Raw genomic sequence first — 461,373 nt, 5'->3', positions numbered from 1 at the left:
ATACGAAGATGAAGATTACTACCAAATTAGCCGCACAAATGGAACATCAACAACCGTAGTCGGATGGGTAGAAGCAAGTGATGTAACTACTTACACCAATTCACTTGTAGACACAACTAAATTTACAACTTACATTGCAGGGACAAGCAGTGCTTATAACATCCCATACGGTACAACAAATAACATCGTCTACGACTTAAGCAAATACCGAGCGAAAACGTTCAAAGTTACTCGCACAGAAAAAGTCGGCTCAAGTATTTGGTATCAAGGTACATTATCAAGCAAAACAGTATGGATCAATTCAGCTTACGTAGAAACAAATCCATATATTGCACTTAACTTAAGAAAATCGACAGACCTAACAGCGACACAAATGCGCTCATTCCTTATTAGTAAAGGAAAAACAACAGACAATGTACTATATAAGTTAGTACCATCATTCTTAGAAGTTCAAAATGAAGCAGGTATTAACGCACAGTTCATGCTAGCTCATGCAATTTTAGAAACAGGTTGGGGCAGTTCAGCCATTTCACAGTATAAAAACAACTATTTTGGCTTCCAAGCATATGACACATGTGCTTTCACATGTGCGAAATACTTCCCAACAGGAAAAGATGGCTTGAATGCCTATGCATTTAAAATCTATCGTGATTACCTAACTACTACAGGTGCTTATTACAACGGTCCGACATTATTAGGTATGAATGTAAAATATGCGACAGACAAAGAGTGGAGTCGTAAAATTGCCAACCTAATGGCACAGATGAAAGCCTATAGCTCATCAGACTACAGCGGTAAAACAGCGAGCACAAAAGTTATGACAGCACCAAAAGAATACGATCATATTCTGCCAGAGTCTAAAGCACAACCAGCTCAATTCGTAAAATTACCAACTGATGTAACAGCAACAGTTTCAGCGAGTAACTTGAATATCTATTATATGCCATATGCGTATTCGAAAAAGATTGGCACTTACGGCAAAGAAAAAGTAATTACATTAAAGGCGTACCATACAGATGTACGTGACTTTAAAAACACGAGTGGCAAAAACACACGCTGGTTACGTATTGCTTACAATGGCACACAAGGCTGGGTACGCACGGACGAAATTACACTAGATAACCTATCATTCACAAAAGACGAATCGAACCTACGCTCAAGTGCAGGAGCGACTACAAGCGATACGATCAAAGAAGTAGTACCTAACAACGCACCACTAAAACACGTCTACACTATTTTCGGTAACAAGAAAAAAGAAAAAGTAGGAAAAGACACATGGTACCAAGTATACGCCACTAAATCAGGCAAAAAACTATGGATCAGTGGCAGCCTATTAACAACATTCTAATAAGAGTGCCCCCTGCAAACGCAGGGGGTCTTTTTTTGTCTAAAGAGAAAAATATTATCAACTAGACCTCTCCCGCCAAAACTCCACACAATACACCAAATAGCGCAAAGGACGCGAATTTACTCTAAATAACAATTATTTGAGTGAGTACTACAATTCAAGTAAATCACGCAAAAACACTGGAAGCTAGCGTAACAATCTCAATATCCTATCGAGCGAATTCAAACTTCCTAATACTAAAAAAGCGGCTAAAATAGATTCCAACTATACATGTTGCTCAAAAAAGCTAAAAATTATCATCTAATAGGATGTGAATGTTCTGCTAAATAACAAACAATCAAGTTAGCGCAACAAACAATGGACTTAACGCAACAAACATCCAAGCTAGTGCAACAATCCTCAGACTTCGCGCAACAAACCTCACAGATAGCGCAACAATCCACCCCCATCACAAAACTAAATATATGGATAATATTGGTTTAAACCCAATTTCCTAGTATACTAATAAGGAACAAAATAGATTGGAGATGAAAGAAATGAAAATGATGAAGTACATAGTAATGATGGCGGTGATGGTCATGATATCCGTATGTCTAAACAGCACCATAAGTCATGCTGAGGAAGTTTATGAAACCATTCCACTAAACAAAACGCTATCAAAAACATTGCTCATGGATGAAAACAAAGAAGCAGGGAATATGTATCAAGTGAAAATACCAAAGGATGGGGTTGCAAAGCTTCAAATCGAGTCCCCCAAAAACAAGGAATTCACGTTATTCCTTATGAACAGCTTAGAAAACGTTGGCATACTTGATCCGAAAGTGAATTCACCAATTATTAGTTATGCTATCAGTTCAAAAGAAGCCTATTACAACAAATCAATCATGACCGATTCAGTCGGTGTAAAAAAGGGAACTTACTATGTATTCGCCTTCACAGAAGGGAATGTTGAGAAGGTCAAATTCAAAGTATCCTTCAAAGCAGCATCCAACTACGAAAAGGAAAATAACAACACGATAAAAACTGCGACACCGATTAAGCTTGGTAGCACATATAAAGCAGATATTAAGATGTATGATATGAAAGATTATTACAAAATCACAGTGCCTAAAAAAACGAAGCTCCAAATTACAGTAAAGAAACAATTAAAAGCGCCATTTAAAATTGCACTACAAAACAGCAAGAAGCAAACAATCAAACAGCTTAAGATGAAAACATTAAATAATACATTAACACACACAGGTACGGTAACCGTAGATAAAGGCACCTACTATGTCAATGTATCAAGTGGAGTATATTTCGGAACCTCATCTGATTATGATAAAGCACCTTATACGATTAAAGTGAATACTACTAAGTAGAAAAGACGTCACTAGTGGAGTAGAAGAAATATTACAGCCTGTAACATTTAACATGCAGGCTGTAATATTTGTAATGGAAGAATAGGTATGCTATTAAAAGTAGAATCATATAAATCACTAACAATAAAATGATAGCGCTTTCAATTATGCAATTAAATAGTGAAAATATTGCTATATAATAGGAAGAAACTCGATGTAAATAGTAGCAAGCAGATCGTTAAAGAAGAAGAGTAGGGCAGACATCTTCTATTTGAGTATGTGTCTTATGTTACAAAAAAGTAACTAGCAGTATAGGTTGTGGTATAATTTTATGTATTTTGTTAAAAATATACCTCAATTGGTATTATATTACTAACTTTACAGTAGTTATCGTAATAATCCCATAGGTTTTGTAATAAATTGCTAAAATCTCTCAATTTTACTAATAATTTTGATAAACATAGCATTATAGTATTAAAGTAACGAATAACTACAAAACTATGGAAGAAAAAAGGGTGGAAATTCTCCTATTTATAAACGATAATTAGGCTTAAGCATGATTAGCTGATGAAAAACAAAAACAGCGAAATGCTAATCATATCCAATAAGGGAGGATTTTTTAAAAATGGGTAAATTCAATCTAAAATTTGTAAAACCTGTCGCATCACTAGCAATCGGTGCAGCAGTATTAACAGGATCATTCGCAGTATCTGGTGCTGCTGATACAGCTTTCGCAAAAGCAGCAACTGTAAAAGTATCTAAAGGTAAATTGGTATCTGCAAAATCAGGTAAAGCGGTGAAAGGTTACAAATCTTACAAAGGTGTTCTTTACAAGAACGGTAAGAAATTCACTGGTCTTTACAAAAATACTTATTACAAATCAGGTAAAAAAGGCACTGGCCTTTACAAAAACGTATACTACAAAGCTGGTAAAAAAGGTAGTGGCTGGGTAGGAAGCGGTTCTTCTAAAAAATGGTACCAAGATGGTAAATTACTAACAGGTCTTGGTAAAAACTCTGGTAAACTATTTATCAAAGGTAAATACGCTAACGGAATCCAAACTTACAAAGGCGTAGAAAAACTATACAAAAACGGTGTTGTAGTTAAAACTGTAGTTGATGCAGCTAAAGCTATTAACAACACAACTGTTGAAGTAACATTCGCAGAAGCTCAAAAAGCTAACGATATCTCAGCTGGACGTTTCGTTATCGATGGCTTAGAAGTTACTAACGCTGCAATTAAACAATCTGACGATAAAGTTATCGTATTAACAACAGCTGCTCAAACTGGCGGTAAAACATATACTGTAGCTCTTGATGGTGTGAAATCACGTACATTCAAAGGTGTATCTAACGTATTACCAACAGCTATTACTAACCTAACTCCTTCAGTACAAGGCGTAATTGGTAAACAAGTAACTGTTAAATCACAAGTTGAAGTTCCAGCTGGACAATCTAAAGAAGGTATCGCTGTAACATTCAGCATTACTAATTCTGCAGATACTTCAGTAGGTAACTTCGGTAAGAAAATCGTTGCTGAAGCATTCACTGATGCAAACGGTGTAGCTTCATACTCTTACACACAATATGTAGCAGGTACTGAAGATGTTGTTGAAGCATACCCAACTGGTAATGCATCAGTAAAATCTACTGCAGCAATCGTTTACTGGGGTAATACTGAACGTTTAACTGTTTCAGAAGTAACTACAGGTGCTACATTAGCTAACGGTGCTAAAAAAGTTTACAAAGTTAATGCTCAAAACTACTCAGTAGCTAACAAAGGAACTTCATCTGAATATAAATATGTAAACGTTGCTTTTGCTGAAAACGTAAATGTAACTCCAGAAAAATTAGTTCGTGGCATAAATGTAACTGATACAGGTATTGCTGGTACAGACTACCCTTACCAAGTTACAACTGGCGGATTTAAAGAAGTACGAGTGAAATTAGATGCTAATAATGCAGGTACATTCACTCTTACAGGTGCTAATGCTTCTGCTACTCCAATTGTTTTCGTAGATGCAGCAAATGCTGGTAAATTAGATCCAACTGAATTACAAGCTAAAGCGCCAACTGTTAAATTTGATCTTAGCCACACTCTTGGTTTAGCTGTTAAAGCTGAAGGAGTTCAAAATGCAGCAGCTATCAATTCGAATGGTACTGGTAACGGTGGACGTGAGTACACTGTAACAGTAACTGATAAAGAAGGTAAATTAGCTCCTGCTGGTACAAAAGCATATGTTACTTTTGCTAGCGGTAGCCTAAGCTCTGATCGTACAGTAAATATTGATGGTAAATTAGCTACAATTGGCGGGTCTTATGAAATTACAGTTGAAAAAGATGGTAAAGCTTCATTTACTTTAACAGGTAATAAAGATGCTTATGCTACACCGACTATTTACTTAGATAATGGTGCTACAAATGGTAAATTAGACGCTTCTGATTTACAAACTGTTGGTGAAACAACTTACTTTGTAAATGCAGTAATCAATAATTCGGATCTTAAAATCACAAATTCTGTAACTAAAAAAGAAGTAACAAGTGTTGCTGCTGGTACTCCAGCTACATTCACTTATCAATCATTAGATCAAAATGGATTCCCTTACTATGCTGGTAATGGTTACTATGAAGTAACATTCGAAGTTGTTGCTCAATTTGGTGATGTTACTGTAACAAATGCAGCAGGTAATACTATTGAAACTGTTAAACAAGGTACTACAAAATCAATTAAAGTTAACGCTGCTAAAGGTGTAGCTGTAATTAATGTATCTTCTTCTACTGCTTCAACAATCGGCGTACAAGCTTCTGCTTCACAAGTTAGCTTACCTAACGCTAGTGCAACAGTAACTGTTACTGGAAAAGCAGCAGTAACATTATTCACTGGAACTTCAGTAGCAGCATTTGCACCAAATGATAAAGTAATTTACTTGAAAAATGCAACTGAAACAGAAAAATTCAGCTATGATGGTGCTGACTTCTTCGATCAAACTAACAAACCAATCGATGAAACTACTTTCTTAAATACGGTTAAAGTCGATGGAAATGTTACTTATAAAAAATTAGGAGATACTAAACAATTCTACATCGTAACTCCTGGTTCAGGCGCAGCATTAAGTACTTTACCTACTACTCCAGCAGAAGCAGGTGTTAATACTTATGATGCTACTGTAAAAACAGCATATGTAGCTGCAACAGCTGAAAAATATGCTAAAGTAGAATCAAAAGAAGTTTCAAAAACAAACTATAGTACTGGTAGCCTTAAATTAAATGATGTAACTGGTACAACAGGTGAAGTAGTAATTGCGATTAATGGTACTGATAATGCAGGAGCAATAGCAGATAAAATTAATAATGCAGCTACAGCACTAAAAATTAATGCAACAGTAGTTAATGATCGTATTGTATTAACATCTACTGACTTAACTAAAATGATTAATATTCTTTCTGATACTACTTCATTATTCGCTGTACAAGAAGAATCAAGTGCAGTAGCTAAAGCTGCAACACCAGCGGTTTACAAAGTAGACTTGTCTGCATTACCTACTATTACAGCTGGTAAAGAGTTTACTGTTAACGGTGTTACTTATAAAGCAGTAACTAGTGGTGGTACTGCTGTAAATAATACTTTCAATGTAACTGGTACATTAGCTACAGATATAGCTTCTTTAGCATCATTAATTAATAACAAAGATACTACATTCTCTGTTGATGTTGATGGTACAACTAATACTACAATCAACTTAACTCAACGTACAGCTGGTACAGGTTCACAAGCAGCTGCTAAAGTTGTAGTGAAATAATATATCGGCACAATAGTCACCCAAACAATCATTAATTTTATGTTAGTTTGAGCGACTGATACAAATTAATCCCTAATCTCTTCGGAGGTTAGGGGTTTTTGTTTGCTGTAATAAGTGAGATTTGCATATGCACAACGGAGGCAAGTGCTAAAACGAGTTACATACATAACGCGAAATATTCGTATGGCTATTATCTAGATCTAGACATGAATACGTCTGTAAAGGAATCTAATTATAGGTATGAGTATGCTGAAAACACAAAAGAAGGAACAATGTGGATGATATCTTCTGCAATGGGAGGTAGCTTTTCTTATGAAAAGCAGACGGCAACCGGATATTATGAATGGCAAACGACTAAAAGTAAATTGTTAGCCCTACCTGTAAAGAAAAACAAACAATGGACAACTATAAATAGCTATGATGAAAAAGAAACACGTAAAATTGTATCTACTAAAGCAAATGCGAAAACACCTTATAAAACATTTCCGAATGCAATCAAAGTACAAATTGGCAAAGCAAGTGCCAAACATTACGACTATTTCGTTGAAGGTTACGGAAAAGTGCTTGAAACGGAAAATGGAAAAATCAAATATCAATTAATTCAACGTTACAAAGATTGATTGAAGTGTGCGCTTATTGAATGAACCTAATCTCATTGGAGGTTAGGTTTTTTCATTTTATCATTTGTCTATCTAAAAATAATGAATAAGTAAAACTCACGCAGTTAGGACGTTAATAGTTGAGTATACGAATAACAAAATTTTTTGAATTACAGATTATTGTATAGATTAAATGGGTTAATTGTTAGATAATTGAGAATGGTAAAACTATTTGGAATTTTAATGAGTAGTTAATCCTATAAAATGTTTGAAAGGGTGGGATAATGCAGAAAAACAATTTAAAGCAGGTTAAAGCGTTAACGTCAGTAGCGTTAGGGGCAGTTTTATTAACAAGTACCATTGCAGTACCTATTAATAGTGTGGAGGCAGCAAGTTCTTCAAACTACAAAGTTTCAAAAGGAAGGTTAATCTCAAAACTAACCGGTAAAGTAGTAAAGGGTACAAAAACATTAAAAGGTAAAGTTTATAAAGATGGTAAAACTCTAACGGGCCTAAAAGCCGGTGTTTTCTACAAAAGCGGTAAAAAAGCGACAGGTACATACAAAGGAAAATACTATTCAAATGGTAAAGTGTATACTGGCGTGAAGAATAACATCTACTTCAAAGCAGGAGCAAAAGCAACGGGTATTTACAAAGGAATGTACTATTCAAAAGGTAAAGTATTTACAGGTCTAAAAGCCGGTGTTTACTATAAGCGTGGTAAAAAGGGGACTGGCACATATGGAGGAAAATATTATGAAGCGGGTAAAGTGTTTACAGGCATTCAGTCAACTTCAAATAATCTTTACATCGATGGATTATTAAACACAGACCTAATTGTATTTAAAGGCCAACTTTATAATGGAAGCAAGTTAAATGAAGGCGTTGTCCAAGTAGATGGTAAATGGTACAAAGATGCTAGCATTGCAAACGGTACTATTACATTACCAAATGGAAAAACAATCACAGTTACTAATGGTATTGATACTACACCAGGTTCTGGTTCTACAGGTGGTGGATCATCTTCAGGTGGTACTGGAGAAATAACATTTACATCTACGATAAATAGTGACATTGCTAATAATGTAGATAAATTAGGATTGGTAGGAACTTCAGTTTCTTCAAGTAATGAAAAAGTAGCAACAGTAAAAATTACAGATGGTAAAATTGCCATGACATCTATTTCAGTTGGGACTTCAATCATCACAATTGCAACTGATGATAAGAAAGCAACAATTGAAGTGGCAGTAAATGCAAATGGTTCGATTACTATTGGTACAATTACAAAATATACGACTCCTCAAAAAAATTAAACGAAACGTTACTTTATAAGCTAATAAACTAGTGAAAAAAGTGGGAATGATTGATTATTTCTAACTGTTACTTTCTAATTGATAGGTGAAATCCCTATCCTTGCGAAACAGTCTTTTATGCAAGTGCCTAATCCTCCTGGATCCAGTGATGCGCTGATACGCAAAAGGGGTTAAGTCAGGTGAAGTCGTACTCGAAGAATTGAGGCGGGGCTCTTTAAAAGACAGCTATGGTTAGGCGGACGAATCCATGTAGGCAGGGTGAGGTAGTGAATAGCGCGAAATGCTAGGAGTTCGATATTCATCCTTATATAAGAAATGATGTATTGGTGGTTAGCATAATTGACTGTTAAACTAACCATTCTCACACCTGAATAGTGGAAACCTAAGGCTGTCAAAATCAGGGATGGAAATAACGGAACGTTTGAAGTTCTCTTTGAAGAGGTGAATCAGCATCGACGAAGCAAAGAGAATGGCTGCGGGTTCATAGTAGTGTCGATCACATGCCACTAGTACTTGTATGGCAACATATGAGGAGGATAAAACATGTAGGAGCGAAGGAACCCAGTCTATGGTAGTTTTCAATCACATCTATATTTTTCATGAATGAAAATGACCATTGATAGATCGCCATGTGCGGTGAAAGCCGCCTGCATGGTGAAGGCTCGATTCGAAAGCTACGATAAATGTGGTATAAGACGAGAATAGTACAAATACAACTGCTCTGAATGAAAAAATAAGTAGGGCAACTGCAGTTTTAAAAGGAACGACTGTAGGAATAGAAGTAGGTCAGGTAGCCCAAGTAGATAAAGATACTTTAGTTACAGCTATAACGATAGCTCAAAGTGTCTATGATGACAGAGCTAATAAAACTCAAGTGCAATTAGATGTAGCGACCACAGAATTAGATAGTGCCTTAACAAATTTTGAGGGCAAAATCATTAAAGCAGGAGATACAACTGCACTAACTACAGCCATTACAGAAGCAACAAATCTTTACAAGAATACGGAAGAAGGAGTAGAAATCGGTCAAAATGTAAAAGGCTCAAAAGCGACATTAAAAGAAGCCATTGATGTGGCAGAATTAGTTGTAACAAATTCTGCAAACAAAACAAACCAACAATTAGCTGATGCAAAAGCTGCATTAGATTTAGCGGTAGTTGCCTTTGAAAATAGTAAAGTGACAGCATTAACAGGATTGCTAAATGTAACAGTAACTAGCGCTGGGGTTGATAGAAGTAATCATATCAACCTTGAAAATGATGAAACGCTCGTCCTCACATCTAGTGATTCAACGAAAGTTGCAGCTACTGTATCTAATGACTCTAGTGGAACCGCTATAGTAACAGGTGTTGCGTTGGGGGGGCCAATTACAATTACTGTTCAAGTGAAAAAAGATGGACAAGTAATTAAAGCAGGTACATTCACCGTAACTGTAGTTCCAATGGCTATCACAAGTAAAATGATCACGAATTTTGACTATTCAACTGTAAAAGGAACTCAAGCAAAACTCGTTAGTAAACCTGTTACATTAAGTGATTTTACTGGTAATAGAAAAGACTTTACTATTGTCATTGGATCAGATCGTATACCAATTTATGTTTCATGGGCACTTTCGACAGATTTTTCTAAAGGAGTATCAATGGGCAGTGTTGTAGAGAGTCACATTCAAGATTTCTATTATAAAAAAGACGGAGAAAATGGTATATTGAATCGTCCAATTGCTGCCTTTGGATTTGAAGATACGTTCCAAATTAGCGCATTCCAACCGGGTTCCGCTTCATCATTTACATTAGAAGGTGCAGATTGGTCGTACTTCTTTGAGCAATCCTCTGGGCTAGGAACAGATACGGATACCTCAAAAAATCGAACATTTACAATTAGTGACGGCACAACTACGGCAAATATTCAACTAACATCCAATTTTGTGACAATCGATGATCTGGTGAATCATATAAATAATCGTTTAATGAACACTGGAGTAAAAGCTCAAGCTGAAAAAGTAAGTGCAGCACAATTTAAAATCACCTCAACATCAAGTACAGGGAACATTATTATTGATGGTGTAAATAAAGCCGATTTCTTTGAATAGATAGTACAGTTATTCTCGAATAATTATAATTATCAATCAGTGCCAACCAACCAATCATGAATTTCATGTTAGTTGAAACAATTGAAACAAATTATCCCCTGGTCTCTTCGGAGGGTAAGGGGTTTTTTGTTTGCCGTAATAAGTGAGATTTCAAATATATATCATAATCATCCCTCTGGACATGTCAATCCGTCACCAGAGGATATAGAATTACTAAAAAGATCAACTTTAATAACCTAACCTTCAAATAGTTCATCTTATACCAATAAATTAAGAGCCTTTATTCCTTCTAACAGGAGTAAAGGCTTTTTATATTTGAGAAAGGAACTATGAAAGAAAAGCGTGATGTATCTCACAAACCATGTAGATAATGGCCACTAATTACAACTATAGATGACATGCGGTAATAGTAGCTATCTATGTAACAGAAATCAAAAAGAGGAAGTGTCTAAGTCAATCAAATAGTTATTAAGAAACAATAGTCATGTCGAATAATACAGAACTAATTATAATGTTGAAAAACAGCGATGATGGGAGAAAACCCTCTAATAGTTGTATATTTTCTGTGATAACTTTCTGATATTTTCCTTTTAAAGTATTCAATCTAAAACATTACTTAACTATATGAATTTAAACAGAAAATAAATAAAAAAGAGATATTTTAATGCATTAAAATATATTTTAGAATATTCAAAATACTACAAGCTTCGCTATTTACTAGCTAAATTTCGAATGATACATTTTGGATACCTAGTAAAATAGTTTAATTTACTAGGTTTTATTCTAAGTAGAGAGGAGCGGGGGTTTATTATTTCACTAATTGAAAAAGGGGAGAAACGAGTGAAGAAAATTCAAAAACTGAGAAAGAGTGCGATTATTGGTTTAGTTTCTTTATTAACTGTTTCAAATGCTGCGTTTAGCACATCTTTTGCAAAAGCTGAAACAAGTGATCTCGACAAACTTGTGAAGATTGAAAAATCGAACAAAAAAATTAAAGAAGCCACGAATGAGTATAAGGATAGTGACACTGTTAGGGTAATAGTTGAGTTGGAAGGAGCCCCAGCCATCTCTTACTCTACTAAAAGAGGTATAAGATATAAAGATTTAGCAAAAGAAAAGAAAACAGAATTACAAAACACTGTGAAAGATGAACAATCAGAATTCATGACAGATGTGGAAACAAAAAAGATTGATTTTGATGTGGAAAATACCTTCACTACTGTTGTCAATGGAGTCAGTGGAGAAATAGAATTTGGTCAAATAGAGGATCTTGAAAAATTGCCGAATGTTGAATCGGTGAGCATTGTTAATGAGTACGAAAGACCAACTGTAAAACCTACAATGCTATCTAGTAAAGACATGGTGGAAGCCATTCAAACATGGAATGCTGGTTATGATGGAAAAGGCATGGTTGTAGGAATCATTGATACAGGAATTGATAATACCCATGATGATATGGTTTTAAAAGAAGATGCCAAACATAAATTGACATCAGGAAAAGTAGCTGATTTTGTAAAAAATAATAATCTTCCTGGTGAATATTACTCTTTGAAGGTTCCTTATGGTTACAACTACGCTGATAAAAACAAAGAAATTCGTGATCTTGGCCCTGACGCTACAATGCATGGAATGCACGTAGCAGGCACAGTAGGAGCAAATGGTGACGAAACAGGTAACGGACTAAAAGGTGTAGCTCCACAAGCTCAATTACTAGCACTCAAAGTGTTTGGTAATGACCAAGCAATGCCATCGACTTTTGGGGATATTTATATTAAAGCAATTGATGATGGAATTATACTTGGTGCAGATGTACTGAATATGAGTTTAGGCTCAACGGCAGGCTTTGTTGATTCAAATAGTTTAGAGCAAAAAGCCGTAGAAAGAGCTGTTGAAAATGGAGTATTAATGTCTATTTCGGCTGGTAACTCTAGTCAGTTTAGCTATAATTACGGGGAAAATCCGTTAGCTTCAAATCCTGATATTGGTTTAGTCGGTGCTCCTGGGCTTACCGCCAATTCAATATCAGTAGCTTCCATTGAGAATGATAAAATCACATTAGATCAAATGACATTGAAAATAGGGGAAGAAACGTTGCCAATCGCTTATAAAACGCAGGCGTCCCCAATACCTCTAGAAGTATTTGGAAAATCGCCTGAAAAAGATGTTGTCTATGTTGGCGATGGAAGTGCAGCACAATATAAAGGTAAAGAAGTAAAAGGGAAAGTAGTATTCGCAGTCAGAACAGCAGCGAATCCAAACTATGGAGAAATTCAAGCTCAAGCTGAAAAAGCAGGTGCAGTAGGTGTCATTATTAGAGGAACTGCAGCACATGGCGATTACGTAAACATGGCACTAAATAGCCCAACAATTCCACTTGTTTCTTTAAGTGTAGCAGATGGTACCACTTTAGAAACAAAAATCAAAGCAGCAGGCGGCACAGGAAAAGTAAACTTTAATGGAAAAATGACTACGGTTGTTAATGGTTCTAAGGGGCAAATGGCAGCTACTAGTTCTTGGGGTGTCACTCCGAGTCTTGAAATGAAACCAGAGATTACTGCTCCAGGCGGACAAATCTATTCTACTTTTAATGATGATAAGTATGGTGTCATGAGTGGGACATCAATGGCAGCCCCGCATGTATCAGGTGGTGCAGCACTTGTCTTGGAAAAAGTTCAAGAATTATTCCCAGGTTTAAAAGGTGTAGAAAAAGTGAAACGCGCAAAAACATTGCTTATGAATACAGCGAAAATTGTTACGGAATCATCAAATGACAATATTCCTTACTCACCAAGACTTCAAGGTGCAGGATTAATGCAATTGAATGCTGCAGTCACAACGCCAGTGTTTGTAGAAGCAAAGGGTACAAGTGAAGGTAAAGTTGAGTTGAAGGAAATCGGTACTGACAAGTTCAAAATGACTGTTACAGCTACCAACTTCAGCAAAGAAGATGCAACTTATAATGTAGGCGCATCTGTTTTAACTGATGCAACGCAAGGTTCAGGAACTTCAGCAACAAATGCTTTGAAGGAACAAGTTATTAAAGGCGCAGTAGTAAAAATAGGTACGCCAAAGATTACCTTATTTGCAGGGGAATCTAAAGATATTACTGTTGAAATAGACCTTTCAAATGCAAAAACAGAATTAGAAAGCATCCAAAAGAATGGCTACTTTGTTGAAGGGTTTATAACGCTTACAAATGAATCACAAGATGTCGTCTTTCCAGATTTATCAATTCCATACCTAGGCTTTAAAGGAGATTGGAATAAGCCGCCAGTTTTAGATCAAATGATTTATGACACAGGCTCTTATTATGACGTTTCAGGAACAGTAGATGATCAAGGGAGTTATCTTGGATACAATCCATTCACTAAAAAATACAGCAAAGATTTAATTGCTATTTCTCCAAATGGAGATGGTGAAAATGAATCAGTAGCGCCTGTGCTTTCATTCTTGCGAAACAGTAAAACAGTGGAATATACGATTACCGATACAAGCGGCAAAGTTTTGCGCAAGCTTCGAACTGATAAAGAGCAACGCAAAAATTATCATAATGGGAAGAGCAACAATTCTATTTATTCATATAAACCATCTTATACAAAATGGGATGGGAAACTGAATAATAAAATAGCAGCAGACGGAACATATTATTATCAAGTAAAAACACTAGTTGATTTTGCAGGTAAAGAACAACAAGTAACTAAAATCCCTGTTATTGTTGATAACACAGCACCGGTTGTATCAAACATTGCCTTCAGTAACAAAACGGGCATCCTTTCATTCAATGCTACTGATAATAAAGGAAGTGGATTACAATATCTTGAAATCTATTTAGATAATGAACTCTTAGGTTCGGTAAATCCTGGTACAAGCAATGCGTTTAAATTAGACTTACAGAAATTTGATGTTAAAGATAACGTTAAGGTTGTTGCATATGATTATGCGTTTAATAATAGTGGACAAGAGACGTCAAGCCCAGGAGACAATACAATTCCTTATATCGTATCTGACACACCGGAAGCCCTGGGCGTTTATGATACACGCGAAGTACCTTTTACTGGCTATGTAACAGATGCATCACAAGTAGAGTATTTGAAAATCAAGGGCGATAAATTAAACCCTACAGAACAAGATGTAGTTTTAAAATACAATGAAGTCACAAAAAAACATGAATTTGCAACACATATTACATTCACAGAAGATGGTGTGCATGACATTTTCATTGCAGGTGCCGATAAAGTTGGTAATAAAATTGAATTTAGAAGACAAGTAATTATTGATACGCAGGCACCTAGTCTTTCTGTAAGTAACCTACCAGCTAATAATTTCGTATCTACTGGTGGTAAAGATTCTACTGAAGAGCCAGAAAGTAAAGACCCTAATGATGGCAAAGAACCGAATGAAGGAACTGAAAGTAAAGATCCTATTACCGCTTCAGAAGGTGAAATTACTAATGAAGGAACTGAAAGTAAGGATCTTAATGATACTACTGAAAGTGAAAAACCTGCTGAAACAACAAAAGATGGAGATCCTATTGTTACAGTAACTGTTACAGATAACTTTGATGAATTACGCTTATTAGTAAATGGCAGTGAAGAATATACAAATGAATTCAATGAGCCATATGAAATGAGAGCACTAACTCACGAGCAACAAGTTCAGTTAGTATTAGACGAAGGTAGAAATGATATTGTCTTCGAAGTTTCAGATCTTGCGGGTCATGTGACTAAGAAAACGATAGCTATTTATAAAGGGGCAGCTCTAAATGCACCATTTGTAAAATCAGTAGAGATTTCAAATGGCGGTGGCGATGTAACAGTTGAAAATCCAGCTAATATTGTTGCAGAAGCTACGGAATCAATTACGTGGGAGGCAAAAGTAATTGATCCAAAAGGAAATGTAATAGATTTAGATACTGCTGAAGGCGAAAAATATGAAGCTACATTTACACCGGATATTTTGGCTGAGAGTGGTAGTTACAAATTATTAATAGGTGCAGCTGGTAGTGCTGAAAGTGAAAAGCTAGAAACTAATTTCACCGTTTCAAATTATTTTGTAAATGTTGAATCCCTTTCAACACGTGATTCAAACGGTGAAAAGGCTACATCCTTCACAACAGAAAGCAGTGTAAGCATCAAAACAAACATTAAAAACCAGGGGAAAAACAAGTTGAATCCTACAGTAGCCTTCCAAGTCAAAGATGAAGATGGTGCAGTTGTTTACTTTAAAGAAGTGAAATCGAAAGAGATTAATAGCAAATCAAGAAATAGTTTTGGAGTAGATATCCCGTTAGAATCATTTGATAAAGGTAAATATACAGTAGAAGTGTTTGTATGGGATAACGATGAAAATCCAATTCCACTAGCAGATTCAAGCAACCTCGAATCATTTACAGTTAACTAAAAAAAAGAATAATAGGGAGGCAGAAACTGCCTCCCTACTTCTTATCTACGAATATGGGAGTGAATGTTTTGAAAAAAAGCCTAATCACAAGCTTAATTGCTACTTTCTTATTTTTAAATGCAGTTTTTCCCGCCTTAGCAGCTAGTAGTGTAACGATTACAGTAAATACTGATGCTTCACAATATACTTCGGGAGATAAGATAAATATATCGGGAGTGGTATTAAAGGACGGAAAAGCAGGAACGGGTACGGCTCCCCTTATGCAAGTAAAGAAAGGGAGTACAGTCGTTGAAACCTACCAATGGAAAGATTCTGAAATGGATGGAAACGGCAACATATTTAAAACTATATCTCCTAAGAAATACGAGAGTGGATCTTATACGATTCAAATTACTGCAAAGAATGCAACGCCTGCTTATTCAAATTTTGAATTAACAAATACAAATCCAGTTTCAAAAAAGAGCATAAGTGTGCAAAGTAATAAATCTAAATATGAAATTGGCGATAAGGTCCAACTAACTGGAAAAGTGACGCTTGATAATAAACCTGTCAGCAATGAGACTGTTGATATTATTATTGAAAGAGAAGGCGTAAAAGTAAATACAGAGAGTACGGTCAAAACAACTAAAGATGGGACATATAGCTTTAGTTTTGACTCTTCAAAATCTAAAGTAGGCATGTACACAGCTTCAGTTAGCCTGGCAGATAAAAGTATTACTGCAAAAACAAATGCTTTTGAACTGGTTTCATCAAAAACTACACCAGATCCAACACCAAAACCAGATCCAAATCCAACACCACCTGTAGTACCAACACCAAAACCAGATCCAGTTCCGACGATTCCGTTGGATCCAACACCTGTTCCTGACCCAACAGTGACTCCACATGCCCCAGAAGTCAATGTAGTAACATCTGAAAGTATGGAAATTAGAGGTACAGCGGATGCAGGTACAAAGGTAACAGTAACGGATAAAAATAATTTCTTTGCGCAAGCTGTTACTAAAGCCGATGGCACTTTTGCTATTTCATTGAATGTGAAGATTAAAGCAGGAACAGTTCTTTATGTAACGGCAAGCGCTTCTGATAAAGTTAGCTCGGAAACAACGATTATAGTCGAGGATAAAACACCCCCAAAGAAACCAATTGTCAAGACAGTCACTGACAAAGACCGTAAAGTAAAAGGAACGACAGAAGCTGAAGTGAAAGTAACTATCAAAGCTGGAGGGAAATATATCGGTACAGGTTATTCGGATAAAAACGGTGTATTTTCTATCAATATCAATTCTCAAAAAGCAGGTACTATCCTAACACTTAATGCAACAGATGATGTAGGAAATACAAGTGCCTCTCAGAAAATGACAGTAATAGACAAGACTGCACCAAAAACACCTTCAGTAAATTCATTGAGAACAACATCTACTAAGGTAACTGGGAAAGCTGAAGCTGGTTCAAAAGTCTATGTGAAAGCTGGCAATAAGATTATTGGATCAGCGACAGTATCAAAGAAAGGTACTTTCTCAGTCGCTATTAAAAAACAGAAAGTGAATACGAAGTTATCAATTTATTCAAAAGACAAGTCAGGTAATGTAGGCAAAGCAAAAGTGATTACTGTAAAAAAATAAGAAGAATGAAATATAGTGATTTGAAATGAAGAGGAATATCATGTGAAGTGAATTCTTAAGTGAAGATTTGCTAAGATAAATCCTTTAATCTCAATAATCAAAAATAATTGAGTTTTTGTTTAGTATTCAGTACCTTTTAAATACGTAGCTATAAAGGCAAAGGGTGAAGTTACCTAGTCTTTTATAGCTACGTTTTTTATTGAACGATTAAATACCTTCTTTCTTAAGTTTTAGTCCTTCTGCTAGTAAATCTAAAGAGCCAGCGATCTATGTGCAAATCGCTGGCTCTTTAAGTATTCTTTCACTTTTTTTAAAACTCACTTTATATTCAACTATTTTTATTTGATACTAGTATCCATTAAAATATGCAGCTAAATCCATCATATCGCGTGTACCAATCGCGATATCTGTTATATAACCTTTACCCGATTTATAGCTACGGAAGCCAATATAATAGACACCTGATTTATAAAGCTTGTTTTTGGTACCATATGTACGATTACCAACAGGATGACCAAAATACTTTATCATTTGTTTGTGCGTTAATTTACCAGAATAACTGTTAGAAATGTACTCGACATCATCAGTATTTTTAACTTTAAACGAGATTGAACCAGTATGTGGATTATATTGTTCAAATCCATACATAGTACCGCCTCTTTTAGCATTATAGACATTTACAGATTCGGCAATAATAGCTTTACCAGGTACCGTTTTCTTCAATTCTTTATAAGTCATACCGACATAGCCTTTATTACCAAGAAGTTTGCCTTTTTTTGCAGCACTTTTAAATGACTTGTTTACTTTAATGCTCTGCGCATGGGAATTAGTTGGTACTACAACTGCAATTATTGAAAAGAGCAGTACAAAAGCACATAGAAAACGCGTAAGAAATTTCATAGTTATCACTCCCTTTATTGTGAAATATATGTATTTTTTTATTTTATAATATTGGACTTCGAACGTCAAAAAAGGTATTTATTGGTCTTTGTATTTAAATAAAGCTATCGATTTCCGTATCATCATAACAGTTTGTTTTCTGTTAGTGTTTAGTTCCATTACTCAAGCAAATCCACATTAACATAGTGTATTGTGAAATGTCGTAGAATATTAATATTACATAACTATCATCAGTTTCAATATAATGGTAAAATAAATAATAAACTTACTAGTATAAGAGGGATACCATGAAGAAACTACGGATTTATGTATTGAGCCTTATTGCCTTATGCGTTTTCTTTACGACATCGGTTGCTTATGCAGCAGAACCACTGGATGAAGTGAAGCAGTTAGTGAAGAAATACTATTATCCAAATGTATCGGAATCAGTGTTAAATAGTACTTCAATCGGAGATTTAACAAAACAGCTTGATCCGTATTCCGTTTATATGACCAAAGAGGAATATAAGGATTTTACAAATTCGATTGATATGAAGTTAGTCGGAATCGGTGTAACGATTGAAGAACATACTAATGGATTGAAAATTATCTCGGCTATTAAAGGGGGGCCCGCAGCTAACGGGGGCATACTTGCAGGAGATATTATCAAGGCAGTCGATGGTAAGAATTTGGCGGGAGAAGCAGTTCAAACAACTATTGGGCTTATTACGGGAAAAGAAAATACCAAAGTAACTTTAACCATATATCGCTCAAAAACAAACAGTACATTTACGAAAACGTTAATCCGTAAAGTCATCAACATACCTAATGTTGAGACCGAAAAACTAGCGGGTAACATTGGGTACATACGTCTTAATAGTTATGCGGAGAATAGTAGCAAAGAAATTCAAAAGGCTATTAAATCAATGCCTGGTATGAAAGGCTGGATTTTTGACTTAAGAAGTAATGGCGGTGGTTACATTACTGCAGCTGAAGAAGTAATTGGTTTATTTCCAAAAGCACAAGTAGCTTATTTGTTTAAATATAAGGATAGTGAAACTTACTACACAGAGCCGATAAAGCAAAAGATTAGATGGAATGCACCCGTATCAATTACTATGGATGCCAACTCTGCGAGCGCTTCTGAAATGACAGTAGCATCACTAAAAGATCAAAAAGCAGCCAAATTATACGGACAAACAACATATGGTAAAGGTGTTATGCAGCAAGTATTTTCTTTAAAGGATGGTAGCCAGTTAAAACTAACCATCGGAGAATTCATGGGCCCAAACTACACCAAAATACAGAAAAAAGGTATCACCCCAAATGTTAAAACACCAGTTGGTAAAGAAATAGAATACAGCCATCGCGATTTCTTAAAACAACAAATGAAAGATTATAACAAGCTCTCAAGCATTAGCCAAAAAGCAACTCAGAAAACAATCACCATCAAAAGTAGTACGAAGATGAAATGGAGCACAATGGAAAATGCTAAAGTATCTTTACTGCAAATTGGTGGGAAACAACAATCTATTAAAGTTAAAAAAACATCAAACAAACAATTGAAGCTAATACCTAATGATAAGCTAAAACCTGGCACGAGATATTATGTTGTCTTAAAAAGCAAAACAAAAAAATCTCCAGGTGCCTTTGCCGAGATGAAGGTTGCAAACTAAGCCAACCTTAACCATTTTAAAATATGTAGTCGAAAAGACATGTGCTAAATATGGCCAGTCTTCTCTGACTACGTTTTTTTGTTGTAACAAACTATACATAATACTATTGAAAGTTCATATGGACTATTGTTACTAACTAATAAACAACATTAAAGCCTAACAGGGTAACTTTGAAAATCTGGATAAACAAATATTATTCTATTCTGATTAAATTCCAATCTAATTTAAACCTTGAACATGATTATATACACATTAGGCATTTTTGCATTCGCCAATTCATAAAATACCGTATTTGGTCAATGTTGATTGGTTGTATGCTTTCAAATAATGTGTAGTTGAAAAGTGGGGGATATTAGAATGGGAAAGTATAATTTGAGATTTATTAAACCGTTACTATCATTATCGTTAGGAGCGGCAATTATTACAGGTGCAGTAGTAGGTGGAGCTGAAGATGCCTCAGCGGCAACAAATTACAAAATTTATAATGGAATATTAGTTTTTAAAGCTACTAAAAAAGTAGTAAAAGGCACGGTTACTTATAAAGGAAAAGTATATAAAAACGGAGAGTTATTCACTGGTACAAAAGGCAATACTTATTACAAAAAAGGAAAAAAGGCAACTGGTATATATAAAGAAAGATATTATTTAAAAGGTAAAATTTATTCAGGTATAGCAAGCGGGATTTACTATAAAAATGGAAAAAAGGCAACGGGCACATATAAAGGGACTTACTACTTAAAGGGTAAAGCCTATACAGGTTTAGTAGTAGACATATATTATTCAAATGGCAAAAAAGCAAATGGTACGTATGAAGGCGTATTTTACTTAAATGGGACGGCATTTACAGGACTTCACCCGAACACTGGATATTTATACATTAATGGTGCATTGAATACAGTACTTAGAATATTCGAGGGCGATTTGTACAATGGTGCAAGATTAAATGAAGGTGTGATCCAATACAATGGTTTATGGTACGCCGGAAAAAGAGTGGCAAACGGTACGATTACAATACCAGGTGGACAAATAATTATAGTAGATAACGGAAGACAAACGGGTACTATAAATTCAGGTCCAGGTAGTTATTATGCTGTCATAAACGAAGCGATAGCTAAATTAGAAGCTTTAAAATTTTATGAAGTGTACACAATTAATCATGTAACAAATTTAGTAGATGCTAGAAGGCAATATAACGAAGCAAAAGTTGCAGTTGATGTCGCAGTAGCGAGAGGAGCAGTAACGTCAGAATTTGGTGTAAATTATTGGAAATTAGCAGCGCAGTGGAGAGAAATTGACCGTTATGAAGGAAGAGATACGAAAGAAGTAGCGATTAATAAAGCAACATATGAATTAGCAAGACTTGAATATACGGCTGTTAATTCAATTCGTTCTGCAAGCAATTTAACAACGGCTAAATTACAATATGATGCAGCAAAAACAGCAGTAGATGCCGCAAGAGCGAAAGGTGCAGCAACTTCAGATTTTGGAACGAATTATTGGAAATTAGCAGATCAAAAAGTGGAGATTGACCGCTATGAAGCAAAAGAAGCGGCAATTACAAAAGCAACATATGAATTAGCAAGACTTGAATATACGGCTGTTAATTCAATTCGTTCTGCAAGCAATTTAACAACGGCTAAATTACAATATGATGCAGCAAAAACAGCAGTAGATGCCGCAAGAGCGAAAGGTGCAGCAACTTCAGATTTTGGAACGAATTATTGGAAATTAGCAGATCAAAAAGTGGAGATTGACCGCTATGAAGCAAAAGAAGCGGCAATTACAAAAGCAACAAATGAATTAGCAAGACTTGAATATACTGCTGATAATTCAATTCATTCTGCAAGCAATTTAACAACGGCTAAATTACAATATGATGCAGCAAAAACAGCAGTAGATGCCGCAAGAGCGAAAGGTGCAACAGTATCAGATTTCGGTTCGAACTATTCAAATTTAGAAGCGCAAGGAAAAGAAATTAATCGCTACGAAGAAGTGAAAAAAGCAGCGATTAAAGATGCAACAACAAAATTAGGAGCTCTCACATTCTTGACAAACAACTCAATTGATGATGCAACAAAGTTAGAAAAAGCAGAAACACAATATAATGCAGCAGACACAGCAGTAAAAGCAGCAATAGCAAAAGGTGCGACAGAAGCTGATTTTGCAAATCTTGCAAATTTAGCAGCGCAAAAAAACGAAATAAATCGCTATAAAGCAGAATCTGAAGTGACAGCAGCTGTAAAAGTTTTTCATGAAGCACATGCAAAAGCACTAGCATTAACTGTAGAAAATGTTGGGATTGAAAATGAAGCTGAAGTGAAAGCTGCGTTAGAAGCATATGGAAAGTTATCACAAGAAGCGCAAGCGAAACTATCTAATGAAAAAAAACGACTTGATGAATTAGACAAAAAAATAGAGGAATTAAGAGCAACTGAGAATAAAGCACAAGTAAACGCAGGAAAAATAATTACAACATTAGAAAATATTAATTGGGAAAATGCCGATAAAGATGTATTAGATCAATGTTCAACAGAAGTTAAGGATGCAGAGTTCTTCATAGATAAGATAAAAGATGTAGTAGTAAAAAAAGAATTACAAAAACGTTTAGATATAATAAAGAAAAAAATAGATGAAGGATATGCAAAAATAGATTGAACCATTCGAAAAGAAAATTAGTATTTGCTAACCTTAACTTTTTAACTGTTTTTCCAATCAAAAAGACTGATAGATGTTGTTAAAATAGAAAAATAGCCAATAAAACAACAGAAAATGGAGTTAAGTGTTTCATTCTGGATAACCTAGAGAAGAAGTAAAAAATAAAAATTTAATAATAAGGAAAAACACTTGAGGAGAAGAACAATTATGAAAGAATTCAAAATAACGTACTTCTTTGATGAAGAGCATTACATTAGAAGGTTTATCCATGTGGAATCTCAAGAAAAAGCGGAAGCACTAATTCAAAGTGAGAGAGAACAGTATGTAACGTTTACGGATAGTAGAGGTATCTATCATGAGTTACATACAAGTAATGTTCGGGTAATTCAAATTTCCGAATATCACAGAATCGACAAGAGTAAAAAAACGGTAAACTGACTTCAGCGATCCATACATTTCACTCATAATAATCTGTCCTTGAGGGAACATAAAGGCATACCAAAATGGAGGTGTCTTTATGGATAATAACAACGGGGGCAATTTTACGTCTGCTGGAACAGATATTGATGAAGTAAAAAGAAAAAATGCAGAGTTCGGTTTGTCTTACAATGAAATAAAAGCAGTGCTTGCAAAAACTGGCGGATTAGGTACGGCAAAGTATAGTGATACGAATAGTGAGGAAGTAAAAAGCAAAAATCAAAACCAGTTTCCAAATTAATTGTGAAACCATGATAGATTAAACAATAGGTACACTGAAATCCCTAATCTGTTTAGAGGTTAGGGATTTCAGGTTGTCGACAAAAGGCATTCAAAATGCTCACATCCTAAATGTCTTTTTTTATTTTATATATTTTGGTTATTTAAAATTCTCTATTATAGATAAAATACTGTTAGAGTATTAACTTTTATACCGTTTTTAGACTTTGCCAAGTCCGATTGGCGAATTTCTTTAAATTCATAGCAACAAAAGTAAGCATTTCCTGCATGGACACTTTTTTAGACCTTTAAGGTTATCCAGAGTATCCTCAATTTTCCCCGTAAGATGTTCTTAAAGTACTAGCGGATACAAAGCAATCATTTCAATTTAATCTCTTTTAATATTTGTTATTATTTTCTATAACATTAAAGATTTATTTATATTACATGTGTAGTTGATTGGAGCGAAGGTGGCGACTCCTGCGGGAAAAGCGGGACAGTCCAAGACCCTGCAGGAGCGTAGCGACGAAGCGACTTGGCGCCCGACCGCGGAAAGCGTCCACCGTAGCGGAAATCAACGGTCTTATCTATTTCTATACAACAAATAATGTACTTTATAAATTTATTATTCCAAGAGTATTTAAACTCTAATAGTAAGATGATTCATTTTTAAATATTTTCCCTTTAGCAAGAAAGCACAATAAAAAACGTAGCCATACATTTATATGGCCACGTATTTTTATAAAGTGTTAGTTACTTGAAAGTACCCAATGACCAGGATTAACCTCCTGCAAAGTACTTTGGCTGAAATCATAATTTTGTACTTCTACTGCTTCTTTTTTTAATTTCTTTGATTCAATAGAAGGGTCAGGAACGGGTACAGCAGCTAATAATGATTTCGTATACGGATGAATCGGGTTGCTATAAAGCTCTTCACTGTCTGCGAGTTCAATAATTTTCCCTGCATTCATCACGGCAACGCGGTCACTAATATGCTTTACCATCGACAAATCATGTGCGATAAACAAATACGTTAAGCCAAGCTTTGCTTGCAAATCCTTAAGTAAATCGACAACCTGAGCCTGAATAGAAACATCGAGTGCAGATAGTGGCTCATCACAAACGATAAATTTTGGATTAACAGCTAAAGCTCGCGCAATACCAATTCTTTGACGTTGCCCGCCAGAGAATTCATGTGGATAGCGCATCGCATGTTCTTTTTGTAAGCCAACTAGTTCTAACAATTCCTCTACACGTGCAAGTCGTTCAGCTTTTGTTTTACATAATTGATGAATATCCAAAGACTGACCTATAATATCCAACACCTTCATGCGCGGGTTCAAAGAGGCATAAGGGTCTTGGAAAATAATCTGAATCTCTTTGCGCAGCTGTTTCATTTCCTTCTTATTTAATCGATTAATAGCCATACCTTTGTATAAAATTTCCCCATGTGTAGCTTTTTGTAGCTGTAATAACAATCGCCCAGTAGTCGATTTTCCGGAACCAGATTCACCAACAAGACCTAATGTTTCTCCAGGTTGGATTGAAAAGCTAATGGAATCTACAGCTTTTAAAGTACGACCACTTCCAAGTGGAAATACCTGATTCAAATCTTGTACTTCAATCAGTGGTTTATCAGGGTTAATATCTGCTGGTAAATGTAGCTTCTCTTTAGGTTTTTTCTTTTCATCCATACGGGGAAGTGCATTCAATAACTTCTTGGTATATGGATGTTGAGGAGAAGCGAAAAGCTCCTCAGTCGTATTTGATTCAACAATTTGGCCTTCTTTCATAACGACGACACGGTCACACATACCGGCAACAACACCTAAATCATGTGTGATTAAAATAATTGAAGTACCAAATTGCTGTTGCATTTTTTTCATTAAGCGCAGTATTTGAGCTTGTATAGTTACATCTAGCGCAGTAGTTGGCTCATCAGCAATGAGTAGTTTTGGTTGGCAAGCGAGAGCCATAGCGATCATGGCACGTTGACGCATTCCCCCAGAAAATTCATGTGGATATTGATTGTAACGTTCTTCAGCATTTTTTATTCCTACAAGTTGCAGCATTTCAATTGATCTGTTTTTCGCTTCTTTAGAAGTAAGTTGCTGATGCTTTGTGAGGATTTCATCTATTTGCTTGCCAACTTTAATCGTTGGATTCAGAGATGTCATTGGATCTTGGAAGATCATGCTAATCTCTTTTCCGCGAACTGCTTCCATTTCGTGATCAGTAAAATTAGAAATCGTTTCTCCTGAGAATTCAATAGAGCCGTCAGTCATTAAAGCGGGTGGAGATGGAAGTAAACGCATAATGGATCGTGCAGTAACACTTTTTCCAGAACCAGATTCACCGACAATTCCTAAAGTCTCTCCTTTATGTAATTCAAAAGAAACTCCTTTAACCGCTTCAAAAACTTCGTGATTTGAGACAAATGAAATATGTAAGTTATCAACCTTTAAAATACTATCCATATAATAATTCCTCATTTACTGAAAATTTAAAATAATTATGTTGACTTCTAATACGATAAAATTTATACTTTGTTTCTAATAGTATACTAAATTACTAGGAATAATCAAGATTAAAGGAGTGATTTTTCTGAAAATAAAAAATGAACGGATAAAAGGCAGTTTAGAGAATGTTTATAGCAATCTAAGCTCTCTCCTTTTTTATAAGTACATAATATTTTTGTTAGGTTTACCAGTTCATATCGTCATGTGGTGCATTTATAAAACAAAATATAAGAGCACGCAATATCAGCAAATGCTATTTGAGCATATGGAAAAGATAAAAAAATCTTCTACATATAGTGAACTGATTCATCGATATGAGGAACAATATCGAAGTAAAAAGCTATATTTCGATGAACCCATCCATCAACAAGAAATGCAGGAGGAAGCGACAAAGCTTGCAAATGAAAGTGTGTTGAAAATGGCGCAAGCTGAATTAGAAACAACTGATCAAAGCAATACAAATTATCAGCATTTCTTTGCAAAATGCTTACAAAATAGAAACTTTGTTATTGTGAGTTTTATACCAGGTATTCTTATGTATTTGTTCTTAATGATTTATGCTAGGCCGCTCGTTCGCTATATTTTCGAACGATTAGTGATGACTATTTTTGTAATTATATCGGTTACCATCTTTGTATTCTCTATTTTGCATTTTTCTCCTGCTGATCCAGCAGCAAATATTTTAGGAGAATCAGCAACAGCTGAGCAGCGAGCAGAGTTTGATCATAGATATGGGTTAGATCAATCGTACTGGGTGCAGTTATGGGATGCGACAAAAGGGATTCTGACGTTAGATTTAGGCTATTCCTATACAGGCAATGAAGATGTAATGGCAAGCATTGCAAACAAATTCCCTGTCACACTAACGATCGCGTTTTGGTCATTATTAATGGCTATAGTAATAGCGATTCCAGTTGGGATGATATCGGCAGCGAAGCCCAATTCATTTTGGGATTATAGCTTTATGTTTATCGCCTTAATCGGGTTATCTATTCCTAACTTTTGGCAAGGACTTGTGTTCATTTTGAACTTTTCAATAAAGTGGCACATACTACCAGCTACGTATTCTCCAGGTGATTGGTTATCAATCATAATGCCTGTAATTGTATTAGGGACAGGGTTAACAGCGTCTATTGCGCGAATGACTAGATCCTCCATTTTAGAAGTAGTGAACGAAGAGTATATTGTGACTGCGAAGGCGAAGGGTTTAAAGCCAAGTCGAGTATTTATCAACCATGCTTTACGTAATGCAATCATTCCTATTATTACAATTATCGGACTGCAATTTGGTGGCATGCTAGGCGGAGCAGCAGTAACAGAGAAAGTATTTAATATTAGTGGTTTAGGCAGTTATATCGTAGATAAACAATTCGTTCCAGATATTCCTTCTATATTAGGGGGAGTTGTCTACATTGCTATCACGATTTCGATTGTAAATTTAGCAGTTGATATTCTATATGCTTTCTTAAATCCAAGAATTCGATCGCAAATGAAAAATACTTAACGAGGTGTATGAAATGACAATACAACAGGATTTTGCTTTAAAACGATCGCAAGAGTATAAACATGCACTCTTTGTTTTAGTTATTTCAATTGCACTAGTACTTGTTTTTCTAGTGAATGCCTTTGATGTTACAGAGGGAACATGGAACAAAGTTTGGGGCTCTTTGACAATTGCTTATTTAGTAATAGCATGTTGGCAAACTATTATTCTAGTTTGTATGAAAAGAGATTTACTAAATACGGGGGATATTCAAAAAAGAACAAGGTTAATGAGTGCAGTAAACTTACTAACTATTTTAGTGGGAAACGTTTTTACGACAACCTTCGCCTTCCGAATGTTACGTCGCAAAGCTTCTATTGAATATACGCTTTCTTACTATATGTTGCTGACTCAATTGTTAATTGTTTCTGTGTCATTATTAAATCTATTTAAACCATATGTCTCAGATATGTTTTTACTTTCAATGGCTGTATTTATTTTATTAATCATCTTTGATGTCGTAGCTGTAGTGATCTTCGGCAAGCTGGATACGGACCGTCATATTAAACCTGCATTTAAATGGTTAGGTATTGCTTTAATCATTACAGGGTTTTCTGGAAATATATTTGGGTTTATTTTAGGGTATAGCGTGTTATTAAAAAGTACAAATCGAGATATGTCCACGATTGATAAGTGGAATAAGATCTGGTCTAAAATCACAAAGAATTTTACAGCAATGCTAGGCTTACTATTTGTAATTTTCACATTTGCTATTTCAATTGCTAGCTACGGTACATTTGTTTATGAATTTGCTGTAGAAAACAATTATGAATCTATGTTATTAGAGCCAAGTTTAGCTAATCCATTTGGCACGGATAATTTCGGGCGAGATGTATTTTCCCGAATTATTTATGGCGCACGTATTTCATTAATTGTTGGTGTAGTATCAACACTTATTCCATTAGTTATTGGTGGATTCCTAGGTGCTGTTGCTGGCTATTACAACAAGTCAATTGATAACGTCATCATGCGTATTTTAGACGTTCTGTATGCGGTTCCTGGTATCTTACTAGCGATTGCTATTATTGCCGCATTTGGTGCAAATACAGTCAATTTAATCATCGCCTTAAGTGTAGGATCCATTCCTACCTATGCAAGAACAATGCGTGCAAATGTCATGATGGTATCCAATTTAGAGTTTGTAGAGGCTGCAAAGGCATTAGGGGAAGAAGATTGGAAAATCATCTTTAAACAAGTAGTACCCAATTCATTTGCACCGATGATTGTCAAAGCAACCCTAACTATAGGGGGAGCAGTGATTGCTACAAGCAGTCTAAGCTTTTTAGGTTTAGGCGTGGAACCACATATTCCAGAGTGGGGCAATATTTTAAAAGTAGGAAGCATGTATCTTGAAACCAACCCTTATTTAGCGATTTTCCCAGGGATAGCCATTATTTTATTAGTACTTTCCTTTAACTTCTTAGGGGACGGGTTAAGAGATGCTTTAGATCCAAAATTGGATTGATAAATATTATGTATGGAGGAATTCAAATGAAAAAGAAATTAGTACTTTTTTTAGCGGCAGTAGTACTCGTTTTAGCAGGATGTGTTAATACAAAATCCGATGTTAAAAAAGATGAATCAAAACCATCTTCAGAGACAAAAAATACGTCTATTGAAATTTTAGGCATGAGCACAGGTGAAGATGATTTAAATATTTTGCGTGACCAACTTACAAAGAATGGATTTAATGTGAAGTTAAACATTCAACCTGATTACGGTAGTTTCACTGCGCAAAAAGATGCCGGCAACTACGATTTAGCGTTAACTGGCTGGACAACTGTAACAGGTAACCCTGATTACGCTGTTCGTTCATTATTTACCTCTGACGGTGACAATACTTTATTTGCCGATGAAGAAGCAGATAAATTAGTAGAGAAAGCAAGTACGCAATTAAAAGAAGAATACACACAAACATATAAAGAATTAGAACAGTTAGTAGTGTTCGATAAAGCTTATATTGCCCCACTTTATACTTCATATAAAGCACAAGGCGTTAACAACCAAGTAATTGATGAAAAAACTTTACGCTTACCAAAATCTAGAGCAGCAGTTTGGGAAGCAATATCATTCAAAGATAAGGCTAAAAACGCATCACAACCTTTACTTGCTCAACAAGGAATCAGTGCATTAACTTCGTTAGATCCGATTAAAGGAAATGACGGTTCTATCAATACATTAAATACAAATATGTATGTACGCTTGGTGAATTTAACGGATGATGATGAAGTTGTATCAGATGGCTCATTGTCATTAAATCACGCGATTGCAGATGGCAGTAAAGATTATTACTTCTTATTACGTGATGACATTCAATTCGCATCAGTTAAAGACAAAAAAGCAGTTGACTCAGGTGAGCGCGTTGGAGCAGAGGATGTAAAATTCTCACTTGATCGAGCTAAAGATAAAAACTCAGTACCTGACCACCGTACGTATAGTCTTCATGAAAGCATGAAAGACATTTCTATCGTAAGCGACTTAAAAGAATTAGATGTAAAAACAACAGATGGTCAATCGACTGTTCGTGAACAATTAGAAAAAGGTTTAGATAAAAAGATTTCAACATTAGTAACAGATAAAACAAAAGCAAATAACGGCTCTGGCGCATATCAAATTGTTAAAGTAACGACTGAAAAGCCATTCCCACAAGTACTAAATTACTTAGCACATCAATCTGCTGGTATCGTTTCTAAGAAACAAGTTGAAAGTATTAACACGTATGATGTAGCAAAATATGATGTTAACAAAGATATCGCGTATGGTGATCAAAAAACAATCACTGAAGGAAAAGACTACAATAATGCTCTTTATGCAAGCGGACCTTACATCTTAGTTTCTAAAAATGATTACGAAGCGAAATTTGTGAAAAACCCTGCTTACATGAAAGGCACAGAATATGAACCTAAAATTTCAACAATAACAGTGAAATTTATTCAAGATCCAGAAAGCGCATTGTCTGCATTACGTAACGGTGAAATTCATATTTTAAATGGCGTTCCAGAAAGTAAATACGATATCGTGAAGAAAGACGACAAACTTACATTGCAACAAAACAAGAGTAATGGTGTCGCATATCTTGCTTTTAATATGAAAGACCGTGATGTGTCTAAGAGTGTAGCATTACGCCAATCAATCTTGTATTCGATTAATCAAGAAGAAATTAAAAACTTCTACCAAGGCAACAAAATGAACGCTGTTTCAACGTTGAGCCCTCTTGTAGAAACTGGTTTAAAACTAGAGGCAGATAACAACAAAGCAAAAGAATTATTAAAAGAATACCAAAGTGAGAAGTAACAATTTCACTTAACAAATCATCCCCTAATCTTTTTGGTTAGGGGATTTTAAATTTGTCTTCAATAGTATATTGATATAAATATTAGTAAAATGCTTGAAAGATAAAATTGGCATCACATTTATATGATTTTTATACAATCTAACATCAATCCTAAATTTAAAACCCATGAATTTTTAAAAATACCTTTATTATACTATTATTGGGTATTTTGATATACTATTCCTAATGGAAAGTAGTGTGTGATATCTATTAAGGAGGATTTTAGAAATGGGGAAATTTAGATTAAAGTTCGTTAAGCCTGTAGCTTCTTTCGCTATCGGAGCCGCGATATTAACAGGATCATTTGCAGTAACGGAAGATACCAATACAGCGTTCGCTAAATCTGCGACTGTCACAATTACAAAAGGTAAATTAGTTTCAGTGAACACAGGTAAAGCTGTTAAAGGTTATAAATCTTTCAAAGGTGTATTATACAAAGACGGTAAAAAATTTACGGGACTTTATAAAAAAACGTATTACAAAGCAGGGATAAAAGGAACAGGTCTCTATAAAAACGTATATTACAATGCAGGGAAAAAAGGGAATGGATTATTCGGAAAGAAATTATATCAAAATGGTAAAGAATTCACAGGCATTGAAAGCGCTTCTGGAAAACTGTATGTAAAAGGTACTGTGGCAAATGGTGTAGTTCTTTATCAAGGTACTAAAAAACTATATAAAAACGGATTTGTCGTTTCAACTACAGTTAATGCAGTGAAAGTGATTAATAACACAACGATTGAAGTCACATTTGAAAATGCACAAAAGGTTAGCGAAATTACTGCTGGACGTTTTGTCATTGAAGGTTTAATCGTGACAAACGCTGCGATTAAAGCAACTGATGACAAAGTGGTTGTATTAACAACATCCGCACAACAAGCTGGCAGAAAGTATACAGTAGCACTTGATGGCGTTAAACAACCAGAATTTGTAGGAGTCTCTGCAGTAATGCCAACAAAGGTTTCACTAAAAAATGCTTCCCTTCAAGGAATTTTAGGTGCTCAAGTAACAGTTGAGGCACAAGTAGACGTAGAGAATGGTCAGTCAAAATCTTATATTCCAGTAACTTTTACTATTGGAAATGCAGCGGATACAAGTAAAAAAACAACTGTCGAAGTTCTGACAGACGAAAATGGTGTAGCCAAATATAGTTACATACAGCATGTCTTTACTCAAGATTCTGTATATGCATATTCATCGGTAAACTCTGGCGTGAAATCATCCGAAACAAAAGTCTATTGGGGTGACTCTGAACGTTTAAGAATTACGGATGTGACAAAGGAATCTACAGTAGCCAATAATTCTAAAAAAGTATATAAAGTGAACGTCAATCCAGTAGATGTATCAAGTGATACAAAAGGTAAATACGTCAATGTTACATTTGCCGAAAACTTGAATGTAACATCAGATAAGATTAATCGCAAAGCACAGATTGTAGAGAGTAATAAGACAACACCTTATCAAACTGCAACGACTCAAGCGGGAGCAAAAGTGTATGTTAATGCTAAAGGTGAAGGAACTTTTACAATTACAGGTGCTAGTACATCTGTAACACCGATAGTATTTGCGAATGGTAATGATTCGTTAGAAAGATTAGATGCGGCAGAACTACAAGCAAAAGGATCAACAGTTAAGTTTGACATTAAGCATTCGATGATCTTAAATGTTGAAGCGCTTGGAACAGAGAATGCTTCAAACGTTTCGACAGTCAAAAATGTTGTAGTTGGTAATACATATGCGGCAAACTTTGGTGGCCGCCAATATGTAGCAACGATAACGGACTTAGCAGGCAATAAAGCACCCGCTAAAATTCCTGTTAAAGTAGCATTAAAAGGCGACGCAGAAACAGCTTATATTTTCCAAGACAATAAACTAATAACGCCAGATAGATACGGTAATTACACATTAGTAACGGATAAAAAAGGTACTGTAGCATTTACAGTAATTAATAGAAAAGTAGATTCTTATATTATTCCAACAGTATTTATCGATAATGCTTCAAATGCGGGAACTGGCCAACTAGATGATGGTGATTTACAACAAACAGCACCACTTACTTACTTTAACGAAGCAATTGTAAGCATAGCTAGTATGAAATTCGTCAATGCAAATGGTGAGGATGTAACTTCAATTTCAGCGGAAATGCCAGTGACACTAAATTATCAAACTGTAGATCAAAACGGCCTACCATATGCACCTAAAGTCGGCAGTACAGTTACGTTTGAATTTAAGTCAACATTTGCTACGGTGATCCTATCAAACGGTATAAATAAAGTTATTACGCCTGGAAGTGCAGATAACAGTCAATTATTAACAATGGGGAACAACGGAAGCATCACATTTACGCTTAAATCAAATCTTGCAGATGTGGTGAATATCGAAGCGATTTCTTCGGATAGTCTCATTGTACCTGCTACGGCTACTTTAAATGTTTTAGATCTAGCAACTGCTTTTGAAAGAGCCAATAGTGTAACAGATATAGATGGTATGCTTGCTGCTTTATACGAAATGGATTCTTTAAATGTGAAATTATCAAGACTGAGTGTTACGAATAGAACTGCAGTTGCAAAATTCGTACTAGAAAAGCGCCCAGCCGGAGCAGGCTACGCTAATCAATCAGATTTAGAAAAAGAATTCAATGTAAAATACAATGAATTAAAATAATCAATCAACTACAAGCAAGCCCTTCAAACTAAGGTTTGGAGGGTTTTATTTTCAGGCAATTAAAATCATAACGGAACAATAACATTATGCCTACTTTATATAGCGAAACTAAAAAAATATATATATTGAATAGTTATTTTTTACTATTTATGATAAATTAAGAGAGGGGATAAAATTTCTAAAAAGGAGATGGGAGAAGTGAAGTACTATTATCAAGGGGAAGAAATAATCGATTTTAGTGAAATAACAGTCCATATAATTGAGGCAGATCGAAATGAGCAGAGAATGATATATTTAGTTCGAAAATTATTTCAATTCCCGGTAATATTTATTGTTGATGACACTATGAAGACCAATTCTACTTTTGATATGGAAACAACTGAAACGAGACTTCAACGAAAAGACTTACATATGCATATGAAAGAATGGAAAGGGTTTAAAACCCACCATCATTTTATTACAAGACGAAGAAAAAGCGAAAAGTAGGACAAACATTCAATCTACTTGTGTGGAAATGATAAGTTTCCATTATTAAAATTATACGATTACTAATACATAAACTGACTGCAAGAATAATAAGGCTATGTAATTAGTGAAAAAGAATGTAAAAAAAATAGAATCATTAAAAAGTAAACCTCCACATACTCTATTAGGGGGTTTTTTGCTTTTTAAATGAATGTTTATCGAATATGGTAAGTGGTATATAAAAGTTGTTTATACAGTATTCGGGATATATATAGGTATTTATAAATCTGATAGTTTTTTGTTCGTGATAATTTATAATGATAAAAAAACAAGAGTTAAAACAAACTTGAGGAAGAAGTAGCGGTATATACAGATGATAAAATGATATACCTAGGTGATTATGAAGTAAAAGGTTTAGATGGATATAAAGTAGAACGTGTTGGACAACAATATAACTAATTTGGACACAACATCCAAATGGTCCCCATAACTTCGGTTTAGGGGACTTTTTTGTTGAGGATAATTTTACTTTGAATAGTTTTTTCCTTATTAAGTTATTGAAATTAGGAGTTCCTTAACCGGACAGTAACAATAGTTAGGTCATATTCATAAAATATGACTAAAGAAATAGTTGAATGTATATAACCATACAGCTATTTCACCATTAGCGAGTATAATTTAGGAGTGTGCGTATGACAGCAATAACCGGCAAACAATATATTGACCGAATTAACAAGCTGAAAACAAATGTTTGGGTTGATGGTAAGCAAGTGACAGGTAATATTTCCGAGCACCCTGCTTTCAAGGGAATCATGAAAAGTCAGGCGTCATTATATGAGATGCAACATGATAATTTATTAAAAAGTATCCTCACATATCCATCACCATCTACTGGAAACCCAGTAGGTCTGTCTTATCTACAACCTAAAACGAAAGCGGATTTAGCTAAAAGACGAGAAATGATTCAACAATGGGCAAAATCAAATAATGGAATGATGGGCAGAAGTCCAGATTATATGAATACAACGTTAATGGCGTTTGCATCATCTGCTCAATTTTTAGAAGGGAAAGAAAACTGCTTTCCTGAAAATTTAAGAGGGTTCTATGAGTATGCACGAGAAAATGATATATCGATAACACATACATTTGTGGACCCTCAGGTAAATAGAGGGCAATATTATTTGGAGGCTACAACAGAGCCTATTGCTGCAAGAGTAATAGATAGTAACGATGAAGGTATTATTGTAAAAGGTGCACGGTTGCTAGCAACACAGGGTGGCATTACTGAAGAATTATTAGTGATGTCGGCTGCTGGAATATTGGAGGAGGAAAAGGGATTTGCCTTTTCGATACCAAGTAACACTAAAGGATTGAAATTTCTATGCAGAGAGTCTTTTGTTGGGGGAGATTCAACATTTAATTACCCATTAAGTTCTCGTTATGATGAAATGGATACGATTGTGGTATTTGATAATGTATTAGTTCCTTGGGAGCGCGTTTTTTACTATAACAATTTGGATGTTTCTAATAACTTTATGATGGCTAGTGCTTTCCAACCTTTCGCATTGCATCAAGTAGCATGTAGACAGATTATAAAAACTGAATTTGTTTTGGGAGTAGTTCAATCAATTATCGATACCATTAATATCGGTGAATACCTACATGTTCAAGAAAAGGCTTCTGAAATTATTGTTGCATTGGAAACAATGAAAGCACTGGTCATGAAATCAGAAGCAGAAGCCAAGTTGGATGAATCGGGTGTTATGAGACCAGATCGTACAACGTTACAAATATCTATAAATGTATTTCCTAAGGTCTATCCGAGATTTGCTGAAATCATTCAAATCTTGGGAGCAAGCGGGTTAATGTCAATCCCAACTGAAAATTCATTCCAATCAAGTATAAGAAAAGATTTAGATCAATATTTGCAATCGAAGGCTGACACTGCAGAAAATCGCGTTAAAATATTCCGTCTAGCTTGGGATATGACTATGAGCTCTTTCGGCACACGACAAACACTATATGAAAGACTGTTCTTTGGTGATCCCGTTAGGCTCTCTAGTCAGTTATATTTTACGTATGATAAGAATCCATATGTACAAAGAGTACAGGAAGTATTGAATTCTAATACCAATCAGCTAAATAATCTTTAATGTACGAATAGTCCCAATAGTAATAACGAAAATCTCCTCATCATTAGATAAGGGGATTTTTTCACGTCATAATTCAACTCATTTAGAGGATACTACACGTACATTAATTCGAAGAAAAAAGGGGAGTGGTGATATGAATCAGTATTTGTCCAAAAGCAAAAGATTGATGTTTCAGTACATAGCAGTGCTGATCATTCTGACTTTAATAGGTTGCCCCTCTTTCCACACGAAAACAGCTGCAAGTAGTGAGACAACATTATTAGATATGACGATTTTTCAAATTGGGAAAGCGGACAGCATGCTTTTAATGTCCGGTGGCAAAACGATATTGATTGATACTGGAGAAGACAAGCATGGTAAAAAAATTGTCGCGTATTTAGAAAAGCATAATATAGAAAAAATTGACTACCTCATTTTGACTCATTTTGATAAAGATCATGTTGGTGGGGCAGATACAATCATCAATAGTGTAGACGTCCAAGAAATTATTACGCCTAATTATAAGCGTAGCAGTATACAGTATCTAGAGTACAAACATGCCATTACAGCAAATCACATCACTCCTAAAGCTTTAACCTCTACGTATTCCTTTACAGCCGGTACCGCTGAATTCACAGTATACCCACCTCAAAAAAGTAAATACAAAATAGAAAATGATTATTCACTTATAGTAAGCGTACAGCATGGAAGCAACAGCTTTTTATTAACAGCAGATGCAGAAGAAGAACGCATGGATGAAATAATGAAACATAGCGTAGTTGAGCATACATTTTTAAAAGTCCCACATCATGGGAAATTTGAAGATAATACATTGGAATTTTACAGCATGGTGAATCCAAAATTCGCTGTCATCACCAGTGGAAGGAAAAGAGCTAAAACAGTTAGCGCCTTGGAGAAATTAGGAACGAAAGTTTTTGTCACAAGAAACGGAACCGTATATGTTAAAAGTGATGGTACTTCGATTAGTATGCAACAATAACAAGGACTTAAAACTTAAACTATGTGCTTCACATAAAAAAACCTCAGCTCTCCAGAGTTTAGGTTTTTTTTACTCGTTTGAATGTATTCATCAAAGGGAATAATAAGCATTGTGAAGTTATTGAAAGGAGTTATGAAATGAACAAAAGATCATGGATCATAACCCAAGAATGGCATGATATATTATTTCTACATTGGCCAGTTCCAGCTGAAGATTTACGTCAATACATCCCATCAGAACTAGAACTCGAGCTCTTTAACAATAAAGCATGGATCAGTTTAGTGTTTTTTCAAGTAAAAGAGAATCGCCCAAGGTTTATACCATCAATACCTGGTATCAGTTCTTTTTTAGAATTAAATGTCCGCACATATGTCACTTATAAAGAAAAGGCTGGCGTATATTTCTTAAGCATAGATGCCAATAATCAACTAATCGCAAAGCTAGTGAATTATAAAAACTTTATGCCTTTTAGACAAGCAAATATTACTTTGAAAAAGAACGAAAATGCAATTACTTTATATAGTAGAAGTAAACATATAGAAACGAATTACGAAACACTAATAGCTTCATATGAACCAATTTCTGGGCCCATCGAACGAAGTCAACTCGAATGTTGGCTTAGCGAACGTTATCACAGCTGGACAAAAATAGACGACCAGTTACTCAGAATAGATAATGACCACACTCCATGGACTTTGCAAAAAGCCGCATATACCATCCATGAAAATTCAATCGCTTCCTATATAAAATATGATGACAAAGAGAATTATCCAATCGCTCACTACTCCAAAATGAAAAAGGCCTACCTTTACCCTCCAGTTAAAGAAACGTAAAATCATTATGTCTTTAGGGGGAAATTAAAGCCTCTAAAGCCGTGAATATTCTGCTAAATAACAAACAGCGGAGTTAGCGCAACAAACAACTGAGATAGTGCAACAAACGGCCGAAATAGTGCAACAAACAATGAAGATAGTGCAATAAATAGATGAGTTAGTGCAACAAAGGGGCGAATTAGCACAACAATCCCAGAAATTCGAGCAGCGATCAAAATCGGCTGCGATCCAATCCTCAAATAACAGCTATTATCGGCAACTATCCAAAACATGATGAAACTAGAGAATTTCTCATTAATAAGCTACCTCAAAACGGAGAAAAGAGGCAAAGTAGGACGTGAATATTCTGCTAAATAACAAAGAGGTGAGATAGCGCAACAAACAGATGAGTTAGCACAACAAACAACGCACTTAACACAACAAACAGCAGAATTAGCGCAACAATCCCCAACTCTCCATTGAAATATTTTCCATATTATGATAGATTCTATCTAACTATAGTTGAGAGGGAGTGAATCTTCATCATTATTACAAGACCTGTTCCGCTACAAATTCAAGCACTCAATCGGCTCCTTTATCGAGTCCCGAACACGCATCATCAAGTCATCAACAGTATACGGCAAGACACCGAGCGTATTTTAGCAGGCTATAAAGGTGAATTGCGCGTTGACCATTTCGTTCAAGAAACTCACTTTAAACTGCCATATGTCTACTTTCCTAATGTTGAATTACAAGTTTCAAAATTTCGCTTTGTACAAATAGACTCGCTCATTATCACTCCAAGCTACATTTGCATATTAGAAGTGAAAAACATGCGAGGTGTATTACGATTCCACGAAAATCCTTTTCAGTTAGTCCAAATAGTAAATGGTGAAAAACGAATATACGAATGTCCACAAAGTCAAATTATTCGTGCAGTATGTAGCCTGAAATATTGGCTTCAAAATAACAAATATGAAATCCCGATTTACTATAAAATTGTCATGCCAAATACCAACACATTTATAAAAAAACGCCCCAAAAAAGTGCAATTACTGTTCAACAAAGAAATCTCCATCTTTCTAGAACAGCTTAACTCTCTCCCACACAAACTCAACGTTGAAGAATTCCGATTGCTTTGCAATCAACTAAAGACACATATCAAGCCCTACAATCCCTTTCCCCTATGTCACAAATACAACCTACAACCTGAAAGTTTAAACACAGGCATGATCTGCCCATGTGGTGCACTGTTAGAGTATTCATCTAGAAGAGGCCAGTGTTGCTCTAATTGTAAAGCACCGAAGCAAGTCATCCTCGAGCAAACTATGCTCGATTGGTTTCAACTGTTTAAACCTACCATCACAAACAAAGAGTGCAGAGAATTTCTACAAATAGAAGATAAATTTACAATATCAAGACTCTTCAAAAAGATGAATTTAACTTCAATAGGGAGTACAAAATCGCGTGTCAATCACTATGATTACAATCAACCGTTATTCAAAAAATAAAACCAGCAAAAGCTGGTTTTTCATGCACAAAATCAAGAAAAACACTGAACATAAAGCCGTGAATATTCTGCTAAATAACAAACAGCCTAGTTAGCGCAACAAAAAACTGTGATAGTGCAACAAACAGCGCACTTAGCGCAACAAACAACAAAGATAGCGCAACAATCAATACTCAACCTACTTTCTGCATCCCAAATCCATTAATTCTACAAATAAAAAGACTACCCAACGAACTGCGGGTAGTCGCTACTATAAAGAATCACTTTCCAACAGGCCTTGAAACATTCACCGGAGATTTGCCCTTAAACAGGAATAGACAAAATCCAATAGCAGTCCCGACAATAGCAGGAATAATCCATCCCAATCCAAGATCTGCAAATGGAAGATAGCTCATATATTTATCTACTACACCAAACGTGAAGCCAAATGCTTTTAGTCCGTCATATAGTGCAACGATTCCAGTAAGTGCCATTGCTGAAATATAAACATACGAAGAACCTTTGAATAACGGATGGAAAAGAGAAATCACGATCAAGACAATTGTTAATGAGTAAGCAGCAACTAAAAAAGGAACGCTTACCAATAAAATTGTACTAAGTCCGAAATTAGCTAACCCGAAACCAATCAATGAAAAGAATAAAGAGATTTTCTTATAACTAAATTTAGGAACTAATGAATTGAAATAGTTTGAACAAGCAGACACCAATCCAACACATGTAGTAAAGCAAGCTAGAACGAAAATAATACCTAATAATAAGTTGCCCCATTGTCCGAACAATAAATAGGAAGCAGAAGATAGAATGTCGCTACCGTTTTCAAATGTACTTGTTCCTGCCATTTTCACACCAATATAGCCTAGTGAGCAATATACAACAGCAAGTAAAGATCCGGCTAAAAGACCCGCTTTCAGCATTTCTCTTCGAAGCATTTTACCTTCAGTAGCTCCTTGTTGCTTTAATGTAGTCAAAATAACAATACCAAACGCAAGTGCAGCTAGTGCATCCATTGTGTTATATCCTTCTAAAAAACCTTTTAGGAAAGGAGATTGAGCATACTCTGTTGTTGCAGGGGCTAATGCGCCATTTTGTAAACGAACAAAACCTACTACAACTAAAATTACCATGCTAAGTAAAAGAAGTGGTGTAATGATCTTGCCCATAAAATCCATCATTTTACTTTGATTTAAGCTAACTAAAAATACTAAAAGGAAAAATAAAGCCGTAAAGCCGATTAGCGCAAAAGGAGAATCAGATATAAAAGGTTTTAACCCCATTTCGTATGCAAGTGTTGCATTACGTGGGATAGCAAGAAATGGTCCGATTGATAAATATACGATGATAGTAAATACGATTCCGAAAATAGGATGAACGCGACTTGCTAGTGAACGTACTCCTCCTTCAACAAAAGATAGAGCTGTTAATACAAGTAGAGGAAGACCGACAGCAGTTACGATAAAACCAGTAATTGCGAGTGGAAAGTTTGTTCCTGCATTAGCGCCTAAAAACGGTGGGAAAATTAGATTACCGGCTCCGAAGAACATTGAGAATAACATTAATCCAATAAATAAAGTTGTTGATTTTTTCATTTCATTCACTCCTTCAAAATAGTAATCCATATTCAGTGAAAATAGGCACAAAAAAACTCGCCCCTATAAAAAGGGACGAGATTACTCGCGATACCACCCTAATTCCGGAATTTTGTGTTCACAAAAAATCCAGCACTCAGCCACCGTACTATCATACGTGATCCCAAGGTAACGGAGGATTTGCCGGCAAAATTTACATCAGGTTCAATTTTGCTTCTCGGAGATGATTTCAGAAAAGGACTTAAACATCGACTTTCAGCAAGCGTCGACTCTCTATAGATTAAGTGTCCATTCGTACTTATTCTCTTCATCGAATTTGGATATGTTTTATAGCTTATCAGCTTAAAATTTAATTGTCAATATAAAACGAAGAATTAGATAGTTCAGAGAATTGCTAAGGTACTATTACACACGGATGTATCTAATTTATAGGTTTGTAGAATAATTAGTGGTTAAATAGTAACTATTAAATATAATAAAATTACATTTTAAGGTATAATAGGTATATTAGAGTGGGTTGTTAATAGATTTAATGGGAGGGGTTTTAATGCGGAATCGTACGAAAAAGGAACAAAAAATGATTGATGAATTAATGGGACTCTTAGTACTTATAGCGGCGATAATCGGCTGGTTTACTACTAACACTTTGACGGGTGTTTTTGTTGCAGTTGGATTATGTATTATTGTTATTATAATATTCTCGATTTGGAGGTCTATTAGGTTTAACAAGAAGATGAAGGAATCTGGGATACAAGAAATCGATAAGATGACTGGAAGGCAATTTGAGGAATATGTTGGTACAATATTTAAGAGCCAAGGCTACAAAGTGTCCTATACATCTGCAACTGGAGACTATGGAGCAGATCTAATATTAAAAAAAGAACAGCAAGTTATTGTTGTACAAGCAAAGCGATATAAGCAAACAGTCGGTGTTAAAGCAGTACAGGAGATAATCCCAGCTATTAAGATGTACAATGCAACAGTAGCTTGGGTAATTACGAATAGTACATATACAAAACAAGCCTTAATACTCGCAAAAAAGAATCATGTCCGGATGATTGAAAGAGATGAACTAATCAAGATGAGTTTAGATATGAAAAATAGGAATGTGAAACTGGAGCTCAAGACTGATTAATCCAATCTACGCAATAAAATATGTTTGTAATAAATTGGATTTTTTTATGAAAATAATAATATGTTGAAATCTCATTGATTACATTAGTATCCTGAACACTAAATAATGGATAATTCTAAAATAACTTGAACGATGGTACAAATGTTACTATTACTCAAGTTATTTTTATTTTTAAATACAAATTACAACGGAAATATCATAATAATTTTTCCGCTTCACAAAAATTTCGGGCAATCCTAATCATTAATAATTTTATGTAAAACAAAAACTCGACGCATGAATTATCACACGTCGAGCGTAAAAAACTAGAGTTTCTTCTATTATATTTTAGAAAAAATTATAGTGTTTCTGAAGTTGTTTTTGCTTGCATATGAAGTTGTAAATAATCAGGACCGCCAGCTTTTGAATCTGTACCTGACATATTGAAACCGCCGAATGGTTGGTATCCTACGATAGCACCAGTACAGCCACGGTTGAAGTACAAGTTACCAACATGGAAGCGTTGACGTGCGTATTCGATGTTAGCACGATTTTTTGAAATGACAGCTCCAGTTAAACCATATTCAGTGTCATTAGCAATTGCGATTGCTTCTTCGAAATTAGAAGCTTTAGAAATAGCTACAACTGGTCCGAAGATTTCTTCTTTCATAATACGTGCTTCAGGAGATACATCAGCAAATACTGTTGGTTGAACGAAATAGCCTTCTGATTGGTCTGCAGTACCTCCAGCGATTAAGCGACCTTCTTCTTTACCAATTTCGATGTAGCTAGTAATTTTATTGAATGCAGCTTCATCAATAACTGGTCCAGTATAGTTAGTAGGATCTACAGGATTACCGACTTGTAATGCTTTTGTTAATTCCTCAACACGTGCTACTACTTCATCATAAACTTCATCCACAATTACTACACGTGAACATGCTGAACATTTTTGACCACTAAAGCCGAATGCAGATTTAACGATAGATTGAGCAGCTAATTCTAAATCAGCCTCTTTATCTACTACAATCGTATCTTTACCGCCCATTTCAGCTATAACACGTTTAATCCAAATTTGCCCTTCATTTACTACAGAAGCACGTTGATTGATACGAAGACCAACATCACGAGAACCAGTGAAACTGATGAAACGAGTAAGCTTGTGATCTACTAAATAATCGCCAACTTCAGCACCTGAACCTGGGATGTAGTTAACAACACCTGCTGGAAGTCCAGCTTCTTCTAATACTTCAATGAATTTGTAAGCAACAACCGGTGTTGTTGAAGCAGGTTTTAAAAGTACAGTGTTACCAGTAACAACTGCTGCTACCGTAGTACCAGCCATGATTGCAAATGGGAAGTTCCAAGGAGAGATGATGACACCAACACCTAAAGGAATGTAGTCATAGCGGTTAAATTCTCCAACGCGACTTTCAACTGGTTGACCATCTTTAATCGCTAACATTTGGCGACCATAATACTCAAGGAAATCGATTGCTTCAGCAGTATCAGCATCAGCCTCATTCCATGGTTTACCAGCCTCGAATGTTAACCAAGCAGAGAATTCGTGTTTACGACGGCGGATGATTGCAGCTGCTTTAAATAAAATATCAGCTCTTACTTCAGCTGGAGTATATTGCCATTCCCCAAAGGCAGTATGTGCAGCTTGCATTGCTTTTTCAGCTAATTCTTGGTCAGCTTTTGATACAACACCAACTAATTCTGATTTCTTAGCAGGATTGTAAGATGAGATTTTTTGCTCAGTTGTTACTTTTTCACCGTTTATGATTAAAGGATATTCTTGTCCTAGTTGTTCATTTACTTGTTGTAATGCAATTTGATATGCATCTGCATGCTCTTTCGAAGTGAAATCTGTAAATGGTTCATGTTTGTATGGAATCATTATTTTTTCTCCCCCTAAGTTGTAAGGTGCAAAATGAGTTTGCACTTTTCTGAAAAGTATATATATAATAATGCAATATCATTTGGCATATTACAATAAAAATATTCGAAAAATTATAAAAAACTTAAAGGGGTCTATAAAATTGGAATTAAATGGTCTGCTTCAAGTGTATGAATTTATTACAGAAATGAGTGATATCGGTATTAGTGCAATCGATGCCAATGGAATGCCGGTAATTTATAATAAAAAAATGAAAGAGCTTGAGGGTATAACAGATGTGGAGGTTAAAAAACGCTCTGCAAGGGAAATTATTAATTTTGAAGCTGAAGAGAGTCTATTGCTACAAGTGTTACATAAAGGTCAACCGATTAGGAATCATAAAAAAACTTTCTGGAATCGAAAAGGGCAGGAAATTACGACGATCAATAATATATTGCCAATTGAAAAAGAGGGGAGAATTCTTGGAGCAGTAGAATTTGCTAGAGATATTTCTACACAAGAATTCATGATGTATCAGCCACTTCGACGTTATGGTCAACCTTTAACATTTGAAACAATTACAGCTGTTTCAGCATCAATGAAAAACGTAATTTCAACAGCAAAAGTAGCTGCGACTAGCCGTATTTCGGTAATGCTCATAGGGGAATCAGGAACGGGTAAGGATATGATTGCTGAAGGAATACACCATTCACTTTCAATGCCAAATGAGCAGTTTATTACACTCATTTGCAGAAGAGACGAAGAAGCAGTAATTGCACAACTAGAAAAATATATAACTGAAAATAATAACATTACTTTTTTCGGTGAACGGATTGAGTATTTATCAATGTCAGCACAGGAAAGAATCGTAGAATTATTGAAAATCCATGAAACAAAGAATCACGTCTTTATAGCTAGTATTGGTGGAGACCCTATTGAACTTATTAGTGATGGTAAGCTATCGAAAAGTTTATACTTTTTCTTCTCATCACTTACAATCCGTGTTCCCTCAATCAGAGAACGGAAAGAAGATATTATGCCATTTGTGAATGATTACTTTTCGAGACATCGACAAGACTTTGGCTCTTTTGTGCAGGGACTAACGGATGAAGTGGAAGAAATCTTTTTGTCATATGACTGGCCAGGAAACTTGAAGGAACTAGAAGTGTTATTAGACGAAATAGCATCTCTTATTACTACTGAGGAAAGTATTACTTATGAGATGTTACCAGCATATTTCCGATGGAAGGTTCAAGATATTCATCGTCAGGAAAATAATGTGCAAAGTGAATTGTTTATCGTTCAAACAGTTAAGGATCTCCGCCCACTCGACCAATATATCCGTGAAGTAGAGGACTATTATGTGGTGAAGGCACTTGAATTTTTTGGTGGTAATGTCTCAAAAACTGCAAAAGAGCTGGGTTTGAAAAGACAAAGTTTACAATATCGCATGAAGCGAATGAAAGATGCTGATGAGAAAAAATAAAAAAATCCCGCCTTTTGAGCGGGATTTTTTTATTTGCGTTTTGATAGACGACCAACGATGAATGCTGATGCAGCTAAGCCAATGGCAGTATTTGTTTTTTTATTGAAAACTTGTTTTGTAACAAGTGTTAAGTTTTGAGGACGCTCTGCTAAACGGCGCATAAAGTATCCATACCAATCACGACCAAATGGAACATAAGTACAGAAGTTATAGCCTTCTTTTGCTAATTGAAGTTGCATATCTTTACGGAAACCATAAAGCATTTGGAACTCAAATTTATCATTTGGAATATTATTTGTTTTAACAAATTGTTTTACATGGTTAATGACACGGTGATCATGTGTTGCGATTGAAGTGAATTTACCATTCAGTAAGTGATACTCAATCAATTTAATATACTTTGCATCGATTTCAGCTTTATCTTGATAAGCAATATTTGCAGGTTCTTTATAAGCACCTTTTACGATACGTAAACGATAGTTTTTATATTTTTCGATATTTTCATCAGATTCATGGAAGTATGCTTGAATAACGGTACCGATATTTTGATGTTCATTATTTAGCTGCTCCATCAACTCAAAAGAAGGATGTAAGCGATCATAATTCTCCATATCAAAGTTTACGAAAATACCGTATTGATCAGCTAGAGCAACAATTTCTTTTAAATTTTCATAACAGAAGTCAATATCAATGTCTAAACCTAACTGTGAAGGTTTTAAAGAGATATGAGCATCTACCCCATGATCATGAATTGCTTGAATTAATTCTAAAATTTGATTTTTAGCAGCGATAGCTTCTGATTTTTCAAAAACAAATTCACCCAAGTTATCAACTGTACATGCAATACCATGATTATTTAATTCTTTAATACTATCAATCGTTTCTTTAATATTAGTACCGGCTACTACACTTTGTGCCCCCATCTTTAAACCGTATCTTTGAGCAGCTGCATTTAGTGTGCGATTTTCGGATAAATACATAAAAAAGTCTCTTAATATCATAAAAAATCTCTCCCCATCATTTGTGAACTAAATTCCAAGCGATTATATCATAAAATTTCAAATTGCAAGAGTTTTCTTTTAAAATAAATTTTGACAAAAGAGATAATTCAGATAAAAAATTTCATCAAAAATAGTTATAAAATAAGAGTATTAGATATATAAAGTAAGTCCCTATTATAAATTTGTAAAAAACAAGATTTTTCAAAACAGACTAATACATTTTTTTATATTAGTTAGTTTTTGAATCTGAAACCTACCTTAGCAATCAATAAAATTAATAAACATTTGCTACAATTTGAAAATTTTTCAGTAAATCAAAGAAAGTAGTTCATTCATTACAGAAAACATAAGTTTATAATGTGATACTAATATAATAATGTGAGCCGTTAAATTGTATTGAATTATGTATGGTCGTGAAACCAATTGCAATAGATATGACTTGTAGGGGATTAGTAGAAAAATAAGCGTGACTATAACGATTTATTTGATATGACTGTTGAATTAAGGATGTTTTTAAATAAATAGGTCAAAATTTATTAATAGAAAAATTAGAAGAGTTACAGAAGAAATAGTACTTTTGTATAAACTATTTAAGGATAATTTATGGAAGGGGAATTATAAGAAGATCTTGCTAGTTTATATCTGAAATTATTAGAGAAGAGTAGATTGAATCTAACTGCACATACATACGTTTTTCGTCATTCAGTTTCATGTTGAGGTATTAAAATGAGTAGACAATGCTCTTGAAGAATTGACAGGGTAATAGGACAAGGTTACTCTGTCAATTTTGTATACATAGTAGCTGAATCTAATATTGTCCAGATATCTTTATCAAGTCCATACATTCTACGTATTTTCGCTTTTGTATGAAGTTTATTACTTGGAAACACTATTTTCAACTAATAACACTATTTTTTTGAATCTTCAAAGGAAATAGTGCCATCTTTAATGAGTTTCCGAATAATTAGCAGATAAACTATCAATAATGGGACACAGGGTAATAGGTCACTTTATAAGTATATCTAAAAGTTGAAATATATGACGATCTTTAAAAGGATCTCTAATTTAACTTGGTGTTCAAACGAAGAAATAAATAGCTACTTATATTGAAATGACTATTAAGAATAAGTAAAGCTAACGCAACATTTTTATAATGCTGTATTAGTTTAACACGGGACTTTTTTAATTAGAGAGCGACGCATAATTTCAATTTTTAATAAGTAAATAAATTCTGGGTTTAACATGCTAGTAGTTGCCGTAACATAAGCTTTAATCAGTAAATCGTCTGATAATTTACTCACGAATTAGTTCACCTCCATATTTTTGTGAGTCTAGTTCTAAATCAAAATAAGATGGAATATATTGATAGTTAACTTTGCTATAAATAATGTAGCAAATTGCTTTGCTCAAAACAACCACCCCTTTATCCACAGGTTTTGGTGGATAATTTGTGATTAACTTATGGATATATTGGGGGAATATAGAAGTGCCGGTGTGTATAGTGTGCATAAAGTTATCCACAGTTGTCTAGACAATTAAAATTTGTCGAAACATTTTTCTGAATTGTCAGCTTTTCGTTGGTATTTCGAGTTGAATTGACAACTTAAATGGAATTTTTAATCATGAAAATAGAGTTATTAAACGTTCTCAAATTAGCTGAGCGCTAGAATTCACTAATAGTAAGACGTGAATATTCTGCTAATAATTAATTTAGATGTTCATTATAATTAATAGTCATAATATTACAAAATTTAAGGTTTTAGCATAAAGGTTTTTATGTTTTCCTCAACAGTCATTGTTTTTAGGCATTAAACCTACATATCCATTCCTATTAAGGTTCAAATAACATAAATAACATTAATTTTCGTAAAATTCTGTCGATTTTAATTTATTTTTTAAAACGTTGAAAGAGGTTATTTTTTACCAGTATTAAACCAATTGAAAAATGTTTACTTGAATAAAATTACAGAGTAATAGACATGCTTAATTAAGGTTTCAACAAATTAAAGTTATTGTAAAGAAATCAGTATTAAAACAATCTCCTAATCTAAAAATTAGGGGGTTTTTTATTGCATTATCCCCATTCTTTTTTAAAAATATCATGAAAATCATTAATAAATGATCCATTTAATAAATAAAGAGTCTTTTCAAATGTAGAGTTTATCCATTAAATAAATATCGACTCTTACCTCATCTATAAATTATCTGTACATAAATTTTGAATGAGTTCTTATATCTTTTTTTAGCATTCCTAGATAAAAAAATAGGATTGCTTGTTTTTAAGGCTATCCTTTCATTTTATTGTGGTTAGGATATTAGTCCTTTGAAAATGCAATGCATAAATTGATGTTTCAAATTTTAATGAATATGAAAATAAGCAAATAAAGACCTTATGGATTTGGATGAAAATGTAGTGATAACTCTTTATTATCAAGAGTTTATGTGGAATTAATATACAGTGAAAAGACAACGAAATTAAAAATAGAGATAATTATTTAGTACTATTCATTGATTTTGAAATTTAACAGACATATTGCCCTCTTTTTTATTTTATAGGTGTATTTAGGCATTTTACAATTAATCTGAAAATCTAATAAATTTAACATAAATATATTAAATGCGTAGAAATATTGTTACATCAACATTTCTACGCACTTTTTATAAATAGCTACAAAGCATTGAAATGATTTTTCGAGGACTTAAGACCTGTAATCTAATAGTAAATTACTATTATTTATAAAAATGGAGAAAAAAATCGATAAAAAATGACAAAAATTTGAATTGTAATCTTATATAGTTGTAGTTACAACTAGAGATTGATATTTAGCACCATTGATTCTGTTTACCTAAATGTCTGTTTGGGAAAGGAGGCAAAGGTGTTTTTCTTTGGTCTTTTTTTGGTGACTTAAAAAGGCTATCAGCTTCAAACAAAAAACAAATATCTTTATAAAATTAGGGGAGGAATGAAAATGAGGAAAAAAAGTAGTTCTGTCAAAGCATTTAGCATCGCTGCATCTGTACTCATGGCATTTTCTTTAGTCGCTCCAAATGTTGCTAGTGCAAAAACGACTGATAAGCTTCATCAATCTTTCAGAGATTCAAGTTCTAACACAACTCTCGTGAAAGACAAGTTAAGCGATCGATTACTCAATAATTTTAAAGATGATGACAAGGTAACATTCCTTATCAAATTCAAGGAAAAATCTACTGCAAATAAAGTAGCTAATGAAGCGAAGAAAAACGCAAAGGCAGATAAAATGACGGCCCATCAAGCTAAGCTCGCTCAACGATCTGCAGTTGTATCTGATTTAAAGGCAACTTCACTTGAATCACAAGAAACAGTCAAAGAATTCCTTGAACAAGAAGAGAAAAAAGGGAATGCAAAAGATATCACATCTTACTATATCGTTAATGGGATGGCTGTTACGGCAACAAAAGAGATTGCTGAAAAAGTGGCGACATTTGCAGAAGTAGAAAAAGTATTACCAAATGAAAAACGTCAATTATTTACAACAAAGACAAAAGAGACTCCTGCACCTAAATCAAAAACTGCAAATGTTGAGTGGAACGTTGAACGTGTTAAAGCACCTCAAGTTTGGGCAAAAGGAATTGATGGAACAGGAACAGTGGTAGCAAGTATTGATACTGGTGTGCAATGGGATCACCCGGCATTAAAGCAAAAATATCGTGGTTTTAATGCATCTAATGGACAAGTTTCACATGACTTCAACTGGTTTGATGCAACTGTTGGACGCACCACTCCGTATGATGATATTGGACATGGTACACACGTAACAGGAACAATGGTTGGTAGTGAACCAAATGGATCTAACCAAGTTGGGGTTGCACCTGGTGCGAAATACATTGCGGTCAAAGCATTTACATCAGAAGGTGGTACAGATGCGGATCTATTGGCAGCGGCACAATGGATTCTAGCGCCAACTGATGCTAATGGAAATGCACGTGTTGATATGGCTCCTGATATTGTGAATAACTCTTGGGGTGGTGGTCCAGGTCTTGATGAATGGTACCGAGATGTAGTGCTCAATTGGCGTGCTGCAGAAATTTTCCCTGAATTCTCGGCAGGTAACACAACGAGAACGAATCCAGGTGGACCGGGTTCTGTTGCTGCACCAGCTAATTACCCAGAGGCATTTGCAACTGGGGCAACTGATATTAATAACAAAGTAGGAAGTTTCTCACTTCGTGGACCATCGCCATATGATCAAATCAAGCCAGACATTTCAGCACCTGGTGTGAACATTCGATCAACTGTTCCAGGTAGTGGCTATGAAGGTGGCTGGAATGGAACATCGATGGCTGGCCCAGCGGTATCAGGGGTATTAGCTCTTCTTCGTCAAGTAAATGCGAACTTAACAGTTGATGAAATGGAACAAATTCTACTTGATACAGCAATTCCATTAACTGACTCTGAATATCCACAAACACCAAATCATGGCTATGGTTATGGATTAGTAGATGCTCAGGCAGCAGTTTCTTCAATAATTACTGGTCTAGGTACGTTAAAAGGTCAAGTGACAAAACAAGGTGATGACAATGAAGCGCCAGTACTAAAACATAAAAGTCCTGTAGAAGCATTTGCAGGGATGGATTTAGATTTGACAGCTTCAGTAACAGATAACATTAGTGTTTCATCTGTTATCTTAAATTACAAAGACGTTAATGGTGCTTGGAAAGCAATTACTGCAACTCATAAATCAGGCGATTATAAATCAGGGGAGTTCGGTGTAACGATTCCTGGTGAAGCGATTAAAGTAGATTCATTCAAGTACAAGTGGACAGTCAATGACTTCGGTAATAACGAAGTGAATAGTGAAGAATATGTAGTACAAGTAAAACCTGGTATCACAGTAGGGTACTTTGAAAACCTAGAAAAACAACCTACTGGCTGGACTTCGTTTGGCAATAAAAACAGCTGGGAGTGGGGAACACCAACGTCTGGTCCAGGAAAAGCTGCATCTGGTGAAAAAGTGTATGCTACAAATTTAGCTGGTAACTATGACAGCCAAATGAACGCAACACTCGTGATGCCTCCAGTTGATTTACCACAAGGCCATTCTTATTTACAGTTCAAACAATGGCATAACTTCGAGGAATCTACATCGGGAAGAGCTTGGGATTATGGACATGTCTTTGTCTCAACAGATAGAGAAGAGTGGACACAAGTAATGATGGTTCAAGGTGCTTCAAACGGTTGGAAAAATGCAGAAGTTGACTTATCAGCTTATGCAGGTCAACGCATCTACATTGGTTTTAATGCTTTCTCTGATGGAAGTGTTAATAAAGAAGGTTGGTATATTGATGATATCGGGTTAGTGGATGTCTCACAAACAGGTAAAGTGTCTAAAGATAAGGACAAAAACAAAAATGTAAATGGCAATAAATCTAATAACGCTAGCGATAAAAATAGCAGTAACAAAGGAAATGTAGGAAAAGATAAAGATAAAGAAGCTATGAAAGAGTGGGTTGATCCTAAGACTATTCGTCCGGTATTGCCTACAAAAGAAAAACCATCGGTAGAAGAAGCTATTGTGAATCCAACGCTTTTACCTTTAGGTGCTCAAGTAAGTATTCTTGAATCTGGCCGTTCAGTGTATTCAAATCCTGCTGATGGTTCATATTCATTAACACATGGTGCCGGAACATTCACTGCGAAAGCAGAAGCTTATGGGTTCACATCTAAACAGCAATCTGTTTCGATCGAAGCAGATGGCATGGCAACTGCAAACTTCACATTGAATGAAGTTGCACAAAATACAGTGAGTGGTAAAATCACTGACAAATCAACAGGTGAAGGCGTAGCAGGAGCAACTATCTTACTAGTTGAAGATGCCAATATTACGCCAGTTACTACAGACGCAAAAGGTAACTATTCATTGACTGCATATGAAGGAGACTACACATTAAAAGTTGTTGCTCGTGGCTTCTATAGCCAAGAAACAACTATTAAAATTGGCCAACAAGCTACGACTCAAGATATTGAGTTAAAACCTTTCTACACTTATCCGGGTGGCGAAATTGGCTATGATGATGGTACTCCTGAAAATGCACGTGCATTTAATGCAGCTGGAAACGCTTGGGCGGTGAAAATGTCTCTTCCTGAAGGAAAGGAAAACGGCATTGTAACTGATGGCGTATTCCGATTCTGGGACACTGAATGGCCAGTTCCAGGTGGTACTGCATTCGCAGTTGAAGTGTGGGACGCGACTGGAGCTGATGGATCACCTGGTAAGAAAATTGCGGGGCCGATTGATGCAACAGCTCTACGTAATGGTGATTGGACAGTTGTTGATTTAAGTGATCACAATATTATTGTAAAAGGCGATTTCTACATGGTATATCGTCAAACGTTTGCTAGTCCGAATACACCTGGACTTGCAACAGATGAAAGCGGAGAAAATGCGGGACGTAGCTACCAAGGTGTTTCCGATGCTTGGTCACCATCACCTGCTGAAGAAGGTAACTACATGATTCGTGCTCGTGTAAGTTATGAAGTACAGGGGCCAGTTATAACTTCACCAGCAACAAAATCAGTGACAAATGAAGCATCAACAAAAATCGAAGGAACAGCTTCACCGACAACAACGATTAAATTAAAACAAAATGATCAAGAGGTTGGAACGGCAGTCGTTGGAGCAGATGGTAAATTCTCAATCGATGCTAAATTATCAGAGGGTTCAAATGAATTCGTAGCAGTAGCAACTCTTGATGAGCGAGTAATAGGGGAATCGGAAGCTGTCACTGTTGTATTAGACACGATGAAACCTGAACTGAAAATCGAAAGTCCGCTTGACGGGGATAAAACAAATCGTGAGTCAGTAACAGTTGAAGGTACTGTCGATGATGCGAATCTAGATTGGGTCCGTGTAAATGGAAAAGACGCACCTGTGGTCAACGGAAAATATTCAAAACGTATTCTTCTCGACAATGGTGTAAATGAAATTAAAGTAGTAGCTAGCGATAAAGCGAACAATAAAGTAACAAAGAAAATTAGCATCACAGCAAATTACGATGCACCAGTCATTGAAAATTTAACACCAGTAGAAGACCTTAATTTGGAAACAGGGAAAAGTGTTAAAATTGAATTTGATAGTGCAGCAGGATTAAAAGCTACTTTCGTCATCCATATGCCGCTAACAAATGTTAATGGACAAATTCAAAATGCGACTGAGCTTCCTATGTCAGAACAAGCAGACGGTCATTACGTAGGCTATTGGACAGTACCATCAGGAACAGTAGCTAAAGGAGCAGTAATCGAAGTAAAAGCTGTTGACAATTTCAAAAATGAAACACGTCAAGAAGCGAAGGGTAAACTGTATATCAATGTTGAGAAATAAACGCTATTGAGTATTGAACCCCCTATCTCTTTTGAGAAGGGGGTTTTTAGCATCTTTCTGAAAATTGATCTTGCTGGAGTGATAACATCTTTTTGAAAATTTTAAAAAAGTCAAAAATAAAGAGGAAACTCTTTTTTTTAATCACTATTTCGGACCATTTTGTGTCCTTATACATATCTTACAAAGAATGAAAAGAAAAAGGAGTGAAATTGAATGGTTCAACCTTTTCAAGGAGGACAGTGGCAAAACGAAAGTTCAAATTTTTGGCGTGGGCAGCAATGGAACCAAGGTAACATGTGGCACCAAGGAAACGACTGGCACCACGGTCAAAACTGGCATCCGGGACATCATTGGCAACAATGGAATCCATGGCAACCTTGGTTTCCGTGGCAACAATGGAATCCATGGAACCCGTGGCATCCATGGCATCCAATTCAACGCGGAAACCGCTGGTAATAAAAATAGAACGAGGATAGTCATGCACACATAGATTTCACATATATTAATACGACTATAAAGCATCCCCTGATTCAATTGAGTCAGGGGATATTATTATGCCTCAGAGGTGAAAACGCTTTAGAAGTGCAATAAAGATGCAAATTATCTAAAAGAAGCATGCATATAATTGATTGAAAGGTGGGGAGATATTGAAAGAATATGCAGATATACTGATGAGGTTTTTACCTTCAACGGCAACCATTTTAGAATTGCATCAACCTGAAAAAAAGCCGGCGATACTGCTAGCAGATATAGATGGAGATCATATTGAAGAATTAATCGGAGCCTACAATTATCAAGGTCGAAATTATATTAAGATATTAAAGAAACAACATAATGAATGGGTTCCGATAGCAGACATTAAAGGAAGCGGATATGGAATAACGAATTTAATAGCAGTGCCATTAGTAAATAATAGTATTAATACTTTAATTGTGGGTTGGCAAATAGGTAGTATTTGGTCGAAGTTAGACCTACTGCAATGGACAAATAAAGGTATTGTCCATATACCAACTAATAATATGGTCTATAGTAAATTGCAAGTAGAGGATATGCCAAGTACGGAAGGTTCGGATGGTAAATATGAGCTAGCTCTCTGGGTTCATGATACGGGTGAGGCCTATAAAATAGCTGTCTATCGTTTTAATGGTAAGGGATTTGTAAAGGCAAAAGATGTTTACCCATATTATTTCAAAAAAGTAGAAGCATACTATAAGAATCTATTAAAGAATAATGATTATCCCTTTTATTGGTACTATTTATCAGATGCTCAGATGAAGTCGGGAGATTTAGATCAGGCACTTACATCAATTGATAAAACGTTGTCATTTAATTCACCATATCCATCTAAAGAAACCCTACTAGAAAAAAGAAGACAAATTTTAAATCAGTTGAAGCAACATCAAGTGGTCGCTCAAACCGTCATCGTTAAAAAAAGAGGTGATGTCACAGGAGATGGCTTAATTGATACAATTCTTCTAACTGGTGAGAAAACCGAAGGAAGTCCGTATTTAAAGAACATTACTTTAGTTGTTTTTAATGAAAGAACGAATTTTTATGAACAAATCCCGTTAAAAGAAAATGCAGGTTATAACCCCACTATATCGCTTGGGGATTACACAGGAAATCATGTAGATGACATTTTAGTTGTCATTGATTCAGGGGGTAGTGGCGGCATTATATTCGCATATATATTTACATATGTGAATGGGGAAATGCGCCAAGTATTTGACTCAGAAGCATACAATGAACTTTCAAAATATGAAGTTAATTATCTCGATAATTACAAAGCAAGTGTAACTAGCTCCTATCCAGCGAAAAAATATATCTTAGATTTAACATATAAAGGAAAAGTATACTTATCTGAAATTTATAATACAGACGGTACACTTAAAGAACCGATACAAGGGTGGGTCGATCCAATTAGCGGATTCTATCCTATAGATTACGCAAGGGACGGCAACTATGAATTTTTGGCGTACCAAAAAATCGCAGGTAGATACCATGCAGATGGTTTGGGTTATGTAGAAACAATATTAAAATGGAATGGACATGGATTCGTTCCAGATCGCCAAACTGTTTCGATTTTCGGTGCAGATTTGCCAACGAAATAATCTATTAATAAAATTGTAGTTAGCAATTAGAGAGTACTTAGGACGTGAATATTCTGCTAAATAACAAACACTGGAGTTAGCGCAACAAACACCAGAGTTAGTGCAACAAACATCAGAGTTAGCGCAATAAACGCCCAAGACAGAGCAACAAACCACCAACTACACACAACAATCCCAAGAGAAACCACCAAATTCCAAAACCCAAAAACAATCGTTTCCAAATAAATATTGGAATCTTTTGTTTTTTTGATATAATAGATGAGAAAAGTTCATATGTGCAAGAATGTGGGGGGGCTGGTGTTGCCAGCTGAGAATGTATCCGATAGATGCTGACCCTTAGAACCTGATCTGGTTAACACCAGCGGAGGGAACATCAGCTAAAATCTCGAGTATCATTGAATTTTAGAGTGTATGTTAACGTCCGGAATAGTTCCGGGCGTTTTTCTTTTTGCATGGAACTTGTCAAAATAATATAGATGGAGGCAAGGGAAATGAAAAAATGTATGCTGCTCCTTGTAGCATTATTCGCTTTAGTAGGTTGCCAATCAAATGAGTCAAAAGGAAGTGACAACGACTCAAAAAACGAATTAACAAAAGTAACTGTCGTTTTAGATTGGACACCAAATACAAATCATTCTGGTTTGTATGTAGCAAAAGAAAAAGGTTTTTTTAAAGATCAAGGCTTGGATGTAGAAATCATTCAACCAGGTGAAACAGGAGCAGATCAACTAGTCGCTTCAGGAAAAGCCGAATTCGGTATTACAGCGCAAGAATCGATTACGCAAGCAAGAGTCCAAGGAGTTCCACTAGTCTCAATTGCAGCTATTATTCAACACAATACATCGGGCTTTGCTTCCCCAATAGATAAAAATATTAGATCACCAAAAGATTTCGAAGGTAAGACTTATGGTGGTTGGGGTTCTCCAATCGAAAAAGCTGTACTTGATTCTCTTATGAAAATCGAGAATGCAGATAGTAAGAAGCTAGACATTATCAACGCTGGAGATGCAGACTTCTTTACAATGGTCAAAAAAGATGTAGATTTTGCATGGATTTACTATGCATGGACAGGTGTCGAAGCGGAACTGCGTGGAGAAAAAATAAATATGCTCTATTTAACAGACTATAGTGACAAACTAGATTACTATACTCCAGTTCTTACAACTAACGAAAAAATGATCCAAAGTAATCCAGATACAGTGAAGGCATTTACTAAAGCAACTTCACAAGGATATGAATTCGCTATAAAAGATCCAGAAACTGCTGCAGATATTTTACTAAAAGCTGCCCCAGAATTAGATGCAGAGTTAGTTAAGAAAAGCCAACAATGGCTAGCTGACAAATATCAAGATGATGCAAAACAATGGGGAGAGCAGAAACTTGAAGTTTGGGAAAACTATGCAAATTGGATGAGTGAAAATAACGTATTAGAAGGTAAATTCGAACCTGAAAATGCGTTCACAAACGAATTTTTACCACAATAAGGAGGAGAAATAAATGGCTAACTCATTAATCAGTGTACAAATCATTCCAAAAACAAAAACATACGAGGATGTTATTCCTTTTGTAGATGCAGCTATCAAAATTATCGACGATGCTGGTGTGAACTATGAAGTGCATCCGCTTGAAACAACAATGGAAGGTGAACTTTCTGAACTGCTAGACATCATTCGTGTGATGAATGAAAAGATGATTGAACTAGGTAGCGTTAACGTCATCACTCAAGTGAAAATGCTTTACCAACCATCTGGTATCGAACTAGGTACATTAACGGAGAAATACAGATAATGAAATGGATACGTGAAAAAGGAGGAGCGATTTTTTTGCTCCTTTTCATTTTATGTAGTTGGGAATTGATTGTTCAATTAAAAGAAGTACCGGGTTGGTTATTACCTGCACCTACAGCTATTTTTTCAGAAGCGATTAAAGCAATTCCTACTTTTTCAACCGATATTTTATCAACAACTCAGTTAGCAATATTAGGACTTACAATTGGAAGCTTAGTTGGGTTTATCATAGCGGTCTCCCTACATATGATGCCGAAAGTTCAGAAACTTGTTTATCCGTTACTAATTCTATCTCAAAATATTCCAATCATTGTTTTAGCACCGCTGTTAATTATTTGGTTTGGCTTTGGATTATTACCAAAACTAATCATTATAGGTTTAGTCTGCTTTTTCCCAATCGTTGTAGCTGCATTAGATGGCTTTAAAAATACCGCTCCTGAGCTCAAGTACTATATGGAAATGGCGGGAGCATCGAAAAGCCAATTATTTTGGAAACTAGAATTGCCACATTCACTTCCATCCTTATTTTCGGGATTGAAAATCTCTGCGACTTATAGTGTCATGGGGGCAGTCATTTCGGAATGGCTAGGTGCAAAAAAAGGGATTGGCGTATACATGACATTATCTCAATCCTCGTTCCGTACAGATCGTGTGTTTGTAGCTATTTTCACCATCATGCTATTAAGTGTCATCGTATTTGGTTTGCTACGTGTGGTTGAAAGATTAGTAATTAAAGGCAAACTGGAGAGGTGAATACAATGTTACTTAAAATGGATCATATCGAAAAGTCTTTTGGTACAACACAGGTTTTGCATGATATTTCTATACATGTAGAAGAAGGAGAATTTGTTGCATTACTGGGGCCTTCAGGGAGTGGGAAGAGCACCATTTTCAATTTAATAGGTGGAATGGCTACGCCAGATGAAGGAACTATTTCTTTGAATGACAAAATCATTCATGGACAAAAAGGCTTAATCGGCTATATGCCTCAGCAACCATCTCTTTTCCCATGGAGAACCGTCATTGAAAATGTCGTACTGATGCAAGAATTATCAGGTAAACCAAATTATGAAGAAGCTAGTGAATGGCTAGAAAAAGTAGGGTTACGAGAATTTAAGAAATCCTTCCCAATTGAATTATCAGGTGGTATGAAGCAACGCGTAGCTTTTATAAGAGCGTTACTCAGTAAACAAAATTTATTATGCCTAGATGAGCCATTTTCAGCGTTAGATGAATTTACTAGAATTGAAATGCAAAAATGGCTTCTATCAGTATGGGAAGAAAATCGAAAGTCAGTGCTATTCGTCACGCATAGCATTGAAGAGGCAATCTTTTTAGCAGATAGAATTTATATACTAACGAAGCGCCCAGCCACTATAAAAGAAGAGATAAAAGTTCCCTTTGCAAGACCGAGAGAGGAAAGTCTCTTAAATACAAATGAATTCTTCCAACTCAAACAGAAACTTTTTAATATGTTGAAGGATGAAATTGAGGTAGGTGAGTGAAGCTGATAATCGATGCTCATATCCATTTTGATCAATACAATGAAGAACAACGAAAGATAATTTTAAAAGAAATGGCTCAATTTAATGTGACACACCTAATAGCAGTATCTACTGACTTATCATCAAGTAAGGTCAATTTAAAATTAGCTCAAAATGATAAGCGCATTCTACCTGCATTTGGCTTTCACCCTGAACAAGTAATGTTGGGAGAAAGTGAGCAAGCTCAATTATTTGAATGGATAAGAGCGCATCACGATGAAATGGTTGCAATTGGTGAAGTAGGGCTTCCTTATTATTTAAAGCAAGAAAAAGAACTCCTATATCAACCATATATCGACTTACTAGAAAAGTTCATAGCACTTGCAGCAGAAATGGATAAGCCGATTATTTTGCATGCTGTATATGAAGATGCGCACATAGTTTATGGTTTATTAGAAAAATATAATGTAACTGCTGCACATTTTCATTGGTTTAAAGGGGATACACAAGTAGTCAAACGGATGATTAAAAATGGATATTTTATCTCCATAACACCTGATGTATTGTATGAAAAGGAAATTCAGCAGCTCGTAAAGCATTATCCATTAGAGCAAATGATGGTAGAAACAGATGGACCCTGGCCGTTTGAAGGGACTTTCTCTGGTAAGATGACACACCCAATCATGATAAGAGCATCTATTGAGAAGCTTGCTTCGATTAAACAGCTGCCATTTGAAGAAGTTTCTACTAAGCTATATGAAAATACACAGAAATTTTACCGGTTGAAGTATTCAAGTCCATTTCTAAAAGTTTGACTTAATCAAAATAAACTCCTCTTTGTCTTTGGGCAAAGGGGAGTTTTTTGATATTGAGATTAATAAGAAATTCAGCAATAATTTCCACAAAAAAAGCCAGAGATATTTAAATCTCTGGCTGAATCTCAAGCTAAAGCAGTTTTCCGATCTAATAATGTAACACCAGCAAAGCACAGTAATAGGATTCCTGTAAAAATAAAGCCGCCTGTGATTCCAAGTGACAACCAACCTAAAAGGGAAGATCCCGCAACTACTCCTAATGAGAAGAACGCATAGAAGTAACCATAAGCCTTGCCTCGAACTTCAACTGTTGTCGAATCAATCAGTAACGAATTTAATGAAGGGAATAAGAAGGCAAACCCAAAGCCATAACAAGCCATTGCAATATAAAGTAATGTATTTGAATCTGCCTGGCTAATTAATAGTTGGCTTAATCCCATCAAGCTAATACCAAGTGCTAATGTTTTGATCGGCTTGACTCTATCGAAAATTCTATTAGTCGGTAGTAAGAATACAAGAACAGCAACAATGCCAAATGTACTCATTAAAGTTCCGCTCAAACGTGAATCAAAACCTAATTCTTGTACCTTTAAAGGTAATAAATAAGCGATAGCTCCTTGAGAAAACATAAGGAAAAATGCGCCTATAAAGGCTTTAAGTGTGCCTGCATTTTTGAAGAACGCCCGAATAGGAACGTGGGTACTAGTCGATGAATCTTTTTTTACTTGAGTTGATTTTAAGATAAAGATGGATAGAAAAGCGAGCACTAGCATGCATGCAGCAGTAATGTTAAAAACAAATGGCACGCTTGTCCGACTAGCTAAAATACCACTAAATGCAGGGCCAGTAATGGCAGCAATACCTACAAATGCTCCTGATATAGCACTACTCTTACCACGTTTTTCTTGTTCAGTTTCATTTGCTAAAAAAGTAAATGCTGCTGGGACGATTAAACCCGCAACTAAGCCGTGGATAAAGCGAACAACTAAGAGCATGATCGGTGCATCAGCGAACGTATAAAGCAACAAAGCTAGACCAGTAGTGAATAATCCCGCTATCAAGATTTTATATGGACCTCTGCGATCCGTTAAAAACCCTGAAATGATGTTACCAAATGTATTAGACAATGAATACATACCAACCGCCAAACCTGTTATAAAGGCCGATGCTCCAAGCGATTCAGCAAATGTACTCATGACAGGTAGTTGTGTAAACAAATCGAAGAACGAAAAGAACACAATGACATATATAAATTTTTTCATGTAAAACCTCTCCAACAATTAAATTATTTATATATTATAGCCTATCAAAGCTAATCACCCAAATTTTCTTGAATTTAGAGAAAAAATAAAAGGGAAAATAAGTAATTAAATTATCCTTGTACATGCTATAATAGATTGTAAAAAAGAACCATTTTTTAAATAATTGAAAGTAATTCAAACTAACTATCAAGATAAACTAGAGGTGTTACTATGGAATTAATACGCTCCAATTCTACGAAGCAAAAAAATACCGTAGAGGCAGTTAAAGAAGTTACAAGTAAACTACATACCGAACCTTCATTACTATTATTTTTCACAAGTACTACACATTCATTTCAAGAAGTAACAGCACTATTTAATGCACAATATCCAAATTGTGAAGTCGTCGGCTTAACGACGACAGGTGAAATTGGGCCATCTGGCTTCTTAGAAAATGGCCTCGTAGCAATGAGCTTTGCAAAAAGTATTGGACAAATAAGTACGGTTTTGATGAACGATATTTCGAAATACCCTATATTTTCTCGTAATGATCTAATTTCCTCAGCAAAACATATAGGTATTAATCTTAACAGCCAAACACTTGAAAAAGAAGGGGTAGCATTAGTATTTCCGAATGGATTAATTGCTGCAGAAGAAAAGATGCTATCAATCGTCAATTCAATCTTCCCACATGAGGGGTTCCCTGTATTTGGCGCAACTGCTGGAGATGATGCAAAATTCATTGAAACCTTCATTAGTTTAAACGGAGAGGTATCAAGTAAAGGTGGCGTAGTCATCTTTATGAAACCGACTGTAGATTTTGTCATGCTAAAGGAGAATATTTTCACTAGTACAGGAAAATCGATGAAAATTACTAAAGCTGATACTGAGCAACGCATTGTCTATGAATTCGATGGAAAAAAGGCAACAACAATCTATGCAAATCGATTAGGCGTAAAAGAAAATGAACTAGATCAATATTTTATGACAAACCCACTCGGCAGAAGATTTAACAATGAAATTTTCATCGCATCACCATTCCAAATACTACCGAATGGAGCAATCCAATTTTATTGCCAAGTTTTCCAAGATTCGATTGTTGAGATTTTAGAACCAAAAAACCCAGTTGAAACTTTACAACAAACATTACATACTTTCAAGTCCGAGTTTACTGAATTAGAGGGCGTATTAGCCTTTAACTGCATTCTAAGAAAACTACAATTTCAAAGTCATGGTCTATTCCAAGAATTAAATCGAGAACTTGAGAAATTGCCAAACTTAGGTGGATTCTGCAGTTATGGAGAACAATTTAACAAATCGCTTGTTAATCAAACACTAGTACTTTTAGGTTTAGGGAAGAAAAGATAGGAGCGTTGAGCATGCTTAAAACCTTTTTCAAACAAAAAGAAAATCATTCTGACAGTTTAATAGAAGAAATCAACTTATTAACTCCCGATGAAAAAGAATCAATGATTGATGGTTTACTTGATTTAGTCGCACTATTAAAATCATCCAATGAAAAAAACGCAAAAGGCGACAGCGTATTTATAGAGCGTATTACAGAGGTGAAAAATACTGTGGAAGAGGGCAGAACATCTTTAATCACCTCGAGTGATAATATCCAAAGAATCCTTGATGAAGCGCAAAACATACATAGTATTACAGCTGCAGTGGAAGCACAAGGTGAGCAAAATATTGGATTAGTAAATGAAGGCAATGAAAATATGGACAAGCTCGACTCTCAAATGGATTATGTCAAAAACGTATTTACTAATTTCGAAAAATCAATCGCGGAAGTACAGCAAGAAACAAATGACATTATAGCTATTACCAATATAATAGCGGGGATAGCAGATCAAACGAATTTACTGGCATTAAACGCCTCAATTGAAGCGGCAAGAGCAGGGGAACATGGGAAAGGTTTTGCAGTGGTAGCTGCAGAAGTGCGTAAATTAGCAGAACAAAGTAAAAATGCATTAGTGAATGTGAATAAAAAAGTGAATGAAATTGTCAGACAAGTCTCGGTACTATCAGCAGATATCGTTGAAAAATCAAAAGAATTCGATCATACGCAAGAAATGACTCGTTTGACAAGTGAATTCTTCGGGAAAATAGCAATTTCAGAAAAAAAGCTATTTACAAGTATGTCAGGTATTAAGCTCGCAACAGATCAAACAATGGCTGAAATAATCACATTCCGTCAAGAACTTGAAGCGATTGTCCATTTATCCGAACAATCAACTAAAAGAATAGATGAACTGTACATATTCTCACAAGATAAATTTTTCATTTCAACAGATATGACATCCTATATTTCTCAAGTAAAATACTTAGTTGAAGCACTGAAAAACGACCAACTTTAATATAACTAATATAAATTCAAAAAACCCCCAATCACTACTAGCGTGATTGGGGGTTCAGTTCATATTCATTAGTTAGCTATAATAATCAATTTACCTTGATCTAGTTCCTCTTCCGCGTTAGCAGCTTCTTCTTTTGTTAAGCCAGCAGCTTCCATCTTATTGCGTAGTTCATCACCACGTGAAGTGAACATATTCTTCATACTATTTAAGATACCTTGTTCTTTGATTCCAACTTCAGCAGTATCTAGAGCCTTATTGATATCATCAGATCTTTCTTTAAAGTGTGCGAATACATAGATATCATCTCGTGAGTGACCTTGCAGTTCTAACTTTTTGATTTCTTCCAATGCTTGTACGGCGTTTTCTACTGTTAATTTTAATGTCATTTAAATCCCTCCGATTTTGTTTTACATATAATCTTTACCCTGTAGGATTAGTATCTAAACAATAAGTTAAAAAAGACCAAGCGTTCAAATAATACAATTAGTAAAATCTTATACTTTAAATGACTTCCTATATATAGGAAGTAACGTACTTTGTGAGAAAGAAATTAATTACTTTATTTTTATTGAAACTTTTTGCCCTTATGAACGTATATAAAGTAAATCATGATAATTATCCGTGATGAGATAGGCTAACGCTCGTATATCAGTGTAAATATTCAGTAGTGAGTGATACACTGTTCAGTGGGGTTAGCACCAAAGAAAACTACCAAAATTGACGGAGGGTCATACATTGAAAAAATTAGTAGCAGCTTTATTTGCAGCCACTCTTGTATTCTCAAGTGTCGGAAGCTTTGTGTTCAACGACCAAGCAACAACAGTTGAAGCAAAAGGGTATAAATCAGGTAAAAAAGGCTTCAATACGAACAAGAATTACAACACAAATAACAACAACCAACCGACTAACTCAAATATTCAAAAAGATAAACAAGATACAAAAACAACTAACGGAACATCGGCTACAAAATCTGGCGGGGGCTTCATGAAGGGCGGCCTTATGAAAGGTCTTATGCTTGGTGGACTAGCAGGACTATTATTCGGCGGTCTATTTGCTAACATGGGAGCACTTGGTTCTATTTTAGGATTCGCAGTAAATATCCTTGCAATTATCGTGTTAATTGCATTAGTTCGTAAAGTATTTACAATGCTAAAAGCAAAGAAACGTAAAGAGGAAGCAAACCCATGGAACAGATAATTATTCCAGAACAAGATATTATCAATGCAATATGTCTTTTCCAAGCTCGCAACAAAAACGTTATGCCAGAAGATGTTGAAGTTGAATTGGCTTACGATGATGATGAAGGCTTTTCAGCAGAATCATTCATTAGAGGTCAAGTTGAAGCAATTAGCGAAGCAGGTCTAATAGCGGCAGTTCGTCTATGGATTTCCGAATTCCTAAACCGCGATCCATTCGCTTCAGGAATTGAACTTGTACTAGATGATGAAGAAGGCATTATTGCGGTAGTAAACTAATAAAACATAAAACAAAGCATCACTGATCTATTAAATCAGTGATGCTTTTTTGTGTTATTTTAATAATAAAACATAAATACCAGCATTTCACAAAAAAATAGGTTTAAATGTGGTAAAATAAGTATGTTACATGGAGTGTAAGAACTAAATACACTAAATACATATAAGTGAAGGAGCTTTAAAATCGATGCAGAAGACTAACAAAACTCGTACCAAACTTCTCAGACGGCTTATACTTTGTTCCGTACTATTAATCCCTTCGATAATAACATTAACGAAAACAGACATCGCACAAGCTGCTAATTCTACTAAATTACAAAAAGCAAAGGTCGGTTTTCAAACAACAACAAAAAAGCCGACAAAAACTAAGAAAAAGGTTTCTCAAAGCTATAAGGTGAAAAACGGCAAGCTGTATAAAGGAAGCAAGCTCTATAAAAAGCAAAAGCTTTATCAGGGAGTCCTCTATGTAGATGCAAAAAAAGCAACTGGTCAATACACGGTTGATGGCAATGAACGATATTATAAATCCGGTAAACTTTTTACGGGTCTTTTAGAAGGTTATTATTACGAATCTGGTAAAGAGCCTGGAAGATATGTTGTATATAAAAACAAACTTTATACCCCAGATGGCTGGCCGAATGAAGGTTTTAGAATTTATAATGGCTTACTTTACGATGGGGAAGATTTAAATACAGGTGCGCTTATTTATCAAAGTAAATTATATTATGGTGCAAAAATAAATAGTGGCTATAGAATCTTTGATGGCGAACTTTACTACGGAGCATATTTAAGAAAAAGTAAAACGGTATATAAAGATAGATTATATACGAACGCAAAGCCGAATGTCGGTTATGCAACCTATAATAAAAAACTGTACGATGGATCGTATTTAAACGAAGGATACTTCCTATATAACGATATCTTATATAACGATGCAGAATATAATATGGGATATACATTATTTGAAGATCGACTTTACAATGGAAAAGAAGAAAACTATGGAATTGCAAAATTTGATGGTCAATATTATTATCATACAGATATCGCAAATGGCAAATATGGTGGAAATCTATACGAAGATGGAGAATTAGTTAGAAACGCGACAACTATTAAATCTATTCGTATTGTTGATACTAAAACGCTAGAAGTAACATATAGCCAAGCAGTTAATAATAAGAAGCCTTTAATTAACGTAGAAAAAAATGGTGTTCTATATACTATCTCTGCATTTAAATGGAACAAAGCCAAAACGGTATCAACCTTTGATCTCTCAGGACCCATCACTGCAGGAAAATATAACATTACTATTTTAGGCATTGATAATATTAAACTGTTCGGTTCAATTGGAGTAGAGGGTGAATCAGCTCTCCATATTGCAGATGCCAATTATGGTTATGAAATGGTAGAAGATTAAAGTATATGAAACGTAGTCAGTAAACTGCTGGCTGCGTTTTTACTTTTTTATGGGTAAATATATTGAAATAATAAAATATCAATCTATATGTTAGTATGCTAAAAAAACCAATTAAAGTTTTATTTGGAATAATTATGATAAAAATAAACGTAAGGAAATATTTATATCTAATCCTTTTTATTAACATAATACGCAAAAATGTTATAAAAAATAACCTAAAAATACAAATAAAGGTAATAATTAAAGTCTAACAAAACTGAATATTCAAATTATTTAAACATTCCAACAAAATTAATTTATAGTAATATTTTATTATAAAAAATCCACTTATAGTAATTTTTGAATAACATTTTATGAAAATTAGTATGTTTTAATAAAATTTTAATAAGTAATTATCTTGAAATAACATAAATCTATTATATTATTAAGTGGGAATTTATATAAATTTAATAGGAATATACTATCAAAAACGAACAAAATGGTAAAAAACCCAAAAAAATATTAAGTATACCTTTCGATGTGTGTTAATATAGTCAATAAGGATTACGTAAAGTAAATTTAAAGGATATTTAACGGTATTAACTACACGACTTTAAAACTTTTAGATAGTCCGCAAGTAAAGGAGAATGAATAAAATGGTAAACAACAAACTTAAACTAGTAAAATCGGCTACTGCCTTTGTCATTGGTGCTGCAGTATTAACAGGATCATTCGCAGCTGCTGGATCAGATACAGCATTCGCAAAAAGTTCAACTTCAGTAAAGGTGAGCAATGGTAAACTTGTTTATAAGAGCACTGGTAAAGTTGTAAAAGGTTACAAGACTTACAACAAAGCTCTATATAAAGACGGTAAAAAATTAACTGGTCTTTACAAAAAAACTTATTACAAAGCTGGTAAAAAAGCGACAGGTACTTACAAATCTGTATACTACAAAGCAGGTAAAGCATTCACTGGCGTAACTAACAAAACTTATTACAAAGCTGGTAAAAAAGCGACAGGTACTTACAAAAACGTATACTACAAATCAGGTAAAGCTTACACTGGCGTAGTTAACAAAACTTACTACAAAGCTGGTAAAAAAGCGACAGGTCTTTACAAAGGCGTTTACTACAAAACTGGTAAAGCAGCAACAGGAATCTACAAAGATCAACTTTATGTATCTGGTAACCTAAACAAAGGTTTGACAGTTTACAAAGATCAACTTTACAAAGATGCAGTATTAAACAAAGGTTTAGCTTTATTCAAAGACCAACTTTATAAAGATGCAGTATTAAACAAAGGTTTAGAAAAATTCGAAGATAAATTCTACTTCGATGCAGCAATTGCTGACGGTACTTACCTTGATGCTAACAACGTAGAACGCGCATTTGAAAAAGGTGTTGAAGTTGGCGCTAAAGTTAAAGCTGTAGAGGCGATTAACGCTAAAGAAATTAAAGTTACTTTTAACAGATCTATTGATGCTTCAACTGTAATTGGTGCTTCTGAAGCTCTTGCAAACATTTCAATTGCTAAAGTTGGAACAGCAGATGAAACTGGATTAAAAGCTAAGCTATCAGAAGATAAAAAAACAGTAACTATTACTTCAGAGACAACTTTCAATGGTGAATACACTGTTAAAGTTACTGATGCAGTAAAAACAACGACTGGAGATAAAGTAGAAACTTCTACAAAAATTATCAAAGCTGAAGATAAAGTAGCACCAACATATGTAAACTATACAAAAGAAAATGCATCAACATTTGTATTTAACTTCTCTGAGCCAATCAATGATAAAGGTTCAATTGTATTTAAAAATGCAGATGGTACTATTCTTTCAGTTCCTGCATCTGACGTAACTGTAAAAGGATCTTCTATCAAAGTTGTGTTACCTTCAAATGTAGAGGCTAACAAAAACATTACTGTATCATTCACTGGTTTAACAGATTTCGCAACTAATATTCTTGAAACACCATTCTCAGTTACAATTCAAAAGGGTGCTAAAGATGGTGTAGCACCAGAAATAACAAGCGTAACTCCAGTTAATGCTAAAAAATTCACAATTAAATTCTCTGAAGAAGTTCAAGGATTTACTGAAGCAGATTTAACTGTAGCTGGTTCATCAGTGAAATCAGTAACTCAAGATAAAGCTGATAAAACAAAATACATCGTTGAATTAAATTCAGCTGTATCTGGTTTAACAAGTGTATCAGTATCAGACAAATCATACACTGATTTATCTGGTGAAGATGGTAAAGCATTCAGCCAAATTGTAAACTTTGTTGCTGACACAGTGAAACCAACTGCAACAGCTGCTATTTCTGTAAACAAAGATGGTAACCAAGTATTAACATTTACTACAAGTGAAGATACTACTTTAGCTGCTTCAGGTACAATTACATTACCAGCAAAAGCGGTTAAAAACTATGTAACAACATCTGGTGACATTACTTTTGCTGCTACAGATGTAAAACCAGTAACTGATTCTTCAACTCAATATACAGTTGAATTATCTAAAATTAAATTTGCTAGTTCAGCATTAGTTAAAGATACTGTTTACACAGTAGACTTAGCAGCTAACGTATTTGCAGATGTAGCTGGAAACAAAAACGAAGCTAAAACTTCTTCATTCTCATTCACTCGTGGTGCAGATAAAGATTCTGCTAAACCTGTATTGATTGATGCTAAAGTTGAGGTTAAAGACAATGATACATTTACAGTAGACTTTGGAACAGCTGTTGAATTAGATAATGCAACTGTTGTAAACAAAGCTAATTATTATGTAGCTGGAGCTACTATTGACTCAGTTACTTTGGGAGCAAATGGAGTTGCTACAGTTAAACTTGCATCTGGTTCAAACAATTACACTGGTAAACGTACAGTTAAAATAACTGGTGTTAAAGCTGCAAATGGTAACGTTATGGACGACTTTACTACTCAAAAAGTCTTCAATGAAAACGTAAAACCAGCTGTACAATCTGCAAAAGTTGATACTATTGAAAAAGGTTCTAAAGAAACAACTACAACAATACCAGCAACAGCAGTTGCTTCAGATTCTGCTGCGAAAGTAGAAGGTACTTATACTGGTACAACTGACGAAGTAGCAACTTATACTTACAGTACTACTACTTCTAAATGGACTGCTGATAAAACTTTAGAAGGTTTAACTGTAACTGAACCAACAGGAACAACTGATGGTCAAACTTTCAATGTAACTGCAAAAGCAGCAAAAACTACAACTACACCTGCAACTTCAGGTAAAACAACTATTAAAGTAACTTTAAGCGAAGAAGTAAAAGCTGAAGCTACTGATTATGTTGTAAATGTTGCTGGTAAAAAACTAGATGGCGTTAAAGCTACTGTAACAGCAACTCCTAAATCTAAAGAAGTAACAATTGTTATTGATAAAGAGTTAACTGCTGATGATTTTGCTAAAGAGGTTACTCTAACTTCAGATGATTACAAATTAACTGATGAAGCTGGCAACAAAGCTGATATCTCAGCTGCAGGCATCAAAGTTTCACTTTAATAAATCCCTCCTCTTACCTTATTGGGCGAACGGATTCAAAGACTCCTATCTTCTTCGGAAGATAGGAGCTTTTTTTTGTTTCATAGCGTTTGGATTCTCTTTTTAAATATATATTATTATTTTGAATTCTAGCTCTCATGTATTTGTGCATGAGAGCTTTTTAGTTAGGAGGGAGATTCATGAGTGTTCTAAAAACAACATAGACTACCTAGAAAGCGATTACATTTGAACAAGCCTGAGAAAAGTCGAGGTTCTGGAAGTAATCGTTTTACAGTTCTATTTCAAGGTTTTAAGAGAAAAGGAGAATCCAAATTGAAGAGATTTTTGTCATGGAATGGTTTACGAAACAACTAAGAAAGGTATTTCATGTGTACCTACAAGCATCAAATGTAAAAATTGAGGTCATTGACTTAAAGCATCCAGTCCTAGAACAGTACATGCAAGTGATTCAAAATGAATGGAGTTTAATATTAGCTAATGCTTATTCCTGTACACATGATGATTTAAGAGGTAGTCATTGGGGAGCATTTTTCATCTGTAAAGAAGATGGAGTTCTGTTTGAACAGTGGAAGAAGAACGAAGAAGTAATTGCCTACGAGGTCTACAAGTAAAGGAGTGTTAGCACATGACTTACAGCTACGAACGATTTTTAAATGGGGGGGCATTAAGAACATCTGAAAAAGTAACATTAAACAACATTGGCTACGAAACAATTGAACTCCGCAAAGAGGAAATGGATGAACGTTTCTTTACAGAACAGGAGTTCAAAGCATTACCAAAGGTTTGTATGGTAACAGCCATTAGTTACCTTATGAAGAGCAATGAAGATTACTTAATGATGGATGTTTACGATGAAAACAATCAACACCATGTGAAAACTGTTTGGTTAAAGAATGGAGAAATTCAGTCAGCGAAAGATTAAACTCACGACAAAACTAATCGGAATTTCACGACAAAACTAAATCAAAAGAATAGTAAAAAGGACAGGTTCATGCGACACAAGGCATGAACTATTTTTGTATGCAAAAAAACTCAAACATTATTATATAACTGTCGTGAGTTTCGTTTTTAGGAGGGAAATCTCATGAAGTACAAATTGATCGTAACAGTAGTAGTTGCAGTTTTAGCAGAAGCATTACGACAATTACAAGCTGAAGAGTCCTAAACCAACACAAAGGTTTAGGATTTTCTTTTTTTGAAAGGAAGGATAACAGTGAAAGCACCAATGGAAGCATTTCAACAATGGTTAGTAGAAGAAGGCAAAACAGTTAAAACGATTGAATCCTACATGAAGGTTTAAAGAAGTTTGAAGTGTACAGACAGGAACATCGTCAATTTGAGGAGTTTCTTAAGCAATTTTTGTTTTACTTAGAGGATAAAGCGAATGTAAGTGAACGGAATCGTTTAATAGGATAACTATTATTGTACATAGGTGTTCGAGTGAGTGAATTGGTGAGTGTCCGTTTAGAAGATATTAGTCTAATGCCATCTGCTTTAACGGTTAAGGGGAAAGGCGGAAAAATAAGAGAAATTAGCTTACGACAAGGTTGATCCATGTGTCAAAGGAGTTACAAATTCATCTACATCCACATTTGTTTCGACATACGTTTGCGACAAGATTACTTCGTATGGTGGGCTGGATTAAAGAGAATAACTGTACGCATGTTGCCCTGGAAATCACTAGTGTTTACAGGAAACATATTGTGAATTTATTAGAAGTTTAAGAAATTGAGTTTCTAGTTGTGGATGAACAACATACGAAGGTAGTACCTGGAAGTAAAACAGATGTGAAAGACGCCAGAATAGATTGCTAAACTCTTTTGTCATGGGCTTTTAAAAGCTAGTTATAACCTGAGCGAAGAGGATCCTGAAATTCTATCGAACTTCGCTCGGCTTATTATGAAAAAGAAAAAAGAAGAACTGGAAATAGCTCTAGGAGGATATATTAAATCTCATCAACGCTTAATGTTTAAGACTTATCAGCAACACGAAAAGGAAAGAAATGAGCAGGAATTGTAGTAGCACATAGCATCGTAATCCAGTTCAACTAACTACATAGTTCATTGAATTAAACACACTCTTCTTTTTTAGACGAATGAGCTGTATCTCTTTAAGTATTGCATTTATTAAAATTACAGAATTTACTTTTTGTGGTAGTTTTATACTTAGGTAGTGTTCGGCAACAAACAAAGCACTTTGAGAAAAAATCTTCCAAATATTCTAATCGATCGGTATGTTCTCCTAAATTAATTATTAGTCTTCACTTAAAATTTCTTGAGATTTACTTAAGTAATTCTCTGCTATCGTATTTATGATTGTATTTTCATTAAAATCATAATCAAGATTTGCTTGTTGTAAATCTTCAGTTGGTTCAAATAAAGGATTTTTATAGTCATTTTGATTTTCTACTATATCACTTTTTATATCATCTTTTTCTTTATTCAGTAAGTTTCCAATCTTTTCATCAACGAAGTCGATTGAATCGGATATGAAGATTTTTATATCATCAAATACGACCTCTAGGTTTTGAGGCAGAATTGAAATTAATTCAACGCCATCTTGGAAAATCGATTCTTTATTCCAATCAAGGAACTTAGAGGGTGAATTGTTCATTGTATAATACGACCCTGCGAAAAAAGAAATTGAACATATTATTAAAATGGCGAAAAACTTCTTAATCATAATTTATCATCCTTCTTTCAGTGATAAATACATGCTTTCCAAAAAAGGATGAAATTATAACTATAAGTTAATAATTAGAAAATGTTTATTGGAAATAAAATCTTCTATTTAATGAACGCATTCGACTCTTTTAGGAGAACTACCTTGATTAATAACTATTAAACAACCTCGACGAAGAATTTGTTATGTAAGTTAATTCTATAGTTAAAAACGTTAAAAATAAAAGCATGAGCAATAATCTAAATCGATCATTTAACTGAATAATCGTGGATAGATACATTATTGCTCTTAATTTCAGAACAAGTGATTTTCGTCTGAATGTTATTGGTTTTTAAGCATATATATGAATACAGTATCAGTCATCGAAATTATTTTTTTCTCAAAATCCCTTCTTGGAAATTTCACCAACTCAAAAGTATATTTCACCATCAGTTATCCCAGAATAGTACAAGCATACTATTGAATAAAAAAGGGGTTACATTGTTTGAAAATGAAACTTGCATTTTTTCCTCGTAGCAAACTATTTTTTGCGGGGTTATTTCTATTATTCTTATCCGTTTTAGATTCCATTTTCACCGATTTTGGCATTAGACATAACCACATTACTGAAGCAAACCCACTCATGCGACTAGTATATGAAAGTAGTGTTTTTGGGTTTTATTCGTTGAAAATTATGTTTCCATTATTGTTATTGTATATACTCAGTAAGGTTCAGATTAAAAGATCATTACTACTCTTAATGGGAGCGGCTATTCTTCTTTACAGCGTTGTGTTCATTCAGCATATTTGGTGGATTTCATTAGTCATCTAATCAGTGGGTTCCAGATTCTTAGAGTATTTTACTACAATTAGTCCTTCAACTCTTTGGAGGTTAGGGGCTTTCTTTTGCTTAAAAGGGGAATAACGATATTTCAATAAAATTAGAAAACTACCCTTTATTCAAACAAAAATCTAGATTTTAAGGACATGAATATTCTGCTAAATAACAAACACCGGAGATAGCGCAACAAACAGACGAGTTAGTGCAATAACAGACGAGTTAGCGCAACAAACATCGGAGTTAACACAACAAACAACCCAGTTACCACAACAATCCCAAAACCACACCCAAAACCACACAAAAAAGCCGCCTATCCAGGCGGCTTTCCAATTTTGTCCCACTACTCAACAAACAATCATTTCCGTCCATCTCTCTTCACAGCAAGCAAAAACTGCGGAATCTTCAGCATTCTCTTCCAACGAGTAGGTTGAGTTATCAAGCGGTGGAACCATTCTAAATTCAACTTAAGGAAGATATCTGGTGCGCGATCAATGTTCCCAGATAGTATATCCAAGCTCCCGCCAACACCCATTAAAATGGCGTTAGGAAACTTTTCGAGATGAGCAGCAATCCATTCCTCTTGCTTTGGAGCGCCTAAGGCTACGAATACATAGTCAGGTGATAGAGAAGCCGCTTTTGATGCAACTTCATCACCAGTACCGTCTCCGCCATAGCCATCAGCGACGCCAACAATTTCAATAGTAGGGTACTGGGCTTTTGCCATCTCAGCAGCCTTAGCTGCGATACCAGGCTTACCGCCATACATGAAAATCTTATTGCGCTTATCCGTAGCATTCGCAGATGCCATAAACTCATGTACTAATTCAAATCCCGGAATGCGTTCTTTTAATGGTTGTCCTAGCATTTTAGAGCCAATGACAACACCTATACCATCTGCCACTACATAATCAGCGGCGTGTAATAGCTTCTCATAACTGGGTAGCTCTTTGGCAAGCATAATGATTTCAGGATTCGCGGTAACGATCCAAACTTGTTCTGCTTGTTTTGTAACTGTATTTACAAATTCTTTTTTTGTTGTATCCGTAATCGGAATCGATAAAATATCTATTTTCTTCATTTAAAAACCTTCTTTATAAAAGCATTTCTTTCTATTATATAGTAAAGCATCTGAAAGGGGCGTGGTTAGGGTGTAAACGTCCAATATGTTTACTTCTTACTATCAACGCCTACAGTCTCTTTTACCCAATCAACGGATCTTACAGCCTGTTTTTCGACATCCTTCAAAAACTCTACTGAATAGAAACCGTCTTTATTCATAATAGCAGTTGGGGTGAAGCCGGGTGAAATAATTCGAATATCTCCTTCGGCATTTTTGACAACATTTAACGAAGCGATGCCACCCACATAAGTAGATGGATCTTGCATTGCCGCGAAAAAGTTACCTAAAGAGTAAAATACATGGGTCTCATGTCCATCTTTTGCAGTTAATTTCTCATAGGGCTGTAAGACATGTGGATGATGACCAAAAATTATATCTGCACCAGCTTCAGAAATGACTTTTGCCATTTGTTTTTGCTTCTTATTTGGTGTAGATTGGTATTCAACACCCCAGTGCATATTAACGATGATGACGTCACTATTAGGCCGCATTTTTTTGATATCCTTTTGAATAGTGTCAAGATCGATGCGATTGACTAGATATTCTTTGCCGGCAGGTGTTTCATTATCATTTGTACCATAGGTGTAAGATAATGTTCCAACTTTGATGCCTTTGACATCGATAATACGCATCTTGTCGCGGTCTTTAGCCGATTTATAAGCACCAACATAAGGAAGGCCATAAGATTTGATATTTTTAAGAGCAGCTAGTACGCCTTCTTCACCACGGTCTAATGTGTGATTATTGGCTACTGATAAGAGATCAATACCAGTTTCTTTTAAATCACGAACAATATAATCGGGGCTCGCAAATTTAGGGTAGCCAGATAAGCCAAATTCTTTACCTACGGGTAAGGATTCCTGATTCGCTAGCAGAAAGTCGTAGCTCTTTAAGGTATCTTCTACCGCAGCAAAAGAAGGGGAGTAATCTTGGTAATATAATAATTGTTCATGCAATAGGATATCGCCAATCATAGCGATGGAAATTTTCTTATCCTTTATAACGGGCGCTTCTTGCTCAACTTTTTCTGGTTGTTTATCAGTAATAGTTTCATTGGATACTATTTTTTGGTATTTTTCAGAAATGGTGCATGCGCTAAGTAAAAAAAGGGTACAACATATTAATAGAATTTTTTTCAAAGAAAATCATCCTTTCTAAGTCCATTTTCTATAGATTGTGCTATGATAAACTTTGTGAAAAATGATTACTACATTTTTTGAAACTTTAGATGTAGTTCATCCGTCTATTATAGTAATGAATTTTATGCAGACAGGAAGTGGATGTAAAAGTGAATAATAATAGAAGATATCGACCCCAAAAAACATCCTTCAAACGTGTAGCGGCTTCCATTATTTTAATCATAGCAGTTATTGCTGGATTATACACACTCCTTACAAAAAATGATGAAGCGACAACTGAACCAAATGTTAAAGTGGCTGATGTCCAAAAACCAACTCAGGAAGAACCAAAAGAAGATTTAGATGAGGACACTCCTGAGAAACAAGAAGGATCTGTCACGACGGATGTAAAAGCTGGTATCACGAATGAAGATGTCACAGATGTGATAATGCCTAAAAATGATACATCTGCTATTATTGCGAATGCAAAAACGCAAGTGTACACTGTCTACACAGATTTACAACAAGGATCGGGCTTTCTTTTCAATAAAAAAGGGGACATTATTACAAATGCACATGTTGTAAAAGATGCATCTTATGTATTTGTGACAAATGAGCATGGTCAAGAATTTCAAGGACAAGTAATAGGTATTTCCAAAAAAACAGATATTGCACTAATTCGTGTTCCTAGTTTAGAAGGTAAAGACCCACTTGTACTGGATACTACAAAAGCAAAAATAAATACGCCAGTCATTGCCGTTGGAAGTCCTAATAACAAGGGTGGTACTTCAACAGAAGGCGATATTAAAAGTTTAGACGCCAATTTTACAGATGAATATAATTATTCAAATCTATATGAAATCACAGCAAGATTAGAGCCAGGTTCTAGTGGTGGACCTTTAGTTAATGCGACAACTGGTAATGTTATCGGTATTAACTCCATCATTTTAACGGATAAACCTGAAATTGGTTACGCAATCCCGATCTATTCAATAATGTCACTTATCACCAAATGGGCAGACCAAGACGTCGACATTAAACTAGATGACGAAGAAGATTACGATCATAAGCAGGATGCTTATTTAGACAAAAAATTAATTAAAGACTATATTGATGGCTACTATGAATTATTCCCATACGCTATCAAAGATAAAAATAAAAACTACTACGAAACTTATTTGTTACCAAACAGTAGTGCAGCAACAACAGCTAAAGAGATGATTGCAAACTATTCATCAAAAGATAAAGAGTATCAAGATTTGAAATTTACTTTTGGCGCAGTGCATATTTATGATGATTCTCCGAACATCTCTGATCACTACGCGACAGCAATTATTAACTCGACATACACTTACAAAGACGTTAAAACAGGTACAAAAGGAACGATAAAACAATCCATTGAGTACACAATAATTATTGATGAATATGGAGACTATCAGTTTACAAAAATTAATATCTTATCGACAAATACAGATCTGCCGACATCAGGTTCTGGTGACAAAAAAGAAGAAGATAAAGAAAATGTAACTACGCCACCAGTTGATGACAATGGAAAATCAGATGAAGAGGAAAAAGAATCTGTAGAAACACAAGGTACAGAAACTCCAACTGAAAAACCTGCGGATGAAAAATCAGAAGAATAAGTACCTAAACCTCGAGCCGGCAAAGCTCGAGGTTTTTTTATGTGACATAAGCTTTAAGTTTTAAAAGAGAAGTAAGGATTACTAATTTCAAACATAAAAACCTCTAAGTAAAGGGCTTTTTTTCTAAAAGACCAATACTTAGAGGTTCTAAAATGATTGATTATTTTAAATTAGTTAAAAGTACCATAGCTGTGTAAATAGCGATTCCAGTATCCATTATTGATAGATTGTACTTGAACTTGGCTTCCAGCAGCATGTACGATTTTACCATCACCCATATAAATCGCTACGTGATCGATTGAGCCTCCGCCTTGTGTGAAGAATACTAAATCACCTGCTTGTGGGTTGCTTGTATATCTAGTTTCACTACGTTGTGAACGACTTGTACGTGTAATAGATTTACCTTGTTGTTTGAAAACATATTGTGTAAAGCCGCTGCAATCGAATCCAGAAGTAGTCGTACCACCATAACGGTATGGAATACCAATATATTTAAGGGCTTGATCGACGATGTCGCTACCAGAATCATTACTTGCAGATGCTTTTGTTACGCTCTTTGATGTTTTTGATAGGTAAGCACCAGACATCCAGCCTACCTTGCCGTTTGCTGTAACTTTATACCATGTTTTGTTATCAATTGTTTTTTTAGCAGATGCCTTTACAACAGTGCCTGAAGCAACAGTTGTTTTTACTGTTGAGCTAGTTGAAGCATTAGAACGTAGGTTCAAGCTTGCAGTTGTTTTAAAACGACTATTAACTTTAGTAGCAGTCGGGTTTGAAACTTGAGTTACTTCAACTGTTTCAACTTTTGTATTTTCTTTAGTGTTGTTGTCGTTTTCAGCAGCTTTAGCACTTCCAAAGGCAAATGTTAAAGCAAGTGTGCTTGATGCGATTGCTGTTAATAATGCTTTCATATTCATCAATTCGTCCTCCAACTTTTTCAACAATTTTTTTGTATATAATGTTCAACGATTATTTTGAATTTTAGTTTGTTTGACTAAGTAATACTTTAAAGAATTCAGAAAAGAAACACAATGCTATTTCGTTTACAGTTATATTACAGTTGTGTAACAAAAATGAGGATAAAGTTCTAATGATGAATGGTATTTAAGTCTTTGTTGTTTGAATATTAGTGGGAAATAACTAATTTCTTTTACTTAAAAGTTAAACAAATTATGTAAAGGTTAAATTGGTGGAATATGTTGGATAATTTAAGTTTTTAGCGAAGTGTTTTGTAACATAATGTTACAAAATCTAGTTGTTATTGAAATATTTCAGTGTAAATAGCTTTGAAGTTGTTCAAGAAGAATATTTCAGTATTATGTTCTATACTTTTCCTGGCTTACTTAACTATACAAAAAAGCATTCCCAAGGCAATTTGGATTGCCATGGCAATGCTTTTTTTGACTGTTGGTTTATAACAACAGTGTAGAATACATTTTTTTGCGTATAAGTATCAATCAAGTGAATAGAAACGTTTATAACTATCAAAGTGCTTGGCCCAATAAGGTTCGTTTACTGAAGAGACTTGAACATGTGTACCTCCAGCATGTACGAATTGACCATTACCAATATAAATGCCTAAATGCGAAATACCAGTTTGATATGTATCACGGAAAAATACTAGGTCACCTACTTGAGGAGTATTGATATAGTAAGATCTAGCTTCATAACCGGCAGCGTTTGTACGAGTCATGGAAAGGCCAGCATTATTAAATACATAGTGAATGAAACCGCTACAATCAAAACCTGCTGGTGTTTGTCCACCCCAAACATAAGGTGTATTTTGTAAAGATAGACCTAAGCTAACAGCTTTTTGTTTAATTTCATTTGTTGAAACTGTTGGTGCTGTTGGTTTAGAAACATTTGTTGTATTTTCCTTATCTTGTTGGATAGTAGAGTTCGAGCTGTTTTTGACTTTTAATGTTTGTCCAACACGAATTAGATCAGAAGTTAAACCGTTCCAAGATTTCAATTGTGTTATCGTTATTCCGAATTTATAAGCAATGCCAGATAACGTATCACCAGCTGCAACTTTATAGGAAGTAGCATTAACATTTGTTGGATTTGATGGTTTAGTTGTTGTATCCGGCTTGGGTTTTGTAGTATTACCAGTTGGTTTACCTGCGTTTGTCGTTGTAGTAGGGATTTTAATCTTTTGTCCTACAAATATAAGATGATCCTTTATATTATTTGTTTTTTGAAGGGCACTGACAGAGACTTTATATTTTGTTGAAATCTTTGAAAGTGTGTCGCCTTGTTTCACTTTATAAGTAGCTGTATTACTAGATGGAGAAACTGCATTTGTATTCGCTGTATTAGATGGTGCTTTAGATGTTTGGGTAGATACTTTGCCGGAAAGTAGCAGTTTTTGTTTTGGATAAATTATATCTGATTTCAAATTATTCGACTTTTTTAATTTAGTGACTGTTGTGCCATGTTTAAGTGCGATTGTGTATAAAGAATCACCACTCTTCACCGTATAAGTGTTTGAGCTTGCTTCTGTCGATTGACTATTTATACAAAGTGCGAGTGCACCTGTAGCCAAAATGGAATAGGTAGCTTTTTTCACAAAAATCACTCCTCTTTATATTTCAAATTGTCATCCCTGTTCTTTGTACCCTCATTCTATTGAAAAAAAACAGAGAAAACAATGAAATTAGTAAAAAGGGGTAATAAGATAGTGATTAATTTATTAAAATGCGCAAGATTCTAAAGTAATGGTCATTTAAAACTATAAAAACCCTTGTTGTGAAAATAACAAGGGTTTTTATGACTAATTAAAAATAATAAAATTATATCAATAGTAATAAAAATAAACTATTTAACTATTTCAAGCCTAAATGAGTTTTTAATTCTGCTGATACATCCTTAAGTTCCTTCTTATTCATCATATAATACCAAATACCATGCATCGTCTGACCTTGCCCCTTATTAAAATAGAGTTGTTCAATCGAATTAATCGCTTCTTTATGATTTTTTTGTAGCTCCATCATTTGTCCAAATGTTAAATTAGTTGAAATATTGTCACCAAGTGCATTAAAAATATCTTTATACTTCCATAGACTACTAACAGAAGCTCCTTCTTTTAAAATTCCTTGTATGAGTTGTTTTTGTCGTTCTTGGCGACCAAAGTCCCCATCAGGATCTTCCTTCCTCATACGTACATATGCGAGTGCATGTTCACCGTCTAATTTTATTTCCCCTTTTGGAAAACTATAACTTTCTTCCTTGAATGCGAGCATATTATGCACCGTAATACCTCCAACAGCATCTACAATATCTTGGAAGCCTTCCATGTTCACTTCCGTTACATAATCAATTGGAATATCAAGTAAATTTTCAACTGAGGCCATTGCCATTTTGGTACCTCCAAAAGCATATGCATGATTCAACTTATCGCTCGTCCCGTACCCAATAATTTTAGTATAAGTATCTCGCGGAATACTTAGCATTTTCGTACTTCCTTCATTAGCATTAATCGTTAGTACAATAATGGTATCAGATCGTCCTTTATCATTTTCTCGTTGATCTACTCCTAATAGTAAAATGGAAAACGGCTCTTTTTTCTCTAAATTGACTTTTTCCACCCTCAAATCGGATTTATCTCGATTAATTTCTACGTGCACACTCTTTAAATTCGAAGACAAATTAGCATATACGTTCCATCCATACAGCCCAATTCCTAAAATAATTAGGCCAATAATCCACGGCCATTTTCTTTTTTTCTTCTTCTTTCCTACCGGTACATCCATTGGTATATCACCTCCAAAAAGTGGGATTCGATTATTCTATGTATACTCGCGAGTTATTTCGACAATTCCGTCGATTATCAAACTTACTTGAAACGATGAAATTATACAAAATATCACAAAACATAAAAGTTATCGACAAAAGCAATTTTAATTATCGACTTGCCGAAGATTATGTCGTAAATAGTAGTGTGGTTACATGGCGACTATAAGAAATATCAATTAAGTTTTCAATTTTTATTTGTTAAATGCCGTCATTAGATTAGTTTCAAAACAACATGGAAAGAGCTTTTAACAATATATCTAAATAATAAAAAGCTCGCATTTCTTATGAAAAGGAGCTTTTTTTGATATCACTTTCGACGAATTAGTGTTTGCTGTTTATTAAAACGTAAAGATAAAATAATCGAGGCTAATCGTTGCTGTTGCTCTTTAACTGTATGTAGGGAAACATCCAGTATGACTATTTCGCCGTGATCGAAATAAAGAATTGTCTGTCCTTTACCATATTCCTCATAACGATAATTATGATAAAACACCCATACACACTCAGGGTGATAAAGTGATCGTGTCGGGTACGCGTAAATACCTTCGCCGATATAAAGTGGTAGTTTTTTTGAATAGCCGAGAAGTTCCTTCACTGCATCTATCCGACCTTGAAAAGTGGAACCATAGCGAATACAAATTTTTTCGAGTAGCTGAATAGGCGTTAAAGTCGAGTGTAAATATCCATCTCTAGTCATTACCTTCGACTTCACTTCTCCTTCAAATAAGGGGGATAAAACGAATGAATTGGTAGTGATTAAATCTAAATCCTTATCAAACATCATCAAACACCTCGCATTTTCATCCATCATACGAAAATAACCAATGTAAATCAACATAATATTGTATAATTTCCAAATATTATAAATTATTAATGGATTTAAGATAGGGTAAACATTAAGTTTGTTGTATCAAACGTTAACTTTAGACATTCGTCCTGAACGATAATTCAATATACGATAAGCAATACCCGGGAAAACAAAGTGTTGTGCACAACTAGAAAGGCCATCTAATGGACCAATTTGAAATTGTTTTAGCACAATTTGAACCAATGATTACAAGTGTTATGAACCGCTGTCGTATTTATCGAGATCAAGAGCTATATAGACAAGCAGCACGTATCGGACTTTGGAAGGCGTGGACAAAATATGAAGACAGTCGCGGTGATTTTGCTCCATATGCCTACCGATGTATTCAAGGTGCTGTTTTAGATGAATTGAAGAAAGAATCGCGCAATGAAGAGCGTAATATACCTGCCGAATCAGAGACGTTAGAAGTGCTAATAAAAAACTACCGTGTAGAAGACTCAGATATCCATATACTTGATACTATATTAGAATCGTTACCGACGAAGGATTTACAGTTACTCATCCTGTTGTATATAAAAGGATATAGTTATGGCGAATTAGCTGTTATGGAAGGACTTACAATAGGCGGTATTAAAAAAAGGAGAGATCGTATTATGAAGCAGATACGAGAAGAAAAAATGAAAAGTCGTAAAAAAGTTAAGTAAGGGGAAGCGAAATTTTATAGAAGTCTATCAGTTTACCGTGGTAAATGTCGAAATTAGCAAATTTCTTGGCGGAATTTAAAGAGACTCTGCAGAAAATGTCATGGATAATTGAACTCAAGAGTACAGTTGTAGAAGAAATCTTAATTTGAAGTGGGAGTCTGGTGTCGAACTGAATAGATTTTAGTGATATGCATTGATTTGTTAAGAAAAGCATACAAATTTTTTTAAGGATATTTGTTTCTTCACGAAAACGCATGAATTTGAATTCATGCGTTTTCAGTATTGAGAAGGAAAAAAAGAAAGTAACTGTAATGTAATTTAATGATGTAATACATTTGTAAAAGAATTGAAAGTAGTAAAAAGTAGTAAAAATAACCTCAATTTGCGAATAAGTTAGTTTTTTTATGTTTTTTTATAGGTAAACGTATTTACGTGAAGCATATAGAGTAGTATTATAAACTCCATAGACATAAAGCGTTTTCATAATTGGGAGGAAAGAAATTGAACGTTCAAAGCATTATTCGTAATCTAATAGTAGAAACACCATCTATACCTGGTAATTTGGCAAAGGTTGCTACAGCAATTGGCACAATTGGCGGAGATATTGGTGATATTAAAACAATGAAAATCGGTACATTATCTACAGTTCGTGATATTTCATGTACTTGTGCAGATATAGCTCAGCTCAATCAGATTGTCGATGCGATTAATAATATTGATGACAATATTCACGTTCGTTCAGTATCGGATGACGTCATGAAAGCTCACGAGGGCGGAAAAATACATATGACGAGTCGTATTGACGTGCGCTCATTAAGTGATTTACGTCGTATTTATACACCAGGTGTGGCGAATGTTTGCCAAGAAATTCAACGAGCACCTGAAAAAGCACATTATTACACAAGTATTGGTAATACTGTTGCCATCATTACAGATGGTACAGCCATTTTAGGTTTGGGGAATATAGGACCAGTTGCAGGTATGCCAGTGATGGAAGGGAAAGCTGTATTGTTTGATCAATTTGCTGGTATTAGTGGTATTCCAATCTTACTCGATACAAGCAATCCTGATGAAGTAGTTGAAACCGTAAAACATATAGCAAAAGGCTTTGGTGGTATTTTGTTGGAGGATATTGGTTCTCCGCATTGCTTCGAAATTGAGGAACGTCTAAAAGCTGAGCTACCAATCCCTGTTATGCATGATGATCAGCATGGAACAGCTGTTGTTACTTTAGCTGCAGTAATATCAGCTTGTCGTTATGCAGGAGTTGAATTGAAAGATGCTGTTGTTGGTCAAATTGGTCTCGGAGCAGCAGGACTGGCAATTTGTCGTATGCTAATGGCTTATGGCGTTAAAGAAGTATGTGGCACAGATCCGCAAGAAAGTGCCTTAGTCCGTTTGCGTAGTTTTGGTGGAACGGTAGTAGGGTCAGTTGAAGAAACGATGGCAAAATGTGATATTGTCATTGCAACGACAGGAGTATCAGGTCTGATTCAACCATCAATGGTGCGTGAAGGACAAATCATTTTGGCTCTTTCAAATCCATACCCAGAAATTACTCCTGAAGATGCAATTGCTGCTGGAGCTTCATATGCTGCAGATGGTCGCCTTGTAAATAATGTTCTAGGTTTCCCGGGGATTTTCAGAGGGGCATTAAATGCCAATGTTAAAAGTATTACGTACTCAATGTTATTAGCTGCCGCTAATGCCATTGTAGATGCAACGCGAAACGGTGACCTTGTACCACACCCACTAGATCCAAACGTCCATAAATCGGTGGCAGAAGCTGTTGAAAGAGTAGCTTTAATAGAGATGGCACATATAGATTAATAACAATAGACCGCTTATAAAGCGGTTTTTTTGTATAAAAAAAAAGCATTTCGCAACTGCGAAATGCTTCTTTTAAGGGAATTTTATTTTTTCTCTAAATCCTCAACAGAGAATACACGGCCATATGCATCTTTATAAACAATATGTTCACTACTTAATTTTGTAGGGGAATCAAGTCCTGCGGCAGCTGCTACACGGAAAAGTCCTTCACGCATTGAAACAATATAGTTCGTCACACGGTATTTTTTTTCATCGACAATCAGACCATTTTGCAACTTTGGATTCGTTGTTGCTACACCTGCTGGACAATCATTTGAATGACAGCGTTGTGCCATAATACAGCCAACTGATATCATAAAGCCTCGCGCGATATTGATTAAATCTGCACCTAAAGCTAGCATAACAGCTGCACGGTCAGGTGTTATGATTTTTCCTGATGCGATAATCTTCACACGATCACGTACACCATGACGAACCAATGCATCTTGTAATAACACTAGGCCAGAGTGGATAGGTAGGCCAACACCATCAGCTAAATCTTGGAATGTAGCACCAGTACCACCTTCAGCACCATCAATTGAAATGAAATCCGGACCTTTACTAGATTCCTTCATATAAGCAGCTAATTCATCCGCATCTTGCGGGCTACCTACAACAATTTTAATACCAACTGGCAGACCACCGTGCTCTCTAATCTTTTCAATGAAGTCAAATAGAGTAGGGAAGTCATCAAATTGACGGAAGCGGTTTGGGCTATTAATCGTGACAAATGGTTCAATATTACGGATACTAGCAATCTCTTCTGTTACTTTTTCCGCCTCAACGTGACCACCACGTGTTTTAGCACCTTGAGCCAATTTCAGTTCAAATGCTTTTACATGAGGCATGGCTGCTTTTTCAGCGAGCTTATCCCAACTGAATTCACCATCTTTTGTACGATAACCAAAGAGACCTGAGCCAATTTGAGCAATTAAATCCGTTTTACCTGCTAAATGGTGCTCTGAAATACCACCTTCACCGGTGTTCATCCAAGAACCTTTGGCCATACCAATTCCTTTTGATAACGCAGTGATAGCATTTTTACCAAGTGCACCGTAACTCATAGCAGATTGACCAACTAAGCTGCGAACGTGGAAAGGCTCACGGCAATTAGCGCCGATTACAACAGCATCATCTTCTGACAATAACCATGGATTGATATCAACTTCTTCAGTGTGCTCTTTACGTGAAAATAGATTATCAGCATCCATTACATATTTTTTTGTAGGAATACGTTCTTCTGCATCTACATGTAATTCATCCACTTGTTTCGTAAACATTGCATTACGAATATAAAATCCTGCCTCATTAAAATCACGTTTTGAGCCGAAGCCAATAACGTTTCCTAAGTATTTCCCAGGTAATACAATATGTAAAAAATCTTCACGATTAAACGGTTTCGCTGCATGATCATCGTCAAATAAGTATTGACGGAATTCAGGTCCTACCTTTTCAAGAATATATCTCATTCTTCCTAGAATAGGAAAGTTTCTTAGAATAGCATGTTGCTTTTGATGACGGTCAAGGAAATATAAAAAGACTACTGAAATTAATGGAATAACAACTAAAACGACTAGCAATATGAGTAATATAGAAGAAATACCTTCAAACCACCCCATATGCGTCACACCCCTTTTTTATAAAAAAATCTTAATCTATATCAATAACTTATATAACATATCACAATTTGAGATAGATTCAAGGGGTGGAAAATAGATAAATAATGCAGAAAATAATGATTAATCAAAATAATTAATTAATTTAAGTTTTATTAACACGAAAATACCCAGAGCTTTGTGCTCTGGGTATTTTTGTGAAAAGTATCTTATTTTCTTGTAAATAATGAAATAATCCAACCAATGATTGTGCCAACTATTGCAGGTACTAACCAACCAATACCTTCTGCGTAAAGAGGTAAGTGGCTTAATAGATCTGCGTAAGCTGGGATATCCATTTTTGCTGCATGTAAACCGTCATATACACTAACTAGTGCAGTAGCGATTAATGCAACAGTGTAAACAACTGGTGCACCGTTAAAGAATTTATCGATTAAAGCTAAGCTCATTAACACGATGGCAATTGGATAGATAGCTAAAAGTACTGGTAAAGAGATCGAAATTAGTTGCTCTAAACCAAAGTTCGAAATAGCAGTACTGAAAACCGCGAAAATAAAAACAAAAGCTGGATACGGAACTTTAGGGAAAAGTTTTGTAAAGAATTGAGATGATGCTGTTAATAAACCGATTGAAGTAGTTAAACAAGCAAGTAGGATAACTGCTGACAATAGAATATTACCAAAATCACCGTAAAGAATGTTTGCAGATTTTGCAATAATTTCAGCACCACTACCTTGTGCACCAATTGTTTGGAAGCTTGATGCTCCAATATAACCTAAAGAAATATAAACTAAAGCTAAACCAGCTGCGGCAATAAATGCAGCGAAAATAGTTGTTTTAACAATCTTTTTATTATCTGTTACACCTTTAGCATGTAATGCTTGAATAATGACAATTCCGAATATTAAAGCAGCTAAGAAGTCCATAGTTAAGTATCCTTGTAGGAAACCTTCAGTAAATGGCTGCGTAGTATATTTACCAACTGCTTCACCAGGACCGTCCATTGGTGTAATAATACTTTTTGCTGCTAAAAGAGCAATTACTAATAGAAGAATTGGTGTAAGGATTTTACCAACACGGTCAACTAATTTCGTTGGGTTCAGTGCAAAGAATGTTGTTATTCCGAAGAAAACGATTGTAGAAATCAATAACGGAATAGAAGATTCACGCATCGCGTCTGATAAAAATGGTAAGACACCAATTTCATAAGATACTGTACCAGTACGTGGTATTGCGAAGAATGGTCCAATTGCCAAGTAGACGATGGAAGTAAAAACGACCCCAAATATTGGGTGAACTTTACCGGCCATATCTTGTAATTGACCACCAGCTTTAGCAACAGTGATGACCCCGATTAACGGTAAACCAACTCCAGTTATTAAAAAACCAAACATTGCTAGGTTGAATGATTCACCGGCTTGTTGACCTAATTGTGGAGGGAAGATAATATTACCTGCACCTAAGAATAATGCGAAAAGCATTAACCCTACTGCAACTTGTTCCCCGAGAGATAAAGATTTGTTCTTCATAAAAAAGACTCCTTTAAAAATTTACTTGCGTAATGGTTTCATCTATGAAAGCAAAACACTAATTTTTTCTTTAGGTAAATAAATATTCTTTGTAATCTGAAAATTCTAATTACAAATGTTATAAAAGTTCCTAAACAACTTTAACATGAATAAGTTAAGAATGGAACCTTAAAAAAAGACAAGCTAGTAGGATTTTTCTTAATCCAGCGCTTTATAGTATTAAAGCGCTTTCATTTCACGGAAAATATTTATGAATATAGTGTAAAGGGACTGTTAATTATTTGTAAAATGAAACTTTTAGTCTATTTTTTGTGCTAGATTGTCATTAAGGAGGGGTATATATATGTTTAAATGGAATAAAATGGACTTGAGAAGGAAGTATTTTCTTTCACTTAGTATTACTTTACTATTGTTTGCCATTATGACAGTCACACTCACTTTTCAAGTAAATGAGAATAGAAAATGGTCTCAAGAATTAGATAGTTTATCAAAGAGCATCAATGACATAGATATGTTATCAAAGGAATTTAGTACATTATATATTGCAATCATCCATTATGCAGGAGATCCGATAGCTAAGCATGATGCCTCGTATGGCACATCGATGTCTACTCTTGAAAGTTTACTAAAAAAATCAGGAGATGTTGTGCAACCTGGAAACTTGGAAGCAATCGGAGTGGAACTAAAAAGGATTAATGAATTATACATAAAGCGTTTGAAAGTATCAGTTGAGAAAAAAGACAATATTGCAAAAAGACGTCAACTAAATTCAGTTTATCAATCGTATGACAATATAGAGAAAAATTTAGACACAATCCGTGCTGGAGCATCAACTGAACGGGAGCAAATACTACAAAATATGAATGAAAGTCAACGAAGAACTTTAATCGTATTATGTGTGTCATTCCTACTGGCGGTAGCCATTTCGACCGTATTAATGATGATCACAAATCGCCAAATTCGCCAACAACTTGAATTAGTTGCACAAACAGCGGATAGTATTTCTAAAGGTAATTTGAACGTTGCAGAATTACCTATTCATACGAATGACGAGATAGGACAAGTATCGACAGCGATGAATCATATGAAGCATCAACTTGTAGAAATGTTGCAAATAATTAAATCGTCAGCACATGAAATATCGAATGACAGTCATGTACTACAAAATTATTCAGTACAATCTTTAGAAGGATCAAAAATAGTATCAGTCTCACTTAAGGAGTCTTTGCAAAATGCAAAAGCACAGCAATATTCATCAGATGGTATTGTCGCTTTTATGGAACGCTTTTCAAATAATTTGCAGCAAATGGTTGGGCAAGTAGAGCAACTGTCAACACAGGGGCTTCAAGCTGAACAATATGTAGAAGATAGTAGTGTTTCGATGACTGAAGCTGTCAGCAAAATGATGGGGTTACAGCAACTTTTAATAGAAGCAGAACAAGAAAGAATACTTTTGCAAAAGCGTACTGATGAAATTGTCCGTGTCTCTCTATCGGTAAAACAAATTGCGAAACAAACGCATTTGTTAGCACTGAATGCGGAAATTGAAGCGGCACGCTCTGGTGAAGCAGGGAAGGGGTTCGCAGTTGTTGCAGAGGAGGTCCGTAAGTTAGCGGAAGAAGTTTCGAATGCTGCTCACAATATTCATAATTTGTCCGATGATATAACTGTACAAGGTACAACAATGGCGAATACTTTTAACGCGGGACTCATAACATCAGAAGAAAGTGCAACAGCAATTCAAAAGGCAGCACAGCAAATGACGATTATCATACAATATATAGGCGATACACGTGAACAATTTAAAGCGATATCCAGACAAATACAAACTGTAGAAAAAGAAAAGGAAAGTACGAAAACCTTGATTCACCAGTTAAATGACGCTATTTTTCAAAATACTGAGCATATTGAAGAGACGACATTGTTTTTAAGCGATAATCTATCAACTATAGAACTATTGTCGGCACGTATTCATGATGTTTCTGATCAAGTGATGACAATGCGTCAATCAACAACGAAGTTTGAGATGTCTAGTTAAGTGTAATTTATGGAAAAATGTTTAGCCTTCCTAGGAGGGGGGTACAATAATAAGAAAATGCCGTAATGCTTCTCCTAACTGCATTGTTGGGAGATTTTTTCTGTAGAAGTGGGAACTATTTAAAGGGAAACGTCGTCCTATAAACGAATTGACTAGAGTGTAAGAAAGTAATAATTTCGGTTAAACGAAGTGTGTTTTCTAGTAATTCATGCTATAATACATTGTAAATAAATTGTAAATATATTGGATGCATATTGTTGGCGTCTATAAAATATAAATGAAAAGAGTTATTAAGGAGGAAGGGTATGACATACCTTGCATGGATTGTAGCATTTATAGCTTCAATTTTACTGACTCCGCTTGTGAAACGACTCGCATTTCGTGTCGGTGCGGTCGATCGTCCAAATTATCGAAAAGTGCATGCTAAAATTATGCCAAGACTTGGTGGCTTAGCCATCTATCTTGCATTCCTCATAGGGATTTTGATTTTACGACCTATGCATGAAGCAATGCTTCCTCTATTAATTGGGAGCTTTGTCATTATTGTGACAGGCGCCCTTGATGATATGTTTGAGATTTCAGCGAAGGCTAAACTGCTTGGTCAGTTAATTGCTGCAGTAATCGTAATATTTTTTGGCGGAATTCAAATTGAACAAATAAACCTACCATTCGGTGGAGAACTTGATTTCGGTTTCCTAAGTATTCCGTTAACAATCATTTGGATTGTAGGTATTACGAATGCGATTAATCTAATTGATGGACTAGATGGCCTTGCTGCTGGTGTTTCAACCATTGCGTTGATTACACTTGCTGGAATGGCTTTTATAATGGGAAATACATTTGTTATCATCATGGCTACGATGCTAGCTGTAAGTTCTATTGGTTTTTTATTTTACAATTTCCATCCTGCTAAAATATTCATGGGTGATACAGGTTCGTTATTCCTCGGCTTCATGATTTCAGTATTAGCTTTAATGGGATTCAAAAACGTTACATTTGTTTCACTAGTTATTCCGATTATCATGCTTGGCGTACCAATCTCAGATACATTCTTTGCAATTGTTCGCCGCTTGTTAAATAAACAACCACCATTTTCACCAGATAAGTCACATTTACATCACTGCTTATTAAATATTGGTTTCACACATCGTCAAACTGTATTAATCATTTACGGGATGGCTGCGATGTTCGGCCTAGCAGCGATTGTTTTCTCTATGGCTAAGCTATGGGGAGCTATACTACTCATTACGGTATTGCTTGTTGCGATTGAGTTAATTGTAGAAATAATCGGACTAGCAGGATCGAATTATAGACCGCTATTAAACTTAGTACGTAGTAAAAAATAAATAGTAAAAGACGATATTGCAGAAACGACTGCGATATCGTCTTTTTATTTGAAAAGAGATAAATTCTTCTAGAGTAATTAAAGATATGAACGGGAGCTAGTAGCTTTAATGTCATTGTTATCAACTGTATTAATGCTCACATTAAAGTACATATAGGTCAGAGATGTTAGGGGGAGGTAACACTAAATTATTGACTTAATAAACTATATTCTAAACTCCTTGATGAACATAATAAAATCCCTTAGCCGAAGACGACTAAGGGATTTTTGTGATTATTGATTATTGTTGTTGTCTGATTGGTAGTTCGATTTGTAATCTGAATTATATCCAGAGCCTTCAGTATTATTTGTGTCTGCTGCATTATCTGCTTCACCTGAATTATCAGCTAGGTTGTTATCTATTAGCCCAAGTTGAGCACGTAAGATATTTTGCGTTTCTACTAATGCAGGCTCGTCTAATTGGTAGTAGTAAATACCAGTAGAAGTATCATCACTACCTTTAAGGGACAATGATTCTACGTTTGGCATACCACCTTTAATGTATTCAAAGAATGATTTCATTTCATTAAAAGTCATATTTGTTTTCATGTTGTTACCAACAGCTTCAAGAATGTTATCGTATTTAGTAAATGATGTAACGGAAGATGCTTTTTTCAGTATGGCAGCTAAAATCATTTGTTGGCGTTCACCACGTTGAATATCGCTATCTTGTTTACGTGTTCTTGCAAGCGCTAAGGCTTCACGACCATTTACCGTTTGTAAACCAGGTTTTAGGTTTACTGTACGCTTATCATTTTCATCAAGTTCATGAAGTTCATATGGAACATCTACTTCAACACCACCAAGAGCATCAACGATTTCGATAAATGCATCGAAATTTAAGCGGTAATAATAGTCAACCGGTACGTTTAATAAATTCTCTACAGTGTCAATTGTTGCGTTTGTGCCTCCAAGATGTGCGTGCGTAATTTTATCTTTCTTGTCTACATTAGGAATATAAACATATGAGTCACGAGGAATGCTTAATAACTTTACCGATTTCGATTTATTATTTAACGTTGCTAGTAGTAATGCATCGGAACGGGAATGTTCTGAACCTTGACCGCGTTTTTCACTATCGTCGATGCCGACAAATAGAATAGAGACATTATCTGTCATTGGCTTTACGGCCGATTCACGTAAATCCGACTTTACACGTGTATTGTCTTTGTCATATGCATTATTTGCCGCTTCTTCTGCTTTTTTGGTTAACCAATATGCGTAGGTGCCAGTTGAGACAACCATAAGGGCAATCAGAATTAAAGAAGTGCGTAATATCAGTTTTTTCTTTGAGGGCTTCTTTTTTCTTTGGCCCATTCTTAAATTAGTCATACATGATCTCCTCTAAATTAGGAATAAATGCTATATATAAATATTGGACGTATGGCTTATCCAAAAAGTTTCAAATGTAAATGTATAGCGAATTATATTATACTATGCAGATTTGTAACAGTAAAATTAAATTTATATTACCGCATGTCGAATTCTAAAAATTCTTGCTTTTCGCAATTTGTTTTACATTGTCCATTAGTCATTTCAATCATCCAATTCGTAAAGTCATCTACTTCTTCCTTTGGTACAAAGGTATAAAAATCCACATCATCAGTATACTCAATATTATCTAATATATAAGAAGAATTGCGAATAGCATTTTCTACTTTTCCTAACCATGTATAGCTAACGGAAACTTTCATCAAACTATGAAGGCGACGTTCAACCACAGTTGCAGCTTCAATTCCAACGGTAGTAGATTTACCGTAAGCACGGACCAAACCACCAGCTCCCAATTTAATGCCTCCAAAGTAACGAGTTACTACAACGACAGTATCTTTCAACTGTTGTTTTTTCAAAACTTCAAGCATAGGTACTCCGGCCGTACCACTAGGTTCACCATCATCATTTGCTTTTTGAATTTGATCATGTTCGCCAATTAGATAAGCCGAACAATTATGTGTTGCGGAATGATGCTCTTTTTTTATCTTATTTATAAAAGTAATGGCCTCTTCTTCAGTCTCTGCTCTCCCGCAATGCGCTATAAATCTCGATTTTGAGATGATTATTTCATCTGTTCCAAAGCTTTTTAGTGTATAATAGTTATCTCTCATGGTAAACTCCTTAAATAAATCAATTTATTTTTGACATCTAGTTGACACGAAATTTTAATAAAAAAAAATCATAAAAATGCTATAATTAACTTTGTGATACAGGAAAATAGGTGTATATATAGAATTATAATATATGCTCATTATTTCTTCTAAATGTAGCACAAATTGTAAGGGGTTTGGTATGTTGGGAGATAAAATTGATATAAAATCATTAGATTTAATTTTTAATCGAATGGTAAAAACAATAGACGAATCTAAAAGTGATATTTTTACGATCAGTGAACAGAGTAGACGGACATTTGAAGAAATGAAAATCGAACTGGAAGAAGTTCGTGAAAAAATCGCCGATGTAATTACTGAAAATGACATTTTAGAGACCAAAACGAAATTTGCTAGAGGAAGATTAGCGGAAGTATCAAAAAATTTCCAAACTTATTCTGAAGCAGAAATCCACAAAGCATACAATCAAGCAAATCAACTTCAAATACGTCATTCTGTTGTCCAAGCTGAAGAAAAACAGCTACGTGAGAAAAGAGATGACCTTGAAAGAAGGATGCGCAATTTACTTGATACGATTGAAAAAGCAAATCACCTCGTAAACCAAGTAAATGTCGTATTGAATTATTTGACCTTTGATTTGAAGCATGTCGGTCCAGCACTCGAAAATGCAAAGATGAAAGAAGACTTTACGATTAAGATCATCGAAGCAACAGAAGATGAACGAAAACGTATTTCTCGAGAGATTCACGATGGACCTGCACAGATGTTAGCCAATGTATTACTTCGCACAGATTTAATCAATCGCACATACCAAGAACGAGGGGTAGAAAAAGCATTACAAGAAATACTACAATTAAAAGATATGGTGCGCGATGCATTACATGAAGTAAGACGCATTATTTACGATTTACGTCCAATGGCTTTAGATGATCTAGGTATAATTCCAACACTAAAGAAATATCTTTCTTCAGTTGAAGAGTATAATAAAGGTACTGCAATCCATTTTCAGTCAATGGGTGAGCAAAGAAGAATGGGTACAAATTATGAGGTAGCCATTTTTAGACTTGTACAAGAATGCGTAAATAACGCTATAAAACATGGCAAAGCACTTGAAGTATGGGTTAAATTCGAATGGTTGGAAGAATATGCCAATGTAACTATAAAGGATAATGGTGTAGGATTCGATACTAATATTGTGAAAAAGAATTCATTCGGTTTAATTGGTATGCGCGAGCGCGTAGAATTACTTAGTGGAGAAATGGAAATGATTTCTGAAATTAATAATGGAACTCGAATAATATTCAAAATTCCACTAAATCATGAACAAAAGAATTAAAGTAGTATTAAATAGGAGGATTTTATATGACAAAAATAATAATAGTAGATGATCACCAATTATTCCGTGAAGGTGTAAAACGCATTTTAGATTTTGAAGATACATTCGACGTAGTAGCAGAAGGCGATGACGGTAAAGATGTTATCCAACTTTATGAAGAGTATAATCCAGATGTTGTATTAATGGATATTAATATGCCTCAAAAAAATGGTGTTGAAGCAACAGCTGAACTTTTAGAGAAATACGCAGATGCAAAAGTTATCATGCTTTCTATCCATGATGATGAATCTTATGTATCACATGCATTAAAATCAGGCGCTCTTGGTTATATGTTAAAAGAAATGGATGCTGACGAAATTGTTGAAGCTATCAAGATCGTAGCTTCTGGTGGTTCTTACTTACATCCGAAAGTAACTAAAAACCTAGTAGCTGAGTACCGTCGCTTAAGCGAACGCGAAAACAAAGGTTCATTCCATCAAACTGAAATTCGTCGTCCATTCCATTTACTAACTAAACGTGAATGTGAAGTATTACAATTGTTAACTGATGGTCAAAGTAACCGTGCAATTGGTGAAACTTTATACATCTCAGAAAAAACAGTTAAAAACCACGTATCAAGTATTTTACAAAAAATGAACGTAAATGACCGTACACAAGCTGTAGTTACAGCAATTAAAAACGGCTGGGTTGAAGTACGCTAATTGTTTAACAAAATCAAGATAATGACAAGCTAATTGACGTAAGTAAAGATTCCGCCGCATTACTTGTGCTCAATTATGAATTAGCCTATTATTAAAAGTGCAGTTCAACTTTGAACATGGCACAATGTCAGAGCCTGCATTTAAAACTTGAATAGTATTGGTCACTTTCTGCATTCTTATAGTCTGCGATTAGCACTGCAAATTTATTTGCACGCATTCTATCATTTTGTATTTGATGGTACCAAGCACAACCCTGCTTCTCTTTGTCGAGAAGCGGGGTTGTGTGTTTTTCTGCAACTTTCAACGTGCTACAAACGTCATCTATTTGTAAATAATTAATAAAAAGAAATGGTGTATTAATCGATAAAAAAGATTAAGCTATAAGTTGGAACTTTGCATAAAGCTATTAATTTTTAGGTAATCTACAAATATGCTACAATATCCGCGGGAGGTTTTGGAATTGAATATAAAAAAATGGTTGCTTGTCCCAGTATGTGCCTTATTGTTAGTGGCATGTGGCAATGATGACAGCACAACAAAAGAGAATACTGGTTCAGTCAATGATGGTGAGAACGCAACAACATCTAATGCGGTTGACCATAGTATTAAAGATAAAACTGAAGATGAAAAAAATGACGTAACTAAATCAGAAAAATCTGCAGTATCAGAAGAAACAAGCGAAGACGATCAAGCAATAGGATTTGAAATGGTAGATGGCAAAACAAAAGCAGCGACAAATGTTCCTGCTGAAGAGGAAAAAGCACTCCGTCAAGCATTTGATGAATACATTGCTGCTTTAAATGCAGAAGACATAGAGCGCTATAGCAAAACGCTTTCTAAAAATCCTACAGGCTTCGATATGGAAGAAGATGTGGAATATCAAAAACTAAACTTCGAAAATTTCGATATAAAACATACTGCAAAAGACGTAAATGTAGTTCAATATAATGAAAAAGAAGCGCAACTTTTAGCTCAAATTACTGTTGAAGTAGAATTAGATAATGGCGAACCGTTTAAACAGGCAGCTAGAACAAACACTGTCTTTGTTAAAGAAGATGGCAAATGGCTAGTAACACGCGTAGCTGCTATTGGTGAAAAAATGGAATAAGAAAAGGAGCAGCTACTTAATAGACAGGTAGCTGCTTTACTATTTTTTTCGTAAATAAAAACGAAATATAGCGAAGAGTAACATTTTTTGTAAATGCATTATTTATTATTTCACATTCTTACGATATTAATATACTATTGATGTAGGAGTGTGAACGATTAATGACAACTGCCATCGTAACAGACAGTACAGCTTACTTAACGCAAGCCGAGCGTGAACAATATAATATTCGCATGGTTCCATTAAGTGTTGTAATCAAACATGAAACATTTGAAGAAGAAGTAAACATAACAACTTCTAATTTTTATGATAAAGTACGAAATGATAACGAACTTCCAAAAACGTCACAACCACCAATTGGTACTTTTGTGACATTATTTGACGAGCTTTCAAAAGAATATGATGAAATTGTGGCTATACACTTATCAAGTGGTATTAGCGGTACATATCTAGGCGCTTTACAAGCCGGAGAAATGGTCCAAGGCATTGATGTCTATGGATTCGACAGTGAAATCTCTTGTGCTGTCCAAGGCTTCTATGTATTGAAAGCAGGCGAAATGGCCAAAGACGGCGCATCTGCAAAAGAAATTTTAGAAGCTCTTGAAGAAATGCGTAAAACAATGCGCGCTTATTTCATGGTAGACGATCTCGCGCATTTACAAAGAGGCGGTCGATTATCAGCAGCACAAGCTTTAATCGGTGGACTTTTACAAGTTAAGCCAATACTACATTTTGAAAACAAAGTCATCGTACCTTTCGAAAAAATTCGTACACGTAAGCGTGCCCTTAAACGAGTAGAGGACATGCTCGGTGAAGACGCAGCGAAATACGATCAACTTGATGCAGTAGTAATACACGGCAACTGTGAAGATGAAGCGAAAGAATGGATGGCAACTTTGCAAGATAGATTCCCAAATGTTAACGTCAAACTAAGCTATTTTGGACCCGTTATTGGAACTCACCTTGGTGAAGGCTCAATGGGGCTAGGTTGGGTAAAAAAATAAAGTAAACGACGAACCTCCTTACAAAATGTAGGGTGGTTTTTTTGTGGATTTGGAACTCTAAAATTGTTATTTGCAAACACATATAAAAGATTGTAAAATAAATCCAACTCTAACCCCTAGTAAGGAGGCAATATTTGCGTAAACGACTATACAAGCAACCAAGCAAAACTAACCGCTATATAGGCACCTTAGAAAACCCGTCACTGCGTGATTTCCTAACAGGACGCATTTGGCTACGTGAACATTCTCCCTTCTCAGATGAACTAATCACCCAACACATCCAATTTGGCTACATCGCCACTCTCCCTGGTGTGCAGAAAAACTCCAAAATGAATTCTCGATTTAAGCGTATGAACTATACATGTAATCGATGTGCTAACAATAATCCAAATCTATTTGTAACCTATTATTGTGCGGCTTGTGAGCAAACTTGTATCTATTGTAGACATTGCATCAGCATGGGGCGTGTCAGTAGTTGCTCGGATCTCATAAAATGGATTGGACCAACAACTAGAAAATCACCTAATCACTTATTCTCATGGACAGGCACCTTCACTCCCTATCAGCAAAAGGCTTCGAAAGAACTTATTGAAAGTATAAATGCAAACCGAGTTCATCTAATCCATGCAGTTTGTGGTGCTGGAAAGACTGAGATTTTATTCCCGGCTATTTACGAATGCTTAAAGAATGGAAAACGAATTGCAGTCGCAACTCCTCGAACGGATGTCGTATTAGAGCTCGCACCTCGTATTCAACATGTTTTTCCAAAGACAAAAACACAAGCACTCTACGGTGGCGCAGATGTCGACAAGAATTACGCCCCGATTATTATTGCGACGACACACCAGCTTTACCGTTTTGAGGATGCTTTTGATACGATCTTTGTCGATGAAGCCGATGCATTCCCATACACGCATGATGAAACTTTACAACATGCGGTTATTAAAGCTAAAAAAAGTGACGCACCCATTTTGTACGTTACAGCAACGCCATCTGAAAAACTAATCAATCAAATACAAAAACTGCAAGGCGGCTATTCATTTATTCCTCGAAGATATCACGGGCATCCACTTCCAGTACCACGTTATGAATCATTGTGGCGATACACAAAACAGATTGAATCAACTAGGTTACCAAAAAAACTTACTCAATGGACAAAGAAACAGCTCCAAGAGAATAAACCTTTTCTCATTTTCTTTCCAACTATCGCTCTAATGGAAAAGGCAATCCCGTTATTTCAGCAATTGGAACCAAGCATTCAAGCTGTTCATGCAGAAGATCCAAATCGAAAAGAAAAAGTGTTAGAACTCCGTGCAAAAAAAGTGAGGGGACTATTAACAACAACCATTTTAGAGCGAGGTATCACAATACCTAACGTACAAGTGGCGGTAGTAGGAGCAGAAAGTGGTATCTTCACTTCAAGTGCACTCATTCAAATAGGAGGAAGAGTTGGACGCTCTTACGACTGTCCTACAGGCGACCTTGTCTTCTTTCACCACGGTATCTCTGTTGAAATGGACCGAGCAACAAAAGAAATAAAACGTCTCAATAAAACGGAGCTAACAACAATATGAATATGAATTGTTATCTATGTTCAAGGCCTTTAAAAAGACAATTAACTTGGAAGCAACTGATTATGTATGAACAGCAAGCAGTCATTTGTCCTACTTGCCATAGCAAATTTGAGTTTGTTAAGCCAGGGGAACAAAAGTCTCCAGATATCCAAGCATTATTTCATTATAATGAAGCAATGAAAGACTTCCTACATCAATACAAATTTTTAAAAGATATTGTGTTAAAAGATGTATTTAGATCTGAAATTACCAAAGCACTAAAAAACACTGACGCTGTTATTGTGCCAATTCCGATGCATCCAGAAAAAATAATATTACGCACATTTGCCCATATTGATGAATTGCTGAAAGCGGCAGGCATACCCTATACACATTTACTCGAGAAAATTTCAATTGAATCCCAATCATCTAAATCAAAAGTGGAACGTGAACAAAGCGCTCAGCTATTTCAATTAAAGCCGAATATTATAATTGAAAAACGATCACATATTTTAATAGATGATATAGTAACAACTGGAACCACTTTAAAACATGCCAAAGCTATACTCACTGAGGCTGGAGCATCTTCCGTAAAAGCGTTCACCCTAATTCAGGGTTAGTTAAAAAGATACAAAAAATCGTACGATTCTGTACAATCTCCCTGTGTTTTATAAATTTTAGGTTGATTTTACCGACAATATAACTAGTATATTAAGTAGAAGAATTTAAATTCCAGGGGGTAAGAACATGGGTGAATTGCGAAGTTGTCCAAAATGTGGGGACTTTTATAACTATACTGGCATTAGAGAAGTTTGCGGAAAATGTGCGCAAGATGAAGAGAAAATATACGAGGCTGTATACCGTTTCTTACGCAAACGCGATAATCGATCAGCGACAATCGAGCAAATTGTCGAAGCTACAGGTGTAGAAGAGGAATTACTACATAAATGGGTAAGGAAAGGTCGCTTGCAACCAGCTATGTTCCCAAACCTAGGTTATCCTTGTGACAGCTGCGGAGCTCTAACGACGAAAGGCAAGCTCTGCATTAAATGCCAAACCGAACTAAAATCCGAACTCAATAAATTCGAAGCAGCACGCGAATTTAGAACAAGCGTAGAAGACTCAGACCGAGCAACATACTATGCCGACGTGAATAAGAAAAAGCAATAAAATATAAATCTTCGCATACTTAGTATGTGGGGATTTTTTGTTTTTGAGTTAAGGAGCTTATGAGTAGTGGGAAAAGTGCTAAAATCCGAGCGAGAAGCGCCAAACCAGGAGCGAGTAGCGCCAAAGCGAGAGTGAGTAGCGCCAAAGTGGGAGCGAGTAGCGCAAAAGCAGAAGCGAGTAGCGCCAAACCCAGAGCGACCAACCCCAAACTCCAAACAAACACCACCGAAAACTCCCGTCAACTACCCTCTCACAAATAAGGCATATAGCACTAGCAATTAAAAAACGGATTAGGATGTCTTGCGCTTTTATTACAAAATACTTAACATCGATATAAACCAACCGAAATAATGAATATATAAAAGGAACGATTGAGAGGAGGCCATTCTATATGAAAATTAACAACTATGGCGTGAACGCTGTAAACCCATATAAAAACCAGCCTGTAAAATCTGAATTTGCTAATAAATCGGTAGCTAATAAGGCAGATCAGTTAGAGATTTCATCAGCTGCAAAAGATCTTCAAGGAATTGTCAGCTATGCAGATGAAAGAGCTGAACGCGTACAAGCTTTAAAAGCACAAATTCAAGAGGGCAATTATAAAGTAGACGCAAAACAAGTCGCTTCAGATTTATTGAAATACTATCGCCCATAAGTAAAAGGAGTATGAGAAATGTCCATTGAAATGATTTTATCCATTTTGGATAAATTAGAAAAAATGCATAGAAGTCTGTTAGAACTTGCGTATAAAAAAACAGAGTTCATTACAACAGGAGACATGGACGGACTCGATCAATTGCTCAAGGACGAGCAATCGCATGTAGCTGCCATCACACAGCTCGAGCAACAGCGTCAGCAAGCGGTAACGGATTACCTTAAGGCAAAAGGAATTGCCTCTGCTGAACATGCAACTGTCGCTCAAGTAATGGAAGTAGCTGAAAAGCCAATGGAACAACTTAAATTAGACGAAGCCCGCAAAAAAATGTTACTCGTCATCGAAACTCTCAAGCACCAAAACGACCTAAACCAAAAAATGATTTTCCAATCACTACAATTTGTCAATATGACACTTGATATGCTGCGCCCGCAACCAGACCAAATCAACTACTCACAAACCCAAGTTCGTGGCAGCAGCTTAAAAACAAATTTTGACTCACAAGCATAAAAAATTAGAGGAGGAAATTTAAATGCGCTCCACATTTATGGGATTAGAAACAAGTAAACGAGGCCTATACACACAACAAAGTGGCCTATACACAACAGGTCACAATATCTCGAATGCTAATACAATTGGCTACTCGCGCCAACGCGTTAATATGCAAGCAACACTTGGTTATCCTGGTGCGGGTCTTAACGCCCCAATGACTCAAGGTCATATTGGTACTGGGGTAGAAGCTGGATCGATTCAACGTATTCGCGATCAATTTGTTGATAGACAGTTTAGACAAGAGACGACTAAATTAGGTTATTGGGCTGCAAAAACAGAAGCCATGGGTCAAATGGAAGATGTTTTAAATGAGCCTTCTGAATATGGTTTAAAACAAGCATTTAATGACTTTTACAAGTCTATGCAAGACATTAGTACAGGATCCGAAAATGCATCCGCTCGAAAGGTTGCCCTAGAGCGTGCAGCACATTTAGCAGATTCATTTAATTACATAAATTCGCAACTAAAAGAAGTTCAAGGAAATTTAAAAAATGAATTACGCGTTGAAACGGATGCAATTAATTCAATATTACGTCAAATAGCTGAAATAAATGAGCAAATCCAAAAAGTTGAACCGAACGGATACTTACCTAATGACTTGTATGATGCACGTGATAATTTAATTGATCAGCTATCAGAATATGTTCCTATTGAAATTAGTTATACAAAATCAGGCGGCAACGCTTTAGGAATTGCTGAAGGATCAGTAGTTATAAAATTGAAAGGTACGGATGCAACACTTGTTGAAGGAAATAAAGTTGCACAATTACAAGCTCAAGGAAAAAAAGTAGATGCCGATGGTAACATAATCGGTGGTGCTAGTGCATTAACAGACGATTTAACGGAATTCCAAGCATTTACTGGTTTTGGTGTTTCAGATTTAGTTAATGTTAAAGATGCAAAAAATTTACAGCCAAATCAATTTGGTGCAAAAGCAATTGATGTAGCTCAGTTGAAAAGTGCTGGCGGGAAGATGATTTCTCTTGCCCATTCATATGGCTATCAAGATGGTACAAATACTGTACCAAAAGGTGAATATCCAAGCACTTTACAAGACATAAGTAAACTCGCTAAAGCGTTTGTAAGTGCATTTAATCAGATTCATAAAGAAGGATATCAATTGAATAGCAATACAAAAGGTGAAGACTTCTTTGCAATTGATGCTGAAGGTAAAGTAACAGTTAAAATCACAGATCCATCACAAATTGCTGCATCTACTGCACCTGGTGAAGAGGGGAACGGTAAATTAGCTATTATTTTATCAAATTTGCAAACAACTTCTTTATCAAATGGTAAAGAAATTGACTTAGGTAATGGAACAAAAGTTACGTTGACCTTCACAAAAGATTTAGATGACTTAGAGGGTGCTACAACTCAATCATTCTACCAGGGCCTTATAGGTAAAATAGGAGTAAGTGCTAGAGAAGCAGAGAATTCGACAGTTAGTTCAGCAACAAATCAACTAAGCATTAGCAATCGTCGTGCTTCAGTAAGTTCAGTATCTTTGGATGAAGAAATGACAAATATGATCATGTTCCAACAAGCGTACAATGCTTCGGCACGTATGGTAACAGTAGTAGACGAAACATTAGATAAAATAATTAACGGTATGGGCCGTGTAGGGATATAGGAGGCTAATTAAATGCGTATAACACAATCAATGATGTCAAGCAATATGTTACGTAATTTGAGTAACAGTTATAATAAGATGGGCAAATTACAACAACAAATTTCTTCTGGTTCTAAGCTTACACGACCATCTGATGATCCAGTAGCAGCCATTAAAGGAATGGGTTATAGAACAGACTTATCAAAAGTATCTCAATTTACTCGTAATATGAATGAAGTTAACAGCTGGTTGGATTCGACAGATGAATCACTTAGTCAAGTGGGTGAAGCTTTAAAACGTGTACAAGAGCTAGTAACTCAAGCTGCCACTGATACACATACGGATGAGGATCGTCAAAAGATTAAAACTGAAATTGATCAAATACGTCAACAAATCCGTGATGTAGCGAACACACAAAGTGGAGAAAAATATATCTTTAGTGGTACAAAAACTTTAGAGCCGTTATTTTCAGATGCATCTGCGAATGCTGGTGCAACCGATCCACTTCCAACTCTTAATGGGAATAATGAGTCCGTTGATATTGAAGTGTATAACGGTGTGAAATTGGGAGTGAATATAAACGGTAAAGAACTTTTTGCAAATATTGATAAATTAATGCAAGACGTTCAAGTTGCATTAAACGACACAGATGCACTTAATGCTGGTACTACATCTGGTACAGCTATAGGGAACTTATTAGGTGATATTAGTAAGGGCCAAAATTCAATATTGGAATCCCTTGCTCAAGTTGGTGCAAAACAGAACCGTGTAGACATGATGACAGACCGCCTTTCTGCACAAGAATTAAATGTTACAAAACAAATATCTAAAAATGAAGATGTGGATTATGAAAAAGCTATTACACAATTAATAACAGAAGAGTCTATTCACCGCGCATCATTATCAGTAGGTGGTCGTATCATTCAGCCAACTTTAGTAGATTTCTTATAATTAATACTTAGCCAAAAGGCTCTCGCTATTTAGAGCGGGAGCCTTTTTCAAAGGAGTGATATTACTATGAAACTTGATCAAATTCAAATTCGTACAACAGATGCTAAAGTAGGGCTTAACATTATTGATTCTAATCAAATTATTAGGCAACCACGAGCGCAACAACATATTGAACAGCCTGCAGCTATTTTAGAAATAAATTCAGAACCAGCTAAATTGCTCGTTGATTCATCTCGCGCATATCGAGACTTAGGATTATATACAAATCGTGAATCTATTGAAAAATTTGCAAGTGATGGCAGACAAAAAGGTTTAGAAGGTATTGGTAGAAGAGCGAGCCAAGGGCGTCAAATGATGAATATTGGTAAAGGAAAGGGTAGTGTTATACCTGCTATTGCTAAAAATATGGCAAATCCCCCAGCTAAGGACATCGGAATCACATGGAAACCATCTGTAGGATCTGTGAAGATTAAATACGTTCCTGATCACCTTAATATCAACATTACTCGTCAGGACCCAAAAATAGATGTCCAGATAGGCAAAGTAGTTCATGATTACACACCAGGTGATGTAACTGGCACTATGCAACAATACCCATCAGTAGAAACTACAGTTATTAAAGGAGAATAAAGATGAAAATCGAAACAAAATTTTTAGGTTCTGTTGAAATTGAAGAAGAAAGTGTACTTACATTTGAAGAGGGAATTCCTGGATTTGAGAACTCTACAAAATTTGTCTTATTACCATTAGAAAAAGAATCGCCGTTCGTTATATTACAATCAATCCAACAAGTTGAAGTTGGATTCGTGGTTGCTTTCCCCTTCTTATTTAAAAAAGATTATGCATTTGATATATCAAAATCAGATAAAAAAGCAATACAAGTTAAGTCAGAAACTGATATTATTACATACTCGATTGTGACATTAAAAGATCCATTTGAGGATTCAACATTAAATCTATTAGCACCAGTCCTTATTAACATCAAGGAGAAACTAGGAAAACAAATTGTCCTCAATGACAACGAGAAATACGCGCTACGCTATCCAATTGGCGAACTGGAAGGAAGTGCGAAATAATGCTAGTCCTTACACGTAAAACAGGTGAATCTATTATGATTGGCGACCAAGTTGAGTTGAAGGTACTATCAGTAGATGGTGATCAGGTCAAACTAGGTGTAATTGCACCAAAATCTGTAAAAGTACACCGATCAGAAGTTTATCAAGCTATTCAAGAGCAAAATAAAGAAGCAATGAATGTATCACAATCATTAATAGATAAACTTTCAAAAAAAAATTTTTAAAAACTCAAAAAAACTATTAAACATTTCTGTTAAGGAACGATATAAGTAGTGTAAGGCAGAAGGTAAGTGGAAACGAACTACCTGTCAAACAAAATCCACATGGATGTGGAACTAAAAAACAATTTCAAGGAGGAATCTCACAATGAGAATTCAACACAATATTTCAGCTTTAAACACACACCGTAACTTAGGTTTCAACAATGCACAATCGTCTAAAAACCTAGAGAAATTATCTTCAGGTTACAAAATCAACCGCGCAGGAGACGACGCTGCTGGTCTTGCTATCTCTGAAAAAATGCGTGGACAAATCCGCGGACTTGACATGGCAACTAAAAATGCTCAAGATTCTATCTCTTTAATCCAAACTGCTGAGGGTGCTCTTAACGAAACTCATGCTATCCTACAACGTATGCGTGAATTATCAGTACAATCTGCAAACGATACAAACGTATCTGGTGACCGTGCTGCATTACAACAAGAAGTAGCTGCATTACAAGAAGAAATTACACGTATCTCAACTGATACTGAATTTAATACTCAAAAATTATTAAATGGTACATTTGGTACACCAGGAACACCTGCAACATCTGCAGCATCTGCAATTCCTGGCCAAGGGAAAGTATTCCATATTGGCGCCAATTCTGGTCAAAATATTGAATTAAGTATTGGAAACATGGGAGCTTCAGCACTTAAAGTTGAAACGGTAGATATTTCTACACAATCAGGTGCTGATAAAGCCATTACTACTATTGAATCTGCTTTAACAAACGTTTCTAAACAACGTTCTGCACTAGGTGCTGTTCAAAACCGTTTAGAACATACTATTAACAACTTAGGTGCAACTTCTGAAAACTTATCTGCAGCTGAATCTCGTATCCGTGATACAGACATGGCGAAAGAAATGATGGAATTCACAAAGAATAATATCTTAACTCAAGCTGCACAATCAATGTTAGCTCAAGCTAACCAACAACCACAAGGCGTTCTTCAATTATTACAATAATTGTTTAACCTTTGAAGTTAAAATCCCGTTCTCTTTATACAGAGAACGGGATTTTTTACTTATTCGAAAAAGTATAAAAATTGCATGTGGTAAAATTATAACTTAAAATTAGTAAAAAATTGACGATATGATTGATGAGGTGGGAAATATGGGGCGAATATATAAACTAGAAGAATTAAAAGCAAAAACAGGGCATAGTGTTTTAAAAATAGATGGTTATCTTTTACATAGTAAATACAATCCTATAATTGAGGCCCAGAAATTTGCAGAAAAACAGTATGAACCACATCATATACATATTTTATTTGGTTATGGTTTAGGTTATATAGTAGATAGCTTAAAAGAGCAATTTAAATTTGATGAGCCGTTAGTAGTCATTGATCCATTATTCGATGATTCACTTTTAGAGGTACAAGCTAGACATAAAGCAAATGGAGTAGATAAACTTCTATATAATAGTAATTCTATAAAAAAATTAGAATACATAGTAAATAATATTAAAGAGCTAGGTGTTCAAAAAAATATTAAAATTATCTGTTCACAAAATTATGAAAAAATATTTCCGGAAATATATTTACGGGTTTTAAAAAAAGTTCAAAATATACAGAGATCAAACATAATCAATGAAAATACCCTTTTATTGTATTCTGAAATATGGCAGAAAAACTTCAGTGCAAATTTAATTTCCCTTTTTGAAGATAGGAACCTATTAAGATTAGAACAATTATATTCCTGTCCAGTTATTATTGCCTCTGGTGGTCCATCGCTTTCGAAACAGTTGCCATTATTAAAGGAAATTCAAAGTAAAGTAATTATTATTGTAGCAGGATCTACGATTAATTCTATACTCCCCTCTGGAATAGTACCTGACTATGTAGTTTCTATTGATGCTACAGAGAAAAATTTTAACCATTTTAAAGGTTTAGAATTAGATGGATCGCAGCTATTATATTCGGTATTTAATCATCCGGAAATTAGAGGGGAATTTAACAATAGAGGATATGCCTTTACTTCTAGCTCAGATTGGGCTATTCAACGTTATTTGACCGAAAAAATAGGCCTTAATTTGCCTGTAATTTTCGGTGGAGGTAGTGTTGCACAGTATGCTTATAGCCTTGCACAATATATGTCTAGTGGTCCTATTGCATTAATAGGCCAAGATTTAGCATATACGAATAATCAAACACATGCTGCCAATAACAAACAGGTTGAGAGTATTGAAGAAGGATGGAAAGCTAGCGATAGTATGTTCACAGTAGAAGGCTTTGATGGTGAGGATGTTTGGACCAACTCGGTCTTCAATTCTATGAAAATAACATTTGAACAAATGATTGAAAATTCTCCTCCTACAAATGCTGTTTTCAATTGTACAGAGGGGGGAGTTCGTTTGAATGGCTTTGAACAAAAAACATTTAATGAATTTTGTGAAGAATATATTCAAGGAGAATTTCCAAATAAAGAGAAATGTATTGAAAATATATCCTACATAGTCTCTCAAGATGAATGGGAAAATTTAAAGGGAATACTAGAATATGAATTAGAAGATTACGACCAAATAAAGAGGCAATTATTAAAAGGCTTAACGGCATTGGAAAACAATAATTCTAATACAACTTTTAGTAATCAAACACTAAAAAGCCTTGATAAAGTTGATAAAGAAATTGCTGTGCTATATCCAAAGGTACAAATGGATTTCATCGTAGCCCCAATCACATTAGAGGTTTTAAAAAGTTACTTAGAGAAAGAGAAAGAAACTCCTGCTGAAAAGTATACTAGAGTATATAATCAAACAAAGACCCTCTACTCCAAACTTTTAGAAGCAACAAAAAAATCAAGAATATATACGGAAAATATAATTAAAAGAATTGACAATGAAAAAATAATAAAAAGTGGGGAATAATAATGACAGAAATTTTAATGGATACAATCCAAAGCTTTAATAAATATTTACCAAGGGTAGCTAAAGGTAGTCAAGATATTGCTGAAAATTTAAGAAGTGATCAAATAGCTATCGCTTTGAAAATGATTTTAGATTTTTCTGAAGGAATGTCATGGCTATTAGAGGCAAGTGAACTTTTCAAAGTAAATAATGTAAAAGTAGATGTACAGATTGAAAAGGTTCAAGAGTTTTTACAGGAAATCAATGCAGGTCTTGAAATGCAGGATTATGTATTAGTAGCAGATATGTTTGAGTACGAAATTTCACCTTTCTTTGAGGCAGCAGCATCAATAGAAGTATTGAAAAATTAATGCAATGGGTTGTAGAACATGCCAAAGATGGCTCATATACCCTACAATTGAATGGTTTCTACCTTTACAGTAAATACCGACCGAAGCAAGAAGTAGAAAAATTCATTATGAAGGAAATAACAACACAATTTAAGCAATACACTTTATTCGGGCTAGGTCTTGGCTATCATGTAGAGGCTGTTCTAAATAGTAATCCAACTGCTACTATTTATGTTGTTCTTGTGGATAAGAAAGAAATAGAGCTATGTAAAGAGTATGGTGCTGCTCATATTTTAGAAGATAAACGTATTCACATTATTAGTGATAAAGTCTATTTATTGGATTTCACATTGAAAGAAACGCAGCTTGTTATTCCATTGCAGTGGCTAAAGGCAATAGGTCCAGAACACCCATTGTTTGCATCTTTAGAGGAAATTAAGATAAGACAAATGTCCTTTCAAAATGTTAGTGGAATTATGAATGAAAATTTCTTAGCTAATTTATTGAATTCTCATCTATTAATGCAAGAATTTGAAGGGTTTGCTCAAAGTGGAGAGGCTATATTAGTATCAGCAGGTCCATCTCTCAATCAAACTGCCAAGTCATTGACGAAAATAAGGAGCTTTTGCTATGTTTTAGCTGTCGGATCGGCGTTAAAGCCATTATTGAATGAAGGTATTGTGCCAGATGCAGTTATCATTACAGATCCAACAAACTTAGTGCAAGAGCAATTAGAACATGTGGGGTATGATGGTTTACTATTTTATTTAGCTACGGCAAATCACAGAGTGGTGAAAATTTATAAAGGTAAAAAAGTCATCTTGTTTCAAGAAGGTTATCCTTTGTCTGAAGCATTTGCAGCATCCAATGCTATTCCATTATTAGAAACAGGTGGTTCAGTTGCGACTACAGGCCTATCATTATTAGAATTTATGGGTTTTAAAAGAGTTTATTTATTAGGTCAAGATTTAGGCTTTAAGAATAATAAAACCCATGCAAATTTATCTCCATCTTCTAAAACATTCGAAACCAGTGTGAAGTTTCAAACAGTCCCTTCAAATAACGGAGAATATATTAATACATACAGTAATTTTAATGTTTTCCGCCGTTGGTTCGAACGAAAAGCGACGAATACATCTATGCAGATATTTAATACGGCATGGGATGGTGCTAAAATAGCAGGTATCCCTTATATAAATACGAATGATATGGAAAAGCAATTGGTAGCTACTCCAATTGTTAATTATAAAAAGATTACAGAGGGTATAGTATCAGATAAATAATTTGAAAAGGTGTAATAGTTATGACTAAAAAAATCCTAGTAACCGGAGCAGATGGTTTCATCGGCTCACATTTAACAGAAGAACTTGTAAGACAAGGGCACGATGTAAGAGCATTTGTTTATTATAATTCATTTAATTCATGGGGATGGTTGGATCAATCTACTAAAGAAATAAAAGAGTCATTGGATATTTTCTCTGGAGATATTAGAGATCCATTTGGGGTAAAAGAAGCGGTGAAGGGTTGTACGCATGTACTACATTTAGCCTCACTTATTGCCATTCCTTACTCTTACCATTCACCAGCTACATATATTGATACAAATATAAATGGGACGCTTAATATTGTACAAGCTGCTCGTGAGTTAGGTGTGGAAAAGGTTGTACATACGTCTACTAGTGAAGTATATGGCACTGCTCAATATGTCCCAATTGACGAGAACCATCCATTACAAGGGCAGTCTCCCTATTCTGCTTCTAAAATTGGTGCAGACCAAATGGCATTATCATTCTATCGTTCATTTGATACACCAATTTCGGTGATTCGTCCGTTTAATACATACGGTCCTCGACAATCAGCACGTGCAGTAATCCCGACAATTATTAGCCAATTAGCTAATGGTAAAACGACGATTAAATTAGGCGCTATTAGTCCAACACGTGACTTTAACTACGTAAAGGATACAGTTAGCGGCTTTATTTCTGTTTTGAATTCTGAAAAATCATTAGGTGAAGTCATTAATGTGGGCTCTAATTACGAAGTATCGATTGGGGAAACAGCTGAAATGATTGCGGATATTATGGGTGTCAAACTAACGATTGAAACAGACGAACAGCGTTTACGCCCAGAAAAAAGTGAAGTTAATCGCTTGTGGGCTGAGAATAAAAAAGCTAAAGAATTAATTGGTTGGAAGCCAAATTATGGTGACAAAGAGGGTTTCCGACGTGGTTTAGAAGAAACGATAGAATGGTTTACTAATCCTAAGAATTTAACTCAATATAAGGCAGATGTATATAATATATGAATACACAATGGTTTGAATTTACAAAACAAATTAAATCCTATTATAAGAAGGATTTTGTACCATTACATGAGCCAACCTTCCATGGCAAAGAGTTGGAGTATGTGACAGATTGTATTGAAACAGGATGGGTATCTTCCGTAGGTGCTTATGTGACTCGTTTTGAGAAAGACTTAGCTCATTTTACAGGGGTAAAACGAGCTGTTGCTGTTATGAATGGTACAGCAGCATTGCATATTGCGTTAAAGGTTGCAGGTGTTCAAGCAAATGAAGAGGTTTTCATGCCTGCATTGACGTTTATCGCAACAGCGAATGCAACTTCTTATATTGGAGCAGTTCCACATTTTGTAGATGTGTCTGAAAAAACGTTAGGTATCGACCCAAAAAAACTAGAAGCACATATTTTAGCAATTGGTGATGTGAAAAATGATAAATTATTCAATAAGGAAACAGGTCGTGTCATTCGAGCAGTCGTGCCAATGCATACATTTGGTCATCCGGTAGAACTAGAAGAGTTGCAATTAGTTTGCGAAAAATACCATTTAGTATTAGTTGAGGATGCAGCAGAATCATTAGGGTCTTACTATAAAGGTAAGCACACTGGTGGTTTTGGGAAAGTGAGTGCGGTTAGCTTTAATGGTAATAAAATCATTACAACAGGTGGGGGTGGTGCCATTTTGACAGACGATGATGAACTTGCAAACTATGCTAAACATATTACTACAACAGCAAAAGTACCACATCGTTGGGAGTACGAACATGATGAAATCGGTTATAATTACCGTTTACCAAATATTAATGCTGCATTAGGTTGCGCACAGCTTGAAAAAATGCCTCAGTTTATTGAACAAAAGCGTACATTAACAGGTTTTTATGAAGAGCTAGTAGCGCCTTTAGAAGGTGTAACACTTTTTAAAGAACCAGAAAACACAACAAGTAACTATTGGCTACAAACGTTGATATTGGATGATACTTTAGAGCGAGATGAAGTGTTGGAGTTCTTAAATGATAATGGTGTAATGAGTAGACCTATTTGGACACCAATGCACTATTTAAAACCATTTATAGAATGTCCAAGAGCTGATTTATCTACAATAGAAGATCTAGAAAAAAAGGTAATTAATATACCAAGTACACCATTGAAGATTTGATTAATAAAGCTTTAATATCTTAGCTTTTATAGAAATTTAGGGAGAGCTGCTAGCTAAACACGAGTTTACAATTCAGTATATAAAACAGGAGGAAAATATTGAAAAAAAAAATTCATATTATTACTACTTCTAGAGCCGATTTTACTATATGGGTTCCAATAATTAAAAGTTTCATTAATGAAAAATCTTTTGAACTAAAGGTAATTGTAACTGGTACTCATTATTTTAGTAATTTAGGTGAGACATATAAAGAAGTAATAAATAAAATAGATAATAAATATTTAATTGAAATACCAGTTCAATCTAATAATTCTGAATATGATTTTTTAGCAGAAATGTTTGTGGAATATTCAGAAATAATAAGTGATGCCAAAAAAAGGCCAGACTTTGTATTATTACTGGGAGATAGATATGAATTATTACCAATACTCAATGCATTAGTTTTAAATAGAATTGCTATAGGCCATTTATATCCAGCTGAATGTGACGTTAGTTATTGTATAGATACGCAAATAAGAGATGCTATAACAAAATGCTCACATTTATTATTCGTTACACATAATGATTATTTAAAAAGGCTACTTGCCATGGGTGAAGAAGAATGGAGAATAGCGGTAGTAGGTAATTCTAATATGGAAAATAATTACGTTGAAGGTAGTAAAAGTATTTACGAATTTTTAGAAGAAAAATCAATTGTAATACCTAGTAATTTCAATCTAGTAAACTGTTGTTATCATCCTCCTACAATACATAAAGGGCATTGGAAACAGGAACTTCCAATCCTATTTAATGCTTTAGATAAAATTCATGAGAAAAATATGTATATATGGTCCGGAATTAATTCAGATCCAGATAGCTATGAAATGAAAGTATTTCTTTTAGAAGAAATTAAGAAACGTGAAAATCATTTTTATTTTGATTCTCTTGGTGGTGATAATTATAAATCTCTATTATCAAATTCTATATTTACTATAGGAAATTCATCTAGTGGTTTATATGAGGCACCGTTACATAGATGTCCTACTATAAACGTGGGAGTGAGACAGTCAGGAAGATTACATGGTGATAGTGTAATAGATGTAAAAGCAGATGTAAATCTAATTATTAATGCAATTAATCAAGTTAAAACATTTTCTCAAAGTCAATTTTCTAATGTGTTTTATCAAAAAGAATATCCTATTAATATTGTACATCACATTAAGCAACATATATATAATGAGGGTCTTATGATAAAAAGACTCCATATGGAAGAAAAAAGTGAACTAAGAAGGGTGCCAGATTATCTATGACAATAGTTAGTATACACCAACCACAATATTTTCCTTGGTTAGGTTTGTTGGAAAAAATATCGGAATCGGATATATATGTTGTGTTGGATAATGTCCAGTTTAATAAACGCTCTTTCCAAAATAGAGCCTTGTACTCAACAAAAAATGGAAGTAAGTATCTTACCATTCCAGTTTTCTCTAAAAATCACCAAAGAGATTTATTGAAGATTTGTGATTTAGATTTCTCTGAGGATAAAAACAAATTATTACAAGCTCATTATGCAACATTTAGACATAGATATGCAAAATCCCCAGGTTGGGAGATTTATGGAGAAGAAATAGAGAATTTCTTTTTAAAGGGTGATTACCGAAATGCTTGTGATTTAATAACCGCTTCAATGTTGTTAACACTTAAATTATTTGGAGTTAATGTTGAAATTATTTTTGCCTCAGAATTGGAGGTTAATGGAACTAAAAATGATTTACTAATTGATATTTTAAAGAAAGTTAATGGCAACATTTATTTATCAGGAAATGGAGCAAAGACATATTTATCGGAGCATCAATTTAAAGAACAAAACATAGATATCATTTATCAAAATTTTTCTCATCCTAACTATTCGCAAAAACATGGGGGCGAATTTATTGAGGGGTGCATGGCGCTAGATTTTTTACTAGAGCAGCCTGAGCAAGCAAATAATTATATGAAAGAAAAGCAATGGTTAAAATAATCGCTTGTGTAAGGTGGAGATTAGGATTGAAGGTACTGAAATCTCTAAAATTATCCCATGAAATAATATGTGTTGTTTCCGATACTAATGAAATTAAAGATTATTGTGTTAAAAATGATATCCCATTTGTTTACAGTAATAAACAAAAATGGGAATATTCATTTGATGTGAATCATGATTTGATTGTATCTTGTATGTTTAATAAAATTTTAAGTGAAGAACTATTAAAAAAGCCTAAATTTGGTGGTATTAATATACATCAATCTCTTTTACCTTTGTATAGAGGTAAATCTCCAGTAATTGCGGCTGTGAATAATTTAGAAGAATATATAGGATTTACAATTCATTACATGGATAGCGGTGTAGATACAGGTAATATTATTTTTCAAAATAAATGGCCCATAGATTACGAATTGACACTTGAAGATTTAATGAATCAGTTTATTGGGTTAATACCAGTTGGCTTACAATTTGCTATAAAGCAAGTTGAAAATAATGTGAAAGGTATCATACAAATTGATAATCAATCTACATATTGTCAAGAGTTAAACAGAAATATAGATTGGTATACTCCATTAAAAGATTTAGTTAATACTAAGGAGGAATATATTTGAAGAGAGTAATAATAGTCACGCCCCATCCAGATGATGAAACATTAGGCTGTGGTGGCACTTTATTAAAATATAAAAAAGAAAACCATGATCTTTATTGGTTAATTGTTACCGGTATGGGGGATTCTTTTACAAAAGAACGAAAGCAGAAACGTCAAAAAGAAATTGATACTGTGGCAAATATGTATGATTTCAAAGAAGTATTCCAATTGGATTTTCCAGCTGCGGAATTAGATTGTATTCCAATGGGAGATATCGTTGGTCGTATAAGTCAAGTTTTTTCAAAAGTTAAGCCACAAATAGTTTTTACACCTTATCCTGGAGATATTCATAGTGACCATAAGGTTGTATTCGATGCTACTATGTCTTGTACGAAGTGGTTCCGTTATCCTTCGGTTGAGAGGGTGCTTGCGTATGAAACTTTATCTGAAACAGATTTTTCTATTGATCCAGATGTTAATGGATTCAGACCAAATGTCTACATTAACATTGGTGGGTTTTTAGAAGAGAAAATTAAGATTATGAATATTTATGCTTCCGAGATTAGCGCATTTCCCTTCCCAAGAAGCGAGAAAGCTATCAAATCGTTGGCATATTTAAGAGGTGCAGCGAGCGGTTATGAAGAGGCAGAAGCATTTATGTTACTGAAGGAGCGAATAGAATGACAAATACGTATATCATCGCAGAAGCAGGAGTCAATCATAATGGTTCCTATTCGATGGCGAAAAAGCTTGTCGATGTTGCAAAAGAAGCTGGAGCAAATGCAGTTAAATTTCAAACATTTCGTGCGGAGAATTTAGTGACAAAAGAAGCGATGCAAGCAGATTATCAAGTGGAAAATTTAGGTAAGGCTACTTCTCAATATGAAATGTTAAAATCATTGGAATTATCATATGAAGAATTCACAGCACTGAAAAGCTATTGTGATGAAATAGGAATCGAATTTTTATCTACGCCATTTGACCATGATAGCGTGGATTTTTTAATTGAAGATTTACAAATGCAGACTATTAAAATACCATCTGGAGAGCTGACTAATTCACCTTTTATCCATTATATTGCGACTAAGAAAAAGAAAATGATTATTTCAACGGGTATGGCTACAATTGCAGAAATACATGAAGCCTTATCCTTTGTCGCATATGGCTTAGCTAAGCCATATGAGGAAGTTTCTATTGAAAACGTTCAATCTTATTATAAAACAAATGAGGCTAAAGAGATTTTACAAAAATTTGTAACGGTATTACATTGTACAACCGAATATCCAGCACCTTTTGAAACAATCAATCTAAAAGCTATGAATCAGTTAGCAGAAGAGCTAAATTTGCCAATTGGATTTTCTGATCACTCTCAAGGGATCTCAGTTCCAATTGCTGCAACTAGCATGGGGGCAACTATCATAGAGAAGCACTTTACATTGGACCGAAATTTACCGGGACCAGATCATGTAGCTTCATTAGAGCCCTTGGAATTAAGCGCCATGATTGAAGGTATCCGTCAGATTGAGAGTGCTTTAGGAACAGGATTAAAAGAACCAACACCAATTGAGATGAAAAACAGAGTAGCTGCTAGAAAAAGTCTTGTGGCAAGTACTGATATCAGACAAGGAGAAATATTAAAAATATCTAATATCGCTGTTAAAAGACCTGGTAATGGCATATCTCCATCAAAGTATTGGTCGATTATAGGGGAAAAGTCTACTAAATTTTATAAAGAGGATGAACAAATCGATGAATAAGTCGATAATAATAATAGGAAATGGTGGACATGCATCAGTTTTAACAGAAATCTTATTATTACAGCAACGAAATATAATTGGTTTTACAGCACCAAAGGCAGAAGTAAATTCATATGGATTAAAGTATCTTGGAACGGATGAGATAATTAAGAATTATAATCCTGAGAAAGTAGAACTTGTATTAGGATTAGGAACAGTTCAAATTTCTACTTTGCGTCAAAGTCTTTTTGAGAAAATGAAAAAACTACGATACACATTTGTGACATGTGTTCATCCGAATGTAATCATATCTACTACAGCTATTTTAGCTGAAGGATCTCAAGTAATGGCGGGAGCGATTATACAGCCACATGCCAGAATTGGGGAAAATACGATTATTAATACAGGTGTAATTATTGAACATGATTGTGTAATTGGAGCTCATGTTCATATTGCACCAGGTACAACTCTTTCAGGAAGCGTTCATATAGGCGAGGGCTCTCATATTGGTACGGGGAGTTCTATTATACAAGCAATTGAAGTTGGAAAAAACGCTCTTATTGGTGCAGGAGCTGTTGTTATTTCAAATATAGGTACAAACAAAAAGGTTTTTGGAGTACCTGCAAAGGAAGTGTAATAGATGAAAAATTGGAGAAGTACCTTAGTCAATAAAAACACCACACTTTTAGAAACAATGAAAATCATCGATGACTCCTCCATGCAATTTGCAGCAGTTGTAGATGAAGTAAATAATTTACTGGGTACAGTAACTGATGGAGATATTCGTAGAGGTATTTTAAGAGGAGAAGGATTAGATGTACCGATTATAAAGGTCATGAATTCTTCCCCTATAAGTGCAGGCATTAATAATACATATAGTGATTGTTTAAACCTATTAAAAAAACATAAATTAAAGCAGTTACCAATTATAGATATGGATAATAGAATTATTGATATCATTTTTGCCGATGAGGACCCAGCTACCAAAAATAATGGAAATACGGTTGTTTTAATGGCAGGTGGCCTTGGTACACGTTTACGTCCATTAACAGAGAATATTCCGAAGCCAATGCTAAATGTAGGAAATAAGCCGATTTTAGAAACGATTATCGACGGCTTTAAGCAATATGGCTTCACTAACTTTATAGTATCTGTGAATTATAAAAAAGAGGTTATTCAAGATTACTTTCAGGATGGATCAGCTTTTGGTGTGTCCATTTCTTATATAGAAGAAGATAAGAGAATGGGAACTGCAGGTGCTTTGTCTTTGTTGAAGGAAAAACCTACTAGCCCTATTTTTGTTATGAATGGTGATTTACTAACGCAGGTAAATTTTGAACAACTATTGCAATTTCATGAAGAAACAGAAGCGGCTGCAACGATGTGTGTTCGTGAATATGAATATCAAATACCATATGGCGTCATTGAAACGGAAGGTCAGCATTTAGTTTCGATTAAAGAAAAACCAATGCATCGTAGCTTTGTGAATGCAGGGATATATGTACTTAATCCAGAAGTATTTGATTATATCCCACTAGATGAATTTTATGATATGCCAGATTTATTTAAACAATTAATGGATGAACAGACTAATGTATCGGCATTTCCGGTGAGGGAGTATTGGCTAGATATTGGTCGTATGTCGGATTTTGAACGTGCTGATGACGAGTATAGTAGCTATTTTAATAAGGTGGATTGTAAATAAATGATGAGTCTAAAAAAAGCTGTTGTGATAGGCTACGGATCTATCGGGAAAAGACATACTAGACTGTTAAATGGATTAGGTATTACTACAGTAGTAGTTTCAAAACGCCATATTGATGTTGAAAATAGATATTTAACAATTGAAGAGGCTATTGAAAAAGAGAAACCAGAGTATATTGTTGTAGCAAATGAAACTTATTTACATGAAGAAACACTTACTAGAATACATAATACTGGATATGATCAGAAGATTTTAGTGGAAAAGCCTTTATTCTCGAAAAAATCGTATTTCAACTATCAATTTTCTTCATTGTATGTAGGCTATAATCTAAGATTTCATCCAATTATTCAAAAATTATATGAGCTATTGAAGAGTGAGCAAGTTATATCGGTAAATGCTTATGTGGGTCAATATTTACCTACATGGAGACCTACTACAGATTATACAAAAGGATATTCTGCAGATGTCTCAAAAGGTGGTGGCGTTATTAGAGACTTAAGCCATGAATTAGATTATTTAAATTTCTTATTTGGTAAATGGGCTGAAATGACAGCGAATGGTGGGCAAATAAGTAATTTGTCCATTCAATCAGATGATTATTTCTCAGTTTTGTATCAAACTCAGACTGGGATTAATGTTTCAGTAGAAATGAATTACTTAGACCGGATTATTCAAAGACAGTTAAGCATACAAACAAATAAACATACATATAAAGCTGATTTAATCAGCCAAACGATACAAATTGATAGTGAGATTATACAATTTAATGTGGAACGAGACGAAACATATTTAAATCAACATATCGCATTATTAAATAATCATGTTGATATGCTATGTGATTTACAGGGTGGACTAGATATAGTTCATATGATTGAGGTAGCTGAACAATGCTCGAAAGAAAAGGTGTGGATAAAAAATGCGTAGAATTTGTACAATTTGTGCTCGGGGTGGCTCTAAAGGAGTCAAAAATAAAAACTTAAAATTACTGCTAGGAAAACCATTAATCGCTCATAGTATTTTACAAGCGAAAGCAAGTGAACTATTCGATGTAATAGCAGTAAGTAGTGACAGTCAAGAGATTTTACAAGCTGCGAAGGACTATGGTGCAGATATTGTAATTGAACGACCAGTTGAGTTAGCAACAGACACAGCAGCAAAACTACCAGTTATTCAGCATTGTGTAACAGAAGCTGAAATAAAATCGGGCTTAGTTTTTGATATCATGACAGATATTGATGCAACATCTCCGTTACGTTCTGTGGAAGATTTGAAGGATAGTATTGAATTACTTGAAAATCACGAGCATGCTACTAATTTAATAACTGGTGCGCCTTCTAGAAGGAGTCCTTATTTTAACTTAGTAGAAGAAAATACAAAAGGCTTTGTTCAACTATCAAAAGAATTGTCTTCAGCAGTAGTAAGAAGACAAGATGCTCCGAAAAGCTTTGATATGAACGCTTCTATTTATATTTGGAAAAGAGACCCATTTTTCGATAATACATCATTATTTACACCAAATACAGTTTTATATGAGATGCCTGAAGAACGTTCAATTGATATAGATTCAGAACTAGATTTTGAGTTTGTCTCATTTTTAGCTGAGAAAAGAGGAAGTTTATTATGAAGATAAACTATTTTGAACGCTTTAGCCTAAAAGGGAAGAATGCTATTGTTACTGGTGGTGCAGGCATTTTAGGAAGTCATTTCTGTAAAAGTTTAGCCGATGCAGGTGCTCATGTAGCTGTTGTTGATATTAATATTGAAGTAGCAACTAAAGTTGCGGAGAAAATTACAGCCGATTATACCACGACTGCAAAAGCATTTTATTGCGATTTAACATCTGAGATATCTGTGAAACAAATGGTACAAGCAGTTGTAGAAGAGTTTGGTGAAATTAATATTTTACATAATAACGCTGCTGGTAAATCAAGTGATTTAATTTCATTTTTCGCACCATTCGAGGATTATGACTTAAATCAATGGAAAGAAATTATGAGTACAAACTTAGATAGTATGTTCCTTGTGGCAAAATATGTAGGTAAAGTAATGAAGGAACAAGGTAAAGGTGGTTCTATTATCCAAACATCATCAATTTACGGAGTAATGGGTCCGGATAATCGCATTTATGAAGGTTCGTATTATTTAGATTGTAAAATTAATACACCTGCTATTTACTCAGCTTCTAAAGCAGGTGTTGTAGGTTTGACAAAATATTTGGCTACTTACTGGGCACAAGATGGTATTCGAGTGAATTCTATTACCCCAGGTGGCGTTGAAAGTGGTCAAAATGATACATTCAAACAAAACTACAGTAACCGTATTCCATTAGGAAGAATGGCACAACCACAGGAAATGACTGGAGCATTGGTTTATTTAGCTTCTGATGCATCTAGCTATGTAACAGGACAGAATATTATTGTTGACGGTGGATTAAGTGCTTGGTAAATAATTTATGAAATTAGGAGAATGAAAATGAATTCTGTAGCGATTATTGGAGCTGGACAATTAGGAAGTCGACATTTACAAGGCCTAGCAAGAATAGAAGAACCGCTAGAAATATATATCGTTGATCCTCATGAACAGTCATTAAAGGTTAGCAATAAAAGGTTTCAAGAGATTCCTAATCATAATAATAAAACATTGCACTTACTAACTAATGTACAAGAACTTCCCTTAAATATAGATTTTGTTGTTCTTGCTACGAACTCTAAACAGCGTCTGCATGTACTAAAAGAGTTGCTGAAACAATCAACTGTAAAATATTTGGTTTTGGAAAAATTTTTATTCCCTTATGTTGAAGAATATAAAGCTGCTAAAAAGCTGATTGAAAATAATAATGTGTCGGTATTTGTCAACTGTGCAAGGAGATCATGGTCTAGTTATAAAGAAGTAAAAGCACTACTAAAAGGTCGAAGAATTATTGAAATGAAAGTAACGGGAACTAACTGGAATTTAGCTAGTAATTCTATTCATTTCTTAGATTTATTCTTATATTTAACAGATCTGCTAACTGTAAATGTTGATATTTCACAATTAGACCAAGATATCTTAGAAAACAAAAGAAAAGGATATATTGAATTAACGGGTATATTAAAGTTCACTACCCCTTTTGATCAAGAGTTATTACTTTATTCAACGATTGAAGAAAATGTAAAACTAATGATTACTATTATTACGGATAAAGAGAAAATTATTATTGATGAAACAAATCAGGAAATTCAAATTGGTGAAGATATCAAACATTTTTGTACCTTTTATCAAAGTGAATTAACAAATATTATTTATGAACAATTAATAGACAGTGGAAGTTGTTCATTAGTTTCATTTGAAGAGTCTATGAATGCACACCTCCAAATATTAAATGCAATTAATTTATTTTTAGGTAAAAGAGAAGGGATTATTACATAATGAGTATTTTATTAGTTGGAGCAGGTTATATGGCAAAAGAATACGCAAAAGTATTGAATGGTATGAAACTAGATTATACGGTTGTTGGTAGAAGTCAAGAAAGTGTGAATTCATTTCGAGAAGATATAGGTAAAAATGCTTTAGAAGGTGGTTTGGAAAGCGTGTTCTCTTCCCTTTCAAATCATTATGATTATGCAATTGTAGCTACAACAGTTGAGAGTCTGGAGAATAATACATTATTTTTAATAAATAATGGAATTAAAAATATACTTGTAGAAAAACCTGCTGCACTTTCTTATGAAAAAATGAACGAAATAGCTCAAAAAGCTAATGAAAAAAATGTAAATGTTTATATTGCATATAATCGGAGATTTTATGCATCTGTTCTAAATGCAAAAAAAATAATTGAACAAGAAGGTGGACTTCAATCTTTTCTATTTGAATTTACAGAATGGAGTCATGTGGTTGGAAAACTAAATAAAACAAAAGAGCAATTAAATAATTGGTTTATTGGGAATTCGAGTCATGTGTTAGATACTGCATTTTTTTTTGGTGGTAAGCCAAAAGAGATTAGTACCTTCATCCAATCTAAGTTAGACTGGCATCCGAAGGGAAGTATTTATTCAGGAGCAGGTTTGACAGAAGAAAATATTTTGTTTTCATATCATGCGAATTGGACAGCTCCAGGAAGTTGGAAATTGGAGTTACTAACACAAAAAAATAGATATATATTCCGACCTTTTGAAAAGTTACATGTACAGACTCTAGGAAGCATTGATGTGATAGAAGTACCTATCGATGATTTATTAGATACTCAATACAAACCTGGTTTATTTAAACAAACTGAATCGTTTTTAAAAATAACCCCTTTAACTAAGTATTTGTTGAATATAAAGGAAGGTTTAGAATTAATGAAAATTTACGAGAGAATTAATGGAGGGCAATGATGAGAATCGTAACTCTAGGCGATTCATTAGGATTACCCCGTCCGAATAGAATTAATAATTATTCACCGGATGAAAAGACATTAGCAGTAAGTTATGATGAAACTTACTCTTCTATTTTACAGAAATCCTTAATAGAAAAATTTCAAATGAATCCTTATGTTGAAGTTATTAATCGCTCAAAAAGATTTTACACAATGAAAAATATACATCAAGAATTTGTTGACCATCTTTATTTTTTTGAACCGGATGTAATTATTCTTCAAGTTGGGATAGTAGATTGTTGGATTAGAGAAGAATTAAACGGTAATCAAATGGTTAATATTACGGATTTTAAACTTTATTTTGTTAATATACTTAAAATGTTATTGAACCGGCCCAAATGTAAACTAATTATTGTTGGTATATGCCCGACATCGACTAAAATGGAGAATCGATATATTGGAATCAATCAACAGATTGCTATATATAATAATGTTTATAAATCAGTAGTCGATAATCAATCCGTATTTTATATTGATATGGAAAATTATATTAAAACCCAAAATACAAATGAATATTTACTTCCTGATGATCACCACTTAAATAAAAATGGAAACTTACTAGTTTCTAAGTTGATTCTACAGTTAATTAATGCTTTTATTTTAAATAATGAAGGTGTTGAAATGTATAATAACAGTGAGCAAGAGGAAGCTTTAAACACATTCTATGAATCTTTTAGGTCATATCCAAAATACAGCGATAATGTATATAATTTAATTTCTCTTGCTCATATGCTAAAATCTGAAGAAATAAAAAAAGAGGTTATAGAATATGCAAAAATGAATTTTATTGAGGATAAAGATATTTATGAATTGTTATTGCAGGTTACTTAATTTTGTGGAAATATAAATATTTTGTGTGAAAAAGATAGGGTTTATGTATAAACAAATTCCGTAATTAGTTAGATAAGTCAAGAAAATAAATTAGAAGAATTAGGGTAACTTGAGAACTGATATGTACAATGGTACATACGTTTATACTTATAAACAGTTAATACAAGTACAATCATTGGAGTAAGATTAAACTCCAGAGATCTTAGATACTTGTGAATAGAAAATTCATATAGCGTTTGAAAAATCCTTTAGCAAAAATTAAACTTTGTCTAAAGGATTTTTCTTTGTTTACTTAAATAGTCCTAATACTGCTTGCACACTACGATTAGTATTTTGAATTAACAATTCGTCGCCTTTTTGAACGATGTTTTGTTTCACTAAATCCATCATTTCAAGCGCCATGTCTGGATCGCGAATTAGTGATTCGGATTTTTGTAAGCTTTCCTCAGCACGGCCAACATTTTCATGATGTGATGATAAGGAATTATAATCCGAGCCAACATTAGCTAAGTCTTTTGAGATTCGTACGAGTGCTTTGTCTATTTTTCCTATTAAAGCATCTGCATTTTCACGGGTTTCCAAGTTTACATTTTCAAGTCCTAAAGCTTTTGTACTCACATCAACTGTATCAATTGCTAATTTTTGTCCGGAATTTGAACCGACCTGGATAAATAATGGGCGAATTTCTCCTAGAATACGTTGTGTGTTGAATTCTAAGTCATCAGCTGTATCATTGATTGATTCCATTAGCTGATTAAGCTCTTTTTGAGCTGCATTTCTATCATCTTCTGTAAGTGTATCATTTGCGGCTTGAATTGCTAATTCACGGCTACGATGTAAAGCGGTATCAACACCTTGTAAACCTGAATCAGTTACTTCCAAAACAGATAGTCCATCCTGCATATTATGTTGTGCACGAGATAAGCCTTTAATCTGTGAACGCATCGTTTCTGAGATACTGAGTCCAGAAGCATTTAATGCTGCCCTAACAATTTTATCCCCACCTGACAACTTTTCAAGTGTTTTTGTGACTGAAGATTGATTCTTTTGAACACGATTATTTGCAAAGGTCGTCCATGCCTTATCTTGTATCCTCAATCTATTCACCTCCATGTGAAATATTTGATTCCAAATGTAATATCGGTAGAAACTTGTAAAATTTTTAGATTTGCTGAAAGATTTCTAGATGTCTCCGATAATAAGAGTAAGAAACCTTGTGCACATAGGAGGATTGAGTTAAATGCGAATATCGTCACAAACAGCCATGGAGAATTCTACTACTACTGTTGTACCACAGGCTAAGGCATCCGCTGTAGTAGGAAAAGACATGGACAAAATGATAAAAGTACAACAGCATTCACAACAAGAAGAACAACCAACTAAAGAAACGATAGAAAGAGCAGTAAATGCCCTTAACGAATTTATGGAGTTTCACAACAAAAGTTCTAAATTTGTGTTACATGATGGGCTAAATCGCTATTTTGTCCAAGTAGTAGACGCTAAAACAGATGAGGTGGTACGTGAAATCCCACCGAAAAAATTGTTAGATGCCTATTACACAATGCAAAAATATTTAGGAATGGTAGTAGATGAAACAATTTAAAAAAGATTACTAGGAGGAAATATAAATGGTAAATCGTGTAGGTGGATTAGCGTCAGGAATGGATATTGATGCATTAGTAGAAAAGTTAATGACAGCAGAACGTGTACCACTAGACAAATTAAATCAAAAGAAAACAACATATGAATGGCAACGTGATGCTTATCGCGGTATAAATACAAAAATGAAAACATTTAGTGATTATTTATTTGATAATTTTTTATTATCAAGCAATTTTGTGAAAAACAAAGTTAATGTGTCAAATAGTAAAGCTATTTCTGTATCCGCAGGTTCAAGTGCTAGTGGTACTTTAAATATTCAAGGGATAGGGAAATTGGCAACTGCAGCAACTTCGAAAGTTACAACTGCTCCTAATCTATCTAAAAATGCGCTTAGTAGTGATGATAAATTGTCGGATTTTGGTGTGGCAACTTCTGGAGAATTGAAAATTAAGGTTAATGGTGAAGAAAAAACATTAGTATTAAATGAAGACACAACACTTTCAGATTTGCAAACTACATTAGGATCTGGGGTTTTAAAGGTATCAGGCGGTAAATTAACGTTTGGAAATTCAAACGTAGTAGTGGATGATGCAAATACAAAAAATCAATTAAAGAATTTAGGCGTATCATTTAGCGATACTTTTGATGTGGGTGGTTCAAAAAAAGTAGATATAGCTAATACTACAGACCTTGCTTCTTTAGGGATTAATGGAACTTTAACTTTTAAAGTAGGAGATACTACAAAGACATTAACTGTAGGTCCTGATAATTCAGACCCCAATACAATTACTACAGTTCAAGATTTAATGAATAAATTGGGCAGTGATTTTAAACTATCTCTGAAGGATGGAAAGTTTTCTTTTGGCAAAAGTGAGATTAGTGTTACAGATGATAATACTAAGGAAGCATTAGAAAAACTTGGTTTTGATGTAGGGAACAAAGTTGCTTCAACAGAGTTAAAGTATGCTACTGGAGGTAGTAAAGGAACTTTAACGAATAAATCTCTTCTAGGAGAGTTAGGGTTAACTAATGGTAAATTGGAATTAGAAGTAGTTGGTAATAATGGTAAGATGATTACTTCAACTGTTTCGTATAACGAATCAGATACAATTGAATCATTTATGAAAAAGTTAAATGGTGCTGGATTAACAGCTCTTGTAACAGAGGACGGTAAAATGTCCATCACAGCTAACTCTACTGGGAAGGGAATAGATGGAGCAGCAATCCGTATAAAATCTGAAAAAACTGATGAAGAAATTCCGACTGAAAAAGATGTTGAAGATGGGGTACTAAAAAAGTTAGGCTTTAGTACAGGTAACGATGGTAAAACAATTGCAGACGGAACTGATTCTGAATATATGGTAAATGGTTTAGTGATGACAAGTAAATCAAATACAGTTACAATTTCTGGTTATTCAGTGACCTTAAACGAAACTTATAATGCTACAGTTGATGGGGCTGGAAACGTACTTTATGGTAGTGAATCTGCAATTTCTGTTTCAGCAGATAAAGACATAGATTCAATGGTAGACAAAATAAAGGAATTCGTCTCTAAATACAACGAGTTAATCTCAGGAATAAATGATCAATTAAAAGAAACAAAATACCGTGCTTATGCACCATTAACTACTGAACAAAGGAAAGACATGACCGAAAGTGAACAAAAACTTTGGGATGAAAAGGCTATGAGTGGTCTTTTACGAGGCGATTCAATTTTACGTAGTGGTTTAGGTGACATGCGTAATGCTATTTATAGCCAAGTTAATGGTCTTGGCGATAAAGTTATCGACACAATGTTTGAAATGGGGATTACGACTTCAAGTACAACAAGTGACGGAGGAAAGCTAGTAATTAACGAAACAAAATTACGTAAGGCATTAGAGGAAGACCCAGATCGCGTTGTTAAAACATTAACACAAACTGGTAGTAAAACAGATGCTGACGGAGATACACGGGGTATTGTAAAACGATTACGTGACTCAATGGATGATTTCACGAAAAACATTGAGAAAAAAGCGGGACGTGCTACAATGACTGACAGCCAATACACAATTGGTAAAAGCTTAATCAGTTTTGAAGACCGTATCACTGCTCTAACAGCACGCCTAAAAGACGTAGAAACACGCTATTGGAAGCAATTCTCTGCAATGGAGACAGCAATCAACAAAGCCAACTCACAATCGTCAATTTTTGCGCAATTTGGCGGACAATAACTGGTATAATAGTAGTAAATATTTTAAAGGAGTTGTATGATCTTGGTAGCACAATCAGCGCATCAAGCCTATAAACAAAATAGTGTGACGACGGCATCCCCTGGTGAGCTTACATTAATGCTTTATAATGGATGTATTAAGTTTTTACATAAAGGTAAACTTGCTATTGAGGTTAAAGATGTAGAAGCGAAGAATACGAATCTATTAAAAGCGCAAGCAATTATCTCTGAATTAATGTCAACGTTGAACATGGATATTGAAATTTCTAAACAAATGCTGAATTTATATGAATATATGAATCGTCGTTTAGTTGAGGCGAATATACAAAATGATGTAGCAATCATTGATGAAGTAGAGGGCTATGTTGTAGAATTCCGTGATACATGGAAAGAAGTTATACGCTTAAATCGTCAACAACAATTCACAGGGAATCAGATTTGATGGGGAAAGTCCAACAATTGCTAATTGCCTCTGAACAGCTTTATTCACACTTAACTAATTTACCAGCTGATAAAGACCGGGATGCTTTTATCGAGAATATAGATACCCTATTGGATGCTCGTGGAGCCATCATTGATGATATACAGGCAAGTGATCCTAATGCATTGAATAATCATCCTCTATTAAAGAACCTTATTGAATTAGATAAAGGCATTAAAGAACGTCTATTAAAAGTGAAAAATTTAATTAAAGCTGATATGCAACAACTCCAAACAACTAAAGCATCGGAGCAAAAGTACACAAATCCATATGCATCTGTCCGTACGATGGATGGCATGTATTATGACCGGAAAAATTAACTTCAACCCTCCTCACCCATTGAGGAGGGTTTTCTAATCACTTATACCTATCTATTTACCAATATAAACAGTTTGATTATAATGAAATTACATAAAAAGAGAAGGTGAGTTCTGATGAAATATAATCGCTTGGAGTCGTTTCGCCATATTCTTCAAGAACCTGTGAAAGCGGAATTTCGTTTGTGTATGGATGGCAAAGAACAGGGTAAATTATCGAGTAAAGTTGACTGTTTGATTTTAGATATGAGCCCGAGTGGCTTGAGGTTGTCGACACCTTTAAATTTGCCTGCGGAGAATTATTTAATTCGAATGGAGTTAATGTTTGTTCTTTTTTCGAAGCCTATACGTACAATAGGTGAAGTGAAATGGAAAAAATCAGGTAATGGCTCGTATGTATATGGCATTGATTTAGAAGAAGATGAAGCGGTTGAAGAGATGATTATTTCAGAACTCAAAGCGAGACGACGCACTGAAGTAATTAATAATAAAACGTCTTCTGATAATTGAGTGTTCAATATTTCGACAAAATTCTTCAGAATTCCTAAATTTTTTAAAATTTTTTTACGGTTTAAGAAGGAGTTTTTAGGGAAATGTAGAATTAGTAAGACATGGTTGAAATAAAGGAGGAGTTTACATGCTAACATTTAACATTCGTGGTGAAAACATTGAGGTGACTCCAGCAATTCGAGAATACGTTGAAAACAAGATTCAGAAAATGGAGCGTTATTTCAACGAAGATTTCGAAGCAACAGCTAACGTTAACTTGAAGCTTTACAATGATAAGCAAACTAAAGTTGAAGTAACTATTCCTATGAAAAACCTAACATTACGTGCTGAAGAGCGCAATGCAGATTTGTATGCAGGGATTGATTTAATTATAAACAAACTTGAGCGACAAATTCGTAAGCACAAAACAAAAGTGAACCGAAAATTCCGTGAGCGTGAAGGTGTAGGCTATTACTTTGCTACTGTTCAACAATCACCGACTGCAGCGGCTGTAGCTGAAGAAGAGGACGAATTAACAATTGTACGTACTAAACAATTCTCATTAAAACCAATGGATCATGAGGAAGCTGTTCTTCAAATGAACCTACTTGGTCATGATTTCTTCATCTTTACAGATGCAGAAACAGATGGTACGAACATAGTCTATAAACGTAGCGATGGCAAATACGGCTTAATTGAAACTAACTAACCAGTAAATATTTACATCCCTCATTTTAAATGAGGGGTGTTTTTTTATGCAAAAAAAGCGAATTTCGTAAAACTGTATTCATTAAAAATTACTTAATATTCCAATTTAATATTTGTATTGCAATATTTTTTCCATGTAATAAAATAGGTATAGATTAGTTCTAATGTATTATTAGGTGAGGTGTGTTAGTGGTTAAAAAGTTTTGGTTAAATGAAATAAGTTTTACTTGGAAAGTTTTGGTTCCTATGTTAATCGTTGTACTTTCTTTTTTTATACTTACTGCAACTTACACATATTCGAATACAAAGAAAATACAATTACAACAATTGGAAAAAGAACTTTCACTTGAAATTCAAAGTATCGAGAAGCAATTTTCAAATGAGTTATTTCAGAAAAGATTGATTGCCGAGCGTATTGGTGAAAAAAAAGAAGTAGAAACGTACATACAAAAAGCACATACACATGACAATGTGCAATTTCATAACTTAAATAATTCTGTACAGAAATTATTAGATGATGCTAAAAGTAAGAGTAGTTATATTGATCATATATGGATTACTGATGCTTATGGAGAATTTATGATAGGGAATTCAGGATTGTTGGCAGAGGATATGATTGGTATAAAAAAACGTCCTTGGTTTACACTAGATACAAAAAAAGAAGGAGTTTTTTATACAAAACCCTATCAAGATGAACATACGAAAACGAGTACAATCAGCGTCATTTATCCATTTTCCACAAATGATAAGAGGTTAGGCTATATAGGCATTGATATGGCTTTAAATAATCTTTTACCTACCGCTAAATCAGGTGGGATTACGGGTCAAAATATTGTTCTCTTCTCTTCAGATGGACATGTATTATTCGATGAAAATCAAATGTGGCCATTATTTAAAAAAGAGCATATTCCATTGAACATAAGCTCACCAGTTTCTATTGATAAAGGTGATTATTATGTCGAATTACGTAAAGTGAGTAATAGTGATTGGAAGATGGGGGTTTATGTTCCCGAAGAGAAAGTTTTAGCACCTTTAAAAGATTTCCAAAAGAGAATTATTTTTTTTTGGTTGGTCGCTATTCTTATTTTACTTTTTGTCATTAAGGCCGTGATGACTTATTCAATGAAAGATTTTAATTCCGTAGTTGACCAATTAAAGCAAATTGAAAAGGGAGATTATACAAAAAAACTCAAAATTCAACGTCGTGATGAAGTAGGAAGAATAGCAGATGCAGCTGAACATATGGGGAAACAAATACATAAGCAGATGGAAATTTTGAATTTTCAAGCAAGCTTTGATATGCTAACTAAACTACCAAATCGCTCTTCCATCGAGCGTCGAATAGATGTCGGAATTCGTCATTGTCGCTTGCAAAATGAAGAAATGACTGTCGCTTTTATAGATGTTGATAATTTCAAAGATGTAAATGATACACATGGCCATGCTTATGGTGATGAGTTATTAATTCAAGTTGGGCAACGAGTGCAAACGAGGCTAAGTAACAGTAGTTATCTAGGTCGCTTCGGTGGAGATGAATTTATTTTATTACTTAAAGCGAATTGCGAAGTTAGTCGACAAAATCTAAACGAAATACTATTGCTATTCAATGAACCATTCAATTTGAACGGTCATGATGTATATGCAACTGCTTCTATAGGAGTTGCAATATATCCGACAGATAGTATAACAAGGGCAGGATTATTAGTGAAGGCTGATACTGCTCTTTATGAAGCGAAGAAACAAGGGCGGAACCAGGTTGAATTTTTCAAAGGTGAGATGCAAGAAAGTTTTGAAAAGAAAATGCGTCTAGAGGCTGGATTACGGACAGCGCTTGAAAATAATGAATTTGAGTTATTTTATCAACCGCAATTAAATGTTTCCTTAGGGTATATGGCGAGTGCAGAGGCCTTAATTCGCTGGAATCATCCAGAATGGGGAATGGTGTCACCTGATGAATTTATCCCTTTAGCAGAGAGTTCTGGCCATATACGTTCGATTGGTGCTTGGGTCATTGATGAAGGTATTAAGATGGCAAAAACGTTAAAACAACATTATCCTAGATTACATCGAATCGGTTTAAATGTTAGTTCGGTACAACTAAGGGAACGGAATTTTGTAGAGCAAGTAAAAATGGCGATTGAAAAATACAATATTGATCCTTCTTTAATTGAACTAGAAATTACAGAATCTGTTGTCATCGATCGTTTAGAGGAAACAATTGAAAAACTTTCAGCGTTAAAAAAATTAGGAATTGCTCTTGCTTTAGATGATTTTGGGACAGGCTACTCTTCACTAAATTATTTGCGTCGTTTGCCAATTGATCGAGTAAAGCTAGATCGATCGTTTATTCAAGAAATGGATGAGGATCCTAAAAAGGCAACAATGGTGCATTATATTATTGAAATGGCACATAGTTTAGGACTGAAAGTTGTAGCGGAAGGTGTCGAAACAGAGAAGCAAATGCAGATGTTAAATATGCTGCAAGTAGACAAGGTACAAGGGTATTTTTATAGTAGACCTATAACGCAAGAAGGACTTTTCACATTTGTAGATGAAAAATATGGAGAAATTCAATTGTAAAATAACTAGGGTTCATTTGCACTAAGTATCAAATCAGTGTTAAAATGAACTTTGAGACTATATGGGATGTGAAGATAAATGCTTGGCATATTAAATAAAGTTTTCGATTTTAATAAACGTGAAATTAAACACTTATCAAAAGTTGCAGATGCTGTTGAAGCGTTTGCTGGACAAATAGAGAAATTATCTGATGAAGAATTGAAGGCGAAAACAGAAGAATTTAAAGAACGCTATGCAAATGGTGAAGATTTAGATTCGCTTCGTCCTGAGGCATTTGCCGTTGTTCGTGAAGGAGCTCGCCGTGTTTTAGGTATGTTCCCATTCCGCGTACAGCTTATGGGGGGCGCAACCCTTCATGAAGGTAATATCGCCGAGATGAAAACGGGTGAAGGTAAAACGTTAACTTCTACTTTACCTGTGTATTTAAATGCGATCACTGGTAAAGGTGTTCATGTAATTACGGTCAACGAATACCTTGCAAGTCGTGATGCTGCTGAAATGGGTAGACTATATGAATTCCTTGGCTTAACTGTAGGTCTGAACTTAAATAGTTTATCTAAAGATGAAAAGCGCGAAGCATATAATTGTGATATTACTTACAGTACAAACAATGAGTTAGGATTCGATTACTTACGTGACAACATGGTTCTTTATAAAGAAGAGCGCGTGCAACGTCCACTTTACTATGCTGTAATTGATGAAATTGACTCTATCTTAATTGATGAAGCGCGTACGCCTTTGATCATTTCTGGACAAGCTGGAAAATCAGCTCAACTGTATAAACAATCAAATGCATTTGTACGTACTTTAAAAATAGAAGAAGATTATACGTATGAAGAACAAACAAAAGGTGTTACATTAACCGAGAAAGGTATTGAAAAAGCTGAAAGTGCATTCAATATCGACAACCTTTTTGATTTAACACATGTCGGTTTAAACCATGCTATTAACCAATCGCTAAAAGCACACGCTTCAATGCATCTTGATGTTGACTATGTCGTTCAAGATGGGGAAATTGTTATCGTTGACTCTTTCACTGGTCGTTTAATGGATGGTCGTCGTTATAGCGATGGTCTTCACCAAGCGATCGAGGCGAAGGAAGGTCTTGAGATTCAAAATGAATCCATGACAATGGCAACGATTACGTTCCAAAACTACTTCCGTATGTATGAAAAATTATCTGGTATGACAGGTACAGCGAAAACAGAGGAAGAGGAATTCCGCAACATTTACAATATGCAAGTTGTGACAATTCCAACAAATAAACCGATTGCTCGTGATGACCGTCCTGATTTAATATACGCTTCTATGAAAGGCAAGTTTGAAGCTGTTGCAGATGATATTGCTGAACGCCATAAAAATCAGCAACCAGTTCTAGTAGGTACTGTTGCTATTGAAACATCTGAATTGATATCGAACTTGTTAACAAAACGTGGCATTCCACATGAAGTATTAAATGCGAAAAACCATGAACGTGAAGCTGAAATTATTGCAGAAGCAGGTTCAAAAGGTTCAGTTACAATTGCAACAAACATGGCTGGTCGTGGTACAGATATTAAATTAGCTGATGGCGTATTAGATATTGGTGGTTTAGCTGTAATTGGTACTGAACGTCATGAATCTCGTCGTATCGATAATCAGTTACGTGGTCGTGCTGGTCGTCAAGGTGACCCTGGTGTGACTCAGTTCTATCTTTCTCTTGAAGATGAATTAATGCGTCGTTTCGGTTCTGAAAATATGAAGAATATGATGACTAAACTAGGCATGGATGATTCTCAACCAATTCAATCTAGTATGGTATCTCGTGCAGTAGAATCAGCGCAAAAACGTGTTGAAGGTAACAACTTCGACTCTCGTAAGCGTCTATTACAATATGATGATGTTATGCGTCAACAACGTGAAATTATCTACAAAGAACGTTACGAAGTACTTGAAACGGACAATATGCGTGATTTAGTTGAAACGATGATTGATGAAGTGTTAGTGAACACAGTAAGTGCATATACTTCTTCAGACTCGGAATCTGATTGGAACTTAAAAGCAATCGAAGACTTCGTTTCTGCGAATTTATTACCTGAAGGGGTTATTACTGTTGAAGATTTACAAGGTAAATCAGTTGATGATATCCTAGATGAAATTCGTAAAGAAATTAAAGCACACTATGATGAAAAAGAGGCAGAGCTTTCACCAGAGCGTATGCGTGAGTTTGAGAAAGTAATTTTACTTCGAGCAATTGACTCTAAATGGATCGATCACATCGATGCTATGGATCAATTACGACAAGGTATCCACTTACGTGCATACGGTCAAACTGATCCACTTCGCGAATACCAACAAGAAGGTTTCGAAATGTTCGATGCTATGGTTGAAGCAATCCGCGTAGATGTTGCAAAATATGCGATGAAAGCTGAAATTCGCAGTAATTTAGAACGTGAAGAAGTGGCGAAAGGCCAAGCTGTTAACCCAAAAGAAGACGGCGAAAAAGTGAAGAAAAAACCAGTCCGCAGCAAAGATGCCAACATTGGTCGTAATGATTTATGTCCATGTGGAAGCGGTAAAAAATATAAAAACTGCCACGGTGCAGTATAATAAAGCCTTATTATATGATTAAATGAATAGGTGGCAACTAACAAAACATGGGGGGATTTTATCCTCTCATGTTTTATGCCGTCCTAAGGGGTAATCATTTAGGCAAAGATTATTGTGAAATAATCAAACCAAATTTGGAGGAATACAAAAAATGTTTGAATTAGCAGACGTGCGTAACGAGTTAGACAATTCAGCTAAGAAATTAGCGGACTTCAGGGGGTCTCTTTGACTTAGAAAACAAAGAGGCACGAATACAAGAATTTGACGAATTAATGCTTGAACCAGAATTCTGGAACAATCAACAACAGGCACAAAATATTATTAATGAGTCAAAAGGCTTAAAAGAAGTTGTGAATGAATATAAAGAATTAGAAGATACACAAGAAAACTTAGAAATGACACTAGAATTATTACGTGAAGAACCTGATGAAGAATTACAAGATGATTTAACGGTTGAGTTAAAAGAATTCGTAGCACGTTTAAAAGAATTCGAACTACAGTTATTGTTAAGTGAACCTTATGATAAAAACAACGCAATCTTGGAACTTCACCCGGGCGCTGGTGGTACCGAGTCGCAAGATTGGGGTTCAATGTTATTGCGTATGTATACGCGCTGGGCTGAAAAACGTGGCTTTAAAGTAGAAACAATGGATTATTTACCTGGCGATGAGGCCGGCATTAAGTCAGTTACATTAGCTATCAAAGGACATAATGCATATGGCTATTTAAAAGCTGAAAAAGGTGTTCACCGTCTTGTACGTATTTCACCTTTCGATTCATCAGGTCGCCGTCATACTTCATTCGTATCATGTGACGTGATGCCAGAATTTAACGATGAAATTGAAATTGATATCCGTACAGAAGATTTGAAAATTGATACGTACCGTGCGACTGGTGCAGGTGGTCAGCATATTAATACAACTGACTCTGCTGTTCGTATTACCCACACACCAACAGGTACAGTTGTTCAATGTCAGGCTGAACGTTCGCAAATTAAAAACCGTGAAAAAGCAATGGGTATGTTAAAAGCGAAGTTGTATCAATTGAAAATTGAGGAACAACAAGCGGAATTAGATGAAATTCGTGGAGAGCAAAAAGAAATTGGCTGGGGTAGTCAAATTCGTTCATACGTATTCCACCCATATTCAATGGTAAAAGACCACCGTACAAGTGCTGAAACAGGAAACGTGCAAAATGTTATGGATGGTGACATTGATCAATTTATCAATGCTTACTTACGATCTAAACTTTAATTTAACTATGAAAAGCCATTCGACGGAGTAATTCGTTGAATGGCTTTTTTGCATGTAAAAAGGGTATGTTTCCTACTTGCAATTTCTTATAAACGTAGTAAAATACAAAGTAAGAACAAATGTTCCTATTTTGGAGGTGGAAGCATGTCGCGTATCCCAAATGAAGCTCTTGCGGTGCTTGAAACAGTTATTTACTTACCAATGGTACTATCCATTTTCGAAAGAGACTGTAAAGCATTTGAACAAGGAACATTCAAATTGAAGCGGCCATATATCGATTTAGTGCATGAAGCGATGAAACAGGTGCAAAGTGAATTACATGCAGCTCATCAATATTTGCAAAAAAACCGGCTTAAAATTATGCGAGGAAATCGTGATGAGTTATTTTCTGAATACATCTTTATATACAATAATACTGAAGAATATCGTCGGTATTCTAATATTCGATTACGTAACCGAGTAGAAGAACTGTTAACATTTTATTTAACACAAGTCCAATTTAAAAAAGAGAAGGACGTTTAATCTCGAAACGTTGTTGTAAAAAGTATGCCATTGCTAGTTGAGTTCTCATTGTGATGACTGATACGTCTACTTCAACATCTTGTCCGTTTTTAAAAGACACAAGACTTTTTGATGGACCAGCATCTTCAAAAAACTCAATTGCATGCATAGCAAACCAAACATTATAATGCGAATTAGGCGATAAAGTTGGCATGAAAATACAAGGTGTACCATAATCATAAGCAACGACAATAGGGAGTTTATGGCGTGCGCCAAGATATTCTTTTGACTTGTTCGTAGCAAGCTTAAAAGAAGTACCATAGTCAGAGCAAGATTTATGTATTACTCTAGATGGCCTTGCATCTACAAGAAATTCCCTCTCCTTTTCAACTACTCTTGTGTAAATGTGATTACCCTCGAAAACTGGCATAAGGGCAAATGTACTAAAAGACAATGTGAAATTCGATAATTTCGTCAGTTTTTCATCCAATATTTGTTCCTCCCTCCGAATGATAGTGAAATTAGTATAATTTCACTATCATTTTAACTATAATTGGTATAAAGTGCAATGGTAAAATGGAATATATAATTATAATATCCTATATATTACCTTCAATATAAATTAAGATTGCTTATTTATCTGAAATTTCTTATAATAGAAAAAAGGCATTCGAGGTGAGATCGTTGGATAAATATTATTCCTATACCGATTTTCTAAAAGCTCTTGGACGAACTGACAACACGAATAATGCTGAAAAATTGTTAGATACGATCTATTTAGATTTGTTTTTAAACCATGTACATCGTGCACAAACGGAAGAGTATCTATTAGCTTGCATTGACTCAGCCCTAGATGAAAGAAATGAAGTCGCCTTTTATCAATACGCAAAAGAATTAGAGAAATTGCAGACAAGCGCCGGATAAGCATTGTTAGATAATTAATGATAATAGAAATACTAGTATAAGTTTCGAGCTTATACATAGAGAATTTCAACATAGAAGAAGATCGTTCCTATATTGGAACGATTTTTTTGTTGATTTAATATCATTGGAAATAAGTAAGTGTAAACAGCATTGAGTGGACACATATAAACTTGTTTTTAAATTGAATTATCGATAGTAAAAGAAATGAGTAAATCTATAATGATAAATGCCTCGGTAGTACAATAATTGGCAAAACAATGAAACTAGTTTCGAAAAACATATGTTCGCTTATTGCTCGATATTTCCAATTTGCTATGGTAAAATATATGTAATTAGTAACAAGGAGGACGTGGCTATGGTTCAGGCATTTGATTTACATTCACCATACAAGCCAAATGGCGATCAGCCAGCAGCAATAGCAGAGCTTGTAGAAGGTATCCGTCAAGGTAAACAACACCAAACCTTACTAGGAGCAACTGGTACAGGTAAAACATTTACAATTTCCAATGTTATAAAGGAAGTCAAAAAGCCGACCCTTGTGATTGCTCATAATAAGACACTCGCGGGTCAATTATATAGTGAATTCAAAGAATTTTTTCCAAATAATGCAGTAGAATATTTCGTCAGCTATTATGACTACTATCAGCCAGAAGCTTATGTACCACAAACCGATACATATATCGAGAAGGACTCTAGTATTAATGATGAAATTGATAAGTTGCGACATTCAGCAACATCTTCATTATTTGAAAGAGAAGATGTTATCGTCATCGCATCTGTTTCTTGTATTTACGGTCTCGGTTCACCAGAAGAATACCGAGAAATGGTGTTGTCTATCCGAACAGGGATGGAAATCGAAAGGAATCAATTGTTACGTAAACTTGTAGATATTCAGTATGAACGTAATGATATTAATTTCACACGCGGAACATTTCGAGTACGCGGTGATGTTGTTGAAATTTTTCCAATATCTAGGGACGAGAGATGCTTGCGTGTAGAATTTTTCGGTGATGAAGTAGAGCGTATTCGTGAAGTTGATGCGTTAACAGGAGAAATTCTTGGCGAACGAGAGCATGTCGCTATCTTCCCTGCATCCCACTTTGTTACGCGAGAAGAAAAAATGGTCAAAGCCATTGAGAATATTAAAGATGAATTGAAGGAACAACTTGAGAAACTTCGAGAGGAAGATAAGTTACTCGAAGCTCAACGCTTAGAACAAAGAACAAATTATGATTTAGAAATGATGAGCGAAATGGGCTTCTGTTCAGGAGTAGAAAACTATTCTCGCCATTTAACACTAAGACCAGCAGGTGCAACACCATACACATTATTAGATTACTTCCCAGAGGATTTTTTGCTAGTAGTGGATGAAAGTCATGTTACATTACCACAAATCCGAGGAATGTATAACGGTGACCAAGCGCGCAAAGGTGTTTTAGTTGATCATGGATTCCGCTTACCATCAGCACTTGATAATAGACCGTTAAAATTTGAAGAATTTGAGAAACATGTTCATAACGCAATTTTTGTTTCTGCTACACCAGGACCTTATGAATTGGAACATACACCTGATATGGTAGAGCAAATTATTCGTCCAACTGGTCTTCTTGATCCTGAGATCGAAGTACGACCAATTGAAGGTCAGATCGATGATTTAATCCATGAAATTAATTTACGGACTGAAAAAAATGAGCGTGTATTAATTACAACATTAACGAAAAAAATGTCAGAAGATTTAACGGATTATTTAAAAGAAATAGGGATTAAAGTACAGTACTTACACTCAGAAGTTAAAACGTTAGAGCGAATTGAAATCATTCGTGAATTGCGTATGGGAATATACGACGTATTAATCGGAATTAACTTACTTCGTGAAGGTATTGATATCCCAGAAGTATCTTTAGTTGCCATACTGGATGCAGATAAGGAAGGCTTCCTACGTTCAGAGCGTTCGCTCATCCAAACAATTGGACGTGCAGCACGTAATTCGAACGGTCACGTTATTATGTATGCCGATCGTATGACGGATTCGATGACAAAAGCAATCGACGAAACAAATCGCCGTCGTACAATTCAAGCTGACTACAATGAGGAGCATGGCATTACGCCAAGAACCATTCAGAAAGAAATTCGCGATGTAATTCGGGCAACACAGGCAGCCGAAGAACAAGAAACATACGTAACAAAAGTAATGAAGGGTAAAAAGCTAACAAAGCAAGAAAGAGAAACACTTTTACTTTCATTAGAAAAAGAAATGAAGGATGCCGCAAAAGCGCTCGACTTCGAACGTGCTGCAGAGCTTCGTGATACAATCCTGGAACTGAAAGCGGAAGGATGAAAAAATTGAAAAATCAAGAAATTATCGTTCAAGGTGCACGTGCAAATAATTTGAAAAACGTAGATGTTAAAATCCCGCGAGATAAGCTCGTTGTTATAACTGGCTTATCGGGTTCTGGAAAATCCTCTCTCGCATTCGATACAATCTATGCAGAAGGTCAAAGACGTTATGTGGAGTCCTTATCTGCATATGCTCGCCAATTTCTAGGGCAAATGGACAAACCAGATGTTGATGCAATCGAAGGTCTCTCACCAGCTATTTCTATTGACCAAAAAACAACAAGTCGCAATCCACGTTCAACGGTTGGAACAGTCACAGAAATATATGACTATTTGCGCTTATTGTATGCACGTGTCGGCAAACCGATTTGCCCAAATCATGGCATAGAAATTACGTCACAAACTGTAGAGCAAATGGTGGATCGTCTTGTGCAATTTCCTGAACGTACGAAAATGCAATTGTTGGCTCCAATGGTTTCAGGGCGTAAAGGGACACATGTGAAACTTCTTGAAGACTTGAAAAAACAAGGGTATGTTCGAGTTCGTGTCGACGGAGAATTACGTGATTTAGATGATAATATTGAATTAGACAAAAATAAAAAGCATAGTATTGAAGTAGTCATTGACCGTGTTGTTTTAAAAGAAGGCGTGGAAGCTCGTTTAAGTGATTCTCTTGAAACAGCACTTAGATTGGCAGAAGGTCGTGTAATGGTTGATGTTATGGAGCATGAGGAGCTTCTATTCAGTGAGCATCACGCTTGTCCAATCTGTGGCTTTTCAATTGGCGAATTGGAACCAAGAATGTTCTCGTTCAACAGTCCTTTTGGTGCATGTACAAAATGTGATGGGTTAGGAACAAAATTAGAAGTAGATCCTACGCTTGTAATACCTGATTGGAGTCGTTCATTAAATGATAATGCGCTAGCACCTTGGGAACCAACAAGTTCACAATATTATCCTCAACTGTTAAAAGCAGTTTGTGACCATTTTGACATCGATATGGATATACCAGTTGAAGAAATACCGAAAGATAAGATGGATAAAATTTTAAACGGTTCTGGCACGGAAAAAATCCACTTCCATTATGAGAATGACTTTGGTAATGTTCGGGATCAAGATATTATTTTTGAAGGTGTCCTACGTAATATTGAAAGACGCTTTCGTGAAACAACTTCTGATTATATCCGTGAGCAAATGGAAAAGTACATGGCACAGCAACATTGCCCATCATGTAAAGGATACCGCTTAAAACCTGAGACATTGGCGGTTAAAGTTGATAGCAAACATATTGGAGAAGTGACGGAGTATTCTATTAAGGATGCATACGTTTTCTTCTCGACACTTTCACTTTCTGAGAAGGATATGCAAATTGCCCGCCTGATTTTACGTGAAATACTAGAACGTTTAGGTTTCCTCGTTAACGTTGGGCTCGATTATTTAACATTAAGCCGAGCTGCAGGAACATTATCTGGTGGGGAAGCGCAGCGTATTCGCTTAGCAACTCAAATTGGATCGCGCTTAACAGGTGTTTTGTATATTCTTGATGAGCCATCTATTGGATTGCATCAAAGAGACAATGACCGTTTGATTGATACACTAAAAAACATGCGTGATATTGGTAACACATTGATTGTCGTAGAGCATGATGAAGACACGATGCTTGCGGCTGATTATTTAATTGATGTTGGTCCAGGAGCTGGTGTACATGGTGGAGAAATCGTAGCTGCTGGAACACCTGCTCAAGTTATGAAAGATAAACATTCATTAACTGGGCAATATTTAAGTGGCAAAAAGTTCATTCCACTTCCAACTGAACGTCGTAAGCCAGACGGACGTTTCATTACGATAAAAGGCGCTAAAGAAAATAATTTAAAAAATGTTAAGGCGGATATTCCACTTGGTTTATTTATTGCTGTAACTGGAGTTTCAGGATCAGGGAAAAGTACGCTAATTAATGAAATTCTCTATAAATCGCTAGCACAAAAACTGAACCGCTCTAAGGTGAAGCCAGGTGAAGTGAAAGAAATTACAGGTATCGAACAGCTTGAGAAGGTAATTGATATCGACCAATCACCAATAGGTCGTACACCGCGTTCAAATCCTGCGACATATACAGGTGTCTTTGATGACATTCGTGATGTATTTGCAACAACGAATGAGGCGAAAGTGCGTGGCTATAAAAAGGGTCGCTTTAGCTTTAATGTCAAAGGCGGACGCTGTGAAGCTTGTCGTGGTGACGGAATTATTAAAATTGAAATGCATTTCTTACCTGATGTTTATGTACCGTGCGAAGTATGCCATGGTAAGCGTTATAATCGTGAAACATTAGAAGTAAAATATAAAGACAAGAGTATCGCCGATGTTTTGAAAATGACCGTTGAAGACGCAGTGGCATTTTTCACAAACATACCTAAAATTTCACGTAAGTTACAAACAATTGTAGATGTCGGTTTAGGCTATATGGAACTTGGCCAGCCTGCTACAACATTATCAGGTGGGGAAGCACAGCGTGTAAAATTAGCGTCTGAGTTGCATAAACGCTCAAATGGTAAGTCCATTTATATATTAGACGAACCGACTACAGGTTTGCATGCAGAAGATATTGCACGATTATTGATAGTATTACAACGTCTAGTTGAAAGTGGTGATACTGTGTTGGTAATTGAACATAATCTGGATGTTATTAAAACAGCTGATCATATAATTGATTTAGGTCCAGAAGGTGGCGATAAAGGCGGTATGATTATTGCAACTGGAACACCTGAAGAGGTAATTAAAGTGAAAGAATCTTACACAGGACATTATTTGAAGCCAATTATAGAACGCGATCGAGCACGTATGGATAAAGTATTGACAACAGCTACAAATAAGTAGAGACAAATATTCTAGGTATATGAAACTTTTTCCATGAAATTTCGTAAATAATAGTAATAAGTAGAAGGAGGCCGAAAAATGCAAAGTGAGCGTAAACGCATTTTAACATTGCTTGAAAATGGCACCATTACAGCACAAGAGGCAATATTACTACTAGAAGCATTGGAAAATAAAACAGCTACTAATACATCAACTGGAGCGAATTTTACAAAGTCCAGCCAAACTGAAATGAATCAACAAGTAGAGCAATCACAACCTGAAAGAGAACAGAAACAAACAAATTATGATGACTTCTTTGAGAAAAAAGAAGAACCAAAACAACAGTCATCTAAACAAAAATCTACTTCAGAGCAAGAATTCTTTGAAGAAATTAAACAAGATTTCTCGCAATTTAGTGCAAAGTTTATGGACTTCATGAATACGGCTGTCTCAAAAGTCAAAGACATTGATTTTGACTTTTCATTTGGTGAAAAAAACGCATTCGAACAGCGTTTTGATCTAGATAATGCGGACTTTTCACATATTAGTGTAGATATTCCGAATGGTCAATTGCAAATTAAACCTTCTGTTGATGCAACTGTATATGCAGAATGTCGAGTGCGTCCTTCAATTGTTCGGTCGGGTGAAGATATACAGAAGGAATTTCTCAATAAATTTATCTTCACGAACGATCAAGGGAAACTACGCATTATTAGTGATTTGAAATCGATGCGTGTTGATATCGTCCTATATGTACCGATTAGACAATACGAAGCAATTTCAGCGAACTTATTTAATGGTAGTTTTGTATTAACTGATTTGGATGTCAGTAAACTGAAGGTTAAAACAAAAAATGGTCTGATCGATTGTGAAAGATTCGCATTTAAGAGTGCAGAGCTAGAAACTGCTAACGGTGCTATTAAAGTGAAGGATGTTGCAGGAGAAGACCTTGAAGCCGAGACGTTAAATGGCCAAGTGTATATTGACGGTGCAATTCGAGATATTGAAGCGAAATCTATCAGTGGCCATGTTGTTGTGACTACTCGTGCAATTGATGCGACAAGAATGAAAGCACAAACCGTTGCAGGTGCTGTGGAACTTTATATTCCAAGTACATTGTCACTAGAGGGAGAAGTTTCTTCGAATCTAGGTAAAATGGATGTTCAATTGTCAGATGTTCAATATCGCAATGAGCATGAGCAATTTTTACAAAAATCGGTGCGCTTCTCTAAAAAGTTACCGGATGTTTCAACATTAACGATTGATGGTGAAACTAAAACAGGATCTGTCGTTGTTCGATATAATCTGTAATATAAAATAATTTTTAGCGAAGGAGATTTTATCTCCTTCGCTTTTTTAATACATATTTATGATTAATTCGCTATTACAGCAAATTTTTTTTGTAACAAGCTAGAATTGGAAATTCAATTTAAATGAAATGAAATTGTAATAGTAGACAGGCTATTCAATGATATAATAGCTATTATAATAGAGTAGGGTTTATAGAAAATAGGTGGTAAAAAAATGATCGAAATGAAGAATGTTTACAAGAAATATCCGAATGGAATAGTAGCAGCGAATGGATTAAGTATTAAGTTTAATCAAGGCGAATTTGCTTATATTGTAGGACCTAGTGGTGCTGGAAAATCGACATTTATCAAAATGATGTATCGAGAAGAACGAGCTACATCTGGGGATGTTATCGTAAACGGTATGAATTTGACGACATTAAAAAACAAAGAAATACCTTATCTCCGTCGACAAATTGGCGTGGTGTTCCAAGATTTTAAATTGTTACCGATGCTAAATGTCTATGAAAATGTTGCATTTGCTTTGGAAGTAATTGAAGAACAACCGGCTACGATACGTAAACGTGTCATGGAAGTTTTAGATTTAGTTGGATTAAAACATAAAGCTCGAATGTTTCCGAATGAATTATCTGGTGGAGAGCAACAACGTGTGTCAATTGCGCGATCGATTGTGAACGTGCCGAAAGTTGTCATTGCTGATGAGCCTACTGGAAACTTGGATCCTGAGACATCTTGGGATATTATGAATCTTTTTGAGGAAATAAATGCACGTGGAACAACAATTATTATGGCAACACATAACAAAGAAATTGTTAATACAATAAGACGTCGTGTTATCGCTATTGAGGGCGGATTGATTGTTCGTGATGAAAATGGAGGTAGTTACGGCTATGAAATCTAGAACTATAAGTCGCCATTTCCGTGAAAGTATAAAATCGATAGGTCGTAATAGCTGGATGACAGTAGCTTCTGTCTCAGCAGTAACGGTCACACTATTAATAGTTGGCGTATTTATCATGATAATGATGAACTTGAATAAAATTGCTACAGATCTAGAAAATGATGTCGAAATTAAAGTACTTATTGATTTAGAAGCGGATCAAAAAGCTGAGGATGCTTTACAGAAACAAATTAAAGAGTTTTCAGGTGTAGATTCTCTTAAGTATTCAACAAAAGAAGAAGAACTTAATCATCTTGTGAAAGACTTTGGAGAAGATTTAAGCTTATTTAAACAAAGTAATCCGTTACGCAACGTCATCTATGTAAAGGCTAGTGACCCGCAGAAAACGGCTACAGTAGCCAATGAGATAGACAAGCTCGATAATACATATGAGGTATTATACGGTAAAGGTAAGATTGAAAAGTTATTTAACTTTTTAAATATTAGTCGAAACGTAGGTATTGGTTTAATCGTGGCGTTGCTATTTACAGCAATGTTCCTAATCTCAAATACAATTAAAATTACAATTGTAGCAAGAAGAAAAGAAATAGAGATTATGAAATTAGTAGGGGCAACAAACTGGTTTGTACGTATTCCGTTTATTCTTGAAGGTATGTGGTTAGGCCTACTAGGTTCTATCATTCCAATGACGGTTGTAACAATTTCATATGTGAAATTACATAGTGTATTGCAACCAAAATTACAAGGTGAAATGTTCCAGCTATTAGATGTAACGCCATTTATTATCCAAGTAGATTTATTAATTTTGATAATGGGTGTATTTATCGGTGTTTGGGGAAGTTTCATGTCCGTACGTAAATTCTTAAAAGTATAAGTCATCCAGATATATTAATAGAAACAGAGGGGGTTATTAGTTGAAAAAGCAGTTTAAAAATATTTTATATGTCGTTACAGCAACAGTATCTTTATCATTGGTTATTCAACCAATAGCGAATGCTGAATCACTAAATGATTTAAAGTCTAAACAGCAAGAATTAGATCAAAAGAAATCGAAACTTAATTCCAACATAAATGAAAAATCAAGTAAGATTAAGTACAACAAATCAAAGCAAGAGAAAATCAATAAACAAATCCAAAAGCTTGATAACAAGATTATCAAAACGGATGAGAAGATTAGTATTGTAAAATCAACAATTGCTCAAACAACTAGTGAAATTGAAGATTTACAAACTTCTATCAAAGAATTAGAAACGAAAATTGCTGAACGTGATGCATTATTGCAAGAACGCGCGCGTGCCATTCAAGAAGGTGGCGGTTCAATTAATTATGTTGACGTTCTATTTGGTGCTAGTAGTTTTGTAGATTTAATTGACCGTTTTTCTGCAGTTAACACTTTATTAGATGCAGATCGTAAAATTTTGCAAGAACAAGCAGATGATAAAAAAAGCTTAGAAGAGCAACAGAAGAAACTTGAAGAAAAACGTCAAAAACAAATTGACAATCGTGATCGATTAGAAGACCTTAAGAAATCTTTGGATTCACAAAAATCAAGTAAAAATAAGTTAATAGATGCTTTAGAGCGTGAGCAATCAAAACTGAAATCTCAAAAAAAATCACTTCAGAAAGAGTATTCTGAAGCGATTAAAGTAAGTAAAAAAGTTCAGAAAGAAATTCAAAATGAGCAAGCGCGTCTAGCTGAACGAGCACGTAAAGAAGCTGCGGCGAAAGCGAGTGCTAAATCAGCACATGTATCAAATGTTGGCAATGTTGGCGAATCAGATAATATTCCAACAGTTTCAAGTGGTACATGGACAAGACCGACAACTGGTACTGTTACATCTAATTTCGGCTGGCGTGATATAGGTTCAGGTCCAGAAATTGATTATGGTATCGATATTGCAAATAGTGTGGGTACGCCAATCGTAGCAGCAGCTGATGGAGTAGTCTTCCGCGCAAGTCCTTTATCTACATACGGTAATGTAATCATGATCACTCACTCAATTGAGGGGAAAACTTTTACAACTGTGTATGCTCACTTAAGTGGTTATAAAGCAAAAGCTGGACAATCTGTTTCTAAAGGTGAAGTAATCGGTTATATGGGACAAACGGGTCGTGCATTCGGAAGTCACTTACACTTCGAACTTCATACAACAGCTTGGCAAGGACAAAAAGTAGGGGCAGTTGACCCACGTCGTTATATTTCATTCTAATCAGGTTAAATAAAAGTCGTCTGGAAATCGGTAAATTCACCGACTACAGGCGACTTTTCTTTTAGGGATAAAACGATTTTAAATAGAGCTTAATACTGTAAAAACCAGTCCAGTCATCAATTAGCAAAACAAAAATCTTGTATTCTAGTATGACAGCCATTAACATACGGTGTAGGGTATATAATGGGAGTAGGTGTGAACTTTGTCAGTAACAGAATGGTATACTATACGCGGAGTGACATTACCGACATCGTGGGTTTCAGTTCTTATCGCGTTTACTTTGGTAGGAATTATTCTATGGTGGCGTTATGGCAAAAAAGAAGCAAGTGTATATGCGGATCATGCTATATTTTTTATTTTAATTTGGAAATTTAGTGTCATTGTCACAGATTTGTCGTTGGTGATAAAACAGCCTTTAATTATACTATTCTTTAACGGTGGCACGATGGGCTTTTACATAGCGATAGTTGCAACTTGTATTTCTATATTCCGTCAATTGAAAAAGAATGTATTTGCAGCTTCTCAATTACGTACATTAACAATGGCATTTATTTTAACGCAAAGCGTGTATCAAATTGCAATGGCCATGCAAAATGATGGTCTCGCATGGCAAAGGTGGCTGACGGTTGTAGCCTTTATCATTTGGTTACTCATAGCGATAAAAAATGGTCTCAATCAGGATATTTGGCGTAAGCAACTCATCATTTTATTTAGCTTATCACATATAATGATCGCATTATTACAGCCAGATGGTTTTTGGCAGAAATCATTAATGGCAACTTTCATATTTAGTTTGTTTGTGTTACTTGTCCATTTCTTAAAAGATAAAAGTCGTAAACAGATGGAGGCTTCCTCATGAAGAAAAAAATATTTGCGTTGCTAATAATTGCAGCGATGATTGGAATTGCGGTCACTAATTTTGTGAAAACGAAAGTTGCTGAAGAGCAAAAAGTAGATACGAGAGCAACCATTGTAGAGGACAAATTAGGTGTTAAAAGTGGCTTAGCAATTGGTGAGTTGGCACCAGATTTTGAATTAGAAACATTGGAAGGAAAAAAAGTAAAGCTATCGGATTTTCAAGGGAAAAAGGTTATATTAAATTTCTGGGCATCTTGGTGTCCACCTTGTAAGGCAGAAATTCCCCATATGCAAAAGTATTACGAGAAATTTGCAAAAGAAGATAATTTTGAAATCGTGGCAGTCAACTTAACAAGTCAAAAAGAAACAATTAAGTATGTGGAAAAATTTGTTAAAACGTATGAAATGACTTTTCCAGTATTATTAGATACTGAAGGCGAACAAATGAGAGCATATGAAATTTACACGATTCCAACGACTTATTTCCTTGATACGAAAGGAATTATCCAGAAGAAGGTAATTGGCCCTGTCGATCAGGATAGTATGCGGGAAAGTGTTAAAGCGTTAAATTAATAAAGAAAAATCCACTTTTTGATAGTGTTAATCCTATGAAATCATTCATAAACTGAATGGATAGAAAGGGGTAGACATGATGCGGAAGAGTTGGATTTTTCTTTTTTTTATAGTATTGCTAGGTGCTACAGGAATGTATGCAGTATCAAAAATGCAGGGGGCCGAACCTTCAAGTGCAAAAGTGAGTAAGTTAGAAAAAATTGATGAGGCTTTTAATTTAATTAGAAAAGAGTCAGTGCATGAGACTTCAGAGGAACAGCTAGTTGAAGGGGCAATTAAAGGAATGGCGAGTTCACTGGGAGACCCATATAGCACTTATTACACAAAGGAAGAAGCTAGAATGCATAAAGAGTCGTTATCTGATTCCCGTGTTGGTATCGGGGCAGAAATAACAGCAAGTGATGGCCGGTTTATTATTGTTTCACCTGTTAAGGCATCTCCAGCTGAAAAAGCAGGGCTGAAACCTTATGATGAAATTGTACAAGTAAATAAAGAACGACTAGAAGGTAAATCTATGGCTCAGCTCTTGGCTCTTATTCAAGGAGAAGAGGGCACAACAGTAAAAATGACTATTTTCAGACCTTCAGAAGACAGACACATTGAAGTTTCAATGAAAAGAGCAGCTATTTCCATGGAAACGGTGCATAGTGAAATTTTACAAGCCGATGATAATCTAATCGGATATGTGTCCATTTCATTATTTGGTGAAAAAACTGCAGAAGAATGGCAAAAGCATACGTCTTCTTTAATGAAACAAAAAATCTCAGGTCTTATTATTGATGTGCGTAGTAATCCAGGTGGTTATTTACGCAGCGTTGAGCAAGTGATAGCAAGTGTTGTAAAACCAAGCTCTACATATGCTTTTATGCAAAATGCAAAGGGTGAGCTTGAGCCGCTTTTAACTGATGAAAAGAGAGCGAAATTAAATTTTGATGCACAATTAAAAAAGGTGCCGATTGTATTACTTCAAGATGAAGGAAGTGCTTCTGCAAGTGAAGTTTTAAGTGGGGCATTAAAAGAATTAGAGCGAGCTACTATCGCAGGTGTAAAGAGCTTTGGAAAAGGTACAGTACAAGAAACGTGGCCATTATTAAATGGTGGTGAATTAAAGTTATCAACGCATAAATGGCTAACACCAGATAAAGAATGGATTCATGGTAAAGGAATAGAAGCAACATTGCATGTAGAGCAAGATGATTTATATCATATGGAATTGCCACCACTAACAGGTAGCTTCCAAGAAGGAGATTTTAATGAGCAAGTAAGATATGTACAAGAAGTATTATCGAAAATGGACTATAAATTAGAACGAACAGATGGTTATTTTGATCGCCAAACAGCCGAAGCAGTTCTGTTATATAGAAAGACAAAGAAATTAGCACAAGAACCTATTATTAATGAATCATTCTTTTCAGCATTACATAAAGAAATGGTAGAATATAAAGGTAGCAATGAAAATGACCATCAATTACAAATGGCTATCGGGTATATGCTGAAAAATTTAAAATGATGAATTTAAAAGCAATTTATTTGTAAAAAGAAGTTAATAAAAAAGCTTGAGCCTTATAATTTTTAGAAATGGCCCACCTTTACAAGCTTTTTTCTTATATTTCACCCAGAATAGGCTCTAATTATGAAATATAATCCAAATACCACTACGTTTTCAAACATTCGTTTGATACAATTAAAAAATAGACAAACTACTAGATACACTACGGAAGGTGATACGGAAAATGTACTTAGATATAATAGTAGAGCTTGTAAAAGGCATTGGCCGTTTCTTTTTAAATCCAATTCTATACATTGCCATTATTTTTGCCATATTACTAGGCTATCGACGAGTAATTACAGAGCGTAAATCATTTAACACAAGGATACGCTGGGGCTGGACAGAAACGCTTTTCTTGTTAAAAGATGGATGGCTATTAGCACTTGGCATATCGATAGTAAGCATTGCAATTGGATTAGTTGTACCATTTGAATATTTAGTGTTATTCAGTTGCGCTAGTATCATTTGTATTTTAACTTTTTATTATTATACAGCTTCAGCGGTTTATCCCTTCGCTATAGCTTTCGGTGTTATTTGGTATTTATCTGCGAATGACAAGTCTTTTGATTTTTTAGGATGGACGTTTTCTGGAGAATCGATGGACTTAGGTTTATATGTAGTTATACCAGCGTTTATCGGTTTACTCTTATTAGCTGAAGGTATACTCATCTACAAGCATGCAAAGAATTTTGCTTCACCAAGATTAGAAAAGTCTGAGCGTGGAATGCCGGCCACTACATATTTAGTGAAAAGGTTATGGTTGTTACCAATCTTCTTCGTTATTCCTGGTGGTTTAATACAAGAATATATACCATATTGGCCACAATTTACGATGTTTGATTCTACGTTTTCAATTATATTAGTACCAGTTGTGATTGGATTTCAGCAGCGCACACGTAAAACATTGCCTGTTCACTTTTATCCTCGAATGGGGAGAACCATTATCTCATTAGCTATAATAGTGCTAATAGGAGCAGGCATTGCTTACGTGGTAACTGTTCTTGGCTTTATCGCTGTTTGTATCGCTGTAGGTGGGCGTGTATTAATTTCGGTTATATATGCTTGGACCGAGCGAAATGCAGGCTATGCGGTAACTCCGCGGGATTCTGGTGTAGTTATTGCCGCTGTCTTACCAGGATCTCCTGCACAAGCGATGGGATTACAGGTGGGCGAATGTATACGTAAGGTGAATGGTCTTGAAGTGCAGAAAGAAGAAGAGTTATACGAAGCGTTGCAAATAAATGCCGCGCACTGTCGTATTGAAGTATTAAATCATGAAGGCGAAGTTCGCTTGCGACAACATGTTATTCATCGACATGATCATTACAAAATCGGTCTACTCGTCGTAAGATAAAGGAGAAAAAATAGATTCTATGGTTACTAAAGTAATTTTAGCGCTGTTCATTCCAGGATTACTCGTCGTATTATTTACACGTATCACATTCAGTCATTATGTAGCTTTAGCGTTATCTGTAGCGCTTATTGCAGCTTCAGTTTATGCTGGTTTTACACATACAACTTTTTTATATGTCATTGATGCATTTTCATTAACAGTTGGCTTCTGGTATGCCACGCGCATGATGAATCGCAAAAAAGAACAATAAGAATAAAAAAGAAAGCCCGATTTGTCGAATGAGACAATCGGGCTTTTGCTTTGCCAGGAAATGACCTGAATGGAATGTGAGCTACGAATGAGTAGTATTAATAAATATATTGCTCGAATGAGAGCGGAAAGAATAGTTAATACAAATGGGTAACAACTAAATTAAATGACTATACTCGAATGGGAGTGAATGAATAGATTTTCTCGCAAATGGGCGATACTCAAATGAGAGTTTCTTAGCAAACAATTGAGATCATCAACCTTCTTTATTGAACGAAAAGAGCCTATTGCTCCTTTACCAGAAAGAAAACAATAGGCTCTCAAATATATACGAACCATCTCGTTCTCATCTTTCAAGCAAATGATGCTTGTAGGAATTGGCACAGTGTTCATACGCGAATCTGTTGCCGAGACTTCATAGGGCCTGTCCCTCAGTCTCTCTGGATAAGAAAGTGATATTACTATGTAATTGTTGTAAGAATTATATATTACTATATACTGCATTGAACGAAAAGTCAAATAATTTAGAAAAAACTAAAAGAAAAAACTGTAAATTGATAAAATGGCAATAGCACCAATTACAACGATGATCACATTAGCACCTGCAAATGCGATGACAAAAGCAGTTACAGTTCCAACTAAGCCGAATAAAATATCGCCCTCTTTAATCAGTAGTATTGCTGGGAAAATCATTGCACCTAAAATTGCATAAGGGATATTTTGTAAAACACCTGAAATAATAGGGGGTAATTCTTTTCCCTCTAAAAATGTTAACGGAATTGCGCGTGGAATATACGTCACAAGTGCCATACCAATAAGCATCCACCAGTACCAAGAACCCATTACACAAAACCTCCTTTACGTTTTGCACGATTTGCATAAACGATTTCAACTGTTATTGAAGAAACAAGAGCAGCAACTAATAATGCCCAGCCAGTTGATAAAATTTGTGTCCAGTAGAAAAAGCAGTTAATAACTGCAGCTAGTAAAGCGAGCATAACTACTTTACGATTACCCTTCATAGAAGGAACTAAAAGGCCGACAAACATAGCATATAGAGCAATCCCCATGGCGACTTGCAAAAAGGCTGGTAAATTTGCACCTATTAAGTGACCAACTGCTGTGAAAACAACCCAGCTCCCATATGCAACGAGCATTACACCGACACCAAATGAAGTAGGTAGCTTTTCTTCTTTTCGTGTTGCAAGTACAGAAAATGATTCATCAGTTACCCAAAAAGCATAGATGGATTTTTTCCATTTTGTTTCGGATTGCATCTTTTCATTTAGTGATGCCGTCATTAAAAAGTGACGGATATTTACGACAAAAGTATTAAGAACAATCAGTAAAGGATCTGTCCCTGTTGTCAATAAATTTAATGCTATATACTGTGAAGCCCCAGCGTAAACGAGTATACTCATAGCCGTTGCTTCAATCATTGACAGACCAGTTGTTTTTGCGAGCAAACCAAATGTCAGTGCAATTGGAAAGTAGCCGATCGCAATACTAGAACCTGCCTTCATACCAGCTGAGAAGCTAAGTTTTTTCATGTTTGGTCCTCCATTGAAATGTTTAATAAAGTATACAACTGTATGATAAAATATACAAGAGGTGAAATTTATGGAAGAAATAAGCCGTAATTTAGGAAAACAATTGAAGAAAATCCGTCATCAACGTTTGCTGAGCTTAGATGATATGGCTAAATTAACTGATGTAAGTAAAGGTCAGTTAGCACAAATGGAAAAAGGAGAATCCAATCCTACTGTGTCGACGATTTGGAAAATTGCCGCCGGTTTACGCATTTCATTTTCAACATTATTACAACAGCCGAAGGAGCAATTTTTAAAAATAAATAGTGCAGAAATGCCATTTGTCACGGAGAACGAAGGAAAATATCGCGTGTATTCTATTATTCCTTATGACCCTGAACGGGGATGGGAACTCTTTAAAGTAGAAATGGATCCGGGATGTAGTCATAAGAGTGATGCACATACTGATGGGGTAGAAGAAACCATAACGGCTATAAAAGGACAAGTAGTTGTCGAAGCTGGTGATATGAGTGAAACCTTAAATGTCGGTGATACGCTCGTATTTAAAGGACATCAAATCCATCAATATACGAATACAGCAGATGAAATGACTGTCCTGCACTTTATATTACAATATAAACAGTAACTTTTAAGTAGTGCTCATCCCTCAATTGGGATACCTACAAGACGCTATTTGTTAGAGAGGGAGAAACATATGCCTGACTGGTTAACGTTAGAAAATTTTCATGAATTAGCAAAAGAATATAGATTATTTGGCACACTTCTAGGTATATTACTGCCACTTATTGAATCTTTCTTACCATTCCTTCCACTAGCAGCATTTGTCGTTGCAAATGCCAGTGCATATGGGTTATGGATTGGTTTTCTACTTTCTTGGAGCGGAGCGGTGTTAGGATCATATTGTGTATTTTTGATCGTAAGAAAATATGGGCAAAGTCGATTATTGAACTACGTAACAAATCGTGCTACGGTGAAAAAATTAATTCATTGGGTTGAACTGAAAGGGTTTACTCCGTTATTTATTTTGCTATGTTTTCCTTTTACACCTTCAGCGCTCGTTAATATTGTCGCGGGCTTATCCAATTTAAAGCGCCATCATTATTTATTTACAATAATGGCTTCAAAACTTGTTATGATTTTCGTTATTAGCTGGATTGGCTCAGATTTAAAAGCGCTAATAACAGATCCTATCCGTACTGGTATAATCGTTATATTGATAGGGGTTATGTGGTGGGGTGGAAAAATGGCTGAAGGACATTTAAATGCAAAAGTAGAAGAAGATATGAGAAGAGCTTCCCGAACGAATAAAAAGTGAAGTAATTTGCCACTGTTCTATTTATAATATAAAATAGGAACAAACGTTCTTTTGTTCAGGTCTACATATTTTTGAGCATAAATAGTAAAGCGATTGGAATTTTATCTTGATTAAAAGAGGGGGAGTTAGAATGTCACTGCGTATCGTTTCCGGAAGGTCAGGCTCTGGAAAATCGACGCTTATTCATCATGAAATAGTTGATATTGTAAAGGAACAGTCGATAGGGGCACCAATTTTCTTACTTGTCCCTGACCAAATGTCATTTTCTTCTGAATATGATTTAACACATCGATACGGTGTATCAGGACTTATTCGAGCGCAAGTTACAACGTTTAAGCGTTTAGCGTGGCGCGTCCTGCAAGAAACTGGTGGTATTAGCCGACAAGAGATTAACGGGTTCGGTTATCGAATGCTTATCAAACGTTTATTAGAGGATAATAAAGAACAGTTTTCATTGTTCCGTCAAGCTGCTGGAAAACGTGGTTTTACGGATGAGATGGAAACTTTATTAAAGGAATTTAATCGCTATAGTTTAGATAGCAAAACATTAGAACTGCTTCTATCAGATTTTGAAGGTATGAATGCACCACAAACATTGCGCGATAAGGCACATGATCTTCAGTTATTATTGTCAGCTTTAGAAGAGCGATTAGGTACTACATATATTGATAGTGAAGGTTATTTCCCCTTGCTAACAGCACAGCTAAAGGATTCGGAAATTATTCAATCTGCAGATATTTATATTGATGGATTTACAGCGTTCACAACACGAGAATTTGAACTAGTGCAAGAATTATTAAAAGTAGCACGTCGAGTAACGGTTGTTTTACCTATGGAGTCAGATGCTGATGCAGACGATGAACAAGCACTATTTTATCAATCTGCTCGGACAAGTGTACGCTTAAAAGAATTAGCATTTGAAGAAGGTATTGAAGTAGAACGAACTGTACATTGTCAAACAACATTTCGTTTTCAAAACAATGATTTGAAATGTATCGAAGAAAAATTTGATTTACAAGATGAAGCAATGTGTAACTCTTCCGAGGATTTTGAGATTATTGAAGCAGTTAATCGCCGTGCAGAAGTACATGCTATTGCGAGAAAAATTAGAGAATTTATGCAAAATGACGCAATTCGTTATCGTGAGATGGCTATTTTATATCGTCAGGCTGATGTATATGATCCACTGTTTGCGACAATTTTCCCTCAATACGATATTCCAGTTTTCGTGAGTCAGAAAAAGCCCATGCTTCACCATCCATTAATTGAACTAAGTCGTTCGGCTCTGGAGGTTATTCAATCTGATTGGAAGTACGAGCCTATTTTCCGTGCAGTAAAAACGGATTTGTTTTTCCCAGTAGATGCGGATTTACAAGTTTGGCGGGAGCGAGCAGACCGTTTGGAAAACTTTGTTATCGCGCAAGGAATCTATAGTGAACGCTGGTTTGATGAGAATCGTTGGCTATATAAAAAATATCGTGGACTGGAATTTTTAACAAAAAATCAAACAGATGAAGAGCGCGCCTTCCAACAAGAAATTGAAGCAGCGCGTAGTAAAGTAAGAGAACCTTTAAAAGAATTAGAAAATCAATTAACTAGCTGTAAAACGGGACGTGATTTCGCAACAGCTCTGTTTAATTTTATTGAAAATCTCGAAGTTTATGAAAAACTACAAGATTTAAAAGATAAAGAAATAGACAAAGGCCAACTGTTAGCCGCAAGTGAACATGAACAAGCTTGGAATCAATGGGTAGATGTACTTGATCAGTTCGTCATGATGTTTGGTGAACAAGAAATGACACTAGAAGAAGCACTTCACACTTTAGAGGAAGGGTTTGATACATTAGAATTTTCACGTATCCCACCGTCATTAGACCAAGTGACCATTGCAACAGCAGATTTGTCTCGTTTAACGAATATGAAAGCTGTTTTTGTAATCGGTATGAATGAAGGGGTATATCCACAAAGGATGGACCATGAAGGATTACTTTCTGATGCAGAACGTGAATGGTTTATGCAACTTGGAATGGAACTGGCACCAACATCTAAAACGCGATTGTTAGAAGAATCATTCATCACCTATCGTGCCTTAACCATGGCTTCTGAAAAACTCGTTGTTAGTTATGCCATTGCAGATGAAGAAAGTAAAGCATTATTACCATCCCTATATGTGAAGAAGTTACAGCAACTTATTCCTAATGCACCATTTACAAAAGCGTTAATAGATCCAACTGAAGCTTTATCAGAGCTCTCGGATCTCCCTTATATTAATCACCCTAATACATCTTTAGCCTATTTAATGATGCAACTGAGACAAGCTGAGCATGGAAAGGGGCTAACACCTGAATGGCGTGCGTTACAGGCGTATTATGAAGAGGATCCTTATTGGTCGGATATTCTAGAGCGTTTAATGCGTCCATTAACAGTGCTGAATAAAGCAGAGCAACTTACACCTGATATCACCGATGCCTTGTATGGCTCAACTCTTACCTCAAGTGTTTCACGTATTGAGAAGTTTTATGGTTGTCCGTTTTCCCATTTTTCTACTTATGGTTTACGTCTTGAGGAGCGTGCTGAATATCGACTTGAAACACCGACGATCGGAGACTTATTCCATGCAGCGTTAAAATGGATTTCTGAGGAAACACATGAGAAGAATATTAAATGGGGTCAGTTGACGCCAGAGCAATGTGCTGATTTAGCAAAACGAGCAGTGGATAAGATTTCTCCACTGTTGTATCACCAAATTTTAATGAGTACATCCCGTTATCGTTATATTCAACGAAAACTGACATTGATCGTACAAAGAACGATGCTTTCTTTAAGTCAACATGCACGTGTATCAAATTTCAAACCGATTGCTCTAGAAGCTGCATTTGGACCGGGGGAACCCTTACCACCATTAATGATCAAATTAGATGGCGGTAAGAAAATGCAAATGCGTGGTCGAATTGACCGAGTAGATGCAACTACAATCAATGATAAGCCGTATATTCGCGTTGTAGATTATAAATCTTCTTCGAAAAAACTAGATTTAAATGATGTGTATTATGGTCTATCTTTACAAATGTTAACCTATTTAGATGTGGCTGTTGAGAATTCAGAGGCATGGTTGCCGTTACATTCAGAAGCTGGTGGTGTGTTATATATACATGTCCACAATCCGATGTTAAAGCCACATGATAATTTGGATGGCCAACAGGCGGAGCTGGAACGATTAAAAGAATTCAAGATGAAGGGCCTTTTATTAGATGATCGAGAGACTTTGATTGATATGGATGAGGCGCTAGAAGAAGGCGGCCATTCACAAGTAGTACCAGTTTATGTGGGTAAGAAGGATGGTACTGTTTCTCCGAAAATGTCTTCTGTTATCTCGACTCAAGATATGGGGCATCTGCGGAATTTTGTGCGTCACAAGCATCAACAGGCTGGTGAGGGCATTTTAGCAGGTCATACTGATATAAGTCCATACCGTATGAAAACACGTACAGCTTGCGAGTATTGCTCATTTAAAAGCGTATGTCAGTTTGATACAACAGATGCAAATCAACATTATCGATATTTACAACCAATCGGTAAGAAAGAAGATGTTATTGAGCAAATTCGAAAGGAGACTAAAGCAGATGAAGGAAATTCCTGTGAAGCCGGCGACAGCGACTTGGACTGATGAGCAGTGGAAAGCAATTTGGACTACTGGACAAGATACTTTAGTTTCAGCAGCAGCGGGCTCAGGGAAAACGGCCGTATTGATCAATCGTATGATTGAAAAGGTTATCTCATCGGATAATCCAATCGATGTTGATGAGCTGTTAGTCGTAACGTTTACGAATGCGTCTGCAGCTGAAATGCGTCATCGTATGGCAGAAGCGCTAGAAAAAGCTATTACCAATCAGCCAGAATCAAAGCACCTCAGAAGACAATTAAGTTTGTTAAATAAAGCACAAATTTCTACATTACATTCATTTTGTTTAAATATTGTTCGACAATATGCGTATCTATTAGACATTGATCCAGGCTTCCGAATTGCAAACGATACAGAAGCTGCACTTTTAAAAGATGATACGTTAGCTGAAGTGCTAGAAGAGGCTTATAACAGCGATCAAGTTGATGATGTTTATCGATTAGTTGACAGTTTTACATCTGACCGTGATGACCAAGCAATTGAGACATTAATTGAAAAATTATACGATATGTCACGTGTTAATCCAGAGCCGATGAAATGGCTAGAATCACTACCGGATCAATATGACCTTGAAGCTATCACATCAATTGATGAGTTGCCAATTAGTAAAATAATTAAGCGTTCGGTTAGTCATGCTATTGAAGCTGCCTATGCGCTTATTAAAGATATGCGAGAGCTAAGCCTAGAACCAAACGGACCATCAGCTTATGGTGAAACAGCTGAGAAGGATTTTATTTTATTAACTGAAGCTCGTGCATTTTTACATGAACGTTCTTGGGAAGAGGCATATGAATATTTTCATGCTGTTAGCTGGGCGAGAATTTCTACGAAGAAGATGGATTGTGATTTAGAATTAAAAGCTTTAGCTCAAAACAAACGTAAGCAAGCAAAGGAACTATTTGATGCCGCTAAAAAACAATATTTCACAAGAAGACCAGAACGATTGCTAGAAGAGATTCGTTTAATGAAACCAATACTCTTAACACTAGTGAAAATTGCTGCAAGTTTCAGTGAAAAATATGCCGCTGCAAAAAATGAAAAAGGTCTTGTAGATTTCTCCGACTTAGAACACTTTGCTTTGCAAATTCTAACGGATGAAATAGACGGTGAGCTTGTTCCATCAGCTGTAGCACTTAGCTATCGAGAAAAGTTCAATGAAGTACTTGTTGATGAATATCAAGATACTAATAGGCTTCAAGAAACCATTTTGCAGCTAGTGAAAAATGGTGGGGAAGCGGATGGCAATATGTTTATGGTTGGTGATGTGAAACAATCTATTTACCGTTTCAGATTGGCAGAGCCGACACTTTTTTTAAACAAATATTTGGCGTTTGAGGAAGAACCAACAAATACAGGTATGAAAATTGACTTAAATGCAAACTTCAGAAGTCGTCAGGAAGTATTACACGGTACTAACTATATTTTCTCACAGATCATGGGCGAAGAAGTCGGTGAAATCAATTACGACGAAGCTGCAGAATTAAAGCCACAAGCTCCTTATAATGAAAAAGATGCCCCTATTGAATTGACAGTTTTATATACAGATCAAACTGAAGAGGAAGAGTCTAAGGAATCTGATGATGGTGAAGCGGGTGTTAGCTCTGAGCTACAAGCTGAGGAGGAATTAAAAAAATCTCAGCAAGAGGCACGCTATATAATTGAGAAAATAAAGCAATTAATGGATTCTGGACAAATGGTTTATGATACAAAAAAAGGCACTGAACGACCTTTGGAATATCGTGATATTGTTATATTAATGCGCTCGATGACTTGGTCAGGTGATTTAGCAGAAGAGTTTAAGCTAGCAGGTATTCCGTTATATGCAGAGTTGTCTAAAGGATATTTTGAAGCTCTTGAAGTAATGATAATGATAAATACATTGAGAATTATTGATAACCCGTATCAAGATATTCCTTTAGCATCTGTCCTAAGAGCGCCATTTGTTGGATTAACGGAAAATGAGCTAGCCAAAATCCGTTTAGCTGACCCGAAAGCACCTTTTTATGATGCGTTGAAACAATTTGTACGCATCGAAGGTACTGGTCTAAAATCGAGTACTGCTGAAAAGCTACAACGTTTCTTACTGCATTATGAAGATTGGCGTGATTTAGCTCGTAGGGGTTCGCTAGCAGACTTAATTTGGAGAGTATATATTGATACAAATTATTATGAAATGGTTGGTGCAATGCCTAACGGCAAACAGCGCCAAGCGAATTTACGTGCACTTCATGATCGTGCGTTATCGTATGAAAAAACGTCGTTCCGAGGGCTTTTCCGATTTTTGAGATTCGTAGATCGTATGCGATTACGTGGAGATGATTTAGGAACTGCACGCGCTATTAGTGAAACGGAAAATGTTGTACGTTTAATGACAATACACTCATCTAAAGGCTTAGAGTTCCCTTATGTTTTTGTAGCAGGATTAGGTCGAGAGTTCAATAAAATGGATTTCAATTTACCGTATTTATTTGACCAACAATTTGGTTTGGCGGTGAAAATGATTGATCCTGAGAAACGTATTCAATATACCTCTCTACCATTCCTTGCGATGCAGGAGAAAAAGAAACTTGAGTTGAAGGCAGAAGAGATGCGCGTTCTTTATGTTGCGATGACACGTGCAAAAGAGCACCTTTATCTAGTAGGTACTGTGAAAAACTGGGATAAGACAAAGGCTGTTTGGGAAGATGCTAAACTATTACCTGTAGGTGAAATGCTACCTGATCATATTCGTGCTTTAGCAAAAAGTTATTTAGATTGGATTGGTCCAGCTTTAGCTAGACACCCAGACTATGACCGATGTCTAAATGATGAAACTCAGTTAGTCACCAATGAGTTATCAAGATGGAAAGTTCAAGTAATAGGAGCGGAGCATTTTAAAGCACCTTTAGAAGTGACGGAAATAAAAGAAGAGGTTGTCGAGGATACCCAAAAAACTACTATTGTTGATGAGGGGTTATTAACGACTATCAAAAAGCGTTTTGATACAGCATATGCGTACGATAGAGCGATAGCAAAACGATCTAAAACATCTGTTAGTGAACTAAAACGTCTGCAAAATTTAGAACAATCCGAGCAACCTGAACTTTTTTGGAATGCACCTAAAAAACAACAGCAAGTGGCAAAAAGACCTAGCTTTTTACAACAACGTTCGTTAACAGCAGCAGAAATTGGAACAGCTATGCATACGGTAATGCAACATATACCGCAGCAAGGCTTGCATTCAATTGAAGAGGTTGAGGTTTTTGTGCAAAGGCTTGTTGACCGTCAACTTTTGACGAAGGAAGAGGGGGCAGCTGTACATGCACCTAAAATTGTAGGTTTCTTTGCAACACCTGCGGGTCAGCGCTTTATGAATGCAGTGGAACTTTATCGAGAAACGCCATTTACCTTTAGTATTACTGATGAGGACGGAGATTCACAAATCGTACAAGGGATTGTCGATTGCCTATTTAAAGAATTAGATGGCGACTGGATTCTACTTGACTATAAAACAGACCGAATTAAAGAAACGATGAAAACAACTGAAGGCTTACAAAAGGAAATGAAAGAACGATACGACGTACAGTTGACACTTTATAAAAAGGCGTTAGAAGAGACATTGAAAATCAAAGTTGCAGAAAAATTAATATATGCATTTGACGCACAGCGCTCAATTGAATTATAGGAGGAAAAGCATTTGAATTTAACACCAACACCTATGCAAAAAAGGATTGATACGCTCGATATAATACGAGGTTTTAGTTTGCTAGGTATTTTTTTAGTAAATATGTTTGCGTTTAGTACACCTTCGCCACATATTGATTTAAAAACTTGGTTCGAATCGCCAATAGATAAACAATATCATCAGTGGCTAGATATTTTTGTGCAAGGAAGCTTTTATCCACTATTTTCAATGTTATTTGGATATGGTTTAGCAATGCAATTTACGAAAGCAACACAGTTAGGTGACAACTTCTATAAGATTGGATCGAAACGTTTAGGTGTGTTATTTGGCATTGGTGTGTTACATGCCTTCCTTATTTGGTGGGGAGACATTCTAATGACGTATGCATTTTGTGGTTTCTTTTTATTAATCCTGTTACGTCTGAAACCAGTTTGGTTATTAACAATTGGTGGCGTATTATATGGAATTGTACATGGCTTTTTAGTGGTATTAATGGGATTAGCATCATTGGTGGAAGAGTCTACTGATTTTTCAGATTTTGTTGACATAACAGCTATCGAAAGTGCAATAGCGGCTTACGGCTCCGGTTCTTGGACAGAGGCTTTCATGCAACGCCTAGCAGATTTACAAGTACAGGCATCCCCAAGTATGTGGATTGTGGCGTTGTTTACAATTTTACCTTATATGTTATTAGGGGCTGCTGCATCCAAATGGAAACTAGTTGAACGTGCAAAGGAAAAACGAGTGTTTTGGATTGCTTTAACTGTTATTACTCTACCGGTTGGAGTGGCACTTAAAATGTTGCCATATAATTTAGAGCGCAATCTTTTCCTTGATTATGTGCAAGTTTCTTTCGGTGGTCCAATTCTTGCGATAGGGTATGCGGGGCTAATCGTCCTATTATGCCAAATTCCTAAATTCACAAAAATATTGTCGCCTGTTGCAAAGGCAGGACGCATGTCAATGACAATATATTTAATGCAGTCTATTATTGGAACATTCATTTTCTATCACTATGGATTAGGATTATATGGTAAAATCGGTGTCGATACCGTTACGTGGTTAGCTGTTGGGATTTTTGTTCTGCAGATAGTATTTGCGGAGCTTTGGTTCCTGAAATTTAAACAAGGACCGGTTGAAGCAGTGTGGAAAAGATTAACTTACGGAAAAATGTTACAGAAAAAAGAGGAAATTAGTCGATAATTAATGTATCATTGAAAAAAAAGAAGGAGTGCCAATATTCATGAAAATTTTATCATTTCGTTATAACGATGTAGTAAGTTTTGGTCCGAAAGTAAAAAAAGAAGAAGCTGTATGGGACGTTTTAGCAATCCAAGAAGCTCTTCAAGTACTACCTTCTTTCGCTACAACAATTGTAGAGGGGATGACAGCTGGTTTCGAGTTTGTAGAACAATCTCGTAAACTTGTAGAAGCTGCACAGAATTCAGAGAACCCAGAGCAATTTAAATATGCATTTACGGAAATTGAGTGGTTAGCACCAATTCCACGTACAACGAAAAATATTATTTGTGTTGGTAAAAACTATCAAGATCACGCCAAAGAAATGGGCGCTGAATCTGCTCCAGAAAATTTAATGATCTTCACAAAAGCACCAACTTCAATTGCTGCAGATGAGCAAACAATCTCTGCACATGCAGACGTCACTTCAGCACTTGACTATGAAGGTGAATTAGCAGTTGTTATTGGTAAAAAGGGTAAAAACATCCCTACTAAACTAGCATATGATTATATATTTGGTTATACAATTGCAAATGACATCACTGCACGTGATTTACAAGCAAAGCACAAGCAATTCTTCTTAGGGAAAAGCCTAGATGGCGCTTGTCCAATGGGTCCTTATTTAGTAACAAAAGATGAAATTCCTAATCCGCATTCTTTATCAATCGTTACAAAGGTGAATGATGAAATTCGCCAAAATGGTTCAACAAAAGACATGATCTTCACAATCGAAGAAATCATTTCTGAGATTTCTAGATTAGTAACTTTAGAGCCGGGTGACGTAATTTTAACAGGTACTCCAGCTGGCGTTGGTAAAGGTATGAACCCACCAACATACTTATCATCTGGTGATGTAGTAAAAGTATCAATCGAGGGTATTGGAACTCTAGTAAACCGTTTTAAATAAGCTTTTTAGCATATTATAGATATTACTATAGACCGGTGGATGAATTTCCATCGGTCTGTTATATTTGTATAGTTTTTCACCTCGTGATAGGATATTAATGATTATTAAAACTATTTAAGGTGGGGTAATTAATGGATTTTTTAGCTAGCACCCATTTACACATTACAACTTGGGTAATCGCAATTATCTTGTTCCTAGTTTCTGCTGCTATGCAAAGTGGTACAAAAGGACAAAAAGTAACGCATATGATTTTACGTGTATTCTATATTCTAATCATCATTACTGGTGGCGCATTATTTGCTAAAGGTATGGATTTTAATATGGGTATGCTTTATGGTTTCAAATTCATTGGTGGTATTTTAGTTATCGGTATGATGGAAATGGTATTAGTAAGAAAAGCAAAAGGCAAACCAACAACTATGTTCTGGATCCTATTTGCAGTATTCTTATTAATCACTATGTTCCTAGGATTTAAATTACCAATGGGTGAGCACTTCTTAGCTTAATAACTGGCATGATAAACAGCCACATGACGAATCTCGTTGTGTGGTTGTTTTTTTATTGGAAAAGATGATTTTTATACAGTAATATACGCATTTTTAGGACGTGAATATTCTGCTAAATAACAAAGGGTGCAGTTAGCGCAACAAACATTGGCTTTAGCGCAACAAATGATGAAGTTAGTGCAACAAAGGAGCCACTTAGCGCAACAAACAATGCAGTTAGCGCAACAAACAAGTTTATAGGGAGTTTCCATTTGATAGGTTTAGTAGCTAAACGAGCGCTTTCAGCATTTAAGTAAATTCACATTTTTGTCGAATTTGTTTTTGTTTCGGTTGTTTTTGGTGTTAAAGCGTAGCGGGGATGGTGGGGGTTTGGTAAAATTACGTTGGACAGTTCTGCAGAGGAGGACTATAAGTGAACGTTGCAAAGTGGATTAGTACGGTAGTTGCGTCAGCGCTTTTGGCTACGACAATGGGGTTTGCACCTATTGCGAAGGCCGAGACTGAAGTGACGCATAATATTAAAGATGAAAGTATCTATGATCTCTTAGTGGATCGTTATTTTAATTCATCGGTCGAAAATGACTATAATGTAGATGCTCGAGATCAAAATGCTTTTGCTGGTGGTGACCTTACAGGGATTGCTACTAAGTTAACACATATTCAAGATATGGGTTTCACCGTTCTATCGATTGGGTCGATTTTTTCAACTGAATCATATGATGGAAGTGCGGTAGTGGATTACGAAAATATTGAGCGTCATTTTGGTACAGCAAAAGAATTTAAATCTTTGCTTGCTGATGTTCATAAAGGCAAAATGAAGCTAATGATTGATTTTCCGCTAAATAATGTTAGCAAAAATCACGTCTGGGCTAAAGATAAAGCTAATTCAGAATGGTACGAAACCGCTGATAACGGTCGTATTAATTGGAATACAGAGAATCCTGAAGTACAAGAGGCATTAATTAATGCAGCAACTGATTTTGCTCAGAAATACGATATTGATGGTATTCGCTTAACTAATTTAGGTAATAGTGATACAGCATTTTTAAATGAGATGATTGAGTCATTAAAAAATACAAATAAAAATATCTATGTTATATCTTCCGAAGACAGCGATGCAAATTTTGATATGTCTGTTAATAAAGAGACAATCGATATTTATCAATCGATTTTCAAAAATGTCGATATGGATTCGTCAAAAGTGGAACAACCACTTGGCACAATTAAAAAAGACGATGCAGAAAAACCTTCAGCTAATATGTTAGATAGTTTAAATAGCTCTCGTTTTACATTTGCTTCTGCAAATGAAAATATGTATCCACCGACACGTATTAAAGTTGCGATGGCTGCAATGTTTACGTTACCTGGTGTACCGGTAATGACATATGGTACTGAAATTGCACAAAATGGTGAACAAGCCCCTGAATCACATGCAGTATTTGATTTCAAAACGAAGGATGACATCGTTTCATACATAGGCGACGTGCAATCTGTTCGTAATAAATCAGAGACGCTTCGTACTGGGGACTTTAAACTATTAAAGAATAAAGATGGTTTCATTGTATTTGAACGCTCTTCTAATGACGAACAGTGGATTGTCGTTGTGAACAACACAAAAAATACACAGCATATTGATTTAGGTAAAGATATTATTGGAGAAAACAAAGAGCTACATGGCTTATTAGAAAGTGATATCGTGCGTCCGAAAGATAAGGGCATATACCGACTAGTGGTTGATCGAGAAATCGTCGAACTATATCAAGTAAAAGAACATACTGGCTTGAATATTTCATATATGATTTCATTAGGTTTTGTCTATGTACTTTTCATAACATTTATCGTATTAGTGTTACGTAGAAGTAAAAAAAATCGAAAAGCAAAAAATAACTAAATTAAAATCCCTTAGAGAATGTAAGTTATCTCTAAGGGATTTTGTATTTTAAGCGGAAGGGTACTGATTTAAGAAGAAAATAGCTAAAGTACCAGGGCCCGCATGTGATGCAACTGCAGAACCAATCAAATGGATTTCGACAGCTTTAGGCTGGAATTTGTCCATAATCATAGCTTTCATCTCTTCAGCAGCGGCTAAATCATCTCCGTGACTAATGGCAATAACTTGATCACTTAAACCATCACCTGTTTCCTCCATCTTGTCTAAGATACGTTTCATCACTTTCTTACGTCCGCGATGTTTTTCTATAGGTATGAGTTTACCATCCTCCACATGAAGTAACGGTTTAATACTAAGTAAGCCACCGATAAATGCGCTTGCTTTTGAAACGCGTCCACCGCGTGCTAAATAATCTAAATCTTCTACTGTAAAGAAATGTTCCATATGTTGCGCATTTAAACGAACTTTTTCTGAGATTTCGTCTAGGCTTAAACCTGCTTCACGGAGGCGAACAGCTTCCTTAACAACTAGACCATAGCCAAGTGAAGCACATTTAGAATCTACGATTGTTAATTTTAAATCAGGGTATTGTTCTTTTACTTGTTTGTAGATCATTACAGCAGTGCTGTATGTACCAGATAATTCAGATGAAAAGGCTATATAAAGACCCTCCTCACCTGATTTTGCTAGCTCTTCGAAAAGTTCTAAAAACAATTCAGGCGATGCTTGAGAAGTTTTTGGCTGTCCGCCTTGACGGATAAATTCGTATACTTTCAAGACATCGACACCAACGACATCTGCATATTCTTCGTTGTTCATATGAACTCGTAAAGGGATTAGTGTTACATTATTTTCTTCATAAAAAGATTTAGGTAAATCAGAAGCGCTATCTGCATAGATTCTCATTTATTTACCTCCTAGTGTAATTTATTTTAGGTTTAGTCGATCAATTAGGAGGTTAGCTATACCATCCTCATTGTTAGTTTGTGTTATTTCATCTGCAATGTTTTTGAGCTGTCCAATACCGTTACCCATAGCAACTCCAAGACCTGCGTATTCTATCATTTCTAAGTCATTATCTTCATCGCCAAATGCAATAATACGTTCGCGAGGGATTTGTAAATCCTTTGCAACATGCGATAACCCGACTGCTTTATGCATGCCACGACGAACGATTTCAATTACTTCCCAAGGGTCGCCCCATCGGCGATGATCGATAAGCTCTGCTTTTGTGTCTGCTAAATGTTGACGAATTAAGGGTACATTCGAAGAGCTAGCTTGAATTAAAAGGCTTGTAGGATTATCTTTTAAATAATCACGTAATATACCAGTAGTTACTTTTGGTTCGCCCATTGTTAAAATATCTAAGATTTTTTGGTCATGGTATTGAACGTACACATCATCCATAACCTCAGCTATTAAATTTTCAATTTCATAATGGTGAATTGATTCGACAACATCTTTTACTACAGATAACTCTATTGGGCTATGAAGTGTTTGCCATGAAGTGTTAGTTGGATGATGTACGAAGGCTCCATTAAAGTTGACGATTGGTGTATGTAAACCTAGTTCTTGATAGTATATTTTGCTCGCACGATACGGTCTACCCGTAGCAATCATAACTTGATGACCTGCTTCTTTCGCCTGTAGTAAAGTGCGTTTTGTTTTTTCAGAAATAACTTTCTCGTCGGTTAAAAGTGTACCGTCTAAATCTAAAACAATCAAATGTGGTTGTACCATATGAAAAAACTCCTTTCCTACTATAATAGAGTGTATCGTTAATCTTACTTGTTCGTCAAAACTTTGTCACCGTCAAATATTTTTGTTACGATATTAGAATAAACTATCAAGGAGTGAATGCAGTGAAGGTTCAACAAGAACAGTGGGGTAAAATTCCGTTACTTCACATATATGATGAAGAGACAGTAACATCAGCATCACCAGTTGTCATTTTTCTCCATGGCTTTATGAGTGCGAGTGAACATAATTTGCACTATGCATATAAACTAGTTGAAAGAGGCGTTCGAGTACTTTTACCAGATGCTTACCTTCATGGTGAACGTGATGAAGGGCTGGATGAAGTGCAACTTAGTTTGCGTTTTTGGGAAGTAATCTTAACTTCAATTGAAGAAGTCGACTTTTTACATAAGCAGTTAATAGAAAAAGGTTTGCTGCCAGAAGGTAAAATAGGTTTGGCAGGAACTTCTATGGGTGGAATTGTTACATTAGGTTGCTTACGTGTATACCCTTGGATTCAAACGGCATCAGTTATGATGGGTTCACCTTGTTATGTGGAGCTATCAAAAGCACAGATGGCCCAGTTTGAAGAAAGAGGTTTTAAAATTCCAATATCTGATGAAGAGCTTCAGAAAATGGAACAAACACTTAGTTACTTTGATATGTCAAAACAACCTGAATCAATGGCTAACCGTCCAGTGTTATTCTGGCACGGTAAGAAAGACCATATGGTTCCATTTGCGCCTACATATCAATTTTATGAGAGTATACAAGCAGATTATGCAGAACATCCTGAAGATCTTGTCTTTCTCGTCGATAAACAAGCAGGGCATAAAGTATCTCGTCCAGGAATGATTGCGGCAACAAAATGGCTTGCAGACCATTTGGCATAAGTCATTTCATTTGTTATGATGGGATAAACACTATGCAGAAAGGGGAAACACTATGGATGCAGATATGAAAGAAAGTATTTACGGCGCTTTAGAAAACGTAATTGATCCTGAGTTAGGTATTGATATTGTCAACTTAGGTTTAGTATATGAAGTGGATTTATCTGAAGAAGGATTATGTGTAGTAACAATGACATTAACATCAATGGGTTGCCCGCTTGGTCCAGTTATTGTTGACCAAATCCGTACAGCACTATTTGAATTACCAGAAATTAGCGAGGTAACTGTTGATATTGTATGGAATCCACCATGGAATAAAGACAATATGTCACGTTATGCGAAAATAGCTTTAGGTATTCGCTAATATTGTAAAGAAAACCCGTTCTGACTTGAAAAGTCGAGCGGGTTTTTTAAATTTGTAAATGGGTATAATATCTGAGGTTAGTCAATTCTACAAATAGTAAGAGGGCAGTTTTCGCATTCACATTCATCTTTTAGAAATTGTAAATTAAGAACTGTGATTGTACTCTTGTCAAATGTAATAATATTATTCTTCTTCAGGTCATTTAACATACGGTTAATGACTTCTCGGCTAGTGGCACAAAGATTAGCCAGCTCATTATTGGTTAATTTATAGTTAATATGGATTGAGCCATCATCTAAATTTTCACCATAAGTGTTTGCTAATCGTATTAGAGTAGAAAAGAGTGCACCCTTTTTTCCATGTAGTAATAAATCACGGAGTCTAGATTGACTTTTCATATTTTGCAACTGTATCCAACGCAAACATGCAATCATCAATGACGGTTCTTGACTTAGATAGAGTTCAAGCATGTTGTTATCGATAGTTAAAATAGTAGTCGTTTCCATAGCTGTAGCTGTTGTTGAATTATAATCTAGAGAACTAAAAATAGTACTTTCACCAATTAAATTATTACTACCACAGATACGAATCGTTAATTCCTTCCCACTTGCAGTTTCTTTTGAAATTCTCACTTGTCCAGATACAACAAAAAAAACATCTTGGGTACGGTCACCTTCTAAGAATATAGGGGTGTCTTTGGCGAATTTGACAACTGTACCATGCTCTTTGAAAAGTGAATGGATCTTAGGTGGGATAGTTTCAATTTCCTCCAAAATTTTCACAACCTCTGCTGTTTTTCACAATTATAACATACTGTTTTCTTGCAATTGGGCAATATTTGAAATTCTCTTTTTTCACCTATTTGATGACATGGATGTTTGATTAAAAACATATTAGAAATGGGAAATTATTTTAGTCAAAAAAGGTCAAACAAATCACTTTACTTTCATGGGAAGACGATAATATAATGTAGTTAATCAAAAGGTCAAAAAAGGTCAAATAAGGAGTGAACTATAATGCAAATGAATATGAATATGAATAATGAAGAGCAAAAAAGTCCACTTGAACAATTTGGACGTAATTTAGTAGAAGAAGTGAAAAATGGCAAAATGGACCCTGTTATTGGTCGAGACCAAGAAATCCGTAATGTCATTCGAATATTATCACGTAAAACAAAAAACAATCCTGTATTAATCGGTGAACCCGGTGTTGGTAAAACTGCGATTGTTGAAGGATTAGCGCAACGTATCGTCAAAAAAGATGTACCAGAAGGATTAAAAGACCGTAAAATTTATGAGTTGGATATGAGTGCATTAATCGCTGGTGCCAAATATCGTGGGGAATTTGAAGAGCGTTTAAAAGGTGTCTTGAAAGAAGTCAAAGAAAGTGAAGGGCAAATCATCCTATTTATTGATGAGATTCATACAATTGTTGGTGCAGGTAAAACGGATGGTGCGATGGATGCAGGGAATATGCTCAAACCAATGTTAGCTAGAGGTGAGCTACATTGTATCGGTGCAACTACATTAGATGAGTACCGTATGTATATCGAAAAGGACCCAGCACTTGAACGTCGTTTCCAACAAGTTTTAGTTCGTGAACCATCTGTAGAGGATACGATTTCTATTTTACGCGGTTTAAAAGAACGTTTCGAACTACATCATGCCGTCAAAATTCATGACCGAGCAATTGTCGCTGCTGCAGAATTATCAAACCGTTATTTAACTGAGCGTTTTATGCCAGATAAAGCGATTGATTTAATCGATGAAGCTTGCGCGATGATTCGTACAGAAATAGATTCGATGCCACAAGAATTAGATGAAGTAACACGTCGTACAATGCAACTTGAAATCGAAGAGCAAGCTTTGATGAAAGAAAAAGATGACGCAAGTAAGAAACGACTTGTAGCACTTCGTGAGGAATTATCGGAGCTAAAAGATTCTACTTCTAATATGCGTGAGCAATGGGAAGCAGAAAAATCTTCTCTTCATGTTATCCAAGAAAAACGTGAAACACTTGATCGTTATCGTAGGGATTTAGAAGAAGCTGAAAATAATTATGATCTAAATAAAGCAGCGGTGCTACGTCACGGTAAAATTCCTGAATTAGAAAAAGAATTAGTAGAACTAGAGCAGACTTTGCAACAAGGCAATGATCGTCTGCTACGAGAAGATGTGACAGCTGAAGAAATAGCTTCAATCGTTTCAAGATGGACAGGTATTCCTGTAACAAAATTAGTTGAAGGCGAACGAGAGAAATTACTCAACTTAAAAGCTACATTACAAGAGCGAGTTGTCGGTCAAGACGAAGCTGTTCAGTTAGTGACAGAAGCGGTTTGGAGAGCGCGTGCAGGAATTCAAGATCCACAAAAACCAATTGGGTCTTTCTTATTCTTAGGTCCAACTGGTGTCGGGAAAACAGAATTAGCAAAAGCATTAGCTGCTCAATTATTCGACTCTGAGGATCATTTCATTAGAATTGATATGTCTGAATATATGGAAAAACATAGTGTATCTCGCTTAGTAGGGGCACCTCCAGGCTATGTAGGTTATGAAGAAGGCGGTCAATTAACAGAAGCTGTCCGAAGAAACCCATATGCAGTAGTATTATTAGATGAAATTGAAAAGGCACATCCCGATGTGGCGAATATTTTGCTACAAATTCTAGATGATGGTCGTATTACCGATAGCCAAGGGCGTATGGTTAATTTCACAAACACAGTGATCATATTGACATCTAATATTGGTTCAAGTTATTTACTCGATATGCCTGAAAATAGTGAACATGCTGTTGAGGACTTAGTAATGGCGTCTTTAAGAGAGCATTTCAAACCAGAGTTATTAAATAGACTCGATGATATCATAATGTTCCATTCATTAACAAACGAACATTTTTATCAAATTACTTGGAAGTATATTCAGTTATTACAAAAACGAGTGGCTGAACAAGAAATTGAACTAGAAGTAAATGAAGATGTCATCCAGTGGGTAGTAGCAGAAGGAATAGATCCGACTTTTGGTGCAAGACCTTTAAGAAGATTTGTACAGCGACACATTGAAACGCTCGTTGCAAAAGAATTATTAAAAGGGGAGACAGTACCAGGGGATAGACTAGATATTTCAATGGAAGATGGTAAAGTAACAATTCAAAAAGAACCAGCGTAAAGATAAAAAGTCTGAGCAACCATGAAAAAAGGTTGCTCAGACTTTTTTAAAAGAAAAAAACCCCGTCCAATCTTTGGACAGGATTTTCATTATTGTTGGTGACCTACTTGTTTAGGTGATTCGTTTGGAATAACATTGCTAATAATAATTAAGAATACAGAGAAAACTACTGAAAGCCCTAATCCAAGATTTAAGTTAAATCCAACATTCTGAATTGAACTTACTACGTAGTTCAGTACAGAAACTAATAATGCTGACCAGAAAAATAGCATAATATATCTCATTAATTTCACCTCTAACTAACTTTTTTACCTGTTCTATCATATCATATAGCCACATTTAAATAAAAGAATCTTTTCATTATTATGCCCCGTTATTTGGACAAAAATTGACGAAGTGTTGAAAAAATATAAATCTTTCGTTATAATTATTACCAGGTACTAATAATTGATAACAAAAGAAAAGAGGCGCTACTTCATGAACGCTGGAATAATAGGCTTAGGAAGATGTATCCCTAATCGCGTAGTCACAAATGCTGACTTAGAAAAAATAATGGATACATCAGATGAATGGATTCGCACTAGAACAGGAATTGAAGAACGAAGAATCGCATCAGATGAACATAACTCTTCTCATTTAGCTTTTGAAGCTGCAAAAAATGCAATAGCTAATGCTGGAATTTCGGCTGATCAAATCGGACTTATTTTAGTTGCAACCGTAACACCTGACCGACCATTTCCGAGTGTAGCGTGTATGATACAAGACCAACTCGGTGCACACAAAGCAGCTGCAATGGACTTGTCCGCTGCATGTGCAGGATTTATGTATGGATTGGTAACGGCTAAGCAATTCATTGAATCTAATACGTATGATTATGTATTAATAGTTGGTGTTGAAAAACTCTCGAAAATTACAAACTGGGAAGATCGAAATACTGCTGTCCTATTCGGCGATGGTGCATGTGCAGCTGTGATGGGTAAAGTATCTGAAAATCGAGGAATTTTATCATTTGAGCTAGGTTCAGACGGCTCAGGCGGAAAGCATTTGTTCCAAAATGACGCAGGCCATATTGAGATGAATGGCCGTGAAGTTTTCAAATTTGCAGTACGTCAAATGGGTGAATCAGCATTAAATGTCATAGAGAAAGCTGGATACACTAAGGAAGACGTTGATTTCCTTATTCCGCATCAAGCGAATATTCGAATTATGGAATCTGCAAGACAAAGACTAGATTTGCCAGAGGAGAAGATGTCTACTGCTATTAAAAAATATGGCAATACATCGTCTGCTTCAATTGGCAATGCATTAATAGAAGAACTAGAAGCCGGCAAAATTCATGATGGCGATTTACTCGTACTCGTTGGATTTGGTGGCGGCCTTACATGGGGCGCCGTTGCAATGCGCTGGGGAAAATAACAATACAAAGAAAAGAGGGAGTTAAAATAACATGACAAAACGTCGAGTAGTTGTTACAGGAATGGGTGCTGTAACACCTTTAGGAAATGATGTAGAAACAACATGGAAAGCGGTTAAAGAAGGAAAAAGTGGTGTCGGTCCATTAACACGTATAGATGCTGAGCAATTTCCTGCAAAAGTTGCTGCAGAAGTAAAGGATTTTGATATTGAAGCATACATTCCTCGTAAAGAAGCACGTAAGATGGATCGTTTTACACATTACGCATTAGCGGCGTCTATTATGGCTGTAAAAGATGCAGGGTTAGAAATAACTCCTGAAGTTGGTCTTCGTACAGGTGTTTGGATCGGTTCTGGTATTGGTGGAATGGAGACGTATGAGCAACAATTCCGCAATTTCCTTGAAAAGGGACAACGACGTGTTAGTCCATTTTTCGTACCAATGATGATTCCAGATATGGCTGCAGGGCAAGTATCTATCCACTTTGGTGCAAAAGCTATTAACTCATGTTCAGTAACAGCTTGTGCATCTGGTACAAACTCAATTGGTGATGCGTTCAAAGTTATTGAACGTGGCGATGCTGATGTTATGATTACTGGAGGAGCAGAAGCACCAATTACGAATATGGCGGTTGCAGGATTTTGCTCAAATACAGCACTTACATTAAACCAAGATCCGCAAACTGCATCTCGTCCATTCGATGCTAATCGCGATGGTTTTGTTATCGGCGAAGGATCGGGTATTGTTATTTTAGAAGAATACGAACATGCAGTAAAACGTGGCGCAAAAATCTATGGTGAAGTTGTAGGGTACGGTTCAACTGGAGATGCGCACCATATTACAGCTCCTGCTCCAGAGGGTGAAGGTGCAGCACGTGCAATGAAGCAAGCGATTGATGATGCTGGAATTGATGCAACAGAAATTGGTTATATTAATGCTCATGGTACAAGTACACCGTATAATGATTTATTTGAAACAAAAGCTGTGAAAACTGTATTCGGTGAGCATGCGTATAAATTAGCGATGAGTTCAACGAAATCGATGACAGGTCATCTACTTGGAGCAGCAGGTGGGATTGAAGCAATTTTTTCAGTACTTGCATTAAAAGAAGGTATTCTCCCTCCAACGATGAATCTGGAAACAGCAGATCCTGAATGTGACTTAGACTATGTTGCTAACGGTGCTAGAGAAAAAGAAATTACTTATGCTTTAAGTAATTCACTAGGTTTTGGTGGTCATAATGCCTCACTACTATTTAAAAAGTTTTAATAAGTTATAAATGACCACAGGGTGAATACCCTGTGGTTTTTTATCTATACAATTTTGTTGTTTAAATTAAATGATTACTGGAATAGTGATGTATTTCATTATAGTAAGTGAAAGATTATTAATTAGTAAGAACATCATATTTTTATATAAAAAATGACCTCGTTAGTTATAACGAAGTCATTTTTTCATATAGTAATAAAAACTAGAAAAGGAAATATGCAAATGCGCTTACTATTTTTCTTAACTTTTTACGGTCTGATTGTAATAAGTTCAACACACATGATTCTGTATTTGAACTACCGAGCACTAGGATATACTTGGACAGCCGTTTTTATGTTCATTTTGCATACAGTCGATTTCAAAATTTTCATCGGCTCAAGTATTGGACTAGTTATCGTCTATTTCTCCCAAGGCCCATCGCGTCTTCCATTTTCTTGATTGTTGCGCTTGCAATAGCGTTCGCTTTTTCAGCACCGGTATCTAAAATATCATCTAATTTTGGTGAATCGATTAACTCGTTAAAACGTTCTTGGATAGGTGCTAGATGATTAATAACACTTTCAGCAACTCCTGCTTTGAAAGCACCATAACCCAGCCCAGCGTATTTTGCTACAAGATTATCAATTGATTCATTTGTTAAAGATGCTTCAATTGTTAGTAAATTAGAGACACCAGGTTTAGATTCAGTATTGAAAGTAACAACGCCTTCAGAATCTGTCACGGCAGATTTGATTTTCTTCTCGATCTCTTTTGGAGTATCTAGAAGGCGGATTGTTGCTTTTTTGTTTTCATCGGACTTACTCATTTTCTTCGTTGGTTCTTGAAGTGATTTAATGCGAGCTCCGCTTTTTGGTAATTGAATAGTAGGAATCGTGAATACTTTACCGTACCGTTTATTGAAACGTTCAGCTAAGTCACGTGTAAGTTCTAAATGTTGTTTTTGGTCGTCACCAACTGGCACGATATCTGTGTTATATAGAAGAATATCTCCAGCCATAAGTGGTGGGTAAGTAAGTAAGCCTGCAGAAACCGCCTCTTTACCAGTAGATTTATCTTTGAATTGTGTCATACGCTCAAGTTCACCGATGTAAGAAATACATTGTAACATCCATCCAGCTTGTGCATGTGCAGGTACTTCTGATTGAATAAATAGTGTTGATTTTTCTGGATCAATACCTGTTGCTAGATATGTTGCAGCAAGCGTGCGGATGCTGTTACGAAGTTCTTTACTGTCTTGTGGCATTGTAATTGCGTGTTGATCAACAATACAAAAAATACAATCGTACTCGTCTTGCATAGTTGTAAACTGTCTGAATGCACCAATGTAGTTACCTAATGTAATGACACCTGTTGGTTGTACACCTGAAAAAATACGTTTCATAATTAAATTCCTCCTTGGATATAAAAAAACATCATGCGTCTCCTAAATAGGGACGAATGATGTTGAATCCGCGGTACCACCCAAGCTTGTCGATAAATCGACCACTCATCCTCGTAACGTGAGGTAAACGAACAGAGCTACTACATAAAGGTTCGCAAAGTTAACTCGGAAGTCCATTCCACTTAGCGTATCATCTGTTTGCACCAACCACAGACTCTCTTTACATACGACATAAATGTACTACTCTTCGTCTTCGTTTTTCTATATTACTTTGTGTGATTATAATATAGTACCAAGCCAAAAATCAAGCAATCGTTTACAGATTACAAATAATAAAAAATAAGGGCAATGAACATCATCATAATGGTAGCTCCACCGATTTGTAAAATACCCAAATAGGGCATTGAAACAATTTCAGATGGGGCTCTCATACTTTTAACATCCTCTAATCTAGATGACTTCACAAAAACCTTACGCATACTAACCGTGAAAATGTCAAAAAATCCAGATGATAGAATATATGAGGTGAGTCCTACAAAAAGTACAATAGCTCCTATGATAAATGAAATATTAATGTAATCGATTAATCTTAGCATTTTATATTGGAAGAACATGATGATCACGATTAAAAATTGCAGTGCTAAGAAGAGAATACCTTTCTTTTTCAAGCTAATAACCTCCAATTCTGTATTCATTTTAGTTGAAATAAGTTGAAAAATCAAAGAAATTTCACATCATTATATATTCAGAATATTAGAACTTTGTGCTGATAAATACTGATGTTATCACATTTGAATATCAAGTATACGTCAAAAAAAGACATTTTTATCAAAAGGTTACTGTACAACTTTTTTTGAATATGTATAATTAGCAATGTAATGATTTTTCAGAAAATTCAAGGGGGATTAGTTATACATGAAGAAAAGTAAACTAGTATGGCTATCAAGTCTTATCCTTGTTCTTAGTGTTTTCTTAGCTGCTTGTGGCACAGGAAATGACAAAGATACAAGCAAAGAATCTGGTAGTGGTAGCAAAGAAAATTCAGGTAGTGTTGATGCAACTCAAGAACTAAATGTTATGGAAACTGCTGAAATTCCAACAATGGACTCAGTATTAGTAACAGATGTAGTAGGATCTAACGTTTTAAACAACGTTAATGAAGGATTATATCGTTTAAATCAAGAAAACTTACCAATTCCAGCGATGGCTGCTGAAGAACCAAAAGTAAACAAAGAAGGTACAGTTTACACATTTAAGATTCGTGATGCTAAATGGTCAGATGGCTCTGCAGTAACTGCTAATGACTTCGAATATGCATGGAAACGTGCAATTGATCCTAAAACTGGATCTGAGTATGGTCCATATATGATGGATGGAGTAGTTAAAAACGCAAATGCAATTGGTAAAGGTAAAGCAAAAGCTGCTGAACTTGGTGTAAAAGCTCTAGATGAAAAAACACTAGAAGTTACACTTGAAAAACCAGTTCCTTATTTCTTGTCTTTAATTTCACTAAGTACATTCTTACCACAAAAAGAAGAATTCGTAGTAGCGCAAGGTAAAAAATACGCTTCAAACTCAGATACAACTTTATACAATGGTCCATTCGTTCTTGAAGGCTGGGATGGAACAGGATTAACTTGGAAATATACTAAAAATGATAACTACTGGGACAAAGATAATGTAAAACTAGACACAATCAATGTTGACGTAGTGAAGGAAGTTCAGACTCAATTAAATCTTTACACTTCTGGTAAAAAAGACCGTGCAGGACTATCAGGTGAATTTGCAATGCAATATGCTGACAATCCAGATGTAGTGAAAGACGTTGAATCTTCACCTTTCTACTTGAAATTAAACCAAAAACGTGATGGTAAAACAGATACAGCTCTTGCAAATGTAAACATTCGTAAAGCAATTTCTATGGCTTTCAACAAAGAAGATTTAACTAAAGCAGTATTAGCTAATGGTTCATTCGAAGCTAACTACCTAATTCCAGCTGAATTCACATTTGATGAAGAGGGTAAAGACTTCCGTGAAGTAAACGGAGATATGAACAAATACAACCTTGAAGAAGCTAAATCATATTGGGAAAAAGGTCTTAAAGAACTTGGAACCGACAAACTTGAATTAGACTTCTTAGGCGATGATAGTGACTTAGCTAAAAAAATGGACGAGTACTTGAAAAACCAATTAGAAAAAAATCTACCTGGTTTAAGTATTAAACTAAAAGAAGTTCCTTTCTTAGTACGTGTTGATTTGAATTCTAAACAAGATTACGATATCCAAGTTGCAGGTTGGGCTCCAGACTTCCAAGATCCATACACATTCTTAAATTTATGGTTATCAGATAGTCAACAAAACAATATGAGCTATGCATCTGAAAAGTACGATAAATTAGTAACAGATGCTCAAACAATTTATGCAACTGAGCCAGCAAAACGTTGGAAAGCAATGGCAGATGCAGAAAAAACATTGATTGAAGAAGATGCAGCGCTTGCACCTATTTATCAACGTGGTACTATGGCACTTCAAAAACCTTATGTTAAAGGTTTAGTGAAACATAACTTTGGTGCTCAATATAGTTATAAATGGACATATATCTCAGGTAAATAATAGTATTCAATTTTATGAGATTATGCTAAAACCCTGAATAGGGAGAGTATGTGGTTGATTTTAAGCCATATACTCTCTTTTTAATCAGATATTAACTAATTGGAAAATCATGCTACTAAGGGTTTTGTTAATAACAACATTTACAAAGGAAAGAATTTTCTAATTGAGATATTTCTATGAGTTCCATAGTTACGACCACTATTTTAGGAGGTGCAAGAATGGCAAAGTACATTTTAAAACGAGTATTGTATATGATACTAACATTATTCCTGATTGCAACATTTACGTTCTTCTTGATGAAGATGTTGCCGGGTTCCCCTATAGCTAGCTCACCTAAACTAACCCACGAACAGTTAGCTGCGGTGGAAGCAAAATATGGATTAGATAAACCGCTTCCAGTTCAGTATGGAATATATATGAAAAAGATGGTACAACTTGATTTTGGCGTTTCTTATCAATTTAAAGGTGCAAACGTTACAGAATTAATTATTAACCGTGCTGGTCCTTCATTCCTTTTAGGTATTCAAGCGCTTATACTCGGTACTATAGGCGGTATTATTTTAGGGATGATTGCAGCTTTAAGGCAAAATACTGTATGGGATTACGGCAGTACCTTAATCGCAATATTCGGTATCTCCATTCCTTCATTCGTATTTGCTTCATTACTTCAATATTGGATTGGTGTTAAGGGAGGATTCCTTCCTGTTGGATTATGGGAGAATGGCTGGCAATCTAGTATTTTGCCAACAATTGCATTAGCAATGGGTCCTCTAGCGACATCAGCTCGTTTCATTCGAACAGAAATGATAGAGGTATTGGGAACTGACTATATTACTCTAGCAAAAGCTAAAGGTGCTAGCGGCCTTGAAATTGCATTTAAGCATGCATTTCGTAATGCATTAATTCCATTAATAACAGTAATGGGTCCTTTAGCAGCAGGTTTAGTAACAGGTTCTCTTGTAGTTGAACAAATCTTTGCTATTCCTGGTATTGGTGAACAATTCGTTAAAGCGATTAATTCTAGTGATTATTCCTTAATAATGGGAACAACAATGTTCTTTTCTGTACTATTGATTTTAGTTATTTTCATTGTTGATATTTTATATGGCATTGTAGATCCACGTATCCGTTTAACAGGAGGTAATAAATAATGACAAATGAATATCGTAAATTACCACCTGAAGCTTTTAAACACGTGCACATGGATGGCAGTCACTCTGAGAAAATTTCTAAACCATCCTTAAGTTTCTGGCAGGATGCTTGGTTACGTATACGAAAAAATAAAGCAGCTGTAGTGAGTATATTTGTACTATTATTCATCATTCTGATGTCATTTATCGGACCGATGATTAGCCCGCATGACTTTGAAACGCAAGAAATAACTCATGCAAATTTACCTCCAAAAGTTCCTGGTTTAGAAAAGTTGGGAATCTTTGATGGTACGGGTAATATGGGTGGTCAAGAAGTCAATTTGTATGAAATGAAAAACGTTGATACTTACTATTGGTTTGGTACAGACGGACTTGGTCGTGATATGTTCTCACGTGTCTGGAAAGGTACTCAAATTTCATTACTAATTGCACTTGTTGCAGCTGTAATTGATATGGTTATTGGTGTAGCTTACGGTGGTATTTCGGCATTTTATGGTGGTCGTGTTGACGATGCGATGCAACGTATTGTTGAAATTTTATATGGAATACCGACACTGATTGTTGTTATTTTAATGATTCTTGTAATGGATCCGGGTATTGTGGCCATTATTATTGCCATTTCAATTACTGGATGGATTGGTATGTCTCGTATTGTTCGAGGACAAGTATTGAAATTTAAAAACCAAGAGTTCGTACTTGCGGCTAGAACTTTAGGAGCAAGTAATGGGCGTATAATAAAAAAACATTTATTGCCAAATGTTATGGCGGTTATCATTATTAACACAATGTTTACAATTCCTAGTGCGATATTCTTTGAAGCATTTTTAAGTTTTATCGGATTAGGGTTACAATCACCAGACGCATCTTTGGGTACTTTAATTAATGATGGTTACAAGCTAATACAGTTCCAACCTCATATTTTAGCTATTCCAGCAGCAATTATAAGTCTATTAATGATTGCTTTTAACTTAATTGGTGATGGTCTACGTGATGCACTTGATCCAAAAATGAAAGATTAATAGGGGGAAAGCAGTTATGGAGAAAATACTTGAAGTAAAAAATCTTGAGCTTTCTTTCCACACATTTGCTGGTGAAGTGAAAGCGATTCGTGGTGTGAACTTCGATTTGAAAAAAGGAGAAACACTAGCAATCGTTGGGGAATCAGGTTCAGGTAAATCGGTTACGACTAAAGCTATTATGCGTCTACTCCCTGAATCTAGTTCGGAATTCAAAAATGGTCAGATTTTATTTAATGGAAAAGATTTAACGAAGTTAACTGATAAAGAAATGCAGAAAATTCGCGGGAAAGATATCTCGATGATTTTCCAAGATCCGATGACATCTTTGAATCCAACGATGACAATTGGTAAACAAATAATGGAGCCGATTTTAAAACATCAAAATGTAGCAAAATCAGAAGCTCGAAAAATTGCCATTGATCTATTAAAACTAGTAGGTATGCCGCAACCAGAGCAACGTATGAAACAATATCCACATCAATTTTCAGGTGGTCAACGTCAACGAATCGTAATTGCAATTGCATTAGCATGTAACCCAAAAGTTTTAATTGCTGATGAACCGACAACTGCACTAGACGTTACAATTCAAGCTCAAATTCTTGAACTGATGAAAGATCTACAAAAGAAAATCGATACATCTATTATTTTCATCACGCATGACCTTGGTGTTGTAGCAAATGTGGCTGATCGTGTAGCTGTTATGTACAGTGGTAAAATTGTTGAAATTGGTACAGTAGATGAAATATTCTACAATCCACAGCATCCATATACTTGGGGTCTTCTAAGTTCTATGCCTTCATTAGATGTGCAGGAAGAGAAACTGTATGCAATTCCAGGCACGCCACCAGATTTATTGAATCCACCAAAAGGGGATGCCTTTGCGCTTCGTAGTGAATATGCTATGCAAATCGATTTGGAAGAAACGCCACCATTCTTTAAAGTAAGTGATACTCATTATGCGGCTACTTGGTTATTACACCCAGATGCTCCAGAAGTGACACCACCTGCTACAATTATTGAAAGAATGAAACGATTCCCTAATAGCCGCTATTACGAAAGTGCTAATGGAGGTATTTTAAAATGAAAATACAAAAGAAACTTTTAGAAATCAAAAATTTAAAACAATACTTCAACCCTGGAAAATCAAATGAAGTTAAAGCCATCGATGATATTACATTTGATATTTATAAAGGAGAAACTTTAGGATTAGTAGGGGAGTCAGGTTGTGGGAAATCTACGACAGGTCGTACGATTATCCGCCTATATGATGCCACTGACGGAGAAGTTCTTTATGATGGTGTAAATGTCCATGGTCGTAAATCTAAAACGGAACTAAAGTCATTTAACCGCAAAATGCAAATGATTTTCCAAGATCCGTATGCATCATTAAATCCACGTATGAAAGTAATGGACATCATCGCAGAAGGTTTAGATATTCACGGTCTTGTAAAAAACGCAAAAGAACGTCAAGAACGAGTTTATCAATTATTAGAAACAGTAGGCTTAAACAAAGAACATGCTAACCGCTATCCACATGAATTCTCGGGTGGTCAACGTCAGCGATTAGGAATTGCTCGTGCTCTAGCAGTAGAACCAGAATTCATCATTGCAGATGAACCAATTTCTGCATTAGATGTGTCAATTCAAGCGCAAGTGGTTAACCTATTAAAGGAGTTACAAGAAGAAAAAGGCTTAACCTACTTATTTATCGCTCATGATCTATCAATGGTTAAATATATTTCTGATCGAATCGGTGTAATGTATTTTGGTAAATTAGTAGAACTTGCACCCGCAGAGGATCTTTACAAATATCCTATGCATCCCTATACACAATCACTACTATCAGCTATTCCACTTCCAGACCCTGATTACGAGCGTAATCGTGTGCGTATAACATACGATCCAAAATCGCATAATTATAAAGAGGGCGAGGATGTAACAATGCGAGAAGTACGTCCCGGACATTTCGTCTATTGCTCTAAAGCAGAATTTGAAGTATTACAATCACAACATGCAAATAACTAATCATTATGTTTAATTAAAGGCTGCCTCTTTAGTCAATGAAATTAGTTGATTAAAGGGGCAGTTTTGTATTTTGTCAAATTTACATAATGAAATTTATCTAAAATTGAAACTTTTTTTACAGATTGAACGTATAATTAGTATAAATATAATATATATTTTTTCAATATAGAGATTCTAAATGAGAATATTTATTTGAATTAATAAGTTTATCGCACGGCATTTTTGGGGATACTACATATATACGCGTAATAAAGTGGTCTAACCTTTATGGAAAAACATGAATTGATAGAAAAAATGGTCATAACTTACAATGGAAATTTTTCTTAATAGCATATATTCAAATTGGACAAAATGTTGTATAATATGCTTACAGTTCTTTTTTTAAAGTCATTCTAATTTAGGAATGTTATTATATTCGCTACACATTTTGAAAGGATGTGTTTTATATGATGGTGACATTATTTACTTCACCCAGTTGTACATCTTGTAGAAAAGCAAAAGCATGGTTAGAAGAACATGATATTCCATATACAGAAAGAAATATTTTCGCGGAGCCTTTAAGCATAAGTGAAATAAAAGAAATTTTACGCATGACTGAGGATGGTACAGACGAAATCATCTCAACTCGTTCTAAAATTTTCCAAAAATTAAAAGTAGATGTAGAAACTTTACCGTTACAACGTCTTTATGAGTTAATCCAAGAACATCCAGGGCTTTTACGACGTCCGATTATTTTAGACGAAAAACGTTTACAAGTTGGGTATAACGAAGATGAAATTCGTCGTTTCTTACCTCGTAAAGTTCGTGCTTATCAATTACAAGAAGCACAGAAGATGGTTAACTAATAATAAGAGCAATTTTCATGTAGCATGCTCGCTCAAATTGGTCAGCAGTATACATGTGTATAATAAGTATATTGATTAGTTAGGATTCATGCGTAACGATCTATCTATTATGTCTTCAGAGCCAGTTGTTGTTAAGTGTTACACAACTGGCTTTTTTTTATGCATAAAAATTTTTTTCATTATTTACTATATAAAAGAGGATAGTACATCTATACATAGAAGCGTTATGACTTGATTTACTATACCTTGTCTACTACAATTCATATACTGTTGTAATTTTCCGAGTTATTTCCTTTCCATTTTCAACAAACTCATCATACAATAGTATTAGACACTGTATTATCAAGAAATTTTAAAGACTTGTTCATAAGTGGACTCGATGCATCTGTTAGTATTGACCGAAGGGAGTTGTGTAATATGGACATCGAACGCATAAATGAGAATACACTTAAACTCTTCATTTCTTATCATGACATTGAAGAACGTGGATTCACGAAAGATGAAGTATGGTATAACCGGGAAAAAAGCGAAGAACTCTTCTGGTCTATGATGGATGAAATAAATGACGAAGAATATTTTGAAGTTGAAGGACCATTATGGATCCAAGTGATAGTTCAAGAGAATGGCCTTGAACTGACTATCACACATGCTAAAATTTATAAGGACGGTCAGCATATCGAACCGCCCTTCGATATAGAAGATAAACAAAGAATGATGTCATCCGCATTTGGTGGCGATGAGCCAAAAGCGCATGAATTTGACGATTTTGAAGATCTTGTAAACAGTACAATCGATGAAGACTCCGATTTTATCTTTAAATTACAGGAATTTGATGATATTATTCCTCTTGCGCAAAAAATACAAGAGACGTCACTATTCCATAATGCGTTGTATCAATGGGAAGGTAACTACTATTTACACATCCGTTTTAATGAAGAGGTTTTACATGATGAAGCTGAGGACATTTTCAGTGTTATTACTGAATTTTCCACGGATGCTGAGGTAACAATCCACATTCTTCAAGAATACGGTAAAGCATTAATGGAAAAAGACTGCTTTGATACAGTTATAAAGTATTTTGTTAAATGACAGTGAAAATCCTCCGAATCCCGGGGGATTTTTTTTCTTGCAATTTATACCATATATTAATAGAATGGATAAAAATAGGAGGTGTTTGTATTTTATCTGCAATGACAGCAAATAATGAACTATTTATATTGTCTGCATCACATACTAGAGAAAAGCTAAAACAGTTAAGGAGAACCCATCAGTTTTTTTGTCCGCAATGTAAAGAAGAGTTACAGCTTCGAATAGGTGAAATTGTTGTTCCTCATTTTGCACACAAAAAGGATTCAAATTGTCCACAGTTATTTTCGGATGGTGAGTCAAAAGAACATTTAATAGGTAAACAACAACTTTATTGTTTTTTTGAAAACAAAGGATTAACTGTTCAACTGGAGCCTTTTATAAAGAACTTGTCGCAGCGGCCGGATTTACTAGTAACAACTAAAAATGAGCAATATGCGATTGAATTTCAGTGTAGCAATATACCTATTGAAGTTGTACAAGCACGTACTAAAGGATATTTAAATGCAAGTATAGTTCCTATATGGCTTCTTAAAACCCCTAATTTTAAGCAGCAAAAACCTACACGTATTCAACTTGTTCAAATCTCTCCGTTTCGTCAGCAATTTATCACACGTCATCCCCAACACGGATCAACCCTTCTTACTTACAATCCTACTACAGCGAAGTTTATTTATTTTTCTCATCTATTGTTCATACATGGGTATCGCTTTATCGCCAAGGTCCAACAGTTACCGATTGCACATCAATATTTTCCATTTTTGCATTTAAAAGAGCCTACAAAGGAGGAATTCACTCATTATTGGAGATTCCATTTGCATATCCGCCAGCGTTTTTTACGTCAACGTTTCTACTTAAGTAGGAAAGGGGTTCAGGATCTGCTCTTAAAAGGCTGTTACGGTGCGCGTATGAGACTTGACCAATTACCTTTATTCATTGGCTTGCCTGTTCGAAACGCTCAATATATTGATGTCTACATTGCAGAATGGCAAGCAACATTATTATTCTTTCTACAAGATTGTCAAATTAGTATATTACAAGTGGATGATGAGGTTATTGCGATATTTATCTTAAATAATCCGGATTATTTTCAAGATGAGCGAGGGAAAGATGCGATTCTTCACTATATTTTGTTATTGAAAAAATTGGGTGTCCGTTCCATTCATTCTTCAACAAAAGAAGCTATTATCTTACAATTATTGCATAGTGAATTCCTTGCAAAGTGTTATGAAAATTGAGAAAATAATAAAGGTATTTGTTTCTCAACGTATTTACAATAGGAGGTCATAAAATATGACAACGAAATCAGAACAAAAAGTATTAACAAGACAAGAGGTACCTGTTGAACTAACTTGGCGTCTTGAAGATATTTTTGAGACAGACGAAGCTTGGGAAGCAGAGTTTAAGGATATTATTGCTTTGAGTGAAAATGCTGCATCTTATCAAGGTACAATTGAAAACGGTGCACAGGCACTTTTAGCGGTTTTACAATACCGAGATAAATTGTATTCAAAATTAATGCGTCTTTACACATATTCACATATGCGATTGGATCAAGACACAGCGAACAGTTTCTATCAAGCAATGGACAGTCGTTGCAAATCACTTTATGCGAAAGTTTCAACTGGTCTGTCATTTTTAACACCTGAAATTCTAGCGTTAGATGAAAAAATAATTGAACAATTTTTAGCTGAAAATGAGGAACTTCAATTATACAGACAAGAATTGGTTGAAATTAACATTGGACGTCCACATATTTTGCCAGCGGAGCAAGAGGCAATCCTTGCACAGTTGTCAGAAGTAACAGGTGCATCATCTGAAACATTTAGTACATTAAATAACGCTGATTTACAGTTCCCTACGATTGAAGATGAAAATGGTCATCAAGTTCAACTAACACATGGGAATTATACACATTTCTTAGAAAGTGGCGATCGCAAAGTACGTGAAGCGGCATTCCGAGCAATGTATAAAACGTACGGAGAATTCCGTAACACATTTGCAACGACCCTTGCTGGTAATGTTAAAGGTGATAATGTCAATGCGCGTATTCGCAAATATGAATCAGCTCGTCAGTCAGCAATGGCTGCAAATCATATCCCGGAAAAAGTGTATGATCAACTTATCTCGACAATTCATAAGTATTTACCTTTAATGCATCGTTATATTGCGCTGCGCAAAAAGGTATTGGGTGTCGATGAACTTCATATGTGGGATATATATACACCACTTGTACAAGAATCAAAAGTGGATATGCCATATGAAGAAGCAAAAAATCATATGTTAAAAAGCTTTGAAGTACTTGGTGAAGAGTATGTAAGTATTGTGAAACAAGGTTTAGAGGATCGCTGGGTAGATGTACTTGAAAACAAAGGGAAGAGAAGTGGCGCATATTCTTCAGGTGCATATGGTACGAATCCTTATATTCTGATGAACTGGCAAAATAATTTAGATAATCTATTTACTCTTGTTCATGAATTTGGACATAGTGTCCATAGTTATTTCACTCGTAACAACCAACCGTTCGTATACGGTAACTATTCTATTTTCGTAGCAGAAGTTGCATCAACTTGTAACGAAGAGTTATTAAACCATCATTTATTAAATACGATTGAAGATCCACAACAACGTATTTATATATTAAATCACTGGTTAGAAGGATTCCGTGGTACAATTTTCCGCCAAACAATGTTTGCTGAATTTGAACATATTATTCATCAACTTGATCAAAATGGGGAAGCGCTAACAGCAGAAAAAATGACGGAAGTCTACTATAATCTAAATAAACAATATTATGGTGACGACATTGTTGTGGACGAAGAGATTGGTCTAGAATGGGCACGTATCCCTCACTTCTACTACAACTATTATGTCTACCAATATGCAACAGGTAAGAGTGCTGCTACTGCTTTAAGTGCTCAAATCCTTGAAGAAGGACAACCTGCAGTAGATCGTTATATTAACAATTTCTTAAAAGCGGGATGTTCAGACTTCCCAATTGAAGTATTAAAAGCGGCGGGTGTTAATATGGAATCTGCTGAGCCTATCGAAGAAGCTTGCAAAGTATTCGAGAAAAACTTAGAGGAACTAGAAAAACTTCTAGACGTTTAATAATTAATGTTTAAAAGGCCGAGGTGGAAATAATTCCCCTCGGTTTTTTAATTTTTAATCATTCTATATAGTGATATGAAAAGATAGGTAATTTTCGGGTGGAAAACTATAAAAAATATTAACAAGACTCGACAAAACCATGTCAATTTGAAGTTTAAAAGACTTATTACCACTTGCAAACGCTTTCCTTATGACAACTTTGTGAATTCAATTCTGAAGCATTGCTATATCATTTTTTCCATGCTAAAGTGTTAGATGTGAAATAAATCACAAACAAACATACACCCCTTTGTTTGAACGTGAACATTTCTCCCATCCCCTTTGTGAAAAGAAGGCGTCTCTCGTAGAGGCGCCTCTTTTATTTTGTTATTTTCTATTAACCGGTAACTATCATCGACATGTTAACTAGTTCTTACATACAACTAGCAAGATTTCTAATAGAAATTAAAAAAGACTAGCAACGATATAATAGATCGTTACTAGCCTATATATAATTTATTTTAAACGCCACAGCGATGATTCTTCATAATTGATGCGGTCGACTTTTTGTTGTAGCATTTTCTTTTTTAACTCTCGGTCAGCAGTTTGTTCAGTAATATTATAAATTGATGCTACTTCTTTAGTTGTTAATGTATGATACCGTTTAAATAATTCTTCTACTGATGGAGGTTGTTGACAAATAAGTTCACCGTCTAATAATTCTTCTAATATTTGTTCATAAACTTCATATGAATAATTTCCACTAACTTTTAAACCTTCATCTTCAATATTTTCATTAAAGAAAACGAAGCTTGGTACTTCTTCTACATCCATTTCGCGCGTAATGCATAAGTCACTTTGAAATGCACGAGACGCTTCCAACGACTGGAAGTCTGTTTGGAACTCTTGAATATCTAGTTTGGCTTCTTTGGCAATTTCGACTAAAGTCGAGCGTGAACGGACGTTTTTTGTATTCAACAAGACATATTCTTGCAATTTCATCAGGTAGCGATAGCCAGCTTTTTTCCCTTGTAATTCAGCAGCCTTTACTGCGATTGAAGGAAGAACAGGATGAGAGACATCAATTTCTTCATATTCACTATTACAGCTATTTACACGTTGGCAAGCGACGTTAAGTGAAGCTAATTCTGTACTAAGAACAAATCGTAAAGTAAAGTACTGATTATAATTTACTTGAAGCTTACGGATAATTGCTTGTAAATCCCAACTGTCTGGAGCAAGCGGATCAATGAATACATAAAGCTCAATCGGTCTACTCAGAGTAGTATGCGAAGGCGGTGCCGGCATTATCTGAATATTATTCACTCTAATACCTCCTCGTCGTTATCAGGTGAATTAATCATGTGGTGCGCTGTAAGGACGAGTCGTTTATAGTATATTTCTCGAATCTTTCCATCCAATCCAACTTCATCCATAGCTTCAGCCATACATTCTAACCATGCTTGTGCACGTTCAGGTGTAATTTTGAAGGGCATATGGCGGGCTCTCATCATTGGATGCCCATGCTCTTCAGTAAAAAGATTTGGACCACCTAAATATTGAGTTTGAAATTGAATTTGCTTGCGGGCAGTTTCAGTTAAATCATCAGGAAATATCGGCTTTAGCTTCGGATTTTTAGCGACTTTGGAGTAGAAAATCTTAATCATTTTTGATAGTGTTTCTTCGCCAATTTCCTCATAAGGAATAATAGGTTTTTGCGTCATTGATGATGCTCCTTTGCTTTAGCTGTAATTCTATTCTATCAACCTAAACGTTTTTTCTCAAACAAATCGATTAAATTACATTACTTTTTTCATATAGTTTAATAAAAAAGTCAGAAAAAGTGTATGGCTACTATGAAAAATCGTGCCTTCAAGGAAATTTAATCAAAAAAAAATCGACATAATTCTAAGTTATATGTCGATTCTAAGAGTGACTTGATATGAAATTATAAGACAACAACGGCTGCTGTTTTATTAAGCTTTATAGCTATTCATGATTTTAGTAACATAATTCGTCGTCTCTTTAAATGGTGGAATACCATTATATTTAGAAACATTACCAGGCCCAGCATTATATGCAGCTAACATTAGATTCATATCACCACCGAATTTATCATACATTTGTTTCAAATATTTCGTACCACCCATAATGTTTTGTTCTGGGTCAAAGACATTTGAGACACCAAGGAATTTGGCTGTACCAGGCATTAATTGCATAAGGCCAGCAGCCCCTGCATGGCTAACGACAGAGTTATTAAAATTAGATTCTTGTTTAATCACAGATTTAATCATTTTTTCAGGAATACCATAAGTTTCAGATGCTTTTTTTATAATGGCATCATATTGCGTATTTGAAGTGACATTAGTAGGTCCCGCGGTGTAACCTGTTAATACTGGATTTAAAGGTGTTGTACTATATGTATTATTAGACACCGAAGTTGGTCTATATATAGGAGAAGTACCGTTATAGTACAAGCTCGAAAGTGCATTATCCGAGCTCGTTGTTGAAGAACCCATTAATCCACTACCTAATAATGCAGCATAAGAATTGCTTGGGCCCGATACTGAATTTGTTAAGCCTAGTAATTGTGAAGGGGCGTTTTGAGATGTTGATGAAGTCATCATTTCATTCATTAATTGAGTGAACATATTAGATGAAGAAGATGATGATGAATCAGTGGCTGATAAGCTAGTCGATCCCATGGATTGAAGACCTTGAATTTCTAAGAGCATTTTTAAAGCTGAGATATCCATCTATTAACCTCTTTTCTTATTGACGGCGGCCATGAAGCGAGCAATTTTTTTATCAGCTATTCTAACAGGAATAGTATGTTTTGCTAAAAATTCCTCGAATAATGTTCTACCTAACTTCTCATTTGTCACTTCAAATTCTAGTTCATAATCATCAGTGTCTAAATAGCGAGAATGGTCGAAAACGAGAAGTCCGCCATTATATTTTATTTCGGCACGCTTTGTAAAAAGTGTACCTAATAGTTGTAAATCTGTGGGGTTAATCTGAAGTTTTTTTAATCGGGTATCTACTTCATCTGCTTTTAGAGTAGCCCCATTTAGCACTTCATTCACGTGCTCCTCAGTTAATAAATCCGTTGTTTCCAATAACCCAATACCAGATGCTGGTTCTTTTAGTGTGCATTCAAAGCGGTTTTGAACTTCGCGTATTCGTAAACCTGAACGTGCTTTCTTTAATCGAAAATCTGGTGTATCAAAATAATGATTTGCTTGTTCGTGAAAATCTTCATTTGGAATAGCAAAAGTATTACAAAGGGCTTCATATTCCTCTTTCGAAAGTAGGTTTTTAAACTCAATTTCTAGTTGTTGTGCCATACCAATCACCCTCTCTTTTTATAAATTCTTATAAATTAATTATAGGTGAAGTATAGACTGCATTGCAATGATTGTCGAAATGGGGAAAAGCACAACAATTCTCCGAAAAAGTGGGTAGTAATGAGGCTTACTATGATAAAATGATAGGAGATTCACGGAAAGGAAGATAGGCTTTGCGTAAAACATATACAGTAGAAAATGGATCACAATTAGAAAAACAAATTCATTTACAAATATGCGGAGAAACACCTGATTTGGAATGGCGAGCTGCAGGTCAGGTTATTACTGATTCAGACGCCATGGCTTTTATCTATTTAATGGATGCAGGGGAAGACTACCATTACATAAAATTCCCACAAGCTATTTGGCCACTTTTAGTCAAAACATTACAGTCTGATTTTGAGCCAATATTAACTTGGGGGAATGGACAAACTGAATTAGTGAACTTCCAGGATGAATTAAACGCACTTATATTTAATATTGAAGGAAATCATAATTATGGAGAAGACTTTTCAACAGCTGTTGAAGAAGCCTTTGCAGAAATATTGAACGAATCCCGAGAAGATTAGGGGGACTTATCATGGGACAATGGGACCGCTTTTTACAGCCCTATAAGCAAGCAGTGGATGAATTGAAAATTAAGCTAAAAGGAATGCGCGCACAGTTCGAAAAATCAAATGAAACGTCACCAATAGAATTTGTAACAGGTAGGGTGAAACCACTTGCAAGTATTTATGACAAGACGTTAGAAAAAGGTCTAGTCTTTGAACCGTCAGATATGCTAGCGCATGAGTTACAAGATATTGCAGGGGTACGTATCATGTGTCAATTCGTGGATGAAATTCCTACTGTTATTGAATTATTAAGACAGCGCAATGATTTAACAGTTGTAGAAGAAAGAGATTATATCACCAATGTAAAAGTTAGCGGATATCGTTCTTATCATATGATAATTGAATATCCTGTCGGAACAATTCAAGGTGAGAAAAAAATTTTAGCTGAAATTCAAATTAGAACACTTGCAATGAACTTCTGGGCATCTATTGAGCATTCATTGAACTATAAGTATAAAGGGATTTTTCCTGAGGAAATAAAAAATCGCCTACAAAGCGCAGCAGAGGCAGCGTTCCGATTAGATGAGGAAATGTCTTTAATTCGCGAGGAGATACAGGAAGCTCAAAAGTATTTTACCGAATACAAAGAGGCTTCAAATCCAAAAGTTAGAGAGGATAATTCGAAGGGAGCTCATGAAAACCTATGAAATTTGCCGTTCAATCACGTAATGATCCACAATCAAATGAATTAATGGAAAGAGCTATCTCGTACTTAACTGATTTTGGATTAGAAATAGATGAAGAAAAGCCAGATATCGTGTTGTCGATTGGTGGAGATGGTACACTGTTACATGCATTTCATCGATATAGCCATATATTATCAGATGTTGCATTTGTAGGTATCCATACGGGGCATCTAGGTTTTTATGCTGACTGGAAGCCAATTGAAATCGAGAAATTGGTTATCTCTATAGCAAAGAATGACTATAATGTAATCGATTATCCCCTATTAGAAGTTGTGATTAATTATCAAAATTCAGATGAAAATTACACTTATTTAGCTTTGAATGAATCTACAGTTAAATCCCCAGAAGTAACATTAGTAATGGACGTTGAATTAAATGGGAAACCATTTGAACGCTTCCGTGGAGATGGACTTTGTGTTTCTACACCTTCAGGAAGTACAGCTTACAATAAGGCACTTGGTGGTGCCATTTTACATCCATCAATAGAAGCTATTCAAGTGACTGAAATGGCATCTATTAATAATCGCGTTTTTCGTACAGTCGGATCTTCATTAGTGTTACCGGCACATCATAGTTGCGTGCTAAAACCAGTGAAGGCTAAAGACTTTATGGTTACAGTCGATCATGTACAGTTATTGCATAAAAATGTAAAATCAATTCAGTACAAAGTTGCGAAGGAAAAGGTGAGATTTGCTCGCTTTAGAGCATTCCCATTTTGGCAACGTGTACATGATTCTTTTATCGATAGTGATTTGAAATAATATGAAAGATTTACGATATCGCTTAACCTTTAAAGTAGAGCACGACCAACTTTTTAGAGATGCACTTGCCATGTGGGGGATTTCTAAGAGAGCTTTAACAGCAATAAAATTTCAAGGTGGACAACTTTTAGTAAATGATATTGAGCAAAATGTCCGTCATAGCCTAAAGAAGAATGATTTAGTCACAATCATCTTCCCTCCAGAAGAAATTAGTAAGGGATTAGTTCCTGAAGATGGGAAGCTCGAGGTCATGTTCGAGGATCATGAACTGCTAGTTATTGCTAAACAACCTTATCAAAATACGATTCCTTCCCACGATCATCCCAAAGGTAGTGTTGCTAATTTTGTAGCTGCCCATTTACAACAGCAAGATTTAGCTTCAACGGTACATATTGTAACGCGTCTAGATAGAGATACATCTGGAATTATGTGTATTGCTAAGCATCGCCACGTTCACCATCTTATGAGTGAAGCTCAAAAGAAACATGCTATACATCGGACTTATGAAGCAATCGTACATGGCCATTTGGAATTAGAACAGCAAGAAATTATTGCTCCAATTGGGCGTAAAGATGGTAGTATTATTGAACGTGAAGTACGAAGTGATGGACAGTTTGCTCACACAGATGTTGTCGTATTAAAACGAACAAGGTTAGATGGAGAAGCAATTACTCATATTCGTTTAAAGTTACACACAGGACGTACGCATCAAATTCGTGTACATATGGCATTTATTGGACATCCACTTGTTGGAGATACGTTGTATGGAGGCCATAGAAATTTAATCGATCGCCAAGCATTACATTGTGTTGAGCTTCAGTTACATCATCCAGTGACGAAACAATTTTACAGCTGGCAAATAGGTTTACCAAAAGATATGCAATCACTACTAATAGAATAATTAATGTAAGGTGCTTTTATTAAAAGAAGCACCTTATTTTTGATTTCCTGGGAAATTTAAATATGCTATTTGTAAAAATGCACTACCGAATGTTAGTATTAGGGGTGTTCAAAAGGCTGAAATTAAAAAGTTTTTTTAAAAAATAATTGCTCTTTTGAAGGTCTACACTCTATTATAGTAAGGTGTTATTTTAACTGACTTAATGAGTCGAGAGGAGGGGACATGCATGATAGAAGAAACAAAGGAAAAAGATGAAGTACAATTCGATGAGCAGCATCTACGTCAATTACTGGAGAATTCAGAGACAGATAATTTTCGCGAGGAGTTTCTAGCACTTCATCCGTATGATCAGGCACAGTTTTATGAGAAGGTGGGACCAGACATACGACAGATTATCTATCAGTATCTCTCCCCTAAAGAGATGGCTGACATTTTTGAAGCTATTGAACTCGATGATGACGAATATAAAGGCATTTTAGAGGAAATGGATACGACGTATGCAGCGCAAATGATAGCAGCCATGTATACCGATGATGCGGTTGACGTTTTAAATGAATTAGATAAAGATCAAATCACTCATTTCCTTAAAATTATGGATAAAGATTCGGCACAGGATATTAAAGAACTTCTGTACTATGCAGAATATACAGCTGGTTCTATAATGACGACAGAATATGTCGCTATTCCTGAAAACTCAACCGTTCGTTCAGCGATGACAATTTTACGCAACGCAGCGCCAGATGCAGAAACGATTTATTATATATTTGTTGTCGATGATACAAATCATTTAACGGGTGTCATTTCTTTGCGTGACTTAATCATTGCAGAAGAAGACACATTAATACGACAAATAATGAATGATCGTGTTGTAAGTATTAATGTAACTGACGATCAAGAGGCAGTCGCGCAAATTATGAAGGACTATAACTTTTTAGCTGTACCTGTTATTAATTCAAAAAACGAAATGCTGGGTATCATTACAGTTGATGATATTATTGATGTCATTGATGAAGAGGCGTCAGATGACTACTCTAAATTAGCCGGGGTTTCAGATATGGTGACATTCGACAAAAGCCCGTTTGCTGCAGCGAAGAAACGCTTGCCATGGCTTGTTGTATTATTATTTTTAGGCATGTTAACCGCTAATTTGGTAGATTTATTTACTGGAACATTAGAAAAAGTGGCAATTCTTGCTGCTTTTATTCCTTTAATAGGTGGTACGTCAGGAAATAGTGGAACGCAAGCATTAGCCGTTGCTGTTCGAGGGATTGCTACTGGTGATGTTGAAGAAGAGAGTAAGATGAAGTTATTATTACGAGAAGCAATCACAGGCATAATTACAGGTGTTGTTTGTGGTGCTATTGCATTTGGTATTGTGTTCTTTTGGAAACACATGTGGCTTTTAGGAGTATTGGTAGGAACCGCTATTTGTTGTTCAATTGTTGTTGCAACAATTGCAGGATCTTTTATACCGTTATTAATGCACCGACTGAAAATTGACCCTGCAGTTGCATCTGGTCCTTTTATTACAACATTAAATGATATAACAAGTATTTTAATTTATCTTGGGATTGCAACGATGTTCATTAGTAAATTAATGTGAACTTATTTTCCGGAGGAGCATACAATATGAAAAAAAGGATGTGTTACCTTGGGGAATCGCCCACTCCTTTTTATCAAAGCTCCCCCGGCTTTTTTTATTGATATTAATAGTGATAGTACTTCTGTTGTGGAAGATGCTATTGAAGAGGTAGTTGTAGATGTAGATGTAGATGATGTTGTAGAAGAGTCAACGGAACAAGTAGAATCCATAGAACCAGTTATAGAAGATGCTGAAATTCGTCGTAAAACAGAGCGTTTAATATTTTTATCTGCACCGTTTCAACAGAAAGCTTATCAACCATTGCAATTTAGTTTATCAGATGGCCGTATTATAGAAGGTGTCGTCGATCGTGTGATGCAAGATGAAGTAATTTTGAAAAGTTACACAGGTGTCGTATATCCAACGAAAATTAATGAACTCGTGGAAATTAAGTGGCGAGGAAAAGTATTTTAACAGCTGTCCCTTTAAAGGGATGGCTTTTTTTATGCAAAAATAAATCATAACTGCATAAGATAAAAATACAATATCACAAAAAGCCCCGAAAGTTAGATTACCTAACTTTGGAGCTCATTGCCTGACACTGCTATCATCCATTTTAAAACAAAGACACTACTGCAAAGTCCTTTGACTTGATATTAGTCGCATACATCTTCTAAAAAGACGTCTTTTATACATTGAACTGCACAGAAGCAATTTAAGTCAACAGTAACACAGCTAGTAGATGCTTCCCAATTTACAACTTTACAAATCATTGATAAATCTACTTCATTGCCGCAATCTGTTAACAAATCAGCTACATGATTACCGTGTTTTAAAGGAATTAATACACGTAAAGTAGCACAGCAACCGTCGAAAATATCCTCTACTCGGAAAAAGACCGAGAAACAGTGATGATCGCCAGAAGCATTAGTTCTGAAAAACGCTTTAAAAGGAGTACCGTCTTTGTTTAATAGCATAAATACACGTGTATTAGCTTGTGTTCGTGCAGGGCTTACTAATCCGCCAAGAGGTTCTAGGAAACAGTTAGTTGGGCAAGGGCCACAACCGTCATCAACGTTTTGGTCTTGAATGTCTTTAATTGCGCGTACTACGTCGCAAACACATCCTTTTGAAACTTTGTGACCTACTGCATTATCATTTCTTCCGCATCCCATTTTTAATTTCACCCCCTTTTCAATCTCCTTATACAATATGTCTTTTTAGAAAATGAACTAGGGCAACTGCCTCAGTTATGCATAATTTTTCGAAATAAACGCATACTGTTTTTAAAAAAAGGTGAAGTATATGAAGAGAAACGTTTTAAGGTTTTTGTTATTAATATGTTGTATTCAGTTATTGGTCGCTTGTAGTGGAGAACAGAAGGAGAAATTTGCCACGTACCATGCAGCAGGGGATAATGGATCGCAATCGACTATTGAAAAGCTTCTGAATGATGAAAAATCGATTGAAAAAGGTACTGCGGTCTTCGTGGATGATGTTATTTTAGTGGGTGTGCAGATAAAACCTTTTTCAAAATTAAAACGAACCAAAATCGAAGAAGGTTTACAGAAGAAATTTGAAAAAGAATTTCCTGATAAAGAAGTACTCGTTAGTACTGACTTTAAAATATCTTGGGAAACACAAAAGCTTATGAAAAAAGAGTTAACTGAAAAAGAACTAAAAAAGAAAATTAAGAAATTACAAGATCTTGCAAAGGAAGAAACCTGATGAATCAAAAAGATTACGAGCAATTACAAACAAAACTGTCACCTAAAACGCCAATTGGATTAAATTTACTAAAAGCTTTTTTAGTTGGAGGTATTATTTGTGTAATCGGACAAGCCATTTCTTTTTTCTATATTATGAATTTTGATTTTACAGAGCGTACAGCAGGTAATCCAACGGTAGCAACAATGATATTCATTTCATTATTACTGACTGGATTTGGACTTTATAAAAAGCTAGGTCAATTTGGAGGAGCAGGGTCAGCAGTACCAGTTACCGGCTTTGGTAATGCAGTTATTTCAGCAGCTATTGAACATAAGACAGAAGGTTTAGTGCTCGGAGTAGGTGGGAATATTTTCAAATTAGCAGGTTCGGTTATTGTGTTCGGAGTTGTATCTGCCTTTTTTGTAGCACTTGTTAAATTAATTTTAGTAACGATTGGGGTGACTCAATGGTGATGGATAAAGGTGTAATTTATTTTCCATCTAAGCCGTCCATTTTAGCAGCCGGAGTAGTAGTTGGGCCATTGGAGAAGAGAAGTGTTTTTGCTCGGAATTTCGATTTAGTACTAGATGATGAAAGGGCAGATCAAAAAACAAATGAGCAAGGACATCAACATTTGATTGAAGAAGCTGCACAAATCGCATTACAAAAAAAGAAGTTGACTAAGGATGCAGTAGATTTCTTTATAGGTGGAGATTTAGTCAATCAAATGACGCCAACGAATTTTGCTGCTGCTACTATTGGAAGCCCTTTTATCGGTATGTACTCAGCGTGTGCTACATCAACCTCAGCCGTTATTATCGCTAGCTTACTAACGGAGCTAGGTGGTAGCCATTATGCAATCGCTGGGGCTGCAAGTCAGCATAATGCGATTGAAAGGCAATTCAGATATCCTGTCGATTATGGAGGTCAAAAACCAGCAACTGCACAATGGACTGTAACTGCTGCAGGTTATGTTCTTATTGGTAAACATCAAGAAGGAGAACCATGCATTGAGGCTGCGACTTTCGGAAAAGTAGCGGATTTTCAACAATCAGATCCATTTCATATGGGGGCAGCAATGGCACCAGCAGCTTTTTCAACGATTAAACAACATTTAAAAGGTAGAGGTCAAACTGTACAAGATTACGATGTTATTATGACAGGTGATCTTGGAAAAGTGGGCTTGCCTATTTTAAAAGAAATGTTAAGGCAAGCTGGATTTACGACAAAACAGTTAGAAACAGTTCGCGATGGCGGAGCTGAGTATTACGGAGATAATCCATTGTTTTTAGCTGGTGCAAGTGGAGCAGGGTGCTCCGCGTCTGTTTTTTTTAGCGAAATACTAGCAGAACTAAAAAGCGGACGGATGAAGCGAGTACTGTTAGTAGCAACAGGCGCTCTCTTGTCTCCGTTATCTGTGCAACAAAATCAATCGATTCCAACCGTTGCACATGCAATCGAAGTAACGATGAAATGAGGGAATAAAATGTTTACTTCTTTTATAATCGCATTTATTGTTGGCGGATTGATTTGTGTAATTGGTCAACTGCTGATGGATGTCGGTAAATTAACACCTGCACATACATTGTCCATACTTGTTGTCACAGGTGCAATCTTAGATGGCTTTGGCTTATATGAGCCACTTATTGATTTTGCTGGTGCAGGCGCAACAATCCCTATTACGTCTTTTGGTAACTCTCTAACACACGGTGCTTTAGCAGAAGTTGAAAGGCATGGTTGGATAGGAGTTTTAACGGGTATGTTTGAAGTGACAAGTTCGGGTATTAGTGCGGCCATCATATTTGGATTTATAGGAGCTTTAATTTTTCGATCAAAAGGAAATATCGACTAGTTCAAACGCCCTCTTCTTTCTGTAAACCGTTGCATACAATACGGTGAGAGAGAGGAGGGATTTCTTATGTCTGGATTCTCAGGTTATGGTTACGGCTACGGCGGTGGCTACGGCGGCGGAAACGAATGCTACTATGGCGGCAATAGCGGCAATGGTTCAACATTTATTCTAATCGTTGTTCTATTCATCTTGTTGATTATTGTTGGCGCAAGCTTTATGGGTTAAAAAGGGGGGACTTAAATGCAAAGCTCATTCTTTCGAAAAATAGAAGGAAAAACGGGCGTACCAATGGAAGATGTACTTGCATTAGCAAATGCTATTCAATATGCAGATTTTCAAGACGAACGCCAGATTCGACAAATTATTCGTAAAGTATCTCAACTAGCAAATAAACCAGTAACAAAAGAGCTAGAAGAAAAAATCGTCGCATCTATCTTAAAAGATGGTAAATCTTTAGATTTAAATAAAATCCAAAAAATGTTATAGCATAAAATAATATTCTCAGTAATATACTAACTTTAATCGAAAATATGTCTTTGCAGGAAAAGTTATAGTATAGGAGGAAATTGTGATGGGCTACATTCTACCAGTTCAGCCATTTCAAGCAATGCAATATGCAGAACGTATTAACATGAAAGCATATAATTATGCTCATGTTAATGCAGTTGCAAAAGTAAAAAAGCAATCTCATTTTGAACGAGAGCTTGATATGCGTGCTGAACTTACTGAAATGCAATTGAACCATGAAAAAAACAAAAATCGTGGGAACTCCCTTCAAGTTCATCAACAATTCATCCATCCTAACCCAGCAGAGTTATCAAAATTTGAACTAAAGGTTACTGATAGAGGTAAATATTATAGTAAATATGTTTGAAAAATACTATAGACGATTATCATACGGTACTTCGAATAATAAAAAGGAGCCAATCCATGGTTGAGTTTACAATCAACCGTGGTTGGCTTTTTTTGCTGTAGAATAAATGAAAAAAAGCTAAAAATATTTATTGATAAAATAAAAAAGCTGCTAAAACGCCGATTGGTCAGCATTTTAGCAACTTATTATTAGAATTCCTTTTCCATTGCGCGATATGGAATACCAGAATCCAAAAATTCAGGTGATGTAATAATATAATTTTGTTTTTCGTAGAAAGGAATAGCGTGAGTTTGGGCATTTAATTTCACTTTTGCTAATTGATGACTCTTAGCGTATTTCTCTAAGTGTGTCATCATTAAAACACCGATTTGCTTTCTTCGAAAATCAGGTAATACACAAACACGGTCAACTTTAGCGATATTACCGTCAACAATTCTTACTCTGCCTGCTGCAATCGGTTCTTCGCCATTGTATGCTACGAAATGTGTTGCTTCTTTGTCGTATTCATCTTTTTCTAAAGGAAGAGGAACACCTTGCTCTTTAACAAAGACTTCCTCCCGAACAAAGAAAGCATCTCGTAACTCTTTCTCTGTCTCAGCAATTTTAGCAAAAACCAATAATTACTCAGCTCCAGACAGTCGGAACGTTTCGTGTACCGTCCAAGAACCGTCTTCTAATTGATAAAGTAAATGAATACGATCAATAACTTCTTCGGAATGAACATCTGTCATGCGTAGCTGACCATAAATATCATCATGCTCACCTGAGGACATATCTTGTGCAATAGTAATATGCGGAACAAATTTATATTCTGGTTCTTGTCCGAATGATGTAGCATGCAATGTATCATGTAATTTTTGAAGCTGTTCTGTTGCTTCTACTTTTAGATAGATAGCATTGTTCACTGGCGCAAATGAACTTACTTTTGATACGTGAATTGAAAGCGGTTTAAATTGTTTACTAATTTCTTGGAGCAAATTAGTAACTTCGTTCACTTTTGAGTCATCTACTTCAAAAGCACTTTTTAAAGTAATATGAGGTGTGATTTTAGAGAAATGCGTGTCATATCTTTTTCTATATGAATTCGCAAAATCTTGTAATTTCTTAGATGGAAATGCAACAATACCGTATTTCATAATTCCGTACCCCCTAAGTAGTTTTATATAGCTTTTCTTAATTTTCAGTATAACAGAAAAAAGTTAATATTCATTGTGAAATACATGTTAAATACTAAAGTTTTGTTTTATGACACGTTTTAAGTCAGGTTGCCAAAACTTCCACGAGTGATTTCCTTCGAATTCATCGTAGAAAGTAGAAAAGCCTTTGTTGACTATCAACTCATGTAATGCACGATTAGGAGTAAGGAAATCTTTTATACTCTTATCCATAGTTACTACTTCATGTTCTTTTGTACCAATAACGTGATAGATTGAAAAAGCATGAACATCTTGTACCTGTTGCACTTTTTCTAAAACATCATCATTTACTAGAGGTGACTGCATTAATACTTTACCAAATATATTCGGATATTGGATGGCTGCTAGTAAAGATACTGTCGCAGCCTGCGAATCTCCAATCAACGCTCGACCCATCCCCATTTGATATGTAGAGTAATGCTCGTCTATATAAGGAACAAGTTCATGTGCTAAAAAGCGTAAGTAAGCTTGATGCTTCTCTCCATTTGGCAAATATTTTTGTCGTCGATCCTCAACATTTTTATAAGGTACACCTACAATTATTAAATTTTCGATATCGCCTTGCTCCAAATAGTCATCTACTACTCGTGAGATTCGACCGAGTTGAAAATAATCTTTGCCATCAGATGCGATTAACACTGAGTATTTATAAAGTGGTGAATAGCTTGCAGGTAAGTAAATTAATAGATGAATGTCCTCTTGTAAGGATTCACTGAAAAAATCTATATCTGTGATTGTGCCACGATTCAAAGCCGTCACTCCTTCAGTTTTCTGTACGGAAATTGTAACATATAAGAAAGTAAAGGTATAATAGTAATAATAAAGGACTATTAATTTGGAAATGAGGATGAGTCATGTATAACAAAAAACTTCAAGTTTCATCTGAAGTAGTCGCTAAAGCGGCACGCGATGCTTTAGAACGTCGCGGTGTAACATTAAAGGATATCGCGGAAATTGTGTATGAAATGCAATTTGCATATAATGAAGGACTATCTCTAGATCATTGTATTGAATCGGTTGATAAAGTACTTTATAAACGTGAAATTCAACATGCAATTTTAGTAGGGATTGAGCTAGATGAATTAGCAGAGAAAAAGTTACTGTCAGCGCCACTACAACAATTAGTTGAATCCGATGAAGGATTATTTGGAGTTGATGAGACAATTGCTTTAGGAGCAGTATTTACTTACGGTAGTATTGCTGTAACAACTTTTGGACATTTAGATAAACAGAAAATCGGAATAATACAGCAACTTGATACAAAAGCGGGTGAAGGTGTTCATACATTCCTAGATGATTTAGTAGGAAGCATTGCTGCATCTGCTGCATCACGTCTTGCACACCGTATTCGTGATTTAGAAGAGCAAGGAAAATCGATCAAAGACATTGAACCATACGGTACTACAACAGATTAATACAAATCTAGTCATTGCCCAGCCTTCTGACGAAGACTGGGTATTTTTTTGCTTTAAATCCTGAAAGTAAGCCGATAACTAATAGTTTATGTTAAGATTACGATGGTGATGACAATGAAAAAATGGGGACTCCTTCTTATCGGCTGTCTAGTATTTATACTACAAGCATGTACAGAAACTACAGTGACAAAAAAAGAAGAATCAGAAAAGCGAATAGATGTCGAAGTAGTAAGTATCATGGACGGTGATACGATTAAAGTAAAATACGATGGCGAAACAAAGAAAGTACGCTATTTATTAGTAGATGCACCTGAAATGTACCATAAACAATTAGGTGAACAACCTTTTGGACGAGAAGCGCAGGCTCGTAATCGTGAAATATTGAACAACGCAAAGCAAGTTTCAATTCAATTTGATGTTGGTGAACATGAAGATAAATATGGTCGCCTTCTTGCCTATACATATGCGGATGGGAAAAGTGTTCAAGAGCAACTAATCCGTGAAGGTCTTGTACGTGTTGGTTATATATATGAACCGAATACGACAAATGTGAAAGCTTTTGAGAAAATTCAAAATGAAGCAAAAGCATCGAGAAAAGGAATTTGGCAATATGACGGTTATGTAACAAATAGAGGTTTTGATAAATCGGTTGTGAGAAGTGGGGTGCCTACTGAAGGGCAATCAAAAAACTCAAATAAATCCGATAGCTCAAATAAAACGAACAATAGAAGTTGTTCTATTAAAGGTAATATAAATAGTAAAGGGAATAAGCTGTATCATATGCCAGGCTCTAACAATTATGATGCAGTTAAAGAAGAAGAAATGTTCTGTACTGAAAAAGAAGCGGAGCAAGCTGGTTTTAAAAAAGCCAGTTAAATATTAGGAAAAGGACTTCACGGAATTGTGAGAAGTCCTTTTTTTAATAGTTATTTTTCCACTTATTATTTTTTAGTCATAAATAATACATTATCCGTCGGTTCATACTTTGCTCCATAAAGAAATTCATCTTTGTACGCATGAATATTTTCATATACCCATTTCATTTGTCCAAGTATTTCTTCTTCAGCAACACCCGTTGGTGCCCAGTAATGGATATCCATTTTCAGAGGTTCGCCTGTCTTTACATGATGCCTGCAATAACAAATCTGTGTAGCTAGATTGAAATGGTGACGTTTATAGAAGCGTAATCGTTTTTCTGTGTCATCTTCAGCTTGAGCAAGTGACTCTACCTCCAATAAAATTGGTTTGCCATTACCTTTTAAATGTTCTAAAATTTTACCACCCAATCCTTCACCACGTGCAGTTAAGGAAACATATAAATAATCGACAAATATAAAATCAGTGTGATCTACATATGTTAATACGTATTTTTCGTCCTCTACCTTTTTATAAATATCTATTTTATCTTTCAGTAAAAGTTCTATATGTTGACGTGATTTCATTTCCTCAACTGGAAAATATTCATTCAGTTTTCCAAACCAATCCATATGTATATCCCCTTTCAATCTAATTTTATTATGCAGTGTATTGCTGAAAAAATAAAATAGTAATACATCAAAAGGGTGAGATGTTGCTCAATCTTATGAAGGAATTAATAAGTTTAATTAAATGGTAATATCCTTTCAAAGGGGTGGTAAATATGAATAATGATTGGTCAGAAAATATGTTAGTTACACAAGTTAGGGTTGCTAGACCTACAGATCAGTTACGACAAGTTGAGCATTTTTATTGTAAAGGTTTAGGATTGACGAAAATTGGATCATTTACAGGGCAAGATTATGAAGGTTTATTGATTGGGCTCCCAACGGCAACATATCATTTGGAATTTACCCAGCACAAAAATGGCAGTCCTTGTCCAGCACCAACTAAAGATAATTTAATTGTATTTTATATACCACATCAACAACAAATTGATACGATTATCGAGAGATTAAGAGAATTAGGCTATAATGCAGTTCCTCCAGAAAACCCTTATTGGGAAAAGGAAGGTAAGACAATCGAAGACCCTGATGGCTGGAGAGTAGTGTTAATGCATACAGCTGGAATTTAATATGATACTCTAATGTAAAGATGGTTTAGGAGGTACTCACATGACAGAAATTTGTGTAGTAAGACATGGAGAAACGGATTGGAATGCACTAGGGAGGTTGCAAGGTGTAACAGATGTACCTCTTAATGACAGAGGAATCCAACAAGCAAAAGAATGTGGTGTATTTTTCAAAAATACTAACTGGGCTGCAATTTATACAAGTCCATTAACAAGAGCAAAACATACAGCAGAAATAATAAACGAACAATTACACATACCCTTATTTGAAATTGAGGAGTTTAAAGAACGTTCTTTCGGTGAAGCAGAAGGTATGGATATGGAAGAACGTATAAAAGCGTTTCCAGATAAACAATATCCAAATCAAGAATCATTGGACTCAGTGCTTACAAGGTTACGAAATGGACTTGTTGAAATTTTCGAGCAGTATCCAAATGACCGAGTCATTCTAGTAGCTCACGGAGCGGTAATTCATGCGCTCTTTACACTACTCGAGAATGGCGATTCTTTTCCACAGGAAGTACGATTAGCTAATGCAGGCGTCAGTTATATTACGATACAAGAAGATAGATGGTTACTTGGCGAATTTAATCAATCATCACATTTGTCGCAAGTAAGTGAAACAGGAAAGATTTAAGATGTGTATGAAATTATGCACATCTTTTTTATTTCTTTGAAAATGCGTTTGAAAAAGGAGCTTTTAAAAATGTAGGATATTTAACAGCTGTGTCAAGAAAGGATCAAAAATTGATATGATTAATAAGGAGCAGTATGATATGAGGTTACAGCTAGTACTCGATATCGGAAAGTAATAAGAGTAGTGAAGGTGTAATTGTTAATTAATACAAAAATAGGGAATGGTCTAAAAAATCAATATTTGAGATTTACATGATTGCTTTTTTTGATGTTGGACATACTACTGTGAAATGAATTTGTTATAATTCATTTTCAATTTTCCCTACTTTCATTAGTTTTATTACCATTTTCTTTTTTGTATTTCTGTGGATTTTGATGGATGAGAGAAGTTGTCTGTGGTGTATGAATAATTGCATCTGTTATTGTTGGATTTATCTTTGATGGTATACAAGGATTCCCACAAATGTTTAACGAGTCTGTAGTTTTTGAAGTTGGACTCATATTTGTTGTCTCATTAACGGAAAAAAGACTTTTCTTTAGCCAATATCGTTAGCTTTGTAAATTGTAAAACCTACATTTTGTATTAAAATGGTAGGTATTTTGTCGAAAAATAAATCGTTTACAAAGAAAGTTGATATTGACAAAGAAATGTTATATTTATCAATGGATTGACCCTGATATTCAAGGGTTTTTTTGCACCGAAATATATATTTTTCGACAAAATTCGATAAAAAAAATCATGTAATATTCCACATTGGAACAATTTTTTTTCGAATTTGTGAACGCTAATGTTACAGAATTGTAAAAGTTGTCATAGAATATGTAAAAATAGCAGATATTCTATTAAATTATTGTTAAGCTAATTTAGCGTTCAGGACAAATATATGTTTTGACACTAACTTTTTCAGGAGGAATTTATGTTTAATCGAAAAAAGCCAGATCCATTCTTTGAAGTTTTAGCAAAAATTGCCATTAATGTGCAAGAGGCAATGCATTATGCCAACGATTTCCGTATTCAGAGTTTGGAAGACTTAGAAGAAATTAGCAAACGAATGAAAAAATATGAAACGGATGGGGATTCTCTCATTCATGAATTAATCGTGATGCTGAATAAATCATTTATGACCCCAATTGAAAGAGAGGATATTTTAGCGCTTGCAAACAGTATGGATGACGTTCTTGATGGTATGGAAGAATGTATTGCACACTTTGACATGTTCGCGTTAATCGATATCGATGAGTCAATGAATACATTTATCAGTTATATTGTGAAAAGTGCTGATGAAATTGTAAAAGCTATGGACTTATTAAAAACGAAAAACCTAATTGGTATGCGTGATCATGCCATTTTAATAAAAGATTATGAAAGCAAATGTGATGAAGTGCTTCGTACATCCATTAAGCAACTATTCTTGCATGAAAAAGATCCGATCCAACTTATTAAGTTCAAGGATATCTATGAACAATTAGAGGATATTGCAGATGATTGCCAAAATGTAGCGAATACTATGGAAACTATTATTATGCGTAATGCATAGGAGCAGGAGTCACGAATGGATACAATACTCTTATTAACAGTTTTAGTTGTTATTTTTGCACTGACATTTGACTTTATCAATGGTTTCCATGATACAGCAAATGCCATTGCTACATCAGTATCGACACGAGCTTTGCCACCTAAAGTAGCAGTAATTATGGCTGCGATTATGAACTTTATAGGGGCAATCACATTTACAGGTGTTGCAAAGGCAATTACGAAAGACATCGTAGATCCTTTCGCATTATCAAATGGTTCTGTGATTATATTAGCTGCATTACTTGCAGCAATTATTTGGAACTTAATTACTTGGTATTATGGAATTCCGTCTAGTTCATCTCATGCGATTATTGGTGCTATCGCTGGTGCTGCTATTGCAGCAGCCGGTTTTGGTATCTTGAACTACACAGGTTTCGTGAAAATATTACAAGCTTTATTATTATCACCTTTTATTGCTATAGCAGCTGGTTTCTTGATGATGTCTTTATTCAAAGTCATTTTCAAAAATGCAAATTTGTATCGTACAAATAAAGGAATTCGATATTTACAAATTTGTACTGCTGCACTTCAATCGTTTACACATGGTACGAATGATGCGCAAAAAGCAATGGGTATTATGACAATGGCTTTAATCGCTGGAGGATTACAAACTGGCGATGACATTCAAGGTTGGGTTCGAGTTTCTGCAGCATTAGCAATGGGACTTGGTACTTCAATCGGTGGTTATAAAATCATCAAAACAGTTGGTGGTAAAATTATGAAATTGCGCCCAGTTAACGGTGCAGCAGCCGACTTAGCTTCTGCTTCAGTTATCTTTAGTGCAACGTTAATTCACTTACCAGTTAGTACTACACATGTTATTTCTTCCGCTATTATGGGGGTAGGAGCTGCACAACGTGTGAAAGGTGTTAAATGGGGAGTAGCTCGTAAAATTATTATGACTTGGATTATTACAATGCCATCATCAGCAGCAATGGCTGCATTGATATTCTACATTTTAGATTTCTTTTTCTAAAACTTAGCTAACAACTGCCTGACAACTGATCACAAATCGGTTGCAGGCATTTTTTATTTACATTATTATTTGAAAATTATGAAAATATACTTATAATTGATAGAAGGAAGAAAATAGGATGTGGGGGGATTATTTTGAAGAATAAGAGATTAGGAATCATTGTTGTCGTAATGGCTATGCTTTTCATATTGGTAGCATGTTCAACTGACGACTCAAAAGGTGAAAAGTCATCAGACGGAAAAGAAAATAACAATGACAAGCAGACTGTTGTTTATGGTCGCGGAGCGGATTCAGTGTCATTGGACCCTAGTACAGTAACCGACGGTGAATCGTTCAAAGTAGCACGCAATATTTTTGAGACATTATTAGTATTTGGAGAACAAGATACTTCTACACAAGCTGGACTAGCTAAGGATACGAAGATTTCTGATGATGGTAAGACGTATACTTTTATGCTAGAGGAAAATGTTAAATTTCATGATGGTACAGACTTTAATGCGGAGGCTGTTGTTAAAAACTTCGAACGTTGGATGAATGGTAGTGCAGATCAATTTCCTTATTATGCAGACATGTTCGGTGGCTTTAAAGGCGACGAAAATCATATTATTGAAAGTGTGAAAGCTGATGGAGATTATACATTCATCATTCAATTAAAGAAACCAATGATTCCACTTTTAAATAATTTAGCAATGGTGGCTTTTTCAATTGCAAGTCCAACTGCATTTGAAAAAGACGGGGGGAAATTTGGAGAAAATCCTGTAGGGACAGGTCCATTTAAATTTTCAGAATGGAAAAGAAATGATTCAGTCGTTTTGACAAAAAACAATGATTACTGGCAAGATGGTTTACCAAAGCTGGATAGTGTCATTTTCAAAGCAATGCCAGATAATGCAGCAAGGTTAAATGCATTAATGAGTGGAGAAATTGATATTGCAGATGGTGTAGCACCTGCATCAATTTCCACAGTTGAACAAAATGACCAAATTACTTTAATTGAACGCCCTTCATTTAATGTCGGATATTTAGGGATGACAACAAATAAAGCACCATTTACTGATATAAAGTTACGTCAGGCTATTAGCCATTCAGTCAATCGTCAAGTGATTGCGGACACATTCTTTGAAGGGAAAGCATTGGTAGCAAAAAATCCAGTGCAACCCACAGCTTTAGGCTATAACGAAGATACGCCTTTATATGATTATGATCCTGAAAAAGCGAAAGCATTATTGAAAGAGTCTAGTTATGATGGTAAAGAATTAGAGTTATGGGCAATGCCTGTACCACGTCCATATATGCCAGATGGCCAAAAGGTTGCTGAAGCGATTCAGAAGAATTTAGAGGATGTGGGGATTAAAACGAAAATTGTGTCGTTTGAATGGGCGACATATTTAGAGAAAACAAAAGCAGGTGAAGCAGATTTATTTTTACTTGGTGGAACAAGTGATAATGGAGATCCTGACAATTTATTATCTTTGTTCTTTGATCGTGACGGGTCGTTAAATAACTCTCAATTTTCAATTGACAAAGTTCAAAAACTCCTGCAAGCTGGTCGTTCTGAACAGGATGTAGAAAAACGGAAAGAGTTATATAAAGAAATTCAACTTATTTTGCATAAAGAAGCACCGGTATTGCCATTAGTACATTCCACACCACTATTAGCAGCATCTAAATCAGTGAAAAACTTTAAAGCACATCCTACAGAAGCTGATGATTTAAAGAATGTCTCTGTAGAATAAAATAAAAACAACACGCTCGTTTTTTAGAGCGTGTTGTTTTTTGTAAACGATATTATATAGCTCGGTATTTTTTTAGCGCTATGATATTCAAGAAAATAAATAGTACTGAAAATAATAGTAATACACCGAGGTCGATAACGATATCTGCAAATGCAAACCCTTTATACATAACACCCGTAAGAGCATCCGCAGCGTAGTAAAGAGGCATAATTTTACCGATTGAAAGTAACCAATCCGCCATGCCATCCAGTGGGAATAATCCTGTAAAGAAAATTTGCGGAACAATGACTAGTGGTATAAATTGAACCATTTGGAATTCTGAAGATGCAAAGCTAGATAATAGAATGCCTAATGATAAGGCAACTAATACGAGCAATAAATTAATCAGTAGCACATACCAAATAGATCCAACTAGAACAATATCAAGTATTTTTACAGCATAAAGTACGACAATTGATGTCTGAATGACAGCAAAAATTCCGTAACCGATTAAATAACCAAGTACAACTTCATGACGGCGAATAGGTGTAGCTAATAACCTTTCTAATGTGCCTGTTGTACGTTCCTTTAATAATGCAATTCCTGCAATGAGGAAGACGAAAAAGAATACAAAGAAGCCGACTAAGATAGGACTAATGATGTCAAATAACTGTGTATCTTCATCTCCATATACATAATTTGTAGTTACTCCAAGCGTCGGTATTTTACTAGACATACTATTCATTTGGAGGGTTGTAAGTGCTTGTTTCACCTGCATTTGTAATGTCTTTGCTTTACTAGGTGAATCGTTTTGTAACGTCAAAGAAAGCTGCTTATTTTCAAGTGTTAACCAACCGTCTAAGTCTTTAGCAAGTGCCTCTTCTTGAGAAAGCTGGTTATACTTTTCTACTTCAATATTAGCATTTTCTAATGCTTTAATTATTTTAGTATTTCCACCAACTATGCCAAGCTTCGGAGAATGATCTTCTGTATGAAATATAAAGTACATCAGACTTAAGATGAGGAGAGGTGCAAGAAATAGTAGTGCAAGTGTCCGTTTATCTCTTAGCATTTGCTGAATAATTCTATTTACTAAAGCTACAATCCTCATGTTTTAGCACCTCCAGCTCGTAAAAACACCTCATCAAATGTGTCTGCGTCATAAATTTTTCTTAATTTAGTAGGCGTCCCATTAGCGATTATTTTACCTTCTTTCATTAAGGCGAGTTCATCGCACTTTTCAGCTTCATCCATTACATGTGTAGTGATAAGAATGGTTTTCTTTTCTACTTTTTTCAGACGTTCGAGCTCTTGCCAAATTGTGAGTTTTAGAGCAGGGTCAATTCCTACAGTTGGTTCATCTAAAATAAGAATATCTGGATTTTGAAGTAGTGCAATGGCTAAAGAGAGTCTTCGTTTCATACCACCAGAATAGTTTTCAACCTTTTGAGAAAGAGCATTTGTAAGTTGGACAATATCCGCAGCATAAGCAATACGTTTGTCTCTTTCTTTTTTATTTAATGAATATAACTTCGCAAAAAATTGCATATTTTCCATTCCCGTTAAATCGCTATATAATGCATCGGATTGTGCCATATAGCCGATTCTTTTGAGTAAATTGTAATTTGGTACAGTTTGCTGAAAAACTTCTATTTGACCTGCATCCGCTTTTAACATACCTACTATTAGTTTGATTAATGTTGTTTTACCACAACCAGATGGACCGATTAGACCGAAAATTTTTCCTGAGTCAATAGACAGACTGACATTTTGAATAATGGATCTTTTTTGAAAGTGCTTTTGTACATCTGTTAATTGGATTGAGGACATAAAATTCACTCCTTTTATACACATTAATAAATTGAGTTGCTTGTTCACATAGTCTAATTTAGTATGGAAGATATTACAATATCAATTTGCGTAATGGAGGAACTAGATGGAAGAAAGAATAATAGAAGAAATTATAGACTGTATGGCCATATATGGTGACGATAGTACAATTCAAAAAATTCAAACGGCGCATCGTTTGAAGTTAGCGCAGTTTTGGTCAATCAAAAAAGGGATGAGTGTACTGGAAATAGGTTGTGGACAAGGGGATACTACTGCAGTATTAGCACATCTAGTAGGTGAAGGAGGCTTTGTCCATGGTATTGATGTCGCGGATGCAGATTATGGTAGTCCAATCACTTTAGGAGAAGCAGCCTGTCATTTAAAAGCCTCAAAGTTAGGTGCGCAAATACAAATAGATTTAGCTACAGATGTGATTGCAGATGAAATCGATTTTCCAGAAAAATCATTTGATGTGGTTGTGTTATCGCACTGTTCTTGGTATTTCCAGTCAGCCGAGCAGCTAGCAGTCGTATTAAAGAAAGCTAGGAAATGGGGGAAAACATTATGCTTTGCAGAATGGGATGCAAGGGTAACAAGTATTGAACAGTATCCTCATTTTCTGGCTGTATTGATTCAAGCTCAATTTGAAACATTTAAAGAAACAAGTATTTCGAACATCCGGTCATTATTTACGGCGGAGGATATTAAGAAAATCATTCAACAAGCCGGGTGGGAGATCCAAAAAGAGAATATAATTTACTCTCCGGAATTACAGGATGGAGAATGGGAAGTGGATTTTACTATCCAAGATTATGCCAAAGAGCTTCTGGCTGTAGAGTATATTCCAAAAAAGTTGGTCCTATTACTGCAAACTGAAATATTAATACTTAAAGATGCAATACAAAGAAATGCTATAAAACCGATGTCTACATATGTACTAATAAGTAATTAGATATAGATTCTACTGATTGATTAATGCTGAGTCGGCTTTAATTTTAGAGAAGTGGTTTTCATTAGTAAAAGTTTGTTCATCATCGGTTATTCTATTTAGTAATTCAATTTGAGTTAGGTTTAAACCTTTTCTTCTATTTTTACAACATTTCTTCTCGTAACTTTTAGAAATCGATGTTTCTATAATAATGAATTTAACTCTTTTTTAATAAATAAAAAAATACCCCCATGCAAAGTAAAAGCATAGGGATATATAATTATTTTTAAATTGCTTTTGTAACGATATTTACATCAACATTACCACGAGTTGCTTTTGAATAAGGGCAAGTTTGATGTGCTTTAGCTGTTAACTGTTCGGCTACATCTTGTGATACACCTTTCACTTCAACTTCTAAAGTGACAGCGATTTTAAAGCCATTATCGGCTTCATCTTTCACTAAGCTAACTTTAGCCGTAACAGTTGAATCAATAGTTTCATTTTCATTTTTAGCTACTAAATTGAGGGCACCATCATAACATGCGGAATATGCTGCAGCGAATAATTGTTCTGGATTGGAGCCTGTTGGAGTTTCATTTCGCTTTGGCATTTTTAAATCTAAATCAATTATGCCATCATTCGATTTTACATGACCATCTCTACCATTTTTTGCAGTTGCTTCTGATGTAAAGTATACGACCATTTCGTCACCTCATTTATTATTTTGATACCCTTCAACTGTACATGACATAATTTGCATAGTCAAAAATAATGATTGAGTATTCAGTTGTTAAAATTCGGTAGAATAACAAAAAACCTTACGGACCCTTCAATTGATAGAAGGCAGCATAAGGTTTCTTGTTTGAGATTATTGAGTCTTTTGTAAGAATCACTATTCATCATAGTTGTCGAGAGGATAAAAGTCAATATGACGGAAGCTTTTTAGTGAATCTTGGTAATTTAACTAATGTAATAAAGGCTAACTTGTCATGAAGACAGAGCCAGCCTTTTATTTTTAATCTCTTATAATAATTCTTTACGAAGTTCTGCTGCTGATTTTGGTGACAACAAGCCAAAAGGTACATCGAAAACTGTTTTAGCTCCTTTATCGCCAGCTTTGTTAAGTTTGTAAGCAGCACGTGCAAAGGCAACTAGGACACTTGATGTGAAGTATGGGTTGCTTTCTAAGTTTAAAGAGAACTCCATAATTTGCTTATGCTCCGCGTTAGATTCACCACTTCGAATAACGAACCCACCATGTGGCATACCGCTATGATTTGTAGCAAGTTCATCTTCAGAGATGAAATTTACAGTTGTATTATAATCAGAGAAATAGTTTGGCATTGTTTTAATTTGTTCTTCGATATTCACAGCATCTGCGCCATCTTCTAAAACAACGAAACATTCGCGAGCATGTTTTTCACGAGTAGTTAATTCTGGATTTTCACCATTACGTACGCGATTTACTGCCACTTCAATTGGTAAAGTATATTGCACTGCATTTTTAACGCCTTCAATACGACGAACTGCATCAGAGTGGCCTTGACTTAAGCCATCACCCCAAAAAGTATAAGTATTGCCAATAGGTAACACTGCTTCTCCTAAAAGACGGTTTAATGAAAATAGACCTGGATCCCAACCAACTGAAATGATGCTTACTTTATTTGCAGGTTCTGCAACTGCATTTACTGCATCAAAGAAAGCTGGAATTTTGGCGTGTGTATCAAAGCTGTCGATAGTGTTAAACCATTGAGCGAAATGAGGTACTTGCTCCGGTAAGTCCGTAGCAGATCCCCCACATAAGATCATGACATCAATGGCATCTTTAAATTCTTCTGCATCATTTACCGCATATACTGGGACATTAGCGCTCTCGATTTTTAATGAAGAAGGGTCACGACGAGTAAATACTGCCACTAATTCCATATCAGGGTTTTGGGCAATTGCCCCTACAACGCCACGTCCTAAATTACCATAACCTACAATACCAATTCGAATTTTACTCAAAGACTTTCCTCCTAAAAATATGTATAGTATCAATAAATATAATTCCAATTGTACTTTTAATTTTGAAAATTCACAATGCTATACATGAGATTAATAGTGAGAGGGAAGGGGTTGTTTGAGCTTGTAAGTCATGTAGATAGTACTTCGCGGAGGAGATGGCTTCTCCTCATTATTGCATTAATGTTACTGAGAGAAAAAGCTATTCTTATGTGAGTAATTTTATCGCTGGTAAGGAATAAATTTACTATTTTAATAAAGGTGTTTATCTATATCAAAATATCTATATGTGATTTACGTTATAAATTAGCTAGTTAAAGTTAATATTTTCTCGAAATATATTAATTATATACATATTCAGAAAATTTAATGTTATTGTAATATTACAAATTTTATTAATTGGAGGTTATATTATGGCTCAAATGCTTGCCCTTGTTATATTATTAGGGATTTTATATATTGGCGATGTTGTGGCAACTAAAACGAAAGCATGGATTCCGTCTGTATTTGTTTGCGCTGTACTGTTTTTATTGGGGTATTGGACGTTTTTTCCGAAGAATATTGTAGAGATTGCAGGTATTCCAGCAATCGTAGCAACAATGATGATGTACTTATTAATTACTAACATGGGTACTTTACTTTCATTGAAAGAATTAAGAAATCAATGGAAAACGATAGTTATTGCACTATCAGGAATTTTAGGTATTATCGTTATCTTATTTACGATAGGCGCTTTGATTTTCGATCTGCAAACGATGATTGTTGCGATTCCTCCACTAGTTGGTGGATTAGTTTCAGCTCTTATTATGTCTGAGGGAGCAGCGAATGCAGGGTATGATGATCTAGCTGTTTTCGCAATTGTCATATATGTTATTCAAGGTTTTGCTGGTTATCCACTAACGTCAATTTTCTTAAAAAAAGAAGGGAATCGGTTATTAAAGCTATATCGTTCTGGTGAGATAAAAGCTCAGGAAATAACAGTTGAAGAAGAGGAAAAACTAGAAAAACCAAGAATATTTAAGAAACTACCTGATCGCTACAATACGGATTATTTCAAATTTTTCCGATTAGCCATTGTTGGCTGTTTAGCGTATTTTACATCAACTGCATTAGCTCCAATTATTACAGTAAATGCATTAGTACTATGTTTACTATTTGGTGTAATTGCTACTTCACTAGGTTTCTTAGAAAAGCAGCCTTTACAAAAGGCAAATGGTTTCGGTTTTGCCATCATGGCATTAATGTTATTTATTTTTGATGGTTTAAAAAATGCTACACCAGAAATGATGCTACGAATAATTACACCTTTAATAGTTAGTATCGTTCTTGCAGTAATTGGCATGTATATCTTTTCATTTATCGCAGGAAAAATTTTAAAAGTAAGTCCAAATATGGCGTTTGCTGTATCATTAACAGCCTTATATGGCTTCCCAGCAGATTATATTATTACAAATGAAGTTGTGAACGCTGTAACATCAGATAAAAAAGAACGTGAATTTTTAACAAGTCATATGCTTCCACCGATGCTTGTTGGTGGTTTCATCACAGTTACGATAGTTTCTGTTGTATTAGCAGGCTTATTTGTAACCTGGATTAAATAATAAAGGGGTCCTTCAAATGGGGAAAAATATAAAAGAAATTATTGCAAGTTATAATGATGAGTTAGTCGCCATTCGTCGTAAACTACATAAAGAGCCAGAGTTATCATGGCAGGAGTTTAAAACAACTCAGTTTGTATGCGATTATTTAGAACAACTGAACATTCCGTATAGAAAAACTGAACCAACTGGTGTAATTGCTGATATTACAGGTGGGAAGCAAGGTAAAACGGTTGCTCTTCGTGCAGATATGGATGCTTTATCTGTTTATGAATTAAATCGTGAGCTTGAATATCACTCACAAGAAGATGGCAAAATGCATGCATGTGGACATGATGCTCATACAGCAATGTTATTAATTGCTGCAAAAGCTCTAAATGAAATAAAAGATGAGCTAGAAGGAGAAGTGCGCTTAATCTTCCAACCAGCAGAAGAAGTGGCAACAGGTGCTAAGGAGATGGTTCGTCAAGGAGCAGTTGAGAGTGTTGATAATGTGTTTGGAATTCACATTTGGTCGCAAATTCCTTCACATAAAATCCAATGTGCACCTGGCCCATCATTTGCATCAGCAGATCTCTTTAAAGTGATATTTAAAGGTCGCGGTGGTCATGCTGCAATGCCGCATGATACGGTTGATGCAGTAATGATTGCATCATCATTTGCATTAAATGTACAAACAGTTGTATCGAGAACAGTTAACCCGTTACGTCCAGCCGTACTAACAATAGGTAAAATGGAGGTAGGCACTCGTTTTAATGTTATTGCAGAAAATGCAGTTCTTGAAGGGACGGTTCGTTGCTTTGATGTAGAGACTCGTCAACATATAGAAGCACAAATTCATCAATATGCAGAGCAAATTGCCGCAATTTATGGTGGTACTGCCGAAGTTGAGTATAACTATGGTACACAAGCTGTCATCAATGATAAAGATAGTGCAGAGTTAGCACGTCAAGTCATTGAACAATCATTCGGAGAAGAATCATATTATCTTGATGATCCTACAATGGGCGGAGAAGATTTCAGTTTCTATCTTGATAAAGTACCTGGTTGTTTTGCTTTAGTTGGCTGTGGTAATGCTGAAAAAGATTCACAATGGGCACACCATCATGGACGCTTCAATGTAGATGAAGATACATTGAAAGTTGGTTCAGAGTTATTTGTACAATACGCAGTGAATTTTTTAAAGAGAAATAACTAATGTTTTTCATCAAAGCATGTACTTGACTACTTTTAATAATTAAGAAGTCCCTCGCTAAGTTTCAGTAAATACGATTGTTTGCCATTATTTTTAATTGTAAAGGATAAGGGTGTAGAAGTATTCGTATAGCTTTATATGTCAAGAACAGACTTCGATGTTGAGAAAAAAGAGAGAAAGGTGGCCTTTCGTTCAAAGTAGAACAAAAAGTCACCTTTTTTATTTTCCCTAAGATTACTGAAATTAATATACTTGATTAGTTTGTTGAGTTGAATTAGTTGATTGAGCTTGTTCAGAACGTCTAAAAAAGATAAACGACAAACTCAAAACCTGATACAAGGTCAACTATATTTATGGGTGGTACATTTACCAATAGCATCTAGTTTTCTTTACTCACTTCTTTCTGCAAAAATTGAGTAAAATACAGAATTAACCTGTTATAACAATTAGTGATGTTTTTATATGACTCAAGTTAAGAAAAAGAAAAAGAACAGCTGTTCAAAGGTATCAACCGATGTACATCAGCCAAATTAAATTCGCAATGTTAGATTAAACTTTATGTATATCAATACCTATACAATTGATTCTAGACCAATGTATTTTCTTGTTTCAGAAATATTAGAACAGGTATTTGAACGGTTACCTAAAGAAAGTGGTTAGCATTATCAGATGAAACATTATCAACACACAAGCGGACTAAGGCAAAATTAAAAGGCATGAGCCCAATACAGTACCGAACTCATGCCCAACAAGTTATCAAAAGATATAAATGTGTCTAACTTTTAGGAGTTACTTCGATTTAACAACTCTATTAGTGAATCGGAAAACGTTGAGTAATACAAAGTTCTCCAGGACTGTGCTCTTGTTGAGTACCTGATTCAGTTTGTGCACGGATTACATCAAAGTGTGAAACTACAAATGTAGCACAACCTTCTACTGGAATAACTAAAGTCCTAATAACCGTACCTCCTGAACCACCTGAGTTAACACCTCGTACAAATTGAACAATAATAGATGTATTCCCGCAGTTTTTGATAAATCCAGAAGCTATAAGATTACATGCGGTAGTCAAATCACTTGTATAAAGAGTCGTGAACGTTTCAGCTCCACTATATCCCGTAACATTAAAATCACAGCACAGTTTATCTACAATAAATTCCTTTTCATCGCAACAGCTAAAGCAACAATCATCTTTATGCTTATCCTTTCCCATACACATAAAAAAACCTCCATATATTTTTTGAAAGTATGAAATTGATTGTGCACGCTTCAATTTCATACTAACTAATCATAGTTAATGCAAAAGAAAGTTTCGTGTATAGTTATTAGTCTACATGTTTGGTTTTTTTACAACTGACGATAAAGCTGAATATTACTATCAGTTGTTTCTTATCAAATAATCGAAAATCATACGAATATGTAGGTTACCTTGATTTCATTATCAGCAGCATAATTTGTTTCCCAAAAATAATTTTCCCATCTGTGTGCGGAAAAAGATAAACTCTAGTTTTCTTAGCTGCACTACTTGTGAAGAAAACTTTGTTTTCTAGGAAAGAGTCAACTGTCGTAAAACAATGAAAAATATAGAAGCAACTGCAAATTAATAAACTCTTTGTTGATTTACTGGTGATGAATTAATCTGTTCTTCGGACAGGTACTCTCCTTTGGTGTATTGATTGGTTCAGAGCTTTCAATTTAACTAAAATGGAATATTATGTATTTTTTATCTTGTTTGAAGAAGATTATTTACAGTGTATTTATTCGTTATGAGTTGATAGCTAAAAAAGAGAAAATAATTTTTATAATGACAACAGGTAAATAACCTATTAATTTAGAATGCAGTTCCATATGATATTGCAAGGATGTACTGAACATAAAAGGAGTCGATTTTTGTGGAGAAGTGTCACAATGATAGTAAATGTGTAAAAAAGACATTGGAAAAAATACTACATGAACAAAGAAATGTTAGGAAGAAAAAGAATGATAACTGCGAATTTTCATGCCAGTCACCACTTGGAGAGTTATTTAAACCAAATAAGAACAATACAATACCTTTTATTTTATATTGTAATTGTGAAGCGTTTAAGGTTGAAGGCGTGACTACTTGCTTTGACGATTGTTCAAAAAAAGAAAAATTTGTTTGTTTTTTAACATTCATTTTCAAAATAGTAGAATTAAAGAATGACTGTGTAGTTTTGGAATTATTAAAATTTAAAAACCATAATAAATGTGTTGCTAATACTAAAGATCATATATGCTCCCCTTGTTGTCAGCTTGATTGTGAAGATGTAGAAGATTTGATTTCAACATGTGTATGTATAACAGTTGATATTGCAAGCTTCACAGGCATTCAATGTCTGCCTGCTGTTTGTTTATAGAATGAAAACATGCCAGAACTCACTGCAAGTTTCAACAATTTGGGCATCTACCCAGTTGCTGATTAAAGCTCCCCCAGTTCGTCTTTCTTACATTGAAATGAATTCTTTATCATTACATTTTTGAAAATATTATTAGTGTATGATTGTAGGACTGGACATTTTGTTATAAGAAAAGCTCTGCAATGAAAAAAAGTGTAGGAGTCGATCAAACAAAACGTCTAATTTTGATATGTAAAATGTCAACACTCCCAATTTAGAAATGGATGTTATAAAGATAGAACCTAGAGAAAAAGTTAATAAAAACGAGACAAACAACAGATTTCATAAAATAAAACGAAGAACTTCTTAGTTGTTAAATGTATATGATTTAGTATTGGGGCCAAATTCGCTTCCTGTATTTTCGAGTCTTCTTTTTTAAGTTATTTTCAATTCATTAATTTCAATATTCTTTTTTAATTAACTGAAATTAAAGTTAGTGCACCTTCTATCTCTACGTATCTTGTTTTCCAGCCTACAAAGACTGTATTCGTGAATCGTAATTGATGGTAATTACAGATTTCTTCCTGTCAGTTTTTTATGATTCAAACAATCCTATACTGCCAGATGTTCGATTTTTCCTCCTTGTGCGATCCAACGTTGCAAAACATGGTCCACAGAGGTTTCGGAGTTTGCGTCTGTTTCTCAGCATATGTCATCGACGTTCCATCCACGTGACTTTGCAAAAAGTTTTGAATTCTTTCGTATATAGATTTCCTGGAGACAGTCAAATATTCCCCCAAAAAACACTTGATTTACCTTTTAAGTTTTTATTAATGGGTATGTTTTCTTCCCTTTACTGAGGATAGCCCTTATCTGACATTATGGACAAGCTTGTAGATAGTCAATTGGTTGGACATGAATAATTAACTCATGTTCTTTTCTCATTCATGTATTTTTTTTGCTTCCTGTAATTCGCTTGTCTTGTGATTGAGAAGAAGAGTAGTAAAATCGGAATGTATCTGTATACTCCTTTCGTTGTTGTCTAATACTTTCGATTATAGGGGAGAGATGTTTTTTATATCAAAATAGATTGTTGTATCAAACACCTAAAATATTCCTGAAAGAAAATTTATATTTTTCTGATAATTATGTTGACTAAAAAGAATTCTGGGGTTAGAATCAAAACTAATCAAATAATGAGTGAGCAATGATTGGAAATAGTAAGAGGAAAAATAAGCTATTCAGAGAGCCGGTGGTTGGTGAGAATCGGTAGTTATTTGCCTTTGAACTCGTCCAAGAGCTACTCCGTGAAATAATAGTAGCGGATGTCGGGATTCTGCCGTTAAAAGAATAGGTGGTGATAGCCATCAAAGTGAGTGGGTTCATGTTAGGCATGGATCAATTAGAGTGGTACCGCGAGCACAGCCTCGTCTCTATAGTTTCTATAGAGGCGGGGCTTTTTATTATTTAAAAAAGAAAAGGAGTGTATGTGAAATGTCGAGAAAAATATGGGTGTTTGATACGACTTTACGTGATGGGGAACAAGTACCGGGGGCGAAACTGAATTTATACGAAAAACTAGAAGTAGCTCATCAGTTAAAGAAATTACAAGTTGATATTATTGAAGCTGGTTTCCCAGCATCATCAGCCGGAGATTTTAATGCGGTAAAAGAAATTGCGATGAAGGTTGGGGATACTGATAATATCATGATTACTGCCCTAGCACGTGCTGTTAAAGCAGATATCGATGCAGTTTATAATAGTGTAAAGTATGCTGAAAAGCCGTTAATTCATATGGTTCTTGGAACTTCAGACATTCACGTTGAAAAGAAATTTGGTAAATCAAAAAATCAAATTCTAGATATCGGAGTTGAAGCTGTTAAATATGCTAAGACACTTTTACCAGAAGTGCAGTATTCTACAGAAGATGCATCACGTTCTGAGTTTGAATACTTATGGTCGACAATTGAAGCCGTCGTCAAGGCTGGTGCTACGATGATTAATGTCCCAGACACAGTTGGTTATGCAGTGCCAGAGGAATTCGGTGAACTTATATTCAAATTAAATGACCGCCTAAAAAATCTGAATGAAAAAGTGCTTTTAAGTGTACATTGTCATAATGATTTAGGGATGGCTACAGCAAATACATTAGCTGCTATAAAAAATGGTGCAGATAAAGTGGAGTGTACGGTTAACGGTATTGGAGAGCGAGCTGGTAATGCTGCATTAGAAGAGGTTGTTATGGCATTAAATACACGTTCGTCTTTCTACAAAGCAAACACAAATATTAATTCAAAGGAAATTATGAACACATCTAAGCTTGTGAGTAGCTTAATGGGACTTGATGTACAGGTGAATAAAGCTATTACTGGAGATAACGCCTTTGCACATTCATCTGGTATTCACCAAGATGGTTTACTAAAATCACGTGATGCCTATGAAATTATTAGCCCTACAGAAGTTGGATTAGATGATATGGAGCTTGTTCTTACAGCCCGTTCTGGACGTCATGCCGTGAAAAATGCACTCGGAAAATTAGCTTTTAATCAGCTAACAGATGATCAATTTGAAGAAATTTTTGCAGATTTCTTAGTATTGGCTGATGCGAAAAAAGAAGTATATAACCATGATTTATATATTATTGTAGAAAAGTATTTTGAACGTCATGACATGAATGAGGAGATTCACCATCATAGTGAAAATTTTTATGAGTTGTTGGATTTGCAAGTAATTAGTAATACAATTTTCCCATCAGCAAGCGTCAAAATAAAAAAGGGAGATCAAATTTTCAAAAGCAGCACTACAGTAGCATCGGGTCCAATTGATGCACTTTACTCATCGATTAAAGAAATCATTGATATCGATATCAAATTATTAGAGTACAAAATTAGCAGTGTGTCTAGAGGAAAAGAAGCATTAGGGAAAGTAAAATTACAGGTAGAATATAAAGGCGAAAAATATATTGCAAAAGCAACTGATACAGATGTCATTAAGGCAAGTGCTTTAGCTTATATTAATGCAGTAAATAGTATTATTGTAGATAATTTAATGCCTGAAATAAACAAAGAACCTATTGCACAATCACTTTAAATACCAAAGACAACTTCTGCTTCATACGAGGAGTTGTTTTTGTTGTTCGAGGGACTTGTAATTTTAAAAGGAGGGTAATGAAGTGAAAGTTAATCAAGCAGATCTATCTGATACAGTTGGCGTAGCGGGGTTATTCGACATGTATCGTCAATTTTATGAGCAACAAACAAATATAGAAGGGGCTTATAAATTCATCCACAGTAGACTAACTAATAAGGATTCAGTCATATTTGTAGCGAAAAAGGGAGAGGAGTATGTAGGATTTACACAACTTTATCCAACGTACTCCTCCATATCAATGAAAAAAGCGTGGATATTAAATGACTTGTTCGTGACAAATAATAATCGGAAATCTGGCGTTGCACAGCAATTATTACAGTCAGCAATGGAACTAGGTAGACAAACAAATGCGAGTTATTTAACATTAGAAACTGCTCTCACGAATATAAATGCGAAAAAATTATATGAAAAGAATGGATTTGTTCACGACACGGAATTTGGACATTATACATTGAATTTAATTACTGTAGATAATAACGGTTAATAATTTAATTTTCGTCTCTATGAAAATTATGATTTAACAAATAGATTATTTACATATAAAAAAGATGTATTTTTATAAAATAATAAATTCAACTATCTCTGAATAGAATATAGCCGCACCAAAATTACACCTTTAGAAGCAGTTGTTGCATAGTTAATAGTGTAATATTAGAGAAAGTTAAATAGAGAAAATACGAATTAAGGCAACTTTTTGTTTTATTTTATACGAAAAGTTGCCATTGTTAGTCTAGTAATATTATATGGTATTAATTAAGCAAACTTTAAATAATTTCAATTAATACCGAAATTAATTTATCAAATAATGATGTATTCTATGGATATTTTTTGCATCAACTATTAGGTAAGAATTGTAGTTTTTAAGATAGATAGTTAACCTTAAGGAATTAACTAATTGAAAGACCTGCGCTAGCATACCCACCTACCATATTATCGAGTGAATGACCAGTGGCTGCTGCAGAAAACACCATCAATAGTCGTGTTTGTGCTGTTACCATTATATTTAATCCTGTAGTGATTCCGTGACTGACATAACCTAGAGGAAGATTGCCAGAGAGTTTAGGAAATAATGTTACAGTAGCGCCTGGGACAGGAGTGAATAGATTATTTGGTGTTGTTGATTGATATAATTGAGCTGTAATTGTGATGGTGGAATTAACAAGAGATAGAGCCTCTGAAGTACTGAAGAAAGCATCCATCGAAGTGATTTTTCCATCACGAGGAATAGAAAATGCAAAATTCAGAAGTGCGCCAGCAGAACCTGTAAGATTTATTTTTGTCCCATCTAACTTAACGTTTGATGCAGAGTTCCCAAAGCCGATTAAACTAGTTGTTCCAATGTGTCCACCAACAGTTGTAAGTTTAACAGGAACACCTGATGCGAAAGGAATTATTGAGCCAGGCCCAGCCACTCCAGGGAGACCTCTTAAACCCATAGGTCCTTGTTCGCCCTCGGCGCCTCTATGCCCACGTTCACCATCAGCTCCAGGAAGACCCATGAATCCCCTAGGACCTCGGTCACCTTTAAGTCCTTGAGGGCCAGGAGGTCCAACAGGGCCAATAGTACCTTTATTCCCTCTTGGACCTCGAGCAGGGTCATTGTTACAAGTACAGATATATTTACTGCACTTATTACATCTTTTTATCTCATAATTCATTATTTCACCTCCTATTATTATCATGCTATTCACTTCAAAATAATTGGTAAGGGCAAGCATCACTTTATAAAATAAATATTTTTAGAACTAATTTAAACCTAATAGGTATTAATTTTATGAAAATCGTTGTTTTTCAATATTAAAAAGAAAGCACGTTTTCATATTAGGAAAAAACAAGATGTAGGTAATCCTTATTGGATTGAGTACTTAGTAAAAGGGAGGGATAAAAATAATTTTGCTATGACACGGTGGATTAACATTGTTCAAATCTAAATTTAATAATACAATTCTTAAAATACAAAGAAGGGTAGTTAAAGAAATCAATACTTGATATTAGTCAGAATAATCTTTATCATTACAACTATTATTTATAAGATTGATTTTTACTTTAAGTTACGAACGTTTCAGAATATTGTACTTTTAAATTTAATGAAAAGGAGTTGGCTTTAGAATGATTGCGCCAAAGTTAAAAAAAGGTGATGAAATACGTATTATTGCACCTAGTCGCAGTATGCAAATTTTATCTAAGGATGGTATTCAAGAAGCAATTGAGCAGTTAGAGAAAATGGGATTAAAAGTGACTTTTGGTGAGCATGTATATGATTGCGATCTACATTACTCTTCTTCAATTCATGCGAGAGTGGAGGATTTACATGCAGCTTTCATAGACCCAAATGTAAAAGGAGTCTTGACAGTTATTGGTGGATTTAATGCAAATGAGATCTTGCCCTATATCAACTATGAACTTATAAAGACCAATCCGAAAATCTTATGTGGCTATAGCGATATTACAGCGCTAGCATGGGCAATAACAGCTAAAACAGGTTTAGTCACATATTCTGGACCTCACTTTTCAAGTTTTGGAATGCGGAAGGCACAGGATTATCAAACGACTTATTTCAAAAAATGCTTCATGCAAGACGAAGCCTATGAGATTGAGCAGTCGGTTATTTGGAGTGACGATGCGTGGTTTAGAGACCAAGATAATCGCAACTTAATTCCAAATGAGGGTTTGAAAATTTATAATGGTGGATTAACTAATGGTACGTTATATGGTGGTAATCTATGTACTCTCAATTTACTACAAGGAACGGAATTTATGCCAGATTTAAAGGATGTCATTTTGTTTATTGAAGATGATGAATTGACAGATCCACTAACATTTGCACGTGATTTTACGTCCTTGCTACAGCAGGGGAAATTAGTCAACTTAAAGGGACTAGTGATTGGTAAATTCCAGAATAAATCTCAAGTGACTGAAGAGCATTTGCATTTTATTTTTGATAAACATCCTATTTTGAAGAACATTCCTGTGATGTATAATGCAAGCTTTGGTCATATTCAGCCTATGTTTACTTTTCCTATTGGAGGACTTATAGAGATAGATACAGACAAAAAGTCGATAAAAATTATTGAACACTAATAAAAAATTACATATATTATGTCTATGTATTGAGGTGTAAAAAGGCTACTGATTTTAGTAGCCTTTTTAAATTCATATTAATCAATCCATGCATTTAATAAACGATTAATGCCATCAGTGATTTGTTCTTCGTTTAATCCACCATAACCTATTAAAAGGAGGTTATCCTTTGGTGAAGTATGATAATAATTCGATACAGAATAAATCTTCACGCCACATTCCATACCTCTTTGAATAGCAGAGGCTTCAGAAATGTTTAGCTTTAAGTGAATAATTAAATGAAGGCCTGCATTCTCACCTATAATTTGAACATTTTCACCGAGTTTCAGCTTTAATTGTGTAACGAGGATGTCACGCCTTTTTCGATATAGAGTACGCATTTTCCCCAGATGCTTATCCCAATGACCTTGCTTCATAAATTCAGCAATAGCTAGTTGGTCTATGCGCGATACAGTGGATTTTTGTTCAGTATAAAAGTCGTTAAATTCCTTTACCAGTTTGTTAGGTAAAATCATATAACTTATTCGTAATGAAGGAAGTAATGACTTTGAGAAAGTGCCAAAATAGATGACACGATCTTGGTAATCTAAACTGTGAAGTGAAGGGATTGGCTTTCCACTGTAACGAAATTCACTGTCATAGTCATCTTCAATAATATACGCATCTGTTTGTAATGCCCATTGAAGAAGTGCGTATCTTCTTTGAATTGGCATAATAATACCGAGCGGAAATTGATGTGCAGGCGTCGTGTATAACAGTCTAAGAGGTTCTTTTGGAATGGACATTCCTTCTGTATCTACAGGAATTGAAACAATTTTCATTCTATACTGATTGAAAATGGTGTAAGCACGAGAAAATCCAGGTTCTTCAAATCCAACCGATGCTGTTGGGCCAAAATAATGACAAAGTAAGGAGAGCTGGGCTTGTATACCATTACATATGTATATTTGATCTACTGTACAGGATACACCTCGGGATAAATAAACGTATTGACATATTTGCTCGCGAAGAGACATTTCTCCTTGCCAAGGACTATGATAAGTCAGATCAGCGCGCATAAGATTTGTTGTTATTTTCTTCCAAGTTTTAAAGGGAAAGTGATCATGTGCAATTTGGCCAGAATTAAAGTCGATGTCTATAGGTTCAATAACATCATTATTAAAAGTTTCTTTTGGTGTGGGGATTATTTTCATTCGCCACTCTTCAAGAAAGGGCGCTATGAAATAACCAGAACGTTCACGACTTGAAATAAAACCTTCAGAAGTTAACTGTTCATAAGCAATTTGTACGGTATGAATGCTTACTTGTAATTGATTTGCAAGTTGGCGTTTTGAAGGGAGTTTTGAACCTTCGATTAACTGCTGCGACTGGATTAATTCCTTTATTTGTTCATAAATCTGTATATATAAAGGTGTTGTAGATTGGTCAAAATAAATAGTCAATGTCATAGCTTCACCTCATCTGGTATGGTTAAAACCTTTCTTTTTGGTGCTATTCATTAAATCAAAATCTGTTTTAATAATAGCAAAGGAGTGAAGTATAATGGAAGATATTCAGTTAATAGGTAAACATGTATTGTTAGTACCCTTAAAGGATAGTCATCTAGAGGGGCTTTATTTGGCGGGGCAGTTTCAAGAGGTTTGGGCATATACATCGGCGAAAATAAGATCGATTGAGGATATGAAACAATATATACAACAAGCTTTACATGAAAAAATCAATTGCACCCAAAATCCATTCGTTATTATAGAAAAAAAGACAAATCAAATAATTGGATCTACGAGATTTTTGGACATTGATTATCAACAAAAGCGATTAGAAATTGGCTTTACATGGATCACCCCAACAAAATGGCGAACGCCTATTAATACAGAATGTAAGTATTTATTGTTGAAGTATGCGTTTGAGCAATTAAGTGTCAATCGAGTACAAATAAAAACGGATCACGAGAATAAACGCTCACAGGCAGCAATTGAAAGATTGGGAGCAAAAAAGGAAGGAATTTTACGCAATCATATGATCCGGTCAAATGGTACAATCCGTAATACGGTAGTATATAGCATTATAGATTCAGAATGGTCAGATGTGAAACTTCGTTTAGAAGGATTGCTAATACAATGAGGAATTAGATTAAGTCGATTACAAATATATGTTGATACACGTGATTTAATAATACAAATAATGTATAAACAGTAATAACCTAAGTCAACGTGTCGGTGATTATGTGAATCGTATTCCAGACATCCAACAGTATTTGAGTAATCAAAAAGAAATACTTGATTATTATAATGCACTAACACCAGGGTATCAGCGAGATTGGGCTCGATTTATCTTTAGTGCGAAACGTGAAGAAACACAGGAAAAACGCTTGTCAGAAATGGTAGAGATTCTTGGAAAAGGATTCAAAACCATGAATTTATATCGAGCTAATAAGAAATAATAAATCGGTCGTTATTTTTATTTATTTTAATTTCAATACCTTGAAACCATAGAAAAAACCCCTGCTAAGTGTGGAAGGGGTTTTATTGTTCATAATGCTTTTTTAAATATTGTGCAGTAAATTGAATGAAGTGTTCTAGCATAGGGGACTGAATTCTTTTTTTGTTCCATACTAGTCCAACTGTTCTTGTACAAGATGGTTCTACGATTTTTAGTTTCGCTATGTTTAAATGTCGAATGCGTTTTGCGGATAGGGAATTTGGATAAAAAGCAATGCCCAAGCCATGCTCAACCAATTGATAAGTAACGCCTGTTTCTTCACCCTCAAAGGCAATCTTTGGGTAGAAACCAGCTTTCATACAATATAGTTCTGTCATTTCACGGAATTGATATCCTTTCGGCATGACGATAAAGGGTTCGTTTACTAACTCTTTTAATTGAATCTCATTATATTTAGCAAGAGGATGAGATAGAGGAACTGCAAGCTGAATTTCTTCTTCAATAAGTGGCATCCATTCTATATCATTACCAAAAACAGGTTGTGTTGATATGCAAAGATCGATTTCACCAGTTTCAATTTGTCTTTTGATTTGTGATGGCATTACTTGTCGTTGGCGGAAACGAGCTTCTGGTTGTAATTCAATAAATTCACCTAAAAGTTCAGGAAGAATAGTTGGTATTGTGACAGAAATAGAAAGTATATTGCTTTGTTTCCCAGCAAGCTGATCTAATTCTAATTCGCCTTCTTGTAGCATAAGGAATATATTTTCAACAGTTCTTAAATAACTGTCCCCAAATTTATTTAATTTTATATTTCTACCAATTCGATCAAATAACTCATAACCGATGTTTTCTTCTAATTTTGCAATCATTTTGCTTAAGGCTGGCTGTGAAATATTCAATTCGGCAGCTGCTCGAGTCAAATGCTCATGCTTAGCAGTTACTTGAAAATAGCGCAATTGCAATATGTCTATGAAAAGCACCACCTTATTTTGTAATACAGTTAGTATAATCAATTATGTGCAAATTTGTTTGTTTAGCATACTTTAAAGCTATATATAATTTTGAGTTTTAATTTTTTTGTTTTTGTAAATCAATTACACAGGAATAAAATAGTATTGGCCTAAATAATAAATGTATTTTTCCATGTGTGATTTATCTAACTTGCTAAAGTAATAATTTTTTCCTGTTATTCATTGTGTAATTGTTTCTTTGTAGTTCATGATTAGAACAATTTTCGCGAATAATTGTTCTATACCGAAGTTTTTAAGGTGATTTTAGTATAATTCTCTTATTCCAAAATTAAAAATAGAAATATTGACATATATTCATAACCATTTAGTTATTAAGAACTTAAAATGAATAAAAAAAGCAGGAATTGATATCTTAATCAACTCCTGCTTTTATATTTATTATTTTACTTTAACTAAAGATCCGCCATCCTTTAGATATTTTTCGATACCTTCCGCAGCACGGTATGACAATGCTCCTAGAGTTCCAGTTGGGTTGAAGCAACTGTTGTGAGGGAAAGCTGAAGCTCCAACAACGAATACATTGTCAACATCCCACATTTGTAGATAGCTATTAAGCACTGAAGTTTCACGATCAGCACCCATAATAACCCCACCAGTGTTATGTGTATTTGTATCTTTGTTTACGTTAAACGGTCCTTGCTCTCCAGCAGTGATGATGTGGTCAGCACCCATTTCTTTCGCAATTTTATTAGTCACTTTTGCCATATATTTTACTAGGGCTTTATCTTGATCAGTATAGTCATAAGTCATACGAAGTATAGGCATGCCATATTCATCTTTGTATGTTGGATCAAGATCTAAATAGTTATTAATATGAGGCATTGAAGCGCCTTGAGAAGCAACTTTCAACCAACTATTCGCATATTTGATTGACGCTTTTTTGAATTCTGGACCCCAGTTTGGTGTACCTTCAGGAACAACATTGTTTGCAATCGGTCGATTACCATATTGGAACATGCGAATACCAGCACCGTGAATAAAGTCAAGGTTTTTATGGTCAAAGTGATCGCCAGTATACTCAGGAATTTCCATACCAAGCGCACCAGCACCAGCATAAGTATTGAATTCTTGATTATCAAACAAAGCTGTAGACCAACCTGAACTTACTTGGTAGCAATAGTTTTTACCAACTGTACCTTTACCAGTTTTAGGATTGTAGGCTTCACCCAAACCAGATGTTAATAAAAGTTTTGCATTATTAAATACATAACTTGCTACTACGACAACATCTGCTGGTTGTTCATATTCGATGCCTGTCATAGTATCAACGTAAATTACACCAGTTGCTTTAGTGCCGTTTTTTGTAACTTTTAATACATTTGCATGTGTACGTAAATCAAGTTTACCTGTTTTCTGTGCTACTGGGAGAACAGTTACGACAGGATCAGCCTTAGCGCCGTATTCACAACCAAAGTTTTCGCAATAAGCGCAATATTGACAAGCACCGCGAGCTATACCATCTGGATTTGTATAGGATTCAGATAAGTTTCCTGAAGATACCATGTATGGCTTGTAGCCTAAGTTCTTAGTAGCGGCTTCAAATACTTCAAGTGTCGGTGTTTTTTTCATAGGGCCAGTAGGGTAATCATTTTTACGTTTACCGTAAAGTTCTACTGTTTCTCCAGAGGTACCAGCCATTTTCTCGAATGTATCGTAGTAAGGCTCTAGTTCATCATATGTGATACCCCAGTCTTGAATTGGCATATCAGATTTGATTTTGCCTTTGCCATATTTTTTCTCTGTCATTGTTTTTATTTCAAAGTCATAAGGCAAGAAGCGGTAAGTTTGTCCGTTCCAGTGACTGCCGGCGCCACCAACACCATCACCGATGATGAATGTACCGTAGCGACGCATTGGAAGTGCACGTTGATCAGGGGAATTACGGTGTGTAATTGTCTCTTTTGCTAAATCTTGCATCAGTTCAGTGCGGTGTTGATAACGAAGTTCATCGTGACCCATAAAGTAATCTGCAGTAGAACGCTCTTTACCACGTTCAAGTCCAACAACATTGATACCTGCTTTTGTTAGTTCAGCAGAGATAATGCCGCCTGCCCAGCCCATACCTACTACGACTACTGGTACTTTTGATAATTTTTTTGCCATGTAATTCAATCCTTTCTGTTATCAGTGATTCATATGGCTATTTAAGCCTTGTGGTTCAAGTGTGACGAATTTTTCACTCATAATTTCTTGGTTATAATTCATGCGAGAGCCTGGATATTTTCTCATTTTCCAACCTAACATGTCTTTGTTACCGCCATACATTGGGTCTGCATAGACACCTTCGATTGTTAACGAACGAAGTAATCCGAAGAATTCAGTAGATGGGACATTGCCATAAAGTTTCACTTTTCCTTCGCTGAATGCTGTTAAAACTTTATCTTGTTTTTCCGTATCTAATGCAGTGAATTTATCTTTGAAGTGTTTTTGACTATAAGTATCTAATGCTTTCAATCCTGTTAAGAAGATATCTTTACGAAGCATTTTTGTTTGTGTACCAGCAGTTTCACGTCCTTCATAGTAAGGTCCGAAACGATAATCCTTGGCGTTAATGCCGTATGATCCTGCTAATTGATGGTCGATGTATATAGCTGCGTTTAAATCTTTAGCCCCTGGACCATTGTCGTCAGCAGGGTAAATACGATCTGCAGCTGCTTGTGTTAAGTTGTATTCTTCTTGTGTAAAAAACATTAATGCAACGTTTGGGTTTGCAGTAAGTTGTGGTTTGTTTGATTTATTGTCGGCTGAATCCGCTTTTGATTTGCTGTTGACGTTCAATAAACCGCCGAAAGCTCCACCAAGTACTAAGCCACCAAGTGTTAACCCGGAATTTTTTATGAAATCCCGTCTTGAATTCGACTCAACATGTGATTGTTTGTTATCTTTTGCTGCCATAATAAGACCTCCAAATCTATTTTTCTAAAAGATTGATGAAAAATTGTGGTAGATGACTAACACGATTGACATCAAAATTAGTGATCCAACAAAAAATGCGTTCTTCTTTCCTGCCCAACTCATAATAATAATGCCTAGACCTACTGCTACTCCAATAATTGTTAGCCATGGCACGATAGTAAAATATTTATATGCTCCCATGACAAAAGCTGACATGAATACGATTGCAGCTACATTTTGTACAAGCGCAGAAAGTTCCTCTTGTCCATATTCCGACATACCTTCTCCTCCCTTCTGTGCATAAAAACCGTATATTATTTTGTGTCTAAATAATGTCCGTTCGGTCACAAGCTGTAATTCTACATTAATTCTTTGAACATAGTAAAGCTTTTAAAATTTCTTTGTTACAGAAAGTTTGTATTTTCCTATAATCAATGTATATAGAAACGTATGTTTTTGTAGAAATAAATGATTTAAAGTAGCTGATTTTGTAATTAAAATATTTATCTTATATTAGTGAATTTTTGTGTAACTAATTTTTTTATAGGACAAATTATAGAAAGATAAAGTTTATATTCATTTTTCCGTTCTTTGCTTAACTTTTGGAATAATTAATAGATATCAAATTTTATGGTTTTAAATTAGTTATATTGAATAAAAATACAAAAATATAAAAAGGGGATTTTTGTCTAATGTAGGTAAAAGTTCAATTCGACAATAAATGTGTAAAAAAGATGAAAAAAGTCATTCTTCTCACTTGAAGGGAGAAAAAGACTAGAGAGATATGAAATTATGAAATTATTATTTAAGGAAGTGAGTAGGAGTAATTTCAAGAATTGAAACAAAAAATATGGAAATGATAGCTTGATAATGAATGGTGATATTTTACTGTTAAATTTTAAGAACAAATAAATATACATTAAATAAACAGTTGAAATAATAAAAAAATATCGCAAATTCTATAATATACACTTAAATTCTGATTCAAGTATTACCTGTATTTGTGAATTTTGTTAGGTTAGATTATATTGGAATTCACTAAAAATGTAAGTAGAGAAATTATTTTGAAAGCTTCTGATTCTCGAAAAAATAGGAGCTATTTTTAACGGAATTCACATAAGTTGTAAGTGTAGAGTTATTTTGTAATAGGGGCAGAAAAGTGGAGGGATACTATGCAGAAGGTTATCCAATTTGTAGCCATTTCGGCAGTCATAATAGGCATCGGATATATATTTTCTATGTGGAATATGAAAATTACTTATGTAGTAGGCATACTTATTGAGATATTTGGACTTGCAATAGTTTTTAAATTAATTTTCTTTGATATACGTAATACTTCATCGAAAGTCGTATGGATTATAATTATTTTGGGTCTCCCAGTCATTGGAACAGGGTATTATTTATGCTTAGGAAGAGATCCAATAACACGAAAATTTACTGTTTCACAAATAAAAGAAACAACTAAGTTAATTAAAGTAACACATGCAATACAAAAAAAATATCATTCTACCGAACGTCCCCGTTTATCAAAACGTATTGCAAATTTATCAAATATTAAACCATTAAAAGGGAATACGATTGATATCTTAACTAATGGTGCTGCAACTTTTTCAGCTATTATGGAGGCTATAAAAAATGCTAAATGTCATATCCATATGCAATTCTATATTTATAAAAAAGATGATATTGGAACTGAAATACGAGATTTATTAGTCCAAAAGGCAAAGGCAGGTGTAGAAGTACGCTTTATGTATGATGCAATAGGTGCAAAGTGTTTGAATTCGAATTTCCTTAAACCATTGTCCGATGCCGGAGCCGAGGTCATAGCATTTGAACCGATATTATCCCTGTGGTTCTTGCATAAGGCTAATTTTCGAAATCACAGGAAGGTAATAGTTGTGGATAGTCATATCGGATTCACAGGAGGTTTGAATGTAGGTGATGAATATTTATCTAATACGAATACCTTTAAAATTTGGCGCGATACGCATCTTCGTATTGAAGGATTATCAGTTAGTGAATTACAAGAATCATTTCTAAATGATTGGATATTTATGAAAAACGAAAAAGGTGCTGCTACTCCTTTTACAAATGAAAATGGGATACAAAAATACTTTTCCCCTATAAAAAAAGGAGATGATTGGGCTCAGGTGATATATGGTGGGCCATATGATAAAGAAAATATCATTCGTGATTCCATGCTTAATTTAATCGAATCAGCCCATGAAAATGTATGGATTGCAACCCCTTATTTTATACCAGACGCTGAAGCTTTGGCAGTGGTAAGGAGAGCAGCAATGAGTGGCATAGATGTACGAATTATTCTTCCTGGAAAGGGTGATATGGGAATTTCTTATCATGGTAGTAATGCCAATATTAAAACTTTACTTGAAGCTGGAGTACGTGTATTTGTCTATGATGAAGAATCGTTTTTACATTGCAAAATTATTACTGTAGATGGTATGAATGCAGCTATTGGAACTGCCAACTTTGACATTCGTAGCTTCCGACTTAATCATGAGCTTATGGTCTTTCTATATGAAGCTAGTGCTGCAATTCATCACTTATTGCATGATTTCAAAATAGATTTCCAAGCTAGCAGAGAGTTGACAATGGCAGATATGAAAAATAAGAGTTTTAAGAAAAAATTAAAAGAATCTATAAGTAGTTTATTTTCGCCAATTTTGTAGTTGGAATTTATTACTATATGTTAGAATTCGCTTAAGGGGGGAAATGAAATGGATATAGGTGTGAATTATTTAAACATAGTAAAGAAAAGGTTTATGGAAATAAAAAAGCTGGGGGATCAAACTTTCCATCAACTGGATGATGAACAACTGTATTGGTCCAATCATGAGGAATCTAATAGTATTACAGTTATTATAAAACATGTAGGAGGAAATATGGTTTCCCGTTGGAGTGATTTTCTAAGTACAGATGGAGAAAAGTCAAATAGAAATAGGGATTTAGAATTTGATGATTCGTACTTACCTAGGAAAGAGTTAATCCGGATTTGGGAACATGGCTGGCAAATTGTATTTAACACACTTGATGATTTAACAGAGCAAGATTTACTAAAAAAGGTTAAGATACGTGGGGAAAATCACCTTGTGATGGCAGCGATTGAGCGCCAAGTTTCGCATTATTCCTATCATGTTGGGCAAATTGTGTATATTGGAAAGCTTTTAAAAACTTCCGAATGGCAATCATTAAGTATACCAAGAGGGAAGTCCAATCAGTTTAATAAAACAATGTTTGAGCAGCATAAAAACTGATGGGGTGAAATGCTAAATTAGCATCATGAAAAATGTAGAATATATAATATTAATGGAGCTGATATACATGTGGCTCCTTTTTTGTATTCTAAATTGAGGTTATTTATTGACATAGTATAGCGAATAAGTGTGGACTTTATTTAGCTTTGTATTTAGTAATATTTTAAGGGGAAAATCAGCGTGCAAACTATGTCTCTGTTACTTATTTCTCTGATAAACCTGTTAAAGATGAACATAGAGAAATAATCGGGGAATTTGCAAATATATCAACCTGAAATAACTTCAAATATAGAAGTATCATTAAATGAATGTTTTAAAGTTGTGGTTAGATGTGCATATAAAAAAAAGCATATATAGAATTTAAAGTCACCATTTTGAGGTGTTTTCTTCCTGTATAAAATATGTTTTATAGGGAATTCATTATACTTATTAAAACAACAACAAGATATGGACAAAGCCAAAGAATAAACATAATGGACTATAGAACCAAGTGTCGTATCTAGCAAACTGAGAATGTTTAATTTTTTTAAAAAATCCAACAAACTTAAAATCACCAATTGCCCTAATAATAAAAACTAAAGCACAGACAATACTTCCGATTTTAGATAAACTATTTGCTTGGAACCCCTGCAAATAACCTCCTTGAACAACAATAATGACACTAGCCAGTAGAATAAGAATGGCTACGAATAATGTTCCCCATATTCTCGGAGTAAAAGCAGGGTTATGTTCTCCCTCTTTTACTGGGAGAACAGCGGCAGAACCCCATCGACCTCCAAAAGCCCAATAAATATGCAAAAAACTGATAAACCACAGAAGCCCTACAGCTACTAATATTAATAGTGATTTCATTAATTCGCCCCCAATGTCTTAACTTCAAATAAAACATGCACTACCGTATGTTGTGGTGAAAATTTTGTCCCTTCAGGTTTTATAACCATATTAGGGACATTTATTATCGAATAATCAATTATGCCTCGGCATAATTGCGTCCGGAATCGGCTTTATGCTTGCACAAATAACTCCTTTCCGATTCCGTGACATCCGCCGGAGGCTTTAACTTCTTTTAGCGAATGTTTGGACACGCGCTGAAAGAAGTTAAAAGCTCAACCATTTTATCAATATCAAAATTAGGATTTGCTTCAAACCTTGTCATCCATCCTACATACGTTAAATAGGCAAGTCTCGCCCGATCAATTGATTCAGTTTCGTTTATGCCCTTTTTTTGATACAATTTTGCAACACAAGAAATTCTCTGTTCTTCCATATCTACTAAACGTGCTGCCACAACAGGGTCATATTTAGCCCAAGTATAAATACCATTCTCAATTTTTTTATCTCGACTAAAACTAATCTGTAATAGCTGTTCTAAAGAGGCATCCTGTTGCTCCATACTTTGAACAATCAGCTTTGTTGCATGTACTTCCCAAAAGTCGAGCATAGAATCTAAAAGCTCTTGATGGTCACGAAAATAGTGATAGAAGCTTCCTTTGCTTATTTTTAGCAATCGAGCAAGTGCTTCAATGCGAACTTTATGTATCCCTTCATCAGATAATTGTTGTAATCCTGCTTTTATCCAATCTTCCCTCGTTAATTGCATATCATCTCTCCAGTAAAATACGGTAGCGTATGTTTTGAGTTAGATTACTACTATTATCATTTTTTGTCAATTATTCATTCTGTTTATTTTTATGAACTTTAATGTTGTTGTTAATCGTAATATTAATCCTCATCACCGTTGGTAAAATACAAGCACATACTAAAATTAATAATTTGAAAGTTTTTTATTTCTATAATTTAATATGCCATAAAATAATTAGATGATTATTCAGGAGATTGGGGTATCAAACTTCAAAAAGAAGAGGATTATATTTCGAAGCTCCAATTTTTTTATAATTCTTTTTTATTCTAATTTTAATTATTGTTTAAGTAACTCTCTTAACAGTTGTATCATTTCAGCTTGTTGTTATATCTTCTTGCGACCATTTCGATTAATTGCTGCAAGCTCGCATCCAATTGCTGCAGTAAAGAAGAACAATAAACTTCCAAACATATATAAACCTCCAATCATATTGAAATCAAACAGCCTTACTCATCTGTTCCTTTAGTAAATTCTTCTGATGCTCGTTTTCTTCCTTACGTTGACATACGTTATTTCGTATGAGAGCTATAATAACTAGCAGTGTTCCTGCAACATCAAAGATTGTTATTTTATATCCTTGGATCATCATAATGACTAATGTAGTGATTGGGACGAAGTTAATAAATAAAATTCCATTTACGGATGATGAAATTTTCACGCCATAGTTCCAACTAAGCAATGCCACGAAACCTGGTAATACCATTTGGTAGAGGTACTTCTGTTGATGAACGAGAACAAAACACAGCCTTCGAAATAATGGCAAACGCTGGGGTGATAGCTCTTTTCATCTGTTTTGGAGCTATGTTATATGATTTGATTTTAAACAAAGAAATTACATCACTTGGCATTCTAGCCTTAATTATTTTATTAACAACATCATTTTATATCGTTATGATGATGCGGATCAAAAAAATATATATACGTTATACATCAAATAATAAAATGTTAGGTCGTAATTCGATATTTTCAGGATTTATTTTCTTTGTTTTATTTACTTTATTAACATATTTACCTTCTGGAGAAGCAATTACCATGAGAGATCTTACTGTAAATAGTATGGGCGGAGTATTTTTCGGCTTATGTATATATGGATATAGTAAGTATAACAGTAAAAAAGTTGAAGAAGATGAACTATAATGATTTATCCGATTGCATTTTTTCTTTAATAATCAGTACCTGCTATATAGTCATTAGGTTAAACTTCTATAATGCTTTCAGAATGAGAACGTGATGTTTTTTATGGTAACCAAGTGTATTTTAATCGTTGTGTGGGACAACAAAACCTTAGGTTGATGGGCATGGGGTGCCACACACATTTTAACGAAAATATACGCTAAGTAAATTTCGACATAAAAAGAGCCTAATTTTCTACTCTAAGAAAATTAGGCTCTTTTTTTTTATGAAGTTTTAATTGAATTTTTTTTGTATAGTCTGAAAGCATTTATTGCACCTCAAGGAATACAATCGCTTGGAATAATATTAAGAACTTGCGGAAATATTGGACATCATTATCAATCACTATAAAGATTGTGAAGAAATGTACTTAAACTAACGGGGCAGTTTTGTTGAATAAGATATATACTGAAAAAAGTCCCTTCAGATAGTTTGAGGGGACTTTCCTATAAAATTAGTTTTTATATCTAAATCCAAAATGATTATTTGTATTTTTTGGCTAGAGATTCGCTGCCAATCGCTCCAATGATAGTCATAAAAAACGGTCCAATTTGAAATAACAGAGAATCCTGTAAGAACACAATATTTAAATCAAATAACTTATTCCCTATTACAATAATAATCTTAGCTAGTATGATTAAAAATCCAATCATTAGAAGAATATCAAAAAACAATTTCCACCTTGGATAGACTAATTTTTGGCTATCTTTTATGAGTTTCTCTTTCAAAGAATTATCCTCCTTTACTAATTCATCAAGAGTAATATCAAATATGTCACTTATCTTAATTAACAATTCAATACTAGGGTAACCTTCTCCACGTTCCCATTTGGAAATAGCTTGTCTACTAATATTAAGTTTTTCTCCAAGCTGTTGTTGTGACATATTATGCTTTTGACGTTCTTCTTTTATTTTTGAAGAAAAATACATATGATCAACTCCTATTCTCAGTATATTTATTTGCACTAAAAAACTAAAGAACCGCATCGTTGCAAGTGTGTAAACTATTAGTTTCCCCTTGGAAACAGCGTTTATTTTTGTTTATAGTCCTTCATTCACTTGTTAATTATTACAAAAAGGGGGTTTAGTGGGCTACCTAAATAAAGAAAAGCCTTTTTATGTTGCTAAAAAAGTGGCAGTTTAGTCAATGTCTTTTTGGGGTTTTCTTAATTATAAGAGTTCTTTTTGTTATTTCGCTAAGAGCAGTATTCCTCTAGTAACTGAAAGTAAATCTAGAGTTTGTGAAATAATGTACTTAAGCTAACGGGTGCTTTACTTGAAGAACATTGAGTTGCATATGCAGCTCTTTTTTTCTTATTGAACTAACGGGGCAGGTTAGTTCAATAAGGTGTTTGTTATATCATTTAACAATAGAAATAGATGGACGAAGAAAAAGAAGTAATACAGTTTAATATTAGTTTCGGTGAACCGTATCATAAGTAAGTGCGATTTCTCTGTAAAAAAACAATAAGCCTATTTAAGATAAAGCTGTCTAGAATAGGCTGTATTTCCATGTTACAAGCAAGAGAGTTTTTTATATGGTGAATAGACTAGCAATGTATTCAAATTTCTTTTGTTAGAAGGTTTTTTGACATAATGTGGTGAAATTATTGCGCGCGGTCGCAATTGATTGTGTGAAGGCTGACCATACAGCTGCTTCCTCAGCGGCGGCGACTTAACGTAGGAACGTACAATATAAAATGCTGAGAGGTTTTCTTTAGAAATTCAAATTTTGAAATAACATAAAAAAGTGGTGAAATCTCGAAAGGATTCCCTGCTTTTTATTATGGAATTTTTATGTGAAGACCTTAAAGAATAAACGATAAACTATAACAGGCTAAATCAATTAAGATTTGGTCTGTTTTTGTTTATACCTACCACTTTTGTAATAATATTGAATTAATGAAAAGAAACTTATTAATAAATAGAATCTAGTATGTTTGATATGGCGTACTATTTTTTTTTAGAAAATATTTCATAAGGTTATTAATAATTATGAGAATTAATTTAATTTTGAGCGATGTTTTAAGTGTAGGGGCTCTTATGGTTTAAGAAAGGGTGTTTGTATGATGATAACTAATGAAAACTTTATAAAGTATCTTAAGAAAAAGCGAGAAGAAGCACTTCAATATGTAATCGACGAGTATGTCGGTATCGTAAAGGCAGTTATATATAATGCTTTAAAATCTTACAATGATCCTCAAATGATAGAAGAATGTATAAGTGATACATTTTTAGGAGCTTTCGAAAATGCTAAGCAATTTGAGGGAGATAAAGAGGATTTTAGAAAATGGATTTGCACAATAGCAAAATTTAAAGCAATTAGTAAGCAAAGGAAGTTATCTAAAGCGCCATTTTTTTATGAAATAGATGAAAAAAGTGAGGCGGTAAAATCAGCTGAAGAAGAATTTTTGATAAAGACCTCTACAGAAGAATTATTAAAAATGATGAGCCAATTAGACCAATTAGACCGTAATATTTTTACGATGAAATACTTTTTAAATATGAAAAATGAGGAAATTGCTGAGCATCACGGTTTGACAAAGGCTGCTATTGATAACCGATTGTATCGTGGAAAAAAACGGTTACAACAGATTCGTTTGGGGGGAAGTGTGACATGAAAAAGTTATATAAACAATTTAATCACTTAAAAATTGACATGAATATGGATCCGATGGAAGTGAGTACTCTTGAAAAAGAGAGAATTAAAAGAAATGTTATGAAAGTAAAAAAGAAAAAGCATTTAACAAGAAATTTTGTGGCTGCAGCTGCATTTTTAGTTACGTCAAGTATTTCAATCGGCTACGCATTCCCTACTTTTGCTGCAAACATACCGGTTGTCGGGAATATATTCGGGTTATTCGTTGATGACGAGAAGTATGTTTTCGAAAAGCATGATGAATATTCTACTAGTATTGGAACGACTCAAGAAAGTAATGATGTTGAAGTAACTGTAACAGATGCTGTTTACGACGGAGAAAATATTACGATAGCTTACACAATAAAGAGTGAAAAAAGATTAGGGGAAAGGCCTATCTTAGAGGGTGAAATAACTGCTGATGAATTTGAAAATAGATATGAACATAGTGGATTCGATAATCATTATATTGTCAAAAAAATAAATGACAAAGAGTATGCTGTATTATATATTTACGAACTCATTAAAGGACCAAAGCCAGAGAAAGTACAAATTACTTTCCAAGGCAATAAAATTGTTGATTTAAATAATGTAAATAATGAAATAACAGGAGACTGGTCATTTGAATTCACTTTAGAAAAGCTTGCAAGTGAAACTAAAGTATTTGAAAAAGGTAGTATAAAAACGGAAGCTGAAGGTACAGAAGTAATCGTTAGAGAATTAACAGAAACACCTATATCTACAACACTTAAAATTTCAGAATTAGTAGATATGGCATTTATAGCTAAAGAGGAAGAAGCGTGGCGTGGCGTATTAATTGAGTACAAGGTATCCGATAATTTAGGAAATGAGTATAATATTGTTCAGTATAGAGGTACAGGACATAGTACAGATTTCAATGACCTAAGTGTAAGTCATGCACGCATTACTACAAATCGTTTTGATGAAAAAGCAACTTCGATAATGATTACTCCTGTAGTAGGTATTTACAAAATGAAGGACAGTGAAGGTTCACTAGAACTCATTAAAGAACCATATAAAATTGAACCCATCATAGTACCTATAAAGTAATACCATAAAAATTAAGGCAGAAATCGAGTGGGATTTCTGCCTTTTAATATATTTATCAAGATGGTTTTTTAATTTTCATTATATAATTAAAAGTCAACGTTTTTACGACGTTGATCCATATTAGTTAATATTTTTTGACTGTCTGTATTGGCCATATTTGTATATAGAGAAGTCGTTTTAATATCATTATGACCAAGTTGGTCACGAAGCAGAATATTAACTTGATATTTTCAATTGAAGATAATGCGCCTAAACCCATGTATATCAAGGGTTTAGACGCTTTTTGTTTTTTTGTAATGACACTGAACGTGTTATTAACAAAACTACAATCACAATTTCAGGTGTTGACCTTGGCAAAATTAGATATGTAAGTAAATCACGATAAAGATTGTGAAAAAATGTACTTAAACTAACGGGGCAGTTTAGTTGAAGAGCGTTATTTAACTTGTGTTCAACAATCGGGCTATTTAATTGAATAACACCTTTGATAAAATTAATGAATTTATGTTAAAATTTAGGTTAAATTATAAACTGATGTACATAAACTAATGACGCAATTTAGTGGAGGAGGGATTATATGTATGAGTGAAATATCTTTTAATGAGTTAGAGAAGAAAGTGAAGAAGATTAAAATTGAAGGTTTTGTCATTTATAAAGGAAATACACGGATCTTTGAATATTTAAAGAATAAAAAAGTCGTAGAAAATCCGACAAAGGTTTATTCCATTACAAAGAGTATTGTGTCTATATTAATTGGAATTATGGTCGATAAAGGGCTAATAAAAAACATTCATGAACCTATTTATAACTACTTTCCGGAAATATTAGAGTTCAATGACCCAATGAAGGAGGAAATCACATTATTTCATTTGCTGACTATGACTTCGGGGTTACAAGTAGGAAAATTCCAAAGTTCAAAAAACTGGGTTAAATTCATACTAGAACAACCAGTTATAGATAGACCAGGTTCAACCTTTGAATATAATAGTGGAAACTCTCATTTACTAAGCGCGATCATCCAAAAAGTTTCTGGAGGTTCTACCGCCTCATTTGCTGAAGAATTTCTATTCCATCCATTAGGGATAAAAAAATACATATGGGTAAAGGACCCGCAAGGAATTCACGAGGGTGGCTTTAGTATTTCATTAAATTTAGAGGACATGGTGAAGTTTGGATTTTTATTACTAAACGAAGGGCAATGTAAATCAAATCAAGTGGTTTCATCTAACTGGATCCACGAGGCAAAAAAACCATATAAACAATTTGAAGCAGAAGAAGACAGAACAGCTGGATATGGTTATCAGCTATGGACTTGTGAAATTACTAATAGTAACACCAAAATTGAATATTACTATGCGAATGGCTTATACGGACAATATATATTTATTGTTCCGAAGTTAAATATTATGGCTGTGGCAAAAAGTTATCTACAAGATGACCAGTCCTCTGCGCCGAAACTCTTTTTCGAAGAACTTTTACGTAGTTGGAAGGATGAATGAGACATTTAAACAAATGAAAAGGGGTTTTTCTCCTCTTCCGAGATCATAAAAGTATCTTGTAAAAAGGAGAAATCACTATCTTGATATTCAACAATCGGGCGCGATTGTTGAATATGCGTCTCTTTTTTCTTCTTCAACTAATGGGTGCTATAGTAGAAGATCGTTGAGCTGTTCAGACATTTCTTTTTTTACTGAGCTAACGGGGCAGGTTAGTTGAAGAGTATTGTTGAATTGTTATAGGTAAACAGATAATTGTGTGCGTTATACAAGGGGGTTTTGAGGTGAATGTAATTGCGTGGCTGATCGTTGCTTGTGAAATAGGGTTTTGGGTTATTATCGCTTTAGGTCTATTCACACGATATATTCTAAAAAGAAATAAATTAGGATTATTTTTCCTAGCTTTAACACCTGTTATTGATTTAATTTTATTAGTTGCCACGGGTATTGACTTGTATCGTGGTGCGACTGCTACCCAAGTGCATGCAATTTCTGCTGTATATATTGGAATCTCAATCGCATTCGGTAGGAGTATGATTGAATGGGCTGATATACGTTTTCAATATTATGTGATGAAACAAGGAGCGAAACCATTTAAGAGATTTGGCATCGATTATGCGAAACACTATTTTAAAAGCTGGGGACAACATGTGCTTGCTTTTCTAATAGGTGCCGGGGTTTTATTCACCTTAATCTATTTAATTAACGATTCAGCTCGAACAGAAGTGTTGGCTGGATTTTTAAAAATATGGACACTTGTGTTAGGTATCGATTTTTTGATTGCCATAAGCAATTTTATTTGGCCGAAAAGGGCAAAGGGATAACAATATTATAATACCGCAATCGGGCGCGATTGTTTAAAAAGCGTCGCTGTTCTAATTCAACTAACGGGTGCTTTAGTAAAGATCTTTGAGTTGTTCAGACAGCTCTTTTTTATCCAACTAACGCGGCAGGTTAGTTGAATAAAAAGTTATAGTTAACATCAAGTAAATCACTAGTGTGGAGTGTTGTTATTGAAAAATTTTTCTAAACTTTTTAGAAGTACAAATATTAGTAGTATGGCTATGTTTCTTGGGTTTTTGACTTTATATACTATAATTTCAGGGATAGATCCTAACATATTTATTATTGCAATCATTACAATACTTTTTTGGATAGCTAATTCATTGCAAGTTACCAAAGAAAATAGGAAGTAGCACATCACTACATCCTGTTTTCTAGTTTTTATTAAACTAACGGGGCAGTTTAGTAGAAGAAGGATATGTTAGGGGGATTTAATATGAAACGTTTAATTATAGGTATAGCAGTAATTTGGTTGATTTTATTAGCTATGTGGTTTTTTACTACAGGGTCACCAAGTTAGAGTGTTATCGGATTATTAAACTAACGTGGGCTTTACTTCAATAAGACGTAGAGCCTTTTTCTTATTGAACTAACGGGGCAGGTTAGTTGAAGAAGGAAAATGTAATTAGGTTTGACTGGGAAAATTGTCGATGATATTAAAAAAGACACCGAAGTGTCTTATGTTTTTCAAATTAGCATACCGATAAATTGAAATTTAATTACTTAACATTATGTTTATCTTGGGAGCGAGGTATTTTATCGGTGAGTGTATACAAACCATGTAATGCTTGCTGTTAATAATGCTGACGAAATCAAAGCTGTAAGAACACTATATGTTTGCCAAATAAGTATCGTTGACCAATCGAAAGCACAGCACAGTATACCCAGGGCAATCGTAGCGATCAGGAAAATAACTGTTACGATTATTCTCTTTTTTGTCATTGGCTGCCGCTCATTCGTTTTCCTTCTGCGTAATCCTAAGAGAAATAGCAGAACGGCCAATAGGCAAAGAATAATAGTGATAGACGACAAAATGATATCCAAAAGCTGTGTGCCGCTTATTTCATATGACTGAGTTAGATTGCCGTCTAATATATCTTTAACTTTTAGTACCAGGTTTATATTGGTATTTGCGCCGTTGCTCAGCAAGCAGACGGCTGTTCGTTCATTTAGCAGTATGGCTACTTCGGTTCTGAAATTTGGATTGCCCCCAGTGTGTTCTATAATCGTTTGTTCGGCGTTTACCGACCAGCCTGCCGCATAATACATATCGTTGACAGCCGAAACAGACATATCACCACTATGTGATTTTTCGATAACCGTGTGAAATATTTTGGGTATGTCCTGCACGATACCCATCTGTATGCCCATCCAACGCGCCATATCTTTTGTATTAGAAATGATGTAGCCTGCGGGTTTATTTCCAGCATAATCCGGAGCTTTAAATGGAGTTGTCATAAAAAAGGAAGAACGGTAGCCCTGTGCCAACTGTCCAGTGGCTTGAGCATCTTCTTTATAAACATACGTCTGGTGAAGACCTAACGGCTGAAATACCTGTTCCCTCATAAAGTCTTCATAGCTTTGTCGCGACACAATCTCAATAACCAAACCCAATACGTCATAATTAACGGTTCCATAGTTATACTGTTTACCGGGAGGGAACGCTAATTCAGCATCTACGAGCATTTCCACAGTCTTTTGCAACATATCCGGTGTATGGCCTTGTGGAATATTTTGAGTATGCCTAATATTTGTTAGACCACTGGTATGGTGAAGAAAGTTATTTAGTGTAAGGCTTTGCATATCAACAGGTTTCCCTTGATACTTTAACGTAAACCAAGGTAAATATTTTTGGACAGGGTCAGTCATTGAGAGCAGCCCTTGCTCTTCCAACAGCATAATACCTATTCCGGTAAAAGCTTTACTGACCGAGGCTAACTCATAGAGTGTATTTTCACTTGCAGACAAACCCTTTTCACGGTCTGCATACCCTGAAGAAAAGTAGAATACTTCATCATCAGCAAGTATTGAGATTGACATTCCCGGCACACCTGATATACGACAGGCATCATCTAGCAACGCTTGTATTGCCGCAGATTTCGAATCTGACAACGCATAACTTTTTGTTGCGAATCCTGAGAATAATATAAATATCGTTAATACAAAAACAATAATCTTTTTCATAAATTCTCCTTTTTGAAAAATTATAAGAGAATAATATAAATAACCTACTTTTACAACTACTAAACTAAATTTTAATTTATCTTTCTATTCACCTATATAATATCAAGTATTTGTGAAGAGTTACACTTAAACGAACATGCGTTAGTTCAATAAGAAGTAAACAACTTTATTATTCATTTTTTAAGTATTATATAAACAGATGGATGTAATTTGAAACAACTTTAAAGAGCCTTGCTACGTAGAATGTAGTAAGGCTCTTAGCTTTTAATAATCAAAATTCAATAACTTTATTATCATTATACAGCTGGATATATAGTACATACAAATTTGGTGATAATTTGGGATTATTGCTGTTAGTTCGAAAAGAAGACAATGTTCTTATTGGGCACGCTGGTCTTGTTCCACAAGTAATTGAAAATGAAGAGGAAATAGAAATAGGGTATTGGATCGCTCGAGATTATTGGGGACAAGGGTATGCAACAGAAGCACCGATTGCACTTTGGAAATAAGGAAAAGAACATCTAAATAAACATAGATTTATCGCTTTAATTCAGCCTGAGAATATCGTTTCGCAAAAAGTAGCTAAAAATATAGGAATGGTAATGGAGAAGAAAATAATATTAGGAGGGAAAAGCGTAAACGTATTTTCAATATCATAACAATGTCTTATTGAAATAACTGTCCCATCATTACTGTAGTTCTCCTAATATTTATTACAGATAATACCCTTCTAAAGTGGGGGCTTCTAATAGTTGGAATAGTTCTAGTTAAAAACTTCAGGTGAGCGTTAATTTATTTATTAGAAGTGATTTATTGTTGGAAATAATATAACAATTAAAATTTGTGAAGGATTTCACTTAAACTAACGGGTGCTTTATTTCAATAAGGAGTAGAGCCTTTTTCTTATTGAACTAACGGGGCAGTTTAGTGGAAGAAGAAAATAGCAGAATGAGGTGGATCCATTGATTAAAATAATTGACATTAGTAATAGTAAAAACGCTGAAGATGTTTTAAACATTCAAATACCATCATATAAGGTAGAGGCAGAAATAATCGGTTCATATGAAATACCACCATTAAAGGATACAGTTTATACTTTGCAACATTGCGGAGAAACTTTCTTTGGTTATTATGAAAATGAAGAATTATGCGGAGTAATATCTATAAAAGTAGACGATGATGTTGATATACATAGGTTAATCGTACATCCAAACCATTTTAGAAAAGGAATTGCACAGTTGCTTTTAAATTTCATTGAAACTAAGTTCCAGATTGAAACAATAAAAGTAGCAACAGGCTCTAAAAATATTCCAGCAGTTAGTTTTTATAAAAAGAATGGATTTCGAAATATTAAAGAGGTCATTGTAAATGAACAACTATCCTTAACCTTTTTTGAAAAGAGATTTTAATTTTCTTATTGAAGTAATGGGGTGCTTTAGTAGAAGATCTTGGAGCTGTTCAGACAGCGCTTTATTAGGTAGAAGTTTATCAACAGTAAATGTGCTGTAAATGAGGAAAGAAACGATTAAATGATTAAAAGGGTCACTCGTTGGCAAGTGACCCTCGATGAGAGAAAAGGGATGAATAAGGCTAAATTACCTTAACCTTATACAATTATTATTATGGGGTAGCTACAAAAAAGGCTGTAGATTAATACAGGAAGCTAGCGCCGACAATAATTAAAAGAATGAATAGGACAACGATCAAAGCGAATGATGAATTGTTACGGTTACCGTAGTTGTTATTATCATAATTTTGATATCCCATAATAAAATTCCTCCTTTCTAAACATATAATATGTGTTGTTATAGAAAGGACAGGTGATATTCATCTAATCAATCATTATTTTTGAATTAAGGTGAAAATTTATCTACGGTACGATTCGAGACTTTCAGGTAGTGGTCATTAAATGTCTTTATCGACTTATGCCTTGTTAGCTTTGCTATTGTCTTTAAATCAGCTCCATGCTCGTGCGTATCTGAAACTAATGTCTTTTGGAAATTGTATGCTGTTAAACCCGTTCATTTTTTAATCGTTAAGGTAGGCTCTTATTGATATATCTTTACTTACATATTTCTCGTGATTACCATTGAGTGACGCAGTGATATCCAAAAAAGCTGTCATTTTGAACAATCTTTATTCAAAATAACAGCTTTTTATATACATTAATTCTAAAAGGGCACGAAATTGAAGAGGGAAAACTGCTTAATCCTTCTCAATAAATTGATCAAGCCAGGTCTCTACTGCTTTTTTCACGTTTCTTGATTTCTCCATAAACTCATCCATAATATAGCCGATTAACCTAGAAAGTGAAGCTTCGTCAGCTTCATATGGATTATCTCTCTGTATATAAGCCAATACCAATTCAAGCTGCTTCTTTCTTTCTGGGTCCAAGATGGTTTGTACATATTTACTTATGTACTCATTGACGATGTTTGTGTTCTGTATGGAACTTTTCAGAAGCAGTGCTGCAGCGTTTGAAATTGTAGTATCTAGTGAGTAAGCAAGTTCAGCTAAATCATCGTACAGTCTTTGATCGAATCGCATAGATACCCTTGGCTTTATCCCAGGTGTCTTTTTTCTTCTCTCGGATAGTAAATCTTTGTTGCCAATGAATACTGTATTTCTAAATCGATAATCTCATCGGAAATGAATGGCCAAGTTATCGATTACTATTTTCGTATACAATCCTTTCTTACAAATTGTTTCACCAACAGTCTTCATCGGACTACCTGTGATATGTGATAGCCTTGAAATACACTCGTATAGTTCGTATTCTACACAAGGTTTTATATCAATCTTACGATCTGACCTCACTCTTTTTCCTGTCTTTTTTTCTGGCTCTTTTATCACTCTCTCGGCTTCTCTCTCCACTTTTCCTAACCTCTCTTCCGAACTTTAGTCTGGGACACATTCATTTTGTTCTAGATTTAAAAGTGTATGAAATTTGGTAGGGGAGTATGCAGAAAGCGATTATAACTTTCATAATTGGGCATACTAAATTAAAAACGGAGGTATGGTCGATGGGATATAAAGTGAAAATGACATCAGAAGAGTCAAAAAAAATTATGCAAGGTTGCAAAGATCAAGGGAAAAAATATGGCTTACCAGGGAATAAAAAAAAATCAAAAGCTATAAAGAAATAACGAATTAAAGGGGGGAAATAATAATAGGCGTTTTATATGTGTTTAGAATGCTTGTCCTAAAAAAGCGGGATTCCTACTAATAATTTATTAGAAGTAGTAATAATTTCTTTGAATTATTAAGCCGATTTAAATGTAGTGAAGGGCTAACTCATATGCTGGTTGGGGTACTACATGGAAGAAAAATATCTGTAAGTTGGACGAGGGCAGGGAAGGTATTCAACCTTACATAGTTGCTGACAATTATCGCTTATTATAAGCCTACTAATTAAATAAAAAGGAGAGGGATGTAAATTTACCCCTCTCCTTTTTGTTTTACTAAATAACCTATTTCTTTAGTTGAATCTGTTTATACTTATTGAAGTTCTGAACGAATCGGTTCTTCAGGATAGTATAAATCTTTACGTAAGCAGACATCTCGATGGGTGAGTGTTTCACCTTTAAAACGAATCCAAATTTCATCATCTGCCATGACTCCATGTGTTTTTCGTACAATGCCCCAGCGATTATAAGATTGCATATCCAGTGAAGCCAGTAATTCTTTTGCGTTGACCCGAGTAGGAGGGAAGGTACGCCATTTTAGCCAACGATCTATTTCATCTAAGCTAATATGACCTTTCATATTCGGTGAAAATTGTTTGTTAAAATCATCAATATAGTTAATTACATATGGGGTGCCACCATTTGCTGGTTTTAAATCAACATGGGCAATAATATCATCCATCCACATTACGTCAAAAGTCATGTAATCAATCAATGGATTCACTTCCTTCAATGAATAAGTGTTTCAATGCTGGATCCCGCAATTGTGAAAGTAATACGTCCTTAGCACGTCCAAAATCGTACTGAGATTGTTCGATTGCAGTTACTAATTTCTCTTTATCAATGAATGCTGGTCCTTCGTAAAGGCTAAGTTGCTTTGTGAAGGATGAATTCAGTGGCTTTGCCTTTACTCTTCGCTTTAAAATCGTTAATGGTTTGCTAGTTGGATAGTCTTTTTCATCAGATAATAGGCTAAGTCCGTTATCAAAAATCGGTGCCAGCTCCCATGTTTTTTCTTTTGGGTCATATAAGAATAAAATGTTATTCGTGTGCCGATCTTCATTTAGAATAAGTGCATCGAAAGCGAATAACTGTGCGATTTGATGATTTACAACGAGCCCTGTATACTGCTCCACCTGTTTCATCAATAGGTCGAACTTTTCTAGGGTAGAAAGTGTTTTGTTACTTGTAATCGAATCAGTAGAGCTGAAATTTGCTTCAAATAAGCGCTCTAATGTCACTTCTTGTTTTGTACCACGAAAATCGAGTGAATAGCAGCCGTCAAATTGTTCACCGTCAGCTAATTGAATGATACATGGCTGATAGACGACATATTTAGAGCGGTCAAGAGTTGAGCATTCAAGAACGAGTGAAGCCAATACCTCTGCTTGTCCCTCATAACCTCGCGCATTTTGTTTGACCCACTTGTTGCCGATACGCCATTTCGATTGATCGCCCTTACTAGAAGTACTAATAATACGTTCAGCGTCGATAGGAATATGAATTGTTTCCATTTCATCACATCCATTTTATATGAGTTTACTCAATTATATAGTGAATTATTGCTTACCGCACTAAAAGTTGTTCATAGAGAATGACTTGTAATGTAGAAATTATTTGTGAAATTCAAACTACACCATAAATTCCTACAGGATTTTCGTGAACAACTTAAAACTTTTAGACTATCTGAATTATCAAATCTTAAATAAATAGTATATAAAAGGAATTATTGATAAAATAATAGGTTTTTTATAATAATATATGTTAATTTAATGTTATATAACGATAGTTAACTTCTATTTGTTGCTCAATATTTAATAGTGTTCTTAATAATTATCTTCACCCTTTTATTCTTGCTTCAATAGTGCCAATACCCTGATATATTCTCTTTTTTATCTGTCATCTTATTTTAATATTTTTTGTTAAATGCTATTTGGATTGGGTTTAGACATAAAGAAGGAAACTATTTTTAATGGAAATTTATGGAGATAGAACATTTCAGACTTTAGTGAGTGCTCATTTAAAAACCAACTTAAGAATTCAATGAAAAAACTGCTCGTAAAATTGGTGGGGCGAGAATGGCATTGATGGTTGTTAAAGCTAATCTTGCTTGGGGTGATATAGCTGTTTTCGGATTTGGAGTTTCTTATGGATACACTTGGAAATATAGAAATAAAAAATAAAGAGGGATTTTAATGCATAAACAATTACAACTTTTATATTCAATACTAATTTATTTGGGTGTGTCTACTTTAATTATATTTGTTGGGATTTTGGCGATAGCTGATGAACCAATAATAATCTCTGTTAATTTATCAACAAAGGTTCTCTTAGCTTTTTTATTTGTTTGTCTATTACTGATTGTTGGTAATTTGAATGACTATTTTAACCACATTAAGAATAAAAAGATAATTTTTGTAATTTGTCTTGTAATTGCTGTATTTATTGTTCTATTTACTTTGGGATGAAAAATAAATGCTAATGAGCAGCTAAACGGTTAACTATTTATAATGGTTAACCATTTTTAATAAACTTATTAAGCAATTCTACTTTTTTTGAACAAAGAAAGATTATGAATATATAACATTTTATTAAGGGTGAAAAAAATGAGTGAATTTTTATTTTATACGAGCGTTACCTTATTGATAACCATTGCTATTGCTTTTTCATTTGAAAAAATCTTTAAAAATAGACTTTTTCAGAAGTTAAGTTTAAGTTTAGTTTTAATTATTGGAATTCTGTTGTTGGTTAGTATTTTTATAGATAAACAAGATGGATTATCGAATATACTTCGTGGTTTCTTCGTATTGATACTATGTATATTATTCCTGAATTTTATATCTTCACTAGTTAGTTTGAAGCGTGCAATCATTTGGGGAACCTTATGGATCTTAATTAGTGTTGTTTTATTAATAACTTCATAGAATAAATAAAGCATGTACGGACAAATTATATTAATAGTACAAATAATGATTGCTTTAGATATATAGAAGGAAATAATCTTTTTAATTTTCATTATATAACCACAACGTTTTTACGACGTTGATCAATATTTGTTAATTTTTTTGACTCTAATCGAGTGAATAAAAGCCCTCAAATTGTTCACCACGCCTTTACTGTAAGTACTAATAAGACGTTCAGCGGCGATTGGAATATGAATTGTTTCCATTTCATCACATCCAAATCCAGATGGCACGACTGAAGAAAAAACTTACGATAAGGATGGGAATTTATTAACAATTAAATCAACTGATGGAACAACAACGAATTCGTATAATGCTAGAAATCAATTGACAGAAACGGTTGCTACAAATGGCGAAATAACTACGAATTCGTATAAAGGTCCTTCTCTTATTTCTTCGACTGTAAAAGGTGAGACAACTAAATTCGAATATGATGCTTTTGGTCGAATGACTAAAATATTATATGCTAACGGCACGTATGAAGCTGTATCTTATGATGATGACAATTATAAAGTGACAGATACAGATAAAAAAGACAATACAACATCTGTGACTTATACTATTTATGGACAGAAACAAGAAGAAATAGATGGAGAGAGCCATACAAAAACATACGAGTACGATCCTCTCTATTTAGATTCTATAACATCAATAACAGATGGTAATGGTCATAAAACAGCTTATGAATATGATGTTAACAATAATTTATCGAAGTTAACAGATGCATTACTTCGTGAAAAATCATTTAAGTATAATAAGAATGACCAAGTAACAATAATAGATATGCCTAAGATGACATTCCAATATGGTTATGACATCAATGGCGAATTAAATGAATCTATTTTACCTTCAGGTATTAAAAGATTATATAATTATAATGAAAGCGGTCAAATTGATACGGTTCAGGTGATAAATCCAATAGGAGATATCATCTCAACAACAAGTTATCGATATGATGAAAACGGGAAGACAAGTAAGGTTACACAAGATGGAACAGGCTTAAAAACATACGCCTATACAACTGAAACTAATTTGGTTGAGAAATATACACTAGGCTTATTCACTCAATCGTTTGCATATGACGAGCAAGAACGTGTAACAAAACGTCAAACTTCGTATGATAAAGGGTTATCTGTGTTAAAAGAAACATTGTTCAAAAATAATAGTGATGATATCGATCATGTGAAATATGGTGTTGGTGATAATACGCTACACGATTATCAATATGATAAAAATACAGAAGATAATCAAAGTATACTCAACTTAAATGATGGTACACTAAAACAAGTTTCGCAATATAATGATGCGAATAATTTAAGCTCTCTAATGTACACAAGCAAAACACAACAGCCATTTGATATTCAATATGAATACACGAAAAATGGAAATATCTCAAAAGAAACAGTCAATGGAAACGATTTAATCTTTGAATACGACAAAAATGAGCAATTAACGAAGGAAACATTACCAAATGGTGATGTGAATACGTATAAGTATGATGAAGTTGGTAATCGTAAAAAGGCCCATTTGAAAGATAAAGAATATACATTCGAGTACAATGATGCTAACCAAATTACAACGAAAAATGACACAGCATACAAATATGATGCCGATGGCAATTTATTGGAAGATGAAAACTATAAATATGCGTACAATGAGCGTCAACAATTAACAACCGTCAAAACGTCTGCTGGAAAAGCTATCGCAGCCTATACTTATGATGAAGATGGTTTACGTTTAACAAAAACAATAGGAACTACAACACATGAATACTTCTATAATGATGAAGTATTAGATTTGGAAATTGTCAAAGAAAATAAAGAAATCACACAGTACCTTTCATACGAGTGGAATGGCCATACACCACTTGGTATGATTATTAAAGCGAAAAATGATGTAGGTGATTTTGAAACGAATGCTTATCAATTCATTACAAATCACCGTGGTGATATCTTAAGTATTCGTGACAGTGAAGATAAAGAAGTAGGCTCATATCAATATGATGCGTACGGGAATGTTTTAGCAGTCGAAGGTACTATAGCAAATGAAAATCAGATACGTTATGCAGGGTACTATTATGATGATGAAACGAAGAATTACTATTTACAAGCTCGTTATTATAATCCAGAGAATGGCGCATTTTTAGAGCTAGATCCACATCCTGGTGATGTGGATGAACCACTATCACAGAATGGATACAATTATGCGAATAATAGTCCAGTGATGAACGTAGATCCTAATGGTCAAAGTAGTTGGAAAGTGGTTCGAACAGATATGTTAGCAAATGGTATTAATGCCATTATTGGACTAATAGCTGGTGGATATGGAATATATGCAGCTGTGAAAGCATTAAGATCATACTATTTAAAAAAACGTGTGGAAATGAAGATAGTTTCTTATATAACTAAATTCGGTGTATACAAATCTGTTGCGGTTGGTATTGCTGCAACAATTACAACATTCATCTTAAATATGATGGGGGGAGTTGGTTTTATAGCAGTATATGTACTAACACGTTATTTCAGTGTTGTAACAAAAAAAGCTAAACAGTTTGTATATTGGGGACCAATAATCAAAGTAGATTATATTAATTTCGGAAAAAGAAGGTAGGGTTTAAAATTTTATATCTTAATCTTTTAGAATGTATTTTATATTTGATTATTTTTATAGTTTTGCTCTTATCATTTACTAATAAGATTCATTATAATAACGTTTCTTTATTAAAGAAAGTATTGATATTGTTGAATTATATATCAGTGATTATACTAACTATTAGTTGGAAATCTTCAAGTTTTCAAGGTTCAATCTTATTTATTGCCTTGTCATCAATAGCTATAATCATGATTAGCATAAAAGAAAATAGCAAACCAAATAAATTCATTAAAATACACGTACTTGGAGTTTTAATTTGTTATACACTTATAGGTATTATAATTGCAATTAGTGGGAACTAATGTATATTATTGTGAAGGTGGATTAACAAAGGAAACATCATTAATGTTAAATTGTTGTATATTTTCTCATATGCATTTATTATTGGATACCCTAAACCAATTGAGGGTTCTATAGTATTTGTTTTTGAAGTCTAATGTGGGTTTAATAACATTTTTAATATATTTTAATCAATCTTTTTTATGAAAATTCCAACAATACAAAATAAAACGCTCGTATTTTGATCAATCTTTATTTCAAATACGAGCGTTTTTTATGTTGTAAAATCAATGTTAGTAGCATGGTTTTAATTAAAATTTGTTTCTAGCCCACAACATTTGAATTAAATTTTTTTCCGCTTTAGTTCCATTTTATCCAAAACCTTTTGACTATCAGTGTTTGCCATGTTGGTATAAAGTGAAGTCGTTTTAATATCATTATGACCGAGTTGATCCCGAAGAAGAATATTAACTTGATATTTTTAATTGAAGATAATGCGCCTAAATTCATGTGTATCAAGGGTTTAGACGCTTTTTATTTTTTTGTAATGACACTGAACGTGTTATTAACAAAACTACAATCACACTTACAGGTGTTGCTCTTGGCAAAATTAGATATGTAAGTAAATCACGATAAAGATTGTGAAAAAATGTACTTAAACTAACGGGGCAGTTTAGTTGAAGAAGAGAAACTTATACATAATATTAATATAGGATTTTCAATTCGAAAGATTAAGTTATATATTAGAAAATATGCTAAAATTTAATTATGTTAGCATATTTTTTTCTTATTGATGAATCTAAATTATAAGTAATAAGTTGAATGGAGTTGCAATTTATGATTTTCAGGCTGTTAGATGACATTGGTTTATACATAGCACCAATTTTGAGTATTGTTTTCTGTTTAAACTTAGTTAGTATATTGAAAAAGATAAAAACGGATGAAAAAACTTCAATAAATACCTTTTTAATGACAACATCATTTCTTTTAATCGTGTGGATTATTATAATCAGCGCTACATTTCAGTTTTAGCAAAGTATTTCTTCAATTAACGGTGCAGGTTAGTTGAAGAGTATTGTTTAACTTGTGTTCAACAATCGGGCAATATTGTTATATAAACATCTGAATAAACAAGCCGATTAATCTGAAGATAAAGGGGATTTATATGAATACAAAACGGAAAAGGAAGGTCTGGGGGATAGGCTCAGGAGTATTTATTGTACTTGCTATAGCTTTCATATCTTGGTATTATCCATTATCGCTTTTTAGCATCCATCAAAGCTTTACATATCATCCTGGTTCGGGTACCCATAATGGCAAAACCTACGAAGAAGAGATTGCCGAGTTTAAAGCTGCCTATGAGAAGGATCTAAAAAAGGATTTAGAAAGTGTTAATTACAATCCTACGGTAAATCGAACTCAATTTATTCTTCCGATTTTTGAACAAGAATGGCTGATCGGCACGGACTCCAAAACAATTGATAAAGATAAACTGGATAGAATGCTTTTCGATGTACAACAGGCAAGAAATACCCTGTTAGACCTTGTTTCTGAAGGAGATTATTCCAGAGAAGAAAGAGTATACATGGTTGACAGCATAAATAATTTCCTTAACTTGGAGGAAAGTATTAGATTTATAAGAAACGGAAAATATTTTTCGAGAAGTGATTTGCAAAGGATGTTAGGTAATTTACAAGGAGATTTCTGGGCAGGTTTTGATTACTATACCACCGTTTTTTATGAAATATCTCATAAATAAAAGTTTGAAGCAATCGGGCTCGATTGTTTAATAAGTGTCGCTGTTCTAATTCAACTAACGGGTGCTTTAGTTTAATAAGGATTTACTAAAGATCAAAAAATAAAGACCAAGTTAATCTACAAAATGTGTAGGATCAACTTTAACTTTATTTTTTTAGAGCAACAATCTATATGAAAACAGCCTTGTTTAATCATTTACCTATAGAGATAGACGTACGAGGGAAAATAATCAATACAAATTAACATTAATTTCAGTGAACCGAATCATAAGTAAATGAGGTTTTTTTTCCATTAAGTTGTTCATGTTGTTCCAGTGTGCTGAAATGTGAAGCTTCACCGCGTCTTCCATGTAGTCTTTGTTTGTGAAATAGGCGTAGTCAGTTAAGTAAGTAGTCATCTGTATATTCCTCATTTACCCTCTATCTAGAGAGGAATCTGGAAAGTGAACAAGTTTAAATAAAAAGTAGCCTCATGAAACATGAGGCTATACCGATTCAAAAGATGTATAAAGTTAACGTTTCTTCAGAAGGCGAAAACTAACAGTGCTGGCCAAGCTAAAGGATCAATCACATCTATATTTAAATTTAGGTTCTGTCTGAATGTAAAAGGCATTTCTTACTTGCGCACACCAATTTGCAAAGGCGGATCTCCATTCGGGCGTTTTAAAGAATTGTTCAACAGTTTGTGTTTCAGAATGCCACACGATAAATAGGTTGAGCGGGGCAATTCCTCCTGCCCAAATTCCGTTATTTGCGTCTGTATCCTCTTCCCTGACTAATAATAAGGGAAGTCCAAATTGAAATGCCATTGAGGGTTCTACTTGCGAATAAACGGAACCTTCCCAGACCGGAGTGGGTGGTGGGAGGGGTCCGGTATTGACCTCGACTGTTTCAACTTTAAACCGACGAAGGTTGACTGCCAACATTCCATAACTTGATGAAACTAACCGACGAATATCCGTTAAAATCGATTCGGGATAACTTTCGCTTAGAGGCAATGTACGCGGAAAAAGCAAAGCGTTCTCAATCTCCAAAATTAGACGGTTTAGAAACCGTTGTTGGTTGTCATTTAAATGCGTTGTCGTACTTAAAAATATGGGAATACGATAAGCGCGGTCAATGCACGCTTGATGTGCTGAATCTATTTTTTCTTTATCTCTTTCTCTGCGTGAAGTGTTATGTCCATCATGACTCATTTTCTCACCTACTTTTTTCTTAATATATGAAAAAGGAATAAGGAGGATTGGACATAATTGTTCAACTAACGGGGAACTTTAGTTGAAGATCATTGAGTTGCAAATGCAGCTCTTTTTTTCTTTATAAAACTAGCGGGGCAGATTAGTTGAAAAATGAATTGTATATTAAACCCAATTTAAACGGTAAAACTGGTAAGATTGTTGTAATGATTCTTACATAGGAGGCGATGAATATATGAGATTACAGAAATGTGATAAATGTAATACTCAATTTAAATGGAGTATAATCTTTAAATCTCTTTTTTTAGCACACAGACCTATTCAATGCAATCAATGTGGCACGGAGCATAGGATAATATTCTTTTCAAGGGTTATATTGTCTTTCTTGTCAGTTATACCATTGTGGATATTTGGCTTTATAATATCAACTCAATTATCGTTATCCATTTCTTATACTTTTTCGATAATGATTATATATGGTGTTTTTTTGTTTTTGTTACTTCCTTATTTTGCGAAGTACAATCCGGAATACTGAATATATTTATGGTGAAATAAGATTTTTCTCTTATTAAGCCAAGGGGTGCTGTGGTTAAAGATTATTAAGTTGCATAGGCAGCTCTTTTTTCCTTTCTTGAACTAGCGGGGGCATTAGCAAAAGATTATTGAGCTGTTCATATAGCTCTTTTTTTCTTGTTCAACTAAAGGGGCAGGTTAGTTCAATAAGATAATGATAAAAGAAAGGGAAGGGAAATTTAGTTAAGATTACAATTGGCTACTACATGACCTTGTTGCCATTGATTCTAGAACAAAAAAGCTCGATCCAATCAATCGGACCAAGCCTTAAGGGAAATAATTGTTTTATCAAATGACAGAATATCGTCAGTTCCCGACTTATTTTGTCATTCAACAATTTGTAGCTTAATTATAAAAATTGATAAAAAATATATCTTACAAGGCTATATTTTAAAGTTAAATCAAATGAACCTACTTAGAACGCCTTTCGTTGATATATAACAGTGGTAGTCCCCCAAGAAATAAAATAGACTAATATAATAACAAGTGTCGCTCCTGTATATAAAACCGGGACGGATAAATTAACAATAAAATCAGTTATTGCTGTTAAATGTTCAGCTAAAAACAATACAATAGCCGGTCCTATAGCTGCTAAAAGGAGAAAGCTAATCATTACAACCGTTGAAATATAGCCTGGTTTTAATATATAAAATAATGGAAAGGTAATCGCGGCAAATAATAAAAATAAGCTACTACCAATCGCAATATCAATCATCGTAAACGGTTTATTGAAAGTAAATAATGCTAGACTTGTCACCCCAATTGCTAAAACCATATAAACAATAGCACCAAGATAACGTGATGCGATTATTTCCGTACGTGTATAAGGTAAGGAATTTAATAATATGTTTGTCTCTACTTTTTCATCGTAAGCATAAGTATTAAAGGGAATAAAAATACTGGCAATGAGAAAAGTCAAAGCTGGATGTGCGTCCATAATGATAAAGAATAAGATAAAAGGAATAAATAATAATAGTTGCCTTTTCTGTAGTATGACATCACGTCTGATTAAATTAAACATGGTGTATACCGCCTTTCAAGTAATACATGATATCTTCCAGAGAGGGGCGTTCAATGACAACTGTGTCTCCGAAAGTATTTTTCACTTCTTTAATATTATTCGTTAATGCTTCAAATCCTGTTGATGAACGATGAATATGAACAAAGTCCTTTTCCGTGTCTCTATCCAGAAGATCCGTTCCCCCTTTAACGAGTGCATAGTTTTCAGCTACGTCGTGAATGGACTGATTAAATACTAATTCCCCATTATGCATAAAAGCTATATAATCTGCGATACGATCTAAATCTGTTGTAATATGCGTAGAGAAGAAAATGGTACGATTACCTTCAATCATTAATTCCTGTAAAAGATCCAATAGCTCTCGTCTAAAAATGGGGTCTAAGCCTGCTGTTGGTTCGTCCATGATAATCAGCTCTGCATGATGTGATAGTGCTATTGCCAATGAAGCTTTCATTTGCATCCCTTTTGAGAAAGTTTTGATCGCTTTATTAAGCGGTAATTTGAATTGTTCAACATATTGATAAAATAAAGTATCATCCCATTGTTTGTAAGCTGGTGCAACTATACGTTTTATATCTTTTATGTTCAGCCCTTCAAAAAAAATATTGCCATCGTAGACAAATCCAATTCTTTCTTTGATAGCCTTCTCATGCGTCTTGTAGTCCAACCCGAAAAGCTTAATTTCTCCGGTATCCGGCTTTAATAGATTCATCATCATCTTTATCGTTGTCGACTTACCAGCTCCATTTGCTCCAATGAATCCAGTTACAAAGCCTTGCTTCACTTGTAAATTAATATTATTAACGGAAAATTCTTTAAATTGCTTCGTTACATTTTTTAATTCAACCACATTTTCCATTCACTTCACTCCTCGTATAAAATCTTCAATAATTGCTTTAACTCATCAAGTGACAGGCCAATTTCTCTACTATTTGTTATGACCGCACTCAGCTGCTCCTCAATGACCTTTAGCTTCTTCTCTCTTATAACCTCTAAATTTTGCTCTGCGACAAAAGAACCTTTCCCGACAATGGAATAGATAAAGCCCGCCTTCTCCAATTCCTCATAGGCACGTTTCGTCGTTATAACACTAATTTGTAAATCCTTTGCGAGGTTACGCATGGAAGGTATTGCTGAACCCTCCTGTAGTTCACCTGCTAAAATAGACGACTTAATTTGATTCGTAATTTGTTCATAAATCGGCTCCTTTGAACTGTTGGAAATAATAATTTGCATGTTAATCCCTCTTCTTTATTTTTTTGAAAACATACTTGAAATAATGTCATATACTGCTTGAATCAGTATAGCAATAACGTGAATTGTCATGAACATATTAAAAAATGGAAAGGAATAAGGGGCAATCCATTTAGTAAAGAGCTTCAAGTCCAAAATCCATCTTGCTAACCTGGCAAATAAGGTACCACTATCGTTTATGTTTGGCTCCAGGAAAGTACCATCAACGGCGATAAAGATCAATTGAACAATTAAAAATATACCAATGGTGATCATCCAGCGTTTTGCCAGATTAATATTATGAGTTTTTTCTATGCCTATCATTTGAACACGTCTCCTCTCTTAGAGTGTTAGTGTGTCGGTTGTTACTCCTTCTTTAAAGGTCATTTAAGAACGATTTGCACATAATTACCCTCATCCCTGTATAATGTATATATACTATATTCACATTATATACATACGTGAAACGTCACGCAACTATTATCATTTGAAAAGAAAGAAAATTAAAACGATTTTAAAAACAAAGTCCACTTGAATTCAACAAAAGAAACCTCTATTTTGAAAAAGAGTAATCAAAAATGATGTGCTTCTTTTGTTTAAGTGTGTGATTTTTGGTATTTTTATAAATTGAAAAAGAAAATCAGAGTTCCTATCAGGGTCCTTGTTTATTTTTTGTTCGATCTGCCTTACGTTTTAGCTGAAAAGGCAAAACAATATAAAGGGGATTGTAAAATCGTCATATTCGATATTACAAGAGGAGGACATACGGAAGCTAACTTTGGAAAAAATAGCATTATGTTTCTTAAGGATTATCAAGGAGTAGCAGAAGGTAACTACTACTGTGAAGTGGAGTATTATCCAGGAACTGAACAAGGAAAGTCATGAAAATTTATCAGTCAAAAGGGGGATTAATAAATGAAAAATAGTTTCATCTTCAACTTACGGGGTGCGTTAATTAAAGATTATTGAGTTGCATATGCAGCTCTTTTTTCTTTATTGATCTAACACAGCAGTATAGTTCAATACGAGGTGCAATCCAGGAGGTTTTTAGTAATATTAGAACTAAAATTTGTTGGGAACATGATGATTAATAAATGAGTAAAACAGTTACTTCTGTCAGTTACTATAAAATATGATAAAGAGGAGGTCACTTTACAAGAATTAGGTATTGATAAGAATATGAACGATAAAGCAATGAAAAAAGCAGTAGAGGAATTTTTCCGAGATTGGCTTTGGAATAACGCCTACATCATAGACGAGGACTAACTTAAAAGTACGAACCTACTCTGTAACCAAAAGAGGAATTTACTTATTCAACTAACTAGCTAATAATGTGTATGATAGATAGTTAAATAATGGGATTTCATTGTGCTATACTCTAAATGAGGTATGATAAATAAACTTTAGATTATATTTAGAGGAGACGTTATGGAAAGTAGGTACATGAAAAATTATTTCACCGTCATTTATGAGCAACGAGAAGAATTTACTAATGAGCTAAAAAATTTTAAAAATAAAGAATGGGAACGTCCTCAAGAAGACAAGTGGTCTTTTGGAGAAACATATTATCATTTATACTTAATGGTTAGACTATTTAGACAGTTAAACAAACCGTATTTACCGATTTCAAAGCCCATTGCTACAATAAGTAGAGGAAAGTCATACAAATTTCATAGTGAAGATATATTCACTGAATATAAAGAAAAACACAATAAACCTATGAAAGCACCTTTTGTTTTAGTGCCACCAAAAGGTATTAAAGAGAAAATTCCATTTGATTGGATAGTAAACGAGTTAGATAGCGAAACTAGGCATTTAGAAAAAATACTTTCTAATATTAGTGATAACATTGCTGGACATATACGTTACCCCGATCCAATAGCTCATTATCCAAATTTAATACAATGTATTGATATACTAGGAATACATGAAAAACATCATTTTTTATTATGCAAAAAATATTATAACTTACATTGATATTGACCTATAAAACAGATATTTCATTTGAAAATTCCTTAAAATGCGAACGGGGTGCTTTAGTTTAATAAGAATAGGGCTTGTGTTTATGATTGATTTTCATATCTGCAATTCCTTTTGTTCTACTGTATCCTACAGTTACCTATAGCATTAGACTTCAACAGGAGCGAGTTAGCATATTTTTTCTTCCATAGGGTATTAGTTCCGAAACTATAATAAGAGTCTTATTGAACTAACGGGTGCTTTGGTAGAAGATAGTTGAGCTGTTCAGACAGCTCTTTTTTCTTCTTCAACTAAAGGGGCAGGTTAGTTGAAGAAGAAATTAAATCTTTAATTGTTATGGTATTTTTTAACCATTAGCTTTTTAATTTTGTCACCACTACTTTTGGTGATTAACCCAATTATTTCTTATACTCCATAAAGAATTTATAATCCTGCTCTACTTGGTTCGCGTATGAAATGGCCCAGTGTGAAAGGTAATGAACAAATCCGTCAACATCATCACCAATTGCTTTTAATATCTCGTCTTCACTATGATAAGGTAGGATACCTTCATTAATATCCGCATCTGCCCGAGCATGGACTTTTGCTGTTATTCGTCCCATTTGTTCAACGGTCTCTATCATGTCCTCATGACTTTTCATCATTTCTAGTTTTAATTTCTTTTTGTACGGAGAACGTTCGCGTATGTAAAAATCACGGTTATCTATCGTCACATTTCCTAAATGAGGATCCGCTTGATGATGCATTGCTCGTTGTGTCATAATCACGCGTTGCCCTTGATATGAAAAAGTTTCCCAAAACTCTTTATTATACGGCATAAAATAAGCAGGAATTGGTACCCTAACCTCTTTCATCTCTAAGATTACATCATCTAAATCTTCTTTTTGTTGTCCACCTTCTATTAAAATATAAAAACGATCTAATCCGATGGAGGCTGTTCCTGATCCATGCTTAATCGCAATATCTTTAATACGGTACTTCGTTTCATCATTCATCTTTTCTACGGTTTCTAAATATTGAGGCCAAACTTTTTCAATCTCTGCTCTCGCCGCATCGCTTAATCGTTGAATCTCATCTGATTCCACAAACTGTCGCTCTGATTGAAAATTGGAAGTAACCTTACCTAATAAATGTGCCTCACTTCTTTTTTCTAGCTTTTTTAATAACTTGTGAATCGCTCCGTTTGCTTTTTTCTTTGTCACAAAAAAAGTATTTGGTAAATCTTTGCGGGTCTGAAATCGCGACATTTGTTTATGATACGTTTGCAGGTATGCTTCTACCACGTCAATCTGCTTGTTTACTTCATAACCTAATTGACGACAAACAAGCACGACACTAACAGACATGCGCAATAAATCATATAAATAAGAACCTAAGTAACCTTCATCAAAATCATTAATATCAAATACTAGCTTCCCTTCTTCATTGTGAAATGCACCAAAATTCTCAAAATGCAAATCCCCTTGAATCCATGTAGGCCTGCTCTCTAACGTATGATATGGAAACCAATGATTTGTTACATCATAATAAAATAAATATGCACTGCCACGGAAAAAAACAAACGGACTTTGTTTCATTTTCTCATACTTTGACTGGCGATTTTCTTCTGTATGCCCCATAATTTTTTGATCAAATTCTACTAATATCTTCTTTAGAGTCTCCATTCGTAAATCACGTTTCGTTTGCTCGACACGTTCTCCAAGGTTCACCATCAGTTTCTCTCTCCCTAATTGTATAAATTTTACTTTATAAATAGTTTACTTTATTTATAACTTCCACGCTATTGATCTATCCATTGAGTAGATGTGTTTTTTTATATGGAAGCACGTTTAAAGTATTTGGAGAACTTTCCTTTAAACAAATTAGTGAACTTTTCGAGAGAATAGAAAGTTGGGCGAGAGTCACATTTCACCGAGCAAAACGTAAAATTCAAGACTTGCTGAAGGAGGACTAGAATGGAGTAAAGTATCATGTGAAATAGTTAAAGATTTGCTTCCATTGTATTATGACAACGTATGCAGTGATGATAGCAAAAGAATGGTAGAAGAACACCTTGTCGAGTGTGAAATTTGTAAAATAGAATTAGACAGCATTCAAGCTGATATTAAATTATCAGTGGAAGATTGTTGAGCTGTTCAGACCGCTCTTTTTTTCTTCTTCAACTAACGGGGCTAGTTAGGCGAAGAAAGTATAGAATAATTAATATTGAAAAAATACGTTCATTTTTTTCGATGAAAAAGATATAAAGATATAGTAGCGGCAAAAAAGTTGACTTTTAATTAAGAAAACCCGGCTGAAGGACGGTAGTCCAACAGTCGGGCATTTTTCTTTACTTATACGTCGAAAGTATAAGTGATTTGGTATTTGAAAATGCCAGTTATCGGTGATCCATCACTATGAATTGTGATTTCTCTAACATTAGCAAAAACGCCTGCTAACGAAGAACCAACTTCAACTGTATTAGTGAAAGCAGGGTCGCCATCACTGAATGTTACTGTTAAATGGATGTCATTATCCCCAGTATTTTCAAGGGAAAAAGCAACTACAGCTGTAATCTCATCATCTACGTGTAAAATTGTGTTCAGACTAGTAGGGGGATTTGAACCTGAAACTGGAGTACAATTTGAGAAAGTTAATGTTTCCTCTTGTGGTCTATCAGGGCAGCTGTGATTGAAGTTTTTACATGTCATATCTATCAACCTCCTTTCATTTTACCTATTACTTATGATATGTCGCTTTAAAAAAGTTGTATGGACAGTGAGGTAATGAAATGAAAGTTAATGATTTAACGAAGTTAGTATTTTATTTAGTTGGTGACTTAGAAGCTATTCAAAGAAGAAAATTATAAGTGATTTTCTTGGTGAACACCTTCCGTGTACAACAATGGTTTATGTATTTCCTTTAGCTGAACCTGCTTTTAAAGTTGAAATTGATGCTTGGGCGTGTAAAGAGGTTGAATAATACTATATACCCCTTAATGAACTAACAGGTGCTTTAGTAGAAGATTGTTGAGCTGTTCAGACCGCTCTTTTTTCTTATTCAACTAAAGGGGTAGGTTAGTTGAACAAGATGGTATTTTTAGCATTTATGTTGTAGTGATTTGAGGCGAGGAGAAATTTTAGGTTTAACATGGAGCGACATTGATTTCAATAAAAAAACTATCCACGTTAATCGGTCGTTAGTTTCTATTCCTGAAGAAGGTTATATGTATACAGCTCCTAAAACGAAGAATGCCATACGGCAAATTCCTTTTCCAGACTTTGTTCTAAATGAATTAAGTATTCAAGAGAAAATTTAAGATGACTGGAAAGAACTAGTGGGGGAAATGTACAAAGATTATGACTTGATGATTTGTACAAATACTGAAACCTTTAAGATTCGCGAAATGTTATTCGTGTAATGAAGCAAATTATAAAAAGAGCAGGCGTATCAGATATTCGATTCCATGATATTAGGCACACACAAGCATCTATTCTTATTTCTGAAGGTGTAGATATTGTAATAATCTCTAGTCGATTGGGTCATGGAAATCCTAAAATTACATTAGATTTTTATGCACATTTATTACCAAATTCCGATGACGGTATTGCAGATATTTTACACAATGCCATTGATAGTAACGATAAATGGTGAGGAATAATCCTGTGGACAAACTGCGGACAAATTAGAAATGTTGAGGTGTGTTGTGGAATTATTGTGAAAAGAATAAGCCCTCAAACATTGATATATCAACGTTTGAGGGCTTATTCAGAAGATGATTCCTACTGGGCTCGAACCAGCGACCTCCACCCTGTCAAGGTGGCGCTCTCCCAGCTGAGCTAAGGAATCGGGAGAAATTCTAATTCGTAAATTTATGTAATAATTACTTAATATCATAAGATGCCAAACAGTAAAAGTCAATCATTGTTTTCATCAATAAAATAGAAGAGGCTAGTTTGGTCAACATAACCTAACTAGCCTCTTTTTAGTGAAATAACCCAGATTTTCTGGATTTAAGTAGCATACGCGATGTAATGACATTTAAACGTTTTTTGAGAATGGCGCCGAATAACAGAACTATTATGAGAACTATGCCAAGTACTATGACATCCACTAATATTTTATTCCAAATGATTCCGCCTATAGCTTCTCGAGCCATTCCTATAGCGTATGTGAAAGGTAAGTATGGGTTAATCACCTGGAAGAACTTCGGTAGTAAAACAACGGGATAAGTACCGCCTGAGCCTGCTAGCTGAAGTACAAGAAGAACGATTGCGAGTGCTTTTCCAACATCTCCGAAAACCGATACTAAAGTGTAGACAATGCTCATAAATACGAGACTGATGAATAGGCAAAATAGGACGAACCATACAGGGTTATGTGCAGACACTTTAAGAATGAAAAGGTCACCCATAGTAATGATAAGTGTTTGGAGTATGCCAATGGTCCAAAATGTGAGTAGTTTTCCGAAGTATATTTGGCGGGTGGTAAAATCTTCTTCATTTTTCGCTCCTACTGAAAGTAGTGAAATTAAAAGTAGGCAACCAACCCAAATGGATAAAACAGTGTAGAAAGGTGTCATACCTGTTCCGTAATTTTTGATTGGGAAGAGGGCATTTTCGTTTAGCTTAATAGGCTGCTCAAAAAATGATTTCTCCGCATTTGGATCGTTGATAAGTAATTGAATGACGCTATTTAAATCCGTTTCTTTTTCGAAGTCCCGGATTTTATTAGCAAGTTCTTTAACCTTGGTATTCACATAAGGATATTGTCCGAGAGCTGTATTGAGGCCAGATTTCGCCTCTGAGATATAGCCATCGGTATTATTAATGATACGCACAACTTCGGGTAATTGAGTTTGGATTATAGTCAGCTTATTCTTTGCAGTAGATAACGTGTTTTGGGCATCATTAATAGCTTTAAAAACAGTTGGTTCAATAGATTGAGTATATTCTTTGATGAAGCTGTCGAGCTCGACAGAAGTGTTTTGTGCAATAGTTTGTATTGAGTTGACTGCATCAGCAACATCTTGTTCTTTACCAGCAAGTACGTCGTTAATATTGCGGGCATTTGTTTGTGCTTCTACTAATAAAGCCTTTAAATTTTTTGTACGTTCAATTGCCGACGTGAGTAGTTGTGATTGGTCTTGAATGTTATTTTCATCGTTGAATTGCTTTAGATCTGCCAATGCTTGTTCAACTTTAGATACTTTATCAATGGCAGACGTAACCTGATTGTCTAACGTTTCTTTTGCATTATTTACCTCAGTAAAATCAATCTTAGTATTTTGTAGTTGTTTTAACAATGTATTTGCATCAGTAGAAATTTTTTGGACAGTTTGTAAATCTTCTTTAATTTTTGGACTCATATCATTAAGGCGACCTTCAGCTTGTGTCAAGAAGGTTAATGTGTTCTCAATTGTATTTAGTCCATCTTCTGTTAGTTTTTTTACTTGTGGAAATTCATTTTGAGCATCGCCAATCATAGTACTTGCAGAATTAGCATCTTTTTGTGCTTTCTTCAATTCTGTATGAATGCCCGGCAAATCTTTTTCTAATGTAAAAACATAATTTTTAAATTTTTCGATATCTGGCAAATTGTTTTGCATTTCTATTCCAATTCGATTGAACATCTCAAAGATTGTACCGTTTACTGTGCCAATAAATTTACTACTCATTTCTTCAGCAAGTACACTTGCACCTTTACTTGTAATCTTTGGAGCAATTGAGTTGATTTTTTCATTTACATAATATTCTATTTCCGCTTTTCGTGGCTTATCTGATACAACTGTAGCGAGCTCTTTAGAGAAATTCTCTGGAATGATGATTACCGCAAAAAAATCACCGTTTCGAACTTTTTCCATTGCTGTTTTACGATTTGTAAATTGCCAGTCCATATCATTATTTTTATGTAACGTAGCAACGAGCTCTTCTCCAGCATCAATATGTTGACTTTGTATCTTTGCACCACCATCTTCATTTACAATGCCGACGGGAATTTGAGAAGTTTTCGCATAAGGATCCCATGAAGCTGCAATGTTCAACCATGCATATAATGAAGGCAAAATAATAAGCCCGCCTAATATTACTGCGGCTACCCAGTTAGAGAAAATACTTTTAATATCCCGCTTATAAATTTCCCATATATTTTTCATGTCCGTCCTCCTATGTTAAAAAGAAAAAGAGTGAGAATAATATCTCTTTATAATTGCATACCCCTTTTGAAAAGGTTCTAGCGATAAATTTGAAAATGTCTATAGGTTTTTGGTTTAAAATAGGGAAATAAGGAGCTGGGAGTTTAGTGTAATAAGATTAAAATGACATGTGATTTTATAAGTAGAGTAGGAGAAGTGTAAAAGAACGATATTTTAAGGCGAGATTCATGGTAATTGTAGGTGGTGGATAGTTGAATATGAGATGAAATTAGTGAAGTAGTGGCAAATAATTTTCTACTATGTGAAGGACATGGCGAGGTAGTAAACGGATATTAATTGAATCTAATGAAAAGAATTAAAATTTGACAAATAGATGTCTATACCAATTACAGTTTGGGTAGGCTATTATTATACATACGTTGTTGTAGTAGCTAGATTGTTATTAAGACCTTTATTTAAATAGTTGTTTAAGAAATATATCTATAAAGTAGGAGCTGTCCTTTTAATTCAGACAGCTCACTTTGCTACACTTCATTCAAGATGGCTGATCATTTTCTTCCGAGGCTGTATCATTATACTGGAAAAATAAAAAAGATTCGTCCTCTAATTCCTCTTGTTTTTGCGGATGTATGCCATGTGCTAATGGCCCTGTGAAAATTGATTCCCACCATGTTTCTGTTTTCAACATGTAACATTCCCCCTTTTAGAAGTCTTCAACATTTGACAGCAACCTTCTTGAAAATGGTACAATTTGAGTTAGATAAGGCTCTTTTTCTTATGAAATTATGTAACACTTTTATTATGGATAAATCACAATGTATTTATGCAAGCTTATGAACAAAATTAGATAAATATTTCGATAAATTGGAGGTTTATTAATGGCTAATTTTAATACCCAAGATGTAGAAACGATGATTTCAGCACAACGGAAATTTTTCTTTTCAGGTGCTACAAAAAGCTTGGCATTCCGTAAAGAACAATTAAAAAAGTTAAAAGTTGCAATTGTCAGTCATGAAAAAGAAATTTTACAAGCACTGCACAAAGATTTAAGAAAAAGTGAATTCGAAGCTTACTCCACTGAAGTAGGGATTGTACTAGATAGTATAAGCTATATGCAAAAGTATTTAGAAGAATGGTTACAGCCAGTATCTGTGCCAACGCCACTGCATTTCCAACCAGGGAAAAGTTTTATCGTTCGAGAACCATATGGGACTGTACTTATTATTGGACCATTTAATTATCCATTCCAGTTAGTAATGGAACCTTTAATCGGGGCAATTATTGGTGGTAATACAGCAATTGTAAAACCTTCTGAAGCATCTGTACATACTGCTGAAATTATAAAAAAAATAATACAAGAAACGTTCCAAGAAAATTATCTGCGTATTGTGGAAGGAGAAAAGGAAGAAACAACTGCTTTGATACATGCTTCGTTTGATTATATTTTCTTTACTGGAAGTGTAGCTGTTGGGAAAATCATTGCGAAAGCAGCAGCAGAACGCTTAACGCCACATACGCTTGAACTAGGTGGGAAAAGTCCTGCAATTGTTGATCAAACAGCGAATTTAGAAGTGGCTGTGAAGCGTATTGCATGGGGGAAATTTACAAATGCTGGTCAAACATGTGTCGCACCGGACTATGTATTAGTGCATGAGTCAGTAAAAGTACCTTTTATTCGTATACTGAAAAAGACTCTTCAAAAATTTTACGGCAAAGATGCGCAAGACAGTCCAGATTATGGCCGTATTATTAATGAGCGTCAATTTGATCGCTTGCAGAGTATAATAGAGCGTGAGCAGAGCCAAGTATTATTTGGTGGTAACTATGATCGTGATGATTTATATATTGAGCCGACTGTTCTACAAAATATTACGTGGAATAGCTCTTCTATGGAAGATGAATTATTTGGGCCGATTTTACCGATTATCGTTTACGATGATTTGCGAGTAGCTATTCAACAAATTAGACAATATCCAAAACCATTAGCGGCATACTTTTTCTCGGAAACAGAGAAAGCGATTCAATATTTCCTCGATGAATTACCGTTTGGTGGTGGTTGTGTGAATGATACAGTAACTCATGTAGCAAGTGTTTATTTACCATTTGGTGGAGTAGGCAATTCAGGCGTTAATGCTTATCATGGTAAGGCAAGCTTTGAATGCTTTACACATCCAAAATCTATTTTGAAAAAGTCAACGAAGCTGGCAAATAATTTATTATTCCCACCGTATAAACAGAAGGTGAAATTAGTAAAAACCATTTTAAGATAAGAGTGGCAAAGAGCGTCTATTAGTCGATTTTACTGACTGATAGGTGTTCTTATCTTTTCTGTAAAGATTGAGATTATTAAAACTCAGCGTGACTGTATTCTGTTTGTTCTATTAGTGGAATTAATTGATAAAAGAAAAAGCATTTCTAAAGGCTTATAACCAATAGAAATGCTGTTTTATGTAAATTAAACGTCAACGCAAGGTAGCTTAATCGTAATACTAGTACCTTTACCGTATTCACTATCAATTGTAATTTGACCTTCGTGTTCTTGAATAATTTTCTCTGTAATCATCATTCCAAGACCAGTACCCTCTGCTTTTGTCGTATAAAAGGGTTTGAAAATATGTTCAACAACTTCTTTTTCCATGCCACCCCCATCGTCAGTAAAACAGATACTACAAAATTGTTTGGCTGTTTTTTCAATAGTAACGCTAATGTTACCTTCTTTTTCAATCGCTTCTACTGCATTTTTTATAATATTAATAAAAACTTGTTTAATTTGGTTGGCGTCACCTTTGATCATCATATTATTGGTGTTCCAATTCTGAATGAGTTCAATGTTTTTTAATTGTAATTCAGGCAAATATAAAGTCAGAATATCTGAGATGATTTTATCGATTTGGAATACTTTTGGTTGCATAGCATGAGGTTTTGAAAGAACTAAAAACTCACTTATAATTAAGTTAATGCGATCAATTTCTTCATCAATTAAATTTATATAAAATGCATATGGTGAATTTTTATCGTTTTTCATCATTTGGACAAAACCAGAAATAACAGTTAGTGGATTTCGTACTTCGTGTGCGACACCTGCAGCTATTTCTCCTATCGCCTTTAACTTTTCCGATTGAATGATTAGTTTTTCAGCTTCTTTTTTATATGAAATATCACGCGTAATAACTGATGTAGCTATAATTTTGCCATTATAATCATAAATAGGAGATAACGTCATTTGTGCATCGAAATAAGTGCCGTCTTTTCTCATATCTTTTGATTCAAGCATATCGAAGCTCCCACCACTCAATAAGTGATTGCATCGTTCTTTTGCTAAGTTTATATACTCTGGAGCTACTAAAGGAACAGCTTTTCCAATACATTCTCTCTTTTTCCATCCATAGAGTTTCTCGAATGCGGGATTAACCGTAATGATTTTATTCTCTAAATCAAAAACAGCTATACTGTCTTTTGCATTTTCAAAAAATAAATTTAAATAAGCTTCCTTTGATAAGAATGCCTTCTCTAAGGAGTCTGAATGATTCTCCATATTTTTCCAAGAATTATTGATATAAACTGTTTGCATAAAACCGATAATAGCGACAGTAAATAAGATTATAGTAAAAAGAGCAATATCTGTATCAGTTATAGAATTACGGAAAATTGTGTAGCGATATTCTATTAGAAAAACAAGCTGAATGATAGTAACGATAAACATCGATAAATTAATCCAAAGTGATTGATATATAGCTAGTAGAAAAAGTAGTAGAATAAGAAATACTAAGAAATAAATATAATTAGTTTGCATTATTAATAATATGATGGAACCATTCAATCCGATAATTAATAATATCTTCATTACATATTCATTTATCTGCAGTGCCGAACAAATAAGTAAAATGGCACAATAAATGCTTGCCGTAAGGGGGAAAGGTACATCATAATTTATCAAATGGATGCTACTAATAATGGCATGAATAATGATCCCAGTTGTAAATAAAAACAGTACAAATTGATTTCTTTTACGTAAAATAGTAGAGTGCTTCATAAAGACACCTCGAATTTGGTTATAATACCATCATACATGATTTAACGTTGTCGTAAAATGTCATATTTTGATATGATGAAAAGAATAAGGGAGGCTTTCAATTTGACAAGCGATTTTAAAGAACGAGAAACGGTTGAATTACTGAAGGAATTAGTGAATATTGCTAGTCCATCTGGCTTTACAGAGGACATTATGAAATATATGTCTAGCCTACTAGAAAAGCTGGGTATATCTTATAAAAAAACAAATAAAGGTGCAATAATTGCAACTATATTAGGTAAAGATGATTCTAGACATCGCCTCTTAACAGCTCACACAGATACTTTAGGTGCTATGGTAAAAGAAGTGAAAGAAAATGGACGTTTGAAATTGTCTATGGTAGGAGGATTCAACTGGAATGCTGTAGAAGGTGAATATTGTACAATTCATACAGCTAAAGGTGATAAAATAAGAGGTACGATTCTAATGCATGAAACGACAGTACATGTTTATCGTGAAGCAGGGAAACTACCTCGTAATGAAGAGCACATCGAAGTTCGCCTCGATGAAAAAGTATTTAGTTCTAGCGAGATTCGCACTAAAGGCATTGAAGTAGGGGATTTCGTATCTTTTGATCCACGTTTTGAATTTACTGAGAGTGGGTTTATAAAATCACGTCATTTAGATGACAAAGCGAGCACAACTTTATTATTAAAATTACTAGAAAAAATAACTACAGAAAAAATTGAATTACCATATACAACGCATTTCTATATTTCTAATAATGAAGAAATAGGTTATGGAGGAAACTCTAACATTCCTCTTCAAACGGTTGAATATATTGCTGTAGATATGGGAGCTATCGGTGATGGACAAGCATCTGATGAATATACTGTTTCTATCTGTGCAAAAGATTCAAGTGGTCCATATCATTACGCATTAACTAGACAGCTTGTAGCACTTGCTAAAGACAATCACATAGATTATAAATTAGATATTTATCCATACTACGGTTCAGATGCTTCAGCTGCGATTAGAGCAGGTGCTGATGTGCGACATGCATTATTTGGACCTGGAATTGAAGCGTCTCATGCTTATGAACGTACACATATCGATTCACTTAGACATACAACAAATTTATTATTAGCATACATCAAATCTCCAATGATTGATGAACAGGAGGCAGAATAATGCAAGCCACCGAATTACTACAATGTTTACCAATAAAAAAAGTAATAGGTCAACTACCAGAGAATATTAAAGATATTGCGATTGATTCTCGTGGTGTACAACCGAAAAGTGTGTTCGTCTGCATTAAAGGTTACACAGTAGATGGTCATGACTATGCACAAAAAGCTGTTGAAAATGGTGCTATTATTATTGTGGCAGACCACAAGTTAGAGCTTGAAGGTGATGTAGCACAAGTAATCGTAAATAATACTAGTCGTGCACTGGGTTTACTTGCAGCGAAGTTCTTCGATTATCCATCTAAAGACATGACAATGTTTGGGGTAACGGGAACAAATGGCAAAACGAGTGTTACATCTATAATTCGAGATATTCTTCATGGGTTAGGTATTAAAACAGCTTTATCTGGTACAATCGGATTTAATCTGAATGGTGTCATGTATGAATCTGCAAACACTACAAGTGACGCCCTTAGTACACAGCAAATGATTTTCCGTGCAGCAGCTGAAGGTTGTCGAGGCATGATTATGGAAGTTTCTTCACACGGACTAGTAGAGGGACGTTTAGCAGGTGTCGATTTTGATGTCGCTATTTTCACAAATCTAACGCATGATCACCTAGATTTCCACGGTACGATGGAGAACTACGGAAATGCGAAAGGTATGCTTTTCTCCCAACTTGGACAAGACCTTGAAAAAGATAAGGATGCTGTCTTAAATGCTGATGATCCATGGTCAGAAAGATATCAAGAATTAACACCATATCCAATATGGACTTACGGTATAAAAAATGACGCCATTTTTAAAGCTGCTAACTGTCAATATCATAATCACATGACTTATTTTGATATGGAAACCCCAGAAGGAACTTTCCCTATTAAAATGCATTTACTTGGAGAATTCAATATTTATAATGTGCTAGCAGCTACTGCCGCTTTATATGCTAGAGGTTATGTCCTTGAAGATATAATTGAACAAGTTGAAGCAATCGAATCTGTAAAAGGTCGTATGCAAGGAATCCCAACAGGTGATTTACCTATCTCAATTTTCGTCGATTACGCACATACTCCAGATGCTATTGAAAAAGCAATTAGTGCAGCAATGCCTTATAAAAAAAATAAAATGATTTTTGTCATTGGTACAGGTGGTAATCGTGATAAATCTAAACGACCTGATATGGCGAAAATGGCTTCACTTTCGGATTATGTGATTTTAACGACAGATGATCCACGATATGAAGAATATGACAGTATTTTAGCGGACCTTGAAAAAGGTATGGCACACAATCACTACGCTTGTATCGGTGATCGTGCAGAAGCGGTGAGAAAAGCTGTAGAAGTGGCTGAAGCAGGGGATATAATTATTTTCGCTGGTAAAGGTCACGAAGATTATCAGATTATTGAGAATACAAAATATCCCCATAGTGACGCAGAGATTGCGCTTGAAGCAGCGCGTGAAAAATTCCAGTCATCAACTAAATAATGCTTACTATAATATAAAAACACTACAAATGTATTTATTTATTACATTTGTAGTGTTTTTTTAATCTTCTCGTAACAAAAAGTAGGTATAATGATATGTTGTTAACTAGTTTTTTATAACGATTAATATAGTAGGTGTTGGATATAAAAGGTTTATGTTTTTATTTTATTTTGGGTATAAATGATTATTGATGGGATGGGGGAGAGAAAGGTGTATAAAAGATAATATCTTATAGCACCGTTGATTATGGATACAAAAATTAAAACAAAAAGTTTATTAGTAGTCGGAATGACTGCAGTGATTGGAACATCAGCCTTGCCTGGAGTTGCAAAGGCAGATTTAAATGCTGATAAAGGACTAATAGTGCAAACAAATACCGAAGTCGAAAAAATTACAAAAAATGATCAGCCATTAGCTCCTGTTATTGAAGAACCTGAAGCGCCTGTAATTGAAAGTTCAGAAGATATAGGCATAACTGAACAAGATGTGGATACATCAAATACCTTAGATAAAACAATTGACAAAGTACATGCTGAACCAAATAATACAAACCAAAATGCTGTTACAAATGAAGTAGAAGGAATCTTACCACCACAAACTGTTGTAAAAACAGTTGTACCATATAGTAGTGGTAATATATCGACATTTATACAAACGATTGCACCGATAGCTCGGACTTTAGCAAAGACAAATGACTTATATGCTTCAGTTATGCTTGCACAAGCTGTTCTTGAGAGCTCATATGGGACAAGTGCTTTAGGTGCAGCGCCAAATTATAATTTATTTGGCATGAAAGGTAATTATCAGGGAGCTTTTGTAGAGATGCTAACGTTAGAAGATGATGGAAAAGGAAATTACTATCAAATTTCGGCTAACTTTAAAAAATATCCATCTCACACCCAGTCGTTGCAAGATTATGTTAATTTAATTAGAAACGGCGTATCCTGGGATGCTTTTCGTTACATGAAAGTATGGAAAAGTAATACGAATTCTTATCAAGATGCGACTCGTGCTTTAACAGGTACATATGCTACTGACACGCTTTATGCTAGTAAACTAAATAACTTAATTTCAACATATAATTTAACAGCTTATGATACTACGACATCTGTAGAAGATTCTTCAAAAGATGAACCAATAGATAACAATGATTCTAATAGCTCACTAGGAAACGAGGTCTTTTATACAGTACAAAAAGGCAACACGCTATCTGCTATAGCAAAAAAATATAGTACAACAGTAGCAAACCTAAAAAAGTGGAATAATTTAAAATCCGATATGATTTATGTAGGACAAAAATTAAAAATTGGCAAAGGTGAAACATTAGAAAATGCAGGTTTAGGAGAGAATACAAACTCAAATAATCAATCTACAACAACAAATAAATATTACACAGTACAAAAAGGTAATACCTTATCTGCCATCGCGATCAAATACAATACAACAGTAGCGAAATTGAAAAGTTGGAATAATTTAAAATCCGATACAATTTATATAGGACAAAAGTTAATAGTAAACAAAAGTGGAAAAGTTGAAAATGTAATTCAAGGGGGAAATACAAACTCAAGTAATCAACTAGCTACAACAAAATATTATACAATACAAAAAGGCAATACTTTATCTGCCATCGCGATCAAATACAATACAACAGTAGCAAAGTTGAAAAGTTGGAATAATTTAAAATCCGACACGATTTATATAGGACAGAAAATAATCGTTAGCAAAAAGGCGAATGCTACTAATGACAAATCAACTAATAGTGACAATACGTCAACAAATAACAAAGCGACCTCCACTAACATGTATTATACAGTGCAAAAGGGTAATACTTTATCTGCCATTAGCAAAGTATACAATGTATCTATCTCGGATATAAAAAATTGGAATAATTTAAAATCTGACACAATATTAATCGGGCAAAAACTAATTATTAAACAAAAAGTAACAAAGGAAAAAGAAAATACACAGTCTACTAATAAAGTCTCTAAATATATAGTTCAATATGGTGATTCATTATCTGTAATTGGAAAAGTATACGGTGTATCAGTAGCAAGTTTAAAAAACTGGAACTATTTAAAATCGGATTTGATTTATGTAGGACAATCACTAATCGTCAAAAAATAACACAATCTAGATAAGAGCATGCTAACTATGTATGCTCTTTTTTGTTATAATAGTAGGGTTAAGAATGTATAACAGGATAAGCGCATGGAGAATGGACTACAATAATAGAAAAAAATAAATTGTACGTCACGCTCACCGAATAGAGTTTGTCAATGAAAAACTTATATTGACAACTGTATTCGGTTCAGTATGGCTTAACATTTTTAGTTTTAAGATGAAACATAATGGATAGAAGGAGACTGGAAAATGAGTTCTAATCTTGAACAAGATATATTATCTCGTCGTACGTTTGCCATCATCTCTCACCCGGATGCTGGTAAAACAACGATAACAGAAAAGCTTTTGTACTTCGGTGGTGCAATTCGCGATGCAGGTACAGTTAAAGCGAAAAAAACAGGTAAATTTGCAACTTCTGACTGGATGGAAATTGAAAAGCAACGTGGAATTTCAGTAACATCTTCAGTTATGCAATTTGATTATGATGGTCGCCGTGTCAACATATTGGATACACCAGGGCACTCGGATTTCTCGGAAGATACGTACCGTACGTTAATGGCAGTAGATAGCGCTGTAATGGTTGTGGATGCAGCAAAAGGTATTGAGGCACAAACGTTAAAACTATTCAAAGTTTGTCGTATGCGCGGTATTCCTATCTTCACATTTATCAATAAATTAGATCGCCAAGGTAAAGAACCACTTGAATTGATGGAAGAACTTGAAGAAGTTCTTGGTATTGAGTCTTATGCTATGAACTGGCCAATTGGTATGGGTAAAGAGTTTTTAGGAATTTATGATCGCTACAACAAACGAATTGAGCAATTCCGCACAGAAGAAGATGAGCGATTCTTACCAATTGATGAAGATGGTGAGTTAGCTGTTGAACATGAAATGAAGAAAACATCTTACTACACACAGGCAATGGAAGACATAATGCTTCTAAATGAAGCTGGTAATGACTTCTCAGCAGAACGTGTAACAAGAGGAGAGTTAACACCTGTATTCTTTGGTTCAGCTTTAACAAACTTCGGTGTACAAACATTCTTAGAAACATATTTGAATTTTGCTCCAACACCACAACCTCGTCTAACAGAAGATGAGCAAATCATCGATCCTTTAGACAAAGATTTCTCAGGTTTTGTATTTAAAATTCAAGCAAATATGAACCCTGCTCACCGTGACCGTATCGCCTTTGTACGTATTGTATCGGGAGAATTTGAACGTGGGATGAACATGACTTTATCACGTACAAATAAATCATTTAAAGTAACACAATCGACTCAGTTCTTAGCTGATGATCGTGAAACAGTTGATAAAGCTGTGGCTGGAGATATTATTGGTCTTTATGATACAGGTAACTATCAAATTGGTGATACCGTTGTTGGCGGTAAAAAAACATTCCAATTCGAAAGACTACCACAATTTACACCTGAATTGTTTATGAAAGTAACGGCGAAAAATGTTATGAAATCAAAACACTTCCATAAGGGTATCTTGCAACTAGTACAAGAAGGTGCTATCCAATACTACAAAACTTTGCATACAGAAGAAGTAATACTTGGAGCAGTTGGTCAACTCCAATTTGAAGTATTCGAACACCGTATGAAAGCAGAATATAACGTAGATGTTCGAATGGAACCAATGGGCTCGAAAATAGCACGCTGGATTCAAAATGAAGCTGACGTTAAAGAATCTATGACAGGTCCTCGTAGCATGCTCGTACACGATCGTTATGAAAATCTTGTCTTCCTATTCGAAAATGAATTCGCAATGCGCTGGTTCCAAGATAAAAACGAAAATATTGATCTTTATAGCTTATTATAATTTTTACATGCAGTCGTCCTACTTAGATAGGACGGCTTTTTTTATGTTTTGTTTGAGAAATAGTAATGATGAAATAGATTTTTCTTCATAGTCTATTTCGCTATAAATTTTAAAAGTTTCACAATTAGATTTAACTCACACTAAACATGTCAATAGTATGTATGATACAAGGCTAATGAAAGTTTAGAAAAATCATTATTTTCAGAAAAGAATTGTAGTTAAAGTAATAATTCAATATGATTAAAAGAATGAGTAAAAAGGAGGGAGCGTAATGAAGATTAGTGATTTTTCCATCAAGAGGCCAGTTTTTACGATAGTTACGATGTTGCTCGTGATTATTCTAGGCGCAGTGTCTTTTTTCAAAATCCCAGTTACTCTAATTCCTGAGTTAAATCCGCCAATTGGTGTTGTCGTTACAAATTATTCAGGAGCTAGTCCAGCTGAAGTAAATGAAAAGGTAACAAAACCTTTAGAAAGTACATTATCAACCCTGCCTGGAATTAAATCGATCCAATCGACTTCTCAAGAGGGTGCAAATTTTATGATGCTTGAATTCAATTGGTCGACAGATATTAATAAAATACAAACGGATGTGTTACAGCGTATAGATCAAACGCCTATCCCGTCTGAAGCTAATCGTCCGCAATTTTTAAAGTTTGATCCAGCTCAATTTCCAGTTATTCAACTGACATTGCAAGCAACTGGTGACAATCAAGATATCCGCATTTTAGCAGAAAAACTAGAGAAAGAAATACTACGAACTGAAGGCGTTGCAAGTGTGAATATTTCAGGGACTCTTATTGAAGAAATGCGTATAACATTAGATAAGGACAGGCTTGCAAACAATGGTTTAACCCAGGCAGATATTGTACAAATAATTCAAGGTAACAATGTTTCACTACCTGGAGATCCGATTGAAACGGGTCAAGGACAGCAACTGACAGTGAGGGTATTAAGTACTTTAAGTTCAGTAAACGATATAAAAACACTTATTGTAAAAACGGACCCTTTAAATGGTGATGAAATAAAATTACAAGACATTGCAAGTGTAAAAGTGGCTGAGCAACCAACTGCAACGATTACTAGGGCAAATGAGCATCCAGCTGTCTTAATGTCTGTCTTACAAGAATCGGGAGCTAATACAGCGGAAGTTTCACAGAATTTCCAAACTTCATTAAATACTTTATTAACCCAAAAGCAGTATGAAGGAGTTAAGGCTGATATTTTATTTGATCAGGGGGATTATGTAAAGTTAGCAATTGATAATATTGGTTCATCGCTCATTTATGGTGGGATTTTTGCTATGTTAGTTCTATTTGTCTTTTTAAGAGGCATTCGTAGCCCTATTATCATAGCTGTTGCAATTCCGTATTCTGTCATTGTGACATTCGTTCTTATGTATTTCGCCAACTTTTCGTTAAATATATTAACACTTGGAGCACTTGCTTTAGGGATAGGCATGCTTGTTGATAACGCGATTGTCGTAATTGAGAATATTGAGCGCCATCTAGGGATGGGGAAATCATCAAAGCAAGCAGCTTCTGAAGGAACGAAAGAAGTAGCTATAGCAATTATTGCATCTACCCTAACGACAGTAGCCGTGTTTGTACCAGTTATTTTTATAACAGGATTAATTGGTCAGATTTTCACTGAATTTGCTTTGACTATTTCTTTCAGTTTATTTGCGTCTTTAGTCGTTGCACTCACAGTTGTGCCGATGATCGCTGGCCATATGTTGAAGATAAAGCCAGGAGATACGGAAGAAAAGCGCAGCAATTCCAAACGATATACTGCATTTAAAAATTCTGTTGAGTGGGCGATAAGACATAGATTCTTAGTGCTTGCTGTAACTCTATTTTTACTTGTACTTTCGATTTTTGGATTAACCCGTACTGGCATGGAGTTTTTGCCATCGACTGATGAAGGGTTCTTTTCAATTTCTGTGAAACTTCAAAATGGCTCCGCGCTTTCGAAAACTGAAGAAGTAGTTCAATTAATAGAGGAGCGATTGAAAAAAGAAAAAGACGTTGCAGTTTACGTTAGCCTCATCGGAGGGAATCAACAAACACAATCGAGGGGGAATTCTAAATCGAATGAAGCGGAACTTTCTGTTAAATTAGTAACACTTGATAAACGGAAGCGCTCTGTATTTGAATTTGTAGATGATCTACAAAAAGATGTGCAACAGGAAGTAGGAAATAGGGCAGATGTTAGTTTTAATATGCAATCGGCATCTGGCTCTGCTCCTAATACATTAACATTTAGAGTATCTGACACAAATCATAAGCGCCTTAATCAGGCAGTGGTGGATATTCAGAAGAAAATAGAGGGAATATCAGATATTACCGAAGTTGAAAATGATCTTAATAATACAGTTGAAGAAATACAAGTAAATGTGAAACAACAGAAGGCCGCACAATTAGGTTTTGTGCCCGCCCAAATTGCACAAACCGTACAACAAATGACAAAAGGCGTCACAGCAACTCAAATTTTGACAAAAGAAGATAATGTACAATCGGTTGTTGTGAACTACGGTGATGCATATAAAAAAAGTATAGAGCAATTAAAAAAGTTGCAATTGCGAAGTGCTACAGGCGACTTTGTTGAATTACAGGATGTAGCAGAAGTGAAAGTAAAAAAAGGGCCAGTATCCATCAGACGTACGGACCAACTGCCATCCGTTGCATTTATTTTAAAGTATAAGTCAACACAAACATTAACTGGAGCAGGAGAAAAAATTGATAAAGTAATTGAAGAGCTCAATCTTCCAGGTAGTACATCGATTAAATTTAGTGGAGATCGTGAATTGTTTGATGAATCAATTAACGATATGCTGTTAGCAATTGTATTAGCAGTGATACTTGTCTACATCGTAATGGCGGCTCAGTTTGAATCGTTTAAGTATCCTTTTGTCATTATGTTCACCGTACCATTAATGATTATTGGTGTGGCACTTGCATTAGTGTTAACGAATACACCGATCGGGGTAACTGCCATTATTGGTATTCTTATTTTAGTAGGAATTGTAGTGAATAATGGTATTGTACTTGTGGATTATATTAATCAGCGAAAAGCTGCTGGAGTACCATCTTATGAAGCCATTATTACTTCTACTAGAGATCGTTTAAGACCAATATTAATGACTGCTTCAACGACTGTTCTAGGATTAATACCTTTAGCCATCGGTTTAGGTGAAGGAACTGAAATGAATCAACCAATGGGGATTGCCGTAATCGGTGGATTAGTAAGTTCTACATTTTTAACTCTTTATATTGTCCCGATTGTTTACAGTTTATTTGATCGTGAAACACGTTTTTTGCATAAAAAGAGAAAAGCATAATAATTAAGGGGTGGATGGGATGGCTACAGGTTTTTTTACAGGATTTCCTGGTTTTATTGCTAGTCAAATTGTTCGTACAGCCTTTAAACAAGAATTGTACGATAAAGTGTATGCGGTGGTATTAATAACGGAGAAGCACCGTGCTGAAGCTGAAGCGGAGTGCATATTAAAAGAGTATCCGGATAAACAAATAACTATTATAATAGGTGACATTACATTACCAAATTTAGATATTAACAATGATCAACTGGAAGAATTAACGAATAAGGTGGATGTCGTTTGGCATTTAGCTGCTATTTATGATTTAGCGGTACCAAAAGAAGTTGCTTGGAAAGTAAATGTTCAAGGCACTTCAATGGTAAATGAATTTGTTAGTCGAATTAAAAATATACAACGTTATATGTATTTTAGTACGGCATATGTTGCGGGGACCCGTGAAGGAATTTTAAGAGAAACAGAATTAATTCGCCCAACTAGCTTTAAAAATTACTATGAAGAAACGAAATTCGAAGCAGAAACTTTAGTAGAAGAATTAAAGGCAACTGTACCAGTAACAATTATTCGACCTGGTATCGTGAGAGGACATTCACAAACTGGAGAAACAGTTAAATTTGACGGTCCATATTTCTTTCTGAATATGATTGATCGATTAAAGTGTTTCCCGATTATTCCATATATTGGTCAATCGAATGCCAGATTAAATGTGGTTCCTATAGATTATATAACGAATGGTGTTGTTTATTTGAGTACTCTTTACGAAGCTATCGGACAGACGGTGCATATGACTGATCCAAACCCGCATCCTGTCCAAGAAATATATCGTGCTATGGTACTTACTATGACTGGTCAGAAGCCAAAAGGTCGTATTCCATTAAGTCTCGCTAGAAAATCAATGAGTATACTAGCCGTGCGTAAGGCGCTGGGGGTTGAGTATGAGACTCTAGACTATTTAACGTGGAATGCATCATTTGATACGAGGATAGCTGAGCAACTTTTAGCGGGTACTGCTGTTCAATGTAAGGATTTCATTCAATCGATGCCTGTGATGGTAGAGTTCTATAATGAACATAAAAATAACAAAGTCTTTCAGATTCAAATTAAGTAAAGCTAATAACTATCTCAATGTAAAAAAGTAGTTTTTGCCGAAAAAAAGTTTACTTCTTTAATTCAATCAGTTATAATAGAGTCACAAACAAACTTAATTACTTTTGACATTTTGTCAAAGGGGAGTAGCTATAGGGAAACCTACCTCATAGTCGTCATTACATGGTTTAACCGCCATCGGTTATGAGAGCAAATGAATTTTTAAAATTGCTAAGCGAGACCTTTGCCTTTTATTAGGCATGGGTCTTTTATTTTTGTTTGAAAAAGGAGGAAATTGGATGGATGCTATATTATTGGAATATGCATGGGTACTATTAGTCCTAATAGTATTAGAAGGTTTATTAGCGGCAGATAATGCGGTTGTTATGGCTGTTATGGTCAAACACTTACCACCTGTTCAACAGAAAAAAGCGTTATTTTACGGCTTACTTGGTGCGTTTGTATTACGATTTGCTGCGCTATTTATGATTACATTCCTAGTGAACTTTTGGCAAATTCAGGCGTTGGGAGCAGCGTATTTACTATTTATCTGTTTCAAACATTTATATGATCATTGGAAGAAAAAGAGTCAGGATGAAGAGGTCGAAGAAAAACCAGGTTCTGGCTTCTGGATGACAGTATTTAAAGTAGAGTTAGCAGATTTAGCTTTTGCTATTGATTCAATGCTTGCCGCAGTAGCTTTAGCTGTAACACTACCTGAACTAGGTGAATTACACGTTGGTGGTATTAATGGTGGTCAGTTCGCTGTAATGTTCTTAGGTGGTATTATTGGCTTAGTTATTATGCGTTTTGCAGCACAATGGTTTGTTAAGATACTCCAATCTTATCCATCTTTAGAAACAGCGGCGTTTTTAATCGTTGGATGGGTCGGAGTGAAATTATTAGTATTAACATTAGCACATCCAAAAGTAGCGATTTTAGATGAGCATTTCCCTCATTCAACTCCTTGGAAAATGACATTCTGGATTGTACTTCTTGTACTAGCATTAGGTGGCTACCTTGTAGGTGTCCGCAATAAGAAAAAGGCAGATGCAACAGAATAATTTAGCCGTAACCCTATTCGCCAATATTATGGTAATAGGGTTTTTTCTTTGGATAAAAAGGGCAGAATAGAGAAGATAGAAAAGTTATAGAGAGAATATTTTTAGGTACTTTCCTTTTCTCTTACTTTTTCATACAATAGGGAGTATCTTGTTTTCAAGATTGAAAGGATTCGATTTATATGGGGTTTACTAAAGATATCAATCGGCGTGCAACACCATTCCAAGCGATTGTTTCATATTATTTTATAGCCATTGCTATTTCTTTTGTACTTTTAAGGTTACCGGGTGTACATAAACCAGGTGTAGAAGTTTCGTTACTTGATTCGTTATTTACTGCAGTTAGTGCAGTTAGTGTAACCGGTTTGACAGTAACGAATATATCTGAAACGTATTCAGTTTTTGGTATTGTTATGTTACTGCTTATTTTACAATTAGGTGCAATTGGGATTATGTCTTTAGGTACCTTTATTTGGTTACTTGTCGGGAAGAAGATTGGGATGCGTGAACGTCAACTAATAATGGTCGATCATAACCAAACGAAAATATCAGGTGTCGTGTATTTAATAAAAGAAATCGTGAAAATATTAATAACGATTGAACTGATAGGTGCTACCATATTAACGCTTTATTTCGTGCAATATTTCGACAATTTCAAAGAAGCATTATTACATGGTGTTTTCGGGGCTATTTCTGCAACGACAAATGGTGGTTTTGATTTAACTGGTATGTCATTAGTACCTTTCCACGGTGATTATTTTGTACAAGTAATTAATATGTTATTAATTACTTTAGGGGCAATTGGTTTCCCTGTATTGATTGAACTTAAAGCGTTTTTAGAAAATAAAAATAGAAATTTCCGTTTCTCATTATTTACTAAAATAACGACAGTTACTTATGCAATCTTATTTATATTCGGTACTTTCGTAATACTTGTTATTGAGTCGTTTCATGCGTTTAAAGGGATGAGCTGGCATGAAGCATTTTTCTCAGCGATGTTCCATTCTATTTCAGCCCGTTCAGGTGGATTAACGACAATAGACGTCACGAAATTCAGTGAAGCGACAGATGTTTTTTTAAGCTTCTTAATGTTCATTGGAGCTTCACCAAGTTCAGTTGGTGGTGGGATACGGACAACTACATTTGCGATAGCAATTTTATTTTTAATTAATTTTGCAAGAGGTAAGGAAGATATCCAGATTTTTAATCGTGAAATCCATATTGTTGATGTGTACCGCTCATATGTTGTTATCATTTTAGCTGTAGCAATGGTACTTGTTGCAACGATGATCTTATTAATCACGGAGCCAGAAGCTACCTTAACTCAAATTGTATTCGAAATTACGTCCGCATTCGGAACTTGTGGCATGTCACTTGGATTGACAGAACATTTATCATCAATTGGAAAAGTAATCATGATGTTACTCATGTTCATTGGTCGAGTTGGCCTTATATCCTTCTTATATTCTCTTGGAGGAAAGGCGAAGAAAACGAAATACCATTATCCAAAAGAACGAGTAATTATTGGATAATTAGCTGAAAGTCGTCTACGCTCTAACATTAAGTTAAAACGCAGACGATTTTTCTGATTGATAAAGTTAACATTTTTATCGAAAGACAAACAAAGCAGAGCAAAGCCAATTTAAATGGTATTTGCTCTGCTTTGTTATTAAGAAATGAAAGTATCTGAAATAGTTGTGAAGTAAGGTTTATTATCTTTTCTGAAATAGGTTAATAAATATCCACTTTGTGCTGCAAGCTGCCCTTTTTCTAATGCTTCATAATCAAGCGAGAAAGGAACGAGTAAAGTATGTTTATATAATTCCTTTTCATTTAATTGGAATGAAGCAAATTCTTCGCCAGCGATTGTAGGGTTTTCACGCAACTGTTGGAGAAGCTTTTTGGATTCTTCACTTGAAACGCGTTTATCCCACCAAATTTTACGAGGTTGGAACTGTTGGACTGTTAAGTAATCAAGTTGCATTAAGTTTGTTACTAATTCTAAATTTACGCCACCACGGTCATGTAAAAATTGAAGTAAACGGTTAAATAAATCTTCAAGCTGATGACCTATTCTAGACCATGCACGTTCTTCCCAATATGTACCGAATTCTTGGAAGAAGTCAAATGGCGATTCAAATACTTCTGTTACTAGATATTCTACGGTACGATCCATGCGATGATCATTCCAATATTTTTCTAATACATCTTCTGCTTGTTTAATACGCAAAATATCATCAAATGTTAATAAGTTGTTAGCGAAAATTTCATAAGGTGCCATATCGACATATTCATAACCATATTCCTTCGCTTGCAATCGTAAACCTGTACCTCGTAGTAGTTTTAAGAAACCTAGTTGTAACTCTTCGGGACGCATTGCAAATACATCATTAAAAGTTTGACGGAAACTAGCATAATCTTCTTCAGGTAACCCAGCTATTAAGTCCAAATGCTGATCAATCTTTCCACCATCTTTAACCATAGTAACTGTACGAGATAGTTTTTCGAAATTTTGTCTTCGTTTAACAAGTTCATTCGTTAAGTCATTTGTTGATTGGACACCTATCTCAAAGCGGAATAACCCCTTAGGTGCGTTATCATTCAAAAATTGAATGACTTCAGGTCGCATAATGTCAGCTGTAATTTCAAATTGAAAAACTACACCTGGTTTATGCTCATCGATTAAAAATTGGAACATTTCCATTGCATAGCTACGGCTAATATTGAATGTTCGGTCGACGAATTTAACCGTTTTAGCACCATGTTCCATTAAATAACGAATATCTTCTTTTATCTTTTCACGGTTAAAGTATCGGACTCCAACTTCAATGGATGATAGGCAGAATTGACAGCTAAATGGACATCCACGGCTTGTTTCAATATATGAAATTCGTTTTGGGATATCAGGAATGTCCTCTTCTAAGCGATAAGGACTTGGCATTTCGCGTAAATCGACTTTTTTAGGCTGAGGGTGAATGATAACTTTACTATCTTTTAAATAACAAATTCCTGGGACTTCTTCAAGCGGTAGCTCTCCATTTAAGTGGAAAAGGAGCTGTTTAAAAGAATATTCGCCCTCACCCATAATGATATAATCCACGTCATTAAGTCGACGTAGCCAATCATGCACATCATAAGATACTTCAGGACCACCAAGAATGATTTTTGTATTAGGACTTACTTTTTTTAACATTCTAATGACGCGAATAGTTTCTTCGATATTCCATATGTAGCAACTAAAACCCACGATATCAGGTTTTTTTTGATAAATATCAGAAACAATATTAAAAGAAGGGTCTTTAATAGTGTATTCAGAGATAATTGGGTCGAATTCGGGTGTAGCAAATGATTTTAAATAGCGCAATGCAATATTTGTATGGATATATTTTGCATTTAATGTTGCTAGTACTATGTTCATATTAGTGAACTCCTTTGGAAAACGGCTTATTGTAGGCTGTTATTAATGAGAAAGTAACATATGTGTAACTGTTATTGATTGTAACAATATTGTGAAATTTCCGCAATATAAGTATAAATACCTATTCCTATATATTATTTTTTGTGGAATAATCTGAATATTATATAAAAACGTTTGTGTCTCTATTGTGACCTTTTTATTTTCGATTATATCTGCATACTATTCTAATAGGATGCATAGGGTTATAGAAGTAAACGAAAGGTACGGTGAAACAGCGTATGACGAGTAGTACTAATCCAACGTTTGACTATTTATTTAAGGAAATAAAAGACCCGCTTACAATTTTAGATACTAATTGCAAATTGATTAGAATTAATAATCCTGCAAAGGAAATGTTAGCAATTGACCTGAGCATAGATTTAGAAACTATTGTAGAAGAGTCTTTTAAAGCAGATTGGCAACATTTTATTCATGATTTAATCAATGAAAAGCATGCAGCATGCGTACTTAATTTAAATATAAATCAAAATATAATTGAAGGAGTTAAAATTACAGGCTTCCATTATATTAAATTTAATGTCATGATGGTGCGATTTGAGCGATCTACTGTAGAATTGCCGACTTTTAGTCTATTAAATGATAGTGAGAAGAAATTTAATCATGTGTTTAATTATTCTACAAATGGCATTATATTAACTGATAAAAATGGTACTATTGTTGAAGTTAACAATCAGGCTGAAGAATTATTACAAGTGTCAAGGAAGGCACTTCTAGGCAATAAAACAACTGCTTTAATGGAGATATTCCATGGGAAAACAAATGAAATTCAACATTTCTTTAAGAAGTTATTGACGACAGGTAAAGCAGAACATACTTTTAATATTCAGTTTGCAAATGAATATACTAGGTATCTTAATATTGTGAGCACCTACGATACTACATCAGAACTTCACATGACCATTATTCGTGATGATACAGAAATGATGCATTTAAAACAACAAGTAGAACATCAAGATTCCCTAAACATTCTAGGGGAGCTTGCTGCAAGTATCGCACATGAAATACGGAATCCGATGACATCTTTAAAAGGTTTTACTGAATTATTGAAAATAAGTGCGACTGAAGAAAATCGACGCTATTTATCAGTTATTGATAGTGAACTTGAGAGAATGGAAGCGATTCTCAATGAGTTTTTAGTATTGTCTAAACCGAAAGAATGGACAAAGAGTATGCTATCTTTAAGTGGAATTGTAACTAAAGTTCTTGAGTTAATGTTACCAAATGCTTTAATGAAAAACGTTAATATTGTATATAATAAACCAGATTTTGAGCCGGGATATATATATGCGGATGATTTTAAAATCAAACAAGTACTTATAAATCTTATTAAAAATGCTATAGAAGTAATGCCAGATGGTGGCGATATAACGATTACTCAAACTTTTGACTTTATGGGACAAATGAAGCTGACGATTAAAGACTGTGGTTCAGGTATGAGCGACTTGGAAATGCAAAAGATTTTCATGCCATTTTATTCTACGAAAAGAAGTGGGACAGGTCTAGGCCTGCCATTTGTGTTGAAAACAATTGAAGAGCACGGTGGTAATATTGAAGTGTTTAGTGAATTACGAAAAGGGACAAGCTTTGAAATTACATTACCTTTAGGAGTAGACCCTTCAATTCCTCAGTATGAACCAAAAGTAGAAAGCCTATACACAAGCTAAAGGTGTATGGGTTTTTCATTAGTCTATTTTGACAAAGCTTCAACATTATCGATATAATAGCTTTAAATCAAGATAATGGATATGAAGGATGAATTGAAATGACATCAGAGGAAATAAAACAATCGTTAAAACTATTTATTGTTTTATCGAGAGCAAATAAAGCAATAAATGAATGCACAAATCAATTTTTTCAAGATAATGGACTTAACCCAACAGAATTTGCGGTTTTGGAGCTACTTTTCCACAAGGGACGACAACCATTACAGAAAATAGGAAATAAAATTCTTTTAGCAAGTGGTTCAATTACGTATGTAATTGATAAATTGGAAAAAAGAGGTTTCTTAAATCGTATATCTTGTCCATCAGATCGTCGTATCACCTATGCTGAAATTACGCCTGAAGGAGAAGCTTTTATGGATGAATTGTTCCCAAGACATGAGGAACAATTATACGAGCTTACAAATGCCCTTTCGCCTGAAGAAAAAGATCAAGCAATTGCATTATTGAAAAAAATGGGTCTATCTATAAAAGATTTATCTTATTAAAAGAAATTAGAAAAAAACCAATCGATTTTGGATCGATTGGTTTTTTGATAGTTTAAAAATCAATATAGTGGAAATAATAGGAATAATAGTGTTATCATGACAAGGTGAGCGACAATGATAATCGGCATGCTTTTTTTCCATTCATATAAGAAACCAAAAATAATGCCAGTTATGAAAGCAGCTAATACACCTAACCAGAAGCCACTTACTGCAAGCGACATCGCAAATAAACTTGCTGCTAGAATAACAGCATAAGGCATCTTCATATACTGTTTTAGTTGTTGTTGTACATAACCACGCCAGAATAATTCTTCCGCGGTAGCAATAATCAAAATGAGTAGTATATAGTGCCATAAAGTACTAGGACCGAATGTTTTGATAAATTGATGTACAGTTGTCAGAAGTTCTTCTGATAGGAAAGGTAGTAAACGGTAACCTAATGCAAATAGGCCATATATAATCGTTCCAAAACCTATTCCAAATAGTAAGTATTCCCACGTTTTGATTTTGTCTTCAATTTTTCCAAATGCAAATGCAAAAGCCATACCAATTAGCATTGTAAAAGTATATAGATACCAAAATACAGCTTTTTGATCGAAACTAAAGTATAGCAGAACGTATATGAATACCAATGAAAGAATAAGCACTAAAATATTCGTGTGCTTCTTCATATTAATAATCACCTCCAACTTGATATATAAGAAGGTCTTTACTCTTTTTTAACATATTTTTAGCATTTGTACAAAAGAGACGCCGTCCTTCAGATTCTGAGGGACGGCGCAGACTCAAATACAACCATTGTATTGTTTTAGATGCCCAATGTCTAGTAAAGTATACTGTTAACGAATAGTAATTGCTATAAGTATGTCGTATATGTTACATATGTATTCATAGGGGGCATTGAACAATTTTTTAAACTTCGTTACTGTATAATATTTTATAACGTTTGTGATTGACCACTGTTTTTTCTTCAACTTCTAGGCTGTTGAAATTTTCCATATAAGTAAGGTTGACGATAACAGAGTTTTCATTTACTTTCTCAACAATGCCTTGTAGACCGTCGTTAAATTCAATGATATTTCCGATTTCAGCGATTTTCATAGAAATTCAGCTCCTTCACCTACTAATACTTTACAGTTTGCACGAAAATACGTCTGAGGTAAAGTATTTTCTATTATTATTTTTAAAAAAAAGAAAATTTCAAAGAAAAAGGAAGATTATGTAGTGAATTCATATAATGATATGTTGGACGAATTAAAAAATGGTACTAGAAAAGATATCACGGTTGATAAAGATGAATTTTATGCCTTTAGAGAAGTTCTAGTGAAGAGAGAAGACTTCAAACATTTCCGTGGTGTGGCAAAACAAGGCGGTCAAGTTATTTATCAATACATGGAAGTCGCGAGGAGCTAGCTTGTCGAAAAATGTCGAAAGTTTCTTCTCCGAAAAAGTGGGAATAATAGTATAATAATGAACAGAATTTAGCTTGAGAGGAGGATGGTAAATGTCTGATTCCATCTTAAAAAAATTAGAATCTACAAGAGAAATGATGATCCGTTCTGGAATTGAACATGGTTTTTCAAATATCGAAACCATCCGCTTGAGTAAAAAGCTAGATCATTTATTAAATATTTATCAACTTCAGAATGTCGACAAGATGAATGATTATAATTTTACAATGGAAAATGTTAAGCATTAGGGAAAATTCCTAGTGCTCTTTTTTATTTTCAGTGAATTTTCTAATTATTTAAAAGAATAGGTTTAAAATTATGTTAAAAGGAAATAATAATTATGAACACAGCAACAATCTCATTTCCCCCTTTCTTTGGCAGGTGCTAATGCATCTGTCTTTTTTTGTGAGTATATAATAGAAGACATACAATTCGGAAAATTATCTGATACAATAAAAAGTATATATATAAATAATGGAGGAAATTTTGATGGCTGAACAATGGAATATTGGATTTGTAGGTACAGGGGTAATGGGTTCCAGCATTATTAAGCGCTTTTTGCATGCAGGACATATTGTAAATGTTTATACAAGAACAAAGGAAAAAGCTTTACCACTTGTTGAATTAGGAGCAAATTGGTTTCAGACGGCTGGGGAAGTAGCTAGTCAATCAAATATTGTTTTCACGATGGTTGGTTATCCGCAAGATGTTGAAGAAGTATATTTCGATGAAAGTGGAATATTTAGAAATGGACAAGCAGGTTTAATCGTCGTTGATATGACGACTTCCCAGCCAACTTTAGCGAAAAAAATTGCTGATCATGCGAAATCACTACATATGGAGGCTTTAGACGCTCCTGTTTCAGGCGGTGATATCGGTGCACAAAATGGAACGCTTTCGATTATGGTGGGTGGAGAACGCGAAGTATTTAATAAAATTACACCGCTATTTAATCTGATTGGAACGAATATTATTTATCAAGGAAAGGCCGGTGCAGGTCAACATACAAAAATGTGCAATCAAATAGCGATTGCAACAAATATGATTGGTGTATGTGAAGCAATTACTTATGGTAAAAAGGCAGGTCTTGATATTGAAGATGTCTTGGTTTCTATTTCTTCAGGAGCAGCTGGTTCGTGGTCATTAAGTAATTTAGCACCTCGTATAGTGAAGGAGGATTTAGCTCCTGGATTTTATGTAAAGCATTTTATAAAAGATATGAAGATTGCTTTACAAGAGGCAGAGCTAATGCAATTAGATTTACCTGGTCTCTCACTTGCAAAGAAAATGTATGATGAAATAGCTAGTAAAGGTTATGAGGATAATGGTACACAAGCATTGATTCACTATTATAAATAACACTGGTCCAAAAACCGCTCTGTGAATTTTTCACAGTAGCGGTTTTTAATTATTAATATCAATAATTCTATCAACATATATATGAAGAAATAATTAAAATATGACATTGTTCGATTATTTGGGTAGGAAACTCGACAATTGAATGTAAGGTTTTTGTAAATTTATTTTGAAATACAGGACATTCTTCTTTCAATATGGAATAGTTATAAAGATGGGGGTTGATATGATGAATGTAGGGTCTCAGAAATCCATATTAAGAGGTCCATGGGGAATATATTTATCGTTACCTATATTGTCTTGGGCATTTTATGATTTTGCGAATACTATTTTTTCATCCAATATTAATACGGTATTTTTCCCGTTTTATATGGATGAAATACTTGGAACAAATGAAGTAAAGCAACAAGTTGCCAGTACTTTTATCTCCTATGCAAATGCTATAGCGAGCCTTTTCTTAGTAATATTCTCACCGCTTTTTGGAGTATGGATTGATAATACTGGGCTCAAAAAAAGGTTTATCGTATGGTTTTCATCGATTTCCATAATCTTCACTTTTATGATGGGGATATTTAGTTACTGGCAGACAGAAATTACATTTGGTGGAGTACCTATGAGTCTGTTTTTAGTTGTTGTAAGTTTTGTTATAGCAAAGTTCTTCTTTAATTCTAGCTTAGTATTTTATGATGCAATGATGCCAGATTTAGGAACAAAAGAAGAGATGCCTCTTATATCTGGGTATGGAGTAGCGGTTGGTTATTTTGGTACGATTGTTGGCTTGCTAGTTTATCCATTTGTAAGTGATGGAGATTTCCATCGTGCATTCATTCCTACAGCGGTATTATATTTGATTTTTTCATTACCATTATTTTTTATTAACAAAGATAAACCAATTCCTAAGGAACAACGGAAAGTTAATTCTTTCTTATCTGGCTATAAAGAAATAATAAAAACATTTAAAGAGATGCGTGCTTATAAAGCTATTTTCACTTTTATGATTGCTTATTTCTTTTTAAATGATGCAATTGCAACCACCATTGCGATGATGGCTGTCTATGCAACTGCAATTGTAGGTTTTTCCTCCGGGCAATTTATCATTCTCTACTTAGTATCTACTGTATCCACTATTGTTGGTTCACTAGTATTTGGATACATTACTAAAAATGTTGGTGCTAAGAGAGCGATAACTTATGTAGCATTGTTAATGATTGTATCCCTTGTGATCGCGGTATTTGCATTAAAGCAATGGATGTTCTGGATTGCGGGAAGTATGTTTGGCGTTTCTCTAGGGTCCATGTGGGTAACATCTCGAACATATATTATCGAACTTAGCCCAAAAGAAAAACAAGGGCAGTTCTTTGGATTATTCGCTTTTTCTGGGAAGGTATCATCAATTATAGGTCCTGCTATTTATGGAACGGTGACGTTGTTACTAAAAGACTATGGAACTCTTGCTAGCCGTATAGCTTTGTCAACTTTGATTGTATTAACTATAATTGGCCTGATCATTCACATAAGAGTTCGCCCGAATGTCACTAAATCCGTATAGGAGTAATGGCCCTTGTATGTTACAATTGAAATAAAGAAAAGTGTGACTCAAGGAGGCTTACCTAATGGCAGAAAGTCAGGGTATTTTACTAGAAAGTGGAACAAATGAACTTGAAATTGTTGAGTTTGAAGTAGGTTCCAATAAATTTGGTATTAATGTTATTAAAGTAAAAGAAATTATACAACCAATTCCAGTTACATTTATACCTCATGCTCATCCACATGTTGAAGGAATAATTCAATTACGTGGAGAAGTATTACCAGTTGTAGATATGAAAAAAGTTTTAGGATTATCTGGTGTTTTTAATGAGCAACAAAAATATATTGTTGCAGAATTTAATCGACAACGCGTTGTCTTCCATGTTGATAATGTAACTATGATTCATCGTATTTCATGGAATCAAATAGAAAAGCCTACTGATATGTACCAGGGTGGTGGTTCGCAAGTCATCGGAGTGATTAAACAAGATGATTTAATGCTGCTACTATTGGACTTTGAGAAAATTATGGTAGATATTAACCCTGATTCGGGTATTAGTGTAGAGTCTGTAAAAAAACTAGGTGATCGTAATCGTTCAGAGAAGAAAATTGTTATAGCGGAGGATTCACCTTTACTACGCAAATTATTGCACGATACTATGCATGAAGCAGGTTATATGAATATAGAATTCTTCGAGAATGGGAAAGACGCCTTAGATTATTTATTGGCTTTAGCAGACAAAGAAAATGATGTTTCGAAGGTTGTGCAATTAGTCGTAACAGACATTGAGATGCCACAAATGGATGGTCATCATTTAACAAAACAAATTAAAACCCATCCCGTATTGTCAAAATTACCTGTTATTATCTTCTCTAGTTTAATAACAGATGATTTAAGACATAAAGGAGATCAAGTCGGGGCTGAAGATCAAATCAGTAAACCAGAGATTGCCGAGCTCATCTTAAAAATAGATCAGTATATCTTATAAGTATATGAATGCAAAAAACCGGATACCTTAATAAATGAGGAATCCGGTTTTATCATTATTAGAGCATCTAATGTCCGTAGAAATAACTTGTATTATTAATTATAGGCTTCTTTTTGGGATTTGAACTACTACCCGTTCCTTTTTTTACTATTTGTTGGGTTTTTATTCCTAAATAGTCTTTTAATACATTTCTAGCTGTGTTTAAGCTCATTTTACGTTGGGGGTTACGATAGCTGTCATCAAGATGTCCTAGATGGGGTAATGAAGCAAAGTCATCTTTTTTCGGTAGAGTATGGAAATAGTAATCTGCGCATTGAATGAGTACTGATGATTGTTGCTTACTAAAACGAGGATTTTTTACAAAATGTAAACCAATTTTTTTCGCTCTACTGTCAAGAATCATTTTCTCAAGTGCAAGGCGTTTCAGCTCGTAAAGAGGTTTGTTGTCTGGTGCAGTTTTTGCGTGTCTATTTACAGTATAAATAGCAGTAGCTAGTTGTTCATCACAATATTCTCTTTGCATAAAATACCGCCTTTCTACTTAAGTTAATGTCTGTAATTGATTGTGTTTAGAAGAAAATTCAGAGCATTCAATTTATAATATACATTATAATACCAATATTACTCTCCGTTGTATAGAGAGACAAGAAAAATTCTAAGGATGTGCCCCAAATGACTTATTTTAAAACAGCTATTATAGATATCGGCTCAAATACAATCCGACTTGTACTTTATACGTATGATCCGCTAAGAGGCTTAAAGGAAGTAGAAAATATTAAATCGGTAGCCCGTCTGAGAAATTATTTACAAGTAGATAATGTAATGTCTGAAGAAGGTGTACAGGAACTTGAACAAGTATTGCTTTTCTTTAAAGACATTTTAAATGATTATCACATAGTAGATCTAAGAGCCATTGCAACTGCTGCAATTCGTCAAGCACAAAATAGTTCCGAAATTATTGAGCGTATGTGGAACAATACAGGGATAAAGATAGAGTTATTATCAGGTGAGCAGGAGGCGTATTTTGGCTATTTTGCTGTTACCCATACATTAGAAACACCATCAGCTATAACAATCGATATTGGGGGTGGTAGTACTGAGTTAACCTATTTTAAAGATAAAGAACTGCAGTGTTCTCATAGTTTTCCGTTTGGATCCGTGTCCTTAAAGCAACAATTTATCCAAGGTGACACAATGACAAATGAGGATGGCGAAAAGATTTATGAATTTGCAAAAAGTAACTTTGAGACATTGCTATGGCTAAAAGATGCTCAGTTGCCTGTTATCGGTATTGGAGGAAGTGCTCGTAACATGGCAAAGCTAGATCAACGTAAAAAGGATTATCCTATTTCAGGTATCCACCAATATGAGATGACGAAAGAGGACTTCACAAATATTAGCCGCGAAGTAACATCTTTGACATACGAAGAATTAAAACAACTTGATGGACTTTCAAGTGATCGTGCAGATATTATTACACCTGTGATTATAGTATTTCAAGCGTTGATGGATATTGTGGGTAGTGAAACATTTCAATTTAGTAGAAAAGGATTACGTGAAGGTCTGGTAATTGATCGCATACTAAAGGACAATCCTACAGCTTTTAACAAATACAATGTTTTTGAGAGGAGTACAAAATTTTTAGCTGCAGAATTTGATAAACCTTTAGAAAAGACGGCTCATTTTGTACAACTGACGGAAATTGCTTATTTTGAAGTTTGTAAAATAGGGGCATTTTTGTATAATGCAGAAGATTTACATATGTTGAAGCAAGCCGCTAGATTGTTTCATATAGGAGAGTACATTGAAGTTGATGCAGCTAGTCAACATACATTCTACTTGCTGTCCAATCGCTCAATTGATGGGATAAACCATGGTCAGCGTGTTCGTTTAGCGTTAATTGCTTCTTACAAGAACAAGGATGATTTCAGCCGTTATTCGGAACCATTTATGGAGTGGTTTTCGAAGGATGAGTTTAAAAAAATGCGTGATATCGGAGCGTTACTTAAATTTGTCTATGCATTAGATGCCTCGAAACGAAATATTGTCGAATCGATTGCTATGGAACAATCGGGCGATAATGTAAAACTAAAGATTTTCACAAAAGGTAATGCTATGGCAGAAATGTATCAAGCCAACCGCCAAAAGAAGCATTTAAATCGAATTTTTAAAGGGGAAGTAACACTACACTTTATAGAAAAGGAAGGGTAAACAATGGAATTAGTCCAAGTTAAGCATACAGAAATTACAAAACCAGAATACTACAACAATCGTGAGTTAAGTTGGCTAGCATTCAATGAACGCGTGTTACAGGAAGCAGAGGATGCACAAAATCCATTACTTGAGAGATTGAAATTTTTGGCGATATTCAGTTCAAATTTGGATGAGTTTTTCATGGTACGTGTAGCAGGGTTACAAGATCAGGTGAAAGCTGGATTTCATAAACCGGAGAATAAATCAGGTTTAACACCAAAGGAACAATTAGCTCGGATTTCTGAGAAAACTCAAGCACTTGTTTCAAGACAAACAGCAATTTATAAAGAATTAATGAAAAAACTATTACCAAAAGAGAATGTTCATACGCGTAAAATAGTAGAGCTAAATGAAGAACAGACTAATTTTATCAATGAATATTTCGAAGAGACAATATTTCCAGTGTTAACACCTGTAGCAGTTGATGCGTATCGCCCTTTTCCAACATTAATCAGTAAAACTTTAAATATGATAATACTTTTAGAACAAGACAATGTAGAGCCAGAGTTTTGTGAAAAAGTAGCAGTTGTCCAAGTACCATCTGTTTTAGAACGTTTCATTCAAGTACCATCTAAAGGGAATGAAATCTCAGTGGTACTTCTTGAAGATATAATTAGTGCTAATATTAATAAATTGTTTTATGGTTATCATGTTAAATCTGTACAATCTTTCCGACTAACACGTAATGCAGATTTAACTATTCATGAAGAAGGTGCACGTGATTTACTTTTAGAAATTGAAAAAGAATTGAAAAAGCGTAAATGGGGTGCCCTTACTCGACTAGAAGTTCGTACAGGAGAAATGGATAAAGGAGTACTTCAATTTCTGCTGAACGAATTAGAAGATTGGGAAGCGGAAGTGTATAGTGTAGATTGCCCTTTAGATTTAACATTTCTGTTTTCATTTGTAAAACTTGTAGGTGAAGGCAGAGAGCATTTAGAATATGAAAGTTTCATTCCTCAGCCACCTCAAGATTTAAGGTCGGATGAAAATATCTTTGAGAAAGCGTTAACTCAGGATATCTTCTTTAATCATCCATATGAATCTTTTACTCCTATCGTGGAATTTGTTACGGAAGCTGCGAATGATCCCAGTGTTTTAGCCATTAAGCAAACATTATATCGTGTCAGTGGCAATTCACCAGTAATTCAAGCATTAAAGCTCGCTGCTGAAAATGGAAAGCAAGTAACAGTTCTAGTGGAGTTAAAAGCACGATTTGATGAAGAAAACAATGTACACTGGGCAAAGGAATTAGAACAATCAGGTTGTCTAGTTATTTATGGTATGCATAATTTAAAAACACATTCAAAAATCACGCTAGTTGTGAGAAGAAAACAAAGCAAGATTGAGCGTTTTGTCCATTTAGGAACAGGAAATTACAACGATGCAACAGCGAAAATTTATACGGATATGGGTATTATAACGACGAAAAAGAAATTTGGAATTGATGCGACGAACTTCTTTAATTTTCTAAGTGGATATACGGAGAAGCCAAACTTCCATCACATTGTGGTGTCACCTAATGATATTAGAGTTGAATTTATCAAATTAATTGATGACGAAATCAATTATCATTTGAAGTATGGTAAAGGACATATCCGAGCGAAAATGAATTCATTAACCGATAAAGAACTGATTATGAAAATGTATGAAGCTTCAATTGCGGGAGTAAAAGTAGATTTAATTATCCGTGGGATATGTTGTTTACGCCCGGGTATCAAAGGGATTAGTGAAAATATTACAGTGATAAGCATTGTTGGGCGTTTTCTTGAACACGCACGTATATATTGGTTCCATCATAATGGAGAAAATAAATTATACTTATCTTCAGCAGATATGATGACAAGAAATATGATTAAACGTGTAGAAATACTATTCCCAATTTTTGATACTGAAATAAAAAAACGTATTATGAAATCTATTAAGACTCAGTTCCGTGATAATGTTAAGGCACGCATTCAAGATGAGAATGGTGTTTACTATTATAACGAGAAAAAAGATGGAGATAAATGTATAAACAGTCAGGAAATCTTCTTAAAAGAAGCATACCGTGTCCTAATAGATGAAGAATAATGCATTATATTCTATAAACGAAGACTTTTGTTAATATGACGATAGTCTTCTTCCCTTAGTTGAAATATCCTTTTTTAAAATCCAATATAGATAATATACCAATAGATATAAAAGAATAAATAAAATTGTATTCAATCGAATAAAAATCAATTATGATAATACATAGTAGACTACTTCTGTTAATGGAGGCATTATATGTATAATTCATCATTGAGTCCTCAACAATTTCTAGATTTTATACAAAAGTTTTCAAGGTTGTATCCGGAATCCATGACAATGTTAATAGAGCAAGATTCAAACAATCAATATTGGATTACATACGTAAATGAATCGTTCAAAACTTTTTTTGAACATACATTTGAACATAAAGTGCTTGCATCATCATTTTTTACACTTCAAATGGGAACTAATCTAGAAGATTTCCTATTACAAAAAGGTGAAGTGATAGAACCATATAATAAGCAGATCACAATAAGGAAGAAAACGATACTACATACCTTTAATGTTGGTGTGATTGCAGATACAACGACACAACACAAAGTAATTTATTTGTCATTTACTAAAGTGATTAGTAATGAAATGTATTGTTCGCTAATGGATCACAATTTAGATCCTGTCATTACGATTAATCAAAGTGGGCAAATTATAAATAGTAATAGAGCTGCAACTTCTATATTTGGATATAAACAAGATGCTTTAATAAAACTGCCTTATTTAGAACTTGTATCCAAGCGAGATAAGTTAAAACTGTTGAAATTGATAGAGCAAACACTCGAGCAAAAGCAACCTATAGAATTAAACGAATGTAGTATTAAAAATGTCGAGGGTAGAACAATAGTGGTATACGTAAAAAGTATCCCAATTATTGATAATAATGAAGTAAAAGAAATACAACTTATATTGCGCGATATATCAAGGCATAGTGAATCTGGTAAGACTGTTTTTTACTTGTCATATCACGATCAATTAACAGGCATTTGGAATAAACACGCATTACAGGAGCATTTTAAAGAAGAAGAAAGAATTGCCAAGTGTCGGGGTAATCAGATGGCGATAATTCTTTTAGATTTGGATCGGTTTAAAAAGATCAACGACTCTATCGGCTTCAATAAAGGAGATGAGTTGTTAAAGAAAGTTGTGCAAAGACTCTCTACTCTGTCAGATGCTAATAGCCAAATCTATAGACAAAATGGTGATGATTTTATCTTTCTTTTACAACAATCAGATGTCAATAATACGGAAAACTTTGCTGAAAAGGTATTAGCACTATTCAAAAAGCCTTTTTGTATAGATGAGCTAGAATTGAATATTTCAGGTTCTATCGGTGGTGTTATGTACCCATCAGATGGAGTGGAATTTGATGTGTTACTAAAGAAGGCAGATCAAGCACTAAGGTACGTAAAAGAGAGAGGACCCTCAACATTTCGTTTTTATCATAGCAAAATGCTTGACACTTCTAATAATGGGGCAGTAATGGAATCTCATCTTAGACGTGCGATTGAAAAAAACGAATTATCAATACATTATCAACCCCAAGTGGATCTAGATACTGGGAAAATAAATAGTTTTGAAGCATTACTAAGATGGAATAATCCAAAGTTTGGTTTAGTGCCTCCAAGTGTATTCATTCCCATTGCAGAAGACTCTGGGCTCATTTTAGAGATAGGCGATTGGGTTCTAAATCAAGTATGTATTCAGTTAAAAGAATGGCAAATTAAAGGATTTATAGATGTTCGAATTGCGGTTAATATTTCATCCAAGCAATTTAAACAAGAAGCTTTCGCTAATGCTATTAGAAAATATATTTACAAATATGAATTAAACCCGCAATCTTTAGAACTTGAAATTACCGAAAGTTCAATGACAAATATCCATGAAACTCTTACAATTTTAGAAGAACTAAAGAAAATGGGTGTAATTATTTCTATTGATGATTTTGGGACAGGATATTCTTCTCTTAGCTATTTGAAAAGATACCCAATTGATATTATAAAAATCGATCAGTCTTTCATTAAGGAAATTGAACAAGATGAAAAAGATGAAGCAATAGCAAAAACAATTATTCATCTTGCACATAGTTTAGGTATGAAAGTAATTGCTGAAGGTGTCGAGAAAAAAGATCATGTAGAAATCTTAAAAGAAGTAAATTGTGAAAAGGCACAAGGTTACTATTTTAGCAGACCAGTGCCGATTGAAAGTATTACCGAAATGTATTTTTGTTAGACATAATAAATGCAAACCTTAATGAGCTAACAACCATTAAGGTTTTTATTTTTATTCCGAAATAAAGACAGCAATTCCGAAGTATGGTAAAATTATGAATGAATATTCATTCAAAGGGGGAATCGTAATTGTTAAAGGGGAAAACAATTATTATCACAGGCGGTTCAAATGGAATGGGGAAATACATGGCAAAGACGTTTGTAGAAGAAGGTGCAAACGTTGTCATTACAGGTCGTGATTTAGAGCGTCTAAAAAACGCAAAGGATGAAATTTCAAGAGACGGGAACAATATTGCCATCTTCCAAATGGATGTAAGGCAACCTGAGCATGTTACAGGAATGTTAAAGTTTGCAGTAGATACCTTTGGGCAAGTAGACGGCCTGGTAAATAATGCTGCAGGAAACTTTATCGTTCGTGCTGAGGATTTATCACCTAATGGATGGAAATCTGTTATTGATATCGTATTAAATGGCACATTTTATTGTTCAAAAGAAGTAGGAAAGTATTGGATGGATAACAAAATAAAAGGTTCCATTCTTAATATGGTCGCAACATATGCGTGGGATGCTGGTCCAGGAGTTGCTCATTCAGCAGCAGCAAAAGCTGGCGTATTATCTTTAACTAGAACACTTGCGGTTGAATGGGGAAGACAGTATGGTATCAGAATTAATGCAATTGCTCCTGGGCCGATTGAAAGAACTGGCGGAGCTGATAAGTTATGGCAATCTGAAGAAGCAGCGAAGCGTACATTACAGTCAGTGCCACTTGGTCGATTAGGAAAACCGGAAGAAATTGCTGATTTAGCAACGTTTATGATGTCAGATAAGGCATCTTACATGAATGGGGAAGTTGTCACCCTTGATGGTGGACAACACTTAAATCAGTATCCATTCTAGGGACTAAAATAGCAAATTAATGCACATACTTAGCGAAACAAGTAAGAAGGAAGTGACGCTATGGATACGTGGACTTGGCCATTAATGGGAGTAATATTAATTATTTGCGGTATCGGGTATGCTTATACGAGACGCATTGCGAAAATGGAGCAACAAGCTGTTCATAATAATGATCAACCGATTAGTCAAGCTGTTAAAGATAATCCAACGATGCTTAATCCAATTATTTGGGTATATGGCCTAGCTTTTGTTTTTGTTTTCATTGTAATTTTTTACAATATCGTGAAATACCAATGGATATAAAGATGTGAAGAGGGATATTTAGTATTCCCTCTTCACATCTTTTTATTAGTGTAGTTGTATTAATATACAATTTTGCGGATTTATATTATGTTGTATTAAAAATTTATTTGTAGAAATGGAAATTTTATGAGGGACTGTGATATGATTAATAAGTATTTTGCTGTTCTAAAACGAGGAACAGAAAAAGGAGTAGAATACTATGATGTCCTTAAATAGCAGAGAGTTCCTTGAAATGCCAATTACTGATTTTATCATTTCTTCTGAGAAAGTTGCACATGTTCAAATGGGGAATAATGCAGAGCACGCCTTGCTTGTCCTAACGAAAACTGGCTATTCGTCTATACCTGTGCTTGATGCAAAATACCGTCTGCATGGCATGCTAAGCATGCGTATGATCACAGAACCAATTTTGGGAATGGAACATATAGAGTATGAGAGATTAACAGATATTAAAGTAGATGAAATAATGGATAAGAAAGTGGCTACATTAAACATTGGGGATAATTTCCAAAGAGCGTTAGACCTTGTAATTAATCATGCATTTTTATGCGTAATTGATGATGAAGGTACCTTTATGGGGATTATGACACGTCGTGTAATATTAAAACAGCTAAAAAAACACATCTATCAATTCAATTCTTAATATGACAAAATGAAAGAAGGTCGCCATTAATGGGGCCTTCTTTATTTATAATAAATGATTTAAGCCATATATGGACGAACAGGAGGTTACTTTTCGATGACAACAACAGAAGCTCAAATTGTAAAAGTATTGTCTGAGGAAGGCAATATGAGAAAAGCAGCTGAACGTTTATTTTTATCCCAACCTGCACTTTCTCAACGTTTACAATCCATTGAAAAAGATTGGGGAGCACAGTTGTTTTTACGCTCTCAAAAAGGATTAACACCTACACCAGCAGGGGAGTTAGTCATACAATATGCGATTGATACAATTTCAAAAAAAGAAGAAATTTATGAAATGATTCAGTCGTTGAATTCGAAAGTACACGGAACATTGAAAATAGCATGTGCATCGATTGTAGGGCATACTTGGTTACCGAAAGTATTGAAAGATTTCATGACACAATATCCCGAGGCTAAAATTTCACTGATCACAGGTTGGAGCTCAGAAATTGTTAAATCTCTCTATGAAGGAGAGGCGCATGTAGGTATAGTGCGTGGACATACAGATTGGAAAGGCTCGAAGATTCACTTGTTCCGTGATACGTTGTACTTAGTTGATAAAGAAATTAAAGAGATTGATGAAGTTTTCGAAACAGATCGTCCATTTATTCAATTTAAAAGTGATTCTAATTACTATCAGGAAATACAACAATGGTGGCAACGTCATTTTAAGTCTAATCCTCGTCGGCAAATTACGGTAGATCAAATTGAGACTTGCAAACAAATGGCATTGAACGGAATTGGATACGCTATTTTACCTTCTATTACATTAAGTGGGCATGAGGATGTTAATACGATCCCCCTGACGAATAATGAAGAGGAGTTTGAGTTAACACGCGATACATGGCTTATTGGTTATGAATCTTCTTTTGAATTGCGCCAAGTAGCAGCATTTGTAGACCTTGTGAAAAAACACGCAGAATGTCTTTATGATTATTCGAATAGTGCAGAAGAAAAGAAATGACAACACTATTATTTTTCGTGTACAATTAGTCCATATTTTCAGAATAGTAGGAGGACGTAACCAATGCAGAAATTAGACGCGCAAGAAATTATTGCTTATTTAGCTAATGCAAAAAAAGCAACACCAGTGAAAGTTTATGTAAAAGGTGAAAAAGTAGCAGAGCTTTCATTTGGTGAGGGAAGTAAAGTTTTTGGTGAAGGTAATTCAGCTGTTGTATTTGGCGAATGGGCAGAAATTGAAAAAGCTTTAGTAGCTAACGAAGCACAAATTGCCGATTTTGTTGTTGAACATGATCGAAGAAATTCTGCGGTACCAACTCTTGACTTAAAAGGTATCAACTCTCGTATTGAGCCTGGCGCTATTATCCGTGATCTAGTTACTATAGGAGATAATTGTGTCATTATGATGGGGAGTGTCATTAATATTGGAGCTGAAATTGGCGATCGTACAATGATTGATATGAATGTTGTATTAGGCGGGCGTGCAATGGTAGGAAAAGATTGTCACATTGGAGCAGGAGCTGTGTTAGCGGGTGTAATCGAGCCACCTTCCGCATCTCCAGTTATTATTGAAGATAGAGTAATGATTGGTGCTAATGCAGTTGTTTTAGAAGGCTGTAGGGTAGGAGAAGGTGCTGTAGTTGCAGCAGGAGCAGTCGTTACTAAAGATGTGCCACCGTATACAGTAGTTGCAGGGATGCCAGCAAAAGTCATTAAAGAAATTGATGAGAAAACAAAATCAAAAACTGAAATTATGCAAGATCTTCGTAAATTATAAGCAGGTGTATAAGATGAAAAGTTTACTGGAAATTAGACGAGAGCTACATAAAATTCCGGAAGTTGGTTTTAAGGAAGAAAAAACTCAAAAGTATTTACTCACGATCATTGAAAAATTGTGGAAACCATATATTCAAATTGACGTTTGGCGAACGGGTATTATTGTGACGATTAATGGCTCAAATCCACAGTTGAAAATTGGTTGGCGAACGGATATTGACGGTCTACCGGTTTCAGAAAATACAGGATTGGCTTATTCTTCAGAGCATCAAGGTTTTATGCATGCTTGTGGCCATGACTTCCATATGACTATCGCATTAGGGTTAGTACAGGCCTTTTCAGAAAATCAACCAGAAAACACTGTAATTATATACTTCCAACCAGCTGAAGAAGGTCCAGGTGGTGCAAAGCCTATGCTTGAATGGCTACAAAGAGAAAGACTTGATTTAGTACCTGATACTATTTTCGCCTTACATATCGCTCCTGAATATCCTGTGGGGACTATCGCAACTAGACCAGGTATGCTATTTGCAAATACCTCTGAGCTTTTTATCGATTTAAAGGGAGTAGGTGGACATGCGGCATATCCTCATAATACGAGAGATATGACAGTAGCAGCTGCTAATCTAATGATTCAACTTCAAACAATCGTCAGTCGGAATATAAATCCTTTAGATAGCGCTGTAGTAACGATAGGTAAGATGACTTCGGGTACTGTTCAGAATATAATTGCTGAAGATGCACGGCTAGAGGGTACAATTCGAACGATGTCGGCAGAATCGATGAAGTTGATTAAAAAGCGTATAGAAGCACTTTGTAGAGCGACTGAAATAGCATATGAATGTAAAGTAAGTATTGATTATGGTTCATCTTATTATCAAGTGGAAAATGATGAGCACTGTGCGTATGATTTACTACGCTTTGCCGAGCAGTTTCCTGGGGTTGTAGCTTATGAATGCCCACCAGCAATGACTGGCGAAGATTTTGGATTCTTTTTAAAAGACTTACCAGGTGCTATGTTCTGGACAGGAGCAAATACGCCATATGGTCTTCATCATTCTGCTATACAACCAGATGAAGAATTAGTTAATGTTAATATACAATTTGTAGAACAATTTTTACGTTCATTTACTGTTTATAAATAATAAAAACCTATAGTGTAATTTTGCACTATAGGTTTTTTGCGTATTAAAAGATCATTTTAAATAATAAGAAATATTTTCCTTGTTTTGTAAAAATATATATTTTTGTTATCTATGCAACCAAATTACTAAAAAAACGTATTAATTTAAAAGAAGAAAGAGGGGGGAATTTCCATTGCGAAGTAGGTTATTACTATTGGTCTCATGTTTTTTATTAATATTTAGTTTTTTACCAGGTATTCAAATGGAAGCATTTGCGGCACCAAAGCTTGATGTGAAGACATCAGTTGGATTTGCAAATAAAGGAAAATATAACAGAGGATTACCTCTTACAATAACAGTCAAGAATACAGGAACAGCATTTTCTGGCGATATCGTTATTGACTCAATGCAGGACTATAATACTGGTAGTGGTATCGCTATCCCTGTAGAAATTGGAGAAAATGAAACGAAGTCGATAGAAGTAGCATTCGAACAGTTTTCTGATGCTTACATTGGGAATGGATCAAATCAACAAATGATTCATTTTTATGAAGGTGGTTGGAAAAAGGGGAAATCTATTGAGTACACTGGTAAAGCAAATATCAATCCACAACTACTTGAAGCCGATATTCCAATTGTTTTCACATTAACAAGTAATGCGGATCGGTTATTAGGCTTCACTAAACTCGGCAAAAATAATGCAACTAGAATGGAAGTAATAGATGTTGCACAGTTAACTAACTTCACAATACCATCAAAAGCAGCGTCTTGGTCAGCGGGGGATGTACTTGTCATTGACGAATATAAATTAGCTGACTTATCAGAAGAACAACAACAAGCCATTATTGAATGGGTGAAAAATGGTGGTAAAGCAATTATCGGAGCTTCTATTAACGTAGATGCCGAAGTTGGTTTATTGAAAGAATATTTGCCGTTGACTTTAGGCGAAGAGCGAACAGTATCTAAAGAGACACTCAGAAAGTTAACAAAAGGCGGTAATTTTAAAGAAAACGTAACAGCTTACGAAGCCAAATTAAATGAAAATGCAGAAATGGTATTAGAAGCAAATCAATCTCCGCTTGTTGCTACACTTGCTGTTGGTAAGGGGGAGGTTATTCAAACGGCCTTTTCTCTAGGAAATGCTCCTTTGGCAAAAGAAGATGATTACACAAAACTTCTTGAAAAAATAGTTCCTTTGAAAGTTAATAACCAGTCGCTACAATCAACAATAAGTCAAATGAATTGGGAATTAGTCAGTCAAAATGAGATTTTTCCATCATTCCAAGTCTCTGCTATTTTATTACTAGTGATTGTTGTTATATATATATTCATTTTAGGACCAGTACTCTATTTCTTACTAAAAAATAAAGATAAACGAGAACATGCATGGTGGATTATTCCCGTATTAGCAATTGTCACTTCATTGTTCATCTTTTGGTACGGGGCAAAAGATCGTCTATTAAATCCGCAAATTCAGCAAACTGCTGTATTTAAAGTTAATGGGGATAATAGCTTATCAGGTATCTATGCATCAGCATTGTTATCAAATCGCAGTGGTGATTTTGAATTTACGGCACCAAAAGATACATCAATGACTATGTCTACTACATATTCAGGTTTCAAAAGCTTAAATGATGTACATCAAAAGGCGGTGTTGGAACAATATGCCGACCATCAATCCTTGACGATTCGAAATAGCCGGTATTGGGCTGTAAATAGCTTGGTTGGTCATACGCAAATTAAAGATATTGGTCGTTTAGATATCCAGTTAGACGTAGAAAATGGGGCTGTGAAAGGTACAGTTAAAAATAACTTCCCATTTAAAATTAAGGATGTTTCAATTTGGTCAGGTGTAAAGTGGTTGGAACTAGGTGATATTGAACCAGATGAGACATTAAAAGTAACTCAAACAATTAATGGGTCTATATTATTACCGCCTATGCAAATGGGCATGGTAGGAGTAGAACCAGCAAAAAATAAAAAAGAGCTTATAAAAAATCGACAGCAGAGTGCTCAAAACTTAGCTTATCAAATGTTAGTTGATAATGATCAACCAGCCATTGTGGCATGGGTAGATGAAGCGCTGTTACCAATTGAATTAAAAACGCAAAAAGCTGAGAGATCTTCATTGAATTTAATTGTCCAAAATTTTAATCCCAAAACAAATTTATCTGGTGAATTCGTATTACCTGCAAACGCAATGACTAAGGAGATTAATTCAACGATGGGCGGGTACGTTGAACAAACCTTTGAGGATAATAATTCTTGGTATCTTGATGATGGAGAATATGATGTGAATTGGACAATACCTGATTCCATTTTAGATAAGAAAGTGAAATGGACAGAATTACAACTAGCCAATACCGATATGCAAACTTTAACAATCAATTTATATAATGTGAAAAAAGATAAGTTTGAAGAAGTATCCGATGCAAGATCTATAGTAGATAAAGACGTATCGCAATATATTTCAAAAGATGGTCAAGTTGTTTATAAATTAATAAAGAATGTAGGGAAATATAATGATCCGAGGACTGTGTTACCAGAATTGCAATTGAAAGGAGAGGTCCAAGAATGATAGAAATTAAAGGGTTAACAAAAAAATACGGTTCTTTTTATGCTTTACAAGGACTGGATCTCTCAATTGGTGAAGGTACAGTATTTGGTTTTGTTGGAGCAAATGGGGCGGGTAAGTCAACGACATTCTCTATTTTGTCAACATTGCTGCAACCAACAGCTGGTGATGCATGGATTAATGGTAAAAGTGTAACGAAACAATCTGAGGAGATTCGTAAACTAATTGGATATATGCCGGATTTCTTTGGTGTCTATGACCAATTGAAGGCAGATGAATATTTAGATTTCTTTGGTTCAAGTTATGGTATTCCAGCAGCGGAGCGTGAGAAGTTAATTCCACAACTATTAGAACTAGTCAATTTAACACATAAACGTTATGAATATGTAGATGTACTATCACGCGGTATGAAGCAGCGTCTTTGTTTAGCTAGAACACTTATTCATGATCCTAAAGTTCTTATTTTGGATGAACCGGCATCGGGTCTAGACCCCCGTGCTCGAATAGAAATGCGGGATATTTTGAAACAGCTAAAATCAATGGGTAAGACGATTTTAATTTCTTCGCATATCCTCCCTGAGCTTGCGGAGATGTGTGATGAAATTGGTGTTATTGATAATGGGAAATTAATAGCTCATGGATCAGTCTCAGCTATTCAAACACGATTACAAGGTGAAAAAGTATTGACTGTAAAGCTGAAAAATGGTTTTGAAAAAGCTATAAGTTTCTTTGAGGAAGATCCTTTTGTAACAGGAATTGAAACAGGTGAACAGCAATTAAGTTTCCGTTATCGAGGTTCAGATGAAGAGCAAATGGAACTGTTGAAAAAAGCAGTACTTGCAAATATTCCTATATTATCATTTGCGGAAGAAGAAAAAGATTTAGAAGATGTCTTTATGGCTATTACGAAGGGAGTGGATGAAGAATGAGATCGTTGTTCACTAATCCAGTGCTTATAAAAGAACTTAAGCTAAGATTCCGCGCCTTTAAAAGCTTTTCAGGCATCATGTTTTATTTACTAGCACTTAGCATATTTGTCTTTGGTTTCATTTTTGTATCAATGGAGTTTAATTTAAGTGGTTTTATTAATTCGCAAGAAAGCGTACTTTTATTTAGTTTGTTGACCTTTGTCCAACTAGCTTTAACATTGTTCATTACGCCGGGTATGACAGCCGGTTCAATTAGTTCTGAACGTGAAAAACAAACGTTAAATATTCTCCTAACGACAGCGCAATCTTCTTTCCAAATCATTTTTGGGAAAATGAGCTCATCCATCGTTTTTTTAATACTGTTATTAATTGCAGGGTTACCAATTTATAGTTTAGTGTTTTTATTTGGTGGCGTTTCACCTACACAATTACTTGTTATCTTCGCATTTTTGATTTTGACAATGCTTGCTATAGGAAGTATTGGAGTCATGTTCTCGACAATACTTAGGAAAACTATTCTCTCTATGATAGTAACGTATGGATCGATGCTATTTTTAACAGGTGTTACGGCGTTTTTCTTTTTAATCTCAGTGCAGATGAATGTTTCAAGCACAACGGGTGTGACAAGTAACCCATCAATTTTTGCTTATTTTTGGGGTACGATTAATCCAATTGCTTTAATGATGACACTCATTAGCCCTGAAATGTTGGAGAGTTTCTATGAAGTGACGAAGATTCATTTTCCAATTTGGGCAGGTTATTTAATTTTCTATTCAATTGTAACCTTTGTCTGTCTGTTTATAGCAATCAAGAGACTACGTGTTAACATGAAAAAAGCGAAATGAGGAGGGTAATCGATGAACGGTCAAAGTCGTTTAGCACACGCATTGAAAAAGGCAAAAACGAGCCTTTTTCTTGAGCATTTATTTACTAAAATTCAGTTGGGACTACTAGTCGCATTGAGTGTTAGTTTTATATTAATGATCGTTTCTCGATTCTTTGTTTTTCCTTACTATTCACAAATTGCATTCATAGTAGCTACCGTAATTTTTGTTTCTTGGGTACTTTATATTTTGTGGACGAAGCCATCAAAAGAGCATTCAATATATGCACTTGATGGCTATTTTCCTCATAATCAATTACGAGCAGTTTTTTCGGTAGACGATACATCGACGCCATTGTTTCAACATTTATTGAAACAGACAGATGAACATGCTGAAACAGCGTTACTCAAATTTAAAGCAAGAGAGAAGAAAATTCTGAACGTACCCTTCATATTAGGTAGTTTTTTAATAGCCGTTGCGATTTTCGCTCTTACTTTATTTCCAGCAACAACGCAATTAGCTGCAAAAGATGCAGAGCAAGAAAATAAGATCATTTCAGACATGAAAAAAGAAGTGAAAAAGCTTGAGAAAAAGGCAAAATCAGAAGAAGTAAAAAAAGAACTAGCGAAGCTACAGGAAAAGCTAAAAGAAACGAAAACATCTGAAGAAGCGTTGCGTGAGCTCGTGAAAAAGCAAAAGGAATTACAATTAAAAGAGCAGCAATTAATAGAGAAAAAGGAAATAGCCAAAAGCAATGAAAAGGGCAAAGGAAATGGATTATCAGAGGCGGAAATGAAAGAATTAGCCGATTTGCAAAAAGCGAATGACTTATTGATGAATAAGGCGAAGGATGCACAAACTGCGATGAGTCAACAGGGAAAGCCACTATCTCAATCCCTTCAATCGGCGTTGCAAAATCAGCAAACTAATGTTCAAAATCAAAATCAATCGGCTACTTCAAATAGCAATGCTAGTCAGAGTTCTAATCAAAATGGAAGTAGCTCACAAAATAGTAGTACATCTCAATCAAATACGCAAAGTAGCCCTAATCAGAATGGAAAAAATCAAAGTCAAGGTCAAGGTCAAGGCCAAGGCCAAGGCCCAGGTCAAGGCCAAGGTCAAGGCCAAGGCCAAGGCCAAGGTCAAGGCCAAGGTCAAGGCCAAGGCCAAGGCCAAGGTCAAGGCCAAGGTCAAGGCCAAGGTCAAGGTCAAGGCGATGGTTCAGGTTCAAGCACTGGTCAGGGGGCAGGAATTGGTCAAGGCAATCGTAATTTGCTAGCAATTCCAGATCGTATTGGCAGTAAAGGGGAAACATCAGTAGACTCCGGTAAAATGGGTGAGGGCAGTGCTGCAGAAATTCATGAAACAGAAAAGGGCCCAGTTCACAAAGGATCAATACGACCTTATGAAGAAGTCGTTGGAAGTTATAAAGATTCGTATTTCCAAACAACAGATCGCCTGCAATTACCAAAAGAATTACAGAATATTGTTCAAAATTATTTTTCTACGATTGAAAACAAATAGAGGAGGATATCCATGTCATACACACCGGAGCAATATGTAGCGATGAGTGAAAAATTACAAGTTGTTCGAGAGGAAATTGGTCGCTTTATCGTTGGGCAGGTAGAGGCAATCGATTATACGATGTTTGCTGTTCTTGCTGATGGCCACGCTTTACTAGAAGGACTTCCAGGGTTAGGGAAAACGATGTTGATCCGAACCATTTCTGAAGTTCTTGACTTATCGTTTTCACGTATTCAATTTACGCCAGACTTAATGCCAACAGATATAACAGGTACGAGTGTTATTGAACGTTCAGTAGATGGAAATCAGCGCTTCTCTTTCCAAAAAGGGCCTATATTCAGTCAAATGGTATTAGCCGATGAAATTAATCGTGCAACGCCAAAAACTCAAAGTGCACTACTAGAGGCAATGGGTGAAAAAACAGTAACTGTTCTTGGTGATACAAAGAAAATGGCAAAACCATTCTTTGTATTAGCTACACAAAATCCAATCGAAATGGAAGGAACTTATCCTTTACCAGAAGCGCAAATGGACCGTTTCCTTTGTAAAATACTAGTCCCTACTCCATCAAAAATAGAACTGATGGAAATCATGAAAAGAACGACAGGTTCCATTTCAATTGAACTACAAAAAATAATGAACGATACAGAAATTGTTGAAATACAAGAAATGGTGAAAGGGGTAATCATAGCTGATGATATGCTTTCTTATGCGGTAGATTTAGTTGTCGCTACGCATCCAGATAGTCCTGATACGATTGATGAAGTGAAACAGTTTATCGAGTATGGTAGTGGTCCTCGTGGATTGCAAAGTATTGTAAAACTTGCAAAAGCACGTGCACTAATTAATGGTCGCTATCATGTGTCTATTGCAGATATAAAAACTGTAGCAAAACCAGCTCTCCGCCATCGAATAATGCTCAATTACGAAGGAGAGGCTGCGGGCTTACAAGTTGACGATGTACTAAATACTTTACTTGAAAAAATGAAGCAAGGGCAAGTTGTATGATGCAATCAAATTTTTTGCTGCCAAATGAATGGGCTAGTAAAATTCGCCGGTTGTCTTTAAATACAGCTACAAAAATACGTGGACATCATAAAGGAGCGAATCGGTCACAACGATTTGGAGCATCACTAGATTTCTCTGATTTCAGAGAATATCATCCAGGTGACGATGTTCGACAATTGGATTGGAATGTCTTTGCGAGAACTGAGAAATTCTTTATTAAACGCTTTTTAGATGAGCAAGAGATGCGTGTTCATATAGTACTTGATACAACGAAATCGATGGGTGAGGAGTCAAAATGGCTATTCGCAAGACAGCTAACGACCGCTTTAGGCATTATGGTGTTAAATAAGGATGATCGATTATCATTTTCATATGTATCAGACAAGCCGACACCACCATTTCGTCGCAAGGGGGCAACTTATCAAAGGGCATATGAAAAGACGGTATCAGATTTATCGGAACCGTTTTTCACCGAATCTTTTGCTGAACATGCTTTACAAACTTTGCCTAAGGATGCAACGATATTGATAATTATTTCAGATGTACTTGAACCACTTGAAAAGTGGAGCGCTTTTTTAAGTAAAACGCCGAGATTTGCAAAGGATGTTCGACTTCTCCAAGTACAGTCACCTGACGAAAAATTACCAACTTACTCTGGGGATGTACGATTAGTTGATGTTGAGACTTCATCGAGTGTAAATGTATCAATGTCACAAAATGTAATTCGATCATATGAAGAGAAACAACAGGAACATCAATTAGAGCTTGAGACAATATGTAGAAAATATGGTGTACAGCATTTAACTGTGCAAGTGGTAGACGGGCTCCAACACGTTCTATTTAATCAACTAGTCAAAGCAAAATGGTTACAGTGAGGTGAAGTAAATGGGATTTAATCAACTACCGTTTCTATTAACAGCAATCATTCCTCTAACGGTATTAACTTATTATTTTTTCCGCAAAAAATATGTGGAGAAACAAATTTCCTCCACGCTTTTTTGGGTCGAAGTAATGAAAGAAACGAAAGCTTCACCTTATTTACAACATTTACAAAGAAATGCCTTATTTTATTTGCAAATGCTTGGCCTTATTTTACTTGTTATTGCTTTATTACAGCCGTATTGGAAAACAAAATCTATTGCTGGTGATCAAATTATATGGGTAGTAGATACGTCAGCGACAATGCTATCAAAAAAAGATGGGCAAACGATATTTGAGGGACATCAAAAAGAAATGCTAGATTTAACAAATAGACTTGGCGGTAAAGCTGTTACGATTATAACAACTGGAACAGAACCTCAAGTAATATTGCGTAATGAAACTAATACTAAGACTATTCAAAACGCCGTAAAATCATTAGAAGTTACATATGCTAATGAACAGTTTCCAACAACGTTAGACTTTTTACAAACATTCATTAGTAAGAAATCAACAGTTATTTATTTGTTCACGGATGCAATAGAACGTGACCAATTACCATTGGAATTACCAGACGTTAAATGGATTGTTAAAGGGGCACCAGATAACCTACAGAACATTTCATTGCAGCGTTTTGGTGCCAAAAAAGTAGAAGGTCAGCTGAAGGCGATTACTCAAGTGAAAAATGATACGAGTAAAGAACAACAAGTAACAATCTCAATTACTAATGAGACAGGTAAAGTGTTAACAAATAAGAAAATTATTATCCCTGCAAATAAAGAAGAACGTGTTCTCTTCGATAATCTTCCTGATCAAACAGCTCTAACAGCTAAGTTAAAGGTCGAAGATGACTACAAAGTAGATAACGAAATAACCATTTTGATACAGCAGAATATATCTAAAATTTTAGTCGATCAAGGGTTACAGCAATTAGTACAAAAAGCCTTTCAGGCGATGGATTTCCCAGTAAGCATAGTACCATCGTTACAATTAGGAGATTCGAAGGATGATGCAATCATCGTTACAAACCAAACGAGGTTGTTAGAACAAAAAAAGCAACCTGTTCTTTTAATTGGGCGTGATGATAAAAAAGCAAAAGAAGTAAAGGGAGAACTGAAAACGAAGGATTCTAACCTCTTTGCTTATGCTCCAATAAAGGATGTATACGTCAATGAGTTGTATCCTGCGTTTAGAGATTATAAAACAATTGCAACAATTGGAGATGCGCCATTTATTCAAATTTCACCTGTAGGACATATTACCGTATTAGCGGATATACAAATGACAGACTGGCCGCTTCACCCTTCATTCCCTTTATTCTTATGGAGTGCAAAAGAAAGCCTCGCTAGTAGTGGTAGTGATATTGGCACGTTTTCACCGAATGAAAGACGTATTATTTCTTTGGCTGGAACAGGTGGTGGAGAAAAAGGGTATGAAATATTTACTCAAGGCGGGGAATATATTCGTAGCTTTGAAGATGGTAACAGTTTTATCGCACCTACTAAACCAGGACTCTATATGATGAAATCGGGTAATGAGGAAAAACGCTTCGTAGTTACATTACAGCAGCAAGAGAAAGTAATTACTAAAGGGACTTCATTTGAATATGGAGAGACTATGGATAAGAAAGCAACAAATTTTGTACAGCAACCCCTAGTGCCATTATTATTATTGTTGATTATTACATTATTACTAGTTGAATGGGAGGTGCAACGTCGATATGGATTTACGCATTGATCACCCCCTCTATCTTTTGTTATTCATACCAGTTCTAATGTATTTTGGGTGGGCATGGCTACAAAGTAGCAAACGTTATAATAAAGAACATAAAATTATTTTCTACATGCGTGTAGTAGCAATCAGTTTACTTATTTTTGCATTGAGTGCCCCTTATATTTTATTGCCGGTAAAGGAAGAACAAGTAGTCTTTTTAGTAGATCGTTCTGCCTCAATGGAAGGAACTGAAAAAGATATTGCGAGTTGGATTCAAGAAAGTATTGAAAGTAGTAAGGACTACCAATCTAAAGGGGTCTATAGCTTTGCTTCAGGAGTACAAACTGATCTAGGCTTAACCGCTGATAACATCAATTTACCAGTATGGCCAGCTATTAAAGATAGTGGACAAACCAATTTAGCAAATGCCTTACAGCTAGTATCCAATGTAGTAGATAGTAATAAGGCTACTCGTATTGTATTATTTTCAGATGGCGTAGAAACAGCGGGTTCAACAATGGATCAACTCAGTCGGCTACAAAATAGTAATATTCAAATTGATACAGTAAAAGTAGATAAACCAGTAAAACAAGATGTTGCCATTACATCTTTTGAAACGCCACCTGTGGCATATAAAGGTGAACGGCAACAGTTAACGGTGCAAGTTGAAGCTTCCACAAATACGACAGGTGAATTACTATTGTCGGCGAATGATAAAGTAATTGAAAAACAAAAAGTACAGTTAGATAGTGGCTCAAATACAGTTACATTCCGCCATACGGCAAAAGGTGACGGTCTCATTAAATATAAGGCCCAACTTAAAATGGCAGAAGATGCCTTCCTTGAAAATAATGAATTAACAAGTGTCACTACAGTACAAGGAACACCACATATATTATTAGTACACGGTGATGATGTGAAATCAAGTACTCTTTTTAATGTCATTGACCAAAGTACGTTAAAGATAGATGACATCTCAGCGATAGAATTACCGTCAATGCAGTCATCTTATATTGGCTATGATGCTATTATTTTTGATAATGTCTCAGGGCATTTAGTCGGAGAAAAGAAAATGGCGATGATTGAACAGGCAGTGAAAAACTTTGGGATGGGATTTATGATGATTGGTGGGGAAAATAGTTTTGGGCTCGGTGGATATTTTAAAACGCCGATTGAAACCATTTTGCCTGTTGAAATGGAAGTGAAAGGTAAAGAACAAATTCCTTCTCTAGGCTTAACAATTGTCTTAGACCGTTCTGGGAGTATGAGTGGTAACAAAATTAATTTAGCAAAAGAAGCAGCTGCACGCTCAGTGGAATTATTGCGTGAAGATGACACATTTGGATTCATCGCGTTTGACGACCGTCCATGGGAAATCATACCGCCAATTCCGTTAGAAGATAAGCAGCAGGTGATCGAGCAAATTTTATCTGTTGCACCAAATGGAGGAACCGAAATTTATACTTCATTAAGCTTAGCTTATGAACGTATGCAAGATTTAAAGTTACAGCGCAAGCATATTATATTGTTAACAGATGGTCAGGCAGCCACAAATAGTTCCTATGATCAACTAATTGAAGAAGGTAAAAAAGCGAATATCACACTTTCTACAGTTGCAATTGGCCAAGATTCTGATCGAGGTTTACTTCAATATTTAGCTGAAGCAGGAGCAGGTCGATTTTATGATGTGGCGGATGAAGAAACAATTCCGTCTATATTATCTCGTGAAACGTCGATGTTGACTCGCACATATATTGAAGACAATCCGTTTTATCCCATCATAGGTGGAGGGACGAAATGGCAAAGTCTATTTAAAGATGGCGTACCGAAAATGAATGCTTACATCGCTACTACAGCAAAGCAAACGGCTAATGTCATTGCTGAAAGTGAAAAGGATGATCCTGTTCTTGCTGAATGGAAATACGGACTAGGAAAGACAATGGCCTTCACATCAGATTCCAAAGGCAAGTGGAGTGGAGATTGGGCTCGCTTTCAAGGGTGGTCGGATTTTTGGAACACGACCGTGTCAGAGCTACTCCCTGCTTATAATGAGGTACCCTATAATATCCAACAGCAAAGCGACGGTTCTTTTATCGTTTCAGATCCGACAGCAAAATCTGCCTTTATGGACATAGTTGTTGTAGATGAAAAAGGTGAAGAGTTATCAATCATAGAAGAACCATTAGCGCCTGGAAAAACACGTGTGAAATTTGATCATGGACCTGGATTAGTATTCTTCAGAGTTTCAAATGATGAAAAAGGTATGTATCAAGCGGGACTGACTATCCCTTATAGTGCAGAATATAAAATACAGCCAGACAATACGAAGTTATTAAAAGAGCTATCAACAAAAACTAATGGTAAAGAACTAACAGATCCAGAGGAAGCCTTTCGTAAGCATACTTCTTCGAGTTCAAACCAACAGAGCATTGTACAATGGTTGGTATTAACTGCAATGTTATTGTTCTTTATCGATATCACATTAAGACGTTTCGGCTTGACTACATTACTTAATATTCCAAAGGGCATTCGTAGAACAAAAAAAGAAACCAAACATGGAGAACACCTCAATGTTGGCGAACTGTTAAAAAATAAAAAAACACGTTAAAAAGGCAGCTCGAGATTGAGCCGCCTTTTTATATATAATTAAGCAAGCGTTGTTTTTCTCTTTGCCCAAACCGCAGTTAAAGAGAAGCAACTAACAAGAATAATCGTTCCGAAAACATAGGGACTATTCATATTCCAATCAAATAATATTCCTGCAAGTGCAGGACCAATCATATTACCTAAACTCATGTATGCATTATTCATACCAGCAGCGAAACCTTGTTCATTGCCAGCAGTTTTTGAAATTAGAGTATTGACAGCAGGACGAATTAAAGTTGTTGCTGTTGAGAATATTGTTGCCACAAGCAACATGATAAAGAATCCACTAACGAATAATATACCAAGCATGCTAATGGAGGCAACTGCAAGACCAAATAAAATAATTTTCATTTCGCCGAATTTTTTAAATAACTTATTTAATGCAAAGCCTTGAACAATGACACCTACAAAACCACCAACTGTCATTAAAATAGCTATATCAGTTGCTGTGTATGAAAACTTATAAGTTAAGAACATTGATAGAGTCGCTTGGAAATTTGAAATTCCAAATGAGAAGACAAAGACAACAATAAGTAGTACAAAATATGATGCATGGAATGAACGGGTTAATTGCTTGAATATGTTATCACCTTTCACAACATTCTGTATTATAGGTGTTGTCGCTGGTAATAAGATGAGAGATAAAACGCCTGCAATGATAGAAGCAGAACCAGCAAAATAGAATGGAAAGTGTAAACTAACGTTAGACAAAAAGCCACCAATTCCTGGTCCAATCATAAAGCCTAGTGAAATCGCTGCTCCAATTAGCCCCATTGCTTTTCCACGTTCATCAATGGTTGTAATATCTGCTACATAGGCCATAATTGGCGGTACAATAAAGGCAGATCCGACTCCTGTTAAGAATCGACAAACGAATAGCATCCAAAGTTCTGTAGATAAGCCAAAAGAGATTTGTGCAATACCGTTTAAAATTAGACCAAAAACTATTAATTTTTTTCTACCTATTTTGTCAGATAGATTACCTGCAATAGGGGAGAACAGAAACTGCGCAAAAGCTATTATAGCTATTAAAAAGCCGAGTACTTGTCCAGCTGCACCAAACAGTTTTAAATATGTGGGCATTACAGGAATAATAAGACCAACAGCACTCATCGTGATAAACATATTAAACATTAATAAAATCAATGCCAATTTATTAGAGGATTTCATATATTACTCTCTTTCTTGAAGAAGTATTTCGTGTTGCTAATTAATGTCGCTGTTAGAATTATACAGCTTGTTCAGATGTTAAGCAACAAAAGAAGCTCAGTGAGGTTTACACCTACCGAGCTTCTTTATTTTATCGTATGGACATTTTAAATTTCAAGAAAAATTCATTGTACTCACCGATTTTTTCTTTACCTAAATTTTTGTACACATGTAAATTATTTCGAACTTCTTTTGATGGATAGTAACGTTCGTCGTTTACTACTTCAGGATCCATTAATTTTAATGCAGCTTTATTCGGTGTAGAGTATCCTACATAATCTGCATTTTGAGCAGCCACTTCAGGATCTAACATAAAGTTAATGAATTTATGCGCACCTGCAACGTTTTTTGACGTTTTAGGAATAACCATGTTATCAAACCATAAATTCGAACCTTCTGAAGGCACATTGTATGTTAAGTCTTCATTTTCATACATCATATCAGCAGCTTGACCTGACCAAGTTAAAGCAACAGAGGCATCACCATTGACCATTAATTGTGTTACTTCATCCCCGATAATGGCTTTGACATTCGGAGCCATTTTTATTAATTTGTCAGTTGCTGCCTTTAATTCATCAGTATCAGTAGAATTAAGTGATTTTCCCATACTGTTTAAACCAACACCTAAAACTTCACGAGCACTATCAACTAATATAACTTTTCCTTTTAGAGATGGATCCCAAAGATCGTCCCAGCTATCGAAATTTTGTCCTTTTAACATTTTAGAATTATAAACAATTCCTACAGTTCCCCAAAAATATGGAACAGAGTATTTATTCTTTGGGTCAAAATCCAAATTCAAAAAATCTTCATCGATGTTCTTGATATTCGGAATTTGTTTGTAATCGATCGGAAGTAATAATTCACGTTCTTTCATTTGCTCAATTGTGTATTCAGATGGCATCGAAATATCATAAGATGTACCACCTTGTTCAATTTTCGTCATCATCGCTTCGTTTGAATCAAATGTTTCGTAGATAACGTGAATACCAGTTTCTTTTTCAAATTGTTTCAGTAAGTCAGGGTCAATATATTCTCCCCAGTTGTAAATGGTTAAAATATCTTTCCCTGATTTACCGGAAGTTTGGTCCATTACACTTGCAGCATACATCAGTATTGCGCAAACAAGAATTATGCCAACTGTATAGCGTACTAATGACTTCATTTAGGAACCTCCGATCCACGAGCGCCTTTACTACGGTTTGTGATGAAGTAATAGCCGAGCACAAGTAACATCGTAACAAAGAATACTAAGCCTGAAATAGCATTAACAGTTAAAGACACACCAGCGCGTGCCATCGAATAGATTTCAACGGATAAAGTACTAAAGCCATTTCCGGTAACGAAAAACGTTACTGCGAAATCATCTAGGGAATAAGTTAAAGCTAAAAAGAATCCTGCGAAAATACCAGGTTTGATATAAGGTAAAATAACACGAGTTAGAATGTCACGACGTGATGCACCTAGATCAAGTGCGGCATCGATTAGAGAAGAACTCATTTCTTGTAACTTAGGTAAAACCATAATGACAACAATTGGGATACTAAAAGCAACGTGTGCTAATAATACAGAACTAAAGCCTAAATTAACCCCAACCATTGTGAATAAGATCAAGAAAGATGCCCCAATAATAACGTCTGGACTTACAATTAAAATATTATTAAGCGAAAGAACAGTATTACGTAGTTTGTGATTGCGTATCGAAACAATTCCAATCGCACCAAGAGTCCCAATCATAGTGGAAATAAGTGCGGACAATAATGCTACTACAACTGTATTAATCAAAATGTTTATCAAACGTGTATCTTCAAATACAGCTTTGTAATGTTCCAACGTAAATGATTCAAAATTTGTCATCGTTCCGCCACTGTTAAAAGAGTAAAATACTAAAAACAGAATAGGCGCATACAAAACGACAAAAACCAAAGCTAAATACAGCTTTGAACCTTTACTTAGCTTTTCCATTTTGTGATGCCCCTTTCTCTTTTTGACCAGTGAGTAGCATGATGATGAACATAAATAGTATTAAGAAAACTGCGATTGTCGAACCCATTCCCCAGTTTTGAGTAACCAAAAACTGTTGTTCGATTGCAGTCCCAAGTGTAATAACGCGGTTACCTGCAATAAGTCGAGTAATCATAAATAGAGATAATGAAGGGATAAACACTGCTTGAATTCCTGATTTAACACCGTTCATTGTCAGTGGTAGTATAACTCGACGGAATGTAGTAAGTTTTGAAGCACCTAAATCACGAGAAGCATAAATAAGTGCTGGATTTAGTTTATCCAATGCATTGAAAATCGGTAAAATCATAAACGGGATGAAAATATAAACAGACACAAAAACAAAACTAGCATCAGTAAATAAGATTTGTTGTTCTGGAATGCCAATTGTTTTCAAAAATGCATTAATAGGACCACTCATACCGAAAATCCCAATAAATGCGTACGTTTTTAAAAGTAAGTTAATCCATGATGGAATAATAATTAATATAAGCCAAAGTTGTTTTTGCTTTGTTTTAGTAATTAAATAGGCCGTAGGATAAGAAACTAATAATGAAAATACTGTAATCAGAAATGCGTACCAAAATGAACTTAGCGTCATTTTCAAATAAACGCCCGTAAAGAAGTTCTGATAGTTCGCGAATGTAAAATTACCATTTAAATCAAGAAGTGAGTAATACACAACTAATATAATAGGGGCAATTACAAAGAGAGCAATCCATAAATAATATGGAACGAGTGTAAATGGACTGTTTTTGTTATTTCTCATCTTCTTCATCTCCATATGATTCTAAACGCTTGTCAAAGTCTTCCTCTGTCTCGTTTAGACGCATAACGTGAATGGCTTCAGGATCAAAATCTAGTCCGATTTTCGTACCAACTGTTGCTTTTTTTAATGAGTGTACAAGCCATTCATTTCCATCTTCATCATAGGTAGATAATTCATAATGTACACCGCGGAATAATTGTGTATCTACAGTTACTTCTAGCTTACCGTTTTCTAGGGAAGTAATTTCTAAATCCTCAGGTCGAATTACGATGTCTATCTTTTCATTTGGATTTAAACCTTGGTCAACACATTCGAATGTTTTGCCAGCGAAATTCACGACAAAATCTTCAATCATCGTCCCAGGCACTATATTTGATTCGCCGATGAAATCAGCAACGAATCGGTTAATTGGTTCGTCATAAATATCTACCGGTGTACCACTTTGTTGAATAGTACCTTCGTTTAAAACGAAAATTTCATCCGACATTGCTAACGCTTCTTCTTGGTCATGTGTGACGAATACAAATGTTTTACCTAGACGTTGTTGTAATTCTCGCAGTTCATATTGCATTTCTGTACGAAGCTTTAAATCTAATGCAGATAATGGTTCATCTAATAAGATGATTTCAGGATCATTCACGATTGCCCGAGCGATAGCGACACGTTGACGTTGCCCACCAGACATTTCAGAAATTTCACGATTGCCATAGCCTTCTAAGTTAACGAATTTTAATGCTTCATTTACACGAGTTGTTATTTCAGCATTTTTTAGTTTTTTAATACGCAATCCAAATGCTACATTTTCAAACACATCTAAATGTGGGAATAGGGCATAGTCTTGGAATACTGTATTCACTTGTCTTTCATTTGCAGGAATATTATTGATTTTCTTCCCATTGAAATAAATCGAGCCACTCGTTGGCTCCATGAAACCAGCGATTAGGCGGAGAATTGTAGTTTTACCACAACCGGATGGACCTAGTAGCGTGTAAAATTCACCTCTCTCTAATTCAAAACTGATGTCTTTTAATACGACAGTGCCATCAGAATAAGACTTCGACACGTTTTCAAAGCGGATAATTGAGTTTTCAGTCATGTGGGGCCTCCTAAACTATAAATAAGATTCGGTTGCGACGAGTAAAAGCTCGGTTTTTCCTGCGTGAGCATTAAACAGTTGATGAGTATCTGAAGCATCGAAATAGACCGCATTTCCTGCAGTTGCGATATATTCTTCTTTACCTAATACAAGTCGAACACGCCCAGTTAAAACATAGATAAATGTTTCAGAGAGAGAAGGCTCAAATTGTTTGAATTCACCGTTTTGTTCAAATGTTAAAATGACAGGTTCAATTTCTTTTTCATTAGAAGTTGGAATAAGCCATTGAATACGATATTTTTTATCTTCGTCTGTAAAGATTGTTTGGTCCTCATCTGTGTAGACGACCTTTTGTTCTTCTTGTTCATCATCAAAAAAGTCTTTCGGTGTTGAGCCAAGAACTTCTAGTAATGTGAAGAGAGTTTCAATAGAAGGGGAATTTAAATCTCTTTCTAATTGTGAGATGTAACCTTTGCTCAAATCTGTTCTTTCACCTAACTCTTCTTGGGTAAGTCCCTTTTTTAGGCGAAGTCTTTTAATCTTTTTGCCGATTTGCATCTACCTTGCTCCTCGATTGTTTACTATTCGTAAACTTAAAGAATCGAAAGTTTACTTTAACGAAACTTTTAGTTTACTCAAACGATATCTATTATACAAAATTGACAGCATTTTTCAACCGTTTTTAGAAAAAAATAATAGCAGTATTGAAAGTTTATGAGAAAATATCTGATGTTTTAAGATGAAAATTGCATTCTCTTTAAACTCATACCCTAAATGGAGATAAAGTATTCTATTTATATAGGAGATGATTTAGTAAAGTTGTTCTAGTAATAAAGAAATTAGGAATATTTAACATGACGTTGACGTCCCTGATTAGCCGAAGTTATTAAATATAAAAAACCGAATGCATCTTCGCATTCGGTAGACTTCACTAATATTAATCTCAAAACTCTAGAGCTCTCTTCACATCATTAATATAGGTATTACTGACAGGTAGTTCAGTATTATCTTTCAAAACAACCATTAAATTTGATGAGAAATCTCTCGTTATTTTTTGAATGGAGTGAATGTTCACTATATAAGAGCGGTGAATTCTTAAAAAACAATCAGGTAATCGTTTATGTAACTCTTTTAATGTTAAGTTCGTTTTGTATTGTTCACTTTTAGCATAAAACCAGCTTTTTTTATTTAAGCTTTCGAAATGCGAAACTTTTTCAATGGCGATGGGCGCCCATTCATCTTGTTGTTTACCAGTTATAAAGCGGAAAGGTTCTTTTACAGCTAGATGATGATTGGGTGGTAATATGACTAGTAGTGCTGCAGGTTGGCCATGTAAGTCGATGGGATATCCAATGCCATAATAGGGTGTACCCAATACCTCTTCTTCTACAACAGCTTCTATCTTTCTTCTTTCTTGAATGACTCGTTCAGCAATACTCCCTTTTTTTATCCCTTTGCCATTGTTTAAATGTACATCATAAGCACCTGCCACATAATAAATGTAAGAGTCTCCGATAGCAATCGCCAGCGTTGCCTCCTGTGGAATCCAATCCGCTAACAAATTCTTGTATTGATCAACTAAACCTTTTGCAAAACCAACTTTATCCTCAACCATTTGAAGCGCCCCCCTCAATTCATCTTGGAAAAACGTTCTTTCATCGTAAAAAAATGGTTTTTTATCACAAAATAATAACAAAATTTAGAAACTGTTATATATTAATTTATAACAACGTTATCTGTTATGCAACAATTAATTTAAACAGACTTTAACGTAAATTTATTGGAAGGTGTGGATTGTTATGGTATCGAAACAAAAACAAGTGGAGCAATTAGAAAAGAGCTGGACTGAAGAGGGGCGTTGGTTAGGAATTGAACGTCCATATAGCGCGGAAGAGGTAGTTAAATTACGCGGTTCAGTAATTATTGAACATACATTAGCCAAAAAAGGTGCTGAACGTTTATGGAAATCTTTACATGAAGAAGATTTTATCAATGCTTTAGGTGCATTGACTGGTAATCAAGCTGTTCAACAAGTAAAAGCGGGTTTACAAGCAATCTACCTAAGTGGTTGGCAAGTAGCAGCAGATGCAAATCTTTCAGGTCAAATGTATCCTGACCAAAGCCTATACCCAGCTAACAGTGTTCCTGCAGTTGTTAAGCGCATTAACCAAGCATTACAGCGAGCAGATCAAATTGATCATGCTGAAGGGCGAGAAGATGGCTTTGACTGGTTCGCACCGATTGTAGCAGATGCTGAAGCTGGTTTTGGCGGACCTTTAAATGTATTTGAATTAGTTAAAGGAATGATTGAATCAGGAGCATCAGGGGTTCACTTAGAAGACCAATTAGCTTCGGAGAAAAAATGTGGCCATTTGGGTGGTAAAGTTTTACTTCCAACACAAAATGCAATTCGTAATCTAATCTCTGCTAGACTTGCAGCTGATGTTTTAGATGTACCTACAATTTTAATTGCACGTACTGATGCAGATGCAGCAGATATGGTTACAAGTGATATCGATTCAAGAGATGCAGAGTTTATCACAGGGGAACGTACTCCTGAAGGTTTCTTCCGTACAAAAGCGGGTATTGATCAAGCGATTGCACGCGGTCTAGCTTATGCGCCTTATGCAGACTTAATTTGGTGCGAAACATCTACACCAGACTTAGAAGAGGCGAAAAAATTCGCTGAGGCAATTCGTGCGAAATTCCCAAATAAAATGCTTGCGTATAACTGCTCTCCCTCATTCAATTGGAAAGCAAACTTAGATGATGAAACAATCGCTAAATATCAAGTTGAACTAGGCAAAATGGGTTACAAATTCCAATTTGTAACATTAGCAGGATTCCATGCTCTAAACCACAGCATGTTTGAATTAGCGCATGATTATAAAGACAATGGCATGGCTGCGTACTCTAAACTTCAAGAAGCTGAATTTGCTAATGAAACAAAAGGCTATACAGCTACAAAACATCAACGTGAGGTAGGAACTGGTTACTTTGATGATGTTTCACAAGTGATTTCAGGGGGAACATCTTCTACAACTGCTATGAAGGGGTCTACAGAAACAGCACAATTCATTTAATCAAAAGGGGGATGGGCTATGAAGACTCAACAAGTAACTTCTCAAGATATAAAAATTTTAGGGAGACAATCGGCAGCAAGCGCAGAAATTTTAACAACTGAAGCCTTGCAATTTATAGCTTCGTTACACCGCCAGTTTGATCAACGAAGAAAAGAATTATTAGAAGAACGTCAAAATAGACAACAGCGCATCGATGCTGGCGAGAAACTGGATTTTCTTCCAGAGACAAAAGAAATCCGTGATGGAGAGTGGACTATTGCTCCACTTCCTGCAGATTTACAAGATCGTCGAGTAGAAATTACGGGGCCTGTTAATCGTAAAATGGTCATTAATGCACTTAATTCTGGTGCAAAAATGTTCATGGCATGTTTTGAAGATGCCACGTCACCTACTTGGGTCAATATGATTGAAGGGCAAGTGAATATGCGAGATGCAGTTCGAAAAACAATTTTCTTTACACAACCATCAAACGGTAAAACATATAAATTAAATGACAACCCAGCTGTCTTACTTGTTCGCCCACGAGGGTTACACTTACTCGAGAAGAATATAGAAATTGCCGGTGAACAAATCGCTGGAAGTCTATTTGATTTCGGTTTATATGTCTTCCACAATGCGAAGGAGTTAGTAGCCCGTGGATCAGGTCCATATTTTTACTTGCCAAAACTTGAAAGCCATTTAGAAGCACGATTATGGAATGACGTATTTATCTATGCTCAAGAGCAACTTGGTCTTCCACAGGGAACAATTAAGGCGACTGTCTTAATCGAAACGATTACAGCTGCATTTGAAATGGATGAAATATTATATGAATTGCGTGAGCATTCAGCAGGTCTAAATTGTGGACGATGGGACTACATTTTCAGCTATTTGAAACGATTACGCAATCAACCAGAAGTTATTTTACCTGACCGTGGTCAAGTGACAATGACATCGCCATTCATGCGTGCGTACACTTTGAAATGTGTGCAAACTTGTCATAAAAGGAATGCGCCAGCCATCGGAGGAATGGCTGCACAAATTCCGATTAAAGATAATCCAGAGGCAAATGATATCGCTTTTGGTAAGGTAAGAGAAGATAAGCGTCGTGAAGCATCAGATGGTCATGATGGAACTTGGGTTGCACATCCAGGGTTAGTTTTAGTAGCTATGGAGCAATTCAATGAACATATGAAAACACCAAACCAGATTGATCGTAAGAGGGAAGATGTGCATGTAACAGCAGAAGATTTGTTAGAAGTACCTGTAGGAACAATTACAGAGGCTGGCTTACGAATCAATTGCAGTGTAGGGGTACAATATATCGCTTCATGGCTACGGGGTAATGGAGCAGCTCCGATAAACCATATGATGGAAGATGTGGCTACAGCAGAAATTTCACGCTCTCAAACGTGGCAATGGATTCGTCATCCTCAAGGGGTGCTTGATGATGGTCGTGATATTAATGAACTGTTATTTATTGAAATATTACAACAAGAACTTGCAGAAATTGAGCAACAAGTTGGTCAAGAAAACTTTCAAAATGGTCGTTATGAAGAAGCGGCAGACATCTTCAAGTTCTTGACGTTAAAATCGACATTTGAAGAATTTTTAACTTTACCAAGCTATAGTCATATTCAATAACAAAAACGGAGGAGATTACAATGAAAACAACGAAACAAGAAGTAGCAAAAAAACATTGTCGTGAGTGCGGATGCGTAATTGTTGAGCGTGTAGAATCAACTCTTTATGAGTGTGAGCGCTGCATCGGCATAAACGAAGAATAAAACGAATAGTAAAAGTTAAACTCGTCAGTCAATAATAGGCTGGTGAGTTTTTTTGTTGTAAATATTTTATAGCATGATGCATGATTAGATAATGTATTTGAAATGTGGATTTTTCGATTTTTTTTAACCGCATTCTACATTCCTGATATTATGTCTAAATAGTACTAGTCCGCCATGAAAGTAATTTATGAACATATGCAATAGTTCACCGAAATGTTCTTCAAAAATAAAAAGTATTATAGAGAAAAATGGCGGTGATTTATGCTAAACTAGGTGTCTAAGGAGGCGGAAATATTGGGAAAGAAATTGTTTTTTTATCTAGATCCTAAAGAACGACAGGGTGCGGTGAAAGTCCCAAGTGATCCCGTTTTTGAAGGTACATTCCTAATGGCGAATAATCGTTTAATCGATGCGATTGCATTAGAGGATTATTGTCCTGAATGTTTAGGGTTATTACGCTATTCAGATGATTATGATGCATTATTTTGTGCAAATTGCAATGAATGGCGAGAAGAGGTATGTGAGGATCCCTCCTGCGATAACTGTCAAGGCCGGCCTAATCGACCTTTGTGATGGATTTTGAAAAATACACAGTAATCAATAGGTGGGGTATTTATCCATAAATAATACGATTACATGGACTAAAAAGCCTATATTTATCATATTTTCTATCGAATTTAAACTCCATTTATGGGGTTTTTTCTTTTGTTATCATTTTTTTTATATAATTAATCATATCTTATTGAAGATATGTTCTTTAATTCTTTGAAGAATAAAATGTCGATTATTTGTCACAATAAGAGATAGATTAGAATAATTATTAAGTGTAAATGATTGATTTCACAATGTTGATTTGCTATTGTAGGAATTGGATTAATGCGAAAATTTTAGTTTTTCGCAATAGCATATATAACAATATTTGGAGGGATTCAACATGGCAGAACGTTTAGTAGCAAATCAAGCACCTCGCTTTGAAATGCAAGCAGTATTAGCTAATAAAGAATTCGGTAAAGTTAATTTAGAAGAAAACATGAAAAATGACAAGTGGACTGTTTTATTCTTCTATCCAATGGACTTCACATTTGTATGCCCAACTGAAATCACTGCAATGTCAGATCGTTACGATGAATTTGAAGATCTTGATGCAGAAGTAATTGGTGTATCAACTGATACAATCCACACTCATTTAGCGTGGATTAACACTGATCGTACTGAAAATGGTCTTGGTCAATTAAAATTCCCATTAGCAGCTGACCACAATCAACGTGTATCTCGTGATTATGGCGTGTTAATTGAAGAAGAAGGCGTTGCACTTCGCGGATTATTCATCATCAATCCAGAAGGCGAACTTCAATATCAAGTTGTTAACCACAATAACATTGGTCGCGATGTAGATGAAACACTTCGCGTACTACAAGCACTACAAACTGGCGGTCTTTGCCCAGCTAACTGGCGCCCAGGTCAAAAAACTCTTGAAGTTTAAATTAGATTTTTAACATCAAAAAGGCCTAACAAATGTTAGGTCTTTTTTTGAAAGATGAGAATATACTATGTACGAATTCCATTATGAGGTGATTAAACATGAAACTACGTGCTCAAATGCCTGAATTGGTAGGCGAAACAGCTTGGTTAAACGGGAAAGTATCAAAAGCGAGCTTAATCGGTAATAAACCAACACTAATCCATTTCTGGTCTGTAAGCTGTCATTTATGTAAAGAAGCAATGCCAGATGTCAATAAATTCCGTGATGAATACAGTAAAGAATTAAATGTTATTGCAGTGCATATGCCGCGTTCTGAAAGTGATTTAGACTTGGACGTTATTAAAGAAACTGCAGCTGAACATGATATTACACAACCAATTTTTGTTGACGGTGAAATGAAGTTAACTGACGCTTTCGATAACCAATATGTACCTGCTTATTATGTTTTTGATAAAGAAGGTCAACTTCGTCATTTCCAAGCAGGTGGTAGCGGTATGAAAATGCTTGAAAAACGCGTAAACCGTGTATTAGACGAAGTTCGTAACGCTGACGCATAAGTCATTTCGAATATCATAAGAATTGTCCTGTTTTTATAAGGATAATTCTTTTTTTATTGGAAAAAATAGCAATAGCTGTGTTTGTATGCTTAAATGTATTGTGTTACACTATGTCCATTCTTTACAGTATCGGGGGAAATTTTCATGAAAAAAGAATTTGTTGTCATTGGTTTAGGTCGTTTTGGCGGCAGTATCGTTTCGGAGCTGATACAACAAGGTGCTGATGTAATGGCAATAGATAAACAACCAGAAAGAGTCGACGAATTTGCTCCAATCGCCACGCAGGCAGTCGTAGCAGATACCACGGATGAATCAGTTTTGAAATCACTTGGGATTCGCAACTTTGAACATGTAATCATAGCAATTGGTGACGACATCCAATCGAGTATTTTAACTACATTGATGTTAAAAGAAATTGGGGTGCAGAAGATTACTGTGAAAGCCCAAAATGATTACCATGAAAAAGTTTTACGAAAAATAGGGGCAGATCATGTTGTTCATCCAGAACGTGATATGGGGATTCGTATTGCGAATAATATGATGTCAAATAATGTACTCGATTACTTGGAATTATCTGATGAACATTCAATTATGGAGATTAAGGCAAATCATTTATTAGAAGGCCATACAATCATTAACTTAGACATCAGGGTAAGATATGGTATTAATATTGTAGCGATTAAAAGAGGGCACGAAATCATCGTTTCACCGCAAGCGGATGAGGTCATTCATGAAGGTGATATTTTAATTGTTATCGGAGCAGATGTTGATATTAGTCGTTTTGAGAAGAAAATGATGAATTAAGAGCATAATGCTTTGGGGTTATTTATTTTGAGAGCTAGTGATGAATAATTCTTTTGAAGATTTATGCGAACTTTAGACTTTCGCCATAAAAATATAAAAAGGGTAGAGATTTTAAAATCTCTACCCTTTTGTAATCAAACTTCCATAATAATCGGTAAAATCATTGGACGACGCTTTGTTTTTTCAAATAAGTATGGTCCTAATGCATCAGTGATATCATTTTTCAGTTCTGACCACTGAGGTGTTTTGTCTTGTAATGTACGTTGTAAGTGACGGTTCAACATTTGTTGAGCTTCATTAATCATCATTCCGGATTCACGCATATATACGAAACCACGAGAGATAATATCTGGGCCGGAAACAATTTTCTGTGTCTCCATATTCACGCTAACCACAACGATGACTAGACCTTCTTCGGAAAGGATACGGCGATCGCGCAAAACGATATTACCGATATCACCAATTCCGTTACCATCGATATAAACATCACCAGAAGGAATTCGGCCCGATACAGCAGCCGTATTAGGGCTAAGTGCAAGGACATCTCCATTTTCCATGATGAACGTATTGTCTGGTTCTACGTCACAATCAATAGCTAGATCAGCATGCATACGAAGCATACGGTACTCACCATGGATTGGCATAAAGAATTTTGGTTTAATCAGACGAAGCATTAGTTTTTGTTCTTCTTGAGAACCGTGACCAGAAGTATGAATATTATTCAATGAACCATGAATAACTTCTGCACCTGCACGGAATAATGAGTTAATTGTTTTATTAACGCTAATTGTGTTCCCTGGGATTGGTGAAGATGAAAATACAACAGTATCACCAGGTTGAATTTGGATTTGACGGTGAGTCCCATTGGCAATACGAGAAAGTGCTGCCATTGGTTCACCTTGGCTACCTGTACAAAGAATTAATACTTCGTTAGCTGGCAAACGATTTAACGTTTGTGAATCAACAAAAGTTTCTTTTGGTGCAGTGATATAGCCCAATTCACGGCCAATTGTAATAGCGTTATCCATACTTCTACCAAATACAGCAATTTTACGTCCGTGTCTAGCAGCGGCATCCGTAACTTGTTGTAATCGGTGAATATTTGAAGCGAATGTTGCAAAAATAAGACGACCTTCCACTTTGCGTAGAATTTCATCAATACTTTCTCCAACTTTGCGTTCAGACATTGTGAAATTAGGAACTTCTGCATTTGTACTATCAGATAGTAGACATAACACGCCATCGCGTCCGATTTCAGCCATTTTTGTTAAGTTTGCTGGTTCACCGACAGGAGTGAAGTCGAATTTGAAATCTCCTGTATGAACGATATTACCAGGAGGAGTTTTTACAACAATACCGTATGCATCCGGAATACTGTGGGTTGTTCTAAAGAAGCTCACAGAAGTTTTACGGAATTTAATAATGTCCTCTTCTTGGATTTCAATCATTTTTGTCTGGCGAAGTAAACCATGCTCGTCCAATTTATTACGTAACAAACCTAGTGCAAGCTTGCCACCGTATACAGGAATGTTAATTTGACGAAGCAAATAAGGAATACCACCAATATGATCTTCATGACCATGAGTAATGAATAGACCTTTAATCTTGTCTACATTTCTTACTAAATAAGTGTAGTCTGGTATAACATAGTCAATACCTAATAGATCGTCCTCAGGGAATTTAATTCCTGCGTCAATCAAGATAATTTCATCTTGGAATTGTACGGCATACGTATTTTTACCGATTTCGCCCAGTCCGCCGAGTGCGAAAACCGCTGTTTGGTCATTTTTGACAAACTTCATACGTTTAGAGTTTCTCCACGTGGAAATGTTCGCTTGCTTGTTCGTACTCTAAGTAGTTTCCTTCAAGCAATTGAATAAATTCGATATTGTAGTTACGGTCTTTAAGTTTTTGACGAACTTCACGCTCATCTACCGCTTCTAAATATAAGCATTGAGTATTTTCGCGAACTGGTACTTCAAGCGCATTTTCTTGATAATAAACTTTGTAAATCATAATATGCTCTCCTTTAACACGTTCAAAATAATTGCATTTCCTTTATATTATCACGCTAGTAACTTAAAATAAAGAAAAGCCCTCCAAAATTATGAAGGGCAAATATACTTAAGCGATTGTTTTTTTTCCGAGCAAGCCATTAAGCCGTTTCAACAATTGTTTTTTAAGGCGTTTAAACATGGCATATCACTCCTCGTGGACATTATACAATATTAAGTTATTACTGTAAAGTCTTTTTGCTTAACAAATGGGAATACAAGAAAAGAGAGGAAGTAATTTAATATGCAGAAAAAAATATTGTTTTTTGATATTGACGGTACACTCTATAATTCGAAAAAAGAAATTCCACAGACAACAATTGATGCGGTCAAAAAGGCAAAAGATAATGGTCATGAAGTGGTTATTGCTACGGGTAGAGCCCCGTTTATGATTCAGGAAGTTCTTGAAACGCTAAAAGTAGACTCTTATGTTTGTTTTAATGGGCAATATGTTGTGTATAAGGGGAACCCTATCTCATTGAAGCCAGTTCCACTTGAACAATTGAAGGCTCTTGTAAACTATGTGGAGAAACAGGATAAACCATTAGTCTTTTTAGATGATCAAGAGATGGTTACTTCTGTTCCAGAGCATCATCAGATAAAGGAAAGCTTGACTTCATTACTCTATCCTATGCCAAGACTGGATAAACATTTCTACTTAAATCATCCTATTTATCAAGTTTTATTGTATGTAAGTGTCGAAGAAGAAAAAGAATATGCAGCGGCTTTTCCTGAGTTGCAGTTAGTTCGTTGGCATACTTATTGTTGTGATGTATTAAATAAAGGTGTTTCTAAAGCATATGGGATTGAACGTTTACTTGAATATACTAATTTTGAAATGCAAGATGCGATAGCTTTCGGTGATGGTTTAAATGATGTTGAAATGTTAACAGCAGTTGGAACAGGTGTGGCAATGGGAAATGGTCATGTTAAAGCGAAAACTGTAGCGAGTTTTGTAACTGATCATGTAGATGAAGATGGATTAGTAAAAGCAATGGAAAAATTACAATTGGTATAGAAAACAATAAAAAAGCCTTACTATGATTTTACGATTCATAGTAAGGCTTTTTTTTTAATTGTTTTCAATTGGTTGAGAATTTGGTACATCAGCGAATGGGTTGGATTCATTGATATGATCATAGAACATGACACCATTTAAATGGTCTAATTCATGTTGAAACGCGATTGCGGGTATGCCTTTTAAGCGCATTTTTATTTCTTCACCATCAAGTGTATGGTATTTAACTGTAATACGTGCATGGCGTGGTACGTAACCAGCTACGTTACGATCAACTGACAAACAGCCTTCACCGTTTGTTAAATAAGTGTTTTCAACTGAATGACTAACGATTTTCGGGTTTACAGCGACGAAGCTGATTTGATTGTCATTGTCATCATGTAAATGAAGAGCAAACATTCTTTTTGATTCATTTATTTGCGGAGCGGCAATACCTATTCCAGAACGCAAGTCATATTTTTCACTTATTACAGGGTCTTGACTATTAATAAGGAATTCAAGTAAGTCTTGACCTAATTTTTTATCCTCAGGTGTTAGGGGAAAAGTTAATTCTTTCGCGCGGGTACGTAATGTTGGATGGCCTTCGCGAATTACATTATCCATTAAAATCATTTCGTTTCTTCCTTTCGATACAAAATCTATATCCATAGTATAACGTACAACGACAATCGTTCAATGAAAAAGAGAGATTCTTAGAAGATTATTTGTTTAACTTTACGACAACTGGGAATACATAATACGTGGTAAAAGTCTGTTCTAGTAAAGAGTGGGAAAATGAATCTGTTGTATAATACAGTTGTCTGAGGGTTTATGGTACAGCTTTTTCCGAATAGTAAGAAAAAAATAATGTAAGCATTATCATAACAATGATTGACCTATTTATTTTAATTCAGTATACTGAAAATGAAGAAACGTTGTATTACTAAAACGAAGAATATTTATAATACAGACACAGAGGAGATGTGGTAACATGGCTTCACAAAAATCAAAGCAATTCGATCCAGTTGCAAACTTGCATGAGATTGAAGAAAAATTTGAAATGTTTCAGATTTTGAATGAGGAAGGCGAAATTGTCAACGAAGATGCAGATCCGAAATTATCGGATACTGAATTAGTTGAGTTAATGAGCCGAATGGTTTTCACGCGTATTTTAGACCAACGTTCAATCTCATTAAATCGTCAAGGACGCCTAGGATTCTATGCGCCAACAGCTGGTCAAGAAGCTTCTCAAATTGCTTCACACTATGCACTTGAAAAAGAAGATTATATTTTACCGGGATATCGCGATGTGCCTCAAATCGTTTGGCACGGACTACCGCTTTCTAAAGCATTCTTGTTCTCGCGTGGACATTTCATAGGTAATCAAATTCCAGAGGATGTTAATGTGTTACCACCACAAATTATTATCGGTGCTCAGTATATTCAAACAGCTGGAGTTGCACTTGGTATGCAAAAACGAGGCAAAAAATCCGTTGCTGTAACTTATACAGGTGATGGTGGTTCGTCTCAAGGGGATTTCTACGAAGGTATTAACTTTGCAGGAGCGTTTCGTTCACCAGCAATTTTCATCGTTCAAAATAACCAATTTGCTATTTCAACACCACGTGAATTGCAAACAGCTGCGAAAACAATCGCTCAAAAAGGTATTGCGGCAGGTATTCCTAGTATCTTAGTAGATGGAATGGATCCACTTGCAGTATTCGTAGCAACTCGCGATGCACGACAACGTGCCGTAAATGGTGAGGGTCCTTCATTAATTGAAACAATGTGTTACCGTTATGGTCCACATACTATGGCTGGAGATGATCCAACTCGTTACCGTACTTCTGACACAGATTCACAATGGGAAAAGAAAGATCCAATTGTACGTTTCCGAAAATACTTAGAAGCAAAAGGTTTATGGAGCGAAGAAAAAGAAGCAGAAGTAATTGAAAAAGCTAAAGAAGAAATTAAAGCGGCTGTTAAAGAAGCGGATGCGGCACCGAAACAAAAAGTAACAGAACTGATCCGTAATATGAATGATGGCGATTTACCATATAATTTACAAGAACAATACGAAATCTTCAAAGAGAAGGAGTCGAAGTAACCGATGGCACAACTGACGATGATTCAAGCAATTACAGACGCACTACGCTGCGAATTAAAAGATGACGAAAACGTTTTAGTGTTCGGTGAAGACGTTGGTGTCAACGGAGGGGTATTCCGTGCAACTGAAGGTCTTCAAAAAGAATTTGGAGAAGATCGCGTTTTCGATACGCCACTAGCAGAATCAGGAATTGGTGGATTAACAATCGGTCTAGCGCTTCAAGGTTTCCGTCCGGTTCCAGAAATACAATTCTTTGGTTTTATATATGAAGTAATGGACTCTGTAAGCGGACAATTAGCGCGTATGCGTTACCGTACAGGTGGAGCACTTGGTGCACCTGTTACAATCCGTTCTCCATTCGGCGGTGGTGTACATACACCAGAAATGCACTCGGACAGCTTAGAAGGTTTAATGACATCTCAACCGGGATTAAAAGTAGTTGTACCATCAACTCCTTATGATGCAAAAGGTTTATTAATCTCTTCTATTCGTGATAATGACCCAGTGATCTTCCTAGAGCATTTAAAATTATATCGCTCGTTCCGTGAAGAGGTTCCTGAAGAGTCTTATACTATTCCGCTAGGAAAAGCTGATGTAAAGCGAGAAGGAACAGATTTATCAATCTTTGCATATGGTGCAATGGTGCACGAATCACTAAAAGCTGCTGAATTATTAGAAAAAGAAGAGTACTCAGTTGAGGTAGTTGATTTAAGAACTATTCAACCATTAGATATTGAAACAATTATTGCTTCTGTCGAAAAAACAGGTCGTGCGGTTGTTGTTCAAGAAGCACAAAAACAAGCAGGTATTGCTGCTAATGTAGTGGCTGAAATTACAGAGCGTGCTATCCTTAGCCTTGAAGCGCCGGTACTACGCGTAACAGCGCCGGATACAATCTACCCGTTCCCACAAGCAGAAGCAGTTTGGTTGCCGAATGCAAAAGATATTGTTGAAACAGCGAAAAAAGTACTAACATTCTAATTCGTTTTCGAAACAGAAAGGGTGAAACATATGGCATTTGAATTTCGATTACCAGATATTGGTGAAGGAATCCATGAGGGTGAAATTGTAAAATGGTTTGTAAAAGCAGGTGACAAAATTCAAGAAGATGACGTGCTTTGTGAAGTACAAAATGATAAAGCGGTCGTTGAAATCCCTTCTCCGGTAGAAGGTACAGTTGAAGAAGTCCTTGTTGAAGAAGGAGTTCTTACAACAGTTGGTACAGTTTTACTACGAGTAGACGCTCCTGGATATGAAGATATTCAACTAAAAGGTCATCATGATGAAGAAGAATCGACAAAAGAAGAACCAACAAAAGTTGCTGTTGAAGAAGCTCCGAAAGCAGAAACAACAACAGTAGCATCACAACCATCTGTGGAAGCTGACCCGAACAAACGTGTTATTGCAATGCCATCAGTCCGTAAGTTTGCACGTGACAATGACGTTGATATTAAACAACTATCGGGTTCAGGTAAAAATGGACGAATTGTCAAAGATGATGTGGAATCATTTATGAGTGGTGGCCCATCACAAGCTGAATCACAGGCTGTAGAATCACCAGTTACAGAAGAGTCTACAGTTTCTGGAAAAACTAATGATAAAGCTTCTGTACAACCAGTATTAGAAGGCGACTTCCCTGAAACACGTGAGAAAATGTCGGGTATTCGTCGCGCTATTGCAAAAGCAATGGTTCATTCAAAACAAACAGCTCCACACGTAACATTAATGGATGAAGTGGATGTAACAGAACTTGTAGCACACCGCAAGAAATTCAAAGAAATAGCTCTTGAAAAAGGTATCAAACTAACTTATTTACCGTATGTAGTAAAAGCTTTAGTTAGCGCATTACGTGAATTCCCTGAATTTAATCGTTCACTTGATGACGCAACACAAGAAATTGTGCAAAAACACTATTATAATATCGGTATAGCTGCCGATACAGATAAAGGCTTACTAGTTCCTGTTATTAAACATGCAGATCGCAAATCGGTATTTGCCGTATCTGACGAGATTAATGAGCTTGCTACAAAAGCACGTGACGGTAAATTAGCACCAAATGAAATGAAAGGTGCATCTTGTTCGATTACAAACATAGGTTCTGCAGGTGGCCAATGGTTTACGCCAGTAATTAACCATCCTGAAGTAGCTATATTAGGAATTGGTCGAATTGCAGAGAAACCTGTAATAAAAAATGGTGAAATTGTAGCGGCACCTGTGTTAGCATTATCATTGAGCTTTGATCATCGAATGATCGACGGTGCTACAGCGCAACATGCGTTAAATCATATTAAGCGTTTGTTAAGCGAGCCCGAATTATTATTAATGGAGGCGTAAGAAAATGGTAGTAGGAGATTTCCCAATCGAAACAGATACACTTGTAATTGGCGCAGGCCCAGGTGGATATGTTGCAGCAATCCGTGCAGCACAAACTGGACAAAAAGTAACAGTTGTTGAAAAAGAACACGTAGGTGGCGTATGCTTAAACGTTGGTTGTATTCCTTCAAAAGCATTAATCTCAGTCGGTCACCGCTTAGAACATGCTAAAAACTCAGCAGACATGGGTATTGTGGCTCCTGAAGTTAGCATCGATTTCAAAAAAGCGCAAGAATTTAAAGACGGCGTAGTTAAAAAATTAACTGGTGGCGTATCAAGCTTATTAAAAGGCAACAACGTAGACGTAGTAAGTGGAGAAGCTTACTTTGTAGATGCAAACACAATCCGTGTTATTAACGAAGACTCTGCACAAACGTATACATTCAAAAATGCGATTTTAGCAACTGGTTCACGCCCTGTTGAAATCCCAACTTTCAAATTTTCTAAACGCGTAATAAACTCTACAGGCGCACTTTCATTACAAGAAGTGCCTGGGAAACTTGTTGTTATTGGTGGAGGTTACATCGGTACTGAGCTTGGTTCAGCATTTGCTAACCTTGGTTCTGAAGTAACAATTCTAGAAGGTGGCAAAGATATTCTAGCTGGCTTCGAAAAACAAATGACAATGATTGTTAAAAAAGGTCTTAAGAAAAAAGGCGTTACAATCGAAACAGGCGCACTTGCTCAAGGCGTTGAAGAAACAGAAACAGGCGTTACTGTTAAATATGAAGTAAAAGGCGAAGCAAAAACTGTTGAAGCTGATTACGTATTAGTAACTGTTGGTCGTCGTCCAAATACTGACGAAATTGGCTTAGAAGAACTAGGTCTTGAGTTTGGTGAACGTGGATTATTAAAAGTCGACAAACAATGCCGTACAAATATACCAAACATTTATGCAATCGGTGATATCGTTGCTGGACCACAACTTGCTCATAAAGCTTCTTACGAAGGTAAAGTAGCTGCTGAGGCAATTGCTGGTGAAAAATCAGTAGTAGATTACTTAGCTATCCCTGCTGTTTGCTTCACAGATCCAGAAATGGCAACTGTAGGTCTTTCAGAAGACCAAGCAAAAGCAGAAGGTTATGAAATAGTAGCTGGTAAATTCCCATTCGGAGCAAACGGCCGTGCATTAGCATTAAATGAAACAGAAGGCTTCGTGAAATTAGTTTCTCGTAAAGCTGATGGCTTATTACTAGGTGGTCAAATCGTTGGTGCTGGTGCTTCTGATATGATCGCTGAAATCGGTTTAGCAATCGAAGCAGGTATGACTGTAGAAGATATTGCCATGACTATTCATGCACATCCAACACTAGGTGAAATCACTATGGAAACTGCTGAAGTATTACTTGGAAATCCAATTCACATCGTAGCTAAAAAATAAAATGGCTTTGCCAATTAGTAAACCTCTTGAAGTTCTAGGACTTCAAGAGGTTTTTTTATGAGAAAATATCTAGATTCAATGCAATTGTATTGTCATTATAAGAAGTTGAATTTAATAGAATATAAATATAGAGAGAATTAAAAGTTACTTAAATTATGAATGCCAAAAAAATTCCCTCTATATTATATGCAGGATTAATAGGTATGTAATATTAATAATTAATTTACAAAGTAGCTATATATAAATATGGTATAATAATCCTGTATTTATAGGGGTGAACGACAAGGTACTTTTTTATCGGAATTGAATTTATTTATTCAGAACAACAAGGGAGTGCTGAAAAATGGATTTAGGTTTACTAGGAAAAGTAGCGATTGTAACAGGAAGCAGTAAAGGAATCGGACTTGCTACAGCCTTACAGCTTGCTAATGAGGGTGCCGATGTTACAATTTGTGCACGTAATGAAGAGAATTTAATACATGCGTCGAAAGTGATTTTTTTGGAAACAGGGCAGAAAGTACATACTGTGTGTGCGGATGTATCGATAAAAGAAGATTGCGAGAGAATAATAAATGAAACAATTGAACATTATGGACAAATAAATATTCTAGTGAACAATGCCGGTACAAGTTCTGCTAGTCCATTTGAAGTTGTAGAAAATGAGCTTTGGCAAGATGATCTGGATTTAAAACTATATGGTGCTGTGAATTGTTCTAAATTTGCGATTCCTCATATGAGGGCGGTAGGTGGAGGAGCAATTGTGAATGTTACTGCTGTAAAAGGAAAAGCACCGTCCGAATCATCATTACCAACGTCTGTAAGTCGTGCGGCTGGGTTAGCATTAACGAAAGCGATGAGTAAAGATTTAGGGAAAGAGCAGATTCGTGTAAATACTGTTTGTATCGGACTAATTCGTAGCTCACAAATAGAGCGGAAATGGCAAACAAACGCTCCGGGACTTAGTTGGAATGCATTTTCTGAAGAAATGGGGAAAAATATTCCTCTTGGTCGGATTGGTGAAACTGAGGAAGCAGCAAATGTTATCACTTTCTTAGTATCAGATGCAGCTTCTTATGTTAGTGGTACTGCAGTTAATATCGATGGTGGCTCTGCGCCAGTACTTTAATTATGAAAAAATACGATTTTTTGTTTTAAAGTAGAAGGAAATTAGTTTTTCAGAATGAAAAACTTTTAAAATATTAAAATAACAACATCACTTGGATGTCTTTGTTTAGACAAACTTCCTGGTGGTGTTTTTATTTTGCATATTCATTAACTACGATAGTACATTCTTCCTTTAATTAAAGTTATAGTAAATATGTAATAATCCTTATTAAGGAAGAGTTGTTAAATATGAATTAAATAGACCAATGTAATTATTGCCAGTACACATTTTGTACAAAAAACGTACATAGAACGTTCATAATGATGTGAAAATCTTAAGTTTATGGAGAGGTTTTGATTTTTTTATTAAGTATAAGGAGTTATAATTTCATTTGAATCAAGCAAGAGATGTGAAAGTTCCTCTGAAGAGTCTTAGGCGCGAAAACCTGGGTGCCTAATTTCTCCTATTGGAAACGTGAGAATGTATTTAATGCTTTCCCTCAATTAAGTAGGCTATTAAAACATTGAGACTACTATGAATTGTCTCATCGTTGTTCCAAACAAAAGGAGTAACCTTTAATAATCTTGCGAATTCAAAATGTGTTTTTTGTTTTGGAATACTATTATTTTTTAGGAGGACAATTTTTAAAAAGGTCGATTTAATATTCTAAAACATTTAAGCAAGTAAGTTGTTTTTTTGAAGGGAGTACAACATGAAGAAAAAAATGCTAATCTTGCCGGCGTTGATGTCAATCATGGCTTTATTCTTATCTGGCTGTGAACCATTAATGATTTTTGATGCAAAAGGTCCAAATGCGAAGACTTTATCGAATACAATCATTCTATCCATTATCGTGATGGCATTTATATTGTTAGTTGTTTATCTATTATTAGCGAATATGCTTTTGAAATATCGCGCATCTAAATCTGCGAGTGATTATGAACCACCGCATGAAGAAGGTAGTACAAAACTCGAAATTATTTGGACAGTTATTCCGATTCTTATCGTAACTGCTCTATCAATAGTTACGATTAGTACAACATCGAAAGTTGAAAGTCAACAAACAGGTTATGACAATACAAAACCTCTTGTAATATACGCATCATCTTCTAACTGGAAATGGCATTTTAGCTATCCAGAAGAAGGCGTTGAGACGGTAAACTATGTCAACATTCCAACAGATCGTCCAATTGAATTTAGACTATATTCATTTGGTCCAATTACAAGTTTCTGGATTCCTCAATTAGCTGGTCAAAAATATGCAATGAGTGATATGGTCAATAAACTTCATATGGCAGCAGATGTAGAAGGATCATTTTTTGGTAGAAACTCAAACTTTAATGGTCAAGGTTTTGCACAAATGGAGTTTGAAGCACAAACAATGTCTCAACAGAAATTTGACGAATGGGTATCTGACGTAAAAGCGAAAGAGCCTGAGTTAACAGAGAAAACATTCAATGAATTATTAGATACAGACTTCGTAGGACGTAAAAGTTTCTCTTCTACACATTTAACATTCAGTCCGGCTCCAGAAATGCATCATGGAAAATCATCGGATATGTCTGATGGAGAAATGGATGGAATGGATATGTCTGATGGAGAAATGGACCATTCTAATCACTAGATAGCTAGATTAGATGATTGAAAGGAGTTACAAAAATGAGCATGGAAGAATTATTTGAGCCGATGAAAGAACCAATGATCATGGGTGCGGCCGTTAGTATTGTTGTAGGTGCCATTGCAATTGTTGCTGGTTTGACTTACTTCAAGAAATGGGGCTATTTCTATAAAAATTGGTTAACTACAGTTGACCATAAAAAAATCGGTGTTATGTATATCATTGTTGCATTAGTCATGCTATTTAGAGGTGGTATTGACGCATTATTAATGCGTGCACAAACTGCTGTTCCTGAAAATGACTTATTAAATGCACAACACTATAATGAAATCTTTACAACTCACGGTTTAGTCATGATTCTCTTCATGGCAATGCCGTTTATTATCGGGTTAATGAACGTTGTAGTACCATTACAAATTGGTGCACGTGACGTTGCGTTTCCACGATTAAATGCACTTAGCTTCTGGCTATTTGCTGCAGGTGCAGGATTATTAAATGTTTCCTTCATCATTGGTGGATCACCAGATGCTGGTTGGACTGCATACTTCCCACTAGCTGGTATTGAATTCAGTCCAAATGTTGGGAATAACTATTATGCATGGGCTTTACAATTATCAGGTTTAGGTACGTTAATGACAGGTATTAACTTCATTACTACAATCATGAAAATGCGTGCACCAGGTATGAAATTAATGAAAATGCCTATGTTCACTTGGTCAGCATTAATTACAAATGTCATCATTACATTTGCTTTCCCTGTTTTAACAGTGGCACTTGCGCTTATGACATTAGACCGTCAATTTGGTACTAAATTCTTTGCCATGTCTGACGGTGGTATGGATATGTTATGGGCTAACCTTTTCTGGGTTTGGGGTCACCCTGAAGTATATATCGTTATTTTACCAGCGTTCGGTATTTTCAGTGAGGTAATCTCAACATTCTCACGTAAAAACTTATTTGGTTATAAATCAATGGTTATGAGTATGATCGTAATTTCTTTACTATCATTTATGGTATGGGCTCACCATTTCTATACAATGGGCCATGGAGTTATGGTAAACAGTATTTTCTCAGTCTCTACAATGTTAATTGCTGTACCGACCGGGGTTAAAATCTTTAACTGGTTGCTTACAATGAGGCATGGTAAGATTCAATTTACAACCCCAATGCTTTATGCGCTTGCATTTATTCCAATCTTCACTATTGGTGGGGTAACAGGGGTAATGCTAGCGATGGCAAGTGCTGACTATCAATATCACAATACGATGTTCTTAGTTGCCCACTTCCACTATGTATTAATTCCGGGTACCGTATTCGGTGTATTAGCAGGGTACCATTTCTGGTGGCCGAAAATATTTGGCTTCCGCTTAAATGAAAAATTAGGGAAAGCTGCTTTCTGGTGCATTGCAATTGGATTCAATGTTGCATTCTTCCCGTTATTCATTCTTGGTTTAGACGGTTATGCACGTCGTATGTTCACTTATTCTGCAAGTACTGGTTACGGTACATTAAATATGATTTCCTTCCTAGGGGCTCTAGGTATGGCAGTCGGATTTGCGCTTATTTGTTACAACATTTACTACAGCTTCCGCCACAGCCCACGCGACGAAAACGGCGACCCTTGGGATGCGCGTTCTCTTGAATGGGCAACACATAGTCCAGTACCTGAATATAACTTTGCGGTTGTACCAGAAGTTAATCAATTGGATGAATATTGGTATGCGAAAAAAGAAGGTCGCGATATTACGGCAGGCGAATATGAACGTATTCATATGCCTAATAATAGTGGTGCTCCAATGTGGATGGCCGGCGTACTATTCTTATTCTCATTCTTCTTTGTATTTAGTGTATGGACAGCTGTTATCGTATTTGGTATAGCTACTCTTGGATTTATGGCATTCCGTTCATTTGAAAAAGATCACGGTCACTATATTGAAGTGGCTGAAATTGAAGCAACTGAACGTCAATTGAGAGGTGACAAATAATGTCTAAAGAAAACACATCACTTCCATTAGAATATCGTACAGAGGAAAATAGATTAAAGATTTTCGGTTTTTGGATTTTCCTAGGTGCTGAGATTATGTTATTTGCAACTCTATTTACTGTGTACTTTGTATTAACAGATCGCACAGGTTCAGGTCCTGCTGGTATTGACATCTTCGAAATGCCGCCAGTTTTAATAGAAACTTTCTTATTATTAACAAGTAGTTTCTTGATTGGACTTGGTGTACATGCGATGAGAATTGGTCGTGTCAAAGCAATGATAGTGTTCTATATCTTGACATTGCTACTTGGCGCAGGTTTCTTGACTGTTGAGGTAATTGAGTTCGTAACATATGTTAATGAAGGTGCAACAATTACAACAAGCGCATTCTTGTCATCATTAATGACACTATTAGGTACGCATGGTGCTCACGTAACTTTCGGTTTACTATGGGGTATTGCGATTATCGTACAGGTAGTTAAACGTGGATTAAATGCTCAAACTGCAAACAAAGCATTTATCTTCTCGTTATACTGGCATTTCTTAGATGTCGTATGGATCTTCATCTTCAGCTTCGTTTATCTGAAAGGAGTGTTGGGATGATGAAAGAATTATTTCCAAAAGAACATGTTGTAGGTTTTGTTGGCTCCCTTATTTTAACGATCGCTGCTCTAAGTGTAATTACATTTGATATGTCTAAAGGTATTGCAATGACTATCTTAAGTGTAACTGCACTAGCGCAAGCTGTTGTACAACTTGTGTTATTCATGCATATCGGAGAAACAGAAGATAAAAAAACTCTATATACAAGTGTCATTTACGCTGTAGTAGTTGGTCTTGTGACAGTCTTTGGCTCATTGTTAACAATGATTTGGGGATACTAAGATAATAATAGAAAAAGCAGTTCAAAGTTTAAATACTTTGGACTGCTTTTTATTTTTGGAAAGAAATAATTAACTACTGTTACTCGGAGTCTGATAGTGCGCTAATTATAAGCTAACATACATGTTTAAATTGAAAGTTCTTTGAATTTAAGAGTGAAGATGAAAGTATAGTTTCTAATAATGACCGTCTAGACATAAATCTTTTTAAAGTCGAGTATAATGTTTGGAACAAGTGTTAATTTTGATTTTCACAAATAATAAAAAGAGATAGTCGTGCATTGGTACGACTATCTCTTTTGTGTTTATGAAAGGTGTACTATATATTGTTTTAGTAATAAGGCTAGCCATTGTAAGTTATCATGTTGTTTAAGGTTCGCCATCATTCCATTTAATAAAGCAGGACGAGGATTTTTAAGTTTTAATTCAGCTTCTATTAAAGATAATGTGTCTTCAATGATAGGGTGTCCTTTATAAATTTCATGCCAACGATTTACTTCTTCTTGTACTTCGAATGCAGTCACAGAATACTCCTGCATACAATGTGGTTTTGAGTTCCATAATTGTTCAGTAAGGAAAGTGTTTTTTGAATGCTCTACAAGAATATCTACTTTTTCAATAAGAGTAGAACTTAATTGAACGAAATCATATGGTTGTCTATGGAAAAGGATAAATTCTGAATATCCATGCATGATTCCTTTTAAAGAAATGAGAATGTCATATTGAAAGGGAGCAATACGCTTTCCATATACTTCTGTTAATAATGCTAGAGTAGTTTTATCACTAAGATCTTTATAATAATTTAATCTTTGAAGAATTTGTTCATTAATTGGATGCATTTGTTCCTTCATAAACATAGATATTAATGGTAATTTTTCTTCAAATAGTTGAAAATGGAAAAGAAAATAGTTTTTAATCTTTTCTTTTGGAGGTATGTCACTTTCCAATAAATCATTATATTGACCAATAATTTCTCGTAAAAAATGTTCAAATATAGCAATGAATAACTCATCTTTTGATTTGAAAGATAAATAAAAGGCTCCTTTAGAAATACCGCATGCATCTGTTATATCTTGAATAGAGGTCGATGCTATACTATTTTTCGCAAATAATTCTACTGCCTTTTCAATAATTAATTGTTGCTTAGATATAATAACTCACTCCCTATTCATAGCATTTGACAACTGACTAATCAGTCATTATTATATAGAATAGTGACCAAATAGTCAAAAAAGGCGGTGCAAAGGTGCATTCTACAATTAAATTTATGCTAAAAAACAAGCTAGCGGTATGGTTATTAACAATTATCGTAGCTGTGGCGGGGGTTTATGCAGGCTTGAAAATGAAGCTTGAATCAATTCCTGATATTTCAATTCCAATAGTTACAGTAACAACAGTTTATCCTGGTGCTACACCAGAGCAAGTAACAGATGATATTTCAATTCCCTTTGAGAAGGCAGTTAATAATTTAAAATCAGTAAAATCTGTTTACTCAAATTCATATCAAAACGCCTCAAGTCTTCAAATTGAGTTTAAATATGGTGCGGATATGAAAGAAGCAGTTGACAATGTAAAGGAAGCAATTGAAAAAATTGATCTTCCAGAAACTGCACAAGTACCAACCATTGATCGAGTTAATATTAATGCCTTCCCGGTAGTAGCGTTAAGTGTTTCTGATAAAGAAGAAACAATCGAAGAGTTAACAAAAACAGTAGAAGATTACTTCGTTCCTAAAATGGAAGCAATCGACGGTGTTGCTTCAGTATCAGTAACTGGTCAACAAGTTGAAAAAGTTCAATTAACATATGACCAAAAGAAATTAGCACAATATGGTCTAGATGAATCGAAGGTTAAGCAATACATTCAAGCAATGGATATTAAAGTCCCTCTTGGCATGTTCCAATTTAAGGATGCGGAGCAATCGGTCGTAGTCGATGGTAAATTAACAACTTTAAAAGAGCTGAAAAACTTAGATATTCCTGTTCAACCTCAAGCAGGGGCTGGATTAACTCAGCAACAACCTCTAGCTGAACCGTTTGTGAAATTAGGTAAACTCGCTAAAATCGAACTGATCGGTGACGTAGAATCGGTTTCTCGTACAAATGGTGAATCGGCAATTGCGGTTCAAATAGTAAAATCGCAAGAAGCCAATACGGTTGAGGTTGTAAATGACGTAAAAGAAGCTTCAAAACAATTTGAAAAAGATAATAAAGGCATGAAAATTGATATCACGATGGACCAAGGTGAACCTATTGAGAAGTCTGTATCAACAATGTTAGATAAAGCATTATTCGGTGCTATTTTTGCCGTTATTATTATCATGCTATTTTTACGTAATATTCGTTCTACAATCATATCGATTATATCAATTCCATTATCACTACTAATCTCTGTATTAATTTTGAAACAAATGGATATTACATTAAATATGATGACGCTTGCTGCTATGACGGTCGCGATTGGTCGTGTAATTGATGACTCTATTGTAGTAGTTGAAAATATTTATAGAAGAATATATTTAGAAGGTGAGAAATTACATGGTCGTGCTTTAATTCGTGAAGCAACGATTGAAATGTTCAAGCCAATTCTATCTTCAACACTAGTTACAGTAGCTGTATTCTTACCACTAGGATTAGTAGGAGGAATGGTTGGCGAATTGTTTATGCCGTTTGCATTAACAATGGCATTTGCTCTAGGGGCATCGTTAATCGTCGCAATTACTGTTGTACCAGTTTTAGCACATTCTCTATTTAAAAAAGAGCTGTATGGTAAAAAACAATCGAAAAAAGAAGAACATGGTAAGTTATCACAAAGCTATAAGAAATTACTTAGTTGGGTACTTGACCATAAACTAGTAACTTCAATTGGTACAATTGTTATTTTAGTAGCAAGTCTATTCTTGGCTCCGTTTGTAGGATTTAGTTTCATGCCAGAAGATGAACAGAAAATGGTCTACTTAACGTATACTCCAGAACCAGGAGAAACACGTGATAGCGTTATTAAAGACGTTGAAGAAGTAGAGAAGATGGTAATGGACAAAAAAGATGTTCAAACAGTTCAAGTATCAATAGGTGGAGCTAATCCTATGATGCCAGGTGCTTCGAATGGTGCTTTAATGTACATTATCTATGATCCAGATACAAAAGATTTTAGTAATGTAAAAACTAAATTAGTAGAAGAAGTCGTTGCAGTTAACCAAACAGGAACTTGGAAAAACCAAGATTTCTCTATGTCAGGTTCAAGCAGTGAGTTAAATTACTCAGTTTATGGTAATACGATGGAAGACATCAAACCAGTTGTCAAAAACATCGAAAAAATCATGAATAAACGCGATGATTTAAAAGATGTAAAAGCATCTCTTTCTGAAGTTTATGATGAACATACATTAGTAATCGACCAAGATAAAGTGAAAAAACTTGGTTTAACTACAGGACAAATTGCTATGGCGATTAATCCAAACGTCCAATCAGAAGTATTAACTTCAATTGATAAGGACGGCAAAAAAATAGAAGTTTCTGTTCATAAAGAAACAGCATCACCTGATGATTTTAATGATGTATTGAAACAAAAAATAAAATCACCACTTGGTATGGAAGTTAAACTTTCAGAAGTAGTAGATGTCAAAGAGGGTACAACTTTATCTCAAATTAATCGTAGTAAAGGAAAACTTTTTGCGAGTGTAACAGCAACAGTCACTTCTAAAGACATTACAAAAGCGTCTAGTGCTGTACAAAAAGACATTGATAAACTAGATTTACCAAACAATGTTGAAGTGAATAGTGGTGGTGTAGCAGAAGATATGGCTGAAGCATTCACTCAATTAGGTTTAGCTATGGTAGCAGCAATTGCGATTGTTTACTTCATCCTTGTAGTTACTTTTGGTGAAGGTTTAGCACCATTATCAATCCTGTTCTCACTACCATTTACCGTAATTGGTGCTTTAGTAGCGCTATGGATAACTGGCGAAACAATCAGTGTATCTTCAATGATTGGTCTTTTAATGTTAATAGGTATCGTAGTGACAAATGCGATCGTATTAATCGACCGTGTTATTCATATGGAGCATGAAGGAATGACAATGCGTGAAGCGATATTAGAAGCCGGTGCAACACGTCTTCGTCCAATTTTAATGACTGCACTAGCAACAGTTGGTGCTTTAATTCCACTTGCCATTGGTGCAGAAGGAAGCGGCTTGATTTCAAAAGGCCTAGGCGTAACAGTAATCGGTGGTTTAATCAGTTCTACTGTTTTAACGTTAATCATCGTACCACTTGTTTATGAATTATTGTCTAAAATGCTTAAAAAGAATCGTGCAACTGAAAATTTTGACGATTAATATTAATAAATGAAAATAGGAAAGAAGCTACCTACCATTACATAGTTAATGAAGGGTAGCTTCTTTTTTATTCCAGTTAGATTCATAGACATCTAGGAAAGATAGGCGTACAATATTTCGTATTACTTCATAAACAAGGTATGTGTTAAAAGGAGAGTTTCGAAATGCAATCTAAAATAGGCAATTACAAGTTAGTTAAACACAAAACAAGCAATTACAAGATAGTTATTAAAAAGCTAGAAGTAAAAGAGCCAGAAGTAAGCGAAATAGTTGAAAATGAGCCTGGGATAAAAGAACCAGAGGTAAATGAATCTGAAATAAGTGAAATTGCAGAACAGAAAATAGAAGTAAAAGACTACTCAACAACACAAGTGGATTCAACACAATTGAAACAGAAATACTCTGAGAAAATCAATACTGTAAAACGAAAATCAATTAAATCGATGCGAATAATTTTACAAATGGTAGTACTATATATTTTTTCATTTGTCGGTACGACTATCGTAAATTTATTAGGTGTCAAATTTCCAGGTAGTATTGTTGGTTTACTCATTTTATTAGCTCTGTTGCTTAGTAAAATAATGCCAGTGGCATTAATTGAAGATGGGGCAGGCTTCATGTTAGCGATTTTACCGTTGTTTTTTGTACCGGCAACTGTAGGTGTTATTAAGCATCCTGAATTATTATCCTTGAATGGTATTTTACTATTACTCACAGTTATTGCTAGTACTATTTTCACAATTATTTTTTCAGGTAAAATATGTAAATATTTAGAGGGGAAAGAAAGAGTAGGATCTAAAGAAATGAAGGAGGGCGTAAAATGAAAGCTGTAGCCATTATTCTTATAACTATTTTAATTTTTTATCTAATGTCAAAATTATATGCTCGTTTTTCGACTCCATTTTTACTGCCTATCTTAACAACAACGATTATTGGTGTTTTGATTCTAGCATTAAGTAATATTTCGTATGAAACATATATGACTGGTGGGAAATGGATTGATACAATGCTTGGACCTGCAGTTGTAAGTTTAGCATATCCATTGTATATGCAACGGGACATGATTAAAACATATAAACTTTCAATTATTTCGGGTGTTGTTGTAGCTATGATTTCAGGACTGATTAGTGTTTTTGCCTTGGCAAAGTTATTACGATTAGATGATGAAATGGTGAGATCGTTACTGCCGAAATCGATTACAACGCCAGTTGCAATGCAAGTAAGTGGCTCTTTAGGTGGTATTCCAGCAATGACAGCGGTATTTGTTATGGTAGCAGGGTTTACTGGCGCCATTCTGGGGCCTTTTATTTTCCGCGTGTGTAAAATTGATACCGCTGTAAGCAGAGGAATCTCGATGGGAGGAGGGGCACATGGATTCGGAGTTTCCAAACTTACTGAATACGGAGAAAAAACCTTATCCATGGGCTCTGTATCAATGACACTAAGTGCTGTTATTGGTGCATTTATTTGTCCCTTATTTGCAATGCTTATATTTTAAAAACAGCATGTGGAAATTCCTTTTGAATTTTTCACATGCTGTTATTATTTCTTGGGAAATAATAATGAAAAAAGGTTTTTGCTATTTTTCGGCGAACCAATTTATTATAGGAAAATAAGGGGGAGTTAAAACAAATGAAATGGAAAACAAGAGTGACAGAATTATTAGGTGTAGAGTATCCAATTATTCAAGGTGGACTTGCTTATTTAGCTTATGCAGATTTAGCCGCTGCTGTATCAAATGCAGGAGGATTAGGTCAAATTACAGCGATGAGTTTAGATGATCCTGAAGCATTACGAAATGAGATTCACAAAGTACGTGAATTAACAGATCGTCCATTTGGTGTCAATTACGCTATTGGCCAGCATGGTCGACCATTTGAGAATATGTTAGCAGTAGCAATTGAAGAGAAAGTGCCAGTTGTATCAATGACAGGTGGTAATCCTGCACCAATTTTTAAGCAATTAGAGGGAACAGATATTAAGAAACTGGTATTAGTTGCTGCGCGTAGACAAGCTCAAAAAGCTGAAGAATTAGGTGCAGATGCCGTTATGGTTGTAGGACAAGAAGGTGGTGGCCATCTAGGTAGAGATGATATCGGGACAATGGTACTAGTACCTCAAGTTGTAGATGCTGTTTCTATTCCTGTGATTGCTTCAGGAGGTATAGGTGATGGACGTGGGTGGATGGCAGCCCTTGCGTTAGGTGCAGAAGGTATTGAGATGGGGACACGTTTTATCGCAACGAAAGAGTGTATCAATGCATCTGTTGTGTATAAAAACGCTTTGATTAATAGCACGGAAGCAGACACGACTGTAATTAAACGAACTATAGGCGCACCAGCACGAGCAATTAGAAATAGTTGGACGGATCAAATTCTTGATATTGAAAAAGTAACTCCAACATACGAAGCTTTAAAAAATTATATAAGTGGTCAAGCAAATAAAAAATATATATATGAAGGTAAAGAACATGAAGGGTTTGCTTGGGCTGGACAGGTAACAGGTTTAATCCAAGATGAACCGACTGTAGAGGGACTTATACAGCGAATGGTTGCGCAGGCAACGGAAATACGCTTAAAATGGGGAGAACAATAAAAAGGCTATATTAGCCTGAATCAAAAGGTAGGTAAGATTATGGAATACTCTTATCCGTTCTCAACGGACTGGTCTACAGAAGAGATTGTAGATGTAATTGCGTTCTTCCAAGCAATAGAAAAAGCATATGAAACAGGTGTTCAACGCGAAGATCTAATGTCGAAATATAGACGATTCAAAGAAATCGTGCCAGCGATGGCTGAAGAAAAAACCATTTTCCGCGAATTTGAAGAAGTTAGTGACTATGTGAGCTATTCAATTATTAAGCAAATGAAAGATGCTCCAGCTGGTTCAAAAATTAAAGGTGAATCAAGAAAAAGAAAGTAAAAGAACAGGCTTATGCCTGTTCTTTTACTTTTTGTTGACCATAGTATTATAAATAGGGAGTAGTGCATCGAATGTTTCTTCAGTTAATTTCTCAAATTCCTCTGCAGTTAATTGGACCGCATCCTCTTTTGGAATTTGTAGACCAACTATAAATTCTCCTTTTTTTACATCACGTAAACGTTCAAGTAAACCGACTAGCTGACCATCATTCAAAGCATCTTTAATATTAATGCCTTCTGGTGAAAAATGATCACCTGAAACATAAAAGTTTTTTGGAAGCTTTTTAAATGAATTCTGTTTTTTTAGCAAACGATCAGCAATTTCAACTTTACTTGGTGCTTCATAAATAACGCAAAGAATTATGAATAGATGAGTACCAAATAAGCCAAGCTGAAAGTGAGGAATTGATTTATAGCCGCGTTTGTAAGGAGCAAATGCGACCCAGCTATCTTTTGGTGGGTTTACTTTACGACGTGCATGTTTTGCTACATGTGGGTAAAATTCCTCTGCAGTTTTTGCGGAGAAATATGTAGAAAATGCCGTACCTAATTCTTCGAATTTTGGTCTTACGGTATTGATAAGTGCTTCCATTCGTGGTTCTAAACCATCGATGGAGAAAACGTCGAAATCCTTTTGTGTCCATTTTGTTTTTGGCATAAATAATTTAACTCCTTTTGAAAGTTTATGTTTATTTTATTAGAAATTTGGGAAAAAATCTTCTAGAAGGACTTATCATTTTTCACATCATGCATATAATGTAGTAAGACACTTTAAGTCCTAGCTTGCACAAACAAAATAAAAAGGAGCTGGTTAGTATGAAACAAGTAGTACACATTATTCGCAAAGTTGATTATGAAAAGCAATATGTGAAGGGTCTGCAATTAGAAATGGATTATGAACTAGCAACATTATTTGACGCTCTGCGAGATGAGGATGTAAAACAAATTGAATTAAGCAAAATTCGCCTTTCTGAACTTCATTTGGAATTGGAGGCATTTCATGCTTTTGCCTAAAGAGAGAATCAAAATTCGCCGGTGAACATCTGCTAATCAAATGAGAAGCAGATGTTTTTTTGCTATAATAGAGATAGGCAAAAAACATTAACTTGTACTTATAGAAATGATGTTTTTTTGCTTCGAAAGGTGGGGCTATGGTGGAAATTACAGCAATACATGAATTTACAGTTAAAATTATTCATGAAGCAGGCGAACGAATTCGTCAATCACTTTCTGAAAAGTTAGAAATCGAGACAAAGGCTAATGCGAATGATCTTGTAACGAATATTGATCGTGAAACAGAATTATTTTTTATTGAACAAATTCATGCTTATGATCCTGCATTTAAAATTCTCGGTGAGGAAGGGATGGGGGAACCCCTTGAATCATTGGATGGTGTCGTATGGATAATTGATCCGATTGATGGGACGATGAATTTCATACGACAACATCGTAATTTTGCGATTTCAATTGGCATTTATGTTGATGGCATTGGAAAACTTGGGTACATATACGATGTAATGCGCAATGATTTGTATTATGCTGTCGAAGGACAAGGAGCATATATGAATGATCGTCAGTTAGAGCGACTGCAATCGTTACCGTTACATGAAGCAATTATTGGAATAAACGCTACTTGGGTTACACCAAATCGCTACATTGACCACAATAAGATTATTGACCTTGTTCATCATGTTAGAGGGACAAGATCTTACGGCTCTGCCACTTTAGAGATTGCTTCAGTAGTATGTGGACGGATGGATGCTTATATGTCCATGCGATTATCACCTTGGGATATTGCTGGTGGTGCAGTGATTGCTAATGAAGTCGGTGCGATTGTGTCAAACTTAGGAAATGAAGCGATTAATTTGGAAGAACAAGATACATTTATTATTGCAAATCCTAAAATTCATAAGACAATCATTGAACAATACGTTCATTTGAAATAGAATATAGATATAAATAAAAAGAATGAACTCGCAAATTGCCAGTTCATTCTTTTTATTTGAGAAGAGTTACAGTAAACCTTTATCGCGAAATTGACGTTTAGTTTTGAAGCCATAGCCCATAATGGCACAAACCAATAAAATGGCACCAAAGATACCAATTACGCTTTTAAAGGCAACTGCAATTCCTATTGAACACATAGCTAGCACTGCTGCTAACGCAAAAAAAGCCATAACGACTTTAGCATTTTTCATTTTAAATCCTCCAGTTGATGAATTTGTTTGACTTATAAGTGATTATAACTTAATGTCGAACTAATAATTATACTGTGAAATAATAAAAAAATTTGAAATACTAGTTGTTAAGAAAAGACAAAAAACATCTCTTGTGTTATAATAACACAGTTATGGACTCGAAAATAGAATGTGGAGTGGAATAATGACAAATTTACGTCAAGACATTAGAAATATTGCAATTATAGCTCACGTTGACCATGGTAAAACGACATTGGTTGACCAATTATTACAACAATCTGGTACTTTTCGTTCAAACGAAAATGTCGCAGAAAGAGCAATGGACTCGAACGACATCGAACGTGAACGTGGTATTACAATTTTAGCGAAGAATACAGCAGTAAACTACGAAGGTACTCGTATCAATATTCTAGATACACCAGGACATGCCGATTTCGGTGGAGAAGTTGAACGTATCCTGAAAATGGTTGACGGTGTACTTTTAGTTGTAGATGCATATGAAGGTTGTATGCCTCAAACTCGTTTTGTGTTGAAAAAAGCATTAGAACAAAAATTAACACCAATCGTAGTAGTAAACAAAGTTGATAAAGATTCAGCACGTCCTACAGAAGTAGTGGATGAAGTAATCGATTTATTAATCGAATTAGGTGCTGATGAAGATCAATTAGAATTCCCAGTCGTATTTGCTTCTGGTGTAAATGGTACTGCATCACTTGATTCAGACCCAGCTAAACAAGAAGATAATATGAAATGCTTATTTGAGGAAATTATTAGTCACATCCCAGCACCAGCTGATACTCGTGATGAACCTTTACAATTCCAAGTAGCATTACTTGATTATAATGACTATGTTGGCCGTATCGGTATCGGTCGTGTATTCCGCGGTAAAATCCATGTTGGACAACAAGTTGCACTTATGAAACTTGATGGCACTGTGAAAAATTTCCGTGTAACTAAAATCTTTGGTTTCTTCGGATTAAAACGTGAAGAAGTTGAAGAAGCATACTCAGGTGATTTAATTGCTGTTTCAGGTATGGAAGACATTAACGTAGGTGAAACTGTTTGTCCAACTGAACACCAAGAAGCTTTAACACCATTACGTATCGATGAACCAACATTACAAATGACTTTCTTAGTAAATAACTCACCTTTTGCAGGTCGCGAAGGTAAATGGGTAACATCACGTAAAATTGAAGAACGTTTACGCGCTCAATTACAAACAGATGTAAGTTTACGTGTAGAAGATACTAATTCTCCAGATGCTTGGACTGTTTCAGGTCGTGGTGAACTTCACCTATCGATTCTGATCGAAAACATGCGTCGTGAAGGTTATGAATTACAAGTATCTAAACCAAAAGTTATCATTAAAGAAATCGATGGTGTAAAATGTGAACCATTTGAACGTGTACAAATTGATGTACCTGAAGATGCTGTAGGTTCAATTATTGAATCATTAGGTTTACGTAAAGGTGAAATGTTAGATATGGTGAACAATGGTAGTGGCCAAGTTCGTTTAATCTTCATGGTACCTGCTCGTGGATTAATTGGTTACACAACTGAATTTATGTCTTTAACAAAAGGTTTCGGTATTATCAACCACACATTCGATAGCTATCAACCATTACTATCTGGTAAAATTGGTGGACGTCGTCAAGGCGTACTTGTTTCTATGGAAACAGGTAAATCAACTACTTATGGTATGATGCAAATTGAAGACCGTGGTACACTATTTGTTGAACCAGGTACTGATATTTATGAAGGTATGATTGTTGGTGAAAATACACGTGATGCAGACATTACTGTTAATATCATCAAAATGAAGCAAAAAACAAACATCCGTTCAGCTAACAAAGACCAAACGAATGTTATTAAAAAACCTCGTATTTTAACTCTTGAAGAAGCATTAGAATACTTGGCTGATGATGAGTACTGTGAAGTAACACCAGAATCTATTCGCCTTCGTAAACAAATTCTAAATAAAAACGAACGCGAAAAAGCAGCTAAGAAATCACGTAGCGCTGAGTAATCATTCGCTAAACGAAAGGAAGGAAAGTCTTGGATATTAAATCCGGTTTTTTAAGTGAACTGAATTTTATTCAACTTGCCGCACCTGATGTATCAAATAAAGATGCATTTGTATTTGATAAAATGTATCCGGTAGCCAAGTATGTTTATCAAACTGCATCTGATTTTAGTGTTGCTAGTAATATTTTGTTAGTGGTTATTTTTGCATTATCGATTGTTGTTTACAATCTAGGGTTTGCGAAAAAACTTAAGTTTTGGCAAAATATCGTTATTTATTTCTTCTTGTTTGTTGGCTGTATCTTTTTGACATTCTTTGCAACTTATTTACCTGTAGTAGAAGGATTATTGATTATCGCACTTGTGCTAATCATGTATAAAATTGGTTTGCGTAGAGATAAAAAAGCACAAACAGTACAATAATGGTCTAGTAAATCACATAAAAAAGAGCAATTGAGGACAAGCTAATAGCTGAATCTCAATTGCTCTTTTTATATTTTATTTAACCAACATTACATAGAATAACTAGAATTCATCTTCGACAAGCGAGTGTTTTTTTCTAAAGATAAATCGACCAGTTGCTATACGGGCATTTGTTCTTTCTGAAATCCGATCATGACATATAGGACACATATACGTATGGATAGGACGATTTCGCAATTTTTTTGCTTCTGGTGAATAATCGGGTAATTCATTAATAGAATCGCAAATGACACACTTAACTCGCATCGTTTAAGTCCCTCCTATTCTACTCGAATCGCTACAAGACCTTTAATTGGGTTCTCTACATTTGAACCGTCACCGTTGATTACATAAACAGGACCGTTATCAGTTAGCATTTTACCGTCTTGGCTATATTTTAAGATAAGGGACTCAGCATCTTCTATGGAGAAGTTATATTCAGAGCCATCTCGGCATTCTAGAATAACTGAAGTTGCACCATCTTTAATTTCTGCATTGTTAAGGAAAGGTTTTAATATGATACCAAATGTGCCGGTCATCATGTGTTTTTTCTCGAATTTCCGTTCGGATTTTAAAGTTGGTGGAAATGTGGCGCCCTCCATAATTTCACGTGACCAGTGCTTACCTGCTTTTTCCATGTATTCTTCGTCAGCGTTTACAATTACTCGTTCTTCAGTAAAATATGTGTCTAGATCTAATTTACGATCATCAAAAATCCAAACGGTTGGATCTAATGTGATAGCAAAATTCACGGCACCTTTAATTTGAATGATAGATTCCATGTTAATTCCTCCTTGAATAGTACATTCCATATCTCAGTATACAGCTAATTTATGTAGTTAATAAAGAAATAAAATTGGTTACACGGTTTACTTAGTTATATACTTGCAATTTTACTGCGCAAAAGATAAACTTTATTAAGATAGAATAGAAGAAATATCAGGTAATGGGGGCGTCCTCATGGATACAAAATCGCAAAGTTCATATCAGGAGAAGGCATTGGAACTCCTTATTGCTGACGCAGATAAAATTGCTAAGCTTATTAGAGTGCAGATGGAGCATTTAACAATGCCACAATGCCCACTATACGAAGAGGTTTTAGATACACAAATGTTTGGCTTATCACGCGAAATTGATTTTGCAGTTAAGTTAGGCTTGCTTGAACGTGAAAAGGGAAGAGAGATTCTTGATTCACTGGAAAAAGAATTATCTGTGTTGCATGATGCATTTACAGAGAAATAAGTAAAAAACTCAAACACGCTGTTGTTTGGGTTTTTTTGCTACAAGATGAGTAAAAGAGGTATTCGCATGAAAACATACTTAAAAAGATATGCAAGGAATTTCGATTATCCACTGTTTTTTACATATTTATTACTATGCCTTTTTGGGCTAGTAATGATTTATAGTGCCAGTATGGTCTGGTCAGCAAGTAAACTAGGTTACAGTGCAGATTATTTTTATAAAAAGCAAATTACGAATCTATGTCTTGGTTCTGTAGCATTTGTTGTAGGGGCGTTTATTCCCTACAAGATTTATAAAGAAAATAAGATGATAGTATTTATGTTAAGTGTCATGTTCGCTTTGTTATTAGCCGTTTACTTTTTTGGTTTTAGTCCTGGTAATTCAGGAGCGAAAAGTTGGCTAAAACTTGGGTTTGCTAATTTACAACCATCAGAATTTGTAAAGATTATTATCATCCTTTATTTCTCAGCTGTATTTGCAAAGAAATATGAAAAGGGAAAGATAGATAATATTAATGAATCTATCATACCGCCTATTCTTGTATTATTTGCCGCGTCTTTCCTTGTCTTTATTGAACCGGATTTAGGTACGCTACTGATCATTCTATTTATTGGTGTATCGGTTATTGCGGCGAGTGGGATCAAATTAAAAACCTTCAATAAAATTTTAGGCGTTTTAATAGGATGTATGGCAATTGCTTCGATTGGTATTTTCTTTATAAGAGATAGTATTTTTACTGAAAAACGTATGGGGCGTATTCAAGCTTATTTTAATCCCTTTGAAGATGAACAAGTTTTTGGCTATCAAATGGTTAATGGTTACTTAGCGATAGGTGCTGGAGGCATTAAGGGGCTAGGTTTAGGTCAATCTGTACAAAAAATGGGTTATTTACCAGAACCGCAAACAGATTTTATTTTAGCGATTATTGCAGAAGAATTGGGCACATTCGGGGTCGCGATTGTGTTAGGTGGTTTAGGCTTTATTGTAATTCGAGCATTGCTTATTGCCTTACGAACAAAGGATCCAATGGCAAGAATGATAGCAGCTGGTATTGCTAGTATGATAGGGTTTCAAACGTTTATAAATGTCGGTGGATTAACAGGGATTATACCGTTAACTGGTGTACCGCTGCCCTTTATTAGTTATGGCGGAACTTCGATAATTTTGTTATCTTTAGCTATGGGGATTCTCATAAACGTCTCCATGTTTGTTAAAAGGGAAAGGAATAAAGTCTAGGGGGTAAGGGAAATGGCAATTAAAAAAATTCTAGTGGCAAACCGTGGTGAAATAGCGATTCGCGTGTTTCGAGCGTGTACGGAACTAAATATAACAACAGTAGCAATCTATTCGAGAGAGGATAGTGGCTCGTATCACCGTTACAAAGCTGATGAAGCATATCTTGTTGGTGATGGTAAGAAACCTATAGATGCATACTTAGATATAGAAGGAATTTTAGCGATAGCAAAAGATGCAGGAGTAGACGCAATCCACCCCGGTTATGGATTTTTATCTGAAAACTTAGATTTTGCAAAACGTTGTGAAGAAGAGGGCGTTATTTTCATCGGTCCAACTTCTAATCATTTAGATATGTTTGGTGACAAAGTAAAAGCTCGTGAACAAGCTGTCGCAGCCAATATTCCAGTGATTCCTGGAACAGATGGACCTGTTGCATCTATTGATGAGGTGTTAGCGTTTGGTGAGGAGTATGGCTTCCCATTAATGATAAAAGCTGCACTTGGTGGTGGAGGACGCGGTATGCGCGTTGTACACTCTGCTGATGATGCATTAGAAGCTTATGATAGAGCCAAGTCAGAAGCGAAAGCAGCATTTGGATCTGATGAAGTGTATGTTGAGAAATTTGTAGACAAGCCAAAGCATATTGAAGTACAGATTTTAGGAGACAAAGAAGGCAATATTGTTCATTTATATGAGCGTGATTGTTCTATTCAACGTCGTCATCAAAAGGTTGTTGAAATTGCACCTTCAAACTCAATTACACCTGAATTACGTGAAGAAATATGCCAAGCTGCAATAAAATTAATGAAAAATGTGTCCTATATAAATGCTGGGACTGTAGAATTTTTAGTAGCGGGTAATCAATTTTATTTCATCGAAGTTAATCCTCGTATCCAAGTAGAGCATACGATTACAGAAATGGTTACAGGGATTGATATTGTACATGCACAAATTAAAATTGCAGAGGGTTTATCTTTACATAGTGAAGAAATTGGCATCCCTGAGCAATCACAAATCCCACTTTTTGGATTTGCTATTCAATCTCGTGTAACGACTGAAGATCCATTAAATAATTTCATGCCTGACACGGGTAAATTGATGGTTTATCGTTCAAGTGGAGGTTTTGGAGTACGCTTAGATGCAGGAAATGGCTTCCAAGGGGCAGTTATTTCACCATATTATGACTCATTACTTGTTAAAGTTTCAACTTGGGGAATGACATTTAAAGAAGCAGCAGCTAAGATGGATCGAAATCTACAAGAATTCCGTATTCGTGGTATTAAAACGAATATTCCGTTTTTAGAAAATGTTGTTCGTCATCCGAATTTTATAGATGGTAAGTTTGATACAAGTTTCATCGATACAACGCAAGAACTATTTTTATTCTCACCGCGTAAAGACCGTGGTACAAAATTATTAAGTTATATCGGCAATGTTACGGTTAATGGCTTCCCTGGTATTGAATATCAACAGAAACCGATTTTCTCGAAACCCCATAAACCAGATATTAAAATTGTACAATCAATTCCATCTGGCACTAAACAAATTTTAGATGAACGTGGTCCAGAAGGTCTTGTACAATGGATAAAAGAGCAAGATGATGTACTGTTAACAGATACAACTATGCGAGATGCTCACCAATCATTGCTGGCGACTCGTGTACGCTCACGTGATATGTTCAATATTGCAGATGAAACAGCACAAATTATGCATAATTTCTTCTCACTAGAAATGTGGGGAGGTGCAACCTTTGACGTTGCATATCGTTTCTTAAAAGAGGACCCATGGGATCGTTTAATTAAACTACGTGAGAAAATGCCAAATGTGCTATTCCAAATGCTATTGCGTGGTGCGAACGCAGTAGGTTATAAAAACTATTCAGATAATATTATTAAAGAGTTTATCTCAAAATCAGCAGATGCAGGAATTGATGTATTCCGTATTTTCGACAGTTTGAACTGGATTAAAGGTATGGAAGTAGCCATTGATGCAACAAGACAGTCGGGTAAGATTGCAGAAGCTGCTATTTGCTACACAGGAGACATTCTAGATGACTCTAGAGCGAAATATACAGTGCAATACTATAAAGACATGGCGAAGGAATTAGAGGCTGCTGGAGCTCATATTTTAGCTATTAAAGATATGGCAGGTTTATTAAAGCCAGAAGCAGCTTATCGGTTAATTTCTGAATTAAAGGCATCGACAGATTTACCAATTCATTTGCATACACATGATACAAGTGGCAATGGTATCTATTTATATGCTAAAGCAATTGAAGCTGGTGTTGATATTATTGATACAGCGCTAGGCTCAATGGCAGGTCTAACTTCGCAACCAAGTGCTAATTCACTTTACTATGCGATGAAAGGTAGCAAACGCCAAGTAAGAGCAGACATTGAAGGACTAGAAAAACTTTCTTATTATTGGGAAGATATTCGAAAATATTACAGCGACTTTGAAAGTGGCATGAATAGCCCACATTCTGAAATATACGTTCATGAAATGCCGGGAGGTCAATATAGTAACTTACAACAGCAAGCTAAAGGTGTCGGACTTGGCGACCGTTGGGAAGAAGTGAAAAGTATGTATTCCCGCGTAAACTTGTTATTTGGAGATGTTGTTAAAGTAACACCTTCTTCAAAAGTAGTAGGTGATATGGCATTATTCATGGTTCAAAATGATTTAGATGAAGAATCAGTCATTGAACGTGGTAAAACAATTGATTTTCCAGACTCAGTAATTGAATTCTTCCAAGGTTATTTAGGACAGCCATATGGTGGATTCCCAGAAGAATTACAAAAAGTAATTTTAAAAGACCGTGAAGCGATTACTGTAAGACCGGGAGAATTATTAGAGCCAATAGATTTAAAAGAACTTCGCGATGAATTATTTAAAAAATATAATCGTCCGATTACAAGTCATGAAGTACTTGCGACAGCTTTATATCCAAAAGTCTTTGAAGATTACATGAAGACAGTAGATATGTTTGGAGATGTATCAGTATTAGATACGCCAACATTCTTATATGGTTTAAGACTTGGCGAAGAGATTGAAGTTGAAATAGAAAAAGGTAAAACACTTATCATTAAGCTAGTATCCATTGGGGAAGCTCAATATGATGGTACACGTGTCCTTTACTTTGAATTAAACGGTCAACCTCGTGAAATTATTATTCAAGATATGACAGTTGAGGTAGATGGAGATCGTAAAGCGAAAGCAGACCCTGCAAATCCAGATCAAATTGGCGCAACAATGCCAGGTACAGTATTGAAAGTAGCTATTTCTAAAGGTAGCCCTGTAAAACGCGGTGAGCATTTGCTGATTACAGAAGCTATGAAAATGGAAACGACTGTTCAAGCACCTAAGGACGGCGTGATAAAAGAAATTTATGTAGCTGCTGGAGATGCAATTTCAACGGGTGATTTACTAATCGAAATGGAATAACTAGAAAAAACACGCCTTTGCATTTGCAAAGGCGTGTTTTATATTGTTTAGTTAAAATATTTAGTTACTTTTTTGATTTTGTCGACTTCTAGATAATAATAGAATCATATAGCACAATAAACCAAATAATAATGTGATTAATAGTGAATGTAGTAATGCTAATAAGATATTTAAGCGAGAAAGTACTACAGCCATACCCGCTAACACTTGAAGAGAAACTATTATTAGTGCAATGATCCAACCCCAATAGAGGACACGTTGTTCTTTATAATGTTTAATAGCATGAATAGCAATGAATAAAATCCAAACAAAGATTAATCCAGCTGCAAAGCGATGCCCCATTTGAACCCACTCATAGAAATTAGTAGGTAATCCAATATTGTTGTTATTACATAATGGCCAATCTGGACAAATTAAACTAGCATTTGTATGACGTACTAAGGCACCTGTATATACTACGAGATAAGAATAGATTGTAACACCTATTGTATGTCTCTTTAACGTATTGCCAATAATGACCTTGTCCGCATCAAATTTTTGGTCAACTTCGAAAATAATTAATGTGAGTAAGAGTACTGCTGCAAATGAAAGAAGTGATATACCAAAATGAAGTGCTAATATAAAATCGCCTTGTCCCCATAAAACTTGAGCAGCACCGATTAATGCTTGTGCAATTAAGAAGAATAATGCCATGAAAGATAAGAATTTCACTTCACGAATATGTCCTAATACTCTCCAAGCCCAAACTGTCAAAATCAAAATAAGAAATGACACAGCTCCAGTTACAACACGATGGGAAAATTCGATTAACACTTCTGTAGTAATTTCTTTTGGTATTAGAGAACCGTTACAATCAGGCCAGTTTCTACCACAGCCCATACCACTATCAGTTTTTGTGACGAGTGCTCCGCCCAGTAAAATGAGCAACATTCCAATTGTTGCAGCAACAGCAAACCATTTCATGTATTTACTATATTGCATAATTGCCACCTACTTTATATATAGTAATCACCTTTTAAAGGTGGTACCTGCCTTTCTGATGATAGCGAAAATAGGACCAAAAAACAACTTGTATAGAGTATTGTCATTCTAAAGAGAAAATGATTTCACAAATTGTTCATAATTTCGTACAAGAACCTTCACAATTAAAACAAGAAAATGATTTACTATAGATATGTTGTGTCAGAGAAACCGGTTACATCTACCCTTCGACATGAAATTTCACTTTCTGTCTAGAAATCAACGCTATTTTTCGTTATAGTAGGGTTAACGGAATATGCTTACCAATCGAAAGGAGGGGTAATATGTCAAATGGTCGTATATTGTCTGCTAATGGAAACTCGGAACCTGAAACAAGTTCTCTAGTAAAAGACTTTTTAGCACTTATCAAAATTGGCATTGTTAATTCCAATTTAGTTACTACTTTTACAGGACTTTGGTTGGCCTTTCAATTCACGGATAAACATTTTTTACAAGAATTGAATATCATGTTCTTTACTTTAGTAGGTGCGGCATTCATTATTGCAGGATCTGGAGCGATGAATAATTATATTGATCAAGATATTGATCCAATAATGAAACGGACAAAGTCAAGACCGACAGTTACAGGTAGATTTAAACCGAGCCTTGTATTGACAATCGCTCTCTCTCTTTTAATTGTAGGTGAATTTTTGTTATTTATGGCATCTTTTGCTGCCGGTGTGTGGGGACTTGCAGGCATACTAAGTTACGTAGTCTTGTACTCCATGTGGTCAAAGAGAAGGCATGTAAGTAATACCGTTGTAGGAAGTATTTCAGGAGCTATTCCACCACTAATCGGCTGGGCTGCTGTTGAACCGTCACTTGGTTTTGGAGCATTGGCACTATTTTTGATAATGTTTGTATGGCAACCACCGCATTTTTATGCACTTGCTATGAAACGTACTGAAGAATACAGAGCAGCCAATATTCCAATGCTTCCAGTTGTTAAAGGCTTTGCAAGAACTAAACGTTCAATGTTAGTATGGGTATTATTGTTATTCCCATTACCATTTCTGCTTATGAAGCTCGGAATAGGATTTATTATTCTCGCAACAGTATTGAACCTTGGTTGGTTCGCACTTGCTTTAACGGGTTTTAAAGCGACAGATGATATAAAATGGGCGAATAAGATGTTTATTTATTCATTAAATTATATGACCATTTTATTTGTTTCAATGATCATTTTCTCTGTCTTTGCCTAACTTTGGGATTCTTTCTTTAAAGGAATTCATATAGAATGAACCACAGTCCTAGTTACACATGTAAATACAACAAAGAAAGAGGGGTTTAATTAAGCTATGATGAAAGGGCTTAAAAAATGGCGTCTATTCGGATTGCTAGCAGCACTAACGATTTTCCTTTCAGGTTGTGGCGAAGAGTATTTATCAACTTTAACTCCAGCGGGTCAAGTTGGTAAAGATCAATACAATCTACTGCTATTATCAACTGCAATTATGACGTTTGTTATTATCGTAGTGGTTATCATCTACGTGCTTGCTATTGTTAAGTTCCGACGTAAAAAAGTTGGGGAAAATACAATTCCAAAACAAGTTGAAGGTAGCCATACACTAGAAATTATTTGGACAGCAATTCCAATCGTTTTATTATTAATCTTAGCTGTACCAACTGTAAGTTTAACTTACAAATTCGCTGATACTAAAGCGATGGAAGCGAAAGACGCTGATGGTAACGCGAAAGCGGTTACTGTAAACGTAACTGCTAAATTATATTGGTGGGAATTCGAATACCCTGAACAAGGTATCGTAACTTCTCAAGAATTAGTAGTACCGACAGGTCAGAAAGTTTACTTTAATTTAAAAGCTGCTGACGTAAAACACTCATTCTGGATTCCAGCTATCGGTGGTAAAATGGATACGAACGTTGATAATATCAACAAGTTCTATTTGACATTTGATAAAGAATCAGACGGTTTGAAAGACGGAGTATTTTATGGTAAATGTGCTGAACTTTGTGGTCCTTCACATGCTTTAATGGATTTCAAAGTTAAGACACTAAGCCAAGATAACTTCGACAATTGGGTTGATAACATGCAAGCTACTAAAGGGAAAACAGCTGATAAAAAATCAACTGATTTAGGTGAACAAGTATTCGCTAATAGTTGTATTTCATGTCACGCAGTTTCTGGTGAAGGTACTGGAGGCGGAGTTGCACCTAACTTAGCTGCATTTGGAGATCGTAACCGTGTTGCTGGTTTCCTTGAACACTCAGAAGATGGTATTAAAGACTGGATTAAAAACTCACAAGAGCTTAAACCAGGGAACATAATGCCAGAAGAAAAAGCTTTAAATAATGGTAAAGAATTCACAGATGAAGAGCTTGATGCTTTAGCCGCATACTTAATGGGTCTATCTGTAGAAAAATAATTTGATTTAAATCATATTGAGGGAGGTTAAAGTTGTGAGCTCAACAGCAAAGAAAAAGGGCTTTGGCGCAACTATCTGGGACTACTTAACAACAGTAGACCATAAAAAAATCGCCATTCTTTACCTTATTGCCGGTACGTTCTTCTTCGTAGTCGGTGGTATAGAAGCAATGCTTATTCGTATCCAACTTGCAAAACCAGATAACGATTTTGTGAGTGCGGGTCTTTTCAATGAAATTATTACAATGCATGGTACAACAATGATATTCTTAGCTGCAATGCCATTGTTATTTGCATTTATGAACGCCGCTGTACCATTACAAATTGGTGCACGTGATGTTGCTTTCCCATTCCTAAACTCTTTAGGTTTTTGGTTATTCTTATTTGGTGGTATTTTCTTGAACCTTTCATGGTTCTTAGGTGGAGCTCCTGATGCAGGTTGGACTTCTTATGCATCATTATCTCTAGCATCACCAGGTCATGGTATTGATTTTTATGCTTTAGGTTTACAAATCTCAGGTGCGGGTACACTAATCGCGGGGATTAACTTCCTTGTAACGATTATTAACATGCGTGCACCAGGTATGACATATATGCGTATGCCATTATTCACATGGACTACATTTGTAGCGTCTGCTTTAATTTTATTCGCATTCCCTCCACTTACAGTGGGATTATTCTTTATGATTTTCGACCGTATGTTCGATGCTAACTTCTTTGATCATATTAATGGTGGTAATACAGTTATCTGGGAGCACTTATTCTGGATCTTTGGTCACCCTGAAGTATATATCTTAGTACTTCCTGCATTCGGTTTATTCTCTGAGATTTTCGCGACATTCGCAAGAAAACGCTTATTCGGTTACTCTTCAATGGTATTCGCGACTATCTTAATCGGTTTCTTAGGCTTCATGGTATGGGCTCACCATATGTTTACTGTAGGTCTTGGACCAACTGCAAACGCAATCTTCGCAGTAGCGACAATGGCGATTGCTGTACCAACGGGTATGAAAGTATTCAACTGGTTATTAACAATTTGGGGCGGTAACATTAAAGTTACGACACCAATGCTTTATGCATTAGGTTTCATCCCATCATTCGTAGCTGGTGGGGTAACAGGGGTAATGCAAGCATCTGCACCTCTTGATTACCAACTACATGATTCTTATTTCATCGTAGCTCACTTCCATTACGTTATCGTTGGTGGTATCGTATTAGCATTATTTGCTTCAGCACATTATTACTGGCCTTTAATGTTCAATCAAATGTTAAATGAAACTCTTGGTAAGATTACATTCGTATTCTTCTTTGTTGGGTTCCACTGTACATTCTTTGTTCAACATTTCTTAGGCTTAATGGGTATGCCACGCCGTGTGTTCACATTCATGGGCGGACAAGGTTGGGACCAATTCAACTTAATTAGTACGGTTGGTGCTTTCTTAATGGCAATCGGTGTTATTTTACTAGTAGTAAACGTAATTATCACTGCTATTAAAAACGAACCAGCAGGACGCGATCCATGGAAAGATGGACGTACTCTTGAGTGGGCTATTCCACAACCAGTACCATATTATAACTTTAAACAAACTCCACTTGTTCGTGGATTAGATACTTTTTGGATTGAAAAAATGGAAGGAAACAAAGAGGGTATGACATATGCTGAGCCTATTTCAGATATCCATATGCCAAACAACTCATTCATTCCATTCATGATTTCACTTGGTTTATTCGTTGCAGCATTTGGTGCACTTTATCACCAAGATGCAGATAAAACTTGGTCAATTCCAGTATTAATTATTGGTTTAGCGATTACATTCGCTTCAATGATTACTCGTTCGCTTAAAGATGATTTAGGTTATCATATTCATAAAGAGGAATTAATGAATGAAAAAGGGGGTAAACACTAATGGATTTAAATAAGAAATTTACCCCACAATCTTGGCCAGCACATCCAGAGAACTCTACACTTGAAGGGAAAAACAAAACATTAGGTTTTTGGATTTTCCTTGGCGGTGAAACAGTTTTATTTGCGACTTTATTTGCGACTTTCTTAGCGCTAAAAAATAAAGGACCAGCTGGAATGGAATTCTCAACTCAAAGTCTTTTTGAGTTACCACTTGCTTTTATTATGACGATGTTACTATTAACTTCTTCATTAACAAGTGTTTACGCTATGTATCATATGAAAAACTATAATTTCAAGGCAATGCAAGCTTGGTTAATCGTAACTGTTTTATTAGGTTTAGGATTCCTAGGTCTTGAAATTTATGAGTTCTATCACTATGTACATCTTGGTTTTACATTTACTCAAAGTGCATTCGGTTCTTCATTCTACACTTTAGTAGGTACTCACGGATTGCACGTAATTCTAGGTTTAGCTTGGTTTATCCTTCTAATGCTACGTAACTCTAAACGTGGTTTAAACCTTTATAATGCGCCTAAGTACTACTTAGCTTCATTATATTGGCACTTTATCGACGTAGTTTGGGTATTCATCTTCACTGTAGTTTACTTGATGGGAGTGTTGGGCTAATGTCACATGACGTTGAAGCACGTACAAGAAGTAAACACGAGTATGAATATGCTCGTAAACGCGCAAACCAAGGTATGCGTAATCAAGTAACAGTATTTGCGATTATGATCTTCTTAACATTCATCGCATTTGCTGCAGTTCAAGCAGGAATGTCTGCTTACTTAGTTGCACCACTTATTTTATTATTTGCAGCTGTACAAGTAGCGCTACAATTGTATTACTTTATGCACTGGAGCGAAAAAGGTCATGGAATGGCACAATTCTTCATGTACTCTGCAGCATTTATCGCTTTTACAATGATTCTTGCTTTTGTAACAATCATTTGGTGGTAAGAACCAGAGCAAAAAAACCGAGTCTACTACAGGCTCGGTTTTTTGCTTTTTTGCTAGATAGTGTTTGAAGAAGTGATTAAACTTTAAGTATTAAAGTCTCGAATCGTTTTTTTCTCACGTCAAACTCTGAAAAGATGACTTTGGTTCGAAAGTTCCAGTGCTTGTCGAGTCTGAACGAGCGCCTTAAGCATTAAAGTAAAAATTGTCATGATTCGTTCATTGAAGTTCGTGGGGTTGGGACTTATAATGGAGGTATTGAGACTAAAGGAGCGAAATACTATGCCTCTAAGTATATTTGGATTTCAAGCAATGTGGAGCCCTTATTTAATAGGCGTCATTTTGTTTTTAACTGTACTATATTTTCTTATTACTGTTAAATGGAGAACGGACTTCAAAGATAGTGAACCTTTGAAGAAACGTGAGGCGATTAATTTCGTAATCAGTATGATATTGCTATATATTGTTATGGGTTCGCCAGTCGATTTAATGGCTCATATTATGTTTACAATGCATATGGTGCAAATGGCTTTACTACTTTTATTAATACCGATTTTCTTGATTCAAGGGATTCCAAATTGGTTATGGAAGTATGTCATTGAATTACCTTATATCAAACCTGTATTTCATTTTATGACTAAACCTATGTTTGCATTAGCATTTTTCGTTGCATTATTCTCTTTTTATCATATTCCAATGATTTTGGACTATATAAAACTAAATGAAACGTTACATGGGTTGTATACATTACTTCTGTTCGTATCAGCATTATTTATGTACTGGCCGCTTATTAATTCTGTAGAGGGACAACCTCGTATGAAGGATTTACACAAAGTTGGCTATATTATCGGAAATGCGGTTCTTATTACACCTGCTTGTGCGTTAATTATTTTTGCTTCATCTCCATTCTATGCTACATATACAGATGGTGAATTGTGGATGAAAGCAATGGAATTATGTGTACCTGTATCAACATTAGCAGGACTATCATTATCAGGACCTGAATTATTTACTAATATGGACCCTATGTACGATCAACAGCTAGGCGGGATTATCATGAAGATTATTCAGGAAATTATCTTTGCATCTGTATTAGGTAAAGTATTTGTTAGATGGTATCGTAATGAACAAGAAAACGCGGAAGAAATTACGCAAAAAGCTTTATTGGAAAGACAACAACTAAATGCTAATCAATATCACTAATTACAAAAAGATTGTTAGGAGAAAAACGCATGAATTTACCTATTTTACCTACAATTAGTACAACCTTTATTGCATTAAGTGCTATCTTAGTAGCAATTGGTTGGGCACTAATTAAGCAAAGAAAAATTGAAGCGCATAAAAAAACAATGATAGCAGCTGCAATATCAGCATTATTATTCTTTATCATTTACGTATCACGTACTGTATTTATTGGTAATACAGCATTTGGTGGACCAGATAATTTGAAAATCTATTATACGATTTTCCTTGTGTTCCATATCTGCTTGGCAACTACAGGTGCCGTTTTCGGTATCGTAACATTATTAGCAGGATTCCAAAATAACCTTGTACGTCATCGTAAAATTGGACCAATTACAAGTGTAATTTGGTTCTTCACAGCCATTACAGGCGTAGCAGTATATACATTACTTTATGTATTATACAAAGGTGGAGAAACAACTTCAGTTATTAAAGCTATTTTAAGTAATTAAAGCTAAAAAGCTGTTCCCTTATTATTTTTGGGAGCAGCTTTTTTATTTAATAAATTTACTTAGTAATCCAGCTTCCTTCGCTGTTATAAATACCATGACAATTAATGGACCTATAAAAAAACCTAAAAACCCAAATAATTGCAGGCCAATATACATACTGATTAATGTAGCAAGTGGAGGTAATCCGATTTGAGCACTCATAACCTTCGTCTCTAAGATTTGGCGAAGAATTATAATGACAATCGCTAATAGTGCCAATTTGATACCCATTGCCATTTGATCGGTTAACATAGCGTAAATGGCCCAAGGAGCTAATATAACAATGGCACCTAAAATAGGTAATAAATCGACAAACCAAATGATTAAAGCCATTATAATGGCGTATTTAGGAACAATGAATAGCAAAGCGCAAAAAGTAACAACTAAAACAGATAAGCTAACGATTAATTCAGCTTTAATATAACCAAATAATACAATATGGAGTTTTTGAAAAAGTACTTTCCACTTTTCTGCCTTATTTTGAGAGATATATGAATTAAACTTTTTTTTGAGTTTCGGCATTTCAGACATAAATAAAAAGAGAGCAAACATATAAACAAGTAAATTGAGTAAAAAAAACGGTAGCTTAGATACGATCATTTTTAACCTATCGTAGTTAAAAAAATTGATAAATGAGGATTGAAGCCTTTCGATGACTCTGTCAATACCAAGTTGAATTTCAGTAATTACTTCAATAGGTAGATCGTGAGTAATCTTTGCTAATCGGTTTTGAAGGTTCATCCAAGAAGCGGTTAATTGATCGAAAAGTTCAGGAGCTATTTTTGATAAATGAGAGACTTGAGTGATAGCATTTGTGATGGCGAAATACAGGATACTTGATAATAGGATTAAAAAGAGAGAGAATAAAACGATGACTGAAAATCGTCTAGAATTAATCCATTTTCGTTGTAGAAGTTGTATAAGTGGCTCAAGCAACAGGGCAGTCACAAGAGATAGTAAAATTGGTATAGATGCTGGAATCAAAATGTATAATAGTAATAGAACAATAATGGTTAGTAAGACTTTTTTTAATGTACTAAAAAAATTGGATTTAGCCAATTAAATCACCTATCTTTTAAATTTACGCTCATAGTATGGATAAATTTCTAATTTTTATCCAATAAAAAAAAGTGCTGAAAGATACCAGCACTTCAATTAAACTATTAAGCATGAATTTCAAATGATTTAATTTGTTTTTCAAGAGATTTCAAAATTTCTTGGCAAGATTTTACTAGATGAGCAGGGAATGCTTCACCTTCACCATATTCTACGCCGTGTGGGAAGTAGTGTTTACCAAGAGCTGGTTTTAATAGTGTAATCATTGCATCATTAGCGCCGATGTCACCGTCTTTTGTGAAACCGAATACACGTAGGTAGAATGTACCTTCACGTACATCAAAGCGTCTGTCCCAAGTTACGCGTTCATAGTCCCAGCCTGTAGCACGGATTAAACCATGTTCGCGCATAAGATCATCAAGAAGTGTAATGTCAGCTAAAGTGTTTTCAAGTCCTGTATTTTCGAAATACATAAATTTCGTCCTCCTTTGACTCATCGTACCATATATACGTTCCATTTTATAATAGAGCAAAAGTGCATCGGTTGCAATGACAACATTGTGAATACATCACGGCAATTGGTATAATATAATAACTAAACAAATTGGGGAGAGGCCATGTGAAAGCGTTATTTCGAATATTAATTATATTAGCAGCTATATTAGTTGTTTTCTTCTATACAAATCAGTCCGTAAAGGAAAATGAACTATTAACAGCTCCAAATTCACAAGGGAAAGTAATACCTAATCAAGATGTTCCAAATGTGAATGATAAGGCAATACCTAGACCAAAAGATGGCTTATCTATATTAGTAGGAAAGTCTACTAATGCTTTAGAAAAATTAAAAGGCAAGCCTAACCGAGTAGAACCTTCTGCTTACGGCTATGAATGGTGGGTATACGATGAGGGTTATGATGATTATTTAATGGTTGGTGTGGAGGGACGTAAAGTAACACAAGTGTATATTGCAGGTGTTAATGGTGCAGCGAATCCTTTTAAGATAGGTCAGTCTTTAGATGATATATATCGATCTACTATTATTGATGCGGAAGTCAATGTGCAAATCGATGAAAATATTTACACTTTTATTTTAGATGAAGAAGATATGAAGACACGTATTTTAACGATGTATGATGGTTTATATGCACAAATGTATTTTGATGCGACAGATCGAACCTTACAGGCAGTACGCTTTATAGACGGAGAAACGCTTGTGAAACAGCAGCCTTATGATATGACATATGTCGGCGATATGATTACACCAAACGTACCTTCATCGTATTTACAAGTTGAAATAGATTTAGCGAATCAGCGACAACTTTTTGATTTGACGAACGTTTATCGTACTCAAAAAGGTTTACAAGCTTTAAACGCAGCAATTGATTTAAACAGTATTGCTCAAAGTCATGCTGCAAGTTTAGCGCTTGGTAATTTTTCAAAAGAGGGCATTCAGCCGGATACTTTAAAAGAGCGATTAAAAAATGCAGTTGTTAATTTTGATATGGCAGCAGAAAATATTGCGGAGGATTACTTAGATGCTCCTGAAGCAATTAATGGATTACTTAATTCAGAGAAACACCGAGACACATTATTAAATGAAGATTATAATCAGCTCGGCTCAGGTGCTTTCGGTAAACACTTTTCACAGGTGTTTATTCAAAGTATAGATAGTATATCAGATGAGCCATGATGAATAGCAGGTATGATTAGTGTTCCTTGGTCCATAGAAAAAGTATTTCGAATATGCAGTGTGAGATGGTGTTTTTCAGCCGTCTCCGCTGCTTTTTTTTGCACTATGGGATGGCTATCATTCAGTAACTCGTGGAATTCCGGATACGTTAATTTCGCAATTAATTCTGCGTTAGCATTAATTTTAGGATTGTAAGTCATAACTCCAGGGACGTCTTTATAGTATTCAATAAATTGTGCCTTCAAGGCAGCCCCAAGTAGCGCCGCGGTTAAATCACTACCGCCACGTCCTAACGTAGTAATATCTCCCTCAGCAGTGGTACCTTGAAAACCAGGGATGATGACGCAAGAAGTCTCACTTAATGCTTTTTCTATAGCTGTTGTGTGAACAGCGTGGATCTCTGCGTCACCGAAGTTATCAGATGTCTCAATGCCAATGCCTTGACCATATAACAATGTATTATTGATACCACTTTGTTCTAATTCAGCTGAAATGACAGCTGCGGCAATCATTTCTCCACATGCTGCAACGAGGTCTTTGGATTTAGAATCATTTTTAAAAGCGCTTGTTAAGGTTAACAAGGTATCAGTGGCATATGCATCTCCACCGCGGCCCATAGCTGAAACAACAATAACTGCCTTTTCAAATTTATGAATAGCCTTACGTATATGAAGGATGCAATGTTTACGCGAAGCTTCGGATTGCATTGCGATTCCACCAAACTTTTGAATAATCATAGTGAATACTCCCATCTTTCTTCGTGTCATTTTGTGCACTCTCTTCATACGATACAAGTGAATAGCGGATTGTAATAATGTATTCGATGATGTTAAAAACGTGCAGGAGGAAAGCAGTTGATCTTAGCAGAGCTTATCAAGGATTGGCCTTGTGAAGTACAGGGCGGCTCGATACGTGAAGAAATAAGTGGAATAACTGATGTTGCAGAACAAATCCAGCCAGGTAATATTTTCGTTGCAAGGAAAGGAAAACTGCATAATGGTTGGAATTTTGTTTCCGAAGCAGTGGCAAAAGGAGCAGTAGCCATTGTATATGATCAAGACCAGCCAATTGAACATTTAGAAGTGCCGCATGTTTGGGTACCAGATTGTTCTACATTTTTATCCTATGCATGTAAAGCTATTGTAGGGGATAAAATTGAGTTATTGACTATCATTGGGGTGACCGGAACAAATGGCAAGACAACTGTAACACATTTCATTGGGCAAATATTACAAAAGCTAGGAGCTAAAGTAGCTGTACTTGGCACATTAGGATTATGGATAAATGGTGAGCGTCAGAATCAGAATACTTCCTCTATGACCACACCACCTCCAACTTATTTGTACCCGATTTTTGCGCAATGCGTAGAATTGGGCGTGAAGTATATTATTATAGAAGCATCTTCTTTAGGATTATCGCAACATCGATTAGATCATTGCCCATTTAACTACGGAGTATATTTAAATATGAGTAGAGACCATTATGATGAACATGGCAGTAAGGAGAAGTATGAATTAGCCAAGAGAAAATTAGCCACTTTAGCAAATAAAATAATCGTTAACGCTGACGATCCATTTTGTTTAAATATGAAACAGCATCATGTAAGATCCTTTACTTTTGGTCGACATCGATCAGCGGATATTAGTGTTATTCATAAAGAGATTGAAGGTACTTCCACAGTTTTACTTGTGCAGTATTTGGAAAATCCAGTTGAACTAACGATGCCATTTGTAGGAGAGCACCACCAACAAAATGTATTAGCAGCAGTAGCAACTGTACAGCAACTTGGATACCCTCTCCAAATCATTGCGCCAAGCATTCCTTATCTCAAATTGCCTTCAGGAAGACAACAAGAAGTAGAAAACGATCTCGGTATACGAATTGTCATAGATTACGCTCATACACCAAGTGCTCTTGTAGCTGTTTTACAATCTCTAAAATTAGTATCGAAAAAGAAATTAATAGTTGTTTTTGGTTGTGGGGGAGATCGGGATCATGGAAAACGTCGTGAGATGGGGAAAGTGGCGGATAGCTACGCTCATAAAATATGGTTAACAAGTGACAATCCTCGTAGAGAACAAGCAGATATGATTATTGCCCAAATTGCACAGGGCATAGATCTGACTCCATATGCAATTAAAATTAATCGAAAACAAGCGATTGAAAGTGCAATAGCTGAGGCTATTCCGGGTGATACTGTTTTAATTGCGGGAAAGGGGCATGAAACGACTCAAATAATTGGTAATGAAGTCGTCCCATTTTCAGATTATGAAATTGCTAAAGAATATATAAAACTATTAAAAACAAGACTTAATGACGAAAAATGAGCCAGTTGCAAATGCAATATTTTCCAATTTATTTTTTAATTGAAGATTCGAGTACGAAAGTACAACTATTTTGATGGAGGTACTCGTTAAAATATCGTAAAGTAGTTTGCAACTCATATTTAGAAAAACTTCTTGATAAAATATTAGTAAGGTTCTTATTATATAGAACACCCCAAATTTTCAATTGAATAACATTAGAAATCAGACGTATTCGGTTTCTCTTATAAATTTATTTCACATTATTTGCCTAAATTAGAGAGACCTGAAATTATTTATAGGAAAATCACAATGATTCTATCAAAACGAAGGATGAATATTTACATCCTTCGTTTTTTCTATTGACTAATAAGTAATTTGGAAAATGATTTATTAATGGTGAGGAAAAAAATCCTTTAATAATTATAATAAGTCCTAGTTTTAAGTATTCTTAGAATTTTCTTTTTTTAAAATAGTCGTACAAGTAATGCTCCTTGAATATGATGCAAAGACACTATTATATCGGAGGGGTATTTCATGAATTCCATAGTTCCCTACTTCTTTTTAGGGGTATCTTTAGCTACACCAATTGGCCCTGTAAAAGCAACTTTATTAAATACAGGTATTAAAAATGGATTTTTCCATGCTTGGTTTTTCGGGCTTGGTGCAGTCGTCACCGATATTTTATATATGGTCATGGTGTACTTTGGCATTGGACACTTTATAGAAATACCTTTTATAAAAACGCTACTTTGGTCATTCGGCTTTTTCGTACTTATGTACACAGGGATTGAGAATCTTCTTACATTACATACTATTGAGGTGGATTCAAAATTTGGGAAAGTAGTTCGATTAAGACATTCATTATTATCAGGTTTTTTAATGGCATTGCTAAATCCATTAACAATCCTTTTTTGGTTAGGTATATATGGATCGGTCCTTGTCGGAGGAGCGGGAACATTATCAGGGATGGAAATAATTCTCTATAGTGTATTTATATTACTAGGAATTTCTTTAGTCGATTTAATAATGGCCACTATTTCAGGTGGTTCAAGAAAAATTTTATCGTCCTCTTTTTTGAAAATCGTTTCTATTATTTCATCTCTATCGATGATTGGATTCGGTATTTATTTTGGTATTCAAGCTTACCATTCAATTTTTTAATTTGTCACTATGTTCACAACGCTGTTTTCCTTAGTGTACATAATGTGTAACTTAACGCATAAAAAGAATAAGCAAGGAAACCATACCTTTAATAATTGAAATTAATCTAACAGTTAATAGAGGTGTATGGATGGGGAATGTGGATAATCGTGAAGACAATGTCAGCCTCTGGTGTTTAATCAGTTTGGCCTCAATTCCATTAGTTATGACACTTGGAAATTCTATGTTAATTCCAGTGTTACCGATCTTGGAGAAGAATGTAGGTATTTCTTCTTTTCAATCAAGTATGATTATCACCAGTTATTCAGTAGCGGCAATTATTCTCATTCCAGTTGCAGGCTACTTATCAGATCGTTTTGGGAGGAAAATGGTCATCTTACCGAGTTTAATTTTAGCATTAATCGGTGGCTTAATAGCTGGTATAGCTTCTTGGAAAATGGAAAATCCGTATATGGGTATTATTATTGGGAGGATTTTACAAGGTGCAGGGGCGTCAGGTGCTATGCCGATAGTATTACCGCTAGTAGGTGACTTATATAAAGATGATGATGAAAAAACAAGTTCTTGTTTAGGGATCATTGAAACGTCAAATACGTTCGGAAAAGTATTAAGTCCAATTCTAGGTTCATTGTTAGCAGCTTTCTTATGGTTTTTACCATTCTTCTCTATATTTGCTTTTAGCTTAATCTCTATCGTTTTAATTTTTTTCTTTGTGAAAGTACCTAAAGAAAAAGATGAACCAGTAAAACTAAAAGAATTTTTAACTAATGTTAAAACCACATTTAAGCAAGAAGGAAAGTGGTTATTCACCGTATTTCTAAACGGGGCATTTGTTATGCTTATTTTGTTTGGTGCGTTATTTTTCTTATCTGAAAATCTTGAAAAAATACACGATATTAAAGGCGTAAAAAAAGGATTCGTGTTAGCAATTCCTTTACTGATGCTCTGTATCGCTTCTTTTATTACTGGAAGGAAGATAAAAGGGGATATGAAGCTCATTAAGAAGCTGATGATTATCTGTTTAATTGTTCTTTCTATTAGTGTTGTATTTGTAGGATATACAGCAGAAAAGTTGGTCCTATTGTTAGTAGTGACCAGTATTGTAGGAGTTGCAATCGGAGCAATATTACCTGTGTTAGATGCTATCATTACTGAAAATATTCGAAAAGAGGAGAGAGGTACCGTCACTTCTTTTTATAGCTCTGCTAGATTTATCGGTGTTGCAGCAGGGCCACCTGTTATGTCACTGGTTATGGAGAAATACCTAAATGTGAGCTATATTTCAGCAGGTGTTATAGGGCTTATTATCTTGTTTTTAGTATTTAAGTTCATTCAAATTGATAAAATCGGGCAAAAAAATAGCGTCACATAAATAAAAAGGAGCGATCAGCTAACTTAACTGAATCGTTCCTTTTTATTTTTGATATGAAAATGCATGATTTTTTTACTTACTTGGAATTCAAACTGAAAAGGATGAGGAAAATTCCTGAGAATAGACAAACCATTTTAAGTATCGACACTTTTTCAGCTAAACCTGCTAAACCAATTCCAGTAGTAACAATTAAAACAGTTGGACCAACTAATGCGAGCAGAGTATTGATATAAAATGCTTTCTCTAAATCATTGTACTTAATCATAAAAAGTGCTGCTGTTACCTCAATACTCCCTGAACATAGTCTTAACAAAATAATTAAAAGAAGAGCTTTTTCGATAAAAATGACCACCTTATTTTTCATATTCATCGTAAGTAGATAACTTAGCTCGTAAAGAAGTAGTGAAAACTGGTTTAAGAAAAATATGTAAATTTAGTTTATTGGTAACTATCATTTTTGCTTTTTTATAGTGTATGTATGCTTTTCCACTATTATCAATAAGTCATGACTTATTGATAAATAGTTGCGACAGTTAATAAGTGAGGATAAGTTGTTTTGGATATCTTTTATAGTGCAGTTATACATGGGAGAGTTAAGATTTGGTTAGAAGAAAAATACGAAAAAGAATAAGGAGATTTAAGCGAATAACTTTTTTCAATCCCTTACTTAACAATAAAACAGTAAATCTGTTATGATATTAATGGAATGGGGGAATGAAATATGATGATTACTTCGGAGTGGGCACAAATCCTTGATGAAGTAGATGTTCTGAGTAAAATGATACGATCCTCCAAAGAAAAAGCAATGTTGCAGCATGCCTACAACAGTGTTTATTCCGATGTTGAACTTGTAGAAGAAATTGCTTCATTCCAACGAATGAAAGAGCAATACGAGGATGTTCAACGTTTTGGGAAGTATCATCCAGATTACCAAACAATTATGAAATCGATTCGTTTGCAAAAACGTAAACTCGATTTAAACGATAAAATAGCAGCCCTGAAAGTTGCAGAAAATGATTATCAAGATTTACTAGATGAAATCAGTTTGTTAATCGGCAAAACGGTATCAGAGGCTGTCAAAGTACCTGTTAGTAACCCATTTTTAAACTCTGGCTCCGCATGTGGTTCGGGTTGTGGAACTGGCGGTAGTTGTTCTTGTTCAGCATAAGAAAAGAGACTTATACGAAATTCGTATAAGTCTCTTTTGTTATATATAACTCTGTTATTCATTTAATAGTTCAATTGCTAAATCAGGGCGATCAGTGACAATACCTTTTGCGCCGACTGAGAGTAGCTGTTCCATTGTTGATACGTCATTGATAGTCCAATAATGTACAGGAATATTCAAGTTCTCTAAGAAACGTATAAAGCTAGCATTATCTAAAGCAAAAACACCAAATTTCGATGGGATTTGGAATACATCGACTTTTGGATGGTATAGATGACCGAATTGACTAGTAAAGGAAGTATAAGCCTTTTTCACTTCTCCTTGACCAGCACCTAAAGCAACCTTATTTTGAGCATAAAGATTGAATCGGTCTATTTGTTCGTCGAAGAAGCTTGTTACAACAACACGGTTTTCGACACCTAACTCCTCGATTAAACGCCAAAGTTTTGAAGGCATTAGTCCTCCCTCATATGTATCTGGCGCATCTTTCATATCAATATTTACGAGCATTTGAGGGAATTCTTCTAACAATGAACGTAATGTAACAATTGATTGTTTATCCTCGCGATACGGTAAGTAACCATCCAAATCAACAAAATTATAGCCAAAGTTTAATAACTGTAATTCTTCTAAAGTTAAATCTGCTACGCGACCTGTTCCGTCACAAGTACGATCTACATACTCATCATGGAAAACAACGATTTCTTCATCTTTTGTTAAACGAATATCGATTTCGAAGCCGTGAACGCCGAGATCTGCTGCTTTGTGGAATGCCGACATTGTATGCTCTGGTGCTAAATGTGAGCCGCCACGATGTGCAAGTACAATAGGTTGGTCATACTGTAATGCATCTTTATCGCTTCGTTTTTGAGGTTTTGAAAGAGCTTTTGAACCTGCCCATGCTGCTGCGCTTGCCGCTGCAATTGCGATTGCAACTTTCGTTTTCTTTCCCATTATAGTCCTCCTCTAAATGCAGACTTCTAATTTTATTATAACGGATAAACCATATCGCTGTCAGCTAAACTTGGTTGCGGTTGAATTCCAAGCTATGGTATTCTTGTTTGTAAGAAAAGAGGGAATCCATATGAAAGACCGACAAGGCCTGATTGTGTATGTCCATCATTTAAAACAAGCAAAATCTTTGCGAAGATATGGACATGTACATTATATTTCAAGAAAATTAAAATATGTTGTACTTTATTGTGATCAAGATGAAATTGAAGCGACGATGGCCAAAATGATACGACTTCCGTATGTTAAAAATGTAGTGCCCTCATATCGTCCTTTTGTATCAACTGAGTTTGAAAATGCCAAACCTGATAAGGCAAAAGAATACGATTATAAAACTGATTTATAAAACTTTGGTTATATTTGTCGATAAAAAGAGCATCCAGTATATTGTTGTCAAACTGAATGGAAATTGATGAAACGTATCAGTTAGTACATGGATGGGATATAATGATTGAGACGCATAATACCAATAAGATATTGGTAATAGAGAGTACTTTCTGCAAATTCAGATGAGTGTTTTACGTTTAACGTAATTGCTTGTCTGCCGATTTCAGTTATTTTATTTTCGAATAGTTGAACTCGTTTAGAAGGCTTTGTTTGTGAATGCGAAATACCTTCTCTACAAATATAAAGTGGTGTAAATTTACTTTCACCAACTGGATTAAAAGCTACTGCAAGAGAAGCTACACTTTTGCCGTTATGTTCAGATACAAGTATGAAGGCATTACGATAGCGATGCTGATTTGTTTCTGCAAGTTCGCATAGTTCAAAAACGTCACCAAAACCTTTGCCGAGTTCAATAAATTGTTGAATCATTGTTCGTACACATCCTTTCCTAACACATAGTATCATGATGCAGGAGGATTAGCACATGAAATTTGCTGCCAGCTTATTTTCAATTTTATTATTTTTAAACGGCATAATGTTAACTTTTCAGTACCATGTCTTTTCGGATCAATTGTCTGAGGAGGATAGGGTATTTAACTATGACCAAGAAATAGAAGTGATTTATCGTAAAGGAAAGTTGCTAGTGAATCATCACTTTACCGACCTCCCTCAAGATAATGTGAAGCTTATTTGGCCAACTAAGAGTAAGAAAAAGGCATGTCTCTTAGACGATGTAAAAAGTTGCGAACGTTTAAATGAGCAACTTACTCAGCTAAAAGTAGGAGATGAAGAGAAACAATCCATCTCTTATGAAATTCCAATATCTAAAAAAGGGCTTACTTCAGGTGAAATTTTACGTAATATTTTTTTAACTCTTCAAAATGGGAATCCAGTACATACACAGGTTCACATTTCTGATGAGACAAAATCGGGTGGCCAATGGTTTACCGGTCTACAATTAGTAGGTCAAAAAACACTTGATCTAGTAGATTATTCAATGTATAGCGGTTACGGAGCAGTGACTGATTTATATTGGCAAAAACAAAAGTTGAAAACTGTCTTTGAAAATGAGCAAGTCACTTTGTATAGTGACAAGGCGATATCGAAAGATTTAAAAACAGATTTAAAAGACTTTTCTTTGGAAGGCTTTAATCATGTAGCAATTATGCAAAGTTCAAAGAAAAACTCATCAACACGAATTTTATTTACACCCGTATTTAATGTTGGGTCTATTGAAGAGAAAATCGTCATGTCTCAGATTGGACAACAATATGACTTTGTAAGTAATAACAATTGGTTACCAATCGCAGTTGCGTCCTTTATATCTGGGAAAGAAATTGGCTCTGATAAGGCGCATGAAATCACTCAGATTGTAAATAAGTACATGACAAACGATCAATCAATAGCATGGAAAAATAGTTTGATCGCTCAAAAAGGTGAAGTAATCTCACCAAAAGTGCTCGATAAATTGTTGTCAAAAACACTTGATTTACAAACGTCATTTTTTGAAATGAATGACAATGATCGCACTGAGATTGCTCCGTTGTTATTTGAAGATTCGCGACATGTGTATTTGAAAGATAATGAGGATGATGATGCGCAAGTTATTTTCAAAGATGGTCGTATTTTTTATAAAGCGGTTCCGGTATTAAATGGTCTTGGCTATGAAGTAAACAAGGGGAAAAATGGATTGTATATAGAAAGTGATAATCGAAATTTCAGATTCCCAATGACTGAGTCATTCTATGTGTATAATCAAAAGCGCTATAATATCATTTCGCAACCTTTCGAAAAATTTGGTGACGATTATTATGTGGAAGAAGCATGGCTTGTTAGGTTATTCTTAGTCGATGTAGAAAAGTCGGATGACAAAATTAATATTGCGCCATCTGCTATTTTGAATTAAAATCGATTAAAAATGTAAGTAAGAGAAGGTTTGGTGAAACAATGAGAGTGATTGCTGGTGACAGAAAAGGGATGCCTTTAAAAGCGGTATCTGGCACAACCACTAGACCAACAACAGATAAAGTTAAAGAATCATTATTCAATATACTAGGTCCGTTTTTTGACGGTGGAACCGTTTTGGACTTATTTGCAGGTAGTGGTGGACTGGGTATTGAAGCCATTAGTAGAGGAATGGATAAAGGTATTTTCATTGAAAAAGATGGCCGTGCCTTCCAAAATCTAAAAGAAAACATACAAAAGTGTCGTTATGAAGAACATACTGAGCTTTTTCGAAACGATGCGGTTAGAGCTATGAAAGCCCTTATAAAAAAGGGTGTACAAGTTGACTTAATCTTTTTAGATCCACCTTATAAAAAACGAGCATATTATGATTTAGTAGAAGAAATAGTATCAAATAATGTTATCTCAAGATCAGGTACGATTGTTTGTGAGCATGATCGCGATACAGATTTACCAGACAACTTCCTACATTTCGAAAAAATACGTGAAGAGAGTTATGGTAGTATTATTATTTCATTTTATCGTTCGGTGAAGGAAGAAGGAGAATCCATTGAATAAAATTGCTGTTGTACCAGGGACTTTTGATCCAATTACGAACGGACATTTAGACATTATTAAACGTGCCGCCGATATTTTTGATGAAGTTTATGTTGCTGTGATGAATAATTCCTCGAAAAAACCATTATTTAATGTGGATGAAAGAATGGATTTAATTACACAAGTAACGTGCGACATGCCAAATGTTAAAGTGGATTCATCCTCTGGCTTATTAATCGACTATGCAAAAAAACGTAATGCTGATGCCATAGTACGTGGCTTACGTGCAGTTTCAGACTTTGAGTATGAAATGCAGATTACATCGATGAACCGCTTCCTTGACGAGCAAATTGAAACATTTTTCATCATGACAAAAAATCAATACTCATTTTTAAGTTCTAGTATTGTTAAAGAAGTATCACAATATGGTGGAGATATCCATGGGCTAGTACCAGATATTGTTGAAGTTGCATTAAAAGAAAAGTTCAACTCGAAATAAAAGTAAGGCTGTTCTATGATGTACATCATAAAACAGCCTTTTTTGCGGTGATTTTCATAAGAAAATCACCCAGTACAGTAGAGGGAGTACAGGTATCATAATCAAGCGTAATAAAAAGTATGGAACAAGAGGGATATCAGCATCTTTTGCTAAAACTGCAACTTGCAAATGAATACTCAAGCCTTGGATTGCTAAAATAGTCATGAGCCATAAAGGCAAGTAAGCCGAACTTGCAAATGATTGTGTTGCAATATGTAAGCTAGAAGTCATTTCTAATACTGCATATAAAGAAACGGCCAAAACTGTAGGTAAATCGTGAAAGAAATGAAGTAATGTCTTTGCAATCACATGGCTAATTGTAGTGAAAAATATGACAGTTGTACCAACCAAAAGCACAGTCGGAATACTACCTTTCATACTTTCGATTAAAGGAAATGAAGCGCGTTTTATTTCCTTTTTCACGGACGTTGTTTCAGAAGGGCGTTTAGAAAATAGTATGAAAATACCAAGTGTCACTAAATTTACACTATGTATTAGCAGTAACATTCGCCAACCAATTGAGGCATTTTCAAGTAATTCATAACCAACAAAGCCAATCATAAAAAGTGGACTTGGGGCATGACAAATAGCAAGTAGAAACTTACTTTCTCGCAGTGTTAATTGCTGTTCTTTTGTCATAAAGGCAATTGTAGCAGAACCAGTTGGAAATCCTCCTAACGCACTTATACCATATGCTTTTAAGTAAAGAGCTGTCTTAGAAGGATTACTACTGCCTTGATTTGTCAGGCGTAGTAACCATTGAGTCAGTATTAAATAAGGCAATAAATAGGGGAAGAGTGCGTTCATAAATAATTTGATGCCCACATCTGCCCCCTCATGAGCAATACCTGGTTGCAAGAGTAATAAAGCAATAAGTACCCAACAAATAATGATGTTCATACGAGAAACGAGAATTAGCTCCACCCATTCTTATCTTTTTGTAAGTCGAATTCACAAATGCTAAAATTATTTTTGAAAAAATCGAACAAACCTTCTAATGTTTCGTCATATACATAGCTTAAGAGTTTGTTAATTGGAGGTGCATGTCTTGAATATCAAGAAATTTATAGGTTTTATAGTCATTGCAGCAATTGCGGTATTAGGTTTTGTCTATCCATTACCTTATTATATTATGCAACCAGGTGGAGCTTATGAGCTTTCACAATTTGTAGAGGTAGAAAATGCAAAATTAGACAGCGAAGGAACAATGAGTCTTATGACTGTATCGATGTCTAAAGCAACGCCTTTTACTTATGCTGGTGCTAAGTTAAGTAGTCGAAAAGAATTGCTTCCAGAAACGCAAGTAAGAAGTCCACATGAGAGTGAGGACGAATATAATCTACGTCAATTAAAACTTATGACGGATTCACAATTTAACGCCAAATACGTTGGTTTCAAAAAGGCAAATAAAGAATACGAGATACAGTACAACGGCGTCTATGTTGTGTATGTTTTAGAAGACGGTGCTAGTGACGGTATTTTAAAACCTGGTGACGAAGTGATTGGAATAGATGGAAAAAAAATTATTCGTCAAACAGAATTAATCGATTACTTAGCTGGAAAAAAATCCGGTGAAAAAGTAAAACTTACTATCATTCGAGATGAAAAAGAGCAAACAAAATCCGTTACTTTAAAAGAAATACCTGGGACAAAAGGGAAAGTAGGTATTGGTATTACTTTCACAGAAAATAAATCAATTACAACTAATCCAAATGTAAAAATCGAAGCGGATGAAATTGGTGGTCCTTCTGCAGGGTTAATGTTTACATTAGAAATCATTGATCAATTAACAGAAGGAGATCTAACAAAAGGTTATAACGTTGCAGGTACAGGTGAAATGTTAGAATCAGGTGAAGTTGGCCGAATTGGTGGTATTGATAAAAAAATAATTGCTGCTGATGACGGCGGTATCGAAATTTTCTTTGCGCCAGACGATACAATAACGGATGAAGTGAAAAAATTAAATCCAGGAATCAAAACAAATTATGAAGTAGCTGTTGAAACCGCAAAAAAAATAGACACGAAAATGAAAATCGTGCCTGTTAAAACAGTAGATGATGCATTAAATTATTTAAAAGACTTAAAACAAAAATAATTTTTATACACGAATGGGCGGGGTTTTATAATCCAAGCCCATTCTTTTTGTATTTGCAGGTCCGCTAAGCGCAAGCATGTACAAATCGGTAGCATGAATATCTTGCATTAACATTGCGTCGTCAGAGCTCGCTGCACGGCTAATAATAGGTAATGTAAAATTCTTTTTCTTTGAGGACAAATATCTTTGACCATTTGCAGTCATCCCTAACAAGCGAATATATGAGGGCTGCTTAAAGGATTTTAAACGGTCCCACGTAAAGCCGGTAAAAATATGTGTTAACATACGTTGTATACGTGTCCATGTGTAGCGTTTTGATTTAACCTTTTGCATAAACGACACGAAAGATTCACTTTCTTTTGCAGCACGTAGTAGCAAATATTCAATACCTTCCGTCACTTCTGCAAAACTTGCTAATTCTTGTGGTGTATGACGAATGATTGTAAAGCGTAAGAGTGGCCAGAAAGCCTCCCAACTTCCGAAAGTGATATTTGAATGCTGCCATGCTTCTAATCCTTTAAAAGAAGCCAGAGGCATGTAGGTGGCGATTCCATCTATCGAATCTTTTTCGAAAACAGATTTTCTAATTCCGGTAGCACTAGCAATCGTTGAATCTACTTCAATCTCATCATGATAACCAGCTTTAATACGTTGGATTGTTACAGCTTTTATATTTGACTGAATTTTAATTGCTGCTTCAATATAATGAAAACCTAAAATATTATTTGGTTTTGATAAATCTACGAATGACAGTTCATTTGTTGGGATAAGCTGTTTATATGCCGTATTTAATGCTTGAGGATAGCTTATACCTGTTTGAATAGAATCCCTTATCATTTGTTGTAAAGTATCGTTATGCTCTTGTAACAGGCTATAACTGTTTAAAAACGGTGTTATATTACCTTCTTCACTACCAAATGAAAAATAGTCACAGCACATAGCGTCTAATATGCTTATACCACCTTTAGCAAAATCGGATGCTTGAGCGGTTGCGTACGCATAAGGTAATTCGACAACAAGATCTGCACCTGAAGCAAGAGCCATCTTAGTTCTCGTCCATTTATCGACAAAAGAAGGTTCACCTCTTTGTAAAAAATGACCACTCATCACGGCAATGACAATATCTGCATTTGTCTCTTTACGTGATTGTCTGATATGATGGAGGTGGCCGTTATGAAAAGGATTGTATTCTACAATTACACCGGTTGCTATCAAATCTTCACCCCATTTACAATCTATATCCGTAATTATACGGAGAGTTTGTAGTAGTGACAAGAAAATATCTTGACATCTATAATTTAGCATTATATAATCAACTTTGTTGTCTTGAGGTGATAAACGTATGAAATGGGCAATCCCACAATTATCTAAATATCGCCAAAACGGGATGCCGATTGACGAATTAGTTCAATTGGATGATGTGATGAAACGTAACCCGGACATCCGTCAGATTACACCTGTTCATGTAAAAGGGCACTGTACATTTGGTGCATCCCAAATCACTTGTCATTTTCAATTGACAGGCACGCTAACACTTCCTTGTGCACGAACATGGGAAGACGTTGAGTTTTCATTTGATATCGAGTCCGACGAAATATTCAGTTGGTCAGAAACTGCTAATGAAACAGACTATGATAACCTTCACATTGTAGAAGGTGAAGTAGTAAATGTTGACCCTGTGTTAGAAGAACTAATTTTATTAGAAATTCCAATGCAAGTGTATAAAGAAGATGCGACAATTCCGACACCTAAGAATAACTCTGATTGGAGTTTTTCAACGGAGGACGAGTTAGCCTATCAAAAACAGAATGACACAAAAAAAGTAGATCCAAGACTTGCTGATTTAGCAAAGTATTTTGATCAAACAGACGAATAACCGATCTGTAAGGAGGTGCCATCGATGGCTGTACCATTTAGAAGAACTTCTAAAACTGCGAAACGTAAACGTCGCACACATTTTAAACTAGCTCTACCAGGTATGGTTGCTTGCCCAAACTGTGGTGAAAGTAAATTGGCTCACCACGTATGTAAAGCATGCGGTCAATACAAAGGTAAAGAAGTTGTGAGCAAATAATTCAGTATTTGTTCTGGAAAAGGCTACTAGAGAGACCATGGCTCTCTAGTGGTCTTTTTTTATTTGTTTTTAATCTTAAAACCGTCTTGATCTACATAACTTTTATGCCTCAAATCATAAACATTAATGGAACCAAATCATAACAACTTATTGGATTAATATTAACTTTAATAGCCGCGGTATAGTTTTTGAACTTAGTTTATCTATTAAGTCATGTAAAAAACTTCTGAAAAGTCCTTTGTTTTTAAAAATATTCCAAAAATTCACTGGAGTAATGTCAATAGGATTTGGAGTGAACCCGGTTACTTAAAATTCTTTTTTTGTTTATGGGGTGGACTTAGTATCTCCTTTAATATAGAAATGTCATAGAAATACAAATGCTAAAAAGGTTCAAACCATCTTTAAATGGTATGGAACATTTGAGATGGACTTGTGGGTCACTTTGCATCGTCCGATTAAAACAGGTATGATGATATTATTTCTATTTTCTAATTATTCTAAAAGGAGTAGAGTTAAATGGCGTATCATTTTCAAGAACAAGATGGAGTATTAACATTTACTATTGATCGTCCAGAACGACGTAATGCCATAAATGATGAAGTAATGGAAGGGTTTAAAGAAGTAATTACATATGTACATGATCATGATACCGTACGTTTTTTAGTCGTCACTGGAGCAGGGGAGCGTGCATTTTGTTCCGGAGGGGATTTAGCAGAGTTTCATTCATTAACAACTGAAAAGCAAGCTTTTGGAATGCTAAGTAAAATGGCTAAAATTCTTTATGATCTGGCAACATTACCAGTTCCGACTATTGCCTTAGTTAATGGCGCTGCAGTTGGCGGAGGTTGTGAAATTGCGACAGCTTGTGATTTCCGATTAGTAGCTACTGAAGCAAAATGTGGTTTCATTCAAGGGACTTTAGCAATTACTTCTGGTTGGGGTGGCGGAACATATTTATTTGAACGTGGATTACGCCATGATCGTGCCTTGAAAATGTTAGTGGACGCTAAAGCGTATCCAGCTGAACTTTTATATGAAATCGGTTGGGCTATGCGTGTATTTGAAGGGGGGAAAGAAGCGGCTCTTGAGACGTTTATAGAGGATATGCGTAAAGTCCACCCTTCGGTTCATAAAGCTTATAAAGAAATGGAGTTACGCAAATGGCGAGAAATGGGGCTATTTGATCGTGTTATGGAGGAAGTTCACACCTGCGCAAAATTGTGGGAAAGTGAAGCACATCACCAAGCTGTAAATCGTTTTCTATCAAAATCAAAATAACTTCTAAAATTGAAAAACTCGCATATAGTAATAAAAATGCGAGGTGATTGAGATAGAAGTTAAAAAAAGAAAAGATCAATGGTTAGCTGTAGATGATACACGTTTGGTGGAAATTATATTAATGGCTGTTCGTGAAGGTCGATCACAACTTGCGGGTTTTGAAGAAGCGGCTGAAGAGTTAGGTCGTACAAAGCAAGCTTGTGGGTTTCGATGGAATAAAACATTAAGAGCGCAATATGAAGCTGAATTAGAAGATGCTAAAACAAGACCAAAGCAAATGATGCGTTCGCATCTAAAACAAGCACTGATGAGCTTTGATCAATTATCTGAAGCTTATCAATCATTGAAGAAATCTCATGAAGCATTAAAGCATGAGCATGATGATTTAGTAAAATGGCTCGAACAAGGTTTAGAGAAGGTTAGACAATAAAAATGCAGTTGAATATTTCGTATGGAAGATCATTCTAAAGCTATTTTGGAATGATCTTTTTATTGTGAATAAAATAACAAAGAAGAAAAAATACTCAATAATAAGTAAAATTTGCTAGTTAATAGTTGAAATCGCTTTCTTATTTCGTTTAGACTAATAAGGAAAGGGAGAAACGGTTTAAGCAAAGGGGGATGAATATGCGCAAAGTTCTAATTGCCAATCGTGGGGAAATTGCGAGAAGAATTATCTCGACATGCCACAAGTTAGGTATTGAAACAGTTGCTATCTATTCAGATGCAGATCAAGATTTACCTTTCGTTAAAGAAGCGACAAATGCTGTTCGCATAGGTGAAAATCAGGTCGCACAATCTTATTTGAAGGCTGATGAAATTATTCAACTTGCCATTGAGCATCAGGTAAGTGATATTCATCCAGGTTACGGGTTGCTATCAGAAAACGCGGATTTTGCTAGAAAAGTAGAGGCTGCGGGAATTCGCTGGATTGGTCCAAATGCAGATGTAATCGAACAAATGGGTGATAAAATTCAAGCGCGCCAAACGATGAAAATTGCCGGTGTTCCAGTTGTACCAGGTTCAGAGGAAGGTCTAACTTCATTAGAAGAGGCATTGCAATTTGCTAGTCTAATTGGATACCCTGTAATGCTGAAGGCATCAGCTGGCGGAGGCGGTATTGGCATGGTGTGCTGTGAAGATGAGCAAGCGCTCAGTCATAGCTTTGAAAATGTAAAAAAACGTGCACAATCGTATTTTAAGAATGACCTCGTTTTTATCGAGAAGTATATTCCAAATGCGCGTCATATTGAAGTGCAAATTTTCGGCGATGATGCTGGGAATATCATTCATTTATTTGAACGGAATTGTTCGATTCAACGACGTCACCAAAAAGTTATTGAAGAATCACCTTCACCTCTATTTCCGCAAGCTGAGCGCGTAAAATTACTGCAAGCCGCTGTGGATGCTGCAAAAGCTGTTCGTTATACCAATGCTGGAACGGTAGAATTTATAGTGGATGCGGAAAATCACTTTTATTTTCTCGAGATGAATACACGTTTACAGGTTGAACATCCAGTTACGGAGGCTATTACTGGATTTGATCTTGTTGAGTGGCAATTACAAGTAGCAGAAGGCAAGACATTACCTATAAAAGACCAAACAGCTATAAAGTGCACTGGCCATGCAATTGAATATCGTATTTACGCAGAGGATCCAGAGAGGTTTTTGCCGTCACCGGGTAAGTTGCAAGTATTGATGTTCCCTCAAATAGAGAATTGCCGTATTGATAGTGGTTACGTTGAAGGGAATAGAGTATCACCGTTTTATGATCCACTTATTGCAAAACTTGTCGTGTTTGGGGAAACAAGAGAGCAAGCATTGGCCAATTCTGAAACGGTTATAAAGGACATAGATATACAAGGGGTAAAATCAAATTTGCTATTATTTGATCGCTTATTGCAAGAAGAAATGTTCCAATCCGGGGTTTATCACACAAGTTCGCTAACAGAATGGTTAGCCAATCACAAGGGGGATAAGATTTATGGGAGAAATTAAAGCATCGATGGCAGGTACAGTATTTCGTGTTGAGGTAAAAGAAGGAGATGCAGTATCTGCTGGTCAAACTGTCATCGTTTTAGAGTCTATGAAAATGGAAATTCCAGTAGATGCTGAAGTGTCAGGCTCAGTTGCTGAAGTGAAAGTGAACGAAGGTGACTTCGTTAACGAGGATGATGTACTAGTCGTCTTAGGCTAAAGTAGATGTAAGTGTCTAACACAAAGGGGAGGACATAATATGACTGAACACACAGTATATAACGAACGTCTAGCTGACAAACTTGAAGGGATTTTTGCAGGTGGACATCCGAAATATCATGAAAAACTAAAAGAAACAAATAAATTGTTCGTGCGAGATCGTTTAACGCTACTTTTTGATGATGGAGAATATGAAGAGGATGGACGTTTTGCGAATTGTGAAGCAGGTGATTTACCTGCAGACGGCGTGGTCACTGCTATGGGGAAAGTAAATGGCCAAACCGTTTGTGTTATGGCGAATGATTCGACTATTAAAGCAGGTTCGTGGGGTTCTCGAACTGTTGAGAAAATTATCCGTATCCAAGAAGTAGCGGAGAAAAATCAAGTACCTATGATTTATTTAGTAGATTCGGCAGGAGCACGTATTACAGATCAATTAGAAATGTTTCCTGGGCGTCGTGGAGCAGGGCGTATTTTCCATAATCAAGTGAGAATGTCAGGAATGATTCCGCAAATCTGTTTATTATTTGGTCCTTCTGCTGCAGGTGGAGCATACATACCGGCGTTTTGTGATATCGTTGTTATGGTAGAAGGTAATGCTTCCATGTACTTAGGTTCACCACGTATGGCTGAGAAGGTTATTGGTGAAAAGGTGTCGCTTGAGGAGATGGGTGGAGCACGTATGCATTGTACTGTTAGTGGGTGCGGAGATCTACTTGTTTCAACTGAGGAAGAAGCTATTTCCGAAGCGCGTCGATATTTAAATTATTTTCCAGCGAATTTCGCAGATAAGCCAGCAGTTGTTGATGGAAAACAACCAATACAAGGTCGCAAATTAGAAGAAATAATTCCTGAAAATCAAAATGCACCTTTTAATATGTATGAAGCGATTGATCAGTTAATAGATGAGGGAAGTTTTTTTGAAATAAAAAAACTTTTTGCACAGGAATTGATTACAGGTTTAGCGCGTATGGATGGTCAAGTGGTGGGAATTATTGCAAACCAACCGAAGGCAAAGGGCGGCGTATTATTTGTTGACTCGGCAGATAAGGCGGCTAAATTTATTAATTTATGTGATGCATTTTCAATTCCATTATTGTTCCTAGCTGATGTGCCAGGCTTCATGATTGGAACAAAAGTTGAGCGTGCTGGTATTATTCGCCACGGTGCGAAGTTAATTTCAGCGATGAGTTCGGCAACAGTACCTAAAATTTCAGTAGTGGTACGTAAAGCATACGGAGCAGGACTATATGCAATGTGCGGTCCGGCATTTGAACCTGATGTCTGTATTGCTCTTCCAACTGCGCAAATTGCCGTAATGGGTCCAGAGGCGGCAGTTAATGCTGTTTATTCGAATAAAATTGAAGCTATTGAAGATCCGAAAGAACGAATGCAGTTTGTTAAAGAAAAACATGTTGAATATAAAAAGGAAATTGATATCTACAAAATGGCATCCGAAATGATTGTCGATGAAATCGTCGCGCCAAGTGATTTAAGAACAGTCATTACGAAACGCTTGGCTTATTATGACTCAAAACAAATCTTACTGCCTTATCGAAAACATCCGGTTTATCCTGTATAATAAGTGTTGCTATTGAGGTCTGCCTGTATCAGGTGGACCTCAGTCTATTTTTATTAAAAGGAGATATCGATATGCAAATTGTTGTTGTAGGTGGAGGAGCGGTTGGATTACTGCTAGCATCCTTGCTACAAAAAGATCACAACCAGATGAATATTCTTGTTCACCGAGAAACTCAAGCAAGTGAACTTAATGACAAAGGTCTACAGCAAATCGATGTCTTGCAACAGTCGCACCATACATATATTAAAGCTTCACAGGACTTTAAAGTATTTCCGACAGATGCAATATGGATAATTGCCGTAAAATATCATCATCTAGCTAGTTTACAGTATCTATTAAATGCATTACCAGAAAGCACGCCATTACTTTTTATTCAAAATGGTGTGAAGCACTTACAATTTGCAAATAACTTGCAACAGAAGCAAATCGCTTTTAGTTCAGTAGAGTTTGGAGCTGAGAAGCTATCGAATTCAAGCGTTGCACACAGAGGGATTGGCAAGATGAAAATAGCTATAGGAAGAGGAGATGGACAACCGTTTAAGGAATTTTCCCAGCTATCAGATTCTAAATTACCTATTGAATGGATTGAGAATGCAGAACAAATGTTAATACGAAAAGCACTATTAAATTGTCTAATAAATTCTTTAACGACTATACTAAATGTTAAAAACGGTTCTCTTATTACGAATGAGCATAGCTTAATATTATTAGAGCAATTGTACAAAGAGCTCATGAGCGCCTTCCCGGAACAACAGGATCAGCTTCTATTTGAAGATGTACTTTCATTATGTACAAGTACAGCAATGAATACTTCTTCTATGCTTACAGATCGATTAAATGGAAGGCTAATGGAAGTAGATGCGATTGTTGGTGGGATATTAGAAATAGCACAAAATCGTGGTCACGATCTGCCGACATTAGAGACGCTTTATATGATATTAATGACATTGCAACAAGGCGGTGTGGAAAGATGATGTATATACTGTCAATTTTTTTGCATTTCATTGTACTTTGCCCAGTCATCTTATTTCTCATTATTTATTCTCTACTGAAAAAATTACCTAAGAAGCGAGAGAAAGTATTTGGTAGGGCAGCAGATATAACGACATTTCTACTGTTTTTTTCTGTTCCGGAATCTGTTCATTTTTTATGGGGGTATGATATCGGGTTTATAACTTTTATCTTTGCAATTATAATTGCGATAGTTTTCACGATAATTGAATGGCGCTCTACAAAAGAAATTGAAATACTACCATTATTCCGGAAAATTTGGCGCTTTTTATTTTTAGCATTAACCATTACTTACGTGGTTATTTGGATTATTATAATAGTTCAAAGAATTATTTTATATGTGACGATGACGTGAGCGTATTTTTTCAATCCAACTGATTAAAATGCTATACTCGATTGTAGTTAACAATATAGAGGAGTTTATACTAATATGAAACTGGAACAAATAGATGTACCGGTAAACAATCAATTATTGGTAGATTATCGAAATCAAAAATCAACAATCTCGTCGTTTTTCCATTATACAAATGAAGATGAATCTTTTGAACGCCGTTTAGAAGATTTAAAAAATCATCCGATTCGCCGAGCTGAGCTTGTAAAAGTCATTAGTGAATTTATGGCACCTCTTGAGAAATCGGTAAAAATGGAACAACATTTACGAGAATTAGAAAACAATGCAGTGGTTGTTGTTGGTGGGCAACAAGCGGGCTTATTAACTGGACCTCTATATTCAGTCCATAAAGCTATTTCTGTTTTACTTTTAGCTAAAGAACAGCGCGCGAAATTAGATGTTCCAGTCGTTCCTGTATTTTGGATTGCTGGTGAAGATCATGACATTGATGAAATCAATCATACATTTACAGCGTTAAATGGTCGTTTGCAAAAACATATTCATCCAGACCGTTCAAAGAAAAAAACAATGGCTTCAACAACAACTTTAGATATTGAAGATACACGAAAATTTATAAAAAATGTCTTCCAACAATATGGTGAAACTGCATATACAGAAGAGCTGTTGGCGAAAATCGATACTTTATTAGTAAGGAGTCATACATATACTGACTTTTTCGCCCAATTAATGCACTGGCTTTTCAAAGAAGAAGGGTTACTTCTATTAGATGCCGCTGATCCGAAATTGCGTGCTTATGAGGCACCGTATTTCGAGAGATTAGTGAACCACTCTGAAGAGATTGCAGATGTAGTTTCAAATCGCGAGGCACTATTGGCCGATAGTGGTTATGGTACCCCGATAGGTGCAACGAAAGAAAATGCTAACCTTTTTTACGTCAAGGAAGGTGAACGCTTCTTATTAGAGCGTAAAGATGGCAAGTTTATCAATAACGTCGCGAATGTCCAATTTACAAAAGAAGACATGTTACAGCTAGCAATTGAACAGCCTGCTTGTTTAAGTAATAACGTTGTAACAAGACCGCTAATGCAGGATATGGTCTTGCCTGTACTTGCATTTGTTGGAGGGCCAGGAGAGCTTGCGTATTGGTCTACATTAAAAGACGCTTTCGAGTTGCTTGGTATGAAGGTGCCAGTTTTCGTACCACGTATGAATATGACGCTTGTTAATCGCCAAGTCTCCCACTTATTAGAGACACATGATTTATCTGTTACTGAAGTATTAAGTGGTAAAGTGGCCCAAATGCATCATACCTTTGTAAATGAAGTATATGATGATGCTGCAAAAGAGGCTATTGAAAAAACAAAAGCGTTGCTACAGCAGCAATATGTGGACTTACAAAAGCATTTGCATAAGAATGATGTGCACCTAGATAAACTAGTAATAAAAAATCTAGATATTCATGAAAACCAATTAGACTTTCTATTAAAGAAAATCGAAGCAGAAGTATTACTTCAGCATGATGTTGCTATTCGCAGATTCAACGAGATGGAAGGTCAGCTAATTCCTGAAGGTATTTTAATGGAACGTGTATTTAATCCATTCCAATATATGAATGAATATGGCATGACTTTAATTGGTGATATTTTACAGTTACCATTAGAAGTTAGTGAATTGCATCAAGTAATATATATATAAAATGGAATAATGCGGATTAAAAAATGGCTGTTTTTAAAATAAAATAAATATAATATTACCCTGATTTTAGGGTATTAAAAGCTATCTCAATTGAGATAGCTTTTTTTTATTAAAAATATCAAATAAATACTACAATATGGTATTAAAATAATAAAATAATAATAAGAAGTATGAAGTTTTTTTAACAAAAAGGTAAAAATTAGTAGAAATATTGTTGTTGATAAGGACGATTTACGCATTTTAATGTAAACACCCTTATTTTCCAATGAATTAGTGGTGGAATGTGGGGGGATGTGGTACATTAATTTCATATAGTGGGGTGAGTAATATGTTCATGGGAGAGTATCAACATAGTATTGATGCGAAGGGCCGATTGATTATACCTGCTAAGTTCCGTGAACACCTTACGGAAGGCTTTGTCATTACCCGAGGATTGGATAATTGCTTATTCGGGTATCCTATTTTGGAGTGGCGTAAGCTGGAGGAAAAACTGAAGCAATTACCTGTTACTAAGAAAGATGCCAGAGCTTTTACGCGTTTCTTCTTTTCAGGTGCTACAGAGGTGGAAGTGGACAAGCAAGGCCGTATTAATATCCCAAGTAACTTATTAACACACGCTAATGTTCAAAAGGATTGTGTAGTACTCGGCGTTTCTAATCGTATTGAAATTTGGTCCAAAGAGTCTTGGCAAAATTATTTTGCTGAATCTGAGGAATCCTTCAATGACATTGCTGAGAATATGATTGATTTTGATATATAACCAATTTAGAGGAGGGACAAACCTTGTTTAATCATACGACTGTATTATTAAAGGAAACCGTTGATGGATTGAACGTTCGTCCTGACGGCATTTATGTAGATTGTACTTTAGGTGGGGCTGGACACAGTGAATATTTAGTTAGCCAATTATCATCAAAAGGTAGACTTATTTGCTTTGATCAAGATACTTCAGCCATTGAAAATGCTAAAGAACGTTTAGGACCATATTTAGATAAAATAACTTTCGTACATTCAAACTTCCGTTATTTGAAGGAAGAACTAGAAGCATTAGGCATAGATAAAGTTGACGGGATTTTATACGATTTAGGCGTATCATCTCCTCAATTAGATAACGCAGAACGAGGATTCAGTTACCACCAAGATGCACCACTTGATATGAGAATGGATACAACAGCTGAACTTTCGGCATTTCATGTTGTGAATGAATGGTCATTCGAAGATCTTGTACGTATTTTCTATCGATACGGTGAAGAAAAGTTCTCGAAACAAATTGCCAGAAAAATTGAAGAAGCTAGAAAGACAAGCCCAATTGAAACCACGGGTGAACTAGTAGATTTAATTAAAGAAGGTATCCCAGCTGCAGCAAGACGTAAAGGCGGACACCCAGCGAAACGTGTATTCCAAGCCATTCGAATTGCTGTAAATGATGAACTTGGTGCAGCGGAAGATTCATTAATACAAGCACTTGAAGTCATTAATGTAGGTGGACGAGTTAGCGTCATTACTTTCCACTCGTTAGAAGACCGATTATGTAAAACTATCTTCAAAGAAGCATCCTCTTTGCCAGAATTACCACCAGGTTTACCCGTTATTCCAGAGGAATTAGCTCCAGGTATAAAACTTGTTACACGTAAACCGATATTACCTTCAGAGCAAGAACTAGAAGAAAATAATCGAGCTCGCTCAGCGAAACTCAGAATAGCTGAAAAAATCAAAGAAAAAGGGAAGTGATTAAATGGCATTGCTTAATCGGCAACAACAACAAACGTACATCCAGCAGCCACAGCCTACAGTACCGGAAAGAACCGTCCAGCAGCCAACACCCAGACCTTCCAAGAGAATATTGTCTAAGGGGGAAAGGGTTCTCCTTGTGGCCATGGTGACAATAATAGCATTATTGTCAGTTATGAATTTAAATACGCAATCTGCAATTAATACAACATCTGTTGAAATTCAAAATATCGAAAATAAAATTGATGAAACGAAGAAACAAAATGCGGAATTGTCCATCGAGGTAAGTGAACTCTCTACATATGAGCGTATTTGGAATAAAGCGAAGGAATTAGGCTTGAAGCTGAACGAAAAAAACGTGAAAGTAGTGTCTGGACAATGAAGAGAAAGTTTCGGTTTCAATGGGGAGCCTTTCTAATGTTAATCGTTTATGGAGGGCTCTTTTTTGCTATGTTTTTCCGTATATTTGGAATCCAAGCTTCGGGCCAAGTAGAGGGGCAAGCTTTGGCGGCAAAAGCGGCAGCAAAATACGAAAGATCAAAAGTAATTACAGCTAATAGAGGGAACATTCTCGATCGGCAAGGACAAGTTATTGCAGAAGATACTATTAACTATCGCTTAGTAGCTGTAATTAGTCCTAAGGCATCTGAAGGAACTAAAACTCTTATGCACGTAGCAGATAAAGAGAAAACAGCCAAAATTTTAGCGAAATATCTTTCTATTAGTGAGAAAGATATATTTGATAAATTAAATACTAAAGTAAAGAATGCACAAGGTAATGAAATTCGCCAAGTAGAATTTGGTGCTGCAGGACGTAATATTAGCCATGGTGTAATGGAGCAAATTAGTAGTGAAAAGCTACCTGGCATCATTTTCATGGAAGAAACAAAGCGTTTTTATCCAAATGGTATCTTTGCATCAAACTTAATCGGCTTAGCACAACGGGATACTCAGCAAGATGGACAAACTAAAACCGTAGGTAAAATGGGACTAGAGTCCATCTATAACAAAGAATTATCCGGTACGGATGGAAGGGTTCAGTATAAGAGTGATGTATGGGGTTATTTGCTACCTAATAGCAATAAGATGGTAGAACCTGCTAAAGATGGTGCGGATGTATATTTAACGATTGATAAAACCATTCAAAACTTTTTAGAAGATTCAATGTCTAAAGTTTATAAGAAATATAATCCTGAATCGATGGTAGCGGTCGTTGCCAATCCGAAAACGGGAGAAATACTTGCTGTGTCGCAAAGACCAACATATAATCCACAAGACGGTACTGGACTTGAAAATAGCTGGTTAAACCAGTTAACAGAATTGACGATTGAACCGGGTTCAACAATGAAAACATTTACATTAGCAGCTGCAGTCGAAGAAGAGAAATGGTTCCCGAATGCTACATTTCAGTCTGGTCAGTATACTGTGCTCGATCGAACTATTCGAGATAGTAACCAAGTTGGATGGGGAAGTATCTCTTATTTAGAAGGAATCCAACGGTCTTCAAACGTAGGTATGGCTCATTTATTAAAGTTAATGGGCGATGATACCTTTATTTCTTATATGAAAAAGTTTGGTTTCGGAGAAAAGACGGGAATCGATTTACCAAATGAAGCGACAGGACAAATTTTAGATAAATATCCAATTAATCGTGTCACAACTACTTATGGCCAAGGATCTACGGTTACCCCTATTCAATTAATTCAAGCTGTTTCTGCCATCGCAAACGATGGTAAAATGATGCAACCGTATGTAATTGAGAAAATTGTGAATCCAAATACGAAAAAAATCGTCAAAGAGAACACCCCAACAATTAAAGGTCAGCCTATTTCTGAAAAAACGGCTAAGGAAGTTAGAAAGATTTTAGCTTCTACCATTTATTCCGAAAAAGGAACTGGTCAAAACTTTGCAAGTAAAGAATATGAAGTAGCCGGTAAAACAGGTACAGCTCAAATTCCGAAAGCATCTGGTGGATACTACTGGGGAAAAAATGAATTCTTGTATTCATTTTTGGGTATGGCTCCTGCAGATGATCCTCAGTTAGTTATGTACATTGCGGTGGAAAAACCTAAGCTTGGACCAACAGATGTCGGCTCAGAGCCAACATCTACTGTATTTAATACAGTAATGGGAAGTAGTTTGAAGTACTTAAATATTAAGCCGCAAAAAATTAAAAAAACAAAATCCCAAACGATGGAGAACTTAAAAGGTCAACTTGTTGAGGATGTTGAAAAAGAATTTGAAGAAAATGGCATAGAAACGGTTATCATAGGTAATGGTGATAAAATTACGGACCAATACCCAGCAGAAAAATCAGAAGTTTTATCTGGTGGTTTTGTATTCTTGAAGACAGATGGGGATTCGGTAGTACCTGATTTTACAGATTGGTCACTCCGTAACGTTTTAACGTATCAAACAATGGCTGGTGCCAATATAGAAATTAACGGTGAAGGCTACGTACAGAAACAAAGTGTTAAAGCTGGTACTGTGCTAAATGCAAATAAGAAAATTATTTTGAAAATGAAAAAACCAGAGGAGATTTATAAATAGTTCATGTGATTTCGCAAAGAATTTGAATAGTACGGAGTGTCATATCATACTTTGTAAGAAAAAAAGGTGTGATATGTCGAACAATGTGGGCCACTAAAAGTACAAAAAAAAGAATGCAATGGATGTGGATTGTCTTTGTTGTTTTATTCCTCATGCTTATTGGGAAATTAGTACATGTACAGTTTATACAACATGATTTGTTAACAAAAAGGGCAGAAGAAAGCTGGGACCGTGAAATACCAGTTTCAAGTTTAAGAGGAAACATAGTAGATCGCAATGGTAAGTTAATCGTTGGTAATAAACTAGCCCCAACATTGTATTTTATGCCAGCGCAAAATGATAAACCTTTAGATGCTGCAAAAGAGTTGGCAACATTACTTGGAGTAGATGAGCAAGCATTAGCAAAAAAAATGCAACAAAAAACGTCAATAGTAAAGCTTGCTCCTGAAGCTAAAAACATATCTAAAGAACTTGCCGAAAAAATACAACAAAAAAATATACCAGGAATTTACGCAGGGCTTGATTACATACGTTATTATCCGTATGATCAATTACTCTCTAGGCTAATTGGTTTCACTGGTTATGATCAGCAAGGATTAGCTGGATTAGAGTATCAGTATGATGATCTATTGATGGGAAAAGCTTCCGCAATTCGCCTATTTACAGATGCTAAAGGTTCAGCACTTCCTCATGTCCAAGATAGTTGGAAAGATGGTAAAGACGGTGCAACAATGGAATTGACCATTGATGTTGATGTTCAAAAGGTCGTAGAACGTGAACTTTCTCAAGCTATGGTGAAATACGAGGCAGACCAGGCAATGGGTATTGCTATGAATCCTAAAACTGGTGAAATATTAGCGTTAGCATCTTATCCAACATTCTCTCCTCCTTCATTTTCCAAAGTCGATTCCAAAATTTATAACCGAAACCTACCAGTGTGGATGACCTTTGAGCCAGGTTCTACATTTAAAATCATTACATTAAGTGCAGCGTTAGAAGAACAGGTTGTTGATTTAGATAAGGATCATTTCTTTGATCCGGGCTACTCAATGGTAGAAGGTGCTCGTCTACGTTGTTGGAAGCGTGAAGGCCACGGAAGCGAAACCTTTTTAGAAGTCGTACAAAATTCTTGTAACCCAGGTTTTATAGAGCTCGGAAGAAGAGTAGGACCAACAAAACTTCAAAAATATATACGTGATTTTGGCTTTGGGCAAACAACAGGATCGAATATGGCAGGAGAATCAAGTGGGATATTGTTCTCTGAAAAGGCATATGGTCCTGTTGAACATGCTACAACGTCTTTTGGGCAAGGAATCTCTGTCACACCAATTCAACAAGTCCAGGCAGTATCAGCAGCGATTAATGGTGGTACACTCTATCAACCCTATATAGTTAAAAATCTAATCGATTCAAATTCAGGCAAGATATTGAAAAGCTACAAGCCTTTAAAAAAACGACAAGTCATTAAGCCCGAAACGTCCAAAAAAGTTCGTGAAGCATTAGAATCGGTTGTTGCTTTAGGTTCTGGTAGAAATGCATTTAGAGATCACCTACGCATAGGTGGTAAGACTGGAACAGCTCAAAAAGTTGAAAATGGACGGTATAAGGATGGGGAATATATTGTATCCTTTATCGGCTTCGCACCAGCAGATGATCCAGAAATCGTTGTTTATGTTGCAATAGATAATCCAAAGAACGTTACGCAATTTGGTGGTGTTATTGCGGCACCAATTGTAGGGCAAATCATTGAGGATGTTCATGATAAAGTCGGTATTACAGAGCGAAAGGGACAATTAGAAAAGATATATAAATGGGGGGATGTTGAAAAAGTGCGCGTACCTGATTTGGTCGGTCAGACAAAAGAAGATATAGCAAAATTACAATATCCGTTTCGTTTAGAATGGCATGGAAATGGCTCCAAAATTGCCTCTCAACTGCCAAAAGCAGATGCACAAATCGGACTAGATGGCATAATTCACGTTTATTTAGAAAAATAGCGTGTATTAGTCTTTAAAAATAGAATTGAAACTACTATGATAGTACATGTACTAAAGAAGGTTAGAAGGAGAATTTTCATGACAATTGCAACAACTTTAATTGTTTTGGCCACTTCATTCGTCTTAACGGCTATCACAGCACCAGCTGTTATTCCGTTATTACGTCGAATGAAATTTGGTCAAAGTATTCGAGAAGAAGGACCAAAATCACATCAGAAAAAAGCGGGAACTCCAACGATGGGTGGCGTAATATTTTTATTCGCTATTATCGTTACAACTATAGTATTAGGTTATCTAAATGATGCCTTTACTTCACAATCTGTTGTATTAATTCTCGTCTTATTCGGCTTTGGTTTAATCGGCTTTTTAGACGATGGTCTTAAAATTATTTTCAAGCGTAATTTGGGATTAACATCCCTCCAAAAGTTAATCGGACAAATTATTATTTCGATTGCTGCCTATTTCTTATTAGGTCTAGGCGTTTTCCATAATACAATCCAGATACCGCTTACTGATTTCGCCTTTAACTTAGGTGGATTTTATGTTTTATTCTTAATCTTTTGGTTAGTAGGTTTCTCAAACGCTGTCAATTTAACAGATGGGTTAGATGGGCTTGTGTCGGGTACAGCTTCCATTGCTTTTACTGCATTTGGTGTACTAGCGCTTGTAAACGGTCAAGTTGATATCGCGATATTTGCATTTGCTGTAACAGGTGCTTTACTTGGTTTCTTATTATTTAATGCTAATCCAGCAAAAGTGTTTATGGGAGATACTGGTTCACTTGCTTTAGGTGGAGCACTTGCAATGCTTTCAGTATTAGTTGGGCATGAAGTATTACTATTACTGATTGGTATTATCTTTGTAGCTGAAACACTATCTGTTATTTTACAAGTAGCAAGTTTCAAATTAACAGGTAAGCGAATTTTTAAAATGAGTCCACTACATCACCATTTTGAGTTATCAGGCTGGTCTGAATGGCGTATTGTTCTAACATTCTGGTTGACAGCAGTAGTTGCAGCGTTGATCGCAGTGGTTCCGGAGGTCTTGAAATGAAAAGCATAAAAGAGATGGAACATAAAAAAGTACTTGTACTAGGATTAGCTAAAAGTGGTGTAGCAGCTGCGGAATTACTGCATAAAATGGGTGCTTTCGTTACTGTGAATGATGCTAAACCATTTGAAGAGAACACTGATGCACAACGTCTGTTACAACAAGGAATTACAGTGATTTGTGGCCGTCATCCAGAAGATTTACTAGATGAAGGCTTCGAATTAGTTGTGAAAAACCCTGGTATTCCTTATACAAATATTCTAGTAGCAGATGCTGTAAAACGAGGTATTCCAATTTGGACTGAGATAGAGCTCGCTTACTTAATTAGCGAGGCTCCAATGATTGGTATTACGGGTTCAAATGGTAAAACAACAACGACCACCTTGCTTTATCATATTTTAAATCAAGGTGGTTTAAATCCTCTCATCGCTGGAAATATAGGTACAGTAGCATGTTCAGTCACTGAAAATGCTACACCAGATAATGTAGTCGTTACAGAATTATCTTCATTCCAATTAATGGGTACTGAACATTTCAAGCCAAAAATTGCGATTTGGACGAATTTATATGAAGCGCATATTGACTATCACGGTTCGATGGAAGAATACAGTAATGCTAAATTTGCTGTAACACGCAACCAGGATGCATCAGACTATTTAATCTATAACGCAGATCAAGAAGTAGTTGTGAGTTATGCAAATAAATCACATGCACATAAAATTCCATTTACAACAAATGGTATTAATTATCTAGGAATAAGTGCAGATGATGAAATGGTTTACTGGTTAGGTAAACCATTTATCAAACGTAGCATTATAGCTCTTCCTGGACAACATAATTTAGAGAATGTTTTAGTAGCAGTTGCAGCAGCAATAATTATGGATTGTCCGAAAGATAAGATAGAGCATGTTTTATCATCATTTACGGGTGTTAAGCACCGTACACAATTTGTTCGAGAATGGCAAAGTCGTAAAATTTTCAATGATTCTAAAGCGACTAATACATTAGCTACTCGCAGTGCGTTAGCAGCTTTTACACAGCCGATTGTTTTACTTGCAGGTGGCTTAGATCGAGGGCACTCATTTGAAGAACTACGTCCACATATGGGGAATGTTCACGCAGTTGTCGTAGCTGGGGAAACAGCTAAGCGATTTGCTGAATTCGCAGAATCATGTGGTGTTGAAAAGATAGCATATGCTAATGATATGGAATCAGGTGTTAAACAAGCAGCAGATTTATCAAATGAAGAAGATGTCATCTTATTATCTCCTGCGTGCGCAAGCTGGGATCAATACCCGACTTTCGAGGTGCGTGGTGATAAGTTCATCGAAGCTGCAATGAAGTTGTAAGGAAATTCGAACAACAGGAAGGATGCCATAGCTGAATCAACGTGAACGCACACTTTTTATGAGTGCAATCATTTTATTGACATTGATAGGCATTGTTTTCGTCTATTCTGCAGGGACATATTGGGGCAAGGTACACTATGGTAATACTGCCCCTTTTCTTTTTAAGCAACTAATTTATTTAGGTGTGGCAGTCGGAGCATTTTATGTTGTTTCCAATAGTTCCCTTCTAAGAATGGAAAAAAGTTGGACAATACTGTACATATTTTCACTCTTACTTTTAATAGCGGTATTGATTCCTGGAATAGGCGCTGTACGAAATGGTTCTCAAAGCTGGATTGCTTTTGGACCCCTTAGTATTCAGCCCGCTGAATTTGCTAAGATTGCATTGCTTGTAAAATTGAGCTTTGTATTAGCGCGTAAGAAAAGTACGGAAAGAACTATTCAACTAAGTCACTTTGTTTTGATTCTATTGCCAGCAGCGCTTATAATGCTGCAACCTGATTTTGGTTCTGCGTTTATTTTACTCGTATCATCCTTTGCTTTACTGTTTATAGCTGGTTATCCAATTCGTTTTTACGTTTTTCTAATGATGATTGGTATTAGTGGTTTAGTGGGTTTAATAATGGCGGCTCCTTATCGATTAAAGCGTATAGAGGCGTATCTGGATCCTTGGTCTGACCCATTAGGTAGTGGCTTCCAAGCAATCCAATCCTTACTTGCAATTGGACCTGCTGGACTGTTTGGACATGGTTTTGGTAACAGTCGTCAAAAGTATCTCTACTTACCCGAACCGCAAAATGATTTTATCTTTTCAATCATTGCCGAAGAAACAGGCTTTATAGGCGCAGCATTGATCGTTATAACCTTTGCTGTGGCTTTATACTCTGGTTATGCTTTGGCCGTCAGAACGCAGCAATTAAGCTATTATTACAGTGTTGCAGCATTGATCAGTATGCTAGGTTTTCAAGCATTTTTGAATATTGGAGTTGTTTCAGGTTTACTCCCTGTAACAGGGGTGACTTTGCCTTTTATAAGTTATGGTGGTTCATCCCTAATGTCCGCTTGGCTTATAGTCGGTGTAATTTGGAATTTTACAAAAAGAATTTAAATAAAAGAGGAAGGAGTGCACAGTATGGAGAAAATTATAGATATAGAAGAACGTATTCCTACGCTTCGTGAACGTCGTAAAAAACGGACGAATCAGCGGTTTACAATATTGCTAGCCATTTTCGGCATTATCTTACTGGCACTTCTTTATTTTCAATCATCATTAAGTCATATAGGGGAAATTAAAGTAACTGGTGGTCAATTAAAAAAAGCAGAATACTACACAAAACATAGCAAGATCCGTGTAGGGGATTCTTTGTGGGCATTTAAGCCGAAAAAAATTGAAGAGACCCTTCAAAAAAAAGATTGGGTCGAAAGTGTATCAGTTGAACGAAATTGGTTAAACACTGTGACTATAAAAGTAAAAGAGTACGATAAAAAAGCTTTTATTAAGAATGGTGGTCAATATAATCTAGTGTTGCAAAATGGCGTAATTTACAGCTTAGATGAAATACCACATGATTTGAATTTGCCCATCTTGGTTGGTTTCCAAGAAGACGCCTTATTACTTAAAATGATTAAACAATTGGACAAGGTCGATCAAGAATTAAAGACTTTAATATCTCAAGTAAATGCTATTCCAACAAAATCCAATCCTTATGCGGTACGTTTATTTATGAATGATGGTTTTGAAGTTCGTGCAACTATTACGACACTGGCTGAAAAATTGCGTTATTATCCATCTATCATTTCGCAAGTCAAAAAAGGTGAAAAAGGGGTTATTGACTTAGAAGTAGGTTCATTCTATCGCTCGTATTCGAGTGAATATGGTAAACCAACTTCAAGGGAGGAAATAGATGACCAAACAACCGGCCAATAAAAAACGACATTCATTTAAACATCAATTTGCCTTTTTAGTAGTTTCGATTGCACTAGGCTTTCTTTTCGCATATGCCTATAACACGGCAAAGACAAAAGATCACACGATGACGGAAACAAGCTCTTCTGATTTTGAAAAAAAAGAACAATTACGTGAAGATTTAATTGCTCAACAAGAGCGTAATAAAGAACTTGAAGAAGAAAAATTACTTTTACAACAAAAAATAAAGGATTATGAACAAGACTTTTCGGGTAGTAAAGAGGGATATAAAGGTTTAGTGAAGCAGGCTGATGATTTACGTCTTTTACTTGGTAAAATACCTGGACGAGGATCGGGTGTTACTGTGACCTTACAAGATGCTGAATATGATCCGAAATCGGTCAACCCGAATGACTATATCGTTCATGAAAGTCACGTTTTCAAAGTATTAAATGAATTAAAGATTTCTGGAGCACAAGCGATTGCCATTAATGGTCATCGATTAAAAGCTAATTCTTATATTAAATGTAATGGTCCAGTAATCACGATTGATGACGACCAATTCCCAGCGCCATTTGTTATTGAAGCAGTAGGTAATCCAAAGGTATTGTCTGCAGGTTTAACACTAGCTGGTGGCGTTTTTGACCAACTCATTGATGATAATATTATTGTGACGATAGATGGTAGTAAGCAGCTCGTCATGCCTGCTGTCCAAGGAAATTCTTAATGGTCTAAGGTAAGGAGGCGATAGATTGAAGCGTAAAATGCATACACCGTTCATCATTGTATTTTTCATCATTGGATTTATGTTAGCGATGCAGTATAACACAGTGAAAAATCCACAACAACGTGATACACGTGATTTATGGGATATTCGTCGGGAACTATCGCTAGAAAAGCAGCGTCATTCAGAACTGTTAGCAAACATTCAGCTATTAAATTCCACGATTAGCAAATATGAGAATATGGATAATGATAGTCCAGATCGCATATTGAGGGAAACAGTTCAAGGGCTGAAACAAGAAGCGGGATTAGCAGAAATAAAATCTCCGGGTTTAGTACTTAGAGTTGATGTTTCGCCTGAGGCAAAGGCATTAGGACAAGCAGTATCAAATATCTCTCCCGATTTATTAGTAAAGCTTGTCAATGATATTAATCGTTTTAAGGGCAATGCAGTTGTGATTGATGGTAAGAGAATCGTTCAAACGACAGCTATTCGTGATATTAATGGACAAACAACAGTTAATAGTTTGGCTGTTCGAACACCTCCATTTATGATAACTATTGGTACAAGTACTTTAGCGGATGCTAATAAGCTTGCAAGTTATTTGGAATCTTCATCCATAGCAGATGAATTTTATCTTGATAATTTAACTTTATCAATTGGAAAACCACAGAAGAAGGTAACTTTAAATGGATTTGATCGTTCTTTTCATAATAAATTTTTATCAGAAACGACAAAGGGGGAATAGAATTTGTGGTTACCATTACTAGGTTTACTATTAGGTATTTCCCTTGGTCTGTTAACTGACGTTCAAATACCTACAATTTACGAAAGTTACTTATCAATTGCAGTCCTTGCTGCTTTAGATACTCTCTTTGGTGGGATAAGAGCACAATTACAACAAGTATATGATGATTATGTATTCGTGACAGGTTTTTTCTTTAATATTGCTCTAGCAGCAGGATTAGCTTTTTTAGGAGTTCACTTAGGTGTTGATCTTTATTTGGCAGCCGTATTTGCTTTTGGAGTGCGACTTTTCCAAAATATTGCTATCATTAGAAGGATATTATTATCAAAATGGAATGATAAAAAAGCAAAGCAATCTGAAAAAGCAGTCTAATAGAAGGGATTTTTTCAAAAAAACAGGAATTTATTTAGACAAGTTACTCAATTTACAATAGAATATTGATAAGAGTTGTTGAAGGAGGTGCCACAGATTGAGTCACTCAGAATTATATGTATCACTAGATATAGGATCATCATCCATTAAAGTCGTTATTGGAGAAGTAAATAATGAGACTTTACATGTAATAGGAGTAGGTAATGTAAAATCTACTGGCATTCGTAAAGGGAGTATTGTAGATATAGATGCTACAGTACAATCTATTAAAAAAGCGGTCGAACAAGCCGAAAGAATGATAGGGATGACTATTAATAAAGTTATTCTAGGTATTCCTGCCAATCAGGCTATGCTTCAACCTGTTAAAGGGGTAGTTGCTGTTAATAGTGACAACCGTGAAATAGGCGATGAGGATTTAGATCGCGTAATGGAATCGGCACAAGTGATGTCTATTCCGCCAGAGAGAGAGCTAGTCAATTTAGTTCCTAGACAATTTATAGTAGATAATTTAGATGAAATCAAAGACCCTCGAGGTATGATTGGTATCCGATTAGAAATGGATGGTACATTAATTACTACTTCTAAAACAATCCTGCATAATGTACTCCGTTGCGTTGAAAAAGCGGGATTAGATATACAAGAAATTTACTTACAGTCACTTGCTGCAGGTGAATTTGCATTAACAGAAGATGAAAAGAACCGAGGCACTGCATTTATTGATATTGGCGGTGGTTCAACAACAATTGCTGTTTTCAAAGATGAGCATTTCACTCACACAGCTGTTATTCCAGTAGGTGGAGAACATATTACGAAAGATTTATCGATTGTATTAAAAACACCTACAGAACAAGCTGAGAAGATTAAAATTGACTATGGACATGCATTTTACGACGATGCTTCAGAGGATGAACTATTTGAAGTGCCAGTTATTGATGGAGATACAAAGGAACAATTTAGTCAAAGGTACATATCCGAAATAATCGGTGTTCGATTGGAAGAACTATTCGAATTGATAATCGATGAGTTGTATCGGATGGGTATTCAAGATTTACCAGGTGGCGTCGTATTAACTGGTGGCGTTGCCAAATTAGAAGGTATTTCTCAACTAGCTCGCCATGTGTTACAAACGAGAGTAAGAGTTTACACGCCTGAATATATCGGTGTAAGAGAACCTGAATATACATCAGCAGTAAACTTAATCCGTTATGCATATATGGAATCCGAGTTTCTCGGAGATTATAGCGATGACAAACCGCTAGGACCAATTCAAAATACAGAGTCAAATACAAAAGTGCCAACTGCTTATGATACACAAGAGCAAAAAGAAGGCGTAGTTGGTAAGGTTCGTAGTTTCTTAACCAAATTTTTAGAATAATATATGCGGCTTTCTCTACACACAATGAGCTAAAATAGGAGGAATAGAGATGTTAGAATTTGATACAGATGTCGAACAACTAGCAATTATTAAAGTGATCGGCGTTGGCGGCGGCGGTAATAATGCAGTCAATCGTATGATTGAACATGGTGTACAAGGTGTAGAATTCATTGCCGTGAATACAGACTCACAAGCATTAAAACTATCAAAAGCAGATGTAAAATTACAGATTGGTAGTAAATTAACACGTGGATTAGGTGCAGGAGCAAACCCTGAAGTAGGGAAAAAAGCTGCTGAAGAAAGTAAAGAACAGTTAGAAGAAGCGCTAAGCGGAGCAGATATGGTATTCGTTACTGCTGGTATGGGTGGCGGTACTGGTACAGGTGCTGCACCTGTTATTGCTCAAATTGCTCACGATTTAGGTGCGTTAACAGTTGGTGTTGTAACACGTCCATTCACTTTTGAAGGACGAAAACGTCAATCACAAGGATATGGCGGTACAACTGCTATGAAAGAAGCAGTTGATACATTAATTGTTATTCCAAATGATCGTTTGCTTGAAATAGTTGATAAAAACACGCCAATGCTAGAAGCATTCCGTGAAGCTGATAATGTTCTTCGTCAAGGTGTACAAGGTATCTCGGATTTAATTGCAACACCAGGTCTTATTAACTTAGACTTTGCAGATGTAAAATCTATTATGTCAGATAAAGGTTCTGCATTAATGGGTATCGGTATAGCATCTGGTGAAAATCGTGCAATAGAAGCTGCCAAAAAGGCGATTTCAAGTCCATTGCTAGAAACATCGATTCATGGTGCAAAAGGTGTCCTAATGAATATGACTGGTGGTTCAAACCTTGGTCTTTATGAAGTAGGGGATGCCGCTGATATTGTATCTGCAGCATCTGATGAAGATGTGAATATTATCTTCGGTGCGGTTATTAATGATAACTTGAAAGATGAAATCATCGTTACAGTTATTGCAACTGGATTCTCAGATGATGATATGCCTATAGATCCGCGTTCATCTGGTCGTGGTGGAATCGGTGCTAGCCGTCCAGCTGTTACTGCGGCTCCTCAACAAGCTGTTCGTGAAGTAAGACAAGAAGAAGTAAAGGCACATCAAGAGCCTGTGCGTCAAACACATACGTCACAATCTCAAGATGATGCTTTAGATATTCCAACATTCTTACGTAATCGCCAAAAAAGACGTTAATTTATAAATCCAACTAGCTCACACAATTTATTGTGTGGGCTTTTTATTTTGCGAAAAATTTCTGCAAAAAAATGTCAGTATACACTTTTTTCTGTCGCAAATTTTTTGCGTAATCACTTCACAGTTTGACATTTTTTGAAGTTGGAGGATGATAACCTTTCAGTAGGGAGGCGGTCTCATGTACGGAGAAGTTATTTTAGCGCTCAATACAATTTTTAATTACATTGTCTTGACCTTTACAAGTAAGATTGGTGCATTACAAGTGTCGAGAAAAAGATTGTTGTTTAGTGCTCTAATAGGTGCATGTGTCGTTGTCTTTATTGGTCAATCTGTTATACCAATGATTTTTGCTTTTGTCGTGATGACAATTTGTGCTTTTGGTTTTCATTTTATGAAATGGCTCAAAAGTGCTGTTATTTGCATTGTGGCCGCATTATTTGCAGGTGGTCTATTAACTGCACTTGAGCCACTATTTTTTAAAATGCCTACTGTCTATTTTGCGTCGACAAGCAGTATCATCGCTGTGGCGGGTCTTGTTCTTTTGCAAAATAGATGGACCGTTAGTAAACAGCAATCTCTTGAGCGTGGACTTGTATTAGATACGACAATGACGTTTCAAGGTAAGAGCTGGCAGTTAAGCGGCTTTATCGATACAGGAAATAGTTGTATCGAACCATTAACTGGTAGGGCTGTTCATTTTATTGCTTGGAGTGCGTTAGAAGATCATATGGATGTTGGGCTAAAAAATGCACTAGATAGCTGGCAATCAACTAATCCTTACAAATTATCAATGTTCCCGAAAGAGTTACAAAGTAAGTTGACGGTTATTCGATTCTCAACTGTACAAGAAAAAGCAGTTTATGGAATCGCTTTCCGTTTTGATCACTGGGAGGTACACGGGGAAGATAGTTTCTTTATCGCACCAGGGTTTTTCGTACTTACAAGGGAATCAGATCATTTCCCACAGCAGGTAAATGTCATTCTGAATGTCTCAACGCTTTGTCAATAATGATGGAAGGGGTTTTTACATGATTCGAAAATTTTGGCATTGGCTACAGCAGAAGTTCATTACTTGGAGAACGAAGGGTACTTTTTATATAGGAAGTCATGAATCGCTGCCTGTACCATTGAAAAAAGAGGAGGAGAAGGAAGTTATTGCGGCGTTTATGCGGGGAGATATGAGTGCTAGAGATACGTTAATCGAACGTAATTTGCGTTTAGTAGTTTATATTGCTAGGCGTTTTGATAATTCAAATACACCAATTGAAGATTTAATCAGTATTGGATCGATTGGATTAATAAAAGCAATTGAAACTTTTAATACTGAAAAAAATATCAAACTCGCTACATACGCTTCTAGATGTATCGAAAATGAAATTTTAATGCATTTACGCAAAACAAGTCGAACCAAAGGTGAAGTTTCACTTGATGAACCACTCAATTCAGATGCAGATGGTAATGAACTATTACTTTCGGATATTTTAGGAACGGACGAGCATATTATTACGGATAATGTTGAAAAAAAAATCGAACGCCAACATATGTTTCAAGCGATTCATATCTTGGAAGAGCGCGAGCGTTATATTATGGAATGTCGTTTCGGACTAAATGGTAGAGAAGAGATGACACAGAAGGAAGTAGCAGATCATCTTGGTATTTCACAATCTTATATTTCTCGTTTAGAGAAGAAAATTATTCATGAATTACGTGAAAATTTAAATCAACCAACAATGTAATGGTTGAAATTGGTCATTTTTCCATCGCATATTCTGTCACTTAACGGACAAACTGAACTTACAACAAAGAAAGAAGCGTCCGGAGGAAATGACTATGCGAACAAAAGTGGATTTATGCGGTGTAGATACTGCAAAGTTACCTGTATTAAAGCATGAGGAAATGCGTCAGTTATTTATCCAATTGCAAAGTGGCCAAGAGGAAGTAAGAGATCAGCTCGTTATGGGCAATCTACGTTTAGTACTCAGTATTGTAGGGCGTTTTGCATATCGTGGTGAACAGGCTGATGACCTGTTTCAAGTCGGTTGTATTGGTTTGTTAAAATCAATTGATCATTTTGATTTGTCTCATAATGTGAGATTTTCAACCTATGCAGTGCCAATGATTATTGGGGAAATTCGCAGGCATTTGCGGGACCATCACCCACTGCGTGTTGCTCGTTCATTGCGTGATATTGCCTATAAGGCAATGCAGGCTAAAGAGCAGTTTATCAATGAGCAATTACGTGAACCAACGTTATCTGATTTAGCGCGTATGACAGGCTTGCCGCAAGAGGATATATTATTTGCTTTAGATGCGATTCAAGAACCAATGTCATTGCATGAGCCGATCTATTCAGATGGTGGTGATCCAGTTTATATGATGGATCAATTGAAAGATAATGCAGTTTCAGAAGAACGATGGTTGACTTATGTAACCATGAAAGAAAATGTTATGAAGCTAGATGAACGACAACAAAAAATCTTAGCAAAACGTTTTTACTATGGTGAAACTCAGACTGAGATAGCAAACGAATTAGGAATTTCGCAAGCTCAAATTTCAAGGCTGGAAAAAAGTGCAATCAAAACAATTCAAAAGCAAATATCACAATACGATAATTAATAACTATGGCAAAGACGTATCAAACTCTAAAAGTTGATGCGTTTTTTGCTATTTCCCTTCATAGACTGAGTTAGGAGGGATGTAGATGAGATTTTCTGATATCCAAAGAAAAGAAATTATTGAAGCTGGTAATGGTCGATTTTTAGGGTTTGTCCTAGATGCAGTTTTGTCGGAGGAAACGGGCTTGATTGAAGCATTTGTTGTATCTGAACCAAAAAGATTCTTTCAATTTTCACAAAGTGATAATGATACAATGAAAATTCGTATAGAAGATATTCTAGTAGTTGGGAAGGATGTCATATTAGTGAAAGCACGATAGTGAAATGTATGACAATTCATTGATAATTAATCCGTGGCTTGGTACAATAAGTTAACAAGTATCTTTGAAAAGATGGGAATAAAATGACGTTTATTATAAATAACTTAGAAGAAATTCAGCTAAAGATTAAAAAAGCAGCAAACAGGGTAGATAGACAAGTAGCAGATGTATCAATAATCGCAGTTACAAAGCAAGTGTCTACTGAACGAGCTATTGAAGCGCTTGATGCAGGATTAAATCAATTAGGCGAAAATCGTCCAGAAGGCTTGTTAGAAAAAAGAGAAACAATTACCGAGGGTGCTGTATGGCATTATATCGGCTCGATGCAAACTCGTAAAGTTAAACAAGTCATCGATAAAATTGATTATTTACATTCTTTAGATCGTATTAGTTTAGCAGACGAAATTGAAAAACGAGCAACACGTATTGTTAATTGTTTTGTACAAGTAAATGTTTCAGGTGAAGAATCAAAGCATGGTCTGCAACCAGAAGAAGTCATACCGTTTATAGAGCAACTATCGCAATATTCTCGTATACGCGTAGTGGGTTTAATGACAATGGCCCCAAATACAGAAGATTTAGAAGTAGTTCGCAACATTTTTAAAAATCTCAAAAAACTACAATTGGAAGTCGAAAATAACGGATATGCTCATGCACCATGTCACGATTTATCGATGGGAATGTCAAATGACTATGAAATCGCTGTCGAAGAGGGTGCAACGTATGTTCGAATTGGTACGGCTCTAGTTGGCAACGAAAGAAGGGATTCTTAATGAGCATGAAGGATAAAATTAAGAACTTTTTTTTACTAGAAGAAGATGATGAAGACTATTATGAGCAATCACAGCAATCACAGCAATCGCAACCACAACAGCAACATCAACAGCAAGAGCAACGCCAACAAAGAGTCATGTCACAACCAGTTCATCAAGCTGCAGTAAGTCAACCTGCAGTTAAAAAAGTAAGCAACAAGGAGCGACGGAGTGTGGCAACTGAACATACAAATACACCTAATCTAGTAAGTATTACACAAAAATCTTCTAAGGTTGTCTTAGCGGAACCTCGTGTCTATGCAGAAGCTCAAGATATTGCTGAACATCTAAAAAGCAAGCGTGCAGTCGTTGTAAATCTACAGCGTATAGATAAAGAGCAAGGTATTCGTATTATTGACTTCTTAAGTGGTACAATATGTGCACTGGGTGGAGATATAAAACGTATTGGTACGGACATATTTTTATGCACACCAGATAATGTAGAAGTTGACGGTAATATTTCTGAATATTATTATGAAGACTGATCAAACTGAGGAGTTTAATAATTTATGTTTATAGTAGGTAGTATAATTTCAAAATTAATTTTCTATTATTCAATTGCGCTTATCATTTATATTTTGATGTCGTGGGTTCCAGCAGCTTATGAGTCTAAATTCGGACAAATTTTAGGTAAAATTTGCGAGCCGTATTTAGAGTTATTTAGACGTTTTATTCCACCGCTAGGTATGATTGATATTTCGCCAATCGTCGCGTTATTTGTATTGAATTTGGCAAATCAAGGAGTAATAAGTTTGTTTAATGGATTTTTACTCTAGTTTTTAGTCAATGTCACTCTTCCCCACAATATGAATGTGGGGTTTTTTTATTAAGAAAGGAGGGGTATTATGGAAGAGATATTTCAGCATTTCCGACCAGAAGAGCGTGAATTTATTGATCAAGTTAGTGGCTGGCGTATGGAAGTAGAAAATCGATATGCGCCAAAGTTAACGGACTTTCTAGATCCGCGTCAACGTTTTATAGCACAGTCAATTATTGGACATCAAGGCGATATTGAAATGGCGAATTTTGGTGCATTTGATGAAGCTGAGCGCAGAAGGATTCTTATATACCCGTCCTATTTTGTACCAGTAGAAGAGGATTATCAAATCACGGTATTCCATCTGCGCTATCCTACTAAGTTTGTTCAGCTTGAGCATCCAGATGTTTTAGGGGCGTTACTATCACTTGGTTTAGGAAGAGAGAAATTTGGGGATATAAGATTAGACAACTCTACAGCCCAATTCGCTATTGCTTCAGAAATAGAAGATTATGTCCGAGCTAATCTCACTTCAATTGGTAAGGTAAAAGTATATGTAGAAGAGCTAAATTCAACTGAAATGTTACTATCAAATGAAGAAGTTTGGACGGATGAAATGATGACAGTAAGTTCGATGCGTTTAGATACAGTTATCGCTTCTGTATTTAATATATCTCGTCAGAAATCAGCAGCACTTATTAATAGTGGAAAAGTGAAGGTTAACTTTACTATCCGTGAAAATATTTCTTTTGAGTTGCATGAACTCGATTTACTATCGATTCGAGGTTTCGGGAGATTTATGATAAGAGCTATTGAAGGAAGAACAAAAAAAGATAAAATTCGCATTAATATAGGTCGTATGGAAAGAAAAACATAACAATTTCATTAAATTTGTTGTTTTTTCGATGTACTTACCATTAATGACCTGTATAATAGTTTACAATATATATTATGCTATAAGGGAGAGTGTAGAAAATGCCGTTATCGCCTGTTGATATACATAATAAAGAGTTTACTCGTGGTTTCAGAGGTTACAATGAAGATGAAGTCAATGAGTTTTTAATGCAAATCATAAAAGACTATGAAGTTGTTTTAAAAGAGAAAAAAGAGCTAGAAAGCAAATTACTAACTTCGAATGAGCAAATTGGTCACTATAATTCAATTGAATCAACACTTCAAAAATCAATTGTCATTGCACAAGAAGCTGCTGAAGAAGTGCGACGTAATTCTACTAAAGAAGCAAAATTGATCGTTAAAGAAGCTGAGAAGAATGCTGATCGTATTGTTAACGAAGCTCTATCAAAAGCACGTCGTATTGCACTAGAAATTGAAGAGTTGAAAAAACAATCTAAAGTATTCCGTAATCGCTTCAAAATGATTGTTGAAGCTCAATTAGATTTGATTGAATCCGATGATTGGGATCATTTATTGGAGTATGAAATTGATTCAACAGAATTAGAGCGCTTAGATACACCTGTAGAGTAAACGATACTTGACTGAATGCTTTCTGTTTTCTATAATGTCAACATATCAAAGAAAAAGTTATGATGGAGACAGTATTTTTTGAGTGATGTAAAAGCGATCTGAGGACGGTGTAAGCTCAGACTATACACTCAAGGAAGAAAATCACTCTGGAACTAGATTACTGAACAAAAACAGTAAGTAATCTCGGCTCACACCACGTTAAGGTGTCTAAGAGGCGTATTAAATTATTATACGCAATTAGGGTGGTACCGCGAGATAATTCCTCCTCGTCCCTTTTTTGGGATGGGGAGTTTTTTATTTGCTTAAAAAAGAGGAGGATTTTATATGGAATACAAAGATACGTTATTAATGCCGAAAACAGATTTCCCGATGCGTGGAAATTTACCGGCTAATGAACCGAAAATCCAAGAAAAATGGGAAGAAATGGACATCAACGCGTTGGTGTTAGAGCGTACAAAAGATCGCCCAGCATTCATCTTACATGATGGCCCTCCATACGCAAATGGCGATCTTCATATGGGACATGCATTAAACAAAGTATTAAAAGATATGGTTAATCGTCACCGTTCAATGACTGGTTACTTCGTTCCTTATGTACCAGGTTGGGATACGCATGGTCTACCAATCGAGCAAGCACTAACTAACAAAGGTGTAAAACGCAAAGAAATGACTACTGCGGAATTCCGTAAACTTTGTGAAGAGTATGCTTACGAGCAAGTTGATCGTCAACGAACTCAATTTAAACGTATCGGTGTTCGTGGTGACTGGGATAATCCATATATCACATTACAACCTAAATTCGAAGCGCGTCAAATTAAAGTCTTTGGTGAAATGGCTAAAAAAGGTTATATCTATAAAGGTTTAAAACCAGTTTACTGGTCTCCATCAAGTGAATCAGCATTAGCTGAAGCAGAAATTGAATACCAAGATATCAAATCACCATCTATCTATGTTGCATTTGCTGTAAAAGACGGTAAAGGTGTAGTTAATACTGATGAAAACTTTATCATCTGGACAACAACGCCATGGACAATTCCTGCTAACTTAGGTATTTCCGTGAATCCAGAATTCACATATGCGGTAGTAAAAGTGGCTGATAAGAAATTTATCATAGCTAAAGGTTTACTTGAAAAAGTAGCAGAAACTTTAGAATGGGAAAACTACGAAATTGATCGTGAAATTGCTGGACAAGATTTAGAATACGTTGTAGCAGCTCATCCTTTATATGGCCGTGATGCATTGATTATGTGTGGTGACCACGTTACACTTGACGCAGGTACTGGTTGCGTTCATACAGCCCCTGGACATGGTGAAGACGACTTTAACATCGGTAAAAAATACGATATCGGTATTTTAAGCCCAGTTAATAACCGTGGTGTATTAACTGAAGAGGCTCCTGGTTTTGAAGGATTGTTCTACAATGATGCCAATAAAGAAATTACAAAAGCATTAGAAGAAAAAGGAGCGTTACTAAAGCTTTCATTCTTCTCACACTCATATCCACATGACTGGCGTACCAAAAAACCAGTTATTTATCGTGCAACTGCACAGTGGTTTGCTTCAATTGAAGCATTCCGTCCAGAATTGTTACAAGCAATTCGTGATACAAACTTTACACCTTCTTGGGGTGAAACACGTCTATTCAATATGATTCGTGATCGCGGGGACTGGTGTATTTCTCGTCAACGTGCTTGGGGTGTTCCAATTCCAGTGTTTTATGCTGAGAATGATGAACCAATCATTACTGAAGAAACAATCGAACACGTTGCAAATCTATTTAAAGAACACGGTTCAAACATTTGGTTCGAACGTGAAGCAAAAGATTTATTACCAGCAGGCTTCACTCATCCAGGTAGTCCAAATGGCGAATTTACTAAAGAAACCGACATTATGGATGTTTGGTTTGACTCAGGTTCTACACACCAAGGTGTATTAGATGAACGCCCAGAATTACGCTACCCTGCAGATCTTTATTTAGAAGGCTCTGACCAATACCGTGGATGGTTCAACTCTTCACTTATTACAAGTGTTGCTATACATGGGCATGCGCCGTATAAAGGTTTACTTTCTCACGGTTTCGTATTAGATGGCGAAGGGCGCAAAATGAGTAAATCTATTGGGAATATTATCGCTCCTATCAAAGTAATGAACCAATATGGTGGCGATATTCTACGTTTATGGGTAGCATCAGTAGACTACACAGCTGACGTTCGTATTTCGATGGACATCATGAAGCAAGTTTCTGAAGTCTACCGTAAAATCCGTAATACGCTTCGTTTCCTACATGGTAATGTGAGCGACTTCAATCCTAAAACAGATCGCGTAGCATATGCAGATCTTCGTGAAGTGGATCGCTATATGTACATGAAATTACAAGATGTGATTAAAGCGGTACGCACACATTATGATAACTATGAATTTGCAAGCGTATATCACACAATCAACAACTTCGTAGCAACTGAGTTAAGCTCATTCTACTTAGATATTGCAAAAGACGTTGTGTATATCGAAGGTCAAGATAATGCAGACCGTCGTGCAATGCAATCGGTTATGTATGATACATTACAAGCATTATTAAAATTATTAACTCCAATCATTCCACATACAACAGATGAAATGTGGTCGTATTTAGATAACACAGAGGCAGTAAGCGTTCAATTAACTGATATGCCAGAAGCTGTTGAACAAGAAGATTTTGAAGCATTACGCACGAAATGGGCTCAAATCATCACTGTTCGTAATGCAATTTTAAAAGCTTTAGAAGAAGCGCGTAACGCGAAAATAATCGGTAAATCATTAGAAGCAAAAGTGACAGTCTTTGCAGATGAAGCAACTACATCTTTACTTGCAGATCAAGATATTAATTTTGCTCAATTGAATATCGTTTCAGAATTCGTGGTAGGCGGCGAAACTACACAAGCTCCGGCAGAAGCAGTAGTAGTAGATAACGTAGCTGTTCTTGTAGAAAAAGCTACAGGTGAAAAATGTGAACGTTGCTGGTCAATTTCTGAAACAGTTGGTCAAAGTGAATCACACCCAACATTATGTGCACACTGTGCGGATGTTGTAGAAAAATACTATCCTGAAGCATAATTGAAAAAATGAGCAGTCGATAACTAATCGGACTGCTCATTTTTATATGAAAAATGTACATTCAAAGATATCAGAAACAATATAAAAATATATTTTTGTTTAAGAGACTGCCTTTTTCAACGATTATTCATAGAAAGGGGCTTTTTTGTTGCAAAAAGAAGTATTTTATGAGTAGTTTTTTTCATTCATAGCTCTGTTATGTTAAAATGGTTAAGATATAGAGTAAACGGAGGATATTGCGGTGTATAAATATTATGGGCTAGCAGCTTTTGTAGTAATTATCGATCAACTAACAAAATGGAGTATCGTTAAAAACATGCAACTTGGTGAAAGTATTATGCTATGGGATCCTTATTTTGGACTTCTTTCGCATCGTAATCGCGGAGCAGCATGGGGAATGTTGCAGGGACAATTTTGGTTATTTGCAATTGTTACGGTAGCTGTAATAATCGGTATTCTTTATTATTTTCATAAAGAAGCAAAAGGAAAGCCATTATTTCAAGTGAGCCTTATGTTCTTATTAGGTGGAGCGATTGGTAATTTTATTGATCGTGTATTTCGCGGTGAAGTAGTGGATTTTGTAAATGTACTAATCCCAGTTATTAATTATGATTTCCCGATTTTTAATATTGCAGATGCAGCGCTAACAATTGGTGTTGTGATGTTAATTATTTATATGCTCTTTGAAGAGAAACTCAATCAGAAAAAGGTGAAACAATGACAGCAGTAAGTTATACAGTAATGCAAGAATTGAATGGTGAGCGTATTGATAAAGCATTTGCAGCAATGCAACAAGACTGGTCTCGTTCTCAAATTCAAACTTGGTTAAAAGATGGAATCGTTATGGTAAATGATGAGCCTGTTAAAACAAAATATAAAGTCAAAGAAGGGGACGTTATTTCAGTAACCCCACCAGAAACAGAACCACTTGAAATCGTTGCAGAAGATTTAAATTTAGAAATCGTCTATGAAGATAGCGACGTTATTGTAGTTAACAAGCCAAAAGGCATGGTTGTACACCCAGCACCAGGTCATGCAACTGGTACTCTTGTAAATGGTCTAATGTATCATTGCCAAGATTTATCAGGCATTAATGGTGTAGCGCGTCCTGGAATCGTACATCGTATTGATAAAGATACTTCTGGTTTATTAATGGTTGCCAAAAATGATAAAGCACATGAATCATTAGTACAGCAACTTGTAGATAAGACAGTAACTCGTCGTTATACGGCGCTTGTTCACGGTCATATTCCGCACGATAAAGGAACAATTGATGCTCCGATAGGTCGTGATTCACGCGATCGTCAAAAAATGGGTGTTGTTGATAATGGAAAGCATGCGATTACGCATTTTACTGTAATCGACCGTTTAGGAGTGGATTACACTCTTGTACAATGTAGACTAGAAACAGGACGTACACATCAAATCCGTGTCCATATGAACTATATTGGTTATCCATTAGCCGGTGATCCAAAATACGGGCCGAGAAAAACACTCGACTTTGGTGGACAAGTTCTACACGCCGGTGTATTAGGCTTTATTCATCCTTCAACTGGTGAATATTTAGAATTTGAGGCGCCATTACCAGCTGATTATGAAGAGTTATTAAAAGAATTGAAAAGTAACTATTGACATTTTAAGTCCTAGCGTAATATACTTGTCGTAGTGAAAAACAAAATATTCACCTTTAAAGACAGTCCAGAGAGGCTGAGAAGGTATGCGTGAAATGTGGAAAATCCTTGTGATGCAAGTTTTTTTCGACATATCTTAAGTACACCTATATCCTCTTGGGCTCATTGCTCAAGAGGTTTTTTTATGCCCATAACGAAAGGAGGAAAAATAATGACAATGAAGGCAGTATTACTTGATGAACCAGCTATGAATCGAGCATTGACTCGAATCGCTCATGAAATTATTGAACGTAATGAAGGAATTGATGAGTGCATTTTAGTCGGTATTAAAACGAGAGGCGCTTATTTAGCAAGAAGGTTAGCGCAAAAAATCAATAGAATTGAAGGTAAGGAAATCCGTACCGGAGAACTTGATATCACACTATATCGTGATGATTTATCAACAAAAACAGACAACGAAGAGCCACTAGTACAGCAAGTTGATATTACGGACAACGTATCAGAGCAAAAAATCATTCTTGTAGATGATGTACTATACACAGGACGAACAGTAAGATCAGCGATGGATGCGGTCATGGACTTAGGAAGACCTTCTCAAATCCAGCTAGCCGTATTAGTCGATCGTGGTCATAGAGAACTACCTATTCGTGCTGATTATGTAGGGAAGAACATTCCGACATCAGGAAATGAAAGAATCGTAGTTAACATGGTTGAAGTTGATGCTACGGATTGCGTCACAATTCACGAATAAGCAAGGTAAAGAATGTGAGGATAAAAGGATATGGCAAACACAGTATTAGATATAGATGAAAAACCAAAAGCACTCCAACTTATTACCCTTAGTGCTCAACATATGTTTGCGATGTTCGGCTCAACAATATTAGTACCTAAACTTACTGGCTTGAGCCCAGCGATGGCTCTTTTAACAAGCGGTATCGCAACACTGATATTCTTATTAGTAACAAGATTTCAAGTCCCAGCTTACTTAGGATCTTCATTCGCTTTTATCACACCAATTATCTTTGTTTCTCACTCGGGTGGTGTTGGAAGTGCGATGATTGGATCAATGTTCGTCGGTTTAACTTACGGCTTAGTCTCACTACTCATTTGGAAAACGGGTTATAAATGGATTATGAAATTACTACCGCCAATCGTTGTAGCGCCGGTTATTATGGTTATCGGTCTTGGACTTGCAACAGTCGCAGTTGATATGGCGATGAATATTTCAGATGGTAATGGTGGGAAGATATATAGTTTCCCAGACTTCTCTGCAGCACTAGTTACGTTAGCTGCAGCCATTATTTGTACAATCTTCTTCAAAAATATCATTAGCACAATGCCAATTTTAATTGGTTTAGTTGTAGGATATATATACTCAGCAGCAATCGGTATTGTTGACTATACTGCAATTGGACAAGCGAAATGGTTCGCACTTCCTGACTTTTTAATACCAGGAATAGATTATGAATTCAAGGTGACAAGCACATTGCTTCTAGCGATGGTACCAATCGTGATTGTCACAATTTCAGAACATATTGGCCACCAATTAGTATTGGGTAAAGTTGTGAATCGAAACTACATTAAAGAGCCAGGTTTACATCGTTCACTATTAGGTGATGGTTTAGGAACACTAATGAGCGCTTTCATCGGTGGACCACCGAAAACAACTTACGGTGAAAATATCGGTGTCCTAGTATTAACAAGAGTATATAGTGTATATGTTATCGGTGGCGCAGCAATTTTAGCGATAGTGATGGCATTCTTTTCAAAAGCGATGGCAGTTATCGAAACAATTCCAACTTCAGTGTTGGGCGGTGTGTCTATTCTATTATTCGGAATCATCGCATCTAGTGGTCTACGAATGCTAGTTGAAAATAAAGTTGACTTCGATGATAAACGTAATCTAGTCATTGCATCAGTTATCCTGATCTTTGGAATCGGTGGCGCAACGTTGAAAATACCGCAAGTTTCTGACACATTTGCAATTGAAGGTATGGCCTTAGCAGCCATCGTCGGTGTCATTTTAAACTTAGTACTACCAGGTCGCGATAAAGACGTCGCTGATTTGGATGAATAACATATAAATACTGTACCTTTTAACAGATTGCCCAGAGAGGCAAAGAAGGGTTATATAGATTCGAAAGCAAGTGCAAAAGCGCTATGCTTATCCTGTCATATCCTTCCTCAGCCTCCCTACTAATCTAGGGAGGCTTTATTTATAAACTAGGAGGCTCATGATGAAAAACTTACTGTCAATGGATGAAGTATCAAAAGAAGAAATTATGCTGATATTAAAACGCGCTGCGGAATTTGAATCAGGTGCGAAACCACAACTAGAGAAAGAATACTTTATCGCAAACCTATTTTTTGAGCCAAGTACAAGAACAAAAACATCATTTGAATCAGCTGAAAGAAAAATAGGTGCTACAGTGATTCCATTCGATGCAGGATTCTCAAGCGTGCTAAAGGGTGAAACATTGTACGACACAGTAAAAACGATTCAACAAAGTGGTATCGATGCAGTCGTTATTCGTCATAAACAAGATGCATACTACGAAGAGCTTTTAGAAGGTTTGGACGTATCAATTATCAATGCAGGTGATGGTGCCGGGCAGCATCCTTCTCAATCTTTACTAGATTTATACACAATATTCAAAGAGTTCGGGAAATTTGAAGGGGTCAATGTTACAATTGCAGGTGATGTTTCTCATAGTCGTGTTGCAAAATCAGATGCAACAGCACTTACTACTTTAGGAGCAAACGTCAACTTTGTTTGTCCACCAGAGTGGCAAGGTGAGTATGAGGCGCATCAAGATTGGGATCAACTAATCGAAAAGAGTGATGTCATTATGCTACTTCGTGTACAACATGAACGTGAAGCAGCATATGATGGATTCACAGTTGAATCTTACAGAGAAAGATATGGCTTAACTGAGGAACGTGAAAAAATGATGAAAGATAAAGCAATTATCATGCATCCGGCACCGATTAACCGTGGTGTAGAAATTGATTCATCATTAGTAGAATGTGAGCGTTCAAGAATCTTCTCTCAAATGCGAAACGGACTATTCATCCGCATGGCAATATTAGAACATATTTTAAAGGGGCGAGGCTAATATGACAAAATTACTGAAAAATGTTCAAATGTTAAATGAACAAGGCAAGTTTCAATCAACAGACATCCTGATAGATGGTGGAAACATTAAAGAAATCGGTGCTTCAATCTCGGCTGAGGCTACTGAAGTAATCGACGGTAAAGGTCTTGTAGTAGCCCCAGGATTTGTAGATGTACATACTCATCTTCGTGAGCCAGGTTTCGAACATAAAGAAACGATTGCAACTGGTACAGCTTCTGCAGCTAAAGGTGGCTTCACAACAATTTGTGCAATGCCTAACACTAAGCCAGTACCAGATTCAATTGAAAATCTTGACTACATAAATAGTTTGATTGAAGATAGTGCAGTCATTCGCGTTTTACCTTATGGGTCTTTAACAGTCGCACAATCTGGCGACAAACGCACAAACTTAACAGATTTAAAAGCACATGGTGCAGTTGCATTCTCTGATGATGGTGTTGGTGTACAAGAAGCAGCAACTATGTTTGAGCAAATGAAAGATGCAGCGAAAATTGGCATGACGGTCGTTGCGCACTGCGAAGATAATTCATTGATTTACGATGGCGTGATGCACGAAGGCACTCGCAATCATGAGCTAGGTTTACCGGGGATACCATCTGTTTGTGAATCAGTGCAAATCGCCCGTGACGTTTTACTAGCTGAAGCAGCAGGTGCACATTACCATGTATGTCACGTATCAACAAAAGAATCGGTACGCGTAGTACGTGATGCAAAAGCAGCCGGCATTAAAGTTACTGCAGAGGTTTGTCCGCACCACCTTCTATTAGAAGAAATGGACATTCCATCAGATGATGCAAACTGGAAAATGAATCCACCTTTACGTGCGAATGATGACTTACAAGCATTACACGAAGCATTACTTGATGGCACCATTGACTGTATCGCAACAGACCACGCACCACACACAGTTGAAGAAAAATGCTGTGGTATGGTAGGTGCACCATTCGGCATTGTCGGTTTTGAAACAGCGTTCCCACTACTGTATACAAAATTTGTTGAAACAGGTAAATGGACATTAAAACAATTAATCGATTGGATGGCTGCAAAACCAGCTGAGTTATTCAACTTACCATATGGCAAAATCGAAGTTGGGGTATCGGCAGATTTGATCTTACTTGATCTAAATAAAGAACAAACAATTGATGCTGAAGGTTTCGTATCAAAAGGTAGAAACACACCATTCAATGGATGGACAGCAAAAGGCTGGCCAGTTATGACAATCTTTGAAGGTAACATCGTATGGGAGGAAGCACAATGACAAACAGAAAGTTAATTTTAGAAAATGGTATCGTATTTGAAGGACAAGCCTTCGGTAGTGACTTAGCATCAGACGGAGAAGTTGTATTTACAACAGGAATGACAGGCTATCAAGAAACATTGTCTGACCCATCATTTGCAGGACAAATTGTGACAATGACATATCCATTAATCGGTAACTATGGTATTAATCGTGACGATTTTGAAACAATTGACCCTGCAATAAAAGGATTCGTTGTACGCGAATTAGCACAAACACCATCAAATTTCCGTTGTGACACAACATTAGATGAATTCTTCAAAATGAAAAAAATCCCTGGTATTGAAGGGATTGATACAAGAAAGTTAACTCGTTTGATTCGCGAAATGGGTTCGATTAAAGCTACTTTAACAGCAGCAGGAGAAGAAGTAGTTGTTGAAGAGGTTGTAGCAAAATTAAAATCAACTACATTCCCAACAAACCAAGTAGAGCAAGTTTCTACCAAAACACCATATCCAAGCCCGGGTCGAGGTAAAAAAGTTGTATTAATGGACTTCGGTATGAAGCATGGTATTTTGCGCGAGTTAAACAAACGTGACTGTGACGTCGTTGTAGTACCATACAATATGCCAGCAGAAGAAATTTTAGCTTTATATCCAGACGGTATAATGTTATCAAATGGACCTGGAGATCCAAAAGATGTGCCAGTAGCAATTGAAACAATTAAAAATCTAATCGGAAAAGTGCCAATGTTCGGTATTTGCTTAGGACATCAACTTTTCGCACTAGCTTGTGGCGCAGATTCATTCAAACTTAAATTTGGGCACCGTGGTGCTAATCATCCAGTAAAAGAACTAAAAACTGGACGTACTGAACTAACTTCTCAAAACCATGGCTATGCAATCGACCCAGCTTCACTAGAAGGAACTAGTTTAGAAGTTACTCACCTTGCATTAAATGACGGAACAATCGAAGGTTTAAAACATAAAAAATACCCAGTATTCACAGTACAATATCACCCAGAAGCATCACCAGGACCAGAAGATTCAAACCACTTATTTGATGAATTTATCGAGTTAATGAATGTAGATACTAGAAAGGAGCAACACCATGCCTAAACGTCAAGATATCAAAACCATTTTAGTAATCGGCTCAGGCCCAATCGTAATCGGACAAGCTGCAGAATTCGACTATGCCGGAACACAAGCATGTCTATCATTAAAAGAAGAGGGCTACCGCGTCATTTTAATTAACTCAAACCCAGCAACAATTATGACGGATACTCAAATTGCAGATAAAGTGTACATCGAACCAATTACATTGGAGTTTGTATCACGTATAATCCGTAAAGAACGCCCAGATGCAGTCCTACCAACTTTAGGTGGTCAAACGGGTTTAAACATGGCTATTGAATTACATGAATCAGGTATTTTAGATGAACTAAACATTGAAATCCTTGGTACAAAACTTGATGCCATCAATAAAGCAGAGGACCGAGATTTGTTCCGTAACTTAATGTATGAATTAGGGGTTCCAGTACCAGAATCAGACATTATTCACAACTTAGAAGAAGCACATGCTTTTGTTGGAAAAATTGGTTATCCAGTTATCGTTCGTCCTGCATTCACGCTTGGCGGAACTGGCGGTGGTATTTGTTATAACGATCAAGATTTAAACGAAATCGTGACATCTGGTCTAAAATATAGCCCGGTAACACAATGTTTACTAGAAAAATCAATCGCAGGTTTCAAAGAAATAGAATATGAAGTAATGCGTGACTCTAAAGACAATGCAATCGTAGTTTGTAACATGGAAAATGTGGATCCAGTTGGGATTCATACAGGAGATTCAATTGTAGTTGCACCATCTCAAACTTTATCAGACCGTGAGTATCACATGCTACGTAATGTATCGCTTAAAATCATTCGTGCACTTAAAATCGAAGGTGGTTGTAACGTTCAACTTGCCCTTGATCCACACAGCTTCAACTACTACATTATTGAAGTGAATCCACGTGTATCACGTTCATCAGCACTTGCTTCAAAAGCAACTGGTTACCCAATTGCGAAGCTTGCAGCGAAAATCGCAGTCGGTTTAACATTAGATGAAATGATGAACCCTGTTACGGGCAAAACTTATGCTTGCTTCGAACCAGCACTAGACTATGTTGTGGCGAAAATTCCACGCTGGCCTTTCGATAAATTCGAAAATGCAAAACGTAACTTAGGTACTCAAATGAAAGCAACTGGTGAAGTAATGGCAATCGGCCGTAATTTCGAGGAAGCTATGCTAAAAGCAGTTCGTTCACTTGAAACTGGCCATAAACATATTGAAATGAAAAATCCTGAAGAGCTGTCAGATCAATGGATTGAAAAACGTATCCGTAAAGCAGGAGATGAGCGTCTATTCTTCCTGGGAGAAGCGTTGCGTCGAGGTGTGACTATCGAAACAATCCATGAATGGAGCCAAATCGATCTATTCTTCTTAAATAAATTTAAAAACATTGTTGATTATGAAACTGTATTAAAAGATAATCCGCATGACAAAGCCGTATTGCGCCAAGCGAAACGTATTGGTTTTGCAGATGAAACCGTTGCGAAACTTTGGAATACAACAGAGTCAGCGATTTATGACTTCCGTAAAGAAAATGGCATCGTACCAGTTTACAAAATGGTAGATACATGTGCTGCTGAATTTGAATCAGAAACACCATACTTCTACGGTACATACGAAGATGAAAATGAATCAATCAAGTCAGATCGTGAATCTGTAATCGTGCTTGGATCAGGTCCAATTCGTATCGGACAAGGGGTAGAATTTGACTACGCAACAGTACACTCTGTTTGGGCGATTAAAGAAGCAGGGTACGAGGCAATCATTATTAACTCAAACCCAGAAACAGTTTCAACTGACTTCTCAATCTCTGATAAGCTTTACTTCGAGCCATTAACAATCGAAGATGTTATGCACATCATTGATCTTGAACAACCAAAAGGTGTTGTCGTACAATTTGGTGGCCAAACAGCTATTAACCTAGCAGATAAATTGGAAGCAAGAGGCGTGAAAATTTTAGGAACATCACTAGATGCAATTGACCGTGCTGAATCACGCGACCGTTTCGAGGAAGCACTACACGAAATCGGTATCCCACAACCGATGGGGAAAACGGCTACTTCTGCAGAAGAAGCGATTGTTATTGCTAAGAGAATCGGATTCCCAGTTTTAGTGAGACCATCATATGTACTAGGTGGACGCGCAATGGAAATCGTTTATAACGAAGAAGAACTACAGTATTACATGGAGCATGCGGTTGAAGCTAGCCCAGAGCACCCAGTATTAGTTGATAGATACTTAACTGGTACAGAAATTGAAGTAGATGCGATTTGTGACGGCGAAAACGTCTTGATCCCAGGTATTATGGAGCATATCGAACGTGCAGGTGTTCACTCAGGTGACTCGATTGCAGTATATCCACCTCAACAACTGTCTCAAAAACATATTGATACATTAACAGACTATACAACTCGTTTAGCCAAAGGTTTGGAAATCAAAGGTTTAATGAACATCCAGTATGTAATTTCTGATGACGAAGTATATGTTATCGAAGTAAACCCACGTGCATCACGCACAGTACCGTTCTTAAGTAAAATTACGAACTTACCGATGGCGAATATTGCAACAAAAGCGATACTGGGTCAATCAATTGTGGAACAAGGTTACCAAACTGGTTTGGCACCGATTCAAAAAGGTGTTTACGTGAAAGTACCAGTATTCAGCTTTGCTAAATTGCGTCGGGTTGACATTACATTAGGACCTGAAATGAAATCAACAGGTGAAGTAATGGGGAAAGATAGTACACTAGAAAAAGCGCTATATAAAGGTCTAGTAGCAGCTGGAATGGATATTAAGGATCACGGTTCAGTCTTAATGACAGTAGCGGACAAAGATAAAGACGAAGCAATTGCTTTAGCTAGACGCTTTACGAATATCGGCTATAGTATTTTAGCAACACCAGGTACTGCAAAAGCAATTGAAGAAGCAGGTATAAAAGCGAGTGTTGTTGATAAAATCGGATCAAATGGTCCTACTTTACTAGACGTTATCCAAAATGGCGGTGCTCAATTAATCGTCAATACACTAACAAAAGGAAAACAACCTGCACGTGACGGTTTCCGTATCCGCCGTGAATCAGTAGAAAATGGGGTTCCATGCTTAACATCTCTTGATACTGCAGAGGCGATGCTTCGAGTAATCGAATCTATGACCTTTACAGCTGAAGAAATGCCTAAGCAGGAGGTGCGAGGATGATTCACCAAGAACGTATGCAAGTTGTACGCCAACAGCAAATTGCTGAGGATATTTTTGAGCTGACTTTAACAGGTCAGCTTGTCCTAGATATGAAACAACCGGGTCAATTCGTCCATGTACGTGTAACGGATACATTTGAACCTTTACTAAGAAGACCGATTAGCATCGCATCAATTGATCATGAACTATTGCAGTTCACAATGATTTACCGAGCAGAAGGTCGTGGTACTACAATCTTATCGGCAAAACGACCAGGTGAAGAAGTGGATGTACTTGGCCCGCTAGGACACGGTTTCCCTGTAGAAGAAGTAGAACCAGGGCAAACAGCACTATTAGTTGGTGGTGGTATTGGAGTTCCTCCTTTGTATCAGCTATCAAAAGAATTGCATGCAAAGGGAGTACGTACGATTCACGTATTAGGATTCCAATCTGAAAACAACGTCTTTTACGAAAAGGAATTTTCTAATTTAGACGACACATACATCGTAACAGTAGATGGTAGTCAAGGAACAAAAGGATTTGTCACAGACTTATTAAAAGAAACAGCACCTAAATTTGATGTTTTTTATAGCTGTGGACCAACTCCGATGCTAGGGGCATTAGAGCAAACTTATCCTGATAAAAAAGGATTCCTTTCCTTTGAAGAACGTATGGGCTGCGGCATCGGAGCTTGCTATGCTTGCGTATGTAATACAACAGATGCAACAGAAAAAGAATACTTGAAGATCTGTTCTGACGGTCCAGTCTTCCCAAGAGGAGTTGTGAAGCTATGAATAGATTACAAGTCGAATTACCAGGCTTATCATTAAAAAATCCAATTATCCCAGCTTCGGGCTGCTTCGGATTTGGACAAGAATATGCACAGCTTTATGATCTATCAAAGCTAGGTGCAATAATGATAAAAGCTACAACATTAGAAACACGCTCAGGTAACCCAACGCCACGTGTTGCTGAAACAGCGGCGGGTATGTTAAATGCCATTGGCTTACAAAATCCAGGTTTAGAGCATGTTTTATCACATGAACTTCCATGGTTAGAAAAATATGATGTGCCGATTATTGCTAATGTGGCTGGAACAGAAACTGCCGATTATGTAGCAGTAGCAGAGGCTATTTCAAAAGCACCAAATGTACATGCATTAGAGTTGAATATTTCATGTCCAAATGTTAAATGTGGTGGTATTCAATTCGGTACAGATCCGAAATCAGCAAGTGACTTAACGGCAGCAGTAAAAGCGGTATCAGATGTACCTGTATATGTAAAATTATCACCAAATGTAACGAATATTTCTGAAATCGCAAAAGCTGTAGAAGCAGGCGGAGCAGACGGTATTACGATGATTAATACATTAATCGGTATGCGTTTGCATCCGAGAACAGGAAAACCGATTATTGCTAACGGTACTGGAGGGTTATCAGGTCCAGCTGTTAAACCGGTAGCAATTCGTATGGTCCATGAAGTAAGCAGAAACGTTAATATTCCGATCATTGGAATGGGAGGAGTTGCAACTGCAGAGGATGTTATCGACTTCCTATCTGTAGGGGCAAGTGCTGTAGCAGTAGGTACTGCAAACTTTGTGGATCCATTCGTCTGCCCAAATATTATAGAAGCATTACCACAAAAGCTAGATGAATTAGGTTATAACAAATTAACAGATGTAATTGGAAGGAGCCACCGCTAAATGAATAATAAGCCTATTATCGCGTTAGATTTTCCAGATGAACAGAAAGTAATGACATTTCTTTCTCAGTTCAATGAGCCACTATTTGTGAAGGTGGGTCTTGAGCTTTATTTACAAGCAGGGCCAGACATTATACGCAAAATTAAAGCACAAGGTCACGACATTTTTTTAGATTTAAAACTGCATGATATTCCAAATACGGTGAAATCAGCGATGAAGGGCTTAGCAAAACTTGGTGTGGACCTAGTCAATGTCCATGCTGCAGGCGGTTCAAATATGATGGCGGCTGCTCTTGAAGGATTAAAAGAGGGAACTGAGGAAGGTAATAAGCGACCAGTTTTAATTGCAGTAACTCAGTTAACCTCGACGACTGAAGAGGAAATGCAAAACGAGCAACAAATCAATTTATCTTTAGATCAATCAGTAATGCATTATGCCAAACTTGCACAATCAGCTGGTTTAGATGGTGTTGTCTGCTCTGTACTTGAAGCAAAAGCAATCAGCGAAGTATGTGGAGAAAGCTTCCTAAAAGTAACACCAGGTATACGTATGGTTGGTGGTGTTGCACATGATCAAAAACGCGTTGCTACACCTGATTTTGCACGCGAAGAAGGCTCGACGCAAATCGTTGTAGGTCGTGCTATTACACAAGCAGAAAATCCAGTTGAAGCGTACCATGCTGTACAGCAATTATGGGGAGGACAACAATAATGACAATTCAAAAAGAAGTAGCACAAGGTATGTTAGAAGTAGGAGCAGTAGAGCTAAGTCCGAATGATCCATTTACTTGGGCATCAGGTATTAAATCACCAATCTACTGTGATACACGTTTAACAATTTCTTTTCCAAAAGTACGTACAACAATCGCAAACGGCCTTGCAGCGCTTATTAAAGAAAATTTCCCGGAAACAGATGTAGTAGCTGGTACAGCAACAGCGGGAATACCACATGCAGCATGGGTAAGCGACATTTTAGACTTACCTATGGTATATGTACGTTCAAAACCAAAAGACCATGGTCGTGGTAACCAAACAGAAGGAAAGCTTTCTGAAGGTCAAAAAGTAGTTGTAGTAGAAGATATTATTTCGACAGGTGGTTCTAGCATTACAGCAGTAGAAGCACTTCGTCGTGAAGGCGCTGAAGTACTTGGTGTCGTTTCAGTATATTCATATAAATTACCACGTGCTGAACAGGCTTTTGCGGAAGTGGGTGTTCCTTACTATTGCCTATCAAACTTTGAAGCATTAGTTGAAGCAGCAAAAGAATCAGGTGCTATTAATGAATCAGACATTCCAGGTTTACTACAATGGCATGCTGATTTAAAAGCCGGGAACTTAAAATAATAATACAAATATAGGTGCTTTTAAACTAGCAAGAGAAAAGAAATTATCTCTTGCTAGTTTTTTTATTGTGCAAAATGCTACTTTATAAAGAATCATTTTAAATGAAGAAAATAATTGTATATATGTTGCTTAATTATGGAAATTGTTTTAAAATCAATTAAACCAATAAGTTAACTAGGGATATTAAGTGGATTTCTTTACTTGAGAAACTGAAGGAAATGGCCCACTTAAGTTTCAGCAACACCTAATTTTTAGGAAGGAGCTAACTTCAACATGATTGCGTGCAATTATGAGAGATAAGAGTTGAATTAGCCCCCCTCAACTCTCTTTCTAGAAGATGTAGAAAGAGAGTTTTTTAATAGAAGTCGTTTATTCCATAATTGGTAAATAACAAAGAGAGAGGTTATAAAGATGGTACAAAGAATTGATGGGAAACAAGGTAAATTTGTATTGGATGCTGCAACACAAGTTGGAAGTGTCATTTTAAAAGTAAAAGATTTGGAACGTCAAATTGCATTTTACGAAAATGTAGTTGGTCTTGTCGTTTTAGAAAAAAGTACACAACATGCTAAATTTGGTGGTAAAGGCAGTAACAACGTTATTTTTGAATTAGAAAAAACCGCGGAAAAATTACAACCCGCTAAAAGTACGGGTTTATTCCATACAGCTTTTTTATTACCAAGTAGAGAAGCGTTTGCAACGAAATTTTTCGAAATTCTACGTAATAAGGAAACGATAGATAGTCCGATAGAGCAATCTTCACGTTTCCCGCACTTTGAACGCTATATTCCAATTGCTAGGTTAGATAGTGCGAGTGATCACGGTTATAGTGAGGCGTTTTATATATATGATATTGAAGGAAATGGTATAGAAATATATGCGGATCGTCATCGTGAAGATTGGGATAAGTATCCTGGTGGAAGTAATCCTCTTAATTTCAAAGAGTTAGCTCCATTAGCTGATTTTGAAACAGATGGGAAATTACCAGCTGAAACAATAATTGGTCATGTTCATTTGCGAATAGCAAATATAGAGGAATCCGTAGATTTCTATATAAATAAATTAGGTTTTGAAAAACAGATGATTATTGATACAGCATTTTTTATTTCAGTAGGGGGCTATCATCACCATCTTGCGGGAAATGTATGGTCGGGTGAAGGACTTCAAAAGGCAGCTGAAAATGAATCAGGATTGAAAGAAGTACGTTTTAAATTACCAACAACAGAAAGTTATGAGACAGCAAAAAATTATATTAAACAACAAATACAAATTCAAGATTTAGGGGATGAGTTTGTTGTAGAAGATCCAAGTGGAAATCGTATGGTTTTTGAAATTGCATAAAACAAAAAATCGAATCGTTATAAAAGGTAACAAAATGAAATTTAGTTGTTGTATTTTTTAACATCACTACTAAAATTATTGAAGTATGATTAGACTTAGTAGAAAATTTATCGCATGCCCAAATGCTTGTAGCAAAGTCCTACCTTTATATAGAAAGTTATTTATAATGATCCAAATATAAGTAAAAACAACGATTGAAAAAGCTAAATTAGATAATGTGAAAATAGGATTTGGTACAATGGAGAAGTGATTAAGGCAGTGCAGTAAATAGTAAAAGGAGTCGCGTTTGAAAAATGTGCGACTCCTTTTAAGTGTTCTTAAATCTTATTATTTTAATTTCATGATTAATTCTTCATCGGGTGTTACATACAATGTCTTTTGCTCGAAGTAAATAACAAAACCAGGTTTAGAACCATTTGGTTTTTTTACTTGACGTACCTCTGTGTAATCGACAGGTACGGACGACGATTCACGTGCTTTACTGAAATAGGCTGATAAAGTTGCCGCTTCTAGTAAAGTTTGTTCATCTGGTTCAGAAGAGTGAATAACGACATGTGATCCTGGGATATCCTTTGTATGCAACCAAATTTCAGATTTACGTGCGATTTTAAATGTTAAATAATCATTTTGTTTATTGTTTTTGCCAACTGAAATGTCAATACCAGTGGAAGATTTGAATTTTTCTGGAGTTGGTTTAGTTGGTTTTTTACGTCGTTTTGAAGCACGTAATTTCAAGTAGCCTTGTTCAGCTAACTCTTCACGAATTTCTTCTATATCAGCTGGAGCAGCTTGTTGTACTTGTTGCGATAGCATTTCAAAGTAGGCTAAATCTCCTTGCGTTTTATTGAGTTGCTCTTGCACCATGATAAGTGCGTTTTTCGCCTTGTTGTACTTAGTATAGTAGCTCTGTGCATTTTCAACAGGTGTTTTCCGTTCGCTAATAGGGATCGTGATTTCTTCACTGTCCCCACTATAATAATTAACAACAGTAACTTCCTTTTGCCCTTTTTCAAATGCGTACAAGTTGGCCATTAATAACTCACCGAATAATTGGAATTGGTCTAAATTGTTTGCTCGATCCAAATCCTTTTGGAGTTTTTTTAACTTTAATTTAAGTTTGCTAATTTCATTTTGTAACCAGCGTTCTAAATCACCAGCTTGTTGTTTAACGCGGTCTCTCTCAGCTCTTGCAAAGAATACGCGATCCAGTAGACTGCTAAGGTTTGAGTAGCTTGTATGCTCACCTTCTAGATGTGTTAATTTCACTGGTGAAAAATATGTTTTCCCTTTTACTTCAGCGTAGGTTGGTGAATTCCCTCCAATTTTAAATTCTTCAATAAATAAAGAGAAGAGGTCAGCAATTGGTTGCCCTGTAGCTTCACTTCTGTATAACAATTCAGTAGCATGTAAGGGAGAAAAGCCTGTAAAATTCTGTACTATTTCTTGAGTGTTTTTTTCTTCAGCAAAGAATAGTTGTATTGATTCCCTACTTACTGTTTTAGGGTCTTCCTTATCTTGTTCTGGTGGTGCGATAAAAGGTTGGCCAGGCAAAACAGTACGGTAACTATTCATAGCAGGTGGTAGATGCTTTAAGCTATCTACGATTTTGTCTGTTTCTTTGTCGACTAAAATTAAATTGCTATGACGCCCCATGATTTCCGCGTGCAATTCCCTCGTGATTGGGTCACCAATTTCATTTTTACTAGCAATTTTCAAGATGAGGACGCGGTCAGCACCTTGTTGTTGTATTGATTCAATAAATCCACCTTCAATATGTTTACGAAGCAACGAGCAAAACATAGGTGGTTCTGGCGGGTTTTCAATTGTTTGTTCTGTGATATGAACACGTGCATAGGAAGGGTGGATTGAAAATAATAATTTGTGATTTCCACCATTGGCACGTATATGTAAAATAATTTCTTGGGTGTTCGGTTGATGCACTTTCGCGATTCGGCCTGTTACTAACTGTTGTAGCTCTTTCGCCATTGCGATTGTAAATAAACCATCATAAGCCATAAGTGATTCCTCTTTCAAAACGTTTTGTTCTATCTTAACATTTTTTTCGTTTATATAGGTAAGTGTAGGATTTGTAAAATGCAGTTCTTCGTGACTAATGAGTATCGATATTAATCATTTTTTTATTCTATTAAGTGAACTTCTAGCAAATCTGCAAGGCAAAACTTGTATTCATATGTTATAATTAAAAATCAGTATGCAAAGAAGGATGTGACTGACCTTGGTGCGTAGTATGACTGGATTTGGCAGGGGTGTCACAACAACGGAACAATTTCGGCTTACTGTAGAAATTCGATCGGTAAATCATCGTTTTTTAGAAGTTACGACACGTTTTCCGAAAGAGTGGATGGAAGCAGAAGTTCATACAAAAAAAATGCTTTCCTCATTAGTTTCAAGAGGTAAGTTAGATGTTTCCGTACATGTGAAAGAATTGTCACAGCAACAGCAAGTTGTACAAGTGAATTGGCCTCTAGTCAATGCTTATAAAGAAGCAAGAGAAGAATTGCAAAAACAGATATTGCTCGACGAGAAGTGGTCGATGACAGAACTTTTGAGTTTAGAGCAAGCATTAACTGTCAAAGTGCAAGAGACATCAAAAGAAGAAATTTTAACAGCTGTAGATCAAGCTGTACAACAAGCTGCAAGTGCACTGATCCAAATGCGCGAAAGAGAAGGTCAGGAATTGCAAGAGGCGGTAGTAGGTTTCAAAACGGATTTAGCAGAGCAAATAGAGTTAATTCGTAAAGTGGCCGATCAAGCCGTACAAAAGTATCGCGATAAGCTCGTTACAAGAATTGCAGAGCTTGCAGACATTAGCGCGTTAGAAGAACGATTATTAGCGGAGGTTGCAATTTTTGCTGAAAAAGCAGATATTGCTGAGGAATTAGACCGTTTATCAAGTCATTTTGTCCAACTTGATGAAACGCTTCAAGAAAACGTTTCTATCGGACGAAAACTCGATTTCTTATTACAAGAGATTCATCGTGAAATTAATACAATTGGCTCTAAAAACCAATCTGTTGAAGCTTCAGCTGCTGTTGTCCAAGCAAAAACTATTCTTGAGAAAATGCGAGAACAAGTTCAAAATATTGAATAATTGTGTTTACTAAATGTACTATTAATATATTGTAATGATGAGGGAGAAAGCATGAGAAGAGAACGTGGATTATTAATTGTCCTATCTGGCCCTTCAGGTGTCGGAAAAGGTACTGTACGAAAAGCACTTTTTTCACAACCAGATACTAATTATGAGTATTCTATTTCCATGACTACACGTCTACCACGTGAAGGCGAAGTTGATGGTGTTGATTACTTCTTTAAATCAACAGAGGAATTCGAAAGTTTAATCGAACAAGGACAACTCCTTGAATATGCGAAGTATGTAGGAAACTATTACGGCACACCTCTAGAATATGTAAACAAAACATTAGATGCTGGACGTGATGTATTTTTAGAAATTGAAGTACAAGGTGCAGCTCAAATTCGTGACAAGGTTCCAGATGGTTTATTCATCTTCCTTGCGCCACCTAGCATTTCAGCATTACAGCAACGATTAGTTGGGCGTGGTACTGAAACAGAAGATGTTATTGCAACGCGTATTGCTGCTGCAAACCAAGAATTAGAAATGATGAATTTGTACGATTATGTCGTTGAGAACGATGAAGTACAATTAGCTTGTGATCGTGTCAATGCAATCGTAGTTGCGGAACATTGTCGACGTGAAAGAGTAGAAAAACAATACTTAGCTATGCTGAGAGGAGAATAATTAGATGTTATACCCATCTGTTGACGTATTAAAACAAAAAATCGATTCAAAATATTCATTAGTTAGCCTTGCTTCAAAAAGAGCACGTGCAATGCAAGAAGGTAGTGACTATAGGCTTTCATCTTATAAATCACATAAGAATGTAGGGAAAGCACTTGAAGAAGTTTCTGCTGGCGTTTTAAGTCAAGTAGCCCAAGACGAATCAGCTATTTACGAAGACGAAGTTTAATGACATGACAACGTGAGGCTCCCGAGGAAATTAACATTTCTTTGGGAGCTTGTCGTTTTGAAAGGAAGAAAAAAATGCTTGCAAATAAAAACATTTTACTTTGTGTTTCAGGCGGAATCGCCGTCTACAAAGCAGTAGCATTGGTGAGTAAATTATCTCAAGCTGGTGCACATGTGAAAGTAATGATGACTGAATCTGCAACACGTTTTGTAACACCTTTAAGCTTTCAAGTAATGTCTAAAAATGATGTTTATACAGACACTTTTGATGAAAAAGATTCAAGTGTTATTGCACATATCGATTTAGCAGATTGGGCGGATTTAATCATCGTAGCTCCGGCAACTGCAAATGTAATTGGTAAACTTGCAAACGGCATTGCAGATGATATGGTAACAACTACATTATTAGCAACAACTGCAAAAGTGTGGATTGCACCTGCAATGAATGTTCATATGTATGATAATCTTGCAGTTAGACGAAATATTGCCCAATTAGCTGAGGATGGCTATGAATTTATTGAACCATCAGAGGGCTTTTTAGCTTGCGGATATGTAGGTAAAGGTCGTTTAGAAGAACCAGAGAAGATTACAGCATTAGCTGCCCAGTTTTTCGAACCAAAAAACGGACTTTTAAAAGGTAAGAAAGTTGTTATTTCTGCAGGACCAACGCGTGAAAGAATTGATCCCGTACGTTATTTAACCAATTTCTCAACTGGGAAAATGGGCTATGCTATGGCTGCTGCAGCACATAAATTAGGTGCAGAAACTGTACTTGTATCAGGTTCGGTTGCAATTGAGCCTCCAGCGGGTGTACGGGTTGTTCATGTGGAAAGTGCTGAGGACATGCTTCAAGCTATGTTAGCTGAATATGATGACGCCAATATTGTTGTAAAAACAGCTGCGGTAGCGGATTATCGTCCAAAAACGGCGCATTTGCAAAAAATGAAAAAGCAACCAGGTGATGCGATTATTGAATTAGAACGCACCACCGATATTTTACTGACATTAGGGGAACGAAAAAAAGATCAATTACTAATTGGTTTTGCAGCAGAAACCAATGATGTATTAAAGTATGCAAAAGGTAAGTTAGAAAAGAAAAATGCAAATTATATTGTTGCTAATGATGTAACGCAAGATGGAGCAGGCTTCGGCACTGATACAAATACGGTTACACTCGTTGGGCTTAATGATTTCGAAAAAACATTCGTTCATCTTCCTAAAAAAGAATTGGCACTTGAGTTATTCAAAACCATTTTAGCAAGGGAAGAAAGTTTAACGTGATTGCGCAAGTCATCGTAGACGTAGCGGCTTATCCAGTGGATCGACCGTTTGACTACGCTGTTCCAGAAGAATGGCAAGCACTTGTAGAAGCCGGATGTCGTGTGAAAGTACCATTCGGCCCTCGTAATGTGCTTGGTTTCATCACTGCTTTAAAGGAAGAAACGGATGTTCCACAAGGTAAACTAAAACCACTATCACAGTTACTCGATATTGAACCTGTCTTAACAGGTGAAATGCTACAGCTTGCCCAGTGGATGACAAGGCATACTTTATGCTTTGAAATTGATGCATTACAAGTGATGCTACCCTCTGCTTTACGGGCGAAATACGAAAAAACCATTCATCTCTCAGGCCCACTAGCTGACCTGCCAGCTGAATTGCAAAATCTTTTTGGCAATAAATCATCAATTCCATATAAAAAAGTAGAAGTTGCTGGATTTCTAAAATCATTGAAATACAGTATTGAACAAGGAACAGTTCAAATAAAAACAGTCGTCAAACAACAAGGTCAAGTAAAGGCTGTCCGAAAGTTGGAAATTTTGGATGATGAAGTGAAGTTACAGCAAATTGCTGCTGATATTCCAAAAAGAGCGAAAAAACAAGTTATGGTCGCTGAATGGATGGTGGATCATAAAGGTGAAGTTTTTACACCAGAAGAACTTTGTCAAACCTTAAATATTACAACTGCTGTTCTTAATGCGCTAATTGAAAAAGGGGCTGCCAAGTATATTCAAGAAGAAGTATACCGAGACCCATTTACTAAAAATGCAGTGAAGACGAAGCCGCTTGCACTGACTGATGAACAAGAAGTAGCATTACAGCAAATATTAACAGCGATGAAAAATAAACTACCGACAACGTTTTTACTGCATGGCATTACAGGGAGTGGGAAAACGGAAGTGTATTTACAGGCTATTCAAAGTACTCTTGAAAAAGGAAAAGAAGCAATAGTACTCGTCCCTGAAATTTCTTTAACACCTCAAATGTCGGAGCGTTTTCGTTCACGTTTTGGAGAACTAGTTGCTGTTCTTCATAGTGGTTTATCGAAAGGCGAAAAATATGATGAATGGCGAAAGATTCAAAGAGGGGAAGTAAAGGTTGTAGTAGGCGCTCGATCAGCTGTCTTTGCTCCTTTCACAAATGTAGGGTTATTCATATTGGATGAAGAGCATGAGTCGACTTATAAGCAAGAGGACTCACCGCGTTATCATGCACGGGAAGTAGCTATTTGGCGTAGTGAATTTCATCAATGTCCTGTCATATTAGGTAGTGCAACTCCCTCTTTGGAATCTTTTGCTAGAGCAAAGAAACACGTATATACATTATTGACATTAAAAAAACGTGCAATGCAGCAATCCCTGCCAACAGTTGAAATTATCGATATGCGTGAACAATTGAAAAACGGGAATCGTTCGATGTTCTCTGAGGAGTTAGCAGAAGCAATTCGTATTCGACTTGAAAAAAAAGAGCAAATGGTATTATTCCTTAATCGTAGAGGCTTTTCTTCATTTGTGTTATGCAGAGATTGTGGTACGGTTGTGCAATGTAAAAACTGTGATATTTCTATGACCTATCACCGCTCTCAAGAAAAACTGAAATGCCACTATTGTGGCTATGAAGAACAAGTCCCGCATGAGTGCCCTGAATGTCAAAGTGAACATATTAGATTTTTCGGTACAGGGACGCAAAAGGTTGAAAGTGAAATATATAAGTTCTTTCCTGAAGCAAGAGTACTTCGTATGGATGTTGATACAACGAGACAAAAAGGTTCTCATGAACGTATCTTAGATGCCTTTGGTCGCGGAGAAGCAGATATTTTACTAGGAACACAGATGATTGCGAAAGGGCTTGATTTCCCTAACATTACGTTGGTTGGTGTTCTGAGCGCTGATACGTCATTAAATTTACCGGACTTTAGAGCTGCGGAGCGAACATTTCAATTACTTACCCAAGTAAGTGGACGTGCCGGACGTCACGATAAACCTGGTGAAGTATTTATCCAAACTTATACACCGGAGCACTATGCAATCGAACTTTCAAAAGAACAAGATTATGAGCCGTTTTATATGCAGGAAATGCAAATGAGACAGCGTTTCGCCTATCCACCGTATTATTTTGTCGTACTTATTCAAGTTACGCATGAAGATGTACTGATGGCAGCAGAATATGCAGGTAAGGCAGTGGATTGGTTACGTATGCAACTATCACAAAATGTTGGTATTATCGGTCCGACAGCAGCGTCAATTAGTCGTGTGCAAAATAGATATCGCTATCAATGTTTGATAAAATATAAAAAAGAGCCTAATTTAACGGCTACTTTACAACAATTAATTCGCATGTATCGAACAGACTGGGTGAAAAAAGGTATTCAATTAACAGTTGATTTAGACCCTTCATCCATTTAGATATAATCGCAAGAAAAGAGGGCATTATGGCATTATTAGATATTGTAAAAAATCCAGCAAAAGTGTTAGAAACTAAAGCAGCACCTGTTACTAAATTTGATGCAGAGCTAGCAAAGTTACTTGATGATATGTATGATACAATGCTTGAGCATGATGGTGTAGGGATAGCAGCACCTCAAGTAAATAAAAGCATTCAAGCGGCAGTTGTAGAAATGGGCGAGGAAAGAGCCATTCTGGAAATCATTAATCCAACGATCTTAGCCACAGACGGTTCAGCTATAGAGATTGAAGGATGTTTGAGTTTTCCTGAACTTTATGGAGATGTAGAACGTCCTGATTATGTCCATATTAAAGCGCAAGACCGTAATGGAGAATGGTATGAAGTTGAGGCAGCCGGTTTTGATGCACGTGTGATTCAACATGAAATTGACCATTTGTTTGGTGTGTTATTTGATAAGAAAATTATGCGTGTTTATACGCTTGAAGAATTAGAAGAAATGGCCGAAGCAGAGGAGGAACAGGAATGATTTCCATTGTCTTTATGGGGACACCTGCCTTTTCGGTGCCGGTTTTGCGTATGCTACATGAAGAAGGATACGATATTAAAGCCGTCGTAACACAACCGGATCGTCCTGTTGGTCGTAAACGTGTTTTAACACCACCACCTGTCAAAGAAGAGGCTGTTCGTTTAGGGTTACCGGTAATTCAACCAGAGAAACTTCGTGGGTCTGAAGAGTTGCAAGAAATCATAGCTTTAAATCCCGATTTAATTGTGACAGCAGCTTTTGGTCAAATTTTACCGAAGGAACTATTAGATACACCGAGACTTGGTTGTGTGAACGTTCATGCTTCATTACTACCAGCTTATCGAGGTGGAGCACCTATTCATCAATGCTTAATCGATGGGCAAGAAAAGACAGGTGTTACGATAATGTATATGGAAGTTAAACTTGATGCAGGTGATATTATTTCACAAGCAGAACTCACAATTGAAGAGCAAGATCATACAGGTCTATTATTTGATAAATTAAGTATTATCGGTCGCGACCTACTAAAAGAAACGTTACCTTCTATTATCGAAGGTACTAATAATCGCATCCCGCAAGACGAAGCAAAAGTGACTTTTGCTCATAATATTTCACGTGATCAGGAGCTAGTCAATTGGCAGCAAAATAACACAGAAATTTATAACCAAGTAAGAGGTTTACATCCATGGCCGGTAGCTTATACGAAATTGAATGGCGATAATATTAAAATTTGGTGGGCGCAAAAGTCGGATAAAAAACATAGTGAAGATCCTGGTACTGTTATTGCTATTGATAAAGAATATTTTACAGTGGCTACAGGTAACGGAGAAGCAATAAATATTTTAGATTTACAGCCAGCTGGCAAAAAGCGTATGACTGCGATGGATTACTTAAGAGGTACCGGGTCAAAATTACAGATTGGGGACCGTTTTGAATGACAAAAAAGAAAGATAAAATTTGGGATGGTAATGTTCGCGACGCAGCATTAACTATTCTTCTTGCAGTAGATAAACAGCAAGCATACAGTAATTTACTTCTTCATCAAACAATAGAAAAATATAATATAAAGCCGAAAGACCGTGCTCTTTTAACGGAAATTACTTACGGTACACTTCAATACAAAATGACTTTAGATTATTATTTAGAGCCTTTTGTTCGCGGGAAATTGGATGATTGGGTGAGATGGTTACTACGCTTGTCATTATATCAAATTGCATACCTATCTAAAATTCCTGACCATGCAGCAGTAAATGAAGCCGTTGAGATTGCTAAACACCGAGCACGCCATCAAGGTGTCTCTAAAACAGTAAACGGCATTTTACGTTCGGTCTTACGTGACGGAATTAGAGATACGACGGATATTAAAGATCCGATTGAACGACTTTCTATTGAAACGAGTCATCCGAGCTGGTTAGTACGCCGTTATGTAGAAGCTTATGGCATTCAAAAAACATCTGATATGCTGTTTGAAAATAATCTACCTCCACAACAAACAATTCGAGTAAATACAGCAAAGGTAACTACAGATCAAGCGCTTGAAAGCTTGTGGGGTGAGAAATTTGAAGTTGTGCGTAGTAAAGTGTTACCGGAATGCTTGCATTTATTAACGGGTCAAGCTGCGCGTACAGAATCTTATAAAAATGGTTTGATTACCATTCAAGATGAAAGCTCTATGATTCCGGCTTACGCTTTGCAAGTAGAGCCAGGAATGAGAGTTTTAGACATGTGTGCTGCACCGGGTGGTAAAACGACACACATTGCTGAAAAAATGAAAAACGAAGGCGAGTTAATCGCAACTGATTTACATGCTCATAAACTTAAGCTTATTAAGAGCAATGCAGAACGTCTAGGCCTAACTATTATTGACGCACAAGTATTAGATGGTCGAAAAGCAACTGAGCAATTTGAAAAGCAATCATTCGATCGTATTTTAGTCGATGCACCGTGTAGTGGCTTAGGAGTTATTAGACGTAAACCGGATATTAAATATACAAAAAAAGAAGAAGATTTCTCATCACTACAACCAATACAATTACAATTACTGGATTCAGCTTATGAATTATTAAAAAATGAAGGCAAAATGGTTTACAGTACTTGCACAGTTGATAAAATTGAGAACGATGGAACTGTTTCTGCATTTTTAGAAAAACATCCGGATATGGAACTTGAACCTGTACCAAATGTACCAGACGTACTCAAAGAGCTTCAAACAAACGGAATGATGCAAGTCTTTCCACAAGACTTTAGCAGTGATGGCTTTTTCGTTGCTGCTTTTAGAAAAAAAGGAGAATTTACAAACTAATGGATCAAGAAATACAAAAACCAGTAAGAGTGAAAAAAGAAAAACCACAATTACGCCAATCGATTTATTCATTATTACCAGAAGAAATGCAAACTTGGTTAAAAGACAACGGTGAAAAACCATTCCGTGCAGGCCAAATTTTTGACTGGTTATATATAAAACGTGTAACAACATTCGATGAAATGTCTAATTTATCGAAAGAATTACGTGATAAATTAGCTGCTGACTTTGAACTTAGTACATTAAGCACATTAATCAAACAAGAATCTAAAGATGGTACCATCAAGTTCTTGTTCCAATTACAAGACGGCTATTCAATTGAAACTGTGTTAATGCGTCATGAATATGGGAACTCTGTTTGTGTAACGACACAAGTGGGCTGTCGTATCGGATGTTCATTCTGTGCATCTACTTTAGGAGGACTAAAACGTCATTTATTAGCTGGTGAAATTGTTGAGCAAGTTGTCAACGTTCAAAAAGCTTTAGATGAAGTTGGTGAACGAGTAAGTCATGTCGTGATCATGGGAATCGGTGAACCGTTTGATAACTATGATGCCATGATGAGCTTCTTAAAAGTCATCAATCATGAAAAAGGATTAAACATTGGTGCACGCCATATCACAGTCTCAACTAGTGGTATTATTCCTTCAATTTATAAATTTGCAGATGAACAATTACAAATCAACTTTGCCTTGTCATTACACGCACCAAATCAAGAATTACGTCTACGTTTGATGCCAATCGCAAAAGCATATAAATTGCCAGACCTAATTGAAGCAATTCGTTATTACACTGAGAAAACAGGTCGTCGAGTTAGTTTTGAATATGGCCTATTTGGAGGAGTCAATGACCAAGTAGAACATGCTGAAGAATTAGCGAAATTAATCAAAGGTATTAAATGTCACGTGAACTTGATTCCAGTAAACTATGTTCCAGAACGTGACTATGTACGAACACCAAAAAATGATATTTTCTCTTTTGAAAAAACATTAAAAAATAATGGTATTAATGTAACGATTCGACGCGAGCACGGTTCAGATATTGATGCTGCATGTGGTCAATTACGTGCGAAGGAGAGAAAGCAAGAAACGACGAATTAATGGGGTGACTGGCTGTGGAATATATAGTAGCGAGTGATATTGGAAGGAAAAGAACGGTAAATGAGGACCGGGCTATATTCATTGAACGTGAAGATGCATATAAACTTGCCATTGTCGCTGATGGTATGGGTGGACACAATGCTGGAGATATAGCTAGTGCTATGGCGGTTTCTGGATTTGAACAGTTATTTTTGCAAGCAGATGCGGAGTCATTTCAATCAACTGAATTGAAAAAAGAATGGCTATTAGCATCTGTTCAAGAACTCAATGAATCGATTTATCAATATTCTTTATCACACGAAAATTGTCACGGCATGGGAACAACTTTAATAGCCGTTCTGATTGATGCTGACGAATGTATTATTTGTCATATCGGAGATAGTCGTGTGTATTACAGCACGAAAACTAATTTGCAACTTATTACAAGAGATCACTCTTATGTGAATGTACTCGTCGATAATGGAGAAATTAGTGAAGAAGAAGCCGAAAGTCATCCTAAGAAAAACTACATCATTAAATCTTTAGGAACAGAAGCGACGATTGCACCAGATTTTTATACGGTGCAATTCGTTGCTGATTCATATTTTTTAGTTTGTTCTGATGGCCTAAGTAACAAATTAACTAAACAAGAAATGCAAGCGATTATTCATCTGCCACTACCTATTCAGGAAAAAGGTGAACAACTGATACAACTGGCAAATGAACATGGCGGTGAAGATAATATCTCGCTTATTTTATTTGCAGATAATATGAAGGAGGTGTAAGAATGCTTGTTGGAAAAAGATTAAGTGGCCGTTATAAAGTTCTTGAATGGATTGGCGGCGGCGGTATGTCCAATGTTTATCTTGCACACGATATGATTCTAGATAGAGATGTAGCAATTAAAGTACTAAGATATAGCTTTTCCGATGAAGAGGAACTTCACCGACGTTTCCAAAGGGAAGCGCTATCTGCCACAAGCCTTACACACCCTAATATTGTGAGTATTTATGATGTTGGTGAAGATGGTGATATGCATTATTTAGTAATGGAATACGTTGAAGGCAAAACATTAAAGCAATACATACAGGAATTTGCGCCTTTATCACCAGTGAAATGTGTCATGATAATGGAGCAACTAACCTCAGCTATTGCACATGCTCACCAAAATCAAATTGTTCATCGCGATATTAAGCCACAAAATATTTTAATGGATCAAGATGGTAATGTGAAAATTACGGATTTTGGTATTGCGATTGCATTAACAGCAACATCCTTTACACAAACGAATTCAGTTTTAGGAACAGTCCACTATTTGTCACCTGAGCAAGCACGTGGAGGAACAGCAACAAAGAAATCGGATATTTATGCATTGGGAATTGTACTCTACGAATTGTTAACAGGCAAGCTACCGTTTATGGGTGAATCAGCAGTGTCAATCGCACTGAAACATTTACAATCTGAAACGCCATCAGTACGCGCAATTGTGCCCTCTATTCCACAAAGCTTAGAAAATGTTGTGTTTAAGGCAACTGCTAAAGATCCAGCACACCGATATTTTACTGTTGAAGAACTTCAGGAAGATTTATCGACAGTTCTTGAAGAAAATCGAAGTCAAGAATCGAAATTTATGCCTCCTGTTGACCACGATGAGACAAAAGCAATGCCAGCCATTACTAAGGCACAAATGATTCGAAATGTGGACATTGAAAAAACAAAGGAAATACCAGTGGTAGAAGATAATAAACATAAGGAAAAAAAGGGCGGTAAAAAGAAATCGAAGAAAAGAAAATTATTGCTACTCGTTAGTGGTATTATAACTTTCCTTTTATTGTTTATCTTAGTCCTGGTACTATACCCTAATCTATTCAAAGAAAAGAAAGTGGAAGTTCCAGATGTTGCTGGACAAGAGTTAGCGAAGGTAATTGATTTACTAGAAGAGAAGGGCTTTGAGATAGGTAGACAAACTGAACAAGCTTCTGAAGATATTAAAGAGGGAGATGTTATATCGACGAATCCGGCTGCTGGAAAAGAGCTTAAAAAAGGTTCGGAAATTGATATCATGGTAAGTTCAGGGCAGAAAAAAGTAACATTGATCGATTATAGAGGTCGAGACATAGAACAAGTAAAAAAATTACTATCAAAGTATAAGTTTAAAGACATCGAAACTAAAACTAAACACTCTGATCAAGAACCTGGTACTATTTTAGATCAGACGCCTGATGCAAGTGATGAGGTCGTACCTGCAGACACTATTATTGTTTTTACTGTAAGTGAGGGTCTAGAGCAGGCGCAAGTTGGAAGTTTACTAAGATATGATGAGGATGCGCTTAAAAGTTATGCAAAATCATCGGGTTTTAACGTCCACATTGCAAAAGAGGAAAACTCAGAAACTGTTCCAAAAGGACAAGTTATTTCTCAAACTCCTCAAGCGGGGACTATGGCAAGTATCGGATCTACAATTAATGTGGTTATTTCAAAAGGACCGCTACAAAAATCAGTAAAATTTTACGAGGCTATAATTGATATTCCATACGACCCTGAAGAAGAGGACGAGGAGCAAGAAATCCGTATTTACGTCCAAGATCGTAAGCGCTCAATTGCAGATGTTGATCAACAGTTTAAAATTTATGAATCAAAAAAAATACGACTTCCTTTAGCAGTTGAAGAAGGGCAAAAAGCAATTTATCGTATTGTCCGAGATGATAAAATAATTATTGATGAGACAATAACTTTCGAACAACTAGAAAAAATGGAAAAATTACAATAAGGAGGAATTTAATGGAGAAAGGTCAGATCCGAAAAGCGTTAAGCGGATTTTATTATGTTCACTCAGACGGTGAACTAATTCAATGCCGCGGTCGTGGCGTATTCCGAAATAGAGGGATTTCACCACTTGTTGGTGACTTTGTGGACTTTGTGGTTGAAGGAAATAATGATGGTACAATCACAGCCGTTCATGAGCGTCATAACGAACTTGTACGCCCGCCAGTGGCGAATATTGACCAAGCAATCCTTGTCTTCTCAGCAAAAGAACCAGCTTTTAATACAATTTTATTGGATAAATTTTTAGTAGCGTTAGAATCTTTCCATATCCACCCAATTATTTGCTTAACAAAAACAGATTTATTAACTTCAGAAGAAAATGAAGGCATCCAACAGTATGTTAAAGATTATCAAGAAATAGGTTATGAAGTGATTCAAACCTATAAAAGTGATCCGGAAATACTGGTGAAAATTGAACAGGTTTTAGATGGTAAAACAACTGTATTGGCAGGACAATCTGGTGTTGGGAAATCTACTTTATTGAATACAATTATGCCATCATTAGAATTAAAAACCGGGGTTATATCAGAAGCGCTAGGACGAGGAAAGCATACGACAAGACATGTTGAATTAATCCCTCTTGCTGGAGGGTTAATTGCTGATACGCCTGGATTTAGCTCTTTTGATTTCGATACACTTGAAAAAGAAGAATTAACATCTTGTTTCCCGGAATTACAGCGTTTATCGGAGGATTGTAAATTTCGTGGATGTTTACATTTAAAAGAACCAAAATGTGCTGTGAAAGCTGCAATAGAGAACAAGGAAATTAAGCAGTATCGCTATGATCATTACCTGCAGTTTTTGCAAGAAATAATTGATAGAAAGCCGAGGTACTAACGATGATTAAAATCGCACCATCTATTTTAGCTGCTAATTTTTCAAAATTAGCTGATGAAGTAAAACAAGTTGAAGCAGCAGGAGCAAAATTAATTCATATCGATGTAATGGACGGACATTTTGTACCAAATATTACAATGGGCCCAATCGTAGTGGAGGCTCTACGTCCGGTAACAGATCTACCACTTGATGTACATTTAATGATTGAAAATCCAGATCAATATATCGAAGACTTTGCAAAAGCCGGTGCAGATTATATTACAGTACATGTAGAAGCATGCCGTCATTTACATCGTACAATCCAATTAATTCGTTCACATGGTGTGAAACCAGGTGTCGTATTAAATCCTCATACACCAATCGAAACAATTCAACATGTTTTAGAAGATATTGATATGGTGCTATTCATGACAGTAAATCCGGGCTTTGGTGGACAAAAATTCATCCATTCGGTAGTGCCTAAAGTTGAACAACTTTCAACAATTATTAAAGAAAAAGGCTTGAATGTGGAAATTGAAATTGATGGCGGGATTAATGCAGAAACAATCATTCCTTGCGCAAAAGCTGGTGCAACAATATTCGTAGCAGGATCAGCGATTTACGGCAAAGAAGATCGTTCAAAAGCGTTACAAGAAATTCAATTAGCTGGAGAAAAAGCAATCCAATGAAAACTATTGTGATTTGTGCTGGAGGCCCTGAGCAAGAGATCGTGTCCAACGATTTCTTGCTTTCGTTTTCTGATGCTTTTTTCATTGGAACAGACCATGGGACGATGTATTTATTAAATAGAGGAATTGTTCCAGATATGGCTGTCGGTGACTTTGATTCGATAACAAATGAAGAATGGCAAGAAATTTCCGAGCGAGTACCTCATATTGAACGTTACTCACCTGAAAAGAATGAGACAGATACTGAACTCGCAATTATTAAAGCGCTATCATTAGAGCCAACTACAGTATATATTACTGGAGTAACAGGTGGTCGTTTAGATCATTACGAGGCAAATTTGCATACAGTATATCGCTTACAATTAGCGTATCCACAATTACATATAAAAATAGTAAATCGTTCAAATGAACTACAATTTTTACTCCCTGGTGAACATACAATGGTACAGGATGATCATTATAAATATATGTCCTTTTTTGCATTCAAAGGCCCTGTAGAGAATATGACGTTGCGCGGTGTTTTATATGAAACCACCAATGAAGTAATTGAAGTAGGAACCTCTCGTTTTACAAGTAATGAAATATCTGACGGAATCGCGTCTATTTCATTCACAGCAGGCATATGCTTAATGATAAGAAGTATAGATGACTAGCGAGGAGTGGAGAGTTGAAGGTATACACGTTCCAATTGCCAAAATTCGTCAGTGGATTTGCGAGGGTTTGTTTACAAGCATTTCAAAAAGAAACATCAGCATCAGCATCAACAACTGCTACAGCTAAATCTAAACAGAGAAAGAAAAAAGAAAAAATGCCAGGGTGACGATAAGTCAACCTGGCATTTATTATGAGTGCATTATACGCGCTCAACTTTTCCTGATTTCAAAGCTCGTGCAGAAACCCATACACGTTTCGGTTTACCGTCAACTAGAATACGGACCTTTTGTAGGTTTGCACCCCATGTACGCTTGTTAGCGTTCATTGCGTGGGAACGAGCGTTGCCGGAACGAGTTCTACGTCCAGTAATTACGCATTTTTTTGGCATTTTTATATTCCCTCCTCACAAAAAGAAGCTGAAAGATTATAATTTCAGTTCGGTATTTCACATACTTTAATAATTTAACATACACTTTTATGCAATGCAACTGATTTCGATAGACTTTCAAGAAAAAAACCTTTACAGTCTATACTAGACGAATGTATAGGTTTTCTTTTATAATCGAATTTTGTATAGTACAATAAGAGTTAGTCAAAATGGAGTCAGGAGGCATTTTTATGTCAGTTGAATTAAAAAACGAATTCGGAAACATTGATATCTCTAATGATGTTGTCGCACAAATGGCCGGTGGAGCCGCTCTTGAATGTTACGGCATTGTAGGTATGGCAAGTAAACACCAAATTCGTGATGGACTAACAGACATTTTACGCAAAGAGAATTTTGCAAAAGGTGTTCTTGTACGCCAACAGGGCGAAGATTTACATATTGATATGTATGTAATTGTTAGCTACGGCACTAAAATCTCTGAAGTAGCATACCAAGTCCAATCAAAAGTAAAATATACACTAGATAAAACACTCGGAATGGCAGTGAAATCAGTCAATATCTATGTGCAAGGTGTTCGCGTAGCGAACGTGTAAGAGGAGGAACTCATTCAAATGAAGTCATTAGACGGGATTAAATTTGCCGAAATGGTGCAAATGGGATCACATCACCTATTCCAAAATGCAGATTATGTGGATTCTTTAAACGTATTCCCTGTGCCAGATGGCGATACAGGTACAAATATGAATTTATCGATGACATCAGGTGCAAAGGAAACTGAAGCAAATGCTGTGGAACATATCGGTAAAACAGCCCAAGCCTTATCAAAAGGATTATTAATGGGAGCGCGTGGTAACTCAGGTGTTATCCTATCGCAACTATTCCGAGGCTTTGGTAAAGCAATCGAAAAAGAAGCTACAGTCGATGCCATCCAATTCGCGCAAGCATTCCAATACGGCGTGGATACTGCATATAAAGCAGTTATGAAACCTGTAGAAGGTACTATTTTAACGGTTGCAAGAGAAGCTGCAGCTCATGCTGTGGAAGTAGCTAAAACAGAACAAGATATTATCGTTGTGATGGAAGAGTTAGTCAAAGCAGCGAAAGCATCACTAGCTAACACACCTGAATTACTACCTGTACTGAAAGAAGTTGGAGTAGTAGATAGTGGTGGACAAGGTTTAGTGTTTGTTTATGAAGGTTTTGTAGCATCACTTAAAGGTGAAGCACTTCCAGAAAAAACTGTAGCATCTTCAATGGATGATTTAGTAAATGCTGAACATCATAAAGTACAAGACTTCATGGATACATCAGAAATTGTGTACGGTTACTGTACTGAGTTTATGGTTCGTTTCGAAGACGAGAAATTAGGTGGTAAACCTTTTGATGAAGCAAAATTCCGTGAAGATTTAAGTCATTATGGAGATTCTTTACTTGTCATTTCAGATGATGAAGTGGTGAAAATTCACATTCACTCTGAACAACCAGGTGAAGTAATTGCTTACGGACACCAATTTGGTAGCTTGATTAAAGTGAAAGTCGACAATATGCGTCAGCAACATACAGACATCGTTGGCGAAGGTCATACTAATGAGTCAGCTAAAAAAGTACAGAAAAAACATCCATATGCAATTGTTACAGTGGCAATGGGATCGGGTGTTGCTGAGCTTCTTGAAAGTGTTGGCGCTTCTTATGTTATCGAGGGTGGACAAACAATGAATCCTTCAACTGAGGATATCGTTAACGCTATTAAATCAGTAGGGGCAGAACGCGTACTAATTTTACCGAATAATAAAAACATCGTAATGGCAGCAGAGCAAGCAGCTGAAGTATTAGACATTGAAGCTGCGGTCGTACCAACAAAATCAGTGCCTCAAGGAATGGCAGCAGTTCTTGCATTTAATCCTGATGCTTCAGTTGAAGAGAATAAAGCAAATATGACATTGGCATTTGCTCATGTGAAAACTGGACAAGTGACATTTGCTGTTCGTGATACTTCTATTGATGGCGTTGAAATTCATAAAGGCGACTTTATGGCTATTTCTGAAGGTAAAATTGTGGAAGCAACAACTTCACTAGCAGCAGCTTCAGAAACTTTAATTCAATCAATGATTGATGAGGATTCGGAAATCGTAACAGTTCTTTATGGACAAGATGCAGATGAATCAGAAGTTAATACATTTACAAGCTTTATCGAAGAAAACTATCCAGATGTTGAAGTGGAAGTTCATAACGGTAAACAACCATTGTATCCATTTATTCTTTCTGTTGAATAAAGAGTACCGTAAAGTTTTTTCGGAAATTGTGGTATTTAAATTAAACAGTTATTCAAAAGTAGCGCGCTATTAGAGTGTGCTACTTTTTTGCGCTGTATCAAATACTTGGTATAGTCTTAAATTATCATGTAGAATGGTGTTACGACTAACAACGATTAAGCAAGGGGGCAGTTTTTTTATGAAATACACATCGGTATTCGATATTATCGGCCCGGTTATGATTGGGCCATCCTCATCACATACAGCCGGTGCAGCACGAATTGGTCGCGTCGCACGTGACTTGTTTGGGGGCCAACCAAAATGGGCGAAAATACATCTATATGGCTCTTTTGCAGAAACTTATAAAGGGCATGGGACAGATGTTGCAATTATCGGAGGTCTACTAGACTACGATACGTTTGATGAACGCATAAAAACGGCTTTTGCTGATGCAGAAAAAGCTAACTTAACATTTGAATTTATTCCAGAAACAGCGCATACAGAACATCCAAATACAGCGCGTCTAGTAATTGGAGACGATGAAACAGAAATGTCGATGGTAGGTATTTCGATAGGCGGAGGAAGTATTGAAATTATAGAATTAAATGGTTTCCCGCTTCGGTTATCTGGGGGGATGCCGGCAATTCTAGTTGTGCATGATGACCGAGCAGGCTGTATAGCGGCGGTTGCAAACTGTTTAGCAGGTTATAATATTAATATTGGTCATATGGAAGTTTCACGAAAAGAACGTGGCAATATGGCATTAATGGTTATTGAAGTTGACCAAAATATCGACAAATCCATTTTAGATGAAATGTCAACTCTACCGAATATTACTAAAGTAACACGCATTAAAAACTAGGAGGTAGAAAAATGGAAGTATTATTTCATAATGTTAGAGAATTAGTGGCATTAGCTGAAAGTGAAAATAAACAAATTTCAGAAATTATGATAGAGCAAGAGATGTTAATTATTGAACGTACACGTGAAGAAATTATGACTCAAATGACTCGCAATTTAACTGTTATGGAAGAAGCTGTTGAACGCGGTTTAAAAGGTGTGCATTCTGTAACTGGCTTAACTGGAGGAGATGCAGTCTTACTTCAGAATTACATTGCGACAGGAAAATCTTTAGCAGGAGACCTTTTATTAGACGCAGTAAGTAAAGCTGTTGCAACGAACGAAGTGAATGCAGCGATGGGTACCATCTGTGCAACGCCAACAGCAGGTTCGGCGGGTGTTGTACCGGGTACACTTTTTGCGGTGAAAAATAAATTAAATCCAACGAAGGAACAAATGATTCGTTATTTATTCACTTCAGGGGCATTCGGTTTTGTTGTAGCAAATAATGCATCCATCTCAGGTGCAGCAGGTGGATGTCAAGCTGAAGTAGGTTCTGCTGCAGCAATGGCTGCTGCTGCAATTGTTGAAATGGCAGGAGGTACCCCTCAACAAAGTGCGCACGCTTTTTCGATTTCATTGAAAAACATGCTTGGACTCGTTTGTGATCCTGTAGCTGGATTAGTAGAAGTGCCATGTGTAAAACGTAACGCTATGGGAGCAGCGAATGCAATTGTTGCTGCTGATATGGCTTTAGCAGGTGTGACGAGTAGAATTCCCACAGATGAAGTCATTGATGCTATGTATCGTATTGGACGTACAATGCCTTCTGCACTAAGAGAAACTGGACAAGGTGGCCTAGCAGCTACACCGACAGGTAGAGCATTGGAGGCTAAAATCTTCGGAGGGGCAGTGCTGCAAAGTGAATGATCTTTTGATCCAGCCTGTCACGAATTTAAAAGGTGTCGGAAAAGGGATGGGAGAAGCACTTCATAGCATGGGCATTGAAACTTTCAATGACTTACTTTGGACCTTTCCTTATCGACATGAAGATTTTAGATTAAAGGATTTAGCAGAAACGCCACATAATGAACGTGTTACGGTTGAAGGGCGTATTGAAAGTGAACCAGTTGCCCTGTTTTTAGGGAAAAATAAATCGCGTCTACAAGTGCAAATGCTTGTAGGACGCCATTTAATAAAAGTCGTTTTCTTCAACCAATTATACTTAAAGAATAAAATGATACCTGGTTCTATAGCGACTGTAACGGGGAAGTGGGATCGCGGTCGTCAAGTTATTAATGGCACCCAAATTACATTTGGCCCGAAAGTAGATCATGCTGACTTTGAGCCAGTTTATAGCTTGAAAAGCGGTATGCATCAAAAAAAATTCCGTAATTATATGCGTCAAGTACTAGATGAATCGAAATCAGCAATTGTAGAATCTTTGCCTAGTCATTTAAGAACGGCCTATAAATTGTTACCTGTCTCAGATGCGCTAGAAGGTGTTCATTTTCCGATAGATGCGAATCATGCCAAGCAAGCAAGAAGGCGTTTTGTTTACGAAGAGTTGTTGCGATTTCAATTACGAATACAAGCCTTACGTAAAATTCGTAAAGAACAAGAGCAGGGTTTATCTATTCACTATGATTTAGAGAAACTAAAAAAGTTTTTTCTAACTTTGCCATATGAATTAACGAATGCGCAAAAACGTGTTGTCAATGAAATATGTCGAGATTTACTAGAGCCTCATCGTATGAATCGCCTGTTACAAGGGGATGTTGGTTCTGGGAAAACTGTTGTAGCGGCCATTGCATTATACGCTGCTGTGACAGCGGGTTTTCAAGGTGCTCTAATGGCTCCAACTGAGATTTTAGCTGAGCAGCACGGAGAGTCACTTGATGAATGGTTAAGGCCACTAGGAGTAGAAGTGGCTCTTCTATCGGGTTCAACCAAAACAAAGGCTCGTCGTATACTTCTGGAACAATTAAAAAACGGTGAGATAGATATTTTAATTGGAACACATGCATTAATTCAGCCGGATGTGGAATTTTATAAACTTGGTCTAGTGATTACAGATGAACAACATCGATTTGGTGTAGAACAACGTCGTATTTTACGTGATAAAGGGGAAAATCCAGATGTACTATTCATGACAGCGACACCAATCCCTCGAACTTTGTCGATTACCGCTTTCGGAGAAATGGATGTGTCAATTATTGACGAATTACCTGCTGGACGAAAAGAAATTCAGACAAATTGGGCTAAAAAGGAACAATTTAATCAAGTGTTATCCCAAATGACAAAGGAACTGGCAATGGGCCGACAAGCATATGTTATTTGTCCCTTAATAGAAGAATCAGATAAACTAGATGTGCAGAATGCAGTAGATGTTTACACACAACTGACTACATTATTCGGTGAGAAATATAAAGTCGGGCTCATGCATGGTCGATTACCTGCAGAAGAAAAAGATGCGGTGATGCGTGAGTTTAGTGAAGGGCAGTTGCATGTGCTTGTTTCAACAACGGTTGTAGAAGTTGGAGTGAATGTACCAAATGCAACATTTATGATTGTCTATGATGCAGAGCGTTTTGGTTTGGCTCAGCTCCATCAATTGCGAGGTCGTGTGGGTCGTGGCGAACATCAATCCTATTGCGTATTATTGGCAGATCCAAAATCAGAAGATGGCAAAGAGCGAATGATTTCAATGACGGAAACCAATGACGGTTTTCGTTTAGCGGAAAAAGATTTAGAATTACGTGGTCCAGGTGATTTCTTTGGTAAAAAACAAAGTGGTTTGCCTGAATTTAAAATGGCTGATCTCGTCCATGATTACAGAGCATTAGAAGTGGCGAGACAAGATGCAGAGAAGCTCCTATCAACTGAAGAATTTTGGCAAGCAGATGACTGTGAGCAGCTACGTAATATGCTAGCGGAGTCTGGTGTATTAAATGGTGATCGTATCGATTGATATGAATTATTTTTGTTGAAAAGGGAGAGAATGCGAAAAAGAGTTTAAAACAACTCTTGCATTCTCTTTTTTTAATTTATATACTGATATTAGTACCAAGTGCTAATTTTTGAAAGGTGGCGAAAAAAATGAAGTACTCTAAAAAAGAACGACAAAAATTATTGCAGCAAACAATAATCGATAATCCATTCGTCACCGATGAACAGCTAGCCAGTCAATTTAATGTGAGCGTACAAACGATTCGATTAGATCGAATGGAGTTATCGATACCAGAATTACGTGAACGAATTAAAGGTGTGGCTGCTCATAATTTTGAAAATGATGTAAAATCTTTACCAATTGATGAAGTGATTGGTGACATTATAGATATTGAATTAGACGAAAGAGCCCTTTCCATTTTTGACGTGAAAGAAGAGCATGTCTTCCAGCGTAATGGCATTGCGAGGGGACATCATCTATTTGCTCAAGCAAATTCACTCGCTGTAGCAGTGATTGATGATGACTTAGCCCTAACTGTGCATTCAGAAATCCACTTTGTTAAACCAGTACGAGCAGGTGACAGAGTAATTTCAAAAGCACTTGTCACAGGCAAGGATGACAGCAAAAGTCGAACATTTATCGAGTTAACCTCTACTGTTGAAAATGAAGTTGTTTTCGCTGGTAAATTCGAAATGTACCGTACGAAAGGAAAAGGTGAAAAATAAATGAAAATAGCAATAGACGGCATGGGTGGAGACAATGCACCACAAGCCATTATCGAAGGCGTATATAAAGCGTTAGAAGCTTCTGCAGACATCGAAATCCAATTATTTGGTCAAAAACAGGCAATGCAGCCTTATTTAAAAGATCATGAGCGCTTAACTGTGATTAATTGTGAAGAAGTAATTGAAGGTGACGACGAACCAGTTCGTGCAGTACGT

General features: G+C 35.5%; 417 protein-coding genes, 1 tRNA gene, 6 pseudogenes, 3 riboswitches and 4 other annotated features (2 of these 431 running past the window's edge). Of the genes and pseudogenes, 320 read left to right on the top strand and 104 right to left on the bottom strand.

Annotated features, from left to right (window positions below; translation table 11 throughout):
• The 9 genes from MKY02_RS18870 to MKY02_RS18835 form a co-directional block, all read left to right on the top strand.
• Positions 1-1,348, top strand: partial view of a GW dipeptide domain-containing protein gene (locus tag MKY02_RS18870; RefSeq protein ID WP_340711614.1) — the 3' portion only. Its footprint begins 1,214 nt before the window's first position; 1,348 of the gene's 2,562 nt are visible here — the last part of the coding sequence; its start codon lies beyond the left edge, outside the window; it ends in the stop codon at positions 1,346-1,348.
• Positions 1,349-1,884: 536 nt separating this feature from the next.
• The gene (locus tag MKY02_RS18865; protein WP_038179932.1) at positions 1,885-2,709 is read left to right on the top strand and encodes a hypothetical protein; all 825 of its coding nucleotides are present in this window, start codon (positions 1,885-1,887) and stop codon (positions 2,707-2,709) included.
• A 604-nt stretch (positions 2,710-3,313) separates the two neighbouring features.
• Entirely contained in the window at positions 3,314-6,487 is a 3,174-nt protein-coding gene (locus MKY02_RS18860; protein ID WP_340711613.1) for a flagellin hook IN motif-containing protein, read from the top strand.
• A 98-nt stretch (positions 6,488-6,585) separates the two neighbouring features.
• Positions 6,586-7,107, top strand: a complete 522-nt coding sequence (locus MKY02_RS18855) for a hypothetical protein (protein WP_340711612.1) — start codon at positions 6,586-6,588, stop codon at positions 7,105-7,107.
• A gap of 263 nt (positions 7,108-7,370) precedes the next feature.
• The gene (locus tag MKY02_RS18850; RefSeq protein WP_340711611.1) at positions 7,371-8,399 is read left to right on the top strand and encodes a hypothetical protein; all 1,029 of its coding nucleotides are present in this window, start codon (positions 7,371-7,373) and stop codon (positions 8,397-8,399) included.
• 874 nt (positions 8,400-9,273) lie between these two features.
• The gene (locus MKY02_RS18845; protein ID WP_340711610.1) at positions 9,274-10,488 is read left to right on the top strand and encodes a hypothetical protein; all 1,215 of its coding nucleotides are present in this window, start codon (positions 9,274-9,276) and stop codon (positions 10,486-10,488) included.
• 72 nt (positions 10,489-10,560) lie between these two features.
• Positions 10,561-10,728: a JAB domain-containing protein gene (locus tag MKY02_RS22100; RefSeq protein ID WP_445329616.1), complete on the top strand. Its 168-nt coding sequence runs from the start codon at positions 10,561-10,563 to the stop codon at positions 10,726-10,728.
• Between the two features lie 600 nt (positions 10,729-11,328).
• Positions 11,329-15,888 (top strand): S8 family serine peptidase, encoded by a 4,560-nt coding sequence (locus MKY02_RS18840; protein WP_340709320.1) that lies wholly within the window; start codon positions 11,329-11,331, stop codon positions 15,886-15,888.
• 68 nt (positions 15,889-15,956) lie between these two features.
• On the top strand, positions 15,957-17,510 hold the full coding sequence (locus tag MKY02_RS18835) for an Ig-like domain-containing protein (RefSeq protein ID WP_340711609.1): 1,554 nt from the start codon (positions 15,957-15,959) through the stop codon (positions 17,508-17,510).
• Positions 17,511-17,858: 348 nt separating this feature from the next.
• Here MKY02_RS18835 and MKY02_RS18830 read toward each other — a convergent pair whose 3' ends face one another.
• The gene (locus tag MKY02_RS18830) at positions 17,859-18,410 is read right to left on the bottom strand and encodes a hypothetical protein (RefSeq protein WP_076034153.1); all 552 of its coding nucleotides are present in this window, start codon (positions 18,408-18,410) and stop codon (positions 17,859-17,861) included.
• Positions 18,411-18,697: 287 nt separating this feature from the next.
• Between MKY02_RS18830 and MKY02_RS18825 the strand changes: the two genes are divergently transcribed.
• The 4 genes from MKY02_RS18825 to MKY02_RS18810 all read left to right on the top strand — a co-directional run bounded on the left by MKY02_RS18825 (position 18,698) and on the right by MKY02_RS18810 (position 23,438).
• Positions 18,698-20,065: a S41 family peptidase gene (locus MKY02_RS18825; protein WP_340709318.1), complete on the top strand. Its 1,368-nt coding sequence runs from the start codon at positions 18,698-18,700 to the stop codon at positions 20,063-20,065.
• Positions 20,066-20,422: 357 nt separating this feature from the next.
• Positions 20,423-22,720 (top strand): hypothetical protein, encoded by a 2,298-nt coding sequence (locus tag MKY02_RS18820; RefSeq protein ID WP_340711608.1) that lies wholly within the window; start codon positions 20,423-20,425, stop codon positions 22,718-22,720.
• Between the two features lie 207 nt (positions 22,721-22,927).
• Positions 22,928-23,158, top strand: a complete 231-nt coding sequence (locus MKY02_RS18815) for a hypothetical protein (protein ID WP_038179850.1) — start codon at positions 22,928-22,930, stop codon at positions 23,156-23,158.
• Between the two features lie 79 nt (positions 23,159-23,237).
• Entirely contained in the window at positions 23,238-23,438 is a 201-nt protein-coding gene (locus tag MKY02_RS18810; RefSeq protein WP_038179848.1) for a hypothetical protein, read from the top strand.
• A 727-nt stretch (positions 23,439-24,165) separates the two neighbouring features.
• Here MKY02_RS18810 and MKY02_RS18805 read toward each other — a convergent pair.
• A complete protein-coding gene (locus tag MKY02_RS18805; protein WP_076065597.1) occupies positions 24,166-25,893 on the bottom strand; it encodes an ABC transporter ATP-binding protein in 1,728 nt (575 codons plus the stop codon).
• A 307-nt stretch (positions 25,894-26,200) separates the two neighbouring features.
• Between MKY02_RS18805 and MKY02_RS18800 the strand changes: the two genes are divergently transcribed.
• From MKY02_RS18800 to MKY02_RS18760, 9 genes are all read left to right on the top strand, one after another.
• Positions 26,201-27,439, top strand: coding sequence for an ABC transporter permease (locus MKY02_RS18800; RefSeq protein WP_235175676.1), 1,239 nt, complete (start codon positions 26,201-26,203; stop codon positions 27,437-27,439).
• A 13-nt stretch (positions 27,440-27,452) separates the two neighbouring features.
• Positions 27,453-28,943: an ABC transporter permease gene (locus MKY02_RS18795; protein WP_340711607.1), complete on the top strand. Its 1,491-nt coding sequence runs from the start codon at positions 27,453-27,455 to the stop codon at positions 28,941-28,943.
• Positions 28,944-28,969: 26 nt separating this feature from the next.
• Complete coding sequence (locus MKY02_RS18790) at positions 28,970-30,772, top strand: ABC transporter substrate-binding protein (RefSeq protein ID WP_076034146.1); 1,803 nt, start codon at positions 28,970-28,972, stop codon at positions 30,770-30,772.
• A gap of 268 nt (positions 30,773-31,040) precedes the next feature.
• The gene (locus MKY02_RS18785) at positions 31,041-33,476 is read left to right on the top strand and encodes a hypothetical protein (protein WP_076034145.1); all 2,436 of its coding nucleotides are present in this window, start codon (positions 31,041-31,043) and stop codon (positions 33,474-33,476) included.
• Between the two features lie 198 nt (positions 33,477-33,674).
• The gene (locus MKY02_RS18780; RefSeq protein ID WP_038179828.1) at positions 33,675-33,962 is read left to right on the top strand and encodes a hypothetical protein; all 288 of its coding nucleotides are present in this window, start codon (positions 33,675-33,677) and stop codon (positions 33,960-33,962) included.
• 671 nt (positions 33,963-34,633) lie between these two features.
• A complete protein-coding gene (hpaB, locus tag MKY02_RS18775) occupies positions 34,634-36,094 on the top strand; it encodes a 4-hydroxyphenylacetate 3-monooxygenase, oxygenase component (protein ID WP_038179826.1) in 1,461 nt (486 codons plus the stop codon).
• Between the two features lie 133 nt (positions 36,095-36,227).
• Complete coding sequence (locus MKY02_RS18770) at positions 36,228-37,073, top strand: ComEC/Rec2 family competence protein (protein ID WP_340709316.1); 846 nt, start codon at positions 36,228-36,230, stop codon at positions 37,071-37,073.
• 137 nt (positions 37,074-37,210) lie between these two features.
• A complete protein-coding gene (locus MKY02_RS18765; RefSeq protein WP_038179824.1) occupies positions 37,211-37,906 on the top strand; it encodes a YqjF family protein in 696 nt (231 codons plus the stop codon).
• Positions 37,907-38,421: 515 nt separating this feature from the next.
• Positions 38,422-39,396 (top strand): nuclease-related domain-containing protein, encoded by a 975-nt coding sequence (locus MKY02_RS18760; RefSeq protein WP_081730013.1) that lies wholly within the window; start codon positions 38,422-38,424, stop codon positions 39,394-39,396.
• 259 nt (positions 39,397-39,655) lie between these two features.
• Here the strand turns inward: MKY02_RS18760 and brnQ (MKY02_RS18755) are convergent, their stop codons facing one another.
• Complete coding sequence (gene brnQ / locus MKY02_RS18755; RefSeq protein ID WP_340711606.1) at positions 39,656-40,981, bottom strand: branched-chain amino acid transport system II carrier protein; 1,326 nt, start codon at positions 40,979-40,981, stop codon at positions 39,656-39,658.
• 68 nt (positions 40,982-41,049) lie between these two features.
• Positions 41,050-41,301 (bottom strand) — a binding site (T-box leader).
• 227 nt (positions 41,302-41,528) lie between these two features.
• On the opposite strand from brnQ (MKY02_RS18755), the gene MKY02_RS18750 reads away from it, so the two are divergent.
• Positions 41,529-42,116, top strand: a complete 588-nt coding sequence (locus tag MKY02_RS18750) for a restriction endonuclease (RefSeq protein ID WP_038179818.1) — start codon at positions 41,529-41,531, stop codon at positions 42,114-42,116.
• Between the two features lie 337 nt (positions 42,117-42,453).
• Here MKY02_RS18750 and pruA read toward each other — a convergent pair whose 3' ends face one another.
• The gene (gene pruA / locus MKY02_RS18745; RefSeq protein WP_038179896.1) at positions 42,454-44,001 is read right to left on the bottom strand and encodes an L-glutamate gamma-semialdehyde dehydrogenase; all 1,548 of its coding nucleotides are present in this window, start codon (positions 43,999-44,001) and stop codon (positions 42,454-42,456) included.
• Between the two features lie 139 nt (positions 44,002-44,140).
• Here pruA and MKY02_RS18740 point away from each other — a divergent pair, with 139 nt between their 5' ends.
• Positions 44,141-45,463 (top strand): helix-turn-helix domain-containing protein, encoded by a 1,323-nt coding sequence (locus MKY02_RS18740; protein ID WP_038179815.1) that lies wholly within the window; start codon positions 44,141-44,143, stop codon positions 45,461-45,463.
• Between the two features lie 29 nt (positions 45,464-45,492).
• On the opposite strand, the gene MKY02_RS18735 is transcribed toward MKY02_RS18740, so the two are convergent.
• Both MKY02_RS18735 and sda read right to left on the bottom strand, forming a co-directional pair.
• Entirely contained in the window at positions 45,493-46,464 is a 972-nt protein-coding gene (locus MKY02_RS18735; RefSeq protein WP_038179812.1) for a proline dehydrogenase family protein, read from the bottom strand.
• 1,166 nt (positions 46,465-47,630) lie between these two features.
• On the bottom strand, positions 47,631-47,708 hold the full coding sequence (gene sda / locus MKY02_RS22095) for a sporulation histidine kinase inhibitor Sda (protein ID WP_412104674.1): 78 nt from the start codon (positions 47,706-47,708) through the stop codon (positions 47,631-47,633).
• A gap of 1,725 nt (positions 47,709-49,433) precedes the next feature.
• Between sda and MKY02_RS18725 the strand changes: the two genes are divergently transcribed.
• Positions 49,434-53,822: a S8 family peptidase gene (locus tag MKY02_RS18725; protein WP_143691100.1), complete on the top strand. Its 4,389-nt coding sequence runs from the start codon at positions 49,434-49,436 to the stop codon at positions 53,820-53,822.
• A 178-nt stretch (positions 53,823-54,000) separates the two neighbouring features.
• Here MKY02_RS18725 and MKY02_RS18720 read toward each other — a convergent pair whose 3' ends face one another.
• The gene (locus MKY02_RS18720) at positions 54,001-54,306 is read right to left on the bottom strand and encodes a hypothetical protein (RefSeq protein ID WP_143691099.1); all 306 of its coding nucleotides are present in this window, start codon (positions 54,304-54,306) and stop codon (positions 54,001-54,003) included.
• A gap of 163 nt (positions 54,307-54,469) precedes the next feature.
• On the opposite strand from MKY02_RS18720, the gene MKY02_RS18715 reads away from it, so the two are divergent.
• From MKY02_RS18715 to MKY02_RS18690, 6 genes are all read left to right on the top strand, one after another.
• Positions 54,470-55,933, top strand: coding sequence for a hypothetical protein (locus tag MKY02_RS18715; protein ID WP_235175675.1), 1,464 nt, complete (start codon positions 54,470-54,472; stop codon positions 55,931-55,933).
• 277 nt (positions 55,934-56,210) lie between these two features.
• A riboswitch (TPP riboswitch) is annotated at positions 56,211-56,320 on the top strand.
• Between the two features lie 104 nt (positions 56,321-56,424).
• On the top strand, positions 56,425-57,417 hold the full coding sequence (locus MKY02_RS18710; protein ID WP_038179805.1) for an ABC transporter substrate-binding protein: 993 nt from the start codon (positions 56,425-56,427) through the stop codon (positions 57,415-57,417).
• 13 nt (positions 57,418-57,430) lie between these two features.
• Positions 57,431-57,721, top strand: a complete 291-nt coding sequence (locus MKY02_RS18705) for a thiamine-binding protein (protein ID WP_038179803.1) — start codon at positions 57,431-57,433, stop codon at positions 57,719-57,721.
• On the top strand, positions 57,721-58,473 hold the full coding sequence (locus tag MKY02_RS18700; RefSeq protein WP_038179801.1) for an ABC transporter permease: 753 nt from the start codon (positions 57,721-57,723) through the stop codon (positions 58,471-58,473). Before MKY02_RS18705 ends, MKY02_RS18700 begins: the two co-directional genes overlap by 1 nt.
• A gap of 5 nt (positions 58,474-58,478) precedes the next feature.
• Complete coding sequence (locus tag MKY02_RS18695; RefSeq protein ID WP_038179799.1) at positions 58,479-59,225, top strand: ABC transporter ATP-binding protein; 747 nt, start codon at positions 58,479-58,481, stop codon at positions 59,223-59,225.
• Positions 59,222-60,019 carry a TatD family hydrolase gene (locus tag MKY02_RS18690; RefSeq protein ID WP_327192107.1) on the top strand — a complete coding sequence of 266 codons (798 nt, stop codon included), beginning with the start codon at positions 59,222-59,224 and terminating at the stop codon, positions 60,017-60,019. The genes MKY02_RS18695 and MKY02_RS18690 overlap by 4 nt, the downstream gene beginning before the upstream one ends.
• A 125-nt stretch (positions 60,020-60,144) precedes the next feature.
• On the opposite strand, the gene MKY02_RS18685 is transcribed toward MKY02_RS18690, so the two are convergent.
• Positions 60,145-61,281, bottom strand: coding sequence for an MFS transporter (locus MKY02_RS18685; protein WP_038179797.1), 1,137 nt, complete (start codon positions 61,279-61,281; stop codon positions 60,145-60,147).
• 210 nt (positions 61,282-61,491) lie between these two features.
• Here MKY02_RS18685 and MKY02_RS18680 point away from each other — a divergent pair, with 210 nt between their 5' ends.
• Both MKY02_RS18680 and MKY02_RS18675 read left to right on the top strand, forming a co-directional pair.
• The gene (locus tag MKY02_RS18680; RefSeq protein WP_038179789.1) at positions 61,492-62,628 is read left to right on the top strand and encodes an FIST signal transduction protein; all 1,137 of its coding nucleotides are present in this window, start codon (positions 61,492-61,494) and stop codon (positions 62,626-62,628) included.
• Between the two features lie 11 nt (positions 62,629-62,639).
• Positions 62,640-63,623: a methyl-accepting chemotaxis protein gene (locus tag MKY02_RS18675; RefSeq protein WP_038179787.1), complete on the top strand. Its 984-nt coding sequence runs from the start codon at positions 62,640-62,642 to the stop codon at positions 63,621-63,623.
• A 68-nt stretch (positions 63,624-63,691) separates the two neighbouring features.
• On the opposite strand, the gene MKY02_RS18670 is transcribed toward MKY02_RS18675, so the two are convergent.
• On the bottom strand, positions 63,692-64,009 hold the full coding sequence (locus tag MKY02_RS18670) for a general stress protein (RefSeq protein WP_038179785.1): 318 nt from the start codon (positions 64,007-64,009) through the stop codon (positions 63,692-63,694).
• A 349-nt stretch (positions 64,010-64,358) separates the two neighbouring features.
• On the opposite strand from MKY02_RS18670, the gene MKY02_RS18665 reads away from it, so the two are divergent.
• From MKY02_RS18665 to MKY02_RS18635, 7 genes are all read left to right on the top strand, one after another.
• A complete protein-coding gene (locus tag MKY02_RS18665) occupies positions 64,359-64,820 on the top strand; it encodes a hypothetical protein (RefSeq protein ID WP_038179783.1) in 462 nt (153 codons plus the stop codon).
• Positions 64,808-65,098 (top strand): DUF2653 family protein, encoded by a 291-nt coding sequence (locus MKY02_RS18660; protein WP_038179781.1) that lies wholly within the window; start codon positions 64,808-64,810, stop codon positions 65,096-65,098. Before MKY02_RS18665 ends, MKY02_RS18660 begins: the two co-directional genes overlap by 13 nt.
• A 187-nt stretch (positions 65,099-65,285) precedes the next feature.
• A complete protein-coding gene (locus MKY02_RS18655) occupies positions 65,286-66,512 on the top strand; it encodes a hypothetical protein (protein WP_038179779.1) in 1,227 nt (408 codons plus the stop codon).
• 635 nt (positions 66,513-67,147) lie between these two features.
• A complete protein-coding gene (locus tag MKY02_RS18650) occupies positions 67,148-70,018 on the top strand; it encodes an Ig-like domain-containing protein (RefSeq protein WP_340711605.1) in 2,871 nt (956 codons plus the stop codon).
• Positions 70,019-70,347: 329 nt separating this feature from the next.
• Positions 70,348-70,629 (top strand): hypothetical protein, encoded by a 282-nt coding sequence (locus MKY02_RS18645; RefSeq protein ID WP_340711604.1) that lies wholly within the window; start codon positions 70,348-70,350, stop codon positions 70,627-70,629.
• Between the two features lie 14 nt (positions 70,630-70,643).
• Positions 70,644-70,940 carry a hypothetical protein gene (locus tag MKY02_RS18640; RefSeq protein ID WP_340711603.1) on the top strand — a complete coding sequence of 99 codons (297 nt, stop codon included), beginning with the start codon at positions 70,644-70,646 and terminating at the stop codon, positions 70,938-70,940.
• A 500-nt stretch (positions 70,941-71,440) separates the two neighbouring features.
• Positions 71,441-71,569, top strand: a complete 129-nt coding sequence (locus tag MKY02_RS18635; RefSeq protein WP_340711602.1) for a hypothetical protein — start codon at positions 71,441-71,443, stop codon at positions 71,567-71,569.
• Positions 71,570-72,271: 702 nt separating this feature from the next.
• Here the strand turns inward: MKY02_RS18635 and MKY02_RS18630 are convergent.
• A complete protein-coding gene (locus tag MKY02_RS18630; protein ID WP_038179775.1) occupies positions 72,272-72,700 on the bottom strand; it encodes a hypothetical protein in 429 nt (142 codons plus the stop codon).
• Positions 72,701-73,190: 490 nt separating this feature from the next.
• Between MKY02_RS18630 and MKY02_RS18625 the strand changes: the two genes are divergently transcribed.
• Positions 73,191-73,511, top strand: a complete 321-nt coding sequence (locus MKY02_RS18625) for a DUF5658 family protein (protein ID WP_340711703.1) — start codon at positions 73,191-73,193, stop codon at positions 73,509-73,511.
• A gap of 364 nt (positions 73,512-73,875) precedes the next feature.
• Here MKY02_RS18625 and MKY02_RS18620 read toward each other — a convergent pair whose 3' ends face one another.
• A complete protein-coding gene (locus MKY02_RS18620; RefSeq protein WP_038179772.1) occupies positions 73,876-74,598 on the bottom strand; it encodes a WecB/TagA/CpsF family glycosyltransferase in 723 nt (240 codons plus the stop codon).
• A gap of 89 nt (positions 74,599-74,687) precedes the next feature.
• Positions 74,688-75,779 carry a CapA family protein gene (locus tag MKY02_RS18615; protein ID WP_038179770.1) on the bottom strand — a complete coding sequence of 364 codons (1,092 nt, stop codon included), beginning with the start codon at positions 75,777-75,779 and terminating at the stop codon, positions 74,688-74,690.
• Positions 75,780-75,928: 149 nt separating this feature from the next.
• Between MKY02_RS18615 and MKY02_RS18610 the strand changes: the two genes are divergently transcribed.
• Positions 75,929-77,401 carry a S1C family serine protease gene (locus MKY02_RS18610; protein ID WP_038179887.1) on the top strand — a complete coding sequence of 491 codons (1,473 nt, stop codon included), beginning with the start codon at positions 75,929-75,931 and terminating at the stop codon, positions 77,399-77,401.
• A gap of 170 nt (positions 77,402-77,571) precedes the next feature.
• Here the strand turns inward: MKY02_RS18610 and MKY02_RS18605 are convergent, their stop codons facing one another.
• From MKY02_RS18605 to MKY02_RS18590, 4 genes are all read right to left on the bottom strand, one after another.
• On the bottom strand, positions 77,572-78,321 hold the full coding sequence (locus tag MKY02_RS18605) for a C40 family peptidase (protein WP_076034132.1): 750 nt from the start codon (positions 78,319-78,321) through the stop codon (positions 77,572-77,574).
• A 536-nt stretch (positions 78,322-78,857) separates the two neighbouring features.
• Positions 78,858-79,973 carry a C40 family peptidase gene (locus tag MKY02_RS18600; RefSeq protein ID WP_038179767.1) on the bottom strand — a complete coding sequence of 372 codons (1,116 nt, stop codon included), beginning with the start codon at positions 79,971-79,973 and terminating at the stop codon, positions 78,858-78,860.
• Positions 79,974-80,229: 256 nt separating this feature from the next.
• Positions 80,230-81,156, bottom strand: a complete 927-nt coding sequence (locus MKY02_RS18595; protein WP_038179765.1) for an LCP family glycopolymer transferase — start codon at positions 81,154-81,156, stop codon at positions 80,230-80,232.
• Between the two features lie 350 nt (positions 81,157-81,506).
• Positions 81,507-81,983 carry a competence protein ComK gene (locus MKY02_RS18590; RefSeq protein ID WP_340711601.1) on the bottom strand — a complete coding sequence of 159 codons (477 nt, stop codon included), beginning with the start codon at positions 81,981-81,983 and terminating at the stop codon, positions 81,507-81,509.
• Between the two features lie 227 nt (positions 81,984-82,210).
• Here MKY02_RS18590 and MKY02_RS18585 point away from each other — a divergent pair, with 227 nt between their 5' ends.
• Positions 82,211-82,711 carry a sigma-70 family RNA polymerase sigma factor gene (locus MKY02_RS18585; protein WP_038179764.1) on the top strand — a complete coding sequence of 167 codons (501 nt, stop codon included), beginning with the start codon at positions 82,211-82,213 and terminating at the stop codon, positions 82,709-82,711.
• 501 nt (positions 82,712-83,212) lie between these two features.
• Positions 83,213-84,541 (top strand): NAD-dependent malic enzyme, encoded by a 1,329-nt coding sequence (locus tag MKY02_RS18580; RefSeq protein ID WP_038179762.1) that lies wholly within the window; start codon positions 83,213-83,215, stop codon positions 84,539-84,541.
• 83 nt (positions 84,542-84,624) lie between these two features.
• Here the strand turns inward: MKY02_RS18580 and MKY02_RS18575 are convergent, their stop codons facing one another.
• Positions 84,625-86,199, bottom strand: coding sequence for an FMN-binding glutamate synthase family protein (locus MKY02_RS18575; protein WP_038179760.1), 1,575 nt, complete (start codon positions 86,197-86,199; stop codon positions 84,625-84,627).
• A gap of 206 nt (positions 86,200-86,405) precedes the next feature.
• Positions 86,406-87,725: a branched-chain amino acid transport system II carrier protein gene (gene brnQ, locus MKY02_RS18570; protein WP_038179758.1), complete on the bottom strand. Its 1,320-nt coding sequence runs from the start codon at positions 87,723-87,725 to the stop codon at positions 86,406-86,408.
• Between the two features lie 343 nt (positions 87,726-88,068).
• Between brnQ (MKY02_RS18570) and MKY02_RS18565 the strand changes: the two genes are divergently transcribed.
• Together MKY02_RS18565 and MKY02_RS18560 are read left to right on the top strand one after the other, a co-directional pair.
• Positions 88,069-89,763, top strand: coding sequence for a methyl-accepting chemotaxis protein (locus tag MKY02_RS18565; RefSeq protein ID WP_038179756.1), 1,695 nt, complete (start codon positions 88,069-88,071; stop codon positions 89,761-89,763).
• A 305-nt stretch (positions 89,764-90,068) separates the two neighbouring features.
• The gene (locus tag MKY02_RS18560) at positions 90,069-91,109 is read left to right on the top strand and encodes a glycosyltransferase family 4 protein (protein ID WP_038179754.1); all 1,041 of its coding nucleotides are present in this window, start codon (positions 90,069-90,071) and stop codon (positions 91,107-91,109) included.
• 272 nt (positions 91,110-91,381) lie between these two features.
• On the opposite strand, the gene MKY02_RS18555 is transcribed toward MKY02_RS18560, so the two are convergent.
• Both MKY02_RS18555 and MKY02_RS18550 read right to left on the bottom strand, forming a co-directional pair.
• Positions 91,382-92,479 (bottom strand): LCP family protein, encoded by a 1,098-nt coding sequence (locus tag MKY02_RS18555; protein ID WP_038179753.1) that lies wholly within the window; start codon positions 92,477-92,479, stop codon positions 91,382-91,384.
• A gap of 137 nt (positions 92,480-92,616) precedes the next feature.
• Positions 92,617-93,252 (bottom strand): YigZ family protein, encoded by a 636-nt coding sequence (locus MKY02_RS18550; RefSeq protein ID WP_038179751.1) that lies wholly within the window; start codon positions 93,250-93,252, stop codon positions 92,617-92,619.
• 181 nt (positions 93,253-93,433) lie between these two features.
• On the opposite strand from MKY02_RS18550, the gene MKY02_RS18545 reads away from it, so the two are divergent.
• The 33 genes from MKY02_RS18545 to MKY02_RS18385 all read left to right on the top strand — a co-directional run bounded on the left by MKY02_RS18545 (position 93,434) and on the right by MKY02_RS18385 (position 123,135).
• Entirely contained in the window at positions 93,434-94,588 is a 1,155-nt protein-coding gene (locus MKY02_RS18545) for a sensor histidine kinase (RefSeq protein WP_038179749.1), read from the top strand.
• 26 nt (positions 94,589-94,614) lie between these two features.
• Positions 94,615-95,289, top strand: coding sequence for a response regulator (locus MKY02_RS18540; RefSeq protein WP_038179748.1), 675 nt, complete (start codon positions 94,615-94,617; stop codon positions 95,287-95,289).
• Positions 95,290-95,749: 460 nt separating this feature from the next.
• Positions 95,750-96,397, top strand: coding sequence for a YybH family protein (locus tag MKY02_RS18535; RefSeq protein ID WP_051448564.1), 648 nt, complete (start codon positions 95,750-95,752; stop codon positions 96,395-96,397).
• 161 nt (positions 96,398-96,558) lie between these two features.
• A complete protein-coding gene (locus MKY02_RS18530) occupies positions 96,559-97,401 on the top strand; it encodes a DegV family protein (protein WP_038179746.1) in 843 nt (280 codons plus the stop codon).
• A gap of 134 nt (positions 97,402-97,535) precedes the next feature.
• The gene (locus MKY02_RS18525; RefSeq protein ID WP_081730007.1) at positions 97,536-98,975 is read left to right on the top strand and encodes a DEAD/DEAH box helicase; all 1,440 of its coding nucleotides are present in this window, start codon (positions 97,536-97,538) and stop codon (positions 98,973-98,975) included.
• Positions 98,976-99,037: 62 nt separating this feature from the next.
• Positions 99,038-99,574, top strand: coding sequence for a ComF family protein (locus MKY02_RS18520; RefSeq protein ID WP_235175674.1), 537 nt, complete (start codon positions 99,038-99,040; stop codon positions 99,572-99,574).
• A gap of 127 nt (positions 99,575-99,701) precedes the next feature.
• Positions 99,702-100,124: a TIGR03826 family flagellar region protein gene (locus MKY02_RS18515; RefSeq protein WP_038179743.1), complete on the top strand. Its 423-nt coding sequence runs from the start codon at positions 99,702-99,704 to the stop codon at positions 100,122-100,124.
• A gap of 391 nt (positions 100,125-100,515) precedes the next feature.
• On the top strand, positions 100,516-100,779 hold the full coding sequence (gene flgM, locus MKY02_RS18510; RefSeq protein WP_076065607.1) for a flagellar biosynthesis anti-sigma factor FlgM: 264 nt from the start codon (positions 100,516-100,518) through the stop codon (positions 100,777-100,779).
• A gap of 18 nt (positions 100,780-100,797) precedes the next feature.
• Entirely contained in the window at positions 100,798-101,289 is a 492-nt protein-coding gene (locus tag MKY02_RS18505) for a flagellar protein FlgN (protein ID WP_076065608.1), read from the top strand.
• Positions 101,290-101,311: 22 nt separating this feature from the next.
• Positions 101,312-102,961 (top strand): flagellar hook-associated protein FlgK, encoded by a 1,650-nt coding sequence (gene flgK, locus MKY02_RS18500; RefSeq protein ID WP_076065609.1) that lies wholly within the window; start codon positions 101,312-101,314, stop codon positions 102,959-102,961.
• A 12-nt stretch (positions 102,962-102,973) separates the two neighbouring features.
• Positions 102,974-103,891: a flagellar hook-associated protein FlgL gene (flgL, locus tag MKY02_RS18495; protein ID WP_076065610.1), complete on the top strand. Its 918-nt coding sequence runs from the start codon at positions 102,974-102,976 to the stop codon at positions 103,889-103,891.
• Positions 103,892-103,957: 66 nt separating this feature from the next.
• Positions 103,958-104,521: a DUF6470 family protein gene (locus MKY02_RS18490; protein ID WP_076065611.1), complete on the top strand. Its 564-nt coding sequence runs from the start codon at positions 103,958-103,960 to the stop codon at positions 104,519-104,521.
• Between the two features lie 2 nt (positions 104,522-104,523).
• Entirely contained in the window at positions 104,524-104,967 is a 444-nt protein-coding gene (gene fliW / locus MKY02_RS18485) for a flagellar assembly protein FliW (RefSeq protein ID WP_076065612.1), read from the top strand.
• Complete coding sequence (gene csrA / locus MKY02_RS18480; RefSeq protein WP_076065613.1) at positions 104,967-105,191, top strand: carbon storage regulator CsrA; 225 nt, start codon at positions 104,967-104,969, stop codon at positions 105,189-105,191. Before fliW ends, csrA begins: the two co-directional genes overlap by 1 nt.
• Positions 105,192-105,333: 142 nt before the next feature.
• The gene (locus MKY02_RS18475) at positions 105,334-106,194 is read left to right on the top strand and encodes a flagellin N-terminal helical domain-containing protein (protein WP_076065614.1); all 861 of its coding nucleotides are present in this window, start codon (positions 105,334-105,336) and stop codon (positions 106,192-106,194) included.
• A 148-nt stretch (positions 106,195-106,342) separates the two neighbouring features.
• The gene (locus MKY02_RS18470; protein WP_076065615.1) at positions 106,343-108,094 is read left to right on the top strand and encodes a motility associated factor glycosyltransferase family protein; all 1,752 of its coding nucleotides are present in this window, start codon (positions 106,343-106,345) and stop codon (positions 108,092-108,094) included.
• Positions 108,095-108,096: 2 nt separating this feature from the next.
• Positions 108,097-108,444: a hypothetical protein gene (locus tag MKY02_RS18465; protein WP_076065616.1), complete on the top strand. Its 348-nt coding sequence runs from the start codon at positions 108,097-108,099 to the stop codon at positions 108,442-108,444.
• Complete coding sequence (locus MKY02_RS18460; RefSeq protein WP_076065617.1) at positions 108,444-109,706, top strand: motility associated factor glycosyltransferase family protein; 1,263 nt, start codon at positions 108,444-108,446, stop codon at positions 109,704-109,706. Before MKY02_RS18465 ends, MKY02_RS18460 begins: the two co-directional genes overlap by 1 nt.
• 20 nt (positions 109,707-109,726) lie before the next feature.
• The gene (locus MKY02_RS18455; RefSeq protein ID WP_076065618.1) at positions 109,727-110,728 is read left to right on the top strand and encodes an NAD-dependent 4,6-dehydratase LegB; all 1,002 of its coding nucleotides are present in this window, start codon (positions 109,727-109,729) and stop codon (positions 110,726-110,728) included.
• Positions 110,725-111,876 carry a LegC family aminotransferase gene (locus MKY02_RS18450; RefSeq protein ID WP_340711600.1) on the top strand — a complete coding sequence of 384 codons (1,152 nt, stop codon included), beginning with the start codon at positions 110,725-110,727 and terminating at the stop codon, positions 111,874-111,876. The genes MKY02_RS18455 and MKY02_RS18450 overlap by 4 nt, the downstream gene beginning before the upstream one ends.
• 98 nt (positions 111,877-111,974) lie before the next feature.
• Positions 111,975-113,165, top strand: coding sequence for a UDP-N-acetylglucosamine 2-epimerase (gene neuC / locus MKY02_RS18445; protein WP_076065620.1), 1,191 nt, complete (start codon positions 111,975-111,977; stop codon positions 113,163-113,165).
• Complete coding sequence (locus MKY02_RS18440; protein ID WP_076065621.1) at positions 113,162-113,875, top strand: WbqC family protein; 714 nt, start codon at positions 113,162-113,164, stop codon at positions 113,873-113,875. Before neuC ends, MKY02_RS18440 begins: the two co-directional genes overlap by 4 nt.
• A gap of 26 nt (positions 113,876-113,901) precedes the next feature.
• On the top strand, positions 113,902-114,489 hold the full coding sequence (locus tag MKY02_RS18435; protein ID WP_076065622.1) for a formyltransferase family protein: 588 nt from the start codon (positions 113,902-113,904) through the stop codon (positions 114,487-114,489).
• The gene (locus MKY02_RS18430; RefSeq protein ID WP_076065623.1) at positions 114,486-115,151 is read left to right on the top strand and encodes a PIG-L deacetylase family protein; all 666 of its coding nucleotides are present in this window, start codon (positions 114,486-114,488) and stop codon (positions 115,149-115,151) included. The genes MKY02_RS18435 and MKY02_RS18430 overlap by 4 nt, the downstream gene beginning before the upstream one ends.
• Complete coding sequence (gene neuB / locus MKY02_RS18425; protein ID WP_076065624.1) at positions 115,148-116,224, top strand: N-acetylneuraminate synthase; 1,077 nt, start codon at positions 115,148-115,150, stop codon at positions 116,222-116,224. Before MKY02_RS18430 ends, neuB begins: the two co-directional genes overlap by 4 nt.
• On the top strand, positions 116,217-116,840 hold the full coding sequence (locus MKY02_RS18420; RefSeq protein WP_076065625.1) for an acetyltransferase: 624 nt from the start codon (positions 116,217-116,219) through the stop codon (positions 116,838-116,840). The genes neuB and MKY02_RS18420 overlap by 8 nt, the downstream gene beginning before the upstream one ends.
• Before the next feature lie 3 nt (positions 116,841-116,843).
• Positions 116,844-117,908 (top strand): nucleotidyltransferase family protein, encoded by a 1,065-nt coding sequence (locus MKY02_RS18415; RefSeq protein ID WP_076065626.1) that lies wholly within the window; start codon positions 116,844-116,846, stop codon positions 117,906-117,908.
• Positions 117,909-118,832, top strand: a complete 924-nt coding sequence (locus MKY02_RS18410; protein ID WP_083669663.1) for a Gfo/Idh/MocA family protein — start codon at positions 117,909-117,911, stop codon at positions 118,830-118,832.
• Positions 118,825-119,532 (top strand): acylneuraminate cytidylyltransferase family protein, encoded by a 708-nt coding sequence (locus tag MKY02_RS18405; RefSeq protein WP_076065627.1) that lies wholly within the window; start codon positions 118,825-118,827, stop codon positions 119,530-119,532. The genes MKY02_RS18410 and MKY02_RS18405 overlap by 8 nt, the downstream gene beginning before the upstream one ends.
• Entirely contained in the window at positions 119,529-120,353 is an 825-nt protein-coding gene (locus tag MKY02_RS18400; RefSeq protein ID WP_076065628.1) for an SDR family oxidoreductase, read from the top strand. The genes MKY02_RS18405 and MKY02_RS18400 overlap by 4 nt, the downstream gene beginning before the upstream one ends.
• Positions 120,354-120,380: 27 nt before the next feature.
• Positions 120,381-121,316 carry a Gfo/Idh/MocA family oxidoreductase gene (locus MKY02_RS18395; RefSeq protein ID WP_076065629.1) on the top strand — a complete coding sequence of 312 codons (936 nt, stop codon included), beginning with the start codon at positions 120,381-120,383 and terminating at the stop codon, positions 121,314-121,316.
• Complete coding sequence (locus MKY02_RS18390) at positions 121,316-122,263, top strand: Gfo/Idh/MocA family protein (RefSeq protein WP_076065630.1); 948 nt, start codon at positions 121,316-121,318, stop codon at positions 122,261-122,263. The genes MKY02_RS18395 and MKY02_RS18390 overlap by 1 nt, the downstream gene beginning before the upstream one ends.
• Positions 122,263-123,135, top strand: a complete 873-nt coding sequence (locus MKY02_RS18385) for an SGNH/GDSL hydrolase family protein (RefSeq protein WP_076065631.1) — start codon at positions 122,263-122,265, stop codon at positions 123,133-123,135. The genes MKY02_RS18390 and MKY02_RS18385 overlap by 1 nt, the downstream gene beginning before the upstream one ends.
• 288 nt (positions 123,136-123,423) lie before the next feature.
• Here the strand turns inward: MKY02_RS18385 and MKY02_RS18380 are convergent, their stop codons facing one another.
• Positions 123,424-124,242 (bottom strand): flagellin, encoded by an 819-nt coding sequence (locus tag MKY02_RS18380; protein ID WP_340711702.1) that lies wholly within the window; start codon positions 124,240-124,242, stop codon positions 123,424-123,426.
• Positions 124,243-124,375: 133 nt separating this feature from the next.
• On the opposite strand from MKY02_RS18380, the gene MKY02_RS18375 reads away from it, so the two are divergent.
• From MKY02_RS18375 to MKY02_RS18330, 10 genes are all read left to right on the top strand, one after another.
• Positions 124,376-124,738 carry a flagellar protein FlaG gene (locus MKY02_RS18375; protein ID WP_076065633.1) on the top strand — a complete coding sequence of 121 codons (363 nt, stop codon included), beginning with the start codon at positions 124,376-124,378 and terminating at the stop codon, positions 124,736-124,738.
• 25 nt (positions 124,739-124,763) lie between these two features.
• Positions 124,764-126,950, top strand: a complete 2,187-nt coding sequence (gene fliD, locus MKY02_RS18370; protein WP_076065634.1) for a flagellar filament capping protein FliD — start codon at positions 124,764-124,766, stop codon at positions 126,948-126,950.
• 42 nt (positions 126,951-126,992) lie between these two features.
• On the top strand, positions 126,993-127,391 hold the full coding sequence (fliS, locus tag MKY02_RS18365) for a flagellar export chaperone FliS (protein WP_445329615.1): 399 nt from the start codon (positions 126,993-126,995) through the stop codon (positions 127,389-127,391).
• A complete protein-coding gene (locus MKY02_RS18360) occupies positions 127,391-127,750 on the top strand; it encodes a flagellar protein FliT (RefSeq protein ID WP_038179698.1) in 360 nt (119 codons plus the stop codon). Before fliS ends, MKY02_RS18360 begins: the two co-directional genes overlap by 1 nt.
• A gap of 114 nt (positions 127,751-127,864) precedes the next feature.
• Positions 127,865-128,257, top strand: a complete 393-nt coding sequence (locus tag MKY02_RS18355) for a PilZ domain-containing protein (RefSeq protein WP_038179696.1) — start codon at positions 127,865-127,867, stop codon at positions 128,255-128,257.
• A gap of 127 nt (positions 128,258-128,384) precedes the next feature.
• Entirely contained in the window at positions 128,385-128,945 is a 561-nt protein-coding gene (gene hpf / locus MKY02_RS18350) for a ribosome hibernation-promoting factor, HPF/YfiA family (protein WP_038179694.1), read from the top strand.
• Positions 128,946-129,133: 188 nt separating this feature from the next.
• Positions 129,134-131,524 carry a bifunctional diguanylate cyclase/phosphodiesterase gene (locus MKY02_RS18345; RefSeq protein WP_340711598.1) on the top strand — a complete coding sequence of 797 codons (2,391 nt, stop codon included), beginning with the start codon at positions 129,134-129,136 and terminating at the stop codon, positions 131,522-131,524.
• Between the two features lie 78 nt (positions 131,525-131,602).
• Complete coding sequence (gene secA / locus MKY02_RS18340; protein ID WP_076065637.1) at positions 131,603-134,113, top strand: preprotein translocase subunit SecA; 2,511 nt, start codon at positions 131,603-131,605, stop codon at positions 134,111-134,113.
• 151 nt (positions 134,114-134,264) lie between these two features.
• A protein-coding gene (gene prfB, locus MKY02_RS18335) for a peptide chain release factor 2 (RefSeq protein ID WP_143691067.1) occupies positions 134,265-135,366 on the top strand; the annotation gives its coding sequence in 2 pieces (ribosomal slippage) (positions 134,265-134,339 and positions 134,341-135,366; 1,101 coding nt in all).
• 144 nt (positions 135,367-135,510) lie between these two features.
• Positions 135,511-135,888: a hypothetical protein gene (locus tag MKY02_RS18330; RefSeq protein WP_038179688.1), complete on the top strand. Its 378-nt coding sequence runs from the start codon at positions 135,511-135,513 to the stop codon at positions 135,886-135,888.
• Here the strand turns inward: MKY02_RS18330 and MKY02_RS18325 are convergent.
• Positions 135,866-136,357 (bottom strand): competence protein ComK, encoded by a 492-nt coding sequence (locus tag MKY02_RS18325; RefSeq protein ID WP_051448560.1) that lies wholly within the window; start codon positions 136,355-136,357, stop codon positions 135,866-135,868. The two genes, MKY02_RS18330 and MKY02_RS18325, sit on opposite strands and share 23 nt — an antisense overlap.
• Before the next feature lie 185 nt (positions 136,358-136,542).
• On the opposite strand from MKY02_RS18325, the gene MKY02_RS18320 reads away from it, so the two are divergent.
• The 12 genes from MKY02_RS18320 (at position 136,543) to MKY02_RS18265 (ending at position 150,986) form a co-directional block, all read left to right on the top strand.
• On the top strand, positions 136,543-136,791 hold the full coding sequence (locus MKY02_RS18320) for an IDEAL domain-containing protein (protein ID WP_412104673.1): 249 nt from the start codon (positions 136,543-136,545) through the stop codon (positions 136,789-136,791).
• A 355-nt stretch (positions 136,792-137,146) separates the two neighbouring features.
• A complete protein-coding gene (gene uvrB / locus MKY02_RS18315; protein WP_038179679.1) occupies positions 137,147-139,129 on the top strand; it encodes an excinuclease ABC subunit UvrB in 1,983 nt (660 codons plus the stop codon).
• A 5-nt stretch (positions 139,130-139,134) separates the two neighbouring features.
• Entirely contained in the window at positions 139,135-142,002 is a 2,868-nt protein-coding gene (uvrA, locus tag MKY02_RS18310; RefSeq protein WP_076034188.1) for an excinuclease ABC subunit UvrA, read from the top strand.
• 78 nt (positions 142,003-142,080) lie between these two features.
• Complete coding sequence (locus MKY02_RS18305) at positions 142,081-143,292, top strand: DUF4097 family beta strand repeat-containing protein (RefSeq protein WP_076065638.1); 1,212 nt, start codon at positions 142,081-142,083, stop codon at positions 143,290-143,292.
• A gap of 213 nt (positions 143,293-143,505) precedes the next feature.
• Positions 143,506-144,192, top strand: a complete 687-nt coding sequence (ftsE, locus tag MKY02_RS18300; RefSeq protein WP_038179675.1) for a cell division ATP-binding protein FtsE — start codon at positions 143,506-143,508, stop codon at positions 144,190-144,192.
• Positions 144,182-145,066, top strand: a complete 885-nt coding sequence (gene ftsX, locus MKY02_RS18295; RefSeq protein WP_038179673.1) for a permease-like cell division protein FtsX — start codon at positions 144,182-144,184, stop codon at positions 145,064-145,066. Before ftsE ends, ftsX begins: the two co-directional genes overlap by 11 nt.
• A gap of 40 nt (positions 145,067-145,106) precedes the next feature.
• Complete coding sequence (locus tag MKY02_RS18290; protein ID WP_038179671.1) at positions 145,107-146,402, top strand: murein hydrolase activator EnvC family protein; 1,296 nt, start codon at positions 145,107-145,109, stop codon at positions 146,400-146,402.
• 202 nt (positions 146,403-146,604) lie between these two features.
• Positions 146,605-147,261 carry a hypothetical protein gene (locus MKY02_RS18285; protein ID WP_076034098.1) on the top strand — a complete coding sequence of 219 codons (657 nt, stop codon included), beginning with the start codon at positions 146,605-146,607 and terminating at the stop codon, positions 147,259-147,261.
• Positions 147,258-147,833: a peroxiredoxin family protein gene (locus MKY02_RS18280; RefSeq protein ID WP_038179667.1), complete on the top strand. Its 576-nt coding sequence runs from the start codon at positions 147,258-147,260 to the stop codon at positions 147,831-147,833. The genes MKY02_RS18285 and MKY02_RS18280 overlap by 4 nt, the downstream gene beginning before the upstream one ends.
• Before the next feature lie 79 nt (positions 147,834-147,912).
• Positions 147,913-149,343, top strand: a complete 1,431-nt coding sequence (locus MKY02_RS18275) for a S41 family peptidase (protein WP_038179666.1) — start codon at positions 147,913-147,915, stop codon at positions 149,341-149,343.
• A gap of 223 nt (positions 149,344-149,566) precedes the next feature.
• The gene (locus MKY02_RS18270) at positions 149,567-150,736 is read left to right on the top strand and encodes a PDZ domain-containing protein (RefSeq protein ID WP_340711597.1); all 1,170 of its coding nucleotides are present in this window, start codon (positions 149,567-149,569) and stop codon (positions 150,734-150,736) included.
• A 19-nt stretch (positions 150,737-150,755) separates the two neighbouring features.
• The gene (locus MKY02_RS18265; RefSeq protein WP_210402623.1) at positions 150,756-150,986 is read left to right on the top strand and encodes a CsbA family protein; all 231 of its coding nucleotides are present in this window, start codon (positions 150,756-150,758) and stop codon (positions 150,984-150,986) included.
• 342 nt (positions 150,987-151,328) lie between these two features.
• Positions 151,329-151,436: riboswitch (SAM riboswitch) on the bottom strand.
• 83 nt (positions 151,437-151,519) lie between these two features.
• Here the strand turns inward: MKY02_RS18265 and MKY02_RS18260 are convergent.
• Both MKY02_RS18260 and MKY02_RS18255 read right to left on the bottom strand, forming a co-directional pair.
• Positions 151,520-151,828, bottom strand: coding sequence for an AzlD domain-containing protein (locus MKY02_RS18260; RefSeq protein WP_038179663.1), 309 nt, complete (start codon positions 151,826-151,828; stop codon positions 151,520-151,522).
• Positions 151,828-152,535 (bottom strand): AzlC family ABC transporter permease, encoded by a 708-nt coding sequence (locus MKY02_RS18255; RefSeq protein ID WP_038179662.1) that lies wholly within the window; start codon positions 152,533-152,535, stop codon positions 151,828-151,830. Before MKY02_RS18255 ends, MKY02_RS18260 begins: the two co-directional genes overlap by 1 nt.
• A 70-nt stretch (positions 152,536-152,605) precedes the next feature.
• Here MKY02_RS18255 and MKY02_RS18250 point away from each other — a divergent pair, with 70 nt between their 5' ends.
• The 8 genes from MKY02_RS18250 (at position 152,606) to MKY02_RS18215 (ending at position 165,739) form a co-directional block, all read left to right on the top strand.
• Positions 152,606-153,160, top strand: coding sequence for a helix-turn-helix domain-containing protein (locus MKY02_RS18250; RefSeq protein WP_038179661.1), 555 nt, complete (start codon positions 152,606-152,608; stop codon positions 153,158-153,160).
• Positions 153,161-153,229: 69 nt separating this feature from the next.
• Positions 153,230-153,850: a TVP38/TMEM64 family protein gene (locus tag MKY02_RS18245; protein ID WP_038179659.1), complete on the top strand. Its 621-nt coding sequence runs from the start codon at positions 153,230-153,232 to the stop codon at positions 153,848-153,850.
• A 130-nt stretch (positions 153,851-153,980) separates the two neighbouring features.
• Complete coding sequence (gene addB, locus MKY02_RS18240) at positions 153,981-157,517, top strand: helicase-exonuclease AddAB subunit AddB (RefSeq protein WP_038179657.1); 3,537 nt, start codon at positions 153,981-153,983, stop codon at positions 157,515-157,517.
• Complete coding sequence (gene addA / locus MKY02_RS18235; RefSeq protein ID WP_340711596.1) at positions 157,474-161,196, top strand: helicase-exonuclease AddAB subunit AddA; 3,723 nt, start codon at positions 157,474-157,476, stop codon at positions 161,194-161,196. Before addB ends, addA begins: the two co-directional genes overlap by 44 nt.
• A 12-nt stretch (positions 161,197-161,208) precedes the next feature.
• The gene (locus MKY02_RS18230) at positions 161,209-162,399 is read left to right on the top strand and encodes a DUF418 domain-containing protein (RefSeq protein ID WP_235175673.1); all 1,191 of its coding nucleotides are present in this window, start codon (positions 161,209-161,211) and stop codon (positions 162,397-162,399) included.
• Positions 162,400-162,439: 40 nt separating this feature from the next.
• On the top strand, positions 162,440-163,342 hold the full coding sequence (locus MKY02_RS18225) for a fumarylacetoacetate hydrolase family protein (protein WP_038179653.1): 903 nt from the start codon (positions 162,440-162,442) through the stop codon (positions 163,340-163,342).
• Positions 163,343-163,473: 131 nt separating this feature from the next.
• Positions 163,474-163,848 carry a YisL family protein gene (locus tag MKY02_RS18220; RefSeq protein WP_038179651.1) on the top strand — a complete coding sequence of 125 codons (375 nt, stop codon included), beginning with the start codon at positions 163,474-163,476 and terminating at the stop codon, positions 163,846-163,848.
• Between the two features lie 412 nt (positions 163,849-164,260).
• A complete protein-coding gene (locus MKY02_RS18215) occupies positions 164,261-165,739 on the top strand; it encodes an alpha-amylase family glycosyl hydrolase (RefSeq protein ID WP_038179650.1) in 1,479 nt (492 codons plus the stop codon).
• 48 nt (positions 165,740-165,787) lie between these two features.
• Here the strand turns inward: MKY02_RS18215 and MKY02_RS18210 are convergent, their stop codons facing one another.
• Positions 165,788-166,645, bottom strand: a complete 858-nt coding sequence (locus MKY02_RS18210) for a DegV family protein (RefSeq protein ID WP_340709286.1) — start codon at positions 166,643-166,645, stop codon at positions 165,788-165,790.
• Positions 166,646-166,666: 21 nt separating this feature from the next.
• Positions 166,667-167,479: a Cof-type HAD-IIB family hydrolase gene (locus tag MKY02_RS18205; protein ID WP_038179646.1), complete on the bottom strand. Its 813-nt coding sequence runs from the start codon at positions 167,477-167,479 to the stop codon at positions 166,667-166,669.
• A 122-nt stretch (positions 167,480-167,601) separates the two neighbouring features.
• Here MKY02_RS18205 and MKY02_RS18200 point away from each other — a divergent pair, with 122 nt between their 5' ends.
• Together MKY02_RS18200 and MKY02_RS18195 are read left to right on the top strand one after the other, a co-directional pair.
• Entirely contained in the window at positions 167,602-168,369 is a 768-nt protein-coding gene (locus MKY02_RS18200; RefSeq protein ID WP_340711595.1) for an alpha/beta fold hydrolase, read from the top strand.
• 52 nt (positions 168,370-168,421) lie between these two features.
• A complete protein-coding gene (locus MKY02_RS18195; RefSeq protein ID WP_038179643.1) occupies positions 168,422-168,730 on the top strand; it encodes a metal-sulfur cluster assembly factor in 309 nt (102 codons plus the stop codon).
• A 77-nt stretch (positions 168,731-168,807) separates the two neighbouring features.
• On the opposite strand, the gene MKY02_RS18190 is transcribed toward MKY02_RS18195, so the two are convergent.
• Positions 168,808-169,512, bottom strand: a complete 705-nt coding sequence (locus MKY02_RS18190) for a Crp/Fnr family transcriptional regulator (protein ID WP_235175672.1) — start codon at positions 169,510-169,512, stop codon at positions 168,808-168,810.
• A 240-nt stretch (positions 169,513-169,752) separates the two neighbouring features.
• Here MKY02_RS18190 and MKY02_RS18185 point away from each other — a divergent pair, with 240 nt between their 5' ends.
• Positions 169,753-171,894, top strand: a complete 2,142-nt coding sequence (locus tag MKY02_RS18185; protein WP_340711701.1) for an ATP-dependent Clp protease ATP-binding subunit — start codon at positions 169,753-169,755, stop codon at positions 171,892-171,894.
• 89 nt (positions 171,895-171,983) lie between these two features.
• On the opposite strand, the gene MKY02_RS18180 is transcribed toward MKY02_RS18185, so the two are convergent.
• Positions 171,984-172,178 carry a YjzD family protein gene (locus tag MKY02_RS18180; protein ID WP_038179641.1) on the bottom strand — a complete coding sequence of 65 codons (195 nt, stop codon included), beginning with the start codon at positions 172,176-172,178 and terminating at the stop codon, positions 171,984-171,986.
• Between the two features lie 193 nt (positions 172,179-172,371).
• Here MKY02_RS18180 and MKY02_RS18175 point away from each other — a divergent pair, with 193 nt between their 5' ends.
• Together MKY02_RS18175 and fabF are read left to right on the top strand one after the other, a co-directional pair.
• Positions 172,372-173,310, top strand: coding sequence for a beta-ketoacyl-ACP synthase III (locus tag MKY02_RS18175; RefSeq protein ID WP_038179639.1), 939 nt, complete (start codon positions 172,372-172,374; stop codon positions 173,308-173,310).
• Between the two features lie 31 nt (positions 173,311-173,341).
• The gene (fabF, locus tag MKY02_RS18170) at positions 173,342-174,577 is read left to right on the top strand and encodes a beta-ketoacyl-ACP synthase II (RefSeq protein WP_038179637.1); all 1,236 of its coding nucleotides are present in this window, start codon (positions 173,342-173,344) and stop codon (positions 174,575-174,577) included.
• 391 nt (positions 174,578-174,968) lie between these two features.
• Here the strand turns inward: fabF and trpS are convergent, their stop codons facing one another.
• Together trpS and MKY02_RS18160 are read right to left on the bottom strand one after the other, a co-directional pair.
• Positions 174,969-175,958: a tryptophan--tRNA ligase gene (trpS, locus tag MKY02_RS18165; RefSeq protein WP_038179635.1), complete on the bottom strand. Its 990-nt coding sequence runs from the start codon at positions 175,956-175,958 to the stop codon at positions 174,969-174,971.
• Positions 175,959-176,003: 45 nt separating this feature from the next.
• Positions 176,004-176,221 (bottom strand) — a binding site (T-box leader).
• Positions 176,222-176,281: 60 nt separating this feature from the next.
• Positions 176,282-176,626, bottom strand: coding sequence for a DUF3899 domain-containing protein (locus MKY02_RS18160; protein ID WP_038179633.1), 345 nt, complete (start codon positions 176,624-176,626; stop codon positions 176,282-176,284).
• Between the two features lie 247 nt (positions 176,627-176,873).
• On the opposite strand from MKY02_RS18160, the gene MKY02_RS18155 reads away from it, so the two are divergent.
• The 9 genes from MKY02_RS18155 to pepF all read left to right on the top strand — a co-directional run bounded on the left by MKY02_RS18155 (position 176,874) and on the right by pepF (position 187,808).
• Positions 176,874-178,571: a peptide ABC transporter substrate-binding protein gene (locus MKY02_RS18155; RefSeq protein WP_340711594.1), complete on the top strand. Its 1,698-nt coding sequence runs from the start codon at positions 176,874-176,876 to the stop codon at positions 178,569-178,571.
• A 218-nt stretch (positions 178,572-178,789) separates the two neighbouring features.
• On the top strand, positions 178,790-179,722 hold the full coding sequence (gene opp3b, locus MKY02_RS18150) for an oligopeptide ABC transporter permease (protein ID WP_038179629.1): 933 nt from the start codon (positions 178,790-178,792) through the stop codon (positions 179,720-179,722).
• The gene (gene opp3C, locus MKY02_RS18145; protein WP_038179627.1) at positions 179,722-180,741 is read left to right on the top strand and encodes an oligopeptide ABC transporter permease; all 1,020 of its coding nucleotides are present in this window, start codon (positions 179,722-179,724) and stop codon (positions 180,739-180,741) included. The genes opp3b and opp3C overlap by 1 nt, the downstream gene beginning before the upstream one ends.
• Before the next feature lie 16 nt (positions 180,742-180,757).
• Positions 180,758-181,825, top strand: coding sequence for an ABC transporter ATP-binding protein (locus MKY02_RS18140; protein ID WP_076034085.1), 1,068 nt, complete (start codon positions 180,758-180,760; stop codon positions 181,823-181,825).
• Positions 181,822-182,766 (top strand): ABC transporter ATP-binding protein, encoded by a 945-nt coding sequence (locus tag MKY02_RS18135; protein ID WP_218642295.1) that lies wholly within the window; start codon positions 181,822-181,824, stop codon positions 182,764-182,766. Before MKY02_RS18140 ends, MKY02_RS18135 begins: the two co-directional genes overlap by 4 nt.
• A gap of 449 nt (positions 182,767-183,215) precedes the next feature.
• Complete coding sequence (gene spxA / locus MKY02_RS18130; RefSeq protein ID WP_179078282.1) at positions 183,216-183,611, top strand: transcriptional regulator SpxA; 396 nt, start codon at positions 183,216-183,218, stop codon at positions 183,609-183,611.
• Between the two features lie 417 nt (positions 183,612-184,028).
• Complete coding sequence (mecA, locus tag MKY02_RS18125; RefSeq protein WP_038179621.1) at positions 184,029-184,700, top strand: adaptor protein MecA; 672 nt, start codon at positions 184,029-184,031, stop codon at positions 184,698-184,700.
• Positions 184,701-184,801: 101 nt separating this feature from the next.
• The gene (locus MKY02_RS18120; protein WP_051448559.1) at positions 184,802-185,935 is read left to right on the top strand and encodes a competence protein CoiA; all 1,134 of its coding nucleotides are present in this window, start codon (positions 184,802-184,804) and stop codon (positions 185,933-185,935) included.
• Positions 185,936-185,990: 55 nt separating this feature from the next.
• Positions 185,991-187,808 carry an oligoendopeptidase F gene (gene pepF, locus MKY02_RS18115; protein ID WP_340711593.1) on the top strand — a complete coding sequence of 606 codons (1,818 nt, stop codon included), beginning with the start codon at positions 185,991-185,993 and terminating at the stop codon, positions 187,806-187,808.
• A 495-nt stretch (positions 187,809-188,303) separates the two neighbouring features.
• On the opposite strand, the gene MKY02_RS18110 is transcribed toward pepF, so the two are convergent.
• The 4 genes from MKY02_RS18110 to MKY02_RS18095 form a co-directional block, all read right to left on the bottom strand.
• Positions 188,304-189,113: a ClpXP adapter SpxH family protein gene (locus MKY02_RS18110; RefSeq protein ID WP_038179617.1), complete on the bottom strand. Its 810-nt coding sequence runs from the start codon at positions 189,111-189,113 to the stop codon at positions 188,304-188,306.
• Entirely contained in the window at positions 189,110-189,511 is a 402-nt protein-coding gene (locus MKY02_RS18105) for a globin domain-containing protein (RefSeq protein ID WP_038179615.1), read from the bottom strand. The genes MKY02_RS18110 and MKY02_RS18105 overlap by 4 nt, the downstream gene beginning before the upstream one ends.
• Before the next feature lie 252 nt (positions 189,512-189,763).
• Positions 189,764-190,543 (bottom strand): lytic transglycosylase domain-containing protein, encoded by a 780-nt coding sequence (locus MKY02_RS18100; protein WP_340711592.1) that lies wholly within the window; start codon positions 190,541-190,543, stop codon positions 189,764-189,766.
• A 3-nt stretch (positions 190,544-190,546) separates the two neighbouring features.
• Positions 190,547-191,134 carry a CYTH domain-containing protein gene (locus MKY02_RS18095; RefSeq protein ID WP_038179611.1) on the bottom strand — a complete coding sequence of 196 codons (588 nt, stop codon included), beginning with the start codon at positions 191,132-191,134 and terminating at the stop codon, positions 190,547-190,549.
• A 173-nt stretch (positions 191,135-191,307) separates the two neighbouring features.
• Between MKY02_RS18095 and MKY02_RS18090 the strand changes: the two genes are divergently transcribed.
• From MKY02_RS18090 to MKY02_RS18065, 6 genes are all read left to right on the top strand, one after another.
• Positions 191,308-191,703, top strand: coding sequence for a UPF0738 family protein (locus MKY02_RS18090; protein ID WP_038179609.1), 396 nt, complete (start codon positions 191,308-191,310; stop codon positions 191,701-191,703).
• Between the two features lie 11 nt (positions 191,704-191,714).
• Positions 191,715-192,395, top strand: coding sequence for a GTP pyrophosphokinase (locus tag MKY02_RS18085; RefSeq protein ID WP_038179606.1), 681 nt, complete (start codon positions 191,715-191,717; stop codon positions 192,393-192,395).
• Positions 192,392-193,195, top strand: coding sequence for an NAD kinase (locus MKY02_RS18080; RefSeq protein WP_038179603.1), 804 nt, complete (start codon positions 192,392-192,394; stop codon positions 193,193-193,195). Before MKY02_RS18085 ends, MKY02_RS18080 begins: the two co-directional genes overlap by 4 nt.
• A gap of 1 nt (position 193,196) precedes the next feature.
• A complete protein-coding gene (locus MKY02_RS18075; protein WP_340711591.1) occupies positions 193,197-194,096 on the top strand; it encodes an RluA family pseudouridine synthase in 900 nt (299 codons plus the stop codon).
• Positions 194,097-194,322: 226 nt separating this feature from the next.
• Positions 194,323-195,699 carry a magnesium transporter gene (gene mgtE / locus MKY02_RS18070; protein ID WP_038179599.1) on the top strand — a complete coding sequence of 459 codons (1,377 nt, stop codon included), beginning with the start codon at positions 194,323-194,325 and terminating at the stop codon, positions 195,697-195,699.
• Between the two features lie 48 nt (positions 195,700-195,747).
• Positions 195,748-196,152: a hypothetical protein gene (locus tag MKY02_RS18065; RefSeq protein ID WP_076065658.1), complete on the top strand. Its 405-nt coding sequence runs from the start codon at positions 195,748-195,750 to the stop codon at positions 196,150-196,152.
• Between the two features lie 182 nt (positions 196,153-196,334).
• On the opposite strand, the gene MKY02_RS18060 is transcribed toward MKY02_RS18065, so the two are convergent.
• A complete protein-coding gene (locus tag MKY02_RS18060) occupies positions 196,335-196,853 on the bottom strand; it encodes a CotY/CotZ family spore coat protein (RefSeq protein WP_038179593.1) in 519 nt (172 codons plus the stop codon).
• A gap of 130 nt (positions 196,854-196,983) precedes the next feature.
• Between MKY02_RS18060 and MKY02_RS18055 the strand changes: the two genes are divergently transcribed.
• From MKY02_RS18055 to MKY02_RS18025, 7 genes are all read left to right on the top strand, one after another.
• Complete coding sequence (locus MKY02_RS18055) at positions 196,984-197,406, top strand: YhcN/YlaJ family sporulation lipoprotein (RefSeq protein WP_076065659.1); 423 nt, start codon at positions 196,984-196,986, stop codon at positions 197,404-197,406.
• A complete protein-coding gene (gene spoVAC / locus MKY02_RS18050) occupies positions 197,406-197,861 on the top strand; it encodes a stage V sporulation protein AC (RefSeq protein WP_038179591.1) in 456 nt (151 codons plus the stop codon). The genes MKY02_RS18055 and spoVAC overlap by 1 nt, the downstream gene beginning before the upstream one ends.
• A complete protein-coding gene (locus tag MKY02_RS18045; RefSeq protein WP_051448558.1) occupies positions 197,855-198,865 on the top strand; it encodes a SpoVAD in 1,011 nt (336 codons plus the stop codon). Before spoVAC ends, MKY02_RS18045 begins: the two co-directional genes overlap by 7 nt.
• A 9-nt stretch (positions 198,866-198,874) precedes the next feature.
• Positions 198,875-199,240, top strand: coding sequence for a stage V sporulation protein AE (gene spoVAE, locus MKY02_RS18040; protein ID WP_038179589.1), 366 nt, complete (start codon positions 198,875-198,877; stop codon positions 199,238-199,240).
• A gap of 66 nt (positions 199,241-199,306) precedes the next feature.
• The gene (locus MKY02_RS18035) at positions 199,307-199,465 is read left to right on the top strand and encodes a YjcZ family sporulation protein (RefSeq protein WP_076034082.1); all 159 of its coding nucleotides are present in this window, start codon (positions 199,307-199,309) and stop codon (positions 199,463-199,465) included.
• A 15-nt stretch (positions 199,466-199,480) separates the two neighbouring features.
• Positions 199,481-199,726 (top strand): stage VI sporulation protein F, encoded by a 246-nt coding sequence (locus MKY02_RS18030; protein ID WP_038179588.1) that lies wholly within the window; start codon positions 199,481-199,483, stop codon positions 199,724-199,726.
• Positions 199,727-199,811: 85 nt separating this feature from the next.
• The gene (locus MKY02_RS18025) at positions 199,812-200,114 is read left to right on the top strand and encodes a hypothetical protein (protein ID WP_038179587.1); all 303 of its coding nucleotides are present in this window, start codon (positions 199,812-199,814) and stop codon (positions 200,112-200,114) included.
• Between the two features lie 188 nt (positions 200,115-200,302).
• On the opposite strand, the gene MKY02_RS18020 is transcribed toward MKY02_RS18025, so the two are convergent.
• The 3 genes from MKY02_RS18020 to MKY02_RS18010 form a co-directional block, all read right to left on the bottom strand.
• Positions 200,303-200,731, bottom strand: coding sequence for a GNAT family N-acetyltransferase (locus MKY02_RS18020; protein ID WP_038179585.1), 429 nt, complete (start codon positions 200,729-200,731; stop codon positions 200,303-200,305).
• A gap of 3 nt (positions 200,732-200,734) precedes the next feature.
• Positions 200,735-201,250: a YjcG family protein gene (locus tag MKY02_RS18015; protein WP_340711590.1), complete on the bottom strand. Its 516-nt coding sequence runs from the start codon at positions 201,248-201,250 to the stop codon at positions 200,735-200,737.
• Between the two features lie 87 nt (positions 201,251-201,337).
• Complete coding sequence (locus MKY02_RS18010; RefSeq protein WP_340711589.1) at positions 201,338-202,060, bottom strand: alpha/beta hydrolase; 723 nt, start codon at positions 202,058-202,060, stop codon at positions 201,338-201,340.
• A gap of 104 nt (positions 202,061-202,164) precedes the next feature.
• Between MKY02_RS18010 and MKY02_RS18005 the strand changes: the two genes are divergently transcribed.
• Positions 202,165-202,725 (top strand): phosphatidylglycerophosphatase A family protein, encoded by a 561-nt coding sequence (locus MKY02_RS18005; protein WP_038179580.1) that lies wholly within the window; start codon positions 202,165-202,167, stop codon positions 202,723-202,725.
• Between the two features lie 114 nt (positions 202,726-202,839).
• Positions 202,840-203,601, top strand: a complete 762-nt coding sequence (locus MKY02_RS18000; RefSeq protein ID WP_340711588.1) for a thermonuclease family protein — start codon at positions 202,840-202,842, stop codon at positions 203,599-203,601.
• A gap of 65 nt (positions 203,602-203,666) precedes the next feature.
• Here MKY02_RS18000 and MKY02_RS17995 read toward each other — a convergent pair whose 3' ends face one another.
• Entirely contained in the window at positions 203,667-204,212 is a 546-nt protein-coding gene (locus MKY02_RS17995; protein ID WP_076065662.1) for a GNAT family N-acetyltransferase, read from the bottom strand.
• Between the two features lie 152 nt (positions 204,213-204,364).
• On the opposite strand from MKY02_RS17995, the gene MKY02_RS17990 reads away from it, so the two are divergent.
• From MKY02_RS17990 to MKY02_RS17970, 5 genes are all read left to right on the top strand, one after another.
• On the top strand, positions 204,365-204,775 hold the full coding sequence (locus MKY02_RS17990) for a VOC family protein (protein WP_340711587.1): 411 nt from the start codon (positions 204,365-204,367) through the stop codon (positions 204,773-204,775).
• 40 nt (positions 204,776-204,815) lie between these two features.
• A complete protein-coding gene (locus MKY02_RS17985) occupies positions 204,816-205,409 on the top strand; it encodes a histidine phosphatase family protein (RefSeq protein ID WP_038179571.1) in 594 nt (197 codons plus the stop codon).
• Positions 205,410-206,325: 916 nt separating this feature from the next.
• Positions 206,326-206,946, top strand: coding sequence for a DUF47 domain-containing protein (locus tag MKY02_RS17980; RefSeq protein ID WP_038179568.1), 621 nt, complete (start codon positions 206,326-206,328; stop codon positions 206,944-206,946).
• Between the two features lie 15 nt (positions 206,947-206,961).
• Positions 206,962-207,960, top strand: coding sequence for an inorganic phosphate transporter (locus MKY02_RS17975; protein WP_038179566.1), 999 nt, complete (start codon positions 206,962-206,964; stop codon positions 207,958-207,960).
• A gap of 134 nt (positions 207,961-208,094) precedes the next feature.
• Positions 208,095-209,696: an ABC transporter substrate-binding protein gene (locus MKY02_RS17970; RefSeq protein ID WP_412104672.1), complete on the top strand. Its 1,602-nt coding sequence runs from the start codon at positions 208,095-208,097 to the stop codon at positions 209,694-209,696.
• A 52-nt stretch (positions 209,697-209,748) separates the two neighbouring features.
• Here the strand turns inward: MKY02_RS17970 and MKY02_RS17965 are convergent, their stop codons facing one another.
• Together MKY02_RS17965 and MKY02_RS17960 are read right to left on the bottom strand one after the other, a co-directional pair.
• Positions 209,749-210,786, bottom strand: coding sequence for an ABC transporter permease (locus MKY02_RS17965; protein ID WP_340711586.1), 1,038 nt, complete (start codon positions 210,784-210,786; stop codon positions 209,749-209,751).
• Positions 210,783-211,505 (bottom strand): ABC transporter ATP-binding protein, encoded by a 723-nt coding sequence (locus MKY02_RS17960; protein WP_038179558.1) that lies wholly within the window; start codon positions 211,503-211,505, stop codon positions 210,783-210,785. Before MKY02_RS17960 ends, MKY02_RS17965 begins: the two co-directional genes overlap by 4 nt.
• Before the next feature lie 106 nt (positions 211,506-211,611).
• On the opposite strand from MKY02_RS17960, the gene MKY02_RS17955 reads away from it, so the two are divergent.
• A complete protein-coding gene (locus MKY02_RS17955) occupies positions 211,612-212,457 on the top strand; it encodes a class I SAM-dependent methyltransferase (RefSeq protein ID WP_076034077.1) in 846 nt (281 codons plus the stop codon).
• A 262-nt stretch (positions 212,458-212,719) separates the two neighbouring features.
• Here MKY02_RS17955 and MKY02_RS17950 read toward each other — a convergent pair whose 3' ends face one another.
• Both MKY02_RS17950 and MKY02_RS17945 read right to left on the bottom strand, forming a co-directional pair.
• Complete coding sequence (locus MKY02_RS17950; RefSeq protein ID WP_038179555.1) at positions 212,720-213,136, bottom strand: organic hydroperoxide resistance protein; 417 nt, start codon at positions 213,134-213,136, stop codon at positions 212,720-212,722.
• 320 nt (positions 213,137-213,456) lie between these two features.
• Positions 213,457-214,440, bottom strand: coding sequence for a diaminopimelate dehydrogenase (locus MKY02_RS17945; protein ID WP_038179553.1), 984 nt, complete (start codon positions 214,438-214,440; stop codon positions 213,457-213,459).
• A 410-nt stretch (positions 214,441-214,850) separates the two neighbouring features.
• On the opposite strand from MKY02_RS17945, the gene MKY02_RS17940 reads away from it, so the two are divergent.
• The 3 genes and pseudogenes from MKY02_RS17940 to MKY02_RS22090 form a co-directional block, all read left to right on the top strand.
• Positions 214,851-216,038: a hypothetical protein gene (locus tag MKY02_RS17940; RefSeq protein ID WP_038179551.1), complete on the top strand. Its 1,188-nt coding sequence runs from the start codon at positions 214,851-214,853 to the stop codon at positions 216,036-216,038.
• 16 nt (positions 216,039-216,054) lie between these two features.
• A complete protein-coding gene (locus MKY02_RS17935) occupies positions 216,055-217,233 on the top strand; it encodes an amidohydrolase (protein ID WP_038179550.1) in 1,179 nt (392 codons plus the stop codon).
• Positions 217,234-217,916: 683 nt separating this feature from the next.
• A pseudogene (locus MKY02_RS22090) lies at positions 217,917-218,009 on the top strand (IS3 family transposase); the annotation flags it as partial.
• Positions 218,010-218,041: 32 nt separating this feature from the next.
• Here MKY02_RS22090 and MKY02_RS17925 read toward each other — a convergent pair.
• Complete coding sequence (locus tag MKY02_RS17925) at positions 218,042-218,449, bottom strand: S-Ena type endospore appendage (RefSeq protein WP_076034076.1); 408 nt, start codon at positions 218,447-218,449, stop codon at positions 218,042-218,044.
• A gap of 673 nt (positions 218,450-219,122) precedes the next feature.
• Here MKY02_RS17925 and MKY02_RS17920 point away from each other — a divergent pair.
• The 3 genes from MKY02_RS17920 (at position 219,123) to MKY02_RS17910 (ending at position 223,221) form a co-directional block, all read left to right on the top strand.
• The gene (locus MKY02_RS17920; protein ID WP_340711585.1) at positions 219,123-219,608 is read left to right on the top strand and encodes a CotY/CotZ family spore coat protein; all 486 of its coding nucleotides are present in this window, start codon (positions 219,123-219,125) and stop codon (positions 219,606-219,608) included.
• Positions 219,609-220,785: 1,177 nt separating this feature from the next.
• Positions 220,786-221,025 (top strand) — a binding site (T-box leader).
• A 56-nt stretch (positions 221,026-221,081) separates the two neighbouring features.
• Positions 221,082-222,677, top strand: coding sequence for a 2-isopropylmalate synthase (locus tag MKY02_RS17915; protein WP_038179546.1), 1,596 nt, complete (start codon positions 221,082-221,084; stop codon positions 222,675-222,677).
• A gap of 82 nt (positions 222,678-222,759) precedes the next feature.
• Complete coding sequence (locus MKY02_RS17910; RefSeq protein ID WP_340711584.1) at positions 222,760-223,221, top strand: GNAT family N-acetyltransferase; 462 nt, start codon at positions 222,760-222,762, stop codon at positions 223,219-223,221.
• Between the two features lie 403 nt (positions 223,222-223,624).
• Here MKY02_RS17910 and MKY02_RS17905 read toward each other — a convergent pair whose 3' ends face one another.
• The gene (locus MKY02_RS17905; RefSeq protein WP_051448556.1) at positions 223,625-224,395 is read right to left on the bottom strand and encodes an exosporium glycoprotein BclB-related protein; all 771 of its coding nucleotides are present in this window, start codon (positions 224,393-224,395) and stop codon (positions 223,625-223,627) included.
• A gap of 451 nt (positions 224,396-224,846) precedes the next feature.
• Here MKY02_RS17905 and MKY02_RS17900 point away from each other — a divergent pair, with 451 nt between their 5' ends.
• Positions 224,847-225,818, top strand: a complete 972-nt coding sequence (locus MKY02_RS17900; RefSeq protein ID WP_038179543.1) for a S66 family peptidase — start codon at positions 224,847-224,849, stop codon at positions 225,816-225,818.
• A 77-nt stretch (positions 225,819-225,895) separates the two neighbouring features.
• On the opposite strand, the gene pdxR is transcribed toward MKY02_RS17900, so the two are convergent.
• Positions 225,896-227,266 (bottom strand): MocR-like pyridoxine biosynthesis transcription factor PdxR, encoded by a 1,371-nt coding sequence (gene pdxR / locus MKY02_RS17895; RefSeq protein ID WP_038179541.1) that lies wholly within the window; start codon positions 227,264-227,266, stop codon positions 225,896-225,898.
• Between the two features lie 94 nt (positions 227,267-227,360).
• On the opposite strand from pdxR, the gene MKY02_RS17890 reads away from it, so the two are divergent.
• Positions 227,361-227,939: a GNAT family N-acetyltransferase gene (locus MKY02_RS17890; RefSeq protein ID WP_340711583.1), complete on the top strand. Its 579-nt coding sequence runs from the start codon at positions 227,361-227,363 to the stop codon at positions 227,937-227,939.
• A gap of 103 nt (positions 227,940-228,042) precedes the next feature.
• Positions 228,043-228,258, top strand: a complete 216-nt coding sequence (locus tag MKY02_RS17885) for a YdeI/OmpD-associated family protein (RefSeq protein ID WP_051448555.1) — start codon at positions 228,043-228,045, stop codon at positions 228,256-228,258.
• An 82-nt stretch (positions 228,259-228,340) separates the two neighbouring features.
• Here MKY02_RS17885 and MKY02_RS17880 read toward each other — a convergent pair whose 3' ends face one another.
• From MKY02_RS17880 to MKY02_RS17865, 4 genes are all read right to left on the bottom strand, one after another.
• A complete protein-coding gene (locus MKY02_RS17880) occupies positions 228,341-229,216 on the bottom strand; it encodes a LysR family transcriptional regulator (RefSeq protein WP_162148703.1) in 876 nt (291 codons plus the stop codon).
• A 453-nt stretch (positions 229,217-229,669) separates the two neighbouring features.
• Entirely contained in the window at positions 229,670-231,394 is a 1,725-nt protein-coding gene (locus MKY02_RS17875; RefSeq protein WP_340711582.1) for a GMC family oxidoreductase, read from the bottom strand.
• Between the two features lie 21 nt (positions 231,395-231,415).
• Positions 231,416-232,186 carry a gluconate 2-dehydrogenase subunit 3 family protein gene (locus MKY02_RS17870; protein WP_038179535.1) on the bottom strand — a complete coding sequence of 257 codons (771 nt, stop codon included), beginning with the start codon at positions 232,184-232,186 and terminating at the stop codon, positions 231,416-231,418.
• Positions 232,187-232,210: 24 nt separating this feature from the next.
• The gene (locus MKY02_RS17865) at positions 232,211-232,465 is read right to left on the bottom strand and encodes a hypothetical protein (RefSeq protein ID WP_038179533.1); all 255 of its coding nucleotides are present in this window, start codon (positions 232,463-232,465) and stop codon (positions 232,211-232,213) included.
• An 893-nt stretch (positions 232,466-233,358) separates the two neighbouring features.
• Between MKY02_RS17865 and cls the strand changes: the two genes are divergently transcribed.
• Entirely contained in the window at positions 233,359-234,876 is a 1,518-nt protein-coding gene (gene cls, locus MKY02_RS17860) for a cardiolipin synthase (RefSeq protein ID WP_340711581.1), read from the top strand.
• Between the two features lie 48 nt (positions 234,877-234,924).
• Positions 234,925-235,461 (top strand): DUF1572 family protein, encoded by a 537-nt coding sequence (locus MKY02_RS17855; protein ID WP_340711580.1) that lies wholly within the window; start codon positions 234,925-234,927, stop codon positions 235,459-235,461.
• A gap of 429 nt (positions 235,462-235,890) precedes the next feature.
• Here the strand turns inward: MKY02_RS17855 and MKY02_RS17850 are convergent, their stop codons facing one another.
• From MKY02_RS17850 to MKY02_RS17835, 4 genes and pseudogenes are all read right to left on the bottom strand, one after another.
• A complete protein-coding gene (locus MKY02_RS17850; protein WP_038179527.1) occupies positions 235,891-236,313 on the bottom strand; it encodes a DUF3995 domain-containing protein in 423 nt (140 codons plus the stop codon).
• 214 nt (positions 236,314-236,527) lie between these two features.
• Positions 236,528-237,061, bottom strand: coding sequence for a TetR/AcrR family transcriptional regulator (locus tag MKY02_RS17845; protein WP_340711579.1), 534 nt, complete (start codon positions 237,059-237,061; stop codon positions 236,528-236,530).
• Positions 237,062-237,430: 369 nt separating this feature from the next.
• A pseudogene (locus MKY02_RS17840) lies at positions 237,431-237,514 on the bottom strand (YrzO family protein); the annotation flags it as partial.
• A gap of 25 nt (positions 237,515-237,539) precedes the next feature.
• A pseudogene (locus MKY02_RS17835) lies at positions 237,540-237,815 on the bottom strand (EamA family transporter); the annotation flags it as partial.
• Between MKY02_RS17835 and MKY02_RS17830 the strand changes: the two are divergent.
• Positions 237,782-238,240 carry a hypothetical protein gene (locus tag MKY02_RS17830; protein WP_340711578.1) on the top strand — a complete coding sequence of 153 codons (459 nt, stop codon included), beginning with the start codon at positions 237,782-237,784 and terminating at the stop codon, positions 238,238-238,240. The pseudogene MKY02_RS17835 and the gene MKY02_RS17830 sit on opposite strands and share 34 nt — an antisense overlap.
• 518 nt (positions 238,241-238,758) lie before the next feature.
• Here MKY02_RS17830 and MKY02_RS17825 read toward each other — a convergent pair.
• A complete protein-coding gene (locus tag MKY02_RS17825; protein ID WP_038183358.1) occupies positions 238,759-239,205 on the bottom strand; it encodes a helix-turn-helix domain-containing protein in 447 nt (148 codons plus the stop codon).
• A gap of 1,136 nt (positions 239,206-240,341) precedes the next feature.
• Between MKY02_RS17825 and MKY02_RS17820 the strand changes: the two genes are divergently transcribed.
• From MKY02_RS17820 to MKY02_RS17805, 4 genes are all read left to right on the top strand, one after another.
• On the top strand, positions 240,342-240,896 hold the full coding sequence (locus MKY02_RS17820) for a sigma-70 family RNA polymerase sigma factor (protein ID WP_076065667.1): 555 nt from the start codon (positions 240,342-240,344) through the stop codon (positions 240,894-240,896).
• Positions 240,893-241,984 (top strand): DUF4179 domain-containing protein, encoded by a 1,092-nt coding sequence (locus MKY02_RS17815; RefSeq protein ID WP_340711577.1) that lies wholly within the window; start codon positions 240,893-240,895, stop codon positions 241,982-241,984. Before MKY02_RS17820 ends, MKY02_RS17815 begins: the two co-directional genes overlap by 4 nt.
• 581 nt (positions 241,985-242,565) lie before the next feature.
• Complete coding sequence (locus tag MKY02_RS17810; protein ID WP_051448688.1) at positions 242,566-243,483, top strand: serine hydrolase domain-containing protein; 918 nt, start codon at positions 242,566-242,568, stop codon at positions 243,481-243,483.
• 281 nt (positions 243,484-243,764) lie between these two features.
• Positions 243,765-244,304 carry a hypothetical protein gene (locus MKY02_RS17805; protein ID WP_053418064.1) on the top strand — a complete coding sequence of 180 codons (540 nt, stop codon included), beginning with the start codon at positions 243,765-243,767 and terminating at the stop codon, positions 244,302-244,304.
• A gap of 775 nt (positions 244,305-245,079) precedes the next feature.
• Here MKY02_RS17805 and MKY02_RS17800 read toward each other — a convergent pair.
• Positions 245,080-246,507 (bottom strand): serine hydrolase domain-containing protein, encoded by a 1,428-nt coding sequence (locus MKY02_RS17800; protein WP_076065670.1) that lies wholly within the window; start codon positions 246,505-246,507, stop codon positions 245,080-245,082.
• A gap of 281 nt (positions 246,508-246,788) precedes the next feature.
• On the opposite strand from MKY02_RS17800, the gene MKY02_RS17795 reads away from it, so the two are divergent.
• Both MKY02_RS17795 and MKY02_RS17790 read left to right on the top strand, forming a co-directional pair.
• Positions 246,789-247,016 carry a GNAT family N-acetyltransferase gene (locus MKY02_RS17795; RefSeq protein ID WP_340711700.1) on the top strand — a complete coding sequence of 76 codons (228 nt, stop codon included), beginning with the start codon at positions 246,789-246,791 and terminating at the stop codon, positions 247,014-247,016.
• Positions 247,017-247,469: 453 nt separating this feature from the next.
• The gene (locus MKY02_RS17790; protein ID WP_076065480.1) at positions 247,470-247,916 is read left to right on the top strand and encodes a GNAT family N-acetyltransferase; all 447 of its coding nucleotides are present in this window, start codon (positions 247,470-247,472) and stop codon (positions 247,914-247,916) included.
• Positions 247,917-248,157: 241 nt separating this feature from the next.
• Here the strand turns inward: MKY02_RS17790 and MKY02_RS17785 are convergent, their stop codons facing one another.
• The 3 genes from MKY02_RS17785 to MKY02_RS17775 form a co-directional block, all read right to left on the bottom strand.
• Positions 248,158-248,274 (bottom strand): YjcZ family sporulation protein, encoded by a 117-nt coding sequence (locus tag MKY02_RS17785; RefSeq protein ID WP_076065478.1) that lies wholly within the window; start codon positions 248,272-248,274, stop codon positions 248,158-248,160.
• Between the two features lie 438 nt (positions 248,275-248,712).
• Positions 248,713-249,054 (bottom strand): hypothetical protein, encoded by a 342-nt coding sequence (locus tag MKY02_RS17780; protein ID WP_083669613.1) that lies wholly within the window; start codon positions 249,052-249,054, stop codon positions 248,713-248,715.
• Between the two features lie 93 nt (positions 249,055-249,147).
• Positions 249,148-249,381, bottom strand: a complete 234-nt coding sequence (locus tag MKY02_RS17775) for a hypothetical protein (protein ID WP_083669611.1) — start codon at positions 249,379-249,381, stop codon at positions 249,148-249,150.
• A 149-nt stretch (positions 249,382-249,530) separates the two neighbouring features.
• On the opposite strand from MKY02_RS17775, the gene MKY02_RS17770 reads away from it, so the two are divergent.
• Positions 249,531-249,653 (top strand): hypothetical protein, encoded by a 123-nt coding sequence (locus MKY02_RS17770; RefSeq protein WP_268746464.1) that lies wholly within the window; start codon positions 249,531-249,533, stop codon positions 249,651-249,653.
• Positions 249,654-250,005: 352 nt separating this feature from the next.
• Here the strand turns inward: MKY02_RS17770 and MKY02_RS17765 are convergent, their stop codons facing one another.
• Positions 250,006-250,407 (bottom strand): hypothetical protein, encoded by a 402-nt coding sequence (locus MKY02_RS17765; protein ID WP_076065476.1) that lies wholly within the window; start codon positions 250,405-250,407, stop codon positions 250,006-250,008.
• On the bottom strand, positions 250,400-251,206 hold the full coding sequence (locus tag MKY02_RS17760) for a hypothetical protein (protein ID WP_076065474.1): 807 nt from the start codon (positions 251,204-251,206) through the stop codon (positions 250,400-250,402). The genes MKY02_RS17765 and MKY02_RS17760 overlap by 8 nt, the downstream gene beginning before the upstream one ends.
• 681 nt (positions 251,207-251,887) lie before the next feature.
• Between MKY02_RS17760 and MKY02_RS17755 the strand changes: the two genes are divergently transcribed.
• The 3 genes from MKY02_RS17755 to MKY02_RS17745 all read left to right on the top strand — a co-directional run bounded on the left by MKY02_RS17755 (position 251,888) and on the right by MKY02_RS17745 (position 257,345).
• Complete coding sequence (locus tag MKY02_RS17755) at positions 251,888-252,160, top strand: hypothetical protein (RefSeq protein ID WP_038183377.1); 273 nt, start codon at positions 251,888-251,890, stop codon at positions 252,158-252,160.
• An 822-nt stretch (positions 252,161-252,982) separates the two neighbouring features.
• Positions 252,983-255,265 carry an RHS repeat domain-containing protein gene (locus MKY02_RS17750; protein ID WP_445329614.1) on the top strand — a complete coding sequence of 761 codons (2,283 nt, stop codon included), beginning with the start codon at positions 252,983-252,985 and terminating at the stop codon, positions 255,263-255,265.
• Between the two features lie 1,486 nt (positions 255,266-256,751).
• A complete protein-coding gene (locus tag MKY02_RS17745; RefSeq protein WP_076065464.1) occupies positions 256,752-257,345 on the top strand; it encodes a hypothetical protein in 594 nt (197 codons plus the stop codon).
• Between the two features lie 228 nt (positions 257,346-257,573).
• On the opposite strand, the gene MKY02_RS17740 is transcribed toward MKY02_RS17745, so the two are convergent.
• Entirely contained in the window at positions 257,574-257,741 is a 168-nt protein-coding gene (locus MKY02_RS17740; protein WP_168170721.1) for a hypothetical protein, read from the bottom strand.
• A gap of 165 nt (positions 257,742-257,906) precedes the next feature.
• Positions 257,907-258,539, bottom strand: coding sequence for a hypothetical protein (locus tag MKY02_RS17735; RefSeq protein ID WP_076034065.1), 633 nt, complete (start codon positions 258,537-258,539; stop codon positions 257,907-257,909).
• Between the two features lie 235 nt (positions 258,540-258,774).
• Here MKY02_RS17735 and MKY02_RS22085 point away from each other — a divergent pair, with 235 nt between their 5' ends.
• Complete coding sequence (locus MKY02_RS22085; RefSeq protein ID WP_076065463.1) at positions 258,775-259,074, top strand: TIGR04104 family putative zinc finger protein; 300 nt, start codon at positions 258,775-258,777, stop codon at positions 259,072-259,074.
• A 453-nt stretch (positions 259,075-259,527) separates the two neighbouring features.
• Here the strand turns inward: MKY02_RS22085 and MKY02_RS17730 are convergent, their stop codons facing one another.
• From MKY02_RS17730 to MKY02_RS17715, 4 genes are read right to left on the bottom strand one after another with little or no spacing between them, the layout of a single operon-like run.
• A complete protein-coding gene (locus tag MKY02_RS17730; RefSeq protein ID WP_076034063.1) occupies positions 259,528-260,133 on the bottom strand; it encodes an ABC-2 transporter permease in 606 nt (201 codons plus the stop codon).
• Entirely contained in the window at positions 260,126-260,992 is an 867-nt protein-coding gene (locus MKY02_RS17725) for an ABC transporter ATP-binding protein (protein WP_076034062.1), read from the bottom strand. The genes MKY02_RS17730 and MKY02_RS17725 overlap by 8 nt, the downstream gene beginning before the upstream one ends.
• Positions 260,993-260,997: 5 nt before the next feature.
• Positions 260,998-261,369 (bottom strand): GntR family transcriptional regulator, encoded by a 372-nt coding sequence (locus MKY02_RS17720; RefSeq protein WP_038183445.1) that lies wholly within the window; start codon positions 261,367-261,369, stop codon positions 260,998-261,000.
• A 15-nt stretch (positions 261,370-261,384) separates the two neighbouring features.
• Complete coding sequence (locus tag MKY02_RS17715; protein WP_038183448.1) at positions 261,385-261,690, bottom strand: YfzA family protein; 306 nt, start codon at positions 261,688-261,690, stop codon at positions 261,385-261,387.
• 303 nt (positions 261,691-261,993) lie between these two features.
• Between MKY02_RS17715 and MKY02_RS17710 the strand changes: the two genes are divergently transcribed.
• Positions 261,994-262,251, top strand: coding sequence for a hypothetical protein (locus tag MKY02_RS17710; RefSeq protein WP_143691276.1), 258 nt, complete (start codon positions 261,994-261,996; stop codon positions 262,249-262,251).
• A gap of 543 nt (positions 262,252-262,794) precedes the next feature.
• On the top strand, positions 262,795-263,343 hold the full coding sequence (locus MKY02_RS17705; RefSeq protein WP_076065461.1) for a DinB family protein: 549 nt from the start codon (positions 262,795-262,797) through the stop codon (positions 263,341-263,343).
• A 401-nt stretch (positions 263,344-263,744) separates the two neighbouring features.
• On the opposite strand, the gene MKY02_RS17700 is transcribed toward MKY02_RS17705, so the two are convergent.
• Positions 263,745-265,058 (bottom strand): DUF2252 domain-containing protein, encoded by a 1,314-nt coding sequence (locus tag MKY02_RS17700; protein WP_038183455.1) that lies wholly within the window; start codon positions 265,056-265,058, stop codon positions 263,745-263,747.
• Positions 265,059-265,335: 277 nt separating this feature from the next.
• On the opposite strand from MKY02_RS17700, the gene MKY02_RS17695 reads away from it, so the two are divergent.
• The gene (locus MKY02_RS17695) at positions 265,336-265,476 is read left to right on the top strand and encodes a zf-HC2 domain-containing protein (protein ID WP_425318989.1); all 141 of its coding nucleotides are present in this window, start codon (positions 265,336-265,338) and stop codon (positions 265,474-265,476) included.
• Between the two features lie 203 nt (positions 265,477-265,679).
• Here the strand turns inward: MKY02_RS17695 and MKY02_RS17690 are convergent, their stop codons facing one another.
• Complete coding sequence (locus MKY02_RS17690) at positions 265,680-266,036, bottom strand: hypothetical protein (RefSeq protein ID WP_038183458.1); 357 nt, start codon at positions 266,034-266,036, stop codon at positions 265,680-265,682.
• Between the two features lie 80 nt (positions 266,037-266,116).
• Here MKY02_RS17690 and MKY02_RS17685 point away from each other — a divergent pair.
• Positions 266,117-266,307: pseudogene (locus MKY02_RS17685) on the top strand (RidA family protein); the annotation flags it as partial.
• 429 nt (positions 266,308-266,736) lie between these two features.
• Positions 266,737-266,979, top strand: a complete 243-nt coding sequence (locus MKY02_RS17680; protein ID WP_412104687.1) for a tyrosine-type recombinase/integrase — start codon at positions 266,737-266,739, stop codon at positions 266,977-266,979.
• 122 nt (positions 266,980-267,101) lie between these two features.
• Here the strand turns inward: MKY02_RS17680 and MKY02_RS17675 are convergent.
• The 3 genes from MKY02_RS17675 to MKY02_RS17665 form a co-directional block, all read right to left on the bottom strand.
• A tRNA-Val gene (locus MKY02_RS17675) sits at positions 267,102-267,174 on the bottom strand.
• A 136-nt stretch (positions 267,175-267,310) separates the two neighbouring features.
• A complete protein-coding gene (locus tag MKY02_RS17670; protein WP_210402664.1) occupies positions 267,311-269,479 on the bottom strand; it encodes a YhgE/Pip domain-containing protein in 2,169 nt (722 codons plus the stop codon).
• 535 nt (positions 269,480-270,014) lie between these two features.
• On the bottom strand, positions 270,015-270,167 hold the full coding sequence (locus MKY02_RS17665) for a hypothetical protein (protein WP_164491924.1): 153 nt from the start codon (positions 270,165-270,167) through the stop codon (positions 270,015-270,017).
• Positions 270,168-270,357: 190 nt separating this feature from the next.
• Here MKY02_RS17665 and MKY02_RS17660 point away from each other — a divergent pair, with 190 nt between their 5' ends.
• Positions 270,358-271,749, top strand: coding sequence for an aldehyde dehydrogenase (locus MKY02_RS17660; protein WP_076065459.1), 1,392 nt, complete (start codon positions 270,358-270,360; stop codon positions 271,747-271,749).
• Between the two features lie 185 nt (positions 271,750-271,934).
• Here MKY02_RS17660 and MKY02_RS17655 read toward each other — a convergent pair whose 3' ends face one another.
• The gene (locus tag MKY02_RS17655) at positions 271,935-273,512 is read right to left on the bottom strand and encodes a two-component system sensor histidine kinase NtrB (RefSeq protein WP_076065458.1); all 1,578 of its coding nucleotides are present in this window, start codon (positions 273,510-273,512) and stop codon (positions 271,935-271,937) included.
• Between the two features lie 102 nt (positions 273,513-273,614).
• Here MKY02_RS17655 and MKY02_RS17650 point away from each other — a divergent pair, with 102 nt between their 5' ends.
• The 8 genes and pseudogenes from MKY02_RS17650 to MKY02_RS17615 all read left to right on the top strand — a co-directional run bounded on the left by MKY02_RS17650 (position 273,615) and on the right by MKY02_RS17615 (position 287,121).
• Positions 273,615-274,682, top strand: a complete 1,068-nt coding sequence (locus MKY02_RS17650; protein WP_038183467.1) for a M42 family metallopeptidase — start codon at positions 273,615-273,617, stop codon at positions 274,680-274,682.
• On the top strand, positions 274,682-276,160 hold the full coding sequence (locus MKY02_RS17645; protein WP_038183469.1) for a UDP-N-acetylmuramoyl-L-alanyl-D-glutamate--2,6-diaminopimelate ligase: 1,479 nt from the start codon (positions 274,682-274,684) through the stop codon (positions 276,158-276,160). The genes MKY02_RS17650 and MKY02_RS17645 overlap by 1 nt, the downstream gene beginning before the upstream one ends.
• A 246-nt stretch (positions 276,161-276,406) precedes the next feature.
• Positions 276,407-277,348, top strand: a pseudogene (locus tag MKY02_RS22080) (glucosaminidase domain-containing protein); the annotation flags it as partial.
• Positions 277,349-278,530: 1,182 nt separating this feature from the next.
• Entirely contained in the window at positions 278,531-280,105 is a 1,575-nt protein-coding gene (locus tag MKY02_RS17635) for a peptide chain release factor 3 (RefSeq protein WP_038183472.1), read from the top strand.
• Between the two features lie 271 nt (positions 280,106-280,376).
• On the top strand, positions 280,377-283,445 hold the full coding sequence (locus MKY02_RS17630) for an efflux RND transporter permease subunit (protein ID WP_340711575.1): 3,069 nt from the start codon (positions 280,377-280,379) through the stop codon (positions 283,443-283,445).
• Between the two features lie 19 nt (positions 283,446-283,464).
• Positions 283,465-284,550 (top strand): SDR family oxidoreductase, encoded by a 1,086-nt coding sequence (locus tag MKY02_RS17625; protein ID WP_340711574.1) that lies wholly within the window; start codon positions 283,465-283,467, stop codon positions 284,548-284,550.
• A 277-nt stretch (positions 284,551-284,827) separates the two neighbouring features.
• Positions 284,828-285,592 carry a TerC family protein gene (locus tag MKY02_RS17620; protein WP_038183494.1) on the top strand — a complete coding sequence of 255 codons (765 nt, stop codon included), beginning with the start codon at positions 284,828-284,830 and terminating at the stop codon, positions 285,590-285,592.
• 179 nt (positions 285,593-285,771) lie between these two features.
• Positions 285,772-287,121 (top strand): TrkH family potassium uptake protein, encoded by a 1,350-nt coding sequence (locus MKY02_RS17615; RefSeq protein WP_038183497.1) that lies wholly within the window; start codon positions 285,772-285,774, stop codon positions 287,119-287,121.
• A gap of 137 nt (positions 287,122-287,258) precedes the next feature.
• Here the strand turns inward: MKY02_RS17615 and MKY02_RS17610 are convergent, their stop codons facing one another.
• Positions 287,259-289,007 (bottom strand): B12-binding domain-containing radical SAM protein, encoded by a 1,749-nt coding sequence (locus tag MKY02_RS17610; RefSeq protein ID WP_038183498.1) that lies wholly within the window; start codon positions 289,005-289,007, stop codon positions 287,259-287,261.
• 278 nt (positions 289,008-289,285) lie between these two features.
• Here MKY02_RS17610 and MKY02_RS17605 point away from each other — a divergent pair, with 278 nt between their 5' ends.
• Positions 289,286-290,731 (top strand): ATP-binding protein, encoded by a 1,446-nt coding sequence (locus MKY02_RS17605; protein ID WP_340711573.1) that lies wholly within the window; start codon positions 289,286-289,288, stop codon positions 290,729-290,731.
• A gap of 98 nt (positions 290,732-290,829) precedes the next feature.
• Positions 290,830-291,276, top strand: a complete 447-nt coding sequence (locus MKY02_RS17600) for a MarR family winged helix-turn-helix transcriptional regulator (protein ID WP_038183501.1) — start codon at positions 290,830-290,832, stop codon at positions 291,274-291,276.
• A 59-nt stretch (positions 291,277-291,335) separates the two neighbouring features.
• On the opposite strand, the gene MKY02_RS17595 is transcribed toward MKY02_RS17600, so the two are convergent.
• Both MKY02_RS17595 and MKY02_RS17590 read right to left on the bottom strand, forming a co-directional pair.
• Entirely contained in the window at positions 291,336-291,947 is a 612-nt protein-coding gene (locus MKY02_RS17595; RefSeq protein ID WP_038183504.1) for a CPBP family intramembrane glutamic endopeptidase, read from the bottom strand.
• Between the two features lie 241 nt (positions 291,948-292,188).
• Positions 292,189-292,377, bottom strand: coding sequence for a YkvS family protein (locus tag MKY02_RS17590; RefSeq protein WP_038183507.1), 189 nt, complete (start codon positions 292,375-292,377; stop codon positions 292,189-292,191).
• A 123-nt stretch (positions 292,378-292,500) separates the two neighbouring features.
• On the opposite strand from MKY02_RS17590, the gene MKY02_RS17585 reads away from it, so the two are divergent.
• From MKY02_RS17585 to MKY02_RS17565, 5 genes are all read left to right on the top strand, one after another.
• Positions 292,501-292,689, top strand: a complete 189-nt coding sequence (locus tag MKY02_RS17585) for a hypothetical protein (RefSeq protein ID WP_340711705.1) — start codon at positions 292,501-292,503, stop codon at positions 292,687-292,689.
• 91 nt (positions 292,690-292,780) lie between these two features.
• On the top strand, positions 292,781-292,975 hold the full coding sequence (locus MKY02_RS17580; RefSeq protein ID WP_038183512.1) for an aspartyl-phosphate phosphatase Spo0E family protein: 195 nt from the start codon (positions 292,781-292,783) through the stop codon (positions 292,973-292,975).
• 241 nt (positions 292,976-293,216) lie between these two features.
• Entirely contained in the window at positions 293,217-294,086 is an 870-nt protein-coding gene (locus MKY02_RS17575; protein ID WP_076034053.1) for an NAD(P)-dependent oxidoreductase, read from the top strand.
• A gap of 226 nt (positions 294,087-294,312) precedes the next feature.
• On the top strand, positions 294,313-295,632 hold the full coding sequence (locus MKY02_RS17570; protein ID WP_235175715.1) for an MFS transporter: 1,320 nt from the start codon (positions 294,313-294,315) through the stop codon (positions 295,630-295,632).
• Positions 295,633-295,696: 64 nt separating this feature from the next.
• The gene (locus MKY02_RS17565; RefSeq protein ID WP_038183517.1) at positions 295,697-296,599 is read left to right on the top strand and encodes a chemotaxis protein; all 903 of its coding nucleotides are present in this window, start codon (positions 295,697-295,699) and stop codon (positions 296,597-296,599) included.
• Between the two features lie 67 nt (positions 296,600-296,666).
• Here MKY02_RS17565 and MKY02_RS17560 read toward each other — a convergent pair whose 3' ends face one another.
• Positions 296,667-297,122, bottom strand: a complete 456-nt coding sequence (locus tag MKY02_RS17560) for a YkyB family protein (protein ID WP_038183519.1) — start codon at positions 297,120-297,122, stop codon at positions 296,667-296,669.
• 149 nt (positions 297,123-297,271) lie between these two features.
• On the opposite strand from MKY02_RS17560, the gene MKY02_RS17555 reads away from it, so the two are divergent.
• The 17 genes from MKY02_RS17555 to MKY02_RS17475 all read left to right on the top strand — a co-directional run bounded on the left by MKY02_RS17555 (position 297,272) and on the right by MKY02_RS17475 (position 319,994).
• Positions 297,272-298,810: a Ppx/GppA phosphatase family protein gene (locus MKY02_RS17555; RefSeq protein ID WP_340711572.1), complete on the top strand. Its 1,539-nt coding sequence runs from the start codon at positions 297,272-297,274 to the stop codon at positions 298,808-298,810.
• A gap of 3 nt (positions 298,811-298,813) precedes the next feature.
• Positions 298,814-300,925, top strand: a complete 2,112-nt coding sequence (locus tag MKY02_RS17550) for an RNA degradosome polyphosphate kinase (protein ID WP_038183525.1) — start codon at positions 298,814-298,816, stop codon at positions 300,923-300,925.
• A 195-nt stretch (positions 300,926-301,120) separates the two neighbouring features.
• Complete coding sequence (locus MKY02_RS17545) at positions 301,121-303,148, top strand: sensor domain-containing protein (protein ID WP_051448680.1); 2,028 nt, start codon at positions 301,121-301,123, stop codon at positions 303,146-303,148.
• Positions 303,149-303,276: 128 nt separating this feature from the next.
• Entirely contained in the window at positions 303,277-304,044 is a 768-nt protein-coding gene (fadH, locus tag MKY02_RS17540; protein WP_038183527.1) for a 2,4-dienoyl-CoA reductase, read from the top strand.
• 60 nt (positions 304,045-304,104) lie between these two features.
• The gene (locus tag MKY02_RS17535) at positions 304,105-304,347 is read left to right on the top strand and encodes a hypothetical protein (RefSeq protein WP_038183530.1); all 243 of its coding nucleotides are present in this window, start codon (positions 304,105-304,107) and stop codon (positions 304,345-304,347) included.
• A 199-nt stretch (positions 304,348-304,546) separates the two neighbouring features.
• Entirely contained in the window at positions 304,547-304,990 is a 444-nt protein-coding gene (gene cbpB / locus MKY02_RS17530) for a cyclic-di-AMP-binding protein CbpB (RefSeq protein WP_038183532.1), read from the top strand.
• A 96-nt stretch (positions 304,991-305,086) separates the two neighbouring features.
• Positions 305,087-305,995, top strand: a complete 909-nt coding sequence (locus tag MKY02_RS17525; protein WP_038183535.1) for a LysR family transcriptional regulator — start codon at positions 305,087-305,089, stop codon at positions 305,993-305,995.
• Positions 305,996-306,058: 63 nt separating this feature from the next.
• Complete coding sequence (gene dapD, locus MKY02_RS17520; protein ID WP_038183538.1) at positions 306,059-306,772, top strand: 2,3,4,5-tetrahydropyridine-2,6-dicarboxylate N-acetyltransferase; 714 nt, start codon at positions 306,059-306,061, stop codon at positions 306,770-306,772.
• A gap of 13 nt (positions 306,773-306,785) precedes the next feature.
• Positions 306,786-307,916, top strand: a complete 1,131-nt coding sequence (locus tag MKY02_RS17515) for an N-acetyldiaminopimelate deacetylase (RefSeq protein ID WP_038183541.1) — start codon at positions 306,786-306,788, stop codon at positions 307,914-307,916.
• A 172-nt stretch (positions 307,917-308,088) separates the two neighbouring features.
• The gene (locus tag MKY02_RS17510) at positions 308,089-310,473 is read left to right on the top strand and encodes a DUF7408 domain-containing protein (RefSeq protein ID WP_051448681.1); all 2,385 of its coding nucleotides are present in this window, start codon (positions 308,089-308,091) and stop codon (positions 310,471-310,473) included.
• On the top strand, positions 310,470-311,399 hold the full coding sequence (locus MKY02_RS17505) for an ABC transporter ATP-binding protein (protein ID WP_076034047.1): 930 nt from the start codon (positions 310,470-310,472) through the stop codon (positions 311,397-311,399). Before MKY02_RS17510 ends, MKY02_RS17505 begins: the two co-directional genes overlap by 4 nt.
• Entirely contained in the window at positions 311,396-312,244 is an 849-nt protein-coding gene (locus MKY02_RS17500) for an ABC transporter permease (protein ID WP_038183546.1), read from the top strand. Before MKY02_RS17505 ends, MKY02_RS17500 begins: the two co-directional genes overlap by 4 nt.
• 12 nt (positions 312,245-312,256) lie before the next feature.
• The gene (locus tag MKY02_RS17495) at positions 312,257-313,747 is read left to right on the top strand and encodes a hypothetical protein (protein WP_340711571.1); all 1,491 of its coding nucleotides are present in this window, start codon (positions 312,257-312,259) and stop codon (positions 313,745-313,747) included.
• 12 nt (positions 313,748-313,759) lie between these two features.
• Complete coding sequence (locus tag MKY02_RS17490; RefSeq protein WP_076034046.1) at positions 313,760-314,755, top strand: AAA family ATPase; 996 nt, start codon at positions 313,760-313,762, stop codon at positions 314,753-314,755.
• Positions 314,752-315,630: a DUF58 domain-containing protein gene (locus MKY02_RS17485; protein ID WP_246832428.1), complete on the top strand. Its 879-nt coding sequence runs from the start codon at positions 314,752-314,754 to the stop codon at positions 315,628-315,630. The genes MKY02_RS17490 and MKY02_RS17485 overlap by 4 nt, the downstream gene beginning before the upstream one ends.
• A 10-nt stretch (positions 315,631-315,640) precedes the next feature.
• Positions 315,641-317,410 carry a vWA domain-containing protein gene (locus MKY02_RS17480; protein ID WP_340711570.1) on the top strand — a complete coding sequence of 590 codons (1,770 nt, stop codon included), beginning with the start codon at positions 315,641-315,643 and terminating at the stop codon, positions 317,408-317,410.
• Positions 317,394-319,994, top strand: a complete 2,601-nt coding sequence (locus tag MKY02_RS17475; protein WP_076065449.1) for a VWA domain-containing protein — start codon at positions 317,394-317,396, stop codon at positions 319,992-319,994. Before MKY02_RS17480 ends, MKY02_RS17475 begins: the two co-directional genes overlap by 17 nt.
• A gap of 38 nt (positions 319,995-320,032) precedes the next feature.
• On the opposite strand, the gene MKY02_RS17470 is transcribed toward MKY02_RS17475, so the two are convergent.
• The 7 genes from MKY02_RS17470 to MKY02_RS17440 all read right to left on the bottom strand — a co-directional run bounded on the left by MKY02_RS17470 (position 320,033) and on the right by MKY02_RS17440 (position 326,725).
• Positions 320,033-321,202 (bottom strand): MFS transporter, encoded by a 1,170-nt coding sequence (locus MKY02_RS17470; RefSeq protein ID WP_038183562.1) that lies wholly within the window; start codon positions 321,200-321,202, stop codon positions 320,033-320,035.
• Between the two features lie 130 nt (positions 321,203-321,332).
• Positions 321,333-322,406, bottom strand: coding sequence for an ABC transporter substrate-binding protein (locus MKY02_RS17465; RefSeq protein WP_038183565.1), 1,074 nt, complete (start codon positions 322,404-322,406; stop codon positions 321,333-321,335).
• Entirely contained in the window at positions 322,403-323,206 is an 804-nt protein-coding gene (locus MKY02_RS17460) for an ABC transporter permease (RefSeq protein ID WP_038183569.1), read from the bottom strand. Before MKY02_RS17460 ends, MKY02_RS17465 begins: the two co-directional genes overlap by 4 nt.
• Complete coding sequence (locus tag MKY02_RS17455) at positions 323,190-324,014, bottom strand: ABC transporter permease (RefSeq protein WP_038183572.1); 825 nt, start codon at positions 324,012-324,014, stop codon at positions 323,190-323,192. Before MKY02_RS17455 ends, MKY02_RS17460 begins: the two co-directional genes overlap by 17 nt.
• A complete protein-coding gene (locus tag MKY02_RS17450; RefSeq protein ID WP_038183575.1) occupies positions 324,004-325,110 on the bottom strand; it encodes an ABC transporter ATP-binding protein in 1,107 nt (368 codons plus the stop codon). The genes MKY02_RS17455 and MKY02_RS17450 overlap by 11 nt, the downstream gene beginning before the upstream one ends.
• Positions 325,111-325,125: 15 nt before the next feature.
• Positions 325,126-325,668 carry a helix-turn-helix domain-containing protein gene (locus MKY02_RS17445; RefSeq protein ID WP_038183578.1) on the bottom strand — a complete coding sequence of 181 codons (543 nt, stop codon included), beginning with the start codon at positions 325,666-325,668 and terminating at the stop codon, positions 325,126-325,128.
• Between the two features lie 385 nt (positions 325,669-326,053).
• Positions 326,054-326,725, bottom strand: a complete 672-nt coding sequence (locus MKY02_RS17440; protein WP_038183581.1) for a LytTR family DNA-binding domain-containing protein — start codon at positions 326,723-326,725, stop codon at positions 326,054-326,056.
• Between the two features lie 184 nt (positions 326,726-326,909).
• Here MKY02_RS17440 and aceA point away from each other — a divergent pair, with 184 nt between their 5' ends.
• From aceA to MKY02_RS17405, 7 genes are all read left to right on the top strand, one after another.
• On the top strand, positions 326,910-328,193 hold the full coding sequence (gene aceA, locus MKY02_RS17435; protein ID WP_038183584.1) for an isocitrate lyase: 1,284 nt from the start codon (positions 326,910-326,912) through the stop codon (positions 328,191-328,193).
• An 18-nt stretch (positions 328,194-328,211) separates the two neighbouring features.
• Positions 328,212-329,816: a malate synthase A gene (gene aceB, locus MKY02_RS17430; protein WP_076065448.1), complete on the top strand. Its 1,605-nt coding sequence runs from the start codon at positions 328,212-328,214 to the stop codon at positions 329,814-329,816.
• Positions 329,817-329,836: 20 nt separating this feature from the next.
• Positions 329,837-329,959 (top strand): YhfH family protein, encoded by a 123-nt coding sequence (locus MKY02_RS17425; protein ID WP_200866437.1) that lies wholly within the window; start codon positions 329,837-329,839, stop codon positions 329,957-329,959.
• 294 nt (positions 329,960-330,253) lie between these two features.
• Complete coding sequence (locus MKY02_RS17420; protein WP_038183590.1) at positions 330,254-330,532, top strand: hypothetical protein; 279 nt, start codon at positions 330,254-330,256, stop codon at positions 330,530-330,532.
• Between the two features lie 361 nt (positions 330,533-330,893).
• The gene (locus MKY02_RS17415) at positions 330,894-331,442 is read left to right on the top strand and encodes a peroxiredoxin (protein ID WP_038183596.1); all 549 of its coding nucleotides are present in this window, start codon (positions 330,894-330,896) and stop codon (positions 331,440-331,442) included.
• Positions 331,443-331,540: 98 nt separating this feature from the next.
• Positions 331,541-331,999 carry a TlpA disulfide reductase family protein gene (locus tag MKY02_RS17410; RefSeq protein WP_038183608.1) on the top strand — a complete coding sequence of 153 codons (459 nt, stop codon included), beginning with the start codon at positions 331,541-331,543 and terminating at the stop codon, positions 331,997-331,999.
• A gap of 144 nt (positions 332,000-332,143) precedes the next feature.
• The gene (locus MKY02_RS17405; RefSeq protein ID WP_038183611.1) at positions 332,144-332,803 is read left to right on the top strand and encodes a potassium channel family protein; all 660 of its coding nucleotides are present in this window, start codon (positions 332,144-332,146) and stop codon (positions 332,801-332,803) included.
• Positions 332,804-332,937: 134 nt separating this feature from the next.
• On the opposite strand, the gene rnjA is transcribed toward MKY02_RS17405, so the two are convergent.
• Both rnjA and MKY02_RS17395 read right to left on the bottom strand, forming a co-directional pair.
• A complete protein-coding gene (gene rnjA, locus MKY02_RS17400) occupies positions 332,938-334,605 on the bottom strand; it encodes a ribonuclease J1 (protein WP_038183613.1) in 1,668 nt (555 codons plus the stop codon).
• 4 nt (positions 334,606-334,609) lie between these two features.
• Positions 334,610-334,819 (bottom strand): DNA-dependent RNA polymerase subunit epsilon, encoded by a 210-nt coding sequence (locus MKY02_RS17395; RefSeq protein ID WP_038183616.1) that lies wholly within the window; start codon positions 334,817-334,819, stop codon positions 334,610-334,612.
• Positions 334,820-335,101: 282 nt separating this feature from the next.
• Here MKY02_RS17395 and MKY02_RS17390 point away from each other — a divergent pair, with 282 nt between their 5' ends.
• Positions 335,102-335,875, top strand: coding sequence for a Cof-type HAD-IIB family hydrolase (locus MKY02_RS17390; RefSeq protein ID WP_038183618.1), 774 nt, complete (start codon positions 335,102-335,104; stop codon positions 335,873-335,875).
• Positions 335,876-335,929: 54 nt separating this feature from the next.
• Here the strand turns inward: MKY02_RS17390 and def (MKY02_RS17385) are convergent, their stop codons facing one another.
• Positions 335,930-336,487 carry a peptide deformylase gene (def, locus tag MKY02_RS17385; protein ID WP_038183620.1) on the bottom strand — a complete coding sequence of 186 codons (558 nt, stop codon included), beginning with the start codon at positions 336,485-336,487 and terminating at the stop codon, positions 335,930-335,932.
• A 358-nt stretch (positions 336,488-336,845) separates the two neighbouring features.
• Between def (MKY02_RS17385) and pdhA the strand changes: the two genes are divergently transcribed.
• The 9 genes from pdhA to qoxD all read left to right on the top strand — a co-directional run bounded on the left by pdhA (position 336,846) and on the right by qoxD (position 347,306).
• The gene (gene pdhA / locus MKY02_RS17380) at positions 336,846-337,961 is read left to right on the top strand and encodes a pyruvate dehydrogenase (acetyl-transferring) E1 component subunit alpha (RefSeq protein WP_038183623.1); all 1,116 of its coding nucleotides are present in this window, start codon (positions 336,846-336,848) and stop codon (positions 337,959-337,961) included.
• 3 nt (positions 337,962-337,964) lie between these two features.
• Positions 337,965-338,942, top strand: a complete 978-nt coding sequence (locus tag MKY02_RS17375; RefSeq protein WP_038183626.1) for an alpha-ketoacid dehydrogenase subunit beta — start codon at positions 337,965-337,967, stop codon at positions 338,940-338,942.
• 30 nt (positions 338,943-338,972) lie between these two features.
• Positions 338,973-340,295 (top strand): dihydrolipoamide acetyltransferase family protein, encoded by a 1,323-nt coding sequence (locus tag MKY02_RS17370; protein ID WP_340711569.1) that lies wholly within the window; start codon positions 338,973-338,975, stop codon positions 340,293-340,295.
• A gap of 4 nt (positions 340,296-340,299) precedes the next feature.
• Positions 340,300-341,715, top strand: a complete 1,416-nt coding sequence (lpdA, locus tag MKY02_RS17365) for a dihydrolipoyl dehydrogenase (protein ID WP_038183632.1) — start codon at positions 340,300-340,302, stop codon at positions 341,713-341,715.
• A gap of 343 nt (positions 341,716-342,058) precedes the next feature.
• The gene (locus tag MKY02_RS17360; RefSeq protein WP_038183635.1) at positions 342,059-342,841 is read left to right on the top strand and encodes an SDR family NAD(P)-dependent oxidoreductase; all 783 of its coding nucleotides are present in this window, start codon (positions 342,059-342,061) and stop codon (positions 342,839-342,841) included.
• Positions 342,842-343,532: 691 nt separating this feature from the next.
• A complete protein-coding gene (gene qoxA / locus MKY02_RS17355) occupies positions 343,533-344,444 on the top strand; it encodes a cytochrome aa3 quinol oxidase subunit II (RefSeq protein ID WP_038183638.1) in 912 nt (303 codons plus the stop codon).
• Positions 344,445-344,479: 35 nt separating this feature from the next.
• On the top strand, positions 344,480-346,423 hold the full coding sequence (qoxB, locus tag MKY02_RS17350) for a cytochrome aa3 quinol oxidase subunit I (protein ID WP_038183641.1): 1,944 nt from the start codon (positions 344,480-344,482) through the stop codon (positions 346,421-346,423).
• The gene (gene qoxC, locus MKY02_RS17345; RefSeq protein ID WP_038183643.1) at positions 346,423-347,025 is read left to right on the top strand and encodes a cytochrome aa3 quinol oxidase subunit III; all 603 of its coding nucleotides are present in this window, start codon (positions 346,423-346,425) and stop codon (positions 347,023-347,025) included. Before qoxB ends, qoxC begins: the two co-directional genes overlap by 1 nt.
• On the top strand, positions 347,025-347,306 hold the full coding sequence (qoxD, locus tag MKY02_RS17340; RefSeq protein ID WP_076034181.1) for a cytochrome aa3 quinol oxidase subunit IV: 282 nt from the start codon (positions 347,025-347,027) through the stop codon (positions 347,304-347,306). The genes qoxC and qoxD overlap by 1 nt, the downstream gene beginning before the upstream one ends.
• A gap of 302 nt (positions 347,307-347,608) precedes the next feature.
• Here the strand turns inward: qoxD and MKY02_RS17335 are convergent, their stop codons facing one another.
• Positions 347,609-348,142: a hypothetical protein gene (locus MKY02_RS17335; RefSeq protein WP_246832427.1), complete on the bottom strand. Its 534-nt coding sequence runs from the start codon at positions 348,140-348,142 to the stop codon at positions 347,609-347,611.
• 165 nt (positions 348,143-348,307) lie between these two features.
• Positions 348,308-348,433 (bottom strand): annotated as a pseudogene (locus tag MKY02_RS22075) (TetR/AcrR family transcriptional regulator); the annotation flags it as partial.
• A gap of 116 nt (positions 348,434-348,549) precedes the next feature.
• Here MKY02_RS22075 and MKY02_RS17330 point away from each other — a divergent pair.
• From MKY02_RS17330 to MKY02_RS17310, 5 genes are all read left to right on the top strand, one after another.
• Positions 348,550-351,639 (top strand): efflux RND transporter permease subunit, encoded by a 3,090-nt coding sequence (locus tag MKY02_RS17330; RefSeq protein WP_076065445.1) that lies wholly within the window; start codon positions 348,550-348,552, stop codon positions 351,637-351,639.
• A 164-nt stretch (positions 351,640-351,803) separates the two neighbouring features.
• On the top strand, positions 351,804-352,463 hold the full coding sequence (locus tag MKY02_RS17325) for a CidA/LrgA family protein (RefSeq protein WP_246832426.1): 660 nt from the start codon (positions 351,804-351,806) through the stop codon (positions 352,461-352,463).
• On the top strand, positions 352,460-353,137 hold the full coding sequence (locus tag MKY02_RS17320) for an LrgB family protein (protein WP_076065444.1): 678 nt from the start codon (positions 352,460-352,462) through the stop codon (positions 353,135-353,137). Before MKY02_RS17325 ends, MKY02_RS17320 begins: the two co-directional genes overlap by 4 nt.
• 134 nt (positions 353,138-353,271) lie before the next feature.
• Complete coding sequence (locus tag MKY02_RS17315; protein ID WP_076065443.1) at positions 353,272-354,234, top strand: NAD(P)H-dependent flavin oxidoreductase; 963 nt, start codon at positions 353,272-353,274, stop codon at positions 354,232-354,234.
• Positions 354,235-354,273: 39 nt separating this feature from the next.
• Complete coding sequence (locus MKY02_RS17310) at positions 354,274-354,561, top strand: UPF0223 family protein (protein WP_038183652.1); 288 nt, start codon at positions 354,274-354,276, stop codon at positions 354,559-354,561.
• A 24-nt stretch (positions 354,562-354,585) separates the two neighbouring features.
• Here MKY02_RS17310 and MKY02_RS17305 read toward each other — a convergent pair whose 3' ends face one another.
• Positions 354,586-355,218 (bottom strand): YktB family protein, encoded by a 633-nt coding sequence (locus MKY02_RS17305; protein WP_340711568.1) that lies wholly within the window; start codon positions 355,216-355,218, stop codon positions 354,586-354,588.
• A gap of 158 nt (positions 355,219-355,376) precedes the next feature.
• On the opposite strand from MKY02_RS17305, the gene MKY02_RS17300 reads away from it, so the two are divergent.
• Both MKY02_RS17300 and MKY02_RS17295 read left to right on the top strand, forming a co-directional pair.
• Positions 355,377-355,574, top strand: coding sequence for a hypothetical protein (locus MKY02_RS17300; protein WP_076065442.1), 198 nt, complete (start codon positions 355,377-355,379; stop codon positions 355,572-355,574).
• A 140-nt stretch (positions 355,575-355,714) separates the two neighbouring features.
• On the top strand, positions 355,715-356,506 hold the full coding sequence (locus tag MKY02_RS17295) for an inositol monophosphatase family protein (RefSeq protein ID WP_038183661.1): 792 nt from the start codon (positions 355,715-355,717) through the stop codon (positions 356,504-356,506).
• A gap of 66 nt (positions 356,507-356,572) precedes the next feature.
• On the opposite strand, the gene MKY02_RS17290 is transcribed toward MKY02_RS17295, so the two are convergent.
• Positions 356,573-356,758 (bottom strand): DUF5325 family protein, encoded by a 186-nt coding sequence (locus MKY02_RS17290; RefSeq protein WP_038183663.1) that lies wholly within the window; start codon positions 356,756-356,758, stop codon positions 356,573-356,575.
• Positions 356,759-356,942: 184 nt separating this feature from the next.
• Here MKY02_RS17290 and typA point away from each other — a divergent pair, with 184 nt between their 5' ends.
• Entirely contained in the window at positions 356,943-358,784 is a 1,842-nt protein-coding gene (gene typA, locus MKY02_RS17285) for a translational GTPase TypA (protein WP_038183666.1), read from the top strand.
• Between the two features lie 29 nt (positions 358,785-358,813).
• A complete protein-coding gene (locus MKY02_RS17280) occupies positions 358,814-359,203 on the top strand; it encodes a YlaH-like family protein (protein ID WP_038183669.1) in 390 nt (129 codons plus the stop codon).
• A gap of 102 nt (positions 359,204-359,305) precedes the next feature.
• On the opposite strand, the gene MKY02_RS17275 is transcribed toward MKY02_RS17280, so the two are convergent.
• Both MKY02_RS17275 and MKY02_RS17270 read right to left on the bottom strand, forming a co-directional pair.
• The gene (locus MKY02_RS17275) at positions 359,306-359,509 is read right to left on the bottom strand and encodes a YlaI family protein (protein ID WP_038183673.1); all 204 of its coding nucleotides are present in this window, start codon (positions 359,507-359,509) and stop codon (positions 359,306-359,308) included.
• Between the two features lie 14 nt (positions 359,510-359,523).
• Positions 359,524-360,024, bottom strand: coding sequence for a hypothetical protein (locus tag MKY02_RS17270; protein ID WP_038183675.1), 501 nt, complete (start codon positions 360,022-360,024; stop codon positions 359,524-359,526).
• Between the two features lie 178 nt (positions 360,025-360,202).
• Between MKY02_RS17270 and MKY02_RS17265 the strand changes: the two genes are divergently transcribed.
• From MKY02_RS17265 to pyc, 3 genes are all read left to right on the top strand, one after another.
• Positions 360,203-360,484, top strand: a complete 282-nt coding sequence (locus MKY02_RS17265) for a YlaN family protein (protein WP_038183678.1) — start codon at positions 360,203-360,205, stop codon at positions 360,482-360,484.
• A gap of 66 nt (positions 360,485-360,550) precedes the next feature.
• Positions 360,551-361,720 (top strand): FtsW/RodA/SpoVE family cell cycle protein, encoded by a 1,170-nt coding sequence (locus tag MKY02_RS17260; RefSeq protein ID WP_038183681.1) that lies wholly within the window; start codon positions 360,551-360,553, stop codon positions 361,718-361,720.
• A gap of 12 nt (positions 361,721-361,732) precedes the next feature.
• On the top strand, positions 361,733-365,164 hold the full coding sequence (gene pyc, locus MKY02_RS17255) for a pyruvate carboxylase (RefSeq protein WP_076065441.1): 3,432 nt from the start codon (positions 361,733-361,735) through the stop codon (positions 365,162-365,164).
• Between the two features lie 60 nt (positions 365,165-365,224).
• Here the strand turns inward: pyc and MKY02_RS17250 are convergent, their stop codons facing one another.
• The gene (locus MKY02_RS17250; protein WP_038183687.1) at positions 365,225-366,145 is read right to left on the bottom strand and encodes a COX15/CtaA family protein; all 921 of its coding nucleotides are present in this window, start codon (positions 366,143-366,145) and stop codon (positions 365,225-365,227) included.
• 323 nt (positions 366,146-366,468) lie between these two features.
• Between MKY02_RS17250 and cyoE the strand changes: the two genes are divergently transcribed.
• From cyoE to MKY02_RS17215, 7 genes are all read left to right on the top strand, one after another.
• Positions 366,469-367,386 carry a heme o synthase gene (cyoE, locus tag MKY02_RS17245; RefSeq protein WP_038183690.1) on the top strand — a complete coding sequence of 306 codons (918 nt, stop codon included), beginning with the start codon at positions 366,469-366,471 and terminating at the stop codon, positions 367,384-367,386.
• 96 nt (positions 367,387-367,482) lie between these two features.
• Positions 367,483-368,568, top strand: coding sequence for a cytochrome c oxidase subunit II (gene coxB, locus MKY02_RS17240; protein WP_038183693.1), 1,086 nt, complete (start codon positions 367,483-367,485; stop codon positions 368,566-368,568).
• 34 nt (positions 368,569-368,602) lie between these two features.
• The gene (ctaD, locus tag MKY02_RS17235; RefSeq protein WP_038183696.1) at positions 368,603-370,474 is read left to right on the top strand and encodes a cytochrome c oxidase subunit I; all 1,872 of its coding nucleotides are present in this window, start codon (positions 368,603-368,605) and stop codon (positions 370,472-370,474) included.
• Positions 370,474-371,100 (top strand): cytochrome (ubi)quinol oxidase subunit III, encoded by a 627-nt coding sequence (locus MKY02_RS17230; RefSeq protein WP_038183699.1) that lies wholly within the window; start codon positions 370,474-370,476, stop codon positions 371,098-371,100. Before ctaD ends, MKY02_RS17230 begins: the two co-directional genes overlap by 1 nt.
• Positions 371,100-371,432 (top strand): cytochrome C oxidase subunit IV family protein, encoded by a 333-nt coding sequence (locus MKY02_RS17225; RefSeq protein ID WP_038183700.1) that lies wholly within the window; start codon positions 371,100-371,102, stop codon positions 371,430-371,432. The genes MKY02_RS17230 and MKY02_RS17225 overlap by 1 nt, the downstream gene beginning before the upstream one ends.
• 279 nt (positions 371,433-371,711) lie before the next feature.
• Positions 371,712-372,632, top strand: a complete 921-nt coding sequence (ctaG, locus tag MKY02_RS17220; RefSeq protein WP_038183703.1) for a cytochrome c oxidase assembly factor CtaG — start codon at positions 371,712-371,714, stop codon at positions 372,630-372,632.
• A 29-nt stretch (positions 372,633-372,661) separates the two neighbouring features.
• On the top strand, positions 372,662-373,123 hold the full coding sequence (locus MKY02_RS17215) for a DUF420 domain-containing protein (RefSeq protein WP_038183705.1): 462 nt from the start codon (positions 372,662-372,664) through the stop codon (positions 373,121-373,123).
• A gap of 42 nt (positions 373,124-373,165) precedes the next feature.
• On the opposite strand, the gene ytvI is transcribed toward MKY02_RS17215, so the two are convergent.
• Both ytvI and MKY02_RS17205 read right to left on the bottom strand, forming a co-directional pair.
• Entirely contained in the window at positions 373,166-374,221 is a 1,056-nt protein-coding gene (gene ytvI / locus MKY02_RS17210; RefSeq protein ID WP_038183708.1) for a sporulation integral membrane protein YtvI, read from the bottom strand.
• Between the two features lie 104 nt (positions 374,222-374,325).
• Positions 374,326-374,691 (bottom strand): YugN family protein, encoded by a 366-nt coding sequence (locus MKY02_RS17205; RefSeq protein WP_038183710.1) that lies wholly within the window; start codon positions 374,689-374,691, stop codon positions 374,326-374,328.
• A gap of 146 nt (positions 374,692-374,837) precedes the next feature.
• Here MKY02_RS17205 and MKY02_RS17200 point away from each other — a divergent pair, with 146 nt between their 5' ends.
• Complete coding sequence (locus MKY02_RS17200) at positions 374,838-375,908, top strand: CAP domain-containing protein (RefSeq protein ID WP_038183713.1); 1,071 nt, start codon at positions 374,838-374,840, stop codon at positions 375,906-375,908.
• Here MKY02_RS17200 and MKY02_RS17195 read toward each other — a convergent pair.
• Complete coding sequence (locus MKY02_RS17195; RefSeq protein WP_038183727.1) at positions 375,875-376,645, bottom strand: amino acid kinase family protein; 771 nt, start codon at positions 376,643-376,645, stop codon at positions 375,875-375,877. The genes MKY02_RS17200 and MKY02_RS17195 overlap by 34 nt on opposite strands.
• A gap of 117 nt (positions 376,646-376,762) precedes the next feature.
• Between MKY02_RS17195 and MKY02_RS17190 the strand changes: the two genes are divergently transcribed.
• The 3 genes from MKY02_RS17190 to MKY02_RS17180 all read left to right on the top strand — a co-directional run bounded on the left by MKY02_RS17190 (position 376,763) and on the right by MKY02_RS17180 (position 380,747).
• Positions 376,763-378,235, top strand: coding sequence for a UDP-N-acetylmuramoyl-L-alanyl-D-glutamate--2,6-diaminopimelate ligase (locus MKY02_RS17190; RefSeq protein WP_038183731.1), 1,473 nt, complete (start codon positions 376,763-376,765; stop codon positions 378,233-378,235).
• 513 nt (positions 378,236-378,748) lie between these two features.
• The gene (locus MKY02_RS17185) at positions 378,749-379,375 is read left to right on the top strand and encodes a LysE family transporter (protein WP_076034039.1); all 627 of its coding nucleotides are present in this window, start codon (positions 378,749-378,751) and stop codon (positions 379,373-379,375) included.
• Between the two features lie 130 nt (positions 379,376-379,505).
• Entirely contained in the window at positions 379,506-380,747 is a 1,242-nt protein-coding gene (locus MKY02_RS17180; protein ID WP_340711567.1) for an MFS transporter, read from the top strand.
• Between the two features lie 76 nt (positions 380,748-380,823).
• Here the strand turns inward: MKY02_RS17180 and MKY02_RS17175 are convergent, their stop codons facing one another.
• Positions 380,824-381,111: a YqhV family protein gene (locus MKY02_RS17175; protein ID WP_179078241.1), complete on the bottom strand. Its 288-nt coding sequence runs from the start codon at positions 381,109-381,111 to the stop codon at positions 380,824-380,826.
• Positions 381,112-381,468: 357 nt separating this feature from the next.
• Between MKY02_RS17175 and MKY02_RS17170 the strand changes: the two genes are divergently transcribed.
• Complete coding sequence (locus MKY02_RS17170; RefSeq protein ID WP_076034038.1) at positions 381,469-381,915, top strand: YlbF family regulator; 447 nt, start codon at positions 381,469-381,471, stop codon at positions 381,913-381,915.
• Positions 381,916-381,969: 54 nt separating this feature from the next.
• On the opposite strand, the gene MKY02_RS17165 is transcribed toward MKY02_RS17170, so the two are convergent.
• The gene (locus MKY02_RS17165) at positions 381,970-382,869 is read right to left on the bottom strand and encodes a glycerophosphodiester phosphodiesterase (protein WP_038183744.1); all 900 of its coding nucleotides are present in this window, start codon (positions 382,867-382,869) and stop codon (positions 381,970-381,972) included.
• Between the two features lie 130 nt (positions 382,870-382,999).
• Between MKY02_RS17165 and MKY02_RS17160 the strand changes: the two genes are divergently transcribed.
• Entirely contained in the window at positions 383,000-383,272 is a 273-nt protein-coding gene (locus MKY02_RS17160) for a YlbG family protein (protein WP_038183747.1), read from the top strand.
• An 80-nt stretch (positions 383,273-383,352) separates the two neighbouring features.
• Here MKY02_RS17160 and MKY02_RS17155 read toward each other — a convergent pair whose 3' ends face one another.
• The gene (locus MKY02_RS17155) at positions 383,353-383,742 is read right to left on the bottom strand and encodes a DUF7147 family protein (protein WP_038183750.1); all 390 of its coding nucleotides are present in this window, start codon (positions 383,740-383,742) and stop codon (positions 383,353-383,355) included.
• A 55-nt stretch (positions 383,743-383,797) separates the two neighbouring features.
• Here MKY02_RS17155 and MKY02_RS17150 point away from each other — a divergent pair, with 55 nt between their 5' ends.
• The 3 genes from MKY02_RS17150 to coaD are packed head-to-tail and all read left to right on the top strand — an operon-like array spanning position 383,798 to position 386,314.
• A complete protein-coding gene (locus MKY02_RS17150; protein ID WP_340711566.1) occupies positions 383,798-385,219 on the top strand; it encodes a hypothetical protein in 1,422 nt (473 codons plus the stop codon).
• A gap of 41 nt (positions 385,220-385,260) precedes the next feature.
• Positions 385,261-385,836, top strand: a complete 576-nt coding sequence (rsmD, locus tag MKY02_RS17145) for a 16S rRNA (guanine(966)-N(2))-methyltransferase RsmD (protein WP_340711565.1) — start codon at positions 385,261-385,263, stop codon at positions 385,834-385,836.
• Positions 385,829-386,314: a pantetheine-phosphate adenylyltransferase gene (coaD, locus tag MKY02_RS17140; RefSeq protein WP_038183761.1), complete on the top strand. Its 486-nt coding sequence runs from the start codon at positions 385,829-385,831 to the stop codon at positions 386,312-386,314. The genes rsmD and coaD overlap by 8 nt, the downstream gene beginning before the upstream one ends.
• A 54-nt stretch (positions 386,315-386,368) precedes the next feature.
• Here the strand turns inward: coaD and MKY02_RS17135 are convergent, their stop codons facing one another.
• A complete protein-coding gene (locus MKY02_RS17135) occupies positions 386,369-387,277 on the bottom strand; it encodes a hypothetical protein (protein WP_155981179.1) in 909 nt (302 codons plus the stop codon).
• A gap of 115 nt (positions 387,278-387,392) precedes the next feature.
• On the opposite strand from MKY02_RS17135, the gene MKY02_RS17130 reads away from it, so the two are divergent.
• A complete protein-coding gene (locus MKY02_RS17130) occupies positions 387,393-388,448 on the top strand; it encodes a SepM family pheromone-processing serine protease (RefSeq protein WP_327192123.1) in 1,056 nt (351 codons plus the stop codon).
• Between the two features lie 3 nt (positions 388,449-388,451).
• Here MKY02_RS17130 and MKY02_RS17125 read toward each other — a convergent pair whose 3' ends face one another.
• Positions 388,452-389,663: a nucleotidyltransferase gene (locus MKY02_RS17125; RefSeq protein WP_076065438.1), complete on the bottom strand. Its 1,212-nt coding sequence runs from the start codon at positions 389,661-389,663 to the stop codon at positions 388,452-388,454.
• Between the two features lie 127 nt (positions 389,664-389,790).
• Between MKY02_RS17125 and MKY02_RS17120 the strand changes: the two genes are divergently transcribed.
• The 47 genes from MKY02_RS17120 to MKY02_RS16890 all read left to right on the top strand — a co-directional run bounded on the left by MKY02_RS17120 (position 389,791) and on the right by MKY02_RS16890 (position 437,414).
• On the top strand, positions 389,791-390,324 hold the full coding sequence (locus tag MKY02_RS17120) for a YceD family protein (RefSeq protein ID WP_038183773.1): 534 nt from the start codon (positions 389,791-389,793) through the stop codon (positions 390,322-390,324).
• A 24-nt stretch (positions 390,325-390,348) separates the two neighbouring features.
• A complete protein-coding gene (gene rpmF / locus MKY02_RS17115; RefSeq protein ID WP_038183775.1) occupies positions 390,349-390,522 on the top strand; it encodes a 50S ribosomal protein L32 in 174 nt (57 codons plus the stop codon).
• A gap of 516 nt (positions 390,523-391,038) precedes the next feature.
• A complete protein-coding gene (locus MKY02_RS17110; RefSeq protein WP_038183777.1) occupies positions 391,039-391,800 on the top strand; it encodes an enoyl-CoA hydratase/isomerase family protein in 762 nt (253 codons plus the stop codon).
• A gap of 43 nt (positions 391,801-391,843) precedes the next feature.
• Positions 391,844-392,230 (top strand): transcriptional regulator, encoded by a 387-nt coding sequence (locus tag MKY02_RS17105; protein WP_235175720.1) that lies wholly within the window; start codon positions 391,844-391,846, stop codon positions 392,228-392,230.
• Between the two features lie 197 nt (positions 392,231-392,427).
• Positions 392,428-393,798 carry an acetyl-CoA carboxylase biotin carboxylase subunit gene (locus MKY02_RS17100; protein WP_340711564.1) on the top strand — a complete coding sequence of 457 codons (1,371 nt, stop codon included), beginning with the start codon at positions 392,428-392,430 and terminating at the stop codon, positions 393,796-393,798.
• Positions 393,785-393,997, top strand: a complete 213-nt coding sequence (locus MKY02_RS17095) for an acetyl-CoA carboxylase biotin carboxyl carrier protein subunit (RefSeq protein WP_038183783.1) — start codon at positions 393,785-393,787, stop codon at positions 393,995-393,997. Before MKY02_RS17100 ends, MKY02_RS17095 begins: the two co-directional genes overlap by 14 nt.
• A gap of 39 nt (positions 393,998-394,036) precedes the next feature.
• Positions 394,037-395,578 (top strand): acyl-CoA carboxylase subunit beta, encoded by a 1,542-nt coding sequence (locus MKY02_RS17090; RefSeq protein WP_340711563.1) that lies wholly within the window; start codon positions 394,037-394,039, stop codon positions 395,576-395,578.
• Between the two features lie 71 nt (positions 395,579-395,649).
• Positions 395,650-396,552: a ketopantoate reductase family protein gene (locus MKY02_RS17085; protein ID WP_038183809.1), complete on the top strand. Its 903-nt coding sequence runs from the start codon at positions 395,650-395,652 to the stop codon at positions 396,550-396,552.
• Positions 396,549-396,944 carry a DUF3397 family protein gene (locus tag MKY02_RS17080; protein ID WP_038183811.1) on the top strand — a complete coding sequence of 132 codons (396 nt, stop codon included), beginning with the start codon at positions 396,549-396,551 and terminating at the stop codon, positions 396,942-396,944. The genes MKY02_RS17085 and MKY02_RS17080 overlap by 4 nt, the downstream gene beginning before the upstream one ends.
• 75 nt (positions 396,945-397,019) lie before the next feature.
• Entirely contained in the window at positions 397,020-398,636 is a 1,617-nt protein-coding gene (gene bshC, locus MKY02_RS17075) for a bacillithiol biosynthesis cysteine-adding enzyme BshC (protein WP_038183814.1), read from the top strand.
• A gap of 328 nt (positions 398,637-398,964) precedes the next feature.
• On the top strand, positions 398,965-399,396 hold the full coding sequence (gene mraZ / locus MKY02_RS17070; RefSeq protein WP_038183816.1) for a division/cell wall cluster transcriptional repressor MraZ: 432 nt from the start codon (positions 398,965-398,967) through the stop codon (positions 399,394-399,396).
• 23 nt (positions 399,397-399,419) lie between these two features.
• Positions 399,420-400,367, top strand: a complete 948-nt coding sequence (gene rsmH, locus MKY02_RS17065) for a 16S rRNA (cytosine(1402)-N(4))-methyltransferase RsmH (RefSeq protein ID WP_340709257.1) — start codon at positions 399,420-399,422, stop codon at positions 400,365-400,367.
• A 4-nt stretch (positions 400,368-400,371) separates the two neighbouring features.
• Positions 400,372-400,749, top strand: a complete 378-nt coding sequence (ftsL, locus tag MKY02_RS17060; RefSeq protein ID WP_038183833.1) for a cell division protein FtsL — start codon at positions 400,372-400,374, stop codon at positions 400,747-400,749.
• A 35-nt stretch (positions 400,750-400,784) separates the two neighbouring features.
• A complete protein-coding gene (locus tag MKY02_RS17055) occupies positions 400,785-402,917 on the top strand; it encodes a penicillin-binding protein (protein WP_083669609.1) in 2,133 nt (710 codons plus the stop codon).
• Between the two features lie 122 nt (positions 402,918-403,039).
• The gene (locus MKY02_RS17050) at positions 403,040-404,914 is read left to right on the top strand and encodes a stage V sporulation protein D (protein WP_246832100.1); all 1,875 of its coding nucleotides are present in this window, start codon (positions 403,040-403,042) and stop codon (positions 404,912-404,914) included.
• A 78-nt stretch (positions 404,915-404,992) separates the two neighbouring features.
• Positions 404,993-405,967 carry a phospho-N-acetylmuramoyl-pentapeptide-transferase gene (gene mraY / locus MKY02_RS17045; protein WP_038183843.1) on the top strand — a complete coding sequence of 325 codons (975 nt, stop codon included), beginning with the start codon at positions 404,993-404,995 and terminating at the stop codon, positions 405,965-405,967.
• Positions 405,964-407,313, top strand: coding sequence for a UDP-N-acetylmuramoyl-L-alanine--D-glutamate ligase (gene murD / locus MKY02_RS17040; RefSeq protein WP_076034029.1), 1,350 nt, complete (start codon positions 405,964-405,966; stop codon positions 407,311-407,313). The genes mraY and murD overlap by 4 nt, the downstream gene beginning before the upstream one ends.
• 58 nt (positions 407,314-407,371) lie before the next feature.
• Positions 407,372-408,421, top strand: a complete 1,050-nt coding sequence (ftsW, locus tag MKY02_RS17035) for a putative lipid II flippase FtsW (protein ID WP_038183849.1) — start codon at positions 407,372-407,374, stop codon at positions 408,419-408,421.
• Positions 408,422-408,445: 24 nt separating this feature from the next.
• Positions 408,446-409,240, top strand: a complete 795-nt coding sequence (locus MKY02_RS17030) for a cell division protein FtsQ/DivIB (protein WP_038183851.1) — start codon at positions 408,446-408,448, stop codon at positions 409,238-409,240.
• Complete coding sequence (locus MKY02_RS17025) at positions 409,218-409,946, top strand: DUF881 domain-containing protein (RefSeq protein WP_038183856.1); 729 nt, start codon at positions 409,218-409,220, stop codon at positions 409,944-409,946. The genes MKY02_RS17030 and MKY02_RS17025 overlap by 23 nt, the downstream gene beginning before the upstream one ends.
• A gap of 25 nt (positions 409,947-409,971) precedes the next feature.
• Positions 409,972-410,691, top strand: a complete 720-nt coding sequence (locus tag MKY02_RS17020) for a DUF881 domain-containing protein (protein WP_038183858.1) — start codon at positions 409,972-409,974, stop codon at positions 410,689-410,691.
• A 3-nt stretch (positions 410,692-410,694) separates the two neighbouring features.
• Positions 410,695-411,063, top strand: coding sequence for a small basic family protein (locus tag MKY02_RS17015; protein ID WP_038183861.1), 369 nt, complete (start codon positions 410,695-410,697; stop codon positions 411,061-411,063).
• Between the two features lie 97 nt (positions 411,064-411,160).
• Positions 411,161-412,438, top strand: coding sequence for a cell division protein FtsA (gene ftsA / locus MKY02_RS17010; protein ID WP_038183863.1), 1,278 nt, complete (start codon positions 411,161-411,163; stop codon positions 412,436-412,438).
• 49 nt (positions 412,439-412,487) lie between these two features.
• The gene (gene ftsZ / locus MKY02_RS17005) at positions 412,488-413,654 is read left to right on the top strand and encodes a cell division protein FtsZ (RefSeq protein ID WP_038183866.1); all 1,167 of its coding nucleotides are present in this window, start codon (positions 412,488-412,490) and stop codon (positions 413,652-413,654) included.
• Positions 413,655-413,832: 178 nt separating this feature from the next.
• Positions 413,833-414,663 (top strand): sigma-E processing peptidase SpoIIGA, encoded by an 831-nt coding sequence (locus MKY02_RS17000; protein ID WP_038183869.1) that lies wholly within the window; start codon positions 413,833-413,835, stop codon positions 414,661-414,663.
• A gap of 19 nt (positions 414,664-414,682) precedes the next feature.
• Positions 414,683-415,390 (top strand): RNA polymerase sporulation sigma factor SigE, encoded by a 708-nt coding sequence (gene sigE, locus MKY02_RS16995; protein ID WP_038183874.1) that lies wholly within the window; start codon positions 414,683-414,685, stop codon positions 415,388-415,390.
• 94 nt (positions 415,391-415,484) lie between these two features.
• Positions 415,485-416,270, top strand: a complete 786-nt coding sequence (gene sigG / locus MKY02_RS16990; RefSeq protein ID WP_038183877.1) for an RNA polymerase sporulation sigma factor SigG — start codon at positions 415,485-415,487, stop codon at positions 416,268-416,270.
• Between the two features lie 85 nt (positions 416,271-416,355).
• The gene (locus tag MKY02_RS16985; RefSeq protein ID WP_038183879.1) at positions 416,356-416,589 is read left to right on the top strand and encodes a PRC-barrel domain-containing protein; all 234 of its coding nucleotides are present in this window, start codon (positions 416,356-416,358) and stop codon (positions 416,587-416,589) included.
• A gap of 83 nt (positions 416,590-416,672) precedes the next feature.
• Complete coding sequence (locus tag MKY02_RS16980; protein ID WP_038183882.1) at positions 416,673-417,362, top strand: YggS family pyridoxal phosphate-dependent enzyme; 690 nt, start codon at positions 416,673-416,675, stop codon at positions 417,360-417,362.
• On the top strand, positions 417,362-417,886 hold the full coding sequence (locus tag MKY02_RS16975) for a cell division protein SepF (protein ID WP_076034028.1): 525 nt from the start codon (positions 417,362-417,364) through the stop codon (positions 417,884-417,886). Before MKY02_RS16980 ends, MKY02_RS16975 begins: the two co-directional genes overlap by 1 nt.
• Positions 417,887-417,910: 24 nt before the next feature.
• Positions 417,911-418,177: a YggT family protein gene (locus tag MKY02_RS16970; protein ID WP_038183886.1), complete on the top strand. Its 267-nt coding sequence runs from the start codon at positions 417,911-417,913 to the stop codon at positions 418,175-418,177.
• Positions 418,178-418,246: 69 nt separating this feature from the next.
• Positions 418,247-419,035, top strand: a complete 789-nt coding sequence (locus MKY02_RS16965) for a YlmH family RNA-binding protein (RefSeq protein WP_038183889.1) — start codon at positions 418,247-418,249, stop codon at positions 419,033-419,035.
• A 98-nt stretch (positions 419,036-419,133) separates the two neighbouring features.
• The gene (locus MKY02_RS16960; protein WP_038183899.1) at positions 419,134-419,643 is read left to right on the top strand and encodes a DivIVA domain-containing protein; all 510 of its coding nucleotides are present in this window, start codon (positions 419,134-419,136) and stop codon (positions 419,641-419,643) included.
• Between the two features lie 50 nt (positions 419,644-419,693).
• Positions 419,694-419,920 (top strand) — a binding site (T-box leader).
• Positions 419,921-419,967: 47 nt separating this feature from the next.
• Positions 419,968-422,736, top strand: a complete 2,769-nt coding sequence (gene ileS / locus MKY02_RS16955; protein ID WP_038183901.1) for an isoleucine--tRNA ligase — start codon at positions 419,968-419,970, stop codon at positions 422,734-422,736.
• Positions 422,737-422,977: 241 nt separating this feature from the next.
• Complete coding sequence (gene lspA, locus MKY02_RS16950; RefSeq protein WP_038183904.1) at positions 422,978-423,457, top strand: signal peptidase II; 480 nt, start codon at positions 422,978-422,980, stop codon at positions 423,455-423,457.
• Positions 423,454-424,368 (top strand): RluA family pseudouridine synthase, encoded by a 915-nt coding sequence (locus tag MKY02_RS16945; protein ID WP_038183906.1) that lies wholly within the window; start codon positions 423,454-423,456, stop codon positions 424,366-424,368. Before lspA ends, MKY02_RS16945 begins: the two co-directional genes overlap by 4 nt.
• A gap of 210 nt (positions 424,369-424,578) precedes the next feature.
• The gene (gene pyrR, locus MKY02_RS16940) at positions 424,579-425,118 is read left to right on the top strand and encodes a bifunctional pyr operon transcriptional regulator/uracil phosphoribosyltransferase PyrR (RefSeq protein ID WP_038183909.1); all 540 of its coding nucleotides are present in this window, start codon (positions 424,579-424,581) and stop codon (positions 425,116-425,118) included.
• A gap of 30 nt (positions 425,119-425,148) precedes the next feature.
• Complete coding sequence (locus MKY02_RS16935; RefSeq protein WP_038183911.1) at positions 425,149-426,444, top strand: uracil-xanthine permease family protein; 1,296 nt, start codon at positions 425,149-425,151, stop codon at positions 426,442-426,444.
• A gap of 160 nt (positions 426,445-426,604) precedes the next feature.
• Positions 426,605-427,483, top strand: a complete 879-nt coding sequence (locus MKY02_RS16930; protein ID WP_038183914.1) for an aspartate carbamoyltransferase catalytic subunit — start codon at positions 426,605-426,607, stop codon at positions 427,481-427,483.
• A 1-nt stretch (position 427,484) separates the two neighbouring features.
• Positions 427,485-428,762, top strand: coding sequence for a dihydroorotase (locus MKY02_RS16925; RefSeq protein ID WP_038183918.1), 1,278 nt, complete (start codon positions 427,485-427,487; stop codon positions 428,760-428,762).
• A complete protein-coding gene (locus tag MKY02_RS16920) occupies positions 428,759-429,859 on the top strand; it encodes a carbamoyl phosphate synthase small subunit (protein WP_038183921.1) in 1,101 nt (366 codons plus the stop codon). Before MKY02_RS16925 ends, MKY02_RS16920 begins: the two co-directional genes overlap by 4 nt.
• Positions 429,852-433,049 (top strand): carbamoyl-phosphate synthase large subunit, encoded by a 3,198-nt coding sequence (gene carB, locus MKY02_RS16915; protein WP_076065431.1) that lies wholly within the window; start codon positions 429,852-429,854, stop codon positions 433,047-433,049. The genes MKY02_RS16920 and carB overlap by 8 nt, the downstream gene beginning before the upstream one ends.
• Entirely contained in the window at positions 433,046-433,822 is a 777-nt protein-coding gene (locus MKY02_RS16910; protein WP_038183927.1) for a dihydroorotate dehydrogenase electron transfer subunit, read from the top strand. The genes carB and MKY02_RS16910 overlap by 4 nt, the downstream gene beginning before the upstream one ends.
• Positions 433,819-434,730, top strand: coding sequence for a dihydroorotate dehydrogenase (locus tag MKY02_RS16905; RefSeq protein WP_038183930.1), 912 nt, complete (start codon positions 433,819-433,821; stop codon positions 434,728-434,730). The genes MKY02_RS16910 and MKY02_RS16905 overlap by 4 nt, the downstream gene beginning before the upstream one ends.
• Positions 434,731-435,441: an orotidine-5'-phosphate decarboxylase gene (pyrF, locus tag MKY02_RS16900; protein WP_038183933.1), complete on the top strand. Its 711-nt coding sequence runs from the start codon at positions 434,731-434,733 to the stop codon at positions 435,439-435,441.
• Entirely contained in the window at positions 435,441-436,073 is a 633-nt protein-coding gene (gene pyrE, locus MKY02_RS16895) for an orotate phosphoribosyltransferase (protein WP_038183935.1), read from the top strand. Before pyrF ends, pyrE begins: the two co-directional genes overlap by 1 nt.
• A gap of 193 nt (positions 436,074-436,266) precedes the next feature.
• A riboswitch (SAM riboswitch) is annotated at positions 436,267-436,376 on the top strand.
• Between the two features lie 108 nt (positions 436,377-436,484).
• Positions 436,485-437,414, top strand: coding sequence for a VOC family protein (locus MKY02_RS16890; protein ID WP_051448682.1), 930 nt, complete (start codon positions 436,485-436,487; stop codon positions 437,412-437,414).
• A gap of 327 nt (positions 437,415-437,741) precedes the next feature.
• On the opposite strand, the gene MKY02_RS16885 is transcribed toward MKY02_RS16890, so the two are convergent.
• Positions 437,742-439,430 carry an Rqc2 family fibronectin-binding protein gene (locus MKY02_RS16885; protein ID WP_038183938.1) on the bottom strand — a complete coding sequence of 563 codons (1,689 nt, stop codon included), beginning with the start codon at positions 439,428-439,430 and terminating at the stop codon, positions 437,742-437,744.
• 220 nt (positions 439,431-439,650) lie between these two features.
• Here MKY02_RS16885 and MKY02_RS16880 point away from each other — a divergent pair, with 220 nt between their 5' ends.
• The 15 genes from MKY02_RS16880 to spoVM all read left to right on the top strand — a co-directional run bounded on the left by MKY02_RS16880 (position 439,651) and on the right by spoVM (position 454,168).
• Positions 439,651-440,526, top strand: a complete 876-nt coding sequence (locus MKY02_RS16880; RefSeq protein WP_038183941.1) for a YicC/YloC family endoribonuclease — start codon at positions 439,651-439,653, stop codon at positions 440,524-440,526.
• Positions 440,527-440,577: 51 nt separating this feature from the next.
• Complete coding sequence (gmk, locus tag MKY02_RS16875; RefSeq protein WP_038183944.1) at positions 440,578-441,195, top strand: guanylate kinase; 618 nt, start codon at positions 440,578-440,580, stop codon at positions 441,193-441,195.
• Positions 441,196-441,199: 4 nt separating this feature from the next.
• Positions 441,200-441,424, top strand: coding sequence for a DNA-directed RNA polymerase subunit omega (gene rpoZ, locus MKY02_RS16870; RefSeq protein WP_038183947.1), 225 nt, complete (start codon positions 441,200-441,202; stop codon positions 441,422-441,424).
• 74 nt (positions 441,425-441,498) lie between these two features.
• A complete protein-coding gene (gene coaBC, locus MKY02_RS16865) occupies positions 441,499-442,704 on the top strand; it encodes a bifunctional phosphopantothenoylcysteine decarboxylase/phosphopantothenate--cysteine ligase CoaBC (RefSeq protein WP_340711562.1) in 1,206 nt (401 codons plus the stop codon).
• Entirely contained in the window at positions 442,701-445,109 is a 2,409-nt protein-coding gene (priA, locus tag MKY02_RS16860) for a primosomal protein N' (protein WP_038183952.1), read from the top strand. Before coaBC ends, priA begins: the two co-directional genes overlap by 4 nt.
• 26 nt (positions 445,110-445,135) lie before the next feature.
• A complete protein-coding gene (def, locus tag MKY02_RS16855; protein ID WP_038183955.1) occupies positions 445,136-445,636 on the top strand; it encodes a peptide deformylase in 501 nt (166 codons plus the stop codon).
• Positions 445,633-446,574, top strand: a complete 942-nt coding sequence (fmt, locus tag MKY02_RS16850) for a methionyl-tRNA formyltransferase (RefSeq protein WP_038183958.1) — start codon at positions 445,633-445,635, stop codon at positions 446,572-446,574. The genes def (MKY02_RS16855) and fmt overlap by 4 nt, the downstream gene beginning before the upstream one ends.
• Entirely contained in the window at positions 446,571-447,938 is a 1,368-nt protein-coding gene (gene rsmB, locus MKY02_RS16845; RefSeq protein ID WP_038183961.1) for a 16S rRNA (cytosine(967)-C(5))-methyltransferase RsmB, read from the top strand. Before fmt ends, rsmB begins: the two co-directional genes overlap by 4 nt.
• The gene (rlmN, locus tag MKY02_RS16840; RefSeq protein ID WP_038183964.1) at positions 447,938-449,038 is read left to right on the top strand and encodes a 23S rRNA (adenine(2503)-C(2))-methyltransferase RlmN; all 1,101 of its coding nucleotides are present in this window, start codon (positions 447,938-447,940) and stop codon (positions 449,036-449,038) included. Before rsmB ends, rlmN begins: the two co-directional genes overlap by 1 nt.
• Positions 449,039-449,052: 14 nt before the next feature.
• On the top strand, positions 449,053-449,802 hold the full coding sequence (locus MKY02_RS16835; protein WP_340711561.1) for a Stp1/IreP family PP2C-type Ser/Thr phosphatase: 750 nt from the start codon (positions 449,053-449,055) through the stop codon (positions 449,800-449,802).
• Between the two features lie 2 nt (positions 449,803-449,804).
• The gene (gene pknB / locus MKY02_RS16830) at positions 449,805-451,787 is read left to right on the top strand and encodes a Stk1 family PASTA domain-containing Ser/Thr kinase (RefSeq protein ID WP_038183970.1); all 1,983 of its coding nucleotides are present in this window, start codon (positions 449,805-449,807) and stop codon (positions 451,785-451,787) included.
• Between the two features lie 11 nt (positions 451,788-451,798).
• Positions 451,799-452,680: a ribosome small subunit-dependent GTPase A gene (gene rsgA / locus MKY02_RS16825; protein ID WP_038183972.1), complete on the top strand. Its 882-nt coding sequence runs from the start codon at positions 451,799-451,801 to the stop codon at positions 452,678-452,680.
• A 2-nt stretch (positions 452,681-452,682) separates the two neighbouring features.
• Positions 452,683-453,348 (top strand): ribulose-phosphate 3-epimerase, encoded by a 666-nt coding sequence (gene rpe, locus MKY02_RS16820; RefSeq protein WP_038183974.1) that lies wholly within the window; start codon positions 452,683-452,685, stop codon positions 453,346-453,348.
• Entirely contained in the window at positions 453,345-454,001 is a 657-nt protein-coding gene (locus MKY02_RS16815) for a thiamine diphosphokinase (protein ID WP_038183976.1), read from the top strand. Before rpe ends, MKY02_RS16815 begins: the two co-directional genes overlap by 4 nt.
• A gap of 14 nt (positions 454,002-454,015) precedes the next feature.
• Positions 454,016-454,168 carry a stage V sporulation protein SpoVM gene (spoVM, locus tag MKY02_RS16810; RefSeq protein WP_081730071.1) on the top strand — a complete coding sequence of 51 codons (153 nt, stop codon included), beginning with the start codon at positions 454,016-454,018 and terminating at the stop codon, positions 454,166-454,168.
• A 33-nt stretch (positions 454,169-454,201) separates the two neighbouring features.
• Here spoVM and rpmB read toward each other — a convergent pair whose 3' ends face one another.
• Complete coding sequence (gene rpmB / locus MKY02_RS16805; protein WP_038183978.1) at positions 454,202-454,390, bottom strand: 50S ribosomal protein L28; 189 nt, start codon at positions 454,388-454,390, stop codon at positions 454,202-454,204.
• A gap of 230 nt (positions 454,391-454,620) precedes the next feature.
• On the opposite strand from rpmB, the gene MKY02_RS16800 reads away from it, so the two are divergent.
• The 7 genes from MKY02_RS16800 to plsX form a co-directional block, all read left to right on the top strand.
• Positions 454,621-454,983 carry an Asp23/Gls24 family envelope stress response protein gene (locus tag MKY02_RS16800; RefSeq protein ID WP_038183979.1) on the top strand — a complete coding sequence of 121 codons (363 nt, stop codon included), beginning with the start codon at positions 454,621-454,623 and terminating at the stop codon, positions 454,981-454,983.
• Positions 454,984-455,001: 18 nt separating this feature from the next.
• On the top strand, positions 455,002-456,663 hold the full coding sequence (locus tag MKY02_RS16795) for a DAK2 domain-containing protein (RefSeq protein ID WP_076065426.1): 1,662 nt from the start codon (positions 455,002-455,004) through the stop codon (positions 456,661-456,663).
• A 178-nt stretch (positions 456,664-456,841) separates the two neighbouring features.
• Positions 456,842-457,504, top strand: a complete 663-nt coding sequence (gene sdaAB, locus MKY02_RS16790; RefSeq protein WP_038183982.1) for an L-serine ammonia-lyase, iron-sulfur-dependent subunit beta — start codon at positions 456,842-456,844, stop codon at positions 457,502-457,504.
• Between the two features lie 11 nt (positions 457,505-457,515).
• Positions 457,516-458,412, top strand: a complete 897-nt coding sequence (gene sdaAA, locus MKY02_RS16785) for an L-serine ammonia-lyase, iron-sulfur-dependent, subunit alpha (RefSeq protein ID WP_340711560.1) — start codon at positions 457,516-457,518, stop codon at positions 458,410-458,412.
• Positions 458,405-460,453: an ATP-dependent DNA helicase RecG gene (gene recG, locus MKY02_RS16780; RefSeq protein WP_340711559.1), complete on the top strand. Its 2,049-nt coding sequence runs from the start codon at positions 458,405-458,407 to the stop codon at positions 460,451-460,453. The genes sdaAA and recG overlap by 8 nt, the downstream gene beginning before the upstream one ends.
• A gap of 128 nt (positions 460,454-460,581) precedes the next feature.
• Entirely contained in the window at positions 460,582-461,157 is a 576-nt protein-coding gene (gene fapR / locus MKY02_RS16775) for a transcription factor FapR (protein ID WP_038183987.1), read from the top strand.
• A protein-coding gene (plsX, locus tag MKY02_RS16770) for a phosphate acyltransferase PlsX (RefSeq protein ID WP_038183989.1) crosses the window boundary here: on the top strand, positions 461,158-461,373 show its start. Its footprint extends 771 nt past the window's final position; 216 of the gene's 987 nt are visible here — the first part of the coding sequence; the start codon lies at positions 461,158-461,160; its stop codon lies beyond the right edge, outside the window.

The organism is Viridibacillus sp. FSL R5-0888, assembly GCF_038009105.1.
Classification (GTDB): Bacteria; Bacillota; Bacilli; order Bacillales_A; family Planococcaceae; genus Viridibacillus; species Viridibacillus arenosi.
This window is presented reverse-complemented; position numbering and strand designations above follow the sequence as displayed.

Coding starts and splice junctions, on each gene's coding strand:
- MKY02_RS18865 (WP_038179932.1), top strand. CDS start 1,885: ATGAAAATGATGAAGTACATAGTAATGATGGCGGTGATGGTCATGATA.
- MKY02_RS18860 (WP_340711613.1), top strand. CDS start 3,314: ATGGGTAAATTCAATCTAAAATTTGTAAAACCTGTCGCATCACTAGCA.
- MKY02_RS18850 (WP_340711611.1), top strand. CDS start 7,371: ATGCAGAAAAACAATTTAAAGCAGGTTAAAGCGTTAACGTCAGTAGCG.
- MKY02_RS18830 (WP_076034153.1), bottom strand. CDS start 18,410: ATGAAATTTCTTACGCGTTTTCTATGTGCTTTTGTACTGCTCTTTTCA.
- MKY02_RS18825 (WP_340709318.1), top strand. CDS start 18,698: ATGAAGAAACTACGGATTTATGTATTGAGCCTTATTGCCTTATGCGTT.
- MKY02_RS18820 (WP_340711608.1), top strand. CDS start 20,423: ATGGGAAAGTATAATTTGAGATTTATTAAACCGTTACTATCATTATCG.
- MKY02_RS18815 (WP_038179850.1), top strand. CDS start 22,928: ATGAAAGAATTCAAAATAACGTACTTCTTTGATGAAGAGCATTACATT.
- MKY02_RS18810 (WP_038179848.1), top strand. CDS start 23,238: ATGGATAATAACAACGGGGGCAATTTTACGTCTGCTGGAACAGATATT.
- MKY02_RS18805 (WP_076065597.1), bottom strand. CDS start 25,893: ATGGATAGTATTTTAAAGGTTGATAACTTACATATTTCATTTGTCTCA.
- MKY02_RS18800 (WP_235175676.1), top strand. CDS start 26,201: ATGGAAAAGATAAAAAAATCTTCTACATATAGTGAACTGATTCATCGA.
- MKY02_RS18795 (WP_340711607.1), top strand. CDS start 27,453: ATGACAATACAACAGGATTTTGCTTTAAAACGATCGCAAGAGTATAAA.
- MKY02_RS18790 (WP_076034146.1), top strand. CDS start 28,970: ATGAAAAAGAAATTAGTACTTTTTTTAGCGGCAGTAGTACTCGTTTTA.
- MKY02_RS18785 (WP_076034145.1), top strand. CDS start 31,041: ATGGGGAAATTTAGATTAAAGTTCGTTAAGCCTGTAGCTTCTTTCGCT.
- hpaB (WP_038179826.1), top strand. CDS start 34,634: ATGACAGCAATAACCGGCAAACAATATATTGACCGAATTAACAAGCTG.
- MKY02_RS18770 (WP_340709316.1), top strand. CDS start 36,228: ATGAATCAGTATTTGTCCAAAAGCAAAAGATTGATGTTTCAGTACATA.
- MKY02_RS18765 (WP_038179824.1), top strand. CDS start 37,211: ATGAACAAAAGATCATGGATCATAACCCAAGAATGGCATGATATATTA.
- brnQ (WP_340711606.1), bottom strand. CDS start 40,981: ATGAAAAAATCAACAACTTTATTTATTGGATTAATGTTATTCTCAATG.
- MKY02_RS18750 (WP_038179818.1), top strand. CDS start 41,529: ATGCGGAATCGTACGAAAAAGGAACAAAAAATGATTGATGAATTAATG.
- MKY02_RS18735 (WP_038179812.1), bottom strand. CDS start 46,464: ATGATATTAAGAGACTTTTTTATGTATTTATCCGAAAATCGCACACTA.
- sda (WP_412104674.1), bottom strand. CDS start 47,708: ATGTTAAACCCAGAATTTATTTACTTATTAAAAATTGAAATTATGCGT.
- MKY02_RS18725 (WP_143691100.1), top strand. CDS start 49,434: ATGAGGAAAAAAAGTAGTTCTGTCAAAGCATTTAGCATCGCTGCATCT.
- MKY02_RS18710 (WP_038179805.1), top strand. CDS start 56,425: ATGAAAAAATGTATGCTGCTCCTTGTAGCATTATTCGCTTTAGTAGGT.
- MKY02_RS18705 (WP_038179803.1), top strand. CDS start 57,431: ATGGCTAACTCATTAATCAGTGTACAAATCATTCCAAAAACAAAAACA.
- MKY02_RS18700 (WP_038179801.1), top strand. CDS start 57,721: ATGAAATGGATACGTGAAAAAGGAGGAGCGATTTTTTTGCTCCTTTTC.
- MKY02_RS18695 (WP_038179799.1), top strand. CDS start 58,479: ATGTTACTTAAAATGGATCATATCGAAAAGTCTTTTGGTACAACACAG.
- MKY02_RS18685 (WP_038179797.1), bottom strand. CDS start 61,281: ATGAAAAAATTTATATATGTCATTGTGTTCTTTTCGTTCTTCGATTTG.
- MKY02_RS18680 (WP_038179789.1), top strand. CDS start 61,492: ATGGAATTAATACGCTCCAATTCTACGAAGCAAAAAAATACCGTAGAG.
- MKY02_RS18675 (WP_038179787.1), top strand. CDS start 62,640: ATGCTTAAAACCTTTTTCAAACAAAAAGAAAATCATTCTGACAGTTTA.
- MKY02_RS18670 (WP_038179785.1), bottom strand. CDS start 64,009: ATGACATTAAAATTAACAGTAGAAAACGCCGTACAAGCATTGGAAGAA.
- MKY02_RS18660 (WP_038179781.1), top strand. CDS start 64,808: ATGGAACAGATAATTATTCCAGAACAAGATATTATCAATGCAATATGT.
- MKY02_RS18655 (WP_038179779.1), top strand. CDS start 65,286: ATGCAGAAGACTAACAAAACTCGTACCAAACTTCTCAGACGGCTTATA.
- MKY02_RS18650 (WP_340711605.1), top strand. CDS start 67,148: ATGGTAAACAACAAACTTAAACTAGTAAAATCGGCTACTGCCTTTGTC.
- MKY02_RS18645 (WP_340711604.1), top strand. CDS start 70,348: ATGGAATGGTTTACGAAACAACTAAGAAAGGTATTTCATGTGTACCTA.
- MKY02_RS18640 (WP_340711603.1), top strand. CDS start 70,644: ATGACTTACAGCTACGAACGATTTTTAAATGGGGGGGCATTAAGAACA.
- MKY02_RS18630 (WP_038179775.1), bottom strand. CDS start 72,700: ATGATTAAGAAGTTTTTCGCCATTTTAATAATATGTTCAATTTCTTTT.
- MKY02_RS18625 (WP_340711703.1), top strand. CDS start 73,191: ATGAAACTTGCATTTTTTCCTCGTAGCAAACTATTTTTTGCGGGGTTA.
- MKY02_RS18620 (WP_038179772.1), bottom strand. CDS start 74,598: ATGAAGAAAATAGATATTTTATCGATTCCGATTACGGATACAACAAAA.
- MKY02_RS18605 (WP_076034132.1), bottom strand. CDS start 78,321: ATGAATATGAAAGCATTATTAACAGCAATCGCATCAAGCACACTTGCT.
- MKY02_RS18595 (WP_038179765.1), bottom strand. CDS start 81,156: ATGGATGTACCGGTAGGAAAGAAGAAGAAAAAAAGAAAATGGCCGTGG.
- MKY02_RS18590 (WP_340711601.1), bottom strand. CDS start 81,983: ATGATGTTTGATAAGGATTTAGATTTAATCACTACCAATTCATTCGTT.
- MKY02_RS18585 (WP_038179764.1), top strand. CDS start 82,211: ATGGACCAATTTGAAATTGTTTTAGCACAATTTGAACCAATGATTACA.
- MKY02_RS18575 (WP_038179760.1), bottom strand. CDS start 86,199: ATGGGGTGGTTTGAAGGTATTTCTTCTATATTACTCATATTGCTAGTC.
- brnQ (WP_038179758.1), bottom strand. CDS start 87,725: ATGAAGAACAAATCTTTATCTCTCGGGGAACAAGTTGCAGTAGGGTTA.
- MKY02_RS18565 (WP_038179756.1), top strand. CDS start 88,069: ATGTTTAAATGGAATAAAATGGACTTGAGAAGGAAGTATTTTCTTTCA.
- MKY02_RS18560 (WP_038179754.1), top strand. CDS start 90,069: ATGACATACCTTGCATGGATTGTAGCATTTATAGCTTCAATTTTACTG.
- MKY02_RS18555 (WP_038179753.1), bottom strand. CDS start 92,479: ATGACTAATTTAAGAATGGGCCAAAGAAAAAAGAAGCCCTCAAAGAAA.
- MKY02_RS18550 (WP_038179751.1), bottom strand. CDS start 93,252: ATGAGAGATAACTATTATACACTAAAAAGCTTTGGAACAGATGAAATA.
- MKY02_RS18545 (WP_038179749.1), top strand. CDS start 93,434: ATGTTGGGAGATAAAATTGATATAAAATCATTAGATTTAATTTTTAAT.
- MKY02_RS18540 (WP_038179748.1), top strand. CDS start 94,615: ATGACAAAAATAATAATAGTAGATGATCACCAATTATTCCGTGAAGGT.
- MKY02_RS18530 (WP_038179746.1), top strand. CDS start 96,559: ATGACAACTGCCATCGTAACAGACAGTACAGCTTACTTAACGCAAGCC.
- MKY02_RS18520 (WP_235175674.1), top strand. CDS start 99,038: ATGTATGAACAGCAAGCAGTCATTTGTCCTACTTGCCATAGCAAATTT.
- MKY02_RS18515 (WP_038179743.1), top strand. CDS start 99,702: ATGGGTGAATTGCGAAGTTGTCCAAAATGTGGGGACTTTTATAACTAT.
- flgM (WP_076065607.1), top strand. CDS start 100,516: ATGAAAATTAACAACTATGGCGTGAACGCTGTAAACCCATATAAAAAC.
- MKY02_RS18505 (WP_076065608.1), top strand. CDS start 100,798: ATGTCCATTGAAATGATTTTATCCATTTTGGATAAATTAGAAAAAATG.
- flgK (WP_076065609.1), top strand. CDS start 101,312: ATGCGCTCCACATTTATGGGATTAGAAACAAGTAAACGAGGCCTATAC.
- flgL (WP_076065610.1), top strand. CDS start 102,974: ATGCGTATAACACAATCAATGATGTCAAGCAATATGTTACGTAATTTG.
- MKY02_RS18490 (WP_076065611.1), top strand. CDS start 103,958: ATGAAACTTGATCAAATTCAAATTCGTACAACAGATGCTAAAGTAGGG.
- fliW (WP_076065612.1), top strand. CDS start 104,524: ATGAAAATCGAAACAAAATTTTTAGGTTCTGTTGAAATTGAAGAAGAA.
- csrA (WP_076065613.1), top strand. CDS start 104,967: ATGCTAGTCCTTACACGTAAAACAGGTGAATCTATTATGATTGGCGAC.
- MKY02_RS18475 (WP_076065614.1), top strand. CDS start 105,334: ATGAGAATTCAACACAATATTTCAGCTTTAAACACACACCGTAACTTA.
- MKY02_RS18470 (WP_076065615.1), top strand. CDS start 106,343: ATGGGGCGAATATATAAACTAGAAGAATTAAAAGCAAAAACAGGGCAT.
- MKY02_RS18465 (WP_076065616.1), top strand. CDS start 108,097: ATGACAGAAATTTTAATGGATACAATCCAAAGCTTTAATAAATATTTA.
- MKY02_RS18460 (WP_076065617.1), top strand. CDS start 108,444: ATGCAATGGGTTGTAGAACATGCCAAAGATGGCTCATATACCCTACAA.
- MKY02_RS18455 (WP_076065618.1), top strand. CDS start 109,727: ATGACTAAAAAAATCCTAGTAACCGGAGCAGATGGTTTCATCGGCTCA.
- MKY02_RS18450 (WP_340711600.1), top strand. CDS start 110,725: ATGAATACACAATGGTTTGAATTTACAAAACAAATTAAATCCTATTAT.
- MKY02_RS18440 (WP_076065621.1), top strand. CDS start 113,162: ATGACAATAGTTAGTATACACCAACCACAATATTTTCCTTGGTTAGGT.
- neuB (WP_076065624.1), top strand. CDS start 115,148: ATGACAAATACGTATATCATCGCAGAAGCAGGAGTCAATCATAATGGT.
- MKY02_RS18420 (WP_076065625.1), top strand. CDS start 116,217: ATGAATAAGTCGATAATAATAATAGGAAATGGTGGACATGCATCAGTT.
- MKY02_RS18415 (WP_076065626.1), top strand. CDS start 116,844: ATGAAAAATTGGAGAAGTACCTTAGTCAATAAAAACACCACACTTTTA.
- MKY02_RS18410 (WP_083669663.1), top strand. CDS start 117,909: ATGATGAGTCTAAAAAAAGCTGTTGTGATAGGCTACGGATCTATCGGG.
- MKY02_RS18405 (WP_076065627.1), top strand. CDS start 118,825: ATGCGTAGAATTTGTACAATTTGTGCTCGGGGTGGCTCTAAAGGAGTC.
- MKY02_RS18400 (WP_076065628.1), top strand. CDS start 119,529: ATGAAGATAAACTATTTTGAACGCTTTAGCCTAAAAGGGAAGAATGCT.
- MKY02_RS18395 (WP_076065629.1), top strand. CDS start 120,381: ATGAATTCTGTAGCGATTATTGGAGCTGGACAATTAGGAAGTCGACAT.
- MKY02_RS18390 (WP_076065630.1), top strand. CDS start 121,316: ATGAGTATTTTATTAGTTGGAGCAGGTTATATGGCAAAAGAATACGCA.
- MKY02_RS18385 (WP_076065631.1), top strand. CDS start 122,263: ATGAGAATCGTAACTCTAGGCGATTCATTAGGATTACCCCGTCCGAAT.
- MKY02_RS18375 (WP_076065633.1), top strand. CDS start 124,376: ATGCGAATATCGTCACAAACAGCCATGGAGAATTCTACTACTACTGTT.
- fliD (WP_076065634.1), top strand. CDS start 124,764: ATGGTAAATCGTGTAGGTGGATTAGCGTCAGGAATGGATATTGATGCA.
- MKY02_RS18360 (WP_038179698.1), top strand. CDS start 127,391: ATGGGGAAAGTCCAACAATTGCTAATTGCCTCTGAACAGCTTTATTCA.
- MKY02_RS18355 (WP_038179696.1), top strand. CDS start 127,865: ATGAAATATAATCGCTTGGAGTCGTTTCGCCATATTCTTCAAGAACCT.
- hpf (WP_038179694.1), top strand. CDS start 128,385: ATGCTAACATTTAACATTCGTGGTGAAAACATTGAGGTGACTCCAGCA.
- secA (WP_076065637.1), top strand. CDS start 131,603: ATGCTTGGCATATTAAATAAAGTTTTCGATTTTAATAAACGTGAAATT.
- MKY02_RS18330 (WP_038179688.1), top strand. CDS start 135,511: ATGTCGCGTATCCCAAATGAAGCTCTTGCGGTGCTTGAAACAGTTATT.
- uvrB (WP_038179679.1), top strand. CDS start 137,147: ATGGTTCAGGCATTTGATTTACATTCACCATACAAGCCAAATGGCGAT.
- MKY02_RS18305 (WP_076065638.1), top strand. CDS start 142,081: ATGCAAAGTGAGCGTAAACGCATTTTAACATTGCTTGAAAATGGCACC.
- ftsE (WP_038179675.1), top strand. CDS start 143,506: ATGATCGAAATGAAGAATGTTTACAAGAAATATCCGAATGGAATAGTA.
- ftsX (WP_038179673.1), top strand. CDS start 144,182: ATGAAATCTAGAACTATAAGTCGCCATTTCCGTGAAAGTATAAAATCG.
- MKY02_RS18280 (WP_038179667.1), top strand. CDS start 147,258: ATGAAGAAAAAAATATTTGCGTTGCTAATAATTGCAGCGATGATTGGA.
- MKY02_RS18275 (WP_038179666.1), top strand. CDS start 147,913: ATGCGGAAGAGTTGGATTTTTCTTTTTTTTATAGTATTGCTAGGTGCT.
- MKY02_RS18270 (WP_340711597.1), top strand. CDS start 149,567: ATGTACTTAGATATAATAGTAGAGCTTGTAAAAGGCATTGGCCGTTTC.
- MKY02_RS18265 (WP_210402623.1), top strand. CDS start 150,756: ATGGTTACTAAAGTAATTTTAGCGCTGTTCATTCCAGGATTACTCGTC.
- MKY02_RS18260 (WP_038179663.1), bottom strand. CDS start 151,828: ATGGGTTCTTGGTACTGGTGGATGCTTATTGGTATGGCACTTGTGACG.
- MKY02_RS18255 (WP_038179662.1), bottom strand. CDS start 152,535: ATGAAAAAACTTAGCTTCTCAGCTGGTATGAAGGCAGGTTCTAGTATT.
- MKY02_RS18250 (WP_038179661.1), top strand. CDS start 152,606: ATGGAAGAAATAAGCCGTAATTTAGGAAAACAATTGAAGAAAATCCGT.
- MKY02_RS18245 (WP_038179659.1), top strand. CDS start 153,230: ATGCCTGACTGGTTAACGTTAGAAAATTTTCATGAATTAGCAAAAGAA.
- addB (WP_038179657.1), top strand. CDS start 153,981: ATGTCACTGCGTATCGTTTCCGGAAGGTCAGGCTCTGGAAAATCGACG.
- addA (WP_340711596.1), top strand. CDS start 157,474: ATGAAGGAAATTCCTGTGAAGCCGGCGACAGCGACTTGGACTGATGAG.
- MKY02_RS18225 (WP_038179653.1), top strand. CDS start 162,440: ATGAAAATTTTATCATTTCGTTATAACGATGTAGTAAGTTTTGGTCCG.
- MKY02_RS18220 (WP_038179651.1), top strand. CDS start 163,474: ATGGATTTTTTAGCTAGCACCCATTTACACATTACAACTTGGGTAATC.
- MKY02_RS18210 (WP_340709286.1), bottom strand. CDS start 166,645: ATGAGAATCTATGCAGATAGCGCTTCTGATTTACCTAAATCTTTTTAT.
- MKY02_RS18205 (WP_038179646.1), bottom strand. CDS start 167,479: ATGGTACAACCACATTTGATTGTTTTAGATTTAGACGGTACACTTTTA.
- MKY02_RS18195 (WP_038179643.1), top strand. CDS start 168,422: ATGGATGCAGATATGAAAGAAAGTATTTACGGCGCTTTAGAAAACGTA.
- MKY02_RS18185 (WP_340711701.1), top strand. CDS start 169,753: ATGAATATGAATATGAATAATGAAGAGCAAAAAAGTCCACTTGAACAA.
- MKY02_RS18180 (WP_038179641.1), bottom strand. CDS start 172,178: ATGAGATATATTATGCTATTTTTCTGGTCAGCATTATTAGTTTCTGTA.
- MKY02_RS18175 (WP_038179639.1), top strand. CDS start 172,372: ATGAACGCTGGAATAATAGGCTTAGGAAGATGTATCCCTAATCGCGTA.
- fabF (WP_038179637.1), top strand. CDS start 173,342: ATGACAAAACGTCGAGTAGTTGTTACAGGAATGGGTGCTGTAACACCT.
- trpS (WP_038179635.1), bottom strand. CDS start 175,958: ATGAAACGTATTTTTTCAGGTGTACAACCAACAGGTGTCATTACATTA.
- MKY02_RS18155 (WP_340711594.1), top strand. CDS start 176,874: ATGAAGAAAAGTAAACTAGTATGGCTATCAAGTCTTATCCTTGTTCTT.
- opp3b (WP_038179629.1), top strand. CDS start 178,790: ATGGCAAAGTACATTTTAAAACGAGTATTGTATATGATACTAACATTA.
- opp3C (WP_038179627.1), top strand. CDS start 179,722: ATGACAAATGAATATCGTAAATTACCACCTGAAGCTTTTAAACACGTG.
- MKY02_RS18140 (WP_076034085.1), top strand. CDS start 180,758: ATGGAGAAAATACTTGAAGTAAAAAATCTTGAGCTTTCTTTCCACACA.
- MKY02_RS18135 (WP_218642295.1), top strand. CDS start 181,822: ATGAAAATACAAAAGAAACTTTTAGAAATCAAAAATTTAAAACAATAC.
- spxA (WP_179078282.1), top strand. CDS start 183,216: ATGGTGACATTATTTACTTCACCCAGTTGTACATCTTGTAGAAAAGCA.
- mecA (WP_038179621.1), top strand. CDS start 184,029: ATGGACATCGAACGCATAAATGAGAATACACTTAAACTCTTCATTTCT.
- MKY02_RS18120 (WP_051448559.1), top strand. CDS start 184,802: ATGACAGCAAATAATGAACTATTTATATTGTCTGCATCACATACTAGA.
- pepF (WP_340711593.1), top strand. CDS start 185,991: ATGACAACGAAATCAGAACAAAAAGTATTAACAAGACAAGAGGTACCT.
- MKY02_RS18105 (WP_038179615.1), bottom strand. CDS start 189,511: ATGACGCAAAAACCTATTATTCCTTATGAGGAAATTGGCGAAGAAACA.
- MKY02_RS18100 (WP_340711592.1), bottom strand. CDS start 190,543: ATGGATATCTCAGCTTTAAAAATGCTCTTAGAAATTCAAGGTCTTCAA.
- MKY02_RS18095 (WP_038179611.1), bottom strand. CDS start 191,134: ATGGCACAACAACTAGAAATTGAGTTTAAAAACCTACTTTCGAAAGAG.
- MKY02_RS18085 (WP_038179606.1), top strand. CDS start 191,715: ATGGGACAATGGGACCGCTTTTTACAGCCCTATAAGCAAGCAGTGGAT.
- MKY02_RS18080 (WP_038179603.1), top strand. CDS start 192,392: ATGAAATTTGCCGTTCAATCACGTAATGATCCACAATCAAATGAATTA.
- MKY02_RS18075 (WP_340711591.1), top strand. CDS start 193,197: ATGAAAGATTTACGATATCGCTTAACCTTTAAAGTAGAGCACGACCAA.
- mgtE (WP_038179599.1), top strand. CDS start 194,323: ATGATAGAAGAAACAAAGGAAAAAGATGAAGTACAATTCGATGAGCAG.
- MKY02_RS18060 (WP_038179593.1), bottom strand. CDS start 196,853: ATGGGATGCGGAAGAAATGATAATGCAGTAGGTCACAAAGTTTCAAAA.
- MKY02_RS18055 (WP_076065659.1), top strand. CDS start 196,984: ATGAAGAGAAACGTTTTAAGGTTTTTGTTATTAATATGTTGTATTCAG.
- spoVAC (WP_038179591.1), top strand. CDS start 197,406: ATGAATCAAAAAGATTACGAGCAATTACAAACAAAACTGTCACCTAAA.
- MKY02_RS18045 (WP_051448558.1), top strand. CDS start 197,855: ATGGTGATGGATAAAGGTGTAATTTATTTTCCATCTAAGCCGTCCATT.
- spoVAE (WP_038179589.1), top strand. CDS start 198,875: ATGTTTACTTCTTTTATAATCGCATTTATTGTTGGCGGATTGATTTGT.
- MKY02_RS18035 (WP_076034082.1), top strand. CDS start 199,307: ATGTCTGGATTCTCAGGTTATGGTTACGGCTACGGCGGTGGCTACGGC.
- MKY02_RS18030 (WP_038179588.1), top strand. CDS start 199,481: ATGCAAAGCTCATTCTTTCGAAAAATAGAAGGAAAAACGGGCGTACCA.
- MKY02_RS18025 (WP_038179587.1), top strand. CDS start 199,812: ATGGGCTACATTCTACCAGTTCAGCCATTTCAAGCAATGCAATATGCA.
- MKY02_RS18015 (WP_340711590.1), bottom strand. CDS start 201,250: ATGAAATACGGTATTGTTGCATTTCCATCTAAGAAATTACAAGATTTT.
- MKY02_RS18005 (WP_038179580.1), top strand. CDS start 202,165: ATGTATAACAAAAAACTTCAAGTTTCATCTGAAGTAGTCGCTAAAGCG.
- MKY02_RS18000 (WP_340711588.1), top strand. CDS start 202,840: ATGAAAAAATGGGGACTCCTTCTTATCGGCTGTCTAGTATTTATACTA.
- MKY02_RS17995 (WP_076065662.1), bottom strand. CDS start 204,212: ATGGATTGGTTTGGAAAACTGAATGAATATTTTCCAGTTGAGGAAATG.
- MKY02_RS17990 (WP_340711587.1), top strand. CDS start 204,365: ATGAATAATGATTGGTCAGAAAATATGTTAGTTACACAAGTTAGGGTT.
- MKY02_RS17985 (WP_038179571.1), top strand. CDS start 204,816: ATGACAGAAATTTGTGTAGTAAGACATGGAGAAACGGATTGGAATGCA.
- MKY02_RS17980 (WP_038179568.1), top strand. CDS start 206,326: ATGTTTAATCGAAAAAAGCCAGATCCATTCTTTGAAGTTTTAGCAAAA.
- MKY02_RS17975 (WP_038179566.1), top strand. CDS start 206,962: ATGGATACAATACTCTTATTAACAGTTTTAGTTGTTATTTTTGCACTG.
- MKY02_RS17965 (WP_340711586.1), bottom strand. CDS start 210,786: ATGAGGATTGTAGCTTTAGTAAATAGAATTATTCAGCAAATGCTAAGA.
- MKY02_RS17960 (WP_038179558.1), bottom strand. CDS start 211,505: ATGTCCTCAATCCAATTAACAGATGTACAAAAGCACTTTCAAAAAAGA.
- MKY02_RS17955 (WP_076034077.1), top strand. CDS start 211,612: ATGGAAGAAAGAATAATAGAAGAAATTATAGACTGTATGGCCATATAT.
- MKY02_RS17950 (WP_038179555.1), bottom strand. CDS start 213,136: ATGGTCGTATACTTTACATCAGAAGCAACTGCAAAAAATGGTAGAGAT.
- MKY02_RS17940 (WP_038179551.1), top strand. CDS start 214,851: ATGGCTCAAATGCTTGCCCTTGTTATATTATTAGGGATTTTATATATT.
- MKY02_RS17935 (WP_038179550.1), top strand. CDS start 216,055: ATGGGGAAAAATATAAAAGAAATTATTGCAAGTTATAATGATGAGTTA.
- MKY02_RS17925 (WP_076034076.1), bottom strand. CDS start 218,449: ATGTGTATGGGAAAGGATAAGCATAAAGATGATTGTTGCTTTAGCTGT.
- MKY02_RS17915 (WP_038179546.1), top strand. CDS start 221,082: ATGTCGAGAAAAATATGGGTGTTTGATACGACTTTACGTGATGGGGAA.
- MKY02_RS17905 (WP_051448556.1), bottom strand. CDS start 224,395: ATGAATTATGAGATAAAAAGATGTAATAAGTGCAGTAAATATATCTGT.
- MKY02_RS17900 (WP_038179543.1), top strand. CDS start 224,847: ATGATTGCGCCAAAGTTAAAAAAAGGTGATGAAATACGTATTATTGCA.
- pdxR (WP_038179541.1), bottom strand. CDS start 227,266: ATGACATTGACTATTTATTTTGACCAATCTACAACACCTTTATATATA.
- MKY02_RS17890 (WP_340711583.1), top strand. CDS start 227,361: ATGGAAGATATTCAGTTAATAGGTAAACATGTATTGTTAGTACCCTTA.
- MKY02_RS17875 (WP_340711582.1), bottom strand. CDS start 231,394: ATGGCAAAAAAATTATCAAAAGTACCAGTAGTCGTAGTAGGTATGGGC.
- MKY02_RS17870 (WP_038179535.1), bottom strand. CDS start 232,186: ATGGCAGCAAAAGATAACAAACAATCACATGTTGAGTCGAATTCAAGA.
- MKY02_RS17865 (WP_038179533.1), bottom strand. CDS start 232,465: ATGTCGGAATATGGACAAGAGGAACTTTCTGCGCTTGTACAAAATGTA.
- cls (WP_340711581.1), top strand. CDS start 233,359: ATGCAGAAGGTTATCCAATTTGTAGCCATTTCGGCAGTCATAATAGGC.
- MKY02_RS17855 (WP_340711580.1), top strand. CDS start 234,925: ATGGATATAGGTGTGAATTATTTAAACATAGTAAAGAAAAGGTTTATG.
- MKY02_RS17850 (WP_038179527.1), bottom strand. CDS start 236,313: ATGAAATCACTATTAATATTAGTAGCTGTAGGGCTTCTGTGGTTTATC.
- MKY02_RS17845 (WP_340711579.1), bottom strand. CDS start 237,061: ATGCAATTAACGAGGGAAGATTGGATAAAAGCAGGATTACAACAATTA.
- MKY02_RS17830 (WP_340711578.1), top strand. CDS start 237,782: ATGCCACGAAACCTGGTAATACCATTTGGTAGAGGTACTTCTGTTGAT.
- MKY02_RS17825 (WP_038183358.1), bottom strand. CDS start 239,205: ATGTATTTTTCTTCAAAAATAAAAGAAGAACGTCAAAAGCATAATATG.
- MKY02_RS17820 (WP_076065667.1), top strand. CDS start 240,342: ATGATGATAACTAATGAAAACTTTATAAAGTATCTTAAGAAAAAGCGA.
- MKY02_RS17815 (WP_340711577.1), top strand. CDS start 240,893: ATGAAAAAGTTATATAAACAATTTAATCACTTAAAAATTGACATGAAT.
- MKY02_RS17810 (WP_051448688.1), top strand. CDS start 242,566: ATGAGTGAAATATCTTTTAATGAGTTAGAGAAGAAAGTGAAGAAGATT.
- MKY02_RS17800 (WP_076065670.1), bottom strand. CDS start 246,507: ATGAAAAAGATTATTGTTTTTGTATTAACGATATTTATATTATTCTCA.
- MKY02_RS17785 (WP_076065478.1), bottom strand. CDS start 248,274: ATGGGATATCAAAATTATGATAATAACAACTACGGTAACCGTAACAAT.
- MKY02_RS17780 (WP_083669613.1), bottom strand. CDS start 249,054: ATGCGATTCGATCAAAGACTGTACGATGATTTAGCTGAACTTGCTTAC.
- MKY02_RS17770 (WP_268746464.1), top strand. CDS start 249,531: ATGGGATATAAAGTGAAAATGACATCAGAAGAGTCAAAAAAAATTATG.
- MKY02_RS17760 (WP_076065474.1), bottom strand. CDS start 251,206: ATGGAAACAATTCATATTCCTATCGACGCTGAACGTATTATTAGTACT.
- MKY02_RS17755 (WP_038183377.1), top strand. CDS start 251,888: ATGCATAAACAATTACAACTTTTATATTCAATACTAATTTATTTGGGT.
- MKY02_RS17745 (WP_076065464.1), top strand. CDS start 256,752: ATGAATACAAAACGGAAAAGGAAGGTCTGGGGGATAGGCTCAGGAGTA.
- MKY02_RS17740 (WP_168170721.1), bottom strand. CDS start 257,741: ATGACTACTTACTTAACTGACTACGCCTATTTCACAAACAAAGACTAC.
- MKY02_RS17735 (WP_076034065.1), bottom strand. CDS start 258,539: ATGAGTCATGATGGACATAACACTTCACGCAGAGAAAGAGATAAAGAA.
- MKY02_RS22085 (WP_076065463.1), top strand. CDS start 258,775: ATGAGATTACAGAAATGTGATAAATGTAATACTCAATTTAAATGGAGT.
- MKY02_RS17730 (WP_076034063.1), bottom strand. CDS start 260,133: ATGTTTAATTTAATCAGACGTGATGTCATACTACAGAAAAGGCAACTA.
- MKY02_RS17725 (WP_076034062.1), bottom strand. CDS start 260,992: ATGGAAAATGTGGTTGAATTAAAAAATGTAACGAAGCAATTTAAAGAA.
- MKY02_RS17720 (WP_038183445.1), bottom strand. CDS start 261,369: ATGCAAATTATTATTTCCAACAGTTCAAAGGAGCCGATTTATGAACAA.
- MKY02_RS17715 (WP_038183448.1), bottom strand. CDS start 261,690: ATGATAGGCATAGAAAAAACTCATAATATTAATCTGGCAAAACGCTGG.
- MKY02_RS17705 (WP_076065461.1), top strand. CDS start 262,795: ATGGAAAGTAGGTACATGAAAAATTATTTCACCGTCATTTATGAGCAA.
- MKY02_RS17700 (WP_038183455.1), bottom strand. CDS start 265,058: ATGGTGAACCTTGGAGAACGTGTCGAGCAAACGAAACGTGATTTACGA.
- MKY02_RS17690 (WP_038183458.1), bottom strand. CDS start 266,036: ATGACATGTAAAAACTTCAATCACAGCTGCCCTGATAGACCACAAGAG.
- MKY02_RS17670 (WP_210402664.1), bottom strand. CDS start 269,479: ATGAAAAATATATGGGAAATTTATAAGCGGGATATTAAAAGTATTTTC.
- MKY02_RS17665 (WP_164491924.1), bottom strand. CDS start 270,167: ATGTTGAAAACAGAAACATGGTGGGAATCAATTTTCACAGGGCCATTA.
- MKY02_RS17660 (WP_076065459.1), top strand. CDS start 270,358: ATGGCTAATTTTAATACCCAAGATGTAGAAACGATGATTTCAGCACAA.
- MKY02_RS17655 (WP_076065458.1), bottom strand. CDS start 273,512: ATGAAGCACTCTACTATTTTACGTAAAAGAAATCAATTTGTACTGTTT.
- MKY02_RS17645 (WP_038183469.1), top strand. CDS start 274,682: ATGCAAGCCACCGAATTACTACAATGTTTACCAATAAAAAAAGTAATA.
- MKY02_RS17635 (WP_038183472.1), top strand. CDS start 278,531: ATGAGTTCTAATCTTGAACAAGATATATTATCTCGTCGTACGTTTGCC.
- MKY02_RS17630 (WP_340711575.1), top strand. CDS start 280,377: ATGAAGATTAGTGATTTTTCCATCAAGAGGCCAGTTTTTACGATAGTT.
- MKY02_RS17625 (WP_340711574.1), top strand. CDS start 283,465: ATGGCTACAGGTTTTTTTACAGGATTTCCTGGTTTTATTGCTAGTCAA.
- MKY02_RS17620 (WP_038183494.1), top strand. CDS start 284,828: ATGGATGCTATATTATTGGAATATGCATGGGTACTATTAGTCCTAATA.
- MKY02_RS17615 (WP_038183497.1), top strand. CDS start 285,772: ATGGGGTTTACTAAAGATATCAATCGGCGTGCAACACCATTCCAAGCG.
- MKY02_RS17610 (WP_038183498.1), bottom strand. CDS start 289,007: ATGAACATAGTACTAGCAACATTAAATGCAAAATATATCCATACAAAT.
- MKY02_RS17605 (WP_340711573.1), top strand. CDS start 289,286: ATGACGAGTAGTACTAATCCAACGTTTGACTATTTATTTAAGGAAATA.
- MKY02_RS17600 (WP_038183501.1), top strand. CDS start 290,830: ATGACATCAGAGGAAATAAAACAATCGTTAAAACTATTTATTGTTTTA.
- MKY02_RS17595 (WP_038183504.1), bottom strand. CDS start 291,947: ATGAAGAAGCACACGAATATTTTAGTGCTTATTCTTTCATTGGTATTC.
- MKY02_RS17590 (WP_038183507.1), bottom strand. CDS start 292,377: ATGAAAATCGCTGAAATCGGAAATATCATTGAATTTAACGACGGTCTA.
- MKY02_RS17580 (WP_038183512.1), top strand. CDS start 292,781: ATGTCTGATTCCATCTTAAAAAAATTAGAATCTACAAGAGAAATGATG.
- MKY02_RS17575 (WP_076034053.1), top strand. CDS start 293,217: ATGGCTGAACAATGGAATATTGGATTTGTAGGTACAGGGGTAATGGGT.
- MKY02_RS17570 (WP_235175715.1), top strand. CDS start 294,313: ATGAATGTAGGGTCTCAGAAATCCATATTAAGAGGTCCATGGGGAATA.
- MKY02_RS17565 (WP_038183517.1), top strand. CDS start 295,697: ATGGCAGAAAGTCAGGGTATTTTACTAGAAAGTGGAACAAATGAACTT.
- MKY02_RS17560 (WP_038183519.1), bottom strand. CDS start 297,122: ATGCAAAGAGAATATTGTGATGAACAACTAGCTACTGCTATTTATACT.
- MKY02_RS17555 (WP_340711572.1), top strand. CDS start 297,272: ATGACTTATTTTAAAACAGCTATTATAGATATCGGCTCAAATACAATC.
- MKY02_RS17550 (WP_038183525.1), top strand. CDS start 298,814: ATGGAATTAGTCCAAGTTAAGCATACAGAAATTACAAAACCAGAATAC.
- MKY02_RS17545 (WP_051448680.1), top strand. CDS start 301,121: ATGTATAATTCATCATTGAGTCCTCAACAATTTCTAGATTTTATACAA.
- MKY02_RS17535 (WP_038183530.1), top strand. CDS start 304,105: ATGGATACGTGGACTTGGCCATTAATGGGAGTAATATTAATTATTTGC.
- cbpB (WP_038183532.1), top strand. CDS start 304,547: ATGATGTCCTTAAATAGCAGAGAGTTCCTTGAAATGCCAATTACTGAT.
- MKY02_RS17525 (WP_038183535.1), top strand. CDS start 305,087: ATGACAACAACAGAAGCTCAAATTGTAAAAGTATTGTCTGAGGAAGGC.
- dapD (WP_038183538.1), top strand. CDS start 306,059: ATGCAGAAATTAGACGCGCAAGAAATTATTGCTTATTTAGCTAATGCA.
- MKY02_RS17515 (WP_038183541.1), top strand. CDS start 306,786: ATGAAAAGTTTACTGGAAATTAGACGAGAGCTACATAAAATTCCGGAA.
- MKY02_RS17505 (WP_076034047.1), top strand. CDS start 310,470: ATGATAGAAATTAAAGGGTTAACAAAAAAATACGGTTCTTTTTATGCT.
- MKY02_RS17500 (WP_038183546.1), top strand. CDS start 311,396: ATGAGATCGTTGTTCACTAATCCAGTGCTTATAAAAGAACTTAAGCTA.
- MKY02_RS17495 (WP_340711571.1), top strand. CDS start 312,257: ATGAACGGTCAAAGTCGTTTAGCACACGCATTGAAAAAGGCAAAAACG.
- MKY02_RS17490 (WP_076034046.1), top strand. CDS start 313,760: ATGTCATACACACCGGAGCAATATGTAGCGATGAGTGAAAAATTACAA.
- MKY02_RS17485 (WP_246832428.1), top strand. CDS start 314,752: ATGATGCAATCAAATTTTTTGCTGCCAAATGAATGGGCTAGTAAAATT.
- MKY02_RS17480 (WP_340711570.1), top strand. CDS start 315,641: ATGGGATTTAATCAACTACCGTTTCTATTAACAGCAATCATTCCTCTA.
- MKY02_RS17475 (WP_076065449.1), top strand. CDS start 317,394: ATGGATTTACGCATTGATCACCCCCTCTATCTTTTGTTATTCATACCA.
- MKY02_RS17470 (WP_038183562.1), bottom strand. CDS start 321,202: ATGAAATCCTCTAATAAATTGGCATTGATTTTATTAATGTTTAATATG.
- MKY02_RS17465 (WP_038183565.1), bottom strand. CDS start 322,406: ATGAAGTCATTAGTACGCTATACAGTTGGCATAATTCTTGTTTGCGCA.
- MKY02_RS17460 (WP_038183569.1), bottom strand. CDS start 323,206: ATGGAAAAGCTAAGTAAAGGTTCAAAGCTGTATTTAGCTTTGGTTTTT.
- MKY02_RS17455 (WP_038183572.1), bottom strand. CDS start 324,014: ATGAGAAATAACAAAAACAGTCCATTTACACTCGTTCCATATTATTTA.
- MKY02_RS17450 (WP_038183575.1), bottom strand. CDS start 325,110: ATGACTGAAAACTCAATTATCCGCTTTGAAAACGTGTCGAAGTCTTAT.
- MKY02_RS17445 (WP_038183578.1), bottom strand. CDS start 325,668: ATGCAAATCGGCAAAAAGATTAAAAGACTTCGCCTAAAAAAGGGACTT.
- MKY02_RS17440 (WP_038183581.1), bottom strand. CDS start 326,725: ATGGTTGAGGATAAAGTTGGTTTTGCAAAAGGTTTAGTTGATCAATAC.
- aceA (WP_038183584.1), top strand. CDS start 326,910: ATGGTATCGAAACAAAAACAAGTGGAGCAATTAGAAAAGAGCTGGACT.
- aceB (WP_076065448.1), top strand. CDS start 328,212: ATGAAGACTCAACAAGTAACTTCTCAAGATATAAAAATTTTAGGGAGA.
- MKY02_RS17425 (WP_200866437.1), top strand. CDS start 329,837: ATGAAAACAACGAAACAAGAAGTAGCAAAAAAACATTGTCGTGAGTGC.
- MKY02_RS17415 (WP_038183596.1), top strand. CDS start 330,894: ATGGCAGAACGTTTAGTAGCAAATCAAGCACCTCGCTTTGAAATGCAA.
- MKY02_RS17410 (WP_038183608.1), top strand. CDS start 331,541: ATGAAACTACGTGCTCAAATGCCTGAATTGGTAGGCGAAACAGCTTGG.
- MKY02_RS17405 (WP_038183611.1), top strand. CDS start 332,144: ATGAAAAAAGAATTTGTTGTCATTGGTTTAGGTCGTTTTGGCGGCAGT.
- rnjA (WP_038183613.1), bottom strand. CDS start 334,605: ATGAAGTTTGTCAAAAATGACCAAACAGCGGTTTTCGCACTCGGCGGA.
- MKY02_RS17395 (WP_038183616.1), bottom strand. CDS start 334,819: ATGATTTACAAAGTTTATTATCAAGAAAATGCGCTTGAAGTACCAGTT.
- MKY02_RS17390 (WP_038183618.1), top strand. CDS start 335,102: ATGCAGAAAAAAATATTGTTTTTTGATATTGACGGTACACTCTATAAT.
- def (WP_038183620.1), bottom strand. CDS start 336,487: ATGATTTTAATGGATAATGTAATTCGCGAAGGCCATCCAACATTACGT.
- pdhA (WP_038183623.1), top strand. CDS start 336,846: ATGGCTTCACAAAAATCAAAGCAATTCGATCCAGTTGCAAACTTGCAT.
- MKY02_RS17375 (WP_038183626.1), top strand. CDS start 337,965: ATGGCACAACTGACGATGATTCAAGCAATTACAGACGCACTACGCTGC.
- MKY02_RS17370 (WP_340711569.1), top strand. CDS start 338,973: ATGGCATTTGAATTTCGATTACCAGATATTGGTGAAGGAATCCATGAG.
- lpdA (WP_038183632.1), top strand. CDS start 340,300: ATGGTAGTAGGAGATTTCCCAATCGAAACAGATACACTTGTAATTGGC.
- MKY02_RS17360 (WP_038183635.1), top strand. CDS start 342,059: ATGGATTTAGGTTTACTAGGAAAAGTAGCGATTGTAACAGGAAGCAGT.
- qoxA (WP_038183638.1), top strand. CDS start 343,533: ATGAAGAAAAAAATGCTAATCTTGCCGGCGTTGATGTCAATCATGGCT.
- qoxB (WP_038183641.1), top strand. CDS start 344,480: ATGAGCATGGAAGAATTATTTGAGCCGATGAAAGAACCAATGATCATG.
- qoxC (WP_038183643.1), top strand. CDS start 346,423: ATGTCTAAAGAAAACACATCACTTCCATTAGAATATCGTACAGAGGAA.
- qoxD (WP_076034181.1), top strand. CDS start 347,025: ATGAAAGAATTATTTCCAAAAGAACATGTTGTAGGTTTTGTTGGCTCC.
- MKY02_RS17335 (WP_246832427.1), bottom strand. CDS start 348,142: ATGCATCCAATTAATGAACAAATTCTTCAAAGATTAAATTATTATAAA.
- MKY02_RS17325 (WP_246832426.1), top strand. CDS start 351,804: ATGCAATCTAAAATAGGCAATTACAAGTTAGTTAAACACAAAACAAGC.
- MKY02_RS17320 (WP_076065444.1), top strand. CDS start 352,460: ATGAAAGCTGTAGCCATTATTCTTATAACTATTTTAATTTTTTATCTA.
- MKY02_RS17315 (WP_076065443.1), top strand. CDS start 353,272: ATGAAATGGAAAACAAGAGTGACAGAATTATTAGGTGTAGAGTATCCA.
- MKY02_RS17310 (WP_038183652.1), top strand. CDS start 354,274: ATGGAATACTCTTATCCGTTCTCAACGGACTGGTCTACAGAAGAGATT.
- MKY02_RS17305 (WP_340711568.1), bottom strand. CDS start 355,218: ATGCCAAAAACAAAATGGACACAAAAGGATTTCGACGTTTTCTCCATC.
- MKY02_RS17300 (WP_076065442.1), top strand. CDS start 355,377: ATGAAACAAGTAGTACACATTATTCGCAAAGTTGATTATGAAAAGCAA.
- MKY02_RS17290 (WP_038183663.1), bottom strand. CDS start 356,758: ATGAAAAATGCTAAAGTCGTTATGGCTTTTTTTGCGTTAGCAGCAGTG.
- typA (WP_038183666.1), top strand. CDS start 356,943: ATGACAAATTTACGTCAAGACATTAGAAATATTGCAATTATAGCTCAC.
- MKY02_RS17275 (WP_038183673.1), bottom strand. CDS start 359,509: ATGCGAGTTAAGTGTGTCATTTGCGATTCTATTAATGAATTACCCGAT.
- MKY02_RS17270 (WP_038183675.1), bottom strand. CDS start 360,024: ATGGAATCTATCATTCAAATTAAAGGTGCCGTGAATTTTGCTATCACA.
- MKY02_RS17265 (WP_038183678.1), top strand. CDS start 360,203: ATGGATACAAAATCGCAAAGTTCATATCAGGAGAAGGCATTGGAACTC.
- MKY02_RS17260 (WP_038183681.1), top strand. CDS start 360,551: ATGAAAACATACTTAAAAAGATATGCAAGGAATTTCGATTATCCACTG.
- pyc (WP_076065441.1), top strand. CDS start 361,733: ATGGCAATTAAAAAAATTCTAGTGGCAAACCGTGGTGAAATAGCGATT.
- MKY02_RS17250 (WP_038183687.1), bottom strand. CDS start 366,145: ATGCAATATAGTAAATACATGAAATGGTTTGCTGTTGCTGCAACAATT.
- cyoE (WP_038183690.1), top strand. CDS start 366,469: ATGTCAAATGGTCGTATATTGTCTGCTAATGGAAACTCGGAACCTGAA.
- coxB (WP_038183693.1), top strand. CDS start 367,483: ATGATGAAAGGGCTTAAAAAATGGCGTCTATTCGGATTGCTAGCAGCA.
- MKY02_RS17230 (WP_038183699.1), top strand. CDS start 370,474: ATGGATTTAAATAAGAAATTTACCCCACAATCTTGGCCAGCACATCCA.
- MKY02_RS17225 (WP_038183700.1), top strand. CDS start 371,100: ATGTCACATGACGTTGAAGCACGTACAAGAAGTAAACACGAGTATGAA.
- ctaG (WP_038183703.1), top strand. CDS start 371,712: ATGCCTCTAAGTATATTTGGATTTCAAGCAATGTGGAGCCCTTATTTA.
- MKY02_RS17215 (WP_038183705.1), top strand. CDS start 372,662: ATGAATTTACCTATTTTACCTACAATTAGTACAACCTTTATTGCATTA.
- MKY02_RS17205 (WP_038183710.1), bottom strand. CDS start 374,691: ATGTATTTCGAAAATACAGGACTTGAAAACACTTTAGCTGACATTACA.
- MKY02_RS17195 (WP_038183727.1), bottom strand. CDS start 376,645: ATGATTATTCAAAAGTTTGGTGGAATCGCAATGCAATCCGAAGCTTCG.
- MKY02_RS17185 (WP_076034039.1), top strand. CDS start 378,749: ATGAATTCCATAGTTCCCTACTTCTTTTTAGGGGTATCTTTAGCTACA.
- MKY02_RS17180 (WP_340711567.1), top strand. CDS start 379,506: ATGGGGAATGTGGATAATCGTGAAGACAATGTCAGCCTCTGGTGTTTA.
- MKY02_RS17175 (WP_179078241.1), bottom strand. CDS start 381,111: ATGAAAAATAAGGTGGTCATTTTTATCGAAAAAGCTCTTCTTTTAATT.
- MKY02_RS17170 (WP_076034038.1), top strand. CDS start 381,469: ATGATGATTACTTCGGAGTGGGCACAAATCCTTGATGAAGTAGATGTT.
- MKY02_RS17165 (WP_038183744.1), bottom strand. CDS start 382,869: ATGGGAAAGAAAACGAAAGTTGCAATCGCAATTGCAGCGGCAAGCGCA.
- MKY02_RS17160 (WP_038183747.1), top strand. CDS start 383,000: ATGAAAGACCGACAAGGCCTGATTGTGTATGTCCATCATTTAAAACAA.
- MKY02_RS17155 (WP_038183750.1), bottom strand. CDS start 383,742: ATGATTCAACAATTTATTGAACTCGGCAAAGGTTTTGGTGACGTTTTT.
- MKY02_RS17150 (WP_340711566.1), top strand. CDS start 383,798: ATGAAATTTGCTGCCAGCTTATTTTCAATTTTATTATTTTTAAACGGC.
- rsmD (WP_340711565.1), top strand. CDS start 385,261: ATGAGAGTGATTGCTGGTGACAGAAAAGGGATGCCTTTAAAAGCGGTA.
- MKY02_RS17120 (WP_038183773.1), top strand. CDS start 389,791: ATGAAATGGGCAATCCCACAATTATCTAAATATCGCCAAAACGGGATG.
- rpmF (WP_038183775.1), top strand. CDS start 390,349: ATGGCTGTACCATTTAGAAGAACTTCTAAAACTGCGAAACGTAAACGT.
- MKY02_RS17110 (WP_038183777.1), top strand. CDS start 391,039: ATGGCGTATCATTTTCAAGAACAAGATGGAGTATTAACATTTACTATT.
- MKY02_RS17100 (WP_340711564.1), top strand. CDS start 392,428: ATGCGCAAAGTTCTAATTGCCAATCGTGGGGAAATTGCGAGAAGAATT.
- MKY02_RS17095 (WP_038183783.1), top strand. CDS start 393,785: ATGGGAGAAATTAAAGCATCGATGGCAGGTACAGTATTTCGTGTTGAG.
- MKY02_RS17090 (WP_340711563.1), top strand. CDS start 394,037: ATGACTGAACACACAGTATATAACGAACGTCTAGCTGACAAACTTGAA.
- MKY02_RS17085 (WP_038183809.1), top strand. CDS start 395,650: ATGCAAATTGTTGTTGTAGGTGGAGGAGCGGTTGGATTACTGCTAGCA.
- MKY02_RS17080 (WP_038183811.1), top strand. CDS start 396,549: ATGATGTATATACTGTCAATTTTTTTGCATTTCATTGTACTTTGCCCA.
- bshC (WP_038183814.1), top strand. CDS start 397,020: ATGAAACTGGAACAAATAGATGTACCGGTAAACAATCAATTATTGGTA.
- mraZ (WP_038183816.1), top strand. CDS start 398,965: ATGTTCATGGGAGAGTATCAACATAGTATTGATGCGAAGGGCCGATTG.
- ftsL (WP_038183833.1), top strand. CDS start 400,372: ATGGCATTGCTTAATCGGCAACAACAACAAACGTACATCCAGCAGCCA.
- MKY02_RS17055 (WP_083669609.1), top strand. CDS start 400,785: ATGTTAATCGTTTATGGAGGGCTCTTTTTTGCTATGTTTTTCCGTATA.
- MKY02_RS17050 (WP_246832100.1), top strand. CDS start 403,040: ATGTGGATTGTCTTTGTTGTTTTATTCCTCATGCTTATTGGGAAATTA.
- mraY (WP_038183843.1), top strand. CDS start 404,993: ATGACAATTGCAACAACTTTAATTGTTTTGGCCACTTCATTCGTCTTA.
- murD (WP_076034029.1), top strand. CDS start 405,964: ATGAAAAGCATAAAAGAGATGGAACATAAAAAAGTACTTGTACTAGGA.
- ftsW (WP_038183849.1), top strand. CDS start 407,372: ATGAGTGCAATCATTTTATTGACATTGATAGGCATTGTTTTCGTCTAT.
- MKY02_RS17030 (WP_038183851.1), top strand. CDS start 408,446: ATGGAGAAAATTATAGATATAGAAGAACGTATTCCTACGCTTCGTGAA.
- MKY02_RS17025 (WP_038183856.1), top strand. CDS start 409,218: ATGACCAAACAACCGGCCAATAAAAAACGACATTCATTTAAACATCAA.
- ftsZ (WP_038183866.1), top strand. CDS start 412,488: ATGTTAGAATTTGATACAGATGTCGAACAACTAGCAATTATTAAAGTG.
- MKY02_RS17000 (WP_038183869.1), top strand. CDS start 413,833: ATGTACGGAGAAGTTATTTTAGCGCTCAATACAATTTTTAATTACATT.
- sigE (WP_038183874.1), top strand. CDS start 414,683: ATGATTCGAAAATTTTGGCATTGGCTACAGCAGAAGTTCATTACTTGG.
- sigG (WP_038183877.1), top strand. CDS start 415,485: ATGCGAACAAAAGTGGATTTATGCGGTGTAGATACTGCAAAGTTACCT.
- MKY02_RS16985 (WP_038183879.1), top strand. CDS start 416,356: ATGAGATTTTCTGATATCCAAAGAAAAGAAATTATTGAAGCTGGTAAT.
- MKY02_RS16980 (WP_038183882.1), top strand. CDS start 416,673: ATGACGTTTATTATAAATAACTTAGAAGAAATTCAGCTAAAGATTAAA.
- MKY02_RS16975 (WP_076034028.1), top strand. CDS start 417,362: ATGAGCATGAAGGATAAAATTAAGAACTTTTTTTTACTAGAAGAAGAT.
- MKY02_RS16970 (WP_038183886.1), top strand. CDS start 417,911: ATGTTTATAGTAGGTAGTATAATTTCAAAATTAATTTTCTATTATTCA.
- MKY02_RS16965 (WP_038183889.1), top strand. CDS start 418,247: ATGGAAGAGATATTTCAGCATTTCCGACCAGAAGAGCGTGAATTTATT.
- MKY02_RS16960 (WP_038183899.1), top strand. CDS start 419,134: ATGCCGTTATCGCCTGTTGATATACATAATAAAGAGTTTACTCGTGGT.
- ileS (WP_038183901.1), top strand. CDS start 419,968: ATGGAATACAAAGATACGTTATTAATGCCGAAAACAGATTTCCCGATG.
- MKY02_RS16945 (WP_038183906.1), top strand. CDS start 423,454: ATGACAGCAGTAAGTTATACAGTAATGCAAGAATTGAATGGTGAGCGT.
- pyrR (WP_038183909.1), top strand. CDS start 424,579: ATGACAATGAAGGCAGTATTACTTGATGAACCAGCTATGAATCGAGCA.
- MKY02_RS16935 (WP_038183911.1), top strand. CDS start 425,149: ATGGCAAACACAGTATTAGATATAGATGAAAAACCAAAAGCACTCCAA.
- MKY02_RS16930 (WP_038183914.1), top strand. CDS start 426,605: ATGAAAAACTTACTGTCAATGGATGAAGTATCAAAAGAAGAAATTATG.
- MKY02_RS16925 (WP_038183918.1), top strand. CDS start 427,485: ATGACAAAATTACTGAAAAATGTTCAAATGTTAAATGAACAAGGCAAG.
- MKY02_RS16920 (WP_038183921.1), top strand. CDS start 428,759: ATGACAAACAGAAAGTTAATTTTAGAAAATGGTATCGTATTTGAAGGA.
- carB (WP_076065431.1), top strand. CDS start 429,852: ATGCCTAAACGTCAAGATATCAAAACCATTTTAGTAATCGGCTCAGGC.
- MKY02_RS16910 (WP_038183927.1), top strand. CDS start 433,046: ATGATTCACCAAGAACGTATGCAAGTTGTACGCCAACAGCAAATTGCT.
- MKY02_RS16905 (WP_038183930.1), top strand. CDS start 433,819: ATGAATAGATTACAAGTCGAATTACCAGGCTTATCATTAAAAAATCCA.
- pyrF (WP_038183933.1), top strand. CDS start 434,731: ATGAATAATAAGCCTATTATCGCGTTAGATTTTCCAGATGAACAGAAA.
- pyrE (WP_038183935.1), top strand. CDS start 435,441: ATGACAATTCAAAAAGAAGTAGCACAAGGTATGTTAGAAGTAGGAGCA.
- MKY02_RS16890 (WP_051448682.1), top strand. CDS start 436,485: ATGGTACAAAGAATTGATGGGAAACAAGGTAAATTTGTATTGGATGCT.
- MKY02_RS16885 (WP_038183938.1), bottom strand. CDS start 439,430: ATGGCTTATGATGGTTTATTTACAATCGCAATGGCGAAAGAGCTACAA.
- gmk (WP_038183944.1), top strand. CDS start 440,578: ATGAGAAGAGAACGTGGATTATTAATTGTCCTATCTGGCCCTTCAGGT.
- rpoZ (WP_038183947.1), top strand. CDS start 441,200: ATGTTATACCCATCTGTTGACGTATTAAAACAAAAAATCGATTCAAAA.
- coaBC (WP_340711562.1), top strand. CDS start 441,499: ATGCTTGCAAATAAAAACATTTTACTTTGTGTTTCAGGCGGAATCGCC.
- def (WP_038183955.1), top strand. CDS start 445,136: ATGGCATTATTAGATATTGTAAAAAATCCAGCAAAAGTGTTAGAAACT.
- fmt (WP_038183958.1), top strand. CDS start 445,633: ATGATTTCCATTGTCTTTATGGGGACACCTGCCTTTTCGGTGCCGGTT.
- rsmB (WP_038183961.1), top strand. CDS start 446,571: ATGACAAAAAAGAAAGATAAAATTTGGGATGGTAATGTTCGCGACGCA.
- rlmN (WP_038183964.1), top strand. CDS start 447,938: ATGGATCAAGAAATACAAAAACCAGTAAGAGTGAAAAAAGAAAAACCA.
- pknB (WP_038183970.1), top strand. CDS start 449,805: ATGCTTGTTGGAAAAAGATTAAGTGGCCGTTATAAAGTTCTTGAATGG.
- rsgA (WP_038183972.1), top strand. CDS start 451,799: ATGGAGAAAGGTCAGATCCGAAAAGCGTTAAGCGGATTTTATTATGTT.
- rpe (WP_038183974.1), top strand. CDS start 452,683: ATGATTAAAATCGCACCATCTATTTTAGCTGCTAATTTTTCAAAATTA.
- MKY02_RS16815 (WP_038183976.1), top strand. CDS start 453,345: ATGAAAACTATTGTGATTTGTGCTGGAGGCCCTGAGCAAGAGATCGTG.
- rpmB (WP_038183978.1), bottom strand. CDS start 454,390: ATGCCAAAAAAATGCGTAATTACTGGACGTAGAACTCGTTCCGGCAAC.
- MKY02_RS16800 (WP_038183979.1), top strand. CDS start 454,621: ATGTCAGTTGAATTAAAAAACGAATTCGGAAACATTGATATCTCTAAT.
- MKY02_RS16795 (WP_076065426.1), top strand. CDS start 455,002: ATGAAGTCATTAGACGGGATTAAATTTGCCGAAATGGTGCAAATGGGA.
- sdaAB (WP_038183982.1), top strand. CDS start 456,842: ATGAAATACACATCGGTATTCGATATTATCGGCCCGGTTATGATTGGG.
- sdaAA (WP_340711560.1), top strand. CDS start 457,516: ATGGAAGTATTATTTCATAATGTTAGAGAATTAGTGGCATTAGCTGAA.
- fapR (WP_038183987.1), top strand. CDS start 460,582: ATGAAGTACTCTAAAAAAGAACGACAAAAATTATTGCAGCAAACAATA.